Source organism: Psychrobacter sp. AT9 (genome assembly GCF_047272965.1).
Taxonomy (GTDB): Bacteria; Pseudomonadota; Gammaproteobacteria; order Pseudomonadales; family Moraxellaceae; genus Psychrobacter; species Psychrobacter glaciei.
Map to the genome: position 1 here is coordinate 2,017,960 of NZ_JBKOTW010000001.1, position 461,373 is coordinate 2,479,332.

372 protein-coding genes, 4 tRNA genes and 5 pseudogenes (1 of these 381 only partly in view) are annotated in these 461,373 nt (G+C 43.8%); 187 read left to right on the forward strand and 194 right to left on the reverse strand.

Annotated features, from left to right (window positions below; all coding sequences use genetic code 11):
* The 3 genes from ACMFL8_RS08440 to ACMFL8_RS08450 form a co-directional block, all read left to right on the forward strand.
* Window positions 1–690, forward strand: the 3' end of a protein-coding gene (locus ACMFL8_RS08440; protein WP_413190676.1) for an AAA family ATPase. 2,070 nt of this gene lie to the left of the window's left edge; 690 of the gene's 2,760 nt are visible here — the last part of the coding sequence; the start codon falls outside the window, past its left edge; its stop codon occupies window positions 688–690.
* Window positions 691–1,016: 326 nt separating this feature from the next.
* A complete protein-coding gene (locus tag ACMFL8_RS08445) occupies window positions 1,017–2,156 on the forward strand; it encodes a helix-turn-helix transcriptional regulator (RefSeq protein WP_413190677.1) in 1,140 nt (379 codons plus the stop codon).
* A gap of 80 nt (window positions 2,157–2,236) precedes the next feature.
* Window positions 2,237–2,884, forward strand: coding sequence for a TerD family protein (locus ACMFL8_RS08450; RefSeq protein WP_010198180.1), 648 nt, complete (start codon window positions 2,237–2,239; stop codon window positions 2,882–2,884).
* A 253-nt stretch (window positions 2,885–3,137) separates the two neighbouring features.
* On the opposite strand, the gene ACMFL8_RS08455 is transcribed toward ACMFL8_RS08450, so the two are convergent.
* On the reverse strand, window positions 3,138–4,121 hold the full coding sequence (locus ACMFL8_RS08455; RefSeq protein ID WP_413190678.1) for an ion transporter: 984 nt from the start codon (window positions 4,119–4,121) through the stop codon (window positions 3,138–3,140).
* An 810-nt stretch (window positions 4,122–4,931) separates the two neighbouring features.
* On the opposite strand from ACMFL8_RS08455, the gene ACMFL8_RS08460 reads away from it, so the two are divergent.
* Complete coding sequence (locus tag ACMFL8_RS08460; RefSeq protein ID WP_010198177.1) at window positions 4,932–5,561, forward strand: OmpW/AlkL family protein; 630 nt, start codon at window positions 4,932–4,934, stop codon at window positions 5,559–5,561.
* 264 nt (window positions 5,562–5,825) lie between these two features.
* On the opposite strand, the gene ACMFL8_RS08465 is transcribed toward ACMFL8_RS08460, so the two are convergent.
* Entirely contained in the window at window positions 5,826–7,580 is a 1,755-nt protein-coding gene (locus ACMFL8_RS08465; protein ID WP_413190679.1) for a 2-oxo acid dehydrogenase subunit E2, read from the reverse strand.
* Window positions 7,581–7,605: 25 nt separating this feature from the next.
* Window positions 7,606–10,419 (reverse strand): pyruvate dehydrogenase (acetyl-transferring), homodimeric type, encoded by a 2,814-nt coding sequence (aceE, locus tag ACMFL8_RS08470; RefSeq protein ID WP_010198169.1) that lies wholly within the window; start codon window positions 10,417–10,419, stop codon window positions 7,606–7,608.
* Window positions 10,420–11,110: 691 nt separating this feature from the next.
* On the opposite strand from aceE, the gene ACMFL8_RS08475 reads away from it, so the two are divergent.
* From ACMFL8_RS08475 to ACMFL8_RS08495, 5 genes are all read left to right on the forward strand, one after another.
* Complete coding sequence (locus tag ACMFL8_RS08475; RefSeq protein WP_413190680.1) at window positions 11,111–12,766, forward strand: hypothetical protein; 1,656 nt, start codon at window positions 11,111–11,113, stop codon at window positions 12,764–12,766.
* 263 nt (window positions 12,767–13,029) lie between these two features.
* Window positions 13,030–13,497, forward strand: a complete 468-nt coding sequence (locus ACMFL8_RS08480) for a hypothetical protein (protein ID WP_413190681.1) — start codon at window positions 13,030–13,032, stop codon at window positions 13,495–13,497.
* A gap of 41 nt (window positions 13,498–13,538) precedes the next feature.
* A complete protein-coding gene (locus ACMFL8_RS08485) occupies window positions 13,539–15,626 on the forward strand; it encodes a beta strand repeat-containing protein (RefSeq protein WP_413190682.1) in 2,088 nt (695 codons plus the stop codon).
* A gap of 128 nt (window positions 15,627–15,754) precedes the next feature.
* Window positions 15,755–21,118, forward strand: coding sequence for a hypothetical protein (locus tag ACMFL8_RS08490; RefSeq protein ID WP_413190683.1), 5,364 nt, complete (start codon window positions 15,755–15,757; stop codon window positions 21,116–21,118).
* Between the two features lie 110 nt (window positions 21,119–21,228).
* Entirely contained in the window at window positions 21,229–22,002 is a 774-nt protein-coding gene (locus tag ACMFL8_RS08495) for a hypothetical protein (RefSeq protein WP_413190684.1), read from the forward strand.
* Between the two features lie 113 nt (window positions 22,003–22,115).
* On the opposite strand, the gene ACMFL8_RS08500 is transcribed toward ACMFL8_RS08495, so the two are convergent.
* From ACMFL8_RS08500 to glpK, 5 genes are all read right to left on the reverse strand, one after another.
* Entirely contained in the window at window positions 22,116–22,808 is a 693-nt protein-coding gene (locus tag ACMFL8_RS08500; protein WP_010198157.1) for a TetR/AcrR family transcriptional regulator, read from the reverse strand.
* Between the two features lie 215 nt (window positions 22,809–23,023).
* Complete coding sequence (locus ACMFL8_RS08505) at window positions 23,024–24,052, reverse strand: endonuclease/exonuclease/phosphatase family protein (protein WP_413190685.1); 1,029 nt, start codon at window positions 24,050–24,052, stop codon at window positions 23,024–23,026.
* A gap of 241 nt (window positions 24,053–24,293) precedes the next feature.
* Window positions 24,294–25,625, reverse strand: coding sequence for a hypothetical protein (locus ACMFL8_RS08510; RefSeq protein WP_413190686.1), 1,332 nt, complete (start codon window positions 25,623–25,625; stop codon window positions 24,294–24,296).
* Between the two features lie 172 nt (window positions 25,626–25,797).
* Complete coding sequence (locus ACMFL8_RS08515; protein ID WP_189581493.1) at window positions 25,798–26,310, reverse strand: hypothetical protein; 513 nt, start codon at window positions 26,308–26,310, stop codon at window positions 25,798–25,800.
* Between the two features lie 263 nt (window positions 26,311–26,573).
* Window positions 26,574–28,175: a glycerol kinase GlpK gene (gene glpK / locus ACMFL8_RS08520; RefSeq protein ID WP_413190687.1), complete on the reverse strand. Its 1,602-nt coding sequence runs from the start codon at window positions 28,173–28,175 to the stop codon at window positions 26,574–26,576.
* 596 nt (window positions 28,176–28,771) lie between these two features.
* Here glpK and ACMFL8_RS08525 point away from each other — a divergent pair.
* The 5 genes from ACMFL8_RS08525 (at window position 28,772) to ACMFL8_RS08545 (ending at window position 35,322) form a co-directional block, all read left to right on the forward strand.
* Window positions 28,772–30,487, forward strand: coding sequence for a TolC family protein (locus tag ACMFL8_RS08525; protein ID WP_413190688.1), 1,716 nt, complete (start codon window positions 28,772–28,774; stop codon window positions 30,485–30,487).
* A 158-nt stretch (window positions 30,488–30,645) separates the two neighbouring features.
* Complete coding sequence (locus ACMFL8_RS08530) at window positions 30,646–31,509, forward strand: YihY/virulence factor BrkB family protein (protein WP_413190689.1); 864 nt, start codon at window positions 30,646–30,648, stop codon at window positions 31,507–31,509.
* Window positions 31,510–31,594: 85 nt separating this feature from the next.
* Complete coding sequence (locus ACMFL8_RS08535; RefSeq protein WP_413190690.1) at window positions 31,595–32,794, forward strand: HlyD family secretion protein; 1,200 nt, start codon at window positions 31,595–31,597, stop codon at window positions 32,792–32,794.
* A gap of 3 nt (window positions 32,795–32,797) precedes the next feature.
* On the forward strand, window positions 32,798–34,108 hold the full coding sequence (locus tag ACMFL8_RS08540) for an ABC transporter permease (protein ID WP_010198138.1): 1,311 nt from the start codon (window positions 32,798–32,800) through the stop codon (window positions 34,106–34,108).
* Complete coding sequence (locus ACMFL8_RS08545) at window positions 34,108–35,322, forward strand: ABC transporter permease (protein ID WP_413190691.1); 1,215 nt, start codon at window positions 34,108–34,110, stop codon at window positions 35,320–35,322. The genes ACMFL8_RS08540 and ACMFL8_RS08545 overlap by 1 nt, the downstream gene beginning before the upstream one ends.
* A gap of 150 nt (window positions 35,323–35,472) precedes the next feature.
* Here ACMFL8_RS08545 and ACMFL8_RS08550 read toward each other — a convergent pair whose 3' ends face one another.
* The 3 genes from ACMFL8_RS08550 to ACMFL8_RS08560 form a co-directional block, all read right to left on the reverse strand.
* Window positions 35,473–36,045, reverse strand: a complete 573-nt coding sequence (locus tag ACMFL8_RS08550) for a methylated-DNA--[protein]-cysteine S-methyltransferase (protein WP_413190692.1) — start codon at window positions 36,043–36,045, stop codon at window positions 35,473–35,475.
* A 65-nt stretch (window positions 36,046–36,110) separates the two neighbouring features.
* Entirely contained in the window at window positions 36,111–37,085 is a 975-nt protein-coding gene (gene ftsY / locus ACMFL8_RS08555; RefSeq protein WP_227500944.1) for a signal recognition particle-docking protein FtsY, read from the reverse strand.
* Between the two features lie 797 nt (window positions 37,086–37,882).
* Window positions 37,883–38,077: a hypothetical protein gene (locus tag ACMFL8_RS08560; RefSeq protein WP_210539638.1), complete on the reverse strand. Its 195-nt coding sequence runs from the start codon at window positions 38,075–38,077 to the stop codon at window positions 37,883–37,885.
* Between the two features lie 3 nt (window positions 38,078–38,080).
* Between ACMFL8_RS08560 and ACMFL8_RS08565 the strand changes: the two genes are divergently transcribed.
* Complete coding sequence (locus ACMFL8_RS08565) at window positions 38,081–39,631, forward strand: M16 family metallopeptidase (protein WP_413190693.1); 1,551 nt, start codon at window positions 38,081–38,083, stop codon at window positions 39,629–39,631.
* Window positions 39,632–39,840: 209 nt separating this feature from the next.
* Window positions 39,841–41,265 (forward strand): M16 family metallopeptidase, encoded by a 1,425-nt coding sequence (locus ACMFL8_RS08570; protein WP_413190694.1) that lies wholly within the window; start codon window positions 39,841–39,843, stop codon window positions 41,263–41,265.
* Between the two features lie 179 nt (window positions 41,266–41,444).
* Here the strand turns inward: ACMFL8_RS08570 and ACMFL8_RS08575 are convergent, their stop codons facing one another.
* Both ACMFL8_RS08575 and ACMFL8_RS08580 read right to left on the reverse strand, forming a co-directional pair.
* Entirely contained in the window at window positions 41,445–41,993 is a 549-nt protein-coding gene (locus tag ACMFL8_RS08575; RefSeq protein ID WP_240215655.1) for a hypothetical protein, read from the reverse strand.
* 233 nt (window positions 41,994–42,226) lie between these two features.
* Window positions 42,227–43,225 carry a D-Ala-D-Ala carboxypeptidase family metallohydrolase gene (locus tag ACMFL8_RS08580; protein WP_413190695.1) on the reverse strand — a complete coding sequence of 333 codons (999 nt, stop codon included), beginning with the start codon at window positions 43,223–43,225 and terminating at the stop codon, window positions 42,227–42,229.
* A 262-nt stretch (window positions 43,226–43,487) separates the two neighbouring features.
* On the opposite strand from ACMFL8_RS08580, the gene rodA reads away from it, so the two are divergent.
* Both rodA and ACMFL8_RS08590 read left to right on the forward strand, forming a co-directional pair.
* Complete coding sequence (rodA, locus tag ACMFL8_RS08585) at window positions 43,488–44,630, forward strand: rod shape-determining protein RodA (protein ID WP_201592572.1); 1,143 nt, start codon at window positions 43,488–43,490, stop codon at window positions 44,628–44,630.
* A gap of 1,077 nt (window positions 44,631–45,707) precedes the next feature.
* Window positions 45,708–46,049 (forward strand): annotated as a pseudogene (locus ACMFL8_RS08590) (septal ring lytic transglycosylase RlpA family protein); the annotation flags it as partial.
* Window positions 46,050–46,163: 114 nt separating this feature from the next.
* Here ACMFL8_RS08590 and radA read toward each other — a convergent pair.
* The 11 genes from radA to ACMFL8_RS08645 form a co-directional block, all read right to left on the reverse strand.
* Window positions 46,164–47,609, reverse strand: a complete 1,446-nt coding sequence (gene radA, locus ACMFL8_RS08595) for a DNA repair protein RadA (RefSeq protein WP_189581451.1) — start codon at window positions 47,607–47,609, stop codon at window positions 46,164–46,166.
* 398 nt (window positions 47,610–48,007) lie between these two features.
* Window positions 48,008–48,718, reverse strand: a complete 711-nt coding sequence (lptB, locus tag ACMFL8_RS08600) for an LPS export ABC transporter ATP-binding protein (RefSeq protein ID WP_189582532.1) — start codon at window positions 48,716–48,718, stop codon at window positions 48,008–48,010.
* 164 nt (window positions 48,719–48,882) lie between these two features.
* Window positions 48,883–49,365, reverse strand: coding sequence for a lipopolysaccharide transport periplasmic protein LptA (lptA, locus tag ACMFL8_RS08605; RefSeq protein WP_413191387.1), 483 nt, complete (start codon window positions 49,363–49,365; stop codon window positions 48,883–48,885).
* Window positions 49,366–49,586: 221 nt separating this feature from the next.
* Window positions 49,587–50,174 carry an LPS export ABC transporter periplasmic protein LptC gene (gene lptC / locus ACMFL8_RS08610; protein WP_413190696.1) on the reverse strand — a complete coding sequence of 196 codons (588 nt, stop codon included), beginning with the start codon at window positions 50,172–50,174 and terminating at the stop codon, window positions 49,587–49,589.
* Window positions 50,171–50,737 carry a KdsC family phosphatase gene (locus ACMFL8_RS08615; protein WP_189581445.1) on the reverse strand — a complete coding sequence of 189 codons (567 nt, stop codon included), beginning with the start codon at window positions 50,735–50,737 and terminating at the stop codon, window positions 50,171–50,173. The genes lptC and ACMFL8_RS08615 overlap by 4 nt, the downstream gene beginning before the upstream one ends.
* A gap of 150 nt (window positions 50,738–50,887) precedes the next feature.
* A complete protein-coding gene (locus tag ACMFL8_RS08620) occupies window positions 50,888–51,880 on the reverse strand; it encodes a KpsF/GutQ family sugar-phosphate isomerase (RefSeq protein WP_413190697.1) in 993 nt (330 codons plus the stop codon).
* Window positions 51,881–52,152: 272 nt separating this feature from the next.
* Window positions 52,153–52,680, reverse strand: coding sequence for an RNA chaperone Hfq (gene hfq / locus ACMFL8_RS08625; RefSeq protein ID WP_010198110.1), 528 nt, complete (start codon window positions 52,678–52,680; stop codon window positions 52,153–52,155).
* A gap of 454 nt (window positions 52,681–53,134) precedes the next feature.
* Window positions 53,135–54,325, reverse strand: a complete 1,191-nt coding sequence (gene miaA / locus ACMFL8_RS08630) for a tRNA (adenosine(37)-N6)-dimethylallyltransferase MiaA (protein ID WP_413190698.1) — start codon at window positions 54,323–54,325, stop codon at window positions 53,135–53,137.
* A gap of 50 nt (window positions 54,326–54,375) precedes the next feature.
* Complete coding sequence (gene mutL, locus ACMFL8_RS08635) at window positions 54,376–56,232, reverse strand: DNA mismatch repair endonuclease MutL (protein WP_413190699.1); 1,857 nt, start codon at window positions 56,230–56,232, stop codon at window positions 54,376–54,378.
* A gap of 87 nt (window positions 56,233–56,319) precedes the next feature.
* Window positions 56,320–56,874 (reverse strand): tRNA (adenosine(37)-N6)-threonylcarbamoyltransferase complex ATPase subunit type 1 TsaE, encoded by a 555-nt coding sequence (gene tsaE / locus ACMFL8_RS08640; RefSeq protein ID WP_413190700.1) that lies wholly within the window; start codon window positions 56,872–56,874, stop codon window positions 56,320–56,322.
* Complete coding sequence (locus tag ACMFL8_RS08645; protein ID WP_210539654.1) at window positions 56,867–57,490, reverse strand: 6-pyruvoyl trahydropterin synthase family protein; 624 nt, start codon at window positions 57,488–57,490, stop codon at window positions 56,867–56,869. The genes tsaE and ACMFL8_RS08645 overlap by 8 nt, the downstream gene beginning before the upstream one ends.
* A 416-nt stretch (window positions 57,491–57,906) precedes the next feature.
* Between ACMFL8_RS08645 and ACMFL8_RS08650 the strand changes: the two genes are divergently transcribed.
* Window positions 57,907–58,029 (forward strand): hypothetical protein, encoded by a 123-nt coding sequence (locus ACMFL8_RS08650; protein ID WP_264623036.1) that lies wholly within the window; start codon window positions 57,907–57,909, stop codon window positions 58,027–58,029.
* 261 nt (window positions 58,030–58,290) lie between these two features.
* On the opposite strand, the gene ACMFL8_RS08655 is transcribed toward ACMFL8_RS08650, so the two are convergent.
* From ACMFL8_RS08655 to ACMFL8_RS08665, 3 genes are all read right to left on the reverse strand, one after another.
* On the reverse strand, window positions 58,291–58,623 hold the full coding sequence (locus ACMFL8_RS08655; protein WP_413190701.1) for a YnfA family protein: 333 nt from the start codon (window positions 58,621–58,623) through the stop codon (window positions 58,291–58,293).
* 6 nt (window positions 58,624–58,629) lie between these two features.
* Entirely contained in the window at window positions 58,630–59,451 is an 822-nt protein-coding gene (locus ACMFL8_RS08660; RefSeq protein ID WP_413190702.1) for a PhzF family phenazine biosynthesis protein, read from the reverse strand.
* 87 nt (window positions 59,452–59,538) lie between these two features.
* Complete coding sequence (locus ACMFL8_RS08665; RefSeq protein WP_413191388.1) at window positions 59,539–60,564, reverse strand: zinc-binding alcohol dehydrogenase family protein; 1,026 nt, start codon at window positions 60,562–60,564, stop codon at window positions 59,539–59,541.
* 100 nt (window positions 60,565–60,664) lie between these two features.
* Here ACMFL8_RS08665 and ACMFL8_RS08670 point away from each other — a divergent pair, with 100 nt between their 5' ends.
* From ACMFL8_RS08670 to yfaE, 10 genes are all read left to right on the forward strand, one after another.
* On the forward strand, window positions 60,665–61,570 hold the full coding sequence (locus tag ACMFL8_RS08670; protein ID WP_413190703.1) for a LysR family transcriptional regulator: 906 nt from the start codon (window positions 60,665–60,667) through the stop codon (window positions 61,568–61,570).
* 137 nt (window positions 61,571–61,707) lie between these two features.
* Window positions 61,708–62,634: a bestrophin family protein gene (locus ACMFL8_RS08675; RefSeq protein WP_413190704.1), complete on the forward strand. Its 927-nt coding sequence runs from the start codon at window positions 61,708–61,710 to the stop codon at window positions 62,632–62,634.
* A 129-nt stretch (window positions 62,635–62,763) separates the two neighbouring features.
* Window positions 62,764–63,411, forward strand: a complete 648-nt coding sequence (gene tenA, locus ACMFL8_RS08680; RefSeq protein WP_413190705.1) for a thiaminase II — start codon at window positions 62,764–62,766, stop codon at window positions 63,409–63,411.
* Window positions 63,412–63,581: 170 nt separating this feature from the next.
* Window positions 63,582–64,280: a class I SAM-dependent DNA methyltransferase gene (locus tag ACMFL8_RS08685; protein ID WP_413190706.1), complete on the forward strand. Its 699-nt coding sequence runs from the start codon at window positions 63,582–63,584 to the stop codon at window positions 64,278–64,280.
* Window positions 64,281–64,604: 324 nt separating this feature from the next.
* Window positions 64,605–64,925 (forward strand): YbeD family protein, encoded by a 321-nt coding sequence (locus tag ACMFL8_RS08690; RefSeq protein WP_051000722.1) that lies wholly within the window; start codon window positions 64,605–64,607, stop codon window positions 64,923–64,925.
* Between the two features lie 512 nt (window positions 64,926–65,437).
* The gene (gene nrdA, locus ACMFL8_RS08695) at window positions 65,438–67,714 is read left to right on the forward strand and encodes a class 1a ribonucleoside-diphosphate reductase subunit alpha (RefSeq protein WP_413190707.1); all 2,277 of its coding nucleotides are present in this window, start codon (window positions 65,438–65,440) and stop codon (window positions 67,712–67,714) included.
* A 104-nt stretch (window positions 67,715–67,818) separates the two neighbouring features.
* On the forward strand, window positions 67,819–69,216 hold the full coding sequence (locus ACMFL8_RS08700) for a P-loop NTPase fold protein (RefSeq protein ID WP_413190708.1): 1,398 nt from the start codon (window positions 67,819–67,821) through the stop codon (window positions 69,214–69,216).
* A 312-nt stretch (window positions 69,217–69,528) separates the two neighbouring features.
* On the forward strand, window positions 69,529–69,912 hold the full coding sequence (locus ACMFL8_RS08705; RefSeq protein ID WP_413190709.1) for a hypothetical protein: 384 nt from the start codon (window positions 69,529–69,531) through the stop codon (window positions 69,910–69,912).
* Between the two features lie 67 nt (window positions 69,913–69,979).
* Window positions 69,980–71,113: a class Ia ribonucleoside-diphosphate reductase subunit beta gene (gene nrdB, locus ACMFL8_RS08710; RefSeq protein ID WP_010198779.1), complete on the forward strand. Its 1,134-nt coding sequence runs from the start codon at window positions 69,980–69,982 to the stop codon at window positions 71,111–71,113.
* Between the two features lie 90 nt (window positions 71,114–71,203).
* Window positions 71,204–71,470: a class I ribonucleotide reductase maintenance protein YfaE gene (gene yfaE, locus ACMFL8_RS08715; RefSeq protein ID WP_413190710.1), complete on the forward strand. Its 267-nt coding sequence runs from the start codon at window positions 71,204–71,206 to the stop codon at window positions 71,468–71,470.
* An 80-nt stretch (window positions 71,471–71,550) separates the two neighbouring features.
* Here the strand turns inward: yfaE and ACMFL8_RS08720 are convergent, their stop codons facing one another.
* A complete protein-coding gene (locus ACMFL8_RS08720; RefSeq protein WP_201593405.1) occupies window positions 71,551–72,891 on the reverse strand; it encodes a S1C family serine protease in 1,341 nt (446 codons plus the stop codon).
* A 335-nt stretch (window positions 72,892–73,226) separates the two neighbouring features.
* On the opposite strand from ACMFL8_RS08720, the gene ACMFL8_RS08725 reads away from it, so the two are divergent.
* The gene (locus ACMFL8_RS08725; RefSeq protein ID WP_413190711.1) at window positions 73,227–74,048 is read left to right on the forward strand and encodes a Nif3-like dinuclear metal center hexameric protein; all 822 of its coding nucleotides are present in this window, start codon (window positions 73,227–73,229) and stop codon (window positions 74,046–74,048) included.
* Window positions 74,049–75,060: 1,012 nt separating this feature from the next.
* Complete coding sequence (locus tag ACMFL8_RS08730) at window positions 75,061–76,269, forward strand: transglycosylase SLT domain-containing protein (RefSeq protein ID WP_189581371.1); 1,209 nt, start codon at window positions 75,061–75,063, stop codon at window positions 76,267–76,269.
* 201 nt (window positions 76,270–76,470) lie between these two features.
* Here ACMFL8_RS08730 and sthA read toward each other — a convergent pair whose 3' ends face one another.
* The 3 genes from sthA to ACMFL8_RS08745 form a co-directional block, all read right to left on the reverse strand.
* A complete protein-coding gene (gene sthA, locus ACMFL8_RS08735; protein ID WP_413190712.1) occupies window positions 76,471–78,114 on the reverse strand; it encodes a Si-specific NAD(P)(+) transhydrogenase in 1,644 nt (547 codons plus the stop codon).
* Window positions 78,115–78,192: 78 nt separating this feature from the next.
* Window positions 78,193–78,600 (reverse strand): hypothetical protein, encoded by a 408-nt coding sequence (locus ACMFL8_RS08740; RefSeq protein WP_194618788.1) that lies wholly within the window; start codon window positions 78,598–78,600, stop codon window positions 78,193–78,195.
* Window positions 78,601–78,702: 102 nt separating this feature from the next.
* Window positions 78,703–79,599, reverse strand: a complete 897-nt coding sequence (locus ACMFL8_RS08745; protein ID WP_227669839.1) for a pyruvate, water dikinase regulatory protein — start codon at window positions 79,597–79,599, stop codon at window positions 78,703–78,705.
* Between the two features lie 551 nt (window positions 79,600–80,150).
* On the opposite strand from ACMFL8_RS08745, the gene ppsA reads away from it, so the two are divergent.
* From ppsA to ACMFL8_RS08775, 6 genes are all read left to right on the forward strand, one after another.
* Window positions 80,151–82,535: a phosphoenolpyruvate synthase gene (ppsA, locus tag ACMFL8_RS08750; protein WP_189581369.1), complete on the forward strand. Its 2,385-nt coding sequence runs from the start codon at window positions 80,151–80,153 to the stop codon at window positions 82,533–82,535.
* A 127-nt stretch (window positions 82,536–82,662) separates the two neighbouring features.
* On the forward strand, window positions 82,663–83,652 hold the full coding sequence (locus tag ACMFL8_RS08755; protein ID WP_413190713.1) for an RDD family protein: 990 nt from the start codon (window positions 82,663–82,665) through the stop codon (window positions 83,650–83,652).
* A 303-nt stretch (window positions 83,653–83,955) separates the two neighbouring features.
* On the forward strand, window positions 83,956–84,360 hold the full coding sequence (rpsF, locus tag ACMFL8_RS08760; protein ID WP_010198801.1) for a 30S ribosomal protein S6: 405 nt from the start codon (window positions 83,956–83,958) through the stop codon (window positions 84,358–84,360).
* Between the two features lie 16 nt (window positions 84,361–84,376).
* Entirely contained in the window at window positions 84,377–84,607 is a 231-nt protein-coding gene (gene rpsR / locus ACMFL8_RS08765) for a 30S ribosomal protein S18 (RefSeq protein ID WP_010198808.1), read from the forward strand.
* A gap of 20 nt (window positions 84,608–84,627) precedes the next feature.
* Window positions 84,628–85,137, forward strand: coding sequence for a 50S ribosomal protein L9 (rplI, locus tag ACMFL8_RS08770; protein WP_010198811.1), 510 nt, complete (start codon window positions 84,628–84,630; stop codon window positions 85,135–85,137).
* A 540-nt stretch (window positions 85,138–85,677) separates the two neighbouring features.
* Window positions 85,678–85,902: a hypothetical protein gene (locus ACMFL8_RS08775; RefSeq protein WP_010198729.1), complete on the forward strand. Its 225-nt coding sequence runs from the start codon at window positions 85,678–85,680 to the stop codon at window positions 85,900–85,902.
* Window positions 85,903–85,966: 64 nt separating this feature from the next.
* Here the strand turns inward: ACMFL8_RS08775 and ACMFL8_RS08780 are convergent, their stop codons facing one another.
* A complete protein-coding gene (locus ACMFL8_RS08780; RefSeq protein ID WP_413190714.1) occupies window positions 85,967–86,836 on the reverse strand; it encodes a LysR family transcriptional regulator in 870 nt (289 codons plus the stop codon).
* A gap of 107 nt (window positions 86,837–86,943) precedes the next feature.
* Here ACMFL8_RS08780 and ACMFL8_RS08785 point away from each other — a divergent pair, with 107 nt between their 5' ends.
* Window positions 86,944–87,444 carry a lactoylglutathione lyase family protein gene (locus tag ACMFL8_RS08785; protein ID WP_413190715.1) on the forward strand — a complete coding sequence of 167 codons (501 nt, stop codon included), beginning with the start codon at window positions 86,944–86,946 and terminating at the stop codon, window positions 87,442–87,444.
* A 346-nt stretch (window positions 87,445–87,790) separates the two neighbouring features.
* Here the strand turns inward: ACMFL8_RS08785 and ACMFL8_RS08790 are convergent, their stop codons facing one another.
* The 8 genes from ACMFL8_RS08790 to ACMFL8_RS08825 all read right to left on the reverse strand — a co-directional run bounded on the left by ACMFL8_RS08790 (window position 87,791) and on the right by ACMFL8_RS08825 (window position 100,958).
* Window positions 87,791–89,446, reverse strand: a complete 1,656-nt coding sequence (locus ACMFL8_RS08790) for a BCCT family transporter (protein WP_201593414.1) — start codon at window positions 89,444–89,446, stop codon at window positions 87,791–87,793.
* A gap of 233 nt (window positions 89,447–89,679) precedes the next feature.
* A complete protein-coding gene (locus ACMFL8_RS08795) occupies window positions 89,680–91,323 on the reverse strand; it encodes a BCCT family transporter (RefSeq protein ID WP_189581353.1) in 1,644 nt (547 codons plus the stop codon).
* Between the two features lie 167 nt (window positions 91,324–91,490).
* Complete coding sequence (locus tag ACMFL8_RS08800) at window positions 91,491–92,756, reverse strand: PQQ-dependent sugar dehydrogenase (protein ID WP_413190716.1); 1,266 nt, start codon at window positions 92,754–92,756, stop codon at window positions 91,491–91,493.
* 460 nt (window positions 92,757–93,216) lie between these two features.
* The gene (gene clpB / locus ACMFL8_RS08805; RefSeq protein ID WP_413190717.1) at window positions 93,217–95,814 is read right to left on the reverse strand and encodes an ATP-dependent chaperone ClpB; all 2,598 of its coding nucleotides are present in this window, start codon (window positions 95,812–95,814) and stop codon (window positions 93,217–93,219) included.
* A gap of 330 nt (window positions 95,815–96,144) precedes the next feature.
* Window positions 96,145–96,714 carry a L,D-transpeptidase family protein gene (locus ACMFL8_RS08810; RefSeq protein WP_413190718.1) on the reverse strand — a complete coding sequence of 190 codons (570 nt, stop codon included), beginning with the start codon at window positions 96,712–96,714 and terminating at the stop codon, window positions 96,145–96,147.
* A 130-nt stretch (window positions 96,715–96,844) separates the two neighbouring features.
* The gene (locus ACMFL8_RS08815) at window positions 96,845–97,639 is read right to left on the reverse strand and encodes an SDR family NAD(P)-dependent oxidoreductase (protein ID WP_413190719.1); all 795 of its coding nucleotides are present in this window, start codon (window positions 97,637–97,639) and stop codon (window positions 96,845–96,847) included.
* Window positions 97,640–97,946: 307 nt separating this feature from the next.
* Window positions 97,947–99,662, reverse strand: coding sequence for an AMP-binding protein (locus tag ACMFL8_RS08820; RefSeq protein WP_413190720.1), 1,716 nt, complete (start codon window positions 99,660–99,662; stop codon window positions 97,947–97,949).
* 177 nt (window positions 99,663–99,839) lie between these two features.
* Window positions 99,840–100,958 carry a DNA topoisomerase IB gene (locus tag ACMFL8_RS08825; protein ID WP_413190721.1) on the reverse strand — a complete coding sequence of 373 codons (1,119 nt, stop codon included), beginning with the start codon at window positions 100,956–100,958 and terminating at the stop codon, window positions 99,840–99,842.
* A 181-nt stretch (window positions 100,959–101,139) separates the two neighbouring features.
* Between ACMFL8_RS08825 and ACMFL8_RS08830 the strand changes: the two genes are divergently transcribed.
* On the forward strand, window positions 101,140–101,592 hold the full coding sequence (locus ACMFL8_RS08830; RefSeq protein ID WP_413190722.1) for a GNAT family N-acetyltransferase: 453 nt from the start codon (window positions 101,140–101,142) through the stop codon (window positions 101,590–101,592).
* A 149-nt stretch (window positions 101,593–101,741) separates the two neighbouring features.
* On the opposite strand, the gene ACMFL8_RS08835 is transcribed toward ACMFL8_RS08830, so the two are convergent.
* The 4 genes from ACMFL8_RS08835 to ACMFL8_RS08850 form a co-directional block, all read right to left on the reverse strand.
* On the reverse strand, window positions 101,742–102,026 hold the full coding sequence (locus ACMFL8_RS08835) for a pyrimidine/purine nucleoside phosphorylase (RefSeq protein WP_413190723.1): 285 nt from the start codon (window positions 102,024–102,026) through the stop codon (window positions 101,742–101,744).
* 44 nt (window positions 102,027–102,070) lie between these two features.
* Window positions 102,071–103,166, reverse strand: a protein-coding gene (gene prfB / locus ACMFL8_RS08840) for a peptide chain release factor 2 (protein ID WP_352309352.1) whose coding sequence is annotated in 2 segments (ribosomal slippage) — window positions 102,071–103,093 and window positions 103,095–103,166 — 1,095 coding nt in all. Because the reading frame shifts where the segments join, the coding sequence is not laid out codon by codon here.
* Between the two features lie 116 nt (window positions 103,167–103,282).
* Window positions 103,283–103,993 carry an HAD family hydrolase gene (locus tag ACMFL8_RS08845; RefSeq protein WP_413190724.1) on the reverse strand — a complete coding sequence of 237 codons (711 nt, stop codon included), beginning with the start codon at window positions 103,991–103,993 and terminating at the stop codon, window positions 103,283–103,285.
* A gap of 130 nt (window positions 103,994–104,123) precedes the next feature.
* A complete protein-coding gene (locus ACMFL8_RS08850) occupies window positions 104,124–104,660 on the reverse strand; it encodes a gamma carbonic anhydrase family protein (RefSeq protein WP_189581328.1) in 537 nt (178 codons plus the stop codon).
* Between the two features lie 472 nt (window positions 104,661–105,132).
* Here ACMFL8_RS08850 and carA point away from each other — a divergent pair, with 472 nt between their 5' ends.
* The 4 genes from carA (at window position 105,133) to ACMFL8_RS08870 (ending at window position 112,027) form a co-directional block, all read left to right on the forward strand.
* Window positions 105,133–106,365 (forward strand): glutamine-hydrolyzing carbamoyl-phosphate synthase small subunit, encoded by a 1,233-nt coding sequence (gene carA / locus ACMFL8_RS08855; RefSeq protein WP_413190725.1) that lies wholly within the window; start codon window positions 105,133–105,135, stop codon window positions 106,363–106,365.
* Window positions 106,366–106,495: 130 nt separating this feature from the next.
* Complete coding sequence (gene carB, locus ACMFL8_RS08860) at window positions 106,496–109,774, forward strand: carbamoyl-phosphate synthase large subunit (RefSeq protein WP_413190726.1); 3,279 nt, start codon at window positions 106,496–106,498, stop codon at window positions 109,772–109,774.
* A gap of 352 nt (window positions 109,775–110,126) precedes the next feature.
* On the forward strand, window positions 110,127–110,603 hold the full coding sequence (gene greA, locus ACMFL8_RS08865; RefSeq protein ID WP_189581294.1) for a transcription elongation factor GreA: 477 nt from the start codon (window positions 110,127–110,129) through the stop codon (window positions 110,601–110,603).
* Window positions 110,604–111,112: 509 nt separating this feature from the next.
* The gene (locus tag ACMFL8_RS08870) at window positions 111,113–112,027 is read left to right on the forward strand and encodes a hypothetical protein (RefSeq protein WP_413190727.1); all 915 of its coding nucleotides are present in this window, start codon (window positions 111,113–111,115) and stop codon (window positions 112,025–112,027) included.
* Between the two features lie 180 nt (window positions 112,028–112,207).
* Here the strand turns inward: ACMFL8_RS08870 and ACMFL8_RS08875 are convergent, their stop codons facing one another.
* Complete coding sequence (locus ACMFL8_RS08875; RefSeq protein WP_413190728.1) at window positions 112,208–112,759, reverse strand: hypothetical protein; 552 nt, start codon at window positions 112,757–112,759, stop codon at window positions 112,208–112,210.
* A gap of 251 nt (window positions 112,760–113,010) precedes the next feature.
* Between ACMFL8_RS08875 and ACMFL8_RS08880 the strand changes: the two genes are divergently transcribed.
* The 3 genes from ACMFL8_RS08880 to ACMFL8_RS08890 all read left to right on the forward strand — a co-directional run bounded on the left by ACMFL8_RS08880 (window position 113,011) and on the right by ACMFL8_RS08890 (window position 116,668).
* Entirely contained in the window at window positions 113,011–114,279 is a 1,269-nt protein-coding gene (locus ACMFL8_RS08880; RefSeq protein WP_194618825.1) for a putative DNA modification/repair radical SAM protein, read from the forward strand.
* A gap of 42 nt (window positions 114,280–114,321) precedes the next feature.
* On the forward strand, window positions 114,322–115,194 hold the full coding sequence (locus ACMFL8_RS08885; protein WP_210539721.1) for a TIGR03915 family putative DNA repair protein: 873 nt from the start codon (window positions 114,322–114,324) through the stop codon (window positions 115,192–115,194).
* Window positions 115,195–115,345: 151 nt separating this feature from the next.
* Window positions 115,346–116,668, forward strand: a complete 1,323-nt coding sequence (locus ACMFL8_RS08890; protein WP_413190729.1) for a glycosyltransferase — start codon at window positions 115,346–115,348, stop codon at window positions 116,666–116,668.
* Window positions 116,669–117,000: 332 nt separating this feature from the next.
* Here ACMFL8_RS08890 and ACMFL8_RS08895 read toward each other — a convergent pair whose 3' ends face one another.
* Together ACMFL8_RS08895 and ACMFL8_RS08900 are read right to left on the reverse strand one after the other, a co-directional pair.
* Window positions 117,001–117,750, reverse strand: coding sequence for a cupin domain-containing protein (locus ACMFL8_RS08895; protein ID WP_413190730.1), 750 nt, complete (start codon window positions 117,748–117,750; stop codon window positions 117,001–117,003).
* Window positions 117,725–118,465, reverse strand: a complete 741-nt coding sequence (locus ACMFL8_RS08900) for a gamma-glutamyl-gamma-aminobutyrate hydrolase (protein ID WP_010198665.1) — start codon at window positions 118,463–118,465, stop codon at window positions 117,725–117,727. Before ACMFL8_RS08900 ends, ACMFL8_RS08895 begins: the two co-directional genes overlap by 26 nt.
* A 464-nt stretch (window positions 118,466–118,929) precedes the next feature.
* Here ACMFL8_RS08900 and ACMFL8_RS08905 point away from each other — a divergent pair, with 464 nt between their 5' ends.
* The 6 genes from ACMFL8_RS08905 (at window position 118,930) to ACMFL8_RS08930 (ending at window position 126,996) form a co-directional block, all read left to right on the forward strand.
* Window positions 118,930–120,273 carry a glutamine synthetase family protein gene (locus ACMFL8_RS08905; protein ID WP_189581276.1) on the forward strand — a complete coding sequence of 448 codons (1,344 nt, stop codon included), beginning with the start codon at window positions 118,930–118,932 and terminating at the stop codon, window positions 120,271–120,273.
* Window position 120,274: 1 nt separating this feature from the next.
* Entirely contained in the window at window positions 120,275–121,651 is a 1,377-nt protein-coding gene (locus ACMFL8_RS08910) for an NAD(P)/FAD-dependent oxidoreductase (RefSeq protein WP_413190731.1), read from the forward strand.
* Between the two features lie 203 nt (window positions 121,652–121,854).
* A complete protein-coding gene (locus tag ACMFL8_RS08915) occupies window positions 121,855–123,348 on the forward strand; it encodes a Na+/H+ antiporter NhaC family protein (protein WP_189581273.1) in 1,494 nt (497 codons plus the stop codon).
* Between the two features lie 113 nt (window positions 123,349–123,461).
* On the forward strand, window positions 123,462–124,346 hold the full coding sequence (gene aguB / locus ACMFL8_RS08920; RefSeq protein ID WP_413191389.1) for an N-carbamoylputrescine amidase: 885 nt from the start codon (window positions 123,462–123,464) through the stop codon (window positions 124,344–124,346).
* A 52-nt stretch (window positions 124,347–124,398) separates the two neighbouring features.
* Complete coding sequence (aguA, locus tag ACMFL8_RS08925; protein WP_413190732.1) at window positions 124,399–125,526, forward strand: agmatine deiminase; 1,128 nt, start codon at window positions 124,399–124,401, stop codon at window positions 125,524–125,526.
* 96 nt (window positions 125,527–125,622) lie between these two features.
* A complete protein-coding gene (locus ACMFL8_RS08930; protein WP_413190733.1) occupies window positions 125,623–126,996 on the forward strand; it encodes an NAD-dependent succinate-semialdehyde dehydrogenase in 1,374 nt (457 codons plus the stop codon).
* A 96-nt stretch (window positions 126,997–127,092) separates the two neighbouring features.
* Here ACMFL8_RS08930 and ACMFL8_RS08935 read toward each other — a convergent pair whose 3' ends face one another.
* The 3 genes from ACMFL8_RS08935 to ACMFL8_RS08945 form a co-directional block, all read right to left on the reverse strand.
* Window positions 127,093–128,535 (reverse strand): APC family permease, encoded by a 1,443-nt coding sequence (locus tag ACMFL8_RS08935; RefSeq protein ID WP_010198643.1) that lies wholly within the window; start codon window positions 128,533–128,535, stop codon window positions 127,093–127,095.
* A 360-nt stretch (window positions 128,536–128,895) separates the two neighbouring features.
* Window positions 128,896–130,158: a 4-aminobutyrate--2-oxoglutarate transaminase gene (gabT, locus tag ACMFL8_RS08940; protein ID WP_010198640.1), complete on the reverse strand. Its 1,263-nt coding sequence runs from the start codon at window positions 130,156–130,158 to the stop codon at window positions 128,896–128,898.
* Between the two features lie 135 nt (window positions 130,159–130,293).
* Window positions 130,294–131,760 carry an NAD-dependent succinate-semialdehyde dehydrogenase gene (locus ACMFL8_RS08945; protein WP_210539730.1) on the reverse strand — a complete coding sequence of 489 codons (1,467 nt, stop codon included), beginning with the start codon at window positions 131,758–131,760 and terminating at the stop codon, window positions 130,294–130,296.
* Window positions 131,761–132,089: 329 nt separating this feature from the next.
* Between ACMFL8_RS08945 and ACMFL8_RS08950 the strand changes: the two genes are divergently transcribed.
* Complete coding sequence (locus ACMFL8_RS08950; RefSeq protein WP_210539732.1) at window positions 132,090–132,860, forward strand: IclR family transcriptional regulator; 771 nt, start codon at window positions 132,090–132,092, stop codon at window positions 132,858–132,860.
* Window positions 132,861–132,928: 68 nt separating this feature from the next.
* Here the strand turns inward: ACMFL8_RS08950 and ACMFL8_RS08955 are convergent, their stop codons facing one another.
* Window positions 132,929–134,137 carry a CaiB/BaiF CoA transferase family protein gene (locus tag ACMFL8_RS08955; RefSeq protein WP_413190734.1) on the reverse strand — a complete coding sequence of 403 codons (1,209 nt, stop codon included), beginning with the start codon at window positions 134,135–134,137 and terminating at the stop codon, window positions 132,929–132,931.
* Window positions 134,138–134,333: 196 nt separating this feature from the next.
* A complete protein-coding gene (locus ACMFL8_RS08960; RefSeq protein WP_010198628.1) occupies window positions 134,334–135,518 on the reverse strand; it encodes an acyl-CoA dehydrogenase in 1,185 nt (394 codons plus the stop codon).
* Window positions 135,519–135,748: 230 nt separating this feature from the next.
* Here ACMFL8_RS08960 and ACMFL8_RS08965 point away from each other — a divergent pair, with 230 nt between their 5' ends.
* Entirely contained in the window at window positions 135,749–136,522 is a 774-nt protein-coding gene (locus tag ACMFL8_RS08965; protein WP_227679671.1) for an IclR family transcriptional regulator, read from the forward strand.
* Window positions 136,523–136,701: 179 nt separating this feature from the next.
* On the opposite strand, the gene ACMFL8_RS08970 is transcribed toward ACMFL8_RS08965, so the two are convergent.
* The 4 genes from ACMFL8_RS08970 to ACMFL8_RS08985 form a co-directional block, all read right to left on the reverse strand.
* Complete coding sequence (locus ACMFL8_RS08970) at window positions 136,702–137,415, reverse strand: DUF6977 family protein (protein ID WP_189581250.1); 714 nt, start codon at window positions 137,413–137,415, stop codon at window positions 136,702–136,704.
* A 108-nt stretch (window positions 137,416–137,523) separates the two neighbouring features.
* Window positions 137,524–138,228, reverse strand: coding sequence for a hypothetical protein (locus ACMFL8_RS08975; RefSeq protein WP_413190735.1), 705 nt, complete (start codon window positions 138,226–138,228; stop codon window positions 137,524–137,526).
* 271 nt (window positions 138,229–138,499) lie between these two features.
* Entirely contained in the window at window positions 138,500–139,819 is a 1,320-nt protein-coding gene (locus tag ACMFL8_RS08980) for a short-chain fatty acid transporter (RefSeq protein ID WP_189581244.1), read from the reverse strand.
* Between the two features lie 389 nt (window positions 139,820–140,208).
* Window positions 140,209–140,856 (reverse strand): glutathione S-transferase, encoded by a 648-nt coding sequence (locus ACMFL8_RS08985; RefSeq protein WP_413190736.1) that lies wholly within the window; start codon window positions 140,854–140,856, stop codon window positions 140,209–140,211.
* 504 nt (window positions 140,857–141,360) lie between these two features.
* Here ACMFL8_RS08985 and ACMFL8_RS08990 point away from each other — a divergent pair.
* Complete coding sequence (locus tag ACMFL8_RS08990; protein ID WP_413190737.1) at window positions 141,361–142,128, forward strand: class II aldolase/adducin family protein; 768 nt, start codon at window positions 141,361–141,363, stop codon at window positions 142,126–142,128.
* 6 nt (window positions 142,129–142,134) lie between these two features.
* Window positions 142,135–143,016, forward strand: a complete 882-nt coding sequence (locus ACMFL8_RS08995; RefSeq protein WP_413190738.1) for an alpha/beta fold hydrolase — start codon at window positions 142,135–142,137, stop codon at window positions 143,014–143,016.
* A gap of 45 nt (window positions 143,017–143,061) precedes the next feature.
* On the opposite strand, the gene ACMFL8_RS09000 is transcribed toward ACMFL8_RS08995, so the two are convergent.
* The 5 genes from ACMFL8_RS09000 to ACMFL8_RS09020 all read right to left on the reverse strand — a co-directional run bounded on the left by ACMFL8_RS09000 (window position 143,062) and on the right by ACMFL8_RS09020 (window position 150,648).
* Entirely contained in the window at window positions 143,062–144,750 is a 1,689-nt protein-coding gene (locus tag ACMFL8_RS09000) for an AMP-binding protein (RefSeq protein ID WP_413190739.1), read from the reverse strand.
* Between the two features lie 72 nt (window positions 144,751–144,822).
* Window positions 144,823–145,896 (reverse strand): CaiB/BaiF CoA transferase family protein, encoded by a 1,074-nt coding sequence (locus tag ACMFL8_RS09005; protein ID WP_413190740.1) that lies wholly within the window; start codon window positions 145,894–145,896, stop codon window positions 144,823–144,825.
* The gene (locus ACMFL8_RS09010; RefSeq protein ID WP_413190741.1) at window positions 145,889–148,060 is read right to left on the reverse strand and encodes a 3-hydroxyacyl-CoA dehydrogenase NAD-binding domain-containing protein; all 2,172 of its coding nucleotides are present in this window, start codon (window positions 148,058–148,060) and stop codon (window positions 145,889–145,891) included. The genes ACMFL8_RS09005 and ACMFL8_RS09010 overlap by 8 nt, the downstream gene beginning before the upstream one ends.
* Window positions 148,061–148,177: 117 nt before the next feature.
* A complete protein-coding gene (locus tag ACMFL8_RS09015) occupies window positions 148,178–149,386 on the reverse strand; it encodes an acetyl-CoA C-acetyltransferase (RefSeq protein ID WP_413190742.1) in 1,209 nt (402 codons plus the stop codon).
* Between the two features lie 110 nt (window positions 149,387–149,496).
* Window positions 149,497–150,648, reverse strand: a complete 1,152-nt coding sequence (locus ACMFL8_RS09020) for an acyl-CoA dehydrogenase family protein (protein ID WP_010198593.1) — start codon at window positions 150,646–150,648, stop codon at window positions 149,497–149,499.
* Window positions 150,649–150,930: 282 nt separating this feature from the next.
* Between ACMFL8_RS09020 and ACMFL8_RS09025 the strand changes: the two genes are divergently transcribed.
* On the forward strand, window positions 150,931–151,569 hold the full coding sequence (locus ACMFL8_RS09025) for a TetR/AcrR family transcriptional regulator (RefSeq protein WP_413190743.1): 639 nt from the start codon (window positions 150,931–150,933) through the stop codon (window positions 151,567–151,569).
* Window positions 151,570–151,680: 111 nt separating this feature from the next.
* Here the strand turns inward: ACMFL8_RS09025 and ACMFL8_RS09030 are convergent, their stop codons facing one another.
* From ACMFL8_RS09030 to ACMFL8_RS09060, 7 genes are all read right to left on the reverse strand, one after another.
* Complete coding sequence (locus ACMFL8_RS09030; RefSeq protein ID WP_413190744.1) at window positions 151,681–152,328, reverse strand: hypothetical protein; 648 nt, start codon at window positions 152,326–152,328, stop codon at window positions 151,681–151,683.
* 320 nt (window positions 152,329–152,648) lie between these two features.
* A complete protein-coding gene (locus ACMFL8_RS09035) occupies window positions 152,649–153,935 on the reverse strand; it encodes an NAD(P)/FAD-dependent oxidoreductase (protein WP_413190745.1) in 1,287 nt (428 codons plus the stop codon).
* 17 nt (window positions 153,936–153,952) lie between these two features.
* Window positions 153,953–155,416, reverse strand: a complete 1,464-nt coding sequence (gene nhaC, locus ACMFL8_RS09040; RefSeq protein ID WP_413190746.1) for a Na+/H+ antiporter NhaC — start codon at window positions 155,414–155,416, stop codon at window positions 153,953–153,955.
* Between the two features lie 202 nt (window positions 155,417–155,618).
* Window positions 155,619–157,109: an aldehyde dehydrogenase family protein gene (locus ACMFL8_RS09045; RefSeq protein WP_413190747.1), complete on the reverse strand. Its 1,491-nt coding sequence runs from the start codon at window positions 157,107–157,109 to the stop codon at window positions 155,619–155,621.
* A 142-nt stretch (window positions 157,110–157,251) separates the two neighbouring features.
* The gene (locus ACMFL8_RS09050) at window positions 157,252–158,664 is read right to left on the reverse strand and encodes a VOC family protein (RefSeq protein WP_413190748.1); all 1,413 of its coding nucleotides are present in this window, start codon (window positions 158,662–158,664) and stop codon (window positions 157,252–157,254) included.
* A gap of 288 nt (window positions 158,665–158,952) precedes the next feature.
* Complete coding sequence (locus ACMFL8_RS09055; protein ID WP_413190749.1) at window positions 158,953–160,218, reverse strand: aspartate aminotransferase family protein; 1,266 nt, start codon at window positions 160,216–160,218, stop codon at window positions 158,953–158,955.
* Window positions 160,219–160,428: 210 nt separating this feature from the next.
* The gene (locus tag ACMFL8_RS09060; RefSeq protein ID WP_194618858.1) at window positions 160,429–161,403 is read right to left on the reverse strand and encodes a LysR substrate-binding domain-containing protein; all 975 of its coding nucleotides are present in this window, start codon (window positions 161,401–161,403) and stop codon (window positions 160,429–160,431) included.
* A 455-nt stretch (window positions 161,404–161,858) separates the two neighbouring features.
* Here ACMFL8_RS09060 and ACMFL8_RS09065 point away from each other — a divergent pair, with 455 nt between their 5' ends.
* A complete protein-coding gene (locus ACMFL8_RS09065) occupies window positions 161,859–163,058 on the forward strand; it encodes a sugar transporter (protein ID WP_413190750.1) in 1,200 nt (399 codons plus the stop codon).
* 114 nt (window positions 163,059–163,172) lie between these two features.
* Here the strand turns inward: ACMFL8_RS09065 and arfB are convergent, their stop codons facing one another.
* Entirely contained in the window at window positions 163,173–163,586 is a 414-nt protein-coding gene (gene arfB, locus ACMFL8_RS09070; protein ID WP_010198548.1) for an alternative ribosome rescue aminoacyl-tRNA hydrolase ArfB, read from the reverse strand.
* 379 nt (window positions 163,587–163,965) lie between these two features.
* On the opposite strand from arfB, the gene uvrA reads away from it, so the two are divergent.
* Complete coding sequence (uvrA, locus tag ACMFL8_RS09075; RefSeq protein WP_413190751.1) at window positions 163,966–166,527, forward strand: excinuclease ABC subunit UvrA; 2,562 nt, start codon at window positions 163,966–163,968, stop codon at window positions 166,525–166,527.
* A gap of 332 nt (window positions 166,528–166,859) precedes the next feature.
* On the opposite strand, the gene ACMFL8_RS09080 is transcribed toward uvrA, so the two are convergent.
* Window positions 166,860–167,981 carry an AraC family transcriptional regulator gene (locus tag ACMFL8_RS09080; RefSeq protein WP_413190752.1) on the reverse strand — a complete coding sequence of 374 codons (1,122 nt, stop codon included), beginning with the start codon at window positions 167,979–167,981 and terminating at the stop codon, window positions 166,860–166,862.
* Window positions 167,982–168,651: 670 nt separating this feature from the next.
* Between ACMFL8_RS09080 and ACMFL8_RS09085 the strand changes: the two genes are divergently transcribed.
* Window positions 168,652–169,911 (forward strand): alkane 1-monooxygenase, encoded by a 1,260-nt coding sequence (locus tag ACMFL8_RS09085; RefSeq protein WP_413190753.1) that lies wholly within the window; start codon window positions 168,652–168,654, stop codon window positions 169,909–169,911.
* A gap of 118 nt (window positions 169,912–170,029) precedes the next feature.
* Here ACMFL8_RS09085 and ACMFL8_RS09090 read toward each other — a convergent pair whose 3' ends face one another.
* The 4 genes from ACMFL8_RS09090 to ACMFL8_RS09105 form a co-directional block, all read right to left on the reverse strand.
* A complete protein-coding gene (locus ACMFL8_RS09090) occupies window positions 170,030–170,791 on the reverse strand; it encodes an SDR family oxidoreductase (RefSeq protein ID WP_133105365.1) in 762 nt (253 codons plus the stop codon).
* 163 nt (window positions 170,792–170,954) lie between these two features.
* Complete coding sequence (locus tag ACMFL8_RS09095; RefSeq protein ID WP_413190754.1) at window positions 170,955–171,737, reverse strand: SDR family NAD(P)-dependent oxidoreductase; 783 nt, start codon at window positions 171,735–171,737, stop codon at window positions 170,955–170,957.
* Between the two features lie 3 nt (window positions 171,738–171,740).
* Window positions 171,741–172,748, reverse strand: a complete 1,008-nt coding sequence (locus ACMFL8_RS09100; protein ID WP_413190755.1) for an NADP-dependent oxidoreductase — start codon at window positions 172,746–172,748, stop codon at window positions 171,741–171,743.
* Window positions 172,749–172,969: 221 nt separating this feature from the next.
* A complete protein-coding gene (locus ACMFL8_RS09105; protein ID WP_413190756.1) occupies window positions 172,970–174,775 on the reverse strand; it encodes an acyl-CoA dehydrogenase in 1,806 nt (601 codons plus the stop codon).
* A 199-nt stretch (window positions 174,776–174,974) separates the two neighbouring features.
* Here ACMFL8_RS09105 and ACMFL8_RS09110 point away from each other — a divergent pair, with 199 nt between their 5' ends.
* Window positions 174,975–176,021: a GlxA family transcriptional regulator gene (locus ACMFL8_RS09110; RefSeq protein WP_413190757.1), complete on the forward strand. Its 1,047-nt coding sequence runs from the start codon at window positions 174,975–174,977 to the stop codon at window positions 176,019–176,021.
* Between the two features lie 221 nt (window positions 176,022–176,242).
* On the opposite strand, the gene ACMFL8_RS09115 is transcribed toward ACMFL8_RS09110, so the two are convergent.
* Window positions 176,243–177,460, reverse strand: a complete 1,218-nt coding sequence (locus ACMFL8_RS09115; RefSeq protein WP_413190758.1) for an LD-carboxypeptidase — start codon at window positions 177,458–177,460, stop codon at window positions 176,243–176,245.
* Window positions 177,461–177,733: 273 nt separating this feature from the next.
* On the opposite strand from ACMFL8_RS09115, the gene ACMFL8_RS09120 reads away from it, so the two are divergent.
* Window positions 177,734–178,210, forward strand: a complete 477-nt coding sequence (locus ACMFL8_RS09120) for a YkvA family protein (RefSeq protein ID WP_413190759.1) — start codon at window positions 177,734–177,736, stop codon at window positions 178,208–178,210.
* Between the two features lie 430 nt (window positions 178,211–178,640).
* Here the strand turns inward: ACMFL8_RS09120 and ACMFL8_RS09125 are convergent, their stop codons facing one another.
* Window positions 178,641–178,946, reverse strand: coding sequence for a hypothetical protein (locus ACMFL8_RS09125; RefSeq protein ID WP_010196130.1), 306 nt, complete (start codon window positions 178,944–178,946; stop codon window positions 178,641–178,643).
* 81 nt (window positions 178,947–179,027) lie between these two features.
* On the reverse strand, window positions 179,028–179,582 hold the full coding sequence (locus tag ACMFL8_RS09130) for a hypothetical protein (protein ID WP_413190760.1): 555 nt from the start codon (window positions 179,580–179,582) through the stop codon (window positions 179,028–179,030).
* Between the two features lie 394 nt (window positions 179,583–179,976).
* On the opposite strand from ACMFL8_RS09130, the gene dnaQ reads away from it, so the two are divergent.
* The 8 genes from dnaQ to ACMFL8_RS09170 all read left to right on the forward strand — a co-directional run bounded on the left by dnaQ (window position 179,977) and on the right by ACMFL8_RS09170 (window position 188,719).
* Window positions 179,977–181,620 (forward strand): DNA polymerase III subunit epsilon, encoded by a 1,644-nt coding sequence (gene dnaQ, locus ACMFL8_RS09135; protein WP_210539781.1) that lies wholly within the window; start codon window positions 179,977–179,979, stop codon window positions 181,618–181,620.
* A gap of 148 nt (window positions 181,621–181,768) precedes the next feature.
* On the forward strand, window positions 181,769–183,451 hold the full coding sequence (locus tag ACMFL8_RS09140; RefSeq protein ID WP_194618875.1) for a hypothetical protein: 1,683 nt from the start codon (window positions 181,769–181,771) through the stop codon (window positions 183,449–183,451).
* 106 nt (window positions 183,452–183,557) lie between these two features.
* Window positions 183,558–184,529 (forward strand): NAD(+) diphosphatase, encoded by a 972-nt coding sequence (gene nudC / locus ACMFL8_RS09145; protein ID WP_189581164.1) that lies wholly within the window; start codon window positions 183,558–183,560, stop codon window positions 184,527–184,529.
* A 99-nt stretch (window positions 184,530–184,628) separates the two neighbouring features.
* Window positions 184,629–185,462 (forward strand): RnfABCDGE type electron transport complex subunit B, encoded by an 834-nt coding sequence (locus ACMFL8_RS09150; protein WP_189581161.1) that lies wholly within the window; start codon window positions 184,629–184,631, stop codon window positions 185,460–185,462.
* A gap of 84 nt (window positions 185,463–185,546) precedes the next feature.
* The gene (gene nth, locus ACMFL8_RS09155) at window positions 185,547–186,242 is read left to right on the forward strand and encodes an endonuclease III (RefSeq protein ID WP_189581158.1); all 696 of its coding nucleotides are present in this window, start codon (window positions 185,547–185,549) and stop codon (window positions 186,240–186,242) included.
* A 90-nt stretch (window positions 186,243–186,332) separates the two neighbouring features.
* On the forward strand, window positions 186,333–186,929 hold the full coding sequence (locus tag ACMFL8_RS09160; protein ID WP_352310503.1) for a DJ-1/PfpI family protein: 597 nt from the start codon (window positions 186,333–186,335) through the stop codon (window positions 186,927–186,929).
* Window positions 186,930–187,096: 167 nt separating this feature from the next.
* A complete protein-coding gene (gene metK / locus ACMFL8_RS09165) occupies window positions 187,097–188,263 on the forward strand; it encodes a methionine adenosyltransferase (protein WP_010196152.1) in 1,167 nt (388 codons plus the stop codon).
* Between the two features lie 84 nt (window positions 188,264–188,347).
* Window positions 188,348–188,719: a DUF3144 domain-containing protein gene (locus tag ACMFL8_RS09170; RefSeq protein ID WP_189581152.1), complete on the forward strand. Its 372-nt coding sequence runs from the start codon at window positions 188,348–188,350 to the stop codon at window positions 188,717–188,719.
* 402 nt (window positions 188,720–189,121) lie between these two features.
* Here the strand turns inward: ACMFL8_RS09170 and ACMFL8_RS09175 are convergent, their stop codons facing one another.
* The 4 genes from ACMFL8_RS09175 to ACMFL8_RS09190 form a co-directional block, all read right to left on the reverse strand.
* Window positions 189,122–189,460, reverse strand: a complete 339-nt coding sequence (locus tag ACMFL8_RS09175) for a RidA family protein (RefSeq protein ID WP_040642715.1) — start codon at window positions 189,458–189,460, stop codon at window positions 189,122–189,124.
* Window positions 189,461–189,519: 59 nt separating this feature from the next.
* Window positions 189,520–190,767 (reverse strand): NAD(P)/FAD-dependent oxidoreductase, encoded by a 1,248-nt coding sequence (locus ACMFL8_RS09180; protein WP_413190761.1) that lies wholly within the window; start codon window positions 190,765–190,767, stop codon window positions 189,520–189,522.
* Between the two features lie 522 nt (window positions 190,768–191,289).
* Window positions 191,290–191,961: a bifunctional phosphoserine phosphatase/homoserine phosphotransferase ThrH gene (gene thrH, locus ACMFL8_RS09185; RefSeq protein WP_413190762.1), complete on the reverse strand. Its 672-nt coding sequence runs from the start codon at window positions 191,959–191,961 to the stop codon at window positions 191,290–191,292.
* An 11-nt stretch (window positions 191,962–191,972) separates the two neighbouring features.
* A complete protein-coding gene (locus tag ACMFL8_RS09190) occupies window positions 191,973–192,581 on the reverse strand; it encodes a LysE family translocator (protein WP_210539789.1) in 609 nt (202 codons plus the stop codon).
* A 144-nt stretch (window positions 192,582–192,725) separates the two neighbouring features.
* Here ACMFL8_RS09190 and ACMFL8_RS09195 point away from each other — a divergent pair.
* A pseudogene (locus tag ACMFL8_RS09195) lies at window positions 192,726–193,610 on the forward strand (LysR family transcriptional regulator).
* Between the two features lie 275 nt (window positions 193,611–193,885).
* Here the strand turns inward: ACMFL8_RS09195 and ACMFL8_RS09200 are convergent.
* Window positions 193,886–196,072, reverse strand: coding sequence for an ATP-dependent helicase (locus tag ACMFL8_RS09200; RefSeq protein WP_413190763.1), 2,187 nt, complete (start codon window positions 196,070–196,072; stop codon window positions 193,886–193,888).
* A 458-nt stretch (window positions 196,073–196,530) separates the two neighbouring features.
* Here ACMFL8_RS09200 and ychF point away from each other — a divergent pair, with 458 nt between their 5' ends.
* The 3 genes from ychF (at window position 196,531) to ACMFL8_RS09215 (ending at window position 200,092) form a co-directional block, all read left to right on the forward strand.
* Window positions 196,531–197,622: a redox-regulated ATPase YchF gene (gene ychF / locus ACMFL8_RS09205; protein WP_189581133.1), complete on the forward strand. Its 1,092-nt coding sequence runs from the start codon at window positions 196,531–196,533 to the stop codon at window positions 197,620–197,622.
* Window positions 197,623–197,795: 173 nt separating this feature from the next.
* Window positions 197,796–199,217, forward strand: coding sequence for a deoxyguanosinetriphosphate triphosphohydrolase (locus ACMFL8_RS09210; RefSeq protein WP_413190764.1), 1,422 nt, complete (start codon window positions 197,796–197,798; stop codon window positions 199,215–199,217).
* 191 nt (window positions 199,218–199,408) lie between these two features.
* Complete coding sequence (locus tag ACMFL8_RS09215) at window positions 199,409–200,092, forward strand: TetR family transcriptional regulator (protein ID WP_026037055.1); 684 nt, start codon at window positions 199,409–199,411, stop codon at window positions 200,090–200,092.
* Window positions 200,093–200,119: 27 nt separating this feature from the next.
* Here ACMFL8_RS09215 and gspK read toward each other — a convergent pair whose 3' ends face one another.
* The 6 genes from gspK to ACMFL8_RS09245 form a co-directional block, all read right to left on the reverse strand.
* Window positions 200,120–201,214: a type II secretion system minor pseudopilin GspK gene (gene gspK / locus ACMFL8_RS09220; protein WP_413190765.1), complete on the reverse strand. Its 1,095-nt coding sequence runs from the start codon at window positions 201,212–201,214 to the stop codon at window positions 200,120–200,122.
* Window positions 201,215–201,256: 42 nt separating this feature from the next.
* Window positions 201,257–202,093 (reverse strand): type II secretion system minor pseudopilin GspJ, encoded by an 837-nt coding sequence (gspJ, locus tag ACMFL8_RS09225; protein ID WP_413190766.1) that lies wholly within the window; start codon window positions 202,091–202,093, stop codon window positions 201,257–201,259.
* Window positions 202,090–202,593 carry a type II secretion system minor pseudopilin GspI gene (gspI, locus tag ACMFL8_RS09230; protein WP_413190767.1) on the reverse strand — a complete coding sequence of 168 codons (504 nt, stop codon included), beginning with the start codon at window positions 202,591–202,593 and terminating at the stop codon, window positions 202,090–202,092. The genes gspJ and gspI overlap by 4 nt, the downstream gene beginning before the upstream one ends.
* 3 nt (window positions 202,594–202,596) lie before the next feature.
* Complete coding sequence (locus ACMFL8_RS09235) at window positions 202,597–203,409, reverse strand: prepilin-type N-terminal cleavage/methylation domain-containing protein (RefSeq protein WP_413190768.1); 813 nt, start codon at window positions 203,407–203,409, stop codon at window positions 202,597–202,599.
* A gap of 193 nt (window positions 203,410–203,602) precedes the next feature.
* Window positions 203,603–204,286 carry a TetR/AcrR family transcriptional regulator gene (locus ACMFL8_RS09240; RefSeq protein WP_194618893.1) on the reverse strand — a complete coding sequence of 228 codons (684 nt, stop codon included), beginning with the start codon at window positions 204,284–204,286 and terminating at the stop codon, window positions 203,603–203,605.
* Between the two features lie 233 nt (window positions 204,287–204,519).
* Window positions 204,520–205,308, reverse strand: a complete 789-nt coding sequence (locus tag ACMFL8_RS09245; protein ID WP_413190769.1) for a TatD family hydrolase — start codon at window positions 205,306–205,308, stop codon at window positions 204,520–204,522.
* 310 nt (window positions 205,309–205,618) lie between these two features.
* Here ACMFL8_RS09245 and ACMFL8_RS09250 point away from each other — a divergent pair, with 310 nt between their 5' ends.
* Complete coding sequence (locus ACMFL8_RS09250) at window positions 205,619–206,284, forward strand: acyltransferase (RefSeq protein WP_413190770.1); 666 nt, start codon at window positions 205,619–205,621, stop codon at window positions 206,282–206,284.
* A 53-nt stretch (window positions 206,285–206,337) separates the two neighbouring features.
* Here ACMFL8_RS09250 and ACMFL8_RS09255 read toward each other — a convergent pair whose 3' ends face one another.
* Window positions 206,338–208,125: a GspE/PulE family protein gene (locus ACMFL8_RS09255; protein WP_413190771.1), complete on the reverse strand. Its 1,788-nt coding sequence runs from the start codon at window positions 208,123–208,125 to the stop codon at window positions 206,338–206,340.
* Between the two features lie 103 nt (window positions 208,126–208,228).
* Window positions 208,229–209,080 carry a tRNA (N6-threonylcarbamoyladenosine(37)-N6)-methyltransferase TrmO gene (gene tsaA / locus ACMFL8_RS09260; protein WP_413190772.1) on the reverse strand — a complete coding sequence of 284 codons (852 nt, stop codon included), beginning with the start codon at window positions 209,078–209,080 and terminating at the stop codon, window positions 208,229–208,231.
* 618 nt (window positions 209,081–209,698) lie between these two features.
* On the opposite strand from tsaA, the gene ACMFL8_RS09265 reads away from it, so the two are divergent.
* The 9 genes from ACMFL8_RS09265 (at window position 209,699) to infA (ending at window position 219,597) form a co-directional block, all read left to right on the forward strand.
* Window positions 209,699–210,472 (forward strand): ferredoxin--NADP reductase, encoded by a 774-nt coding sequence (locus ACMFL8_RS09265; protein ID WP_010199805.1) that lies wholly within the window; start codon window positions 209,699–209,701, stop codon window positions 210,470–210,472.
* Between the two features lie 140 nt (window positions 210,473–210,612).
* A tRNA-Leu gene (locus ACMFL8_RS09270) sits at window positions 210,613–210,698 on the forward strand.
* A gap of 258 nt (window positions 210,699–210,956) precedes the next feature.
* Complete coding sequence (gene dinB / locus ACMFL8_RS09275) at window positions 210,957–212,042, forward strand: DNA polymerase IV (protein ID WP_194618899.1); 1,086 nt, start codon at window positions 210,957–210,959, stop codon at window positions 212,040–212,042.
* A gap of 179 nt (window positions 212,043–212,221) precedes the next feature.
* Entirely contained in the window at window positions 212,222–213,427 is a 1,206-nt protein-coding gene (gene queA, locus ACMFL8_RS09280; protein WP_413190773.1) for a tRNA preQ1(34) S-adenosylmethionine ribosyltransferase-isomerase QueA, read from the forward strand.
* Between the two features lie 147 nt (window positions 213,428–213,574).
* Window positions 213,575–215,350 (forward strand): FimV family protein, encoded by a 1,776-nt coding sequence (locus ACMFL8_RS09285; RefSeq protein ID WP_413190774.1) that lies wholly within the window; start codon window positions 213,575–213,577, stop codon window positions 215,348–215,350.
* A gap of 57 nt (window positions 215,351–215,407) precedes the next feature.
* Window positions 215,408–217,108, forward strand: a complete 1,701-nt coding sequence (locus ACMFL8_RS09290; RefSeq protein WP_413190775.1) for a FimV/HubP family polar landmark protein — start codon at window positions 215,408–215,410, stop codon at window positions 217,106–217,108.
* A gap of 176 nt (window positions 217,109–217,284) precedes the next feature.
* The gene (locus tag ACMFL8_RS09295) at window positions 217,285–218,370 is read left to right on the forward strand and encodes an asparaginase (RefSeq protein ID WP_413190776.1); all 1,086 of its coding nucleotides are present in this window, start codon (window positions 217,285–217,287) and stop codon (window positions 218,368–218,370) included.
* A gap of 44 nt (window positions 218,371–218,414) precedes the next feature.
* Window positions 218,415–219,254, forward strand: a complete 840-nt coding sequence (gene truA, locus ACMFL8_RS09300; protein ID WP_413190777.1) for a tRNA pseudouridine(38-40) synthase TruA — start codon at window positions 218,415–218,417, stop codon at window positions 219,252–219,254.
* Between the two features lie 121 nt (window positions 219,255–219,375).
* The gene (gene infA / locus ACMFL8_RS09305) at window positions 219,376–219,597 is read left to right on the forward strand and encodes a translation initiation factor IF-1 (RefSeq protein WP_021814850.1); all 222 of its coding nucleotides are present in this window, start codon (window positions 219,376–219,378) and stop codon (window positions 219,595–219,597) included.
* A 406-nt stretch (window positions 219,598–220,003) separates the two neighbouring features.
* Here infA and ACMFL8_RS09310 read toward each other — a convergent pair whose 3' ends face one another.
* The 5 genes from ACMFL8_RS09310 to leuC all read right to left on the reverse strand — a co-directional run bounded on the left by ACMFL8_RS09310 (window position 220,004) and on the right by leuC (window position 225,873).
* Entirely contained in the window at window positions 220,004–221,239 is a 1,236-nt protein-coding gene (locus ACMFL8_RS09310; protein WP_413190778.1) for a L,D-transpeptidase family protein, read from the reverse strand.
* Window positions 221,240–221,635: 396 nt separating this feature from the next.
* Entirely contained in the window at window positions 221,636–222,739 is a 1,104-nt protein-coding gene (leuB, locus tag ACMFL8_RS09315; protein ID WP_189581070.1) for a 3-isopropylmalate dehydrogenase, read from the reverse strand.
* Window positions 222,740–222,919: 180 nt separating this feature from the next.
* Complete coding sequence (locus ACMFL8_RS09320) at window positions 222,920–223,636, reverse strand: hypothetical protein (RefSeq protein WP_413190779.1); 717 nt, start codon at window positions 223,634–223,636, stop codon at window positions 222,920–222,922.
* Window positions 223,637–223,762: 126 nt separating this feature from the next.
* Complete coding sequence (gene leuD / locus ACMFL8_RS09325; protein WP_210539932.1) at window positions 223,763–224,413, reverse strand: 3-isopropylmalate dehydratase small subunit; 651 nt, start codon at window positions 224,411–224,413, stop codon at window positions 223,763–223,765.
* A 41-nt stretch (window positions 224,414–224,454) separates the two neighbouring features.
* Window positions 224,455–225,873: a 3-isopropylmalate dehydratase large subunit gene (gene leuC / locus ACMFL8_RS09330; RefSeq protein WP_010199851.1), complete on the reverse strand. Its 1,419-nt coding sequence runs from the start codon at window positions 225,871–225,873 to the stop codon at window positions 224,455–224,457.
* A 466-nt stretch (window positions 225,874–226,339) separates the two neighbouring features.
* On the opposite strand from leuC, the gene ACMFL8_RS09335 reads away from it, so the two are divergent.
* Complete coding sequence (locus ACMFL8_RS09335) at window positions 226,340–227,212, forward strand: LysR family transcriptional regulator (RefSeq protein WP_010199853.1); 873 nt, start codon at window positions 226,340–226,342, stop codon at window positions 227,210–227,212.
* Between the two features lie 523 nt (window positions 227,213–227,735).
* Window positions 227,736–229,235, forward strand: a complete 1,500-nt coding sequence (putP, locus tag ACMFL8_RS09340; RefSeq protein WP_189581061.1) for a sodium/proline symporter PutP — start codon at window positions 227,736–227,738, stop codon at window positions 229,233–229,235.
* A 166-nt stretch (window positions 229,236–229,401) separates the two neighbouring features.
* On the opposite strand, the gene ACMFL8_RS09345 is transcribed toward putP, so the two are convergent.
* From ACMFL8_RS09345 to ACMFL8_RS09375, 7 genes are all read right to left on the reverse strand, one after another.
* The gene (locus ACMFL8_RS09345; protein WP_413190780.1) at window positions 229,402–230,955 is read right to left on the reverse strand and encodes a surface lipoprotein assembly modifier; all 1,554 of its coding nucleotides are present in this window, start codon (window positions 230,953–230,955) and stop codon (window positions 229,402–229,404) included.
* A 126-nt stretch (window positions 230,956–231,081) separates the two neighbouring features.
* Window positions 231,082–236,772: a transferrin-binding protein-like solute binding protein gene (locus ACMFL8_RS09350; protein WP_413190781.1), complete on the reverse strand. Its 5,691-nt coding sequence runs from the start codon at window positions 236,770–236,772 to the stop codon at window positions 231,082–231,084.
* Between the two features lie 768 nt (window positions 236,773–237,540).
* Entirely contained in the window at window positions 237,541–240,495 is a 2,955-nt protein-coding gene (locus ACMFL8_RS09355; RefSeq protein ID WP_413190782.1) for a transferrin-binding protein-like solute binding protein, read from the reverse strand.
* A gap of 296 nt (window positions 240,496–240,791) precedes the next feature.
* Entirely contained in the window at window positions 240,792–242,186 is a 1,395-nt protein-coding gene (locus tag ACMFL8_RS09360; RefSeq protein ID WP_413190783.1) for an outer membrane protein transport protein, read from the reverse strand.
* A 487-nt stretch (window positions 242,187–242,673) separates the two neighbouring features.
* A complete protein-coding gene (locus tag ACMFL8_RS09365) occupies window positions 242,674–244,113 on the reverse strand; it encodes an outer membrane protein transport protein (RefSeq protein WP_210539946.1) in 1,440 nt (479 codons plus the stop codon).
* Between the two features lie 416 nt (window positions 244,114–244,529).
* Window positions 244,530–246,020, reverse strand: a complete 1,491-nt coding sequence (locus ACMFL8_RS09370; RefSeq protein WP_413190784.1) for a hypothetical protein — start codon at window positions 246,018–246,020, stop codon at window positions 244,530–244,532.
* A 216-nt stretch (window positions 246,021–246,236) separates the two neighbouring features.
* Window positions 246,237–246,698 carry a SlyX family protein gene (locus ACMFL8_RS09375; RefSeq protein ID WP_413190785.1) on the reverse strand — a complete coding sequence of 154 codons (462 nt, stop codon included), beginning with the start codon at window positions 246,696–246,698 and terminating at the stop codon, window positions 246,237–246,239.
* Between the two features lie 63 nt (window positions 246,699–246,761).
* Here ACMFL8_RS09375 and ACMFL8_RS09380 point away from each other — a divergent pair, with 63 nt between their 5' ends.
* The 6 genes from ACMFL8_RS09380 to ACMFL8_RS09405 all read left to right on the forward strand — a co-directional run bounded on the left by ACMFL8_RS09380 (window position 246,762) and on the right by ACMFL8_RS09405 (window position 253,309).
* A complete protein-coding gene (locus ACMFL8_RS09380; protein WP_413190786.1) occupies window positions 246,762–248,705 on the forward strand; it encodes an ATP-binding cassette domain-containing protein in 1,944 nt (647 codons plus the stop codon).
* 516 nt (window positions 248,706–249,221) lie between these two features.
* Window positions 249,222–249,806, forward strand: a complete 585-nt coding sequence (gene petA, locus ACMFL8_RS09385) for a ubiquinol-cytochrome c reductase iron-sulfur subunit (protein ID WP_194618925.1) — start codon at window positions 249,222–249,224, stop codon at window positions 249,804–249,806.
* A 7-nt stretch (window positions 249,807–249,813) separates the two neighbouring features.
* Window positions 249,814–251,034: a cytochrome b N-terminal domain-containing protein gene (locus ACMFL8_RS09390; protein ID WP_010199888.1), complete on the forward strand. Its 1,221-nt coding sequence runs from the start codon at window positions 249,814–249,816 to the stop codon at window positions 251,032–251,034.
* Window positions 251,034–251,747, forward strand: coding sequence for a cytochrome c1 (locus ACMFL8_RS09395; RefSeq protein ID WP_189581025.1), 714 nt, complete (start codon window positions 251,034–251,036; stop codon window positions 251,745–251,747). Before ACMFL8_RS09390 ends, ACMFL8_RS09395 begins: the two co-directional genes overlap by 1 nt.
* A 205-nt stretch (window positions 251,748–251,952) precedes the next feature.
* Complete coding sequence (locus ACMFL8_RS09400) at window positions 251,953–252,567, forward strand: glutathione S-transferase N-terminal domain-containing protein (protein ID WP_413190787.1); 615 nt, start codon at window positions 251,953–251,955, stop codon at window positions 252,565–252,567.
* 304 nt (window positions 252,568–252,871) lie between these two features.
* Entirely contained in the window at window positions 252,872–253,309 is a 438-nt protein-coding gene (locus tag ACMFL8_RS09405) for a ClpXP protease specificity-enhancing factor (RefSeq protein WP_413190788.1), read from the forward strand.
* A gap of 148 nt (window positions 253,310–253,457) precedes the next feature.
* Here ACMFL8_RS09405 and dcd read toward each other — a convergent pair whose 3' ends face one another.
* The 7 genes from dcd to ACMFL8_RS09440 all read right to left on the reverse strand — a co-directional run bounded on the left by dcd (window position 253,458) and on the right by ACMFL8_RS09440 (window position 259,599).
* The gene (dcd, locus tag ACMFL8_RS09410; protein ID WP_010199897.1) at window positions 253,458–254,033 is read right to left on the reverse strand and encodes a dCTP deaminase; all 576 of its coding nucleotides are present in this window, start codon (window positions 254,031–254,033) and stop codon (window positions 253,458–253,460) included.
* Between the two features lie 127 nt (window positions 254,034–254,160).
* Window positions 254,161–255,264, reverse strand: coding sequence for a DUF2804 domain-containing protein (locus ACMFL8_RS09415; RefSeq protein ID WP_413190789.1), 1,104 nt, complete (start codon window positions 255,262–255,264; stop codon window positions 254,161–254,163).
* A gap of 23 nt (window positions 255,265–255,287) precedes the next feature.
* Window positions 255,288–255,713, reverse strand: coding sequence for a hypothetical protein (locus ACMFL8_RS09420; RefSeq protein ID WP_413190790.1), 426 nt, complete (start codon window positions 255,711–255,713; stop codon window positions 255,288–255,290).
* 83 nt (window positions 255,714–255,796) lie between these two features.
* On the reverse strand, window positions 255,797–257,023 hold the full coding sequence (gene apbC, locus ACMFL8_RS09425) for an iron-sulfur cluster carrier protein ApbC (RefSeq protein WP_189581016.1): 1,227 nt from the start codon (window positions 257,021–257,023) through the stop codon (window positions 255,797–255,799).
* Window positions 257,024–257,219: 196 nt separating this feature from the next.
* A complete protein-coding gene (locus tag ACMFL8_RS09430; protein WP_352310006.1) occupies window positions 257,220–258,020 on the reverse strand; it encodes a 3-hydroxybutyrate dehydrogenase in 801 nt (266 codons plus the stop codon).
* Between the two features lie 57 nt (window positions 258,021–258,077).
* Window positions 258,078–258,707, reverse strand: a complete 630-nt coding sequence (locus ACMFL8_RS09435) for a CoA transferase subunit B (protein ID WP_413190791.1) — start codon at window positions 258,705–258,707, stop codon at window positions 258,078–258,080.
* A gap of 178 nt (window positions 258,708–258,885) precedes the next feature.
* Window positions 258,886–259,599 (reverse strand): CoA transferase subunit A, encoded by a 714-nt coding sequence (locus tag ACMFL8_RS09440; RefSeq protein ID WP_010199924.1) that lies wholly within the window; start codon window positions 259,597–259,599, stop codon window positions 258,886–258,888.
* 402 nt (window positions 259,600–260,001) lie between these two features.
* On the opposite strand from ACMFL8_RS09440, the gene ACMFL8_RS09445 reads away from it, so the two are divergent.
* Together ACMFL8_RS09445 and metG are read left to right on the forward strand one after the other, a co-directional pair.
* Window positions 260,002–261,417 (forward strand): GntP family permease, encoded by a 1,416-nt coding sequence (locus ACMFL8_RS09445; RefSeq protein ID WP_189581005.1) that lies wholly within the window; start codon window positions 260,002–260,004, stop codon window positions 261,415–261,417.
* Window positions 261,418–261,758: 341 nt separating this feature from the next.
* Complete coding sequence (metG, locus tag ACMFL8_RS09450; RefSeq protein WP_413190792.1) at window positions 261,759–263,852, forward strand: methionine--tRNA ligase; 2,094 nt, start codon at window positions 261,759–261,761, stop codon at window positions 263,850–263,852.
* 93 nt (window positions 263,853–263,945) lie between these two features.
* Here the strand turns inward: metG and ACMFL8_RS09455 are convergent, their stop codons facing one another.
* Window positions 263,946–264,347: a hypothetical protein gene (locus ACMFL8_RS09455; RefSeq protein ID WP_413190793.1), complete on the reverse strand. Its 402-nt coding sequence runs from the start codon at window positions 264,345–264,347 to the stop codon at window positions 263,946–263,948.
* A 487-nt stretch (window positions 264,348–264,834) separates the two neighbouring features.
* Between ACMFL8_RS09455 and ACMFL8_RS09460 the strand changes: the two genes are divergently transcribed.
* The 10 genes from ACMFL8_RS09460 (at window position 264,835) to ACMFL8_RS09505 (ending at window position 275,602) form a co-directional block, all read left to right on the forward strand.
* Complete coding sequence (locus ACMFL8_RS09460; protein WP_413190794.1) at window positions 264,835–265,875, forward strand: ABC transporter substrate-binding protein; 1,041 nt, start codon at window positions 264,835–264,837, stop codon at window positions 265,873–265,875.
* A 92-nt stretch (window positions 265,876–265,967) separates the two neighbouring features.
* Entirely contained in the window at window positions 265,968–266,993 is a 1,026-nt protein-coding gene (locus ACMFL8_RS09465; protein WP_194618937.1) for an ABC transporter substrate-binding protein, read from the forward strand.
* Between the two features lie 348 nt (window positions 266,994–267,341).
* On the forward strand, window positions 267,342–268,241 hold the full coding sequence (locus ACMFL8_RS09470; protein ID WP_194618938.1) for an ABC transporter permease: 900 nt from the start codon (window positions 267,342–267,344) through the stop codon (window positions 268,239–268,241).
* A gap of 72 nt (window positions 268,242–268,313) precedes the next feature.
* Window positions 268,314–269,108 (forward strand): ABC transporter ATP-binding protein, encoded by a 795-nt coding sequence (locus tag ACMFL8_RS09475; protein WP_189580970.1) that lies wholly within the window; start codon window positions 268,314–268,316, stop codon window positions 269,106–269,108.
* Window positions 269,109–269,272: 164 nt separating this feature from the next.
* Window positions 269,273–271,615, forward strand: coding sequence for an FdhF/YdeP family oxidoreductase (locus ACMFL8_RS09480; protein ID WP_413190795.1), 2,343 nt, complete (start codon window positions 269,273–269,275; stop codon window positions 271,613–271,615).
* A gap of 63 nt (window positions 271,616–271,678) precedes the next feature.
* Window positions 271,679–272,662 (forward strand): formate dehydrogenase accessory sulfurtransferase FdhD, encoded by a 984-nt coding sequence (locus ACMFL8_RS09485; protein WP_413191390.1) that lies wholly within the window; start codon window positions 271,679–271,681, stop codon window positions 272,660–272,662.
* A gap of 574 nt (window positions 272,663–273,236) precedes the next feature.
* Window positions 273,237–274,907, forward strand: a complete 1,671-nt coding sequence (locus ACMFL8_RS09490; protein ID WP_413190796.1) for a sodium:solute symporter family protein — start codon at window positions 273,237–273,239, stop codon at window positions 274,905–274,907.
* 85 nt (window positions 274,908–274,992) lie between these two features.
* Window positions 274,993–275,127: a putative transporter small subunit gene (locus tag ACMFL8_RS09495; RefSeq protein WP_210539970.1), complete on the forward strand. Its 135-nt coding sequence runs from the start codon at window positions 274,993–274,995 to the stop codon at window positions 275,125–275,127.
* 190 nt (window positions 275,128–275,317) lie between these two features.
* A tRNA-Cys gene (locus ACMFL8_RS09500) sits at window positions 275,318–275,391 on the forward strand.
* A 124-nt stretch (window positions 275,392–275,515) separates the two neighbouring features.
* Window positions 275,516–275,602 (forward strand) — tRNA-Leu (locus ACMFL8_RS09505).
* Window positions 275,603–276,211: 609 nt separating this feature from the next.
* Here the strand turns inward: ACMFL8_RS09505 and ACMFL8_RS09510 are convergent.
* The 4 genes from ACMFL8_RS09510 to ACMFL8_RS09525 form a co-directional block, all read right to left on the reverse strand.
* Window positions 276,212–276,508, reverse strand: coding sequence for a DUF4298 domain-containing protein (locus ACMFL8_RS09510; RefSeq protein WP_413190797.1), 297 nt, complete (start codon window positions 276,506–276,508; stop codon window positions 276,212–276,214).
* Between the two features lie 99 nt (window positions 276,509–276,607).
* The gene (locus ACMFL8_RS09515; RefSeq protein WP_413190798.1) at window positions 276,608–277,216 is read right to left on the reverse strand and encodes a nitroreductase family protein; all 609 of its coding nucleotides are present in this window, start codon (window positions 277,214–277,216) and stop codon (window positions 276,608–276,610) included.
* A gap of 62 nt (window positions 277,217–277,278) precedes the next feature.
* A complete protein-coding gene (locus ACMFL8_RS09520; RefSeq protein ID WP_413190799.1) occupies window positions 277,279–278,217 on the reverse strand; it encodes a pirin family protein in 939 nt (312 codons plus the stop codon).
* A 55-nt stretch (window positions 278,218–278,272) separates the two neighbouring features.
* A complete protein-coding gene (locus ACMFL8_RS09525; protein WP_413190800.1) occupies window positions 278,273–278,986 on the reverse strand; it encodes a pirin family protein in 714 nt (237 codons plus the stop codon).
* A 226-nt stretch (window positions 278,987–279,212) separates the two neighbouring features.
* On the opposite strand from ACMFL8_RS09525, the gene ACMFL8_RS09530 reads away from it, so the two are divergent.
* Complete coding sequence (locus tag ACMFL8_RS09530; protein ID WP_189580912.1) at window positions 279,213–279,539, forward strand: GNAT family N-acetyltransferase; 327 nt, start codon at window positions 279,213–279,215, stop codon at window positions 279,537–279,539.
* Between the two features lie 171 nt (window positions 279,540–279,710).
* Here ACMFL8_RS09530 and ACMFL8_RS09535 read toward each other — a convergent pair whose 3' ends face one another.
* From ACMFL8_RS09535 to ACMFL8_RS09545, 3 genes are read right to left on the reverse strand one after another with little or no spacing between them, the layout of a single operon-like run.
* On the reverse strand, window positions 279,711–280,415 hold the full coding sequence (locus ACMFL8_RS09535; protein ID WP_189582475.1) for a YoaK family protein: 705 nt from the start codon (window positions 280,413–280,415) through the stop codon (window positions 279,711–279,713).
* A 49-nt stretch (window positions 280,416–280,464) separates the two neighbouring features.
* Entirely contained in the window at window positions 280,465–281,019 is a 555-nt protein-coding gene (locus tag ACMFL8_RS09540) for an NADPH-dependent FMN reductase (RefSeq protein ID WP_413190801.1), read from the reverse strand.
* Window positions 281,020–281,068: 49 nt separating this feature from the next.
* Window positions 281,069–281,461 (reverse strand): DoxX family protein, encoded by a 393-nt coding sequence (locus ACMFL8_RS09545; protein WP_413190802.1) that lies wholly within the window; start codon window positions 281,459–281,461, stop codon window positions 281,069–281,071.
* Between the two features lie 148 nt (window positions 281,462–281,609).
* On the opposite strand from ACMFL8_RS09545, the gene ACMFL8_RS09550 reads away from it, so the two are divergent.
* From ACMFL8_RS09550 to ACMFL8_RS09560, 3 genes and pseudogenes are all read left to right on the forward strand, one after another.
* A complete protein-coding gene (locus tag ACMFL8_RS09550) occupies window positions 281,610–282,515 on the forward strand; it encodes a LysR family transcriptional regulator (protein ID WP_189580909.1) in 906 nt (301 codons plus the stop codon).
* Window positions 282,516–282,592: 77 nt separating this feature from the next.
* The gene (locus ACMFL8_RS09555) at window positions 282,593–282,754 is read left to right on the forward strand and encodes a hypothetical protein (protein ID WP_413190803.1); all 162 of its coding nucleotides are present in this window, start codon (window positions 282,593–282,595) and stop codon (window positions 282,752–282,754) included.
* Window positions 282,755–282,798: 44 nt separating this feature from the next.
* Window positions 282,799–283,212, forward strand: a pseudogene (locus tag ACMFL8_RS09560) (low temperature requirement protein A); the annotation flags it as partial.
* On the opposite strand, the gene ACMFL8_RS09565 reads toward ACMFL8_RS09560, so the two are convergent.
* The 15 genes from ACMFL8_RS09565 to ACMFL8_RS09635 form a co-directional block, all read right to left on the reverse strand.
* Window positions 283,172–284,233 (reverse strand): hypothetical protein, encoded by a 1,062-nt coding sequence (locus tag ACMFL8_RS09565; protein WP_189580907.1) that lies wholly within the window; start codon window positions 284,231–284,233, stop codon window positions 283,172–283,174. The pseudogene ACMFL8_RS09560 and the gene ACMFL8_RS09565 sit on opposite strands and share 41 nt — an antisense overlap.
* A 29-nt stretch (window positions 284,234–284,262) precedes the next feature.
* Window positions 284,263–285,459: a DUF6708 domain-containing protein gene (locus ACMFL8_RS09570; RefSeq protein WP_189580904.1), complete on the reverse strand. Its 1,197-nt coding sequence runs from the start codon at window positions 285,457–285,459 to the stop codon at window positions 284,263–284,265.
* The gene (locus tag ACMFL8_RS09575; protein WP_189580901.1) at window positions 285,460–288,081 is read right to left on the reverse strand and encodes a T6SS effector BTH_I2691 family protein; all 2,622 of its coding nucleotides are present in this window, start codon (window positions 288,079–288,081) and stop codon (window positions 285,460–285,462) included. It abuts the gene before it with no gap.
* A gap of 18 nt (window positions 288,082–288,099) precedes the next feature.
* On the reverse strand, window positions 288,100–289,020 hold the full coding sequence (locus ACMFL8_RS09580) for a hypothetical protein (RefSeq protein WP_189580898.1): 921 nt from the start codon (window positions 289,018–289,020) through the stop codon (window positions 288,100–288,102).
* Window positions 289,021–289,078: 58 nt separating this feature from the next.
* Window positions 289,079–291,790, reverse strand: coding sequence for a type VI secretion system Vgr family protein (locus ACMFL8_RS09585; RefSeq protein ID WP_413190804.1), 2,712 nt, complete (start codon window positions 291,788–291,790; stop codon window positions 289,079–289,081).
* A gap of 103 nt (window positions 291,791–291,893) precedes the next feature.
* On the reverse strand, window positions 291,894–293,048 hold the full coding sequence (gene tssA, locus ACMFL8_RS09590; RefSeq protein WP_413190805.1) for a type VI secretion system protein TssA: 1,155 nt from the start codon (window positions 293,046–293,048) through the stop codon (window positions 291,894–291,896).
* Window positions 293,048–296,035, reverse strand: a complete 2,988-nt coding sequence (gene tssH / locus ACMFL8_RS09595; RefSeq protein WP_413190806.1) for a type VI secretion system ATPase TssH — start codon at window positions 296,033–296,035, stop codon at window positions 293,048–293,050. Before tssH ends, tssA begins: the two co-directional genes overlap by 1 nt.
* A gap of 153 nt (window positions 296,036–296,188) precedes the next feature.
* A complete protein-coding gene (tssG, locus tag ACMFL8_RS09600) occupies window positions 296,189–297,244 on the reverse strand; it encodes a type VI secretion system baseplate subunit TssG (RefSeq protein ID WP_413190807.1) in 1,056 nt (351 codons plus the stop codon).
* Window positions 297,208–299,031 carry a type VI secretion system baseplate subunit TssF gene (tssF, locus tag ACMFL8_RS09605; RefSeq protein WP_413190808.1) on the reverse strand — a complete coding sequence of 608 codons (1,824 nt, stop codon included), beginning with the start codon at window positions 299,029–299,031 and terminating at the stop codon, window positions 297,208–297,210. The genes tssG and tssF overlap by 37 nt, the downstream gene beginning before the upstream one ends.
* A gap of 77 nt (window positions 299,032–299,108) precedes the next feature.
* A complete protein-coding gene (tssE, locus tag ACMFL8_RS09610; RefSeq protein WP_189580852.1) occupies window positions 299,109–299,600 on the reverse strand; it encodes a type VI secretion system baseplate subunit TssE in 492 nt (163 codons plus the stop codon).
* 96 nt (window positions 299,601–299,696) lie between these two features.
* Window positions 299,697–300,200, reverse strand: coding sequence for an Hcp family type VI secretion system effector (locus tag ACMFL8_RS09615; protein WP_025651832.1), 504 nt, complete (start codon window positions 300,198–300,200; stop codon window positions 299,697–299,699).
* Window positions 300,201–300,254: 54 nt separating this feature from the next.
* Window positions 300,255–301,745, reverse strand: a complete 1,491-nt coding sequence (tssC, locus tag ACMFL8_RS09620) for a type VI secretion system contractile sheath large subunit (protein ID WP_194618964.1) — start codon at window positions 301,743–301,745, stop codon at window positions 300,255–300,257.
* Between the two features lie 3 nt (window positions 301,746–301,748).
* Window positions 301,749–302,261 carry a type VI secretion system contractile sheath small subunit gene (tssB, locus tag ACMFL8_RS09625; RefSeq protein ID WP_010199981.1) on the reverse strand — a complete coding sequence of 171 codons (513 nt, stop codon included), beginning with the start codon at window positions 302,259–302,261 and terminating at the stop codon, window positions 301,749–301,751.
* 27 nt (window positions 302,262–302,288) lie between these two features.
* Window positions 302,289–302,951, reverse strand: coding sequence for a hypothetical protein (locus tag ACMFL8_RS09630; RefSeq protein WP_240215504.1), 663 nt, complete (start codon window positions 302,949–302,951; stop codon window positions 302,289–302,291).
* A 144-nt stretch (window positions 302,952–303,095) separates the two neighbouring features.
* Entirely contained in the window at window positions 303,096–303,566 is a 471-nt protein-coding gene (locus ACMFL8_RS09635) for a hypothetical protein (RefSeq protein WP_240215503.1), read from the reverse strand.
* A 227-nt stretch (window positions 303,567–303,793) separates the two neighbouring features.
* Between ACMFL8_RS09635 and ACMFL8_RS09640 the strand changes: the two genes are divergently transcribed.
* The 3 genes from ACMFL8_RS09640 to ACMFL8_RS09650 are packed head-to-tail and all read left to right on the forward strand — an operon-like array spanning window position 303,794 to window position 309,891.
* Window positions 303,794–306,724, forward strand: coding sequence for a contractile injection system protein, VgrG/Pvc8 family (locus ACMFL8_RS09640; protein ID WP_413190809.1), 2,931 nt, complete (start codon window positions 303,794–303,796; stop codon window positions 306,722–306,724).
* Window positions 306,725–306,737: 13 nt separating this feature from the next.
* Window positions 306,738–308,909: a LysM peptidoglycan-binding domain-containing protein gene (locus tag ACMFL8_RS09645; protein ID WP_413190810.1), complete on the forward strand. Its 2,172-nt coding sequence runs from the start codon at window positions 306,738–306,740 to the stop codon at window positions 308,907–308,909.
* Window position 308,910: 1 nt separating this feature from the next.
* Window positions 308,911–309,891 (forward strand): hypothetical protein, encoded by a 981-nt coding sequence (locus ACMFL8_RS09650; RefSeq protein WP_240215500.1) that lies wholly within the window; start codon window positions 308,911–308,913, stop codon window positions 309,889–309,891.
* Between the two features lie 27 nt (window positions 309,892–309,918).
* On the opposite strand, the gene ACMFL8_RS09655 is transcribed toward ACMFL8_RS09650, so the two are convergent.
* Both ACMFL8_RS09655 and ACMFL8_RS09660 read right to left on the reverse strand, forming a co-directional pair.
* Window positions 309,919–310,491 (reverse strand): IS630 family transposase, encoded by a 573-nt coding sequence (locus ACMFL8_RS09655; RefSeq protein ID WP_413190811.1) that lies wholly within the window; start codon window positions 310,489–310,491, stop codon window positions 309,919–309,921.
* Window positions 310,418–310,714 (reverse strand): IS630 transposase-related protein, encoded by a 297-nt coding sequence (locus tag ACMFL8_RS09660; RefSeq protein ID WP_413191391.1) that lies wholly within the window; start codon window positions 310,712–310,714, stop codon window positions 310,418–310,420. The genes ACMFL8_RS09655 and ACMFL8_RS09660 overlap by 74 nt, the downstream gene beginning before the upstream one ends.
* Before the next feature lie 149 nt (window positions 310,715–310,863).
* On the opposite strand from ACMFL8_RS09660, the gene ACMFL8_RS09665 reads away from it, so the two are divergent.
* Entirely contained in the window at window positions 310,864–311,481 is a 618-nt protein-coding gene (locus ACMFL8_RS09665) for a hypothetical protein (RefSeq protein ID WP_413190812.1), read from the forward strand.
* Between the two features lie 150 nt (window positions 311,482–311,631).
* Complete coding sequence (locus ACMFL8_RS09670; protein WP_413190813.1) at window positions 311,632–312,558, forward strand: hypothetical protein; 927 nt, start codon at window positions 311,632–311,634, stop codon at window positions 312,556–312,558.
* Between the two features lie 149 nt (window positions 312,559–312,707).
* Here the strand turns inward: ACMFL8_RS09670 and ACMFL8_RS09675 are convergent, their stop codons facing one another.
* Together ACMFL8_RS09675 and uvrB are read right to left on the reverse strand one after the other, a co-directional pair.
* Window positions 312,708–313,760, reverse strand: coding sequence for a pyridoxal phosphate-dependent aminotransferase (locus ACMFL8_RS09675; RefSeq protein WP_413190814.1), 1,053 nt, complete (start codon window positions 313,758–313,760; stop codon window positions 312,708–312,710).
* A gap of 249 nt (window positions 313,761–314,009) precedes the next feature.
* Window positions 314,010–316,121, reverse strand: coding sequence for an excinuclease ABC subunit UvrB (uvrB, locus tag ACMFL8_RS09680; RefSeq protein ID WP_194618974.1), 2,112 nt, complete (start codon window positions 316,119–316,121; stop codon window positions 314,010–314,012).
* A gap of 408 nt (window positions 316,122–316,529) precedes the next feature.
* Between uvrB and dps the strand changes: the two genes are divergently transcribed.
* On the forward strand, window positions 316,530–317,012 hold the full coding sequence (gene dps, locus ACMFL8_RS09685) for a DNA starvation/stationary phase protection protein Dps (RefSeq protein WP_010200004.1): 483 nt from the start codon (window positions 316,530–316,532) through the stop codon (window positions 317,010–317,012).
* A gap of 125 nt (window positions 317,013–317,137) precedes the next feature.
* Here the strand turns inward: dps and ACMFL8_RS09690 are convergent, their stop codons facing one another.
* From ACMFL8_RS09690 to ACMFL8_RS09700, 3 genes are all read right to left on the reverse strand, one after another.
* Entirely contained in the window at window positions 317,138–317,692 is a 555-nt protein-coding gene (locus ACMFL8_RS09690; protein ID WP_413190815.1) for a DUF2059 domain-containing protein, read from the reverse strand.
* A 366-nt stretch (window positions 317,693–318,058) separates the two neighbouring features.
* Window positions 318,059–319,186 carry a cation diffusion facilitator family transporter gene (locus ACMFL8_RS09695; protein WP_413190816.1) on the reverse strand — a complete coding sequence of 376 codons (1,128 nt, stop codon included), beginning with the start codon at window positions 319,184–319,186 and terminating at the stop codon, window positions 318,059–318,061.
* Window positions 319,187–319,251: 65 nt separating this feature from the next.
* Window positions 319,252–319,806: an acyl-CoA thioesterase gene (locus tag ACMFL8_RS09700; RefSeq protein WP_201590789.1), complete on the reverse strand. Its 555-nt coding sequence runs from the start codon at window positions 319,804–319,806 to the stop codon at window positions 319,252–319,254.
* Window positions 319,807–320,156: 350 nt separating this feature from the next.
* On the opposite strand from ACMFL8_RS09700, the gene ampC reads away from it, so the two are divergent.
* The gene (gene ampC, locus ACMFL8_RS09705; protein WP_413190817.1) at window positions 320,157–321,332 is read left to right on the forward strand and encodes a class C beta-lactamase; all 1,176 of its coding nucleotides are present in this window, start codon (window positions 320,157–320,159) and stop codon (window positions 321,330–321,332) included.
* Between the two features lie 84 nt (window positions 321,333–321,416).
* Here the strand turns inward: ampC and ACMFL8_RS09710 are convergent, their stop codons facing one another.
* From ACMFL8_RS09710 to ACMFL8_RS09730, 5 genes are all read right to left on the reverse strand, one after another.
* On the reverse strand, window positions 321,417–322,298 hold the full coding sequence (locus ACMFL8_RS09710; RefSeq protein ID WP_413190818.1) for a hypothetical protein: 882 nt from the start codon (window positions 322,296–322,298) through the stop codon (window positions 321,417–321,419).
* A 72-nt stretch (window positions 322,299–322,370) separates the two neighbouring features.
* The gene (gene truC, locus ACMFL8_RS09715) at window positions 322,371–323,156 is read right to left on the reverse strand and encodes a tRNA pseudouridine(65) synthase TruC (protein WP_210541594.1); all 786 of its coding nucleotides are present in this window, start codon (window positions 323,154–323,156) and stop codon (window positions 322,371–322,373) included.
* A 287-nt stretch (window positions 323,157–323,443) separates the two neighbouring features.
* On the reverse strand, window positions 323,444–323,668 hold the full coding sequence (locus ACMFL8_RS09720; protein ID WP_413190819.1) for a hypothetical protein: 225 nt from the start codon (window positions 323,666–323,668) through the stop codon (window positions 323,444–323,446).
* Window positions 323,669–323,766: 98 nt separating this feature from the next.
* Window positions 323,767–324,099 (reverse strand): hypothetical protein, encoded by a 333-nt coding sequence (locus tag ACMFL8_RS09725; RefSeq protein ID WP_413190820.1) that lies wholly within the window; start codon window positions 324,097–324,099, stop codon window positions 323,767–323,769.
* Between the two features lie 78 nt (window positions 324,100–324,177).
* The gene (locus ACMFL8_RS09730) at window positions 324,178–324,870 is read right to left on the reverse strand and encodes an XRE family transcriptional regulator (RefSeq protein ID WP_413190821.1); all 693 of its coding nucleotides are present in this window, start codon (window positions 324,868–324,870) and stop codon (window positions 324,178–324,180) included.
* Window positions 324,871–325,099: 229 nt separating this feature from the next.
* Here ACMFL8_RS09730 and ACMFL8_RS09735 point away from each other — a divergent pair, with 229 nt between their 5' ends.
* The 40 genes from ACMFL8_RS09735 (at window position 325,100) to ACMFL8_RS09930 (ending at window position 347,060) form a co-directional block, all read left to right on the forward strand.
* Entirely contained in the window at window positions 325,100–325,333 is a 234-nt protein-coding gene (locus tag ACMFL8_RS09735) for a helix-turn-helix domain-containing protein (protein ID WP_413190822.1), read from the forward strand.
* Between the two features lie 11 nt (window positions 325,334–325,344).
* Entirely contained in the window at window positions 325,345–327,327 is a 1,983-nt protein-coding gene (locus ACMFL8_RS09740; protein ID WP_413190823.1) for a Mu transposase C-terminal domain-containing protein, read from the forward strand.
* Window positions 327,328–327,337: 10 nt separating this feature from the next.
* Window positions 327,338–327,529, forward strand: a complete 192-nt coding sequence (locus ACMFL8_RS09745) for a hypothetical protein (protein WP_413190824.1) — start codon at window positions 327,338–327,340, stop codon at window positions 327,527–327,529.
* A gap of 285 nt (window positions 327,530–327,814) precedes the next feature.
* Window positions 327,815–328,690 carry an AAA family ATPase gene (locus ACMFL8_RS09750; protein ID WP_413190825.1) on the forward strand — a complete coding sequence of 292 codons (876 nt, stop codon included), beginning with the start codon at window positions 327,815–327,817 and terminating at the stop codon, window positions 328,688–328,690.
* A gap of 13 nt (window positions 328,691–328,703) precedes the next feature.
* Window positions 328,704–329,075, forward strand: coding sequence for a hypothetical protein (locus tag ACMFL8_RS09755; protein ID WP_413190826.1), 372 nt, complete (start codon window positions 328,704–328,706; stop codon window positions 329,073–329,075).
* Window positions 329,065–329,532 carry a hypothetical protein gene (locus tag ACMFL8_RS09760; RefSeq protein ID WP_413190827.1) on the forward strand — a complete coding sequence of 156 codons (468 nt, stop codon included), beginning with the start codon at window positions 329,065–329,067 and terminating at the stop codon, window positions 329,530–329,532. Before ACMFL8_RS09755 ends, ACMFL8_RS09760 begins: the two co-directional genes overlap by 11 nt.
* Complete coding sequence (locus ACMFL8_RS09765) at window positions 329,522–329,743, forward strand: hypothetical protein (protein ID WP_413190828.1); 222 nt, start codon at window positions 329,522–329,524, stop codon at window positions 329,741–329,743. The genes ACMFL8_RS09760 and ACMFL8_RS09765 overlap by 11 nt, the downstream gene beginning before the upstream one ends.
* Window positions 329,733–330,182 (forward strand): gp16 family protein, encoded by a 450-nt coding sequence (locus ACMFL8_RS09770; protein WP_413190829.1) that lies wholly within the window; start codon window positions 329,733–329,735, stop codon window positions 330,180–330,182. The genes ACMFL8_RS09765 and ACMFL8_RS09770 overlap by 11 nt, the downstream gene beginning before the upstream one ends.
* Before the next feature lie 59 nt (window positions 330,183–330,241).
* A complete protein-coding gene (locus ACMFL8_RS09775) occupies window positions 330,242–330,688 on the forward strand; it encodes a Mor transcription activator family protein (protein WP_413190830.1) in 447 nt (148 codons plus the stop codon).
* 27 nt (window positions 330,689–330,715) lie between these two features.
* The gene (locus ACMFL8_RS09780; protein ID WP_413190831.1) at window positions 330,716–331,129 is read left to right on the forward strand and encodes a hypothetical protein; all 414 of its coding nucleotides are present in this window, start codon (window positions 330,716–330,718) and stop codon (window positions 331,127–331,129) included.
* Window positions 331,130–331,141: 12 nt separating this feature from the next.
* Window positions 331,142–331,384 (forward strand): hypothetical protein, encoded by a 243-nt coding sequence (locus ACMFL8_RS09785; RefSeq protein WP_413190832.1) that lies wholly within the window; start codon window positions 331,142–331,144, stop codon window positions 331,382–331,384.
* Between the two features lie 2 nt (window positions 331,385–331,386).
* Window positions 331,387–331,662: a hypothetical protein gene (locus tag ACMFL8_RS09790; RefSeq protein WP_413190833.1), complete on the forward strand. Its 276-nt coding sequence runs from the start codon at window positions 331,387–331,389 to the stop codon at window positions 331,660–331,662.
* A complete protein-coding gene (locus tag ACMFL8_RS09795; RefSeq protein WP_413190834.1) occupies window positions 331,646–331,828 on the forward strand; it encodes a hypothetical protein in 183 nt (60 codons plus the stop codon). Before ACMFL8_RS09790 ends, ACMFL8_RS09795 begins: the two co-directional genes overlap by 17 nt.
* Window positions 331,821–332,546, forward strand: a complete 726-nt coding sequence (locus tag ACMFL8_RS09800; protein ID WP_413190835.1) for a DUF3164 family protein — start codon at window positions 331,821–331,823, stop codon at window positions 332,544–332,546. Before ACMFL8_RS09795 ends, ACMFL8_RS09800 begins: the two co-directional genes overlap by 8 nt.
* 19 nt (window positions 332,547–332,565) lie before the next feature.
* The gene (locus tag ACMFL8_RS09805; RefSeq protein ID WP_413190836.1) at window positions 332,566–332,814 is read left to right on the forward strand and encodes a hypothetical protein; all 249 of its coding nucleotides are present in this window, start codon (window positions 332,566–332,568) and stop codon (window positions 332,812–332,814) included.
* A gap of 2 nt (window positions 332,815–332,816) precedes the next feature.
* Window positions 332,817–333,029 carry a hypothetical protein gene (locus ACMFL8_RS09810; protein ID WP_413190837.1) on the forward strand — a complete coding sequence of 71 codons (213 nt, stop codon included), beginning with the start codon at window positions 332,817–332,819 and terminating at the stop codon, window positions 333,027–333,029.
* A gap of 10 nt (window positions 333,030–333,039) precedes the next feature.
* Window positions 333,040–333,207: a hypothetical protein gene (locus ACMFL8_RS09815; RefSeq protein ID WP_413190838.1), complete on the forward strand. Its 168-nt coding sequence runs from the start codon at window positions 333,040–333,042 to the stop codon at window positions 333,205–333,207.
* A 10-nt stretch (window positions 333,208–333,217) separates the two neighbouring features.
* A complete protein-coding gene (locus tag ACMFL8_RS09820; protein WP_413190839.1) occupies window positions 333,218–333,511 on the forward strand; it encodes a hypothetical protein in 294 nt (97 codons plus the stop codon).
* Entirely contained in the window at window positions 333,508–333,783 is a 276-nt protein-coding gene (locus ACMFL8_RS09825) for an HU family DNA-binding protein (protein ID WP_413190840.1), read from the forward strand. Before ACMFL8_RS09820 ends, ACMFL8_RS09825 begins: the two co-directional genes overlap by 4 nt.
* An 86-nt stretch (window positions 333,784–333,869) precedes the next feature.
* Window positions 333,870–334,124, forward strand: a complete 255-nt coding sequence (locus ACMFL8_RS09830; protein WP_413190841.1) for a hypothetical protein — start codon at window positions 333,870–333,872, stop codon at window positions 334,122–334,124.
* Complete coding sequence (locus ACMFL8_RS09835) at window positions 334,111–334,704, forward strand: HNH endonuclease signature motif containing protein (RefSeq protein WP_413190842.1); 594 nt, start codon at window positions 334,111–334,113, stop codon at window positions 334,702–334,704. The genes ACMFL8_RS09830 and ACMFL8_RS09835 overlap by 14 nt, the downstream gene beginning before the upstream one ends.
* Window positions 334,705–334,841: 137 nt before the next feature.
* Window positions 334,842–335,630, forward strand: a complete 789-nt coding sequence (locus ACMFL8_RS09840; RefSeq protein ID WP_413190843.1) for an N-acetylmuramidase family protein — start codon at window positions 334,842–334,844, stop codon at window positions 335,628–335,630.
* Between the two features lies 1 nt (window position 335,631).
* Window positions 335,632–335,847 carry a hypothetical protein gene (locus ACMFL8_RS09845; RefSeq protein ID WP_413190844.1) on the forward strand — a complete coding sequence of 72 codons (216 nt, stop codon included), beginning with the start codon at window positions 335,632–335,634 and terminating at the stop codon, window positions 335,845–335,847.
* Window positions 335,844–336,068 (forward strand): hypothetical protein, encoded by a 225-nt coding sequence (locus ACMFL8_RS09850; protein WP_413190845.1) that lies wholly within the window; start codon window positions 335,844–335,846, stop codon window positions 336,066–336,068. The genes ACMFL8_RS09845 and ACMFL8_RS09850 overlap by 4 nt, the downstream gene beginning before the upstream one ends.
* Window position 336,069: 1 nt before the next feature.
* The gene (locus tag ACMFL8_RS09855) at window positions 336,070–336,291 is read left to right on the forward strand and encodes a TraR/DksA C4-type zinc finger protein (RefSeq protein ID WP_413190846.1); all 222 of its coding nucleotides are present in this window, start codon (window positions 336,070–336,072) and stop codon (window positions 336,289–336,291) included.
* Window positions 336,288–336,572, forward strand: a complete 285-nt coding sequence (locus ACMFL8_RS09860) for a hypothetical protein (RefSeq protein WP_413190847.1) — start codon at window positions 336,288–336,290, stop codon at window positions 336,570–336,572. The genes ACMFL8_RS09855 and ACMFL8_RS09860 overlap by 4 nt, the downstream gene beginning before the upstream one ends.
* A 1-nt stretch (window position 336,573) precedes the next feature.
* Window positions 336,574–336,828, forward strand: coding sequence for a hypothetical protein (locus ACMFL8_RS09865; protein ID WP_413190848.1), 255 nt, complete (start codon window positions 336,574–336,576; stop codon window positions 336,826–336,828).
* A gap of 1 nt (window position 336,829) precedes the next feature.
* On the forward strand, window positions 336,830–337,330 hold the full coding sequence (locus ACMFL8_RS09870) for a DUF1804 family protein (protein ID WP_413190849.1): 501 nt from the start codon (window positions 336,830–336,832) through the stop codon (window positions 337,328–337,330).
* A 108-nt stretch (window positions 337,331–337,438) separates the two neighbouring features.
* Entirely contained in the window at window positions 337,439–339,061 is a 1,623-nt protein-coding gene (gene terL / locus ACMFL8_RS09875; RefSeq protein WP_413190850.1) for a phage terminase large subunit, read from the forward strand.
* Window positions 339,062–339,076: 15 nt separating this feature from the next.
* Complete coding sequence (locus tag ACMFL8_RS09880) at window positions 339,077–340,567, forward strand: DUF935 family protein (protein ID WP_413190851.1); 1,491 nt, start codon at window positions 339,077–339,079, stop codon at window positions 340,565–340,567.
* Complete coding sequence (locus tag ACMFL8_RS09885) at window positions 340,560–341,435, forward strand: phage minor head protein (RefSeq protein ID WP_413190852.1); 876 nt, start codon at window positions 340,560–340,562, stop codon at window positions 341,433–341,435. Before ACMFL8_RS09880 ends, ACMFL8_RS09885 begins: the two co-directional genes overlap by 8 nt.
* A gap of 50 nt (window positions 341,436–341,485) precedes the next feature.
* A complete protein-coding gene (locus ACMFL8_RS09890) occupies window positions 341,486–341,788 on the forward strand; it encodes a hypothetical protein (RefSeq protein ID WP_413190853.1) in 303 nt (100 codons plus the stop codon).
* A 323-nt stretch (window positions 341,789–342,111) separates the two neighbouring features.
* Window positions 342,112–343,098: a hypothetical protein gene (locus tag ACMFL8_RS09895; RefSeq protein ID WP_413190854.1), complete on the forward strand. Its 987-nt coding sequence runs from the start codon at window positions 342,112–342,114 to the stop codon at window positions 343,096–343,098.
* 111 nt (window positions 343,099–343,209) lie between these two features.
* On the forward strand, window positions 343,210–343,551 hold the full coding sequence (locus tag ACMFL8_RS09900; protein WP_413190855.1) for a hypothetical protein: 342 nt from the start codon (window positions 343,210–343,212) through the stop codon (window positions 343,549–343,551).
* Window positions 343,552–343,621: 70 nt separating this feature from the next.
* Window positions 343,622–344,611: a major capsid protein gene (locus ACMFL8_RS09905; RefSeq protein ID WP_413190856.1), complete on the forward strand. Its 990-nt coding sequence runs from the start codon at window positions 343,622–343,624 to the stop codon at window positions 344,609–344,611.
* A 13-nt stretch (window positions 344,612–344,624) separates the two neighbouring features.
* Entirely contained in the window at window positions 344,625–345,113 is a 489-nt protein-coding gene (locus ACMFL8_RS09910; RefSeq protein ID WP_413190857.1) for a phage protein Gp36 family protein, read from the forward strand.
* 2 nt (window positions 345,114–345,115) lie between these two features.
* Complete coding sequence (locus ACMFL8_RS09915) at window positions 345,116–345,565, forward strand: phage virion morphogenesis protein (RefSeq protein ID WP_413190858.1); 450 nt, start codon at window positions 345,116–345,118, stop codon at window positions 345,563–345,565.
* A complete protein-coding gene (locus tag ACMFL8_RS09920; RefSeq protein ID WP_413190859.1) occupies window positions 345,558–346,031 on the forward strand; it encodes a hypothetical protein in 474 nt (157 codons plus the stop codon). The genes ACMFL8_RS09915 and ACMFL8_RS09920 overlap by 8 nt, the downstream gene beginning before the upstream one ends.
* A 12-nt stretch (window positions 346,032–346,043) precedes the next feature.
* Window positions 346,044–346,253 (forward strand): hypothetical protein, encoded by a 210-nt coding sequence (locus ACMFL8_RS09925; protein ID WP_413190860.1) that lies wholly within the window; start codon window positions 346,044–346,046, stop codon window positions 346,251–346,253.
* Between the two features lie 66 nt (window positions 346,254–346,319).
* On the forward strand, window positions 346,320–347,060 hold the full coding sequence (locus ACMFL8_RS09930) for a hypothetical protein (RefSeq protein ID WP_413190861.1): 741 nt from the start codon (window positions 346,320–346,322) through the stop codon (window positions 347,058–347,060).
* Between the two features lie 87 nt (window positions 347,061–347,147).
* On the opposite strand, the gene ACMFL8_RS09935 is transcribed toward ACMFL8_RS09930, so the two are convergent.
* Window positions 347,148–347,339: a hypothetical protein gene (locus ACMFL8_RS09935; protein ID WP_413190862.1), complete on the reverse strand. Its 192-nt coding sequence runs from the start codon at window positions 347,337–347,339 to the stop codon at window positions 347,148–347,150.
* 1 nt (window position 347,340) lies between these two features.
* The gene (locus ACMFL8_RS09940; protein WP_413190863.1) at window positions 347,341–347,895 is read right to left on the reverse strand and encodes a Rha family transcriptional regulator; all 555 of its coding nucleotides are present in this window, start codon (window positions 347,893–347,895) and stop codon (window positions 347,341–347,343) included.
* Window positions 347,896–348,282: 387 nt separating this feature from the next.
* On the opposite strand from ACMFL8_RS09940, the gene ACMFL8_RS09945 reads away from it, so the two are divergent.
* The 8 genes from ACMFL8_RS09945 to ACMFL8_RS09980 all read left to right on the forward strand — a co-directional run bounded on the left by ACMFL8_RS09945 (window position 348,283) and on the right by ACMFL8_RS09980 (window position 360,039).
* Window positions 348,283–348,888, forward strand: a complete 606-nt coding sequence (locus ACMFL8_RS09945; protein WP_413190864.1) for a hypothetical protein — start codon at window positions 348,283–348,285, stop codon at window positions 348,886–348,888.
* An 83-nt stretch (window positions 348,889–348,971) separates the two neighbouring features.
* Window positions 348,972–352,361: a tape measure protein gene (locus ACMFL8_RS09950; protein ID WP_413190865.1), complete on the forward strand. Its 3,390-nt coding sequence runs from the start codon at window positions 348,972–348,974 to the stop codon at window positions 352,359–352,361.
* Complete coding sequence (locus ACMFL8_RS09955) at window positions 352,358–352,759, forward strand: hypothetical protein (RefSeq protein ID WP_413190866.1); 402 nt, start codon at window positions 352,358–352,360, stop codon at window positions 352,757–352,759. Before ACMFL8_RS09950 ends, ACMFL8_RS09955 begins: the two co-directional genes overlap by 4 nt.
* Window positions 352,760–352,802: 43 nt before the next feature.
* Window positions 352,803–356,447 (forward strand): hypothetical protein, encoded by a 3,645-nt coding sequence (locus ACMFL8_RS09960; RefSeq protein WP_413190867.1) that lies wholly within the window; start codon window positions 352,803–352,805, stop codon window positions 356,445–356,447.
* A 10-nt stretch (window positions 356,448–356,457) separates the two neighbouring features.
* A complete protein-coding gene (locus ACMFL8_RS09965; protein WP_413190868.1) occupies window positions 356,458–357,363 on the forward strand; it encodes a hypothetical protein in 906 nt (301 codons plus the stop codon).
* 1 nt (window position 357,364) lies between these two features.
* On the forward strand, window positions 357,365–357,697 hold the full coding sequence (locus ACMFL8_RS09970; RefSeq protein WP_413190869.1) for a hypothetical protein: 333 nt from the start codon (window positions 357,365–357,367) through the stop codon (window positions 357,695–357,697).
* A gap of 17 nt (window positions 357,698–357,714) precedes the next feature.
* Window positions 357,715–359,802, forward strand: coding sequence for a hypothetical protein (locus tag ACMFL8_RS09975; RefSeq protein WP_413190870.1), 2,088 nt, complete (start codon window positions 357,715–357,717; stop codon window positions 359,800–359,802).
* Between the two features lie 9 nt (window positions 359,803–359,811).
* Window positions 359,812–360,039: a hypothetical protein gene (locus ACMFL8_RS09980; protein WP_413190871.1), complete on the forward strand. Its 228-nt coding sequence runs from the start codon at window positions 359,812–359,814 to the stop codon at window positions 360,037–360,039.
* Between the two features lie 228 nt (window positions 360,040–360,267).
* Here ACMFL8_RS09980 and ACMFL8_RS09985 read toward each other — a convergent pair whose 3' ends face one another.
* From ACMFL8_RS09985 to ACMFL8_RS10005, 5 genes are all read right to left on the reverse strand, one after another.
* A complete protein-coding gene (locus ACMFL8_RS09985; protein ID WP_010200017.1) occupies window positions 360,268–360,678 on the reverse strand; it encodes a DUF2177 family protein in 411 nt (136 codons plus the stop codon).
* Between the two features lie 76 nt (window positions 360,679–360,754).
* Window positions 360,755–362,149: a class I SAM-dependent methyltransferase gene (locus tag ACMFL8_RS09990; protein ID WP_413190872.1), complete on the reverse strand. Its 1,395-nt coding sequence runs from the start codon at window positions 362,147–362,149 to the stop codon at window positions 360,755–360,757.
* A gap of 132 nt (window positions 362,150–362,281) precedes the next feature.
* Window positions 362,282–363,325: a DUF1365 domain-containing protein gene (locus tag ACMFL8_RS09995; RefSeq protein ID WP_413190873.1), complete on the reverse strand. Its 1,044-nt coding sequence runs from the start codon at window positions 363,323–363,325 to the stop codon at window positions 362,282–362,284.
* 16 nt (window positions 363,326–363,341) lie between these two features.
* Entirely contained in the window at window positions 363,342–365,105 is a 1,764-nt protein-coding gene (locus tag ACMFL8_RS10000; RefSeq protein WP_413190874.1) for an NAD(P)/FAD-dependent oxidoreductase, read from the reverse strand.
* 67 nt (window positions 365,106–365,172) lie between these two features.
* Window positions 365,173–365,910, reverse strand: coding sequence for an SDR family NAD(P)-dependent oxidoreductase (locus tag ACMFL8_RS10005; protein ID WP_413190875.1), 738 nt, complete (start codon window positions 365,908–365,910; stop codon window positions 365,173–365,175).
* 519 nt (window positions 365,911–366,429) lie between these two features.
* Between ACMFL8_RS10005 and ACMFL8_RS10010 the strand changes: the two genes are divergently transcribed.
* On the forward strand, window positions 366,430–367,632 hold the full coding sequence (locus tag ACMFL8_RS10010) for a pyridoxal phosphate-dependent aminotransferase (RefSeq protein WP_201590847.1): 1,203 nt from the start codon (window positions 366,430–366,432) through the stop codon (window positions 367,630–367,632).
* A gap of 290 nt (window positions 367,633–367,922) precedes the next feature.
* Window positions 367,923–367,998, forward strand: a tRNA-Asn gene (locus ACMFL8_RS10015).
* 353 nt (window positions 367,999–368,351) lie between these two features.
* On the opposite strand, the gene icmH is transcribed toward ACMFL8_RS10015, so the two are convergent.
* The 4 genes from icmH to ACMFL8_RS10035 form a co-directional block, all read right to left on the reverse strand.
* Window positions 368,352–369,164 carry a type IVB secretion system protein IcmH/DotU gene (gene icmH / locus ACMFL8_RS10020; protein WP_413190876.1) on the reverse strand — a complete coding sequence of 271 codons (813 nt, stop codon included), beginning with the start codon at window positions 369,162–369,164 and terminating at the stop codon, window positions 368,352–368,354.
* 145 nt (window positions 369,165–369,309) lie between these two features.
* Window positions 369,310–370,656, reverse strand: a complete 1,347-nt coding sequence (tssK, locus tag ACMFL8_RS10025) for a type VI secretion system baseplate subunit TssK (RefSeq protein WP_413190877.1) — start codon at window positions 370,654–370,656, stop codon at window positions 369,310–369,312.
* A gap of 9 nt (window positions 370,657–370,665) precedes the next feature.
* Window positions 370,666–371,364: a hypothetical protein gene (locus tag ACMFL8_RS10030; protein ID WP_352310064.1), complete on the reverse strand. Its 699-nt coding sequence runs from the start codon at window positions 371,362–371,364 to the stop codon at window positions 370,666–370,668.
* 43 nt (window positions 371,365–371,407) lie between these two features.
* The gene (locus tag ACMFL8_RS10035) at window positions 371,408–372,364 is read right to left on the reverse strand and encodes a M15 family metallopeptidase (RefSeq protein ID WP_413190878.1); all 957 of its coding nucleotides are present in this window, start codon (window positions 372,362–372,364) and stop codon (window positions 371,408–371,410) included.
* A gap of 373 nt (window positions 372,365–372,737) precedes the next feature.
* On the opposite strand from ACMFL8_RS10035, the gene ACMFL8_RS10040 reads away from it, so the two are divergent.
* From ACMFL8_RS10040 to ACMFL8_RS10070, 7 genes are all read left to right on the forward strand, one after another.
* Window positions 372,738–374,423, forward strand: a complete 1,686-nt coding sequence (locus ACMFL8_RS10040) for a hypothetical protein (RefSeq protein ID WP_413190879.1) — start codon at window positions 372,738–372,740, stop codon at window positions 374,421–374,423.
* A gap of 106 nt (window positions 374,424–374,529) precedes the next feature.
* Window positions 374,530–378,612 carry a type VI secretion system membrane subunit TssM gene (tssM, locus tag ACMFL8_RS10045; RefSeq protein WP_413190880.1) on the forward strand — a complete coding sequence of 1,361 codons (4,083 nt, stop codon included), beginning with the start codon at window positions 374,530–374,532 and terminating at the stop codon, window positions 378,610–378,612.
* Window positions 378,609–379,598, forward strand: a complete 990-nt coding sequence (tagF, locus tag ACMFL8_RS10050; RefSeq protein WP_352310068.1) for a type VI secretion system-associated protein TagF — start codon at window positions 378,609–378,611, stop codon at window positions 379,596–379,598. Before tssM ends, tagF begins: the two co-directional genes overlap by 4 nt.
* Window positions 379,599–379,663: 65 nt before the next feature.
* Complete coding sequence (locus ACMFL8_RS10055) at window positions 379,664–380,497, forward strand: OmpA family protein (RefSeq protein ID WP_189580729.1); 834 nt, start codon at window positions 379,664–379,666, stop codon at window positions 380,495–380,497.
* Window positions 380,498–380,575: 78 nt separating this feature from the next.
* A complete protein-coding gene (locus ACMFL8_RS10060; RefSeq protein WP_413190881.1) occupies window positions 380,576–383,236 on the forward strand; it encodes a DUF2345 domain-containing protein in 2,661 nt (886 codons plus the stop codon).
* Window positions 383,236–384,225: a hypothetical protein gene (locus ACMFL8_RS10065; RefSeq protein ID WP_194619007.1), complete on the forward strand. Its 990-nt coding sequence runs from the start codon at window positions 383,236–383,238 to the stop codon at window positions 384,223–384,225. The genes ACMFL8_RS10060 and ACMFL8_RS10065 overlap by 1 nt, the downstream gene beginning before the upstream one ends.
* A 78-nt stretch (window positions 384,226–384,303) precedes the next feature.
* Window positions 384,304–384,759 carry a hypothetical protein gene (locus ACMFL8_RS10070; protein ID WP_194619009.1) on the forward strand — a complete coding sequence of 152 codons (456 nt, stop codon included), beginning with the start codon at window positions 384,304–384,306 and terminating at the stop codon, window positions 384,757–384,759.
* A 31-nt stretch (window positions 384,760–384,790) separates the two neighbouring features.
* On the opposite strand, the pseudogene ACMFL8_RS10075 reads toward ACMFL8_RS10070, so the two are convergent.
* Window positions 384,791–384,949, reverse strand: a pseudogene (locus ACMFL8_RS10075) (IS630 transposase-related protein); the annotation flags it as partial.
* A 421-nt stretch (window positions 384,950–385,370) separates the two neighbouring features.
* Between ACMFL8_RS10075 and ACMFL8_RS10080 the strand changes: the two are divergent.
* Window positions 385,371–385,691 (forward strand): hypothetical protein, encoded by a 321-nt coding sequence (locus ACMFL8_RS10080; protein ID WP_194619011.1) that lies wholly within the window; start codon window positions 385,371–385,373, stop codon window positions 385,689–385,691.
* Between the two features lie 356 nt (window positions 385,692–386,047).
* Here the strand turns inward: ACMFL8_RS10080 and ACMFL8_RS10085 are convergent, their stop codons facing one another.
* The 4 genes from ACMFL8_RS10085 to ACMFL8_RS10100 all read right to left on the reverse strand — a co-directional run bounded on the left by ACMFL8_RS10085 (window position 386,048) and on the right by ACMFL8_RS10100 (window position 392,070).
* Complete coding sequence (locus ACMFL8_RS10085) at window positions 386,048–386,482, reverse strand: HIT domain-containing protein (protein WP_189580711.1); 435 nt, start codon at window positions 386,480–386,482, stop codon at window positions 386,048–386,050.
* Window positions 386,483–386,770: 288 nt separating this feature from the next.
* Window positions 386,771–390,508, reverse strand: a complete 3,738-nt coding sequence (gene mfd, locus ACMFL8_RS10090; protein WP_413190882.1) for a transcription-repair coupling factor — start codon at window positions 390,506–390,508, stop codon at window positions 386,771–386,773.
* A 256-nt stretch (window positions 390,509–390,764) separates the two neighbouring features.
* Window positions 390,765–391,280 carry a ribonuclease E activity regulator RraA gene (gene rraA, locus ACMFL8_RS10095; RefSeq protein WP_413191392.1) on the reverse strand — a complete coding sequence of 172 codons (516 nt, stop codon included), beginning with the start codon at window positions 391,278–391,280 and terminating at the stop codon, window positions 390,765–390,767.
* An 88-nt stretch (window positions 391,281–391,368) separates the two neighbouring features.
* Window positions 391,369–392,070 carry an NAD-dependent epimerase/dehydratase family protein gene (locus ACMFL8_RS10100; protein WP_189580705.1) on the reverse strand — a complete coding sequence of 234 codons (702 nt, stop codon included), beginning with the start codon at window positions 392,068–392,070 and terminating at the stop codon, window positions 391,369–391,371.
* 467 nt (window positions 392,071–392,537) lie between these two features.
* Here ACMFL8_RS10100 and rpsT point away from each other — a divergent pair, with 467 nt between their 5' ends.
* Both rpsT and ACMFL8_RS10110 read left to right on the forward strand, forming a co-directional pair.
* A complete protein-coding gene (rpsT, locus tag ACMFL8_RS10105) occupies window positions 392,538–392,804 on the forward strand; it encodes a 30S ribosomal protein S20 (RefSeq protein WP_010200097.1) in 267 nt (88 codons plus the stop codon).
* A gap of 122 nt (window positions 392,805–392,926) precedes the next feature.
* Entirely contained in the window at window positions 392,927–394,069 is a 1,143-nt protein-coding gene (locus tag ACMFL8_RS10110) for an FAD binding domain-containing protein (protein WP_194619628.1), read from the forward strand.
* A gap of 81 nt (window positions 394,070–394,150) precedes the next feature.
* On the opposite strand, the gene ACMFL8_RS10115 is transcribed toward ACMFL8_RS10110, so the two are convergent.
* The 19 genes and pseudogenes from ACMFL8_RS10115 to ACMFL8_RS10205 form a co-directional block, all read right to left on the reverse strand.
* Window positions 394,151–394,987, reverse strand: coding sequence for a histidine phosphatase family protein (locus ACMFL8_RS10115; RefSeq protein WP_194619014.1), 837 nt, complete (start codon window positions 394,985–394,987; stop codon window positions 394,151–394,153).
* 181 nt (window positions 394,988–395,168) lie between these two features.
* Entirely contained in the window at window positions 395,169–395,966 is a 798-nt protein-coding gene (locus tag ACMFL8_RS10120; RefSeq protein ID WP_227669858.1) for a metallophosphoesterase, read from the reverse strand.
* A gap of 225 nt (window positions 395,967–396,191) precedes the next feature.
* Entirely contained in the window at window positions 396,192–396,890 is a 699-nt protein-coding gene (gene pyrF, locus ACMFL8_RS10125; RefSeq protein WP_413190883.1) for an orotidine-5'-phosphate decarboxylase, read from the reverse strand.
* Window positions 396,891–396,962: 72 nt separating this feature from the next.
* A complete protein-coding gene (locus ACMFL8_RS10130; protein ID WP_189580692.1) occupies window positions 396,963–397,367 on the reverse strand; it encodes a lipopolysaccharide assembly protein LapA domain-containing protein in 405 nt (134 codons plus the stop codon).
* Window positions 397,368–397,453: 86 nt separating this feature from the next.
* On the reverse strand, window positions 397,454–397,759 hold the full coding sequence (locus ACMFL8_RS10135; protein ID WP_010200120.1) for an integration host factor subunit beta: 306 nt from the start codon (window positions 397,757–397,759) through the stop codon (window positions 397,454–397,456).
* 335 nt (window positions 397,760–398,094) lie between these two features.
* Window positions 398,095–399,783 (reverse strand): 30S ribosomal protein S1, encoded by a 1,689-nt coding sequence (gene rpsA / locus ACMFL8_RS10140; protein ID WP_189580689.1) that lies wholly within the window; start codon window positions 399,781–399,783, stop codon window positions 398,095–398,097.
* 288 nt (window positions 399,784–400,071) lie between these two features.
* Window positions 400,072–400,824: a (d)CMP kinase gene (gene cmk, locus ACMFL8_RS10145; RefSeq protein WP_413190884.1), complete on the reverse strand. Its 753-nt coding sequence runs from the start codon at window positions 400,822–400,824 to the stop codon at window positions 400,072–400,074.
* A gap of 226 nt (window positions 400,825–401,050) precedes the next feature.
* Complete coding sequence (gene tadA, locus ACMFL8_RS10150) at window positions 401,051–401,629, reverse strand: tRNA adenosine(34) deaminase TadA (protein ID WP_413190885.1); 579 nt, start codon at window positions 401,627–401,629, stop codon at window positions 401,051–401,053.
* 15 nt (window positions 401,630–401,644) lie between these two features.
* Complete coding sequence (locus tag ACMFL8_RS10155) at window positions 401,645–402,382, reverse strand: uracil-DNA glycosylase (RefSeq protein WP_010200131.1); 738 nt, start codon at window positions 402,380–402,382, stop codon at window positions 401,645–401,647.
* Window positions 402,383–402,719: 337 nt separating this feature from the next.
* A pseudogene (locus tag ACMFL8_RS10160) lies at window positions 402,720–405,125 on the reverse strand (AAA family ATPase); the annotation flags it as partial.
* Window positions 405,126–405,808: 683 nt separating this feature from the next.
* Window positions 405,809–406,204: an ATP-dependent Clp protease adaptor ClpS gene (locus ACMFL8_RS10165; protein ID WP_010200136.1), complete on the reverse strand. Its 396-nt coding sequence runs from the start codon at window positions 406,202–406,204 to the stop codon at window positions 405,809–405,811.
* Between the two features lie 199 nt (window positions 406,205–406,403).
* Window positions 406,404–407,279 (reverse strand): hypothetical protein, encoded by an 876-nt coding sequence (locus ACMFL8_RS10170; protein WP_413190886.1) that lies wholly within the window; start codon window positions 407,277–407,279, stop codon window positions 406,404–406,406.
* 174 nt (window positions 407,280–407,453) lie between these two features.
* Window positions 407,454–408,521, reverse strand: coding sequence for an N-acetyl-gamma-glutamyl-phosphate reductase (argC, locus tag ACMFL8_RS10175; RefSeq protein WP_189580674.1), 1,068 nt, complete (start codon window positions 408,519–408,521; stop codon window positions 407,454–407,456).
* A 135-nt stretch (window positions 408,522–408,656) separates the two neighbouring features.
* The gene (gene hemE / locus ACMFL8_RS10180; RefSeq protein ID WP_201590947.1) at window positions 408,657–409,793 is read right to left on the reverse strand and encodes a uroporphyrinogen decarboxylase; all 1,137 of its coding nucleotides are present in this window, start codon (window positions 409,791–409,793) and stop codon (window positions 408,657–408,659) included.
* Between the two features lie 465 nt (window positions 409,794–410,258).
* The gene (gene proB, locus ACMFL8_RS10185; protein ID WP_194619025.1) at window positions 410,259–411,431 is read right to left on the reverse strand and encodes a glutamate 5-kinase; all 1,173 of its coding nucleotides are present in this window, start codon (window positions 411,429–411,431) and stop codon (window positions 410,259–410,261) included.
* 83 nt (window positions 411,432–411,514) lie between these two features.
* The gene (cgtA, locus tag ACMFL8_RS10190; RefSeq protein ID WP_010200157.1) at window positions 411,515–412,726 is read right to left on the reverse strand and encodes an Obg family GTPase CgtA; all 1,212 of its coding nucleotides are present in this window, start codon (window positions 412,724–412,726) and stop codon (window positions 411,515–411,517) included.
* A 298-nt stretch (window positions 412,727–413,024) separates the two neighbouring features.
* Complete coding sequence (locus tag ACMFL8_RS10195; RefSeq protein ID WP_037033396.1) at window positions 413,025–414,467, reverse strand: glyceraldehyde-3-phosphate dehydrogenase; 1,443 nt, start codon at window positions 414,465–414,467, stop codon at window positions 413,025–413,027.
* Between the two features lie 275 nt (window positions 414,468–414,742).
* A complete protein-coding gene (locus ACMFL8_RS10200) occupies window positions 414,743–415,972 on the reverse strand; it encodes a lipocalin family protein (protein ID WP_413190887.1) in 1,230 nt (409 codons plus the stop codon).
* Between the two features lie 428 nt (window positions 415,973–416,400).
* Window positions 416,401–417,483 (reverse strand): NUDIX domain-containing protein, encoded by a 1,083-nt coding sequence (locus ACMFL8_RS10205; protein WP_413190888.1) that lies wholly within the window; start codon window positions 417,481–417,483, stop codon window positions 416,401–416,403.
* A 273-nt stretch (window positions 417,484–417,756) separates the two neighbouring features.
* Here ACMFL8_RS10205 and hemP point away from each other — a divergent pair, with 273 nt between their 5' ends.
* A complete protein-coding gene (gene hemP, locus ACMFL8_RS10210) occupies window positions 417,757–417,915 on the forward strand; it encodes a hemin uptake protein HemP (RefSeq protein WP_227672156.1) in 159 nt (52 codons plus the stop codon).
* A 138-nt stretch (window positions 417,916–418,053) separates the two neighbouring features.
* On the opposite strand, the gene ACMFL8_RS10215 is transcribed toward hemP, so the two are convergent.
* Together ACMFL8_RS10215 and ACMFL8_RS10220 are read right to left on the reverse strand one after the other, a co-directional pair.
* Window positions 418,054–423,048 carry a translocation/assembly module TamB domain-containing protein gene (locus ACMFL8_RS10215; RefSeq protein ID WP_413190889.1) on the reverse strand — a complete coding sequence of 1,665 codons (4,995 nt, stop codon included), beginning with the start codon at window positions 423,046–423,048 and terminating at the stop codon, window positions 418,054–418,056.
* Window positions 423,049–423,109: 61 nt separating this feature from the next.
* Complete coding sequence (locus ACMFL8_RS10220; protein ID WP_413190890.1) at window positions 423,110–426,739, reverse strand: autotransporter assembly complex protein TamA; 3,630 nt, start codon at window positions 426,737–426,739, stop codon at window positions 423,110–423,112.
* 480 nt (window positions 426,740–427,219) lie between these two features.
* Between ACMFL8_RS10220 and ACMFL8_RS10225 the strand changes: the two genes are divergently transcribed.
* The 7 genes from ACMFL8_RS10225 to ACMFL8_RS10255 all read left to right on the forward strand — a co-directional run bounded on the left by ACMFL8_RS10225 (window position 427,220) and on the right by ACMFL8_RS10255 (window position 436,821).
* Complete coding sequence (locus ACMFL8_RS10225; protein ID WP_413190891.1) at window positions 427,220–428,560, forward strand: MFS transporter; 1,341 nt, start codon at window positions 427,220–427,222, stop codon at window positions 428,558–428,560.
* Between the two features lie 196 nt (window positions 428,561–428,756).
* Window positions 428,757–429,395, forward strand: a complete 639-nt coding sequence (gene coq7, locus ACMFL8_RS10230) for a 2-polyprenyl-3-methyl-6-methoxy-1,4-benzoquinone monooxygenase (protein ID WP_413191393.1) — start codon at window positions 428,757–428,759, stop codon at window positions 429,393–429,395.
* Window positions 429,396–429,615: 220 nt separating this feature from the next.
* Window positions 429,616–430,743 (forward strand): hypothetical protein, encoded by a 1,128-nt coding sequence (locus ACMFL8_RS10235; protein ID WP_413190892.1) that lies wholly within the window; start codon window positions 429,616–429,618, stop codon window positions 430,741–430,743.
* A gap of 541 nt (window positions 430,744–431,284) precedes the next feature.
* On the forward strand, window positions 431,285–433,759 hold the full coding sequence (locus tag ACMFL8_RS10240; protein WP_413190893.1) for an esterase/lipase family protein: 2,475 nt from the start codon (window positions 431,285–431,287) through the stop codon (window positions 433,757–433,759).
* A 333-nt stretch (window positions 433,760–434,092) separates the two neighbouring features.
* Window positions 434,093–435,589 (forward strand): cytochrome ubiquinol oxidase subunit I, encoded by a 1,497-nt coding sequence (locus tag ACMFL8_RS10245; RefSeq protein ID WP_413190894.1) that lies wholly within the window; start codon window positions 434,093–434,095, stop codon window positions 435,587–435,589.
* Entirely contained in the window at window positions 435,589–436,605 is a 1,017-nt protein-coding gene (gene cydB, locus ACMFL8_RS10250; RefSeq protein ID WP_210540118.1) for a cytochrome d ubiquinol oxidase subunit II, read from the forward strand. The genes ACMFL8_RS10245 and cydB overlap by 1 nt, the downstream gene beginning before the upstream one ends.
* A gap of 99 nt (window positions 436,606–436,704) precedes the next feature.
* Window positions 436,705–436,821, forward strand: a complete 117-nt coding sequence (locus ACMFL8_RS10255; protein WP_210540120.1) for a DUF2474 domain-containing protein — start codon at window positions 436,705–436,707, stop codon at window positions 436,819–436,821.
* A gap of 85 nt (window positions 436,822–436,906) precedes the next feature.
* Here ACMFL8_RS10255 and murU read toward each other — a convergent pair whose 3' ends face one another.
* Together murU and ACMFL8_RS10265 are read right to left on the reverse strand one after the other, a co-directional pair.
* Entirely contained in the window at window positions 436,907–437,635 is a 729-nt protein-coding gene (gene murU / locus ACMFL8_RS10260; RefSeq protein WP_210540121.1) for an N-acetylmuramate alpha-1-phosphate uridylyltransferase MurU, read from the reverse strand.
* A 56-nt stretch (window positions 437,636–437,691) separates the two neighbouring features.
* Complete coding sequence (locus tag ACMFL8_RS10265; RefSeq protein ID WP_413190895.1) at window positions 437,692–438,813, reverse strand: aminoglycoside phosphotransferase family protein; 1,122 nt, start codon at window positions 438,811–438,813, stop codon at window positions 437,692–437,694.
* A gap of 401 nt (window positions 438,814–439,214) precedes the next feature.
* On the opposite strand from ACMFL8_RS10265, the gene ACMFL8_RS10270 reads away from it, so the two are divergent.
* Both ACMFL8_RS10270 and ACMFL8_RS10275 read left to right on the forward strand, forming a co-directional pair.
* Window positions 439,215–442,319 (forward strand): LPS-assembly protein LptD, encoded by a 3,105-nt coding sequence (locus ACMFL8_RS10270; RefSeq protein WP_413190896.1) that lies wholly within the window; start codon window positions 439,215–439,217, stop codon window positions 442,317–442,319.
* A gap of 163 nt (window positions 442,320–442,482) precedes the next feature.
* A complete protein-coding gene (locus tag ACMFL8_RS10275) occupies window positions 442,483–443,886 on the forward strand; it encodes a peptidylprolyl isomerase (RefSeq protein WP_189580627.1) in 1,404 nt (467 codons plus the stop codon).
* Window positions 443,887–444,529: 643 nt separating this feature from the next.
* Here the strand turns inward: ACMFL8_RS10275 and ACMFL8_RS10280 are convergent.
* Window positions 444,530–445,708, reverse strand: coding sequence for an endonuclease/exonuclease/phosphatase family protein (locus ACMFL8_RS10280; RefSeq protein WP_413190897.1), 1,179 nt, complete (start codon window positions 445,706–445,708; stop codon window positions 444,530–444,532).
* 485 nt (window positions 445,709–446,193) lie between these two features.
* Here ACMFL8_RS10280 and asd point away from each other — a divergent pair, with 485 nt between their 5' ends.
* Window positions 446,194–447,327 (forward strand): aspartate-semialdehyde dehydrogenase, encoded by a 1,134-nt coding sequence (gene asd, locus ACMFL8_RS10285; protein ID WP_413190898.1) that lies wholly within the window; start codon window positions 446,194–446,196, stop codon window positions 447,325–447,327.
* Window positions 447,328–447,416: 89 nt separating this feature from the next.
* Here asd and ACMFL8_RS10290 read toward each other — a convergent pair whose 3' ends face one another.
* Window positions 447,417–447,980 carry an SOUL family heme-binding protein gene (locus ACMFL8_RS10290; protein ID WP_413190899.1) on the reverse strand — a complete coding sequence of 188 codons (564 nt, stop codon included), beginning with the start codon at window positions 447,978–447,980 and terminating at the stop codon, window positions 447,417–447,419.
* Window positions 447,981–448,281: 301 nt separating this feature from the next.
* Here ACMFL8_RS10290 and tgt point away from each other — a divergent pair, with 301 nt between their 5' ends.
* Entirely contained in the window at window positions 448,282–449,433 is a 1,152-nt protein-coding gene (gene tgt / locus ACMFL8_RS10295) for a tRNA guanosine(34) transglycosylase Tgt (RefSeq protein WP_010200213.1), read from the forward strand.
* Between the two features lie 97 nt (window positions 449,434–449,530).
* Here the strand turns inward: tgt and ACMFL8_RS10300 are convergent, their stop codons facing one another.
* The 9 genes from ACMFL8_RS10300 to uppS form a co-directional block, all read right to left on the reverse strand.
* On the reverse strand, window positions 449,531–450,883 hold the full coding sequence (locus ACMFL8_RS10300) for a sodium-dependent transporter (protein ID WP_413190900.1): 1,353 nt from the start codon (window positions 450,881–450,883) through the stop codon (window positions 449,531–449,533).
* 316 nt (window positions 450,884–451,199) lie between these two features.
* Entirely contained in the window at window positions 451,200–451,979 is a 780-nt protein-coding gene (gene lpxA, locus ACMFL8_RS10305; protein ID WP_189580617.1) for an acyl-ACP--UDP-N-acetylglucosamine O-acyltransferase, read from the reverse strand.
* Between the two features lie 181 nt (window positions 451,980–452,160).
* Complete coding sequence (fabZ, locus tag ACMFL8_RS10310; protein WP_194619043.1) at window positions 452,161–452,670, reverse strand: 3-hydroxyacyl-ACP dehydratase FabZ; 510 nt, start codon at window positions 452,668–452,670, stop codon at window positions 452,161–452,163.
* An 83-nt stretch (window positions 452,671–452,753) separates the two neighbouring features.
* Complete coding sequence (lpxD, locus tag ACMFL8_RS10315) at window positions 452,754–453,770, reverse strand: UDP-3-O-(3-hydroxymyristoyl)glucosamine N-acyltransferase (protein WP_413190901.1); 1,017 nt, start codon at window positions 453,768–453,770, stop codon at window positions 452,754–452,756.
* Between the two features lie 141 nt (window positions 453,771–453,911).
* Window positions 453,912–456,344 carry an outer membrane protein assembly factor BamA gene (gene bamA, locus ACMFL8_RS10320; RefSeq protein ID WP_413190902.1) on the reverse strand — a complete coding sequence of 811 codons (2,433 nt, stop codon included), beginning with the start codon at window positions 456,342–456,344 and terminating at the stop codon, window positions 453,912–453,914.
* Window positions 456,345–456,602: 258 nt separating this feature from the next.
* On the reverse strand, window positions 456,603–457,979 hold the full coding sequence (rseP, locus tag ACMFL8_RS10325; RefSeq protein WP_413190903.1) for an RIP metalloprotease RseP: 1,377 nt from the start codon (window positions 457,977–457,979) through the stop codon (window positions 456,603–456,605).
* A gap of 72 nt (window positions 457,980–458,051) precedes the next feature.
* Complete coding sequence (gene ispC, locus ACMFL8_RS10330) at window positions 458,052–459,260, reverse strand: 1-deoxy-D-xylulose-5-phosphate reductoisomerase (protein WP_413190904.1); 1,209 nt, start codon at window positions 459,258–459,260, stop codon at window positions 458,052–458,054.
* Window positions 459,261–459,453: 193 nt separating this feature from the next.
* Entirely contained in the window at window positions 459,454–460,263 is an 810-nt protein-coding gene (locus tag ACMFL8_RS10335; protein WP_010200237.1) for a phosphatidate cytidylyltransferase, read from the reverse strand.
* Window positions 460,264–460,549: 286 nt separating this feature from the next.
* A complete protein-coding gene (gene uppS, locus ACMFL8_RS10340; protein WP_413190905.1) occupies window positions 460,550–461,305 on the reverse strand; it encodes a polyprenyl diphosphate synthase in 756 nt (251 codons plus the stop codon).
* Window positions 461,306–461,373: the final 68 nt, after the last annotated feature.

Consider the following 461,373-nt stretch of genomic DNA (forward strand, 5'->3'; position numbering starts at 1 on the left):
ATGACCAGCTATTTGCGCGCATTATTTAGCCAACATCATGCGCTCAACTTCAGTGCTTCGCTCGCTTTTGAGCAAAGCTACGCCCATATCGATGGCGATAGTGCCACCGTCAGCGAAGGCTGTGCGCTATTGTCCGCTTTAGCAAACGTGCCGATTGATCAATCATTCGCCATTACCGGCTCTATGAACCAGCTGGGCGAAGTGCAAGCAGTCGGTGGTATCAACTCCAAAATCGCCGGATTCTTTGATGCATGCCGCGAGCAAGAGCTAACGGGTCAACAAGGCGTGGTCATTCCAATGGCCAATGTCAAACAGCTCATGCTACGCGACGATATCATTGCCGCTGTCAAAGCAGGCGAATTTCATATTTATGGCGTCCATACCCTAAGTGAAGCATTGACGTTAATGACTGGTCTACCTATCGATACCATGAACAAAAAAGATCGCTATCGTAAAGAGACATTGTTTGGTAAAGTCTTAAGCCGTCTGATGTTATGGGATGAGAACCAAGATAACAATGACGATGATATTGATGATAAGAAGTCCAAAAAGAAAGATAAAAAAAAGCAGAAAGCAAAACGTCAAAGAAAACAGGACAAGAGAAAAAAAGAGAAACGTAAAGACAAGAAAGAGGACAATGAAGTCGTGATGAATGACGACTCCAGTATCAATCAAGGCATCGATCATTAGTATGGATTAAGGCATCGATACTAATGGTGCTGAAACGCCTATTAATGTCGTATAAGCTGTTTGATATAGTTGGTTCAATATAATATGGATACAAGGAAGGCGAGCGAAAGTACGACAAATAGTAGACTAAGCGAGTCTGACACCGTATCCAATTTATATAGGACTGACTATAGCGAAAGTTAGCTGTTTGAAACCACTTAATGACCTAATAGGCTAAATGATGAGACGCCCTAGACGCTACGATACTTTTCTGCGATGATAAACGGCTATTGACTCGATAAAGATATCTAAAAACTGATTCGTGACTTCATAAAGGTTATCGCTTAATGACTGTACATTCTACTGACACCGGCCTTCTCCAAGATCAAACAGACTCTATTGAGACTGCCAATACCGTAGCGGCTACGGACAATAATGTTTCAGGAAATAGCAGTGATAATCGCCACGGGGCAGCGACAACTGCACGCCAATGGCAAGTGCTATCACAGCTACAGCGCAATCGTTGGGTGGGCACAACCCATATCTACGAGCAGCTGATGATGGCGGGCTTTGACATCAGCCTACGCACTGTTCAGCGCGACTTAAATGCGCTCGCCAAACGCTTTCCCATTGAAAAAAACAATGCCAATCCGCAAGGCTGGCGTTGGTGCGATGATGCCCCACTACAAAGCTTACCGCATATGAATTTATCGCAAGCGGTTGCCTTTAATATGGTTGAAGCCAACCTAACCCAGCTATTACCGCCTGTTATTTTAGATGAATTATTTCCGTGGTTTGACCTAGCACGGCGGCAGCTAAAAAACAGCAAAGTCACTCATTCATGGATAGACAGAGTGCGTATCGAGCCTGCTACTCAGCCATTAATCGCCCCACATATTGATTTGGATAGCAAAGACAATATTTACCATGCGCTCTTTTATCAATTACAAATCAAAGCCTGTTATACCCGTAGCAATAAATCGCAAGCCGGTGAATACATCCTAAATCCCATCGCTATCATTCAACGCGGCGTCATCATTTACTTACTGGCAACTCGTACGGATGATCCAGAGACTGTCATTCGCACCTTTGCCTTGCATCGATTTGCCAGCGTCGAGATTCTTGAGAGTTCGGCGAAAACGCCCGACGCATTCCAACTAGACACCTATCTAGATGCTGGTGGCATGGGCTTTAGCCATCCATTATTTCGTGAGCTAGCCGATCATGGCAAAAATACGCCTATTGAGCTACAATTCACCAAACAAGCAGGCAAGAGCCTAACCGAAAGCAAGCTTAGCGATGATCAAACGGTCACGTTAAATGATGATGACACGCTGACCATTCAAGCAACAGTGAATTTGACCTCGCAGCTGGTCTGGTGGTTACGCGGTTTTGGCAGTGGTCTCTTAAATGCCAAGCCTGAACTGCTGTATCAAGCCGTCTTGGATAAAGCCGTCTTGGATGAAACACTGGATAATCAATCGTGATGATTGAGTATCATGTTTAATTCAAACGATATGCAATTAAAATAAAGTCACTCAAAACATCAAAAGTAACAAGGAATACTATGTCGACCACTTCCCCGTCACCATTACTATCGGACAGCTTAAAAGGATTAGGGTTGGATGCGGGAACGTTATTTTTTGCGCTCAATTACGAGTTTACCAAGACTGAACCCAAAGGTATGCTAAAGCGTTTTAAAAAAAATGAAGGCGCGATTGATATTGATTTAGCTTGTGTGCTATACGACGAGCATTGCACTATTAGCGACATTGTCTGGTTCAAGAAGCTGCGTGATAAAGCTGAATCAGTAAAACATCAAGGTGACAGTCTCAATGGAAAAGATCGCGGCGATCAAGCCATGTATTTGGCACCCCTTGACCAAGAACAAATCAGACTCTATTTGGATAAGATTCCAGCACATATCACCCATATTGCTATGATTGCCAACTCTTACCATGGTCATCCGTTTTCGAGAGTCAAAAAAGGCGAAATTCATCTGAGCGATGACGAGGGCAATCATTGCTTTGAAGTCAATCTAAAACAATTGCCCCGTGATTGCACCACACTTTGGGTAGCGCATTTACGCCGAGAAGTAGATGATTGGCATCTCACGCTGCAAAATTTACCGCTCCCAGCCGAAGATTTGGCCATTGCAGCGCAGCAAGTCGCTCATGAATTGGCACGTGCACTCCCTATTCCGCAAGGGATTTAATGTCAGCAACTTAGCAATCTATCCCTACAAAAAAAAGGGTGCGACGTATTAATAACGTCGCACCCTTTTTGTAAACTTTAATTATTGCAAATTCCAAATGTAGTCAAAATATCCTAAAAACGCGAAGGTATCGCTGATATCAATTTTTTGTAGCCTCTGTCTGCGCAGGCACAGCAAGCAAGAAAAATTGATATCAGCAGTGCGTGATGTATCGATATTATTCTTCACTCACTATAATTACTACAAATATTACTTACAATGCCTCACCGCAATGTGGACAGAAATTCTTTTGTCTTGTCTCTACCTCTCTTTCGCGACGTTCCAGCTCTTGCTCTCGCAGTACCTGTAGTACGATGTTTTGCGCCTGTTCCTTATCTAGCCCAAGCTCACGGCGTATTTTTTCTACCATCATCTGATTCTGTACCAAATCAAAATCGCTATCGACCAGCTGTTCACGAAAGTGCTGCTCTAGTTCTTCACGGCGTTGGTTTAGCTCGTTTGCCAAACCCGTGGCGAGAATACCTGCAGGCAAGGCTGCTAGACCCACACCCAGTATCGTAATGATTGCACCCAATATTTTACCAGCGTTGGTAATGGGTATCACATCACCATAACCCACTGTCGTCAGTGTCACCACAGCCCACCACATCGCTTTGGGTATAGATTCAAACTCTTCTGGCTGTGCATGGTTCTCCACCAGATAAATACCACTAGAGGCGGTCACAATCATGATAATTAGAATGAAGATAACGGCTTGAAATGAGCCTTTTTCTTTACTGATTACCACCAATAAAATACGCATCGACGCAAAATAGCGCGTCAGTTTAAGAATACGGAAAAGCCGCAAAATACGTAAGAAGCGTAAATCAATCGTGACAAAGAAGTTCAAGAATGCCGGCACAATGGCGACCAAATCAATCAATGCAGAAGGGCTTTTTAACCATTGCCAACGCTGATGCCAAGTTGTATTATCCGGCTTCGCTTCGGCAACGCTCCATAAGCGTAGCAAGTATTCGATAGAAAATACCACAATAGAGAAGTTTTCAAACCACGTAAAATAATTTTGGTAAGGGTAATACCACCGATCGACAGACTCCGCAATCACGGCTGCTACGTTAGTCATGATTAGAAATATCAGAAAATAATCGACATAGCGGCTAAAGAGCGTGTCATGCTCATCATTTTGCAAAATATTATAAACGAAAATACGCAAGCGCCGTATATGTTGAAATTGCATGCGGTCCCTATACGGTGTAACACCGATCTTGTGATAATGAAGTAAAAATATTAAAGCCTGACTATCGCGCTCAACAACAGTACAAAGAGCACTCTATGTCAGTAACCAATCTTTTACTTATCCTGATTTTCAAGCATTTATTACCGTATGTTGGATAGAAGTTTTTGAAAAGAGACTTTTATTAACAGCCCTCTAAGCCAGTAATGGTGAAAACAGCCTACTTATTAACACGAAAGGTTTCACTATAAATCATAATTATGCAAAATTTAGATAATAAAGGTAGACACAAGCCAGCAACACCAGTCCTGTTATAAGAAAAGTGTACTGTAAAAATCGCTCGTCGGCACGTAATTGCCGACTGAGATTTTGAGCAGGTAGTAGAAACAAACCACATTCTGGGCAATAAGTATCCACTTGATTTAACAGGATCATCGAACGTGCTTTCTGACAACGCAATGGCGAATTACTACAGTAACCCAGCATAATATACCTTTACCTTGTTATTTATTATTCGTTATTTATTTGGCGCGGTTTATGTCCTGAACATAAACCTGACTACTAACTTACAACAATGAGAACTGTTTAACAAATATGTTTTTACGGACATTAAGTTTCTGTTCTATATTGTCATTCCCTTAAAAATAGTAAGGTTTTTTCAATCAAACCCTTACTAACAAAATGGTTTTAGTGTTAAAATAGCGTAACAATGTTACAGAGCAATCAATAAAGACAACATTGCATATCAGCATTTAATGTCATCCCTCATTAAATTCTTATCGATAATCTATTTTTGCACCAAGGAACCAAACGATGAAACTACAATCCCTAGTTTTAGTGGCTGCCGCATTTACCATGACAACTGCTTTTGCCGTACCTGCGGGTACATGGTCTGTGGCTGCTGGCGCTCATATGGTCAACCCTAAAAGTGATAACGGCACACTTGCAGATGGTACACTTTCCGTAGAAGTTGATGATGATATTCGTCCGACTATCAGCGGTGAGTACTTTTTTGCTGACAACGTCGGTGTCGAACTGCTAGCGGCGATTCCGTTCCATCACGACATCACTCTAACCGATGCTGATGGCAATAAAATCGATGCAAAAACTCAGCATCTCCCACCTACGCTATCTCTACAATATCACTTCGATGGCTATGACCTGCCAATGAACGTCAAGCCATTTGTTGGTGTGGGGATCAATTATACAACTTTCTTTAAAGAAAGAATCTATCTTGGTAATGGCAACGACTTAGAGCTTGATGATAGCGTCGGCGTAGCCGGTCATGTCGGTCTTGACATACCTTTTGCCCCGACTGAGGCCTTCCGTATCGATGCACGCTATATGGATATCAAGACAGATGCTAGCCTAAATGGTAATGACATTGGCGAAGTCGATATCAGCCCTTGGGTATACGGCGTAGCATTCGTTAAACAGTTTTAATCTACAGTCAAAATATCCTAGAAACGCGACGCTATTGCTGATATCAATTTTTTGTAGCCTCTGTCTGCGCAGGCACAGCAAGCAAGAAAAACTGATATCAGCAGTGCATCATGTATCGATATTACTTTTCACTGACTATAGTCAAAATACCACCAAAAAAAGCCAGCTTAATCACTGGTTTTTTTATGCCTAAAATTTAAGCACAAAAAAAAGACCATCCTAAGACAGTCTCATGATTGCAAATATTTTTAGTACAAGCGATTCTTACAGCAAAATACGGCGCGGATCAGCCAGTAACGTGGCGATATAACGGGTAAATACTGCAGCGTCTGCTCCATTAATCACACGATGGTCATAAGACAGTGACAACGGCAACATCAAGCGCGGCTCAAAGCTTTGGGTTTTAGCATCCCAACGTGGCTGCATGCTTGCCTCAGACACACCTAAGATACCCACTTGTGGCCAGTTGACCAATGGTGTAAAGGCAGTGCCTCCTAGATTACCTTGGCTTGATATCGTAAAACTCGCGCCTTGCAAATCTTTAGTCGTGAGTTTTTTATCACGTGCTTTGACTGCTAGCTCGCCAATCTCAATGGCGATTTGCTTAAGACCTTTATCTTGCACATTTTTGATAACAGGGACGATAAGTCCATCATCAGTCGCCACTGCGATACCCATATTAACGCTCTTACGTAGGATAACTTGAGTATTATCGTCGCTTAAGTGACTGTTAAAACGTGGATGCTGGGTCAAGGCGTAGGCCGTTGCTTTAACCACAAAGGCCAAAATAGTGAAACCAATACCTTCCGCTTTCATGCTACCTTTTAGCTCACCGCGTAGTTTTTCTGTCTCAGTAATATCAGACAGATCAAACTGTGTGACTTGTGGCAGTAAGGTATTATAGTTAAGCTGCGGTATCGAGACTTTTTGCAGACGGCTAAGGTCTTGTGTGTCTGTCTCACCCCAAATCTCAGTATTGCTCATATCTGGCAGTTTTGGCAGTCCTGAACTGATAGTACCACTACTTGCAGGTGCTGCTTTCTGTGTGGTCAAACTTTCTTTGACGTGAGCAAACAAGTCTTCTTTTAAGATACGTTCATTGACTGCAGAACCCGTCACTTGGCTAATATCGACACCCAGCTGCCGTGCCAGCTTACGCACTGCGGGACCAGCATAAACATCGACCAACTTCTCATTCACCTGAGTTTCGGTCAACTTGCTATCTGTTTTGCTAGCGGCTGTATCAGTCTGGGCAGGTTTGGCAGCTTGCTTCGGCTCACCAGTGGTTTTCTGCTCAGCAGCGCTATCATCTTTATGAGCACTATTTTTGCTAACGCTGTCTTTACTAGCATTGTCGTCTGACTTGGCTGGTGCTGAATCTTGTGACTCAGAAGTATCTGCATCGCTGACAATGACGATGAAATCCTGACCATTGGCAACCATATCACCGGCTTCGACCAGTATTTTCTCAACCTTACCAGCGACTGGTGCAGGCACTTCAACCGACGCCTTATCAGATTCGATTAATAGGATTGATTGCTCAGCACTGACGATATCACCAACGCTCACCATAATCTCAGAAACTTGCGCCTCATCGACACCTAGATCAGGCAATGCATGAGTCGTGGCTTTGCCAGCGTTAGCAGCTGGCTTGGCGCTAGACTCTGATGCCGTTGATTCAGTCTCATCTGGCTCAGCTTTTGCTTCTGACTTAGCAGCAGCGGTTTCTTCTGTATCACTCGCTTCTTGATTGTCATCAGATGCGCTATCGCTACTCTCTTCTGCGCTGTCCGCTTCACTTTCGAGCTCAATTAGCACCATACCTTCACTGACTTGATCACCAACCGCAACGCTGATTTTGGTCACTTTACCAGCAGCAGAGCTAGGCACTTCGACCGAGGCTTTGTCAGATTCTAATAAAATGATGTTGTCGTCTTTTGCAATGACGTCGCCAACTTCTACCATAATTTCGCTAACTTCGGCGCTATCGACACCCAAATCGGGGGCTTTAATGTCCATGATTTATCTCCTTGTCTTATGGTTATTATTCTTTGACATCGCCGTCATTGAGTAAAGTCGAATCTGCTTGATCTTCAGAACGACCCTCATTACTGATTTCGTCATCGTCTTCAGCAACGAACTCAGGCACAGGATTTGGATTGACGTTACCTGGTGCTGGCGCATCTGGAGAATGATCCGAATAAGACTGCTGTTGCCATGCAGGTGGCTGATCGACATCGATACCTAAGCTTGAAATCGCATCTTTTACCAGACGCATCTCAACTTCACCTTCATCTGCCAAACGCTTAAGCGTGGCAACGACGATGTGAGCAGCATCAACATTGAAGAAGCTGCGTAGGTTTTCACGAGTATCAGAACGGCCATAGCCATCAGTGCCCAGCGTCGTATAAGGACGGTTGTCTGGTAACCAAGCACGAATCTGCTCTGAATAGTTACGCATATAGTCAGTTGCAGCAACTACGATACCTTCGTGCGGTGCCAATTGCTCAGTGACCCAAGGCACTTTTTCTTCATCCATTGGATGCAAGCGATTGTAATCATCACACTCCATACCATCACGCGTCAACTCGTTAAAGCTGGTTACACTCCAGACATTAGAGGTAATATTAAACTCATCTTTTAGAATCTGTGCCGCTTTTTGTACTTCACGTAAAATCACGCCTGAACCCAATAGTTGTACTTGTGCTGAGCCATTGTCTTCAAGCAAGTACATACCGCGCTTGATACCTTCCTCACTACCTTCTGGCATGGCAGGTTGCTCGTAGTTTTCATTCATTAGCGTTAGGTAGTAATAAACGCGCTCGCCTTCACCATACATACGGCGCAGGCCATCATGCATCACAACTGCTAGCTCATAACCAAAGCAAGGATCATAGCTGACGCAGTTTGGTACTACGTTAAATAGAATCTGCGAATGTCCATCTTGATGCTGCAAACCTTCGCCATTAAGCGTGGTACGACCAGCGGTAGCACCCAACAAGAAGCCCTGCGCCTGACAATCGCCTGCCGCCCAAGCCAAATCGCCCACACGTTGGAAACCAAACATTGAGTAGTAGATATACATTGGAATCATCGGTAACGCGTTCACAGAGTAACTGGTCGCGAGCGCAATCCACGTACTCATTGCACCTGCTTCGTTGATACCCTCTTCTAACATGTGACCATCGATAGCTTCTTTATAGCCCATCAATGCTTCGCTATCTTCTGGCGTATATTTTTGACCAACTGCTGAGTAAATACCCAGTTGACGGAACATACCTTCTAGACCGAAAGTACGTGCTTCATCTGGTACGATTGGTACCACACGATCTTGAATGTCTTTGTTTTTTAGCATAGCTGACAACAGGCGTACGAATACCATCGTCGTCGACTGCTCTTTGCCATTGCTGCCTTTTAATACACGGTCAAATATAGACAATTCAGGAATATTCAATGGAATATGTCCACTGCGGCGGTTTGGTAAATGACCACCCAAGGCTTCACGACGACCTTTGAGATATTTCATCTCTGCCGACCCTTCTTCAGGACGGTAAAACGGTAGAGTCTCTAGCTGCTCATCGGTAAATGGCAAGTCAAAACGATCACGGAAATAGACCAGTGCGTCTTGATCAAGCTTTTTCACCTGATGCGATTTATTGACCGCTTGTGTTTGAGCAGATAAGCCGTAACCTTTGACGGTTTTGACCAAAATAACCGTTGGCTGACCTTTGGTTTTCATGGCTTCACTAAAGGCTGCATACACCTTCACTGGATCATGACCACCACGGTTCAAGCGTGCGATATCATCATCCGTCAAGGCATCTGCCATCTCTTCTAGCTCTGGGTATTTACCAAAGAATTCTTTACGAGTAAACTCAGCTGTACGGGCCTCGTATAACTGGTATTCACCATCGACCACTTCTTCCATACGATGCTTTAGCACACCCGTTTTGTCATTGGCCAGTAGACTGTCCCAGTTGCCACCCCAAATAACTTTAATCACGCGCCAACCTGCGCCGCGGAACACTGACTCAAGCTCTTGAATGATTTTACCGTTACCACGGACTGGACCATCCAGACGCTGCAAGTTACAGTTGACTACCCATATCAGGTTATCCAGCTTCTCACGACCCGCGAGAGAAATCGCACCCAAACTCTCTGGCTCATCCGTTTCGCCATCACCCAAGAACGTCCAAATCTTACGACCTTCTTTTTCTAGCAAGCCACGGTTTTCCATATAACGATGCACGTGAGCATGATAGATCGACATGATAGGACCTAAGCCCATCGAAACGGTTGGGAACTGCCAGTAGTCCGGCATTAGATAAGGATGCGGATAGCTTGATAAGCCTTTACCACCGACTTCACGGCGGAAATTATCGAGCTGATCTTCCGTCAAACGACCTTCTAGAAATGAGCGAGCATAAATACCTGGAGCAGAGTGACCTTGGTAGTAGATCATATCACCACCAAAGTGATCACTTGCCGCACGGAAAAAGTGATTAAAGCCAGTTTCATATAGTGTGGCACTAGACGCGAATGTCGCTAAGTGACCACCTAAGTCATCATCGTTCTTATTGGCTCGCATGACCATTGCTAAAGCGTTATAGCGAATCAAGGCACGAATTTTACGCTCCATACCCAAATCACCTGGGTACATTGGCTCATCTTCGACCGCAATACTATTAACATAGGCAGTATCTAGTCTATTAAATGGCAATCCCTCTTGTACCGCCATGTTGTATAAGGCTTTTAGCAAAAATTGCGCGCGATCCTTGTCCGCATGTTTGATGACAGACTCAAAGGCGTCCAGCCATTCTTGGGTTTCGGTGCTATCAGCATCCTTATAATAACTCATCTTTACTCATCCTTTTTTATCAGTCAGCCCTGTACTATGACAGGGTGTTGTTAAATCAACGTGTTATTTAATATAGTAATGTGCTAACGCTTTGCTGAATGACTTCCTTGTTACAGGTAGCAGGCGACAGGCCGCCGCTCCATCATGTGTTGCAGTCATATAAAGCTCAGGTGACAATATAACGCAACGACCCTTTAGCATCTTGAAGAAAAAGAAGCATAACAAAATCAAAACTCGTGCTATATATCTAATTATTAAACGATAATCACTCTATATTATAGGCGTTTATTGATGGGTTGTTTATGGCTGTAAAGAAATGGCGAAATGACAAGTATTTTTTAAATAAATAACGATTAGTTATTAAGTAAATATTTGATGGCTTTTTAAGAGAATATGCAGAATGTAACAATTTGAATGACAAGGAAAAATTCAAATAATTTGAGATAATCGCGATGTGTAAATATAAGATGTACAGAAAATAAGAAGTACAAAATATGAATAACTGTCCTACAAGTCAGAAATTTGGCATCTGGTCACAAAAAACCTGCCACCTATCGACTCTTTAAGACATTTTTTACAATTATTCTATAAAATAGTAAGTTACATGATTTATACATTCATCTGTTGAACTGGTAGCAGATATGTTCGGCACGAATTCTAATCGTCAGTGTGAGTTTATAGGAATATTACTATGTACATCGATAAATACTTTGCAGGATCTAAGAGTATAGATTTGTTCCAAAAATATAAATTCATACTATTGACCTTATTAGGGTTTGTAGCATCATTTTTGATCAGCCACTCATCTTTTGCACTTGCTCCTAATCCTGGAGCAGTCTGCTCTGCTAACTTCTCCCAAGGTAGCTTGACTAACGCTGATTACACTGATTTAGTGTCTAAAGTTAATACAAACAGCTATGTAGATGTTGCAGGCAATGCAGCAGGTAGTATTCCTTTACAAATAAGAATGAATACAGTGGAGTCTAACACTAATACAGTCTTAAGTAATTTTGGTGTCATTGAATCTGGAGGAGTTAGAGCGATTAATGTAAGAAGAACGTTCCCTAATACAACTGCTTTTACAGACATAAATCTTGATTTTCGCAATAGTATAACGGCGCAACCTATATTTTTAACTAATGTTGCACTTAGTGCATTTGACATTGATTATGCTAATAGTAATGGTAATACCTTTGACGATCTTATTCGAATTACAGGGGTTACTCAAGCAGGCACTACGATTACTGGAACCTTGCAACCTATAGTTGGATCGAATATTATTTCTAACTTGAATCCACCAGGTTTGATAACTAGAACTATTGCTGATCCCAACTGTCCAGCTAAGGATTTAGGTACACAATGTCAAGGCTCTGTGCAATTCTCTGAACCTGTTACATCAGTGAGTATTCGCTATACAAATACGGGTTTTCTTCCAACTGCTACTAATCAAGAAATTGATTTCCGTGTAGACAATTACTGCTACGTTCCGCAGTATATCTTCTCTGGTACAGTATTTGATGATAACGGTGGTATTACGGCTGCGCAGGCCAGTGCGACCAATGCTGACATTACTACAGCTAGCAGTGCTTACGCCAATCGACCTAATTACTTCAACGGTAGGTATGATCCTACTGCACCTGAGACAGGGATTACAGGTAGTACAGTGCAATTAGCAAATTGTTCTAATACATCTACTACTTATCCAACACAATCAGTCATTAGAAATGGTGCTCCCGTGGGTGAATATCAAATTAGCATTCCTAAAACGACACTGGCTAATAATACAAATCTTTGTCTAGTAGAGAGTCGCACCGGCAATACTTATCCTATTCGCACTAGCAATGAGAGTAGAACCGTTGGGTTTGCAGCAACCACTTATAATTATCCGAACAACGATTTTGGTAGAGTAATTGCAGCAAACGTAGCCTTGGTACTTAGAAAAGCTCAATATGTGAATGATTGCCCATCAACGATTAATTACACTGCGACTGCTATAAACACTACTGGCAATTCAGATCCTACAAAAGGCTTTAGCGAAAGTAGTATCAATGGCAATCTCATACCTGGACAATGTATTGCCTATAGAATTACTGCTACCAATCGTGCAAATATTGACATTAACAACTTTGTGATGAAGGATGTTCTCCAAAAACAAGGTGTTGATGGCGCGACAGTTACATCCGTATTAGCTAACCCCGCACTTTCAACAACTGATTATACTACTAGCGAGAATCCAGCGATTGGAGGAAATGGTGAGGTGAAAACTAAATCTCTTACATTAACAGCTAGAGCTAAACGAGATTTTTACTTCAATACAAAATATGGCACTATTGCAAGCAATCAATAATTTATCTTCTCTTAACACTTTCATCTCTCGTTAGTATCTCATAATAAAAGCCCTGTCTAGCCAGACGGGGCTTTTACCGTTTATATACTTCAAAATGCCAGTTGTCGTTTTTGTGATGATTAATTGTATCGATTACGTGACAATAGAAAAAAGGAAGATAGATGCCTTCTAAAAATGAGAATCATATTAGATTGCAAGCTCCTCCATCACAACATACGACGTTTGCTATTCACTGATAGTCATGTTCTAAGAAAGGATTTTATATGAAACGTTTTAATCTCTTACACGGTATTTTATTGGCAACCGCTGCTTCTATTTCTTTATTCAATGTCGCACATGCTGATGATGCTCTAAAAATGGAACTGACTGCTAATCAAGTCATCAAGAATGCTGACGGTAAGACAGTATACTCCCCAGTGCGTACAGCGCCAGCAGGTACTGTCATCCAATACAAAGCAACTTATACCAATACCGTCAATAATGATATTAATGATCTGATGGTGACACTACCTATCCCTGCAAACATGACATTCACAGGTGAGGCAAACCCTGCCAGTGCACAAGCCAGCATCGATGGCAAGAATTACGCTGATATGCCTTTAATGCGTAAAATCGACGGCAAGATGATCAAGGTACCCTACTCTGAATACCGTACGCTACGCTGGAACATCAAGTTACTACCTGCGAAAAAGGCGGCGGCTGTTGCCCTTAATACTGTCGTTAATAAATAATCCTTCAACCTTATCAATTTAACTTTTTGGAGATCTACCGCATGAAACCAAATTCTTTTAAATATTCAGTACTAGCTGTTGGTGTTGTGGCGGCAATGGGTATCACTACTGCTAACGCTGCGACCCCTGCTAACGCTGCTACTTCAGGTGCTGCACCTATTAATAACCAAGCGACTGCCAGCTATAGCGTTGCTGGTATCGCTCAGCCAAACGTGGCGTCCAATACTGTAACTGTCAACGTTAGTGAAACGGCTAACTTTGCACTCATATCGACTGTTGATGATGGTAGCATTGGTAACGATACTGCTACCAATCAGACTGCTACGCCAGGTGGTACGACTAACTTTACTCATGCTTTAACCAACACGGGTAACGTGACGGATACTTATACCGTTAATACCACAGGTAATGACTCACCACTAGTAACGGCTTCTCCAGACTATGCTTTAGGTACTGCGCCTGTTACGTTTACTATTGTACAAGCAGATGGTACTGCTTTAACTCCTGCTCAAGTCACCGCTTTAAATGGTCAATCACAGACAGGTAACATAACTAATGGTGGTACTATTAGACTACAGCCAGGTACTAGAGCTAATTTAAGCTATGCATCAGCTACGCCAGCCGCTCGTAATGGTAATGACAAAGGTGTGGGCACATTAACTGCGACGAGTACTTTCTTCACAAATAATGCTCCAGCTAGTGCGACATTGGTTAACGAAAACCAAACTATCGTTAGATTGCCTACCTTTAGAATCGCAAAAGCTGCGACTAGTACTGTCGATCTGACAGTGGCTAACCCGCAGATCAACTATAGTATCGTAGTGACTAACGCGACTACTGACTATAGTGCTGCTGCGACTGATATTGTTATCAGAGATGTTCTTCCTGCAGGTTTAAGTTTGCCTAACGGCGCAGCATCAGACGTGACCGTAACTGGTGGTCCTGGTACCGCTACGATTTCTACTATCAATGGTCGACGAGCTATTGATGTTGCCGTAGCAGACTTAGCCGTTGGCGCAAGTCGCACGATTACTTTCACGGTTAATGTTGATAAAACTCAGTATGCAGCTGCTAATAGTTCAGTAACTAACAACGTAGAAGTCTACGATAAGTTCGTCGGTCCAGTCGGTACGTTACCTGCTACTCCTGTAGTTGGTACTAACTATGACATTCTAGATAGTACAAATAACGCTATAGATGTTACTAGAGTTCCTCCTGCTGCTGATCAAGCGAATGGCGCTGGTGTAGATACCGCTGGTGTGACTAACTTCACTAGACGAGCAGTTGTATTAGGTGCGCCATCGACTAGAGAGATTGCCCCTGCTTCAGGTACTGCTGGTCAAGCCACACAGACAACTACCATTACCAACAACGGTCAAGATACTGAAGGTACCAATACTAACCCATTGACTTTCACTATTGCTGATGGTGGCTTGAATACGGCTGTCAGACCTGTTGTTGGTCCTATCAGTGTGACTTATACGCCGCCTGGTGGTGGAACACCTGTTACCACAACCATTCAACCTACTGTTGCTAATGGTAATACTTACACTCTCAACACAACTACATTACCCGGTGGTATTGCACCTGGTGGCGTACTAGCGATTAACTATAATGTGTCTTCAGGCAATGTCACTACTCCTGCAACTACTGATGATGCTGCTGCTGTCGGTAGCACTGAAACGACTATCGTAACTTTGACCCCTGCTGGTACTAATGCACCTGCTGCTACTTCAGTGACTGACACGACTAATGTCAGAGGCTTAACGTTAGTGAAGGCTCAAGCCTTAGATACGACTTGTTCAGGTACGGTTGCTGCAGGGGCGTTTGTTCAAACTGCTATTAATGCAACCCCTGATCAGTGTGTCATTTATCGTATTCAGGCAACTAACACGTCTTCAGCGGCATTAGGTTTCAACCTTAACGCTCTAACCATCTCGGATTTGTTATCTAACTTCTCAGCTGGTGCAGATTTAGTAGCTGGTTCACCTGCTACTTCTGCTACTACCTCATCTACTGCAGGTACAGCTAGTACTAGTAGTACTGCGGTTCTTGGTAGCAACTATACCCTAGTTCCTCAGGGCGTTGGCACCTTGACCTTTAGAATTAAGATTAAAAACGCTCGTTAATTTTTATAATCTATAAGCCTTGTAAGAGGTTTATAGATCAACGCTCTAGCTTGACCTAATCGATTTTAATTAGCCAAGCTAGAGCGTTACCACCCCAGCCCCTTTATGTTTTATTGGATAAGCGACTTATGACTCTATCAATTATGACACCGTCTAATCGTACCGCATTGTGTACAGCGAAGATCTCTGCGCTGTCATTGGCAATGTTGCTTATGCAATCGAATATCGCGATGGCAGCTGATGCCTCAAACCCTAACCTGCAAATCATCAATAATATTGCAAATGCTAGCTATAACGTCAATGCCGATAATAGTGTCGGTTTGAGTAGCACCTCTAACCAAGTACAAGTCAAAGCGTCTGCACTTCCTGAGTTTGGTATTGATCTAACGAAGCAGGCAGTACAGACAGTCATACCCAATACTTTGGTCAATTGGGTCAATGTCTTAAGCAATACCAGCTACAGCAATCAAACGGTTGAGCTGACATTAAATATATCGCCAACCCTTTCTAATTTAAAAGTTTATCAAGATTTAAATAAAAACGGCATCGTAGATAGTACTGACAGAGAAGTTATCTTTGACAACTTGAGCACTCAGATCATGCTTGGGCACAATGAAAGCATTCAGCTTATCGTACAAGCCTTGTCGGATCCTAACGGTAAAACTGATGATACTGCCGAGATTCAGATTGGTGCTATCGTTCTAGAAGATCCCTCAATAACTGCTAACGTTACTGACAAGCTCGTTATCGTCGAGCCTGAAATAAAATTTACTACGCCTAAGTTTGATAAAAATAAAACCACCTCTCAAATTGATGAAAACGTCTATATCAATGCCAGCTATGCCCAATGCAACGTTCAATCTGATAAGCCAGATCAAGTATGGATTACCATAAAGTCCTCAAAAACAGGCGATACTTACTCGCTTAGAGGAATAGAGACAGGTAATAACACGGGTAAATATCAGCTGTCCGCACCAACGCAAAACAATGCCAACGCTATCAATGACAAGATCATCCAGACTTTGGCAAACGATACTCTGACTGCTAATTTAGAAGCTTGTATCAATCCTTTTGTCGATACTGGGTCTGAGCCATTACCGGACGATGGTTCTAACACGAATATCGACAACGTTCTCGTATATATTGATTACTTAGACTTAGATACACAAATCAATATCATTGATGACAATCCAACCTTAGTCGTCACCAAAGAGAGCGAAACAAAGAGCGCTGAGCTTGGTGATTATGTTAGCTATACTATTAACGTTGAAAATAATAGTGATTTCACCGCTTATGACGTACAGCTAAAAGATGCATTACCCCGTGGTTTTGACTATGTAGCAGGTAGCGCTCGCGTTACTCCTACGACGACTATCAATGTCAATCAACCACAGACCACTGAGTTCAAAGCAGAAGGCAAATACCAAGTCCTGAACCTAGGTAACTTAGAGGCTCGCGAAACTAGAGAGATCACTTATCGCGTGCTAGTAGGTGCTTCAGCATTAGGTGGTGACGGTATCAACCGCGCTACCGCACAAGCTCGTAACAGCGAAACGGCTCAAGCCACCACTATAGTTTCTAGAGAAGCACAGTGGCAGATCGAAGTCGAACGCGGTGTCATGAATACAGATGGCATCATCATCGGTAAGGTTTATCACGACATCAACCGTGATGGTATCCAACAAAAAGAAGATGGCGAGCTTGGCGTCGCAGGCGTGCGCATTTATATGGAAAACGGTAACTTTATCGTGACCGATCCTGAAGGTAAGTATAATTTTTATGGCGTTAGTGCCAAGACTCACGTGCTAAAAGTTGATCGCACTACCATACCTAGAGAAACCGAACTGGTTACCCAAAGCAATCGTAATGCGGGTGATGCGGGTAGCCGTTTCGTTGACTTAAAATATGGCGAATTACATCGTGCCGATTTTGCTATCGTTGGTGGTATGGGCGATAGCACGGAACGCTTGAATGCAGAGCTTATTGCTCGTAGCAAATCTGTGAGCGCTAAGAATGATACCCTTGAGCAAGCCGTAAAAACTGAGCTAACTCTAGACCCTGATTACAATCGTGACTACGATGACAATGTAGAAGCCAGTGGCTGTAACGTCAATGGCGACTTAGACCTTGGTAATAACTGTGACTCTGCTATCATCAATGAAATGGTCAATCCAGCAGCCAATCGTATCGATATGGCCGTTACCACGGTAGCGCCACCAGTAGAAAAAGAGCTAGAAGAATACTTGAAAGAAGTGGCTAATAATGATGTCGCCTTTATCAACCTAAGCGAAGGTCAGCAGCTCAGTACTTATAAGCAAATGGTACAGGTCCAAGCACCTTTAGGCTCTATTTTTACCCTTTATGCCAATGGTAAAGCGGTCTCAGAGCAGCAAATCGGAAAAACGGCTGAGCAAGAAAAGCAAAATGTGACTGCTTTTGATTACTATGCTGTTGACTTACAACGCGGAAACAATACCCTGCGCGGTGTTGCTACTGACGTAAATGGCAAAGTCATCTCTGAGCAAACCATCAAAGTATTGACGCCTGATAGTTTGCAAGCTATTAATTATCGTACTCAAGAACAGCTAGTGCCTGCTGATGGCGTGAGCGAATACCAGATAGTCATTAGTCTAAAAGATCGTGACAATCGCCCCTATATTGGTACTACTTCTCTTACGCTTGATACTAATATCGGTCGTATCAATTTGAAAGACAGCAGCAAAGACCAAGCCGGTACTCAGGTTATCATTGATGGTGGCGAGCTGTTGGTTTCAGTCATCGCCCCGAGTGTACCAGGTAAGGGTGAGCTGATTATTGATACCGGTAGTAGCAAGCAAGTGATTCCGCTACAGTTCACTGCTAAACTACGCCCTCTCATTGCTGTTGGTATCGTAGAAGGCGCTATTTCACTCAAAGATTTTGATGGCGGCAGTATTACTGATGCTCAAGGTGCATTTGAGCAAGAGCTTAATGATTTTGCTGGTAACGATGACTATACGGCATCTGGTCGTGCTGCGATGTTCCTCAAAGGCAAAGTACGCGGTGACTATCTGCTAACTCTCGCTTATGATAGTGATAAAAAAGGCGAGCGCCTATTCCGTGATATCGATCCAGGCGAATACTATCCCGTCTATGGCGATTCATCAGCCAAAGGTTTTGATGCCCAATCTACCAGCAAGCTTTATGTTCGAGTAGATAAAGGCCGCTCATTTGCCATGTATGGTGATTTAAAAACTCAAATCGATAACGATGAAGGCATCAAACTTGGTCAGTACAACCGTACGTTGACGGGTGTAAAAGCACAGTATGAAGACAACAATACTCGTGTTACTGCCTTTATAGCCGAGACCAGCACCAGTCAGCGCGTTAATGAAACTCGTGGTTTGGGTATCTCAGGTCCTTATCCATTGGCTGAAAACTTTGACGCCGTATTAGAGAACTCAGAAACAATCGAGGTTATTACTCGCGATGCGAACAACCCAGGTTTGATCGTCAATCGTGAAACCCTTACCCGCTTTGCAGATTATGAAATTGATCCTATTAGCCGCAGCCTATTTTTAAAAGCCCCTATCGCTAGCCAAGATATTGATGGCAACCCTATTTATCTACGAGTCACTGTAGAAGTCGATGAAGGTGGTGAAAAATACTTGGTCGGCGGTATCGCTGCCAAGCAACAACTGAATGCTAAAGTGGCTATCGGTGGTAGCTATGTCAATAGTGACGATCCACTTAATAAAGAAGAGCTGGCCAGTGTCAACAGCGTTATCAAATTTAGCGATAAGCTAAAGTTGGTTGCCGAATACGCGATGAACAAAGCTGAAAACCCAAACTTTCAGCCAAGCAATCAGATTAATGCCGATCTTTTAGAAGGTAACGATGTCGAAGGCGACGCACTACGTATCGAGCTTGACTTTAATAACAAGAAAAACACCCGTGCCAAAGCTTATTATAACGACACAGACGAAGGCTTTGTCACTGGCGCCTCACCGCAGACAGCTGGTCGCACTGAATCTGGTGTTGAAGTTACTCATACATTAAACAACAAGCAAACCGCACTTAAATTTGAGGGCGTACGTACTGAAGATCATACGACCGAAGCCAATCGCGAAGGTGTAGAAGCAAGCATTGAACAGCGTCTAAGTCAGAATATCGTTGGCGAGATTGGGGTGCGCTACTACAAGCAAGATGCGACTGCCGCCTCACGTAATACCCAAGCAGCCACTGATGTGCTAGATGTCACCGATGACACAATATTCAACGATGACATCATCAATCAATCAGCACTCAATGGCGTCAGTAACGCTGACAAAGATATCGAAGGGACGACTGCCCGCGCCCGTCTGACAGCACGTTTGCCGAAGCTGAACAACTCGTTAGTGTTTGCCGAATATGAGCAAGATATTGACAATAGCGAACGTAATGCCACCTCTATCGGCGGCGAGACGCCACTGGGTAGCTTAGGTCGCTTATACGCCCGTCATGACTTGATTAATAGTTTGTCAGGTAGCTACGGCCTAGATGATTCTGATGAGCGTCAGCGTACGGTCGTGGGATTCGATGCCACTTATATGAAAGACGGTAAGGTTTACAGTGAATACCGTATGCGTGATGCAATCAGTGCACGCGAAGCAGAAGCAGCTATCGGTCTAAAAAACAAATGGTATGTCCAAGAAGGTCTGACCTTAAGCACACTATTTGAGCGCGTCGAGTCTTTAGAAGGTGACGAAGATAGCACGGCAACCGCAGCGGGTGTCGGTGTTGAGTACCTAGCCAAAGAAAACTACAAAGCTTCAGGGCGTTTAGAAAAACGTTGGGGCGACACCAGTGATACCCTTCTCGGCAGCGCGGGCATCGCTTATCGTTATACCGATGATATTACTTTATTAGCAAAAGACATCTACTCAAAAGTAGATTACAACGATGGTCATCGCACCATCAACCGTTTCCAGCTTGGCGCTGCTTATCGTGATTATGATAGCAATCAGCTCGATATGCTTGCCAAGCTTGAGTATCGTCTAGATGACAACGCGACTGGTGACGATCCTTATCAAAAGGATGCGATTGTTTGGTCATGGAGCGGCAATTACCATCCGACTCGCCCATTAACGCTATCAGGTCGTTATGCGGGTAAGTATACAGAATATGATGCTGACGATATCGTAAGCGATAACACAGCTCATGCTGTCTATGCACGCGGCTTATATGACATTAGCGAGCGCTGGGATATTGGCTTACAAGCAGGTACTTATTGGAATAAACAAGCGGATGATATGTCTTATATGCTGGGTGCCGAAGTGGGCTATAGCCCAATGACCAACCTTTGGTTATCACTCGGCTACAACTTTATGGGTTTTGAAGATGAAGACATCGCTTATGATGATAGCACTCAAGAAGGTGCTTACTTTAGACTGCGCTTTAAGTTTGATGAAGACTTATTCAAACGTGAAGACCCACGCAAAAACAAACGTCTGACCAGTAATTCTACGTTATAATTTAAATGTTACAACGTTACTTTGCTATTATCCATCGGTTAGTGACTCATAAAGTCAGTCTTAATAAGAGTAAATATCCACACTTATTACCTTAATATAAGGTCAGTATTATGTTGTACTCTGCGATTAAAGCAATAACTTACAAACAGCCTATCTATACTGCGCTCTCAGCAGTATTACTACTGGCAACTGCGTCATCAGCAGTGGCAGCAGACAGCAATACTCAAGCTACCACTCTACAAGCCAATGACTATTGTGATAGTGAATTGCAAAGCAAAACGCCTGCTTATAAATATCAAAGCACACATCAACGTGCTATGCAGTGTATGCTGACACAATTAAAAGAGTATCAGCGAAAAAGTATGAGCGCACGTCAGCAATACTTTGCTTATAAAGCGCAAGCTTGGCTGACCTATGCCATCCATCAAGACAGCATGAATAGTCGCTCAACTGCTGGGCTACAAGCAGCACAGTTTGCAGAAACCATACTACACGCGCTAAAGAATGATACGATACAAGACATCAGCCTGCATCAAGACATTCCCTCCAACTCAGCCTTGATGCGACCCGATCTGTGGGCAACCCTAAGCGCCCTAAAAGATAGTGACGGTATTACTTCAGCACCACGTGAACTGGCGTTCAGTGAGGTTTCTCTCATCTGGGCAGCGACCAATCAATGCGAGCGAGGCTGGCGCGAGTCAGGCAGCCACTTTCGCATGGCAGACCGTTGGCTAGAGCAAGCGCGTGAAGCCTATGTGAATGCCAATGATTCGCAAACCAACGTTGCTTTGCAGAATCTAATCGTCAGCTATTATGAGCGATATGCGCCTTTAGATACGAGTACTGATATTTGCCGTGGGCAAGTATTAACGCCGATCCGTTAGACCAATCATAACCATAATGAGCAAAGACAGTAGACACAAAAAATCCGACATATGATGTCGGATTTTTTTATTTACTTAGGGCGTGTCATCAAAATGGCTAAATTGCAGAAAGACTAGCGATTCTTACGTGGTAGTTTTTCTGGTAGGTAGCAACGCAAGTAAGCAATAAATGCGGTGTTCGCTTCTTGAATATACTCATTGGTAATGCTTTGATGACGGCGATAAGATAAGGTAAAGATAGCATTTACAATACTATAGGCGATCAATAGCGTGTCTTGAATATCGTGGAAACTCGGCATCTCATAACGCTCTGACAAACGTTTATAAACCAAATCAACAATCTGATGATCAATATCTTCACCAAAACTATCGCCTTCAAAATCAGGTGTATTGGTGTCATAAACGAGCTTGGCTTTGGTTTTATCGTTATGGAATATCGTCACACACTTATCGATAAGTGCCGTCAAATAACCCTGCCATCTGTCATAATTACCGATATCGACCGTTTCTACTATTTCTAATATTTCGATTGCATTCAAAAAGCGTAATGCTAAAAATATTGCTTCGATATTAGGGAAGAAATGATAAGCAGAGGCTCTTGGAATGCCGGCTTCTTCACATACAGCAGCCAAAGTAATATCATTAATAGCTTGTGTTTCGCTCAACTTTTTGGCACCAGCCAAAAGTTTCTGACGGCGTGCACGGCCTTGCTGACTGGTGAACTTGAATTTATTCGGTACCAGTTTTTTTGCCAGTTCCGAGTCTACCAACACATCTTCAATCTTTTCGTCTTTGTTTTCGCTCATTATAAATCTCTTAATGTTGTGCCCTATCTTTATAAATATGGTCTTCATTGGACAGTATTCATTCTAAATCTAAGAAAGACTGTTCGTTAGTTGGTAATACGGGCTAATATTACCGCTCTATACTCAATGAAGAGGCATCATAAACGCTTGTACACTATCAAGCAAGGGACATGCATGGGTTAAAAAAGAATGTATCAATTAACAACATAATAGGCTTAATCATGAAGTTTTATTTTCGCCCTTATAATACCATGATCGATGACTCTATCGGCATAATCCCACTTTAAATGGTCATTAAAATAGTCAACTCGTTCAACTTGACCAAGCGCAAACTTGCTATCAGGCAAGAATTCTTCTGAAACAAACAACTGATCAATCACTTCTGGCATACCTTGATAGATATGGGTATACGCTACATCTTTCATCCAGCCATAACGCGCTTGGACACGAGCGGCATCAAACAAGGCAACATCACGCATGCTTTTGTCATAATTCACTTCGCCAGTTTCAGTCATCAATTGCGTGGTCACACTACCCGTGACATCGTTCATATCACCGAGTAAGATTAAAGGCTCGCGAGTATGCTTTAAGCGTTCGATAATAAACATACGGATGGAGGCCGCTTCTGCTGCCCGCATACATAAGCTACGAAGTTTGGCACGAATACGAATATTGGGGTCATCCATATCTTCTAGCAAATTGCCAGCTTCATCACGTAAGAAAAAAGCGCGCTTGCTTTTAAGATGAGCCGTAATAATAGTAATCGGTTGCCCGAATGCATTGACTCGCAATACCAACGGTGGGCGATTAAAGCGTTTATAAGGACCGATATCAGGAATATCAATCACCGCCTTTGGTGCCACCTCTTCTAATAAAGTTGTCTCTAGCTGCTCAAAGCGACTAATAATTCCCACTGCAGGGGTATTTTGCGCCCCTCTACCTTGAGTATAAGGGCTCGCACTATCATTGCTTGCCAGCGGAATAACCACATGTTCAGGCTTAAATCCTAACGATACCGCCAGCGCTTCTAACGCCTCACTGTCCCATACTTCTTGTACGGCAATGATGTCGGCATGGGCTTTTGCTAATAAATCGCTGATACCACGCAGTTTATTTTCATACTCTTTATTGCTATATGGCTCAGCATTTTCATAGTAAGTACGATTGGGATTGGCAAAATTTAGTAAATTAGCAGTGGCGATATAAAATTGTTTATCAATACCTTTATTGGCAGAGTAAGTCATAAAAATCCTAGTGCTATTTGAATAGTATGCATTATTATGAATAAACAACGCAACTTGTTCATGATAATAGACCGCCCGTACTAAATCTGTAGTGTTTCGTATTGCTTTATCCTGCTACTTAAAACTCAAAAAATCGATCAACTGATAATGTAGCGAATACTCGCTCCATCAAAGTCATAACACTAAATATTTATATGCATGTTACATCTGTACGTAGTTAGCTGTTTAACAGATTGGCTAATCACATTCGTTTGCGAGCCAATACAAAGGCGATACTACCAATCATAGAAGCCATGACACATAATATCAACAGCTGCACGTATTTGTGCTCTGCGCCAAACACTGATGCCATCACTGTGATATAGCCACCGTTTTCTAGCATGTAAATAATACCTGCCATGAGCGCTGATACAAAGCTCACTATAATGGCCCAAGGTTTGACTTCCCAACTTGACCAAATACTAAAAAACACGACAGGTGCTAAAAACAAGGAAGCCGTACCACTAATAGCCACCGCATCAAACAGGTCTTTGCTACCAGTTGCAATGAAGGCCAAGCCTGCCAGCAAAAATCCTAGCATGATTAGTCTGCCATTTCTAACAGTTGGCTTTACCAGTTTCATATCAATGGCTATCAATTTTGCGGCACTGGCATACGTAGAATCTAATGTTGATATGGCTGAAATAATTAAGGCGAAACTAAACAACATCATTACCGCTGGCGAGAATAGCGTATTGAGCGTTTGCGTCACTTCAGTGGCACCTCCTGCATTGTTCAGCTGTGCGAATACACCTAGCAAACCAAACAGAAGGATACAAGCCATCGAAATAGGAGCAGCATAGTAAAATGACTTTTTGGTAGTCGCCCTGTCTGCTAAAAATCCTCTGTCAGTCATAACAGGATCATGAGCGGGATAACTCCATATTTGGATAAATGCAACTATCAATAATATCCATCCCTTGTTGTCAGCGGTATTGGAGGAGCTGATAATGTCATCGAAAGAAAACAAGGGATGTGCAAACATAGCAACCGACAGAACAGCAATGGCGACGATCGTCAATAACGCTTGGGCAACATCTGTCTTTAACGCCGTATGCAGCCCACCAATCGAAGAATAAATTAAGGTAGCAACCGCTATAATCAGTATTAGATAATTCTCATTAAAGCCTACGAACAAGGTGGTGATAAACCCAAATACCAGTAAGTTACTGAACACCTCGTTCACTAATCGAAAACCAATCACTGCATTATAAAAATGCTCACCAGTTGCCCCAAACTTGACTTGCATGAATGTCTGTATGTTATTGAAACCATGTTTGAATCGTAAGCTATCGACAATATGCGCGCCAGTGATAAAACTAAAATAATACATCCCATAAGCCAAAGTACCAGCGATACCATAGAAAAAGCCCAAAACGGCCGCATTCATGAGCGACCGTGCAAATATCCAAGTAGTGACTTGAGACAACACCAACGTCCAAAGACTGGGTGGCTGACCTTGTAAAGACTTACCTTGATAAAATCTGGCGATATCAGGGGCAAGCTCATACGTTTCAGAAGAAGAGTCAGTCATAGTAGCTCTATGGGTTGTTAAGACATCATTAAGATTACCACAACTACCAAGGTTTCAACATGCAAAAAAGCCTCTAGAGCATGCTCTAGAGGCTTTAATATAACTACAATTACTAAAAGTAAAAACTCAGCTATAAAAATACGGAAATGCCGAGGTTTTCTATTTGCTAATGTTACGACACACGATTCCATGCATCCTGTGATGCTCTACGTGCCTCATTCCACTCCATGCGTGACTCACCTTTCACTTCATGCCATGAACGCTCCAAATCTGCTTCATGATCTTCAAAGCGAGCGTCCGCAGGATAGCGAGCGCGGTTAGCATAACCTACCGCATAAGCTGGGTGTAGGTCACGGTCAAAGTCATGCTCTTCGGTATAATAGTCAGCGTTTGCATGTTCGGCACGCCAGTAAGCTTCTTCATGGGTTGGATCAATTGCTTCAGCTGCTGCATGACCTGCACCGCCACCAACGATAGCGCCAATAGCACCGCCGATTAACGTACCGAGTGGTCCTGCCATCGTACCGATTGCCGCACCTGCAGCTGCCCCACCTACACCACCAATACCAGTGCCTACTGGATGTGAGCCTGGCTCACCTGTGATAATGTCAGCATTCAAGTCTTGCTTGGCTTCTTTTGACATATGTTTTACTTCACTGCGATCAATTTCGTCATGGTTACTCATAATATTATCCTTAAATTATTTGTTATATTTTAGAGTTATTAAGTGCTAGAAATTAGCGATGTTGCTTGAGTCATTTTTTATTTGATTCATCTAAATTATAGAAATTTATGTACAAGAACAGATAGATAGATTATGTAAACTGTGTCCATATTACGATTGTGTTGCGTTACAGCCTGTATCTTTCTCAAGGTTTTGTACGATGGATTTATGCTTTGAGTAATCACAAACACATGATGCCGCTAATTTCAGCAAAAAACCCCTGTCTACATCTGCATTAACGACCTTGCGATGGCTCGTTGCCATTTATAGAGGTGCTGCTCGCGTTCATCAGCAGACATACTTGGCTCAAATACTCGATCGACTTGCCATGAGGATTGCATCGTTGCTTCATCGTACAATCCCGTCTTTAGACCAGCAAGGAGCGCTGCACCTTTGGCAGTAATTTCCGTGTCTCTGGGACGCAGTACGGGGACGTCTAATAAGTCTGCCTGAAACTGCATGAGCAAATCATTATTGGCAGCACCGCCATCGACTCTCAGTTCGGTTAAGGGGTGCGGGCTGTCTTTTTGCATAGCGATTAACACGTCATACGTTTGGTAAGCAACTGCCTCCAACGCGGCACGGGCAATATGCGCTTTAGTCGTGCCGCGGCTCATACCTGTAATACTGGCACTAATATCGGAGCGCCAATAAGGTGCACCAAGCCCTGTGAATGCAGGGAGCAGCACCACATCTTCACTACTATCAACCTGCCGCGCTAAGCTTTCGACCTCACCACTTTGCTGAATCATACCCAGATTATCACGTAGCCATTGGACGATTGCCCCTGCCATAAACACACTGCCTTCTAGCGCGTAGGTGACTTCTTTTTTGGGTGGCTGTAGCATACGCTTGCCAGACTGCACAATTTGATCAAAGGATAAGTTGTCAGGGCGCAGCGTTGTCGTCTTTCGTTGCCACGCTATCGTCGTTAATAGCTTATGCTCGCTCAGCTTTGGCTGTTGACCGATATTCATCAGCATAAAACAGCCCGTACCATAGGTGTTTTTGGCCATGCCAGCATCGAGGCAGCCTTGGCCAAAAAGTGCTGCTTGCTGATCGCCTAATACTGCTTGAATAGGGATTTGCTTGGCAAATAAGCCTTTTTTTGTTTTGCCAAACTCACCATCGGATGGCAGAACTTTTGGTAAAATATTCATGGGAATAGCAAAACGTGCACACAACTCCTCCGACCATGCCAGTTTATGAATATCATATAACAGCGTACGAGAAGCATTAGTCACATCAATAACATGCTCACCGCCTGTCAATTTATAAATCAGCCAACTATCAATGGTGCCGACTGCCACCTCGCCTTTGTGTGCTCGTACGCTAAGCTTGGGGTCATTTTCGAGCAGCCAAGCGATTTTACTGGCACTAAAATACGGATCTAAGCGTAAACCGGTGATTCGCTGCACTTCGTGTGCCATGTCATCGTCTTCATCCGTGCTACCGCTATGAGCACCACCCGCGCTTTCAGCGGCAAGCGTTTTGCAGTAGTTTGCAGTACGGCGGTCTTGCCAAATAATCGCAGGTGCCAAGGGTTTGCCCGTTTGCTTGTCCCACATGACAATAGACTCACGCTGATTGGTGATGGCGATGCTAGTGACATCGGTAGCGAGCAGCCCTGCTTGGTTAATGACGTCATGCGCACAACTAATTTGAGTTTGCCAAATCTGCTGGGCATCTTGCTCCACAAAGCCCGCTTTGGGTGTCTGTAATGTGGTTGGCTGTTGCACCATTTTGATCGGACGCGCATGATCATCGTATAATATCGCGCGACTCGAAGTGGTGCCTTGATCTAAAGCCAAAATATATCCTGCCATTACTCATATCCTTTACTGGTCTTATTTATTCTATGATTGATAGTTTATATCATTCTCATATTTTTATATTCAGCGGTTTTCATAAATAAATTAACCTACTTAAATTTCTACCAGTTAATAATATCAATAGTCGAAACATAACCTTCATTATTAATAATTAGCAGTAAAACCAAAGTAATGAAATACAAAAAATCATTTAATTATCAATTGGTTAATAGATGAAAAATTCATGATATGATCACGGTTATGTTCTGATAGTTTAATCAATAATAATGCTATTATAAAAGCCAAAACCATTTCTTTACCACATCAAGATTGACTATACAATAGACAACGACAAGATATTGAGGCTTGACCCGTCACGGTTGTGTGTCTAGAGTGTACCCGAATTATGCATGACAAAACTTTAGTTATGTTTTTTGTATTTTGTTTTCCCTTATATTTGCAAAGCGAGAGAAAGTAAGACAAAACATCCTGCTTTTATAGAACTGACTATAATAAGAGCATAACGACGCTAATATGTGGTCGGCTAAAGTGATGAGTATCGCGCGTTGTTTTAAAAAATCTTGCATTCTAATTAATGGCTTATGTGACTTATGAAATTTGCATTATCAACTCTGTCTACTGCTGTGATGACGGTTATGCTCATGGGGCTGTCCGTCGCTACCTCAGCAAACGCTAACATGGATAACGTTGAGTCACAGAATGACGTGCCACCAGTAACGGTAACCCAGATCGTTGACGCTAATGATGAACGACAAACTGGCGCTGCGACGGCTGTTCAGACGGATACAACGTTGTCAGTGGGCGATAATACTGCCATCAATGACCCTGCATCCACCACCATGCATAGCCAAGGTGTTGAGCAACAGAGCCGCCTAGCCACGCTTATCGATCCTATCACGCACAAAGCGGTTGATAATAGTTATCCCTTAGAAGTCTCTAGCTTTTTGAGTCTTGAGCAGGCGCAAAATATCTTATTGCAAGTCTCACCAAAGTTAGCAGCCAATGAAGCCGCCATTGCCGCGAGTCAATATCAGACCGATGCCCTAAAAACCATAGACAATCCGCTGGTGTTTGCCCGCGTATCGGCCAGTGCCTATCATGTGGAAGAAGACATTGATTTATCATCGCTCAAAAACGGCATCGTTAATGAGATCAATAATAGCGTAGATGAGGTTATCCCTCCTATTCCACCAACCACAGATTTGCCAAATTTTGGTGAATTGGTCGGTGAGCGTCTCCCAGAGTCTTATGATTTTAATCGTTCAGGCTCAACGACGGGCGCAGGTATTGGCGTTGTTTGGCCTATTTACACTGCTGGGCGGACAACAGCGTTAACAGGCGCGTCCGATGCCCGCACCCAAGAAGCGGTCGCGGATAGCCTACTCGATAAGAACGAGCTTTATAACACCCTAATTGAGCGCTATTTTAAGGCGCAGCTTGCCATTATCGCTGCCTATTTGCGTGAAGACGCTTATGATACCTTGCAGCAGACCGATCATATGGCGGAGCGTCTGTTCGAAGAAGGTTTTATTTCACGCGTCGACAGACTAGAAGCACAGTCTGCCTTAGCAGATGCCAAAAGCGAATCGGTCAATGCAAATAACGATGCACGCCTTGCGATGATTGCTTTGCAGCGGCTATTACGTACCGATTATCGCATTAAACCAACGACGCCTTTGTTTGTCTCCAGTCGCCCGCTACCTGATGTGAGTTATTTCCAAGACTTGGCACTTGCCAATCATCCAGGGTTACAGAAAGTCGCCGCCAAACGCGCGCAGGCTCAACAACTCCATGCGTTATCAGATACGGGTTATAAGCCTACCGTTATGCTGTACGGCTACGGACAAGTCGAAAAAGACCCCAGTTGGGTCGCTGGTATCTCTGCCACTTGGAAGCTATGGGGTGGACTCGATAAAACAGCATCACTGGCATCAAGCAACGCGCAAATACGCCAAGCGGATCTCTCTGAGATTGAAGTCAGTGACAATCTATTGTTATTGGTCGAAAAAAATTGGCACGATATAAATAATGCCCAGTCACGTTATCAAGCATTACAGAGCAATGTTGACTTGGCAGCAGAAGTATTGCGCTTGCGCCAGTTGGGTCTCCAAGAAGGCGTAAATACGACGGTCGACGTGGTACAAGCCCAAACGCAGTCTCTCAAAGCACGAACTGAACAAGCACAGGCAGCCAACAGCTATGTGCAAGCGCTTGCCGCCCTCATGCAAAGTTGCGGGACGCCACTGGCTTTTAGCACCTATCTTAATGCGGCAGATATTCAGCTACCTGTCTTGTATAGTGAATGATGATCTCGTGTGAAGAGTAATAGAGCGTGTTGATAAGCGCTTATATTGATGATAATTAAATGGCTAATGGCTAATGGCTAATGGCTAATGGCTAATGGCTATATTATTACTGACCTTACGATACTACTAACCCTAGCTCTACTGCGAATAAGCGTTTTATGAAAAAATTAACTTCTAAAGTAACCAATTGGCTGCCGCATCTGCTTCAGACATGGCGTATAGCAAATATCGCTAATGTTTGGGCACATTGCGCGAGCGTAGGCTTTTTTGGTTTTTTATCTATTTTTCCAGCAATGGCTGTGTTTGTACTGATTTATGGTCTCGCTTTTTCACCTGTTGAAATGCAAGAGCAGATTTCACTTTTACGTTCGTTTATCCCTGAATCTGTATATGAGGTTCTTAATTCACGCTTAAGCGAGCTGGCTTCTAACACTGCATCAAAACTGACTTTTGGTTTGATTGTATCGACGCTACTAGCCCTGTATGCAGGCTCCAAAGGCATAAAATCCTTAATTATCCTTGTTAATCTTGCCTTTCATATCACCCAAGAGCGCAGCTTTATACAAGGCACCATTCGAGCACTGAGTTTAACTTTTGCTGCCGTTTTGGTCTTGATTATAGCCATCTCCTCTATCGCTATTATTCCTTTGGCGGCGGCTTATTTTCCTTTTCCGCAAATCGCTAAGACCATTGCGCTTTGGAGTAGATGGCCGATATTGGCTGGCATTATATTCTTAAGCTTCTTGAGCCTATATCGTTTTGCGCCAAACCGTGACGCCGTAGCGCTAAAAAAACTGGTGCCAGGTGCTGCCTTAGCTACTGTTCTCTGGATTCTATTGTCCGTGTTATTTTCGATTTATGTGCAAAACTTTAATAACTATAGCGCTGAGTTTGGTGCGCTTTCAGCAGCGGTAGTCATTATGCTGTGGCTTTATTACTCAGCATTTATTGTCGCTTTTGGTGCTACTTTTAATTTTGAAACTTTAGAAAACTCTAAACCTTATGCTATTCGAGTGTACTAATAAACGGATAACGATATTAGTGGTTAAAGCACTTGTACTATAAGCCTTTCACTCTCAACTTTATTGCTTTAGGAATCTCACTGTCATGACTGAATTTCCAAACGAATCAGACGACTCACGCAAATCAACTGATTCGACTGATGAGTCAACGCTGTCTCATAATGATCAGCCGTCAGTCGATTCTGTAGAAGACATACCTGACGTGGAACCAGAACAGGCAACACCTACTTATCGTGATAATCCTAAATCTGACAAGTCTGCCATGATAAAAAAGGCGCTGCTTGTCTTATTCGTGCTGATTGCATTGGGCGTTATCGCTTATGGTTTATACAAAAGCAACCAAAGCAGCGAACCTGACGTCATTACCCTGCAAGGGCAAATGCAAATGCAGCAAACCTCCATCGCTGCAAAAGTACCGGGGCGTATTGCTCAGATTATGGTTACTGAAGGGGATGAGGTGACGGCTGGTCAACAATTAATTGAAATGGATTCGCCTGAGATTAACGCAAAGATTAATCAAGCGCAGGCTGGCAAGCAGATGGCACAAAGTCAGCTTGATAAAGCCGAAAATGGTGCCCGTCCGCAAGAGATTGCGCAAGCAAAGGCTGCATGGCAAGCCAACAAAGCGGCCTCGGATCTGGCAGAGAACACCTATCAGCGTGTCAATCGACTCTATGAAGAGGGTCTCATGGCGCGACAAAAACGCGATGAAGCTTATGCGCAGTATCTTGCAACCCAAGATCAAACCGAAGCCGCACGCTTGCAATACGATTTAGCGATGGAAGGCACGCGTAGTGAAGACAAATCCGCAGCTACCGCACAAGTGGCGCAAGTCGATGCTCAACTAGATGAGGCACTAGCTGCAAAAGAAGAAGCCAACTTAAAAAGCCCTATCGCTGGTATCGTAGATAATGTAATAGTCAGTGCTGGTGAAGTCATCGGTCAAGGTGTGCCGCTATTAACCTTGGTCAATACCAATGATCAATGGGTGGTACTAAATGTCACCGAAACCTATTTGAACCAGTTTGCCATTGGTCAGCAGTTTACTGGTACTATTCCCGCGTTATCATCAGCAGACAAACCCTATAGCAAGCAGTTTACTGTCTACGCAACCTCTACATTGTCTGACTTTGCGACGTGGCGACCCACCAATAATGATGATGGCTTTGATGTGCGTACATTTGAAGTCAAGGCGCGACCAAGTAAACCTGATGCGCGGATTCGATCTGGAATGAGTGTCATCGTCCGTATCAATCCAACCCTTGCTAATCAGAGCCAAGAATAAGCCATGCGCCTAACTCAGCTTAGCGAAGCTTTTATACGTAGTGCCGCCTATGAGCGGCGTTTTTTGGCCAAAAATTCTTGGGATTTTGCCATGGTGGTTTGGATACCCTTAGCGACAGTACTGCTGATTTGGTGGATTTTTTCGCAAACGCAAATTACCAATTTGCCTATTGGGGTGATCGATCAAGACAATAGCCCTGTTGCTAATACCGTGGTGCGCTATCTAGAGGCCAGTCCTGATATTACCGTCAGACAGCTTTATCGCTCGCCAGCCGCTGCTGAAGCGGCAATCCTGCAACGAGATATTTATGCAGTCGTGATTATCCCTGAGGATTTTTCTCGCAATATTTTATCCAATAAGCCAGCGCCACTGATTTTACAAGTAAATGCTCAGTATGGTACACACTCTGGGATTATCCAAAAAAGCGTTCAGTCTGTCGCTGCCACCTTATCCGCAGGCGTTGAGATACAGCGTTTGGTCAAGCAAGGCATGGCACCCTCGCAAGCGGCGATTGCTTACTCGCCGATCAGTATTCAGCGCATCAGTTTGTTTAATGCGGCAACCGACTATCAGCAGTTTTTGGCCTCCACTGTTATCCCTGCACTGCTGCATATTTTGGCAATGGTCATTGGAGCAACGACGATTGGACGTGAGTTGCGGGATAAACGAATCGGTCACTGGTACGCTTTTATTGATACTGGTCGTCCCAATTTGACGGCACTCATAGATAATGAAGCACTGTCTACGCTCGACAATAAGCAAACACGTAGCGATGACCCTGAAATATCGGAAAGTCTCAAAAAAAATCAGCAAGTAAGTATTGCCGTCTTAATTTTTGGCTTATTGGGCAAATATTTTTGGCCAATGCTTGCTTATAGTATATGGTCTGCATTGGCACTATGGCTTGCCACACCGCAACAAACGGTCGCTCTCGCCTCAATGGTTGTCACTTACATCGGGCTGATACTATTGATGATGCTGTCGTTTTGGCTAGGAGCCATCTTTACTTTGAATTCATTTTCATTGCGTATGGGCTTATCCGCTACCGGTTTCATTTCTGCGCCTTCTTACGCTTTTGCAGGTGTCACTTTTCCTTATATCGCTATTAGTGATAGCGCGCAGCATTGGTCGAACATCCTACCGCTTACCCATTATCTAAAACTACATATCGCGCAATTACAGATGCACGCACCCGTTGCCGTATCTTTGCCAATCATTTATGGCCTAACGCTAGCGACCTTGCTTGCTATGGGCTTGACTGCCGTACTAAGCAAGCGCGCATTGGCGCGTCCTGAACGTTGGGGAGCACGTTAATGTCGCCATTATCAAAAAACAAGCCACAAAAAAAACATGCTGAATCAACCACTTCGTCATCGTCACAGAGCTTCTTAGGCAGTTTTTTACAGACTCTCAAAGATATCTTTACCGATAAAGGCGTGGTTTTGCTTTTAATTATGGCTCCTATCATTTATGGTTTCTTTTATCCATGGCCGTATTCTACTGAAGTCGTCAATCACGTACCCGTTGGCATTATCGATAAAGACAATAGCAACTTATCCCGTACCATTGTCCGTTATGCTAGTGCTAGCCCGCAGCTGAACACACAGCGATTTATTAATGAGCAAGATGCCATCGAGGCCATGTGGTCGGATCAAATCGCTGGCTATATGGTCATCCCAAGTGGCCTTGAGCAGCAAGTGTTGTCTGGTAAAGCAGCTAGCGTGAGTGTGCTCGGCAATGGTGGCTATTTTATCTTGAATAAAAACGTACAGCTGGGATTTTTAAAAGCGGTCAGTACGGTATCGGCTGGCATTGAAGTGAAAAAAAGCGTGGCACAAGGCGCATATTCGCCCACCGCTGCCAAAAATACCCAAGCCGTGCCACTGCAAATTATTCCTTTATACAACCAAACTGAAGGTTATGGTGCCTACGTGGTACCAGCGGTATCCATTATTATCTTGCAGCAGACGTTACTCATGGCCACCGCAATGCTGATCGGCACTTGGTATGAGCAGCGCCGCCACATGACTACGATACGTGGCTGGCTAGGACGTATTGGTGCACTCAGCATGTTGAGCTTTATCATCGGCTGCTTTTATTATGGCTGGGCGTTTGAGCTCCATCATTATCCGCGCGGACAAAACATGGCTGGCAGTTTGTTATTCTTGCTGCTATTTTGTCCGACCGTCGCCACCCTTGGTTGCTTGCTGGGACTGTGGTTCCGACAACGTGAGCGCAGTATGCAAATTTTAATCTTTAGCTCGTTACCGTTATTTTTTATCAGTGGCTACCCTTGGCCTGCCGACCAACTCCCTGAGATACTACAGTTGGTACGTTGGCTGGTACCGACTACCCCTGCTATCAATACCTCTGTGCAGCTAAATCAAATGGGGGCCAGTGTCGCTCAAGTCGCTATGGGCTTTTATGCACTCGCAGGCTTGTGGGCATTTTACTTTGCATTACTACTGCTGTTTCGCTGGCGTACCTCGCAGAGACAATTGCCTCATAAAGTTTCGATAAAGATATAACAAGTCAGCCGATTGTCAATTTTTCCATCCATAAATAAAATCGTTTTTCTTAGACTTATTTCAGGACGGGACAGATTCATAAAAAAGGCCAAACACTTAAAATGTTTGGCCTTTTTTGGGTTTATTTGTGTGATAGGCATGTGCTTTAAACTAATTTTTGCAAGTGACGCCTTCAAGCGCTAGCAAATATTCTTTCTTATCTAGCCCGCCCGTATAACCACCAAGCTTACCATCGCTAGCAATGACGCGATGACAAGGAACGATAATACTAAAAGGGTTTTTGCTATTAGCATTGGCCACCGCGCGAAAGCCTTTGGGATTATCTACATTTTGCGCCAGTATTGCATAGCTGATTGTCTCGCCATACCCAATATCTTGTAATGCTTGCCAAACTCGTTGCTGAAAATGGGTTCCTAAGCTTGCATCTATAGGCAAATCGAAATTCTGACGATCCCCTTTAAAATAAGCCTTTAATTGTTCGATAGCATTTATGAGTAATGCTTGGGCAGGCTCACTTTCGCTTAGGCTATCGTTATTAATGAACGTAAAATTCTGATCGACAAGGCCGTAGTGCTTTTTAAGTTTGGGAATAGATTTTGAGCTGTGCCAAGAGTTACCTGCCAGCAGCCAATTGACTTCAACCAGTTTAGGGCTGCTATGCTCATTGACACTCGCAATCAACGTCAATTGATGTGATCCAAAAACTGCTGTAGTAACTATCATGACTATTCCTTTCAAATTATTATTTTCCCAAGAGTCGTTTGTTGGCTAAAACGACCTATCGAGCGCTACTCTTTATCGTCGGTTTCGAACAAGGCAGCGACAAATTGTTTTGGACTAAAGGCGCGTAAATCATCAATCGACTCGCCAACGCCAATATAACGGATAGGCACATCTGTGGTTTCGGCAATATTAAAGACCACACCACCTTTAGCAGTACCGTCTAACTTAGTAATCGTAATACCCGTTAATGGCACGACTTTGTTAAAGAGTTCTACTTGATTAATGGCATTTTGACCCGTGCCAGCATCGAGGACAATCATACCTTCGTGCGGTGCGCTTGGATCGGCTTTACGCATGACACGTACGACTTTTTCTAGCTCCGCCATGAGATGCGTTTTGTTTTGCAAGCGCCCAGCGGTATCTGCTATCAGCACATCAATGTTTTTTGCTTTGGCAGACTGCATGGCATCGAAAATGACAGAGGCACTATCTGAGCCATGACCTTGCGCCACGACTGGAATGTTATTACGCTCACCCCAGATTTGCAGCTGTTCGGTTGCGGCAGCTCGGAACGTATCACCAGCAGCCAGCATGACAGATTTGCCCTCACCTTGTAAGCGTTTGGCAAGTTTACCGATGGTGGTGGTTTTACCGACCCCATTGACGCCCACAACCAAAATCACAAAAGGTTTTTTGCTGGTATCAACCACCAACGGCGCTACTTTTGGCGTTAAGATATCAACCAATTCCGTTTGCAATGCTTTATACAATGAATGCGAATAAATCAAATCCCCACGAGCTGTCTGCTCAGTCAAGCTTTTGATAATACGGTTGGTCGCGTTGACACCAATATCAGCAACCAGTAGCTGATCTTCAACTTCTTCTAACAACTCATCATCGATTTCTTTGCCACCGATCAGGATACTGACCATACCTTCAGCTAGATTTTTACGTGATTTACTCAGCCCTGTTTTCATCCGATTAAACCAGCTGCCTTTTTTCTGACTTTCTTGAGTCTCTGCTACTGGCTCTTTTGGCATGGCAACTTGCCCATCGCTATTAACAACGGGGGTCACACTCGGACTATCTCCCAACTGCTCCTGTAATGGCATGGTTGGAATCGTTGAAGCCGTATTGGTCTTGCTACTAGCTTCTGTTTCTTTGGCACGCGAAAAGCTTTCAGAGGAACTTTTAGGTACGTTATGCTCTTCTGTCATGACAATCGGCGTGGCTAAAGCGATACTTTCAGCAGCATGAGCGCTTGAGACGTCTTTGTTTGTCGTCGTCTCTTGATTTGTCGTATCGTCATTATTTTTCACATTATCGTTATTTGTCACATTATCATGATGCTTATCAGTCACCCTAGCATCGTCTAACGGTTTGGTAGGTACGCTATCCTCATCAACGATGGGCATAGATTGCACCGGTAGACTGGGTAAGGTAATATCATCGTCATCTAAGTCATCGAGACCACCGTCAAGGTTAATGACTACACGATTGCTATTATTTGGGTTATTCATAAGCTTGCCCTAAAAGTTATCATTATTAGTAAGATGTTTATTTTAAAATTGATCGGTATATTGTCAGTTTTCTACCATTCAAATGATAGATTATTTTTAGCCTAGTTTAGCATAATTCAAGTTGCGCTCAGCCTTTACCCTACCAGACCAACGCTAAATAGTCAGAAGTGATCAGACAGGCCAAACGGTTGAGAAAGTTTCGCTTAAGGTTTGGACACAAAAATCTGACCCTTAGCAGGCGCAACTTCGCCTACTCTTAGCGAACTTTATTCAATAACTTTCTACTAGGAACCACCTATGCTATCGTCACTAAATTGCTATAAAAAAATAACCTCTATCAGCGCAGCTCTGCTAATAGCTACCATCGCGTTGTCAGCGACTGGCTGTAACACAACATCAGAGTTCAAACCAACGGCTAGCGTAATGGTTGGCGCACACAAATCGCTATAACGCTGGCGATTATTATAGTTAGCAGGCACACATTCAGTCATCTTTTTATATAAGCAGAACATACCATGTCCTCGACTTTACCACTACACGTTTTACGCGTTGCTGGCGCTTTGGCTATAGCAACTACTCTTGCGGCTTGTCAAACCAATACTGTTGGTACTCCTTCGTCAGCGGATGGAAACGCGCTTGTCCAAAATCCAGCCATGCAAGGTGCGGCGCAGAGCAAGGTAAATCAAAATCCAGACAGTAAGGACGATCAGCAGTCGTCAGCGTTGTCCATGGATATGTCAGGTCGGCATGAGTATCAGTTAGAAAACGGTCTAAAGATCGTGGTAAAAGAAGACCACCGCGCACCCGTCGCTATGACCCAGATTTGGTATCGAGTGGGGTCGACAGACGAGCCGCTTGATAAAGGCGGACTCTCGCATTTGCTAGAGCATATGATGTTCAAAGGCACCTCTAATGTATCGAGTGACGATTATGAACGTTTGATCGCCAAATTTGGGGGTGTTAACAATGCCTTTACCAGTTATGACTATACGGGTTACTACGAGCTATTCCCAGCCAACCGCATGCCGCTAGCGCTAGAGCTCGAAGCCGATCGAATGAAAAACTTAATCTTCGATGACAAAGAATTTACCAAAGAGCACCAAGTGGTTATGGAGGAGCGACGCCAACGTACCGATGACAACCCACTTGCCAAAGCTTATGAATCATTCCGATTGTTGGCGCTGCCTGATAGTCCAAAAGGTGAATCTGTCATTGGCCCTATGAGCGAGCTTGAATCGATTACGCTCCCAGAGCTAAAAGAGTGGTACAAGACTTGGTACGCACCCAACAATGCGACCTTGGTGATAGTCGGCGATGTCGACCCAACAGAAGTATTGGCGCAAGTCAAACGCTACTTCGGTGATCTCAAACCAAGCAATCTGCCCAAACGCCCTGCTGTCAGTCAAAAAGGCTTTCGTGGTTATCAGCAAGTTGAGTCTGAACAAGCGGTACAAGTACCTGTTTTGCTGATGGGTTATAACGTGCCCAGCCTCGTCACTGCCGGCACAGCCAATGAAAAACAAGCTTACGCGTTATCGTTGGCACAAGACGTATTGGATGGTGGTCTGTCTGCTCGCTTAGAGAGCCGACTGATACGCGAACAAGGCCTGCTCACCACAGTTGGCACCTCTTATGACTTGCTCGATCGCGGCGATGGACTGTTTTTAATTCAAGCGACACCGCGTGAAGGTGTTAGCTTAGAACAAGCGCAGCAAGCCATACTCTCTGAAATAGAAAAGCTTAAAACCGATCCTATTGCTGCTGACGAAATCAGTCGTGCCAAAACCAATACAGTCACTGGATTGGTCTATGCGCAAGACAGCATGGAAGGTCAGGCACGCATGATTGGCTCGCTACAGTCTATCGGTCTCGATGACAGGCTGCTTGCCGAATTACCAGCCAAGCTCGATGGTGTCAAAATCTCTGATATTCAAGCGGCCAGTAAAAAGTACTTGGTCAAAGATAATTTGACCGTCATGCATGTGATACCGCCTACTGAGCAAGCGTCTAAAGAAAAAGCATCTACAAAGCAAATAAGCCAAAAAATGGTAAGCAAAAACAAATAATAACAACATGCTGTCAATATTTTCACTGATAAGCCAATGCTAAAGACCTTATTAATAAGAAGAAAGCCATGACTCAGACTACTTTTCTCATAAATACAAAAAAAAGCCCTTCATTGCCATTAGTAAAGCGCAAATTTGAACCTCATTTCGAACTTAGATTTAAACAGCGTTCCTACTTGAGCCTAGGTATATTGTTAGGTTTGACGATATTGACGACCACCGCTCAGGCAGATACCACTGGTAGCGAAGACTTTCGCACGCCATCAGCTGCCGTTGATATAAATGCACCGATAGCCGCACTATCAACACTCACAAGTGTCGCTGATGCCAAGCCATTAAAAGTCACAGTGCCAACCATTCAACAGTTCGAAACCAAAGCTGGCATCCCTGTGCTTTTTGTACGCACCACTGCCCTGCCCATTGTTGATATTGATTTACGCTTTAATGCAGGTAGTGCCCGAGATGGCAGCATACGCAAAGCCGGTTTTGGCATCGCCAATATGACTGCTACTATGTTGGAACAAGGCTCTAAAAGCTTAAATGAAAATGAGTTCACCCGCGCTGTTGAAACCTTGGGAGTGAATTTGAGCAGTAGCGCCTATAAAGATATGTTTATCGTCTCGCTACGCAGCTTGTCCGATGACAAACATCTACTGCCTGCCGTCGACTTGATGACTCAAATGCTAAATGAACCGGCGTTTGATGCAGATATCCTAGCACGTAACAAAGCGCGACTCTTAGTCGGTTTGCAGCAGCAAAAACAAGACCCCAATAGTCTTGCGAGCATTGCTTTTAACGAAGCCTTATATGGCGACCATCCTTACGCGCACCCTTCCGTTGGTACGCTCGACAGTGTACCGAGTATTGAAAGAAAAGAATTGCTCGACTTCAAAAATCGCTATTTGGTGGCGGCAAATGCTTCTATCGCGATGACGGGTAATTTGACTTTAACCCAAGCCAAAAAACTTGCTGACGATATCACGGCTGACTTGCCGGTCGGCCAAGCAGCGACAACACTACCTGAACCCAAACCACTGACAAAAGCGCAGCATATTCACATTCCTTTTCCCAGCACCCAAACGACCGTACTTATGGGGCAACTGGGCGATAAACGTGCCACCGATGCTATCGCACAGCAGAAACAGACCAACTTTGCCGTGGGTAACGAGGTGCTGGCAGGCGGTGATTTCAATGCACGGTTGATGACCGAAATCAGACAAAACCTTGGCTATACCTATGGTATTTCAGGCTCAATGAGCCCGATGCTAGCGCGAGGTCCTTATCAGATTGGGTTTTCGACACGTAATGATAAAGCCCGCGCTGCCATTGACGCCAGCTTAGATGTCATTAATGATACATTGGACAATGGTATTACTAGCACTGAGATGCGCTTGACGACTGACAATTTAAAGAACAGTTTTCCAATGGGTTTTGCCAGCAACGCCGGTATCAATAGCTTATTGGGAATGATGAATTTTTATCAATTGCCAAAAAATTATCTGACCAATTATGTGAGTCGTATTGACCAAGTACAATTATCAGAGGTTAATAAAACCATGCGCGATACGCTCAAGCCGTATGATTTTTTGATTGTCACGGTTGGACAAGAGGATCCTTGGAAGACTAATAAATAATGCTTATCAATAATAATGAGGATCAAAAAAAGCACTTATAAAAGTGCTTTTAGGCAAATTATTAATATTAATTATTGAAAGCAACTATATGAAATAGAGGAAGAAGAATAGACAATAGAAAAATAAAGGACGACGTTACAAGTACTCACTATTATGTAAAGTAATCAGCTTCAGTCAAGTTAGCTAGTGATAGTGATGTTCACGTCATAGCTTAAATGCTCGGGTTTATGAGTCACTCCGACATAATTTAAACGAATCACATGCTTATCATAAGATTCGACTTGATAAGAACCATTGGCAAAGTTATGCATGGTTGGCACAATTAGCAACGTCTCGATTTGATCGGTATTGATATCAATGTTTATGCTTTGACCCCTCTCTGGGTATAAGTAATAATCGCAATAATTCGATATCATAACCTCCGCAGTACGGACAATAGTGTCATCGTCGACGTTTTTTTGTAGCAGTTTTGGGCATACATCAGGACGTTTAGCAGCGAGAAGCGCATAAGAGTTTCTGATATTTTCTTCGACGTCTTTTGCATCCGAGGCATTTACGTTAGGCAAACTATTTTCAGAAGCAGTGTTCGGGCTACAGGCGCTAATAAACAGAAGAGACAAAATCACCGAGCAACATAGCCCTGTATACATCTGAGTTGAGCGCAAAGTGCTTTTTTTCGGTTTTTCTGATTGCTTTGAGCCTTCTACTCTTAAGTACCACTTTTTCATAGATTCCACTTACTATAAACTAGGCTATATTTTTTTGACATAATACAGCATAGTTGACTGAGATAAAAAGTGATTTGTATAAGTATAATAGGATAACTATATAGTCGGTTCAATTTAAAAGTGGTACAAGGCAACCGAGTGTAGATGTATATTTAATACCTCAAGCGAGGTTAACGCTGTAACGCTTTTATAGTGGATTGACTATAGTCGTTTTGACTATGCGAATAAAACTATTAATAACGACATGATGAACTGCTGCTAGCATGATTAAAGCCCCACTTGCGATAACCCTCAGTATCCAGATGAATAGCACCCGTGGAGTACAGTCCTAGCCCAAAGTTATGAGACTGACCCTGATATTGCCAAAACTGACATAGGCCATCTTGCATGGTACTAAGCAGCCATGGATTATCTTCGTACTCCGGCACCCAAATATCTATAGCACCCGCGGTCATATGTTTGCTGCTACCTGCCCCGCCAGCACAGTCATTGAGTCCAGGACTACGGTAAACTGAGCGTATCTCACTACTAGCAGGTAAAATACCTTGATTCTTTAGCTCACTATACAGTCGTAGTGTGGGAACTATATTGGCCCATAATTCTTGCGGTGGCAGCTGATAAGGCTCATAGCCACATTTATCCCAACTACGTGCCGTCGTAAGCAGCTGAGACAATGGTGGTACATTATGCGCACCCACTCGTGCGTTCAAATAGCGTTGATAATCAGCGACTTGGCTAGCACGGTAGCTATTGCTGTTTAGCCAGCCGTTAAAGTCGATACTGGTAAAATTGTTATAAGTATTGTTACTGGTGCTGTAAGTGGAAGGATAAGTCGTATTATAGCTAGGCGTACGTTTGTTAACATTGACGCGCTTGTTTTCTTCGATGGATAAGCTGGCGTCAAAATCGAAATCACGTTGCTTTTGCTGAATTAGCCCTTGCATGCTATCGCCCGCTATCGCATTTGCTCCACTTAACCTTGTTGCTCCACTTAACCTTGTTGCCCCACTTAACATAGTAACGCCCGAGTTATAGCTTGTCGCGTTCGTGGAAGGCCTGATATAAGCATTACTGCTGCTATTGCCAGTACTGCCTCCTTGACGGACTTCGATACGACGCTCACTATTGTCGCTCACGATAGCCGCATGAACGCTAATACTACTGGCACAAACCAATAGGGCGATAATAGGCTTATGAATCTGCCGATAGGCATGGTTTTTTTTATTGATCATTGCAAGAAGCTACCGCTAAAAACGTTTTATCGATACTATCAAATTTTTGGCAAGCAGGCTAAACTATCGCTTCTAATTCGCAGCCACCTATTCGTAATTAACACTTATCCTCATAATTTTCATAGTTACGTGACTTTATTACTAGTGTGTTACTTTATCTGCTGGCACCTATTGGAATGAACCTCTTGTAATCACTGATTTATCACACATTTATGTCAAATTCGACATCTCTTTTACGCCAATTGCCAGTCACACTTTGCCTATGTCTTCTAATCCGCAATATCGTTTTTCACGTCAGAGCCACCATTTCGGTCAAGGTCATGCGCCGACGCTATGGCAACGTATCCATATCGATCCATGGTTGACCTTGCTTCTATTAACAGTTTGCTGCATTGGCTTAACGATTCTATATAGCGCCTCGACCCAAGACAATAGCATGGTCATACGCCAAATGGTCAGCTATGGCGTGGCATTTACCGTGATGTTTACCATGGCACAAATACCGCCAAGTATTTATCGTACCTTTACGCCTGTTTTTTATGTACTAGGACTCGTTCTATTGGTATTGGTAGACATCATTGGTGAGGTGCGCATGGGGGCACAGCGCTGGATTAACCTGCCAGGATTTGGCAGCGTGCAGCCTTCAGAGTTTATGAAACTTGGTATGCCGATGATGTGTGCCTGGTTTTTGTCTAAGCGCGACCTACCTCCATCAGCATCAAGTATCGCCATCACTTTAGCCTTGATCATCGTTCCGGTGTTATTGATTGCCAAAGAACCTGATTTAGGTACTTCACTGTTAGTTGCAGCCAGTGGCATTTTCGTGCTTTTTTTAGCAGGTCTGTCATGGCGGGTGATTTCGGGCGCGGCCGTCTTAGCGATACCTCTCATCGCCGTCGCTTGGAATTTTTTGTTACACGACTATCAGCGTACCCGAGTATTGACATTACTCAATCCTGAAGCAGATGTACAAGGAGCTGGCTGGAACATCATTCAGTCCAAAACAGCCATTGGCGCAGGTGGACTGACGGGGAAAGGCTATCTAGAGGGCACGCAGTCGCATCTACACTTCTTACCGGAAGGCCATACTGACTTTATCATCGCGGCTTTCTCTGAGGAATTTGGTCTGTTGGGCGTGATGTTGTTGATGTTCGTTTATGCCTGTTTACTCACCCGTGCCTTATATATCGCTTTCACCCATCCCGATGTGTATAGCAGGTTATTAGCAGGCGCGGTCGCCATGTCATTTTTTGTTTATGTGTTCGTCAATGTCGGTATGGTCGGCGGCATTTTACCTGTCGTTGGAGTACCCCTGCCTTTCATTAGCTATGGTGGCACCGCAATCGTCACTTTAATGGCGGGATTTGGGCTGCTGATGTCCATTCATACTCATAAATCTAACTAACCGCCATCATCTAATAACTCTGACGGTAAAAATGAAAAAATAGAATGCGAGTCAGTTTTAATGACCAAAAACTGGCTTTATTTGTAATTAATACTACAGACATTCTTGATATTATCCATTTTCCTCTAAAGCAGTTATCCATCATAAGTTTTTGATATTATTGAATTATTAAAAATAAAATCACTGTCTTTATTCGTCAAAAGCGTGCTTATTGTCAATCTACACTGATAGGTTTTAATCCTTGTTTTTTACAAATAATTGCGTTAACCTCGTTTTACTGTGTTTTGCTACATAACCCGTACAGAGCTACTAACAAACTTAGCATTTAATTATATTTTAGTTATAGCTCATCCGTATAGTTAGCAAATCCGAGATTTCAGGCTTTCAAATCGACTACTTAATTAACGCTTTAATAACAAAGTAATACGTAATACACTTCAAAACGTTTATTAATTTAGCAATACATGGAAGTTTGTTTATCGGATATGATAAATGTCGGTACTGACCATTTAAACTTTAGTTATCCAACTATTAGAGTCGGTACTTAATTAATATTGTTAACTATCATTTGAGCACATCATAAGCATTTCAGTCATTTACTACTGCAACGCATTTATGATAACAAAATGAAAATTATCATATGTTAGACCCTATAAAAGCCATCTTTTGCATCAATCCTGATTAGAATGACCGATTGGTACATAGGCTTTAGAGCTTGCGACACGATTAGATTGGTCTAAGTCTGTCACACTCGATCTAAGATTTTTAGAGTTAGGTTTTAATGTATAAGTTATAGAGGTATTTATGAATAAGCGTTTATCTGGTTTACTTACAATGTCAGTATTTCTATTTGCTGGCTCTGCAGTCGCATCTAATGCCAATGCAGTAGAAGCAAAAACCACCCTTGCAATGATTTCGCAAGATAACGCCTCCCATATCGACCGTGTACTCGGTGAGCTTAGTCGTCAACATGATGGTGCTTCAAGCTTGGTTAAGTCTGCCCGTCAGCCTACCTCATTAGCACTTAGCAGCTCATTATTAGCGAGCGATACCGCCCAAGTAAGCAATGACGAAGATGTGTTAGAGCGTTTAACCGCAGTCGCGTCTAACTCAGTAAGCAAATTTAAGCAAACCGGTTTGGCATCTTGGTACGGCCGTAAGTTTCATGGTCGCAAAACAGCCAGTGGTGATACTTTTGATATGAATGCCCTAACAGCGGCGCATCGTTCACTACCATTAAATTGCTATGTGAAAGTCACCAATAAAACCAATGGCAAAAGCGTCGTGGTAAAAGTTAATGATCGCGGTCCATTCCACGGTAATCGGGTAATGGATTTGTCTTACGGTGCTGCCAAGCAACTAGGTATCACGAGCAAAGGGGTTGGTAACGTTTCGATTGAGCGTGTTTCAGGACCATAGTTCTAAAACAACAGCCTTCTTAATTAGAAACAAAAAACGCCTAACCATGATGAGTTAGGCGTTTTTTTATGTCTGACATTAATCCTTTCTAATACAAAGCTATAAGCCTATCGGTTATAACTCAAACGCGCTTTCGATAGCATCATCGAGACGTTCAACCGCAATCACATTAATGCCTTTAAACTGAGGAGCATCTTTTGCAGGCGCATTGCCCTTAGGAATAATGGCATGTTTAAAACCATGCTTCATCGCTTCTTTCAATCGCTCTTGACCATTAGGGACAGGGCGTATTTCCCCAGACAAGCCCACTTCACCAAACACGGCCAATGATGAAGGTAAAGGCTTTTCTTTAATACTAGAAGCGCAAGCCAATAATACAGCCAAATCAGAGCCTGTCTCTATGACCTTGACACCACCGACTACGTTGACATACACATCTTGTCCGCTGGTATGAATGCCACCGTGTCGATGCATGACGGCCAGCAGCATGGATAAGCGTTGAAAATCTAGCCCCAGCGCCATACGTCTAGGTTGACCTTGCGAATCATCAACCAACGCCTGTACCTCGACCAATAGCGGTCTCGTACCCTCACGACTGACCATAACTACCGATCCAGCCACGGGCTTATCATAGCGGCTCAAAAATATCGCTGACGGATTGGCGACTTCTTTCAGTCCCATATCGGTCATACCAAAAATACCGAGCTCGTTAACCGCACCAAAACGATTTTTAACCGCGCGAATCATCCGAAAGCGGGAGTCCGACTGTCCCTCAAAATACAATACCGTATCAACCATATGCTCAAGCACGCGTGGCCCTGCGAGCGTACCTTCTTTGGTCACATGCCCCACTAAAAATAGCGCAGTGCCCGTCTGCTTGGCATAGCGTGTCAAAATAGCCGCAGATTCTCGAATTTGACTGACGCCGCCCGGCGCAGAATTGATGGCATCTGTATAAATAGTCTGAATAGAATCAATAATAGCGATGGCTGGCTGTTCTTGAGTTAAAGCCGCACAAATAGTTTCGACGTTGGTTTCGGCCAATACCCGCAGCCTGTCTGCTGGCAAATCTAAACGTTTGGCACGCATAGCAACCTGAGCCAGTGACTCCTCACCGGTCACGTAAAGCGCACTACCTGCCAGCGAATCAGCACGAGCCATATTGGTCGCTGTTTGTAATAAGATAGTGGATTTACCAATACCGGGGTCGCCACCTATCAGTACAACAGATCCGGCAACCAATCCACCGCCGAGCACACGATCAAACTCACTAATGCCAGTGGGCAAGCGCGTATCTAGGCCGACGCTGACAGCATTAAGCGGCATGACCGCACTATGGGTACCAGAATAGTTCCCTGTAGGTGTGCCACTGCTGCCTGTGTTACGAGGCGCTGCACGACCAGCATTAGGCTTAGCAGTACTCTTATTATGATGCGGCATACTGACGTTTGGCGCTTCAACCAAGCTGTTCCATTCCCCGCAGTCCGTACACTGTCCTGCCCATTTGCCAAAATGCGCACCGCAATGTTGACAGACATAGCTGCTTTTATTTTTTGCCATAATGTATGAGCCTTATTCAGACAATCAATCAATCAATCAATCAATCAATCAATCATAAAATATCAGAATGCTTTTGTATAAGTGTTTATATAAGAATAGTTTTATAAGGAAGAAGCCGCTTAGATGATATAGTCGATACTAAATAAAATGGATACAAGACATTATCATGCGTGACGGGTACAAATTTTTCTTGCTTGCTGTGCCGGCGCAGACAGAGGCGACAAAAAATTTATACCAGTCACGCTGTCTCTTTTTTATATTGACCTGACTATAGGCTGTGTAGCAGAAATGATAATGAATACGATATAAATCGTGGTCGTTGGCATAAAAAATAGCAGAAACTTTATGCCAACCTATGAATAGTATAAACGAACGAAAACAGCGATTAACTGACCGGTTTATACCTGAAAATCTTTACCTAAATAAACAGATTTTACCAACTCATTATCTAAGACGTCAGACGCTGTGCCTTCAGCAATAATAGCGCCTTCTGAGACGATATAAGCTTTTTCACAAATAGCGAGCGTGTCGCGGACATTATGATCCGTGATTAGTACGCCAATACCACGATTTTTTAGCGTTAATATTACGTCTTTAATATCACCAACAGAAATAGGATCAACGCCCGCAAAAGGCTCATCTAGCAAGATAAACTTCGGGTCAGCAGCCAAGGCACGGGCAATCTCGCAACGGCGACGCTCACCGCCTGACACACTCATCCCTAAAGATTTGCGCACGTGTCCTAAATTGAATTCACCAATCAATTTTTCAAGCTCTTGGCGCTGCTCACTAGCAGTCAATTCTGTACGAGTTTGCAAAATAGCCAAGATATTGTCTTCGATAGATAATTTACGAAAGATTGAGGCTTCTTGCGGTAAATAGCCAATGCCAGCACGAGCGCGTTCATGCATGGCATATTTGGATAAATTCATATTTCCTAGAGTAACGCTACCTCTGTCCATGTTGACCAGACCTACTACCATATAAAAACTGGTGGTTTTACCCGCACCGTTTGGTCCTAACAAGCCAACCACTTGACCTTGATCAACAGAAAATGAGACATCTTTGACGACCCAACGTTTGCCATAACGCTTACCTAAGTTTTTCATACTCAAGCGCTCGACAGGCTTAGCATTGTTAGTGGGGGCTAAAGCGTCAAAACTTTGGTTATCACTCATAATTTACTCATAACTTACGCATAGTGTTGTCGAAATAGTGTTGTCGAAATAGTGTTGTCGAAATTTAGGTGCTGCTACGCAATTGCTGCTATCACTTAGCGTACACCGCTCTGGCTATTGTTGCTGCTGGGTGGGAAAACTAGCTCCACGCGCTGGTTGCCACCAGCAGTCGCTTCTACATCACCTGCCTTTAAGCTATAACGAATGACATTGCCCGCAAAACTGGCGCCATTTTGTACCAGCTTTGCATTACCCGTCAAAGTAATAATACCAGTAATCGCATTGTAGTCGATCTTATTGGCCTGACCTTTCGCCAGACCTTTCTCTTGCGTGACCACTTGCTGCATGGTGGCTGGTCGCCCAGTCGCTACTGCAGAGTTGATACTACGACCCTGTGATAGATTGACCGTGATATTATCAGCGGTCATCTTAAACGTACCTTGAGTAATAACCACACCACCCGAATAACTGGTGACACCGGTACGCTCACTATAAGTAGCTTTATCTGCCAACAGTTTAATCTGCTGATTGGCGTCTGATGGCAGCGCATGACTATATAGTGGTAACGCTAGCAACATGACGACTGGTAGCGTGCGCAGGCTAGAAGAGACTTGCATCGAGCGAGTCGATAATGAGCGCAGAGTAGGCAAAAACTTAGATTTCATAAACATTACTCGTTTTATTATTAGTAGTAGGATTTGCAAACTTCATGCTAGCTATAGTCAATCCCATAGGGCGTCAGACTAACTTTCACTGACTATATGGTTTTGAATATCTCTTTGGGCAAAGATCATTTCAACTAGAATAATGCCTTGTCTTTACGATCAGCAGGAGAAAAATTAACCGCCACTTGACCGAACTCATACTCACCAGTTTCCAGATTGGCTTTCATACTCGATGCTTCAAATCGATTCACCCCTTGCTCAATCTTGACCATTTCATCACTATATACTTGGCCTGACTTGGTGTTACCTTTGAGCGTGCTGCCCGTCACTTTAATGGGTTCAATATCTGATGCGCCATCGGCTTTGTCTTCACTAACTAAGGTAAAACCACCAGACAAGCTCAATTCACCAGTCTGCTGACTGATGGCAGCGCTACCCGCTTCGATACGATAGCGCTGCTCATCTGAGGGCTCCCAATTCATTGTGATGCCTGACATCTCATCTTCGTTAGTTGCCGGATTGTGCGTCAATGATTCAGCAGTAAGCTCATATTCAGTGTCGCCTTGCTCATTGGTTTGCACCGCCTTAATATCAGTCGCTTCATAATCAACATCAGTCGCTTCCATGCTAACTGGCGGCGATATATCTCCTTGCTGCTGAAAAAACCAGCCAGCAATACCAGCAATAATCAACGCTAAAACGATTAAAACACGAGTATTCACGATAAGGTATCCTGAGTTGGTGCCTCATCAAGCGTATAATGCGCGATAAAGTCTTTATAATGACCATGACCTTTTAAGATAAGATCACATATTTCACGTACGGCGCCAGTACCGCCTGCACGTGTAGTCACCATATCGCTGCGCTTAATTACTTCGGCATGGGCATTGGGCACTGTTGCCGCAAATCCCACAGTTTGCATTGCCTTAATATCTGGCAAGTCATCGCCCATATAAGCACAATCAGCCGCTGTGATATTGAGCGCAGGATCAAGGGTAGATAGCAGCTCATTTAAGGCAATCAGCTTGTCATCACGACCTTGCACCACATAATCCACACCTATTTCAATGGCGCGCTTATCCACCATGGGGCTGCTACGACCCGTAATAATAGCAGTCAAAATGCCATAACGTGCTAACGACTTAATGCCAACACCATCGTGCACTGAAAACTCTTTGGTCTCAACACCATTGGCGTCATAGATGATTTGACCATTTGACAAAATACCATCAACATCTAATACCAATAGCTTAACTTGTCCGGCTTTTTTTATTAAGTCTTGCATGAGTTATCCTTTCTTAAAGACTTTCTGGCTCTATAATGCGTGACTGGTACAAATTTTTCTTGCTTGCTGTACCTACGCAGACAGAGGCTACAAAAAATTTATATCAAGCACGCTGTGTCTTTTTTATATTGACCTGACTATAGATAATGCCTACTTAACACCCGCTTGTAGTAAATCATGAACCGTAATAATCGCTTCTAATCGATCTTTCTCATCGATAATCAATAACTGACTGATACCATTTTCATTCATGACACTCAGAGCGTCTGATGCCCGCATGGTTTTGCTGATTCGGCGTGGATCGTGCACCATCACATCGTGCATCGGGGTTTGTAGATCGATGCCTTTTTCTAAACCGCGGCGTAGATCACCGTCTGTGAATACGCCGACAACCTTATCATTATCGTCAGTGACCACTGTCATCCCTAAGCGCCCAGCAGACATAGTAAAGAGCGCCTCTTGCAATGGGGCTTGTTGATTGATAAGTGGCAAATCTTCTGACTTGGTATGCATTAAATCTTCGACGCGAGTGAGCAGTTGACGACCTAGCGCTCCGGCTGGATGCGATAGAGCAAAATCTTCTGAAGTGAAATTACGCGCATGTACTAAAGCCACTGCTAACGCATCACCTAGCGCCAATGTAGCCGTGGTGCTGGAGGTAGGTGCAAGGTTCAGCGGACACGCCTCTTGCGATTTGCCTAGGGTCAACACAATGTCAGCTGCACGCGGTAACATGCCACGCTTATCACGACTGATACTAATCAATGGAATATTTAAGTGCTTAACCACGGGCAGCAGCATCTTAATCTCATCGGACTCACCAGAGTTAGAGATGGCAAGCAGTACATCGCCTTTCACCAGCATGCCCAAGTCGCCATGCCCAGCCTCACCAGGATGCATAAAGAAAGCGGGCGTGCCAGTAGAAGCAAAAGTCGCGGCGATTTTGCGCCCTATCAATCCTGACTTGCCCATACCAGTGACCACCACTCGACCCTTACAAGCCAAAATAATATCGCAAGCCTGCGCAAATCTGTCGTCTATCTGCTCTGTCAGTAGTGCTAACGCTGATATCTCGGTGTTAATCGCTTCGATAGCGGTACTAATATATTGCTCATGGGTCAGATTGCTTTGGCTATTACTCATGCATCAGCTCTATGTTTATAATGAATCAATAAGATATTTTACTATACTCTGGGCGATATTAGTAATGTCCTGCAAAACCCAGCATTAACGTCAAATCGATATCAATGCTAGGTAGTTATTATACGTCTATTTATACAAAAAAAACCCACTATAGCAGCAGGTCTTAGTTAAATATATCAAGTCGAGATAACGCATCTATCTATAGGTAAAATACGTCTTGTCTATTTATCTATGATTGGTTATTTATCTATGATTGGTTATTTATTATCAACTTAGTTGTTATCATCAGATTCGTCACTTGGCTTATTTTCAAAGTTCGCGTTCTCTGCTGGTGGCTCAAATCCACGGTCTTGACCAAATCCGCCACGCTCAAACCCGCGCTCTTGACCCTGTCCAAAGCTACCACGCTCAAAGCCACGATCTTGACCTTGGCTAAAACCGCCACGGTTAAAGCCACTACGGTTCGAGGCAAAACCACGCTCTTCAAAGCCACCGGTGCTAGCAGGGTTGCTACCACGTTCAAAACCTCCACCTTGATAAGCGGCTGGCGCTGCACTTTGAGGCTGGGCACTGGTCGTTGTCGTTGTGCTGCTACGTGGATTACGTGCTGGTACAACCGTCGAGATGGCATGTTTGTATACCATTTGACTCACTGTATTTTTGAGCAATACGACATACTGATCGAATGACTCGATCTGACCTTGCAACTTGATACCATTGACTAAAAAAATAGAGACAGGAATGCGATCTTTGCGCAGCGAGTTCAAGAACGGATCTTGTAAAGTTTGTCCTTTTGACATGAAATCTCTCCTAAATATTATATAATTATGTTTTAAGCGCCAATTATTTTAAGTGTTGCTTGAATTATAATGGCAAAGAGTAGATACAATAATAATTTTTCTTTATAAAACGTATCTAAATAAACATCGGTTCTTCTTAAGTGATTCCACTTTATCGCGAATACATTATTATTGTAAAAAAATTAAGTAACCACTTGTTTCATAAACTGTTTTTACCAACAAACGTTAGACAATAATTATTGGCAAAGTCATGGTGATTCTACAAAATACACCACTTTTCTGGTATTAAATTATAGCAGTTATTCACGTTATACTTTGAAACTAATTGTCATTACTTTCTCATGTGCTTATGAAGCGTTACTACTGTGTTGTGTTTCTAAGAAGATAGTGTAAAAACAAGCCAATAAATTTACTAGGCCATATCCTCAATTCAATCGATGATCATCTACATAGGCTAAAACAAATAGTCTCTTGCCTGTGCCATCGTTGTGCATATCTTCATCTCTAATGCATGGTTTGTAGGGTCATTCGCATCGTTAAATGAGTCAGATTTTGTTGCCGTGTCTATTGCATTATCAGGCAATTGTATTACTTTACGTAGCCAAGTGTATTGGCGCTTTGCCAACTGCCTTGTCGCATATAATGCCTTATTTTGCATTTGCTGACAAGCAAGCGCCTCGGTTTGGCTATCTGACAAACTTGATGCAATCAAAGGCTGAGACAGTTTGTCCTGCTTTGTTTTTTGATTTATTGACTCATCTAATGCACCAAAAGCCTCATAGAAAAGCGCCTTATCTAAATGCGGTTGCTCAAATATTGGGTGATTGATATGTACAAGGTACTCTAGTACTTGCCGATAACCAACGCAGCGCATAGAAGGTAAGTTCGGTGTCAATGGATACTCCTCAAGCAGTCCGATTACTTCAGCCACCAAACCCTCACTCCACATGATGTCTAGACGCTGGGCGATACGCTCATGCAACCACGGACGATCAGGCATCACTGCCAATACGTGCCAATTCTGATTGGGGTTATTGGCTAATGCTTGTTTGGGTTTGCGTTGCCACTCACTTATAGAAATATCCGTTTGTAGATATACCTCAATAGCGCGAGTAATACGCTGAGTATCAGTGGCATTAAGACGCTGGTGACTTAGCGGATCAACCTTACCCAAATACTCATATAGCGCACTAATACCCTCATCCTGTCGCCACTGCTCTACCTGCGCGCGAATGCCGTCATCGCTATCAGGTACAGGGGATAGTCCATCCAGTAACGCCATGTAATACATCATGGTACCGCCCACTAGCAACGGTATCTTACCGTTCTGGTGACAGATATCAATCAAACGGGCGACATCACTGACGAACTCAGCAACGCTATAGCTCTGCATAGGGTCAATCATATCCACTAAGTGATGAGGATAACGCGCCAGCTCATCAGACGTAGGCTTTGCCGTACCGATATTCATATCACGATATATCAGCGCCGAGTCTACTGAGATAAGCTCATAACGACCTGTATCATATAGCTCATAGGCCAGTGCTGTCTTACCACTCGCGGTTGGCGCCATCAAGCAAACCACGCTATTATCCGCTAAATTGGGACTCAATCTATAAGATAAGCTGTCAGACGAATGTCGCATAGGATTGCCTTTACTAATGAGGTGGTGGGTAGCAAAAATATAATTTGGCGCTATTGTTTGTTCAAAAGTGAGAACATTGCCGCTACTAATTGATGACTGTCTATGATTTTGATTGCATTGTCAGTGATTAAGGAGTCAATATCTTCTATAAAAACGATCAAGTCTTGCGCAGACATTTGCGAACTTACGGTAGCGAGTTGTTGATTGATATATGCTGGGCTCTTTAGTACCTCGTCTTTTTTAGAGACGTTATTACTCAGTACCTGCGACTCAAATAACACACTTAGCTTTGACTGCCACTCTGCTGCACTAATCAGCATACATTGTGCTTGATGGTAAAATAGTAACCAAGGCAGCGATTTACTATCCATGTCCTTAGCATTAGCAGATTCGGTTGCTATGTCATTTAAGTGGGTAATCATATCTAAGCAGACGGGCAAAGGCTTACTTGCTATTGATGAACTATTTAAAGTCTCAGCACTATTGGTAATTGACATTGTGCTGCGCGGTTTGAGGCTCTGTGATGACGATTCATCACGATAAGACATTTCTGAATAGGACTGTTTTGAGCGTTGCAAAAAAGGATTGCTTAGAATAGGAGCACTTACCGACAGTTGGTATAACTGTTTAGGCGCTTGTACTTGCTGGCTTTGTCTTGAATGGGTCGTAGGCGATGCGTTGCGCGGTGTCGTATTAACAGACTGGCTTAGAGAATTGTTATGGCCTAGCACCTGTCTATCATAACTGGTGGATGTGACCGTATCCATCGTAGTAATGGTTTTCAGTTTTGCATGAATGGCATGGCTTAAATGTGCCATAACATTATTTAATGGACTGATCTTGATACGCTGTTTGGACGGATGGACATTGATATTAAGCCATTGAGTCGGCAAATCAAAATAAAGGGCATAACCGATGCCATCTAAATGAGCACTCTGCGCGAGTTGACGAAGCTGATTGCTGATGATCGGCTCTTTGACCAAGCGACCATTGATGTACAGTAGCTTTGGTAAGCTGTCCTGCTGTTGCGCCTTCTTATTAATAGGCCACAACCAACCATAGATACCTGCCTGACTACTAGAGCTTGTACTATCCGTGTATTCTGTAGACGGCTGCCACAAACTGGACAAATCAATCATTATCTCAAGTGCGTTCACTGTGAGCTCTGCACTCGTGGCTTGCTCTAGCCGTGACAATGGTAAAGGATTGGCACTGATAGATCCATCGCTTGTAGGCATCGAATTTGCCAATAGCACACGTGCATTTGAAGACAGTGACAGCCGTTTTTTATTGTCATGAAAGAGACTAAGCGCTACATCTGCTCGCGCCAAAGCCACTTCGCGCACGATCGTTTCGATATGACCAAACTCGGTCGCAATAGATTTCAAATTCCCGCGACGGGCTGGTACGTTAAAGTATAAATCCTTAACCGTAATGGTCGTGCCACGATGATGCACAACTGGTGTCATTTTTGGTATGTCATCTAACACACCCGCGACCTGTAACTGGCGACCGATACCACTGTCATCATGGCTACTGGTTAGCGTCAGCCGAGAAACTGCTGCTGTTGCAGCCAATGCTTCCCCGCGAAACCCCAACGTCGTAATGCCATGCAAGTTAGCCACATCCGCGACTTTGCTGGTCGCATGACGGGTAATCGCCATGACCATATCATCAGGATGAATACCAACGCCATTGTCAATCACCTCAATCATACCCATGCCGCCTTGGGTAATATGTATCTCAATATTGGTGGCATCAGCGTCAATGGCATTCTCTAGCAGCTCTTTAACCACCGCGGCTGGGCGTGTCACCACCTCACCAGCTGCCAATTGATTGATGAGCAGCGGCGATAGTTTTTTGATGCGGGTATTAAAATGATTGTCTGGCATTTGCGGCATTAGCATTAAGAGGTATCTTTATTTTGCGTAGTGATAATTTGCGTAGTGATAAGTAATGCTGGCGAATATTGATGACTTATATTGAAGGTATAACTAAATCTTAAAGGATGATAAATTCAAACCTTGCGCTTGTCCTGCCTTTGATAGTCGCAGCTCAACGTGACGAGACTCTTGATTTTTATCACCGCTATTAGCCTGCGTCATATCGATAAACAAAATCGGCGGTGGTAAATAGCTGTCCGCACGACTTGCCCATTCAATAATGACCAGCGCATTTGGCTCATCCAGATACTCATCGAAGCCTATAAAGGACAATTCTTCTGGGTCTTGCAGACGATATAAATCCGCATGGTAGACGGGCTTGATTGAGCCATCTTTTTGCTCGATACTGTTTTGCTCGATGCTGCTTTGGTCGATGCTATAAGGCTCGACCAAGGTATAAGTCGGGCTTTTGACGGCACCTGTATGCCCTAGCGCCTGTAACCAGTAGCGAGTCAGAGTAGTTTTACCCGCGCCTAAATCGCCCGCCAACCATACACTACCTGTCAATGGCAACGCTGCTAATTGCGCAGCCAAACGCTGGGTATCGTCTTCAGAGTACAGTGTCAATGTTTTGACGTTTTTGTCTTCTGTTGTACTATTAGGCATCAGGCTTACCTGCCTGTACTTGCGTCTGTACTTGCATAGTTACCGTTGGATTAGTAAAGCTTTCACCGCGAATCAGTTTGGCATACAGATCGGTGTCATGCCATTCGGCACTGACTTGGTCACTGAATTCAAACGCTTCTAAATTAAGCTGACCCATTTGCTCATTGGCCACATCATCAGCAAAACACTGAGCATAACCCGTTGCGGTTTCGTGCGCAATCACCGAGTAGACGCTGACATCAGACTCACCGTTTTGCATTTGGGTTTGCTTGAGAATTTCTTGCGCCCAAAAGAAGATGACTCTAGAGAACTGCTCTGCTGATGGCGATACCGGCAAGCTTATCCAGCGCGCGCTGAATTTTTTGCAAGCAGCGATATATTCAGGGTCGTCTTTATTCCAAAAGCAAATCGCATGATCAAAGCTGTCGATAATATCCTTGATAGACGACTTTAATAATCCAAAATCATAGACCATTTGCCCATGATCCAAGCGCTTAGCCTCAAGAATCAGTTCAATCTGATAGCTATGACCATGGATAGAGTGTTTGCAACGCTCAGAGCTACAATTACGCACAATATGTGCATTTTCAAATTTAAAAAGTTTACGGATACGCATAACAATCAACCAAAACAGTAAGCATCTTTGTGCTAAATAGGAATATTATAAAAGTTTGCCGCGACGACTCATCGGCTTGTGGCTCATTATAGCAAATCGTGATGACTCCGTAAGTAAGCACTTACGAATACTAATATTGATACTGGTATTGATTAAACACATCGTTTGAACATATCTTTAGCCGACAATTTGACTGAGATATTCTGAATTTCAATATAAAAGAGGCGTTGAATAAAATTTAGCCAAATAGAATGACCGCATTGAAGCGTAGGGAAATTGTGCTATCGCTATCTATTGCACAGGCTTAGAGCTATACTCAATCTAGTACGCAGCATCTGCGTCAATTGTAGCCATTCCGCCCGCTAGTCAGCCAATCTGGCTTATGGCTGTATAAGCTACCTAAAGAGGAAAAAATCATGAGTAAAGGTCAAGATAGTAAGAAAAATGTGAAAAAGAAACCGCTATTGACGGCAAAAGAAAAGAAAGCCGCCAAGCAATCTAAGAAAGATGACAGTGGCAGTATCTTAGGCAAACATTAATATTGCATGCATTACTATGCTGATTAAAGCTATGCCAATCGAACCTCACGGTTTGATTGGCATTTTTTGTGTTAGGTGCTGCATTGATATTAGGGCGTGTCCTCATTTTAAAAATGAGGATAAAAGTGAGGTAAATGGCAGTCAAACAAGGAAAATAGCGCAGATAATATCGATATATTACCTAGCTAATTGACGATGTTTGGCAAGATTTAACCACTTTTAGCCCATTTAGATCGCTATCGGTTGAATTGAGGACACGCCCTAGCCACTGCGCGGTGCAAACATAATAATTGCCATGCCTAACAATGCAACCGCAGACCCTACGATATCCCATGTGGTCGGCCTGATACCGTTCACCGTCCACAACCATAAAATCGCCATCGCAACATACACCCCACCGTAAGCTGCATAGACTCTGCCTACAGCGGTTGGATGTAATGTCAGTAACCAAACAAAGGCTGCCAGACTCAGCACACTGGGAACAAGAAGCCAGATAGACTTACCTTCTCGCAGCCATAAATAAGGCAGGTAACAACCAATAATCTCTGCTAATGCAGTTAGTGCAAAAAGCGCTAGTGTCTTTAATTCTGTCAAAACCTGCTACTCCTCGACCGTGATAAATCCTGTCAAATACTGCACGGCATTGCCGGAAACAAGCACCCTATCTTTTGCGACAACACAGTCTAGTATCCCGCCTCTATTTGATGCCTGATAAGCGACCAATTCATTTTTACCCAAACGCTCAGCCCATAATGGCGCAAGTCCTGTGTGCGCTGATCCAGTCACTGGGTCTTCATCACCGCCATTGGCTGGCCAAAAATAACGTGACACAAAATCGTAGTCTTTATAATCAGCAGACTTAGCTTGGCATGTCACCACCACATCTAAAGGTGCGAGCTGTTTTAGCTGCTCGTTATTACGCTCTACGTTTAATACATCGCTTTCAGAATTATAAATCACGAAATAGGCTTGGGTGTTTTTATAGACTTCAACTGGTGCAATAGACAATCCTGCCAGCAAACTATCAGGGATATTTTCGACTTTTTCAGGTTTAGTATTGGGAAAGTCCATTTGTATTTTGCCAGCGTCTGTTTGCACGATGGTCAATATCCCAACGGCGTCGGCTGAAAATTTAATAAAGGCTAAATTAGGATTTTTCTTAAATAGCACAAAAGCAGATGCCAAGGTTGCATGACCGCAAAAGGCAATCTCAGTAAGCGGTGAAAACCAGCGAATACGATAGATATCTTGACCATCACTTTCATCTAAAACCAAAAATGCCGTCTCAGACAAATTGTTTTCAAAAGCAATCGATTGCATTAGATCATCAGCGAGCCAGCTATCGGTGATAATAACGGCTGCTGAATTACCTTTAAAAACGGTATCAGTAAAAGCATCGATAACATTGATTTCTAGTTGCATATCTGTCTCTTATTTTTGATTGGGCCGTGTCCTCATTTTAAAATGGTGATAAAAACGAGGACATGCTTTATTAGGCTCTGTTGAATATTAAAAACCTTCCAATACTATTTTACCAATCGTTGTGCCAGACTCTAGCGCTTGATGAGCCGCTCGTAGATTGGTCGCATTGATGACACCCATGTTTTCGCCAACCGTGGTTTGGATATAACCCTGATCAATCAAGTCAGCAACACGGTTTAATAGCTGACCTTGTGCTGCCATGTCTGTGGCTTTGAATAGTGAGCGGGCAAACATAAACTCCCAATGAAATGAGAGGCTTTTGAACTTAATTTTGGTGATGTCTAACTGTTCAGGATCATCGATTATCGCTATTTTCCCAAAAGGCGTCAAGATATCTATATAGGTATCGAAATAGCTTTCAGTACTCTGAAGCCCTGCGACATGGGTCACAGGGCCAATGCCCAACGCTTCGATTTGTGCCGCTAATGGCTGGCTATGATCAATCACATAATCTGCCCCAAGTGTCTGCACCCACTGCTTTGAGCGCTCACGTGAGGCTGTCGCAATAATGGTAGCCCCCGTTAATGTCGCTGCCAGTTGTAGCAAAATAGAGCCCACCCCACCTGCAGCGCCCACGACTAAGATAACCTCATTAGACTTGCTATTATCAGTGATTGGCTGCTGTTTAATGGTTAAATGCTCAAACAATATCTCCCATGCCGTGATAGTGGTCAACGGCAATGCTGCCGCTTCATTATTCGACAGACTTTTTGGTTTCATACCAACGATACGCTCATCCACCAATTGATACTCTGCATTACTGCCTTGGCGATTAAGCTCGCCTGCATAGTAAACCCTATCACCAACTGCAAAGCGTGTCGCCTTCTCACCGATGGCGACCACTTCACCGACTGCGTCCCAACCAATGACTTTGTGGCTGCCGTCCTCGGATGGCATGTTTTGGCGGACTTTATAATCGACAGGATTGACCGCGATAGAGCTGATTTTGACCAATAAATCAGAGCCTTCTGCGATAGGTTGTGGCAATTCGATATCTTGCAATGAGTCCGTGTGAGTGATGGGTAAAGACTGTATAAATCCAATGGCTTTCATCATGCTGCTCCGGTTTGTTAAGTGGCTGCCATCATAACGCTGGCTTATGACAAGATAAACAGGGTAATATTTGATACATTATCAAATAAGAATTGAGAATATGCTGTTATCTGATCTCGAAGTTATTCTAAAAATCGCTGAACATCGCAATATCACAGCAGCGGCAGCGCATTTAGACATGCGTGTGGCAACTGCCAGTGCTGCGCTCAAGCGGGTAGAAAAAACATTGGGCGCTGAAATATTCATTCGTACCACACGTCAATTACGTCTATCGAGTGCCGGAGAGCGCTACATTCCAGAATGTGAAAAAGCACTCTTATTGCTTGAGCAAGCTAGGCAAAATATCAAAGAAGATCTCGATATCGTCGATGGTGAGCTGCGCATTGCACTGCCTTCTGATTTGGGGCGCAACATCGTTACACCATGGCTTGATGAGCTATTAGATCATCATCCAAACATGAGCTTGAGAACCGATCTAAGCGATAGTCACATAGACTTTTATCGTGACTCTGTAGACATGGCATTACGCTATGGTTCGCCAAAAGATGCCAGTCTTTACGGTTTTAAGATTTGTGATGTCCCAGGGTTGCTTTGTGCATCACCAGAGTATATAACACGTCACGGCATACCCCAGCATCCGCATGAGCTACCGACGCACAATGGGTTGTTTTATCAGCTGTACGATATCACTCACGATGTGTGGGAATTCACTAAGAACAAGCAAGTTTATAAAATAAAAATGAGTGGCAATCGAGCCTCTAACGATGGTGATCTGGTTAGGCGCTGGTGTGTCGAAGGAAAAGGACTTGCTGTAAAATCCTGCTTGGATGTTTCGAGTGACATATCAGAAAGCAAGCTGATTCATATCATGACCGACTATCAAGCAAAGCCAAGCGAGCTTTGGCTCATCTGCCCAAGTAGGCAATCCATAACCCCTGCGGTCAGACTGCTCAGAGATACCTTAAGAGAAAAATGTAAGGAGCTGTTAAGTCGTTTAGCCATATAGTTTGCACGCTATGCTTCACTTTTTTCGCACAGTGTCCGATGGGCAATCAAAAACAAAAATACTCAAATTTTAATAACGCTATTGTATAATACACGGCTTCAATACTTAACAGCATACCCCATCGCTAGGAAGCTGACATGATTGTCCGCCAAACCCCCAATGCCCTTAAGATATTTTTTACCCTGCGCGGCTCCATCATTCCAAAAGTCTATCGGCAAATTCTACTGATTACTATTCTTAGTACACTCATAACGATTATTCAGCACTGGCTTCCTGACTCTTTTCCTTATTATGGTATGGCGATGTTTACCTTACTCGGAATCGCGCTATCGTTGTTTCTTGGGTTTCGGAACAACGCCAGTTATCAACGCTGGTGGGAAGCTCGGGGACTGTGGGGTCAGCTGGTATATGATTCCCGCAGCTTAACGCGTCAAGTGCTGTCTTTTATAGATGATGACACCGATGCTGGGCGTGATACTCAACGAGCGATGATTCACTTGACGATCGCTTTTGCTCATGCTGTGCGCCACAGGCTACGTGGTACGTCACCTTGGGAAGATATCGAGCCATTTGTAGCATTAACGCATCATGACAATATGCGCCAAGCGAAAAACGTACCTGATTATATAATGCGCCTCATGGGTAAGCAGCTCGGTGACATTCGGCGGCAAGGACTGGTGTCTGAGCAAATCATCCAAAACATGGACGAGCGCCTGACATCTATGACGATTGTATTGGCGGCTTGCGAGCGCATTCATAATACGCCGCTGCCATTTGCTTATATGCTGTTGGTACATCGCACGACCTATCTGTATTGCATCCTGTTGCCTTTTGGCTTGGTGGCCTCACTCGGTTGGGCCACTCCGTTGATTTCTGCTGTGATCGCTTACACCTTCTTTGGTTTGGATGCCCTTAGCGAAGAGCTAGAAGAGCCTTTTGGCTTGGCAGCTAACCAACTATCCCTGACTGCCTTATCACGCACAATCGAAATCAATCTGCGAGAAGCATTAGGAGACACGGATATCCCACCTGATATCGCGCCTATCAATGGCTACTTACCGTAAGTCGCATCAGCAATTGAAAACTTAGCTGTCCAAATGTATGATGCCATTATACTTGGTGCATCCCTTGCTAATAATGCATGAGTTCGTCTACCATTTGCTTACTCGCATTGATAAAAGTAAGTGAACACTATGAATTACCAAACGCTACGTCACCATTGCCCAACTTGGGATAATTATATTCAGCACGACTTTGTCAAGCAACTAGCAGCAGGTACGCTCGCCCCTGACAGCTTCCGCCACTACCTCGTCCAAGACTACTTGTATTTGATTCACTATACTCGAGTGATGGCGTTGAGCGTGTATAAAAGCGACACTCTGGCGCAAATGCGCGTCGGTCAAGCAGGCATTAATGCCATGCTCGATATGGAAATTGGCATGTATTTGGACTTCTGCCACCAATGGGGCATAGCGCTTGAAACCGTCGAGAATGCGCCTGAGTCTACTGTAACCATCGCCTATAGCCGCTATATATTAGACGCTGCCCTGTCAGGCTCACTGGCTGAGCTTTATGCTGCTATTGCCCCTTGCTTGATGGGTTATGGTGAAATTGGCAAACGCATCAAAGCCGAAGGGTTTATCACGGGCAATCCCTATCAGCCATGGATTGATGTATTTTCTAGTGATGCGTTTCAAGCGATTACTGCGCAGAACGAAGCGCAAATCAATGAACTACTGGCACAGGCTAGCCCTGCTCAAGCAGACAAGTTCCAACAGTTATTTAATACCGCCTCACGGATGGAAGTGAATTTTTGGCAGCAAGCATTAGATCTGTCATAACTCGTATTTTTTAACGTGAATTAACTATATAGTCAGTTCAATATAAAAAAGAGACAGAGTGACAAGGCAACCGAGTGCAGATGTATGAGTAATACTTTAAGCGAGGTTAACGCTGTCACTCTTTTATAGTGGATTAACGATACAACAAAAAATACTCAAGGAGAGATATCATGGCAGCATTTGATGAACACGCAAGCGCGTACGATAGCTGGTTTTTTGACAATCAAAACTTACTGACCAGTGAGCTAAAATTAGTTGCCCATTTCTTAGATACAGACAGTGAGATATTGTCTATCGGTTGTGGTAGCGGATTATTTGAGTCGCTACTAGCAAAAGATTATGATATTCATATCAAATATGGCATTGAGCCTTCTAAAGACATGGCAGCCGTCGCCGAGAAGCGCGGATTGCAAGTAGATATCAGCCCTGCTGAAACTTGCGAGATTGAGCCCAATAAGTTTGACATTATTATGTTCAACGGCAGTGTCAGCTATATCAGTGATTTGGATGCCTGTATTAGAAAGGCATTTAACGCATTAAAGTCTGGCGGCAAGCTTATCCTCATCGATGTACCAAAAGAGAGTGGCTTTGCCAGTTTATACAATTTGGCCAGCTCGTTAGGCACTTGGGAACATCCGCTACTTGCGCACATCTCCCCTGCTGACCCTTATCCTATTGAACTGGTAAAGTCAGCCAATTGGCGCACCTCAGATGAAAAAATCGCGCTGATGCAAGCCAATGGTTTCGTCGATTTTGAGTATGCGCAGACCTTATTGACCCATCCAATGTATGCCAATGATAAGGTACAAAAGGTCATCGAAGGTTATGACCGTGGGGATTATGTGGCGGTTTGTGGTTATAAAAGATAAGCGGTCGCTGTCAGTAACGTAGCCGAAGCCCTAATGTGATGTCGTCACTATCGCAGGACTTGAATAATAGGCTTAGTGCCACTATAAATGGGCAATAAAGCTCTTATCCAAATATAGCCAAATCCATATAAATCCGCTACATCGTCATCCGCGCTAAGCATACTAATGTATAACTTGCGCTCGGTTTACTTGTATCGAAATTATTTGAATTCAACTATAGCTCATATCTAAAAAAACGAGGCAAACATCATGAGTGATAATTCAAAAGACACTGATAATCAAAACACTAATCAAAGCAGCAACCAAAATACCAAAGACGTCACCATGACGGATCTGACACCCAATGAAGGTGTTTTAAAAGGCAAAAAAACCGACATTCAAAATCCAGAGCTGTGGGATTTTCCAATGAACTACCCTTTGAGCATCATTGGTCATGAAGGCGAGCATGAAAGCTTGCTTAATGAAGTGAAGCTGATCCTCGGTAGCCAGTTCCCTGATTTTGATTTGGCCTCGATAGAAGTCAAACCGTCGAAAACGGGTCGCTTTCATTCAGCACGCGTCAATTTATACCTCACAGCAGCCGATCAAGTGAATACGCTTTATGCGTCACTTGATGATGCAAAAACGGTTCGTATGGTCGTATAAACAGGTAATGGGTGTTTAGAAAAAAACAACCCCTTTTCCGTCCAAATCGTCACTCACTATTGATAACATACGGGTGGCGATTTTTTATGGTTTGGTGTACAATCTGCGCCCGCATTATTGCCGCTCTGATCACTATTATCAGTCGACAATAACCGATAAAATAAAAATCAAATCGCCACGATATTTTTACAAAAAATTTATGATGAGTGCATTTGCGTCTAACCCTTATCCCATCGTCCTTTGCCATAATATGGACAGCTCACAACCTCGCAGCAACATAGTTTTAGTCTAAAATCAATATAGTATTTTGAAAATTTTCCCGCTATATTGTGCCTACCAATTAACAAACACGCTATATGTAGTACTCAGTGATTTTAATCATCATTATGAGTAGCGGTAGTTTTTTGCCTAAAAAAACCAGCTATCGCAACCCAGCATCGTAGCGTTATAAAGAATGTCTGCCGCCGATTCAGCGCGCAGCATCACAATAAGCAATCAAAATAGAGGCCAGCATGACACATATTGACAAAATCCAAGTAACCAAACGTGATGGACGTTTAGAACTTATTGATTTGGATAAAATCCATAAGGTAATCGAATGGGCCGCTCACGGCTTGGACAATGTGTCTGTATCACAAGTTGAGCTAAAGTCGCACATCCAGTTTTATGAAGGTATCAAGACTCGTGACATTCACGAGACCATCATCAAGTCTGCCGCCGACCTTATCTCTGAAACGACGCCTGATTATCAATATCTAGCGGCTCGTTTGGCTATCTTCCATCTGCGTAAGATTGCTTACAACAGATTCACGCCTCCCCATCTATTCGATCACGTTACAACGCTGACCAATGCTGGCAAATATGATGAGCATATCCTAGCTGACTATAGCCGTGCAGAGTTTGATGAGTTAGAAGAATACCTCGACCACTGGCGCGATATGAACCTTGCCTATGCCGCTGTTGAGCAAATGGCAGGTAAATACTTGGTACAAGATCGCGTAAGCAAGACCGTCTTTGAAAGCCCGCAGTTCTTGTACATGCTGGTTGGTATGTGCTTGTTTAGCCGTTACGAAAAATCAGAGCGTATGAACTATGTGAAGCGTTTCTATGATGCGACTTCAGAATTCAAAATCTCACTACCAACGCCTATCATGTCTGGTGTGCGTACGCCATCGCGCCAGTTTAGCTCGTGCGTATTGATCGAATGTGGTGATAGCTTAGACTCTATCAACGCGACCACTAGCGCCATCGTACGCTACGTGTCACAGCGCGCTGGTATCGGCATCAACGCGGGTCGTATCCGTGCTCTTGGTAGCCCTATCCGTGGCGGTGAAGCACAGCACACTGGCTGTATCCCATTCTATAAACTGTTCCAGACCGCTGTTAAATGCTGCTCACAAGGTGGCGTCCGTGGCGGTGCAGCGACTCTATTTTACCCATTATGGCATTTAGAAGTTGAGTCATTACTAGTACTCAAAAACAACCGTGGCGTTGAAGACAACCGTGTCCGTCATATGGACTACGGCGTACAGTTAAACAAAACGATGTATACGCGCCTGATCAAAGGTCAAGACATCTCGCTATTCTCTCCAGGCGACACTCCAGGCTTGTATGATGCGTTCTTTGAAGATCAAGACAAGTTCGAAGAGTTATATACCAAGTACGAAAATGATCCTGCTATTCGTAGCCGTCAAATCCCAGCAGCAGACTTGTTCAGTCTAATGATGCAAGAGCGCGCCAGTACGGGTCGTATCTATATCCAAAACGTCGATCATTGCAACACGCATAGCCCATTTGACGCGACGGTTGCGCCGATTCGCCAGTCAAACCTATGTATGGAAATCGCCCTACCGACCAAGCCACTTGATAACATCAATGACGAAGAAGGCGAAATCGCCCTTTGTACGCTATCAGCGGTGAACTTGGGTAAAGTTGAAAACGTCAGCGACATCGAAGAGCCAGCTGAGCTAATCGTCCGTGCGCTTGATGCTCTGCTTGACTATCAAGACTATCCAGTGAAAGCGGCTCAAAACGGCAGCATGCGTCGCCGTACGTTAGGTGTGGGCGTGATTAACTATGCTTATTACCTTGCCAAGAATGGCGTGCGCTATTCAGACGACTCAGCACTGGGTCTAACGCATCAAACGTTTGAAGCCTTGCAATTCTATCTCTTGAAAGCGTCAAACAAATTGGCAAAAGAGCAAGGCGCGTGCCCTGCGTTCAATGAAACTACATATTCACAAGGCATCTTGCCGATTGATACGTACAAAGCCGACTTGGATAAAATCTGCCAAGAGCCGCTACATCTAGATTGGGAGACGCTACGTGGCGAGATCACCGAGCACGGTTTACGCAACTCTACCCTAACCGCCTTGATGCCGTCTGAGACCTCTAGTCAGATCGCCAACGCGACCAACGGTATCGAGCCACCACGCGGTCTGGTCTCTATCAAGGCGTCAAAAGACGGTATTCTAAAGCAAGTCGTGCCTGAGATTACGACGCTAAAAGATCAGTACGAGCTACTATGGCAAATGCCAAACAATGACGGTTACCTAAAGCTGGTCGCTGTCATGCAGAAGTTCGTCGATCAAAGTATCTCTGCCAACACCAACTACGATCCAGTTCGTTATGCTGGTGGCCGTGTACCGATGAAGATATTGCTAAAAGACTTGCTAAACGCTTATAAAATGGGTGTGAAGACGTTGTACTATCATAATACTCGTGATGGTGCGAACGATGCCCAAGCGGATATGGAAGATGATTGTGCTGGCGGAGCATGTAAGATTTAGGACTGTAAGAGAGTTTCTTTAGATAGAATTTCTGATAGATGGCGGGTTTGGCTTTTGGGTTAAGCTCGCTAATTAGGATTATGAAATATCATATGGAGTTGTGAATGAAAATATCTAATGATAAAAACATTAAGATTTCCAATAGTGATATTTATTTGAACGATAAGTTCGATCGTAAATCTGAAGTTTTAAATATTGTTGAGTTAATCACCAAGCTATCTGATCCTTGTACTATTGCCATAGATAGTCAGTGGGGAACAGGTAAAACCACTTTTCTAAGGTTTCTTGAAGCTGAATTGCAACAAAGAGATGTTAATGTTTCTTATTTTAATGCTTGGGAAAATGACTTTGATCGAGAACCATTTTTATTGATACTTAACCATATCATCAAACAATTTTCGCAAGAAAAAAATGTCGAAGAAATAAAAAAAACAGCTATCAAAGTCCTCAAATCAATTGCTGTCAACGGTTCTAAAGCCATAGTTGACCTAGTCGCACCTATTGGTATAGGTAATAGGCTAATTGAGATCTCAGAAGAAGCGATTTCAGCCTTAGCAGGCGAAGTATTTGACAACTTTACCAAGGAAGAAAAGGAAGTTAAATTATTGCAAGATAAGCTAAGCTTACTGATTGAGAAGGATAATAAAATGGTTATCCTGATTGATGAACTTGACAGATGTAAGCCTAGCTTTTGTATTGAATTACTTGAAAGAATTAAGCATATATTTGATACACCAAACATTATATTTGTACTAGGAACTGATTTAGAGCAACTTGGAAAGGCAATCTCAGGTGTTTATGGAGAAAGTTATAATGGACAGAAATACTTAGAAAGATTCTTTGATTTCGAAATTAACTTGAACACGCCTGATTATAATGATTTTTGGCAAAGCCTCTCGAAAAATTATACAGGTAAAGATGATATAAGAACTTTAGAAAATAAAGTATATATTGAAGCATATGGACTATGGTTTACTCAACATCTTCAGTTATCAGCTAGAGATATTACTAGGCTATATACTAAGTTCTATCTAGCATCTTTATCAGAATATGCAGGTAATAACTTACCTTTAATACTTTTGCTATCTGTAGTTAAAATTTATTCCAGAGAGCTATTCAATGATATTAAGATAAACACATTTGATTTAGATGAGTTACTTGATCTATTAAAAATAAAAGATATTACTTTAGCCGATACTAATAGCGAGATAACGTCCAAAATACTTGTTTTAATCCATAACTTATTATTAGCTAATCAAAATGAAATTGAATCTCTTGAGATCATAGACTTACTATCGAAAAGTTTTACCAACTCAAATACAAAAGTTCTTTCTAAACAATTAATTAATCGATACAAAGATAATGACGAACTTTCGATTGATAATTTAGACTCAGTATACAAGGCGGTAGATTTGCAAGGTATTTCTCATAAGCAATATGCTAATGTCCTATCATCCACACAAACTATTTTTGGACAAACTACAATTATTTCTAACAACTGATAGAAAAAACATGATGGTTGAGCGAATCCTTCAACACCCAATTATTTTGAATAGTTATAGGGTGCGCCCAAACAAAAGAGTCTTTAAGAAAAAAGAAAGACGTCCTAACACGGTCATTTAGCCCCGACTATAGCGGTATCCTGCTGACGACGATGGCGTTGCAGTCTGTGGCTGGACGTAGTATCGAGACAACAGGAATGCGGCAAGACACAATAGACTGCACGCCAGCGGCAAGGCAGATACAAGCGGTAGGCGGGATTGGCTACTGTTATAATTAAAACCTACAGACAGAACTAAAACGACGGAGGTCATGTGCAATATACCGCAATCATCAAAGACGGTGGTTTGTTTATCCCAAACGTATTTTCAGACCTAAACGATGGTGGCTCGCATATCGTACAAGTGGAAGTCGACATCGCAGACGTCCGTGAGCAATTAGGCGAAGGCACAGCAGTAAAACCAGAAGTATTAAAGAAAGACGCCGCAAAAGCACCGAAAAAACCAGTAAAGAGAGCGACCAAAAAAGACGTACAGAAAGAAATACAGCAACTATCAGATGATGAGGGTTTGAGTGCGCTGCGTAAGAGTGCTATCGATGAATTGGAAGCATTGGATGATGTGGAGCTGAGCGAGATATTTAAAGCGTATATGAATGATGGACAGACGCCAGAACAGATATCACTAGAGCACTTGTAATCCAATCCGATCAAACCCAGTCAAATCCATATAAATTAATAACCGTATCAATTATAAAGGCAGTCCCATGACTTACTCGATTTTTTCTCAAACGCCAAACAATGCGCTAAAAGAGCCGATGTTTTTTGGTAATCCAGTCAACGTGGCGCGTTACGATCAACAAAAGCACCCAATCTTTGAGCAATTGATTGAAAAGCAACTGTCGTTCTTTTGGCGTCCAGAAGAAGTTGATGTGTCAAAAGACCGTATGGACTTTGGCAACCTGTCCTCGCATGAGCAGCATATCTTTTTGAGTAACCTCAAATACCAAACCCTACTCGACTCTATCCAAGGTCGTAGCCCAAACGTAGTGCTATTGCCATTAGTTTCGATTCCTGAGCTTGAGACGTGGATTGAGACATGGTCATTCTCTGAGACCATTCACTCGCGCAGCTATACTCATATCATTCGTAATATCGTCAATGATCCAAACATCATCTTTGATGACATCATGCAAAACGAGCATATCTTAGAGCGTGCCTCTGACATTGCCCAATATTACGATGATCTGTACCGCAACTCGCAGCTATATAGCTTGTACGGCGCTGGTACGCACAACGTCAATGGCGAGGAAGTCACTGTCGATTTGCGATCACTGAAAAAGCAGATGTATCTGTGTATCGTCGCGGTCAACGTCTTAGAAGCCATTCGCTTCTATGTGTCATTTGCATGCTCGTTTGCGTTTGCTGAACGTAAGCTAATGGAAGGCAATGCTAAAATCATCAAGCTCATCGCTCGTGATGAAGCGCTGCATTTGACGGGTACGCAGCATATGCTTAACCTCATGCGCAATGGTCGTGACGATCCTGAAATGGTCGAGATTGCCGCAGAGTGTTATGAAGAAAGCATCGAGATCTTCCGCAAAGCTGCCGAGCAAGAAAAAGAATGGGCAGGTTATTTGTTCAAAGATGGCTCGATGATTGGTCTGAACAAAGACATTCTTTGCCAATATATCGAATTCATCACCAACTTGCGTATGGAAGCCGTTGGCTTGCCGTCAGTATTCCCGAACTCTAAATCAAACCCGATTCCATGGATCAATACTTGGTTGTCGTCTGACAATGTGCAAGTCGCGCCGCAAGAGACAGAAATCAGCTCGTACTTGGTCGGTCAGATTGACTCAGACTTATCAGACAGTGATTTTGACGATTTTGAACTATAAAGGTTTTGAATTATAAGAGCTTTAAGCTGTAACCGTTTTACGCTTTCATAACAGTATTAGCAATGTGATTGAATCCAAACAGGATAAATTATGACGTGGGTAATGACCAGTAAAAAGCAATTCTACTTGCATGATGATGAAAGTCTGCTCGATGGACTGCTGCGCACTGGACATGCTGTCAATTATCAATGTAAGGAAGGCTACTGTGGCAGCTGCCGGATAAAACGTATCGCCAGCTCACACGTCATTGACTATCCATTTGAACCACTTGCCATGATTGACGAAGATGAAATCCTGCCCTGCTGCTGCCGTGTGCAAGGCGTCATCTATATCAATCATGACCCGATTGAGAAATAGAGCAAAACAAACATAAAAAAGCGCGCTATCTTATGTAGATAGCGCGCTTTTTTAGTCTATTAGCACATCATTGTGACAAATTACTGTGCTGCGGTGTCTTGTTCAAACAGCTTCATCAGCTCTTCACGCATACGATCACGCTCAGCCTTTGACATCATGGGCGCTTCTTCATCGTTCTGAATACTTCGCTCGGGCATCTCGCCCTCTTCCATTCCGCCTATGCTTCCCTCTTGTAGGACGACAGGACGCTCGATAGGCTCTTGTGCTGGGCGCTCTTCTAGCATTATTTTTACTTGTGCATTCTTACCTTGGCGTAGTATCTGTGCATCAAGCTCAGTATCTGGCGCTTTGCGAGCAACGTACTGAATCAAAGTATTGGCATCTGTCATTTCCACACCGTCGATGGTCAGGACGATATCGCCGACACGTAGACCACTCTTTGCCGCTGGACTTTGATCGATGACGTTTAGCACTTCTACGCCTGTTGAGGTCTCAAGCTGCGTTGGATCACGTAGCTGCGATTGTATCTCGATACCTAGCCAGCCGCGACTGACCTTGCCATCTTTAATCAGTGCATTCATTACTTGCTCAACTAGCGCTGTTGGAATGGCAAAACCAATGCCCATCGAGCCACCAGAGCGCGAGAATATAACCGTATTGATGCCCACCAACTCACCGCGAGCATCGACCAGCGCACCACCTGAGTTACCTGGGTTAATCGCTGCATCAGTTTGAATGAAGTCTTCGAACTTATTGACACCCAGACCCGTACGTCCAGTCGCTGAGATAATACCTTGGGTCACGGTCTGACCGACACCAAACGGATTACCAATCGCCAGTGCCAAATCACCCACGCGAATAGGATTTTCGCGGAAGCCAAGTGGGGTCAATCCTGTCATATCGACCTTGATCACTGCCAAATCGCTATCAGGGTCGGTACCGATGACTCTGGCACGGCTCTTACGACCATCGTTAAACGCGACTGTGATCTCATCTGCCTTTTCGATCACATGAGCATTGGTCACGATATAACCATCTTCTGATACGATCACGCCTGAACCTAAGTTGGTTGATCCTTGATCTTGGGAAGGCCCACTATGGTCTTCAAAGAACCGACGCAGTATAGGATCATCCATATACGGATGCTCTGCCATCGTCTGGGTGGTATAGATATTGACCACGGATTGCGAGGCACGAGCAACCGCATTATGATAAGAAGAAATAGGCGCTGGCGTATCTGCAACTGGTTCTGACGCTTGCTGCTCCGCAGGTGGGGTTCTTGGTGGCTCCCACGTGGCCTCCGACGTCGACTTCATACTCGTGAACAACCAGATAAACGCTGCCAATACTAGCAGCAATAAGACCCAAGGTAACCATTTTAATAAAGACGCCTTGTTATTGGTGTTCCGGGATGACGACATATAAAACCTCTATAAATTTAATGCACACAGACAGTGAAAAACGAAGTGAGCCAATGGTAACTACTGGGCTGCTATTGACCCATTAATCGTGTGATCAATTGCTCCATCAGCTAGGCAGACTCACATGTATAAATTATAACCGCAATACTATTAAATAGTAACGTATCGTGTACCATTTCAGTTATCCAGCTTATCTGTTTGCTTACACCAGCATGTTAAAATAACTCTGATAAAGGATTAAACTAAAAAACAGCCCTTACAAATAACTCATAATTTTTGCTCACTTGATCGACTGCACTTTACTGCACATATTTCATTGACGATAGGAAAACATAATGACTGCAAATCATACGACAGCTGAATCGAATAATCAAAGCATCAGCGCTCAGACGTTAACACAGTTCTGTGACGACTACTTATCCGCTAGCACGTTTAAAGACTATGCGCCAAATGGCCTACAAGTCGATGGTGGACGTCCGATCCAGCGTATCGTAACCGGTGTAACGGCTTGTGAGGCCTTGATTGACGCTGCCATCGCTGACAATGCCGATGCCATCATGGTACATCATGGTTATTTTTGGAAAGGCGAACCTGCCCCTCTCACTGGTATGAAAGGTCGACGTATTCGCAAATTAATGCAGCATGGTATCTCTATGATTGGCTATCATTTACCCCTTGATGCACATCCGATCACTGGTAACAATGCAAGACTCGCTGACATGTTGGATATGACGATTACTGGTGCGCTCTATCCTGCTGAGTCACATCCTGTTGGCAACATCGCCACTTGCACACCGCAAAGCGCGGATAATCTCATTGCAAAGATGACGCAAGCATTAGGGCGTGCACCGCTACATATTGCCGCCGAGTATAATTCTAGTAAAGAGGCAGAGAATAATAGGCCTATCAAACGTGTCGGTATTTGTACGGGCGGCGCGCAAGATATGATTGAGCAAGCTGCCACGATGGGCTGCGATGCGTTTATCTCTGGTGAGATATCAGAACGTACCACGCATATCGCACGTGAGCTTGGTATTGATTACTTTGCCTGTGGTCATCATGCAACCGAACGTGGCGGTATTCAAGCGCTAGGTGAGATAGTTGCCCAGAAATTTGGACTACCAGTGACTTTTATCGACATCGATAACCCAGCTTAATAATTAGAGTTAGTCATTAAATTCAATCATCATGAAACCACCTCAGTAGTAACTGAAACATATAGTGTAAGAAAGCCCATAATATTAAGTAGGCTAATCAAGTTTTAACCAATGTAGCAATAATGAGGGCATTTCTTACCGTCTATAGTCCAATTGTTAAGTTTTATCGCTCTTTTCTTAACTTAACTTGAATAATCCACTATATAACCGCATATTAGTACTTGAAGAAAGAACGTTTTGTCATGAAACTTCCCATTTATTACAGCTTCCGGTTATGGCACTAAAATAATGCTGGTAGTCATTTGAGACTTTATCATGCTACATAAGTGATAAGGCTTTAGACTGCTATACATTGAAATACTATGTTTGCACTATATATTTTAGCAACATGGTATTTTTTTATTTTTAGTGTCGCGATGATGGTATTAAATCACCTGTTTGATAAAAAGCGACACAAACTATCAAGCTTGATTATTTTACTTACCCTTATTGCTGGACAAAAAACTTTAACAGCCAGCTATCCTATTACTAGTGAGTCAAGGTATAGCCAGCCATTAAAGTTAGCATCGTAAAAACAGATGAATGTATTTGCTTAATTAGCAAATGATTGCATCAATATTTTGCACGATGTTTTTGTCTCAATGACTTAATCATGACCTTACCTGTGTTTGACATATAGTTGTTTGGCCACTAGCCATACTTAGTTATCGATGAAGGAATCATCTGATTTATATCCTTCGTGTCGTTGTGCGTCCAGTTTTTAAAATTAATATAAAAATATTATTTGAGAACGCTTTGATAATGCACCGATAGCTGGCTGACGACAAACTACCCCACTAACTCTTAGAGAGAGTACGCTAGTGGCGCTATAGTCAAACAAGATAGAGTGGCATTTTTCCTATTAAAAGGTGCGACTCTATTTAAGATGCGATATCGATATATGTCAATATTATGGTCATATATTTGTACGTGTTTTTGCGGTAAGAAGGATGGCTAAAACTAGGAGACATCCATGCAGCGTATTACTTATCGTGTAAAAGTATCTGCGCAAGGGGCCAAACGCCGTATCTCATATTTACTGCGTCCATCTAAACGCCTACTGAACACTAAAAGTAACCTCGTTACATCCGTTAACCCTGTTACTTCAAGTCGTTTTGCCAGAACCAAAAAACTGGCACAAGTTTCTAGTATTGCCCTGCTCTCTTTACCAGCTGAGAGTTTTACTACCATGGATTCACAAGTGCCAACTTATGATCATGTCATGCTGGAGAACACCTTGACCATCGCCGCTGTCCCTGGGGATAGCACTTATTTTGCGACGGATGGTTTTCAGCACGGCTTCGGTTATGACTTGGTACGTACCTACGCTGATGAGCTGGGTGTAGATGTCAATCTAAAAGCCTATGCCAGCGAAAAAGCTGCTCTCAGAGCGGTGAAATCAGGTAATGCTGATATGGCGTTGACGACAGCCAGCACCCAACTCAAAAGCCAGCTAAATTTGTCTTCTGTCAATGTCAGCTGCGGTTATGATGCCAGCTTGACCAAAAACGGTCTACATCCCAAGGTCAGCTGGACTTTCAATTCAGCCAATGATCCGTTATCGCAAAAAGCCAGTTACTTCTTGTGCGACAGTATCAAGCTTGAAAACACCCAAAAGCTAGCGGCTTTTTATAATCAGAACTTGCTAAAAGATGCTTATAGTCAGGATCACTTCCAAAGAACGCTTACGGAAAAACTGCCTGATTATCAATCCTCGTTTGAAGAGCAAGCGCGCAACTACAATCACGACTGGGAGTTGCTGGTGGCGATGGGTTACCAAGAGTCACATCTGGACGCCAATGCGGTATCGCCAACAGGTGTACGCGGGCTAATGATGCTGACCAACAATACAGCAAAAGCCATGGGCGTCTCAGATCGCGTCGACCCTTATCAAAGCATTGGCGGTGGTGCACGTTACTTAGAGCAAATGAAGTCAGACTTTGCCGATGTACCCAAAACTGACCGTATTTGGTTTGCCCTTGCTGGCTATAATATGGGTCCGAATGCGGTAAAAAGCATTCAACGTAAACTGAGAGCTCAGGGTATTGATGACAAAAGCTGGGCAAATATCTATGCTTACCTTGCTGAAAACAGAGCGTCCAACAGCCGTTATGGGCAAGCGATGCACTACGTTAGCAACATCAGAAGCTATCTTGAGACTATCAAAACTCAGACTGTTTAAGCAATTGTCTTTTAAGTGACTGTTTTCTAAGTGACTGTTTTTTAGTCTCGTTTTGTCAGCCTTATTGTGTGAGTCTCGTTCTAAAATAGAGTTAAAAAAACCTTTTTGGTAAATTTATTTTAGGATGGAATACACAACAAAAAAAGCGCCTAGCGATATCGTTAGGCGCTTTTTTATTGTTATTTCAATCTTTATAACCGTTTAAAATACGCGGTTAAGACCATTTAGCGCCGCGACGCGATAGGCTTCTGCCATCGTTGGATAATTAAAGGTCGTATTTACGAAGTACTCAAGCGTATTGTTACACTTCATGACCGCTTGTCCAATATGGATAATCTCTGAGGCGTGGTTGCCGTAGCAATGAATCCCCAATATCTCAAGCGTCTCACGGTGGAATAATATCTTTAATACCCCTGTACGCTCACCGATGATCTGGGCGCGAGCGAGATGCTTAAAGAAGGCTTGTCCCACTTCATAAGGTACTTGTTCATCTGTTAGCTCCTGCTCGGTCTTACCAATACTGGAGATTTCTGGAATGGTATAAATACCTGTAGGAACACTCGAAACTGGCTCTGCGTCGCTATCACCAACCATAAAGGCTGCCGCACAGCGACCTTGGTCATAAGCAGCAGAAGCCAGAGATGGCCAGCCAATCACATCGCCAGCCGCATAGATATTTTCGATATCAGTACGGTAGGTATCATCTACTTTCAGTTGACCACGACTATTGGCTTCTAAGCCGATGGCCTCCAAGTTTAAGCCTTCCGTATTACCTGAGCGACCATTAGACCAAAGAATCGCATCAGACTTGATTTTTTTACCACTTTTTAAGTGCAAAATCACACAGTCATCATGAGTCTCAAGATGATCAATCTCTTCGTTATTGCGGATAAGGACACCAAATTGTCTAAAATCATGCGCTAGCGCATCACTGATTTCACTATCTAAGTAGCTGAGCAGCTTACCCTGATTGTTGATCAAGTCGACTTTATAGCCCAGACCGGTAAAGATAGAGGCGTACTCACAGCCGATCACCCCAGCACCATAAATGATGATTTTTTTGACCACATAATCCATTTGCAGGATTTTATCCGAATCAAAAACGCGCGGATGATTGAAATCTAAAATCTCAGGACGATAAGGGCGGCTACCAACAGTGATGATGGCTTTGTTAAAGGTAACGGTTTCAAAGACATTTTCATCAAGCTCAACACGAATGGTATGCGCATCGGTAAAGCTTGCCCAGCCATGAATCACTTCAATCTGATTGCGCTCATAAAAGCGAGTATGGGTGCTAACTTGATTGCGTATCACTTTACGAGCGTTCGCAAGCACCTTGTTTAGTGGTACTTGGTGATACTCCATCGCCTTGGTAAACATTGGATCACGGCGAAAGTTAATCAAGTTAAATACTGATTGGCGTAACGCTTTACTCGGAATCGTGCCGACATGAGTAGAGTTGCCCCCGACTTGCTCACGCGGATCGATAACCACGACTTTTTTGCCTGATTTAGCAAGCTTCATGGCGGCCGCTTCACCAGCGGGACCCGCGCCCAACACCACCGCATCATATTCAAACTGATGCTTGTCACCCTTGATACGCTCAGAGTCTCTAGTAAATCCTGACTTTACATCAATACGTGTATCATCTAGCGGATTGACCAAGTCAGGGTGGTGCATGATGTCGTCGGTGACTTGCTCATGTGTTTGTTCGATTTTTTCTTTTTTATTTTTGTCTTCCGTATGTTCAGGATTTGGCGCTACGCCGCTTTCCTTATTAGATACTTCGGTATGAATGTCTTCACCAGTGTCATTGGTAGCATCGCTAGTATTTTTGCTTCCCATTGTGTCCTCTTTATTTCTTTATTTGTCTGTCTTTAGGCTATGAATGAATCAATGCAAAGATGCGTCAGGGTCATGCTGCTAAGGAGTGCCCACCATACGTTGTGATAGGATGTTTTGCAATGTCCAATACCCTGTCAAACTTTGTTTGCCTTCATCTATTTGTGGACGTGCACTAATTATATACTCGGTGCCAAGGCTCGGTTTAAAATCATCGATCCAATCATAAGGAATCTGAAACACGCTGCCATCTTTGCTCGATTTGGCCAACAAGCACTGCATCGGTAATGCTGAAGCACACGCCACACGATTTGGCATCACAGTAAGCGTTTGCGCTTCACCCAACACAATCGTTGGAACATAACGGGGCTCAGGTACCGGCTCACGTGCAAATGGCGAGGTCTGACAAGCACTAAGCAAAGTCGCCGCGCTTAATAACAGGCTAGTAAGTAATAAAGGTGTCTTTCTAGACTTATAAGATGAACTCATAATATTCTCTATATGGTAAAGGCATTGTTTTAAGTGAAATTGTTCTATATAAAATGGTACAAATTATTTTTGTCAACGCTAACGTCTTATTAGCCACTAGCATTAACCAATACGGCGTTTAAGACCCGTCATCTGTAAGATACGTGTGGCAATTTCTTCAACCGACATCTCTGAGACGTCTAAGCTAGGAATACCGTGCGTGATATAAATACCTTGTATCGCCCGCTGCTCTTGCTGGCACTGCTGATAACTAGAATAACGACTGCCTGCACGGCGTTCTTGACGAATCTTGACCAAGCGATCGGTATCAATGAGCAAGCCAAACAATTTGTCTTTGTGCTCACGCAACGCTTTTGGTAATTGATTGTCGTACAAATCATCTTCGGTCAAAGGATAGTTGGCCGCACGGATACCGAATTGTAAGGCTAGATATAATGACGTTGGGGTTTTGCCCGAGCGTGAGACTCCAACCAGAATAATATCGGCCGCGTCATAATGACGTGTGCGTGCGCCATCGTCATTGTCCAAGGCAAAATGAACCGCGTCGATACGTTCCTTATAGGTTTCGGAATCGACATCATCGTGTGCATGACCTGAGTGTCCATCTGGCTCCACCCCAGTCTCTTCGGCAACACGACCAATCAAACCCTCGTACATATCTAAGTTACAGCTGGTCGCTGAGTTGATTTTTTCGCGAATTTCAGAGTTAACAATGGTATCGAATACCAAAGGCAACACACCATCGCGTTGATAAGCCATGTTAATTTGCTCAACAGCGTCTTCGGCGCGCTCTAAACTATCGACATAAGGCAGTACACGCGTCTCAAAAGGAACGGAAGCAAACTGACTTAAAATAGCACGTCCAAGAGTCTCAGCCGTAATAGCCGTACCATCAGAGATAAAAAATGCACTTCTTATGGTTTGCGAATTGTCTAAGTTTAACGCATCATGATTTTGTATCGTCGGCTTATTTTGTTCAGATAGATTGCTTGAGTACATAACTTTGATACCTCGGTTGAAACCCTAATATTGGCCTGTGACTGGCTTATTTTTTTGACTGTCTTTTGATCAGTCATCATATTTTAATGATTAATTCAATTATTCGCGCAGGGCGTTTCACTTTTCATTATACGCATAATAGAAGCTCAATAGAAATCAATGTTGTCGACAAGCGACGACAAACACTTCGCTCTTTCTTTCGATATTGTCCTGCACAATTTCGTGTTATTGACTATGTAAGTCCCTATATAAGTCCCAATATTATGTTCTATATATAGTGGTAAAAATCCTAGGAGTATTTTTGGACAGATTTTACTCATTTTGAGGGGTTTTGATGACAATTATGGCACCCTGTTATTTTGGTAGCATTGACATTTTGGCTCGGTCTTAAAAGTAAAACCGTCAGGCAGCTGACGTAAATTATGTAGCAAACCCGACAATTTGTATCTTTTTGACGAATTTTTTGGTTCTAGGTCTCGAAATTATCCAAATATAGGGGTATAATTGACCGTTATAATCTTTACTAAATAACCTTATTTTCTGGAGTTATCATGGCAGCGCAATCTACAGCACTTGTAATCAATCTTGATCAGCTAGGAAAAGACGACATTGAGATGGTCGGCGGTAAGAACGCCTCATTAGGTGAAATGATCAGCCATTTGTCTGATTTGGGTGTTAGTGTTCCAGGCGGATTTGCCACCACTTCAAATGCATTTAACCGTTTTTTGAACGAAACTGGCTTGCTTGACAAAATCAACAGCGAGCTAAAAACATTAGATGTTAATGATGTAAAAAAACTTGCAGAAACGGGTAAAAAAATTCGTACGTGGATTATTGAGCAAGAGCTGCCAAGCGATCTAGAGCAAGAAGTGCGTCAGTCATTTGAAACCATGAGTGGCGGCGATGACATCGCGGTTGCTGTCCGCTCTTCTGCGACTGCCGAAGATTTGCCAGATGCATCATTTGCCGGTCAGCAAGAGACTTTCCTAAACATTCGCGGTATTGATAACGTTCTGATTGCCATTAAAGAAGTATTTGCCTCTCTTTATAACGACCGTGCTATCTCTTATCGTGTACACAAAGGTTTTGAGCACGAAGGCGTTGCATTGTCTGCTGCTGTACAGCGTATGGTACGCTCAGAGACTGGTGCTGCTGGCGTGATGTTCACGCTAGATACCGAAAGTGGTTTTGATCAAGTGGTCTTCATCACTTCAAGCTATGGCCTAGGTGAAATGGTCGTACAGGGTGCGGTTAACCCAGATGAATTCTATATTTCTAAGCAGTTGCTAGCCAATGGCAAGCCTTCGGTTATTCGCCGTAACCTAGGCAGCAAGCATAAGAAAATGATCTACGGTGATGAAGGCAGCACGACTAAGTCTGTCAAAACTGTTGATGTTGAAAAACAAGATCGCATGCAGTTCTCGCTATCTACCGAAGAGCTGACCTCACTTGCCAAGCAAGCGATGACCATTGAAAAGCATTACGGTCAAGCGATGGATATCGAATGGGCAAAAGACGGCGACACTAATGAAATCTTTATCGTTCAAGCCCGTCCAGAAACCGTAAAAAGCCGCCAAGACAGCAATGTCATGGAACGTTATATCATCAATACAACTGATGCAAAAATCTTGTGCGAAGGCCGCTCAATTGGTCAACGCATTGGTGCGGGTAAAGTACGTATCGTTAGCAACCTAAACGAGATGGACAAAGTACAAGACGGCGACGTCCTCGTATCAGACATGACCGATCCAGATTGGGAACCAGTCATGAAGCGTGCCTCTGCCATCATCACTAACCGTGGTGGTCGTACCTGTCATGCAGCTATTATCGCCCGTGAGCTTGGCGTACCGGCTATCGTCGGTTGTGGTAATGCCACTGAGCTGTTGGTTGATGGTCAAGATGTCACTGTTTCTTGTGCCGAGGGTGATACTGGTTTCATTTATGAAAGCCAAATTGACTTTGAAATACAGACCAACTCTGTTGAATCTATGCCAGATCTTGCCTTCAAGATTATGATGAACGTTGGTAATCCAGATCGCGCCTTCTCTTTCACCCAAATGCCGAACGAAGGTATTGGTCTTGCGCGTCTTGAATTCATCATCAACCGTATGATCGGTGTGCATCCAAAAGCTTTGCTAAACATGAACAGCTTGCCACGTGAGATATCACAAGCAATCCAAGAGCGTATCGCTGGTTATGCTTCACCTGTTGACTTTTATGTTGATAAATTGGTCGAAGGCATCTCAACACTAGCGGTTGCCTTTATGGATCAGCCAGTTATCGTTCGTATGTCAGATTTTAAATCAAACGAATACGCTAACTTGCTTGGTGGTAAGTTATACGAGCCGTCAGAAGAAAACCCAATGTTGGGCTTCCGTGGTGCCAGTCGTTATGTCTCTGATAATTTCCGTGATTGCTTCGAGCTTGAGTGTAAAGCCCTAAAGCGCGTACGTGATGAGATGGGTCTGACCAACGTCGAAATTATGATTCCATTCGTCCGTACCGTTGACGAAGCCGCTCAAGTGATTGAGTTACTCGAGAAAAACGGTCTAAAACGTGGTGAGAACGGCCTACGCATCATCATGATGTGTGAGCTACCAACCAATGCGTTATTAGCAGAAGAGTTCTTAGAACACTTCGATGGCTTCTCTATCGGCTCTAACGATTTGACTCAGCTAACGCTTGGTCTTGACCGTGACTCAGGTATCGTCTCACATCTATTTGATGAGCGTGACCCTGCTGTTAAGAAGTTACTGTCTATGGCGATTGATGCTTGCCGCAAAGCGGGCAAGTATGTCGGTATCTGTGGTCAAGGTCCTTCAGACCATCCAGATCTTGCGTTCTGGCTCATGGAGCAAGGTATCAGTTCAGTGTCATTGAACCCTGACTCAGTACTAGATACTTGGTTCTTCTTAGCTGGTGAAGAAGCAAAGTAAGCCGTAATTTAAGTCACAGCGGTAATTCACACAGTCATTGAAGATACAACCATTAGGGTCTATTTGAAAAATCTTGAATAGACCCTAATACTATGTCTTACAGTAGCGACTTAATATATGACTAACTATGCAGGCAATTATGCAGATTTTCTTAGCTCGAAATAACGTACAAGCCGGTCCATATAATTTGGATCAGCTCAATATTATGCTGACGTCTGGTGAAGTTTTACTGGATGATTTGATTTGGCACGAAGGCTTAGACCAATGGCAGCGAGTTGGCAACTTGACGAACAATCAAGGGGTTTATCGACCTACTAGCATTAGCAGCCCTGAGGTTAATGACTCTATTGTCAATAATGTCACCGTGTTTCCCGAAGATACTGAAACCAGTAGCACTAAAGACGGAAAAAGCGTGTCGTTAGACAGACTATATGGTAAGCCTGAACGTCCAAAAGACAATGCCAAAGCAGATATGACAAGCAACCGTCATCATACACCGCATAATAATGTGTCATTAAATAAAACGGCTGCTAATAAGAATATCACAGCCAAAGATAAAGTCGTTGGCGATGTAGTACTAGCCCCGATCATGTCACGCATATTGGCAACTGCGCTCAATGGCTTATTGTACTTGCTAGCCATCTTTCCACTTGGATTAGCGTTAACCAAAATGGATGTAGACTATAGCAAGTTTCAAAATATCCAAGACATGGATGCCGCTTATCAATATTCAATGACGCTGATGGAGAGCCTTCCTAGCAGCACATTGATGATATCGCAAGTCATGGTTTTTGGCTTGTTTGCGTTACAGTTAGTATTTATCACCATGCGTGGTCAATCACTGGGCAAGCTGATTACAGGTATTCGCGTCGTGGATCAAACCACGCATCGTCTGCCTTCTTTTATCAAGCTTATCGGCACACGTACTTTGCTATTGTTCATTATTTACAACTTACTGTTTTCATTCACCAGCTTTTTAGGTTTTGTGATTGTCGCCATTCATTATTATATGGCCTCAAAAAGCCCGCAAAATATCGGCTGGCATGACAAGCTTGCCAAAACGTTGGTGGTAAAAGCAGATAGCAGTCAATTGGTAAAACAGCCCAAAGTAAAATAGCAACGTTTTGAGCGTTTTATCAAAAATAAGTCTTAGATGATGTCAAAAAAGTAGCTTTTTATCGTGGCTTTTTATTGATACAGATCATTGATACAGAAAAATTTATTGTTTTCATTTTTTTATTGGCAGCTACGCAACGATTAACCTTTGTGTTAATCGTTGCGTACTGTTATAATACGGCGCTTTATAAACTAAGCTTTTTTCCTATTATATTTTGTTATATTTGATGGGAATACAGCTTACCTTATAAATCTCCTTGCTATTAACATAGGGTTAATAGCTACTAATCCGTAAGGAGTCATAATGCGACATTACGAACTGGTGTTAATTGTACACCCAGACCAAAGCGACCAAGTGGTCGGCATGGTTGAACGCTATATCAAGTTAGTTCAAGACAACAACGGTGTTATCCATCGTTTAGAAGATTGGGGCCGTCGTCAACTGGCTTACCCAATCAACAAGATTCACAAAGCTCATTACGTTCTTTTCAACATTGAAACTGACGGTGAGACTTTGGCTGAACTTGAAGAATTATTCCGTTATAACGACGCGATCATTCGTAGTCTAGTTATGCGCCGTGACGACGCTGTCACTGAAGAGTCGCAGTTAGCCAAGAATGCCGATGAAAAACGCGCACGCAAAGCAACTACTCGTCGTCCAGACAGTCGTGAAAACGATAATGACGACAACGACAACAGTGAAGACTAATTAAAGGAGAATACTCATGGCACGTTTCTATCGCCGTCGCAAATTCTGCCGTTTCACTGCTGAAGGCATCACTCACATCGATTATAAAGATGTTGAATTGCTAAAACAGTATATCAGTGATAATGGTAAAATCGTACCAAGCCGCATTACCGGTACATCTACTAAATATCAGCGTCAACTAGCTACTGCTATCAAGCAAGCTCGTTACTTATCGCTACTTCCATACACTGATAACCATCAGGGTTAACCGTTAACTAGGAATGACTCATGCAAATTATTTTGTTACAGCGTATCGTCAACCTTGGTAAACTCGGTGAAACTGTCGATGTAAAACCAGGTTACGGACGTAACTTTCTTATCCCATTGGGCAAAGCTCTACCTGCTAATAAAGCTAACATTGAAAAGTTCGAAACACGTCGTGCCGAACTTGAAGCTGAAGAAGCAAAAGAAGTAGCTGTTGCTCAAGAACGTGCTGATGCATTGACTGACGTTAATGTTATCATGCGTGCTAAATCAGGTGACGAAGGCAAGCTATTCGGCTCTATCGGTACTCGTGATATCGCTGAAGCATTGACTAACTCAGGTCTAGAAGTAGACCGTGCTGAAATCAAGCTACCTGAAGGCACACTACGTCAAGTGGGCGAATATAATGTTGATATTCAACTACATCATGACGTTACTGCTAGCATCTTAGTCACTATCCTATCTGAAGATGGCGATGACCAAGATACAGCTGAAGAAGCTACAGACGAGAATGACAACTATTCTGAAGAGTAATCTTTGAAATAGTTAGACTCAGTCTATAAAAAGCCAGCAACCTTGTGTTGCTGGCTTTTTTTATGTCAATTCATTCAGCGCACACATCGGCTCAATCTCTTAATCCAATGACTCAGCCAACACTTCATAGATCCTAGCGTCTGATGCTTGTGCGACATTGAAACGTCATTTTTATTGACTTTTTATATAATCGAAAGCTTATCACGTCTAAAACATTGACTATTAAAAAGTGTTTATAATCAGTTCTATGTAAATCCGATATGGTGTCAGGCTCGCTCAGTCTACTATTTATGGCACTTCCACTCGCCCTCTCTGAATATAAATCATCTTGAACTGACCTTAATATGAATTAGCTTATATGCTTAAGTTTGTGTGCTCAATCGCTTACTATTGCACCCACTTTTATAATGATATGTTTCAGCAACAAATAAGCTAAAAAACATATACTTAACAATAAGATACTCCTTATCAAAGCCTCTTTATTATTACTGATTAAGTTGGTATTATCGTTTTATCTTTTTATGAATGAGATAGAATCATATGATAAGCACTGACGATAAATTACTCTGCACACAAGGTAATGATTTTTATTTAGAAGGCGAAATCTATACCGTAGGTAGAATCGTTAACAATAAGTACTTTCAGTTGCTAACTGGTAGTAACGATGATCATTGGTATGCCACTTTAGATGAACAAGGAATTTATGTGAGCTTCGACTCTATGACTGCTCAAAGCACCAAGGCTTGGTTTGATAAAATAGCTTAGTAAAATCCTCATTTCCGTATTTGTATATTTTGCCTAAAAAAATTTGTATACGCCTGTCATACCTTTATAGCCATTTTTTTACTTCCTCAATGACTGTATGCACCCTATTAGAGAGCGCATGCTGCCGTCTTAGCGCAAGGTATAGCGTCTCGCTAACGGCAACGGGCAGATAGTGACTGTTAATAAGCTCAGGCTTTGGATAAGCGGCCACTGCGTGTGCAGGTAACACGGTAAAGCCTATTCCTCTACTAACGGGCTCTAAGATTAAACCTATCTGATTAGAAAAGCCTTTTTTATCAAAGTCATTGATATGTTGGAATTGCTCATAATTAGCAGTTAGTAGCATGCCTGCATGATGGGCACCATCTGGATGATCAATAAATCCAAGCTCGATGAGCTGCTCCCAGCTAGGCTCTACCGTGCTCGCTGGCGTCACCAGTATCAACGCTTCTTGCGCCATGGGCTGGCAACTGACTGTCTCATCATCTGAGATATCCGTCATAAAACCAATATCAATTTCATGATTGGCAAGCGCCCGCTCGATATCAGCATTGGGTGCAAAGCGATAATCAATCACCAATTTTGGATGCTGCTGCTGTAGCGTCAACAGCTTTGGATATAGCTTAAGTCCGACACTTCCCGGTGACATCAACCGCACCAATCCTTCATAAGGTGGATCCTCACCGATTCGCTGCTCTAGATTTGATAAGCGCTGCAATATCTCGCCTGCTTCTTTATAAAGCTGCTCACCTGCATTGGTCAATGAGAACTGCTTTCCTTGACGAATCAACAAGTCCGTATCCAACTGCTCCTCTAACTTACGTATGTGCTGGCTCACACCAGACTGCGTCATATATAGACGTTCAGCCGTACGAGTAAAGTGACCAACTTCAGCGAGCGTACAGAAAGTACGCAACCATGTGATATTCATCATTACATTTCATACTTATTTATATAATATTTGATAATTTTACATAATGACGGTGCGTTTGTATACTGGCCTCACGTTAAACAAGAGTACAGCAAACAGGAGCACAAGCTATGAAAAACGTTTATCCAAGAAGCTTTTCGCACATCGGTCTGTCAGTCCCTGATTTGGACGCTGCCGTAAAATTCTATACTGAAGTGATGGGTTGGTACACCATCATGGAGCCAACTGAGATTGTTGAAGATGACAGTCCGATTGGTGAAATGTGTACTGAAGTATTCGGTTCTGGTTGGGGCAGCTTCCGTATTGCGCACCTATCGACTGGTGACCGTATCGGTGTTGAGATTTTTGAATTTAAAAATCAAGAAGATCCTGAAAACAACTTTGAATACTGGAAAACTGGTATCTTCCACTTCTGTGTTCAAGATCCAAATGTTGAAGAGCTGGCTGAGCGTATGGTTGCAGCAGGTGGCAAAAAGCGTATGGAAAAACCACGCTACTACTACCCCGGTGAAAAACCTTACCGTATGATTTATATGGAAGATCCGTTCGGTAACATCGTTGAGATATACAGCCACAGCTACGAGCTTATCTATAGCGAAGGCGCATACTAAGTTCAGTATAAATTTGGCTTATATCTGATTGAAAAACCAATAGCGTACTCATAACCTGAGTGCGCTATTTTTATTTGCGTGCGTTGTCTATCAGTAATCTACCTATGCTCAATTGCCTTGTGCTCACTTTAAATTATAGTCAAAATACCTCAAAAACACTACGATACTGCTGATGTATCGATATTACTTTTCACTGACTATACTTTAACTGTATAGCACTGAAGCAATCGTTTACGTAAAAGATGAATGTATGTAACGAGTTTCCGCTTATTTGAAAACATAAAAATATATCGGCATAAAAAATCCCAGCACAAGGCTGGGATTTTTAGCAAATATCTAAAGCGTGTTAATCATTGGAGTCTATGATTTTTGGTGGACCTGTAAGTAGGTCTTCATCACGGAATTCATTAGCAGAATTGTGCTCTGCTGATTCTTCGGTGGTGAACCATTGCTGATTACGATACAGTATCAAACGATCTCGGCTCAATCCACGTAGCAATGAATACATCATCACGACGATCACAATAGCAAACGGAAAGCCTGAGACAATAGAAGCCGCTTGCAGTGCACTTAAACCACCTGCTGCCAATAATACAGCGGCGATAACGCCTTCAGCACCTGCCCAAAACAAACGCTGAATCTTCGGTGGATTGGTATCACCACCTGAGGTCAGCATATCAATAACAAAACTGGCTGAATCTGATGAGGTCACAAACCACAGTACAATCATGACTACAATGAGTAGGTTGACCGCCTCTGTTAGTGGATAAGACTCCATCAATTTAAAGATGGCACTCCCGGTATCCGCTTTAACGGCTTCGATAAGACCCGGACTGACAAGGTTAGGATCTGCCGCTGCCATCAGCTCCATATTCACCGCAGAACCACCAAAGGCAGTAAACCACAAGAATAAAATCGTGATAGGAATTAATAATACCCCTAATATGAACTCACGGATGGTGCGACCTCGAGAGATACGGGCAACAAACACCCCAACGAATGGTGACCAACTAATCCACCATGCCCAATAAAAAATCGTCCATGAGGATTGCCAGTTTTCCTCTCCACTATAAGACTCTGTCCACAGACCTAATGGCACAATTTCATGCAAATAGTTGCCGATATTTTCTACAAAACTATTAAAGATGAATTGAGTAGGCCCAAAGATAATCACAAAACTGAGCAATATCACCGTGAAGAATATATTGGTATCACTAAGACGCTTAATGCCTTTATCTAGTCCCATGAACAAGGATAACCCTGCTAGCATAGTGATAAAGCCGATCAAAATAATCTGCACCGTAATATTATTGGGCACACCAAACAATGTCTCAAGACCAGAGTTAATCTGTAAAACACCAAGACCTAACGTGGTCACTACCCCAAACATCGTACCAAATACGGCAAGCGTATCGACCGTATGACCCCAACCACCGTAGATTTTTTTACCCAATATTGGATACAAGGTGGAGCGGATAGCCAATGGCAACCCTACTCGATAATGAAAATAAGCCAAGGATAGCGCGACCATGCCATAGAGCGCCCATACATGTAGACCATAATGCAGGAACGAGATGTTCATTGCCTGCTTAGCAGCGGCGACTGTTTCCGCCTCGCCTAATGGTGGAGCCATGAAATGATACAGCGGCTCGGCCGTGCCCCAATAAAGCAGTCCAATACCGATACCTGCTGAAAACAGCATACCAATCCAAGAAACCAGATTGTACTCTGGTCTCTCATTCTGATGACCAAGTCTGATATCGCCATAGCGGCTAAATATCATATAAATACTCATGACCAACGTTAAATTGACCACCACAATAAAGAACCAGCCAAAGCGTAAAGAGACAAATGCTTTTGCTTGGTTAAACACCACTTCTGCTTGTTCGTTGAATAATGCCCCAAAGATAATGAAGGCAAGTATCAAAATCGCTGAAGTCAAAAATACAGGTTTACTTACCCGCGGAAAAGGGCCTAATCGGCCAACTTTTACATGATCCATAAGTATATCCCCAAAAAAAGTGCGTAACCATACCAAGGTATGAACGAATTATCAAATATAACGCTTTGTAAACACTGCCAAATGTATAGAAATGGTAGTAACACTTCGGTAATAATTTTCAACAATTCGAATTTATACTGAATAAATTTAAATATCTTTATCCAATAAAGAAGCCCCAATTTACGAATAAATTAGGGCTCCTATTGAAACAGCTCACATGACTATTTTACTTATTAGTCACCTTTCACTATCTTGGGTGGCCCTTTTAGCAAATGCTCATCAACGAATTCGTTCGCTGAATTATGGTCTGCTGATTCATCCGTGATAAATTGCTGCTGCGCTCGATATAGAATCAAGCGATCGCGACTAAGACCACGTAACAATGCATACATCATGACGAATATCACCAAGGCAAATGGTAGTCCTGCTACGATAGCCGCTGCTTGTAAGGCAGACAGTCCACCAGCCGCCAGCAAGATAGCTGCGATAACGCCTTCTGTGGTTGCCCAAAACAAGCGCTGTATTTTTGGTGGATTGGTATCGCCACCAGCAGTCAACATGTCAATGACAAAACTGGCTGAGTCTGATGAGGTTACGAACCACAGCATAATCATCACTACAATCAGTAGCGTAATCGGTTTTGCTAATGGATAGTACTCAACCAATTTAAAGATCGCACTACCAGTATCTGCTTGTACCGCTTCAACCAATCCTGGACTGATACCAGACACAGCAGAGGCAAGCTCCATGTGAACAGCAACGCCACCAAAGGTCGTAAACCAGAAAAACAAAATCATCATAGGAATGAGTAGTACACCAAGTACAAACTCTCTAATCGTACGACCACGAGAGATACGGGCAATAAAGATACCAACAAATGGTGCCCAGCTAACCCACCATGCCCAATAAAATATCGTCCAACCACTCTGCCAATCCGTTCCACTATAAGACTCGCCCCACGTACCTAAAGGAACAATCACTGTCAGATAGTTGCCGATGTTTTCAATAAAGCTATCAAAAATGAAAAGTGTCGGCCCTAAAATAACCATAAACGCCAATAAGACGATGGTGAAACCAATATTGATATCACTAAGTCGCTTAATACCTTTATCTAGACCCATCAAGACCGAAGCCGCTGCAAGCGCTGTAATGAAAGCGATCAAGCCAAACTGAACCGTAAGACTGTTAGGCGTACCAAACAGCTTTTCGAGTCCAGAATTGATCTGCATCACCCCAAGCCCGAGCGAGGTGACCACACCAAACATCGTACCAAACACGGCCAAGATATCGACAGTATGTCCCCATCGGCCGTAAATTCTTTTGCCGAGCAAAGGATATAAGGTTGATCGAATCGATAATGGCAAGCCACGACGGAAATGGAAATAGGCTAAAGACAGCGCCACAATCGTATAAATGGCCCAAGCGTGTAATCCCCAATGCATAAATGAGATATTCATCGCTTGCTTTGCAGCTGCTACCGTTTCGGCCTCGCCCATTGGTGGTGCCATAAAGTGATACAACGGCTCCGCTGTACCCCAGTAGACTAGACCAATACCAATACCTGCAGAAAACAACATACCAATCCACGAAAACAGATTGTATTGTGGTCGCTCCGTTTGATTGCCTAGCCGAATATCACCATAGCGACTCATTGCTAAGTAAATACAGAGGGCAAGCGCTGTATTGACTAGGATAATAAATAACCAACCGAACTTGTCAGTAATAAAATTTTGTAAAAAACTAAAAAGCGCCCCTGCTGTTTCCGTAAACAAAGCGCCAAAAATAATAAATCCGACAATTAACAACGTCGATGTTATAAACACAGGTTTACTCACCCGTGGAAAAGGTCCTAATCTGCCTACTTTTACTTCTTCCATGTGCAAGTCTCAAAATTCAAGGAACATTACCTTAACAAAATAGGCCTTAACTATCAATCAATTACAAAATAAAACTTGATAAAACCTTTAATTTACTCTAAAAGACTTAACAATTTTTTTTAGAATAACTACATAAATATAAAATCAAAATTGGTTTTATTACGATATTACTTAGGCAGTAGTCTAAGTAATTGCCCCCCATTACCATCTTCCAATGCCCACACTTGCCCATCTACTGCCAGCACACTGCGGATACGTTCGCCCATATCGTAGCGATAGCGTTCAGCAGCGGTGTTGCCTTCATTGAAGCTGACTACGATAAGTGCCTTAGAAGATAAGCCACTAATCAGCGCATTGCCTTGCCAACTAGGAAAGTCATTATGACTACCCGCCGCGTATATGCTGATGGAAGATGGAGATATGACTGGCGTCCAAGTAATTTTGGGTGCAGCAAACTCAGGCTTGGTGTCATGATCAGGGATATCAATACCTGAGTAATTGCGTCCATTGGACACAACTGGCCAGCCATAATTATTACCTTTTTCGATGAGATTGAATTCATCGCCGCCTCTTGGCCCCATTTCATGTGCCCAAAGCTGTCCACTGTCATCAAATGTCATGCCAAGCACATTACGATGACCTATCGTCCAAAACTGCTTGGCGATGTCATTCGTATTGTCCAAAAATGGATTGTCTGCTGGGATAGAGCCGTCAGCATTTAGGCGTATAATTTTACCCAAGTTGACACTCATATCTTGTGCTGAGGTTTTTTCTTGACGCTCGCCTGAGCTAATATATAGATAGCGTCCATCAGGTGAAAACAGCAATCGATGGCTATAGTGTCCTTGCCCTTTTACTTTTGGAGATTGCTCCCAGATTGGCGCAATGACTTGTAACATTGGCGTATCTGTCTCTAGTCCTAAGAGCGTTGCCTTGATGACTTTGGCACCAAATGTATTGCTGTCACCTCCCGTGTCTGCTTCCACATAGCTGAGATACACTGTATTAGAAGTAGCGAAATCTGGTGCTACTATGATGTCTCCCAATCCACCTTGGCCACCATAAGCGACTTCGGGAACACCCTCGACCCTCGTTTTGGCACCCGTCGCGGTATCTACAATAAACAGCTCGCCTGTTTTTTGTGTCACCAGCAATCTAGGAGATTTGCTATCTGTACTTGGTAATGCAGCCATAGCCCAAGGCTCATCAAAGGTTGCAATCTCGGCCGTAGAAAAGTCAGGCTTGTCTACGCTGACTTGAGCATCACTAACTTTTACATCGGCTTCAGAGGTTTGCGTCTCTTTAGATTCTGCCGCATCGGGGCTGGTATCTACCGATGAAGGATTGGAGCAAGCCGAGGTGCTGAACAATAAAGCTGCGATGATTAACGGCAATGTCAAAGGTTTGCCTAGACGTTCAATATTGGTTGTCATCATTTTTCCTCTTTATCCAATTTGCACTTATATTATTAGGGTCTGTTGAACATTCAAACATGGAACTGGCAGTGGCTATTTTTTAGACAATACGCAGTGAAATTTTTGATGCATAGTCGTTCTAGGTTAGACAATTTCGCCATGTATTGGCAAAAAATAGTCCTGCCCTGAAAGGCTGATGCTAAAATCACCCCAAATGTTGTTGCAAACCTAGCTAAGGTCTCGACATTATCATCGGTTTACGCCTAGTTTGGGGCAATTTTAGCGATCAGCAGTCCTAATATTTGAATGTTCAACAAACCCTAGTCACTTATTTATAGCATAGTCCTGATATTTAAATAGTAAAAGAATAGTAGCGCAAAACGCGCCCCTAAACGCAAAAGCCCCTTATCTACGCTCGCAGATAAGGGGTTGATTTTGAGAGTATAGTTAGCTCATAAAAACTTCAATGCTAAATTGATTAGCTCATTCTTAGCTTATCAAAGGTCAGCTTGTCATCAGAGCCAACATCGACTTTGATGATATCACCAGCGACAAAATCACCAGATAATAACTTCAATGACAGTGGATTTTCAATCTCTTGCTGAATGGCACGTTTGAGCGGACGCGCACCATACACAGGATCATAACCGACCGCGACCAACTTGTTCATCGCATCCGCTGATAGCTCGATATCCATCTCACGCTCATGCAAGCGCTGACGCAAACGATCCAGTTGGATAGTAGCAATACCTGCCATTTGTGACATACCAAGCGGATGGAAGACCACAATCTCATCGATACGGTTGACGAACTCTGGGCGGAAATGCTGACCAACTGAGTCCATAACCTCCGCTTTGATATCCTCGTAGCTTTCACCGACCATTTCTTGTATTTTATGCGAACCCAAGTTGCTGGTCATAATAATCACGGTATTTTTGAAATCCACCACACGACCTTGTGAATCCGTCAAACGACCATCATCCAATACTTGTAGCAAGATATTGAACACATCAGGATGCGCTTTTTCTACTTCATCAAACAAAATCACACTATAAGGCTTACGGCGAACAGCTTCAGTCAACGCACCGCCTTCCTCATAACCCACATAGCCTGGAGGCGCACCAACCAATCGACTGACACTGTGTTTCTCCATGTATTCACTCATGTCGATGCGCACTATCGAATCTTCACTATCAAACAAGAAGTTCGCCAATGATTTGGTCAGCTCAGTCTTACCGACACCCGTAGGTCCAAGGAATAAGAACGAGCCTGAAGGACGATTGGGATCAGACAAGCCAGCACGGCTACGGCGTACCGCATTGGCTACCGCTTCAACTGCTTCATCTTGACCGATGACGCGCTCATGGAGTTTCTCTTCCATTGCCAGCATTTTTTCACGCTCGCCTTGCATCATTTTGTTGACTGGAATACCGGTCGCAGCGGCAACCACTTCTGCAATCTCATTATCTGTCACTTTATTACGTAGCAGTTTTACCCCACTACCTTCGCCTGTTTGCTCTTTTTGTTCTGCCAAATCAGACTCAGTGATACGGCGCTCTAGCTGCGGAATAGTTTCGTATTGTAGCTTGCTCATGGTCTCGTAGTCACCCTCGCGGCTGGCTTTGTCATAGGCAATACGGGCTTTATCCAGCTCGTCTTTTAGCTGCTGACTACCTTTGACCAATGCTTTTTCTGCTTGCCAAATTTCATTGAGATCAGCGTACTCTTTTTCTAGCTCTTCAATTTGCGCATTGAGTGCTTTACGCTCTGCTTGCGCACCTGCATCTTCTTCGTTTTTGAGCACTTCACGCTGCATTTTTAGCTGAATCAAACGGCTATCAAGCTTACCTAACGATTCAGGCTTGCTGTCCATCTCCATCCGCAAGCGACTCGCGGCTTCGTCGATTAAGTCAATCGCCTTGTCTGGCAACTTACGATCAGTGATATAACGGTGACTCATACGCGCAGCAGCAATAATGGCGCTGTCTTGAATATCAACCCCATGATGCAGCTCGTAACGCTCTTTAAGACCTCGCAAAATTGCAATGGTGTCTTCGACCGTTGGCTCATCGACCAACACTTTTTGGAAACGACGCTCAAGTGCTGCATCTTTTTCGATGTACTTGCGATACTCATCTAGTGTCGTCGCTCCGACACAATGTAGCTCACCGCGTGCCAATGCTGGTTTTAGCATGTTACCTGCGTCCATCGCACCTTCAGATTTACCGGCACCGACCATGGTATGCAGCTCATCGATAAATAAGATGACGTTGCCTTCTTGCTTGGCCAAATCGCTCAATACGCTTTTGAGGCGCTCCTCAAATTCACCACGGAATTTTGCACCAGCGATTAGCGCGCCTAAGTCTAATGACAGTACTTCTTTGCGGCGTAAACCTTCTGGCACATCACCATTGATAATTTTTTGGGCTAACCCTTCGACGATAGCCGTCTTACCAACACCCGGCTCACCAATGAGCACAGGGTTATTTTTGGTACGGCGTGAGAGCACCTGAATGGTACGGCGAATCTCTTCGTCACGACCGATGACTGGATCTAGCTTGCCAAGTTCCGCCTGTTCCGTCAGATTAATCGTATATTTATTGAGTGCATCACGCTGATCTTCTGCGTTTTGGTTATTCACCGTATCATCACCGCGTAGCTGCTCAATCACGACTTTTAGTTTGTTTGCCGTCACGCCAGCGCTTTCGAATATTTTCTTGGTTTCGCCTTGTTCAGCGAGTGCCAACATCACCCATTCAGTGGCGATAAAATCATCACCTTCTTTTTGGGCTTGGCGATCTGCTAAATTTAAAATCTTAACCGAGTTTGGATTCAGATTGACATCACCTGTCGGCTCCGAAATCGTTGCTTGATTATCGAGTGCCTTTGCCACGCCATTTTTTAGAGCAGGAATAGAAGCGCCCGCTTGTTGGCAAATAGACAAGTTAGACTCATCTTGTAGCAATACAGCAAGCAGATGCACAGGATCGATACCCGTATGATCGCGGCCTAATGCTAGGCTTTGTGCTTCTTGAATAGCGGATTGCAGTTTTTGGGTAAATTTCTCAAATCTCATATTCACATCCTTTTATAATTAGTATTTACAGCAGATGCTTTATAGTCTAGCGACTACTGTTATCTGTCATTTATATAAGGTATATATGTTCTTATTTCAAGCCAATTATCAAATAAAACCTTACTATAAGCAATGATATTTAGCATTGACTATTGATTAATATCATTTAAGTGTATTTTTAAGAGGAATTAAAAGGTACGAAGAGGAAAGCAGTGCTATAAAAAAGCGAGCAGAAGGCGAGTAAAAGTACGACAAAGAATAAAATAAGCGAGTCTGACACCCTATCTGATTGATATAGAATTAAGCCGTGTCATCGAAAATTCAATCGCTCTACTCTACGATTTCAATCGTGGTGCCTACCTTGACTGCAGCCATGATTTCATCCATCTCATCATCGGTCACGGCGATACAACCATCTGTCCAGTCACGTTTTTGATTGAGCCATGCTAAATGACCAAAGCCATTCATCTGACCATGAATCATAATATCACCGCCCGGATTGACACCAAGTGATTTGGCTTGCGCTTTATCAGCCGCATTTGGATAACTAATATGAATGGAGCGATGGGCAATAGAGTTTTCATTTTTATAATCTAAAGTATAGTTGCCTATGGGTGTACGTTCATCGCCTTGTTGCTGCTTGTGACCTACTGGACTGTCGCCCAATGCAACATGATAAGTACGAATCACATCATCGCCGCTCAATAATTGCAAACGGCGTTCAGATTTATCGACAAAGACTTTATCGATAATAACGTTATTAGCAATGGGTTGCTTTTTTTCTACAATATGCTTAACCGCAGCAATGGCACTAGTGCTAATAATAGCAGCAAGGCTAATTCCTATTGCAATCAGTAACCAATTTGCACGCTTGCTAGCATGTGGAAGAAAAAATGACATAGGCTTTAATCCTTATAACCAACGCTCAATAACAGTGAGTCATAATATATCAAAGCACCATGCCAATTTTTGTGAAAACTTCATGAATCACATCACGAAAATCTTATTTTTTTATAAGAAGCTAATACCGTTAGACCATACGAATGGCACCATCGAGACGAATAACTTCACCATTTAGATAAGCATTATCGATGATATGGGTGACCAATTTGGCAAATTCATTAGGATCACCCAAACGTTTGGGATAAGGCACGCCAGACTCTAATTGCTCACGCGCCTTTTCAGGAATCGAATCCATCATTGGTGTGGCAAAAATACCGGGTGCAATAGTCATCACTCGAATGCCGTGACGTGCCAGCTCACGAGCCAGTGGTAACATCATACCGACGACGCCAGCTTTGGACGATGCATAACTCGCCTGCCCCATTTGCCCGTCAAAGGCCGCAATAGAAGCGGTATTAATAATAATACCTTGATCTATGTTCTTTTCTTTATTGCTTTTTTCTACGTCACTGGCATTAGCCACGCGCTTGGCAATACTGGACGCGACTAAGCGCGCTACGTTAAATGATCCGACCAGATTAATATTAACCCCGCGGCTAAAAGCCTCAAGATCTGCTGGATTGTTTTCACGATCTAGCAGCTTTTGTACGACAGCGATACCTGCGCAATTGATCGAGCCGTGGAGAGCGCCGAACGCTTCTTCAGCAACAGCAACAGCCGCTTGCACCTCCTCACCACTGGTGACATCACAACGTACAAAACGTGCGCTATCTCCCAGCTCGTTGACCAATGCTTGCCCAGCTGATTCATTCAAGTCAGCAATAATAACGTTGCCACCTTGAGCGACTAACGCACGAACCACTGCTTCGCCTAAACCTGATGCACCACCTGTGACCAAAAAGCTGTTTTTTTGAATTTGCATGAATGTTCCTTAACTATTTATTATTTGATATTTTCATTGTTAGTCTATGTCAATCAGCTTATGTTAAATAGTCTCATCATAAAGAATCTCTATTTTAACGAAATACTATCTAGGGCGTGTCATCATTTAGATTGTGAGGCTTAAACTGAGGAAAATTGCAGCCAAACAAGGAAGACATTGCCGTAAATATGAACATATTGACAAGATTTCTGACGATGTTTGGCTAAATTTAGCCATTTTAAGACCACTAAATGTATTCATGTGCTAATTGATGACGCGCCCTAATACTATATATTGCAAAACGTTCTTATTCGGCAGATAGACTGCGCAGCAAAAAGCGTTGAATCTTACCACTTGGGGTTTTTGGTAGCTCGCTCACAAACTCGACCTCACGCGGATAAGCATGAGTCGATAGACGCTTGCGTACCAAATCTTTAATTTGCTGAGCGATTTCTTCAGAGCCTTCGATGCCATCTTTTAACACCACATAAGACTTGATTGTATGTCCACGCACTTCATCTGGCACGCCAACTGCTGCTGATTCTGCAACCGCTTCATGCTCTAAGACGGTATTTTCGACATCGGTAGGTCCTACACGATAACCTGCGGTAATAATAATGTCATCATCACGTCCTGAGAACCAATAGCTACCGTCACTATGACGCTCAACCACATCGCCTGTTAAGTAATAATCATCTGCAAAGGCTTGCTTCTCATTCCAGCTGTACCCTTGAAAATAAAATGCGGGCGACTGACTGACCACAACGGCTAATTGCCCTTGCTCACCATCCGGCAGTACATTCATATCATCATCTAATACGACGAGCGTATGACCTGGTAACGCCATACCCATAGAGCCAACTGGACATTCATGTGCCAGTGCATGATGAGCACAGCAAGTCATGCCTGTCTCTGTTTGCCCATATTGGTCTTTCACTTGACAAGTTAGATAGGTTTCTACCCAGCTTACGACTTCGGTGTTGAGTGTTTCCCCTGCTGAGTTGGCACAGCGTAGAGATAACTTGGCATTGGTATCCTTATGAGCATCTTCATCAACATTGTCGAAAATGCCGCTAGATTTCATCATTCGGAAGGCGGTTGGTGAAGAGGCCAAATTGGTGATCTTGTGACGCACCATAAAATCACGTGTATTGGCAGCATCAAAGCCCGCTTCATTGAAATATGTGGTAACGCCAAGCAATAGAGGCCCTGTGATTGCGTAGTATAGACCGTACGCCCAGCCGGGATCCGCCATGTTCCAATAATGATCATCTTCACGTAGGTCAATGGCATAACGCATATACAAGTAAAAGGCAGGTAATGCAGCCAATGGCACACTCACGCCTTTTGACTTGCCAACCGTGCCTGAGGTAAACATCTGCAAAAATGGCGCATCGGTATCGAGGGATACTGGCTCCATCGTTTGCGATTGTGCTGCCATAGACTGGTTATAGTGATCATCACCCCATGTCTGGGCGTCTTCTACGCTACCGACCAGTACCATTTTGGTTTGTTCAGCCAAATCTTCAAATTTGCTACGGTTATCTAGATTGGTAAATACAACCTTGGTGTCGGCCTTGTCCATCCGATATTTGATCGAGTCATAGCCAAAAGCGGTAAATAGCGGCTGATATACGGCTCCGATGCGCCATGTTGCCAATACCACAGTGAGCAGCTCAGGCGTACGTGGTAGCATAGTCGCCACTTTATCACCCGCTTTTACGCCATACGACTGTAGTAAGTTAGCAATTTGAGCGCTCGCTTTATCAAGCTCACCAAAGCTCATGCGCGTTATATTGCCTGCAGTATCTTCGTGTACTAGCGCGGCATTGTCAGCGCGGCCATCACGTACATGACGACCACAGCAAGCCATATAGGCATTTAAACGATCATCCACATGCTCGCCAAAGATTTCTGACAGCAGTGTATTCATGTCGAAGTTATTATAATAATCGGTATAATTTTTTGGCGTAACTGAAGCGTCTGTATCAGCGATCGTAGTGGTTTGGGAGGCGGTGTTCATAAGCTAATCCTTTAGCAATAGCAGGTAACGGGTAAAATGGTGTTTATGATTGTAAAACGGCCACATCCTATAGACCGTTTAATATGTTCGTATTTATCAGACTCTATTAGTAACGCATTTTTATACTTATTTCAATACATAACGTATCATTTTTATTTTTATGTATAGATTATTAATTTAATTTAGTGTGCTTAAAAATCCAATCAAGGCCTTTTCTTCACAACTTTGATATTTTTTCGTCCGTCCACGGCGAGCTTGTTTGTAAGGCTCAAAAAACTGCCCTGCCAAAAAACGTTCAATGACAATGGGATGAATATACGAGGCACGGCATACGGTCGGTGTATTACCCAGCTCTGCTGCCACGCTTTTTACCATATCAGTGACCAGCTGTTGACGCTCAGCGCTTTCTGGTGCACTGGCAAGTATGCTAGCGCCTGCCGTCGTTTGTAGCTCGTCATGTAGATAGCTTGCTGCGAGCACACTTGCCATCCATGTGCGAAAATCCTTTGCACTATATAGCTTGCTTTCATAGTCCATACCGCTAGTATGCATTCGCAAATAATCATTGATATCGCTACTATCGACGACTTGCTTATGTCCATCGTCATCTAAGTATTTGAATATCTGATAACCCGGCAACTCAGAACATGCCTGCACAATATCTATCAAACGCTCGTCTTGCAGCTCAATATGATGCTCCTTTGCGCTTTTTCCGACAAAATCAAACGCCAGTCCATTGTCCGTTTCACTGACATGCTTACTACGTAGCGTACTCAGCCCATAGCTTTTATTTTGCTTGGCATAGCGACTATTGCCAATACGAATCAAGGTGGTCTCAAGTAATTTAACCACTGCGGCGAGCACATTGGTACGTGACAATGATTCTGCCTCTAAGTCTTTTTCGACCTGTGCTCGTAGATTGGGTAGCGCCTCTGCGAAGCCTATCATCGCATCGAATTTGGCTTGATCACGAATGTTATTCCATGACGGATGATACAAATACTGCTTACGGGATTTTTCATCTCGTCCTGTCGATTGTAGATGGCCTTTTTCATCTTGGCAGATCCAAACCTCTGACCACATTGGCGGTATCACCAGCGCATCAAAACGCTGGCGCAATGCTTTGTCTTTGACCGTTTCGCCCGTTGCATCACGGTAAGTAAAACCACGACCCCAACGTCTGCGCGCATAACCTGGTTCATCGTCACTCACATAGCGCAGATTAGCGCGGCTGGCATGATACTCATAATCATGGCGCACATCTCTTATCATTGTTTGCTCGCCTGCCTTAGTCATAGAGTCCTACACCTTTGAAAAGTAATTGTTTTAGCATAATTAACTGCGATTATTTTTGCTGTTTATTTGACACAGACAAAGTGTAATGCTGTGTAAAAACTGCACCATAAAAGGCTTATCAATTATGATTTACTGAGTTATAATTAAACATATGTCCACCAATAAAACTGAGTAAAAACCTATGGAAAATTCTTCTATAAAAATCACGCCATTATCTAATGCAGATTACGAGTTTTGGTTAGTGTTGTGGCAACGATATCTAACATTTTATGAAGCCCGTTTGCCAATGAGCACGACTGATACAACATGGCGCAATTTGCTAGATAGTAATGTACCTATTTACGGATTTGGGGCATGGCAGGGTGATACGCTGGTAGGTATTACTCATGTGGTGCTGCATCCCAATACTTGGAACAGTACCGAATGTTGCTACTTGGAGGACTTGTACGTTGATAAATCTGTACGTGGGCAAGGCGTAGGACGCGCATTGATTGAACAGGTCTATGACTTTGCACGCCAGAAAAACTGTAACCGTGTCTATTGGACCACCCAAGAAGGCAACATTGCAGCGCGTAAACTCTATGACGCAATCGCCACCCAAACGGATATGGTGCAATACCGTAAAAACTTATAACCTTGATTAGGACGTGTCTTCAATTCACTCGATAGTCACCTAAATGGGCTAAAGATAACTAAATTTCTCTCAAAAAATACTCACAAAAAAACGCCAAGCATAAAATACTTGGCGTTGATTGTTCTGATAAGACTAAAACTTAGAGACTATTATTTACCATACACACATAAATAAGCGGTTTCGACTTCTACTTTAACATTGAACTTTTTATCGGCTTCAACGGTAAATTGCTCACCAGCATTAAAGGTTTGCCACTCGTCACTCTCTGGTAGCTTGACAGTTAGTGCACCGCTGACCACACTCATGGTCTCAAATTCTCTGGTGCCAAACTCATACTCACCAATGGACATGACGCCGACAGTCGCAGGCTTAGTAGCCGTTTGAAAGGCAATAGAAGTTACTTTATCATCAAAATAATTATTAACGCTTGGCATAATTTTTCCTTAAGTAAATTTTGATTAATATTTTAAAACGCTCTTTATAGTCCCGCTTTTAGACTTGCTTCAATAAACTGATCAAGGTCGCCGTCTAGTACTGCACCGGTGTTAAAGGTTTCGACGCCAGTACGCAAGTCTTTGATACGTGAATCATCAAGCACATAAGAGCGGATTTGACTGCCCCAACCGACGTCGGACTTGCCATCTTCAACCGCTTGCTGGGATTCCATACGCTTTTGCATCTCTAGCTCATAAAGCTTAGCACGTAGCATTTTCATCGCGGTGGCTTTGTTACCATGTTGGCTCCGCTCGTTCTGACAAGTCACTACCACGCCACTTGGCTCATGCGTAATACGTACCGCAGAATCTGTCGTGTTCACATGCTGACCACCTGCGCCCGATGAACGATAAGTATCGATACGCAAATCCGCTGGATTGATGTCAATTTCGATATTATCATCAATTTCAGGTGAGACAAAAACGGCAGCAAATGAAGTATGGCGACCATTGTTACTATCAAATGGTGACTTACGTACCAAGCGATGCACGCCAATTTCGGTACGCAACCAACCAAAGGCATAGTCACCTTTAATCTCAATCGTTGCTGACTTAATACCAGCGACGCTACCTGATGATACTTCTATAACGTCAACCTTGAAGCCATGCGCTTCAGCCCAGCGCGTATACATACGCAGCAGCATCTCTGCCCAATCTTGCGCTTCGGTACCGCCACTGCCTGACTGGATATCTAGGTAGCAGTTATTCGGATCCATCTCACCGCTGAACATCCGGCGGAACTCTAAATCAGCAACGCGTTTTTCAGCATTATCCAGCTCGGATTGCACGTCAGCAAGCAACGATTCATCTTCTGCTTCTACCGCCAGCTCTAGCATAGCGGACGCATCTTCTAATGTGCTCTCAAGCGAAACGACGACATCGATGACCCCATCAAGATGACTTTTTTCTTTATTAATTTTGGTCGCACGCTCTGGATCGTTCCAAATATCGGGGTTTTCTAATTCTAAATTGACTTCTTCTAAGCGTTCTTGCTTACCATCGAAGTCAAAGATACCTCCGCAAATCCTGCCCACGCTCTGATAAATCTTTAATTTGTTCTTGATACGGATTGATTTCCATAAAGGTTCCTGTTTTTTTAAATAAGTGTCTAACGAATCTGCCGCTATTTTAAATGAGATTGATGCTAAACGCTTGGCTAATTACGACTGCATCTACGTTAACGCGCTTTAGATTGCCTAAATTGACCAATCTTCCACTGCCCAGCGATGCGCTAACGCATGTGCATGTAGGGCATCATCAGGTGACACACAAATCGCCACATCTGCCCATTCGAGCAACGGAATGTCGTTTTTGGAGTCTGAGTAGGCATAGGTTTTATCAAAGGTAACCCCAGCTAACTGCTGCTTATTCACCCATTTGTCTAGATGATATATCTTACCTTCTTTAAAATTGGGCTTGTCCGCTAACTTACCTGTATAGCGATTGTCTTTTATCTCGAGCGGTGTTGATAACACATTGGCGCCTTCAATACCGAAACGTTTGGCAATGGCAGAGACCACAAAATCATTGGTCGCAGAAATAATAACCACATCGTGCCCTTGCTCAACATGCTGACACAGTACTTCCATCGCTTTTGGGCGAATATGCGGCTCGATTTCGCTTTTGATATAGTCTTCACGCAGCTCATGCAACCGTGCCAATGGCAATGTGGTCAAAAATTGCGCGACAAATTCATTGTATTCTGTGGCATCTAGCGTACCTTCGATATACTGCTCATAAAATGCTTGGTTAGCCGTGCGATATTGCGCCTCATCTACCAGCCCATTATTGACGATATACTCACCCCATAGATAGTCGCTGTCGACATCGAGTAGTGTGTGATCTAAATCAAATAGTGCCAGTTGTTTTTGTGGCTTTGGTTGGTTTTGTGCTGGATTTGCCTGCATGGTGAGACCTTATCGTTGTTTGCTAAAAAATACCAAGAACTGAAGAAAAAATATAAATAGTTTAGGACACGCCCTAATAAGAACGTCAATTAAATCACGGCTCAAATCGAACAAGCACTATCCTATCCCGTTAATCCGGCATCGCTATTTCAGTCAGACCTTCCTTATAAGTCTCACAGAGTTCAGCATAGTGGTGTGCTGACATTTTTAGCATGGCGGCTTGCTCATCGGTCAGCGTCTTGACGACTTTTGCAGGCGCGCCCATCACTAGTGAATTGTCTGGAATAATCTGACCTTCAGTGATCAAGGCTTTGGCCCCAATGAGACAGTTTTTGCCAATTTTGGCATTATTAAGTATCACAGCACCAATGCCAATCAAACTGTTATCACCGATCTCGCAACCATGTAGCATAGCTAGGTGACCAACAGTGACATAATCACCAATGTTGGCTGCGATACCTAAATCAGTATGAATAACGCTGTTTTCTTGCACATTGCTATAATCACCAATATGAATGTGACCAACATCGCCGCGTATCACTGCACCAAACCAAACGCTGGCTTTATGCCCTAAATATACATCACCGATCACTTGTGCTGAGTCTGCCACCCAACCGTTGAATGGCACTGCAAACTTAGGGGTTTTGTCTAAATATTGATAAATCATAACGATTCCTTGTCATCTTCATTATAGTTATAAAAACTGGGTTTATCGCTGCGCTGTCCATTGTGGCAAAGCCCACTGCTAAAATCCAGCGCTATTAATGGACGCTTGATTTCGAATTTGATAAAAGAAGAAATAATTTATGGCTACTTAGGCTATTTTCTGATTTATTGTTATTGCCTATATAATGACTATTAATCCAAGGAATCGGCTAGCCATAGCACCCTATTTTGTATATAATACGCAAAATCTGTGCCTAAGCGAGCGGACATGATGCAAGTTACCTATTCACTATCTAGTGGGTTTTGTAGTTTTCATCAATAATGTCTTCTCGCTTTTTTGTGGAAAAATTTTGTATATCGCCCTTTTATTACCTTTATATGGCAATAGTCAGATACCGTAAATAAAGGGATACGGAGCAATATTTCGACCAGCAAAACATGATGGCACTCACCAATAATAGCGGAGGCAACCCTTGAATTCATCGGCAGAAATACAAGCAATTTTGGCATTAGCAGACGGTACGATTTTTCGTGGTATCAGTATCGGCAGTCTCGGTCATCGTGTCGGTGAGGTGGTTTTTAATACAGCCATGACAGGGTATCAAGAAATCCTAACTGACCCAAGTTATGCGCGTCAGCTAGTCACCCTCACCTATCCGCACATTGGCAATACTGGTACTAATAGCGAGGACACAGAGTCTGGCAATGGTCACAAAGTTTGGGCAGATGGTCTTATTATCCGTGATGCCACCATGGTTACTTCAAATTTTCGTAACTCAGAGTCATTAAGCGACTATTTGCAGAGTCATAATACCGTCGCTATCGCTGAAATTGATACGCGTCAATTGACTCGCCTACTACGTGATAAAGGCGCTCAAAACGGCTGTATCATGACCGCCTCTAACGGCGAGACTATCAGCACAGATGACGAGCAGCAAGCCATTAAACTGGCGCAAGCGTTTGCTGGTATCGAAGGCATGGACTTGGCAAAAGAATGCTGCACTAAAGAGAACTTCGAATGGACAGCGGGTTCATGGGACTTATCAGATACCCTACTCAACCGTGATGCTGTTGGCAGCCACGATAGTGGTACAGGTGGTTTCTTTAAGCAATTAAACACGCACGTTGAGCACAAATTCAATGTAGTCGCTTATGACTTTGGTACCAAAACCAATATCCTACGTATGCTGGTTGATCGCGGCTGCCATGTGACCGTTGTACCAGCACAAACGCCTATCGCAGACGTGCTAGCGATGAATCCAGACGGTATCTTCTTATCAAACGGTCCTGGTGACCCTGCTGCTTGTGATTATGCCATCGATGCGGTGCGTCACATCATTGAGCAAACTGACGTGCCAACCTTTGGTATCTGTTTAGGTCATCAGCTGGTCGGTCTTGCCAGCGGTGCAAACACCATCAAGATGAAAACAGGACATCATGGCGCTAACCATCCAGTACAAGACTTAGCAACTGGCACGGTTATGATTACCAGTCAAAACCATGGTTTCGCGGTTGATGAAGACACGCTACCAGACAACGTTAAATCTACCCATCGCTCATTATTCGATGGTACCAACCAAGGGATTGAGCTGACCAACAAGCCAGTATTTAGTTTCCAAGGTCACCCAGAAGCCAGCCCTGGCCCGCATGATTGCGCGCCATTGTTTGATAAGTTTGCTGAGATGATGGCAACTACTAAAGCTTAAGCCATTACTGAAAAAAAGATAAGCAAGCTGCCTGAAGGCTTGGATCATTAATAGTGGTTCAAGCGGCAGCATATAAAACCATTATGTACACCTCCATTAAAACATCACTTAAACGAAGGTAGCCCTAATTATGCCAAAACGTACCGACATAAAAAGCATTCTTATCATTGGCGCAGGCCCTATCGTCATCGGCCAAGCATGTGAGTTTGACTACTCAGGCGCGCAGGCGTGTAAAGCACTAAAAGAAGAAGGTTACCGCGTCATCTTGGTCAACTCAAACCCTGCGACCATCATGACTGACCCTGCCATGGCGGATGCCACCTATATTGAGCCAATTACTTGGCAAACGGTTGAGCAAATCATCGCCAAAGAATGTCCTGATGCTATTTTGCCAACTATGGGCGGACAGACCGCTCTAAACTGTGCACTAGAGTTGGACAAGCATGGCGTATTGACCAAGTACAACTGCGAGTTAATTGGCGCGACCAAAGACTCAATCGAGATGGCAGAAGATCGCAACTTATTTGATAAAGCCATGAAACGTATCGGTCTTGAGTGTCCACGCGCTGAAACCGCTGAAACCATGGAAGAAGCCTTTGCGACCCAAGAGAAAATGGGCTATCCATGCATCATTCGTCCGTCATTCACCATGGGTGGCTCAGGTGGTGGTATCGCTTATAACCGTGATGAATTTATCGAGATTTGTGAGCGTGGCTTTGATTTATCACCAAACCATCAGCTACTTATCGATGAGTCGTTAATCGGTTGGAAAGAATACGAGATGGAAGTGGTTCGTGACAAAAACGACAACTGTATCATCATTTGTGCGATTGAGAACTTTGACCCAATGGGTGTGCACACAGGCGACTCTATCACGGTTGCACCAGCACAAACTTTGACGGACAAAGAATACCAAATCATGCGTAATGCTTCTTTGGCAGTGCTACGTGAGATTGGTGTGGAAACAGGCGGCTCAAACGTCCAGTTCGGTATCAACCCTGATACGGGTCGCATGGTCGTCATCGAAATGAACCCACGCGTGTCACGTTCATCAGCATTGGCATCAAAAGCCACTGGCTTCCCGATTGCGAAAATCGCGGCTAAATTAGCCGTTGGTTATACGCTAGATGAATTGCAAAACGACATTACCGGTGGCAAAACGCCAGCCAGCTTTGAGCCTGCGCTTGATTATGTCGTCACCAAAATCCCACGTTTTAACTTTGAGAAATTCCCGCAAGCCGATAGTGTTTTATCAACGCAGATGAAATCAGTCGGTGAAGTGATGGCGATTGGTCGTAACTTCCAAGAATCGATGCAAAAAGCGTTACGCGGTATGGAAACTGGCAATGATGGATTTGATGAGCAAATTGACTTTGCCGCTATCAAAGACGGTAGCCTTAGTACTGACAAAGCTCGTAGCGAGATTCATAATCGCTTAACCATTCCAACGCCTGAACGCATTTATTATATTGCGGATGCTTTCCGTATCGGTATGAGCGTCGATGAGGTCTTTAACTTAACCAAAATCGACCCATGGTTCTTGGTACAAATCGAAGACATCGTGAAGACCGAAGCGCAAGTTAAAGCGTTAGGTTTTGGCGGCTTAAATGAGAAAAACCTACGCAGCTTTAAGCGTAAAGGTTTGTCAGATTTGCGTTTGGCTAAATTGCTGGGTGTCTCACAAAAGCAGCTACGCAAAAAGCGTTGGGATTTAAACGTTTATCCAGTCTATAAGCGTGTCGATACCTGCGCGGCAGAATTTGCCACCAGCACCGCTTATATGTACTCAACGTACGACAGCGAATGTGAAGCCAATCCAACCAATAACAAAAAAATCATGGTTATCGGTGGCGGTCCAAACCGTATCGGTCAAGGTATCGAGTTTGACTATTGCTGTGTGCACGCAGCCCTTGCCATGCGCGAAGACGGCTACGAGACCATCATGGTCAACTGTAACCCTGAAACGGTTTCAACCGATTATGACACCTCTGACCGTCTCTACTTTGAGCCAATCACTTTAGAAGACGTGCTTGAAATCGTCCGTATCGAAAATCCTGATGGTGTTATCGTACAGTTCGGTGGTCAAACACCATTGAAACTGGCCCGTGCTCTTGAAGCTGCTGGTGTCAAAATCATTGGTACGAGTCCTGATGCAATTGACCGCGCAGAAGATCGCGAACGCTTCCAACATATGATTCAGCAATTGAACCTTATTCAACCAACCAATGCCTTGGCGACGAGCTTAGAAGATGGTTTGGTCAAGGCAAAAGACGTTGGCTATCCGTTGGTTGTACGCCCATCATATGTACTTGGTGGTCGCGCGATGGAAATCGTCTACAACGAAGATGAGCTCAGACATTATTTGCGTACCGCGGTACAAGCCTCTAACGAAGCGCCAGTATTGCTCGATCGCTTTTTGGATGATGCCATCGAAGTCGATGTTGACTGTGTCAGCGACGGCACCGATGTGGTGATTGGCGGTATCATGCAGCATATCGAACAAGCGGGTGTTCACTCTGGTGACTCAGCCTGTTCACTACCGCCTTACTCATTATCTAAAGAGTTATGCGATGTCATGCGCGCGCAAACGGTTGCCATGGCAAAAGAGCTTGGCGTCATCGGTCTGATGAACGTACAGTTCGCGGTAAAAGGCGAAACGGTTTATATCTTAGAAGTAAACCCACGTGCCGCCCGTACCGTACCGTTTGTCTCTAAATGTATCGGTACGTCGTTAGCGCAAATCGCGGCTCGCTGTATGGCTGGCACCTCATTAAAAGACCAAGGATTTACCACTGAAATTGTTCCGGCATTCTTTGCAGTAAAAGAAGCGGTATTCCCGTTTGCTAAATTCCCTGGTGTTGATCCAATCTTGAGCCCTGAGATGAAATCAACCGGTGAAGTCATGGGTGTGGGCAAAACCTTTGGCGAAGCATTCTACAAAGCGGTCATCGGTAGTAATGAGCGTTTGCCAGGCTTGCCGACTGAAGGCGAAACCAAAACCGTCTTTATCTCGGTGCGTGATAGCGACAAAGCGCAAATCGCCCCTATCGCTCGTCAGCTCGCAGGCTTTGGTTTTAACATCGTCTCAACCACGGGTACGCAAAAGATATTGAGCGACGCCGGTATTGAGTGCAAGCAAATTAACAAAGTCACTGAAGGTCGCCCGCATATCGTTGACGCCTTGAAAAATGGCAAGATCGACCTTATCATCAACACGACTGAAGGTAAGCAGGCACAAGAGGATTCATTCTCTATTCGCCGTAGCGCGCTACAGGGCAAAGTATTCTATGTCACCACCTTGGGTGCGGCAGATGCGGTTTGTAAATCTTATACGATTGACTTGCCATTTGAAGTTTACAAACTGCAAGATTTGCATGAGCAAGCAAAGACTATTGACGTGGCTGAATAATTTCAGTAGATTAAGCATAACCGTTAGGCTTACTCAATCGCTTATTCGAGACTGATTAATCCTTTTAACATGACAACAGTGCTTAAAGACGATACCTTTAACATGGTAGAACCAAAAAGCAACATGATAGACCCAAAAGCATAGTGGCTAAACTGCGACTATGCTTTTTATTACGTAAGCTTAAGTGCGTATGGTATTGAAATTAATGACTTATAATTGACAGATAATGTATTTGTCAAACACGCTCAACATCACCCTTTTATATTTTATACCCATTGCAATGATCCCAACACCATCTCACTATTCACTAGGAGTAGGAGGTGGTGTGGTGTTATTGGTTTAAGGAAAAAACATGCAACGTTATCCCATGACTCCGCAAGGACACGCGGCTTTAGAAGCCGAATTGAAACAGTTAAAAAGCATCGACCGTCCACGCATCACCGCTTCTATTGCTGAAGCACGCGAACACGGCGATCTCAAAGAAAATGCTGAATATCACGCCGCTCGCGAGCAGCAAGGATTTTGTGAAGCCCGCATTCGTGATATCGAAGCCAAGCTTGGCGGTGCTCAAGTCATCGACCCAGCGACGTTAACGCAAGAAGGTCGTGTGGTGTTCGGTGTGACCGTGGTGATTGAAAACATGGACACCGAAGAAGAAAAGCAATACAAAATCGTTGGTGATGATGAAGCCGACTTTAAAGCGGGCAAGATTTCGGTCAACTCACCGATTGCTCGTGGTCTGATCGGTAAGTTTGAAGGCGATGAAGTACGTATCGAAACGCCAAAAGGTGTGGTCGAGTACGAATTGATGAAAGTTATCTACGACTAATAGCAGTCGTGATGATAAAAGTCTATTGCTACCTTTATTAACCGTCACTTTTAGACAGCAGCTCTTTTTATAACGACTGAGATAACCACTGAGATAATTATTAAAATAATCACCAACTGAATAGATCCATCGACTCGCCAAAACGATACGACTCACACAATGCCGGTTACACAATGCCGCTTTTCTAGTCTATTTGTTTTAGCGCATAATTGTTTGAGTTTGCAGTGTGGCGCATTTTTTCTGCACTTTTTCTGAAAATAATGATGGATTGATAGTTAATATTGGCTATCGTCAGTACTGATACCCTCGTTATTTGGCATACTTTATGGTGTCATTTAACGGGGGTTTTTTATTTAGATGTGATTTATTGTTGTCTGTAGTTGATTCAATTTAAAAGTAGTACAAGGCAACCGAGTGTAGAGGTATATTTAATGCTTCAAGCGAGGTTAACGCAGTCATACTTTTATAGTGAAGTGACTATACTTACTGTTATTTTTGAGGAGTCTATTATGACCATGAAATCTTATACACCAATAGCAATAACCCCTACTGTATCGGCACTATTAGCAGGTATAGTACTTGCTGCATCTTCAGCCCATGCCGCACCTGAAATCGCTATTAGCTCATCTGCTGGCGGTAGCACCACTGTGGTCGAGCAATACTCTGATGGCAAAACAGCCACTATCACTGCGACACCGAACGGTATCACGATGCAGGATGGCATGCCTTATGCGGTGACTCAAGTAACGACTGTACCACGCTATGTGGTTCGCCAAGGTGTTAGTAATGGTATGAACAATACGGTCATTACTCAGGGCAGCACAACCGTCACTAGCGTACCTGTGACCAATCGAGCGACCAACACCATCTCCAATGTCGACGTTATCACTACGCCCATCAGTACCGTGACCCAAGTATTACCTGTCGCAACTGCTACTCAATTGCCTGTTCTTAATGCACCAGCGACGACAGTTATCACCAATCAACCGGTAAGTAATCAAATAACAATAACTACTTTAGATACTTTGCAGCTGACACCAACGTTTAGTACACCAGATGTCGTTAATGCACAAACCAAAGTCATGAAGATACTAAAGAATAAAGACGGTCGTGAAATGGCCGTGCCTGCCAATCATATCGCCCCCGGTGACGTCATCGAATACCACACTACTTATACCAACACCACCGCGCAGCCAGTCAATGACATCAATGCGATGGTGTCATTACCAAATGGTGTGCAGCTGGTGTCATTAAACAGCCCTCTACCAACGCTTGCGACAACGGGTGGCGATAGCTATCAAACCATTCAACAAGTGGGCAATACTGTCGTTATCAAAGAAAACTACTCTGGACTAAAATGGAACTTGGTCAACCTTGGTTCTAATGCAGCCCAGACTGTCGTTATACGTGCGAATGTTCAGTAAATACAGTAATAGAACTTAATAAATTCTAAATTTTATAAAAGGTCTTGTGGACTAGTCATCTAGTCTACAAGACCTTTTTTTGTGCCAGCGGCTTGCTCATGGATATGGTAAAACACTATTTTAAGCTTAAGATGTAACTGCTTGATGCAGTGGCAGAAATAGCTGAGCTTTTAGAAAATATCATTTTTCTTTATATAGAATAGGGCGATTGATTAGATTATTAAGTTTTGTCATAAACAAAATAAAACCAAAACCGAAGATTGAAGTAGTAAGCACTCCTATCATGTTTTGATCGAAAATCAAACTTTTGGTGTCTTTATAAGTTATCTGAAGATCCTCCTCTGCTCCCTCAATGTCTATACTTACTAATTGCGGTAACTTATTCGATGCGCCTAAAAAATTGGGCTGATGGTACCAACCAACTCTTGCGTACTTACCAAGCCTAGGTTCAAGGTATGTAGGACCCATACATGACCCAGAGTTAATAAACCCAAATACATTATAGCTACAGCCATAAAGCGTTACTTTCTTGGGATTTTCGATAGATTGTAAGGCTATACTAAATCCCGTATCAGTGACGAGACCCTCAGTATATTGCAGCTCCGACTCTTGCGGAAAACCTCTACCTTGCCATTCCAAAAAATTGAGTACAATGAAGAAAGATACAAACGAGACATTTAGAAACGTATCAAACTTTTGAGATGCTGATTTTTCTTTAAATTTTTTAAGCATAGGATTTTCTTTAAAATATTATTTTTACGAGTTTATAGACTCAAGGTTAGAATGGCTACTGGAAAAGTGGCTTATGAATGAAGCTACAAAGCTTAGCTTCTGAATAGATGCGAAGCCAATGTTTACCATCTTATATATTCACAGTACGACACTATCTGTCGCATTGTTTGCCAAATTCCCTAATAATTACAGTGACTTGCAAACCAATTTGTTAAAATAACAACCTATAAATGAATTGGTAAACACCGCTTATGGCAACCATCAATTATGAACGACTACAGGGCAAACTAAACATCTTAGCGGACGCTGCTAAGTATGACGTTTCTTGTTCCTCCTCTGCTGGTACCCGTAAAAACCAAGGCGGTGGCCTCGGTGACGCCTCAGCAACTGGTATTTGCCATAGCTATACCGAAGATGGGCGCTGCGTTAGTTTACTCAAAATTCTGCTGACCAATCATTGCATTTACGACTGCGCTTATTGCACCTCGCGCAAAAGTAATGACACCCCACGCGCAGCTTTTAGTGTTGAGGAAGTCGTTGATTTAACCATGCAGTTTTATCGTCGTAACTATATCGAAGGGTTATTTCTTAGCTCAGGCATCTTTAAAAGCGGCGATTATACGATGGAGCGCTTGGTCGAGGTCGCCAAGATATTACGTACTCGTGAGCGTTTTAACGGCTATATCCATCTAAAAACCATTCCGGGCGCGTCAAAAGAATTGCTGTTAGAAGCAGGGCTTTATGCTGATCGTTTGAGCGTCAATATCGAAATTCCGACCAAATCGGGCTTAGCTTTACTCGCTCCAGAGAAGTCGCATGATGAATTAAAAGCACCGATGGAGACGGTCAAAGAAGAAATAATTACCATCCGTGAGAGCCGTAAAACGCATAAAAAAGCACCGAAATTTGTGCCAGCAGGTCAAACCAGTCAAATGATCGTTGGTGCCAGTAATGAGACTGATTTGCAAGTCATTCAGCTATCGAGTCATTTTTATAAGCAATATGATCTCAAGCGTGTTTATTATTCCGGCTATGTGCCGATGTTATCTGACAGTCGTTTGCCAGCGATTGGAACGCCTGTGCCGATGGTGCGAGAGAATCGTCTTTATCAAGCCGATTGGCTGATGCGTTTCTATGGTTTTGGCGCGCACGAAATCGTCGAACCAGACTCGCCATTTTTGGATTTAGATTGCGATCCAAAATTGGCTTGGGCAATCCGCCATCGTGAGCATTTTCCGGTTAATATTCAAACCGCGACTTATGAGATGATTGTGCGCATCCCAGGTATTGGTACTAAGACGGCTAAAAAGATAGTGAAAGCACGCAAGTTTAATCAATTGACGCTTTATCATCTGAAAAAAATGGGCGCAGCGGTCAACCGCGCCAAATACTTTATTGCCACCACCGGTAAAAATGAACACCTCGCCCATTTAACCCGTGATAATTTCCGCCAGTACGTACTGGCGCAAACGCAAACTAAGTATAAAGATCAGCGCAGTGGTCAGTTGGCGCTGTTTTAATGAGTACGGTTTTAATGGCCACTATTTTAAATAGGAACATAAATGTCACAACTGATGCAAAGCCATGACTATATTGTCGGTCACTTAACGCCAAGTATTGTGCTTTATGAGCCAAGTTTTGAAGGTTGGCTCAGTGCCGTTTTTTATGTCTATGCCAATCGGTTACAAGAAGATGAATCCCTACAGTTAATTGCTCAAGATTCTTATGTGCCCTCATTGATCTCTGAAGCGAGCAGTGTTGCTACAGATGAAGACCATGCTGAACGCGTATTAACCAAGCTACATAAGCTATTGGGGCGTTCAGGTATGCGAAATATTCTGTGGGGATTTTTATCAGAAAAAGACAATATCGGTACGACATTGTTTCAGGTGATTAAATACGCTATTGACTATCCTAGCCGCCATATTATGGAAGACCTCGGTAACCTGAGTGTTTTGGAATTAGTACAAACCGTCAAATCCGTCGGTCGTGAGAAGCATCGAATGGAAGCCTTTGTGCGTTTTGAGCATACGACCGATGATATTTATTTTGCCCGTGTTGAGCCTGACTTTAATGTGCTGCCTCTAATCGGAGAGCATTTTCGTCAGCGTTATCAAGACCAGCATTGGGCTATTTACGATCTGACTCGTAACTATGGCATCTATTATGATAAAAGTAATAGTACGCCCAAACGCCCCGCTGCCCTGCAAACGATCACTGACCTTGATGACGCGGTACTACGCAATCCTGCCAGCATCCATAGTCCTGATGAGCAGCGTTATCAAAGATTTTGGCAAGGTTACTTTACCAACGTCAATATCAAAGAGCGCAAAAACCCTAAGTTGCATAAACAGTATCTACCGCAGCGCTATTGGAAATACTTGAGTGAAAAGCAAGTACTGCCCGATGCTGAGCACTTGCGAAAACGACGCTAACGGCTCTTATAGGCTTTTAATCCCAGCATTTATACTTATATATTTTAAAAACCAGCTGTCTGTCATCATCTTTTTATCTTGATGGTTGAGTTTTTAGCGCTTTTAACTGACAATAGCAAATTGATATTACTAACCGGTGACCCACGCTATTATGAAAGTTATGCGCTTACTGTCGTCTTTGAAGCATGATGAATCCGAGCGCGGCATTTTTCATCTTGGGCGTGCATTGGTCAAAAATGAGCACACGTCTATCATTGTCTCAAGCGCTGACGAAGACAATGATTTGGTTAGGCGTCTCAAACGTGATGGCAATATATACCATCAGCTACACATGAATAAAAAATCTTGGCTGTCGTTGCTGCAAGTCTCATCGCTTCGACATCTGATTGAAAAGTACGAGCCTGATGTGATTCATGTACATTCGCGGACACCGGCATGGATATTACATTTGGCACTGCGCCGCGCACGAGTCAGGCGTTTGCCAAAGTTGGTATCGACCATGTATGGTTTTTATCCTATTAATAAATACTCACAAGCGTTGCTCGATGTCGACACGATTATTACGGTGTCTGATAGTGTCACCAACTATCTAAAAAAGGGACTGCGCCGCGAAGATGTCGATCCTACGATCATTAAGCGCATCTACCGCGGTATCGACACCCGTCGCTATCCTTATCGGCACAATCCATCTGTCTATTGGCTACGGCACACTTTCGCTGAATATCCTGAGCTTGAGCATAAAAAGTGGCTGGTGTTTCCGACGGTGATTGGTAACGAATACGGTCAAGAATGGCTCATCGACATATTGGGCAATCTGCAGGAACAGTTCCCTAATATTCATGCCATCATTATGGACGATGATTTTAGAGATGGTGATGTCGCGCATGAAGATTTTCGCCAACGTAGCAATACATTGGAGCTGGCTGAGCGCATTACTTATGTGGGTAGTAAGCGTAATGATATGCGGGAATGGCTATCGGCGGCCAACATCGTCATGGCGCTTGCAAATGAGCCTGAATCTATTGGTATTAATGCCCTACAAGCCATCCACTTAGGCACGCCCGTTATTGGCTGGGATCAGGCAGCATTTAGTGAAATTCTACAGCCGCTCTACCCGCAAGGCTTGGTAAAAAAATACAATGCCAATGCCCTATGCAAAGCCGTTAGGAACCAGCTAGAAAGCGTAACGCGTCCAGAAATGACCAACAAGTTTACGATGCGCGAGATGATCGAAGAAACGCTGGCGGTATATCAAGGTCTGTATGATCATGCACTTGCAGAAGAACAAGCGAAAGCCGATGCTATCGCAGTACGAAGAATCAAAAAAAGTCTCAAAAAACCTGCTAAGCCTATTCTTAATGTCGCCGTCAAAAACGTCGAACCCGTCAATAAAAATGCAACAGTCAAACTGAGCAAAGAAGCGTCTAAAATAGTGGATACAGCAAAGATAGCCGAAGACCATCAAGAGCCATAGACCCCATGTATCATTCAATACGTGTAAGAGTGGACATGCTCTTTTTGACAGTACATTTTAATTAAAAAAAGGCCACTTCAAAAATAGAAGTAGCCTTATCAATACCAATTTGCTCTGAACCAAGCTCAACATTATCGTCAGTTTACGCCTGATTTGATAAAATGTTTGGTGCAATTTTAGCAATCAGCAGCACTAATAGTTGAATGTTCAAAACGCCCTAGTTAAAGAAGTCTAAAACGGGTACAAGGCAGCCGACTGCAGATTGTACAATTAGTACATCTAAGGAGGGTAACGCCGTAGCCGTTTAGCAGTTCTCTGACTATAGCATGGGTTTAATACGTCGTTGGTGTATGTGCGCTGACAATGCGGGTCACGCTATCGGTAGGATTGATAAAGGTATGCGGCTGAGTGGTATCAATCACGTAGCTGTCGCCCTGATTTAACAAATAAGTGCTTTCTTCGATACGGATAATAATCTTACCTTCGATAACCGTACCAATCTCCTCCCCTTCGTGAGCAATCTTTTCTTCGGTTGAGCTGTTGGGTTGATAGGTCTCAATCAAAAATCCTAGGTTTCTTGTCGTACTGCAGTTATATACTTGTTTTAACGACACTCTGCTATTGGGTTCATTGAGCTCTAATAAATCCTTTGGCGTCACAATGACTCTAGCCCTAGGCTCCTTCCACTCGTCGCTAAAAAACGTGGTCAGATCAGAACCTAGTACTGTCAAGATAGCCTTTAACGTATTGACCGCTGGACTGACCTTATTGCGCTCGATAGAGCTAATAGACGTGTTCGTCAATCCAGACATTTTGGCCAATTTACGTTGCGAGTAACCTTTCGCTAGACGCAGCTGGTTAATCTTTTTGCCAATGTCTTCCTTCAACGACTCATCTGTTTCAGAAGATGACGCCGTGTCAGCATCCATCAGTTCATCATCGCTATCGATATCATCTATTTCGATATCAACTATATCTTTGTCATCGATACTATTAACATCGCTCTCAATACTATCAATATCAGTGACGGCAGTTTCTGCCTTACTTTTAGTCGTGCTATTCAGTTTGTGGTTCTCTGGCATGGTGAATAAATTCCGTGAATAGAAATTTGGACAAGTTATCTTGCACATAATTTAACTCAGGATGCCATTGTACACCAATCATAAATGGATGTTGCAATAAGCTGATCGCTTCAACCAAGCCATCAGGCGCTGACGCCTCAACCAATAAACGTGCGCCTACTTTATTGATTGCTTGTTTGTGTAATGAATTGACGTGCCATTTTTTACCAAATGCAGCCAGTCTCCCCTCAGGATGAATGATCACATCATGTACTGGCTGATATTGCACCTCAAGCGGTTGGGTGTTGTCTTCTAAATGCGGCTCATAAAACCCATCGACTTCACGCCAGTCAGGATGCAGCGTGCCATTAAAATGAACATTCATCTCTTGCAAACCTCGGCAAACTGCCAACAGAGGCATGTTTCTTTCATCTGCATAAGCCAACAATTTGAAACTCAGCTCATCACGGCCTAAGTCTTGTTTTGCCTCGACGTGCGTCGCGCCATAACGAGTTGGCGCGACATTGCTGTAACTACCCGTCAATAAAATCCCGTCTACCATTGCGAGCAACGCATCAAAGTTTTCGCTATCGGCAGCTGTGTTCGGCAGCAGTATGGGATTGCCACCGTAGAAGTTTACTGCATCGATGTATTTTTGATATACCGCCTGTGCTGGCTGTCCATCAACCATCTTATGACAGGACACAATAGCAATAATAGGTCTGGAATTTTTCATATTATCTTCCTTAGTTATAATGAATAGACTTAATCCATCCATATTATTTATATCCCTTATTTAGCTAAAATTTAACATAATGACTCACAAAATGTAAACTATAAACTTCATTAATATCGATATTAGTACTAAAAATGCCTTTTTGGGTTATTTTAAGATAATTTTAAATAAAAATTGACAACTATAGTTTTCATCCATATATTGGAAGTCATTACCGATATTGCTAAACAGAGATTAACTTTTAGTTTTAATAATACTATTAAAAAAATTATCTCTAAGTGGCTAATACCATTGATAAAAAATGTCGGCTTTGGTGAAAACGCATCATATTCAGTTGACCATTTATCAAACGCTTATTTATTAAGTATTCGTTATAAATGTCACTAACAGTGCATTCAGACCTAATAGCAAAGATGTAGCAGCAACAAACCCAGCAATTCTAAAAATTCATAGGAAGAATAGACATGATGACAACCAATGGAATGGTCAAATCTGCACACAACACAGAATACGTCTATGTTGCAGCAGGTGATATCAATGGCTTGCTTCGTGGTAAGCGCATCCCTTTTGATCAAATGGAAAAAGCAGAAAACGGGGCAATCCGATTACCTCTGTCAATCTTGGGTGTCGATATATGGGGCGCGGATGTTATCGAGTCTTCCCAATGTAATGGCGATATCGATGCCATTGCCCGTCCAACTGGCCGTGCTGCCTATCCCCTTCTCAATACCAGTGCACCCTCATCGCTGCTACCTATTTGGTTATATACCGAAGACAATGAGCCTTACTACGGTGATGCCCGCCATGTTTTGGACTATATCAGCAAAAAATTCAAAGCATTGGGACTGACGCCAGTGATGGCAACCGAACTAGAATTTTATTTGGTTGACTATACCGAGGGAGAGACACCTAAGCCCCCCATTCGCCCCAAAAGTGGATTAAGACTGAATAAAACTTCTATTTTAAGTATCAATGACTTATTGCAATTTGATGAATTCTTAGATGAAGTCTATGAGCAATGCAATAAACTCGATATTCCTGCTGATGCAGCACTGGCCGAAAATGGTTGTGGTCAATTTGAAATCAATTTATTACATGTGGACGACCCATTAAAAGCTGCTGACGATGCGATTTTATTTAAACAAGTGGTCAAGGCCGTGGCAGCTCGTCACAAGCTCACCGCGACATTCATGGCGAAACCTTTTGGTCTACAGTCTGGTAATGGCTTTCATGTGCATTGCAGCTTATTAGACAAAGATGGCAATAATGTCTTCGATGATGGATCAGAGGAAGGCTCAGATATGTTGCGTCACGCGGTCGCTGGTCTGCTAAAGACCATGTCAGATTGCACTCTATTATTTGCCCCACATGTGAATTCTTATCGCCGCTTTACACCCGGTACGCTAGCGCCAAACAATGTGTCGTGGGGTTATGAAAACCGCACCGCAGCCGTGCGTATCCCTGGTGGTGACTCAAAAGCGCGACGTATCGAGCACCGTGTCTCTGGGGCAGATGCCAATCCTTATCTGGTCTGTAGCGCGGTACTGGCAGGCATGCTGTATGGCATCGAAAACAAGCTGGAAGCGCCTGAGCCCATTAATAGCATCACTTACAATGCAGCAGAACTTAAGACCTTGCCACTAGACTGGCTCTCAGCCATCCGTCAGTTTGAAAGCAGTGATATCATTGATTCGCTGTTCCCAAGCGAGATGATTGAGCTGTTGATCGCGGTCAAAAAGCAAGAAGCCAAACGCTTTGCTCAGCAAGTGACCAACCTTGAATACCTCACCTATTTACAGGATGTTTGATATGTCAAATAGCAGCTCGAATAGCAACCCAAATAGCAACATAGCAACGAACCAAAACCCACCTTCTAATAACACACGCAACATCCCGCATTATTCAGACAAAGGGCAATATCCTGATAGCTATTATGCTGCCAGTCGTAATCCAAAGCCTGATAGACCGACGCTAAAAAATGACATTCAAGTAGAAATCTGTGTGGTGGGTGGCGGCTACAGTGGCCTATCAACTGCTCTGCATCTCATTGAAACCGACCACGAAGTCGTTGTCCTTGAAGGTGCGCAGATTGGTTGGGGCGCATCAGGTCGCAATGGCGGGCAAATCGTCAACGGTCTAAATGCTAGCCTGCAAAAGATCAAAAAATCTTATGGTCAAGAAAATGCAAACTTCGTCGGTCAGCTCGTGACCCGTGGTGGCAAAATCATTCGCCGTTTTGTCCGCGACTACGATATCAGCTGCGATCTCAAAGAAAAAAATATTTTTGCGGCATTAAATAATGGACAGCTAAAAGACTTGCAAGAGACGCATGCACTGTGGGAAAGCCACGGTATGCATGATCGGGAAATGCTCGATAAGCATGGTATCCAAGAGCATATAAAATCAGATGCTTATGTAGGCGGCGTAATCGATCACTCCGGTGGACACTTTCATCCACTAAACCTTGCATTGGGTGAAGCGGCGGCCATTGAGCAAGGCGGCGGCACCATTTATGAGAACACCTTAGTGGTGGATATTGAGTATGCGGACGATGCTATCAAAGTCATCACCGAGTTTGGCACCGTCACTTGTAAGCAAGCGGTGCTGTGCGGCAATGCCTATCTCAATAAAGTTATCCCTAAACTGACTGACCGTGTCATGCCTGTATCGACTCAGATTATCGCCACCGAGCCGCTGGGTGATTTAGCAGACCAGCTACTCCCAACTGATGTTTGTGTCGAAGACGTTCGCTATATTCTTGATTACTATCGTCTCTCAGCAGACAAGCGCATGTTATTTGGCGGTGGTACAGTCTACGGTGGTCAGGACCCAGCTGACATCACAGCTAAAATTAGACCAAACATGACTAAGATTTTTCCAGAGTTACGTGACGTCAAAATCGACTATGCGTGGAGTGGGAACTTTGCTTTGTCTTTTTCTCGCGTACCACAAATGGGCAAACTACATGAGCGAGTATATTTCGCCCATGGTTATAGTGGTCATGGCGTGACAGGTTCGCACTTATTTGGGCAAATCTTGGCTGATGCCATCAATGGTAAAACCAAAGAGTTCGATGCTTTTGCACAAATTCCTTGGATTCCGTTCCCAGGTGGTCGAGCGCTGCGAGTCCCTTACTCGGTCATGGGCTCATGGTGGTATGCGCTAAAAGATACCACTGGCATGTAAACACATAAAAGCTTTGAATAATAAACATTGAACAAAGTGTTTTTATTTTAAAAGCGGTCGTTACATTGACCTATCATAGCAACGGATTGTTGTGATGGAGCGCGATAGAAAGTTGGTTCGCTACTGTCCTACTGTCTGTCGCGCGTCAACCATAGAATAGAGCTTGTTTAAAAAAACAATGAGGTTTTACAGGGAGCGTAAATATGAACATGAAGCTCAATGATGCTGTCGAAAGACAGTATCATAATAAGCGAGTATTTCTCACCGTCATAGTAGCCGTCGTCATCTATCTGGCTTTTGCTTGGCTATCTACCAGCCGTGCCCCAGACCAATCTTGGGGTGCCTTATCTTTACTACCAACACTATTGGTATTAGTCACTGCCATTGTCTCTAGGCGACCATTTGAATCCATGATCGCAGGCTGTGTCGCTGGGCTCGTGATGCTCAATCCTTTTGATTTGGTCTCCCCTTTTGCAGACAACATGTCGATGGTGCTGGGTAATGAGACCATTATTTGGATTGTTCTCGTCTGTGGTCTGATGGGTGGTCTTATTCAACTGCTTGAGATTAGTGGGTGTCTAGATGGCTTTAGTGAATGGCTACAAAAAATTATTAAATCGCGCCGTCAGTCATTATTGGCCACCTTTGCTTTGGGCGTCGTGGTTTTTATTGACGACTATTTGAACTGTCTAGCAGTATCAACCTCCGTCAAAAAACTCACTGACGTCTATAACGTTTCTCGTGAGAAGCTCGCTTATATCGTCGATTCAACCGCCGCACCGATGTGTATTATCGTGCCTATTTCTACGTGGGCAGTCTACTTTGCAGGTCTTTTAGAAGAAAACGGCGTGGCTGGCGATGGTGAAGGTATTGGGCTTTATATCAGCGCGATTCCTTATATGGCGTATGCTTGGTTTGCACTTTTGATTGTATTCTTAGTGGCGTATGGCATTTTGGGTGACTGGGGTCCGATGAAAAAAGCCGAGGCACGTGCCAAAGCCGGTAATCCTGTTCCGGAAGCCTTTGTCGAAGAGCAACTGATCTCAAACGTCCAAGCCAAACGTAAGCTATCGTTCAAAGCCAATATCGCAAACTTTGCTTTCCCAATGATCTTACTGATTGTCTCTACGGTCTACTTCGAAGTCGATCTATTACGCGGTGCATTATTGACCTGTTTTGTGACCGTCGTTGTCTATTGGATGCAAGGCATTTTAAGTTTTGAGACCCAAGTTGAAGCCATCTTTAAAGGCTTTAAAGTCATGCTCTATCCACTCTCAACCGTCATTGGTGGTTTTTTCTTAAAAGCCATCAATGACGAGCTTGGTATGACCTCATATGTGATTGAGGCTATCACGCCTTATATGACGATTATTATTTTCCCTGCCGTCATCTTTGCGGTGATGGCTTTCTTAACTTTTGCCACGTCATCAAGCTGGGGTTTATATGTCCTTGCTATGCCCATTGTCTTTCCAATATCGCTCGCCCTAGGCGTTAGCACACCCCTTATGATTGGCGCATTGTTATCTGCTTCTTCATTTGGTAGTCATGCTTGTTTCTTTAGTGATTCATCGCTACTTGCCGCGCAAGGTGCTGGCTGCTCCCCCATGCAGCACGCTTTTACCCAGTTCCCCTATGCCATGCTCGGTGCGGGATTATCCGTCGTCACCTTCTTAGGCTTGGGTTATATGATGGCTTAAGCCAACCTTAACGCTATTATTTTAATCATTGATTAGCGGGCAGTGAGAGATGGTTCGTTAGTCAAAACAAGCCTTTTATATGGTACTCATTAATAAATACGATAAGGATTTAGATCATGCGAAATGTTACCGTTGCTACGACTCAAATGGCATGTGGTTGGGATATACAACAAAATATTGCCACTGCAACTGAGTTGGTCACTAAAGCCGCCAAAGCGGGTGCCAATATCATCTTGCTACAAGAGTTATTTGAGACGCCCTACTTCTGCCAAGTTCATGACTTTGATTATTTTAAGCTGGCAACCTCAGTTGCGGATAATGCGGCCATCAATCACTTCAAGCAGTTGGCTAAAGAGCTGCAAGTGGTATTGCCGATTAGCTTCTATGAAAAATCAGGCAATACCTTTTTTAATAGCGTGACCGTGATCGATGCCGATGGCGAGATACTTGGCACTTATCGTAAAACGCATATACCAGATGGTATTCCTTATGCCGAAAAATTCTACTTTACCCCCGGCGATACTGGATTCAAGGTTTGGCAAACCAAGTATGCCAAAATTGGTGTCGGTATTTGCTGGGATCAATGGTTCCCTGAATGCGCTCGTAGCATGGCATTGATGGGTGCAGAAATACTGTTTTATCCGACTGCGATTGGTGATGAGCCAACATTGGACATCGACTCAAAAGGTCATTGGCAGCGCTGTATGCAAGGTCATGCTGCCGCTAACCTCATGCCAGTGGTAGCAGCCAATCGTATTGGCACTGAGACAATTACTCAAAACGGAAACGATAACGGAAACGATAGCGTCGTGGCGTTCTACGGTAGCTCATTTATTACCGACGGTCGTGGCGAGATTATACAAGAAGCATCTAAAGATAAAGAAGAGATACTTAGTACGACTTTTGACTTAGATCAACTGGCTATCGAACGTCAGCAATGGGGCGTGTTCCGTGATCGTCGTCCATCGATGTATGGCACGTTGCTGACTCATGGATAAGGTTTGTTAACAAGCAAGCTCACTCGCGCTATCGTCAAATAAGGTGCTCTATATGTCATTATTACCGAACCGATTAATCACTGGCTCAACACCACAACAAGACGGCTTTTACATGCCAGCAGAATTTGAGCCGATACAAAAAATATGGATGGTATGGCCTTACCGTGCTGATAACTGGCGACAGCAAGCCATTCCTGCTCAGAAAGCTTATGCTGATGTTGCACTGGCAATTAACAGATTTTGTGAAGTTGGCATACTGGTCAATCCTGATGATTATCAATCATGCCGCGATAGTCTACCTGCTGATATCGACGTCATATCCATGCCCAGCAATGATGCTTGGGCGCGTGATACTGTCCCGACATTTTTAATCAATGAAGCAGGTGAGCTACGCGCTTGTGATTGGACATTCAATGCATGGGGCGGCGACTATGATGGACTATACTCGCCGTGGGATGACGATGATAAGCTGGCTGAACGCTTATGTGATCATCTAGATATCAAACGCTATCGAACGGATGACTTTGTCATGGAAGGCGGCGCATTTCATGTCGATGGTGAAGGCACTGTTCTGACTACGCGCATGTGTCTGCTAAGCCCAGGGCGTAACCCGCACCTAACCGAAGCTCAAATTGAAGACAAGCTAAAAGCTTATCTTAATATACAAAAAGTGCTGTGGATTGATGACGGTATTGATCCTGATGAGACTACAGGTCACATTGACGATATCGCTTGCTTTGCGCGCCCTGGTGAAGTAGTTTGCTTGTTTACTGACGACCCTAAGCATCCGTTTTATGAGGCAACGCAAAAGGCCTATGAGCAGCTCTCAAAGATGACTGATGCAAAAGGCAGACGTTTAAAAGTCCATAAGCTATGCTGTACCAAGAACTCTGTCACCTTGCCTGAACATCATGATATTGAACAATCTGATGATGCCAAGGCGCGTCATACTGATGATGTCTGTATTGCTTCATATGCCAACTTTTTAATTTGTAATGACGCTGTCATCGTACCGCAATATGATGATATAAATGATGCACTCGCCATCGAGCAGCTTGAAAAAGTCTTTCCTCAACATCAAGTAGTGGGAGTACGAACGAAAGAGATTGTTTTTGGTGGCGGCAATATTCATTGCATTACGCAGCAGCAACCAAAATCATCAATTAAAAGCAGCAACTAAAAGCAGCAACTAAAAGCAGTAATCAAAAGCACCCGCATAAAAATATAGACCCAAATGGATTTTGAACCCAATAATATTTTAAAAAAGGACATAACTATGAGCGATTATCAAGTTAATAACCCAGCCACTGGTGAAGTAGAAGCCACTTACCCTACCGCCACTGAACAAGATATCCAAAACGCTATTGAACAAGCAAATAATGCTTATCAAGACTGGCAAAAGACCTCGCTTGGCGAACGTAGTGCACTATTGAATAAAATAGCTGACATCTATATTGAGCGCCAAGATGAGCTAGCACGTATCGTTGCCAACGAAATGGGCAAGCCTCTCGCACAAGCAAAGGGTGAGCTCCAACTGGTTGCTGAAATTTATCGCTATTATGCAGATAACGGTGAGCAACTATTAGCACCAAATACGATTGATGTTGCAGACGGTTCAGCCTCAGTAGAAAAGCTCCCAGTTGGCGTTTTACTTGGCATCATGCCATGGAACTACCCGCATTATCAGGTAGCTCGTTTTGTGGCACCAAACGTAATGGCAGGTAACACCATTATCCTAAAACATGCGCCGCAGTGCCCTAACACCGCAGAAGTTATCGTTGATATTCTAAAAGACGCCGGCTTACCTAGTGGCGTGTATAACAATGTCTTCGCTACCAACGATCAAGCAGCGACTATTATTGAAGACACCAGAGTGCAAGGCGTCTCGTTGACAGGTTCTGAACGTGCAGGACAAGCGGTTGCAAAAGTAGCTGGTGGCGCCCTCAAAAAGGTCGTTTTAGAGCTTGGTGGCTCTGATGCCTTTATCGTTGCGGCGGATGCTGACATCGAGCAGGCCGTACAAGGTGCAATCGTAGGTCGTTTTGGTAACACTGGACAGGCTTGTAATGCTGCTAAACGCTTAATCATCGTCGAAAGCGTGTACGACCAGTTTGTTAAAGGCTTTACCGACGCCGTACGTGGCATGACCCTAGCTGATCCACAAAATGAAGATACTTTCATTGGCCCGATGTCTTCGAAGGCGGCAGCAAACAATTTGCAAGAGCAGTTAGACAGTGCTGTCAAAGCCGGCGCAACGGTATTAGTCGAGGGTGGCATCGTTAAAGACAAGCCAGGTGCTTGGTTTGCCCCTGCGGTATTGGCAGATGTTGATGACTCAATGGATGTCTATCGTCAGGAACTATTCGGTCCTGTCGCCGTTATCTACAAAGCGAATGACATTGCGCATGCTATCAAAATTGCCAATGACGTACCATTTGGTCTAGGTGCTTCCATTCAAACTCAGGACGCAGCATTGGCAGCAGAGATTGCTGAGCAATTAGATGTCGGTATGGTGACTATCAACGCGCCTTCTGGTAGTGAGGCCAATACCCCATTCGGCGGCGTTAAACGCTCTGGATTTGGTCGCGAGCTTGGTACCCTTGGTATCACTGAATTTTTAAACTATAAGTTGATTCGTGATAAATCGTAATCGATAGCGTTTTTCTTAGATAAACAAAAAGCCTAACATTTAATGTTAGGCTTTTTGTTGAGTGATCATTGATGAAAAAATATTTTATCGAAAATCTTAGCGTTTAGGTGGATTGTCTTTTAACCACAATTGATTGACGATTTTTAATTCACGCAGCTCTTCTGCCATAATCGACTCACTAATGCCTGGATATTTCACTCTTGCATAGCCATATAATGCAATACCTAAAACAGTCCAACCAAAGAAAATCCACCACTCAATAGCGGTTAGTGCCGATGGCATACCTGGCATATACAACATCAACATACCAATGCTAAGCGCAATCGTGACCATACCGACAAGCTTGCCTGCGGGTATTTTGAATGGACGTACCATATCAGGCTCGCGGTAGCGTAGAACTAAGAATGATATCGCCACACAAGTATAAGCAATCACGATACCAAAACCACCTGCATCTACGATCCACACCAGCATTTTACGACCGAACAATGGCGCTAGTGTCGCCAAACCACCAATTAATAAGATTGCATTTGATGGCGTATTATATTTTGGATGCAGCTTGCTTAAGAAGGCTGGCAACATACGTGCTTTTGACATGGCATAAAGCAGACGACTACCACCGATCAAGAAAGCATTCCAGCTTGATAAGATACCCAGTACACCGCCAATAACCAACAAGATACCTGCCCATTTTCCTTGCCACGCATTGGTCATCGCATCAGCAGTAGCGAGGGTTGAGTTTTCTGCTTGTACCAGTGGTAAAGTCGTGCCCACACTCCAAGCGATACCCACATACCACATCACCGCAACAACGATAGAGAGAATCAAAAACTTGCCAATATTAGGACGAGTCAAATCAATCTCTTCTGCTGCTTGTGGAATAACATCAAAGCCCACAAACATAAAGGGTACCATCACGATAACAGCCATGACGCCTGCGGCACCGCCAATAAAGGCTGGCGCTTGTATAGAATTTGAACTCTCAGGATTGAATAAGACGGCACCGATGAACAGTAATGTACCAACGAATAAAATGCCCAATACCGCTGTTTTTTGGAACCACGCACTGACTTCCATACCACGAATATTGAGCCAAGTCACAATGATTGAACCCAACATCCCGACGCCTACCCAAGTAGCATAGACGTCCCAACCTGCAATCGTCCAGAGATAGCCTTGGTTATAATTGGGGATAAAATATTCTACGACTGTCGGCAAGGCAACCGCCTCAAAGGCGACCACTGAGAAATACCCAAATAGAATACTCCATGAGCAAATAAAGGACACATTCACCCCCAGCGCTCGATGGGTATAAGTATGCTCACCGCCCGTAATCGGCATGGAGGCCGCCAGCTCAGCATAAGTCACGCCAATCAGTATCACTGCCAAACCACCGATAAAGAACGCCAGCATTGCGCCCCACGTACCGGCAGATAAAATCCAGCCGCCAGCTAAAACCACCCAGCCCCAGCCAACCATAGCACCAAATGCTAAGGCGATAATATCTAGCGTCCCTAACGTTTTTTTTAATTCAGACATAACTTGCTCCTTGTCTGTGTGTCATCCGTGTTAACCCTTTACGGCCACACTATGTTTTGTTTAGTGGGATAGCACCCATCATAATTATCATATATACCTTTTGATCCAAGCTGTTACGTATAGTCAGAGCACTTTTAAACCGCTACTGTGTTACCCGCCCTAGATGTACTCAGTGTACTATCTGCGGTCGGTCGCCTTGTAGCGATTCTAAAATTCCTTGACTACACTATTTGTTCGATATTCAAATAGCAGAGACAGCAACGGCGTCTTGACTTGCAAGGCGCCGTTGTAAAAAATGTACTCAAAGCGAGTGCCATAGGGGCAATCTTGCTGCTCTATCAACTATTGGCTCAATACTTATTAAGCCGTTAAGATGCCTTTAATGATATCAAGACCTTCTTGTAGCACTTCATCTTCGACCGTCAATGGCACCATCACACGAATGGCATTGCCATACATACCACAAGACGCTAGTAGCAAACCTTGCTCAAATGATTTGGCTTTTAGATTGTTTGCGGCTGCGGCATCAGGTTTGCCTTCGCTATCGATTAATTCAAATGCTAGCATTGCACCTTTATGACGAATATGACCGATACTGCTTAAGTTTAAGTCCTTTAAGAAAGCTTCGATTTTGTCACCAATCACCACACTACGCTCAAGCAAGTTTTCTTCTTCGATAACTTCCATGACCGCAAGCGCTGCTACACACGCCAATGGATTGCCAGAATAAGTACCGCCCAAGCCGCCTACTTGCGGGGCATCCATGATGTCAGCACGGCCGATAACCGCAGAGATAGGATAACCACCCGCCAAGCTCTTCGCAGCAGTCATCAAATCAGGCTCAACGCCTAATTGCTCAGTGGCAAACAACGTACCCGTACGGGCAAAACCACACTGTACTTCATCAAAAATCAAGACGATGCCATGCTCGTCACAGATATCACGCAAAGATTTGGCAAATGATGGTGTCACTTGATGGAAACCACCCTCACCTTGTACTGGCTCGATAATCATCGCAGCCACTTCACTAGGGTCGATATCTGCTTGAAAAATCATCTCAAGACTATGCAATGCTTGAGCTTCGGTGACGTTCAGCTCTTCTGCTGGAAACAACGCATGAAACACAGGACCTGGCATCGGGCCAAAGTTCTTTTTGTATGGCAAGACTTTACCAGTCAAGCTCATACACATCATGGTGCGACCATGCCAACCACCAACGAAAGAGATGATGCCTGGACGACGGGTTTTAGCACGAGCAATCTTGATACAGTTTTCTACCGCTTCTGCGCCAGTGGTTAAAAAGAAAGCTTTAGTATCACCACTGATAGGGGCTTTTTCGCACAGCTTTTCAGCCAAATCAACATAGCACTCATAGTTAATCATTTGTGCAGCAGTATGGGTAAATTTGTCGAGCTGTTCATGGACACGCTGGGTGATTTTTGGATGGCTGTGACCGGTGTTCAATACTGAAATACCGCCAACGAAATCGATATAACGATTGCCTTCCACGTCCCAAACTTCTGAGTTCTTTGCTCTTTCTGCAAAGATAGGAAAGGCAACACCCAACCCTGTTGGTAAAACAGCTTTGCGGCGCTCAAGTAATGATTGATTGGTAGTCGTCATAGAAATGTCCTTTTCTTTGTTCGTAACATAAGTGCCATCTAGTGATTGGCGGTTTGTAATGATGGGCGATTTAATAAATATACGAGGGATATCAAAGAGCACTTCTCTCAAAGCACCAAAAACATCCCAATGTTATTAGCTGATATCAGAACACCAGTATTTGGTCGTGACATAGTCTTCGATACCGTATTTTGAACCTTCGCGGCCAAATCCAGACTGCTTGACACCGCCAAATGGGGCAACTTCGGTAGAAATCAAACCAGTGTTGTGACCGATGATGCCGTACTCCAGACCTTCGGTAACGCGCCATGAGCGTGCATAGTCGCTACTGTAGAAGTAAGCGGCCAAGCCATAAATAGTATCGTTAGCAGCACGAATAACTTCTGCTTCATCCTTGAACGTAAAGATAGTCGCAATCGGTCCAAAGATTTCTTCAGAGGCGATGTCCATATCACTGCTAATATCTGTAATAACCGTTGGGTTATAAGTCAGTTCTGAAGCAGCGTTGACACTACCGCCAGTGACCAGCTTTGCCCCTTTATCCAGCGCATCTTTGAGCAAGGCTTGTACTTTATCTAACGCTTTTTTGTTGATAAGAGGGCCGATATCGACGCCTTCTTCTAAACCGTTACCCACCTTCAACTCAGCGACTTTTTTAACAAAGACGTCTAAAAACTTATCTTTGATGCTGTCTTGCACGTATACGCGGTTGGCGCAGACACAGGTCTGACCAGCATTACGATATTTAGAAGCGATTAAGCCGGTAGCGGCTTTTTCTAGATCGGCATCATCAAAGACGATAAATGGCGCGTTGCCACCTAACTCTAACGATAGCTTTTTGATAGTCGGTGCACATTGTGCCATCAGTGTACGGCCTACTTCTGTAGAGCCTGTGAATGACAGTTTGTGAATGCGGGCATCACCCGTTAAGATCTCACCAATGACAGAAGATTTGCCAGTCACTACTTGAATGACGCCAGCTGGAATACCCGCTTGCTCAGCCAATACGCCTAGCGCCAATGCAGAATAAGGTGTCTCAGTAGCAGGCTTGACGATAATCGTACAGCCTGCTGCTAGTGCAGGAGCAACTTTGCGCGTGATCATCGCCGCTGGGAAGTTCCAAGGCGTGATAGCGGCACAAACACCGACTGGCTGCTTAAGGACAACGTGACGTAGCTGTGCGCTATTGGCAGGAATCACATCGCCGTAGACGCGCTTGCCTTCTTCGGCAAACCAACGGATAAAGCTGTTGGCATAACCTACTTCACCGCGTGACTCAGTCAGCGGCTTGCCTTGCTCAGCGGTCATGATGATGGCCAAATCTTCTTTATTGGCATCGATCAGATCAGCCCACTTTTGCAATAACTCTGCACGTTCTTTGGCTGTTTTTGCTGCCCAGTCTGCTTGGACGTCATGAGCATAAGCAACAGCTTCGTTGACATCTTCTGTGGTGAGACTTGGTACAGTACCGATGAGGTCGCCGTTAAAAGGATTGTTTACATCAAGCACAGCGTCATCACTAGCAGCATGCCAGCCGTCTTTAATGAAGCAAGATTGTTTGAGTAAATCTGGATTTGATAGGGTTAGCGTATTTTTTGGCATCGTAACACTCCATGTTGGTCGTGATTTGCGCATTTATTATGAGTAAGCTATTGAACAATGTGGCGACTTAAAATGGCAACTAAAAACGATGCCATTTTAAAAATACGGCAACACCATCCATTGTTAAGCAGCTCATTACAAGAGAATAAAATCAAAACGGTCAGTCAGTAATAATTATTGCTCATCTGTAATTTGTTCAATATACTGAACGTTAATTCTATATATGAGACATCATTATAAGAATGATGCACCACTCTTTGCAACCTTTATTAAGATTATTTTGAATATTATCTTCACTATTTTTATTTTTACTTTCTAATAGGCAACTTATGAGCACAACAGCCGTTCCAGCATTGGACAAAACTTTTCAAATCTTAGATTTAATTACGGCAAGTCAACAACCCTTGACTGCCGCTCATATCGCCAAGCAATTAAAACTGCCGCGTAGCTCAACCCACAATATATTGCAAAGCTTATTGGGCAAGCATGTCATCTATAAAGATAGTGACAGCCGCTTTCACTTAGGCTCCTACTTGATGTATTGGGCTGGCAAGTATGAGCAGCAGCAAGGTGTCATACAGTTATTTAAAGACCTCATCGTCCAACACCCTGTCTTGCTACAACATACTGTAACCTTGTCTAAATTGGATTTGGGCGAAGTTGTTTTTTTAGCTTGTCACGAAACGCCTGCCCCGCTTGGTTTTACCTTCCGTGCTGGTGTGCGCGTACCGGCAGTATTTTCAGCGACTGGTAAAGCGCTGTTGTCTACGCTCTCAATGCAAACCATCGAATCTTTGTATGAAGGTATCTTTCCTCAGCCGCTCACACCAAATGGTGTCGATAACTTTGTAAGCTTATCTGCTGAGTTAAGCGCCATTCATGACAGTCGTATTTCACTCGATGACGGGCAATTACGCGAAGGTATGTACTGTTTGGGTACTTATATTCGCAATGCTTCAGGCAATGCCGTTGCAGGTATGGCGGTTAGCTTTTTGCAGGCAGAATACGAGTCTAAGTATGCTGAGGTGAGTGCTGTACTGATTGAATTGGCGGAACAAATTGAACAGCGTTTGGGTTTTAAGGCGGAGCATTTGGCTTAGCTTTTTGAGCAAAAAATCAAAAAGCTAACTTGGCATTTGATCGATGCCGTTTAAATTGAGAATATGCCCTAAACAATCCCATCCGCTTTAAGCTTGGCTATCATCTCGCTGTCGTAGCCTAAATCAGCAAGCGTGCTATCAGTATGCTCGCTCAACTGGGGTGGCGGCGTACGATAGCTAACAGGCGATGCGGATAGTTTGATAGGATTGCCAAGTGCGCGCACAGGACTGCCTTGCGCGGTGAAATCAACTATCATCTCACGTGCCAGTGCTTGCGGCATGGCCAAGGCTTCAGCCACATTATGAATAGCCCCACACGGAATGCCTGCTTGATCTAAAACCTCTAGCCAGTAAGTGCGTGGTTGCTCAGCAAACTTATTAACCAGCTCGCCACATAGCAGCGTACGATTGACAACACGTTGGGGATTGGTCGTAAAGCGCTCATCCATATGCCAATCGACTGCGAGCACATCGCAAAGTTTGGCAAATTGACTGTCATTACCACAGGCTAAGATAAAGTGTTGCTCGCCCTGACCTGCAAATACTTGATAAGGCACGATATTGGGATGCTGATTACCCAATCTCGGTGGTATCTTATCTGAGGCCAAATGATTCATACCGACGTTAGCTAACATCGCCAGCGCACTGTCAAGCAGTGCTACATCAACGTGTTGACCAAGTCCAGTATTTTGACGTGCTAGCAGTGCTGCTTGAATGCCAATCGTTAACTGCAAGCCTGCAAACAAATCGACGACTGCCACACCAACCTTATGCGGTTCGCCATCACTCGGACCTGTAATGCTCATTAGCCCTGATAATCCTTGCACAATATAGTCGTAACCTGGGCGTTTGGCATCTGGTCCTGTCTGCCCAAAACCCGTCAATGACGCATAAATCAGGCGTGGATGGTCTTGTTTGAGACTGTCATAATCCAAGCCATATTTTTTAAGACCACCGACTTTAAAATTCTCGACCAAAATATCACTGTCAGCGATGAGCTGTTTGATAATGGTCTGCCCTGCTGGCGTGGTGATATCTACCGTCAGTGATTTTTTATTGCGGTTAATAGTGGCGTAGTAAGCGGATGTATCATCGCTGAATGTTGGCGGTGCCCAATGGCGCGTTTCATCACCGATATGAGGACGCTCAACTTTAATGACTTCGGCACCAAGATCAGCAAGCACTTGGGTACAAGAAGGGCCTGCCAACACTCTCGATAAATCGAGTACCTTAATACCATGCAATGCGCCCTCTGGCATATTGGCCATATCAGTCATAATAATCCCTTATTGTGTCGTGTGTTCTTTGATTTTTTGATCATAAAATTGTTCTTCATCATTTAGCTGCTTAACAGTTAAATAATGAAAAACAACTGAAAAACGTACGCTACTGCCTATAAATGCTTCGTAAAAAGCAAAACAATAACGTACGTCACAGAATACAGTTGTACCAAACACTATTAGCTAAAAGCGCTTAAAAGAATGCTTGAATGCCCGTCTGTGCTCGGCCTAGGATAAGCGCATGGATGTCATGTGTACCCTCGTAAGTATTGACAGCTTCCAAGTTCATCACATGACGAATGATATGGAACTCATCAGAGATACCGTTACCGCCATGCATATCACGCGCGATACGAGCTATATCAAGTGCCTTGCCGCAGTTATTACGCTTAATAAGTGAAATCATCTCAGGCGCGGCGTTGTCTTCATCCATCAAACGGCCAACACGTAGCGCAGCTTGTAGACCTAAGGTGATTTCAGTCTGCATATTGGCAAGCTTTAGCTGTACCAGCTGCGTTGCTGCCAATGGACGACCAAACTGCTTACGATCTAGCGTGTATTGACGAGCCGCTTTCCAGCAGAACTCAGCGGCACCCATTGAACCCCAAGCGATACCATAACGGGCTTTATTCAAGCAGCCAAATGGCCCTTTTAAACCACGGATATCTGGGAAAGCATTGGCTTCAGGAACAAATACTTTGTCCATGACAATCTCGCCCGTGACTGAGGCACGTAATGAGAATTTGCCTTCAATTTTCGGCGCTGACAGACCTTTCATACCTTTGTCTAAAACAAAACCGCGAATCTCGCCAGCATCATCTTTTGCCCAAACGACAAATACGTCAGCGATAGGACTGTTGGTAATCCACATTTTATTACCCGTCAACTCATAACCGCCATCGACTGCGCGCGCACGAGTAGACATTGATGACGGATCAGAACCCGAATCTGGCTCAGTCAGACCGAAGCAACCGACATATTCGCCTGAAGCAAGCTTAGGCAAATAACGCTCTCTTTGTTCTTCGGTGCCATATGCCCAAATAGGATGCATAACCAAGCTTGACTGTACGCTCATTGCAGAGCGGTATCCAGAGTCAACTGCTTCCACTTCCTTGGCAATCAGACCATAGGCAACACTGGATAAACCAGCACAGCCGTAACCTTCGATAGTCACGCCAAGTAAGCCCATTTCACCCATTTGACGCATGATATTACGATCGAAATTTTCATTACGATTGGCCTCAACGATGCCCGGCATCAGCTCTTTTTGAAAAAACTGACGGGCGCTGTCCGTGACCATGCGCTCTTCTTCAGTGAGCTGGTCGCGTAATAAAAAAGGATCTTCCCAATCAAAGCGTGGGCTGGTAGATGTTGCCATGTGGATCTCCTTGGTATCAGTCATCCTGACTGACGAGTAGTGATTGATACATCGTTTGGTCTAACAAGTCATTGACTTCGTTATTCCGCTGTGCGAAACTTAGTTTCATAATTTAAAACCATTTAAGCAAAATTTAGCCCCGCTGTAAACCTTTATAAAAAAAAGATGAGTATAAAATGACAACACCCTTATCGACAGCTACCCCGCTACTGAGACGAATGCATGGAATAATGAGCCAAAGCAAGGAGGATAATGACCGACAATTTGTGACGGCACTGGGTCGCGGATTGATATTGCTGGCCGCTTTTGAGCATCATGAGCGGCTCACCCATCAGCAATTGTGTCAGATGACAAATCTGCCAAAAGCGACCGTTACTCGCCTTATCCATACGTTGACCACGCTTGGGTTTTTACGTACGAATGAATACGGACAGTATCAATTGGGCAGTAGTGCTGTACGGCTAAGCGCCACCGCGTGGAGTCGCCATGATATGGTCTCGTATGCTGAGCCACTATTACGGCAATTCGCCAGCAGCAATGAAGTATCGGTGAATTTGGCAACCGAAGTCGAAGGTGAAATGCGCTATCACGCCTGCTGTCGTAGCCCTGCACGCTTATCGGTCAATTTACAAGTTGGCTCAGCTGTACCTGTCGCACGCACTGCTATTGGACGTGCTTTTTATGCGGCAAGCTCACAGGCGAGACAGGCTGTGATCAGTAGCAATCTAAAAGAGCATTTGTCTATAGAGGATTATAACCACGCGCAAACTGCCTTAGCCAACGCGGCAGAGCATTATGTAGCGCATGGCTATACCGTGTCAGATGGGGAGTTTTCTACCGATATATTAGCAGTCGCTGTTGGGGTGTATGATGTCGCGACAGGACAATACGCTTATTCGCTCAATGCCAGTGTGCCAAGCGCCAACTGGGAAAGCGCCGACTATGCGGCGATGATTGTGCCAAAGTTGCAGGCATTGGCTGAGCGGATTGGGAGTGGTGTTTAAACATTTGAACTATATATAGTCAGTGAAAAATAATATCGATACATCATGCACGGCTAATATCAATTTTTTGTAGCCTCTGTCTGCGCAGGCACAGCAAGCAAGAAAAATTGATATCGGCAGTGCCGTAGCGTTTTTAGGGTGTTTTGACTATATGTACTAAAGCATATTCTATCTAGCCATTAGACCCAACCCTCTTCCAAAAGCTGCTCAGTATTACTGACTTTGAACTCATCACATAAATTATAAAACGCTATTGGGTCTTCAATATTATCGAGCAACTCTCGTTTATTGAGCGCCACAAACAGAGCCAATGCATAAGCCGCGCAATGGATGGATTTTTTGGGATTAAAGGTGATGTCAGTAAAGGCCTGATATTGCATCACTTCCTCGTGCAGCTGAGGATTTTGCTTTAGGGCATTTACATACAGCCAATCATAAAACACGGTTAACGGCTCTACACCCCACTCCATACCAAAATAATTATAGCCAGTGAGTTCTCCTGAGGTGGTTAATCGCTCGTCCTTTCTGGCTTGTCTTGGCGGTACTGTCAGCAAGTCAAGGTAAGGCCCACCGTCCTCAAAAACCATGCTGGCTTGAAAGGCATTTTCGACACTGTATTGATTGCCATCATGCTCATCAGTGATCTTTAAGCTGAACGGGCTTAGCGGAAAACTCAACTTATTGCCAGATTTGCTCGACAGCTCTAACACTTGCTTAAATCCATATTTTTTACGAATGACTTGTTGCAGGTCATTGATGGACTTTTTCTTTTGTCTAGTTGCAAATCCCACATGCCGCTCAAACCTAACCATATCCGTTTTTACCAAATTGTCACTGTTGACTTTGGGCATGAATACAGGTCTGTGTTCTACAGCGTTTTGTGCTTGTTCCATAGCGATGTGCCTTATTGATGATTCTGAATATATAACTTTGCCAGATTACCACTGTCTTGGTACAAATCATAACCAACTTGATCGGAAGTACCAGACTTATCCTTCAGGCTATTCCGCATCATCCAATAATTTATTAAGCTCGTCCACCATGGCATCATCTATGATGCTGTCTTCTACATAGCTTACGATCTCATCTATGGTCGTCAAATCCATTTCCCGAATACCTAAGCTGGCTAGCTGCTTATTAATAGAGTCTAAACTGTCATTGTCTTCAGAGTCATCCAATAAATCCTCTTCGAATCTTCCTCTAACAAACCAATACATTTTTTCTAGCACAGTGTCTTTTTTGGTTAAAGTAGAATAACCATCGCCATAAATAAATAAATTAAAATGATAAAGTATCTCTATATCATTAATAAAAAAAGTACGCTGACACTCTAAAGTATAGGCTTGGATTTCTTTGTCTTCGCCACCTTCATCATTTTTATTGTCTTCATCATACTCAATCGCTTCCTCTACCAATCCGCCCAGTATTTGATAGTTGCCTACTTTAATTTTATGATTATAAATGATAGAGGAGTCTGCGATTGCGTCGAAAATAATAGCACTGACATCCAGCGTATTATTATCGATGTCATAAAATCTCTTTAGTGCGGGTAAAAACTCAGTTAGCTTGTCTTCAGGTACTGGGATCAAAAACTGCTGCTCGTATATTTTAATCATATCTTCAGGCGCATAGGTATTGGCAGTATCAGTCTCGTTTCTACCTGTGGGCTGTAAAGGTGCAAAATCATACGGGTTACTATTGGTCATTTAGGATTGCCTTTTTATTTGGGTTAGCAGTAATAGATGTCTACTATTAAAAAATAATATGCGTTTCGATATGTGTTTCTATATGCGGTTCTAAGGGCATATAAACCTCTCAATATATGCTTAGAATGTATGCGGGTATTGTCGCTTATTTGGACAATTTTAGATAGGCAGCGATAGATATACCACTTGAATTATTTTCATAAAAAAAGACCTTGCCCATCAATCAGGCAAGGTCTAAACGTTAAGCTGTCACGCTAAGGCTATCTTTTAATTATAAAAACAACAACCCTAACCCAATCACAACGCCACTGACGACCAAAACAATGACACAAAAGCCCATGATGTCTTTGGCTTTTAGTCCAGCGATTGCCAGTGCAGGCAACGCCCAAAATGGCTGAATCATGTTTGTCCACGCATCGCCCCATGCGACGGCCATGGCAACTTTCGCGGGGTCACTGCCAAGCATTTCCGCAGCTTCCAGCATAATTGGCGCTTGCACTGCCCATTGTCCACCACCCGAAGGGACAAAAAAGTTGACAAGTCCTGCACTCAAAAATGCAAAAAGTGGCAGTGTGTCTGCTGTCGAAACGCTAACGAACGCTTCTGACATAACGGCTGCCAAACCAGATGCCGTCATCATGCCCATAATACCTGCATAAAACGGAAACTGAACGATGATAGCGCCTGCGCCTTTGACCGCTTCTTGAACGGCAATCAAATACTTGCGAGGCGTTCCGTGGAATATGATACCAAGAAACAAGAACATAAAGTTGACCAAGTCGAGCGTTAACGCAAAGCCGTTTTGTACAAAATAATAGACGATAAAGGCAAGCCCCAATGCGCCTATGACCATCGATAAAATCCAACTGTTTTCTAAACGTTCTGCTGGTGTCATGTCCGATTTTGCCGGAAGCTTTTCAATGACGGGATCAGCCAAAACCTTCGGATTTACGGTAACGGTATCTTCTCTTTTTGGCATCATTAAACGGTTTAATAACGGGACAATAATAACCAGCGCAGCAACGATAATTAAGTTATAACCCGCAAAGATGGTCGCAGTCGTCGGAATAATACCAATTTTGTCAACGAACGGATGGCCTTCTGTGGCAATCGATAGAGGAATCGAGCCAGAGAATCCAGCATGCCAAATGATAAATCCTGAATAAGCACTGGCAATCAATAAACGGTAATCAACATGTTCAACACGCTTTGCCAACTCTTTGGCGAATAACGCACCGATGACTAACCCAAATCCCCAGTTAATCCAGCTCGCTGCCAGAGAAACTAAGGTTACCCAAATAATAGCACTACCTGGCGACCGTGCAAAACCGGCAAGCTTGCCCAGCCCTTGTTTAAATATCGGGCTGCTTGCCAAGACAAAACCAGTGACGAGCACCAGCACCATTTGCATTGAAAACGCGAGTAACGCCCAGAACCCTTCACCCCAATATGCCACCATCTGTACAGGCGAAGAATCAGTCAGCCCTAAGCCCATACCAAAAATGACGACAGTTAAGATAATGACAAACAGAAATGGATCCGGTAAATACCTCTCCATCAAACTGTTCGAAAAACGTGTAATTCCTTTCATTTTACAACTCCCTTTGTATATAAATTCGAACGTCGTCCATAATCCTAAGGTTACCGCATTATTGCTTTGTATTCTTACTCATTCAGCAACAATCGGCTTTTATTATTCTGTGTCAGCTTTTTACATTTTCTTTATCATTTTTCAAAAGAAAAAGTCTTTGTAGAGCCGTATCGCCCCACAAAGACTTCCAGTCATGAAACCTCTTGCACAAATCATTGAGAGCCTTTGTGAATCTATTAGAGAGAGTCAATGAACAGGTATCGTCTAAAAATTTATTGCTATAATTTATTGCTATAATTTATTGCTATAAGAAGCTATATGCTAAGTTTTTCAGATAAGTCTATTAAAGTCCTAATGTTAAGAAAACCAGAAGATTCACGCTCTTGGTATCAGGAAGGAAAGACCACTATATCACTCTCTTCTTGCCAAAGGTGAAACTTGGTCATGGCTTGCAAAAAAAGTGGCTGCTGAAGCCAGTGTTGTAGCCATCGCTGCAGATTCGGGTAAGGTAAGCTATAAAAGACATCGCGATCCACATGGGCAAATTGGCGGACAAAAGGCATGATACCAATATCGGCAATGGTCGGGCTATCCCCCAGTAAATATGAGTTTTTAGTCAACAGCTCTTCTAAAACCTGTAAAAATTCTTCACCTCGTTGTCGATACTCTGTCTGGGTCATCTCAATATGACGGTTAGCATATTTATAGCGATCCAGCCAATGCTTAAATTCATTGTCGTTTTGATCGAGCAGAGTATTACTTTGATGCAAGACCGCTGCATTGAGTAACCCCTGCGGATCTGTCTGCTCAAGCGCCCACACCATTATGTCGCGACTCTCTTCAATCACCACACCATCAGCAAGCTGCAAAACAGGGACAGTGCCTTTCGGACTAATAGCCAGCATTTGAGATGGTTTATTTTTCAGAGCTATCTCTCGCAGCTCTACCTGCAACTCAGCAAATAAGATACCGAGTCGGGCGCGCATGGCATAAGGACAGCGACGAAAAGAGTATAGGTGATGCAGTGAAGAAGTCATGGATGTTTTTCGCAGTTGAATTGAGGTCAATGTGCTCAGAGTTGGAAGACTATTATCTTACTACTTATTGCTTTCCACGATAAACTACTTGTCGCCTTCCACGCTAAGTAGTATGAAAAATATCTTTCACCTGCTTATGATAACAATGCGAACACTAATCCTCAATGATAGGAGACAAACGTTTCATCTTTCTATCAAGCTAAAAAACCAAATGAAACCTATTGCCTTCAAATATAGTCAAAATACCCCAAAACGCTACGACACGGCTGATATCAATTTTTTGTATCCTCTGTCTGCACAGCAAGCAAAACTAATATCAGCAGTGCGTGATGTATGGATATTACTTTTCACTGACTATATCTGTTTTAAATATGTCATCAGCGATTCTCAGGCATCTTGAATACAGAATTCAATTGCTTTTATTTATTTTAGGATATAGATTCAAGGAAACTTTACGAAGAAAATGATGTATTCATCACCTTCAAAACAGTCAAGGATGACCTAATGAACAATAATTCAACGCCAAATGTAAAAGACCATGTAACCGAACAAGAATGGCAGATGCGAGTCAATCTGGCGGCTTGTTATCGATTGATTGCCTCGTATGGTTGGGATGATTTGGTTTTTACTCATATTTCGGCACGCGTACCAGATACTGAAGATGAATTTTTAATTAACCCTTATGGTTTATTGTTCGAAGAGATTACCGCCTCTAATCTGGTCAAAGTCAATCAAGCTGGTGAAAAAGTGTCTTCATCAGCATTCGATATCAATCCTGCCGGATTTACCATTCATAGCGCCGTCCATGAAGCCCGTAGCGATGCCCACTGCGTGATTCATCTGCATACCAGCGATGGTGTCGCCGTGTCTACTCAGCAGCAGGGCTTACTGCCTATCTCACAGCAATCCTTATTTCCATTATCTAACTTGGCATATCACGATTACGAAGGTGTCGCCTTAAACCCTGAAGAAAAAGTACGTTTGGTCGCTGACCTTGGTGAGGCCAATTTTATGATTTTACGTAATCACGGCTTACTCACTTGTGCCAGCACCGTGGCAGATGCTTTTTTATATATGTATATCATGCAAAGAGCCTGCGAGGTTCAAATCAAGGCACAAAGCGGCGGCAGTGAATTAACCTTGATATCACCGCAAATATTGGCTGGTATCCAAGCGGCATCCAAACAAGTGACCAAAGAAGCCAATGGTGACATTGCGTGGCCGGCCTTATTAAGAAAACTCCGCCGCACTGATCCGTCATTTGAGGAGTAACCTTCGATGATAACACTGAGCGAATGGCAACAGCAGGGACAGCTTGAATCTATTAATGGTCAGCAGATTTTTACCCGTCAGGGCGGAGACAAAGACACGCCAGCCTTACTGTTGATTCATGGCTACCCTAGCGCCAGTTGGGACTGGGAAGGTATATGGGATAAGCTCACTGAGCACTATTATGTGATTACTCTGGATATGTTGGGGTTTGGCTTGTCTGATAAACCCAAAAACGTGCGCTACTTAATCAGTGAGCAAGCTGATATTTTTGAGACTGTTTTGCAGCGTCTTGGTGTCAAGGACTATCATATTTTGGCGCATGATTATGGCGATACGGTTGCACAAGAATTATTGGCGAGACAAGTTGATGACAGTAGTGATAGCAGCGGCAGGCACATAGCCAGTGTTTGTTTTTTAAATGGTGGCTTATTTCCTGAAACTCACAAACCCATTCTGATTCAAAAACTGTTGTTGTCGCCATTAGGGCCTCTGCTATCCAAATTTATTAACAAAAACAAATTCGCGAAAAATTTACAACACATATTTGGACCTGCAACACCGCCAACCCCTGAAGTCATCGACACATTATGGCAGCTGTTAACGCACAATAATGGTTTAGCAGTGATGCACAAGTTGATTGACTATATCCCTCAACGTCAACAATACCGTGAACGTTGGGTAGGCGCGATTATCAATAGCAACGTACCAGTTAAACTGATCGCGGGTGCCAAAGACCCTATCTCAGGTCAACATATGATTCATCGTTATCGTGAATTGATTCCCAATGCCAATACCACAGAAATGTCAGCATTGGGACATTATCCGCAAATCGAAGATGCCGACGCTATCAGCGCCGAATATCTGACATTTAGGAAAAGTGTTGGATAAAGTATCAGTGATGAGTGTTGGCAAATGTGATAAGCCATTCGCTAATCATGTTTTGTTAGCCGATTTTCTGAGCTCATGACGCAATATCTTACCGACTGTCGACTTGGGCAATTCATCAATAAATTCGATCTGTCTGGGACGTTTGTACCCCGTCAGATCTTCTTTACAGAACTGCATGATTTCATCTTTTGTCAGACTGGCATCCGCTTTAACGATAAAGACTTTGACCGACTGTCCCTGTAACTCATCATCGATACCAACGACCGAACATTCAGCTACTTTAGGATGTCGCTCGATCACGTTTTCCACTTCATTAGGATAGACATTAAAGCCACTGACGATAATCATATCTTTTTTGCGATCATAGATTTTTACGTAGCCCTTCTCGTCCATAGACCCGATGTCACCGGTCTTTAGATAGCCGTCAATGGTGAAGAACCCAGTATTGTCGATATTGTGGTAGCTTGCGATGACATTGTCACCTTTAATACATATTTCTCCAACCTTACCGACTTCTAAAACTGTCTCATCCTCATCACGAATATTAATATCTACACCAGGTAGCGGCATGCCGATGCTGCCGTTGAACGCTTTGTTGGTAAAGGGATTGGCCGTGCCCACGCCAATGGTCTCTGACATCCCCCAACCTTCTAAGATGGGATGACCAGTTGAGTCGAGCCATTTTTTGGCGGTTTCTGGCGTCGCTGCCATGCCCCCAGCCAAAGAGAGTTTTAACTCAGAAAAGTCAATCGTTTTAAACTGCGGATGTGCCATCAAGGCCTGATATAGCGTATTTACTGCTGGTAAAAGATGGAATGGCCGCGAGTTTAAAGTCTTTATAAAACTATCAATATCACGCGGATTGGTAATGAGCGTCAGGTGCTGCCCCACTCTGAAACCTAGCATAGCAACCACAAAAGCAAAGATATGATAAAGCGGCAAAGCAACAATGGTATTCATTTGCTTATCATCGTCCACATCAGCATACACAGGCTGAAACCATGCCTCAAACTGCGAGGTTGCAATCTCTATGTTGTGATGACTAACGATAATACCTTTAGCTTTGCCTGTCGTGCCACCTGTATACGTTAACAGCGCCACGTCTTTAGTATCCGCGTCAGGTCGGGTATAGCTCATATTTCTACCCTTTTTTAGGACAGACTTATAGCTTTGTACTTGATACTGAGCATTAGATTTAAGTGAGTGTGGCGGGACTGCTTTTTTAATATACTTGGCAGCCAAGTCGACGATTTTGCCTTTGACAGTGCCCAGCATATCCCCGATATCGCTATAGACAATGGTTTTTACACCCGTATCATGGACAATTTTTTCGAGGGTTAAACAAAATGGGGTCAAAATAAACATCGCTTTACAGTCAGAGTCGTTCAATTGATGCCTCAACTCACGCGCCGTGTACAAAGGGTTGACGAGGGTAATGACCATTCCTGCCCGTAGTACACCGATGACGATGGGCAGATATTGATTAACGTTCGGCATCATAATAGCTATCACCGATCCTTTTTCAAGATTAAGTCCTTGAATCCAAGCAGCAATAGCTTTAGAGGTTTCATCAACCTGTGCATAGGTATAAGTGACACCCATGCTTGTGATAAATTCCTGTTGAGAAAATTTTGCAAAAGAGCATTCAAACAGTTCTAGTAATGACTGGTTTGTCGCTGAGATATCAGACACGACGCCTTTCGGATAGTGATCTATCCAAATTTTTTTCATCATAACCTTCCTTGGTCATTGGTCATTAATTTTTTGGAGAGCGCTATCTATTGGCTATAACATTAATATCCTCTCTTACTGCCAGCCGGATGTAGCACCATGCTCATCTTGATGTGCAAATAAGGGATGCGCTTGGGCTTCCTCTAGGGTCAGTACTGGGGTCACGCAGACATCTGCTGACGCAAAAGTTTGTTGCCAATGCTCAAGTGTTTGACTGGCAAATTTATCGCTTACCGTCTTAGCCGCCGCTTGGCTTTCAGAAGTGTTAGGCATAACGCCAAGTTGCCAATGGCTATTTTTTAGCGCAGGCAAATCTAATACTTCACACAATCCTTGCCAAAATTTTAGCTCTAGCGAGCCAACGGCCATATGACGCTTGTCTGCTGTTTTGTACAATCGGTAGCAGGGTAATAAACCACCCAAAAAATCATGCTGCGGTGCTGGTTTTTGTCCTGAGAAGCTCTTCACCAGTGCTCCCGTTGCCTTTGGCATGACCAGATGCTGATACAAGCTGTGCGTCATACTGACGGTAATATGACGACCTTTGCCAGTACGCTGGGCGGCGAACACAGCAGCGAGCAATGCAATCACAGCGGTATCACTGCCGCCTGCCAAATCTGCGAATTGCACGTTAGGCATCGCCTGCTCGCCAGTGGCAGTCTTTAGCTGATCAAGCACACCGCTCATCGCCATAAAATTAATATCGTGACCGGCTTTATTAGCCCAGTCATGAGTGATCGCTTTATCTGCTGTACTGCCACTCGCCACGCCATAACCAGTGATTGATACCATCACCAGCTGAGGATTAATCGCATGCAATGTTTTGGCATCTAATCCCATGCCCTCTAAGATATCAGGGCGAAAGCTGTCTAACATCACATCGGCATCTTTGAGATGCGCTTTGATAGCGTCAATACCTTTGGGATCACGAAAGTCGTGTTTTTCGGTGGTTTTACCATGGTTTAATGCCTTAAACAATTCGCCAAAGGCTCTGGCAGGATCGCCATTTTTGGGCTCAATTTTAATGATTTCTGCGCCCAAATCGGCAAGCAATCGCGTAGCAAAAGGCCCCGGCAAGTTACGAGTCAAATCGACCACTCGCAACCCCTGTAAACAATCTGCCATAGAATCCGCTATTGTATTAGCCATCTACAAACTCCTCGCCTTTTTTGGCCATATCCACAAGAATCTGCGCAGGTTCAAAACGCTCACCGTATTTGCTGGCAAGCTCATGGCTGCGTGCAATGAATGTCTCTAGACCCATCGAATTGATAAATTGCAGAGTGCCGCCTTGATGTGGTGCAAACCCCCAACCAAAGATTGAGCCGATATTGGTATCAGCGACAGAGCGCACGACGTTTTCTTGATAACATTTAGCAGATTCGTTGGCTTGAATAAACATCAAACGATCAATCATATCCTGCTGAGTTGGCTGCTCATCCTTGGTGGGAAAAAGATTGGTCAACTCAGGCCATAGTTTTTTGTCACCGTTTTCTTTATAGTCATAAAAGCCTTTGCCGTTCTTTTTTCCTTCTCGGTCATGCTCATTGACCAGCGTTTTGAGTATCTCGTACGAGGGACGCATAGTGATAGGTTTACCTTCGGCTTGCATATCCAGCTGCTGCTGTTCACTCACGTGCAAAGCCAGACTTAATGACACCTCATCTTGCAATGCCAGTGGCGGCATGGGCATACCTGTTTTCATGCCAGCGACCTCGATACTGCGCGGATGGACGCCCTCTCCTAGCATTGCAATACCTTCTGACACATAGGTACCAAATACGCGCGACGTATAAAAACCGCGACTGTCATTAACAACGATGGGTGTCTTACCAATTTGAACGACATAATCAAACGCTTTTGCTAAAGTGCTGTCGTCAGTTTGCTCGCCCATGATAATCTCAACCAACGGCATCTTGTCGACTGGCGAGAAGAAATGCAGACCGATAAATTGATTGGGACGCGTGCTGGCCTTTGCCAATCCAGTGATAGGCAATGTTGACGTATTAGACGCATAGACAGCAGTGTTAGTAATCACCGCCTCAGACTGCTCAGTACACTTGGCTTTAATCTCACGGTTTTCAAAGACGGCTTCGATAATCAGATCGCAGTCTGCCAAATCATCATAAGACACTGTCGGCTTGATGCGACTGAGTAACGCTTGCTTTTTCTCTTCCGTTGAGCGTTTACGGCTGATGGCTTTATCCAAAATGGTGGCAGAATAGGCTTTGCCTTTTTCAGCGCCTGCTATTTCAGTGTCGAGTAGTACAACGTCGATCCCCGCCTTTGCGGTGACATAAGCGATACCTGCACCCATCATGCCAGCACCTAAGATACCGACTTTTTTAGTTTGTGTCCGCTCAAAGCCATCAGGACGCGACTGACCTTTTTTGATGCTGTTTAGCTGCGTCCATAGCGTGTTAATCATATTTCTAGACTCAGCAGACAGCACACAAGCAGCGAAGTAACGTGACTCAAGCTCAAGTCCCGTATCGATATCCACTAAACAGCCTTCGAACACGCAAGACATGATATGGGTAATCGCAGGATAGTTGCCGTGTGATTTTTGATTGGCCATAGCAGGCGCGATAGAAAATATGGGTACGACTTTGGGATGTTTACTATCACCGCCGGGGATTTTGAAGCCTTTTTTGTCCCACGGTTGCTGCGCTGTAGGATTGGCTTTTATCCAATCTGTCGCCTGCTTGAGCATATCTGCTTTGTCAGTGGCAGTGGCATCGATTAAACCCATGTCTTTAGCAGCAGCTGGACGCAGCTCTTTACCTTGGGTCATCAGCTCTAAAGCTGATTGAATACCGACCAATCGCGGTAAACGCTGAGTACCACCACCACCCGGTAGCAAGCCCAATTTGACTTCAGGTAGACCCAGCTTGGTTTTAGGCGAATCAATCGCGATACGATAATGACAGGCTAATGCCAACTCTAAACCACCGCCAAGTGCCGTTCCAGTCATGGCAGCGACGACAGGTTTACCTGATTTCTCTAGTTTGCGTAAGCTAGCTTTCAGGTCTTCGGCCAGCTCAAAGGCTTGTTCAGCGGTTTTAATACTGGCCAATTGGTCAATATCAGCACCGACCACAAAGGTTTCTTTACCAGAGGTCAGAATCAAACCTTTGGCGGACGCATCGTTAATAAAGCTGTCTGTCATCACCGCAAAAGTATCGGTAAAACCATCGCCGATGACATTCATTTTGCGACTGCTTTGGTCAATCGTGACGGTGATAATGCCATCATCAGATTCGGCAGAAAAGTTATTCAATGCATTGATGGCATCTACGCTGTTTATGCTCATGTTAAGTCCTTCTTATATTATTTTATGTCGATATAAATCACTAAAAATCTCTTAGCCCTGTCTATTAACGCATTAACGCTATCCATTAACGCTATTTATTAGCATTATCTATTAGTGCTATACGCGCTCAATAATAGTCGCAATGCCCATGCCACCACCGACACAGAGTGTAATCATGGCCGTTTTTAGGTCGCGACGTTCTAATTCGTCAAGGACAGTAGTCATGAGCATCGCGCCCGTGGCACCAAGAGGATGACCCATAGCGATTGCGCCACCATTGACGTTGACGATATCAAGCGAGATGCCGAAGTCATCAGCAGTATTGAGTGGCACAGCAGCAAAAGCTTCGTTGATTTCCCATAGGTCTATATCTGAAGCTTGCATACCCGCTTTTTTGAGCACTTTTTGGCAGGCAGGCGTTGGCCCTGTCAGCATAATGGCGGGTTCCGAACCAACAACTGAAGCCATCGTGATTTTGGCACGGGGTTTGAGACCTGCTTTTTTACCAGCGGCAGCGCTACCGACTAAGCAAATTGCCGCGCCATCGACGATGCCTGACGAGTTACCCGCATGATGCACGTGATTCACTTTTTCAATAGTGGTATACCTGTCCAAGATCACGCTATCAAAGCCCATCTTGCCCGGCATAATAAAGGAAGGATTGAGACTTGCTAAGGTCTCGACATTGGTATTGGGACGGATGGTTTCGTCTTTATCCAATAACGTCATGCCATTGATATCAGTGACAGGAACGACCGATTTATCATAATAGCCCTGCTCCCACGCATTCGCAGCGCGGCGATGGGATTCGCTAGCAAAGGCGTCAACATCGGTACGGCTAAAGCCTTTCAGCGTCGCTATGGTATCTGCACCAACACCTTGCGGCACAAAATGCGTCGCTTCGTTAACGCGTGGATCCATATACCATGCACCGCCGTCAGAGCCCATCGGTACGCGGCTCATCGACTCTACGCCGCCTGCGACCACCATATCCTCCATGCCTGACATGACCTTGGCGGCAGCGAGATTGATAGACTCCAGACCTGACGCACAAAACCGAGACAAAGTAACGCCCGCTACACTTTGCGCCCAGCCAGCATCAATGACAGCAATACGGGCAATATCAGAACCCTGCTCACCAACGGGTGTCACACAACCAAGCACCACATCATCAACCAAACTGGTGTCCAAATGATGCCGCTGTTGCATCTCTTTTAATAGAGTACGGGTCAGCCAAATTGGTGACGCCTGATATAAGGAGCCATCCTTTTTACCTTTGCCGCGCGGAGTACGGATAGCATCATAAATGTAAGCAGTCTCAGTCATAAAAATCCCTTTTTTTCTTTTTTGAATAAACAATAATGATGGCAATCTAATCGCCATGTTAAAATCAATAATTAGAGTCAATAATTATAATTAACATTTATATTAGCCACTTACATAAAGCGTGACGCCAGCTCTTTCATGATTTCATTGGTGCCGCCGTAGATTTTCTGTACGCGGGCATCGGCATATAGGCGAGCGATTGGGTACTCTGTCATATAACCATAACCGCCAAACAGCTGGACGCACTCATCGATCACGTCACACTGCTTTTCGGTCACCCAGTATTTAATCAATGATGCCTGCGGTACTGTCAATTTGCCTTCTAACATGGCATCAACAGCGGCATCACACATAGTGCTGGCAGCGAGATAATCGGCGTAGCATTCTGCCATTTTAAAGCGCGTGTTTTGAAACTTCCAAATCGGTTTGCCAAACGCTTCCCGACCTTTGACATAATCTAGCGTCAAATTAATCGCCAGCTTCATCGCACCAACGCCCGTTAAAGCAATGATTAAACGCTCGCGTGGCAGCTCTTGCATCATTTGAATAAAACCCATGCCTTCGGCAGTGCCCAACAGATTCTTTTGCGGCACACGCACATTACTAAAGAATAACTCCGACGTATCTTGTGAGGTCAGACCAATCTTGTCGAGGTTACGACCACGTTCAAACCCTTCTACCTTGTCCGTTTCTACCACGATAAGCGAAACACCTTGCGCGCCTTTTTCCCGATCGGTTTTGCACGCGAGCAAAATTAGATTGGCATGCTGACCGTTGGTGATAAAGGTTTTTGAGCCATTGATAATATAATCATCGCCATCTTTTACCGCATAGGTTTTGATGTTTTGTAGATCTGAGCCAGTACCAGGTTCGGTCATGGCAATCGCAGCCACATACTCGCCCGTCGCCATTTTAGGCAGCCATTCTTGTTTTTGCGCTTCTGTGCCATGACTCAAGATATAGGGGGCGACAATCCCTGAATGTACCATGCCACCGAACCCTGATTGATTGGCTTCCGCTTGTGCGTATAACAGCGCCGCTTCATGACCGAAATCACCGCCACCGCCGCCATACTCTTCAGGTATAGAGACACATAAGAAACCGTTTTCACCTGCCTCTTCCCACGCGGCACGGTCTATCATGCCATTTTTGCGCCATTGTTCATCCTTTGGCTCCCAACCTTTGAACATTTTAAGCGCGCTGTCATAGACCATTTCGTGCTCTTCGGTCATCCAGTTTGGGGTAAATTTTTCAATACTCATGTTGTCTATCCTTGACGATGGGAAGTTGCTATCGGTTAATATAAAATGCTATTGAGCATAAATATATCACTTATGGTAATGTAAATTACCGTTTGGTATAATCTAAACATTCTTTGTATTTGTTGATATTCAAGACTTATACTAAGATAGTGAAAGACAATACGCAACCTATCAACAAACAATGGTAATTCATATTACCTAATAAAATTTTAGCGTATCAAACGACCAAATAAGTGGCTATCGAACTGTCTAAAATCCCCTATCTTAAAGGAATGATAAAGCATGCAATCCACGAATCAGATGCCTAATACGACTGAGAGCCGAGCACTGGCACCTTTATCAGATATGCGCCCTGCGACTTTAGAAAAAATTGAAAAAGCGGTTCGTAAAGTGTTTGCAGGTTTTGATGCTAACGAAGTCACCATGGTGCAAATTGCGAAGTCTGCCAACGTCTCATTGCAAACCCTCTATAAATACTTCGGGGACAAGCAAACGCTATTCAACACGGTGATGGATATCGTACTCGGCAGACTGGCGGCACGCATCATGGATCATTTGCAAGGCATTGACAGCGTGCAAGATCGCCTGCGTAAGACGCTATGGGTATGTTTTGACTTCGTAGACTCGCATCCTGATGCGGTTATGGTGCTGTCATCGGTATCGGTATCACGCATTCGTCACATTGCTATTTATGAGAATAAGGAGCTGATTGGGGCATTTTTGGAGGTACTAGAAGACGGTCAGAAACGTGGTGTATTGAACGACACCGTGCCGCTATATATTCTGTTCGATGTGTTTATGGGTTTTATCAGCCGTTTGGGTTTGATGCACATCATGCGGCAGACAAATGCCCCGATAAATAAAGAATTTGATGCGCTGTTCGTCATTTTATGGCGAGCCATATCTAAGCCTGAAGCATGAATGGGCTTAGATAATTTACGAAAACGAAAAAGCCTCACTATCAAGTGAGGCTTTGCTCTGTTTAAAAGCTTATTTACGCCGATTTTTAGACCTATGGTGTCATCGAGACTCTCAAACACTACTCGATTTTGGCAATCCATACGCTATTCTGTTAACCACTTCATTATTGTGCTCAACCGTCAAACGGTAGCCTTGGATGATGCCGTCATAAGGTAGATTGCCTTCATAATATTGATAATGCTCACGGATACCTTTTTTCACTATCGACGCACGCTCGCTCTCGCTCAGTTTGGCAAATCCCTCTGGTAACTGCACTTGAGCCAACCGAGAAGCACCATCACGAGACATCCAATTTGCGCCCGCAGTAAACGTAAAATTCACATCGGCTCGTAAGCTATATTCGGGTAAAGAATTGGAATAATGCGCTAAGTCATGCTTAATCTGAGCGATATCTTCTACAAATGGCTGGTACGGTATCTCAAGTATGTTAAACAACTTTGCTAAGAATTCATCGGCAGTAAAGTATTTATCCATGTAACTACCATCAAGCCCCAGATACTTATTCGACAATACATGACGTAAGCGATCACAGGCAGGTATCGTGTGTTTGAGAGGATACCCCATGGCTTTGATGATGGCTTGCGAACGCAGCTCAAGCGTGTCTATTTGATTGACTGCATATTGCGCGAGAGGGTGGCGCGGGTGATAACGACGAGTATATTTGGATTGGTTGGTAGCGTGGCTTGTAAAATTGGACACCTTAGACTCCTGTAACTCCGACGAAAAAGTATAAAACGAGCCCATATAGGCAAATAAAATTAGGCACAAATGAGGATGTCGGAGTACAGGCTCATGCGCTTTACCAGAATTGTTTTATATCGTGCTGGAAGTTGCAAGGTTCGTATGTCACCATTAATTATAATAACGGACGACGATACAAAGCTGTTAAACCCACGATAGATCAGCTAGCGATGATAGCACATCAGCTGCTGAAAGATAAATACAGATATTGTTCCTCTTTTTTAACACCTTTACTGTTGTCAATACTCACCCTATATCTTCCTACTGTAGTCAAAAACCTATCTAATGATTTTTAGACATTGCCCTGCATGATAGAGCGTCAGCCCTACTTCAGTAAATCCAGATTTCATCGCACCCAATGCTATCTTTGACTCTTCCAAGGTTTTAAATGGCAATGGAATACTGGCTCTGTCTCCAGTCAAGATATAATCCGCAAAGCATTTTCCCATGAGCGTACCAGTGGTAATGCCACGTCCATTGTAGGCAGTCGCTGTCAATAACCCTTCGTCAGGTTCCAAAACGCGGAAGATATGGTCTTGCGTAAAGCCAAAATTGCCGCACCATTCATATTGCCAGTTAAATGCTGGCAAATCAGGATAATAGCTCTTTTGCACAGCGTTCGCCCATGACTGATAGAAGGATTTTGGTTTAAGTTGCCTGCCACCCACCGTTCCCAATAACAAGCGATCATCTTTGTCACGGCGAAAGCTCGATAATGCCAAGCGCGTATCCCATGCCCCTGTTTTGTAAGGTAAGATACGATCTGCTACTGCTCCACTGAGCGGCTCAGAAGCGATCTGATAATAAGCGACGAGATAAAAAGTCTTAGTAATTTCTGTCCATTCGCCTTCAGTGTAGGCATTGGTCGCAATAATGACGCGCTCAGACTTGACCCGAGCTTTGGGAGTCCTTGTGTACCAATGACCGTCTACTTTCTCCAGCGCCTCGACAGCGGAATGCTCGTAGATGATTACGCCAAGACTGGTCGCGACTTTTGCGAGTCCTCTGACATAAGCCAGCGGGTTGATAGTGCCTGCACGATGATCTAGTAGCGCTTTATTGATACTTTTGGTGCCGCAATATTCATGGCATTTGCTGCCAGTTAACACCTCAACATTCGCACCGCGACGGCTCAACTGCTCGTATCTGACATCGACATCGACTTCGCCTTTGGCGTTATGTGCCATATGGATATTGCCGGCTTGGGTGGCTTGCGCGTCGATATTATAACGTTTGATTAGGTCAAATACTAAGCTTGGTGCTTGTCCAAGCGCTTCTGTGAGACGCTCGCCAGCAGCTTCACCTAGCACAATATTTAAGTCATCAGGGCGTGCCCATGTCCCTGCATTGACGAGCCCTACGCTTTTTCCTGAACCGCCACTACCAATCGTTTGGCTCTCAAGTAAGATAACCTTGACGCCTTTTTCGGCCAAATGAATCGCAGCCGATAATCCTGTATAACCGCCACCAATGATACAAATGGTCGCTTGAGTGTCGCTACTCATCTGACTATAGGACTCAATATTGGGGGCAGTCATGTTCCATAAACATTGCTCTTGTAACATCTCATACTCCCTTCGTGTCACACGTCACTAATTGACGTTGAGGTAGCCGTGTCGAGCTTTTCTACCGAAGGCTCTTCACGCGGTATAAACTTATCAAGGAACGCCCATAGCAAGCCAAACAAAGGTGACAACCAGCAAGCAAAAGCAAAAGGTGCATAAGTCAGTGTCGCTATACCAAGGGTCGCAGCAACAAAGCTACCGCCCATGTTCCAAGGAATCAGCGGTGATAATAGCGTGCCACTGTCTTCAATAGAGCGTGTGAGTGTCGTGCGCTTATAGCCCATTTCTTTATATTTGTCTTTTAATAAACGCCCTGGCAGCACCAAGGTCGTATAAACGTCGCCGATTAAAGTACCAACACCAAGGACGCTGGCATAAGTCGTCAAAATCAAGCCGATACGCGATTTTACTGCCTTATCTATTTTCGCCATAATGGCTTTTAAGGTGCCGTAGTGTTCAAGCGAGCCGACAAAAGCGAGTGCAAAGATGGTCAAGGTAATGACCCATGTCATTGACATGACGCCGCCTTTTGATAACAATTTATCAACCACTTCAAAGCCCGTTTCACTGACAAAGCCGTTTTGTAAAACGTTAAAAATATCACTGACCCCAACGCCTTGCATAAAAAACGCAATAACTGATGCCACGACAACACCGCCCAAAACGGTCGGTATCGCTGGCATTTTCATCACAGCGGCAATCACGACCACAAGCGCAGGTAATAAAGTGATGACACTTAAATTATAATTGTCAGCCAAATTGGTTTGTAAGGCTTGGATAGAAGATAAATCAATACTGTCATCGCCATAACCCATGCCAATCCATGCATAGAGCGCTAAGGCAGTAACCATGGCTGGGACAGTGGTTGGTAGCATGCCTTTGATATGGTCCCAAAGCTCCACGCCCGCTGCCGCAGGTGTCAGGTTAGTGGTATCTGACAATGGCGACATTTTGTCCCCGAAAAAAGCACCCGAGACGATAGCACCACCTGTAAAGTGAGCCGGAATACCAAGCCCCATACCGATACCCATCATCGCCAGCCCTACCGTACCGACTGTACCCCAAGAAGTGCCTGTAGCAACAGAAATAATGGCGCAAATAATACAAACTGAAAATAAAAAGGAGGAAGGAGAAAAAATACTGAATCCATAGTAAAGAATGGTCGGCACCGTCCCTGCAATAATCCATGAACCAATGAGCATACCGACACCCATCAGAATAATCATCGCCGGTAAGCCGATTTTAATAACTTTTAAAAACCGCTCCTCCATACCCTGCCAATCACGACCACGCATCTTCATAAATAAGCCAGTGATTAAAATGCCACAGGCTAATGGAATGTGCGGGGTAAAGTCTTTAAATATGAAAAACTGCACCATAAGAATCATGGCAGTCAATACGAGAGGGGCAATATCAAGTAAGAAGCTAGAAGACGGACCGTAGCCATCATCAGCGGGGTCATGCGGTTTGTCATCGATCATGATAATTCTACCTTCCTTAGTAGTCGTCAATGGTCATTACAACCAATCCTTGATTGCTTATAGTTTTTGGTGTGCCAAACATATATAAAATATGCTTGGCAATTAACGCTGAACACCTTATTTTTGACCACTTATGATGAGTCATTTGTGCTTAACCATTTATATATGAACAATCAATCCTGAGTGTTCATACATCTTCATATCAACCAAAACTAATGCCTTGGGCAAGTGGTAGCTCTGTTGAATAGTTGATGGTGTTGGTTTGGCGACGCATATAGGCTTTCCATGCGTCTGACCCTGACTCACGTCCACCACCGGTTTCTTTTTCGCCACCAAATGCACCGCCGATTTCAGCACCACTAGTGCCGATATTGACGTTAGCGATGCCGCAATCACTACCGCGATCACTGAGGAAAGTTTCCGCTTCACGCAAGTCATTGGTAAAGATACATGACGATAATCCTTGTGGCACATCGTTTTGCATCTCGATTGCCTCATCAAAGTCTTTATAGGTCATGACATATAAAATAGGCGCAAACGTCTCACTTCGAGCAACGTCATTTTGCTCATCAAACTCGACAATGGCAGGCGTGACATAATAGGCATCAGGGTATTTGTCTGCTAGTACGCGCTCCCCGCCTGTCACTATCCCACCCGCTTCACGAGCCTTATTCAAGGTCGCTTGCATGTTATTAAAGCTGTCTTCATCAATCAGTGGGCCGACCAAATTGCCTTCGAGAGGATGACCAATGCTGACGGTTTCGTAAGCTGATTTGATGCGTGGCAAGATATCGTCTTTGACAGACTCATGGACGAAGAGACGGCGTAATGTGGTGCAACGCTGACCCGCTGTACCAACCGCTGAGAATATAATGCCACGTAGCGCAAGGTCTAAGTCGGCAGTCGGTGCCAAAATCATCGCGTTGTTGCCACCAAGCTCAAGCAAGCATTTACCAAAACGCTCAGCGACTTTAGGCCCGACAGTTCTGCCCATGCGTGTACTGCCAGTCGCACTGACCAAGGCAATGTCTTTGTTTTCAACCAAGGCATTACCGATATCCGTCTTACCCAATATCACTTGAGACAAATGATCTGGTGCATCACCGAACTTTGCCAAGGCTTTTTCGAACATGGCCTGACACGCCAAAGCAACCAAAGGGGCTTTTTCTGATGGCTTCCAGATGACAGGGTTACCACAAACGATGGCAAGCGCTGTATTCCAAGACCATACCGCTACAGGGAAGTTAAAAGCGGAGATAACACCGATGACACCAAGCGGATGCCATGTCTCACGCATGTGATGACCTGGGCGCTCTGACGCAATCGTCAAGCCATATAGCTGACGTGAAACGCCGACAGCGAAATCGCAAATATCGATCATTTCTTGCACTTCACCTAGGCCTTCTTGTTTGATTTTCCCAGCTTCGAATGATACGAGCATGCCCAAGTCTTCTTTATGCTCACGCAGCACTTCGCCCAGCAGACGAATCAATTCGCCGCGCTTGGGGGCAGGAACGACACGCCATTCCTTAAATGCTGCTTGGGCGTTTTGGATTTTCTTATTGACCTCATCAACGCTATCTAAGGTTATCTTGCCGATAACCGTCCCATCGATAGGCGTATTGACTTCAAAATCGCCATGTTGATATTGTTCTTCTTTGACACCCATGGCTGACATGTATTGCTTAATCATATTCAATCCTTTGTATAGTAATTTATAATCTCTTTGGTCGACCTTTAAGCTACCTTGCAATACTTTAACTTGCAAAATAATAATTTTCTTACCCTCATTCCATTTTGGAATGGCGAACAAATAAGATGACTGTTTTTGTCTTTTACCTACCGTTTCCTAAAGAAATTAGGCATTTTTCCAAGCTTCTATTTTGTATATCTTCATACAAAGCAAGCTCATCATGGACATTGGTACCAAGGGCTTGCTCGAACTCCTGTTGGTTTGAATTGCCATCATAGTTGCTTTGCTTGTCCTGCTGAAGATTGGACTGAAAAATACCAGCCGCACTGACTGGCAAAAAATCTTCATAGACAATAGGCTCAAGGCGGATAACGCCTCGGTTAATCAGAGCATTGACTGCTTGTTTTGAATTAACCATTTCTAGATTAGACATATCACTGTTGATATCCGCAGCACTATCGACTGGTTGATAATAAAAATAAGCAAGCTCCTTGTCATGCATCGTCTGGTAATCATCAGGGAAAGCGGTAAATACCTCGGCTAAAATTCGATTGTATTGAGCTGCATTACCCTCATTTGGAGTAGCTCCTAATTGATGGCGTGCTTGACTAAGTAGCTTGTCATACAGTGCTCTACCCTTTGGCGTTAATGCCACACCGCGCTGCTCAATCTCACCAAACCGTGCAGTATGGCATCCTTGCTCGTACTCGCCCTCTGAGTTTTTAAAACTAACCGCTTCCTCTAATGCCTTAAAGCTCGTTTGTCTTAATAAAATCGGACATTCCCGTTTTGGTGGTCCTTCGATAATGGCTTTTGGCGGCATGCCTTTTGCCTGCATGCTTTGCTGTACAGTATCTATATCTAGTGTTCTAGGGGTTAAATGATTGATATGTGGACCTTTAAAGCCGACGACATCTGCAATGAGACCGTGCTGCGCTAATAAACGCTGATATAGCTCTTTTGAGACCGGTGTTTTATCGTGCCAGCGAAAGGTCTCTAAAGCTTCTTTGATAAACTGCTCACCTTCCTCTGACGTCAAACCGCCCTGCTTTTCAAAGCGCTCAATCAGGCTGACGACCGTATCGGTAAAGATATTGCGGTTGGCTAATGCGTTTGATGCTTCTTGTTTTAGTGCGTCATCATCAATTAAGTCTAGACGCAATAAAGAAGTGAAGACTCGAAACGGGCTTTGATTTAAGGCTTGCGCGTCAATCGCTCGAAAAGCCGTAGAATGCACGGGCACGCTAGCGGGTGCCAAATCGTAATAGCCAACAGGGTGCATACCCATCACGGCAAAGAGCCTGCGCATCATACTAAGCTCGTGCGCTGTGCCCAATCTAATCGCCCCGTGGCGCTCCATACTGAGTCTATCAATCTCTCCGGTATGCTCCAACTGCTCCTTAAGATCAGGATGTTTGGTTAGCACCTCAGTATTTACCTCAGCGACTAAATCTAGCAAGTCACCATATAGTGGAACCTCGGTTTGGTACATGGCTGACATCGCCATAGAGAACTCGTGACGAATAGCGTCGCTGCTGATAAACGTGTGATTCACAGATAGATATCCTCGTTAAAATCTTATAAATTTTTATTACTCTTAACTTATTAACTAGGGCGTGTCATCATTTAGATTGTGAGACTTAAAATGAGGAAAATTGCAGCCAAACAAGGAAGAAATTGCCGTAAATATGAACATATTGACAAGATTTCTGACGATGTTTGGCTAAATTTAGCCATTTTAAGACCACTAAATGTATTCATGTGCTAATTATTGATGACACGCCCTAAGCGTGTCCGACAAAAAACTATATCGTTGCCATTAAATTATATCGTTGCTATTTCATCAGAGCCTATTATCAGGAATCGTACTTAACACTTCTTTTAAAACATTAAGACCGGCTTGCAGGGTTTCAGGCTCGATTGTTAGTGGCGGTAGTAGGCGAATAATGTGGCGATATTTACCGCTAGGCATCAACAGCAGACCACGCTCGCGCGCTTGCGTTAACACATACGTCATCACGTTTGGATCGACATCATGTTCAGGATGTCGCAGCTCGATACCGCGCATCGCACCGATACCCGTAAGGCCAAACAGCCAAGGCGATACACCTTCTTGCTGCCATTGGTTCACCGTCTGCTCAATGGTGTGGGCATAATGTTTGGCAGACTCCCACACCGCATCGTCTTGCATAATATCCAACGTCGCATTGGCGGCAGCACACGCGACCGGATTACCCGAATAAGTACCGCCGAGGCTACCTTTAGGCAATCCATTCATTATGCTAGCTTTGCCGATCACTGCGCCTAACGGCAACCCACCTGCGATGCTTTTGCCTAGCAATATCATGTCAGGCTCAATCCCTAAATGTGTAAAGGCAAAGGGTGTGCCCGTACGACCGTAGCCCGATTGAATTTCATCCATAATGAGCAAAATGCCGTGCTCATCACAAAACTGGCGCAGATACTGAGCAAACGTGGGTGACATTAAGTGAAAGCCACCCTCGCCTTGTACTGGTTCTACAATGATGGCACCGATATTATCGACATCCGTCTCTACAGTAAATAGACGTTCAAGCGCATCGATAGCCTGCTGATCGCTCACCTCATTATCTGGACTAGGAAAAGGAATGTGGTAAACGCCACCTGCCAATGGTCCAAGCCCCCGCTTATAAGGCGTGACTTTACCATTTAGATTGACCGCAGCCAGCGTGCGCCCATGAAAGCCACCATCAAAAGCAATGACACCCACACGACCTGTTTTTAGGCGGGCAATTTTTATGGCATTTTCGGTGGCTTCTGCGCCGCAGTTAGTCAACATACCTGATAGCTCACCACTGATTGGAATCAGCTCACAAAGCCGTGGCATAAAGGTTTGATACGGCTGATGGGCGGCCGCATTGTAGGCGTAATGAATAAGTGATTGGGCTTGATTGATAATCGCGGAGACGATATGAGGATGACAATGACCAAAATTTAAAACCCCGATACCGCCGACAAAGTCGATGTAGCTGCGGTCATAACTGTCCCAAACTTTGGCATTTTTGCCTTTGGTGAGGGTCACAGGATGCACCATCGTAAAAGCGTCTGTAACGTTATAGTGCGTATCCATTAAGCATCTCTCATCTTCCTTGAGTGTGATGCTCATTTCAGCAAAACCGTACCGATTCAGCAAACGAATAATAGTTGTGCTGGCATTCCTTTTCGTCATTGCCAACCAAAAGACAATCTTAAGGCGCGTTAAAAATTACAATTATTTAAACATTGTTAACTGCTATCACAAAGGCTACGAAAAATTTATCCCAGTCGCCCTGTATCTGTTTTAAAGTGAATCAACTATATCGATTGAATTGAGGACATGCCCTAGCATCAGCTCGTGTTGATTTGAGGTTTCAAGATACGCTGATACCCATTCTAAAATAACTTTCACCTTATGCGATCTGCCCAAAGACAAAGGATAAGTTATATAATAAGACCCCCGTCCTTTTGCCGCATAGCGCCATGCCGTCACCAGCGTTCCTGATTGTAGTTCAGGGGCGACCAAACGCAGTGGTACAAGTGCGATACCATAGCCGAGCAATGCAGCGGCAATACACGCATGAAAAGTATCAAACCGTGGGCCGATAAACGTTCCATCGATACTAACGCCTTGCTGCTTGAAATACTCATACCAAGCACTTGGGCGCGAGCTCAACTGTAGCAACGTACAGTTATCTACATTGCTCGTACAAGGATTTTTATCATGCAAGTATTCAGGTTGGCATACCGCCACACAATACTCGTCAAACAGCTTAATCGCCTCCATCCCGCCCCAAATGCCATCGCCATATAAAAAAGCAATATCGACGTTTTGGTCTTCAGTAAAAAATGGCCCAACTTGCTCTTTTATATCTAAATTAATCAATGGATGGGCTTGACTAAAGCCACTGAGCGCAGGTAACAGCCAGCGAGAACAAAAGGTTGGGTGTGAGGCAATCTTAAGCACTTCTACATTGTCACTATGCGACATCAAACTGGTGGTTGCCACCTCGATATGTTTGAGGATTTCCAACACCTCAAGGTAATAAGTCTTGCCAGCTGGTGTCAATGAAATGCGGTGCGGTGTACGATAAAAGAGTGAAATTTTTAACATCTCCTCTAGCTGAGCGACCTGCTTACTGATGGCGCTTTGTGTCATATGCATCTCTTGCGCGGCATTGGTAAAGCTCAGATGCCGTGCAGCCGTTTCGAAACACTGTAGAGCAGTCGTCGATGGATACTTTCTAAAAGCAAGCGGCTTATTGGTTTCGGTTTTCATAGTTTATTTTTCTTTTATTTTTGGTATGAGGACACGCCCTATTAAAATGTAAAAACAGGGATAATTCATACAGAGATGACTACCTATTCGTGCACGCTTAAATAGCATGAGAGAATAGGTAGCCATCATTATTTAAGCGCTGATTCGCCTTGATTATTGTATCAGTCTACTTGAGCATGCTTCTATTGATAAAAGCATTATTTCACTGCCGGTATGTTGTCGGCAGTCAGTGTCGGCTTCCTAGAGGCTAATGTCAAAAACTAATGTCATATCCTATTCATTTTGTGAATACCGACGCTCATTATCAAATAATTACTTTAACTACGGCGACTGACTTGCTATCTTGCCTGCCTTCTTTTCATCATTGCGATGTATTTTTACCCTTATTTTTAAGCGAATAAATCACTTTAAGCTAACTTTCACTATTAGCGCCTTCTTTATTTGTATTGGATCTTATGAAACCTAACCTTGAGGTGAGCGCAAATGCTCGCCGGACTCAGTATTTTCAAGTATTCCTAATGGGCGTCAGCGCCTTTATCATGAATACCACCGAATTCGTCCCTGTTGCCCTATTAAGCGACATCGCCCAAGATTTCTCTATCACCACGGCAGAGACGGGCTGGATGTTGACGCTGTATGCGTGGATTGTCGCGGCCATGTCATTGCCATTGATGCTGCTGACCAGTCGCTTTGAGCGCAAGCGTTTGCTGTTGGCGTTATTTGCGGTATTTATTGCCAGTCATGTATTGTCAGTATTTGCGTGGAGCTTTGAAGTGCTGCTCATCAGCCGAGTTGGCATTGCACTCACGCATGCGATATTTTGGTCCATCACCGCAGCGATTGCGATACGTGTGGCACCGGAAGGCAAAAAGGCGCTGGCGCTTAGTGTGCTTGCGACCGGTACGTCATTAGCGATGGTGTTGGGTGTGCCTTTAGGACGCGTGGTCGGTCAATGGTTTGGCTGGCGCGCGACTTTTGGTGGTATTGGCGGGCTTGCCCTTATCGTATTCATTCTGCAAATGAGACTGTTGCCCACGCTGCCTAGTATGTTTGAAGGCTCTTTTAGAAAGATTCCAGAATTGCTCAAAAACCCCTTATTGGTCTGCCTATATCTACTAATTTTACTGGTCTTTACCGCGCACTATACGGCTTACTCGTATATTGAGCCTTTTATGCGCCAAGTCGGCTCAATCAGTGAAAACGCCGCAACGGTTGTGCTGTTATTGTTCGGTGTCGCAGGGATTGCAGGTAGTGTAATTTTCAGTCGTTGGGGTGATAAATTCAATACCAGATTAATGCTGATATCGACGATACTGATACTATTGTCTATGCTCATGCTGTTATTTGCGGTAACCTCAATATGGGCGCTCAGCTTGATTGCCCTACTCTGGGGCGCGGCGCTCATGCTGCTGATTATCTCCATGCAAGCCAAGGTCATCATGGTCGATGTCAATGCACAAGACATGCTGATGTCGATGTTCTCAGGGATTATCAATTTAGGCATTGGGACGGGCGCACTGTTCGGAGGCTATGCAGTGACGCATATTTCACTATCGAGCGTGGGCTATGTTGGGGCGGCTATCGCGGTTATGGCATTGCTACTGATGCTATTTATGATAAAGCGCTTTCCTGAGTTAAGCAGAAGACTTGGTTAGCTAAGGGCAGATTAACCAAAGTTCATTCAGCGCACAAAAAAATGCCAGCCACTTAAATGGGCTGGCATTTTGCTTTTTGGTTAATTGTTAAAATCCACCTTCAAATGAGTCTATCTAAAAATCCACCTTACCGCGTAATACTTTTGTTTTACCGCGCTGAGTTTTTTGATCGACACGTTTACGCTTAGCATTTCTGCTCGGTTTGGTCGGCCTGCGTGTTTTATTGACGTAAGTAGCTTTGGTGATAAAGCTTTGTAAGCGCTCAAACGCATCAATTTTATTACGTTCTTGGGTACGAAATTGCTGTGCTTTAATAATGAGCACGCCTTCTTTGGTAATTCGGCTGTCTTTACTATCAAGCAAACGCTGCTTATTTACATCACTCAAGCTTGAGGCATGGATATCAAAACGCAGATGAATCGCGGAAGAGACTTTATTGACGTTTTGCCCACCTGCGCCTTGCGCACGTATGGCGCTAATCTCTACGTCACTGTCATTTAAACTAATGGTATTGCTGATAAAGATCATAGGATGCTTTTATAGATAATTGATAGTTATGATTAATGATAAACCATTATCAGCTACCTCGCCACTTGCCAGCTCACCCACTTCAAAAATCCGCATGTCTTAAAAGCAGTTTTTCAAGACTTATAAGCTGCAATTCAGAGATGAAACCTCATAAATGTTATTGTTTGGCATTGCTATGTCTGTCATCTGTCTGTAAAGCGTAAGCCTACCTCAGGATTCGATATCGACATGCTAGGATGGTTTTAGATTGCCAAGATGTTGCTTAAGCCAAGACATTGCTTAATTAGCTAACTATTTAGCAAGCAGTTTCTTGGCCAAAACTTTACCCGCCTTCTTCACAATAAAGCTAAAAATACGATTTGATAGGAATAACTGTTTTATGACCACCAAAAATAAAAAAGTAAAATCCACTGCAAAAGTTGATGACAATGCCACTAAAAATATCGCTTGCGACCCAGCTCACAGCATCCAAGTCAGAGGCGCAAGAGTTCACAATCTAAAAAACGTCGATGTTGATTTGCCGCGTAATGCCCTTGTGGTATTCACGGGTATATCAGGCTCAGGCAAATCCTCACTAGCATTTGGTACTCTTTTTGCTGAGTCACAACATCGCTATCTTGACTCAGTATCGCCTTATGCCAGACGCTTGATCGATCAAGTGGATCAGCCTGACGTCGATTCGATAGAAGGCTTGCCGCCCGCCGTTGCCCTGCAACAACAACGAGGTACGCCGTCTGTACGCTCATCGGTCGGTAGCGTAACGACGATTTCAAATGGTTTACGCATGCTCTACTCACGAGCGGGGGAATACCCTGCTGGTCAAGGCATACTCTACGCTGACGCGTTCTCTCCAAATACGCCAGATGGCGCTTGCCCTACTTGCTCCGGTATTGGCCGCGTGTTTGAGGTGACAGAAGAATTGCTAGTTCCTGACAATACCAAAACCATTCGCGAACGCGCGATTGCCGCTTGGCCACCTGCATGGCAAGGGCAAAACCTAAGCCGTATACTGACCTCACTGGGCTACGATATCGATAAGCCGTGGAATACCCTGCCCCAAAAAACCCGCGATTGGATTCTCTTTACCGATGACACACCAGAAGTCCCTGTCTATCCAGAGTACAACATTGAACAAGTACGCGAGGCGATTAAAAAAGGCGAAAAGCCCAATTATAAAGGGACGTTTACCAGTGCAAAGAATTTCGTCTTGCACTCTTTTGCTAGCACTCAAAGTCCGCGTACCAAAAAACGCGTTTCCCAGTTTATGCAAATTTCTGAATGTCCAGAATGCCATGGCAAAAAACTCAAAAAAGAATCACTATCGGTGAAGTTCGCGGGTCTTGATATTGGTGAACTGTCTCAATTAACCCTGACTGAAATGGCACTCAAACTTCAGGATGCTGCCAAAACCAAACCAACTGACAACATGCCAAACCGAGAAAAGGCCATCGTTGCTCAACGTATTGCCAGTGACATTCTGTCTCGAGTTGAGGCGTTGACCACACTAGGCTTAGGGTATCTGTCACTTGAACGTACTACACCTACTTTGTCTCCGGGTGAGCTACAACGCCTAAGACTCGCTACCCAAATTCGCTCTAAACTGTTTGGTGTGGTCTATGTGCTTGACGAGCCGTCTGCTGGATTACATCCTGCCGATACTCAAGCGTTATTGGGCGCATTGGATGAGCTGACAGCGGCTGGTAACTCGTTATTTATTGTTGAGCATGACGTCAGTGTGATTCGGCACGCCGATTGGATTGTCGATGTGGGGCCAAAGGCTGGAACCCATGGCGGCGAAGTTATTTACAGTGGTCCTGTAGCAGGCTTGCGGGACGTTGCGCAATCACGCACAGGACAGTATCTTTTTGAGACTGAATGGGCGGTTGAGCATACCCCAAGAAAAGCAAAAGCCTCGCTACAGCTGGTCAATATCGAACGCAACAACTTGCAAGGGCTAGATGTAGCGTTTCCTCTAGGGGTGATGACAACGGTGACGGGCGTATCAGGTTCAGGCAAATCAAGTCTCGTCAGTCAAGCGCTGGTCGATCTCATTTATAGCGAATTAGGGCAGAAGACAGTCATCGAAGCGCCGACTGGTGAAGCTGATTTACTAGAGCAAGAGCTAGAAACTCAGACCAGTGGTAAGATTGCTGATGGTATGGAACACGTGAGTCGATTGGTGACCGTCGATCAAAAAGCCATCGGTCGTACGCCGCGCTCAAACCTTGCTACTTATACCGGCCTGTTCGATCATGTGCGCAAATTATTTGCCGCAACGCCAGAAGCCAAGGCACGACGTTACGATGCCGGTCGATTCTCCTTTAACGTTAAGAAAGGCCGCTGTCCAAATTGCGAAGGTGTTGGTTTTGTGAGCGTTGAGCTGCTATTTCTACCGAGCGTTTACTCGCCATGCCAAGTGTGCCATGGGCAACGCTACAATGATGAAACCCTTGAGATTACTTATCGAGACAAAAACATCGCTGAAATCCTCGATCTCACCGTCGAATCTGCTTATGAATTCTTTGTAGAAGAAGCACCTATCCTACGAGCATTAGACGCGTTGCTAAAAGTTGGACTTGGTTATCTCAGGCTTGGTCAGCCAGCAACCGAACTGTCGGGCGGCGAAGCACAGCGCATTAAGCTTGCCACCGAACTGCAACGGACACAACGAGGAGACACGCTTTATATCCTTGATGAACCAACAACTGGCCTGCATCCTTCGGACGTGTCGCTATTGATGGCACAATTGAACGGACTCGTTGACGCTGGTAACACTGTGATTATGGTCGAGCATGACATGCAAGTCGCTAGTAACAGTGATTGGATTATCGATATTGGGCCAGGTGCGGGTGATAAAGGCGGTCTTATTGTGGCAGAAGGCACACCAGCAGAAGTTGCAAAATCAAAAGCCAGCCGTACCGCGCCTTTTTTGCTGTTTTAGTTTGCTAGGGCGTATTCTATTAAAAACCTTTTATCAACTCAGCAACTGACGGCAGCGCTCAATTACGGGCGCGTCGACCATTTGACCTGCTATTTTAAACACTGCATCTGTACCGCTCGCAAAGGCTTTTGCCACTCTATCGATTCGCTGGGAAAAATAGCCACATCTTCGTGTTTATATCACTGTTTACCATTTTATCATGATGAGGCTGTCTTTTATCTTTAATAGAATTTCTCATAGTTGCTTTTATTGTTGTTTTTATTGTCGCGTTCATAGCTATCCTCACGATTGACTGCAAATAGTCATCAATCTGTTTGTGACTGAAATTCACATTATGGCTTTGATTTCCTGCTATGAGCTTTGCGGTAATGACTCGGTGACTGCCCATAACGCCGCTTGAATGCACCACTAAACGAATGATCCGACGCATAGCCTACCAACTCGCTAATCTTGCTAATTGAATACTGTTCTTGCCGCAAAAACCTTGCCGCCAGTCGCAAGCGATAATTACTCAGATATGCCAGCGGCGTTATGCCAACTGACTGCTTAAAACGCTCATTAAGTCCTGAGCGCGACAGCCCAGATGCCTTCGCTAAACCCTGTAGCGTCCAAGCATCTTCTGGGTAGCGATGCATCAGATAGAGGGTGTTTGATAGATAAGGATCTTTTAGGGCGGCCAGCCAATTACCATTTCCATCTCCATTACTAATGGCATTATTTTCACTACTGTGGTCGGCATCATCGTCTATTTGCCATGGATGACCAATCCACGATGGCGTCCTGTCTAGGGTATTATCCGTAGTGTGGTTTATGCTGTCTTTAGACCCTGATGCCATTTCTAGCTGTTCGACATACTCGCGTATACACTCAATCATCAGCATGCCAGCCAAGCGCTCAAGCATCGTGGTCTTGCCGGGGCGCTGCAAGCTCACTTCTAATAAGAAAAACTGCAAGCCAATATGCACCACATCATTATAAGCCGAGTGCTTTTGGGTCACTGGCGGTAAACTGGCAGGCAACGCGGATAGCAAAGGTCTTGCCATATCGGTGTCAAATTGACTGCGTACCACAATAAATTGTGCCTCGTTATCTTGCACATGGTTACTTTGAGCATGATTAGTTTGACCGCTATTTGTATTGTCAATCTCTAAGCCAATCTGACCTTCAGTGTGTGCAGGCATGATTGTTTTGGCTGTAAGCTTAGACACCATTGGCGCTGATTGACACGCATAGCTGCCTTGTGTGGTCAACATCATCATATTGTTGGCTGTGATCACTTGCCTGTCATTATTATCATTGCCATAGCACAGATGCACCTTGCCACTGATAACCACGATAAAGGTCAAATAATCCTGTCTACTCTGTACCAGTTGCCAAGAGCCGCTAGCCTTGACAGTGATATATTGCACCTTTTGCAAATGCATCTCATCAAACAATCGACTTAAAATATCCATATTTTAGACCAATACTAGGGTGTGTCATCATTTAGATTGTGAGGCTTAAGATGAGAAAAATTGCAGCCAAACAAGGAAGGAATTGCCGTAAATATGAACATATTGACAAGATTTCTGACGATGTTTGGCTAAATTTAGCCATTTTAAGACCACTAAATGTATCAATGTGCTAATTGATGACACGCCCAAACTACTCGCTTTAAAAAGCGTTATCAACGTTAATTACTATAGTAGATACTAAATAAAATGGGTACACGACATTATAATGCGTGACTGATATAAATTTTTTGTAGCCTCTGTATGCGTAGGCACAGCAAGCAAGAAAAATTTTACCAGTCACGCTGGATCTCTTTTATATTGCCCTGACTATATCTATTTATACGCTATACACGCACCTCTAACATAACGAAGTCCGACAATTAAATCTGAATATATTTGCATTTTTGGACGCAAAGTGAGATTTTTTTGTCAATCAACGCCGTTTTAAATGCTATCAAAGATCATAATAAATGATCAGAATCTTGATTGATGATACATAAACGAAATCGTTAAAGGTGGCTATCAAGGAATGTGGCTATCAAACACCGCGTAAAATCACGATAAATAATAGACTAGGTAAGTCTGACACCATATCTGATTTACAGAGGACTGACTATACAAGGACCGTATAATGACTAAGACATTAGGCGCTAAAGAACATGCCATCATTCAAGATGCGATGGATAACTCACCATGGCACGACCCAAAAAGGCGGTTTTGGCTGTGTAGTCCATCACTGCCTCTATTAGGCTGCTTGTTCGCGTTAGGATTACGAGATCAAAAGGGCTTTGATCTCAAAAATACAGCGCTGGCTTGGGGAGGCACTATCTTGATCCACGGTATCATCCCGTTGGCGGATGTGTTGGTCGGTCGTGATGATAGCAACCCACCTGATAGCGCTATGCACGCGCTTGCCCAAGACCCCTATTATAAGTGGATTGCTCATGCTTTTATACCGCTACAATATATGGCTTTTGGTCTGCTGGCCTATCAGTATAGTCAGCGAGAGTTGCCTTGGTATAATCGTTTAGGAGTGGCATTGACGGCAGGAGTCGGCAGTGGTATTGCGATTAATACCGCGCATGAACTTGGCCATAAGTCTGACCACCTAAACCGTACTTTGGCGCGTATCAGCCTTGCGCCAGCGGCCTACGGACATTTCGCCATAGAGCATAATTTTGGTCATCACCGCTGGGTGGCGACCCCAAAAGATCCAGCCAGTAGCAAGTACAACGAGAGTTTCTGGCAGTTTTTGCCGCGCACAGTGTTTGGTGGTCTACGTTCCGCCGTAAATATTGAAACCGAGCGGCTCGCCCGTCGACATAAAGGCTTTTGGAACAAAGACAACGAGTTGTTGCAAGGTTGGGCGATGTCGGCGGTACTTTATGCCACTCTTTATAAGGCTTTTGGCAAAAAGATTCTACCCTTTATTGGGTTGCAGGCAGTATATGGCTTTAGTCTGTTAGAAGTAGTTAATTATCTAGAGCACTATGGTCTGCTCAGAGAGCAAGACGACAACGGCCGCTTTGAGCGTACGCAACCGGAGCACAGCTGGAACAGCAATCACACCGTGACCAATTTGTTTTTGTATCAATTGCAGCGCCATTCTGATCACCACGCGCATCCAAGCCGCGCTTATCAATTGCTCAGACATTTTGAGGAAGCACCGCAACTGCCGATAGGCTATGCCACGATGATTATGCCTGCCTATATCCCGCCATTGTGGTTTGCTATTATGAATAAGCGTGTCAGAGCACATTATGATAATGATATGAGTAAAATTAATATGCACCCCAAACCATTAAGTCCATTAATGCAGCGGACGACGAATATCATTGAAAAAGGCTTACAGCGATTAAATCGCCTCACATCAAAACGTGCGAGTAGATAAATTTAGAGCAATGAGCTGAAAGTAGTGAACTAAAAGTAATGAACGTTGAGACATAAAAAAACACGTTACTAATGAACGTGTTTTTTATTATAAAAGTATAGCGATAGTGATAAACGGATTAAGCCAACATCCCGCCATCAACGACTATCGTTGCGCCCGTGGTATAACTTGAGGCGTCAGACACTAGGTACAATACCGTGCCAGCCATCTCGTCAGGATTAGCCACGCGTCCTAATGGAATCGCATGTAGCGCCATTTTTAAGACTTTATCATTGGTGGTCAATGCGGAGGCAAACTTAGTATCGGTTAAACCAGGCAGCAGCGCATTAACGCGAATGTTTAATGGACCGCATTCTTTGGCAAAAGATTTGGTCATACTAATCACAGCCGCTTTGGTGATTGAATAGATACCTTGCTTGTCACCCGCGACCAAGCCATTGACTGATGCGGTATTTAAAATCACTCCGCCGCCCTGCTCGCGCATCATCTTGCCCGCCGCCGTCGACATAAAGAAATAACCACGAATATTGACTTCGACAGTCTTATCAAAAGCGGCTAAGTCCGTATCTAAGATATGCCCGTAGTAAGGGTTGGCAGCGGCATTATTGACCAAGATATCGATTTGACCGAACTCACTTTTGATGTGCTCAAAAATAGCATCAATCTGATCCATATTTCCGACATGGCACGCAAAGGCACTGGCTTTATGACCATCAGCGACAATGCTATCGGCGACTGCTTGGCAAGCATCAATCTTACGGCTAGAGACAATGACGTGCGCGCCTCTTGATGCCAATAGACGGGCGATAGATTCGCCAATACCGCGACTAGCACCTGTGACCAAAGCAATCTTGCCTGTTAAATCAAATAAATCTTTCATTATTATTCCTTATATTTTGAATTAGCTATTCAGCTTTCAATTTTTTATCGTAAATACTTAATAAATTATAGTCGAAAAACTGCAAATCCATTACAAGGCAGCCGAGCGTAGATAGTACATCGAGCGAGGCTAACACCGTAATGATTTAGCAGTTATTTGACTATTAAGCCAACATGCCACCATCAAGGGTAAACGCATGACCATTCATAAAGCTGCTTTCATCGCTCGCAAGCCATGCAATCGCGCCGGATACTTCATCAACTGTCCCTAAACGGCGTAGCGGGCTGGCATTAATTGTTGCTTTTTGCGCGCGCTCGCCCATCTTCGCCATGGTATTTTGCACCATAGGGGTGTCAATAAAGCTTGGGCATACGGCGTTAAAGCGAATATTGACGCGCGCATATTCATGAGCAGCAGACTTCGTCAGTCCCATCACGCCATGCTTCGCGGCGCTATACGCTGACAATAACGGCGCAGAACGTAGCCCTGCGATAGAGGCGACATTAATCACGTGACCGCCGCCATTGGCTGCCATACAAGTAACAGCAGCACGCATGCAATGCCAGACGCCTTTTAGATTAACGGCAATATTACGGTCAAAGTCCTCATCGCTTAGCTCATGCATCGGTGCAGGCTGATGGTCGATGCCCGCATTATTTACTACGACATCAAGACCACCCAGCGTTTCCATGGCAAAGGTAAATAATGCGCGCACTTCGTCGCCACTCGTCACATCGACCTTTTTAAAGACGATACTATTGCCAGCGTCTTGACCTTGCTTGGCAACGGCTGCGCCCATCTCTTCTGCCATATCACCGATCACAACTTTCGCACCGCGACTGGCTAGCAATAACGCACTTGCTGCGCCAATACCAGAGGCACCGCCCGTGATCAAAATTCGTTTGCCCGTTACATCTGATGCAATTCCGTTTGTATTCAGTGTCATGATCTATCCCTCTACCTTAAGTACCAGTTTGCCGAAGTTTTCACCGTTAAAGAGCATCATCAAAGTATCAGGGAACGTCTCGATACCTTCAACGATATGGTCTTTTACTTTCATGTCGCCTGACTGAATCCAGCCAGCAATTTCTTTCATCGCGATTGGATACTCTTTGATATTATCAAAGACAACGATGCCTTCCATACGGGCACGATTGACCAATAACGATAGATAGTTTGACGGCCCTTCTACCGCTGTGGTGTTGTTATATTGGCTAATCGCACCGCAAATCACGATACGCGCACGCAGATTAATTTGGGTAAGGACGTCATTTAAGATATCGCCGCCTACGTTGTCAAAGAAGACATCAACACCGTTTGGACAGGCTTGCTTTAAGCCTTTTTTGACATCCTCATTTTTATAATCTACCGCAGCATCAAAACCTAGCTCATCGACTAAGAATTTACATTTCTCAGCACCGCCCGCGATGCCAACGACTCGGCAGCCTTTTAGTTTGGCAATCTGTCCAACCAAACCACCAACCGCACCCGCAGCACCAGAGACGACGACTGTCTCGCCAGCTTTTGGTTGACCAGTTTTTAATAAGCCAAAGTAACCGGTCATACCCGGCATACCGAGCACGCCTAAGTAATAAGATAAGGGTGCAAGGTTTGGATCGACTTTGTATAACCCAGTACCGTCACTGACCGCATACGACTGCACGCCATTATGACCACAGACATAATCGCCGACGGCAAACTTCTCATGCTTACTTTCAATCACTTCGCCCACGGTACCCGCACGCATGACATCACCAATCTGTACCGGCTCGATATAAGATTTGGCATCGTTTAACCAGCCACGCATCGCTGGATCCATCGAGATATATTCAATTTTTATCAGTAACTGACCGTCTGTGATAATCGGTAGTTCTGACTCAGTATAATCCCAAGTCTCCGCACTCGGCGCACCAACAGGTCTTTCTTTTAAGCGCCACTGCTTATTCATTGTTGTCATTATTTATTCCTTTAAATTTTTATAAAAAGCCATTGGTATCGTTTGCTTAAAAAGAGTTTATTCAAAATAAGCCAAATATATTAAAAAGCGTTCTTCTGGGATAAATTTTTCTCGCTTGCTGTGCGCTTTGCACTCCAGAGGCTTCGAAAAATTCATCCCAGCATCACATTGGTCGTATTGTTCAGGCATGTTCTTATATTGAAAACATTCCAAACAATTACTTAAAACCATTCTGCTTGCATATTGGTACATACCGCATTGTCATTATTTAGCAGTTCGATATCGCGATTGATTAACGGCAATTCCCAATCGATAAAGTATTTGGCTGCTTGTAGTTTGCCATGATAGAAGTTTTGCTTTTCAACGTCGGTTGTATCACTTAACAACTGTTCCGCTTTGCTAGCTTGGCGAATCCAAATCCAGCTGACCACGATAGAGGCAAAGATATTCATCAATGCTTGCGCGTTGCCAGTCAGCGTTAGTGCTTTTTCCGTTTGCAGGATTTTGCTTAGATGCACCAATACTTCATGCAAATGACCCATATAAGGCATCAATTTACCGGCGAGTTTGGCGGTTTCTGGTGTGGTGATGCTCTCTAAGTCTTGGGTAATTTCACGTTTGAGAATTTGAATACCAAGACCCTTGTTTTGCCATAACTTACGGAATGACAAATCTAACGCTTGCACGCCATTTGTGCCTTCATGAATGGGATTGAGACGATTGTCACGCCAAAATTGCTCGGCTTGATACTCGCGCGTATAGCCTGCACCGCCCAATACTTGAATGCCTAAATCATTGGCCTTTGGACCATATTCAGATGGCCATGCTTTTAATACTGGGGTTAATAAATCCAGCAGTTCTGATAGCTCAGCTTTTAGTGTTGCATCTTCACAGGTATTGATACGGTCAATCAGGTTTGAGCCGTATAAACACAGTGATATGCCGCCCTCGCTATAGGCTTTTTGCGCAAGCAACATACGCTTCACATCGCCATGCTGGATAATCGCTGTTGCTGCATCTTCAGGCTTGTTATTCGGTGCAATTCTGCCCTGCGTTCTGTCTTTGGCATAATCGAGCGAATATTGATAACCACGATAGCCAATCATCGCCGCGCCAAAACCAACCGCGATGCGCGCTTCATTCATCATCTTAAACATATAACGCAGACCAAAATGCTCTTCGCCGATAAGATAGCCATAGCACTCGCCTGCATCGCCAAAGCTTAATGCGGTAGAAGTCGCGCCTCGATAGCCCAGCTTATGAATAAGGCCCGTTAAATGCACGTCATTGCGCTCGCCGACCGATGCATCCTCATTCAGACGATACTTCGGTACGGCAAATAAAGAGATACCTTTGACGCCACCAGGACCGCCCGGCACTTTGGCTAGTACCAAATGCACGATATTGTCAGACAATTCGTGATCGCCTGCTGAGATATAAATCTTGCTGCCTTTGACGCGATAGCTGCCGTCGTCTTGTTTAACGGCGGTAGTTTTGATATCGGCAAGTGATGAGCCAGCATGTGGCTCAGTTAACGCCATTGTGCCGGTAAATTCACCCGTTAGCATACGCGGCATAAAGGCATTTTTAATCTCATCACTGGCGAAATGTGAAATGACATTAATCGCGGCTGTGGTTAAAAATGGATAAGCTGTCGTTGATGGGTTGGCCGCCATAAAATAGCCTGCCACTGCGGTCATAACCGTTTCGGGTAATTGCATGCCACCATCGTCAAAGCTATAACGACCAGCGATGAAGCCCGACTCACGAAACGCATCAAAGGCGACTTTTACGTCACTTATCATGCTGACTTTTTTGCCATCGAACTGTGGTTCGTTCTTATCCGCAATATGGTTATGGGGCAAGAATAAATTGGTCGCGATTTTATTGGCAGTGTCTAATACTGCATCGAAGGTTTCGCGGCTGTGTTCTGCAAACTTCGGATGCTCGGTTAAATGTTCAGTGCCCAATACATCATATAGTTGGAACGGTAACTCAAAGTCATTGATAAGCGTATCTGCTGCCATAGTATTCTCGTTAACTCATTAAATTTGGTGATTCATTGATATTAATCTAATTTAACGCCTTGCCGTATTGTCATTTATGACATAATTATGGTCAAATAAGACATCCTCTCTAACCTATGGTGAGTGAATTTCAAATTACGTATCGTGCGGCTGGTGAATATCAGCCATAAATTTGCATACACTTAAAGGAAGCCAAATTTTGCCCTACTTCAAACCGTTTAAAGTGATTATCGTTGGCTTCGATGGCGTGCTCGGCAGTGTGCTCGCTGGGGCGCTAGATTTATTTTCATTTACTGGCGTCAGCTGGCAACGGTTTTTGGATGAGGCAGTAGAACCAAGGTTTGACGTGCAGATTGCAAGCTTAGGTGGCGCGGATATTAGATGCAGCAACCGTTTGATTATGCGCGCGCATTGCGATATTCAGGAAGTCACAGAGTGCGACTTACTATTAATTCCAACCATTGGCGATTCAATCGATAAAGTATTGAGCCAAAATAGCGAGTTAATTCCGCATATAAAGCGACTGGCGAATACCAAGGCGGATATCGCTAGTAATTGTAGCGGCGCGTTCTTTTTAGCAAAGGCAGGCTTACTCGATGGCAAAGTAGCGACCACCCATTGGGGCTATGCCAGTAAGTTTAAGGCAGATTTTCCACTGGTTGATTTGCAAGAAAATCAATTTGTCACTCAATCAAAGAACCAATCAAACAGCCAGCCAAAAAGTGATTCAGCACACCAATCAGGCAATATATTTTGTGCGGCAGGTGGTAGCGCCTTTTATGACTTGGGATTGCTATTAATTGAGCGGTATTGCGGGCGTGAGATTTCTACCCAAGTGGCAAAAACCCAGATTATTGATAGTAAAAGAGGCAATCAAAACAGCTATACCAATGTGACGTTGCATAAGCCACATTCAGATCAACTGGTTAAGCAAGTACAAGAGTTTATCGAGGAAAACTTCAAGCAATCTATTCAAGTTAGCGGCTTGGCAGCCATGGTAAATATCACCCCACGCACGCTAAACAGACGCTTTCAATCCTGCGTTGCGATGCGCCCGATTGAGTATATTCAAGCGGTGAGAATTGAGCAGGCCAAGCGCTTACTGGAATTGGGCGATGTGACGATAAAATCGTTAGCGGAGCAAGTTGGTTACGATGATATTTCCTCATTCACTAGGCTTTTTAAACGCGCTACTGAACTGACCCCGAAAGAGTATCAGGATAAATTTTCGAGACTGGCGATTTAACTTTATAGTGTATTTTTTCAAAGTAATACGTTGCTGAAGCAAATTTATCACAGCAAAAATTTTATGTAGTTAATTCGATATAAAAACGATACAGCGAGACGAAAAGTTGTTTTGCGCAGCATCTGTCGGCGTAGGCACAGCACGCAAGAAAAACAACTTTTCATTGAGCAACTTGATAGCCATGTAACTGATTTATTTGGATTCGACTATAGACCTAAATTTTATTGCCACAAGCCTTCGACATGAATGGCGTCCGACTTAATAGTGGGATAATTACTAAATACTAACTGATAGCCATCGACCGTATTTGGACTAATCTGACACATCGCGCCAAGTGGAAAGCTGTGTTTTTGTCCAATATGACCAAAGCGCATGCCGCTATAAATCGGCAATCCTGTCAGCTTATGCAATTGACGAATCACGGTGGCGACATCATAACGCTTGTCATAGCTATCCTCACCGCTACCCGATAGCGCGCCAAACATGATGGCTTGCTGATCTTTAAACACACCTGCCAAATACAAATCATACAGCATGCGCTCAATACGATAGGCTTGCTCGCCGACATCTTCTAAAAATACGATACCGCCAGCAATTCGTGGCACATACTCACTGCCTGCCAGCGCCGATACGACACTCAAATTGCCACCCCAAATAGTGCCCGTTATCGTTTTTGGCTCAGAACTTGACAGAATACTGGGTAAATTTGGACTGGTTAACGACGCATCTGGTATGTTGACAGACAAATTAGGATTGGTTAATGCTTCCACAAATTGTCGACAGCTGACTTGGTCGGGTTTGGTTTTGCCAAACTCACTATAAAGCATCGGGGCAGCAAGCGAGCTCATGCCTCCTTTTGCCAGTAGCGTACACTGAATCGCGGTCACATCACTAAAGCCCGCCAGTATCGTGCCACGCTCCTTCATAATACGACCAAGCGTCGACCAATCCACCATCGGCAATAAACGCACGGCACCATAGCCACCACGTACCCCAAGTAGCAGTTTAGGTGCTTTAATTGCACCCGTAGCGATGTTTTGCAAATCACTAGCGCGCTGCGAATCCGTACCTGCAAAGCGCAAATACTGCCGTTTGGTAATCGTAGGATTGTCGACTTTAAAGCCCGCACAAGCCATGCGATCTAACGCCAATTCATTACGCTCGTCACTACCACCGACGTTGGAGCTGGCAAAAAGCCGCGTCTCAATATTTGGCGTGATACAACTCGTTTGCGCCTGCAATGTTTCGGCCGCTGCTTGTTGTGATGTTTGTCCTGATGGCAAATCATCTTTGGTCAGTTGCGTGCTGTTATCTTGCTCAGTAGTATTAGCAGCCAGCGCTTGAGTGATGCTTTGGGTCGCTAACAGCCCTGCCCCTGCGCTGATTCCGACTTGACGTAAAAACTGGCGACGATTCAGCTCAGAAAATTTCTTGGTCATTACTCTACCTTTTATGCCATGCAGTTAGGATCTGTTGAACAGACGTCTTTAGCACACGTTAAATATTTGTTTTTATCACATCTCATAAAACTGGATTATAACGCAGGTTTGAACAATATCGCGTTTTAGGAAGGTTAAGCTAAGCTCAATCTATCGTTTCTATAGTCAACAAAACGCTACAGAATCACTCACAGCCTTATTTGGATGAAGTGACGACTCTTGTTATAGTAAAGGGCGTTCAATAGTCTTTAACAAAAAATAAGGAATATAAGTATGGCTGACAAAGAGAAAGATGATAAAAGTCTGATAGACAGCATTAAGCTCATCTTGGGTAAAGAAGATAAAATAAATGACCAGCTCGAAAACGGTCGCGGCCTTGAGCGTTATACCAAGGATTTGCTACTGCTGATGAGTTTAGTTAAAGATTATTATCAAGGCAACTATCGCAACATTCCCTACAAAACTATTTCTGCGGGAGTGGTCGGTCTGCTCTATGTGCTAAATCCTATTGATATTATTCCGGATTTTATTCCCTTTATCGGTCAAATCGATGATGCGTTGGTACTGAAATTTTGTCTTAAGCTCATGGAAAAAGACTTACGCAAGTACAAAACTTGGAAAGATCAACAAACAGCCTCTAAAGATGAAAAGTCTAATAAAGACGCTGCCTCAAAGCCGACCAATAAAAAGCTAGAAGATAAGACTAAGAACACCGAAAAAAAAGCCACAAATAAAGAGTCCAAAAAGTAATGATAGCTTTCTAATAATCGATATTAACTACATATAGTTGATTCAGTTTAAAAGAGATACAAGGCAACCGAGTGCAGATGTATATGCGATACTTCAAGCGAGGTTAACGCTGTAGCTCTTTTATAAAGGATTGACTATATCCAGAGTACTTCTTTAAATTAACATTAATAATAAAGAAACGGTCAATGAGCTATTCATTGACCGTTTCTTCGTATTAGGGCGCGTTCTCAATTCAAGCGATTGTATCTAAATGAGCTAAAAATGGCTAAATTTTGCCAAACATCATCAAATAGCTGATCAATATCCCGATATTATTTGCGCTATTTTCCTCGTTTGACTGCAATTTATCTCATTTTTATCACCATTTTTAAAATGAGGACACGCCCTAGATTAACGACATCTTTATCTATTTTACTTTTTCAAAATTTTATCAATCCGGCACATCATAACGGGCTTTTTCTGGATTAAGACCGAACGAATACACAAAGGTCGCAACGAGGCTGTTTATAATGATGAACGGGAAATCGATAGCGGTATGTCCAAGCACGTAGCGACCGATGAGCCATGAGACAATCAGCATAACAATAAAGAACCCGCCCAAATACGCCAAGATAGCTGGATGCTTAAGATTGTAGGGCTGCTCAGGTTCAGGTTTTTTGTTTAATACATAGGTTCTTATCGCCCAACCAGCCGCATAAGAAAACCCACCCAACACCACATAACTAAAAAAATTCATATTACCTGACTCTAATGACTTGACTACTTATGAGAAAAGACTGCTTATAACAAAAGATTGTCTATAATCGATGACGTATGCTTAGCTGCCTGTGCCGACATTATCAATAATAATATTGGCATGCGGATTGGCTAAAATATCAGTATTGACGTCATCACACTCTACGCGATAGATAGTATTGGCACCGCGATAAATATACGACAAATACTCACTGTCCAATAGCGGATCGATATTGGCATAGACAGGCTTCACATGAGCCAGTACCAGCACTCTATCGGGACGGCCAATGACAGCGTCAACATTATCAGGATCTATAGAGAAAAACGTGGGTATCTCGCTATTTTCAAGCACTTCTAACGGCTCGGCGTCATCCCAGACGCGCCCGCTACTTGCCGGCTCTTTCATTTGCATCATCCATGTGCCACCCTGCTGACTGACTTTTATTTGCGCAGGCTCATCATGACTGACCGTATAGCAGCCTTCAAAGACAGACAGATCTGCTGCCGCTTCAGCCACGTCGCTATCGGCTTGGGTGCTAGTATCATTGCAAGCGCTCAACAGTAACGCGCTACTCGCAGTGATACTGACCATCAACAGCGTTAATCTTTTATAAAAAACGTTTGAGCGTAAGGACATAATAGGGTTATCCTGCATTCGTGCATTAAAACTTTTAGGAAGATAGGAAGAAAGCTGTCGTTAATCAGTGCCGTTCGTGAATTATGAGGAAAAAGCAGCCATTGAAACTGCCCTTTAAATGACTATCCACGCTACTTTAGGATGTGAGTAGGCTGATACTCATGCCGTCAAAGGCTGGTTTCCTTATAACAATTCTGCCTATTTTAACAGAAAACGAAAGGCGTACTATTATGATATGTGGTTTTGCGATTTTGTGCATTACGATTGCCCATATCAACGATAGATTTGTTATACTCAAACGCATTTGAATGATGCGCCACCACTGTTTTAATGGCGCTCGAAAAACCGCTTAATTCTATCCTACGTTAATCACTTATTAGGTCATACATTTTTTATGTCAGACAATCGCACTTCTACGCCACATAGCCATAAAGACCACGCGATTGATCCGTTGGCCGCCAAAAAAAATACCACGGTGGCCTACACTGACGGCGCCTGTAAAGGCAATCCGGGTGCTGGTGGTTGGGGTGCACACTTGATATTTAGTGATGGGCACACGCAGGATTTATATGGCGGCACGAAAGAAACCACCAATAATCGTATGGAATTGATGGGTGCGATACAAGCATTGACCCATAGTCCACATGAGCACAATCTCGAGATTTGGACAGACTCTAGCTATGTCAAAAAAGGCATTACTGAATGGATTGAAGGCTGGAAAAAACGAGGGTGGAAAACAGCCAGTAAAAAACCTGTTGCCAATCAAGACCTTTGGCAACAATTAGACGCGTTATGCCAACAGCGCGACGTTGACTGGCATTGGGTGAAGGGTCACGCTGGACATGCAGGCAACGAAAAAGCGGACGAGCTGGCAAACTTAGGCGTAACGTCCAGCAGTGAAGATTTATCGGCAAGAGATGCGCAAGAAATGGCTAAAAAAAAAGAGCAAATAATGCCTAATAAATCGCAAAATACCTCTAATCAAAATATCTCTAATCAAAGCACCTCTAATAATGATGACTGGCTGAAATATGATCCGTTAGGTCTTGATATAGATGACGAGCTTGACGACGAGCTTGATGAAGAAGTGTTCGATGAAGAAGTGCTTGACGAAGAAGCCCTCGATGACGAACCATTCGACAACCCTCTATTAGACGAACAAAGCCATAACAATGCTAGCAAACCAATGAGTACCACAGACATGCCAGAAGCCCAGACGATGACGACTGACACCATAATGAATAATGACAATCCAGACACGCCGACTGATGAGCCAAAATTTGACGGTGACACCAGCCGTGCCAATCCATACTTTAAGCCATTGCTACCCAAGCCAATAAACCGTCACCAATCTGATCGTCAGCTGATTATGGATACCGAGACCACGGGTCTGGATCCGCAAAAAGGCGATCGTGTCATTGAAGTCGGTATTGTCGAGATGATCGGGCGCAAATTCACTGGCGAAAAGCTACACGTTTATATCAATCCCCAGCGCGGGATGGATGAAGAAGTGATTCGCATTCATGGTATCTCTGAAGCGTTTTTAACCGACAAACCCACCTTTGATCAAGTCGCTCAGTCGCTTTACGACTTTATGGATGGTGCCGAAATCATCGCTCATAATGCCACCTTTGATATGAACTTCTTAAACATGGAGTTTGCTAAAGTTGGGATGAATGACTTTGCACAACGGGTAAAAGTCACTGACTCGCTAGTCATGGCCAAACAACAATATCCGGGGCAAAAAAACACCCTAGATGCCCTCGTGCGCCGCTTAGATGTCGGTAAACAAGACCGTACATTCCATGGGGCATTGTTGGATTCCGAGATTTTAGCCGAAGTCTATCTGGCGATGACTGGTGGACAGGTCACCCTCGCTATCGAAGAAGACTCTCAAGCAGACGGTGGACAGACAGCCCATGCTCACTTTGCCAACTTGGCCTCTTTATTACTAGCATCACCCACTGATGAGACAGCCAATCAGAGTTGGTATAGCGAGTTAGCCGAAGAATATTCTGAATTAAAAGCCAACATATAGCATGTGATTAAAATAACCTTTTATACTGACATTTGGATACTGTATAGTTTTGATTATCATCATGAGCGTTATCGGTTACTCATAAACGCCTGTTAAATCATCGTCTAAATGATCGCTATTTTCATCAGTACGTTATGGAAAAATAACTATGAACCAGTCTGCACAAATGAAATTAACTGCCCCAACGCTTAGTGTTACTGACTTTAATCTGCCATCGCTACATCTGTTGCATGATGAAATTATCGTCACCCTTAAAGACACTGAGATTCATCTGAGCGAATTTAACGATGACAATAGTCAATCTCCTTTATTATTAGACTCTATCACTGTGCTAAAGCAGCTGTCTTGTATTTTTGAGTTGATTTCTTTGGTTGGTGCAGAAGTGTTGAATACCGCCATCGTTAATGGCTTACAGCGCCTTTATAACAGTGGTGATAATAACGATACTGCGTTGATTATGGATCTGTCAGAAGCCATCATGACTTTGGATCGTTATGTAGAATTTGTGCTATTGACTGAGTCAGTAGAGCCAACTTTGCTATTACCTATCATTAATAAGCTTAATGCTCATGGACAGCTCGCGCCTATCGAAGCAGACTATTTTGCGACATTTGGTAGTAGCAGTGTCATTATTGCCAACCCTGAAAAGAACTTTCAGCCGCTACAAGAGCTTAATCTCGATAGTGAGCTGCTGACCTATGCCTATCGTAGTGGTCTTGGGGTTGCACTGCTCAATCAAGATGGCGTAGTGAGCCAAGATGCTCAACAAAATCTGGATGCCATGAGTGCTGCGTGTGCGTTGATAGCCGCTCATAGCAACAGTTTATTTTGGCAAGCTGCTACTGCTGCGGTCACTGATCTCGCGACCATTTTGCCGCTTAACCTCAGCCAAAAGCATACACTCATTTATCTAGAGCAGCAGTTCCAAAGCTATCTACCCATCATGGACACGCGTTTTGCTGATTTGGTCAGTTTTGCTTGTCAGCGCGATAACGAAGCCGCAAAACTGCTGCGTGAACAATATGCGGCCAATCAATTAGAAGGCCCACAGCGCGAGCAAATGAAGCGCTTTTTATTCGGTCCTAATCGTGCGCTGACAGATACGTTGAATGCTATCATTCAGACGCAAATCAATACGATTAAAGAAGATGTCGATAGCTACGCGCGCGGTGATTCACTCAATCCTGCTGACATGCAGACAGCACAAATTATCGAGCAGTTGACGGTACTGGGCTCAGCATTACGCTTGTTGGGACTGTCAAATGCGGCGACCAGCCTGAGTGCAGCAGCAGACGCAGTAAGCAAGTGGCGCATACCCTCACCTGAAGATTTTGATTATCTACTCTTGGCATTGATGCATGCTGAAAACGCTACTATCGCCATGGCCGAGATGCATACCCCAGGGGCGATCTACTTGCCACTCAATAACCCCCATATCTCGTTACATCAGCTCAATACAGCTTATGATACTTTAATACAAGAAAGCCGTACTGCCATTGCTAGTGCCGAGCAAGCGATTAACGATTACTTATCTGAGCCTGAGCGCGATATGCTCAACATTCAAAACATACCTGAGATGCTACGTCAAGTAGCCGGCGCGGTACGCTTTTTACAACTGCTAACACCGGCCAGTATGCTGAGTCAATTGGCCAACTATATACAACAACGTATCGAAAGTGGCAATCGCATCGACGACAGCACCTTAGCTTATATCGCTGACGTGATTATGGCTGTTGATCATCATTTAGATGGTTTTGAGCACAACCGTCCAGTGAGTAAACAAGCGCTTAATGTTGGTCAACGAAGCTTAAGCCAATTACTAGCCGCTTAATGATTTTAGCGGCATCTGTGCTGACGAGTGATTTAAAACTTTTACTTTAAACAAGTTCGTACCTTATTTGCTACGTACTTGATTTAGACCGTTTGGAAACCTGCTTATGACTCGCGCTTTTGTATTTAGTGATGATACTGTACTCTGCCACCAAACGATCAACGGCTGGTGGCCATTGTACATCCAACTACCACCGTTCAATAACAGTGGCAAAGAGCCACAACCTACCTATCAGATAGGCAACGTAGCGCTACTCGAAAGCCTAGCACCAAGTCACTGGCAGTCTGAGGCTAATAATAGTATCAATGATGGTACAGAGAGTTTGGTTGCGACTGAGTCTGGTTCTGGAACTACCGAGGACGCTGCCACTTTCACTGCGCAAGCAGCCAATGCCATTACCTATGATTATGCAGTAGCGCATGATATCGCATTGCCTATGATTGCAGAGGGCAGCGGGAACGCTTTTGTGCCGTATCGACAGCTTATCACGCAGTTACCTGCCGCCTTATCAGCTCAGATTAGCCAAGCCATACAGCTGTTACGCTGGCAGACAGATACGCAGTTTTGTAGTCGCTGCGCATCCCCAGTCGTTCATGCCACAGCAGATGAGCGCGCCATGGTCTGTCCAGTATGCCGATTACGCCAATATCCCCGTGTCCAGCCTTGTGTTATTACGGCTATCACTCGACCCAATCCGCAGACGGGAGAGATGCAAATTTTGCTCGCCCATCATCACCGCTATGGAGAACAAAAGCGCCCCCTAATGTACGGCTTGATTGCAGGTTTTGTAGAAGTGGGTGAAAGTTTAGAGCATGCGGTTGTGCGAGAAGTAGCAGAAGAGGTCAACATCAGCCTATCAGATATTCGCTATGTCAGCAGTCAGCCATGGCCATTTCCTTCTAATTTAATGCTTGGTTTTCGCGCTTCTTATGCGGCTGGCGATATTGTAATACAAGAAGAGGAGCTGTCACACGCCGATTTTTTTGATCTCTCTAATTTGCCCAAAATACCGTTTAAGGGCAGCATTGCCTACGAGCTGATCGCCCAGATTGCTCATGAACAAGGCATCGCACTATAGTAGATTGAATATCTACTATAATACAAGCGCCTCACTTTAATGTCTCTATCCATGTTAATAACTCCAGTCTTGATGACCGATGTTAAGGTTTTTAATTAAATGCAAAGCAGTAGTAATATTCGTCTAATCAATCTGCCCATACTGTTCGATACCTTGAATATCGAAACATTGCCTGCTGATATGCAAGCAAAAATTGCCCTTATTGACGCCTGTCTGCCGCAGACGCAGTGCGGTCTGTGTGAACATCCAGACGGTTGCCTGCCTTATGCTACCGCTATCGTAGTAGATAACGAGCCGTACAATAAATGTGTGCCGGGTGGTCAACCGGTTACTGATGCTATTGCGCAAATCGTGACTCTTGACAGCGATGAAACAACCCTCAAAGCCGCGCCATCTCAGTGGCCGATAGACGCCACATCGACGCGGCCGACCGAGGTACGCGCCGTCATCCGTGAAGATGACTGTATCGGTTGTACTAAATGTATACCCGCCTGCCCCGTCGATGCTATCGTTGGTACTGGCAAGCACATGCACACTATCTTTACGGACTTGTGCACGGGCTGTGAGCTTTGTATCGCACCTTGCCCAGTTGATTGCATTGATTTGGTCACGATTGAGCGTGAGCTGTCTATCTCTGAGCGCGAGGCAGAACAAGAAGACTTAAGGCAGCGCTATCATACTCATCTTAGACGCGTCACCGAGCAGCTTGCTGATAGTAGCAATAGTAGACCTGTGGTCAGCATGGTCGAGGCAAAGCTGAATAATGCCGCCAGTCAATCGTTAAATATAAGTGAAGCACAAGCAAAAAACACCATTGCAGCAGCCAAGCTACGCAGTAAAATCAAAAAGCTAGAAAAACAATTAAGTGCTCGTCCAAATGAGAGCAAACAAACGGATCTTGACGCATTGCAAGCCGAACTTGCGCAGCTATGACTATTTCATAAATACGTGCATTATATAGTGGATTCACGTTAAAAATGTTCAACAGACCCTAGACTAATTAATGGTAAAAATACCATGAGTAAAACCGTCAAACACAAAACTGCCGATACCCCACCATCGCGGCGCATGCCCAATCGTGACGTCCGTCCATTCTTTGAAAAGTTGGCAGCGATGATTGATGAGCCAGTGACGGAATTACATTATAAAAGTAATTTTGAGCTACTGATTGCAGTCATCTTATCTGCACAAGCGACGGATGTGAGTGTCAATATTGCCACCCAGAAATTATATCCAGTGGCGAATACCCCTGAAGCAATCTTGGCACTGGGTGAAGAGGGTTTAAAGTCCTATATAAAAAATATTGGCTTGTATAATGCCAAAGCTAAAAACGTTATCAAAACCTGCCAAGATTTGATTGAGAAGTTTGATAGTACCGTCCCTGATAATCGTAAGGACTTAGAATCGCTCGCTGGCGTTGGACGCAAAACCGCCAATGTGGTCTTAAATACCGCTTTTGGGCAACCAACTATGGCCGTCGATACGCATATTTTTCGTGTGGGCAATCGGACTGGTCTTGCCACGGGCAAAAACGTATTAATCGTTGAAAACAAGCTGGTCGAACGCATCCCAGACGACTTTATCGTAGATGCGCACCATTATCTGATTTTACATGGCCGCTATACTTGTCAGGCTCGCACACCCAAATGCGGTGCTTGCCCTGTCTATGACGAATGTATGTTTAAGGACAAAGCCAAGTTTTTGGAACTGTAGTTTTAAGGATTACAGCTTTCAGAATTATAGTTTTAAGGATTACAGCTTTCAGAAGTACAAACACTCTTTATTTAGAATTGAGGAAGCCCAATGCATACGCTGACCGCCCTACTATTTGACGATTTTGAGACCTTGGATCTGTTTGGACCTATCGAGATGTTTGGCTGCTTGCCTGAGCATTATCGTCTGCAATTTGCCTCGCTGAGTGGTGGTATCATTCACAGTAAACATGGCGTTGCGATGCAGACGGTCGCTGTCACAGAATTGGCGTATCAGACTGATATTGTATTGATGGTTGGCGGAATGGGTACTCGCCAGCAGATCAATCATAGACCGTTTTTGCAAGCGCTTACCACACTGGTTGAACACGCTGATTGGGCGCTTAGCGTTTGTACGGGTAGCGCATTATTGGCTAAAGCTGGTGTTTTGGATGGCAAGCGTGCAACGTCTAATAAGCTCTCATGGCAATGGGTAATAACGCAGTCTGATAAAGTCCATTGGGTAGAGCAAGCGCGCTGGGTCATCGATGGCAAGTTTTATACTTCTTCAGGGGTTAGTGCTGGCATGGATATGGCGCTTGGCTTTATCGCTGACAGACATGACATAGAGACGGCTCGTCAGATCGCTAACTATACTGAATATCGCTGGCAAGAAAATAGCGATATTGATGACTTTTACCATGGTTAATCCAATCCATGCCCAGTTACTTCATAATACTATCCATCGCTAGAGTTTTAACTCGATTCACGGTAAAATGTCATAATTTTTTGATTCAATTTTGCCTTATTTTTCCGTTAACATTTAATCCTGACTGAGTTTATAGATTACAGTCCTTGCCATTAAGCGATCCAACTATGCGCGAATACAACTTATTTACCTCAGAATCTGTGAGCGAAGGCCATCCTGATAAAATGGCTGACCAAATCTCAGACGCTATTCTTGATGCCATCTTACGTGAAGATCTCCATGCCCGCGTTGCCTGCGAAACCTTGGTTAAAACCGGTGCCGTGATATTGGCTGGTGAAGTGACCACAACGGCAAATATCGACGTCGAACGTATCGTGCGTGATACTGTCAACGGTATCGGTTATCACCATTCTGACTTGGGTTTTGATGGCGAGACGTGTGCGGTTATTAACATGCTGGGTAAGCAATCTCCAGAAATTGCCCAAGGTGTCGATCGTAGCGATCCTGAAGAGCAAGGTGCAGGCGATCAAGGCTTGATGTTTGGCTACGCCAGCAACGAGACTGAAGTATTGATGCCGGCCGCTATTGAATATGCTCATCGCTTGATGGAGCGTCAGTCTGAGCTACGCCGCGCTGGTGATCTGCCATGGTTGCGTCCCGATGCCAAGGCGCAAGTTACCTTAAAATATGATGGCACTCGTCCCGTTGCTATCGATGCTGTCGTTCTATCGACCCAGCATGATCCCAGTATCTCGCAAGCAGATTTGCAAGAAGCGATTATGGAATCTATCATTAAGCAAGTATTGCCAGCAGACCTACTGCATGCTGGCACACGCTACCACATCAATCCCACGGGCAAATTTGTCATTGGCGGGCCGGTTGGTGACGCTGGATTGACGGGTCGTAAAATCATCGTTGATACTTATGGCGGCATGGCACGTCATGGCGGCGGTGCCTTTAGTGGCAAAGACCCTTCAAAAGTAGATCGCAGCGCTGCTTATGCTGTGCGTTATGTTGCCAAAAACATCGTCGCTGCTGGGCTGGCTGATCGCTGTGAAGTGCAAGTGAGCTATGCCATTGGGGTCGCTGAACCGACATCTATCTCGGTCAACACCTTTGGTACCAGCAACATCAGCCATGACGAGATCATTCGCCTGATTCGTACCCATTTTGATCTGCGCCCTTATGGCATTACCCGTATGCTGAACTTATTGCAACCTATGTATCAGCAGACTGCGACGTTTGGGCATTTTGGTCGTCCCGGCTCTGAAACTGCCTTTACGTGGGAAAAAACAGACAAAGCTGAAATCTTAAAAGCAGACGCAGGCTTGTAAAAATACTACGTTATGTCCCTTAGTCTCTTACAAACAGACCGTCTCTATAAATCCAAAATTACCGATACTTATTAGGAGTCGCTTATGTCTCAAGACAATATTCAAGATAACAACATTCAAGACAGCAATGTTGATGCTAGCGTTGAAATCACCCCTGAAATGCAGGCGTTTTATCAACGTGCCGATGCCATCATCGGTATCGCCAACAGTCAGTTGGGTTCTGATGCTCATTCAGGTCAAGTAGGCGCGTCTTTGTTGTATGCTGCCGCACGTTATAGCGCGTCAGTTGCGTCTATTGGCTTTGTAAAAGGTGACGACTTTGCCAAAGAAAAAGACGATATTGTCGAGTTCTACGTCAAACAATATCGCCAAATGCTAAGCGACAACTTAACCGATTATGCACAAAATTTTGATAAATACGTTCAGCTAAATCAAGATGATAAAGTCGCTAAATAAGTCTTTTTAAATACTTAAAGCATAGCAATTATGCTTTATGGCAGGCTTAAAGATCATTAAACATTAAACCCAAGCCTAATTGTAGGCTTGGGTTTTTTATTAACCCTGAGTAGTTAAGCATACAGTCCATTCAATTTAAAAGAAATACAAGGCGACCGAGTGTAGATGTAATATTTCAAGCGAGGCTAATGCTGGCACTCTTTTATATAGTCAAAATACCCCAAGAACGCTACGATACTGCTGATATTACTTTTCACTGACTATAGTGGATTGACTATATTCTTGGATGCTGGTTATCGACCATAGCATTAAAGCCTGTGCATATATTGAGCACAACATAAAAAAGGACATGATATCGCTATCATGTCCTTTTCGTTTAATACAAATATTACGTTCAGTCTACTATTCAGCAGCGATAGCGATCATCTCAACCAATAGCTCAGGACGTGCTAGTGCTGACTCGCCACAAGCACGAGCTGGAGGCTGAATGCCTTCAAACCATTTATCATAGACTTCATTCATTGCTGCAAAATCCGCCATGTCTTTGATCCAAACCGTCACTGATAGTAGTTTTGATTTATCACTACCGACTTCTTCTAGCAGCGTTTGGATTTTTTCTAAACACGTCAAAGTTTGTGCTTTGATATCGTCTTCTGCATTGCCCACTTGACCACACAAATATACGGTCTGGTTGTGGACGACAATTCTGCTCATGCGTTGAGTGCTGTGTAGTTTTTTGATCATTTTATATACCTTCAAATTATTGATTTAAGTCTGTGCTAAATCTATCAAATGCACTATTATTTCGAAAAACGCTGGGCGCTAAATGGTGCAACATCTACCAATAATGGCTTATCATGAATCATCTCTTCAACGAGACGCCCTGTCATAGGCCCTAGAGTAAAACCTTGATGACTGTGACCAAACGCAAACCATAATTTGTCATGCTTATCCGCGGGACCAATGACTGGCTTCATATCAGGCATACAAGGACGTGATCCTGCCCAAGCTTCACTTTCTACCGCGTCTTCTAATGGTAAGATTTTACGAGCCAGCTTCAATACGGTTTTTAATTGTCCAAAATTCTTTGGCGCATCCATCGTCGTCATCTCAGCGCCCGTCGTGATACGGATACCTTGCTGCATCGGCCCCATCACAAAGCCTTTGTCCATATCAAACATACTGTGATTGATGGTGTTTTTTTCCGTCACTTTGAAATGCTGATGATAGCCACGCATTGGGAATAATGGCAGATTATAACCAAGTGGTTTAATCAAGTCGTTCGACCAAGGACCCGCGGCGATGACCAATTTATCACTATAGTACGTATCGTTATCAGTGATAACTTTCCAACCTTCGCCGTCTTGTACGATTTCTTTGACATCGCTTTCTTTGATAGTGCCGCCCATCTCTTGGAAGTTTTTCGCATACGCTTTGACTAGCGAGCTTGGGTTCGATACTTGCCAAGAGTTCTTCCAATGAATCGCTCCAACGAAACCTTCAAAATTGGCACTAGGTTCCATTGCTTTTAGTTCTTTAAGGTTTAGGACGTTATGTTCGACACCTTGGTTGCGAGCATCAATGGCTGACGCCTGGGCTTCTTTAAACGTCTCTTCAGAACGATGCAACTGTAACCAGCCATCACGCGTGATGAGCTCGTCAGCACCAGATGCTGAAATCATTGTCTGATGCTCACTAGTACAATGCGCGATCAGCGTCTGCCACTCTGATTCGATTTGTTTGACAGTCGCAGGTACAGAGTATTTCCAGTACTGCAATAACGCTTGATGGTAACGCAGAATCGCTGGTATGCGATAACGAATGTCAGTGCCTTGGTTCGGTAATACTCTGATCATTTCAGTCAATTGACGAGGAAAAGGATGGGTATGAATGGCTTCACGCTGAATCAACCCAGCATTACCATATGAGGTCTCTGACCCTGGTAACTTCTTATCTAACATCAGTACTTGTGAACTATTTTTTTGTAGATGCCACGCAACTGAGGTGCCAACCATGCCTGCACCGATAACGATCACTTCATAGCGCATAACCTATCCTTTTTTTAGGGTGTTAATACAGAGTATCAAATATAAGGGTCTAACAGAATTAGGTGGTAATAGTAACGCATTAGGACAAATTTTAAACCCTTATCTGACGGACTTTTTTGTTATCTAATACTTTTGGTTATAGGATTCTAACAGAAATTAAATTAGTAGGAATAACAGGGTTATTAAATGAACATTCAGTGCGGAATCAGGCTGTCAAACTATGAAATTAGTCAACTAATTGTCAGGCCATTCTTTCTCTTAACTTCATAAGCAAACGCAAATAATTTAAATCTGAGGAAACCATGTACCAAAAACACTATAATCTGCCCCGAATTTATCGGAAGCACATTATAATGTTTTTAGTAAAATAATTAAGGTAAACGAATTTAAAAGATCTTTTACCTATAAAGCTATATAAACAGTTTTTATATTATGGCGTGTCACCATTTAAACTGTAAGGCTTAAAATAAGATAAATTGCAGCCAAACAAGGAAAGTAGCTCAGATGATATCGAGATATTGACTAGCTGTCTGACGCAGTTTGGCAAGATTTAGCCGTTTTTAGGCTCTTTCGTTCAGGTTGGGGACACGTCCTAATAGAGTCAATAATCTCCTGATAGCTATTCACGATATTAAACATAGGTAAGGCTTTCTCTACAACTTCTTTCGATGGTGAAAATAAGTATCCATGAGTGACTGCGCTTAGCATCGTAAAATCATTAAATGCATCGCCTATTGCCATACTATTTCCCAATGATAAAGGATATTTTTCTATAATCTCATGTTTACCATGTTCGCGACTGTACAACACTTTATTAACATAGCCTGCATTATCAATCTGTAAACGATGACAATATACAGTATCCATTGGAACTTCGAGCTGCTGCAAGAATCCTTCAATTAATTCATGAAAGCAGTCTGACACAATCTTAATCTCAAAACCTTTCATCTTTAATGTTTGTAGAAACTCTTTTGCTCCTTCAATTGGATTAAGTTGCCCGATAATACTTTGTATTTTTGGTAGCGTGATCTGATATTTTTCTAGAACAGCTATGCGATATATCATCAGTTTTTGATAATCCTCTACTTCCCTTGTTGTGATGCTAAGCTCAGATATATCTAGGCGCTTAGCTAAAAACTTCCATATTTCTGGGACTAAGACACCTTCCATATCGATAAAGGCTATTTTATTCATTTTGACTATCCTTAGTTTAAGTTTGTAAAGAGCAAAAACACACCTAACAACCCTAATATGAAACCAATGACTCGATTAATCGCTACTTGTTTATTTAACATTTTTTCTCTTAGAGTACGCTGAGAGAATAATAAAGCCACTAAAGCAAACCATATGAAATGAGCTACCGACATAAACAGCCCGTAACCGATCAAAATAGACTTTGGGGTGATAGCGCTAACAATTTGTGTATAAGTGCTAATAACAAACAAGGTAGTCTTAGGATTCAAGGCGTTCGTAAAGAAACCATATCGTAACGCTTGTGCAGAACTGATGCAGGTAGAAGAACCTACATCCTTTACAGGCTTTTGTATAAATGTTTTATACCCAATATAAATGAGATAAAACGCACCAAGATATTTTATGATAGTCAAAAAATTGGGCGCAAACTCCATTACAATGGCAACGGCTAACAAGGTATAAGCGACATGGACTAATACTCCTAACGCTATACCAATAGAAGTTAATACACCAATAGAGCGCCCATATAAGTAGCTATTTTTGGTCACAATAGCGAAATCAGCGCCTGGACTGATGACAGCAAGAATGGTAATCATAATAACGGCTAAAAATTCTGTCATTTGTCTATCTCTATGCTTCTATTAGCTATATTTACTGTGTTTTTCACACTTACCTCATGTAGTTATTCAATTTAGTTGTATCTTCCTATATTTATTAGTAAACTAAAATTGATTTATTTACATGAGTATTTATGAGTTTTTGGCATGATAGAAAAGATATCGTTAAATTCGCTAAAGTTTTTTTATTACGTTGCACAGCATGGTAGCGTGACGTTAGCATCTCAAAAATTGTTTGTGACACAGAGCGCAGTGAGCAAACAGATTAAAAATCTGGAAGATGCTTTAGGTCTTATTTTATTTGATAGAGTGAACAAGAAGCTCGTACTTACATCCAATGGCAGCTTACTTTTCACCTGTTGCCAGCAAGTTTTTGCAAAATTAGACGATTGCCTTGTCGATTTGAAGAATCAACAATATAAAAAGAAACAATTGGTACTATCCTGCGAACCTACAATTTCTATGAAATGGTTGATACCGCGTTTGGCTGAATTTAACTCACTAAACTATGGCTTTGAAATTGTATTACTGACGGGCGGTGGAATCGTAGACTTTCAAGGGAAATCTATCGATATTGCCTTGCGCAGAAACGATTTTGAATGAGACAAGAATATATTTCATGAGAAAATTATTGAAGAATACATAGTGGCTGTTCGCAACACTAGAACCGAACAGACAAATACGCTTTTACTTACTTCTTCTCGACCAAATTTATGGCAACACATAAACAAGTCTAAGTTGGTGAGTAGTGACATTTTATCTTACGAACACATGGTGTTAGAGCATTTCTATTTGTGTATTGAGGGATGTTTAGCTGGTTTAGGAACAGCTATTGTTTCAATATTTATGGTGGAAAAAGAAATCTCACATGAATTTTTAGAATTGGTACATCCTCCCGTAGCGGACAGTTCTTCTTATCATTTATTGTCCTATTACCCTTTTTACGAAGATGAAAGAAAGGTGATATTCAAAAACTGGCTGAAAACAGAGATGCTGATTAGCAAGGTACAGTTTATGGAAAATTTGAAGTAGATCTGGAGCTTACTTAAATTCTATGTATTTGCTTATACTTCAACGATAGGCTCATGCAGTCATTTATTAAAACCACCTTTTAGGCTGAGACAAAAGCTCATCTATACGCTAAATATCAAAAGAGCATGACTAAAAGTCGCCGAAAATGTAATGCCAAACGTTAGAGCATATTTAGAGAAATATCGCTCTGCCATTATGCGTATCGGTAAGGGAACAGGCAATGTATCAATGTGCTAATTGATGGCACGCCCTGTAGCGGTAATACACTTCAAACATCACCACCACACCGGATCATCACTCGCCAGCGTCTCTAACAGTTTTTTAGAGCTTTTAACCTCAACTTCATCTGCTGACAGCTCCGCGATAAATCTTGATGGCTTATCGAAATAACCTGAATAACTGGCGAAGTAATCAGGTGCGGTTAGATATAGTCTGGTCTTCGCACGACTACAGGCGACATAAAATAATTTTCGCTCCTCTTCCAACTCTTCAAAGTCATCTAGCGAGCGATGATGCGGCGTAATACCATCGACCAATGAATTGACAAACACCACTGGCCACTCCAACCCTTTAGCACTGTGGATAGTCGAGATAGTGACTTTATCTTTACTTTCTTTTTCAGATTGACTGGTTGTCGCTACCGAATCATTGGGCGGATCGAGTGCCAAATTTTCTAAGAAATCATCAAGGCTGCTGTGCTCTGTTGCCAAATTTTTGAGCACCCGAAAATCCTCACTACGCTCACGCCAATTCTCTTCAATTGTTTTTAGGATAGGAATATAAAAACCTAAAATCAGCTCAATGATAGTCTCAAGAGACTCCGCTTTTTGGGATTTAGTTAGTGCGGCATATAAAGGTTCAAGCTGAGGGCTTTTTTTAGCAAATTTAGGTAGTAGCAGTGGCTCAAAAGAATTGTTATCCGCATTAATCGCTTGAGTCAAACGCGTCGCGGTGACTGCCCCAACTCCTTGGAACAAGGTCAAAATTCGATGCCAAGCAATGGTATCATTAGGATTATAAAGAATTTTTATAAAAGCTAAGACATCTTTGACATGACGGCGCTCAACGAACTTAATACCCCCTACCACGATAAATGGAATATGACGCTCCATAAATTCTAACTGTACATAATTAGACTGAAAAGACGTGCGGCACAGTACTGCAAAATCGTTGTAATCGTAGTCTGTCTTGTGCTCGATAATCTTATCGGCTATATATTTGGCCTCTTTCGTTTCATCACTTAAACGGCTAAAGGTTGGTTTGTTGCCCGTTATGCTCGCGTTTGAATACAGCTGCTTTTGATACCCTAATGTGATTTGCGCGGACAAAGCATTGATATAATTTAAAACAGCAGGCGTACTACGATAGTTTTGCTCAAGCTTAATGAGACTCGCCTCAGGATAAGTCTCACCGAAGAGCAAGATATTCTCGTAATTAGCGCCGCGAAACGCATAAATACTTTGATTATCATCACCGACCACCATCAGCGAGACCGAGACTGGTGCACAGATAAGATCAATCAGCTGCTTTTGCGGAATATTCGTATCTTGATACTCATCGACCATAATGTAGCGATAGTTTTCTTGTAGCAGCTGACGGAATTTGTCGTTAGACTTTAGATGACGTACTACTTGGCTGATAATATCGTCAAAATCATACAAATGATTGGCGCGTTTATACTCATGAAAGTCGACAGCCAATTGCTCAATGATAGGAATATGAATAGCAATATCAGGATAATTATCTTCGATCAAATTACGAATAGGAATGCGCCGATTTCTAGAGGTTGAGAAAATATTCTGTAAGGTTTTCTTGCGTGGAAATGCTTGTTTCTTAGTTTGCGCTGGGTACTTCTTTTCTTTATAAATCAAGTCAATCGCGTCCTCAGCATCCCCCGTATCTAGAATCGTGAAGCGAGGATTGATACCCAGTAGCCCTGAATATTGACGCAGCAGCCTACTGCAAAACGAGTGAAAGGTGCCACTGGTGATATCGTTTAGCGCTTTACTGGTCGGAAAAACATCCTCGGATAACTGCTCGTCAGATAAGGTGTTAGTGAGCAAGGTTTTCGCGCGACTCTTAATCTCATTGGCGGCTTTTCGAGTAAAGGTCAGTAGCAATATTTGCTTAGGAGGCACACCATTCTCTAATAGATAACTGGTGCGATACGTTAAGGTTTTGGTCTTACCAGAGCCAGCACCAGCGATGACCAATACCTTGCCATCGATAGTAGTGGCTGCTAACAATTGGTCAGGATTGAGCTCACTGGCGTAATCTACTTTTAAGCCTAAATCACTATTTAATCTTTTCTTCAGCAGCGCAACATTTGCAGCATCATCAGCGTCGATTAGATTGGCTTCTAACTTTTTAATCGCTTTTTCAAGACGCGCAAGCTTGGGCTTAATCTCCATAAAGTTCTGCGGATAGTGGTAGCGGTGCGTGTCAAAAATAGTGGGTGTCATTATAGGAATTTGCCTTTCATTTTATTTTAGCCGCCTTTATCTGTATAAAGCACCTAATACGTAGCAGTTCAGAGATTTAGCTAATAGATTTAGCTAATAGATTTTGATGTTAATGATTTTTGCTGTTAATGATTAAGATTGTTAGTAAAGTTTAGCGAGTTATAGGTACTCACCTTTAATGCGCTTGTCGGCCAAATTATTATTTTATAGTACAGCTTACCATAATTGATAAAACAGCAAAATTGCTGGCGATGACTAGGACAGACTCGGACAAAATCTTAGTATACCGCACAACAACCTCACCCCTATTCCGGTAAATTTGCTACAATATGCCCAATTTTGATTTACCATTTAGCTAAGTTTTATAATGACTAATTACTAAGTTCTATGGGGACTAAGTAGCAAGTCTTATATTAACTAAGTACCAACTGATTTTATTCATATATTGAGAGCATGTTATGGGTTTTAATTGCGGCATCGTCGGCCTACCAAACGTGGGTAAATCCACCTTGTTTAACGCCTTGACCAAAGCGGGTATCGCCGCTGAAAACTTTCCGTTTTGTACCAAAGATCCCAACACGGGTATTGTACCAGTACCAGACCTACGCCTAAAGAAACTGGCTGATATCGTCAATCCTGAACGTGTACTACCGACGACGATGGAGTTTGTGGATATCGCAGGTCTAGTCGCAGGCGCGTCAAAAGGCGAAGGCATGGGTAACCAGTTCCTAGCCAATATTCGTGAGACCGATGCGATTGCTCACGTAGTACGCTGTTTTGATGATGACAACGTCGTTCACGTTGATGGTCGCGTTAGCCCTATTGATGACATCGAAACCATCAATACTGAATTGGCATTGGCGGATTTAGAAGCCGTTGAGCGCGCTGTGTTTAACTTAACCAAAAAAGCCAAAGGCGGCGATAAAGACGCTAGCGCCATGCTTGATGTATTCAAAAAAATCGAACCATTGTTAGCAGACGGTCAAGCGGCTCGCGCGGCAAACCTTGATAGCGATGAGAAAAAACTCATCAGAAGCTATGGTTTGATTACCCTAAAGCCAACCATGTATATCGCTAACGTCTCTGAAGATGGCTTTGAAAACAACCCTTATCTAGATGCAGTACGCAACTATGCCACTGGTGAAGATTCTATCGTCATCGCCCTATGCAACCAAATCGAATCTGAAATTGCACAGCTTGATGAAGACGACAAAAAAGACTTCCTAGCTGAGATGAATATGGAAGAAGCCGGTCTTGATCAAGTCATTCGCGGTGGTTATGACTTACTGGATATGCAGACTTACTTCACTGCTGGTGTCAAAGAAGTACGTGCTTGGACTGTCGCTATTGGCGCAACCGCACCGCAAGCTGCTGGTGTGATTCATACTGATTTTGAGCGCGGTTTCATTCGTGCCGAAGTCATTGCTTATGATGATTTCATCGAGCACAACGGTGAAAAAGGCGCAGCAGCGGCTGGTAAATCGCGTCTGGAAGGCAAAACATACATCGTGCAAGATGGCGATGTGATGCATTTCCGCTTTAACGTTTAACGCTCAAAGTTTAATAAAGCGAATTGCGTGTTTACACAGTCTTAGTAGAGAACAACCAAAAGTCAGCCTTTGTGCTGGCTTTTTTCATTATAATAACGTCTGTTATCTTCAAAAACAGCAAATCCGCTGAAAACAATTATTAAAATAATGATAAAAATAACGGATTATAAACTATGACGGCTCATATTTATCAATCGCTTAACAGCAGTGCACATTGGGCACAACTATTTAGTGCGCAGCGCTTGGGCAGCCACAAAAAAGCTCCAGCGCAAGACAGCGCGCGCTCATCCTTTCATAAAGACTATGACCGACTGGTGTTTTCGCACTCTTTTCGGCAGCTCAATCAAAAAACCCAAGTCCATCCATTGACCAATCAGCTAGGTATTCATACGCGTCTAACTCATTCGCTTGAGGTCTCATGTATTGGACGCTCATTAGGAATAATGGCGGCAGAAAAACTGCATGATAAATTAGCCAGTGGTCTACCAGCAGGCGTCTCGCCAGCCGATGTCGGGGTCATTGTTCAAGCAGCCTGCCTCGCTCATGATATTGGTAATCCGCCTTTTGGTCATGCAGGAGAATACGCCATTCGCGATTGGTTTATGCATCCTGATCGTCAGGCTATTTTGCAAAATCTGAGTAATAATGAGCAATTAGACTTACTGGCATACGAAGGCAATGCGCAAGGGTTTCGGCTACTCGCCCGTAATGAGCATCATCCTGATAAGGGCGGTATGCGCCTCACTTGCGCGACGTTGGGTGCCTTTATGAAATACCCTTGGCTAGCGACGCATAGCAATCATGTTTCTGAAAGCACTTCCCCAAGTAATTCGCTCACCAATGTACAAAAATTTGGCTGCTTTTATAGTGAAGCCTCTCAGTTAGAAGAATTGGCAGCGTGTCTGAGCCTACCACGCTCGCAGCAACATGATGGTTTTGCGCGCCATCCCCTCGCCTATCTATTGGAGGCTGCAGATGATATCTGCTATGCGCTGATAGATTTAGAAGATGGTATTAACCTGAATATGCTAACCTATAGCGAGGTCGCCACGATATTTTATGAGTTGATTGGTGAGCGTCCTAGTAGCGTGAGCTTGCCAGCGCATATGTCTGTCAGGCAAAGTCTAGCATCACTTCGAGCGCGCGCGATGATGCGCTTGGTCAACACTGTCACCGACGCTTTTGTCGCTAATAGCGAGGCCTTGCTGGCTGGTACACTGCAAGGCAGTCTATTTGCACATTGTGATGCAAATGTGCAAAATGGTATTAATAAAGCCAAACAATTGGCGCGTGAGCAAATATTCAATCACCCAAGCAAAGTGCGGATGGAATTGATGGCGAACCAATGCTTGCATCGCCTCTTAGATGCCTTTATACCATTGGCTTGGACAAACGCAAAAACTGCCCCGATGTCATTTGAGCAGCAGCGACTGCAAAAACTCCTCCAACCGCACCTCGATGAGCATCGACGGGTACTATCCGATAATATCTATCACAATATTTTAAATATATTGGACTTTATTACTGGGATGAATGATCATGAGGCATATAGATTGGCGCAGGAGCTACAAGGTCATTGGAGTACGATGGTCTAAAACGCGTCCTCATTTTAGAAACGGTCAGAGCGTTCATCTCACCCAATGTACTCAGTGTAATATTTGCGCTTAATTGCCCGATACTCACTATAAATGGCTTTGACCATAAATTAACACAAGTTGCGTATTTCAGTCGTATTTCTGCGCTGAAGTGAGTATGATAAACCTCTATCGGATAATTTTGAAATATTATGAGCAGTCGCGAACAAAAGAAACTTCAAACCAGGCACGCCTTTTTTAATGCCGTGCTCGATCTCTGTATGACAGGGCAGTCTTTTAGCTCCATCAGTCTCAGGCAGGTGACACGTGAGGTTGGTGTCGTGCCAACGGCATTTTATCGACATTTCGATGATATGGAATCGCTTGGGCGGGCGCTGGTGGTTGAAGAATTGGGCGGGACACTCGCTATATTAAGCGACAGTTTACAAATTGGCCGTAGGCGCAGCTTTGATCGCCAAATCGCCAAGAGTATTCAGCTGTTTTTATATATGGTCAGCGAGCAGCCTTGTTATTGGCAGTTTTTGGTCAGCGAACGCTATGGTGGTTCAGAGGCCGTGCGCAAGGCCATTAATGAATTGATCAAAAAGCATGGGCAAAGCTTAGCAGAAGATTTGGCTTTACAGCCCGCCTTTACTCATATTGATGCCTATGATTTACGCTTACTGGCTGAAGCAGGGGTTAATATGTTTTTTTCTTGGATTATCGACTGGTTAGAGCTGACGTATACTGAAGATCATGATGACGAAGCTGATTTGTCTGAAATTGAAAAAAAGAAACAGCTGATGCTGCATAACTGTACTCGTCAAGCACAAATGTTGTTTTATGGCGCATATAACTGGAAGTCTACTGAAGAGACTCGCCTGAGCGACGACTAAGCAATCTCCAAAACCTTTGAGTGCGGATTAAAAACTCGGCCGAAATGCCCACAGACGCTGCGTAATAACTTTGATTGACTTCGCTGTTTTGCTCTTATCGTTATTACCCGCACTGTTGGCATCGTTGCCATTTTTATCATTGCTATTAGCATCGCTATTAGCAGCACTACTATTGTCGGTCTCACCATCATCAGTGGCAGCTTTGCTAATCAAGACAGTAGCAAAACGTTGCCGTGTTTGACCAGTATTCGCACTATCTGTCGCCGTGATAAGCGCCATAAACGCTTGACTGTCAACGGCTAACAATGGCGTTAATGCTGCTCGCTGCTCTGCATTAATGCCTCCCAATTGTGGCAATTGCCATAATTCATCAATAGATGGCAAGACCTGCTTGCGCCTCATCTCGGTCAACCCACGCATCTGCTCGCTAGTCACACCGTCCACCAAAGACGCCAGCAATTCAGGGCTGGCGGTATTGACATTGATAGGCACATAATAAGGGACGGCAGTAATGTAAGGGCGTAGCGCCGACAATACTTCAGCGCCTATTCCTCGAACGTCTTGTAGCTGATCGATGCTAAGAAATGGCTGGTTCGGTAATGTCCTATCTACTGCCCCGCTGCGCTGCTGCGAATATACCACGCTCTCATCACCGCCATCTTGATAGACTTCACCATCTGCATCTTGATAATCCAGTACCGCAATAGCGATATCGGGCTCTAGGTTTAATTGTGTTAAGAGTCTTTGAAAGACAGCCAAGGCTGCCGTATTAACCGCACCATTCTGATATAAGTTATTGATATTAAAACGACTGGCCTCGTCGCGCAGTTCGATGCTAATGCTATGATTATCTAAGGCATAAGGCGGTATTGGCTGCGCCCAAATATCTTGCTCGCTATCCGTATCATTGAGCTTATCATCCGCACGAATCAAGGTGACTGCCAACTGCTGACCGGCGTTAATGTCTTGTAATAACTGATTCTGATCAAATAATAAGCCACTACGCCTGATAGCAATTTTTTGACTGGCAAGCATCGCCCCTGCGACCACCGTAATACTAACCACCAGTAGCAATATAGTCAGCAGCGCTACCCCGCGCTGAGAATGCGCTGTCATTGACATAAGCGACCTCTCTGATTGGTACAAGGGCACATTTTCAATACCTTATAAATTAGCATTGCCCACACCAGCGTTAGCAGTATTGCTACCATTAGTATTATCGTCATTACTGCCATTATCGTTGCTGTTATCACTTTTACTACTAGGTGTATTTTGCATACTACTACGAGGGAATGGCTGCGGCGCAAGTGCCCATTGCCAAGTGATAGGCATATCTTGATAAGTGAAGCTGACGGCAATACCTTTTGGTAATAACTTAGCCTCAGCTTGGCTACTCGCTGTATTAGTCGCTTGCCCAGAGGCGCTATTCGTATTGTTGTTATTACTGCTATTATTTTCGTCAGGGAACTTCGTCGCTATCTCTGGTAAATAGGCCTGCCAGCGTGCTGCGGTCACCCCTTCCAACAGTACGCTATCCAAACTAACGCTATCAGGCCCCGTTGCGAGGCTGGTATATTGACGGCGAATCAAGCGCTCATCGGCAAAAATATATTCGACGTGCTGCATACTCGTACTAGTTTGGTAGCGTGGGTCAGGATCTGCAAAGCGTACGAAGCTGACACGCTCGCCATCTAGGCTCATAAAAGGCTCAGGCTCTATCGCATTGTCTTGGCTGCTTTCGTTGCCACTATTTGCGACACTGATATCTTGAGCACGGGCATCTTGCGTCGTGGGTAACTGATAAGGGATAATTTGCCCCATATCTTGTTGTAGCTGCAAATAGGCATATTGCAAGACAGCCAGATTATCAGCATGAAATTGTGCGCGTTCACGGGCGCGGTTCACACTATCAAACACTTGCCAACCAGCCACTGCCAGCATCGCAAATATTGCCATAGCGACCATCAGCTCAAGTAAGGTAAAGCCGCGCTGCTGTCTCACGGATTACCTCCACTTGAATTTGGGTTCGCTAAATCCAAACTACCCACATCCTGTTCGGTATTACTTAACAGCACCTTAATATCCGTCACTGTGTTGCCTGTCTGTCCATCGATAATAGGCGCGACAGCGATAGTAACTTGTTTCAATGCTGGGGTAATGGTATCGCCGACTGTCATCACTACTTGCCAATCCCGACCTTGCGCATTAAGCGTTTGGCTGCTATTAGCGGTCAGCCATGTCTCTTGAATCTGTAGATCAGCCGACGCATTTTGAGCAACGAAATGAGCCAGCGTACGGGTACGCAACACATCAACCGAGCTGAGATACGCACTGCTGGCACGGCTAGCAGCGACAGCGACGACAGCTAAAATCGCTAATGCGACCATCACTTCAATCAAGGTAAAACCGCTTTCGCGTGTCGACTTCAAAAAGGTATCTTCGCTAGGCCTATCGCTAGGCCTAGTAGCCGAATTGATAGGCAATTTTGATAACTTAACCATCAGCTACAGTCCTTGTCCTAACGACATACTACCGTCCGGCATGATGGTAATTACCTCACCCACCAAACGCGAATTATGACGTACTTCGATCGTTACAGGCGTTGCTTGCCCGGTGCCAAACCAGAGTATTTGAGGTACCGTCTGATCGGTAAACCAAGGCTGTAGCGTCTGATTCTGTCCTGCATTTATAGCGTTGCCAGCATCTAAGCTTTGCACACTCAAACTAACCCCATCAGGCATTTCAGGTAACGTGACTTCTGGTTCAATCTCCCAACTTGGCGTTGGTATTTCGCCTTTCGTACCCGACAAATCTGTAGACAATTCCATAGCATTTTTGGGACGGCTGTCCTTACCGTCTGAGGTGATATCAGCGGTTTGATAGGCAATATAAGGATTCGATAAGGTGACAATGACCGGATTTACTTGACTCTGTTTATTTGCTTGTAAGCTTAAGCCCATCGGCTGCATACGCTCAGCTGATAATAATCGAACATAACTCAATGAATCGGTAAGGTGTTCATAAAAGGCACGGTTTTTTCGGGACTCACTACTACCAACTGACAAGCTCATCATGCCAGCAAAGATGGACAGAATCACCACCACTACCACGATTTCAACGAGGGTAAAACCAGCTTGAGCATGGGTGATTTTTGATATTTTAGAGGATAAAACGGGAGGAGTTTTTACTATAGCGACATTGCAGCCGGTACGAGCGACCGAACTATTAGCCTTTTCAGTATGTAGTAAGTGTTGACTTGCTAAGCCTAAATGGCAAGCGACCACTGAACTGGACTGAGTCTTAGCAGTGACCGGCATATTGCACCTATTGGCCTATGATTAGGGTCTGTTATATAAAGTGGTAAACATAGCAGAGTGATAGATATAGTAGGCTTACACAGAGCGTAATTTCTTGAGAGTTCTCATCACTCAAACCTTGGCAACTTTGGCGTGTTGCAATAAGAATATTACAACACGGATGCTTTTAAATTTATCTAAACACCTACAGGCCCTAGTAATTGGTATTGCGATGTTCTTCTGACTCAGTATCAATTTGCTCTACCAGCTCTTGCATATCTTCATCCATGACTTCTTCGTCGTCGGCAGGATAATGACTAGGCAACTCAAGCATTTGCTGGACAAAAGCATAACGCAGGGTATCACGGCGACCCAAATAACGCTGATAAAAGCTTGAGTTTAATAGTCCCGCACCGCCTTGACCCATCGCCCAAATAGAGGACAAATAGTCACGCGTACTCAAGTTACTGTGCTCATCCCTTAAATAAGCACTGATGATATCAATCAGACGCTTCATACGCTGACGGCGAATATCATACAGCTCACCAAATAAGCGATTGAGACCCGTCACCGATGCTGCTAAACGCTCTTCGATTTGATTGAGTAGCATGGCTTTTTGTGGATTAAACAGTTGCTGAAAAATCATACGAGCAACGCCTGCCGACGGACAATCATCAATTCGATTAATCTCAAACAGTTGCTCTTCATAGCGAATAATAATACGCAAATAGAGCTCATCTTTACTGGAGAAATGCTTATATAGCGTCCCTTTAGCTAAGTCCAGCTGATCCGCCAAACTGTCTAAAGTGATATCACCATCGCCTGACTCAAGTAGCAATTGCTCTGCCATCGCTAAGATATTTTCTTCTCGTGCCTTGAACTGATGCTGACGACTCATAATCTCTCCTAAAACCTGACAAGATTAAACATATGACCCTCGAATGGATTAGTGCGTCGGTGACAAGTGTATGAGGTCATACAAAGTCTACTCGAAAACCACCAAAGGAGATATGCTTATGTTTGCTAAATAGTCATTAATAATCATATGCTTACGCTCGGGATAATAAGTACAAATAGCGTAAAGTAATAAGACTATCTAATAAATGACTGAGTGGTCATAGCATAACGATTTTAATGGTACTGTGCCAGTAAATTTTCAAAGTTTTTTGCGGTCAATGCCCCAACCTCATCACTACTACAACCATACATATCTGCCAAACAACTTGCCACGTAGGGCACATAGGCTGGCTCGTTGGGTTTACCACGCTTAGGTACAGGTGCTAGATAAGGACTGTCGGTTTCGATAAGCAGTCGGTCTCTAGGCATGTTTTTTGCGGCATCTTTGATGGTTTGTGCGCTTTTGAAACTGACAATACCTGAGAATGAGATATAAAACCCTAAATCTAGTGCCCGCTTGGCTGTCTCCCAATCTTCGGTAAAGCAATGAATGATGCCGTGCTCAGCGCCTTCCGCCTTTAAGATATCAATCGTATCTTCTTTGGCATCGCGCATATGTATGACGAGTGGTTTTTTTAAACTTTGACTGGCATGAATATGACGGGCAAGGCTGGCTTGCTGCTCTTTTTTGTTTTCCGTTGACCAATAATAATCCAGCCCCGTTTCCCCAATCGCCCATACATGGTCGGCATCAGCCGTTTCGATCAAACGCTCGACCGTCGCTGATTGCAAAATACTGATATCTTCACAAGGATGGATACCGACGCTCATACCAAGATTTAGCATCTCATCGCCATAGGTGCTGACGATATGGGCAATCTCATCATATTCAGCAAAATCACACATAATCGCCATTGCCCGAGTGACATTGGCGGCTTTCATTGCGTCAATCGCACCAGACAATTGACCATCATACTTGGTTAAATCTAGACGATTAAGATGGCAATGGCTATCAGTAAACATAAACACTCTCGTTAATAAAAATGAATAAATAAAAATATTAGGGATAAGTCTTCAAAGTGACAGTCGTATTGGTAACAATCATATTAGTAACAGTCGTATCTATTGTCCCAAAGGCAGCTGTTTTCAAGTAAAGTTTAGCGGTACACTATCAAAGGTATGGTTAATCGTGTCTGAAACGGTATCAAAACTGACTATAGTTTTGACATGAGCCTTGACATGAGCCTTGATATAAAGACAATTAACCAACCATAAAAGCCATGCGCTAGCGAAAACATTACGCCTTCTACTCACTTCTCATAAGCCTTTTATTATGAACCACAAAAAAACCATCGGCCTTTCTCCGATCATAAAAGCATTGTTACCCAAACGGTTATACAAAAAGCGGTTTTTATTACAAGATAAAGGGCACGATAATCATATTAGTATTGCTAAAGACGCACGCATCATTGGTAATTCGACCATTACCATTCGCAAAGGCCATGACAATCAAATCACTATCGGTCAGGGTGGCAAATTTAATCAGTTAAAAATTGACATCAATGGCAACCATAATCAAGTCACGATTGGAGAGCACGTTAAGTTTTCGGGGCAATTATTGATTGTCGGTAATCATCTGCATATTTATATCGGTCATCATACTACCGCTATTGATTGCTATATTTTGGCTCGCGATAAAAGTGTGACCATTGGTCAATCATGCATGATATCACGTGGTATCGAAATTCGAGCGACTGACGTTCACAAGGTCTATGATATAGACACTAACGCGCGAGTGAATAAGGCACATACAGACGTCATTTTAGGAGACCATATTTGGATTGCCGCCAATGTGACCATCTCTAAAAACGTCTCTATCGCCAGCGGTTGTATCATTGCAGCTGGGGCATTTGTCAATAAACCAGTCGAGACGCCCAATTGCATGATTGCTGGTACACCAGCCAAAATTATTCGCCAAAATGTACGCTGGGAGCGTTAAATAATCAAGTCATAAAGCGACGTTTTACCACAGCGAGCATTGGCTATTTAAGGTCAATGCAATGGCACCACTCGCATCACCTCTTCTAAGGTCGTCACGCCTTCACTGATGCGCTTTGCGCCCGATAAGCGCAACGGCTGCACACCTTCGCGATACGCTTGCTGCTTTAGCACGTCCAAATTGGCATCAGCGGCGACCAGTTTTTTGAGCTCATTCGATAGCGGCATAATTTCATACAGACCGATTCGACCTTGATAGCCTGTATGACGGCAATGCTCGCAGCCCTGCGCTATATAAATTTGTGCTGGCACGGGCGCGCGCCAAGGCTGAACCAATTCCTGCCATTGAATTGCAATTTCACTATCTGCAGTCACATCCAGCGCTTTTTTGCAGTGCGGACATAATGTCCGTAGTAGACGCTGTGCCATGACGCCTAATATGGTCGCTGAGGTTAAAAACGGCTGAATGCCCAAATCATGCAAGCGAGTGAGTGAACTTGGCGCATCATTGGTATGCAACGTCGAGAGCACCAAGTGCCCAGTCAGTGATGCTTGCACCGCCATATTGGCAGTCTCAGCATCGCGAATCTCACCAACCATAATGATGTCTGGATCTTGCCGCATCAACGAGCGAATACCATCAGCGAAGTGCAAATCAACCCCTGGATTCACCTGCATTTGGTTAAAGGCTGGCTCAATCATCTCGATCGGGTCTTCAATCGTACAGACGTTGACCTGCTCAGTGGCGAGCTGCTTAAGCGTACTGTACAACGTCGTGGTCTTACCTGAGCCAGTCGGACCAGTGACCAAGATAATGCCGTTTGGATGCGCAGTCAGCTCATGCCAAGTATCAAGCTGCTTACCTGACAAACCAAGCTGAGCAAACGAGCGCACCAGCACTTCGGGGTCAAATACCCGCATGACCAGCTTTTCGCCAAAGGCAGTCGGCATCGTCGATAGACGCAGCTCAGTTTCTAGACCCTTTGGCGTACGGGTTTTCAGCCGTCCATCTTGTGGTTTGCGCTTTTCTGCCACATTGAGTCGTCCTAAGATTTTAATCCGCGCCGTCACCGCGACGATAATCGCCAGCGGCATCTCGTAGACGGTATGCAACACGCCATCAATACGAAAACGCACTTTTCCGGTCTCACGGCGAGGCTCTAAGTGGATATCACTGGCGCGCTGCTCAAAGGCATATTGCAACAACCAATCGACGACTTTGACAATATGTTGGTCATTGGCATCAGGGTTGGTATTGTCACCCAATTGCAATAATGCCTCGACATTGGTGACATCCGCCGCCGCCCGCTTGTGGATGCTATTTGCTCCTGCAATCGCTTGCGTGACTTGATAGAACTCTTGCCGATAGCGGTTGATCTGTTCAGGATTGATAAATACCGTACGAAAGTTTTTAGACTTAATAAGCTTTTCAATATTGCCATGCCAATCACTATAAAAAGGCTGGTCGGTGCCGATGATCACTTCATCAATCGTCACCTCAATCGGCAAAATATGCTGCGAGCGGGCATATTCAAAAGACATCAACTGCGTGACGGCTGGCACATCAACTTTTAAAGGATCAATACGTACGAGCGGCATATCTGCTTTGACAGCCAACCATTCATTGAGCCATGGCAGTGTCAATTTCTGTTGTTGCTCATTATCCAAAGCATGTCCATTGGGTAAGCCAAATTCACTAATCGTTAGGAGCGGATGCTGCGCCTTATCACGGCGACTGGTAATCACCAAATTGTAGCCACGCTGATCAATCACCTTATCCGCCAATAATTCATCTAGGCACCAACGCAAATCAATCACGATCGAATACTTTTGAGCAGACATATTTTTCTTCTTTTATTAGATTTTTTTTGCAAACCAACCGTTTTATAATGTCGATAAATTGGTATAGATAAAAACGACATACAGAACGCGCTACTCTCTCACGCTACAAAACCACTGCTACAACGTCCGTGATCTGCAACTGTCCCGATTCTATTAACTGAAAACTGATATCGACACACTTATAGCGCATAACAAACTGTTTATTTACTTCCTCACGGCGATAGGCAGGACGTGGATCTTGTGCAATCAATGCTTTGATAGCATCGAGGTCAGATCGTATGAGTTGCGTTCTTACCTTGTCAATGACTACCGCTACCGTATATGGTTCGCTAGGTTCTTTATAAGGCTGTTGATTGACCACCATTTGTGTAAATTGATGGTAAGCAAACTCCGTTATAGTCACATCTAATGACATGGGCGCAGAAGGCGCAAAGCCACTTTTTGCATGCACTAATGCATCACTATAAGCCACATAAGGTTTGATATCGATAATGGGCGTGCCATCTATCATATCAGCACCGCTGATAATAAGTAACACTCGACCTTGTACTATTTCAATACGCTCAAACTTGACCACAGACAATCCCAAAGCGGATGGTCGGTACATACTGCGACTGGCAAATACCCCTATTTTCTGATTGCCCCCAAGCCTTGGTGGTCGAACTTGCGGGCGAAAGCGGCTGTCTGCTTTATTTACCTGTTTATCTTTACTCTCGTGATTGGTTTTATCCACATAATTATGATGAAACTGCCAACTGATCCAAATATGACTAAATGCTTCCAAACCAATAAATGCCGCTGGCGTGTCATAAGGCGCTAGCATCTCAATCACACTGGTCAAGGCCACCAAATTCGGTTGCCTTGGCGCGCCAAACTTCTGTGAAAGCGACGCACGATGATAGCCAATAATAGGTGCTCGATGATGGTCATCCAAAGATGCATTATGGTCAGACATATATCCACTCCAATGATGGCAAACGGCCTTTATCAAGACAATTGGCCCAATCATACAAAATTACTCACTAACGATATTCCATTTTATCATGCTACATAGCGGCCGCTAGACAGATTTTTATTTTAAAGTTTGGTATTATGATCGAGAAATTTATTGAGAATAGCTTGCATTCATACGATAGCGGTATTGCTCATGGGGATAAAAACCCTCGCTATTACTGTACAATTACTAGGGCGTGTCCTCATTTTAAAAATGAGGATAAAAGTGAGGTAAATAGCAGTCAAACAAGGAAAATAGCGCAGATAATATCGAGATATTACCTAGCTAATTGACGATGTCTGGCAAGATTTAACCACTTTTAGCCCATTTAGATCGCTATCGGTTGAATTGAGGACACGCCCTAGTATGAAAGTGGAAAAACGCTCTATAAATTGATTCATAAATTCATCACCTTATTGGTTTATAGATAACAGATATTTCAAAGTATGAGCCGTTATTAGCAATTTTGATGATTACCCATTTATATATTGTTAGCCCCCAAAACATATCATTGAAAATTTCAATTTAATACTCATTTACACTTAACGATAAAAATAGTGATTTATTAACGAGGACTTTATGTCAAAACTTCGCACCGAAACGGTCACAGAGGTTCATCATTGGAATGATGCCTTATTTAGCATCAAAACCACACGTGACGATGGTTTGCGCTTTCGCAATGGCGAGTTTGCGATGATTGGTATCGTTGTCGATGGCAGACCACTCTTGCGCGCTTATTCGATTGCTAGCCCTAACTACGAAGATCATTTAGAGTTCTTCTCTATCAAGGTTCCAGATGGTCCTTTGACGTCACGCCTACAGCATATCAAGGTCGGCGATGAGCTGTTGGTCAGCAAAAAGCCCACGGGCACGCTCGTCTTAGATGATCTACTACCAGCCAAACACCTTTATATGCTGTCAACCGGTACTGGGCTTGCGCCATTTTTGGCCTTGGCACGTGATCCTGAAGTCTATGAACGCTTTGATAAAGTCATCATGGTGCATGGTGTACGCCATGTCGATGACTTGGCTTATCGTGATATGTTCGAAAATGAGCTGCCCAACGATGAAATCTTCGGTGAATGGTTCCGCGAGAAGTTTATTTATTACCCAACGGTTACTCGCGAAGAATTTAGAAACCAAGGCCGCGTTACCGATTTGATGAGATCAGGCAAACTCTTTGAAGACATTGGTTTACCGCCAATTAACAAAGACGATGACCGTGTCATGATATGTGGCAGCATGCCGTTTAATGCGGAAGTCTCTGAGATTTTAGATGGTTTCGGTCTCACTGTGTCACCACGCATGGGCGTTCAAGCCGACTATGCAGTCGAAAGAGCGTTTGTCGGTTAAGATTAATTTGATTAAAAGCACGATTATTATAAATAATTCTTGACGCTCAAAAATAGGCTGCTATAATACGCAGCCTATACAGAGTTAACCCTGTAGCCCAATTCAATAAAGTTCGCATTATAAACTTTGTTATCTAACATGCCAGTGTGATGGAATTGGTAGACATGACGGATTCAAAATCCGTTGCCTATAAAGCGTGTCGGTTCGAGTCCGACCACTGGTACCATTTTTAAAATAAAAAAGCCTCCCTAATCGGAGGTTTTTTTATGCCTAACAATAACTCATGCAGCAGCTCTTTACTGATATATAGTCGATACAGACAGCTGCATTAATAAAAGCACATTAACGCTTAAAAACTTCAAATAAAAGTTGCTGATTGCCGTTATTCCTTTTGCATGAATAGGTTCAAAAACGTCGCTGTAACTCATTCATATACCTAACAATCAATAGTAAAAGAACCATAATATCAGGTAAAATAGTGGTCATGACCGCTTCTATCAACCCTAGCCCGCGTAAAATTATTCACATCGACATGGATGCCTTTTATGCCAGTGTTGAACAGCGTGATTTTCCTGAGTTACGCGGCAAGCCCTTGGTAGTAGGCGGCGACCCAAATGGTCGCGGTGTGGTGGCAGCGGCGAGCTATGAAGTGCGTAAATTTGGTGTGCGCTCTGCAATGTCCTGTTATGAGGCACGCAAACGCTGTCCAGAAGTGGTGTTTGTGCGGCCACGCTTTGATGTCTACCGTGCTGTCAGCAGTGATATCCGCAGTATCATGCACCGTTTGACACCGCATGTTGAACCCTTATCTCTAGATGAAGCTTATCTCGATGTCACTGGCTTGCAATTCCAGCAAGGTTCTGCGACTTTGATGGCTAATTGGCTACGGGCGCAAATCTTAGAACAGACCGGATTAACTGCCTCTGCTGGGGTGTCGTTTAATAAGATGCTGGCAAAAATTGCTTCTGATATCAACAAACCGAATGGCACAGCGATTATTACCCCAGCCGATGCTGATGCGTTTATCAGTACGCTACCTATTGAGCGTTTTCACGGTATTGGTAAGGCAACTGCTACGCGCCTCCATGCGATGGGCGTGAGCAATGGCGCTGATCTTCGACGCATGCCAGCCGCCGTATTGGTGCAGGAGTTTGGTAAACGCGGCCAGTTTTATCACGATATTGCTCATGGTCGTGATGAGCGCCCTGTCAAATCTGAGCGAACGCATAAATCTGTGGGTTCTGAGACCACATTCCGAGACAATTTAAGTGATAATGACGCACTAAGAGCCCAAATCTACGAGCAAAATGACGATGCGTTTGGACAAATGCAAAAAAAACAGCTGATTGCTTATACCATTACCCTAAAAATAAAATATGCCGATTTTACTCAAATTACACGTTCACATACCTTATCGACGGCATTCTCCAATGCTAACTCTGCTCATTATTGGCTTGATAAGCTATTTTTAGACATTCCACGTGACCTTCCTATTAGGTTGGTTGGGGTCACTTATTCTTCATTAACTCCTGCCACGCAATTACTGCCACAGTTAAACCTTTTTGAATAACCTAATGAATTTCTAGTGTTAAAGCATTAAGCTACTATCTTACTGTTTATGGTAATTGCTTAGGCTATTTGAATAATCAAAATAGCTTTTATACCAGTTTATCCTTTCGCAAACTATCCCTTCATATGCTCATTTCTGCTACAATTACGCCAAAATTCCTATCTATTTAAAGACTGATTATGACTGACTCTCGCCCTGTAGCTGCCGATAGTAATACCGCCATTCATACTGATACAAACGCTGATATATTAGACTATTTAAGCGTAGACGATTACGATTATGAGCTACCAGATACTCTGATTGCTCGTTACCCGTTGTCAGAACGCTCTGCCTCAAAATTATTATATCTGCCTGCCGACCATCATGGTGATAGGGTCAGTCAAGCCGAAGATCGTTTATTTGCTGAATTACCTGATCTATTAAATGCAGGCGATTTGATCGTATTTAACGATACCAAAGTCATGAAAGCGCGCTTGTTTGGTCAAAAAGATACCGGTGGCAAGGTTGAAGTATTGATTGAACGTTTGGTTAATATCTCGGATTTGGACATAGCGACTCTGCACTTAATGACGACAGATGAGCAGCCAGTTACGAGAGCACATGTCGCGCTTTGTCATGTGAAAGCCAGTAAAGCCCCCAAGCTTGGTCAGAGACTGGCGCTTGCGGATGGTCATATGGGCTGCGTGATGATTGGTCGCCAAGACAATTTATTTATCCTAGCCTTTGACGCGCCTATTTTGCCTCATTTAGAGCTTTATGGTGAATTGCCCATTCCGCCCTACTTTGAGCGTCATGCCGATGCCACGGACAATACCCGTTACCAAACGGTCTTTCATGATCCAGCCAAACTTGCCAGCGTTGCCGCACCCACAGCCAGCCTGCATTTTGATGAGAGTGTATTAAGCAAACTTGCAGCAAAAGGGATCAATACAGCATTTGTCACGCTACACGTTGGCGCTGGTACTTTTGCCCCTGTAAAGACAGATAACTTGCTCAACCACACCATGCACAGCGAATACGCGCATCTACCGCAACCGACCGCCGACCTTATCAATCAAACCCATGCGAATGGCAAGCAAGTCATTGCCATTGGCACAACGGTGACGCGCGTACTAGAAACAGCGTATCAAAAAACAGCGGCTGACGGCAAAGCACTTGCTAGCTGGTCAGGCGACACCGATATCTTTATCTATCCTGGATTTAAATTTGGAGTCATAGATCGTTTATTGACTAACTTTCACTTACCCAAGTCTACCCTATTGATGCTCGTATCAGCATTTGCGGGCAAGGCCGCTATCGAACAAGCGTATCAACATGCTATCCAAGCTGAATATCGCTTTTTTAGTTATGGCGATGCGATGCTCCTTGACAAAAAAATCAGGTAATACCTTTAAAGTTGCAACATTATTAGGCATTATTAGTCAACGTTACTTTTTAGTAGCTACTAAAAAGTAACGTCTATGAAATAAACTGGTAAACTAAAGCGTATTTTGTTATAACAGCACAAGTAACTCACACTCTAAGGGCTGCACATGTCTCGTCATTTATCTCATCGCTTGACTACTGTAAATTGTGCGGTGTCGATGGCGTTACTTTATTCAATAGGCTCTATTGCTATATCGTCTAGCGCGCAGGCAGCAACGATCGGTAAGACTGTCGTAACCTCTGCGCAGCACGAGCCCTTAGCCGCCAGTATAATAGTGACTGACATTAAAGCCGCTGACTTTTCAGCCAGCTTAGCGAACCCTATTATTTATCAACAAATGGGGCTTACGCCAATGGATTCAATGACGGTGAGTTTTAGACCCACGTCAGCCAGCAGCGGGCAAGTTTTGATCAACACCACGCAGCCCGTTTCTAAGCCTTTTGCCGATGTGGTCTTAGCCATTAATGACGGAGGTCAACGCAATGTCATTCCTAAGACATTGCTCATGCCTCTTGATGACAGCATACCTATTAAGCCATTTAACAAACCTTCTAAAAATATCGTGACTGGTGCAAAGAAACCCAATCTGCCTATCATTTCAGCTACCAACGCCAAACCGTTGACGGTTAGAAAAGGTGCGCCGCCGCCATTGATATCAACACCTAGAGCGGCGACAGCGACTGTCACCTCAAACTTGCCAGTAATAGCCACCTCTGCACCGCAGAGCAATCGTCCTATTTATGCCCCAAGTCGCTTGGATAATGGGCGTTTGAATGCTAGCAACAACGTCATGACAACGGCTGCTAGCGCTGTAGATATCAGTCCTGTTGACAAGGCAACTAGCAACCCTGTCGAAAACAAAGTAATGATCAATAAAAGCATGGCTGACAGTACAACAGCAAATAATAATAAGACAATTGCTGGAATCACTGACAAACAGTTTGATATTTTAAATATACAAATCACAAGACAGATACAGCCTAGCAATAAGACCAGTACTGGCATCATAGTCAACGCTCCTGCATCGCCAATGCCGAATAACAATGCTGCCAGCAATACATCAATGGCAAAGTCAGATTCTAATAGCCCAATTACTACTGCTGCACCAGGCAGCATCCCCTCTAGCGCTGTTGCCGCAATGTCGCCTACAGTGAACAGCAATACTGCCGCTACAATTAACACAGCAACCAATCGCGCTATTAGCACGTCCGTTGACTATCAAGTACAGCGCAACGATAGCTTATGGGTTATTGCCCAGCAAATTGCCCAAAAAAATAACCTAGACGTTCAAACGGTCATGAAACAAATTCAGGCACAAAACCCGAATGCTTTTATCAATAAAGATGCAGATCAACTAAAAGCGGATGCTAAGCTGAGCTTACCCAATTATGAAGTCGTACCATCACAGCAAAACTTGGAAGCGGCTATTAATGCTCAAAGACAGTATAGACTGAGCGCAAACACCCCTACCGTCAAGAAAACAGCGCCCCCAAAACCAGCGGCTAAAACCACAACTGAGGCAGCATCTGAGACGACTCAAGCAACTCAAAACCCTGAAAGCCCTGAAAGCCCTGAAAAGCCAGCCGCCACTAAAACCCAGACATTACCAAAAGCGCGTTTTTCTGTGCTCGCACCTAGTTCTAATACTGATAAAAATGGCAACGCCGACGGCAATAATGCTAAAGCAGCAACGGCCACGGGCAATGGTCTCAGTACAGAGACCTTAGCAACGCTCAAAGCCTCTAGACAAGGAGCTGCGTCACAAGCACAGCGCCTGTCAAAAACCAACAACATGCTTGACGGTTATACTAGTAAATTGCAATTACAAAACCAAAAACTGGCGGAGCTTCAAGCTCGTCTCAAAAAATTACGCAATCAATAATTGCCTGACTGATCAGCGCAGTGTGCTGCAACAGTGATCGTAGGCGTGGGAGTAACTATGGACAATATGCTATATATCATCGCCGGACTGGTACTTATTTTAATCATAGCCGTCTTGGTAATGCGCAAGAACAAGGCGCAGAAGCCATCAGCACCTACGGCTGGGCAGGCCGACAAGAATTTGGCAGCCAGCAACCCAGCGCCTACATCTGGGGCCAAGCAGCGCAGTCCTACGCAGCAAAGTGCTGATAACGAAGGCAAATTTGATAATCTATCGGTTGCGCAGCGCTTTATAAATCAACAGCGCTATGACAAAGCCATTGAAACACTCAGCCGTGGTCTCATAGAAAAACCCAATGACAGTCAGTTATTGCTGAAGCTCTTAGGTATATACGCAACTATCAATCAAACAGATGACTTTCATCGCGTCTATGATGACATTAAAAGTCACAGTGACCCAAAAAGCATCGCACAAGCCGATGAACTGAAATCATTACTCACTGAAGAGCAAAACCAAGCAGCACAGTATGCGGTAGCGGCAAAAGATACTCAAAATACTGACTTTGAAAGTTTGAGTTTTGACTTACCTGCCAGCCAAGTCGTCAATACACCGACTGTTCAAGATATGGTTACTGCTGAAGATAGCGTCACACCTCTAATCGATAAGCCTACCGAAAAATCAGGACTGTCTGATGACTTTAATGATGTCAATCCTACCATTGAAAATGTCGATGACACGTTTGACCTGACACTTAATGACCTAGAAAATGATGGCGACGAGCCAACCGCTACTAGCGTTATGCCTGTCAGTCAGGTCGACATCGTCGAAGAGGAAAATCTGACTCTAGATGCTAGCGATACTACGCCTATCATTCAAGACAACGATATCAGCGACTTTGATTTTGGCCTTGATTTGCCTGAGCAGACGGATAATATTACTGAACCTTCTGTCAGCTCCACTACTGACAGTGCGCCTCAAGACATCATGTTAGAAGATGAAGACTTTGTCTTAGATTTTTCAGACTTAGAGGCTGGTGTGGATATAAATGCTGCCAAGGCGACTGGCGAAACTACAACAGATGTGACTCAGAATAGTGACGACGACTTTGTATTGTCTTTAGACGATATTGATGAATCAGTTGCTATAGACAATGTCTTAGAAAGTGAACAGCCTGCTCTTGCAGAAGATAATGATCTAGGTGATTTTATCCTTGAAGAGAACAACTTTAAAGACAATATTTTCGAAAGTAATGATCTTGAAAACGACAGCTTTGAAAACAATAATTTCGAAAGCAATGACTTTGAAGACAGTAGCTTTGAAGACAGTAGCCTTAAAGATCAGCCACTTGATAATAATGCTTTAGAAAATACTCATATTGAAGCATCAAGCATGGCACCAACTGCGCCATTGACGTTTGATGAAGACACATTAGCAAACGATGATTTTGATTTTGACTCGCTAGCAGATGCACCAACGGCGACGACTCCAGTCGATGCTGAGTATGATGTAAGTACAGTGGACAGTGAGATTGTTACTTACAATGAAGTCGAAACAAAAGAAGATTTCTCTTTACGTTTTGCCGCAGACTTTGATTTTGTTAAAACCTTGGATAGCAATCAAGTCACTTTAGACTTGGCTGGTCAATATTTGCAATTGGGTGAATATGACAGTGCCAAACGTTTGCTAAACGAAGTCATGACTCAAGGTAATAGCGAGCAACAGCAACAAGCTCAAATGCTACTTGACCGCACTGCATAGTCAATAACCTCTTCTAATATCAGCAAGTATCCTCTAATCATTTAGAATAAATACTTGCTGATTTTTTTTGCATTTAGCCTTTATACTATCTATCATCATATTACCTATCATTACCAAGCTCTCTCGTCTCTTTTTTTGCCTTCCTTGACTGTGCCAATATTATGCCATCACCTGCTATGACAAAAAACTTATCCGACCCCATTCAACTCATTTATGCTGGTGGCACTTTTGGTAGCTACGGACGACCCTTAGCACCTTTATCAGCAGAAATATTTCTACCCACATTGCAACAACTGCTAGTTGAGCAAGATAGTTCGGGCAATCTACCTCAGATTTCATGGCTCGACAATACCCTAATTAAAGACAGCAGCCAGCTCACACCCAGTGACTTTATACATTTTTACACGCTCCTGATGAACGCCTATGCACAAGGTGACAGACGCTTTGTATTAATCACTGGTACTGACACTTTAAGTTATTTAGGGGCATTTTTAGCGGAAGCTTTTGCGGGCAGTGATATTTGTGTCGTTGTGACTGGAAGTATGCGCCCATTGTTAGACAGTGAGGTTTTGCATAACTATAGCGTCGATGCGAACAGTGACGCGTGGGACAATCTGACGGATGCCTTAAAACTGGCAGCAGCTGGTGAATCTGGTGTTAAGATCTGCTTTAGTGGTGAGTCATGGCCAGCACAAACGGTGCAAAAGATACACAGTCACGATCTGATGGCATTTACCGGACATTCTCGAGCGGCTTATCCGGCCAATAGCTATATCAGAACGTTACCAGATACACGACGGCAGCATTGGCTGGATGACCAGTACGATATAATTGATGCTATTCAAAGTCGCGCTGAGCAAGTCCGCATCCATGCTTTATACTGTTTGCCTAATGACACTGAGGTGATGAGCAATCAGCTAAAAACATTATTGTCGCAGCCACCCTCTGGCATTATGCTATTGGGGTTTGGTGCAGGCAATGTTCCTTATTCAAACGCATTAGCAGCAGCTCTACAGCTTGCTTATGAGCATGGACATATGGTGATATGTGCCAGCCAATCGCCTTTTGGCGGAGTGAGTGACAGTTATGCTGCGGGTAGTTGGCAGTATGACTATCATGTGATAGCCGGTGGGCGCTTAACGATTCCCGCTATTTACGCTCGCCTATTATGGCTATTACTGCGTTATGACAGTCCTACCAGACGTCGACAGCGCTGGTTAAATAATGTCACTCAAGCTGGTACGACCATCAAAAAACGCTAACTGACCACTACCTCCTACTCAACTGTATACATTCTGAACATACCATGACTGAGATTAAGCATATAGCGTCTGACGATTCACCCTTTTATACCTTAGCGATTGCGGTTGAATTTTTGGGCACTCATTACCACGGTTGGCAACGTCAACGAGAAGTGCTCGGTGTCCAACAAGCGCTAGAGACTGCCATCGGTAAGGTCGCCAACGAACCGGTAGAAGTAATCGCCGCTGGTCGTACCGATGCCAGCGTGCATGCCAGCAATATGATTGCCCATTTTACTACCCGCGCTTATCGACCTACGCAAAATTGGTTGCGCGGCGTCAATAGCCTGCTGCCCGATGACATCGCCCTGCGCTGGATTCAGCCGATGCCAGCGGACTTCCATGCGCGCTTTGGCGCCATTGCTCGCCGCTATCGTTATATCACGCTCAATCAAGCACAGCGCCCCGCTATTTTGAATCATCAAGTAACGCACATCTATGAGCCACTTGATTTGGCAGCGATGCAGTTAGCTGCTGCCGATATCGTTGGTATTCACGATTTTAGCAGCTACCGCGCGGCCGCTTGTCAATCTAATCAGCCAGTACGAACCGTCAGTCATGCTAGGTTATTTGCTCATGGCCAGTTTATCGTTTTTGACATCCAAGCAGATGGATTTTTGCACCACATGGTGCGTAACTTGATGGGCACCTTGTATGCCATCGGCAAGCACCACTTAGAACCGGCAGATTTTTTACGCATTTTAGCCAAAAAAGACCGTACGATTGCACCGCCTACCGCCTCTGGAAATGGTTTATATTTCATTAACGCCTACTATCCTGAACGATTCCAGCAGTTATTACCGGATGCCCCTCTGACGCCCATTTGGTTGAATTTACCTGACTAGATTGATATAAGCTGGTATACATAACGGTTACAAGCTGTCAAGTAAAAACCTATGGCTGTATTGCTTTAATCAGCAAACTTACGTATAATGTCGGCTTATTTTTAATTGATTGATACAAATTATGGCAAAAGACGATATTATTGAATTTGAAGGCGAAGTTATTGATACCCTTCCAAATACATTGTTTAAAGTTCGTTTAGAAAACGGACACGAGATCATTGCGCACATCTCAGGTAAGATGCGTAAGCATTACATTCGTATCTTGACTGGTGATAAAGTTAAGGTCGAAATGACACCTTATGATTTATCTAAAGGTCGCATTACTTATCGCGGCAAAAACTAATATTATTATCAACTAGAATGGTTATAACAGCGTTTGTATCGAAACCTGTCATTTACGAATAAACGGTTTTGGCTAATATAAATTCTTGAGTGGTTTAACTGATAATAATAATGACACTGCTAACCTACTCATTATTGCCTATCATATTCTAGTTGCTGGTTTTGCCATAAAAAATACCGCTATTTAACAGCGGTATTTTTTTGTCTGGTTTTTAAGATTTGCTAGGGCGTGTCCTCATTTTAAAAATGGTCATAAAAATGAGATAAATTGCCGTCAAACGAGGAAAATAGTGCAAATAATATCGGGATATTAATCAGCTATTTGACGATGTTTGGCAAAATTTAGCCATTTTTAGCCCATTTAGATACAATCGCTTGAATTGAGGACACGCCCTAATACTGAAACGTTACTTAAACTCTACTGTCGCGCCATTTTGAATGACGCCTAACAGCGCTAACGCATCCCAGTTAGTCAAACGGACACAACCTGCTGAGGCTTGGCGACTGATACGAGCAGGATCTGGCGAACCATGAATACCATACGAGGGTTTGCTTAGCCCAATCCATACCATTCCCACAGGATTATTAGGACCGGGAGGAATAATCGCCTTACTGCCGTCATCGGCAGTATAGGTATAATTGGGCTCATGCACTTTTACTTCTACGGTGTGCGTGCCTGTTGGCGATGGTGTCGCCGTACTGCCTACAGTAGTTGGATAGCTGGCAACCAAATTGTCTTGGGCATCGTAAGCATAGAGGGTTTCGGTCACTCTATCAGCGACCACGCGGCTGACAGGCTTGGTATTAGGATTGCCAGGATTGTAGACGGTGATGGTTTCGCCTGCGCTAAAACTGGCCGTGGGATTGAGCGATTTTAGATACTTTTCACTAATATGAAATTTTTCTGCCAGCCCTTCGGTCACACTTTCGTAATACATCCCCTCGAGCTTGGCTTTTTCTTTTGCCGCTGGTGGGATAGTGGTGGTTTTAATATTAACGTCCGCCTCAGTCAGCTGATAGCTCACCAATACTGGTTGCGCCATCAGCTTGTCGTTTTTAGTCAATGCTTGCCACGTTTCTGTATTCAACGTTTCTGTGACCGTCAAGCCATTGGCTTTTTGAAATGCTTGCATGGCTTTGCGGGTATTTTTGCCCCAATAGCCGTCAACAGGACCCACGCCACTGTGCTGCCAATTTAATAATGCTTGCAGTTTGGTGCCAGTATTGCGATTAATATTCATCCCCGTCTGCCAATTGGCGCTATTCACTTTTTGAGCAATCTCTGGTAAATTTTCTGTGCTGTACTTAATCGTGGGTAAAAATTTATTCAGTGATACGGTAGTTTTACTCTTGCCTGTCAGTTTTTGACTAACGCCATTGGTCACTGGACTCATGTCAGTGGACTTATCTTTCACTGTACTACTAGTCGCTTCCATGGCAGGTGTATTGGTAGCAGATTCATTAGCAATAGTGCTGTTAGTGCTATCGCTAGTCTTAACAACATTACTACTGCTACTTGATGGCGTGCTTTCATCGGTCGCTGTCATATTTTCAGTGGTTGCTGCCACGCTTTGACCTATGAAAATAGTGGTTGATAAACCGATCGCCAATAACGCAGTGCTTATTTTTGTCAGTTGATACATGTAGTGCTCCTAAAATTATTATTTGTCTTATCAAAATTTCTTTATCAAGTGTTATTACTCTAATCTACTATTGATCTCTATCGTTTTAATTCTTTATGAGCAGTCTTTGCATGAATAAAAGTTATTACTGATTGCTGATAAGTTGTTTATATTGCCATATTCCCTTGTGAGCATATAACAGTTTTGTGTTACTAAGCGCCTTATCCTGCGGTGTCTGTGTTAATACGACGTCCATTTGACTAAAATTACTAATGTATTTTTCGGTACTTTTTTTAAGTCCAGCTAAATCCTTGGCGCATAAAAAACCCATAAACTGCTGAGCAATTTATGGGAGTTGATCTCGAAATAAGACAGCTAAAATATGGTGGAAACCTTAGCAGCTATTAGCGTGGTTTTTTATACCAATTTAGCCAACACCGCTTGCCCCATTTCTTTGCAGCCTACTTGTTTTAAGGCGGCTTCACTGGCATCTAGAATATCAAGGGTGCGCAAACCATCATCAAGAACATCACTGACTGCCTGCTCAATCGCTTGGGCAGCTTGTTCTTGCTTAAAGGTATAGCGTAGCATCATCGCGACAGAAAGAATCGTAGCTAATGGATTGGCTTTGTCTTGACCAGCAATATCAGGGGCTGAACCATGACATGGCTCATACATCCCTTTACCAGCGGCATCAAGACTGGCAGACGGTAGCATCCCGATAGAGCCTGTCAACATAGCCGCTTCATCAGACAAGATATCGCCGAACATGTTACCCGTCACCATGACATCAAACTGTTTGGGATTTTTGATCAGCTGCATACAAGCATTGTCAGCATACATGTGCGATAACGCCACATCGCTATAGTCCGCTTGCTGCATCTCAATCATTGTCTGCTTCCACAGCTCAGTGACTTCTAGGACATTGGCTTTATCTACCGAGCAAACTTTGGCTGGCGTACCTGCTGCCTGTGCGCGTGTTTGCGCCAATTCAAAGGCGACCTTACCGATACGCTGAATCTCACTGGTGCTATACACCATGGTGTTATAGCCTTGTTGCTCGCCGTTTTCCAACGTGCGGATACCGCGTGGCTCACCAAAATAAATACCGCCCGTCAATTCACGGACAATCAGTAAATCGAGACCTGAGATAATCTCAGGCTTGATACTAGAGGCATTGACAAGCTGCGGATACAGCTTTGCCACACGTAGATTGGCAAACAAACCCAGCTCACTACGGATTTTAAGCAGACCACGCTCAGGGCGTTTGCTACGCTCGATACCATCCCATTTAGGCCCACCAACTGCACCTAGTAATACGGCATCAGCAGCACGCGCACGTGCTAGTGTCTCATCTGGTAAAGGCTCACCCGTTGCATCGACTGCCACCCCACCGATTAACCCAGATTCAAGGGTCAAACCTAACGAAAATTTCTTATTAATCGCTTCGAGCACATCAACAGCTTGAGTCATGATCTCAGGGCCAATACCATCGCCCGCTAATGTTAAAATCGTTGCCATACTGATCCTTTTGGGTAAGTAAGTTTTTATAATAGGTACTGCTAACGCTGTATTACCGTCTTCTATAAGACCACCACTATCGATAATAGACCACCATCAATAATGATAGCCATCACAGAAGAGGTTGTTGTCTTTAATTAAGCTAGGTTTTGCAGAGCCATCCAATTGAGAGTCTAGGTATCAAGCCACGGCTTTTAATGGAGTGGACTTTTTCTCAATAATGCTGGTCTCTACAAATTCCCCTTGATGCTCAGCGCCCAGCTGTTTACAAAAGCGCCGCTGCAAATTACTGTCTTGCGACAGCTCAATGCATAAAGGCTCAGGCGATGCCGTGTCTAATAAGCTCCCTGAGTTGTCGCTAGATTTTTTTTGATAAGCATGTAACTGATAAGTGCCTGGCTCGACGAAATCATGAATAATCGCAAAACGTTCAACATAGCCGACGTTGTTTTCTGGATAGAAATTTACCTGTACTTCGCGTTTTGCAGGTTTAACCCGCGCGTAGTAATTGGTCAGTCCTGGCATACCAGAAGCAGATAACGGAACGATTTTGACAGCATCTTTATTAGAAAGTGGCGTCATGTCGATGTTCATCTGTGCTCGTGCCCGCTGATCGGTTTTATTCATAGGCATGATAACCAGCATGTCAGGACTGACCGGCTCGTGGGTATCCGATGCAATCACTAAGGTTTTATCTATCTGCACAATTTCGCAGTGGTAGGTGCCTATGCAAGAAATATTCACTTCACCCGTGATAGGTTGAATATTTCCCACTCGCACCTTGGCACTATCTGCCTTGTCTATTTGTTTATAGCCCGTCAATGACTGACAGCCTGTTAACAATAAGCTTACAGCGACAGCCATACTTGTCCAGACAGCATAACGTTGTTTATTCATAATGACGGCTACTATTTAATATGGAAGATAAATTACCCTTCATTCTAGCCAGTTCATCACGATAACTCAACGCTGCGTTACTATTGTTCATCGGTTTTTTATAGCCACTGGTCTATGAGTTACTCTCTACGCGCGTACTTGATTAAATATCCAAGGCGTTTTTTGCATCATTTGATGCTCGTAGTCTTTGATAGCATCACTTTGCTGTAGCGTTAAGCCGATATCATCCAACCCATTTAGCAAGCAATGTTTGCGAAATTCATCGACTTCGAAAGGATACTCTTCCCCAGTTGAAGTAATGACCACTTGGCGCTCAAGATCGGCGGTTAGCTCATAGCCTTCGTTAGCAAGCGTATCTTTCATTAGGGTATCTACAATTGCCTCGTCCAAGACAATTGGTAGCATGCCATTTTTAAAACAGTTGTTATAAAAAATATCGGCAAAGCTTGGCGCGATCACCGTACGAAAGCCGTATTCTGACAATGCCCACGGCGCATGCTCACGACTAGAACCACAACCAAAGTTGCGGCGTGCCAGTAAGATAGTCGCGCCTTGATAACGCGGCTTGTTTAAGACAAAGTCTGGGTTAATCACTCGCGTGCTATTGTCTTGACCCGGATAGCCTTCGTCTAGATAGCGCCAATCATCAAATAGATTGACACCGAAGCCAGTACGTTTAATAGACTTCAAAAACTGTTTGGCAATGATTTGATCGGTATCGACGTTTGCGCGATCGAGTGGGCAAACGATACCTGTTTGGGTGTTATAAGCTTGCATAATAATTCCTGTCAATTATATTTTATTGATGCGTATCAGTCTTAAAACGTCCGCACATCGACAAAGTGACCTGCCAATGCGGCGGCGGCTGCCATTGCTGGACTGACCAAATGCGTACGACCACCATTGCCCTGACGACCTTCGAAGTTACGGTTAGAGGTCGAGGCACAGTGCTCTTGTGGCTCAAGCTTATCGGCATTCATGGCAAGGCACATCGAGCAACCCGGCTCGCGCCATTCAAAACCAGCTTCAGTAAACAAGGCGTCCAAACCTTCTGCTTCGGCTTGTAGTTTAACTTGACCAGAACCCGCCACGACGATGGCTTCTTTAATATTGTCCGCGACTTTACGACCTTTAATCACGGCGGCGGCATCGCGCAAATCTTCGATACGCGAATTGGTACACGAACCAATAAAGATACGATCAAGCTGGATGTCAGTGATTTTTTGGCCAGCATCTAATCCCATATAGGTATAAGCACGTAACCAACCTTCTTCTTGCGCTTCATCGGCGGCTTGATCAGGCGTCGGTACTGACTGTGTGATATCAACAACCATTTCAGGAGAGGTGCCCCAAGAGACTTGTGGCGCTATTTGACTACCATCCAGCTCAACCACCGTATCAAATACTGCGTCATCATCTGAATACAAGGTACGCCAGTAAGCTTCCGCTTGCTCCCACTGCTCAGTGGTTGGTGCATAAGGACGGCCTTTGACGTAATCAATGGTCGTGCCATCGACCGCGACCATACCAACGCGAGCACCCGCTTCGATTGCCATGTTACAGACGGTCATGCGACCTTCCATACTCATGTCTTCAAAGACTTGCCCTGCAAATTCAATGGCATGCCCTGTCCCGCCAGCGGTACCAATTTTGGCAATAATAGCAAGTACCACATCTTTTGAGGTCACGCCAGCGCCAAGCTTACCCGTGACACGAATTTGCATGTTTTTTGATTTCTTTTGAATCAAACACTGCGTTGCCAACACATGCTCGACTTCTGATGTACCGATACCATGCGCCAAACAGCCAAGTGCACCGTGGGTTGCAGTATGCGAATCACCACAAACCACGGTCATACCAGGTAAAACCAAACCTTGCTCAGGACCAACCACATGCAAGATACCTTGACGGGCATCATTGATGGTAAATTCAGCAATATCAAACTTAGTGCAATTGTCATCTAAGGTGAGTACTTGTAAACGCGACACTTTATCCTTGATACCTGCGACGCCTTCTAAACGCTCCTTGGTCACCGTTGGCACATTGTGATCAGGGCTAGCGATGTTAGCCGACAGACGCCATGGCGCTCTATTGGCCAGATCCAGACCTTCAAAGGCTTGTGGACTCGTTACTTCATGCAGTAGATGGCGGTCGATATAAATCAGGCTCGAACCATCATCACGCTTGGTGACTTCATGAGCATTCCAAAGTTTGTCATATAACGTTTGACCGGCCATGTTGCTATCCTTTATTAGTTGCTAATCACTGAATCTATTTACCCGCTCACACAACAGCAAGCAAGGTTATTATTGAAATTTTTATCTAATTGACACTTTTATCTAAAGACACGCATTTTATTCATAAAGTGCGTTATGTTACTGACGCCTTTCATAATAAACTTACTATTTATCAAAACTACTTTTCACAAATCATACTTATTAAATTGGTCTATCACACATTTATATCAACACCAATTGATGAGTTTTCAGGTAAATTGATAAAACTGGCCATCAATACAGGCATTGGACGGCTAATTACCAAGTTAATAGAATTAATACGTCTTGATACCTTGTGATTATAGCAGGCTAATCCTATAATAATAATTGATGATTTTTACGTAGTCGCAAACTTTTATTTCTAATACATTGTGACTAGGTCAGCCAACTTTTATTTATAGCTCGCTACGCAGCTAAGGACATCGGTTTGAATACCACGAATTTGACGACATTCGTCACTGTTATGCACACAGGCAGCATCTCAGGCGCAGCAGAAAAGCTTTTTATTACTCAGCCTGCCGTCAGTAAGCGCATCAAAAATTTAGAAGATGAGTTTAACATTACGTTGTTTGATACGGTCGGTCGCGGTATTGTGCCGACTCAAGCCGCTAGTGAAATGCTGCCGCACGCCAAGCGCTGGCTCGACGATTATGAGAACTTCAAAATCAATTTACAACACTCTCAGCACATTGTGTCAGGTAAATTGGTCATTGGCACCAGCCACCATATTGGCTTGCATCATTTGGCTCCTGTGCTCAAGCACTTTATTCAAGCCTATCCTGCGGTGCAGTTAGAAGTTCATTTTGTCGACTCTGAAACGGCGCACAAGGCGGTGTTAGATGGTGACTTATCATTAGCATTCCTAACGTTGCCACCTGTCTACGATAAGCGTTTGACGTATCACACGCTTTGGTCAGACCCACTCTACTTTATGACCGGCACTCTATCGCCTTTAGCGACCAAAGCCAATGTCACTTTAGAGCAATTGGCCCGCTATCCCGCTATTTTGCCCTCTGCCAATACTTTTACCAGCCAAATTACCTTAGCTGAGTTTGCCAAGCATAATCTAAAACCTTATGCCACCATGAGTACCAACCCACTTGAGTCCATTCGGATGTTGGTTTCTGTTGGCCTAGGATGGTCAGTATTACCTCAAACCTTGGTCAGTCAAGATTTAGAGCGCATCAATATGGCAGATAATATTGAGCTACAGCGTTACCTCGGTGTGGTTATCAATCCAAAGCTGACTCGCTCTAGTAGCGTGACTGCCTTATTAGACTTGCTTGCCCCAATTGATTGAACGGCTTTTAGTAAGTAGCAAATGATGGTTTAAAACCGAGCTTGGCTTTGTATAAAGCTTTACTTTACAAAGCCAAGCTCGGTTGTTCGCATTTTTAACAGCCATACGTTATAATGCGTTTGGCTTTGTTTTTTATAACATAAATTTACCAGAATAACACTGATAGTCATATTTTGAAGACTTCGAGTAATATATGATGGTAAACAGTAGGTTTAATGGTTTTAAATGATTGATTATATAAGTGAGTAGCATTTGTAAAAAACTAGCAGATAAGGGCGATAGACAAGATTGCGATTGAGCCACGCTTGTTGTCCTCTAATCACTATTTTATGAATATTACTTTTAAAACAGTATCAATCATATAAAACTAACAGAAAATACTGACTAAAAGTCAAAAGCCATTATGTCCTACTTAATGGCTTTTTTTGTCTTTAAATATTTTTTATAAACATCATCTTGTGATGACTTAATTTTATATAGTTAAAATAATTACAGCCAACAACGTTGGTTAAGGACAGTTTATATGAATGGGATTTCTAGTGGCGTGCTGATATCGTTGGGCGCCTACTTCTTAGTGATGATTGGGATTGGCATTTACGCTTATTTTAAGCAAGCCAATGATACTGAAGGCTACATGTTAGGAGGACGTAATTTAGGTCCCGCAGTCACTGCATTATCAGCAGGGGCGTCGGACATGTCAGGTTGGTTGCTCCTTGGCCTACCAGGCTATATGTATGCCGATGGTGTCGTAAGTATGTGGATCGCACTTGGTTTGACACTAGGTGCCTTATTGAACTATATCATTGTGGCACCGCGCCTTCGCGTTTATACCGAAGTCGCTGACAACGCGATTACCTTGCCTGACTATTTCGCCAACCGCTTTGAAGATAAATCGCACATGCTGCGTGTCATATCAGCAATCGTTATCATCTTATTTTTCACCGTTTATACCGCTGCAAGTCTAGTAGGTGGTGGTAAACTCTTCGAAAGCTCACTCAACTTATCATATAGCACGGGCCTTTGGGTAACTGCTGGTGTTGTCGTTGCCTATACCCTATTCGGTGGTTTCTTAGCGGTATCGATGACTGACTTTGTACAGGGCGTCATCATGTTATTTGCAATGGTGATCGTACCAGTTGTTGCCTTTACAGATCTTGGCGGTATATCAGCAACGACTGAAGCCGTTCGAAACATTGATCCAAGTTTATTAGATGTCACCAGTGGCATGACTATCATTGGTATTATCTCATTAATGGCATGGGGGCTTGGCTACTTTGGTCAACCACATATCATCGTTCGTTTTATGGCAATACGTTCGGTCAAAGACGTACCAATGGCCCGTAATATCGGTATGAGCTGGATGGTTGTCAGCTTAATTGGTTCTTTAATGACAGGTTTTGCTGGTCGTGCTTATGTACAAAAAACCGCAATGACCTTGGATGATCCTGAGACCATATTCTTAGTCTTTACACAGTTTTTATTCACACCGCTGGTTTCAGGGTTTTTATTAGCCGCTATTTTAGCTGCGATTATGAGTACCATTTCATCGCAGCTATTGGTGGTATCAAGCTCGCTGACTAAAGATGTCTACAAGCTATTCTTCGATAAAGATGCTCCTGAAGCACGCCAAGTACTAGTGGGTCGTATCTCGGTTGTAGCGGTAGCGGTTGTATCTATCTTGCTCGCCTCTGATCCCGATAGCTCAGTATTGAGCTTAGTTTCTAACGCTTGGGCAGGATTTGGTGCAGCATTCGGACCCTTGGTTATCTTCAGCCTAATCTGGCGCGGTATGAACCGTAACGGTGCGGTCGCTGGTATGGTAATTGGTGCCTTAACTGTTATCCTGTGGATCTATGGTCCTTTCGAGATGAATGGTATGGCATTAAATAGCTGGTTATATGCTATCGTTCCAGGCTTCATCTTAAGTACCATCGCTATCTTCGCGGTTAGTATTATGACTGGCGGTCCAAAACCTTCAGTAACTGCTAAGTTTGAAGAAATGGAACTGAACCTTAATAAATAAGTAAATAAGTAAATAAGTAAATAATCTTATCACTATCAAAAAAACCTCGCCATGATTGGCGAGGTTTTTTATTATGAGCAATTATATTAGGGTGTGTTCTCATTTTAAGAGTAGCAATGGAGATGAGTACATGCCCTAGCTAAATACACGCCCTAGCTATAAGGTATTAAAAGGTCTTGGTTAACAATATGGTTGCCGACTTCTCATCGCGATCATCATAATAATCAAAGTTACTGGAAGTCTGATCATAATCAAATACCAGTCGCGGTGTCAGACCATAAAAAGTTAAGTCACGCTTCCAGACTTGTAAGCCTAATGAGGTGGTCTTGTCCTCTCTTGTCGAGCCAACTTTACCACCGACAGCATTGTAGTAACCATTTAAAGCACCACTACCTGCTGGGTAAGAGTCAGACGGGTCATCGTACTCTTTTACAGCGTAGCCCGCTGTCGTTAGGGTAGAAATACCTCGCTTCCACTCACGACCCCAACCAACGTTTACAGAGTTGCGGTCATAGCTGATAATGCTAGATTTGGGTACGTCGTTTTGATAATTACCAAGACCACCATAAAAGTATTCTTTGGCGTCTTTAATATAGAATGCATTTAGACCCAAAAACTGTCCGTCAGTCTCGCGGTTTTTATTGTCGTCATCTTCAAACGTTTCTTTAGATAAAATGCCAGTCGCTGATAGCTTCAGCTTAGGTTTTACCCAGCGAGAACCACTAACAGTGACGCCTTTGCGTAGACTATATGGCTCTTCATCATAGTATCGTTTCGTCACAAATGGCGTGAGAGAGATATCATTTTTGGCATCATCATAACCGACACCAGCAGAAGCCGTGAATAAATAGTCGTTATAGTCAGTCTCATCCCAATAGCCTTTTAGTGAGGCATTACCACTTACCGTGGCATAAAAGTTATCAGGTAAATTAAAGCGTTTGTTTGCACTGGCTGATACTTGAATACCATTGGCTGACTTCTGCTCAACTGAGTTGCCTAATTGAGATTGGATAGTCTTTGATGGCGCATCATTGATGTTATCATCCTTGACGTAGCTGGCAGAGGCGTCAAAACGCCAGTTTTCGAGACTGTTTATCTGAGCCAATGAGCCTTGAACCCTAGCCATAACAGGTGCCGGTAAGTCGACTGATTGTAGCTTTAAGAATTGGTCTTTCGCGGCGGCATACTGTTTGTCTGCTTGCAGAGCCAACGCCATATTCAGGCGTACTGGGTGGAAGTCTGGGTCTGCCGCTAGCATATTACGATAGATGGCGATGGCTTGCTTGTTTTTAGCTTCACTACGATATACGAGTGCATCAGCAAAATTAATAAGCATCGGGTCATTGGTTTCTAGTGCTTTATAATGCGGCAATAATTCTTTGACGGTTACCATATCCTGTGCAGCCAACGCATCGTTTAAATACTTGCTAAATGCTGCTGGATTGGCTTTTAAGGCTTCTAAATTGTAAGCGGTGGCGGCAGCAAGTTGCTGACGACTTCTGATAGCACGTTGTGCCTCTGTATCCGAGACGACGGTAGAAGGTGCTGTAGGGTCTGATACAGCGGTTTGGTTCTCACGCTTGAGGAGTTCGGCAGCTTGGTCAAGCTCTGGTTCTATCTCTTCTAATACGGGCTCTGCTGCCATGACCGATAGAGGAAAAGCCATTATAGATAGCAGAATTGAAGCTGTTAAAGGTTTACGTATATATCGATTGTTCATAGGTATCCTTACCAAATTACGATCTGTAAATTTCCAAACTTAATTATCCTAAGGGATTTTAATGGTTTAAGCGAGAGAAAAAGCGCCCCAGGACGCTTTTTCTTTACTCTATATAGTCACAGCGATTTATTGCTTTTCAGCACCAAAGGTTCCTTGGAATTTGGTACCTGTTCCAGCAACATCACCGCTACCACCTGGTACTGAAGCATCTTGATAAATACCCCCTAAGAACTGAGCCTCTTTACCGTAAAAACCGCCAGCGGTGTCAATGCCATTTTTATTGCCAGCAAAGGTGTTTCCTGTAATATCGGCATCGATTTTTATTTCGTTGCCAGCTGGCATGTACTTATAGCCCGTACCAGTAAATGAGAGCGTACCATCCACTGAGCCACTAACGAAGTCGACATTGAAAGCAGAAGTCCCATTGACTGGGGCAGTAGATGCATTGTCAGCCAAATGAATGTTTTCAATATAAGTTGCCATACCTTGGTATTGCGCCTTACCTGCGTTAACATTCTTAAGACTTTCCATACCTGCCTGAGAAGTTAAGTAACCTTCTACATAGACATTAGCAGCGCGTGAGACATCTCCTGCAATTGAGTTTAAATTGCCATAAACATGACCGACTTGCATCTGTGAATCAAAGTTCTTGTAGACAGCATTATATTGGTAAGTCGGATTCAAACTACCTCTACCTGCTTCAACTTTCTGCTCACCACTTGCAGCCGTCAAATTGACAGTGATAGGCTCTAATACAGTATCTGGCTTGACCATGTCGGCAAGCACTTTGCCTTTACTGAAGCTAGTAAAGTTATCACCTTTGCGATTATCTACTGGAACCTCAGAACCATTTTCTATTTTTAGTTCAGTCCAAGCCGATTTATCGTCGCGAATTTCAACATAGCCGATAGCATTATCAAGCTGACCTTGACCCAGTGGTAGCGTTTTCTCTTTACTACTCAACGCCGTAGATTGGAATCCAGTCATTTTAGATTCTGTTGGGTCAGGCACTACTTCAACTGTTGGATCTATTTTAGAAGCACCATAAGTACCTTTGATATAGTTATCTTTAGTCTCTCTTTCGTAGACACCGCCTAGTAGGCTAGCACCTTTACCGTAGAAACCACCGACAGTATTGACAGCAGCACCTTGCTCACTAGCAAAGGTATTATTGGAGATAGTCGCATTGATATCAACCTGCTTGTCAGCAAAGTCCAGCTCGCCTTTCACTGATTTGGCGACAAAGTCAACATCGAACTTAGAAGTACCATCGACTGCGATTTTTCCACCTTCTGCATAGGTAGCCACCCCTTCATAATTGGCCTTACCTTCATTTACGTTGGCTAATTTGTCCATATCACCAAGGTTGGTGGCATTACCTTGGACATAGGTATTAGACAAATGGCTCTTATACAATATGCCATTTTTGATGTCACCTTCTAAATGTCCAATCTGCATTTGGTTATCAAAGTTTTTATACACTGAAGAGTAATTCATATCTCGCTTGTGAATAGTACCCCCCAAACGACCTTCAAATGACGTGCTGCCTTTGTGCTCTTTAAAACCGTTATTGCCTGTACCATAAGTGTTGTCAGCAGCGCCATTATTTGCGCCTCTTAGCTTCACATCGATTGGTTTTAGGGAAGCTCTGCCATCAACTTCGTTAGCATAAACCTTTAGTTGGTTATAGCTATTGGAGTTGTTGTCAAAAATTCCGTCATCAGAGCCTACAGAAGTACTTTGAAAACCCGATACTCTTGAATCTGGAGCCGTAAATTTATTAGCGGCTTCTAACGCTTCAGCTTCCGCAGCCTCTGCTCTCGCTATGGCTTCATCTCTTGCTGCTTCAGCGCTCACTTTAGCATTTAAAGCTTCAGTTTTAGCATTCTCTGCTTCAATCTTAGCCGCTTCTGCCACAGCTTTGGCGCTCTCTGCTACTGCTTGAGCCTGCAGTGCTTTTTCTTTAGCCTCTTTTTGTGCTTGGGCATCCCCTACTGCTTTTTCAGCCACTTTTTCAGCCGAAATTTGAGCCTGTTCCGCAGCCATTTGAGCCGTTTGCGCAGCAATTCGGGCAGCGTCGGCTGTAGAAGCAGCTTCTAATGCAGCGCCTTCTGCAGCTTCAGCACGAGCCAATGCAGCAGCAAGACCACCATCTCCTGTACCAGCATTTGCTAAGGCTTCTTCAGCGGCAGTCAAGGCTTCTTGCGCCTTGGTAGCATCAGCTTTGGCTTTTTCGGCAGCAGCTTGGGCAGCAGCAGCTTGGGCATTGGCATTAGCGATAGCAGCTTGCGCCTTATCAGCATCAGCTTGCGCCTTATCAGCTGCTTCTTCTGCAGCGGTTTGCTTGTCACTCTTTGCACCATAAGTACCTTGAGCGCCTTTACCTTCGTAGACACCGCCTAGATACTGCGCGTCACCACCGAAGAATCCACCTTCAGTACTGTAGCCTGCATTGTCAGCAGCAGTACCTGAGAACTGATTACCATTGATACCCGCTGTTAAACCAATCTTACCGGCTTTATCGAAGGTGAGATCGCCTTTAACGTTTTGAGCGACAAAGTCAGCAGTAAATACTGATTTACCAAACTCGATGTCATTACCGATGCCTAGCTTGCGATACGTGGCATCTCCTGTGTAGCCAACTTTACCTTCCGTCGGCATATTCGCCGCTTGGGTGGCATTACCAACGACAGCTACGCCATTTACAGGAATGTCAGTGCCTTGTAGGTTTGCTGCACCATCAATATGACCGACGCGCATGTCATTACCATAGTCTTTATAGACTGAGGTGTATTCTAATGGCAACTCACCTAAAGCTGTTGTGATAGAAGTATTGTCATCATGGCTCTTGAAACCGTTGGCAAGCTCGGTATCTCCTTCACCTGAAATATTAACGTCAACTTTGGGCAGTAGATCTCCAGAAGCTACGTCAGCGCGAGCTATGACATTATTTTCACCAATTTCAAAATCACGTGTCGTTACTACAAAATCAGGAAGACCGGCAACTGATGTACCAACGTTGATAGATTGAGCACCAGACTTCTCCGCTTCAGGAGCATTCTTGATCTTAGCTGCTGCTAAGGCATCTTCAGCCGCTTGTTGGGCAGATTGGGCAGCAGCGACTTGAGCGGCGGCAGCAGCGGCGGCTTGTGCTTGTGCTTGCTCGGTAGCAATGATTTTAGCATTCGCCGCGTCAAGGGCGGCTTGGCGACGGTCTACTTCTGCTTGCAGGGCTTCGGTGTTACCACCACCTGAAGCTAATGCATCTGCCAGTGCTTTTTCGGCTGCGGCTAAGTCGGCTTGTGCTGTTACCAACTCACCTTTAGCTTTATCAGCCTCTGCTTGGGCAGCAGCGGCTTTTTGTTTTTCAGTTTGGGCTTGAGCTTGAGCATCTGCAGCCTGTTGATTAGCAAGGTCTGTTTTGGCATTGGCTGCTTTCACTGCTATGTCGGCTTTGGCTTTAGCTTCCGCTGCTTCTGTTTTAGCTTTAGCTTCTGCAGCTTTAGCAGTGTTAGCATCAATCTCAGCTTTATCCGCTCGTACTTTAGCATCGGCTACTTGTTGGTTGGCTGCGGCTACTTTTTTATCCGCTTCAACTTTGGCCTCACCAATAGCTTTATCTGCTGCATCTTTCGCAGCTTTGGCAGCTGTTTCTGCTGCGATTTTTGCAGTCTCGGCAGCGGCTCTGGCATTTTTTGCAGTCTCAGCGGCTTCTAATGCAGCTTCTTCTGCGGCTTCAGCGGCGGCGGCACGTTCTAGAGCGGCTGCTAGCTGATTCTCACCATTACCAGCATTTGCTAAAGCTTCTTCAGCAGCTACCAAGGCTTCTTGCGCCTTGGTAGCATCAGCTTTGGCTTTGTCTGCAGCAGCTTGGGCAGCAGCAGCTTGTGCCTGAGCGGCAGCGGTTGCCGCTTGAGCTGTTTTAACATCAGCTTGCGCCTTGTCAGCTGCTTTTTCTGCTGCGGTTTGTTTGTCACTCTTTGCACCATAAGTACCTTGAGCGCCTTTACCCTCATAGACACCGCCTAGATACTGCGCGTCACCACCAAAGAATCCACCTTCGGTACTGTAGCCTGCATTGTCAGCAGCAGTACCTGAGAACTGATTACCATTGATACCCGCTGTTAAACCAATCTTACCGGCTTTGTCGAAGGTGAGATCGCCTTTAACGTTTTGAGCGACAAAGTCAGCAGTAAATACTGATTTACCAAACTCGATGTCATTACCGATACCCAGCTTGCGATACGTGGCATCTCCTGTGTAGCCAACTTTACCTTCGGTCGGCATGTTAGCAGCTTGGGTAGCATTACCGACTACTGCAACGCCATTCACTGGTAGCTTATTTGCACCAAGAGCGGCTGCACCATCAATGTGACCGATGCGCATGTCATCGCCAAAGTCTTTATAGGTTGAGGTATAAGTTAGTGGCAGTACACCAAGGGCGGTTGTAATATCAGTGCTGTCATCGTGAGATTTAAATCCGTTTTGTAAGTTGGTGTCATTCGTACCAGAGGTGGTAATATTGACGATTGGTAATAGACCACCTGAGGCAGTGTCTGCTCGAGCTTCAACACTGTTTGCGGTAGTATTAAAGTCACGACTAGTAGCGATAAAGGCGTTAGGTAAGCCAGCAGCTGATGGGTCGATGTTCAATGACTGAACACCTGATTTAGTGGCTTCAGGCGCATTCTTGATGGCTGCTGCTGCCAATGCGGCTTCGGCAGCTTGTTGGGCTTGCTGAGCAGCAGCGACTTGAGCGGCGGCAGCTTGTTGAGCAGCTTGAGCAACAGCTTGGGCCTCTTGGGCTTGAGCTTGGGCTTGCTCTGCTAATTTTGCTTTGCGCTCGGCTTCTTTCTGTAAAGCTTCCGAACCACCACCATTTGCTAGAACTTCTTCTAAAGCTTTTTCTGCTTCTAATTTAGCAGCTTCGGCTTTAGCACGAGCGGTTTCTGCAGCTACAGTTGCTTTTTCTGCTTCTGTTTTAGCTTCTTCTGCTGCTTTTGCCTTTGCTTCCGCGGTCACTTTGGCATTGGCTTCTTGTTTGGCTTTCTCCGATTCTGTTTTTGCGATAGCTTCAGCCGCTTTTACTCTTGCTTCTGCAGCCTCTATCGCCGTCTTCGCTCTAACCTCTGCTTCTTTAGCTTTGTCTTCTGCGACTTTTACTTTTTCTACTGCTTCTGCGGCAGCTTTTTTAGCCAAGTCAACTTGTGATTTAGAGGCTTTTGCGGCTGCTTCAATTTTAGCTACAGCTTCTGCTCTTGCTGCTTCTGCTGCGATTTTAGCTTCTGCCGCTTCTGCTTTAGCAGCGGCAACAGCTTTAGATGATTCTACTTTAAATGTCTCTTCAGCGGTTTTAAGTGCATCTTGAGCAGTTTGTGCCGCTTTTTTAGCAGCATTTATTTCTGATTTTGATGCATTTTCTAAAGCATCAATTTTTTCTTGTGCATCTTTTTTCGCCGTATCTAGTGCTTTTGTAGCTTCTGCCAATTTAGTTTGTGCAATTTTTGTCTGACTCTCTGCAATTACCGCTTTAGCTTCTGCATCTTTGGCTCTAGCCTCTGCTGCTTTGATAGCTGCTGTATCATCACCAGTTTCACCGCCACCAGTTTCACCGCCACCAGTTTCTCCGCCACCAGTTTCTCCATCTTCCACCCCTGGTAAAACAGGGGTTGGTTTTGGAGCAATAGAATTATCTCCTCCACTCGTTGAACATGAGGCTAGGATCACAGCAGTCAAAAGAACAACACTAGCTTTGAGCGGGGTATTTAATTTTTTTGCTGTTGATACAGCCAAGATTGAATGACGGTCAAGTGGCATTCGAATTCCTCCATGAAAGTTTTATGAATATTCCGTTAAACATAACTTTTATCTACTAACGCGTATAGATAAACAAATTACATACAAAAAGTCAATAAATAAAAATGGATTAATGTCCACTGTAACTTTTAGTTACTAATTAATATCTGTTAAATAGAATATATAGAAATCATGAAGAAGGTCGAATCTATGTATATGACTATTGCTTTACTAATATCACATGCCAAAAATTTAAATTAATAACCACCATTTATGAGCAACCTATAAAAGTGATTAGCTAAGGGCAATAGTTGAACTATAGTTCTTTTAAAAAGCTAAAATAAGTAAAATATTCTTAGTTTATGCCTAAAAAGGCTATGAAAATATAATTATTTCTAATTATTGATGTATTTTTATCAAAAAATTCTGAGTAAATTTGATTAACTATGACAGAAATGCTTTATTAATATTTTTGTCATACTCCGGTGAGATAGTGAGTGTGTAAAAGTCATCACTTTCAAATGATTAATAGATAATAATAAGCTATGATTGATAGACTAAAATACTGACTATATATTCGATACATACCAACATATCAATTGATAAAAATAAACAATAGTCTTTCTTTAAATAAAAAATATCTTTTTTTGTAAAACACTCCCTTTAATAAAATCAACATTAATCAACTAAAAGAACATCTGTAAACTGAAATAATGATTGCTTTCTCAGTTTATCATCTACAAAAAAAAGCGCCCTAAGGCGCTTTTTTTTACAAACTGTCAGACTGAATTATTGCTTTTCAGCACCGAAGGTACCTTGGAAAGTTGTTCCGGTTCCTTGTGCAGTACCTGTACCTGCTACATCGCCAGGTTGCGCTTCTTGGTAGATGCCGCCCAAGAAATTAGCATCCTTGCCATAAAAACCACCTGAGGTTTGAACGTTGTTATCAGCATTTATACCAGCAAAGGTATTGCCTGTAATATCTGCATTAATATTAATTTCATTGCCAGCAGGCATATACTTATAGTCGCCATCTGCAAACGTCAACTTACCTTCAAGCTTACTGTTTACAAAGTCGACATCAAATTTAGAAGTGCCGTCTAAAACTGGATCTATAGCAGTACCGTCTAGCAGATGTATGTTTTCTGCATAGGTAGCAACACCAGCATAAGCCACCATACCGTCATTGATACCATTATCAATGTTGTACTGTCCTAGGGCTTTCAGATAATCCATATCAGCCTGAGCAGTACCATTACCAGTTGCATAGACGTTTGCATAGCGTGACTTCACACCACCAGCAAAACCTTCTTTACGCAGATCACCATAAACATGACCGATCTGCATCTGTGAATTGAAATTTTTGTAAACTGAATCATAGTCAACTTTTAGCTCAATCTTACCAATTGGTGAATTGGCATTTTGGATCGTTGCAACGTTTTGTTTAGCAGATTTCATAAAGCCATTACCAGCTACAATGTCGTCATCCCGAACTGTGGTTAAGTTCGTAGTTTCAGTAAACTGTTCTGGCTTAACAATGTCAAGACGCGCATCAAACTCATTGTAATTAAGGAAGTTATTGGTGCTCTCATTTTCAACGATATTTGGCACAACTTCACCATTATCATTTGTACTTGTAGTCGTGAAGTCTTGATTATCGTTAACGAACTGACGGAAACCAATAGCATTAGTAGTGCCTAAACCTTCTTGGCTACTTAAAGTATTGCTCATAATTCCGGTAACATCAACGTTAGCGGCTACATCTGGATTGGCTGGTGGCGTTGGCGTTGGCGTTGGCGTTGGTGTTGGTGTTGGCGTTGGCGTTGGTGTTGGTGTTGGTGTTGGTGTTGGCGTTGGTGTTGGCGTTGGTGTTGGTGTTGGTGTTGGTGTTGGCGTTGGCGTTGGTGTTGGTGTTGGCGTTGGTGTTGGTGTTGGTGTTGGTGTTGGTGTTGGTGTTGGTGTTGGCGTTGGTGTTGGCGTTGGTGTTGGCGTTGGTGTTGGTGTTGGCGTTGGTGTTGGCGTTACGGCTTCATTCTTCTCAGCACCAAAGGTACCTTGAGAGTCATTACCTTGGTAGATACCACCGATGAAGTTAGCATCTTTACCGTAGAAAGCACCTTCAGTATTGTAGCCACCTTTTTCGCCAGTGAACTCATTACCGTCTATGCTTGCTCCTAGTTCAATATTACCAGCTTGCGCAAATGTCAGCGTACCAGCAACATTCTTCGCAACAAAGTCCGCGGTAAATGCTGAGGTGCCATATTCAATAGCATTACCAGGACCTACTTTGCGGTTGGTTGCATCACCGGTGTATTCAAACTTACCTTCGGTTGGTAGAGTCGCTGTCTTTTTACCAACGGCTATCACACCATCTACTGGGATTGTACTACCTAGTGCACTAACACCACCATCGATGTGAGCGACACGCAATTCATCATTGTCACCAAAGTCTTTATAGATTGAGGTATAAGTCAGGTCACCGGCAGCCAGTACGTTACCAGTGCCATTATAAGATTTAAAACCGTTTTCAGTATCAGCATCGCTATCACTTGATAAGGTCACTGCTGCTGCTGCTGGTACGATTCCTGTCAAAGCTGTGTCAGCACGGGCATCAACATCTGAGGTGCTACGAATCGCGAAATCACGTGTGGTCACTTCTCTCACACCTGCAAGCTGACCTGTGTTCACAGATAAGTGCTGTACACCTGATAAGTTTGCTTCTGCTTCAGAGCTGTAACCTGGTGTTGGCGTTACGGCTTCATTCTTCTCAGCACCAAAAGTACCTTGAGAGTCATTGCCTTCATAGATACCACCGATATAGTTGGCGTCTTTACCGTAGAAAGCGCCTTCAGTATTGTAGCCACCCTTTTCGCCAGTGAACTCATTACCGTCTATGCTTGCCCCTAGTTCAATATTACCAGCTTGCGCAAATGTCAGCGTACCAGCAACGTTTTTCGCCACAAAATCTGCTGTAAATGCTGAGGTGCCATATTCAATAGCATTACCAGGACCTACTTTGCGGTTGGTTGCATCACCAGTGTATTCAAACTTACCTTCGGTCGGTAGAGTCGCTGTCTTTTTACCAACGGCTATCACACCATCTACTGGAATTGTACTACCTAGTGCACTAACACCACCATCGATGTGAGCGACACGCAACTCATCATTGTCACCAAAGTCTTTATAGATTGAGGTATAAGTCAGGTCACCGGCAGCCAGTACGTTACCAGTGCCATTATAAGATTTAAAACCGTTTTCAGTATCGGCATCGCTATCACTTGATAAGGTCACTGCTGCTGCTGCTGGTACGATTCCTGTCAAAGCTGTGTCAGCACGGGCATCAACATCTGAGGTGCTACGAATCGCGAAATCACGTGTGGTCACTTCTCTCACACCTGCAAGCTGACCTGTGTTCACAGATAAGTGCTGTACACCTGATAAGTTTGCTTCTGCTTCAGAGCTATAACCTGGCGTTGGCGTTGGCGTTGGCGTTGGCGTTGGCGTTGGCGTTGGCGTTGGCGTTGGTGTTGGTGTTGGCGTTGGTGTTGGTGTTGGTGTTGGTGTTGGTGTTGGTGTGATTACTGGACTATCATTAAAGATATCACCTAGTTTGTACGAATTATTATTATCGCTAGCACACGAGGCCAATATCATTGATGTCAAAAGTACGACACTTGCTTTTAATGGGGTATTGAATTTCTTTGCTGTAGAATTAGCTGAGATTGAATGATGGTTAGGTAACATTCGTATTCCTCCATGGATTATAATGAGATATTCCCTTTATATTCAACTATTTATATAATAGCTGAATAATTTTTATAGATACTAAAAAGTAGCTTGACCAGTCAAAACTTAATGGTTTATTACTTTTGAAGAGAGATGACTTTTAACTTCGATAGTAACAACCGACTTAGTAGTCTTCTTTATTAATATCTATAATTTTATTTAAAACATTGCAGATTATTATAAAGCTCACCCATTACAACTCGATAAGCTTTATAAAATTTCAATCAAAATAAGAACTAAGTTTAAGAATGAAGTTACTGGCTCTGATAAGACAGTTTTACACCAGCGATGTAACCATCATTATCTTCAGATTTACTAACGATACTGCCGTTCGGTAACTGTCCAGTCGCATCACCAAACTTCAAGTATTTTCCACCGACAGATACGGCCCATTCAGGAGTGACATTATATTTAACCCCACCACCGATACTATAGAAACCATCAATAGTACCCAATGAACTGACAGGATCACCTGCACCAGAGTCATAACCAACCACAACAGAACCCGCTAATTTTTCGTTGAAGCGTTTAGCCAAACCAACGTCGACTTTCCATTGGTCTTTGTCATAAGACAATAGTGGTAAGCCACCAGCAACGGCTCCTTTAGAGTAGGCATTATAAAGAGGAGGCACAATACTAAAGTCACTCCAAGGCACCCAGCGTACATCCAATGTGCCTAGCAGCTGATATTTTTCACTTAAGCCCGTCTGAATGTTTAAGTTAACTGACTCTGGTGTGGTCACAGTTGCTTCGGTAGTCGCATCAGCACCAATAGCTGCCGCCAATTCAGGCGTGATTATATCGTTAGGATTAAGTTCATTATATTTACCGATAAATACACTTTTTATAAGATCATTATCTAATAGAGGTACTCTTTCACCTACCGCGGTTTTATGATCAATTTCCGAGCGATAAGTTAACGCTGCATTTAAGGCAATCTCTGGTTTACTATAGGAAAGACCAGCCGCCCAACCATAGTCAGTGTCTTTATTGACGTTGGCATCATAACCTGTCAATGGACCATATGCTTGGCCACGTAAATGCACTTCTGCTTTTACTTTTTGTATCACTGGACCACCATATACTTGGAAGCCGTTAGATTTAAAACCTACCAAACCTGTCCATGATTCAGTATGAACGCTAACATTGGTGTTTTTATCATAATCAGAATCTAGAACAGCTGGATTAATGAATTCATTAGGAAATGCAGTTCCTGTTGAAGAATCCACGATTGTCTGTTTTCCTGGTTGAGATACAAAAGCATTATCTCCTGTATACTCTACTTCTGCTCCAAAAGGCTCATCATAGAACACACCGATACTAATATTGTCATTAATATCCGTTTTTACACCATAGCGAGCAAAAGTATAAGGATCGTCGGTAGCATTACCCGTATTTACACCCTTTTCGTACTCATCTTCGTTAGAGGTAATACCAAGACGAGCACCGTTTGCGATTGCCCCAGCATTATCATTAACTGAAACATCCGTGTTGATGTAAGCATACTCAATCTCGGCGTAAGTACCAGGGTTAAAAAAACCTTTGATGTCTTGACCTGAACGATCAAGACCAGCTGCTTGTGTCAACGATGCAGCTGACAGTGTAAGTAGAGCGAGAGTGAGTTTAGAGATAGGGAATTTTTGAGACACTTGATATCCTCCATGAATAAAATAACTGGCAAAAAGCTTAATTACGGTATGACTTATATCAGTAATTGAAACCTGTGCTGTGCAATCCTTTGCCAAACGACTTAATTATTTAACTAGCAGATGTAACTACCGCTTACGCAATATTACCTTTCATTGTTATCAGACATCACTACTATGTAATACAACGTAACTGATTTCAGTATCATAATTAAAGTTTGCTGCTATAGCAATACCCTTTTCGACTTTTTCCAAAAATAGATTTATGTTAGTTAAAATTTTTATATATTTACGGTATTTAAAAGCGTCTAATAATTTATTTGATGAAAAACGATAGCAAAGGAATATAGTTATTCTTTAGTACTTTCGTACAGTATTGATAATTAAGACTATTTTATTTAATTTTTCCCCAACAAAAAAAAGCAGCCACAATGGGCTGCTTTTTTTTGTTAAATCTAACACTTTAAAAAAAGTAACAAGTGTTCACTGATTACTGCGCTTGATAAGAAAGCTTCACGCCAGCGATATAGCCATCATTGTCTTGGAAATCGGCAACGATTTTGTCAGTTGGTAGAGCGCCTTGAGCATCACCAAACCATAAGTATTTGCCACCAGCTGATACTGCCCAGTTTTTGGTGACGTTATACTTGGCGCCAAGACCAACACTATAGTAGCCATCGACAGGACCTAATGAAGTAGTCGGATCACCAGCACCGCTATCCCAACCAACCGTACCACTAATGGCAAGTGCTGGTGCTACACGCTTAGCCAGACCCAGCTCGACTTGCCACTGATCATCTTCATATTCAACCAAATCTAAACCGTCATCGCCATAAAGACCACTGCTTATACTAACTGCATTGTATAGTGGAGGGGTAATGACAAAATCACTCCAAGGCACCCAACGTACTTTTGCGGTGGCTAATGTAGTTGGATTGATACCGGTTTGGAAGTCAAAGTTGACTGATTTAGGAGTGGTGATCTCGTAGTCACTGCTTCTATTTGCTGCTGCTTCCGCTTGTGCTGGAGAAGCTCCTGCTCCAAGCGCTCTAAGACCTGCTAGCGGATAAGTCTCAGATATTTGTATATCGTGATCGATCTCAGAACGATAAGTCAATGCAGCTTTCAAAGCGATTTCAGGCTTACTGAAAGACACACCAGCGATATAACCATAGTCCATATCAGGGTTACTGGTCGAAGTGTAACCTGTAGCAGGGCCATAAGCCAATCCACGTAATTTCGTATCAGCTTGAATACGCTGTGCTACTGGACCACCATAAACTTGGAAATTCTTATTGGCACCAAACTTCATACCAAGTAGACCTGTCAAGCTTTGGCTACGAACCTCTACATTGGTGTTTTCACCTGCATTGCCTGCCTCAGCTTGAGCGATTGCGCCTACAGTACTAAGATTTGTAATTTGTTGCACGATGCCTGCTCTTACTTCTGCATCAGGTTCTGCTGCAGCTTGAGCTCTCAAAGCATTTATTGTAGGACCAAGCGTTGCACCATTGAATTGACCATTAGTCAGTTGCTGGATAGACGCGTTTTGATCACCCTTCGATACAAAATTGCTATCGCCTGTGTACTCGGCAGCTGCACCAAAAGGCTCATCATATAAAATACCAATACTGAACGTATCGTTGATGTCAGTTTTTACGCCATAGCGGAAGAAATCATAAGCTTCAGCGATATCACCCGTGTCACCACCTTCGACATAGGTATTACTAGAAGGAACATTGTTAGCACTGTCTTTACCACTGACATCAGCGTCAATATAGGTATAAACCGCTTCGGCATAAGTCCCATCTTGAAAGAAAGCAGTGACGTCCTGACCTGAACGATCTAGACCGGCAGCATTCGTCATGCTGGCTACAGAAATAGTAGCAATAGCTACCGCAAGGGTTTTTAAGTGAAAGGTAGCGCGCATTATGTATCTCCAAACATCCTAGTTGTTTAACCGTCCTACGAATCTAAAATTGGCCATGGTGCACGCAAATTTAAATTATAAAAACAGTGTCCTGATTTCGATAATAATGGCTTTTTGACACTAAAACAACACTTAAAGCACTTTATTTCCTAAATATGACTGAACAGTACAGATTACATGTAACTGACACACTAAACACTTGTTTCCTTTAGTAAAATTATCTTTTGAATTTACTTTTTACTGGACTAAAATCGTCTTTTTCTTCATGCTCCGTCATCAAGAAGTATACCCTGATAATAGAGTGTACATATTTGACTATCCTTATTTTGAGCAAAAAAAAGCGACCCGCTTAGGATCGCTTTTTTGCTGCCAAATCGTCAAATAGATAACCAAACTAGATATGTTTTAGTTTGATACTATTTTGCTTGGTAAGATACTTTTAAACCAAGTGCATAGCCATCATTGCTGTCAAAATCACTAACGATAGTTTTCGTTGGGATTTGACCTTGAGCATCGCCGAACCATAGATACTTGCCACCGGCTGATACCGCCCAGTTTTCAGTGAGGTTATATTTTGCGCCAAGACCAGCACTATAATACCCCTCGATAGGGCCTAGCGAGGTCACTGGATCACCAGCGCCACTATCCCAACCGACCGTACCCGTAACAGCTAATGCTGGCGACAAACGCTTGGCAAGACCCAACTCTACTAACCATTGATCTTCATCATAGCTCACTAAAGGAAGACCTTTATCATCACCTGTTGAACGCTTGCTGACTTCGTTATAAAGGGGTGGCACGATTGCAAAATCAGTCCAAGGTACCCAACGTACTTTTGCGGTAGCTAACGTCGTTTGATTCACGCCTGTTTGAAAGTCAAAGTTGACTGACTTAGGTGTAGTGATATCAATTTTGTTACCCTGAACAGGATCGCCACCCAATGCGGCAACTAGCGGATAAGTCTCATCAATATTCAAGCTATGATCGATCTCTGAACGATACGTTAACGCAGCTAGTAATGCAATCTCAGGCTTGCTATAAGAGACACCGGCTAACCAACCGTAATCTTGATCAGAGCTAATATGAGTGGTATAGCCAGTAGCAGGACCGTAAGCAATACCACGTAGGGCTACATCGGCTTGGACTTGCTGCATCACAGGGCCACCATATACTTGGAAGTTTTTATTTTCACCAAGTTTCATACCTAAGATACCCGTGACGCTTTCGGTACGAACTTCTACGTTAGTACCTTCACCGGTAGTCGCTGCTTCTGCACGTGCGGCTGCTACTGCTGCGCCAAGAGATTGAGCTTGACCTGCTAGCGTTTGCGCTTGGGTTTGGGCAGCTTGCGCTTGCTCTGCGAATCCTGCTGCTGCTTGTGGGGTCGTCGCGGTTTGCGCTTGGGCTGCAAAATTTGCGGCTGCTGCACCTGCTTGTGTTGCGCCTGCCGTCAATTGACCAATTTTCAGACCCGCATCTGCTGCGCTGCTTGCTTTGCCACCTGAAATGGCATTAACCGAAGCATCCAAATCACCTCTAGCCACGAAATTATTATCACCACTATAATCAGCAGCAGCACCGAAAGGCTCGTCGTATAAGATACCAACACTGAATGTATCATTGATATCTGCTTTTACGCCATAACGGAAAAAGTCATAAGACTCAGCGATATCATCGATTTTTTTACCTTGCTCATAAGCCTTTTTATCAGGGCCGATATAAGCATTGTCATGGCCACTGACATCACCATCGATGTAAGTGTAAACCGCTTCAGCGTAGGTACCGTCTTGCAAAAAGGCGGTAACGTCTTGTCCTGAACGATCAAGACCAGCAGCACTAGCAGCGCTAGCAACAGAGAAAGCAGCAATAGCTACTGTAAGGGTTTTTAGGTGAAAGGTGGCCCGCATTGTGTATCTCCAAACATCCGCATTGTTTTACCGCCGTACCAAAAATTGCTAGGTAGGCAGCAGCTAAGGAGAAGGATACTAATGTCTTTTTTACCTTAAGACAACTGTAAAAATACATTATTACCGAATTATGACTAGACAGTCATCGACCATTAACCATATTCAAAAGTAAGAATATATTCTAAATAGAGACAGCTTCTCTTATTTTAACGGTTTTTAATAATGCGGTGGCCTATCAGACATAACATCAAATGGAGCAATTCCTCCTTCGGTATCTTGGCTTTCAACTTGCTTGTAAATAAGCTGCAATTGACGTTGTACAGTCTGAATATGCTTGTCTTGCCGAGCGATAACTTCATCGAGTCGCTCTACCGTTAGCTCCAGATGAGCCATGTTCATCTGTAACTCAATCACTTGAAGTTGTAGATCGCTTTGGGCAGCAGATGAATTGCCTTGAGGATTGATTAAAGGTGTCGTTGGTGGGACAGATTGATCCATATTTTTCTCTAAGTGATAGCATTCATATACTGAATTTGCTGGAATATTCATTTTTGATTGATGACCGTGAAATGGTAGCAATTCATAAGCGATAACATGCATAGCATATTGACTACCAATAAATAGCAATAAAATAGTACTGATAAACCATTTACTCGCACTACAGTCAGGTGGTGGCATGTTATACTGCTGCCAATTTTGCAACAACCCCTACCTCACTATTATATAAGCTTAAGATATTTTATGGCACTGATACATCTAAAAGATATTCACCTCGCATTTGGCGTGGCTCCCGTTCTTGATGGCGTTGATTTTGCGATCAATGCTGGCGAGCGTGTGTGTTTGATTGGTCGCAATGGCGAAGGCAAATCCACTCTGTTTAAGTTGATCAATGGCTCATTGCAGCCTGATAGTGGTGAAGTCATCATCAATAGTAGTGTACGTGTTGCTATGCTTGAGCAAGACGTACCAGAAACCAGTGGCCGCATACTGGATATCGTCATGGGTGGTAGTCGTCGCACTGCTGATCTGCTGGTTAACTATAATAAGCAAGTCGATATGTGTGCCAATGGTGATATGGATGCCTGTGAGCGTATGGCCGACTTACAGCATGATATCGATGCAGTACATGGCTGGGATTTAGAGCGTGATGCCACTCGCCTTATTACTACGATGGGCCTTGATCCAGATGATGACTTGTCGTCGCTGTCTGGTGGACGTAAGCGCCGCGTACTACTTGCGCGCTCACTAGTTACCAAGCCTGATGTGCTGCTTCTCGATGAGCCTACCAACCATTTGGACGTTGAGAGTATCGAATGGTTAGAGCGCTTCTTATTGGATTGGCAAGGTTTGACATTGTTGTTCGTTACCCATGATAGAGCATTTGTGAATAAACTGTCGACGCGCATCATTGAGCTTGATCGCGGTCAGTTGACCAGCTATGACGTAACCCAAGGTGAAGGTGGCTACGCACGCTATCAAGAGCTAAAAGAGCTACAGTTATTGGCTGAAGAAAAAAATAACGCGAACTTTGATAAAAAATTGGCGCAAGAAGAAGTTTGGATTCGTCAAGGAATTAAAGCTCGCCGCACCCGTAATGAAGGCCGTGTCCGTGAGCTAAAAGCCTTACGTGAAGAGCGTGGCGACCGCCGTGAACAAGTGGGCAATGTAAACATCACCATGGGTCAAGGCGAAAAAAGCGGCAAGCTCGTCTGCAAAGTTAAGAACTTGCATCTTGAGTATGATGGCAATGTATTGGTTGATAACTTTACGACGACTATTATGCGCGGTGATAAAATCGGTATTGTCGGGCCTAATGGTGCTGGTAAAACCACGCTTATCAAAGCCCTACTCGATATGTCTGATGACGAAGTCACCAAGACAGGTAGCGTAGAGCTAGGAACCAATCTAAAAATCGCGTTTTTCGATCAGTTACGTGATCAGTTAGATTTAGAAGCGAGTGTTGCACAAAACGTCTCAGAAGGCTCAGATTTCGTCGAAGTTGGCGGTCGTAAGACACACATTATGAGCTATTTGCAAGATTTCTTATTTGCTCCAGAGCGTGCACGTACACCTGTTAAGGCATTGTCTGGTGGTGAACGTAACCGCGTCCTACTTGCCAAGCAACTATTGAAGCCTGCCAATATTCTAGTACTCGATGAGCCAACCAACGATTTGGACATGGCGACACTTGAGCTATTAGAAGAATCAGTCGCAAGCTTTGGTGGTACGATTTTGCTCATCAGCCATGATCGCTCATTTATGGATAACGTCGTCACCTCAACATGGGTATTCGGCGAAGATGAAGATGGCAAAGGGATCGTCAAAGAGTACGTCGGTGGCTATCAAGAGTATCTGGTACAAAAAAATCGTGAACAAGCAGCACAAGCTGCTAGAGCGCCAGTAAGTAATACAAATGCAGCAAATAAATCAGCTAGCAAGCAAGCAGTAGCAAAACCTAGTATCACAGCCAAAAAGCTCAACTATAATGAACAGCGTGAGTTAGACAATTTGCCAAAAGAGATTGCAGTGCTTGAAGCTGAACAAAATGAGCTGCAAGAAAAACTGGCTGACGGCTCATGGTTTACTAAAGACTTCGATGCGGCAACAGGAGCTAGTGAGCGCTTACTAGTGATTGAAGATGAAATGATGAGCAAGCTTGAGCGCTGGAGCACACTTGAAGGCTAGAATGAGTCGCTAAAACGTACTTTTAAATAGACACATTCCATGAACCGATATTTCAAGTTTCTATCCATGGCATATTTAAAGGCCAAAATAATCACCATGCTATTAATAGTGTGGTGATTATTCGTTTACGACCACTTACACAGAGATTAGGGACTGAAAGTTAGTGAACATTCCCTCGATTTCAAGTATCATTCGCTATTGCTAAATACCCTTATTAATTATAAGGTCATCGCGCTGACAAACCTTGCTGGCATAAAAACAGTAACGATACGGTGATATCCAAGCCATCGTGGACAAATAATGTTGTTCAACCTCATACTATGTCCTATCAAGGTTGCTTTATTTTTAACGCAATAATTTATTTTATGACCAAAATAGCTTAGAATAGCAACAATTAGCAAAATTAGGCACAGCTAAAGTGGCTTGATATTGTATCTATATTTTTTAAGCCAATATTCTCTAAGCCACAAACCCAGTGTGGGATAATCCCATTTCATTCACCTGGAGGAAGTATTAATGAGCCATGCCGAAGGCGTTAATGTAAAACGCCGTAGAGTTCTTATTGCCTCGACTGCCGCGATTGGTGCAGCTGGGGTAGCTGCCTTGGCAACACCTTTTGTCCGCTCTTGGACGCCAAGCGCAAAAGCTGAAGCTGCAGGAGCTGCAGTGACCCAAGATATCGGTTCTATCGAAGATGGACAAATGATTGTCATCAAATATCGTGGCAAACCTATTTATGTGGTTAAGCGTACCGAAGATATGATTGCAGGATTAGAGTCAGTCGAACCATTGCTGTCTGACCCAAACTCTCTTGCCTCTTTACAGCCTGAATACTGTACGAATCCTACGCGCTCTTTAGAACCAACTGTGTTGGTCGTTGAAGGCGTGTGTACGCATTTGGGCTGTGCGCCGAACTATCGCCCTGACGTTGGTGCCGCTGACTTAGGCGGTAATGACTGGTATGGCGGATTTTTCTGCCCCTGCCACGGTTCTAAGTATGACTTAGCAGGTCGCGTCTTTAATGGCGTTCCAGCACCGCTTAACTTACCCATCCCAGAGTATAATATGGATGGTACCATCTTGACGGTTGGGGAGGCTTAATATGAGTATGGGTAAAAAAATCATGCACTGGGTGGACGCGCGCTTTCCGGCGACCGAAACCTATGAATATCACATGTCCAAGTACTACGCACCAAAAAACTTTAACTTTTGGTACTTCTTTGGTGTGTTATCTATGGTCGTACTGGTCAACCAATTGGTGACGGGTATCTGGCTAACGATGATGTACAACCCAAGTGCCGAAGGGGCATTTGCGTCTGTTGAATACATCATGCGTGATGTGAAAGGCGGCTGGCTTATTCGCTATATGCATTCCACTGGCGCCTCGGCGTTCTTCGTGGTGGTCTATCTGCATATGTTTAGAGCCTTGCTTTACGGTTCGTACCAAAAACCACGTGAGCTTATTTGGCTCATCGGTATGGGTATCTATCTAGCATTGATGGCAGAAGGTTTCTTCGGATACTTGCTACCTTGGGGCAACATGTCATTCTGGGGTGCACAGGTTATCTTGAACTTACCTGCCGCGTTGCCAGTGATTGGTGACGGTCTTGCCGAATGGGTACGTGGTGATTATATTATCTCCGGTATCACCCTAAACCGCTTCTTTGCCTTACACGTTGTCGCTATTCCTTTAGTGCTCGTGGGTTTGGTCTTTATGCATTTAGTGGCACTGCATCATGTGGGTTCGAACAACCCTGATGGCATCGACATTAAAAAGCTAAAAGATAAGAACGGCGTGCCATTAGACGGTATTGAGTTCCATCCGTACTACACCGTTCATGATATGGTTGGTATTGTGGTGTTCTTTATCCTGTTCTTTGCAGTGGTATTCTTCTTCCCAGAGGGCGGCGGATTCTTCCTTGAGCCACCAAACTTTGAGACAGCGAACTCGCTGAAGACGCCTGCTCATATTGCACCAGTATGGTATTACACGCCATTCTATGCCATTTTACGTGCAGTCCCTGACAAGCTGGGTGGTGTGATTGCGATGGGTGGTGCGATTGCCGTATTGTTCTTGATACCATGGCTCGATAGATCGCCGGTACGCTCTATACGTTATAAAGGCATTTTATCTAAAATTGCTTTAACCGTGTTTGCGATTAGTTTCTTAGTTTTAGGTTACTTAGGCGCGACGCCAACAACACCAACAGCAACATTGATGGCTCGTATCTTCACTGTCTTGTATTTCTTGTTTTTCTTACTGATGCCAATTTATACTTCTATCGAGAAGTGTAAACAGCCACCAGAACGCGTTACCGGAGGTCACTAATGAGCACGCTAATTAAATCCCTAGCTGGTTTAGGCTTAGGCGCGGCACTGACTTTGACTGCTGGTACTGCACTGGCAGCGGGCAGTGGGTGTGGCACATTCACCAATGCTGAGGGTGTCGAAGAGCACTTACTCTGTAGTGAAGCCCCTATCGACTTTACCAATAAAGGCTCACTACAAAACGGTGCCAAGACTTTTATGAATTACTGTGCAGGTTGTCACTCAGCACAGTATGTTCGTCACTCTCGCATCGCTAAAGATTTAGAGATTCCACCTGAGCTGGTCGAAAAATACTTGATGGTGACGACCGATCAGATCGGTGATCATATCAATGCTGAGATTGACCCTGAGGTTCAGGCCTCATGGTTTGGTGCTGCGCCACCAGATTTGTCACTTGAGACAAGACTGCGCGGCGATGACTGGGTATATACTTACCTACTATCATTTTATGAAGATCCAAGTCGTCCTTGGGGCGCCAATAACCTAGTGCTTGCAAACGCTGCAATGCCTCATGTCTTGCACAACATGCAAGAAAAATTGAGTCAAGAAGAGTTCGAGTCTGAGGTCGGTGATTTGGTTAACTTTATGGCGTGGATGGGTGAGCCTGCTCGTCACGACCGTCAAGTAATTGGTTTCTTCGTCATTATCTTCTTATTGGTTTTACTCATCCCAGTCTACTTGCTCAACAAAGAGTTCTGGAAAGATGTAAAATAAATAGAAGTAGATAGCATAAAAACTAAGCATTATATAAGGCACTACTTCGGTAGTGCCTTTTTTATGTTTTGATGGTTTAATATCTAATGAAAACTCAAGACATCAGACAAATAAAGCGCTCACCAGCAACATTTACGCGAGTTACCTTGATAAACACAGCGACTTTGTTTACGATGACAACCTTCACTATTAACATTAGGCTTTCATGATTGATGCGAATGACATTCCCAGTAGTCAGCTGATTTTATACGCTGATGACGGCTACGACAGTCATGTAGTACGCCTATTACTTGAAGAAAAGAAGCTCGCTTATTATTTATCACGTTTGCATTCTGAGCGTCCTGAAGATTTGACTGAGCTCAACCCCTATCACACCTTGCCTGTTCTGCAACAGCGCGAGATTGCGCTCTATGAAATTAACGTCATCTTTGAATATCTTGAGGAACGTTATCATGCCAATAAACTGCTGCCTGACACCCCGCAAGAGCGAGCTCAGTTTCGTCAATTGGCATGGCGTATACAACGTGATTGGTTGGTGCTCGGTAAGCGACTGCTTATGCATCCCGATAGCTTTAACAAAGCACAAGCTGCCTTGGCAAGAAAGCAACTCGCTGATTCATTGATTACCTTATCACCGCTGTTTGCTCACAAGTCTTACTTTATGGCGGATGAGTTTGGTTGGTGTGATGTACTACTCGCGCCTTTATTATGGCGACTTGAGGAGATGGGCATCGAACTACCTCGGGCTATTAGTCGTCCGTTGTTTGACTATCAAACGAGAGTCTTTGAGCGCAGTAGCTTTCAAAAAAGCGTGCGTTAATTAGTGCGTGTCTTCAATTTACTCGATAGTCATCTAAATGGGCTAAAAATGGCTAAATCTTGCCAAACATCGTCAAATGGCTGGTTAATATCCCGATATTATCTGCGCTATTTTTCTTGTTTGACGGCAATTTATCTCATTTTTATCACCATTTTTGAAATGAAGACACGCCCTAGACAAGTATAAAAAGCTGTCCTAGAATAAGTACCAATAAAACAGACGTTAAGTAGCCTTTATCCTCTGATAAATTACTGAAATAACTGTCTTTTAATTATAAAATATCATTAGTATAGGAAATCATCAGATGAGCGAAACCACCTCTATTACTCCGACCCGCCCCTACATGGTACGTGCGCTATACCAGTGGATAGAAGACAATGACCTGACTCCCTATCTGATGGTCGATGCAACGGCTGAAAATGTGCAAATTCCAACCGAACACGTGCAAGATGGTCGTATTGTCTTGAATATCGCCAGCCGTGCCACTGGTAATATGAGTATGGAAAATGACTATATACATTTCAGTGCGCGTTTTGGCGGCGTGTCACAAGATATTTGGGTACCACTGACGGCGGTGCTAGGTATTTATGCGAAAGAGAACTCGCAAGGGATGTTTTTTGATCCCAATGAATATGACAATTATCAGCCTGAAGGCGATTCACCAGTTGCTGCTAAGAAAAACCCAACAGCAGCACCCAAGCCGAAACGTGATAATAAAGCAGGCTTAAAAGTCTTAAAATAGTCGGTTTTTCTACATAAAAAAGCTGGTCGTATTGAATACGGCCAGCTTTTTTGTTGTCAGTCTAAAAGTGTAACGGCTTTTAAAACGCTTAGGTTTTTGGCGCTTAGGTTCTTGGCGCTTAGGTTCTTGGCGCTTGGGTTTTTAACGATTAGGTTCTTGGTAAAGTCACACCGCGCTGGCCTTGGTATTTACCACCGCGATCTTTGTAACTGGTCTCACATACGTCATCAGCATCGCTTTGGAAAAATAGCATCTGCGCCACGCCTTCACCCGCATAAATACGCGCTGGCAAATTGGTAGTATTACTAAATTCTAAAGTCACATGCCCTTCCCACTCAGGCTCAAGCGGTGTGACGTTGACGATAATTCCGCAACGGGCATACGTTGATTTACCAAGGCAAATCGTTAATACGTCACGTGGAATACGGAAATATTCCATGGTGCGTGCTAGCGCAAATGAGTTGGGCGGAATGATGCACTCATCACCGACGATATCAATAAAACTTTTTTCATCGAAATTTTTAGGATCAACGACGACTGAATGCACGTTGGTGAAGACTTTAAACTCAGGGGCACAGCGCACGTCATAACCATAGCTTGACGTACCGTAGCTGACCAAACGCTCACCTGCATCATTAAATCGTACTTGACCCGCTTCAAATGGCTCAATCATGCCATGTTCTTCGGCCATTTTACGAATCCAGCGGTCAGATTTGATAGACATTGTTGTTCCTTAGCAAATATTTAATAGCGACGATTATACGGAATTGAAGGCTCAATTTATAGAGCAATGGCGACTTTAAAATTAATACGTCCAATAGCCTAATTATCATCAACCTATATTTTACAATCTACCATTTGGCAAAGTGATCTTCTGCTAAGCCCATCACCTTATCAAACTTAATCACCTCATTTTTGATGCGAATCTCACCACTATAAAAGCCAAGCCACTGCTCAAAGATACTGGCAAGCACACCAAAGTTATCCGTCTTCTTATAAACGGTCATCGGTGTAAAGGTTAAGTCAATATCCACGTTGCTCCAGCCTAGATTCTGATGATAGACACGCCAAGTATTTTGCACGGATGTATCCAAATCTTTACGTATAAATAGCACCGGTGGTAGATAATAAATCTGCCCAGCCAGCCAGCACGCATTTTCGCTAACCCCTGTTTCATTGACGCCCATCGACAAGTTCAACGTAAAATGACGACCATCGGGCAAATAGTGATTAATACAGGTCCAGAACCAATTGGTCTTGTGACGCATATAGCCGAGCGTCCAATCTAGATTGGCGATAGTCGTTTGGGAAAAGTGGATTTGTTTGGCTTGGGCATCAGTGTTAAATTTTGAATTGGCTTTAATAAGCAAATGACCAGATATGGCTGTTAATGGCTCTTTTTGCGTAAACGTCCAGCCACGCCTGCCAGTTGGTGTGCAGATAGCCAGTGGCTGCGCTTGCCGCGCCAGTGTCGCATGTAATGCGATATATTGACTGTCCAGCGCCACCTTAACTTGTGAAGGCATAAAGTCTAGTGTCACGGTTAAATTCGCATGGACAAACGCCATTTGCCCTTGATGACAATCACCCTCCAATAGCGTATGACGAGTCAACGGCTGCAATGCTTCACAAACCTCCAACTCATCCGTCTCATCGTTGTAAAGATAAACAAAAGCACTGGTTGCCAGCTTAATCGTCGCCAATGCTAGACAGACTCGATAAGGCGGCTGAATGATTTGGATAAAGCAGAATTGGTTGGCCTTTAATTCTTTGCGCCAATTTGGTAAGGTTTTTTGTGAGATAAGATGGCTGTGATAGTCCAAATAATTGATATTTTTGACGTGAGCAAAGATGCCAAAAGTAGGCTGACCGTTTTGAACAAGCTCATTGAGAACAACTGGCTTAATGCGGGTGGATAAGTGTTGTTGATTTTGGTCGTTGCGACTTTGATTCATGATTAAGGCATCCTAGCCATAGTTCATTGAGAAACTACCTGTCCTTGGTAGCTGACTGCGGTACTTATAACGCTTCTTTTTGCCTGCCTTGAGGCTGCCCAAATTGCCTCTCTCACCGCTTTAATCTCTATCGACGTCAATCCATCTGCCAGCTCTTCAGTCACATTGACTACGGCAAAACCATTTATGCCAAATGGATGTTTGGGAAATTTAAGCAGTAGATCAGTCAGCGCCTGTAATGCTTTAAAAAAATCGGCAATGACCATTCGACGATTGCTAAAATCAGCATGGACTTCATAGCGTTTGCTACTCCCATCTTTATAGTAGCAAACGGCAATCAATTGATTGTTTGAGAGTTCAATCACATATATCGGTGGGCGGAATAATTTCAGTAACCTATACTGTTTGGGAATATTGTCTAAATGACGTTGATAAATCGATAAGCTCACAATATTCCCTTTTTAAAAATCCAAGCCCTTCAAACTTTACTTACTTAGGCTATTTAACTATTACTAGAAGCCATTAAAAACCATTAAAAAATACGCTTATCATCGATAGGCTTGGCAAATTTATTAATATTGGCTTCAATATTTTTAGCAATGCTCATATAGTAAGGTGCAAATTCATCATCGGCTAAGACACTTGGCTCACCTTTATCCACTTGTGCACGAATACCGCTCGCTAATGGCAACTGACCTAACAGCGGCACTTGATATTGCTCAGCGATTTTTTCACCGCCACCTGTGCCAAAGATAGCTTCGGTATGATTACAGTTGCTACAGGTATGCAGCGCCATGTTTTCGACCACGCCAAGCACTGGTATATTGGTTTTGTTAAACATCTCAACGCCTTTCTGCGCATCAAGTAAGGCAATATGCTGCGGCGTCGTGACAATCACGGCGCCCGTTACGGGAATGCGCTGTGCTAGCGTCAATTGGATATCACCCGTACCCGGTGGCATATCAATCACTAAGTAATCTAGCTGCGGCCAATTGGTTTGATTATACAGCTGCATCAAGGCACCAGTGGCTTTTGGTCCGCGCCACGCGACAGGCGTATTGTCACCGTCGAGCAAGCTGCCAATCGATAGCATCGCCATGCCATGCGCATTGATAGGAACGAACTGCTCATTTTCTAGCTCAGGTCTGACATTATCGACGCCCAGCATGGTTGGCATACTAGGGCCGTAGATATCGGCATCGAGCACGCCAACACGGTTGCCCAGCTTTTGTAATGCCAAGGCGATATTGACGGTAGTTGTTGATTTACCAACACCGCCTTTACCTGACGCCACCACGATAATATGACGAATACGCGGATGCGCTGTCAATGATGCTTGTGTCGGTGCGGCTTTGGTAATCGGCGGTTCGGCATCAGTTGTCTTACTACCAGTCGTTTCTGACGACTTGCTTTGGCTGTCCATTGCATTGGTGGTCTTGGGCATTGCCTTCGGTAAGCTTGATCCTGTCCCTTTCGCTGGTGCTGGCAGACGGACATTCATGTGAATCGCTTTGATACCGTGCGGATGTAGCAGCTGCCCGAGCTCTTGTTGGATGATTTCAGGGTTACTATTTACGGGAAGACGCAAATCTAAGGTAAGCTGATCGCCATCGCGCTCAAGTCCTGTGACCATGGTGGCAATGCTAATGGTACCTACTTCGTAACCAAGCAGTACCTTGTCCACAGCACTATCGCGCTCTGCCCGCTGCTCTGGTGTTTCTGTTTTTTTGGTGGAGGTTTTCTTCATAAAGTTAAACATAGTGACCGTTACTGCCTATACAAGTGGTTAGGTATGGTAAAAACTCAGTGAATACTGTCGTAAATAGCGTCAACAATATAGCTCATGAGCATGTTAGCCAAACCTTTTATGATGACAGTGTAGCTGAATTGGACGCATAAAAAAACCACAACGCCAGTAGGACTGACGTTGTGGTTTACATAGTTATATCTGTATATTAATTCATAAACCAACCATGACTGGCAACGATAGACTGACCCGTAAATACATTGCTTGGGAATGCTGCTAAAAATAGTGCCAACTGAGCAATGTCTTCGACCGTCGTGAATTCTTTGTCGACAGTATTGACCAACATAATATCATTCACTACGGATTCTTCGCTAATGCCTTTTTCAGCCGCTTGTTGCGGGATTTGTTTTTCGACCAAAGGCGTTTTGACAAAGCCAGGACAAATCACATGCGCGCGCACATTGTGCTCGGCACCTTCTTTTGCCAATACTCGGCACAGTCCAAGTAGTCCATGCTTAGCAGTCACATAAGGCGCTTTAAACATTGATGCTTCATGCGAATGCACAGAACCCATATAAATGACCGTACCGCCTTTATCGTCTTTGTACATATGCTGTACGGCAGCTTTGGTGGTCAAAAATGCCCCATCTAGATGAATAGCGAGCATTTTTTTCCAGTCGTCAAATGCCATTTTATTGATTGGGTCGATGATTTGAATACCAGCATTGGAGACGAGAATATCAATCCCACCAAAGGTATCGACTAGCTGCTGCACACCTGCGTTTACCGCATCCTCTGAAGTAACATCCATGGCAATTGCCAATGCGCGCCCACCAGCCGCTTCGATAGCATCAACTGTTTTCTGCGCTGCTTCAAGATTAATATCTGCAATACCAACCGCAGCGCCTGCTTTTGCATAAGTTTCAGCGATGTCACGACCGATACCACTTGCAGAGCCAGTGACCAACGCTACCTTCCCTGTCAAATCATGCTGTAATTGAGTCGCCATCTTTTATATCCTTTCATTACATAGCTTTTCTGAATACTATTATTGGGCAATGCTCACTTATTGGGCAATACTCACTGGCGTTTTTTCTTGGAGTTCTTCGAAGCTGACCCCGTCTGCCAGCTCAACTAACTTCAAGCCACTGTCAGTCACATCGAGTACCGCAAGCTCAGTAATGATACGATCAACGACCCCTTTACCCGTTAATGGTAGCTCACAATTGGCAAGGATTTTTGGTTCTCCGTGTTTGTTGACTTGCTCCATCAACACAATGACTCGCTGCACGCCAGCGACTAAATCCATTGCACCGCCCATGCCTTTGACCATTTTTTTAGGAATCATCCAGTTGGCCAAATCCCCTTTTTCTGAGACTTCCATCGCGCCCAATATTGCAAGATTAACATGACCGCCACGAATCATCGCAAAAGACTCTGAACTACCAAAATAACTGGCGCCTGGTTCTGCGGTCACTGTTTGCTTGCCAGCGTTAATCAAATCAGCATCGACATTTTCTGCCGTTGGAAACTCGCCAATACCTAGCAGGCCGTTTTCTGACTGTAGCCAGACATCCACATCTTCAGGAATATAGTTGGCAACTAGGGTTGGTAGACCAATACCTAAATTTACGTAATAGCCATCTTCTAATTCTTTTGCGGCACGCTGTGCCATCTGCTCTCTTGTCCATGCCATGGTAATTTCCTTATTTTTATAACCACCCCAAAAAATATGATTAGCGGTGTCAAACTCGCTGAGTCTACTAAATGTAGCACTTTCACTCGTTTTCCTTGCTACTCCAATTTTCGGAAATGGTATTACAATATTTTATTATTAATGTCATCTTTTAGAAATATTTCGATAATGCTATCAATTAAGCGCCTTCGGCTGCCTTGATTGTCGTCTTTTCGATACGCTTTTCAGGGCTGTTATTTAATACAATACGCTGCACAAAGATACCAGGCAGATGCACTTCATCAGGATCGAACGTGCCAGTCTCTACAATTTCTTCTACTTCGACAATGGTAATTTTGCCTGCCATGGCGCAGTCTGGATTGAAGTTACGGGCGGTTTTGTTAAACATTAAGTTGCCCGATTTATCTGCTTTTTGCGCTTTGATTAATGACACATCAGCACGCAATGTATGCTCAAGCACATAAGTGCGCCCATCAAAATCACGTGTTTCTTTACCTTCAGCTACCAGTGTGCCGACACCAGTTGCTGTGTAGAATGCAGGAATACCTGCGCCGCCCGAACGTAGTTTTTCAGCCAACGTTCCTTGCGGGGTCAGCTCAACTTCTAACTCACCTGCCAAATATTGACGCTCAAACTCTTTGTTTTCACCCACATAAGAGGAGATCATTTTTTTGATTTGGCGAGTTTGTAATAACAAACCAAGACCAAAGTCGTCGACACCTGCGTTATTACTAATACAAGTTAAATCCTTCACCCCACTATCACGCAGAGCTTCGATTAACGCTTCAGGAATACCACACAGACCAAAGCCGCCGATAGCAAGGGTTTGTCCATCGCTAACGATGCCTTTTAGCGCTTCTTCGGCACTGCTATATACTTTTGATTGACTCATACTAAACTCCTTTTTTATTTAATATTTTATATGCAGCTTTACTTATGCAGCTTGACTAGGGCGTGTCCTCATTTTAAAAATGGTGATAAAAATGAGAGCACCCCTTAACATTCAAAATTATAAGAACTATTATTTAAAGTAATACATTCTATATCGGTATATCATATATAAAACACTTATGCTAACTTAGCACATTATTCTCATAGCGACTAGAGGATATCCATAAGACAGAAACCATAAGGAAGAGCGCAGCCGCTGAGTGTATCGCCTATCAACACTTCATCAGTACAAATATGCATGACATAACAACCATTTACCATGCTGTACTGCTGAATTTTACCATTGACTCCTATTGATATGCTCTAAATACTCGCTACTTTAATTTTGCCAAGGAGGGCCGTCATGTTTAGTACACTTGCTATTGTCATTACTCTATTATTACTCATGTTTTTTGCTTATCGCGGTTATTCTGTGCTGATCTTAGCACCGATTATGGCGACATTAGCCGTCTTACTGTCAGGTGATTTTTTAAGTACGATCCCTGCCTATACTGATGTATTTATGGGTGCATTGAGTGGATTCTTACTCAAGTTCTTCCCTATATTCTTGCTAGGTGCACTGTTCGGGCGTTTGATGGCTGACTCTGGCGCGGCAACCGCCATTGCCAATACGGTCGTCGAAAAGCTCGGTGCCAGCAAAGCCATTCTTGCTGTGATTTTGGTCTGTGCCATTTTGACCTACGGCGGTGTGTCGTTATTTGTCGTGGCATTTGCCATTTATCCAATCGCCAAAGACTTGTTTAAAGCCGCTGATATTCCGAAACGCTTAATTCCAGCTGCCATTGCGCTTGGGTCATTTACCTTTACCATGACTGCATTACCGGGCACGCCAGCCATTCAGAACGCTATTCCAATCCCTTATTACAATACCAACGTATTTGCCGCGCCTATTTTGGGTATTATCGGCGGTACTATCATGTTTATTTGCGGTTGGTTGTGGTTGCAATCACGTGCCAAAAAAGCCAATGCAGCGGGCGAAGGCTATGGTCAGCATGATGATGAAGATGTGGGCGGTGTTGGTGCAACTGCAAAAGAAGCTGAGGTATTAAGTACTCACCAAACCTCATTTACGGTTGCTATGATTCCGCTGGTATTGGTCATCGGCTTGAATGCCTTATTAACTTATGCAATTTTTCCTTCGATAGACTTCAGTAGTCTACAAGCCCAGTTTCCAGACCTAAATATCGCAGGCTCACTTGGATTATGGTCAATCATCATCTCATTAGTCTTGGCTTGTGTGGTGCTAATTTTGCTGCGTATTGGTCATTGGAACAATCTACAGAAAACCATTAACCGTGGTACTTATGATTCTATGTTGCCGATTTTTAATACCGCATCAGAAGTGGGTTACGGTGCAGTTATCGCCTCATTAGCAGGCTTTCTTATCATTCGTGACAGCATTCTAAACTTAACTCCTGATAACCCGCTCATCTCAGAAGCGGTCGCTATGACCACACTTGCTGGCATTACCGGTTCATCGTCTGGCGGTTTGAGTATTGCGCTATCGACATTGGGTGAAGATTATCTAAGAATGGCGGTCAATGCTGGTATCGACCCTGAACTAATGCACCGTGTGGCCGTCATGGCGGCAGGTGGTTTAGATACGCTGCCACACAGTGGTGCGGTCATTACTTTACTCGCCATTTGTGGTTTGACCCATAAGCAGTCTTACTTAAACTTAGCCATGGTTACGATGGTCATTCCATTGGTGGCTGTGGTTGCTGTTATTACCTTAGGTACTATGTTTGGCTCATTCTAAGCTAGCTTAGTTATTTACTATTACTGACTACTGGTATCTAAGCGAATAATGGATAAATAAAAAACCCACTTGGCAAAATGCTTGGTGGGTTTTTTGTGGCTGCTCTATAACCATTCTATAACTATCAAATATGGCGCAAGCCTATTGTTTATGGCTGACAGATGCCTGACAAACGATAAGTAATTACTAAGGAATATCACAAATTTATCTGAATTACGGTATCATAGGCACACTTTTTGAATTTTTATTATTTTTAGTATTGATAACATCGCATCGACGAGTGACTAACCGCTTAAGATGTTCGATAACTAACCCGTTTTTATAAAAATATAGGTGATTTTGTGCGTGAGATTCTAGTAACCAGTGCGCTGCCCTACGCCAATGGCTATATCCATTTGGGGCATCTTGTAGAATATATTCAGACCGACATTTGGGTACGTGCCATGAAAGCGCAAGGTCATCAGGTTACCTATGTCTGCGCGGATGATGCACACGGTACGGCGATCATGCTCAAAGCTCAAGATAACGGCATCACACCAGAAGAGCAGATTGCGACAGTTAAAGCTTCACATGAGGCCGATTTTAGTAAATTTTTGATTGATTTTGATAATTATCATTCAACCCATTCAGAAGAAAACAAGCATTTCTCTGAGCTGATTTATCGTCGTCTTAATAGCGCTGGGCATATCAGCACTAAAGATGTCGAGCAACTTTTTGATCCCGAAAAGCAATTGTTTTTGGCCGATCGCTTTGTCAAAGGCACTTGCCCTGAATGCGGATCAGCTGACCAATACGGTGACAACTGTGAAGTATGTGGCACCACATATAATGCCACCGAACTTAAAGACCCACAGTCTACGCTATCGGGCGCGACACCTGTGCTCAAAACCTCTAAGCATTATTTCTTTAATTTGCCAGAGTTTGAGCAGTTCTTAAAAGATTGGACACGCAGCGATAACCGTTTGCAAACCTCTGTTGCCAACAAGCTACAAGAATGGTTTGAAGCCGGTTTAGCCACTTGGGATATCTCACGTGATGCGCCCTATTTTGGTTTCCAAATTCCAGATACGCCAAGCGATGAGCCAGACAAATATTTTTATGTATGGCTAGATGCACCAGTTGGCTACATGGCAAGCTTTAAAAACCTATGCGATAAACGTGCAGGTACAGACCAAGCGCTTGATTTTGACCGTTACTGGATGCAAGAAAACGAGCACAAAACCGAAGTCTATCATTTCATCGGTAAAGACATCGTTTACTTCCACGCCTTGTTTTGGCCAGCGATGCTAGCTGGTAGCGAACTCCGCACACCAACTGGCGTCTTTGCTCACGGCTTTTTGATGGTCAATGGCGAAAAGATGAGCAAGTCACGCGGCACCTTTATCAAAGCCGAAACTTATGCTGAGCATTTGCATCCTGAATACTTGCGTTATTACTTTGCCAGCAAACTGTCTGACAAAGTTGAAGACATTAACTTAGATTTAGAAGACTTTATGCAAAAGGTCAACTCTGACTTGGTTGGTAAAGTCGTCAATATCGCCAGTCGTAGCGCTGGATTCTTGGTGAAAAAATATGACGGCATGCTGTCAGAAGTTTGCGTCGAGTCAGAGCTATTAGAAGACATCACCAAAACGGGTGATGAGATTGCTGCTGCCTACGAGAACCGTGAGTTCTCGCGTGCCATGCGCTTGATCATGCAGTGTGCAGACAAGGCTAATGAATACATTGATGACAAAAAGCCATGGTCACTGGCCAAAATTGAAGGCAAAGAGCAAGAAGTTCAAGATGTCTGCTCGGTAGCCATTAATATCTTCCGTCAGTTAATGGTTTATCTTGCTCCTGTCCTACCTGAACTGACCGCCAATGCAAAAGAGTTTTTGAACATTGATAGCTTAGACTTCGCAAGCCGTAACCAATGGTTGCTGGGTCATAAAATCAACAAGTTCAAACCACTCATGCAGCGTATCGAAGAAAAAGATGTTGCTGCGATGGTTGAAGATTCTAAAGCATCATTAGCTCAAGCAGACGCTCCTGCCGCAACTGAAAGTAGCAAGCCTGCCGCAAAGGATAAAACACCTGCAACAGATGCAAGTGCTGACCAAGCTGATTATATCGGTATCGAAGACTTTGTCAAAGTTGAAATGAAAGTGGCTCACGTCTTAGCCTGTAACCATGTAGAAGGTGCGGACAAGCTATTACAGTTCACGCTAGATGTTGGTGAAGACAAGCCGCGCAATGTGTTCAGTGGTATCCGTAAGTTTTATGAGCCTGAGCAACTGGTTAACAAAAAGGTCATTTGCGTGACCAACCTTGCGCCGCGCAAGATGAAATTTGGCGTATCAGAAGGCATGGTGCTATCAACTGGTGATCCAAAGACAGGATTGACGGTCGTTACCTTGCCTGATGCTTGTATCGTCGGTGACGTGCTAGCTTAACGGTGATTTTTGGTAGTAAAAAATAAAAAAGATGCCCTAGAGGCATCTTTTTTATGGTTGATTTATAAAATGGTTAAAAATCGAATCTTATATTTATCTGGTTAAAACATCGATGATCTGCAACGTATCATTAATCACCGTCACAATATTGTTTTCTGGGGTGCGAAGACGGACGTAACGATCATCATAACGGTCCAAAACGACAGAACGATCATAATCTCTTTTATCAATATTGCCGACTACTCTGTAACCATATTTATCGAGATCACGCTTAAATGAGGCATTCGAGCTAGCATTGCGATAAGCATTAATATTTGGGTGGGCGTTGCCACTATGCTTGTAATCTTTACTAATATGAGCAGAGTTACCCTTGGCGTTTCCGTGCCCATTACCGTTACCATTTCCATGATTGTCTTTTGCCATAGCAGGCAAGCAAATTAATGAAGTAGCCGTGATACCGGCAATGATTAATAGTTTAAAATTAGCAGTGTTCATATTATTATCCTTAAAATATTCATTCGAAAAAACTTAAGGAGATATTAGAGTGTGCTGTACATTCACCACGCCAGCGTAATAATGGAATGGTAAAAATTTTAGACTCACAATAATTCTCGTATCAAAATTAGCTTACTTTAATTATAAAGCGAGTTCGTAATAGGTGCGTTGCTAGCTTGTAGGCTTTTTAATTGTAATTATATTGAACAAAAAAATGTCCTTAGTGGCATCTTTTTCTTATAGCAATCTCTAAAATATCAAAAAAAAGTTATGATTTTCATTCTATCTATCACCATAACAAACGCAAATTAATTTTTTATTGCGATAAGTTACATTGCTGTCATAATATAGCCATCATGATCAAGGGATCGATCACCTCAATGTTAGCCTACTATCGCAGAATTGACATCACAGAACTGATATTACAGAACTGATACTGCTGTCATTCGGCTGACCTGCATTCTCTAACCTATGAGCCAGACTAATAATGACCATTGCTTCTACTCTACGCCTAAGCCTATGCAGCATTGCCATCAGTACGCTCGGCCTAATCGGCTGCTCAAACGCTGACGATACGGCAACTACTGATAACACGACAACGACAGATAAACCAGCCAAAACGCTGGCCATCACGCAGATTGTTGAGCATCCATCGCTAGATGATATGCGCCGCGGCATCATTGATGAACTAGCAGATAATGGTTATATCGAAGGCCAGAATCTGACTATTAACTTCCAAAGCGCGCAAGGAAACACGGCTACTGCTGGACAAATCGCCAAGCAGTTCGCAGGAGACAATCCAGATGCTATCGTGGCTATCTCTACCCCGTCAGCACAATCGGTTGTGGCATCCACCACAAGCGTGCCAATTGTATATACGGCGGTTTCAGACCCACTTGCAGCCAAGCTCATCAATGCAGATGGCACTCCGTTTCAAGATAACTTGACCGGACTGTCAAGCCAGTTGCCATTAGAGCCACAAATTGACTTATTACAACAAATCAAGCCCAATGCCAAAACCATCGGTTATGTCTATAGCCCTGGTGAAGCCAATTCAGTAGCACTGCGTGACAGACTCAAAGAAATCTTGCCAACGCGTGGATTGTCTATACTCGATATACCTGCCAATCGCCCAACCGATATTGGTATGGCAACGCGTAGCTTACAAGGACGCGCTGATATCATCTATACCTCAATGGACAATAACGTAGCGTCTGCGTTTGAAGCCATGACACAAGCGGCAAATGAGCTAAAAATGCCGATTGTGGCCTCTGATGAGTTTAGTGTACAACGCGGGGCGACGGCTGCTTTAGGCGTTAATGACTATGACTTTGGTCGCAAGACCGGCAAAATGGTTTATAGAATTTTAAATGGCGAGGCTGTCAGCACCATCAAGCCTGAGATCATGAATGACTTAACTTTATATGTCAGTCCGAAGCATGCCAAAGCACAAGGCGTTAGCCTATCAGCAGAGATGATGAAAAACGCAGTCAACGTTGATACCAAAGCAAAAACCGATAACAAGTAGTCAGTAATAAGAGCATTAACCAGCAGTAAACGCCTAATAAGTACGTTAATTATTTATGTATGGACACATTATTATTTTTAGGAGTAACACCCATGTTGTATCAGAATCGTTTTGCTAAAGCCTTACTATGGGGCGGTGTTTGTACCGCTATTTTGACCGGTTGTAGCCAGTCAGCAGAAGACACCACAGCTAATGATGGCGCCGCCACTGGCGATGCTGCTACCGCTATGAAAACGGTTGCCATTACGGCCATTGTTGAGCATCCAGCCCTTGATGACGTGCGTAAAGGCGTGATTGAAGAGCTTGCTGAAGCAGGCTTTACAGAAGGTGAAAACTTAACTGTTAATTTCCAGAGCGCACAGGGTAACACGGCAACCGCTGGGCAGATTGCCAAGCAATTTGTTGCAGACAACTCAGACGTTATCGTTGCCATTGGTACGCCATCAGCGCAGTCGGTTGCGGCAGCTACCAGCACTATTCCTTTGGTATTCTCTGCGGTGACTGACCCAGTAGAAGCCAAACTGGTATCAAAGCTTGACGGTTCTGGCACCAACGTGACTGGCGGTTCTGATGCGCTCCCTTATGAGCCACAAATTGAATTGATGCGCCAAATTATTCCAAGCTTGAAAAATGTGGGTTACGTTTATAGCCCAGGTGAAGTGAACTCTACTATCATCCTAAAAAATCTAAAAGAAAAACTGACACCAATGGGCATCACCGTACACGAAGCGCCTGCTCAGCGCAGTACGGATATTGCCATGGCAGCACGTAGCTTAGCTGGCAAGGTTGATATGATTTACACGTCAACCGATAATAACGTGGTCTCTGCTTACGAGTCGCTGTTCCAAGTCGCCAAAGAAAGCAAAATCCCGCTGGTTGCTTCAGACACCAGCTCTGTTGCACGTGGTGCTATTGCTGCATTAGGCGTTGACTATTATGCCCTTGGTCGCGAAACCGGTAAAATTGTGGTGCGTATTTTGAATGGCGAAAAAGCAGGTGATATTCCTGTTTATACACCGCAAGCGCTTGATTTATATGTCAGTCCAAAAAATGCTAAAGCGGAAGGCATCACATTGCCACAAGCCGTTATTGATAAAGCAAAAGAAGTGGTAGAATAGCGTCCTCTGAATATAAGCATCGAGTCAAACGATGATATTAATGATAGATTGTCGTTTGTGTTTACTGCTATTATTTCAGTATAAAAATAACCCAGCTACTGGTATATGAGCTGGGTTATTTTTAATGTGATATAAGCATTAAAACCGAATTTCGAACCAAGGTATTTTATGCTCATTCCTCATAGGAAGATGTTTTGGTTTACCCTAACCGCAGATTGCTTAATCTGTTAAATTCACCGCTTAGCCGTTTAGATTACTCTAGACTATAGAAAGCACTATTCATTGCTGCTTGCCTGTTTATCTATGATAATAATCGCTAAACGCTTGATTATGACTTACTGATACCTTATGTCTTTAATTGCTTTTTTTGGTGCACTTGAAAGTGGTCTGATTTACGGCCTCGTCGCACTTGGCGTACTTATCTCATTTCGTACTCTCGACTTTCCCGACTTAACGGCAGACGGTAGTTTTCCATTAGGGGGCGCAGTCGCTGGTATCTCTATCGTTGCTGGTGTCAATCCTTGGCTGGCATGTGCCTTTGGTATGCTGGCAGGCTCGGTCGCTGGTATTGTCACTGCATGGTTGCATGTAAAGCTTGGTATATTGCAGTTATTGGCCAGTATTTTGGTCATGGTGGCACTATATTCAGTCAACCTACGTATTATGGGCGCACCAAACTTGCCGCTACTGGGTGAAACTACCGTATTCAGTACGCTAGTCACCGATGGTAATGGCTACTGGATGCGCTGCTTAATTATTGGCGTGGTCGTTATCGCTGCAAAGTTGTTGCTGGATTGGTTTTATAATACCGAAACTGGACTGTCCATGCGTGCGACTGGCTCTAACTTGCGCATGGCACAAGCACAAGGTATCAATACTTCATGGATGACCATCATCGGTATGGCCGTCTCCAATGGTTTGATTGCTCTTGCAGGGGCGCTATTCGTCCAGACTCAGGGCGGCGCGGATATCTCTATCGGTATCGGCACAATCGTCATTGGTTTAGCAGCCGTCATCATCGGTGAAACGATTATTCCTGCCAAACGCATTTGGTTGATTACCGTTGCCGTGATTATTGGTGCCATCCTTTATAAACTATTTATTCAAGTGGCACTATCAAGCGACACATTGCGTAGTATTGGCTTTGGCCCGCAAGATTTGAACTTGATTACTGCCCTGCTGGTGGTGTTCGCATTGGTGTTACCAAAAGCCAAAACCAAGTTTTTAAGTCGTAAAGTACGGGCTTAATATCAAACTACTAAAGCGGTGATAGGCGATAACCATCCGCCAAGCTTGAAGCAAATATAAGGAATAACGATTATGATGCAAGCCACAGATTTGCGGTTGACCTTTAATCCCGGCACACCCATCGAAAACCCTGCCCTGCGTGGTATTAATTTGAACATCGCTGACGGTGAATTTGTCACCGTTATCGGTACCAATGGCGCGGGGAAATCGACTTTTTTAAATGCAGTAAGTGGTACGACACGTGTGGATAGCGGTTCAATCTTATTAAATGGCATCGATGTTACTAAAAAGACCGCACACCAACGCGCCCATTGGGTTGCTCGTGTCTTTCAAGATCCCATGGCTGGTACGTGTGAAGCACTGACCATTGAAGAAAACATGGCGTTGGCCTATAAGCGCGGTGGTAAACGCGGTTTGAGTTTTGCATTAAACCCAAATAACCGTGAACTGTTTCGAGAAAAGCTGGCTGTTCTCAAGCTTGGATTAGAGAATCGTCTAACGGATCGTATGGGGCTATTATCTGGTGGCCAACGCCAAGCGGTAAGCTTACTCATGGCCTCACTACAGCCATCCAAGATACTTTTGCTTGATGAGCATACTGCCGCCCTTGACCCTAAGACAGCCGCCTTTGTGTTAGAGCTGACCGATAAAATCGTCACGGATAATAAACTGACCACCATGATGGTCACGCACTCGATGCAGCAAGCCTTGGCACATGGCACTAGAACTGTCATGCTACATCAAGGACAAGTGGTGCTAGATGTGGCAGGAGATAAGCGTCAAGGCATGACGGTGCATGATTTGCTCGATATGTTTGAGCAAACGCGCGGTGAGAAAGTGGAAGATGACAGCTTGATTTTGAGTTAAAAAAATTCAGTTAAATAAATCCAAGCTGAAAAATAGAAAACGCCTGTTCCATAGCAGGCGTTTTTTGTTATCTATAGTTAATGCTTGTACAAACTTTTCATTAGTCACTATATAGTTGTTATATATCAGTACCCACTTATCATTATTTATCTATGAGGTCTGTCATGCGCAAAATTCCTGTTTATACTCACCCTGCTGCTGGTTGGCCTGCTCTAATTTCCTCCACTCGTAAACTGATGGACTATCAAACTTTTTTGCGTGGCAGTGTCAGCGTCTTCAAAAGCAACCAACCTCAAGGTGGCTTTGATTGTCCGGGTTGCGCATGGCCTGATCATAAATCGCATAAAATGCTTGATGTCTGTGAAAATGGTATCAAAGTGCTGGCAAGTGAAACGATGACCACAAAGGCAGACGCTAAATTCTTTTTAGAGCATACTGTCACTGAGCTACAGAAATGGTCGGGCTACGAGCTTGAACATATTGGTCGCCTATCAGAACCAGTATATTATGATGCAACGCAAGACCGCTATATAGCGATTTCTTGGCAGGCCGCTTATGAGCATGTCGCTGAGCAGTTGGGACAGCTTGATTCGCCTGACGAAGCATTGTTCTATACTTCAGGCCGTGTCACTAATGAGCCTGCATTTTTATTTCAATTATTCGTCCGCTGTTTCGGTACCAATAACCTACCAGACTGCTCTAACATGTGTCACGAACCAACTTCGGTCATGCTTGGCAAGCAATTAGGCATCGGTAAAGCAACGGTCAAGCTAGAAGATTTTGAGCAAGCCAAATTGATACTGATGTTCGGCCAAAATCCAGCGACCAATCATCCTCGTATGCTTGAGATGCTTGCCCACTCTCACGAACAAGGATGCCGAATCATCTCGATAAATCCTATGCGTGAACAAGGCTTAAGTAAATTTAGAAACCCGCAAAAACCGACACATATGGCAGCAGGACAGAGCGATGACATGGTCGATGAGGTCGTTCAAATTCAAATCGGTGGTGATGCGGCTCTACTGACGGGTCTGGCTAAATGGCTGATTGAGAATGATAAAATTAATACCGACTTTATTACCACCCATACCTCAGGTTTTGAGCCATTGAAACAATGGTTGACCGAGCAATCATGGGCAGATATTCAGCTTGGTTGCGGCATTTCTCAAGCAGAGATTATTAATCTTGCTAAGCTCGTAGCAGACAGTCCAGCGACTATTTGCACTTGGGGCATGGGCATTACCCAGCATGTGCAGGGCGATGACAATGTCGCTATGATTACCAATTTGCTATTGCTGATGGGCATGATAGGTATTGACGGTGCGGGTGCATCACCTGTGCGAGGTCATTCCAACGTACAGGGCGATCGCACCATGGGTATCCATGAGCGTCCTAAGCAAAGCTTGCTTGATAGCTTAGAACGTGTGTTCGAGCACCCAATGCCACAAGACAATGGTCTTGATGTCGTTGCAGGGGCAAAAGCGATGATACAAGGTGATATTAAGGCTTTCTTTAGCATGGGCGGCAACTACTCGGTTGCAGCGCCTGATTCAAATAACATCCAACAGGCATTAACCAAAAATAAGCTTAACGTCTTTGTTGGCACCAAACTAAACGAAACCATGCTGTATCCAGGGGCAAACAATTTGATTCTGCCCTGCTTGGGCCGTACTGAGCGTATCGTTACGACAAAGGGTGAGCAATTTGCCACTATTGAAGACTCTATGTGTCAGATCGTACCCACTCAGGGCACGCTCAAACCCGTTAGCGATATTCTGAAATCTGAAGCACAGATAGTCGCCGATATTGCAACCCAGATGTTTGGCTCTGACTCGTCCATTCCTTGGCAAGCGATGGGAGAAGACTTCAACTTGATTCGTGATTATATCGCCCAAGCTATCGAGGGCTTTGAGAACTTTAACGTGCGTATCCGTGAGTCTGAGCGCGGCTTTCATTTATATCATGCGGCGCGTCATCGCGTGTGGAACACCGATAGCGGCAAAGCGCAGTTTGAAGTACCAAAGTATCCGATTACTTATGTCGCAAGCCAGATGGCAGAGAAAACGTCCGCGTTTAAAATTGATGCCCAAAACGCCCAAAATACTAATGACAGTCAAAACATAGAACAAAAAGTCTGGCAGTTAACCAGTGTACGGAGCCATGATCAATTCAATACCATGATATTTGGCTATCAAGACCGTTATCGTCAGACCAATCGCCGTGATGTTTTGTTTATGCATCCTGATGAAATGACACGATTGGGATGGCGAAAAGGCGACAGTATCATGGTGTCGCGTCAAGACAGCCATGGTGAGCAACGCACATTGGGGCCTCTGGTACTTACCGACATGGATATCGCTGCCAACGCCGTGGCTACCTACTATCCTGAATGTAATGACTTGTTTGATTTGGACACACATGCGCCAGACTCTCACATTCCCGCCTACAAGTCTGTTACCGTCGTCTTAGAGCGCGTCAATACAGGCGAGCTGGCGGCTTCTGCCTAATAAACGTGTGCAAAACGAAAGGTAAGTAATGTGAATAATGATAAAAGGCTGTCAGCATTCATGATGGCTAAATTAAACACTCAAGCTTCAGCCATCGACATGCCTGAAGCGACGGCAAAATCTGATGTGACACCACTATCGCGCGCGCATTTGGTGCAAAAACATTATTATGCGCCTACGGAATCAAGTGGTAGCCAGCAAGTATATATTGAAGATCAATCGGCAAATTTGGTCGTAGAAGCAGCGATTTCTATCATCATTAACGGCATTCATTATGCAGTATTGATGGCAAGTCCTTATCAGTTAGAATATCTAGCGATAGGCTTTTTGTTCAGCGAAGGTTTGATTCAACACAGCCATGACTTATTAGATTGGGAAGTCACCCAGCTGACAGATGTTGCAAGCTATCAAAGATTTACTCAACACTCAGATGAAGACGGTACGGCTGGTTCCTTTGGGCAAACCTTAGCACAGTTGCAGGACTACGATATTTATGTGGTGGAGCTGACCTTAAATCAGCGCAGTCATCAGCGCATCCAAGCCCAACGGCGGCAGCTGGCAGGGCGTACAGGGTGCGGCATGTGCGGTATCACGGGCTTAACACAAGCGCTGCCCGACTTAAGTATCTATCGCCAAGACAAGAACAGAGTAAAAGTAAATACACCAAGCCTTGGTGACCTATTAGAAATACGGCAAAAAGTCGATACTATGCAACATACCCACCAACTGACAGGCGCTGTCCATGCAGCGGCAACTATGCAAGGACGACACTTGCACCTCTTTGAGGATGTCGGCCGTCACAATGCCCTCGACAAGCTCATTGGTTGGCAGCTGCAACACAAGGCAGATATCAATTGCGTGGTCATGACCTCGCGCCTATCGATTGAGCTGGTACAAAAGTCTATTCGAAGTCACATACCTTGGCTGATCGGCATGTCTGCACCTACCAGTACTGCTGTGCGTGTTGCTGAGCGCTATGGCTTAGGATTGGCTGGATTTTTACGTGATAGCAGAGTCACTTACTATTCAAATTATTCCAATGGATAAAGTTTGAGGTTAACGACGTAATAGGTTACCCTACCCTCACGAACATGTTACATACACTTAACAGATCTGTAGTTTTATTTATTAATGCTAAGTTCATTGTGCTGATTATGCACACAGTATTGGATTTGGTATTTAAATTACAGGTGATGCATCCATGCGATAATTGAGTAAAAATCTCTTAACTATTGCTTATTACAGCTGATAAGGCTGTCTAAATCGAGTTCAGGTCATGTAATCATGGCTTAGTGCTTATTCGTAATTCCGCTATAGACGCTCATCATATGAGCTTTTTTTAGCACTCAGCTACCTTTGTGTATGCCTATTCATAGCGTCATGGTTTATCCATTAACTGACGCCTATCGAGAGTAGCCCCTATCATTTTTATTTAACACGATGTGTGACATCAAAACTAGGGCACGACGCTTAGCACTTGCTTAACATTACAGTTGCTATTTTTGCTATTTATATTAGCCACATACATTTGGTATGAGGGCTTTTTAGACTATGTCGTATGCTAAATAGTTTGGAATAGATAATTTTACTAAACCTTATTTACTTAAAACAATTGCGAGGTATGAGTTTGAAAACTGAGTCATTGTTTCAATTTTCGGCGCTCACCATTATTTTATTATTGGTGGCGTTTTATGGTGGTACATATCTGCTGTCTTTATTAATTAAAAAAGACAAAGAGACAACTTCTGGCTTTATGGTCGCAGGCCACAATGTGGGCTTTGGGATGGGCGCGGCAAGTATGACCGCGACTTGGATTTGGGCGGCCTCATTTTACGCTGCCGCCACTTCTGGCTATAAATATGGCGTATCAGGGCCGATACATTACGGCTTTTGGGGTGCATTGATGATTTTGTTCATCTACCCTTTTGGCATGCGCTTTCGAGAGCTTGCTCCCAACGGTCACACTTTAGGTGAGCTTATCCACGCCCGCCACGGCTCATCAAGCCAATTAATTTTAGCCATATCCAACCTTATGGGCAGCTTAATTAGCTTGATGGTCAACTTTACCGCTGCTGGTGCATTGGTGTCAGTATTGTCACCATTATCGTTCCAGACAGGGGTGATTATCGCGGGTGTTGGGGTATTGAGCTATACCTTAACCTCAGGGTTTCGTGCCTCAGTCTTTACTGATTTTGCCCAATTGGTCGCTTTGATGGCGATTGGTGTCATCATCATTCCAGCGGTGCTATTCTCCATGGGAGGTCCTGCAGTGATGGTCAGCGGACTATCGAACTTGACCTTAGAGCAGCAGGATTTCTTTTCTTCTGAGGCATTCTTTCAGCAAGGTGCACCGTATTTTGTCGCGGTATTGGCCTATGCTATCGGTAACCAGACCATTACTCAGCGCTTATTTGCGATTGATAAAACCAAGATTAAGGCGACATTTATTACCGCCACAGTTGGCTATGCGGGTATCGTCATTGGGCTTGGTATGATTGGCTTGATGGCCTTGACCATTGGTATTGAACCACTCGATGGCAATATGAACAACCTGATCCCGCAAATGGTCAGCACTTATCTGCATCCCGTCTTCATCGCATTATTCTTTATTCTAGTCATTGGCTCGTTATCTTCTACAGCTGACTCGGATTTATCGGCGCTATCCACCATTATGATGGCCGATGTCTACGGTAAAAATATCGCCAAAAAAGGTCATGTTAAACCTAAAACCATGATGCTCGTCGGTCGTGGCACGATGATTGTCGCGACGGCAGCGGGACTTATCTTTGCTAGCTTCAAGCTTGATATTCTAGTAATGCTGGTATTCGTTGGTGCCTTGTGGGGTGCGATTGTTTTCCCTGTTATCGCCAGTGTATTCTGGAATCGTGTCACTAATGCCGCCTTTACTTCAGCAGTGATTGTCGGGCTGCTATTATTCTGTGTGGCGCGTTTTGAGTTGATACCCATCGTTGGCATCACCGCCCTATTCTTTGAAATCTTAGCCAGCGTTGGTGGTGCAGTTGTCATCGGTCTGATGGTATTTGGTTTCTTAGGTCGTAAGATCGGCATGAGCGCTGCTGCTATTACGCTGGTACTGATGTTAATCTTTGCCACTGGGTTCCTACGCCAGTACATGATCTTACTCGCTTCACTGACGGCTTACGGTGCCAGTACTATCGTTTGTGTGATCGTCAGTCTCATGGGCGATGAGTATTTCGACTTTGAGTTGATTAAGCAGCGCGTAGGCAATTACGATAAAAAAACTGAAATACCCTCATCACCTAAATCTTAAATCAAAATCGTTTTATCCGAGTAGTGATTAGTTAGCAGTATATGGCTAATCGCTACTTACTTAAGAAATATTATAAGGAGATATCATGGACAACGTTTTTATCTACGGCTTATATATTTTAATTTGGCCCGCCATTACTCTTGGGGTACTGGTATTGATTTGTACCGCCACCTATCGCGATATCAAAAAGGCCAAACGTGACAATAGGGATATTGTTTAACGTACCCTAGCTATTACATTTTTAATGATCATCGCTAAATATTCGTTTATTAATGACTTAACAAAGCCTATTAACAGCATAAATGCCCCTAAACTGGGATTAAGTGCAGGCAAGATAGTAAATAACCTGCTTTTAACTAAAAAATGACTTGTAATTTACTATATTTTTGCTAATATAGGCCACCTTGATTGGCTGGATGGCAGAGTGGTCATGCAGCGGACTGCAACTCCGTTAACGCCGGTTCGATTCCGACTCCAGCCTCCAATTATTTATTAACTTTACGTTAATTTTGGCTTGCATTATTATCACAACCGATTATAATAGCGACCACTTATCTAGTAACTAGATGGTCTATCAGCTAGCTTACGTTAAAGATAAAACAAGTTTTGCCCGGGTGGTGAAATTGGTAGACACAAGGGATTTAAAATCCCTCGCTAGCAATAGCGTGCCGGTTCAAGTCCGGCTCCGGGTACCATTACATAGTCCTATACTATCTTATAGAACAGCTAAAGCCCCTGATATCAGGGGCTTTGTTGTATCTGGCGTTCCATACTGTCCTGCTCTATATATCCCAATCCACACACTTTAAGTATACCGAGTTTTGAGTGTACTTATTAAGATCTAGGATATGAATAGAAAAGCGATCCGTTCAAACCGAAATCTTAGAATTCACAAACCTGAAGATAAGAAATACTTCGTTCCTGTCAAAAACTATCCTAAGCTATTTTCAACGGTACGTCCTACTAAAACGAAGCAATGGTGCCCGTAGAGATTGATTTGACAATTCATGCGCAGCTTCATTCCATCACAATCAGCGACTGAATCAGCAAATTTCTATTGTGTGTTTCCTGATTTAAGTGAAACAGCCCACCCCTTGGTTTAAGTCTATAGTCAGTCCAGAGTAAAATCGATACATTGCTAGTTAGATGGGACTGGTATAAATCTTCCTTGCTTGCTGCTATCACATAGGCTACGAAAAACTCATCCCAGCCGCACTGTATCTGTTTGAAAATGAGTCCACTGTAGTGTAGTACGCCATCGATAGTGTTTTAGATTTCAACACGCCCTAATAAGAATTCTAGAATCAACGATCTATAACATCTAGTCCTAGCCTCATCCAGCGAATTGCCTGTTCTTGATGATCGGTTAACGCACTCCACAAAGCGTCTTCACTGATGATGGAATACATATTATCTGCACACTCAACCATCACATTGCTTTCATGATCTTTTCTCCACTGCTCGCTTTGGTAGTAAGTTTGCAGCTCAAATAATAATGTATTGGCTTCTAGCCATTTTTCCTGAGCACCTTGTATCTGTTCATGTAGCTCATGCCAACGTTCATACTTTTTTTGTAGCGCTTGAGCATCAAAAATATCCATTATATTACTCCAGTTTATAATTATAAAAAAACCAATGAAACCGCTATGAACATATCATGGCGGTTTCATTGGTTATATGGTCTTTAGCGCTAAAAGTTATTAGCCGAATACTTTCATACGTGCTTCAACAGGTTTGAACGCTTTATCACCTGCTGGCTGCTCGATCGCACCAAACACCATTTGGGCATTAAGCTCCCAATCTTCAGAAATATTCCACTCCTCAGCGACTTTTTGATCAATGACTGGATTATAATGTTGTAAGTTTGCACCGATATCTAAACTAGCCAATGCTGTCCAGATCACATACTGATGCATAGCACTGGTTTGATGTGCCCAAATTGGGAATTTATCGGCATATAAAGGCGCGGCTTCTTGCATATTTCTTACGACGCCTTTGTCTTCAAAAAATAAGATGGTTCCTGCACCTGCTCTAAAGCCAGCGATTTTATCTTTTGTTCCTTTAAATTTCTCTTCATCACCAACGATAGCTTTTAGCATCTCTTCGGTCATATTCCAAAGCTTGTTATGCTCATCACCAAACAACACAACGATACGAGCTGACTGTGAATTAAACGCTGATGGCGTGTGCAAAATAGCATGTTCAACCAATTTCACCACTTCATCATTCGATACTGGTAATTGATTGCTTAGCGCATAAATTGAACGGCGTTTCTCTGCCAATTGCTGTAAATCTTGTAGATTTGACATGATTTTCTCCAGTGATTTTCTATGAGTTAAGGTTAGATATAAGGTATCAAAACAGATAACAATTAGCCTTTGAAACCTTCAGGTAGTTCAGGCGCAGGCAAACGCTTCATATCAGAGTCGACATTACCGAAACGCTCATGGCCATTATTCCAATCAATAATAGATTGCTCAATCTCTGCTTTGTTATCAGCAACGAAGTTCCACCACAGTAGCACTGGGTTATTAAGCGGTTCGCCGCCGATGAACATGATACGTGTCCCCTTTTTGGCAGCCAGTTTAATATTTTTGCTATTGGCGACATCGCTATCATGAAAACGAAATAATTGATCTTGCTGACAGACCTTGCCTTCAGACTGTACTTCTCCTTCTGAAACCAAGATACCGTACTCAAAGCCTGACTCTAGACTCAATGTCGCTTCGCCATCTTGCTTGAAGTACACATCTATACCGACCAGCTTTGAGTATTGGATGGTAGGTGCTTCAAATGTCTCACCCAATACATTGGTATAACTGCCTGTCGTCAGTATCATCTCTGCATTGCCCTCGCTCCACGTTGGTAGCTCAGGATAATGATGAAAACTGCGCTCAATCTTCTGGTCAGTGGGAAGCGCAATCCATAGTTGCACCATACTGATACCACGCGCTGCATCTTTCGAACCGCCCGTATCTGGAAAAACACTTTGTTCAGTATGACTGATGCCTTGGTTCAAACCCGTACCTGCGGTCATGACATTGACTTGGTTTTTGGTAATGACTTGTGCGTTACCTAAACTGTCTTTGTGTAGCACTTCGCCATTTAACATCCAGCTAAAGGTTTGCAAATTGGTATGCGGATGGCGACCAACCTGCATACCTGCGTCATCTTGGTCAAAATCAACAGGACCTGCATGATCTAAAAAGCACCACGCACCGATAGGCTTTTTGCCTTTGTTAGGTAATAAACGCGCAATTGGAATACCGCCGACATCAGCCAATCTTGGCTCTAACGTTTGAATACTCATGAACTAACTCCTTTTTTGATACTTTATTTTCACAAATAATGAGCGTAGAAAAGTATTAAAAAGTCATCGGTACTTCCATGATTAATACTTTTGAGTTCTCTAGAACGTCCATAGTCATGCTTTTAGTATCCCAGACACCTAGACCGTCACGCGTATTTAACACGTTATTGTTAATGGTTACACTACCTTCAATCACGAAAACGTACACGCCATTGTTCGCATCATTTAGCGTATAGTTTTGAGTGACTCCTTGCTCAAAGTCACCCATACTGAACCATGCGTTTTGATGAATCCAGACGCCAGCATCGTCAGCGTTTGGTGACAATACTTGATTGAACTTATTTGGTTGCATGATGTCATCCATGCGTACTTGCTGATAACGAGGCGCTACGTTCATTTTGTTTGGAATGACCCAAATCTGTAAGAACTTTACATCCTCTTTGTCATCGCCATTCATCTCACTATGAGTGATGCCTGTACCGGCTGACATAACTTGGATTTCACCCGTTTCGATAATGCCATTGTTACCAATGTTATCGCCATGACCGAGCTTACCCGATAGTGGAATACTGATAATTTCCATATCGCGATGTGAGTGCTTGCCAAAACCTTGACCACCAATAACAAAATCATCGTTAATAACACGTAGCGCACCAAATCCCATACGTTCTGGATTGTGATAATTCGCAAAGCTGAAGGTATGTTTGCTTTTCAGCCAGCCATGGTTTGCATCGCCACGAGAGTTTGCTGCATGATAGATAGTTTTCATAATTTATCCTTAGTTATTGGGGAGTTAAACATGTCTGAAAATTTACTATTAACGAACTTGTCTAAACAATGGAACGATTATAATTGTTGTTTAAGAAGAGATACACATCGGTAAATGCAAATAACTATTCTTATTTTTAGAACAATAAAACTCTTAATATGGCGTACCATATTCATGGTATGGCTCTATATACCTAATTACATTTACGATATAAGGAAGCTTAACGATGTCAGATAAACCATTATTGAATTATGATGTAATAGATAATACAGATCAGAAACGTTTTGAAATTCACGTTGATGGGCATATCGCCTTTGAAGATTATGAATTTTTTACCACCAGTCAAGGTGAAGATGGCATTGCTTATACCCATACTGAGGTGCCCGAAGAGATTGGCGGACGAGGTATTGCAGGTTATCTTGCTAAATCAATACTAGATGATGCAGCAGCTAAAAACCTGAGAGTGAAACCTATTTGCCCATATATCAAAGCCTACATAGACAAACATCCAGAATATCAAGACAACTCGGTATTTCACAAAGCAACGCCTTAAACAATGTTTATCAGTGATAACCATGTAGATGACATAAAAAATGCCCTATCCATCAAGATAGGGCTTTTTTATTGTCAAAAGTCAAAGGTTGATATAGCAAGACACAAGACATCAGTCTTGAAAATCCACACTACTGAATAGTAATGCGAGGCTCCATTACGTTAGAAAATACTAGGCGATACTTTGCAAGAATGCTTTATCACGTGCCATTACTGACAAATACAGTACGGGTAGTACAAACAATCCGACTGCCCAAAAATTTAGCTGAATATATAAAAGTGCACCCAGTAACGCCCCGACTAGAAAGCTAAAAACCAATGCTGAGCTGTGCGTCAGTTTTTTACCGTTATCTGCGGTACGATTGATCAAATAATCGGTCAGATTAATACCCAGTTGCGTGGTATTACCCGTCATTAACACAGTCGGACTCATATGCTTAATCACCGTTTTGCTGGCTGTATTACGAATAGCCAACGCAATCAAACCCAAGCCCCCTGTTATTGCCACAGTGATGTCCCCTGCATCCACAAAAGGCTGGTAGTAAAGACCAGCAATCATAAAGGCTATCAAAAAAACAGCTTCTGCTAAAAACAAACGGCTCAGCGTTAGCTGCTTGTTTTTACTATGATCAATAAATATCTTGGTCACCATGACCGTTAAAATAAACAATGGTAAAGCGGCAAGCTTAATCCACAGACCTTGCTCACCTTTGACCAATCCACTACCCGCCATCACTAAGTTACCAGTGACATGCGCGGTAAAAAAACCAAACAAGGTGATAAAACCAATAGTATCAATAGCCCCACCCACCACGGTTAATAGTACAGGCGTTTGATAACGCTGCCAAAAACTCGGCGGTTTTGAATGTGGTGACACTGTTTGATCCTCTTTAGTGGTATGAGTGGCATTATTGTCAGGAATTAATTTAGTCACCCAATTTCCCTGCAAAGTCTACAAAATCAGCAACGAAGCGTTGTAAGAATTTTTGTGTGCGTTCAGTGACACTGCCATCTTCATTTAAACTGTCAGTTGCCCGACTTAAATGAATTTCGGGATCAATCATCATTTGTGCCGAAAGCATTTGCATACTTTTTCTGACATCAAGTCCACTATTGATACCGCCAAAACTACCTGGTGAGGCTGTCGCTACTGCAACTTTCTTATGTGTCCAAACACTTTCTTTATAAGGACGCGAGGCGATATCCACGACATTTTTCAAAGCCGCAGGCATTGTACGATTGTGCTCTGGGGTGACTATTAACACTGCATCAGCGTCTTTTAATTGCTGACGTACACGCTCGTAGCTATCAATCGTTATATCATCATAATCTTGGTTGTAAAGCGGCAAATCTGCGATACCGACTTCTTTGATATTCACACGGTCAGGCATCTGCGACACAACATATTCTGCAAATTTACGATTGATGGACTCTGTGCGTAAACTCCCAATAATCAGTGCAATATTGATGGATGCGCTCATAGCAACTCCTTAATGATGATAAAACCTGATGAGTGAAGCATTTACTATACTAAATTTTATGCGTCTTACTATTATCAATTGAATACGCACCTGCGCCATGGGCAAAAATCATTAAGAAGCCGCCAGCGATAGCAATGTTTTTCATAAATGGATTCATTTGTGATTCATCGATCCAGAATTGATGAAAAAGAAGCGCCGATACGATGTTAAAACCAACAAACAACACAGCTATCAGGCGCGCTTTAAAACCAAGCAGAATGGCGATACTGCCAAATAACTCAAGCGCAATAACCAAAGGTAATAGCATCCCAGGTACGCCCATAGATTCCATATAACCTTGGGTAGCAGCGTAACCTGTTATTTTGGTAAAGCCTGAAAAAATAAAGATCATGGATAAAAATAGACGACCAATTGGCGTGCTTAGCTGTTGTAATTTGTCCATAGTGATGCTCCAGTAATGAGTACGGTTGTTTAAATAGCTTTTATTTGATTAGGAGACACAGTAATTGTAGCCGTTGCTTATAGATAGATAAACCGTGATAATTATAAATGTAAGTTCTTTTTTTAAGAACAGTCAAGGAGTAGCTCAAATGGGACAACTAGAGGATATGGCAATGTTTGTCCGCATTGTCGAAGCAGGGAGCATTACCAAAGCCGCAGAGCAACTGAACATCGCTAAATCAGCTGTAAGCCGTCGACTAAAGGAATTAGAAACACGATTGGGCAGTCAGCTCATTAGCCGCACCACGCGCCAATCGAACTTAACACAAGCAGGTGAGCAGTATTACCAAAAGGTCGGCAACATACTGAGTGAAGTAGACGCGCTCAACGAAGAAACGAGTGGCGCTCCGACTCGTATCGAGGGCACGCTAAAAATGACCGCGCCATTATCGTTTGGCTTGATGCATCTGAATGACGTTATTGATGAATATGCCAATCAACACCCTAATCTAAATTTTGAGTTAGATTTTTCTGATCGACATGTGGATTTGGTCGAAGAAGGATTTGAGCTGGCCATTCGTGTCAGAGAGATGCAAGATTCTAGCTACCAAGCCAAACGCCTCGCACTCATTCGTTATGCATTGTGTGCCAGTCCTGAATATCTGGATAAAATGGGCACACCAAAAACGGTAGAAGAGTTAGCAACGCATAAAATCTTGCAATATGGTCTGAGCAAATCTAGCACGATAGAACTGATAGATGAGCAAGGCAAAAAACATGAGATAGAGGTTAACTCAAAAATAAAAGTGAACAACGGTGATTTTTTGCGTGAGATGGCAGTGAAAGGCCAAGGCATTGCCTTTTTGCCAACCTTTATTACTTATCAAACCTTAGCCAGTGGTGAGCTAGTCCCTATCATGCAGCAGTATCAACTGCCCACACTAAATGCCTATGCGGTCTATCCAAAAAATCGATTTTTATCTCAGCGTTGCCGTTATTTAATTAATCTTATCGCTGAACGCTTCGGTGATGATCCTTATTGGGATAGGTATTAGTTTTTTGATTGTTCAAATTATATCTATTGGAGCATAGTGAATGATTCGTGTACCCACGATCCATGCTAGAGACCCTAATGAGCAACATCGAGCCTCTAGTACGCTTGAGTTATGATTTGATCTTGTCATTGTCATTGTCATTGTCATTGTCATTGTCATTGTCATTGCTGTTGCTGTTGCTGTTGCTGCAAGCGGGCTTCATCACCGCTTACTTGAGCATGACTTTTTTGGATTTTTAACTTTTATCATGGCTTTTTTTATATTGTAGAATGCTTGGACGAGCTTTACTTGGTTTGCCTCAGAGTATGATCCTGATGATTGGTATTACCGTCTCTCAGTAATGTTGCAAATGTTTGGCTCATTAATGATTGCCGCCAACATCAATCAGTTTTTTGAGCAAGGACTAACATGGATAGGCGTTACTGGTTACGCGATCATGCGATTGGCTAGCTGTAGTCAGTGGTGGCGTGTGTATCAACAAGTAGAAGGCCACAAGTTTAGGTGTACGGTTTCTTCGGCATGGCTCACATTGCTGAATATGCTGGGCAATACGGGGACGTATGGCGGTGGTGATGCGATCTTATCTATCAGCAAGGTTTCAGTCTCCCTGCTTATATTTATTCTTCAAATTAGGGACTGTAGTAGATCACCACTAACTAGCTATTATAAGCGACCATCGCCCAAGCAAATAGACTGACGTTAATCGCTATCGCTATTATCCATCTGATATTTACTTGCCAGTTTTTACCTCGAAATGCCCTCTCCGCTTCTGGTGTAATTGGTTGAATAGGATATGGGTTATCTTGACCATCCCATGTCAGTAACTTCTTAATGTCAGGATGTAATATGGCTTGTTCAGTACACTGGTAGTTATTGCCTTGTAATAAGTAACCAAGCGCATATATTGAGCTGATTATAAGCATAACGATGCCGCCAGCGCCTGAATGCTGCGTATTGAGAATACCGTATTTGCGAAAGACAATATCACTGCAGGCAAAAAGTGACTTACTGGTGTCTACTGGATAAGCCTCACAGAACTTAGGATTGATTGGTAAATCGGCGGCATCACCTTCCATATAGGTGCGGATAAACGCCCAGTGTACACGTGGGTCAACACTAACATCATGAGGTTTTATATGATGAGTAATCTTTCCTGTATTAGGATCTGCGATATATAGATTTAGCGGCGTATAAGCAGTATTTTGTTTGATGGTATGAATTTCAGGAATAAGGTCTTTATAATCTACTATCTTTAATTCAAAAGGTTTAAAAAACTGTAATGAGGGACGATAGTAATACACTAACTTCTGCTCTTTTTTTAGAAAGTAGTATTGAATGCGGTACGGATGCTTTCTGATAAATTGATAGAAGAGTAAGAAAAGAGGAGTACCAAACACAAGTAGCCAGAAAAAAGTAAGTATTATATCAAATAAGTCAAAATTACCATTTATAAATACAACTTCTCCAATATCTTGCAAAAAATAGTTACCTAGCCAAAATGTAGAAAAATAAACCCAGCCTATGCAGAAATACCAATACCAAAAGTAGCTAGGTAAGAAAGTCATATAATCAGGATTAATGTTGGCAATCTCTTTGTTAAGATGCTCAATGTCTTCTCCTTCTTCTAATAAACCTTTATTTATCTCGCTACTATAAGGGCTTTCAAGAACTTCTTGTAGCTCATTAATATGTTTAGAAAAATCATCGCGTAGTTGCATTCAAAGCCTTCTTGTTTTCATCTAAGCAATCACACTAAATGAAACCAATACAGCAGCTTATAGGCCAACCCTGTGTCATATCCCTTGATTGCCCCTATCATGTCAATAAAAAATGCAAAAACAAATAACATGATGATACCGAATAAAATAAGCGCGAGACTAAAGACTAGCTTTTTCCAAATGGGTTGATTGGCATCTTCAATATTGCCTTCGGGCAAGTTTTTGTTTAAGTCATACGGATCGTTAGGATCTATCTGACATTCAGCTTCAATCTCAGGACTAAACTTGGGGGTGATGCTTGTGTTAATAGATAATAAACGTCCCATGTAACGTAGCCAAGCAAAAGGCATTAGTAGATATTCTGCTAATACCAGTCTAAATGTACCTGGATTCTCTTGATTAACATGACTAGCGTGATAGCCTAGCTTGACTCTTTGCAAAGACACTAGTGGAGTTTCTCTCTTTTCATGTACAGGATGAACATAGCGAACAGCGCTTTTAACTTCTTTAAATTGCTTAGCGTTGCCTTCCATATATCTACGAACAAACTCGAAATGTCCTAGCAATGTACCTTCATCATGCCTATCTGCTCCTAAACTATTAACAAACGGTAAGCTAAACATCCCCGTAATAGTGACGCCATCATCAGCTAAAGTAATACCACGCACATCACCACCGTCTTTGTAGGTAGTGGCCATATAGAATTTCAGGTCATCCCAATCAAAAACCTGTACTTGTCGATTGGCTTGGCGAACATAAACCTTGCGTGTTTTTCGATTAAAACGAATGGGAAGATAGGTATAGCTGAATAGCTCCGTTGAGAGTAAAGCCAGTAAATAAATAAAAGCAACTATAAAGGCTAACGTTATGGTACTGGCTAATATTCCTAATAGAAAAGAGCCTGTTAAGAACTCGTCATACAATATAACAAAACCTAAGTAAATGACACCTGATATTAGTCCTAAAAAAAATAAACTGCCAAACGTGACATCACCTCGTATTCTATCCTGACGGCCTACTAGCTCCATATAAGTTGAATTAAACTGTACGACGGTGCGCTGCGGATAAAGCGGTACGTCATAATTTTGTGTTTTATCCAACCATTTAAAGTCCTTAATTTCTTGAACTTGTCCGCCTAAACCCACACCGAAATTACCACCGAATTTTTGATTAATTTCTTTATAATTAAGTTTTGCAAAGGGGTTTCTTCCATTAATATCTATCATTTAATTGTCCTGTAGATCGATATCGTCACCTACCACAGCACGATCAAACTGCTCTAATGTATGCTCAAGTGACCAACCAGCGCTCTCGACTCCCCAAATACCAAGATTAAGCCAATTCTCCATTCCTGACTTTTTCCAATAGCCGATGAATAGAGTGACACCAATAAAACCAATAAGTAAGACTACACCAATACCTGTTGCTGTTGCTCCTAAACTTAATGTTAGAAGTACTGTTGAGCCAGCTCCAGTAGCTGCTGAACCATAATAAGCCCACATCATAGTTTCGTTATCATTTTCTTTAGCATCAAGAGCTGATTTTATATCAAAGCCAGCAAATATTGCCGCACCGCCAAGACTCAAACCTCTTGCAACCACTGACAAAGATTTTGCTGATCGCTCGGCCGTTAATACTTTTTCATTTGATACTAAATTACCTGCTCCACGTTGAAGTTTTAGTTCACTTGCCATTAGTTGACTGGCATTACCACGAAGCTCCAAACTACCAGCTAGCAGTATCATCAATCCTGCGACTGCTTTACTGCCTTCTACTAGTCTGTCTTCTTGAGTTTTTGCTTGAAAAAATGCACCTACTAAAAAGACACAAGCCACTGTTTGTAGCATAGCCCCAAAATAATGGGCTCGGACAGCTTGGTCTACTCTTCGATTGGTAATATCTTCAAAACGTTTGTAATTTTTGTAACTTTGGTCGTACAACTCAGGCTCAGTGTAGACTGATTGGCCTATAGTTTGTCTCAATGTATTTTTGTCAGGATATGCTTTATTGCTACTCTCGTAGACGTTCATTCCTGCTCTAAGTTGATTTTTATCTATATAGTAGATAAAACTTTGGCTAATGGTTTTGTTGAGTCTAGCAGCCTCTCCTGAAGTTTTAAGTGCTTGATCGATACTTTCACGTATTCTAGTAGGCAGATTACCACTACCTGCGATGTGCATAACGCCATTTATCAACGCTTTTCTAGCATCAGCGTAGCTGCCTTGCCCTCTAACTACGATTAAGGCTTTTTCGTGGTGATATCCAAATAAATACTCCTTAGTAGATATCATTAGTCCAGACAAAGCCTGACCTGTACGATAGTCTTTCATAAAGGGAACTGCAAGCTGCTCTGCTAGGCTAACAGTTGCGCCTACTTGTCCGGCGACAGCATCGTACCTACCAAATACCGCAGCCGAGCCAGTATATAGCAACCCTGACCATGAATTGGTCATAATCTCTGTCGTACTAACCCCTGCCGTAAGAGATGGCATTCCATCAATATAATTGACGACTTGATCTTGGTTAAAGGCCAAGGCACGTGCTAGGTAGTTATCTTCGTCACTGGATTTTTTTTCTGTTAAGTGTAAATCATATAAGTCAGCTAATGCAGGTATGGTAGCAGTCGAGCCTAAAAACTGCTGAACAGTAAGTGTGTAATAAACACAACTTCCCTCATCATTTTTATCAAAACAGTGAGTCATCATTGTTTTTAATTCTTCGCCTTCGAACACATCTTTATAAGCAGCAGCTAACATCTCTAACAAGGTATTAAGCTCATTTTGACGCTGTTCAGACCTTACTTCAAAATCAGACAGCCATCCGTTCATTTCACTTTCACGAATTAGCTCGCTATAACTCGACCATGCTGACTGTCGTTGCTGCTCCAAAAACCTTGAGGCACCTTCTCGTTGTCTTTGCGCTTCTGCTTGCTGCTCTGCTTCACTCGGGCCATCTCCTTCCCATCTTGGTATCGGCCGTAAATAATTGTTATGCTCATTAACTTTGCCTATATGGCGTTGTGCATGAGCTTTTGCTCTTTCATCAACATTATTTTTTAAAGTGTTGATGAGAGTCGCTACTGTATGACGATAAACTTCATCTTCAGTAGGTCGAGAAGCAAGCTTTGCTTGTATCATAAACTCGTTTAAATCAATTAATTTACCAACAGGATCATTAAATTTAACCGAAATAGCTGTACCACTTACTTTAACCTTACTTAGCTTATCAAGATAATTAAGTGTTTCCTTTGACTTATCTGGATTATAAGGTCTTTTACTAAGTGGATTTATAAGACCATAATATTCGTTAGGAAAAAACTGCCGAGTTGCTTCATTGGCGTCATTTTCATTATTCCACACATTGTAATATTTAGAACTTTGTAATTTAGCGCCTGAGTGATTTTTACTACTTGATGGCTTAGCAGTTACTGGAACTTCAATCATATTATTAGTTTTAGCATCATCGACATTTTTTTGATGTCTTTTGATGACTTCCTTATTCCATTTAACAGGACTATAGGCTAACCATAAGGTATCTATATCCTTTTGCGAATTTGGTATTCGAATAAAGCTTGATAAAGCTATACAATCATCACCTTTGTGACAAGCGTAGTCTACAGTTGGCAACTCAGGTGTGCTCGCTATATTGTGTACATTGAATTGTTTCAAATAACGCCCTTGAGTGATTACATACCCGTACCACTCTCCTTTATTATCAATGATATAAATATAACCTTCATTGACCAATCTACTGACTATTTCCAAATTATTTTCCAAATATATATATCCTGAACGCATAGGAAATATTGCAATCCCTTCAGTCAAACATTGCTCACATCTCTCTGCCATGACCTTGTTCCTTATCTTTTAATTATCTAATGTCACTAAACCTGATTGCTCATAGCATTCATACAGCCATCGGTTCATCATCGTCATACGATCAACAGGATTGGTCAGATGTGTTGCGGCTGTCAGTTGAGCATTCGCTTTGTCCAACCAGCTCAGCAGTGTACCGTAGTGATTAAGTATCAAATTGCTACTCTCAATACCTTTTTTAGCGAAGAAACGATTAAGCATGCTGATATTATCCAACTGGGTTTGGCTCAATGGACAGTAGCTTGACAGACGTTGTACTGATCTGACTTGCTGAGGCTCATAATAATGAAGGTTGTTTAAACTGTGCCAGTGGTCATCTAATGGCAACCAAAGCCGCTTAGGGTAGCCATAGCGATTGGTAATGTAGGCGTGCTGTGCTAGTGGTAGTAGATGAATCAATACTTGTGGATCTAAATAGCGAAGAAGTTTTTTTTGACCACTTTTTTGGATGATTTGATTCAATCCTAGTAAACGAGCGATTTGCTTAGCATCTGGTTTGGAGGCTTCTACATCAGTTGTATTAACTATTGGCTGCTGCCATTCAGGCTCGTCTGGTAGATACTCTTTTGCACTGATTCTTATTTTATATGCCCTTATATTAGGGGCAGTATAATCTAGTAATGTGAGTATGCCATGATGACGAGATAGCAGCTCACACTGCTGCAAATGCATCTCTAGGATATTACTGATGTCTGAGCTTAGCGTGACCATGACTGGACTATCGATCATATGGTAGCTAAGCAACTCTTGCTGTAATGAATGTATAGCGTCAGGGAAGGCAGAATTAATCTCGCCGATCAGCTCTGTCTGGCTATGATGAACAATCATGACATCAAAGGTACTGAGCACCCTAGCGTCAAGCGTTTGCGTCTGTAAGCTTACGCTTAATGATTTTTCTGGTTGGATATTCATTATGCTGTCATGCTTTTATATCTGCGTGTGAGATTGATTTGAGTAAAAGTCATTTTTATTATAAGTCGGTACTAGCAGCATGATTGTCCTCAGCCTGCTCTGACAACTTCTCACAAGCTTCAAACTGCATTTGCTTCATCATTAGGTTTTTAGCCTCACCACCCCCGCTACCCCAATCCACCTTACTCGCCTTGTAGCCCACTTGAGCAGGCGTGATAAACGTCACATTACCACCTGATATTTCAATGCCACTGCCTGCAGCTTTTAGAGTCAGCGTATCAGGCGCGATGATCTCAACACTGTCACGGCTATGGATGCGCAGGACTTGCTCACTATCAAGTCGCATCTTGCTTTGATGCGCTTGTATGGTCACATCGCCATGAGCGGCAGTATGGGTTTGCGCTTTATTGCTGTAGTAATGAATATCGCCTGCCACCAACTGGTTCATCTGCGTTTGGCTGTGATGATGGGTGCTGTCAGTTGCGTGGCTATGCGTGCTTTGGGTACTGGTATGCTGACTGTGTTGTCCACTGAGCAGTGCCAAATGACGCTGGGAATCAATGAGCAAGTTGGCTTGTTGCCATTGACCCGCATTATCTAGCGCGCTGTCATTGGTATCTTTGCTAAATTGGGAAAATGGGGTTTGCGCATCTTCTTTACTGTTGCTTTGCTTGTTATTACTACTATCCTCTAGTCCCACTGGTTGATGGGTGTCAGCCAGCTGCGCGTAGGCTTGCTGATGTTGGTCAGCGGTTTGTAGCTTACCGTGACTATCATGACTCATATGAGGGTTTGACTGACTTCCTGACGCTTGGCTACTGATATGAATGCCAGTGCTGCCTTGCACGTTGGCAGCGGCTTGGGTCTCTAAACTGATGCCTTGCCCACGTGCTTGACCACGGGTATGGTCGCTATGCTGATACAGATGACCAATGGTTAGACTGCTTTGATAGCTACTGCTATAGACGTTAATCTGCGGACTGTCAGGATGGGCGTCAAACATGAGTTGGTTATAGCCGTTAATAAGGCTGTCTTTGGTGGCCTCGCCTGTTCGGCTGCTATCGATACTTTGGGTCTTGATACCATCAATAGGATGAGCATGGCTTTGATTGATGAACCAAGCGGGACTGGTGGCGTCAAGGCTACCTGAGTCACTGACGATGCTATTATGCTGAGCATCAATATTGCCTTGCCCGTTATGGGTACTGCCAATGATGATGGGATGGGTGATGTCACCACCGATGAAGTCGATAAGGACATGCTGTCCATGACGCAGAGGATGAGTCTGTCCCATGTGGTCGGCAACGAGGTGACTAGCAATGGGTATCCAGTGCGCGCTATCGTCTCCTTCGCTTTGCCAGTGATATCTGATATGCGCACGGTGGTTACGATCATGGGTGATGGCGCTGCTATCTGTATCAATAATACTCGCACTCATGAGACCTGTCAGACTGGGATGTGGTTGTCCAAGTGTAGCAAACTGCTCCCCATAGGGAATGTGGTGATGATGTGGGAACGGTAGGTAGCAGGCGTTGATGTGATGGACGTTGTCGTCATCACTGTCATTGGCATGATTCGTATTGGGCTGTAAGGTAATAGGATCAAAAGCGATTGCGCCCAGCCAGTCTGCTGGAATATGATTGTTAATGTGCTGATGAATAGAGACGAGACTGATCGGATCGGTCAGATAAGGGTTGCCATCGATATAGTGGCTACTTGGCAAATTCAGATGACGGATGTTGCCGGTTAGGCTGCCTAGATTGGCCAGCTGCTCAGCGTTCTGCTGATAGCGGGTGGCAAGTGCGGTGAGTCCATCATCGTTTAAATAACTATGACTGTGCAAAAAGCGATGATGCGTGCTGCTTGATGAGTCGATAGGTTGCTCGCTACTGTGACTGCCGGTATAGGTACTCATCAAGCGACTGTCATAACGATGTAGGTCGCTTTGCTGAGTATGCTGGGCAATACGGGGACGAATGGCGGTGATGCGATCTTGTCTATCAGCGAGATTGGCAGGGTTTTGACTTAAGATGCTTTGAATGTCATTTGTGTCTGGACGTAAGATTTCGCCATCACTAGGTAGTAAGACTAGAGTGTGCTTGTCGCTCTCATGACGATGATATCCTGTGATGCCGTAAAGTGCTAATTGTTGAATAAGGTAGGATAAATCGGTTTGGTTGTATTGGACGCTATGCTGAATATGATAGCTGCTGTCATCACTGAGACGCTCGTCAATCTCAACGTCTATATCATATGGGCTAATAATATCTTTGATAAGCTCGCTTAAACTTAGATGATGATGACGGCGGTTATGACTGTTTAGGCGTAATTGGCTTACCGTAGGTTCGCAAATAATACGGTAGGCGGCCATACCACTGTTGCTGCCGAGGGCAACGGCTTCGGTGATGATACCGTGACGGGTTTGGCTGGGTAGTAGCGTGTCGCCCGTATGCCAATGTATCGAGAGACTTTGCCCTAGCCATTGCTTTATATCTAGTCCTGCTCGTGGATGCAATAGTGTAATACTGATACGGTAGCCGCAATAGAGTGCCAGCTGACGTTGCTGATAGGACTGCGCGCGTTGGTCGTGATGGTAGGGGCTTGGGTAGGCATCAGGTGATGGCATAAGCGCGGGCTTACGCCAAACGCTGTCAGGTAATGGCATACCTAACAAGCTCTCAACCAAGTCAGCCTGTTGAATAATACTGGTGGCAATATCAGGATGGGCACTGCTAAGTTGCACATGCCGCTTTGTTTGAGTCCATACCATGACAAGCCCTTCTCTATCTAAAGGTTTAGCGATCAAAATTACCAAGTAAAAAATAATGCAAGCATTGCAATTTAACCAACAGTTTTATCAATCCAACTTTAATTTAATGATCATCGTCAGAGGAATCACGTTTGGGCTGAATACCAATCATGTCAGACAGCATTGATAATTGATCTTCGTTTTTGATGATGTGAGTGAGCCATTGATCCAGCGGCATATCGGCCCAATCAATCGCCCGACCGAGTAAAAAAGTCACTGGGCTGTGCGGCTCATTGGTTGCAAAATACTCTTGGATTTGAGCCAGCAATTTAAGCGCTTGCCGACGATTGCTTTGATGATCGCGGTTACTAGGATTAAAACTGGTTGAGCTAATATTATTTGTACTGGCTGATTGTCCACTACTATCCGACATCATAGGTTCATTAGTATCAATCAGGTCGACATTATCGGCTTGGCTCTCTTGACCCATACTATGAGCAGTATCAGAATATTCTGGTATCAATGGACGCAAATGCTGCGTCAGTGCAATCAATAAATCCGTCACTGGTGCGAAGACTGGTGCATCCATACCCATCAGATCATTGAGCTGATCGGTCAGTGTCTGCCACTGCTCAGTGACTTTATTAAGATTGCTCATCAGTGCTTGTTGCCAAGTCTCACTACTGGTCTTGATGGCGTGGTTATAATCACTCAGTGTCAATTGGTTAGACGTTTCGCTATCGGGGTTTTGCTGACGCTGCTTATCATGATCACGTGCGGTTAGATAGTAATTGTAGTTGTAGCTCTCGGCCTTTGTATCAGCCAGCGATAGTTGCTTGATATCATCGGATAGTGCCTTGACGAACCACGACAGCAGCCCTGCTCTGATATCCATGCTGTCTTCTTCACCATCTAATGGTGGATACATGGTGAGCCAATATTCGTCATTAAATGCTTGCAGTACGCTCAGCCCATGACTGATACCTGCTAAATGATTGGTGTGACTCAGTGCATCGACGTACCACAGTGCCAGCTTCATGTCTTTACTGGTATCGCTGAGCAACTCAGCACATTGGTTTTTGACAAAGTCCCAGTCGGCGACTTTTAGCTCAGTGACCCAGTTGCCTTGTGCCAGCAGTGGGTCATCCTCTTGACGAGCCGCAACGATGGCATCGATACGGGGATCAAAAATGAGATCTTCACCCACCCCATGATGGCTGCCATCGATAGGCGCGATAAGGGTGTCAATATCGGTTAGTAAGGAATTACCCATATTCATTATAATAAATCCTTCTTAACAGATTTTTTACTGATGGTTTTTTTCACTGATGGCTTTTTTACGGCAGCCTCTTTAGTAGCAGGCTCTTTTTTAGTAGAAGATTTTTTGGTAGCTGGCTTCTTAGCTGCAACTTGTTTGCTAGGCGCTTTACTTACTTCACCTTCAACCTCACTATACTGCGCCATGTGATTGAGCGCTACGACAGCATCAGTATCCAGACGATACGCAAAATTATCTTCATCATCGACGAATACAGTAATTTTCTTTAGCACACTCTGACTGTCATCATGAGCCAGTAGCTGACCTGCCAGCTGCGGTAGCAAGGTATGACTGATGATGGCATCGGCATTACGTGCACCAGAGTCGACCTCATGACAACGCGATAAAATGAGCTCAATGACTTCATCGTCAATAACACAAGGCACATCATAATTGTCACGGATGCGGCCAGTAATTTTGTCCAGTTTCAGGCGGATAATTTCTGCAAGCGCGTCATCCGTCAATGGATAGTAAGGAATGACCGTTAGACGACCCAAAAAGGCAGGCTTGAAGGCTTTGTATAAATGCGGATTAATCACCTGTTTTAGGTTGTCACTATCGGGCAAGCTAAAGTCAGTAACGGCTGGATCAGTATTGATGCACGCTTGCATAATCTGCGATGAACCAACATTACTGGTCAATAAAATAAGCGTGTTTTTGAAATCGATCAAACGCCCTTCGCTGTCTTCCATTACCCCTTTGTCAAAGACCTGATAAAACAAATCCAACACATCTGGATGTGCTTTTTCGACTTCATCGAGTAGGAGCACACTATAGGGACGACGGCGGATGGCCTCCGTTAGCACACCACCTTCACCATAGCCCACATAACCTGGAGGCGAGCCTTTTAAGGAGGCAACGCTATGCGCTTCCTGATACTCTGACAAGTTAATGGTAATAAGATTACGCTCACCACCATACAATACCTCTGATAGCGCCAATGCGGTTTCTGTCTTGCCCACACCGCTTGGCCCGACTAGCATAAATACGCCTTGCGGGCGGTTGGGGTCATCTAAGAGCGCTTTTGCAGTATGAATCCGCTTCACGATAGCCGCCACAGAGTGGTCTTGCCCAATGACACGTGCTTGCAAGGTATCAGCCAAATTCAAAATATGGTCTTTTTCATTGCCTGCCATGTCGTTGAGTGGAATCCCTGTCCAATCTGAGATAATCTGCTTAATCACTTGTCTATCCAATACAGGATGGATAAGGCGATGCGTCTCTTGTACTTGTTTTAGCGACTGCTCAATACTTTGATACTCAGCTTGTTTGTCTAAGCGCTCTTTTGCACTAAGCGTATTTGTATTAGAGGCATTACCAGCCTTACCATTCAACTGCTGATTGAGTGCATCAAGCTGATCATTAAGCTGACGTTGCTCCTGCCAGCGAGCTGTCATGTCAATAATGCTTTGTTGATTCGACTGACGCTGTTCATCGAGTACCGCTATTTTTTGGCTGACTTTCTCTTTTTCATCCACACCGCCGATACGCTCAAGCTGTTGACTGAGATTGTTGATATGCTGCTCTAATTGCACGCCTTTGGCTTGTAGCCTATCCAGCTGATTGGGCATGGCAGTTTTTGATAAACTCACCCGTGCCGCTGCCGTATCTAATACGCTGACCGCTTTATCAGGTAGTTGTCGATCACTGATATAACGTGCGGATAATTCAACCGCCGCTTGTAGCGCATCATCGTCTATTAAAATACCGAAATGCGCCTGCATCTTGGCACTCAACCCACGAATCATCGCCACTGCCGTTTCAATATCAGGCTCATCGACTTTGACCACTTGGAAGCGGCGCGATAATGCCGCGTCTTTTTCAAAGTATTTCTTGTACTCTGACCACGTCGTCGCAGCAATGGTTCTCAGCTCACCACGAGCCAGCGCCGGTTTCAGTAAATTCGCTGCATCGTTTTGACCTGCCTGCCCACCAGCACCGATAAGGGTATGTGCCTCATCAATGAACAAAATAATCGGCTGTAGCGAGGCTTGTACTTCTTCGATGACTTGCTTGAGACGATTCTCAAACTCACCTTTGACGCTCGCCCCTGCTTGTAGTAAGCCCATGTCGAGACTCCGTATCGTCACGTCTTTTAGCTGATCTGGCACTTGACCGGCAACTATCTTTTGCGCCAAGCCTTCTACCACCGCTGTTTTACCCACACCTGCCTCACCCGTTAAGATAGGATTGTTTTGACGACGACGAATCAAAATATCGATCAGCTGATGAATTTCAAACTCACGGCCGATAACTGGATCTATTTGCTCGGCACTGGCCTTTGCGGTCAAATCGTAAGTATATTTATCCAACGCAGGGGTTGGCTTAGTTTCAGTTTGCTTAGCGTCTAAAGATTCTTGATTGTTAATGTCATTGTCTTCACTATCAGCACCACCATCAGCCCCCTTATTGACGCCTTTATTATTGGTACTTTTATTACTGCTTGATCCACTACCCTCGGTACTACCAAGACACTGACGCTCATAGTCATCTTTTAAGGTAAAACGATCAATATACTGTAGCTGTTCGGGAAGGGTTTTGAGTAACGACTGATAACGCTCATACGCCAACAGCACGAGCAATATGTACCCAGAGCGGATTTCTAGTGAGCTATTATTATCAGCACTCTGACCATGTTGGCTACTGGCTAGCTCCCATGCATCCTCTAACAACGCCATCAACCCTTGACTAAACACAGGGGTAGAGCCTGTTGCTTGACCAAAGGTATTCAGCAAATCAGTCATGTCTGCTAAAAGCGATGGCTGAGCAATCTTATTGAACTTAAGTATCTGAGCCACATCATTGTGCGGCGTGGCAATCAGTTCATGTAGCAGGTGAACAGTATCAACTTCGCGATGCCCGTTATTGATACAAAGCCTAGCTGCCTGCTGCAAACACTGTCGACAGCTTGGGCTTAAGCGGGTAATTACAGCTTTTAACTGGCTCATAAATCTTTTCCTTTGGCATATTCAATAGACTTAACATTATTTTTATAAAACCGGTGTATGGCTCTTAGTAATAGATAAAACCTATCTATATATAAAACTCAGTATTTCTCATAAATGAGCAAGCAACTTATCTATCTATTAACCATAAAACATTTACTGAATAGGCAGCGCATAGCGGGTATCATCATAGTGCTCGGTTGCAGGCTGAGATACCAAAAACCCACCCTGCCCTAAGCCGCCAAATCCATCCTCAGATAACGACAAAGGGGTAATATATTGCTTGTCTAGCTCCAGCTGCATTTCGACCGCTAAGCAGACACCGCACCATTTACGGATAAAATCGATAATGACGCGATACATATCCCCTGCAGGCAACAGTCTCAAATAACGCTTGGCATCCAACTGATGAAATACGATTCTAATTTTGCTATCAAACTGTACAGCCCGCGCGCCGCAAAATGTAGATATCCCAAGTGCCGCATGCTGACCACCAAGTGCGGTCTGCTCGCTAGCGGGCAGATCAAACCACTCAGGCACGAACTGCTGAACGCTGACCGTGCTATCCAAGAAGTGCGACAGTACATGTGCTAACTGATCAGCGGTCAGACGTCCGGGGGCAATCATGCCAGCATAAGCAATCAAGCTATCGATTGCCGTTAGCTTTTTCGGCTGCCGTGCCAGCGCTCGCAAGCTCAGTAGATAGTTGTCTTTTTTATTATTTATCTCGTACTGTAATGGCAAGTTATAAAACCAGCTCGCTTGTACGTACAAATCCGTCAAACGATGGTTAAATAAATCTAAAAAAGCGGGGGCTGCTTTGTCTTTTGCATGATTGACTCGCGATGCCAAATGATCGGTATACATCGCTGGCAAAGCTGATAATGGTCCTGTCAGTCCGATAACTGCTGGACAAACCTCTATCTGTCTGGCCATTAACGAACTGACATTTAATGAATTGTCCTTTATTTGGCCATCCTTTACTGAACGGCCACTGTCTTCCATATTGTCTTGAGCAATGAGCGCCATCGACTCAATTTCAGCTTGCGGATACGCCAATGACAACGAGGCACGGTAGCGCACCTCGATAGGGGCATGCCCCATACCGACTTCATGCTGAACCAAACGCAGTGCTTGCAATAGCTCATAGGATTGCGGTGCCGCCAGTAAATCCGTTAAATAAGAGGACTGAGACCGCTGCGTGGCTGACATCTGTATATCTCCTCTTTGGTAACGGCATCACTGATGGCAACCTCAACGAAGCTGTTTAAGCTGGCGTGATAGCCAAAAACATGAGCCAATAAATGGGCAAACTGGCGGATACTCACTCCAGAAAAATTCTTTTGGTTAATCTGAATATCAATGACCGTACCGCGTACAAATCCAGGTTGCGGCAAGCGCTGAATCCGCTGAGCTTTGATACTGGTGGTGACAGAGACGATGCCTTCTACCAGCAGTTTATTAGAGGCAGATTGAGTAATATCATAGAGCGACAGATACTCTTTCATCAGCTCAGCATCTTGGGCAGCAAGTGATAAAAAATTCAAACTGATCAGCGATATTAGTCGCCAACGCTCCTCACCAGTGTATTCAAACCGCGCCGTTCTGGTAGGCTGCTTTAATAATGACAGGCTACTAAAGCCCGTCATCCCTTCACTAAACAAATCACCTCGGCTTTGACCGAACACCACTTGCGCGGGCAAGTCTCTATTGGTGCATAGCAAAGCAGCACTTATGCTCACCGCACCTGACACATCCTCACGCTGCTTTTCTACAAACATAATCTGATATTCAAAGCCCTGCTTAAATTCAGCCATATCCTTATCGCGTTTGATATGATAATAACGACCGTCATCTTGCTGCTCATAGTGATTGAGCGCATAAAATGGATGATACTCACGTTGTATCAAACGATTATTACTTTGCTTGGACTCTATGACTTTATTGACCTCATAAATCTCATGTTGAAACAGCGCACGAGTATCGGGCACCAAATCATAATAGATAGAGCGATGAGTGACTTGAATGGGCTTGGCGGCTGCCTTGAATAGATTGACCACGGGCGTACAAAACAGCTTAATACTGCTGGCACTCAGTTGCTGCAAGTTTTTTAAATGGATGGTGTTTTTTTTATCAAACTTAAAATAACAGCGAATCTCAAAACCAGTGCTATCAATTTTTAAATTGGGACAAACACGGCCAAGATTGAGGCGTAAGAAATTGAATTTTTCAGGGAAATAAAAATACTCTTTTAATAAAGCAGAGGCGGCATTACTCACACGGTGACTAGGGAGCACTTGCTGTTCAGGGTTAAAGCCTATAATCTCAAACGGACTACCCGTTATCTTGTTGACCTGCCTACCATGAAGATGCGTTTGCTTGACATCACACCATAATAAATCCCAGAGACTGGTGCCTTGACTGGCATCCTCATCTATATATAAATCTAGCGGATGATTTAACAAAGCCTGATAGTCGAAGCTTGGATTAAGACCTTTGAATTTAATGCTAATGCAGCCGTTAAGCAGTCCATGCTGATTATCGTATACTTCTTGGCGTGTCTCAAAATCGACGCTATCTATCTGTAACGGTAGCAACGTCACGTCTTGGGTTGACTGAAACTGGCAAGGCGTGCCGTTGATTTTTTGACTAGCAAACATACTTTTTTTAGGTACTAAAACAGGCTCACTCATCGCATTGCCCTGCACGCCTAGGTTGAACTGTGCAATAGAGACTGATGGAAAAGGCTTAAGATAATCGGGATAAACGACTTCAAGTAAAGACTCGGTAAAGTCTGCATATGAATCATCTAGCTTTTTATTGATGCGCGCACTAATCAGTGAAAAAGCCTGTATCAATCGCTCAATATGCGGATCATCTACCGTATCGTGACCCATCAATAACCGATTGGCAATTTTGGGATACTTTTTGGCAAATTCTTTTGATTGCTTATTAAATAAACTAAGCTCATGCTCAAAATAAGGAAGTAGACTGTCCATGATGCCTCAATATAGTGATCGCCGTTAGCTGTAAAGATTGAGCGGTAGCACTGGTTATTTCATTAAATTAATAATGACTATTTTATTAAATAACGCTGAGAGCTTGGCTCAAAGAACGCATCGAAACTGACCAACTCTTGGGCAGGATAAACTTTCAGTAACGCTTCAATTGAAAAACACAGCTGATTGACATCTACTGCGCCAATATCTAGCGATACTCTGACATTCTGCAGACGACTGTCTTGCTGCTCGACTGTCTGCGCGATTTGTCGGCAGATATAATCACAGTCTGCAGGATTGGCACTACTCAGTCCCACAAAGTCCAATATGCCAAAGTTTAGTATCGATGAGCGTACATGTTGATAGGCTTGCAGCTTACTCGACACCACACAGCGAGTATTTAATAACGCTTCTAGGTCTTGGGCTACTGAAGACTTTAACTCATCAATATTAAGCCTGCGAACCACGAGTTCATGCGCTAAATGACGAGGCTGGTCATCGAATAGTTGCTCAAATAAATTTGGGCGAAACCCAACTTTATGATTAGAGGCGTTAGCGGCGTAATTCATGGATACAGTCATCCCTATTTAAAAAAATAAAAAAGAAAGGCCTAGATATAAACCTTTCTTCATTGACACAATAAATGAATGACACTTAACACCAGTTTAGGCAGTATAAGTAGCAGTGTTGTTGGCTAGTGACCATTTCTTCGTCACAGCGCCTTTGGCAGTACCATCGATATCTTGCTGGGTGTAAGTCCACTCAACAGCAGCATACTTGATACCGACTTTTTCGATTGGCACGCCTTCAGAGCGGACAGTTGGCTCAACACTAGCAATGAGCGCATGCTTAAGCTTTACTTCAAGATATTTAACGCGCTTATCACCGTTGGCACGATAAAAGTCAATTTGAATTTCATCAAAAGTATAGCCAGCAGAACATGCTTCCCATAGCTTAGGACTGGTCGAGTCCAAATCTTTCATAAAGGTCATATCGGCATGTTCACAGCGCTCAGAAGTGTGACCACCAACGCTGCTGGCTGTCGCTGATTTTGGCTGACGAATCAAGTGATCCCAAGTATTTACTTCAAGCCAACCTTTATGCTCGCTGTCACGAGACTCACCGTCAATTTTGTACTTACCACGGAACTGAATATAAATATCTTTCATATCACACACCTTGTATTTAAAAATTTAAATTTAACGTTGGATTTTAATAAACGATCAGCTGTTGCTAGACTGCGGCAGTTGAGTGACCAGACGCAAAGAAACAGACAATTCGTCAAGCTGAAAGTGTGGTCTCAAAAAGACCACGGACTTGTAGACACCAGGTTTGCCTGGCACTTCTACAACTTGTACAGAAGCTTCGCGCAGTGGGTACTGGGCTTTTGCTTCTTGTGAGGCTCCGTCATCTAGCAAGACATAACGAGAAATCCAATCATTCAAGAACGACTCAACATTACCAGGTGCTAAGAAACTACCTACCTTATCGCGCATCATTGCCTTTAGATAATGGGCAATACGTGATACTGCCATGATATATTGCAACTGAGTCGACAGTACCGCATTGGCATTGGCATCATCGTTTTGATACGTTTTGGCTTTTTGAACTGATTGCGCACCAAAGAAGGCTGCATAATTGGTATTTTTGCAATGGACTAATGGAATGAAACCCAAGTCACTTAACTCTTTTTCGCGGCGATCAGTAATAGAGATTTCCGTTGGGCATTTAAGCGCTAAGTCCCCTTCATCAGTCTTAAAGGTATGGACCGGTAAACCTTCAACCAAGCCGCCACCTTCCACACCGCGAATAGCCGCACACCAACGATAGTCAGAAAAGGCTGAGGTCAATCGCGAAGCAAAAGCATAAGCGGCATTTACCCATAGATAATCATTGTGATCATTACCAGAGACTTCTTCAGTGAAGTTAAAACCCTCTACCACTGTGCCATCTTTAGGATCATAAGGCAGACGACCTAAAAAGCTAGGCACTGTCAGCGCCACATAGCGAGCATCCTCTGACTGCCTAAAAGCGCGCCAGCGTATGTATTCAGCCGTTTCAAATATCTTTGATAAATCGCGTGGGCGACCAATATCAGTAAAAGAATCGAGTCCGAACATCTCAGCGGAAGCCGCCGACACAAACGGTGCATGGGAAGCGGCCGCAACATGAGACAACTGCTCGAGCAGATACATATCAGAGTTTTGGCGAGTAAATTCAAAGTCGCCAACGATTGCTGCATATGGTTCACCACCGAAACTACCGAACTCTTCTTCATATATTTTTTTGAACAGCGTGCTTTGGTCAAAATCAATTGAAGATTGAAAGTCTTTGGTAAGCTCGCGCTTCGTAGTATTCATCATGCGTATCTTAAGCATGGATTCAGAAGGGGTTTGGCTACATAGATAATGCAGACCGCGCCAGCTAGATTCTAGCTTCTGAAACTCAGGTGCGTGCATGACCGTCGTCAGTTGCTTAGAGATCAGCGCATCAATTTGCGCAATTCGTGCATCAATAGATGAGGCTAAATTGTCTGATAATGTCACCGTGCCTTGCATGACTTCATTGGCCAGCTCTGCAATTTGCGACTTCGCGCGATTTTTTTCATCATCGGACTTGGCAACATTACTTTTATTGACGATTTCTTCGAGTAAGTCATAGCTCTCGCTATTCAATGGATCCGTTGCTATCTGCTGCTGGGCTTGAGCATTCATCGTTTAATCCTCACCGTCAGTTTGATTTTGTTCCGCCATTTTCTTGACTTGTTCAGTGTTCTTAAGCACATCATCCAATAGGTCTTCGAGTTTTTCGTTGGCTGATATTTTGTTGCGTAAATCTGCCAAGCGATCTCGTGCTTGTACCAGTTGCTTTAATGGCTCAATTTGATCAGCAACCGCTTCAGGGCGAAAATCGTTGATACTATTGAATGCCAAATCAACCGCGAACTCGCCGCCTTTGTCACTCAAGTCATTGCTTACTCGGAATGTCGCACGTGGTGCTAGACCTGACATCACCTCATCAAAGGTATCCAAATCCACTTCGACAAACTTTTTGTCTTTAAAGCGCGGTTGCTCAAGAGTAGAATCCCCTGAAAACTCTCCCAACACCCCAACGACAAACGGAATTTCTTTCGTTTCGATCGCATCGCCCACTTCAACGTCATAAGTCAAATGCACCCGAGGAGCACGTACTTTTGCGAGTTTCTTTTGCACACTATCTTGATTAGCCATAATAAGTTGCCTCAGCAGTTTCTGGTTTCAACGTAATATACTGAATGGATCAGTAGATTTGGTGTTGCTACTTCTAGGGGATGATGGTTTAGCCGGTCTCTGAACGGGCTTCGCTTTTGGCACTGGACGTGACTTCTGTTTCACTGCTGCTTTTCTTTTAACAGGGGCGGCTTGTCTTTTGACGGCTGCGCGGCGCTTCGCGTTGGACACGTTTTTGCTTCTAGTCGATCGAGCCTTCACCACAGGCGCAGGTGGTTTTGGCAAAGACTCATCATAGTTAAAACCGTAGACTTCACCATATATCTTGCTAAGCGCGTGCTGATATTCAGTTAAAAATGCCGTATCCATATCATCCGTCAAGTAATCTGACTGTAATTGGCTCTGTGAGACAAGGGCACTGCTATTTATAAGGATGCTTTTGAGCGTGGCGGTGCTTTGACCTGAGTCAATTGCTTCGCTCGCTGCGTAGACAGCATAAGCATGATAGCCATTGTTGGCGTAAATCTGAGCCAACAGCTCCCAAGCCAAAGAATCCTTTGGATTGCGAGTTAGCCTCTGATTTAAGTCAGCAATCAATTGATGCAACTGCGGTGACTTTGCATCCGCATTTTTAAGGGCAGCATACTGGTTAATGACACTTGACCCTGGATCTTGCTCTTGTATTGAAAGCTCACTATGAGCTGTACTCATAACCGATCCCATAATAAGTAGACCGGTCAAGATCGTCTTGGGTATTTTATTAGTGACTTTGATAGCGTTTTTAATACTTGTCATCGTAAATCGGTGCTCGCTATTATTAATATGAGATGTATGCATCTGTTGACTCGATAATGGTTAATCAGCCGTACTAACTAAGGTCGTCATATTGGTTAAAGTGTCTTTGAATCTCGCTTTATCATTATCGTTCATCACCGCATTGTCACTATAAGCGTCAATATTACTCTCCGTTACTTTGACCGCAGAGAGCATAGCAAGTTGACGCGCTCCTACCAGCTGATCATCGAGACTCAATGCTTCGGTTGCAGCTCTTAATGAACGGGCGTACTTTTTTGATTGATAGTTGCTTTGGGCAATGGTCATCCATTGCTGGGCTGTCACTGCACGCCCATCATCGACTTTCATGGCATCAGAAAGATAAGAGAGTGAAGGCTCATCCAACTGCTTAGCCACTGTTGGCTTAGAAACCGTTAAGGGCTGTGTGTTCTTCTTCGCGGCGCCACCGCACGCCGTCAGTAACACACTGGCACTGAACATCACTGATAGCAGACCTACCCCTTTCAGCTTAGTACAATCAATAGAATTCATAAGCAAATCATCATCATTAAAACAAAAAGAATAAGAGAAAGTATGACGTTATAATAGAATATATTTAGAACTAAAGTTCTTTAATTAAAAACTTATTGCAAATCGATTATACAGATACTTGACAATATTTCAATAAACTCTATACTTTTCTTAGTATATATTTTAGCAGTGCTTACTTTTAAGCGACCGACTGTACCCTTAAATCTGCAGTCACGGGAACCTCCCTTATGCCTTCGCAAACCGCTCGTCTACACCAGATTACCGTTGAAACCAATAATATACCTATTACCACCTTATATCCTGCTGCATTCTCTTGGTCAAGCGCCATTGATAAAGTGGCTACTAGTCAGCTATTGTTCTATTCGCATGCTTTTTTAGATTCAAACTCTTGTTTATCTTTAGTAAATACATTTGTCTGCTTAAATACCCTTTCAGTTTCCCGTGAACCCAGTCATCGCACTGGGCTTATTAAAGCCGTCAACTACCAGCAGTCAGATGGCGCACTGCATTTTTACACTTTAGACATCGTCAGCCCCGATTGGCAATTAACCCAGTGCATTCATACTCGTACTTTTATCAATCAATCTACGCTCGACATCGTCACTACCCTCTTTGCCGACTATGAATTTGATTGGCAGTTATCTGAGACTTTGCAGTCATCAGAGCGCCTGTCTTCTCAGCTGCCTATGCGCACCCAGTCGGATGTCAGTGATTGGGAGTTTATAACCGGGCTACTTGCTGATAGTGGTGTCAGCACCCTATGGATATCGGGTGATTCATTAGATAATTTAGGGTGTCTGATGCTACTAAGCAGTTTTGATGAGACAGAGTTACTACCATTAGACTATCGTTATGCCCAGTCTTCTATCCAGTCAGGACAAGATACGGTTAATGAGCTACAAATGAGGTCGCAGCAACTGGGTAGTCAGACGGTGATAGTAAGAGCAGATGGCTTAAGCGCGGATACTATTTATGAAGGCCAAGCCGCTGATGAGTCAGCACTAGCAACAGATGACACGACTGTGCTCTTAGGTGCGCCTTCACGCATCGATAGCGATAGTGCAGCGACGGTGTTGGCACAGCAATGGGTGAATGCCAATCGCTGTCAGCGTGAACATTACCAAGCGACTGGTGCGATGCGAGGCATGGTGGTCGGTAGTCCTGTGAGTATTCATAATTTACCTACTATCGGTCGTTTGACTAGCTACTGTATCAGTACGCAGATGGTTGGGATTGAGCCGGACAGCGACAGCGTGTCTTATCACAACCAAGCCTATATCAAAGCGTGGTTACAACGTACTACGCAACAGAGCGGGATGTTCCTCCCCGATCATGGCTACGATATTGCTCGTGACACTGGGATTTGGGTATCAGCGACTTTGTTAGACGCTGCTATTCCTTATTGCCCTTATCCCAGTTCTTTATCCTTTGCCAGTAGCACTTACACGGGTCTCACCCAAGCGCGCACTGGTGACACCAGTTTATCAGCCTCCCCCAGCTATGACTCTAGTGTCAGCACTGACAACCTACAACAAACTATTACTGCGCCCGTCTGGTCAGGCATCAGCCCTCACGATGACGGCACTACCCCGCCCCTGCGCGCATTGCAACTGTCATCCGGTAGCAGTCATGGCTGGCAATTCGCCCCACGGCTTGGACAATCTGTCCTGCTTAACCATTGGTACGGCGATATTGACAGTCCAGTGATTAGCAGATCGCTCTATGACGGTATCGGTATGGGCGATGTGGACGCAACAGACATCACTACTCGCGATGCTGGCTTATCTAATAGACACAACCTACAAGGCGGTGCCTCTCCTAGATGGCATGGCGGTGGTATGGGTCACTCACAGATCAGTGACGATGACGGACACAGTGGATGGATCTCTGGTATTGCTCAATATGGGCTGACTTCTGAGTCTGAAGTGGTCATGAGCTTTGATGACACGCCAAACAAGATCGGTCTGCAGTGGGCGGTGAATACTGGGGCGCGTGCCAATGCTGATATGCCAACGATTACAGATGAAGCGACCTTTGCCCCTGATGAGCATGTATTAGAGCTTGGCGTGCTGCGTCATCGCTTTAGCAATCATCAATCATCAGATAGCGGACAAGGGATCAATCTAGCAACCGACCATGGCTTGCAAATCACCGGCGATACAGGCGTTCTACTCTCCACCTTTGGTATCAGACACAGTCAAAGTGAGCATGAGTCCGCTTGGGTCAATGATGCAGGACAGCGTCAGCTTAAAATGGGCACTGAGTTGAGTGAAACCTTTAAAGAGGCCAAGCAGGCGCACTTGCAATCAACCGAGGCACTTAGTAATGCCAACCAAACGATAGAAGCCTTTAAAACCAGTGCACAAGTGATCGATGAGACGCTAAATACAGAAGTCCTCGGCGCAGCCGATGTGATGCTGGTGAGCAAAGATAGTATCCTCGCATCAGCAAGCAATACGCTATGGACGGCGAAAACAATCGTCAGACAATCAGGCGCTACTCAGTCGGATGTGGTGGCAGGTAGTTATACGCTGACGGCAGATAGTATTGATTCGCTCTCTGGGGTTGGTGGTGAAGCGAGCGCATCGGGATTACATGTGAGTGCGAACACTAAACCACTAGCGATACAGGCACAAGGCGGTGAGTTGCAGCTGCACAGTCAACAAAGCATGACGATTGGTAGTGAGTCAGGACAGGTGAATGTATCGAGTCCAAAACGCATTAAGCTACAAACGAGCGCGGGAGCATCCATTACGATTGATGACAGCGGGATTAAGTTGGTGTGTCCGGGGGTGATTAAAGTCAAGGCGGTGAAGAAGGGTTTGGTTGCGGGGGCGAAGGCTAATTACAAGCCTTTAGAGTTTTTAAACTCTCCTCCTTTTGCAGTTCAGTTTAGTTTTATGAGTTTACTAGGTAAAGGGATTGAACAAGCTAAAGTTATTCTTTTTAACCCAGACACTCATGAGATTATTTCTGAATCAGAAACAGACAACTCAGGTATGACTATGCTATTACAAGATGATAATCATATGCAATATGATTCCTTAATTGGATTTGATCAGTGGTCAAGTCATTTTGAAGATGAAGATATTGAAGGCGAAGATGAGGATGAGGATGAGGATATTATTTTAGGTGAACACGGTTCTCAAGAATCCTAATTAAGGCTGTATAATGACTAAAAAAACACATATTGTAAAAAAAGGTGACACACTCTGGGGCATAGGTCAATTTTATGGCGTTAGTGTCAAACAGTTAGCTAATTGGAATAATATTAAGGGTAAGAAAATACATCAATTAAGTATTGGTCAAAAAATATTTTTACACCTTGACGAAAGTGAAAGTTATGATACGACTTTAAGAATAAAACTTTTAGACTCTGCTTTTAAACCTATCAATGAAGCTACTCTTCAACTCGAATATGATAGTAAATGCGAAACTATCGCAATTACTAACAGTATAACAGAAGATATTTTGATCAAAGATAGACATGCAGGTATCAAGATCTATTTTTTAAATGTCCATAAAAAGTTTCAATTAATTGCTCATCACACTATTCTTCCTTTAGGAAAAAAAAGTTTGACTTTAACTTCAAGAATGATGAAAGTTTCTGGGAGTAATCTTCCAGAAAAAGGGCATCAATTAGAAAAGCTCAAAGACTTAAGTAAAGTCTTGGAAAAAGAAAACCAACAACCAACTCCTCCTGTTCAAAAAGAAGTTGAAAGTCAGTCGGATGGCAATAAAAGCACTCAAACTGATAAGTCCAAAACATCAAGTAAAGCTCCAACAAAGACTAATAATCAAAACTCTTCTGTAAAAGATCACAATGAAGTAATTCGTACAGATGGCGGCACTCCAACCCATGTAGTAGCAGATTTTTATAATGACGAAAATTTAAAACTTCATCCAAATAATGAAATATATCGTCAATTTATAATTAGTGCAGCTAAAAGGCATGGCTTTGATGCTCCTACTACAGCTGCAATAATTAATGCAGAATCAGCAAAAATAGGCAGTGGTTCATTGAAAGGTCGTTGGAAAGCAGATTCTCAGAATAGTACAACATCAGCAGGCGGTATGACTCAAATGTTAGATGGTACTTGGCGTGACATTTCCAAAAGGTCTGACTCACTGCTTTATAAGTACAAACAAAAGCATCCTAAGCTTACAGATGCGAAATTGCTAAAACTTAAATATAATCCTGAACTTTCGATTGATGCAGGAATGGTCTACGCTAAAATGAATCTTGAGACTCTAGGAAAACGTTTACCTATTAATAAAATCACTAGTAAAGCTGATTTAGCTAAGATAGCTTATCTTGCTCATCATGATGGACCATCAGGTTCTGAAAGACTAATAAAAAATGAGTACACAAGTAGTAGCTTAATGAGAAAAAAACTCATTATACAAATAGGGGAAAAAGACAAGTTTAAAAAGTATATGAAAGAAGCTAATCAAAATGGTGTGAAAGCTTATCAAACTTGGATTAGAGATTATATTGATTCGTACATAAATGTTAAAAATTTTATGCATAAAATTCCTGATAATATCTGTATAAATAGTCTTGACGCTATTATTGTCATTTTGGAAGGTGTTTCATATAAAAGTAAGAGTAATGAAAAATGTATTCCTGCTCCTGCTCCTGCTCCTGCTCCTGCTCCTGCTCCTGCTCCTGCTCCTGCTCCTGCTCCTGCTCCTGCTCCTGCTCCTGCAAAAAACACTACTAATGTGGGTGGAGGGAATCAATGGCGAAATCCACTTGATACCTGCCAAGTTAGACGTTTCGGTTATGGTTCTGCTCCATTAACTTATAAAAGCAATAAATATAGCAAAGAAAATTTAGCATTAGCTACAAATGAAATATCAAGACACGGTAGAACTTCCAAGCGTCATTCAAAGTTACATCAGGGAAATGATTTAGAAGCATCTCTCAACAGTCCCGTATACGCAGTTTGTAAGGGACGTATCGTATTTGCCACTTCATATAGTAGCTATGGTAATTCGATAATTTTACAGTGTAATGTTGATGATCTACCAGTAAGTAAAAAGAATATACTAAGAAATAAACTCGATTTTAAAAAAGATATTGTATATTTCATATATTGCCATTTAAACAAAATTAAAGTTGACAAAGATGAGTTAGTTGAAGATATTTCCCAGCCGATTGGTCTTAGTGGTAATTCAGGCAATGCAGGAAGTATGACCTCAATATCTAAGGGTTCTCACCTTCACTTTGAAGTCAGAGATGAAGTAAGTAAATCGTTAGGCGCAACAGGACTTAAATATCGTTATGATCCTTTTCCCTTATTAGATAATTGTTCGACTATTGAAAACGGAGTCCAATAAAATGAATATTAAATTACTTTTTTTATCAATGAGTATTTGCCTCAGCGTCACTGCTTGTAGTTTTGGTGAAGCGAAGCAAAATAGTGAAGAATTATCAGATAGAAAATCTGAAAGTAATCTTATAAATCAGAATAAAAGTCAGAATAAAAATTCTATAGCACAATCATACAATGATGTTCACAAGACTGTTAGCAATGAAGTTACCAATATACTTGATATTGATCCTTTATCAGATAATGTTAATCTTGAAGTAACTGATGACATTTTTATTCGTGCAATAGACTATCCTCTTAGTCAATACAATAAGAAACTATTAGTTAAAATACATTCAGAAGATCCTTTAAATAAAAACTCTAAACCAATTGCCATTGTAACCAATTCAGATAATATTAAAGTTACTCAAGTCCCTACAATTAACGAAGACCAAAAAGAACTTAGAAAAGTATTTAATAATAACTTCGATGTATATTTTTTATCAGGGAAAAATAAAAAGAAACTTAACGTTAGTTTTAAGAACAAAGAATATATTCACATAAGCTCAAGTTATTCTGACACTAATATCTCATTACTCCATATTGAAAGTGAGGGTTCTACTTTTCGTCCTGAAGAATATGCATGGAGTTCTTGTTTGTTTATTTATAATAAAAAGGTAAATAAATTTGTGGAGTTTTTTCCTGAAGGTTGTGTCAGACAAGATATCAAGCGTACTGGAGTTACGAAAAAAAATGATTACGAAAGAGATGAAGTGTATTTAGATGAAGTAAAAGTAAAAAATGGAATTTATACAATAAGTTTTAATAATTTACCCAGATTAAAAAATTCTCAATTTAATTTTAGTGAAGAAAAAATTCTAACATACAAGTTTAAGTTAGATTTAGAGAATGATAATACTCAATTTCAACTAGTAGATTGTGACTATCGTTATAAAAAAAATAATCAGCTGGTGAAAGAACATAGAGAATGCGATTATTATTTAGAGTAAGTTATATTTTCTTATAATTAACTCTAGTCAGTTCAAAATAAAACTGTTATGGCCAAGACAAATATCATAAAACAATTTAGATAAGTCATTTTGCATCCAGCCTTGACGTAGAAACTTCACCTGTGCCCATTTCTTTTCGATAGGGTTCAAGTCTGGGCTGTACGGCGGCAGCCAAAGAATACGATAACCATGCCTGTTCAATAGCTTTTGAATGCGTTTATTTTTATGAAACTTGGCATTATCCATGACGATCACGCATTTGGTTTTAAGGCTTGGAATAAGTGTGAACTTGCACCAATCATAAAATATATTGCTGTTAATGTTCTGTTCAAAGTAATTCAGTGCAAACAACATCTTTTCATACAGAGCACCAATGACGTTGGTTCGTTTTTTTGCTTGCCAGTTGTAGCTATCAATACAAGGTTTGCCTATCGGTGCATAGCCATAAGGACGAATAGTTTCAGCCTCAAAGCCACTTTCATCCATGTACACAATGGGGTAGCCTTGCTGCGTAAAGCTATTAAGCTTACTCTGATACTTCGCTCTTTTTATCAGACACGCTTTTGGATCTTCCAAGGTCTTTTTTTTGACTGATACCAAGGCGCTTTAAGGCATGATAAATGCCTGTTTTACTACAGTTTAAACGACGTGCTCGCTCATACTGGTAATCATCAGGATGTTCTTTGACATCATTAAGTAGCACGTCATCTAGTATTTTATAGGGTTTGGTTTGCCTAGTCGTTCTGCTATGAACAAGTCTCTTCCAGTTTTGTATGGTGGTTGGGCTGAGATTATAGAAAATAGCAGCTTCAGCAAAGGTCATGCCGTCATCTATACTTTTAAGAACTTGTTTACGAAAATCTAGTGAGTAAGTCATGGTCTTTATAATAATAATTAAGTTTGATCATTAGCTTACAACACTTTTAAGTGAGCTTTGCTATATTATAATCTCAAAAAAGGATAAATGTTGATATGAAGAGCCTATACCTTATAATAATGTCATTTTCTTTATTTATTGTAGGATGTAACTTTGATATCTCACAGCCTCAAGCAATTAGTGGAAAGACAATAGTTAATAATGAAGATAAAAAGAAATATTCAAAACTCATAGAGGAAGTAGATAAAGAAGTTAGTTATATTAAAATGGAAGCATCCAATTCGGACGAAAATAAGGTAATCAAAGAAACAAAACTTCCGTTAACGCTTAATAGTTACACAAATTGCAATATGGAAAATAATAATACTTTTTGTAAAAATAGGTTTCCAACTTATGATATTAAGGTTTTGCCTATTAATTTAAAGCAAGGCTACACTGATATCAAATATACAGACACTATATTAAAACTTCCAAATATAAATGACATAGAAGTCTATATTTTAGCTAGAAATATGACAGATGTTGAAGAATATACGATAGTTACTTATAATAAAAAAATAATTGATAAACTATTGATCGGAAAGATAGGTTCAGCTGATAATTCTGATAGAAGATTTTCTATTAGCGAAAATTATAAAAATATAGAAATTAATTTTAATGACAAATCTAAAAATTATAAAGTGAACAATTCAGGAAACATTTTAGGAATCTAAACTGTTAAATCTTTTTCGAATATTAGCACAGCTCAATAAGGCAGCTATAGTTAATTCTTTATTAAATATATTTTTAAACTACTTGCAGTGCATTGATATACTGAATCAACCAAAATTCTTACTAAATTAAAAATAAAAGAAAAACAGTCCATGAACTTATCAAAGAATATTTATAAGACTGTAAGTGCATTATTAATCACTCTGTGTTTACCTGCATGTCAGGAGGACACAGAAGTTTACCAAACCTTATGCGTTGACTCAGATACTACAATTAAGAACGATATACCTGAAAAGGGTATCTTGTGGTCATTAGCTAAGGATGATATCAAACATTTGATTCCAATGCTCACCAAAGAGTCACCTCGAAACATTTACGTCATGAATTCTATTACAACCTGCGAAATGACATTTGAAGATATTGAAGTAGATAAAAGCATTTGTAATGTTACCTTAAATGCTGGAGCTTACGGTCATGCAGAATGTAATAATGGCTCTAAATTCAGCTTTGGATGTTACGAAAAGGATTGTGATCAATACTTCCTATTTCCTTTCAAAGATGAAGGAGGAGTTGATTTAGAGCCTCGTCATTTAGATTTGCGTGAACCTATTAGTGGTAAAACTCATGTTGAAAACTATAAAAAATATCTTGATACAATGAATAAGAAATCAGTCAAAAATAAACTAGCTGTAAAAGTTTATTTTGAGAATTCAAACTTAGATAAATCAAGCTATGTTATTCGATATGTAGATAAAGCATCGCCACTCAAAAACAGCATCCAAGAATATTTGAACGGCTTAACGCCAGAAGAACAAAAGCTAGGATTTGAGTCAAGTAATTTTGGCAATAATAGCTCCATAGTCAAAATTGAGGACAATATCGCTAAAATTCACTTTACTGCTGATAACTTGGCCACAGATTTGCGCTCGCCCCAACAGGTTATAGACTTTAGCCATTCTATATATATGATCGCAGATCAGTTTGAAACTGTTAACGAAACAGAGATATGCGTTAATGATACCTATAACTACCAAATGGCTTTTTTAGCTAATGAAGAGCCGATTGACTGTCCCTTCTAATTTCAGAGCTTATTTTTCTTGAACCACCCCAAGTATATCGGAGACAGATTTACTTGAGTCAGGCTGCAATGCCTGACAAAGTTAAATTCTCATAATACCGTCTTTCAAACTCAGCTAGTTTGAAACTTACCAATCTTTCAATACAGGCGCTAAACCCAACCTTTTTCACGAAATGTTTTTAGCACTTTGATAAATACTTCCATCTCATCAGGCGTGCCAAGCGTCAAGCGATTGAAGCCTGTGACAGGTGGAAACTCGCGCCCAACCTTAATGCCATTGTCTCGCATTCTATCGATATAAGTTTTTAAATCGCCTTTTATTTCATGAAAAATAAAGTTGGTCTGTGAGGGTAAATAGCGCAGCCCCAGATCGTCTAACACTGTTTCGATCATTTGACGTGATTGATTGGTATTGCGCAAACTTAGCTCTAAAAACTTGGCATCATTTAACGTCGCAATAGCAGCAACCGCACCTGACAAGTTGGTATTGTCCATAGACATAAATGCTTCGACAGTCTCAATAGCTTGCGGGTTAGAAATCGCGTAGCCCACTCGCATACCGGCTAAGGCACATAACTTTGAGAAAGTATGGATAACAACAAGATTGTCTGATAACCCTTGTTTTAACCACTCAATCCCACTCTCAAAGCTTGGATCTGACACGTACTCCAAGTAAGCTTGATCTAATAAAAAGTAATGGTTATCTGGTGCATTACTTACCCATGTTTTGAGGGCTGCCGTTGAGGTGATCGTCCCTGTTGGGTTATTAGGATTGCAAAGATAAAGCAAGCTAATACCGTCAAACTCATCGGCAGCTTTTTGTAGGTTTTTCAGATCTAAGTCATAATTGTTGGCTGTTAATGGTATTTTGACTACGTCTGCACCAATCGATTTTGCATACATCTCTGCACAATCAAACGTTGGCACCGGAATGACCATCTGGAATGCTTTACCTTCTTTTAAGGCTTTGTGTTGCAGCATTTGTATGACCGCTCGCATATTTTCAGTCGAGCCATTGCCTAATGAGATTTGGTTTTCTGCCACACCATGGATGGTGGCAATTTTGCTAATGAGCGCAGCGCGTGGATTATCTGGATAACGAAAGCCCTCACCTAAAGACTCTATAATGGCTTGTTTGGCAGAAGCTGACATGCCTAGTGAGTTTTCATTCGCATTTAATTCTAAGAATTTTTTATTTTGCATGATGGATTATGTGCCTCAACGTCCGTTGTTATAAGTTCATATTGCTCATTGATATCATATTAAGGGGCATTTGGTATAAACACAAGTTTTGTTACAACCAAATTTTAGTTATTAATAGCAATAGATAAAAACCATCTTTTCGCAGCTCTAAAAAACCATAAAAAAGGTGAGCTGCCCTACTTGCAACTCACCTTTTTGTCAAACATACGCTATTCAACACACATCATTCAATCACGTTCAAGTTGAACGCTAGATTAAATGCGCCTTTAACTCAAGCACCTTATCACGCGTTTTCGCCGCATCTTCAAATTTCAAGTCACGAGACATCTGCTTCATAAGCTTTTCAAGACGATTGATTTCTTTGGCCAGCAAATCAGGACTGCGTAAGATACTGATATCAACATCAGGCAGATTGCTCTTGATAGGAATCACTTGATTGTCATTGGCATTCTGATCGTCACCCGTATCGATTTTATCGGTGATACTGCGACGTGCCCCTTTTGGGGTGATGTTGTGCTCAAGGTTAAATGCCACTTGTTTTTCACGGCGACGGTCGGTCTCGTCTATCGCCTTTTGCATACTGTTGGTAATGCGATCAGCATAAAGGATAGCCTTACCATTGATATGACGCGCAGCACGACCAATGGTCTGAATAAGCGCACGCTCAGAACGCAAAAAGCCTTCTTTATCGGCATCAAATATCGCCACCAGTGATACCTCGGGCATGTCTAACCCTTCACGCAATAGATTAATGCCGACCAACACATCATGCACGCCAGTCCGCAACTCATGAATGATCTGCATACGCTCGACGGTATCGATGTCCGAATGCAAATACGCTACTTTGACATCATATTCTTTTAGATAACTGGTCAAATCCTCTGACATACGTTTGGTCAATGTGGTAATTAATACGCGCTCATCTTTTTCTCGGCGCTTAGTAATCTCTGATAACACATCATCGACCTGCGTCAATACGGGACGTATCTCAATCTCAGGATCAATCAGCCCAGTTGGACGGACGACTTGCTCAACGACTTGCTCGCTGTGCTCAAGCTCATATAATGCTGGTGTGGCGCTAACGTAAATGGTCTTAGGCTTGATACGCTCCCACTCTTCAAACTTCATCGGGCGGTTGTTCATTGCGCTTGGTAAACGGAAACCATAATTCACGAGGTTTTCTTTACGTGATCTATCGCCTTTATACATCGCGCCAATTTGCGAGACGGTCACGTGTGACTCATCAAGGAACAGCAGTGCATCTTCTGGAATATAATCAAACAACGTCGGCGGCGCTTCCCCTGATGGACGGCCAGAGAGATGCTGCGAATAATTTTCGATGCCATTACAGTAGCCAAGCTGCTGTATCATCTCAAGGTCATATTGGGTACGCTCTTTGAGACGTTGCGCTTCTATCAGCTTATTGTTATCACGGAAGTATTCTAAACGCGGCTCTAGCTCCGCGCGAATCGTATGACTGGCAGCTTCTAGTTTATTGCGCGGCGTCACATAGTGCGATTTTGGATAAATGGTTATACGCGGCACGCTACGTACCGTCTTACCCGTCAATGGATCAAACCAAGTAATTTTTTCTACTTCGTTGTCAAACAAGTGCACACGTACAGCCAACTGCTCAGATTCAGCAGGATAAATATCAAGCAGCTCACCACGCAAGCGATACGTACCACGTCCAAAATCTAGCTCGTTGCGTGTGTATTGCATTTCAACCAAACGTTTAATGGTAGCGGTACGATCTATCTGATCACCGACCACGACATGCAGTAGCATTTTTAGATAACTTTCAGGATCACCCAAACCATAGATACACGATACAGAAGCTACAATAATCGCATCACGGCGCTCTAATAGAGCACGCGTCGCTGACAGACGCATCTGATCGATATGATCATTGATGGCGCTATCTTTTTCGATAAAGGTATCACTCGCTGCGACATAAGCTTCAGGTTGGTAATAGTCATAATAACTGACGAAGTACTCCACCGCGTTATTCGGGAAAAACGACTTAAATTCACCATACAGCTGAGCGGCAAGCGTTTTGTTGTGCGCCATGATAATCGTCGGACGCTGAGTCTCAGAGATAACCTTGGCCATGGTATAAGTCTTACCAGAACCCGTCACCCCCAATAACAACTGCTCATTCATACCAGAATTAATACCATTGACCAGCTTTTTGATCGCTTGTGGCTGATCCCCTGCTGGTTCAAAATCGGTGACCATCTCAAAGGCACGACTCGATATTTGCGTCCCTGACGCATTAACACCACTAATTTCAGCTTCGCCTTGGAGCTGAGTGGCCAATTGGTTTAACTGACGCGATGAGCGCGGTTCGGGCATACGCATAATGGCTTTCTTCTTCTTGAGGTTTATAACAATATGGGGTCTGAGCAGCGGTTTTTAAAGGCTTTTTAACGGATAGTGACGAGGCCTATCTCATGATTACAGTGATATTTCACAGCCCAAAATGCAAGTGTATAAAGATATTTTTATCAAAGAATCAATTTTTTATTAGGTGATAAATCTTATATTGTTATAAAAAACTCACACAATCTTGAATAAATTTACAAAGATTTTCATGGTTAACAAACTCCTTACACGACCACCTCATAAAGCCTAACACTGAATGGTTCAATCACAGATTTAAGCTGTTATTATTCATGACGAATCAACAAGCACTACTAATACAAAAACCAAATAAGAAACAAGTGACCTATTTAATTCAATAAAACAAAATACATAACGGAGTAAGATATGAGAGAACGTTACGCAAGTGGAATTTCCGATGAAACTGCCAAAAAAATGATCGATGTGTTAAACGCTAACTTAGCAAATGTCATTGATTTAACTTTAGATGGCAAACAATGCCATTGGAATTTACAAGGTACTGGCTTTATCGGTGTGCATCAGTTACTAGATGACACATCAGATCGTATCCTTGAAGTATCAGATACTATCGCAGAACGTATTGTAATCTTAGGTGGTCAGCCAAACGGTTTAGCCAGTCGCGTGGTAAAAGAATCTATTTTAGACGATTACCCTACTGACATTACCGAAGTAGATCAGCATGTTCGCGAGCTGACGAGCCGCTACAAGAAAGTCGCGGAAGCTTTGAGAGAAGCGATCGCTACTGCTGGTGATGCAGGCGACGAAGACACAGCTGATTTATTTACAGAAGCCAGCCGTATTATTGATAAAGATGCATGGTTCATCGGTGCAAATGCGCCAAAGAAATAATACCGTTACAAATTTAGTTGATTATTAACGTTATTATATTAAGTGCAAAGTATTATATGAAGTAAAAATAGAAAAGGTCACCTGATTGGGTGACCTTTTTTTATGCACGCATATTCTATCATTTTCTATTTCAGGGCTTTTAGTTCTTCTATCATAATGGGCAAAGCTTTCTTTAGCTCGGCTGAAACATTCTGTGTCATAATAGCTCTGACATCTTTCGCATACTCTTGCATCATAATAGGCTGTTTTTCTATTATGCTAGCCCCTAAGTCGCTTTCGTAAAAATCGATTTGAGCGTCAACTTCTTCTTGAGTAAAATACTTTTTTACAGCACTAACGTAAGCTTGAATTTGTGCCTCATTGATAGTTTCAATATACTCATCATCAAATATACTACTACTATAATTAGAAAAAACTTTGATTAGTTTTTGACGTTGGGCAGCACTCATGTCATTAGTCACAAGGCTAGACAACATAGAGTCATTAACTATTTTTTGTAAACTATCTTTCGAGGACATCTGTTTGATTGTTTCATTCAAATGTGTGACATTTACTAACTCTCTCACTGACTTGTCAGTAGGTACCGCAGCCTGTGCAAAGAACGTCGGTACTGCCAGCATAGTAGCGACGCTTAAACCAAACATCAGGGACACCAAAGTATTTTTCAAAATATATGTCATATTATCACCTTATTTTAGTATCTAGTTTTTACTGCTAATTATCATTGTTATCTTAGCCTAATTTTTCGAATTAGACCCGTATAGTTATTAGACCCATATAGTTAAGAGTAACTGGAGTCTATTGAACATTCGAATATTAGGACTGCTGATAGATAAAATCGTACCAAACTAGGCATCCATCGACGATAAAGTCTAACCTAGAATGACCAGGGCGTGTCCTCAGTTTGAAAATGGTGATAAAAATGAGATAAATTGCAGCTAAACAAGGAAAATAGCGCAGATAATATCAGGATATTGACCAGCTATTTGACGCAGTTTGGCAAGATTTAGCCATAGTAGTTGTTAATAGCATTGTCATCTAGACTGTCATGCGAAATCTTGTTCATTAGCTAAATAATTTTCCGGCAAAGATAACGTTTTGGCATTGGGTACAGACAGTGTCAAAATAGCTTCTTGAAAGATAGGATTACATCGAAACAAGTTTTCAATGTCTTCAAATTTTTGCGCGATTTCTTTTTCTTTTTGATTGCCAGCGATGTCTACTGCCGCCACCATAAATATTTTCTTGGGTCCCACCCACTCTAGGTGTAAGTAAGAAACACTATCAATATCTACATGATTAAGCAGCTCGCTCAACGCATAGGAATGCATCCTATCAGACACCTTGTAGCCAATCAAAAAATCCCGATTACGGCTGATCAAAAAGATAGCGACCACGCCTAATAATAGCCCGACGACGATAGAACCTAGCGCATCCCAAAATGGCTGCCCAGTATAAGCATGCATACCCATCGCAGCCGCAGCGATAACCAAGCCAACTACAGCCGCTAAATCTTCAAAAAATACACCGCGTAAAGTGGGGTTCGACGTATCGACCACATAACCAATAGCGCTGACATTAATCGCTTCACCATGTTTTTTACTTTGCAGGTACGCCTGCACCAACGAAAAGCCTTCTAGCACAAAGGCGACTGCTAATATAATAAAACCAATGGTATAGTCGGTCTCGCTCTCAGCCGCATTCCACTCGGTGATACCAGTATAAATGGACACAATGGAACCCGCCATAAAGACGCCAAATGCCGCAATCATCGACCAGACGTATGACTCTTTACCGTAGCCAAGCGGATGACTTTCATCAGCAGGTTTGACGGATTTTTTTTCGGCGACAATTAATAAAGTGCCGTTACCTGCATCTGCCCAAGAGTGTGCTGACTCTGCAATCATAGAAGCAGAACCTGTCATAAACGCTGCTACAGTTTTGGCAATAGCAATGATGAGGTTGGCCCCGACGGCAATCAAAACCGTCGTCAATGAGGCAGAATGTTCTTCTTTGTTGGTTGCTGACTTAGAACCATCAAAGCCGGAACGAGAATTACCATCAGAAGTGGCGTCGTTAATGAGCGTACCAGCACCTCGAGCACGACTATTGCGGCGTACTGACTGATTAGGAGTAGGAATATTTGAATTGGTTTTTGATGGCTTCAAACTCATGATAGTCTCAGTAAAATAGCGAATATTTAACCACTAAGCTGGAAACCCTTGGCTACTGTGTCATGTTACTTAGCTTGATTGTCACGACTACTGGCTAGCTCACCAATCATATTCTCAATATCACAGCTAGGACGGTGTGAGCTTTGCATACGTAGGTTCTTACGTTCTAAGCCTGCATCAAAACGACACTGCTGCATCAAATTTTTGATATCAAGGGGCGGCGCAGGAGTTGGCTTGCCATTGTCATCGATGGCGACCATCGTAAAATAGCAGCTATTGGTATGACGAACTGTACGCGCCCGCACATCTTCTGCTTCGACACGTATGCCCACTTCCATCGACGTTCTACCCACGTAGTTGACGCTCGCGGCAAAGGTCACCAGCTCACCCACATAGATTGGCTCTCGGAACATCACCTGATCAACCGATAGCGTCACCACATAGTTGCCGCTATAGCGACTGGCACAGGCATAAGCGACCTGATCAAGCATTTTGAGTAAATCACCACCGTGTACATTTCCGATGAAATTTGCCATATCAGGGGTCATTAGCACCGTCATATACAGCTCATGGTTTAAAGGGGCTTTTTTGGCGGTGGAGGTAGTATTGTACTGGGGCATAACATTCCTTACGGTGTTCTAAAATTTATTGGTCTTAAGCGACCAAACGGGTTTTGATCACTTGCCTTCAGTAATTTTTTATAAAGATAACCATTCTCATGGTCTATTATAGTAGTTTCCATTATAGCAGTCTATTTTGAGTGGTTTGTAAATAGGTTTAAAAGGTGAAATCACTGGTTTCACTGGGTATACCTTAAAAGATCCAATCAACGGTACGGTATCGCCAAGATTGTCGGGGATTCAGCATTCTGAGATAATGCAAAACGGCATACCCTAACTGAAAGCAAATAGCTATTTGCATACGCATTAAATTATTAATACATCTATTAGAATAAACAAGAAGCCCTATAATGAAAAAATCCGTTCAAACCCTGTTAAATCAAGTGGGATTTACCGCTTTAGTGGCAACATCATTACTATCTGGAACCGTACAAGCAGCAGATAACAATGACCATCTAAAGAGCACAGTTGATCAACAAGCCAAATTACTAATGAATGAGCATAATATTTCAGGAATGGCTTTTGGTATTATTGTTGATGGTAAATCACACTTCTATCATTATGGTTTGGCTGATAAGAAAGCCAAAATACCTGTCTCAGAAAACACTATTTTTGAGCTAGGCTCAATTAGTAAAACGTTTGCTGCTACCTTAGCCAGTTATTCAGAATTAAATGGCACACTTAAATTAGAAGATACCGCTGACAAATATATTCCTTACCTAAAAAACAGCGCCATTGGCAACACCAAGCTTATAAACCTAGCCACCTATTCAGCTGGTGGTCTACCGCTACAAGTACCTGATGACGTCAAAAACAATAAAGAGTTGCTTCGTTATTATAAATCTTGGCAGCCTGTATTCCCTATCAACTCAAAGCGTTTATATTCCAATGCCAGTATCGGTCTGTTTGGTTATATATCTGCATTGAGCATGGACGCTGATTACACACAGTTGATGGAAGAAAAAATACTGCCATCACTCAATATGCCCAATACCTTTATCAATATACCTAGTGACAAGATGGCTGATTATGCATTTGGTTATAACGCTGCTGGCGATGCTATCCGAGTCAATCCTGGCATGTTAGACGCCGAAGCCTATGGTATTAAATCCACCATTAAAGATATGACGCATTTTATGGCGGCGAATATGGGGCTAGTACCGCTGGATAAAAATATTCAGCAAGCGTTAGACAATAATAGAAAGGGTTACTATCAGGCGAGCACTTTTACCCAAGGGTTAGGATGGGAGATGTACTCTTATCCTACTCAGCTAGATACCTTACTCGAAGGTAATTCGATGGACGTGGTACTAAAGCCTAAAGCCATTAAAACAGACAATCATCCAACGGCTGTCTTAAATAACGTCTGGGTCAACAAAACAGGCGCTACTAATGGGTTTGGTGGCTATATCGCTTATATTCCTGCCAAAAAATCAGGCATTGTCATTTTGGCAAATAAAAACTATCCAAATGCAGATAGGGTCAAAGCAGCCTATACGATTTTAGATAGTGCGATAACTCATTGATTAAGCATGAATCACAAAGCAACTTTATAGAAAATAGCCTTTCGTAAAAAACCCAGCTAGATGCTGGGTTTTTACATTCAACTTTTAAGAGCAGCCTTCGACCAAATAAATCGCTTTTGGTATACCGATATCGATGCTTTCTACCTCACCTTTTAATAGGTTTTTATGGTCTGCTGTCCACTCAGTCGCCTTAATTGTAGAATCACTCAGTTTTTGACCGCCCTTGATATGATATTCAATTTGTAGAGGCAGCTTGTCCTGTTTATTATTGAGTTCAATATTTTCGTCTTTTAATGATTCTCCAAGTGGGCTTTCTTTTATTACCTTGAAATTAACATTAGCAATCAAGCTATAGTAATTACCATCAACCGCATATTTATCGACATCGTAAGTGAGCTCGTCATCATGCACTTTCATAACCGCTGTAGCTGAATCGCCAACGTTGATGTCTTTATAAAACGATATGCTTGGATCCTGAATACTAATCAGAGCAACTTTACCATCTATGATTTGATATAGCACAGCAGCACGTTCACCGTACTCTTTATCGATATAGCTCAATTTTGGATTACTGACGTAGTAGCACTGTTCGTTATCGCTCTTTGCTTTGGTCATGCCTAGGCTACTTAGCAGCTCAGGGGTAATAACCTGACCAAAGCTTAACTTCTGATACCCTGACGGGCTGACGGTTTGCTCATCAGCTATATCTGCTGCTTCGTTAGTTTGTGCTTTATCCATAGCACTCGTATCTGTAGGCGATGGATTGACAGACATCTCATCATTCTTAGCCATGTCTTTATCTACAGTATTCGTTTGTGCAGTATTCGTTTGTACAATGGCGTCATTATTCGAAGATGAGGACTGTGAGTCACAGCCTGTCATTAGTTGGACAGTACCGATTAATAAAGTAGAAATCACTGCCGTCTTAATTATTGGCAATGACGATGTTAAATGAAAAATTAACATGGCTAAACTCCATACCAGTATTTCGACTATTTTGAAATGATTTTATAAGACAGAACCTAAACTTTACGCGGCTCAAACTTCAGCGCTCTCTACCCAAGAAAACGCTTCCATGATACTCATCCATTGATCGTCTAATCCCGCTTTTAGCAATAATGGCTCACCAGTGACCGGATGGCTGAGCGCTAAAGTCTGGGCATGTAGCAGCATACGTGCGCAGTCGTACTGAGTACGAAAAAATCGATTGTGCCGTCCGTCGCCGTGGCTGGTATCGCCCACTATGTGATGGAATAGATGTCTCATGTGCCGACGCAGCTGATGCTTGCGACCGGTCTCGGGGGTTAAGCGCATTAGACTATAGCGGCTAGTTTCATGCTTTTTTGACACCGCAAATGGCAGCTCAATTTGAGCCAAACTCTGCCAATGGGTCACCGCCTCTTGAGCGGGCTTGTCCAAGTTGGCAAACTTATCGGCAATGGCATCGGGCTTAAAACTTAATGCATAATCAACGGTGCCCTGCTCTGGCATAAAGCCACGCACTACGGCTAAGTATTGCTTGGAAACCTTATGCGCAGTAAAAGCCTCGGTAAGACTGCGCGCCACAGCTGAGCTCTTGGCGAACAACAATACGCCTGATGTCGGCTTGTCTAACCTATGTACCGGAAATACATGGCAACCTACCGCATCACGGGTGAGTTGCATGGCAAAGCGGGTCTCGCCTTTATCCAGCCAACTGCGATGCACCAATAGACCCGCCTCTTTATTAATCGCCACCAGAAATTCATCTTCATAGATAATTTCTATTGGGTTAGCGATTTGATTGGCGGTGTCACTTTCGATATCTATGTTTTCAATGCTCATATTTTAGTTACTATTGTTTTAAATATTGTGGGGCAGTGATTAGTTGTGCATAGTGTTAGTGTGAAGAAAGAGAAGACATTATCTATCACTAGGCTAATGATATCAAGGGTTAAGCATATTTAGCGGCGCTGGTTATGCACGAATAGATTTTGAGCAGGAATGAGAGATATTGATATGATTGCGGTGTTTAATTGTGCATAAGTGATTAGAATTTGATAGGCGTTTAAACGATGTTTAAAGAATGATTAAGGGCAGCCGTGATGGTTGCCCTTTTTTATGGGTGATGATTACTGCGGATAGAAGATTTGGCTCACAGCGGTTTGGATGTGCATAGAGGGTTTGAGGATATCTACCCAGTCAGCACCCAGTGATTGCCACTGTTGGTCGCCCGTCTGCCTGAACCTGAAAGAAGTGATAGTGAATGAAGGTGCGACGCCATCCTTGTAAGTATTATCCTCGCGGCGTTGAGCTTCAAGGCGCTCCTCAACTTTATCGGTTAATGATATTCGCATATTAATCCCCTGTAATGATTATCTCGTATAGTATCACTGATTAAGGGCAGCCGTGATGGTTGCTCTTTTTTGTGGGTGACGTTTGGCGCTGGTTGGTGCTATAGCAGGGGCTTTTGCTCAATGATGTAGGTGTGGATGTAATGGAAGGCGTAATCACTGCCAACGCCAAAGGTATGGTCGTTAAGGCTTTCGAGCGCTGTATTATACTCTTGGTCTTTCTTGACGAGGCGTTCTTTTAGCATTGAGCTGTCGTCTGCATCTGTTGCTGAATGGATAGCCCGCTGTATATAGGTTAGGTCTGCGTTGCGTTCTGCTGAAATACGCGCTTTAAGCCATTGTTTAATGCGTAAAAAGACGTCAGCAGTGGTTTCAAATACTTCACAATCCCTTGAATGCCAACCATCCCCCACCTTAACCACTGTTACGATCATCGCGTTTTCCTTTTGAGTCAATTTTGGTCGAGTATAGCACTACAAGTCTGGTACCGTCATCAATGAGGGTACCAGAAATTAATCAGGCAGATCATAGCTTGCGTGGATGACTTGACCGCAGACTTCGATGTTTGTGGCTTCCATATCAGCCTTTGTGATGTCTAACGGATCATAGAACTTGTTGTCGCTGATGAGCCTGAGACCGCCGCCAATGAGCCACTGTATGCGCTTTACATAATGCCTGTCCTCTATGCGAATGACGTAAACCTTACCATCCAGTGGCGTGGTGTGATCGCGGTTAATCACGACCACTGCACTCTCTGGGATGGTGGGTGTCATTGAGTCGCCTTTGGTAAACAAGGCTGCAAGGGATTTGGCGTTTAAGCCACGAGCGTTTAACCACTGCTTGCGAAATGCAAGGTGCTTGGTGGCCGTCGCCTCGCCCAGACAGACTGCGCCATTGCCTGCGCTGACTTCTACGTCATAGGCTGGGATGTAGTCGTATTCGTCGTCGGGTTTATCAACAGTATAGTTCGCTTTTGAAGAGCCAACCTTTGAATCATTTTCATCGCCGAATATTAAATACTGAGGGGTTACACCGTATTCCCTTGCCAGCTTTCCTATGGTCTCAATAGAGGCTTCTCTACTACCAGTTTCCCACTGTTGTAAGGTTGTAGTGCCAACATCAGCATAATTCGCAGCCTTCTGTCTAGAATACATACAATCTTCTCTAGCAATCCTTAAGCGTTCGCCAATTTCTACTCTATTCATGATACTTCCTCAGTAGTAAATCTCTTTACAGTTAAAAGACCGTAAACAGTAAAAAGATAAACTTTTTAATTTACTTTTTACTGTTAATTTAATTCTATATTTATCAAATACTTACTCCTATAGGGTTGCGTTTCCTCTAAAATCTAACCGTAAAGTGTATTTATACTGTTTACAGTTAAACTCTTTACGGTTATACTGGTCGCATACAGTCACTAAAAGAGGTAAGCGAATGCACACAAAAGAAGTTAAAAAAGAAGCGCTTAAAGATTGGCATAAAGCCTTCATAAGCGCTGCTCTAAAAGAAAAAGGTACTAATTTATCAGCACTGGCTGAGGCAAACAATTATTCCCGTAACGGTTTGCGCAATGCTTTGTATCGTCCATATCCCAAGGCTGAAAAGATAATAGCCAAGGCTCTTAATGTTGAGCCTGAAGATATATGGCCTAGTCGCTATGGTTTGTAAGGAAGTCTGTAATGCAAGTATTAGATTGGTATACAGCCCAGCAAATAGCTGACTCCGACTTGAGTAGTTTACCAAATACTAAAGCTGGTGTCATTAATCGGGCAAAAAAAGAATTGTGGGTTAACCGTAAACGGTCAGGTCGTGGCGGCGGTAAAGAATATTCATTTAAAGATTTGCCCGCTGATGCACAAGCAGAGATTAAAGCAAAGGCTTATAAGGCATTGATGCCGAAGCAGTCGCCGAAAGCGCAACGTGATATCGCAGTGATCGCCAATCGCAGTATCGACACGCTAGACCGCGACCAACGCGCCACTGCCGATGCTCGTCTACGGATGACATTGCTGGTCGGTCAGTATGAAGTGTCTGCCGGTAGTCGTACTGCTGCTATCAAGCTGGTGTCTGAGATGAGCCGCGATGAAGCATTGCCTATCGATGAAGCGACCGATTATAACGCTGTGTGTGCTACTGCACTGGCCAAGACTCGCGGTAAAGCGGGTGTCGGTGTGCGTCGATTGCATCAATGGTGTATCGATGCGGATAAATGCGAGACACCAACAGAGCGACTGCTCGCACTGGCACCACAGAAGCAAGGTCAACCAGTAATCAAGCCGACACGGATGGAATGGCTGCCTGACTTTATGGCGGTGTATCGCAATACCAACGGGCTGAGCATGGCTGAAGCGTATCGCACCTTTGAGCTGTCGTATGGCGCAAAGCATGGCGCGGATGCCGTCCCCCACTATGACGCGGTGAGACGCGCAATGGATAAGATGCCGAAATATGTGCGCGAATGTGGCCGCTTAACTGGCGCCAGTATGAAAGCGCTCAAGACTTATGTGAAGCGTGACTGGTCAACGCTAGTGAATAACGATGTATGGACGGGTGATGGTCACAGCTTGAAGATGAAAGTGGCGCATCCTGACCATGGCAAGCCGTTCACGCCTGAGCTGACTTTGATAATGGACACCGCTAGCCGCTATATCGTGGGCTGGTCGATGGCTTACTCAGAAAATCAGCTGGCTGTTGGCGATGCGCTGCGTCATGCGATGACTCGTCATGGTATCCCTGCGATTTACTACTCGGATAACGGTAGCGGTCAGAAGAATAAGACGTTTGATACGGATGTGATCGGTATTTTCCCCCGTCTTGGTGTGCATCACGAGACTGGTATACCGGGCAATCCGCAAGGTCGCGGCATCATTGAACGTGTAATGAAAACGATTGCCCAGCCTATCGCCCGTGAGTTTGACACGTATCACGGCCCAAATGTCGATAGTGATACGCATCGCAAGATCAGTACTGCTACGGCAAGTCTTGCCAATGCGCAAGCTGCTGGACGCGAAGTACTCACGCCAAAGCAAGCATGGGCGAAAGGTAAGCTGCCAAGCTGGAAGCAATTGCTCGATGTGACTGAAGCTGTCATCAGCTGGTACAACAACGAGCATAAGCATACCGCGCTCGGCAATGTGACTCCAGCCGCGATGCGTCAGCACATCTTTAATCAGATGGATGCTGAGGACATTATCCCGCTGACTGAAGTTGAAGCCCGCGATATGTTCCGCCCTGCGGTCAGCCGCAAAGTGCAACGTGCTTGGGTCACGGTCTATAACAACGAGTACTGGCATCAAGCGTTGGAAGCTTGGGACGGTAAAGAGGTCGATATCTTTATCGATCAGCATGATGCAGCGACGGTCATCATTCGTGACAAAGACGGCAGCTATATCTGTGATGCGGTGCTCGATGGTAATAAGCGTCTGGCATTTGGTGAGAAATTAGTACAACGCACCAAGCGCATACGTGCTGAGACTCGTATCAAGATGTTGGATGAGAAAAAATCACAGGCTATCGCTGAGACTCGTCCAACGCTGGAGCACGAAAAAGCGCAGACGCTAGATCAGCTGGTGATGCCAATGCCGGTCACTCCAAGCGCTAAAAAAGAATATGCGATGTTTGAGATTGACTTAGATGCCGCGAATAAAAAACAAGCTAAATAAGGATATGAATATGAATAAGTCACAAAACTTAGTAGAAAAAGCGCGTCAAGCTCGCACTGCACGTAAGGTTGCACAGTTGCGAGCAATGACAAAGGACTGTCAGTCGATGTACGACTGTAAGTCTAAATCAGATAAGAGCTGCCTTGCCTCTGCAACCTCTTTTGTGAGCTGCGATAAGAAGTCCGAGGATACGCTTTCTTGATAAGCATTAGATAGTGGGTCATTTCCGTCCAAAAAAGCCTTATCAAAAACCTCTTTGGTTTCTTGGATGCGATGGTCTACCCAATTGGAAGATAGTTTGCCTGAAATGATAGCTGAATAAATGAAATTAGATATGAAGTCTTGGGTCTGTGAGTTTGAAACGTTTAGTTCAAAGCATCGACTTTCAAGGAGTTCTAGTCTTTTTTCTATCGAGTTATCTGCCATAGATATCACCCTCAAATAAGTAAAGCCACTATCTGCAAATAGTGGCATGGAGTCACACAAAATGAGTATATCACTATTAAAGCAGCACATTGAAGCCACCACCCTAAGTCAGTCACAAGTTGCCGCGCAGTTGGGCAAATCACCTGCGACGATTAACCAGTACCTGCAAGGCAAGTACAAAGGCGATGTCGAAAGCATTGATAAGGCTGTCGTTGAGTTGGTTGAGCGTCAAAAAAGCAAGTCAACTGACCTGTCTAATGCTTTTATCGAAACACCAATGGCACACCGTACCATGCAGAGCTGTATGTTTGCCCACGCGATGAACGATATGCAGCTCATCATCGGTGAAGCAGGACTGGGTAAAACGATGGCGCTAAAAGAGTATGCCGCACGCAATAGCAACGTGGTGATGCTAGAAGTTGATCCAACCTTTAGTAGCAAAGTCCTACTGGCTGAAATCTGCAACGCTCTAGGCGTGACCGCTGGACGCAATAACAACGCGATGATGACGGCTGTGATTGAGAAGCTCAAAGGCTCTGACCGCTTGCTTATCATCGATGAAGCGGAGCTTCTGACGCTGAACTCACTAGAGATACTGCGCCGCATCCATGACAAAGCTTGCATCGGTATCGTGCTCGCGGGTATGCCGCGCCTACGTGCCAATCTGCGCGGTGCGCGTGGACAGTATAAGCAAATCTATAGCCGTATCGGCATGGTGCATGACCTCAAGATGCGCCTGCCTGTTGAAGACATCGCGATGTTTTGCGAGGCGGCACTGGGAACGGCTGAATTTAACGAGACATTAAACAAGGTGTCACAAGGGAATGCGCGACGTTTAAACAAGCTGCTGCGCGGTATCAATCGCATGGCGGTGCTGAATAAAGCGCCTGTCAATAAGGACATGATTGGCCAGTTCGCTGATCGGTTGATTGACTAAAAAGGAGTTTGAGATGTCAAAGTTAAGTAAAGAACAGATTAAGCGCATAGCAGATACAGCCTCTATGTTTGACGGTGTAAGGCTGATGTGTGACGGCTACAAGATTAGGCTGCAAGATCGGTTGATTGGACGGCAGGTACGAACACAGCTTTTTGTCAACGGTAGTATCCAAGGCAAGTGGTTTGTACATCCTGAAGTTCACGCTGAAATTAAGTTTTATAGACAGCGGTTTATGTATATCAAGAAAAGCCCGTACAGCAAGAAGAAAGAAGCGATTGAGACAATACGCCACGCTGACTTTGCCAGTATCGGTCAGGCATTGCGCCACTTAAACACCATCTGCGATAGCGTTGAAGTGATTGAGGAGAACGATTGTGAGTCATAAAGTAAAAAATTCGAGTGTGGTTTATAGCCTGTTTTGTCCTGCATGTAGTAAGCCGCTGAATGTACAAAACTTTGGTCATATATCAGGCAAGACCAATCGTCACTTAACAACGGATGCGTGCCCTAGCTGCAAAGCAGTGCTGTCTATCGACTATGACAAAGAGCAAAACGAGGTTGTTGCCACAGCTAAAGAGCTAAAAGGTGTCGAGCTACCTATTTATAACGAACGCATGATCTACGCCGTCAAGCACATCGAAGACCCATACGGCAACACTTGTGATGCACCTATAAATAATACGTACTGGAGTATCTGCGTCTATCGGGACAAAAGATTTCATCATACAGGCGATTGCTGCGAGCCAATTTTGCAATATGAATACGATGAAATCTTAGAAGTCTATCCAGTGGCGATTGATGAAGAATGGATTACCAAAAGGGAGACACCCAATGTCCGCTAAGATTAAAAACGCACGCGTGGTCTATGACGTGGTTTGCCCTGTCTGTCCTGCTGAACTTATATACCAATCCGCCGAAACGGTGCGCGGTATTAAAAGCGAGCATCTGAGTATTGGACACTGCACAAATTGTGGGACACGAGTGTCTATCGACTATGACAAAGCGAAAAACGTGGTTGTGGCAACGGTTAAGGAGCTAAAAGATGTCAAATAAAAAAATCCTCATGGCAAAGATTCATATCGCCAAAAAAGACCTGCATTTGGACGATGACACTTACCGCGATGTGCTGTGGCGTGTGACTGGTAAGCGTAGCTGCAAAGATATGACCATCGCCCAGTTACAAGACGTGGCTAAGGACATGGAAGCCAGTGGATTTAAGCCAAAGGCTGCGCCAAAGCATGGCAAAAAGCCTTCAGTCGTCGGTAAGCGTGAGCCGTTAATGGGCAAAATCCACGCCATGCTGACCGATATGGGGCTGCATTGGAACTACGCACACGGCATGGCGGACAGCATGTTTAAGATTAAGCGTCTGCAATGGCTCAATGACTCGCAACTGTACAAGCTGACGCAAGCTCTGAGCGTGCATCAGAAGCGTGAAGCGCGAAAAGCGGCCTCAAATGAACGCAAAAAAGCAGAACCTGAACGCAAATGAACGCAAAAAAGCAGAACCTGAACGCAAATTGATGAACTTTTAATATTTTGGGGATATGGATGAACGATCAAATGATAGATGCGCTAGTCGATGAGCTAAAGCCTGAATTGCTGCCTGACATCATCGTCAATATCAGTGATTTGATCGGCTATAAAGCGACATTGAAACTGGTTGAAGCGTTTGGCGGTATTAAGTTTGCAATGCCAAGCGGTCTGCGTGATAGCAAGTACTTTGATGCGCTTATCAACGCTGTCGGCAACGATGCTGCGCTGACGCTCACGCAAAACTATGGCGGCGAGCTGATCTATATCCCCTGCTGTCATGCTGCGTTTATCCAATTGCGTAATACAGAATTTAGACAAGCGGTGACGCTGGCGGTGGCTGGTGGCGAGGTGCAAACAGCGGTGATACATCGTTTGGCCTCGCAATACGGATTTACTGAGCGCTGGGCTTATAAGGTCTTGGCTGCCGAAGCTGCTATCTACCAGCTCGATTTATTTAACTAATTTTAACTTAACGAAATGGTGATGATGATGACTAATACAACGATGAAAAAACCGCCTAACACGCTCAACGTCCCAGTACTGCCAAGCGCTGACGACTACCGCGACGGCATGAACAAGCTGCGCCATCGCATTAACTGTCCTGTGCTGAGTCCTGACGAGCAAGCCATGGCTGATGAGCTGCGCGACTATGACTGGGATGCTCAATCTGCCAGTCCTGCTGCAAAAATTCCAAAGCGTCCGACGGTCAGTGATTATCTCAAAAAGCAGTATCAAGCCAATATGCTCGCTCGCTATCCAGAGTTTGAGCGTCGTACGGACTGTGATATCGCTCAACTCAGACGCGCGCTCGACCAGATGTATGTGTTTAACGCCATCGTCGTGATGCTGCTCGCTGTACTGTTGTTATTTGCCATATGGCAGCTGCTGTCGATGGTCATATAAGGATAACGAACAATGGAAAACGTAATCAATTTTTATTTTTTGGGTGATTACGATCAAGCGATGGAAGCCGCTCTGAAATTAATACCTCTAACCGCAAACGATAGAGAGATAAAAATCGTTCGTAGTTCCGAAGGGTACGATCATCACTTGCCGAGTAATCGGGTTACTGTGAAATTTACAAACAATCATAAATATGCGGTTATTACGAGTGCTGCTGATATTTTTGATAATGAATCAACAGAGAAAGGAAAGTAATTATGCAAACCAAGGAATATCAAGCAAACAACGATGCTGACTGGGAAGAAATGTGCAGAAGTATTGAGTACGAAATGCTAGTACGTACGGTTGTTAGGTTATCACCATGCGTATTAGACGAAATAGTCGAGTCAGCTCAAGAGTTTTTGGACGCACAGCCTGATGCTCATCGTCCGACAGTTGCAGAGCCTGTTCGATTTACGACTGAAAAATTGGTTAATCAAATTACGCGCCAGATGGTCGAAAATAAGGATGAAGACAATGCAAGCAAGAATTGAGGTGCTCAGCGAGGGCAGCTATGCCGATGCTTTCAAAGAAGGTATGAGCTGGCTATCAGATGTCGAAGATTATAAAGAAGTAACCATCAAAGTAACGCCACGCCCTAAATCAAACCAAAAAACAGTCGCTATTATCTACGAACGTAAGGAATCTAACCATGAGTAATCAAAATCAAGCCACCACGACCGCACCTGTTACGACTAAAGCCATACCAGTAGGCTTTGACCAAGCCATGATAAACAATCTGCCCGCTACTGCTACTGCTACTGCTACTGCGCCTGTCGTCCCTGAAGGCTATATGCAAAATGCTAAAGGTCATCTGATCCCAATCGATAAGGTCAAGCCTATCGACAAGTTGCGTGATGAAGTGGTCAAAGACATGATCGCTATCGCTGTCAAACAGCGTGCTGATATGCGCCTCGCTAAAAACAAACTGTTCGATGCGTTTAATGAGTTTGTCGCACTATCAGCGCAAGAGTATGACGTGCAAATGGGCGGGAAAAAAGGCAATACAACCCTGCTGAGCTATGACGGCAAGTATAAAGTGCAACTCGCTGTCTCTGAAAACATGGTGTTTGATGAGCGCCTACAAGTCGCCAAGCAGCTGATTGATGAGTGTCTGACGGACTGGACGAAAGACAGCAATGACAATATCAAAGCCCTTATCAATCAAGCATTCCAAGTCGATAAAGAAGGCAAAGTATCAACCAGTCGTGTGCTGGCACTGCGTAGTCTCGATATCAATGATGCCAAATGGGATCGTGCGATGGATGCCATCAGTGATGCTATCCAAGTGACCGATACCAAAGAGTACATCAGGTTTTATGAGCGTGATGACGCTGGTGCTTATCATCAAATCTCGCTTGATTTTAGTAATGTGTGAGGTGGGTATGTCGAAAAATATGAGTCAACTAATAACAGACATCAACCGTGCAGAAATGCGTTTGATTAAGCACGTCAAGCCGCTTAATGATCGAATTAATGCCATGGGTATGTGTGTCTGGTGGGATGGTGATATTAAAGAATGGTTTATTAATAACACTGGTTTGAGTCAAAACGGTATTAGTTTTTGGCTTGATGGCCGTAAGTATAAAAAACTGATGGCAATGTCAGATATTGAGTTGCTCGAATACTGTAAAAACTGGAGATAATTATGAGCATAAAAACCGTTATTTTTGCACCAAATCCCGCAGGTATCACCGCGATGGATATCGATACTGAAAAATGGGTGATTAAGAGTACTTGCGCCCATTTGACTGGCTTGTACAACCGTGCCTGTCGGCTGTCTAAAAGCGGCAAGCGCTTGGAGTATCGTCAGGGTGACAAGTATCAGGAAGTGCCTGCCGATATCAAAACGATTAATTAAGGGGAATTGTGTGGAAGATAAAGAGCTAGACCTCGATATGTACTGGCATGAACTAAAACGACTTGGTACGGCGCATGGTGAAAACATCTGGGATAAAGAAGCTTGGTGCGAACCATTTTACGAAGGCAAAACCGCTGCTGATGCTTTTTATGAAGAGTTTCCAGAGCATAAAAAATAAGGCGGACATGATGAAAAGACAACAGCATGATCCAAACGCAGCGCCACGACGTATCAAAAGATACATCAAAGTGCTAAACAGTCGGCTCAATGAGCATGGCATCATCGTCCGCTTTGAGCGTGACACACGTCATATCGTTATTTGTAGACCCGCTTCAAGACAAGGTGATTGTAGCGTGTACCTCAGTGAAGTTAGGTACAAAAAGCTGATGCAATTAAAAAACGCTGATTTGGCGGCGTATTTTAAAGCCTGGCATCGTGAAAAAACCATTCATCAATTATCAACAACAAGGAAGGCATCATGAATAAGCAAGAATTAATCAAGAAAATCGCTCAAGACTCACATCGTACTGACACGAGCGCTGCGATAGCTCTGCAAATCGTTCTTGATGCCATAACTGATACGCTGGCATCAGGTGATGATGTGAAGCTGGTCGGATTTGGTACGTTTAAAGCGCGTCCGCAGCCAGCACGTATCGCTCGCAATCCAAAAACAGGTGACGAGATTGAAGTGCCAGCCAAGCATCGTGTGAGCTTTGTGGCGGGTAAAAGCATGAAAGAGACAGTTAGCGTATAAGTTAATTAGCCGTTAAATGGCATTTAAATCATCATAAAGGCTGGCATTGAGCCAGTCTTTTTTTATAATCAAATTGGAGTAATACTATGTCAAAGGATCGCAGCATAAACGCCCTTAACGGCCATCTGCATGACCAGCTCGAACGCCTCGCAAACCCCGACTTAACTGACGCTGAAATGGAAACCGAAATCAAGCGCAGTAAAGCCATCGCCAGTCTATCAGTAAAAATTATCGATGGTGAGCGCGTCATCAATGAGCGAGCCAGAATCATAGCGGAATATGCGCCAGAGCGATTGGTTGATACGCTAATGCCAAAGGAGATAACCGATGCAAGGTCGTAACAATCGTGCTATCCCGTATTCAGAGGCTGAACTCAGCTGGATAGAGGTCAATCAAGTCGGTATCAGTCGCAAAGACTTGGCGCAAAAATTCAACGCGACATTTACCCGTGAACTTAGCGGCGACAACCTAGGCGCATTGTGCAAACGTAAAAAATGGGCGAATGGACTTGATACCGTCTTTACTGAAGGTCAAGAGTCGTGGAATAAAGGCACCAAAGGCTTAACAAGCCGCAACAGAACCTCATTTAAAAAAGGTCAAACGCCGCATAATCATAAGCCAATCGGACACGAATATAAAAACACCCAAGGCTATATCATGATTAAGGTCGCGGAGCCTCGCAAGTTTGTACTTAAACAGCGCCATGTTTACGAGCTTGAGCATGGCCCTATACCAGCGCGGCATGTCATTCGGTTTTTGGACAATGACCGCATCAACTGCGAACCTGATAATCTTATTTGTGTGCCGGTCGAAGTCAATGGTAAAGTTAATAGTCGTGACAAGCGCTTTGCAGATGATGTCGGTATCAATAAAGCCGTACTGCTGACTGAGACCCTCAACCATCATATAAAAAACAGATAACCAATGCACCCACCAAAACCCGCTATCAGTGCTCACTGACAGCGGGTTTTTTAATGCCTACCTGAACCGCATCATCTAACCGTATTGACCCTCTCTACTCATAATGGCCTTACATCAATTATTGATATGAGCGTGTTATGTCTGATCTAAATATCGTCGAAGAGCGTACGCAGTTTTTTGACTGGCTGCGCTATCAGCAACCCGAAAAATCACTGACTCAAGACAATGTCGATGCCGGTCATACACTGCTACTGAAATTCCGGACTGACGAGCTGCAAGAGTTGCTTGTCCGTATTGGCCTTGCGCACCCGCCTGTACTGCTTATCCCAAATTCCAATCCGCCAAAAGTCCAGCGCGATGACATCATTATCGCTGCTGATCGTATCAATGTGCCTGCGGCTCAAATCAAAGCGCTGTCTGATGTGGAGTCGCCCAAAGGTGGATTTAACCCTGATGGCACGCCCAAGATTTTATTTGAGCGTCATAAGTTTTGGCAAGCACTGACCAAGCTCAATTGGATTACCAAGCGTAACGAGATGTACCTCAAATATCCTGACATCTGCAATCCCAATGCAGGCTCATACAACACGCGACCGCAGTACGAAAAACTAGAAATCGCTGCAACGCTGAACTGGGATGCCGCGCATGAGTCTGCATCGTGGGGCTTTGGGCAAGTAATGGGCTTTAACTGGAAGTCGCTCGGCTACGACTCTGTGCGTGATTTTGTCACGCTGATGTATGCATCAGAAGGCTGTCAGCTCGATGCGGTCTGTCGCTATATCAAGGTTAATAATCTAGATGATGAACTGCGCCGCAAAGACTGGGCTGGTTTTGCAAAAGGTTATAACGGTAAGAAATATCGCATCAATAAATATGATACCAAAATGGCGACGGCTCATACGCAAGCCAAAAAGAATGGGTGGTGATATGAAAATCAAACCAGTAGAAAACTGGCGACACGGCTGGAAATGGTTAAGTAATTGGGCGTTTGTACTGGTCGTGTTTCTCGCTACTACGCCATTGCCACCTGAGCTGCTGATGCTTTTGCCTGAAGAAAACCAAAAGCATGTGATCGCTATCGTCGCATTCGCGGGGTTAATCCTGCGGTTTGTCAGTCAATCAAAAAATAGGACATGGTCATGAGTATTGAAAACGTATGCAGTGAGATTATTGAGCTGACCGATGAAGACTTTGCCGACACTGAAGCTGAGTGTCTGAACCAAGCCAATTATCACCATCCGTTAAAGCCTGCAACCACCGCAAAAGTGCGCAAGTTGGGTCAACACAATATGAAGACCTTAAAACTGCTTAAAGAGCTGCAATTGCATATGGCTGAAGCTGAGAAAATGGAAGTCGAGCTATAACATGGACGATCTCATCGATAAAGCCAACAAACAAGCGCAGCTTAATCTTGATGCAGCATTGGCAGCAGCCCGTCTTAAAACGCAGGCGCTGACTGCCAACGATGTCACGGATTGCATCAGGTGCGACAAGCCTATCGGTGAGCAGCGCAAGCAATACATGCCATCTGCCACTCGCTGCATCGCTTGCCAAAACGAGTATGAAGTATGGGAGCGCAGACGATGAGTGATGCCATTATGATGTTTGGACTGACGTCGGTTGTGGGATTGATTAGTGCCATATTTTGGCGCTGGGTCGCGGCGCTTAGTCAATCACGAGACAAAGACAGCGACAAGATAGCTTTGCTCACGACTGAAGTTGCAGACCTCAAAGCCGAGGTATATCGCGACTATCAAAGTAAAACTGAGTCGCATCGAGATAATGCACAAATCATGGACATGCTGCGCGAGATTAAAGATAACGTCACGCGCTTGGGTGACAAAATGGACAAGAAGGCGGACAAGTAATATGCCAAACCAGCAACAGCACTTTATTAAACAAGCCGCACCTGATGCCACTCAAGCGCCTGATGAAGTCATCCAGCTACTGGGCGATATCAAAACGCAGAATCAGACGATGATGCAGCAGTTTGATATCCTAGAAACCAATATCAGCAAACGCGCTACGATGGCGGGAGCGATGGCGGGGGCTTTTACCGGCGGCGTTGGTGGTACTGTCGTCAGCGTCGGCATAGAGCTTATCAAAGCTAAGTTTGGAGGCTGAGATGGCGCATTCGCAAGCGACAAAAGATGATCTACGCAAAAAATATATCTTTGATGGTCTGTCGCTGGCCATGGCTGCGGTCATGACCGAGGTGAGCTATCCAACAGCGCAGCGCTGGAAAAATGTCGCGGCTGATGCAGGCGATGACTGGGACAAAGTCAAAGTCGCACACAGTATGGCGGGTGGTGACTTAGAGGATATATCACGGCAAATCTTGACCGACTTTATCATCCAATTTAAAGCGACGATGGAGTCCATTAAAGCCGCTGATGATATCGGGCCGGGACAACGTGTTGAGATGCTGACCAGTCTGGCTGATGCCTATAACAAAACCGTCGCATCAAGTCGTAAGTTGTTGCCTGAGACCTCTAAATTAGCGGTGGCGCTGCAAGTGCTGGAGCTGCTCGCAAAGTACATCCAAGAGCACAAGCCTGAGTTGCTGATCCAGTTTATGGATGTGCTCGATCCGTTTGGTGGTTTGATTGCTAAGGAGTTGAAGTGACCGACTTTGAAAGCAAATTGCTTGAGCGCGTAGAGGTTATCAGCCGCAAGCTGTCATGGGCTTGTCTCTGGCTATTCATCATCATGTTAAAGACGTGTGCGGGATAATATGAAAAACAAAGAGTTTGCTGATCGTCTCAAAGACATTGCCCGTGCGCTGCAAGCTGACATCGATGCGCATTGCAATGACTGGGACAATGATCCTGCTGTCATTAAAGAGCGCGTCGCTAAGGTCAATGACAAGGTGACAGGCTTTGAGTACTTTGTCACGCATTACTTCCCGCATTACCTGCGTAATCCTTCACAATCGTATTTGCATCAGTATCTATTTGCCCGCTTACCGCAAATATTATCGTCTGAGCGCTCAGAGCTTGATGCGCTTGCCGCGCCGCGTGGTGAGGCGAAATCAACCATCGTCACACGTCTATTTGCTTTGTACTGCGTCGTCACCGATCAAAAGAAATACATCGCCATCATCAGTGACAGCCTTGACCAGTCTGCTGAGTTTTTGCAAGCCATCAAAACAGAGCTTGAAGTCAATCCGCGTATCAAGACTGACTTTCCAAAAGTTCATGGTGCCGGTCGTATTTGGCAGTCTTATACCATCAATACCGCCAACAGCATCAAGATACAGTGTGCCGGTGCTCGCAAAAAAATGCGTGGTTGGGTTTACGGGGCATATCGTCCCGACCTTGTGCTGCTCGATGACCTTGAAAACGATGAGAACGTCGAAAGCCCTGACCAGCGTGACAAGCTAGAAAGATGGCTAAAGCGGACACCGCTGAAACTGGCAGCAGCTGGCGAAAAAATGGATGTGGTCTATATCGGTACCATCTTGCATCACGATAGCGTGCTCAATCGCATCCTGAAAAATAAGGGCTGGACAACACGGGTATTCAAAGCACTGCTTGAGTGGCCCGATAATATGAAGCTGTGGGATGAATGGGAAGCCATTTACCACGACGAAGGCGAAGCGGCCGCCATTGCGTTTTATCACAAGCATAAGCGCAAGATGGACAAAGGCGCTGTGGTGTCGTGGGATGCACGCCCCATCCTTGAGCTGATGATTATCCGTGCGCGTGATGGTCATGGTAACTTTGACAGCGAGTTGCAGAACGACCCTGCGGCTGGCGAAGATTCACCCTTTAGTGATTCAATTAACTACTGGCGTGAGCTGCCTGCTGGACTGGTTTACTTTGCCGCGCTCGATCCGTCATTGGGGAAAAAAGGTGCTAAACGTAAGCGTGGCGACCCGTCAGCCATCATTATCGGTGGCTATGACCGACTGCACGGCAAGCTGTATATCGTACTGGCAGACATCCAAAGGCGCACCCCTGACAAGATCATATCAGACGTCATCCGCTACCAAAAAGAATATAACTGTCTTGGCTGGGCGGTTGAAGCCGTGCAGTTTCAAGAGTTTTTGCGCACTGAAATCGTTAAACGCTCTGCCGCTGCTGGTGTCCATGTGCCTGCTATTGCTGTCCATCCGCATAACGATAAGATACTACGCATCACCGCATTGCAGCCACACATGGAAAACGAGCTGCTGCTATTGCATCACAAGCAAAAGACGCTGATTGCACATTTTACCCATTTCCCCAAACACGAAAACGACGACGGCCCTGATGGGACTGAAATGGTCTGGAAGCTTGCGACCAGCTTTGCGCGTGCGAGTAATGCGCCAGTACAAGCGTATGACGTACCCCAGCCAAGCCTGTACCACAATTAGCGATAAGGATAAATTATGTTTGGCATAAAACCCAAAAAGCAAAAGGTTGACCAAAAGACGCTTTATGTCGCTTTTGATACTGCGCTTGAAAGCAGCGACGCTGTCAGTGCCGACGTACTACTACAAGAGACCGGCAAGACCCGTCAAGAGCTGCTCGATGCGGTCATGGCAGACGATGAGGTTATCAGCTGCCGCGAGGATATCGAAGGCGCTATCAGTGCTGCTGCGTGGCGAATTTGGGGCGAAGACGTCAATGAAGATGTGGTCAATAGGCTTTATCGCATCATACGCCGCTTGCATAATGACTTTGCCGCGCTTGCTATCCTTGCCAAGTTTAACGGTTATGCCGTCGCTGAATACGTGTTTAAAAAAGAGCCTGACGGATTTTTGACACTGCACAGTCTATTGTCCAAAGATGGCGAGCTGGATAATTACACGCCCATGCGTGATGGATCGATGCAGCTCAAAACCGAAGAAGATAGCATTGAGATCAATCAAATTATTAAGTACCTGGTACTTACTAGCAAGGCCGTTCCCGCGCGCCCTGCTGGTGAGCTGATGATTGTCCGTGCCTATCCTGCCGTGGCGCTGCGTCGCCGTGAGTGGGCGTATGCTGGGCAGTTTATCGCGCGTTACTCTCAGCCCTATGTCGTCGGCACACAAGGCGCTGATGGCGTCTTTGGCACAACGCTTGGCGATTTTACCAGTAAGATATTTAGCTTTATCAATGGTGGCGCTGCCGGTATCGGTAAAGATGACAAGATCGAGATGCACCAGCTGTCAGGTGACGGCTCAGCGTTTGAATTATTTGAGCGCCTCGCTAACAGACGTATCCAAAAGCTGCTATTAGGCCGCGTCAAGACCAGCGAGCTATCAGCAGGCAGTCGAGCGGCTCAAGAGACCGATGATGAGGCACGCCAAGACCGCGTAATGTCATATCTTGGGCTGATGACCCGTGGTATACAGCACGCCATCGATGCCATTATCGCGGTCAATCAAGCGTGGGGTCTGCCGATTAATGCCCCGCAAGGCATTTGGTTTGAATATCCTATCGTCAAAAAATTCAGCAAAGATGAGGCAGAGATTGACGCGAAATACGTCAGCACGGGTCAAGTAAGGCTGACTAAACAGCGACTGCTCAATGTCGGCTACGAAGAGTCTGAGTTTGAGATTATCGATAATGCGGTACCAGTACTGACACCCGTACCGACGACGCAGCAAATCCTTGACCAGCTCTCACTGCAATACAAACTCTCGCAGAATCTGCCAACCATTATCACTGACCCTGCGACTGCCGACGATATCGAGCAAGAGCGTCAGCTCATGCAGCCCAAGATTGATGCGATGCAAGCACTGGTAGACGACTGCAAAGATTACAGCGAGTTTGAGCGAAAACTATCTGAGCTGCAACTACCCGATGACGGGGTCGTCGCTGACCTTGCTGATGCACTGACCGCGACATTTATCAATGCTTTGGTCGATGATAAGGACAACAAAGATGCCTGATGCTTATACCGATGCCAACTTTGATATCTTGCCAAATAAAGAAGCCATCGCTGCCTTTAACGCCAAGATGATCGGCTCAAGCTTTAGTTATCTGGATGTGCTCGCTCATGAGCACGCTGTCGCCTTTACCGTCGCCAAGATGATGGACATGGATATGCTGTCTGAAACCAAAGACGCTATCAGCGCGGCACTAGAAAATGGCACAGACTTTCGCGACTTTCAAAAGCGCCTAAAGCCGTATCTGATGTCAAAGGGCTGGTGGGGTGAGCAAGTCATGAGCGACCCTATCGATGGCTCAATCCAAAAAGTACAGCTGGGCAGTACTCGCAGACTGCGCACGATATATCAGACCAATTTGCACACAGCATACGCGGCTGGGCAATGGGAACGTATCCAGCAGTCCAAAGACGCACTGCCATACCTGCAATATATGCCGTCACTTGCCACGCGCAAACGTGACGACCATAAGCAGTACTACGGCATCATCAGACCTATTGACGACCCAATCTGGCAGCAGATACTACCGCCAAACGGCTATGGCTGTCTGTGTTGGGTCAAGCAGCTGACGCGCAAACAAGCGGAACGCGCTGGCGGTGTGACCGAAGATAAAGACGTCGAATATGAGGAAGTCGAAAACCCGCGCACTGGTGAGAAGGAGCAAGTGCCGACTGGCATCAGCTTAAGCTTTGCACATAATCATGCCAATCGGCTTGGCTCGCTACTGAACATCGCTGAAGAGAAGCACGGGCGTGACTTTCGAGCGCAGCTCATACCACAGCTCGCGGATTATATGCAGCGGCTGCTAGAGGCTGGACTGGTCGATATGATAAAAGATGATCCGCGCTTTGCAGCGTTGTTGCCAGAGTAAGATAGATGGTTTATATTGGACTGAATGAAACGGGTTAAGAGTGCATGGTTATGGTTAAGGCGCAATTAAAATCTAAAGAGCTTGAGCGTTGGCATTCATCAAAAGACATGTACATGATGAGTTATGATAATATACTTGACGAAGTGTTAGAGGTGCTCAATGGCTTTGTTGATTCAAGAAATAAAAGCCCATCACTAATTACTATTAACCAAGATTTTGAAAATACACTGAATTGTCATCATCAGCTTTATAGCTTCACAAGTGATTTCAACCCTAAGCATAAACCCAAAACAATTTTAAGTGTGCCACTGAAATTTAAACGTAATCCTGACTATGATTATGTGGCTGAATAATAAAACCTAACCAAAACCCAAAACCCCGCCCTAAAAAGTGGGTTTTTTTGTGCCTGTCGTTTATGTGCCTCTTACTTGCCATTGCAATAGCGTTTAACACCCGTTTAACGTCTCGACTGTGACGCGCAGATGCCAAAGTCCTACCCTTATGCGAATAATCCCTCTATGACCGCTTAAATCGCAAATAACAGCCATTTGTTTTTTATGGGTGATTACCTGAACCGCATCATCTAACCATATTTAATGCCGCTCATCATAATGAGACTTTATCGACACTCTTTATTTTACGTTGTCGTGATTTTACTCATTAGCTGGACGTCATTATGCCAAAAGACCACAAAAAGCCAAATATCTATCTGCTCTCTGAAGTCAATGTCGCTGATGCCCCTGCTGATGCCGACAAATCATTGCCGCGCAAGTTTAGTGGTGTCGCAAACTCTGGCAAGCCGTTTAATCACTATGGCGAAATGGTCGTCGTTGACTTAACGGACATCCAATACAAGTCAAACGTCCCCGCGCTATTGCTGCATGACCGTGCCCAACGTGCCGGATTTGGTACGCTCAGCGTCACAAATAATCAATTGCTCATCGATGGCACGTTGCTAGATAACCAGTTCGGACGCGAAGTCGCTGAAGAGTCGGATGCTGGATTCCCGTGGCAGATGTCAGCGCACATCAACGCCAACAGCATCCATGAGCTGGGTCAAAACGAGACCGCGACCGTCAATGGGCAAACCGTCACTGGCCCGATGGTCATCCTAAAAAATTGCAGCGTCTCTGAAATCTCGTTTACCCCAACTGGCGTAGACAACGAAACCTCTGCTGTCGCGCTTGGCGATGATGGCAGCGCCCAAACAACCAACTCTCAACCCAATACGCAAAAGGACACCACCATGACTCCTGAAGAAATCGCAGCACTACAAAAGCTTGCCGCTGACCAAGCTGAAGAGATTAAGACTCTTAAAGAAGAAAAAGCCGAGCTTGAGAAAGAAAAAGCCGAAGCGGAAGCCGAAGCAAAAGCCGCTGCTATCGATGCGCAATTATCACAAGCGGGCTTTACCAAGACTGAAGACGGCAAAGCGTGGAATGGTGTCGGTACAGCGACGGTCAATATGCTGTTGTCTGCCAGTCCTGAAGATGCCAAAGCGATGATCGGTGATCTGCGTGCGCCAAATACGCAAGATAATGTGCCTGAGTATCTACTAGGTGAGCAGCACAAGCCCAGTAACGGTCAAGAGCGTCAGCTGTCTAGCAATCCGATGCTAGCCAATGCTGAAGCACGCGCCGCCGAGGCAAAAAACTATATCTAATTAACGCATGGCAGGCGCTGGCAAACGTCCAGCGTCTTTGATGGCTTAAACGATTAATCACTTAAACAATAAATTTATCGAACCCTATTTATCGAACCCTAGGAGCACCCCATGCCCAATGAACATTACGTCACGATTGGCGATATCTTAAAGTCCGAAGCGGATCGCAGCAATCGCATCGCTATCCCTGCCGCTGTCGGCACCAAGACCGGTCAGATGGTCAAATATGAAGAGCGCAATGAATATTTATTCGCGTTGACCGACGAGATCAACGGCGAAGTACTGGTACAACCGCATAACTGCACTGTGTTTTTGGGCAGTATTCCACAAGCCAATATCGACACGACGTTTACCGACGAAGAAGGTCTGGTACCACTGACAGTCGCCACGCTAAAAACCCAAGGCGACTTGTACGGTATTAAGTATATCGGCACGCCAATGGCTAGCGCTTAAGCGCTAGTTAAACCCAATATAAAACTGATTTAACGACCCTTTAACGCAAGCCAAAACCTAGGAATTATTTATGCCTTTATCCAATAACAGTGAGTATGGCGTTGTGCCTATGACCGAGGCAATTAACAAGTTACCTGCCAATCCCACCATTATCCGCGAGCTTGGACTGTTCAAGCCGCAGTACGAAACCACGACCTCTGTCGCTGTGGAATCCAAAAACGGTGTGTTGTCACTGGTCAGTGCTGTGCCTCGTGGTACGCCTGGTGATCCTGTGGCAACCAAGCTTGGCAATCGTCAAGTCTTTGAGATGTTGCATCTGCCTAAGAGTGATATCGTCCGCGCTGACGATGTGCAAAACGTGCGCACCTTCGGCGGTGGCAACAAAGCGCAAACGGTCGCTGAAAAGGTCAACGACAAGCTTGCAGATATGAAGTCTGACATCGAATACACCCGCGAGCATCTCATGCTTGGTGCGCTATCAGGCAAGATTTTGAACGCTAATGGCGACCCTATTATCGATATCTATGAGCGCTTTGGGTTAACTCGCCAATCCATCAACTGGAACTTATCGGCTACCAACGGCAATGTTGGATCAATGATTGATTCAGCCGTACGCAATTTAAGCAAAAAACGTGGTGGTGAGCCAGTCAATGGCTGGATCGTGCTGTGCTCTCCAACGTTTATGGATGCTGTGATTTATCACAAAACCGTGACGGCCATCTATGAGCGTTACCAAGAAGGCTCTGCCTATCGTAGCGGCGATACGAGCGTCGGCTTTGAGCATAAAAAATTGAAGTTTATTAACTACGATCATGTGTTTGACTCGGGTCTGCAAATCACAGAAGGCGAAGCGATTATTTTGCCAGCCGGTACCAAGAACACGTTTAAAGAGTTCTTTGCCCCTGCGGATATGTCGTCTACGGTCAACACCAAGGCGCTACCGTACTACGCCAGTCGTGAAAAGCTAGATCATGACAAAGGCTGGAGTCTTGAGGCGCAATCTAACCCATTGCCATTGTTGCTACGTCCTGAGCTGGTCGCTACGCTAAAAATGACCTAAACGCTTAAACTCCTTGACTGGCAATGCTGGTCAAGGACGTTTTACCCAAATTCTTACACAAGAGATAGCGATGATAACCCTACAAGACTTAATCAACCGCTTTGGTGAGACCGAAATAGCAAAGCTGACAGACAGAGTGAGTTATCAAGTGATTGATGCAGCTGTCGCGGCAACCGCTATCAAAGACGCGGAAGGCGAAGTCGCAGGGTATCTGCGTGCTGCTGGCTTAGTCAGCAAAGACGCTTTGGGTAATGTCGTTTATCGTAATGGCGCTGATCTACCCTCTGATTTAGCACTGCATACGTGCAATATTGCTCGCTACAACCTGTACGACAATGGCGTCACTGAAACGGTCGAAAAGCGCTATGACGATGCGATCAAGTGGCTCGACAAGGTCAAAAAAGACCCAACGATGCTTACTGGGCCTATCGCTGAGCTGCCAACGGCGAGCGGTGGTATCAGCGTCATACCAAATCCGGTACCGAATATTTATCAGGACTGATTATGCAAATCAACGTTAACAGTCAATTACCAGAGCTTGCCGATCAAGTCGGTGAGATTTATATCAAGCTGGGTGGCGACCTAACGCCACTGATGCGCGGTGTGGCTAGTGTCATTGAAAACAGCAGCCGCGATAGGTTTCGCACCAAGACCGCGCCCGATGGCTCAACTTGGGCAGACCTAAAACCGTCTACGCTCAAGGCTAAAAAAGGCCGTGGCAGCAAAATGGTTGAGTATGGCGACTTGATGCGCTCTATCACCAGCTACGCCAATAGCTCCTCGGCGGCAGTCGGTACAGATAGACCGTATGCCAAGTATCACCAAACGGGCACCAAAAACAGCGACGGCTCTGAACGTATGGAAGCCCGTCCGATATTTGGCATATCAGTCGATGACCGTACCGACGTGCTGGACTTAATGAACGACTTTATGGCAGGAGTAGTCAATGGCTAATGTACCGGCATGGAACGACAACGCCTTGGCGTGCTATCCATATGTGCTTGAGCGTTTACGGGAAGTATCGCAAGTTAAACGTGTGCTAGAAGCTGCTGACTTTGCAGCCATTAGCGGTGCTCAGCGTAAGCAAGTCCCGCTCGATGGTGCGGTCTATCTCATCTTGGACGGTTATACGCCAACCGCCAGCAATGGCAAAGGACGTGAGCAGCTGATTGAGATTGGCTTTAGTGTGATATTGACCAAGCAGCAATTTACGCCAAACCCTGCGTCGGATGATGTCGGCAAGACGCTGACCGCGCTATCAAAAGCGCTACAAGGTTTTGATCCAAGCGATGAACAAGGCCGTGCGTTGGTGACTGATCCATTCGAGTCGCGTCCACCACTGCCGATCCAATACGAAGATGGCTTTGCATTTTTTCCGCTGCGCTTCACTGCTGAAGTGGCCATACTTTCTGATAATTAATAGGTGTCTGCTATGTTTAAAAATTTAACTTTGGCGGACGCCCTGAAAAAAGCACTGATGCTAATAGCGCAAGCAGTTGAGCGCTGCCATCAATTATTATTTACTGTCAATAAGGACAATACCATGTGGTCATCTAATATTTTGGACTATCCCGCGCATTGGTTGTTTATCGCACACAATTCGCGCAATAACCGTCGCACAAAGGCCAAACGCAAAAAGTAGTTAACCCTTAATTAATAACCCTTTAAACCTATATTAAGCAGCATTTAAACGACAAGGAATACGATCATGGCACAACGAGGTAAGAAGTACAGCGGCGACTTGTTCGCTCGCAAATGGGGCACCGCCGATGGATTTATCATGGTTGGCAACGTCACTGAGCTGACGACTAGTAAAGATTCTGACAGCGACCAACTGACCAGCACTGGTCGCGGCGAATACGGCGAAGTCATCGAAAACGAAAGCATCCCTGGTGCCACCGAACTGGCTATCAAGTTTAATACTTTTGATAAGACGGCGATGGCGCGAGTCATGATGGGTGAAGCGATTGACCTATCGACCACGCCTGTTGTATTTACGGATGAGCCGCTGACCGTCGGTCTGAATTGGCTAAAGCTTGCCCATCGTGATATCGATGAGACGCAGCTGGTGTTGACTGATTCGACCGATGTCGTCATTGATGCCAGTACTTATAAGGTCAACCCTCGCTTGGGTATGATCCAGTTTACGGCTGATAGCACGTTGGAAGTGGGTGCAGTCATTACATATAGCGGCTCAACAGTTGGCTCAGCAGGCTATCAAATCGATGCAAACACGCTGACGTCTTTACCGCTTGAGATGTATTTGGATGGCAAAGACCGTATCTCTGGTCAAGATGGCATCTTGGACATGCCACACGCTGACTTGTCTAGTGATAGCGATATCAACTGGTTTAGCGACGACTGGTGGGAAGGTGGTTTATCAGGGCCGCTCATCAAAGATACAGGCAAGCCAACGATGCGCTTTACTGAGTACAAACTCGCGCCGTAAGTCTGATGAAGCAGTGCTTGTAATGATAAAAAGGGACACCATTTGGCGTCCCTTTTTTATGTCATAAAATATAAAATCAGCCAGTGATTAGGCGGCAATGCTACGCTCCAAGCCATCCAATGCTGCTTGCAACTGCTTGACGCTGTCATTAATCGTGTCGGCATAGTCAATAATATGATATTGCTTATCGACTTCGTTTTGCGCGGCAAAGGCTAGCGACTGCATAAACTGGATGCGGTGTAGCATGGTGTAGGCAGTATCTAAATGCTGACGTGACATATTACACCTCCAGCGTGAGTTGTGCCGGTTGCGGCTCGTTGGCGATATCATAGCCAAGCGCTTGCATATTACGGATGTAAGTATTGACCGTGCTATTGGCGCGATCAATCAGCCGTGCGACCTCTGATGTGCCCAAGCCCATATGCTTATAGTGGATGATGTCAGCCCAAGCAGGACGCGCCCGTAGTAGCTCATCTTTTAGGGCTTGGTTTTGTGCTTGCATGATCTGATAGCTGTCGGTTGAGACGACTCGCTCTAGCTCTTGCCACCGCTTGACGATCATCGCGGTAAAGTGCGGGCACAGTTGAGCGACGACTGTGATGCTGTCGAGCTTGCCTTGTTCGCCTGTAAAGACGTAGGCCGTAGTGCGTTGAGTTCGATTGATTGTGTCTTTAAAAGACGTTTCCTCCATTGGAGGTAACGTCATGACACCTTGGTCTACAAGGCGCTCGATAGTGCGTTTAACGTTGTCATGTCGTGCAGAAACGATATCGGCTATTTGTAAACTGGTCATGGATTGGATATTACTTGCAGGGGTTACAAAGGTGATGTTCATGGGTAATTCCTAGTTGATTGATTTCTAAGTCCACCCTAAAATTAGGGCGCCGGGAGGTTAGAAAACCGCAACTAGACGGCCGGAGTTATTTCCACTAAGGTATTGTATTCCTCGCCCTCCCGACATAGAGGGTCTTTGACGGCTAAATGATACCACGATTGGTAAAATTTAGGCATAAAAATACCGCTGGTCTGTCGGGAGCGATGTTCCGCTAGTTGTTAAGGTTTCTAAGCCTCTGCGAGTATACTAACCAACGATAGAATTGATTACAAGCTAAATAAGCATTTAATTGTGCATAAGTGTTATAACAGCAAATTATACAAATTTTGTTTACTGGTCTTTTTTGTTATATGATGCTCTAAACAACATACTTTATTGGGGGTTATTATGAAACGATTGGCAGTGGTTGCCCTGTGTTTGGCGTTGGTTGGGTGTGGCGGTGATGATGACATAGAGCCTATCCGAGATGCGTTAGATCGCCCCGGCGTTCCTAGTACTGGCGGTGGTAGCAGCGGCGGTAATGGCAACCCTTCTACACCTACGCCTGATAGCGATAGCTTGTGGGAGTATGAGCAAACTGAGTTTTCTAGGTTTGCGAGAATAAAATCAACGAACACTGTCCCTACAGCTAATGGATCTAACGACGCTATTATGCAGGTTGAGCTGCAAAAATATACTACGGCATTAGGTGAAGTCATAACTTATCTGCGTATCACGGTATTTTTCGCAGAGACCGATTGTGATGTGTCTTGCAATATTCGCATAAAGAAAAACGGTAGCGCAGGAGGGGTTTATACCGCGCAAGAGTTCGTCGAGCGCGTATTCACGAACGACAGCTTTAGCGCCCGTGACTTGCGTAGCTTAATCAAAGACGTGACCGTCTCAAGTAATGCCTCTATCACCGTGCCACTAACAAAAATTACCCCAGAGTCACCGACTGAAGGAGAGTTCTTATTTAACTTTAGTGGTTATGACACGAAGTTTATGCGCTGAGCACTAACTACCTGAACCGCATCATCTAACCGATAAACAGCCAATACGTAACAATGACCCTAGTAATTTACTAGGGTTTTTTTATGGCCAATCGCTTAGATACTGAGCTGCTCATCACCGCTGGTGTGGACGGCTTACAGCATATCGACAAGCTTATAGCAAAGATTGAAGCGGCTGGCGGTGATACCGAGCAGCTCCGTGATGCTGCTCGTCGATTGAATAGCGAATGGGATGACTTATCGGCTGAAGAGCAAGCGTCGCGTCTACGTGACCTCGGTAACGCTGCCAATGCTGGCGCGGACGATTTAGGGTTGTTAAGACGCCGCACAGATGAGGCAAACGACTCAACCGATAGACTGGGCAAAGGTGTCGATGGCGTCAAAGGTGCGCTCAATGGTTTAAAAGGCTTGATAGCCACATTGGGTATATCAGTTGGTGCGACAGAGCTGCTAGAGATGGCAGACTCTTACAAAACCCTAGAGGCTAAAATCAGACTGGCAACTGGCGAAGGCGTTAATTTTATTAATGGCTTTAACGGTGTAAAAGAAATCGCCGATGCAACCTTTACTAGCATTGAAGATACAGGCGAGCTATTTGCTCGTATCAGCCGCGCTGGCAAAGAGATGAACCTCGCCCAGCAAGATGTATTGTCTGTTACCAAAACGATTAATGAGGCGATACAGCTATCAGGCGGTAGCGCAGAATCTAATCAAGCGGCGATTACTCAGCTTATCCAAGGCCTGCAATCAGGTGTCGTACGCGGCGAAGAGTTCAACTCCATTATGGAGCAGTCACCACGCCTCGCGCGCGCGATGGCTGATGGCTTGGGCGTCACGCTTGGACAACTGCGTGCTATGGCTGCTGAAGGCAAGCTGACATCTGAGGTCGTCATCAATTCGGTGCAGTCACAAGGCGAAGCCATACAGTCTGAATTTGATCAGATGCCGCTAACTATTGCCAACTCATTAACTCAGTTAAAAAACAATTTCTTAGGCTTCGTTGGTGATATTGATAAGCAGCTCAATTCATCAGGCGGTGTGTCGTCTATCATCCAGCAAATGGCAACCAGTCTGGATGAAATCGACCCTGCCACTGTCGATGCGGTCAAAGAGGCGTTTACTCAGCTTGGCGAAGTCGCTCAAATATTGGCAACCAGTGTATTTACGGTAACAGACAATTTGGGTGACGTCTGGAATGCCTTTGATGGTACGACTGCCGCTGGCGAAAAGGTTGGACTATTAACCAAGATAGTTCAAGAGCTGTCTATCTTTATCGGTCATATTTCTGACGGCTTAAAGGGTTTGCAGATTGTTGCTGATTTAGCATGGGGTGGAATGCTTAAAGGTATCAGCTTGCTGCTTGCCGCTTATGCCAAGCTAACAGGCGGCAGTACTGATGCCGCTGATGCCATGATGGCAAAAGGCGATGAGATGGTCGCCCGTGCCAAAAAGAACGCACTAGAGTTTGAGTCATCCGCTAAAGCTGCTGCTGATAACGCTGCCAAGACACATCAAGAAAGACTGGATGAAACGGCTGTCAAGTCGCGTCAAGTCTACGAGCAGATGGCTGCTGATGGCACAGCATCCGCTGGCAAGATACAAGAAGCTTATATCAGAGCCGCGCTGGACGCAATCAAAGCGAATGGCGATGTCGTCGATGCAAGACTAGAGGCTGAGCTTGCTGAGCAAGGCTTGCAAGCTGAAATTAGCGAAACTGGCAGAGTCACCATTAGTGCGATGGCTGACCAAAAAGACGCTATGGATAATGTCTCCAGCGCTTCTGCTGAGTTGAATGAAAAAATAAGCAAGTCGTCAGAAGCCTTTAAGACATTAGGGCTAGATACTGAGTATTTTGCAAACGGTATGGATAGCAAGGTTACAGCCTCGTTGTCTGCATTTAGCGAAGTGGCGAAAATCGCAGGTGACGATACCGCTATGCTAGCTCGTGCCTATGGCGCTGCCGCTGAAAAGATCGGCACCAATGCCCAAGCGCAAGCCTTGCTACAACAGGAGTTGCTTGCATCGGTCAACGGTAACAGCCAGTTGGCAGCCGAGGTCAAGCGCGTCGCCATCGAGCAGCGTAATGCCAAAAGCGCAGCAGATGAGCAAGCTGCTGCACTGTCGCGCCTTGGTATCAGTATGGATGCTGTCAATAACGCCATGAGTGCGTCAGGGCTTGAGATGGTTACCACGCTCAGAAGTGGTGTCGCGGCTATCAAAGAGCAAGCGACCAGCGCCGATGCTCTAAAAGTCGCCCTAACGCAAGCGCTAGATACATCGATATCAGCGGCCAAGACCAAGGCCGACTTTGAAGCAATCAATCAAACGCTAAGAGATGCTGGTGTCGCAGGCAAAGTCAATGCTGACCAGATGAAGATACTACAAGCTGGTATGCAAGGTGGCGCAACTGCGGCCAAAGTCGCAGCTGACGCGATTGCCGCACAAACCAACGTCCTATCTGCCAACACCTTAGCCAATACTTATAGCAGTAATGCTAGCAACGATAATGCCAATGCCAAAGACAAACAGGCTGCCGCTGCCAAAGCCGCCGCCGATGCTGAAGCAGCAGCGTCTGCAAAAACAGTCTATGCCGTCGGTGACGCCCAACAAGCCATGCAGCAATATATTGATGAGATAAGCAATCGCATCGCCAAGATGTCAGAGCTGGGCGCAACTGAAGAGCAAGTCGGACTCATCCAAGCCAAGTTTTATAAAGACATGGAACGGCACACTGGCAGCTGGGAACGACTATCAGCAGGCGCTGACACATTATCAGGCGAAATATTCAAACAAGAGCAACGCTTTATCGATGCGCGTGCGGCTGCCGTCGATATGACCGCTGCCCTTGGCGGTGCCGAAGTGACCAGCACCGAGTTATCAAAAGCGCAGCGCGTGCTATCACAAGCCACGACCACCACGATTGATGGCCTGATACGCATGGATCAAGCGACACTCGACAACCTGCAAGACGCTATCAATAAAACCAAAGAAAAAATGACAGACCTCGCTGAAGAGGCAAAAGCCACCGCTCGACAGCTCGAAGGTGAGCTGGCCAAAATCCGAGGTGACGACAGCAAAGCGCTTGAGATTGAGCAAACCAAAGACCTCAAAAAGCTTGAGGACTTGCTACGAGACGCACGCAAACGTGGCAATACTGAAGAGATTAAGTACTACAACGAAGCATTAAATCTGCAAAAAGAAATCAACAAAGAAGAGCGCAGAGCCGCTGCCAAGGCTGAAGAAGAAAAGCGTGCACGCGAAGCGGAAAAGCAAAGCAGCTCTACATCCACACCGCAATCATCTACTCGTCAATCTAATAGCGGTACACCAAGCAGTGCGGGCAGTAATACCAGTGCCGTTGAAATCGTAGATGCTTTGGACGCACGCATCAAACGCGAACGTGATGAAGCTGCAAAATTGGCAGTTGAGCAACTAATGAAACAACTAAAAGATGAGGCTAAGAGACGCACATGAGCTGGCAACTAAAACGCAATGACAATCAAACCACCCTTAGTCTACACAGCCAGTACTGGTGGTCGGATGAGTATGGGTGGTCGTCACTCAAGCAGTCAGATCCCGTCTACACGCTGAGCGGTGCGATGGATATCCAGCAAGGCACGATGCTCGCTGCTCGTCCGATTACGCTAGACAGCACTCATGCACGCTTGCATCGTGCTGACGTGCAGCTACTACAAGGCTGGGCGTCGGTGCCAGAGATGACAATGACGCTGACGCATCCTGATGGTCGCACGTTTAACGTCATGTTTGCTGCAACCGCATTGACCGACATTGTCGATATTAAAGGCTATCGACCGGCTGACCAATCACCCGATGACCCGTTTACTGCGAATATCAATTTACTGACCGTTTAAAACACGATTAATACCCTATTAAAAGCAGCTCAAAGGACTAAAAATGGCAACTCCAGAAACCAAGATTAACCGATTCGACTTACAGTTTTTCCCGTCCGAGCGCTTAACCGACAATGACGATGGCGGCGGCATGCCATTGGGCACACCTATATCTGGCGAGGCCAACGAGCTGTTCAACCCTATCTCATCTATTGCGCGGGTTAACGGCGGGTTTTATCTGCGCCTCGTCTATGCAGGTGTGCTACGTGCTGATGATGAGCCTTTGATTGGCTCGTTTGCAGCTATCACTAAGCCGCCCTCTGATCCAACGGTCAGCTATCTATTGTCCCGCGCCAACAAGTTTGGTGAGCTACGCCATGAGTCGCTTGATCGTATCGAAGCTTATAACGTTGCCACGATTGAGTCGCGGATGCTACTGCTATCGACACAGAGTATAAACAGCCGTCTTATCCAAGCCTACCAGCGCGTTGGCGAGCCATTACCTGTCGTTGGTGATGTCTATTGCTTGCGCCAAGATAAAGCGGGCTTCCCTAAGGCTGAGCAGTATGTGCAAGTCACGCGCGTGACCTCTGAAGATCGTGAGTTTACGGTGCAAGGTAACGCTAATAAGGATTTTCTGCGTACGGTTATCAAAATGGAGATCAGTAGTAAGTTAAAAGCTGACTTTATCGGTAGTGATTATCCTGGCGAGAGTTACGTTGATAATCCGACCAAAATCCGCGAAGTATCCGTCGCTGACGCCGCACAGTATTACGGCGTCAAGCCACTTGCTGCGCCTATTACCAAAGACGAAATCACACTACAAATCCCAACGCTCATGGAAAAGATTGTACCGACCAATCAGGTTGAAGTACGTCTAAGCGATCTCACAGCAGCAGGTCAGCGCCAAACGCTGCTTGATGGCAGTAAGGCGGGCGCTGACGGACTTATCAATTTGCGCATCGCTAAGTCACACAGTACGGGATCAACGACATCACTATACACGGGCAATGCTATCACGCCGGGCAGTCTGGTCATCGATACCGCCGCAGGCCAAGTCAAAGACAAAGGCGCAGCGCTCATGTTGGGCGAGGTTGTCATTGGCAACGTCAATCATGCGGCTGGCGAAGTAACAATTAACGGCACGAGCTTTAGTGGCTATATTACGTCGCTAGACTTTCGCCCTGCTGGTCGTGAGCTGCAAGTTGGTGATACCGCAAGCACGCCGGTCACGATCAACAATCGCTCATACATTTGGTCACGTAATATCAATCCGCCACCAGCACCGGGTAGCTTACTCGTCAGTTATCGCGCTCAAGGCCGCTGGTATGACTTGCGCGATAGCGGCGATGGCGTACTACGCGGCGCATCAGCAGCGCATGGCTCTGGCAGTATTAACTTTGTGACTGGTAGTGTCGAGATCAGCACAGGCGAGTTGCCAGATGTTGGCTCATCACTGCTATACACATGGGGTGGTCGCGCTCGCTACTTTAACCGCACTAGCAGTTCGACCAGCGCCAAGATGCTGCTGACACTTATTCAACCTGCTGTCCCAGAATCGCTATCGCTGACGTGGAATGACGGTACAGCAAAGACCGCAGTCAGTGACGCGCGTGGCAACATCACAGGTGATTGGACGGGTAAGTACAACGCCAAGACTCGTGAGATACGTATCGATACGGGCGCTAATTTTAATCATCCAGCGGGCGCGCTTGATATCACTGTGCAGTACAGCACCGGCACGGTACAAACATCTGATATCGCACTATCTAAGCGTGATGGCGCAGGCAAAGTATCTTTTACTATTGCAGATTTTTTACCGGGTACGGTGCAGATTGGCTATAACTTAAAAACGCCGCTTGGTTATCACGTTACCGATCCAGGCGATGACATCAATACATTGCCAACCACTGTCACAGATGACGGTCAGGGCAACTTAATCAACGCTGATAATCAGATAGTGGGCACACTCGACTATGTCACGGGCGCAGGCTCTTTTGATCCGTCGCTGACACGCAATCTTGGCAAGCCAGTTTATACGTACAGTCATGAGACTGTGCAGGTATTTACGGGTGTCAATGTGGTGACGACACAGCTAAAGCCCATGGCTTTTTTAGATCATTATGAGTATGAAAGTGTCGTGATGACATTGCCGGATAATATTACGACACCGGCATCTCTCAGCTGTTTTGATAATTCTGGTGAGGCAGCATCGTTGGCACCAACACTATCTAGCGGCCCTATTGAGATAGACTTGTTGCCCAATTACGCTGAGGTTATCACCCCGTCATCGGTCAACTTTAACTGGGCGGGCAAAAACTATTTTGACCGTGAGGGGCGTTTATATACTGACCTCAACCCTAGCACTGGTGCTGCTACTGCGGTCGGTGACATCGACTATCAGTCTGGTCGCGCAACATTAAATAGCTGGGTCTGGGTTAATGCAAATCCGACGGTGCTCAAGTCATTACTGACAAGTCTAACTGGCAATCCTGTCGATCAAGTGACATTCCGCACCCCATCTGCACCATTACGTCCAGACAGTCTCAATGTTTGGGCAACCGCAGTTGATGGTACGCGCATATCAGCCATCGCTAATGTTCAAGGTAAGGTAACGGCTGCCAATATTGAGGGCGTCGTCGATGTTGAATACGGCGTCGCTAGCGTCCAGTTTGGTGCTTATGTCACTGCTGCTGGTAAAGAGTCCGAGCCTTGGTATAACGCTGATGCGGTCACAACTGACGGTAAGATTTGGCAGCCAAAGCAAGTCTTTGCGGAGACGATAACTTATAACGCAACATCGTACAGCTATCTACCAATCGACAGTAACGTCGTCAAAATCGACACCGTGCGACTACCACAAGATGGACGTATTCCGATCTTTAGACGCGGCGATACCATCATCATCGGCAACCGCCAAACGACTGATATCGGATCAGCACACACAGGCGGTCAAACCGTCACGCTACCACGCAACGACGTCACACGCATTGCCGTCAGTGACGCTGACGACAAGCCCGTAAATGCCGAGCTGTGGGATTACGATCTTGCTGCCGGTACAGTCACATGGAAAACCCCACTTGACCTATCAGACTATAAGACGCCGCTTAAGGTGATGCACGCCCAAGAAGAGCGCAACCGCATTATCCAAGCGGACATCGATGGCACGCTCACGCTACTGTTTGCGATGCGTCGTAGTTATTCGATTGCTGATACTTATGTGTCTAGTGTACTTATTGGCGGCGATCTACAAGTGCGCGTTTCGATACCGTTTACTCAAAAGTCATGGAACAACGTCTGGCTTGACACGCCTGTTGGTGACCAGACGCTCAATAAGCTTAATCTTAAAGATTATCCAATGATCCTAACGGATGATGGCGCGATCAAAGAGCGCTGGATGATCCGTATGACAGGCACAAATCAGTTTGAGCTGTACGGTGAGACACTAGGATTTGTCAAACGTGGCGATACATTGACTGACCTTGCACCACTTAACCCCGCCACGAGCAAGCCGTATTTTACGTTGCCAAAACAAGCCTTTGGTGCCGATGCGCCGTGGTCAGTACAAGATATTATCCGCTTTAACACATGGGGCACACTGCTGCCGATATTAGTACTGTGCGCTGTGCAACCAAACCCAAACCCACCCATGGGCACTGATGGTTATACGATGTGTTTGTATGGTGATACCACTGAAATTATAGTTTAAGGAGAGAGAGATGAGTTTTTTAAATCCAGTATCAGAGCCAGTAAAGCGATTTAGTAGTACCGATGCTGATGCCCCACAAATCAACTATAACGCTCGCGTGGCAGGTGATGTTAAAACAGTTCTTAAGGCATGCCTTGTCACTGGTTATGGTGCAACAGCAAGTGCAGGTTGGACTGTAGCTAATGAGACTGCAACCGTTGCTGAGTTTGTTAGTCCGTCAGCTGCTATGAGTGACTATAGGTTAGGGGTTGATGATACAAGTACATCTAGTACAACTTGGTATTATCAGTATCAAAATGCAATAGTTAATCCGTCATACAATTCTCCTGGCAAAAGTTTTGCTAACGTTGACAAGACTCACGCAAGCAATGGCTGGCAGTTATTTATTACCAGCCTAGGCATTGTATTTGTCGAGATAGTTTATCATACGGCGGTTGGCAAGTTATCAACTCGAATTACATATATCGGTCAAGTTAAGTCAGCACTGAACAATACATCCGGTAAAAACATAATGTTTTTTAATGTTGGGCATAGTGCCACTATAGGTATTATTAATTACTTTTTTAATTCAACATCCTACATTCACTTAAATTTAGAAACAAACACACTAACACACATAAGCTCTGCAACCGCTAACGCACTGTCAGCAGCTACATACAAATTAGATACATCTTTGGTTGATTTAGTAAGTCCTATTTATTTGTCTAATTCAACTAAAGATTGTTTAATCGGTGAGTTGCCGCCATTTTTGTCGAAACTGGTTAATAAATCTAGTAATCTGTATGGCGTGAGTGATTTTACGCTTGATGGAAGAGGCGTAGTAAGTGTTTGCGCGGGATTTGCAAACGCGACAGCGGCGACAGCGAATGAGCGAAGTTTTACGATGTTAATACGCACAGATTATTGGGAGTATTGATATGCAAGTAATAGCAAAGACTTATACATCCCTATCGCTGCAATATTACGGGTATATAGCTGGTGCTAACGACGGTATTGTAACAGTCGCAGGTAAGCCTGAATCACGTAGAATATGGCTTCTAAACGCACAATCTTTAGCTATTGAGCAAGTTGTTACGTCCTTAAATAATGGTCATTATATTTTTCTAGGTCTTGATCCTGCTAGAAAATATCTAGTCTTGTTACGTGACTACAAAAAAGAGTATGAGCCGTTTGTCTGGGACGATGTAACCGCAGCGGACGACTTAACGATTGATGAGCAAGTGGCACTACAAGAATCTTGGCAAACCTAAAATAAAAAGAGGTAATTATGTCTAACTCGTTACCTCTTTTGCTTGAGCGTGCAATAAGTAGCTCGCGGCTGTCTAGTGCGCTAGAGTTGCCGCTTGACCGTAAATTGGGCGACTTTAGCCGCTACACGTATGTCTATGCCGATGCGCTACCGCTACGCATGGAGCGACGGATTAGCGAGCAGCCAGCGCCTAATGCGCTAAGTTTAGCATTGAGTCAACCGCTTGGCACGCTTGCACCTGTGATGTATGTGACATCAAACGCCTTGCCATTGCCGATGTCTATACTGATATCTGAGCAGCCAGCAGCCAACGTATTGCCGCTGAGTATGAGCCGTAAGCTGGGTACGATATTTGGTGCGCCAGTTATTGTGCCGCCTGTTGATCCGACTGACCCAACAGACCCGGTTGAGCCTGAGCCACCCGAATACGCGCCACCAATGACGGCGCTGGCATCTTACATCAGCAGTGTGATTACAGGTATCCACAATATCAATCAGTGCCGCGACTGGCATCATAATGGGCGCGATGTCGCTAATGACCGCGCTGTCATGCGTACAGACGTTGTCAACATTGCACAGCGCTACGCAATGCAGATGCGCGGCCTAATACCGATTGCTAATGATGTATTTACGCTGACATCAAGAGTGTTTGAGCTAGCACGCGACGCACGCATTAGTTATATCGCATTTATACCGATCTACAATGAGCGTCAGTTTAAACATAGCTCAACAATCGGCTATACGCAATGTGTTAAAGCTCACAGCGCAAAAGTAGCGCATTATCGCAACTGCAAGACTCTACCGCTGCAACCAGTGGTTAATTTTACGGCCAGCGCAGGCCATAAAGTGCATGGCGTCAGTATTGATAAGTGTCAAAGTACTAAGATTCAACACGCGGTACAAGTGCCAGACCGTTATTATCCGATACCTGAACCACCGCCAGTTAAACCGCCTAACGTCTGTCGCATCAGACCACCTAGCAGCCAATTACCATTGCGCATGTCACGTCAGCGACGCGGCTTATTATCAAGTAATCTGCCGCTATCACTGACGTGTTGGCATGATGATCCGCCGCTATCTATACCAAATTTAAGGAGTTACATCGTGCATAACGTCATTACAGCGACAATCGGCGGCATTGCAGTCGATTTACTGTCATTTAATATCAAAACTGACATGGATAGCTATTGTTGGCAAGGTAATATCGACATCACAGCCAAGGATTATGACAAAATTAAGCATAAGCTGGATGTACCGCGTGGATCAGAGCCGATGGTTATCGCTGTTGTTAATGGCAAGCCACTTGCGTTTATTGCAGAGGAGCAGCAACGCAGCCGCAAGTTTGCACAAAAGAGCTATAGCTTGTCTGGGCGCTCTATTACAGCGCGTCTCGGCGCAGATTATGCAGCCTCGCAAGGCGGACTAATTAACCAGGCGAGTTATGTTAGCCAAATTGTCGCGCAGCAGCTCAACGGGCTATCTATTAGTCTTCTAGATTGGGGTATTAACGACTGGTTAGTGCCTGCTGACGCATATAGCGTCGCTAACAAGACGCCAATCGCTGTTATTGCGGACATTGCTGCTGCGGGCGGCGGCTTTGTCACGAGCGACCCATCACAAGCGACATTATCAGTCAAGCCACGTTGGCCTGTTGCTGCTTGGCAGCTTGCAAGTGCCACACCTGACGTCATAGTGCCGCTTGACGTTATTAGCGACATCAGCGATAAGAGACGCACCAATCCGCGCTATAACACGGTTCTATTAAACAGTGCCAGCGAAGGTGGTGAGGTTTACAGACAAACACAAGGGCGTGATGCTTCTGCGCCAACCCAAGATCATGCGCTGTACACGGATAGAGATGCTATTGTGCCCGCAGGCACTGCATTACTGTCCGATAGCGGTACGCATGGCGATTACACGCTTAGGATGCGTTGGGCGGATAAATACAATGTGCAACTGGCAGAGTTAGGCGATATTTGGCAGATTAACGACCCAGAGGGCGCATGGCGTGGTGTTACTACGGGTGTAAGTGTCAGTATTGACCAGAGTAATGATGCGCCTACGGTATGGCAAACAGTCACTATTGACCGCTATTTGGACGTATAGGAGTCACAGATGAATCTATTAAGTCAGTTTGACCAACTATTCAGCCGTACTGAGCGAGGCGTTGCAAGGGTGACAGGACAGCGCGGCGGAGGTAAGTTGGTAGCTGAAACAGAGTCAGGGGCGACTATATTGCTTGGTGGTGAGATGGAGACAGGCAAGAAGATCTATTATGACCGTGTGAGCAGCAAAGTCCTTGGTGAAGCACCTGACGTGCCTTACTCACAATACCCCGTTTAACTAGCATTTAAAGTCTGTATAATCGTAAGCGTTTAATTGTGCATAGGTATGCAGTATTAAACGCTTTTTACATTTTAAGTTATGCAAAACTAAATGCTTATTTATGCAAAACTAATCGCCGTTTTACAATATGGTAATTATATATCTACTGTCTTTTATATATACCCTTTTAGTGACCTAATAAATTTGGACTGTATTTTAGAGAAATAGGATGTATATAAATGATGGTTAGCTCAACCAATGAAAACGGTACGCCAGCCAAGCAACGATAGCGCTCACTGAGCCAGTTAAAATTCCGCCCCACGCAAAATCTACTAACGCGGTATCTAAAGTAAAGCCTTTATACAAAGCTAAGTTGGTAAAGTCATAAGTTCCATATGCCATCAGTCCTATCAGACCACCCAGTAAGAAAATATGACCAACAGACGCTCCTGCCTTGATTTGCGGATACAGAACCAATATACAGAGTGCCAATATATAAAACATATAAAACACGCCAGCGGCCATCATATTTGGCTCATCAGCCAATAGATGACCAATACGTGACTCATAAAAAGCCCCTTTCATGGTCGTAAGCCAAACCGCATCAACGCCCAAAAATATGACAACAGCAGCCAGATAGATAAATACGTAAGCCATAATAATATCCTTTTATAAGGGTTGCTCAGCATTAGACGCTTTTGCACCAACACGCAACCTCAGGTCAAACAATGCGTTAAGCGGATACCTTGTCTGCCGCTGGCAAATCAGAAAAATGCAGCGTATCGATGTTATTTGGTTTGACCGCTGTTACCTGTACCACGCCGATGGTGCGCTCCAAAAACCCGCCTTCACAGTAGCAGAAATAAAACTCCCACAAGCGGATAAAGGCTTCATCGTAACCAAGTGCTTTGATTTCGTCGCGCTGCGCCATAAACGCTGTGCGCCAATCTCGCAGTGTATATGCATAATCAAAACCATAGTCATGCAATTGTTTGATAACCATATCGGTCTGCTCAGTAAACTGGGTATTGAGCTCTTGGTTGGACAACAGACAACCACCTGGGAAAATATGGGTCTGGATAAAGTCGACCGAATCGATATAATCTTGATAGTTCTGATCATTAAAGGTAATCGCTTGCAGCACCATCAGCCCTGTTGGCTTAAGCAAGCTATTACACTTAGCAAAAAACGTCGGCAAGAATTCATGCCCGACCGCTTCAATCATCTCGATACTGACCAATTTGTCATACTGCCCTGTCAGCTCACGATAATCCTGCTTGAGAAGGGTAATTTTATCGGACAGTCCGGCAGCTTCGACCCGCTGCTGCGCCTCGTTATACTGCGCATCTGAAATGGTCGTTGTCGTTATATGACAGCCGTAATGCTTGGCGGCATAAATAGCGAAACCGCCCCAGCCAGTACCGATTTCAATGACATGGTCGTCAGCACTCAGTTGTAGACGCTGACAGATAAGCGCCAGCTTATGCTGCTGGGCATCGCTCAGTGTGGTATCAGGCGACTGATATACTGCCGACGAATACATCATGGTATCGTCTAAAAACCGCTCATACATATCATTGCCCAAATCATAATGCGCTAAGATATTGGATTTTGAGCCAGATTTATCATTACTACGCAGTCGGTGCTTGGCTTTTTCAAAAGTTTTGCTGACCGCAGCGAAGCGGTTTTCTAACTGGTTAAGCACGGCTAAGTTGCGCGCTGCCAACCGAATCAGGCCAGTCAGATCGTCCGTATCCCACTCACCATTGATATAACTGTCCGCTAGGGCAATCGAGCCACCAAATAACAACTGGCGATAGACAGCACTGTCATGAATCATCAAAGTCACATTTAAAGGATGGCGACCTACTGCTGAGCTGCTCATCCCTTCAGCGGCTTTGCTACCAAAGCTTTGCTCTTTAGGCGCGTGCTCATCGAATGCTTCGATCAACGTAATACTGCCGAACTGCACGTGCTTTAACGCGCGAAAGATTAACTTTCTTGCCAAATGATTAATACGGTCATTGACTGGTCGCAATACAGCACTGTCATTAACGGTTTTATTAATACGTGCGGTAAATTTTCCTAATGTCGAAGCTGGATTTCTGTTGGTCGGTCGTGCTGACATCGTCTACTTATCCTTATTTAAAGGCCTTATGTATGGACATTAGGCTCTTGAAGTCGCGTGGCTTAATTCTGAAACTTGATTTCAATTCTGTACTGAGTTTTACATTTATACTGAATGTTAACTTTGCGCTGGTTAAACACTGTCTTTTTTATTAGCCGCTTGCTGCTGTTTGCTATCGGCTAGCTTTTCATCATAATTAATATAAGGCACTTTTTTAATCGCATAGAGCTTAAAAGCATGCCAGTAAATACGCGTTAACGACGTCATATTCATCAGCGGATTTTTGCGCAAGCTATCACGCACCGTTGCCTCGGTCATTGGTACACCAGACATTTTTATTCCAGTCTTTAGCACCTCTCCCCGCTCGTCGCTAATATCGATGGCAATGCGTACTTGTAAGCAGTTATCTGGCTGTTGTTTAACCTTAACTTGCCAGCGATAGAGCTGGTCGATAGGATTAAATGGCGAGACATGAAAGTCTTTGTCATGGCAGAATTCGGTATCCGTTCCATCTAATGGGAATCCATAATAGTGACGTTTATTCCATGGTGTATTAGAGACTTCAGCCAATAAATGCGTTGGCTGTTGCTGCTCATTGAAACCCAGATAAAAATTCACGGGGCTAAAGTATATGCCTACATTGCGGCAAACGACCAAACCCAGCATGTCACCACTTGGCGCGCTACCAGCATGGGTCATAAAAGCCTGATGTAGTCTTTGCTCAAGGTCTTGGTAGCCAGTTAAATTAGCTACTCTATTGTTAGATTTTTCACTGGTTTTAGCGTTTACATCGAGCGATTTTTTGGCATCATTTGGATTATTGTTTTCACTTAGGCTATTTGGCTCTTGCGAACTTAATTCTTGTGATATGCCTTGTAAATAATCATCAGGATAAAACTGCTGTAATGCCTTTTTTCCTGTGGAAAATAATGGCAGTCCTTTTAAGCGCTTACGTTTACCAAAGCCTGCTGTATCGACTTTAGGAAGCGCCTGCCCTGCTGCTAACGCGCTAATATTGACACCCCAATAGCGATACGGATACACAAAATTATGCACATTTGGCAGTAGCCGACTGTGCCACGTAGTCCCATGAAATAACTGGTGCGGCAAGCTGTCAGAGGTACAAGGTAACTCATGCTCTGGCATTGCGTGATATGGATGCGCTGGGGTCGTCATAAGACTCTCTTTTATTTCACTCATTACTATGCTGCTTGGTACTATGTTGCTTAGTACTATGCTGTTCGGCTTTACGTCGACCAAATAAGCCACGTTTTTTCTTTTGTGTCGAGTCAATAGCGGCAGACTGTAAACGGTGAACGTAATCAACCAACTCCTGATTGGTCGTTGCCGTCACTACCTGACGCTTCGTCAGTTTGCGCGAATTTTTATCCGCTTTTACTGGCAAGTCTTTGTAACGAAACGGCGTGTGTGCGCTATCACTATCCGGCAAGTGACTTGGATCGACTTCATCTTTTATATTAATCGTATGGCCGAGCGCTTGGCAAACTCTTAGACCACTGCGCACGCCATCTTCATGAAAACCATTGAACCAATACGCGCCGCAAAAATGCGTATGGAGACCACTGCCAGAGATGTCTGACCAGTTACTTTGAGCATCAATCATCGCTAGATCAAACACGGGGTGGCTGTAATCAATGCGTTTAACAACCTGCCTATCGTCAATATTTTCATTAGCTGCAGTTGGATTCAGTGTGACCAAATAATTATGCTTTTTGGTCAAGCGTTGCAGAATATTCATATGATAAGTGAGTACAGGTTTTGAGGCTGCCTCTACGCGCTCAGTCTTTGTAGAATCAGTCTTATCGTCTATCAGATAATTCCAGCTTGCCCACGCTAGAGGTTTTTTGGGCAACACTTGGGTATCGGTATGCAGGACAGCCGTATTTTTGGTAAAGCGGAAATGACTCAACACGTCAGCTTCATCGGTACTGGCATCTTTTAGAATTTTGAGCGCGGTATCTGCATGACAAGCAAAGATAACGTCATCAAACACAAGGTTTTCGATACTGTTATTAGCATTATCTTTGTTCTGAACCGTCAATAATACTTTATCATCATCACGAGCCACAGACTGTACCGGAGTATTGACTCTTACCTTGCCGCCTGCTTTAACGAAGCGAGGAATCAATTTATTAACATATTGTTTAGAGCCACCTTTGATGGTGAACCATTGCGGGCGGTTAACCACATCGAGCAGGCCGTGATTGTCAAAAAACTGGGCGAAAAACACCAATGGGAAATCTTGTACTTCGTCCAAACTGGTTGACCAAATAGCAGACACCATCGGCAGTAGATAGTTATCGGTAAACAGCTGACCATAGCGTTTTTGCGCTAGATAATCGCCCAATGTTTGCGCAGTAAAGCCGCTGACATCTTGCTCCTGTGTGCGTGCCGCATCATAATCTTGACGCAGCTGCTTGATATGCTTATTAAACTGTAGGATATCTTTGATAAATTGCCAAAATTTAGGGTTAAGGACATTTTTGCGCTGCGATAATAATGTGTTGAGCGTGTGACCGTTATACTCAAAATGGCGAGCGGTATTTTTTACTGAAAAGCTCATATCCGTTGCTTGAAACGGCACTTGTAACTCATGAAGCAAGCGAAAAAAGTTGGGATAAGTACGCTCGTTAAAGACAATAAAGCCGGTATCTATCGCGCTGTTTTCTACTTTACTGTTCTTTGCTTTTTTGCCATCTTGTAACGTCACATCGATGGTGTTTACATGCCCACCAATATAATCATTGGCTTCAAATATCGTCACATCATGCTCTGCTATCAGATAATGAGCACAAGTCAGTCCTGACACCCCCGATCCGATAATAGCGATACGCTTTTTCACGGGCACATTAGCTGAATCTTTAGAGGCATTAAGTTGTTTTTTATTGGTTGACACTGTATTCGTACTAGCACGCTTACGACGATTGAACAGCATAAAAGCATTCCTTTCTATATTATTTTTGCTATTTTTAGATAAGCGATATTTTATAAATCTCAAAGTCTTATTTTTTACTTAACTTACTACCCACTTGTTGCCAAACCAAATCTGGCAATGTACCCAGCACTTTTAATGGCAAGGTAAGTTTTTTGGGAAATTCAATCACATCATGACAGCTGGCAATACCATCGCGTATCGCTTGGCTTGCCTGTTTTGGTGTCTGTATAAATGGCATAGGAAAATCATTTTGTTTGGTCATCGGTGTTTCGACAAAGCCCGGAACCACTAAGCTCACCGATACATCCTGCGGTGCGAGACTAATTTGCAAGGTTTTCATTAAATAATGGATAGCAGCCTTTGAGCTACCATAGGCTTCGGCACGAGCAAAAGGCACATAAGCAGAGGCTGAGCCAATACCGACCAAGCGACCTTTTGAGGCAATCAGCTTTGGCAATACGCCTTCGATGGCGTGCGATAACGTGCCCATATTGACTGACATGACTTTCATAAACACACTACTGTCAAAGTTTGGCATGTCTAAATATTCACACATGCCAGCACCGCAAATCGCCACATCAATCTGGCTAATCTTGTCAAAGGCTGCAATGACTTTTTCTCGATCCATAAGATCCAAATCTATCGTCTCTGCCCCTAGTGCTTTCAGCTCAGCCAGCGCTTCATCATCACGTCCAACGGCATGGACATGATGACCGTCTAACAGATAATCTTTGACCAGCTGCTTACCAATGCCTGAGGTCGCGCCAGTGATAAGTATGTGTTGTTTTTCGGGAGCGTTTGTCATCGTTAATATCCTTTTTAACCAGTTTTATCATATAGAAATCTTAACCGCCATGATGCATTAATCGCTCATTTTTTATGTTTATTGATAGTGAGTATTAGTAGCATTTACATTAACCAAGCATGGCGCTTATTTACCAAATCTAAATAATTATAGTATAAGGCTGCATCTCTATTGTTGTGACTTCGCAATCAATGACGCACAAGTCATGGTATCAATGTGACATATACTTGATCAAACAAAGGTTAAAACTCTCTGCAAAAGCGTCATTTTCTGTTACCGCCTCTATGAGACAGCGTAATAGCAGCATGCTACAATGCCAAAACTGGCAACCTTTATACTGAGCGCTAACGACTTATTATTCAGTAATAGCCATGTATTATTCGGCGATACCTGATATGCATAATAAAATGACGCTAAAAACGCTTAAACCATCTTATAACGTGTCCTGATAACGCTTAAAACGTTATATAATTACCAGCAGATTTTCACCAACCCACTCCCATACAAAAAGGAGCTCTCATGAGCGAATTGCAATTGTCTGACCGTGTCAACAACATCAAACCATCTCCTACCTTAGCAATCACCAATAAAGCCAAAGAGCTAAAAGCCTCAGGCAAAGACATTATTGGTCTAGGTGCTGGCGAACCTGATTTTGATACACCGGAACATGTCAAAAAAGCAGCAATCGATGCCATCAATGACGGCTTCACCAAGTACACTGCTGTCGATGGCACCCCAGAGCTCAAAAAAGCCATCATTGAGAAGTTCAAGCGTGATAACGATATCAGCTATGAGCCAAACGAAATCTTGGTATCGGTCGGTGGTAAGCAGTCCTTCTTTAACCTTGCCCAAGCTTTTATCAATCCTGGTGATGAAGTCATCATTCCAGCACCGTACTGGGTCAGCTATCCTGACATGGTCATCATCGCAGAAGGCGTGCCAGTTATTGTTAAATGCCCAGCTGAGCAGGACTTCAAAATTACTCCAGAGCAATTAGAAGCTGCCATCACTGACAAAACCAAAATGCTGGTATTGAACAGTCCTTCTAACCCAACGGGTATGATTTATACGTTAGATGAGCTAAAAGCCATCGCTGAAGTGCTTAAAAAGCACCCACAAGTCTATGTGGCCTCTGACGACATGTACGAGCACATTCGCTGGACGGGTGATAAGTTCTACAATATCTTGAATGCCGCGCCTGAGCTTAAAGACCGCGCGATTATCCTAAATGGCGTGTCAAAAGCATATGCGATGACTGGCTGGCGTATCGGCTATGCTGGTGGCCCTGCTAAGCTGATTGGTGCAATGAAAAAAGTACAATCGCAATCAACCTCATGCCCGACCTCTATCAGTCAAGTCGCCGCCGAAGCTGCTATCAGTGGTGATCAAAGCGTACTAGAGCCTATGGTCGCGGCATTTGAAAAGCGTTGTGATTTGGTCGTTGATGGTCTAAACGCGATCAAAGGTATTACTTGCCTACGTCCTGATGGCGCATTTTATGTCTATCCTGACATCAAACCACTCATCAAAGCCGCTGGTCTATCGTCATGTACTGAATTCTCAGAATGGCTTTTAGAAAAAGTTGGCGTTGCAGTCGTTCCTGGCGATGCCTTCGGTCTAGGCGGTTATATGCGTATCTCTTACGCCACTGATGAAGCGACGCTAAAAGACGCCTTATCGCGTATCGAAAAAGCGGTTGCTGATTTAGACGTTGCTGAATAACGATTATAGTTAAATCTACTATAAACAGTAATAAGCATTAGAAATATGTAAATAAAAAAGACGGCCGCATAAACGATATGTGGGCGTCTTTTTTATTGTGGTTTTAACCACTATCGGTAATGAAAAACGTCTTAAAAGCCTTCATCATCCTATTAAAAATCATTAATGTTGTTAATTATGCAAAAAAAGCTTGACGTATTTTTTATCTTTGCTAGAATACGCCCCACTTAGCAAGAACTCGTTAGAGACTTTCTAAGCTCGTTGTAAGCCATTAAACACTTACAGCTTATTCTCCAATAGCTCAGTTGGTAGAGCAACGGACTGTTAATCCGTGTGTCCCTGGTTCGAGCCCAGGTTGGAGAGCCATATTTTAGTAGTAAATTTTTTGAGTCATCTTTGATTCGATTATGGCATTTGCCAAGACCCTCATCACTTTGATGGGGGTTTTTTTATGGGTGTTATTTATTGCTTTATGTTTTAGATGGTATAGTCATTAAAAGGTAATATCGATACATCACGCACTGCTTATATCAATTTTTCTTGCTTGCTGTGCCTGCGCAGACAGAGGCTACAAAAAATTGATATAAGCAATACCGTCGCGTTTTTAGGATATTTTAACTATCACTAACGGCCGTATTTTAAATTATTATCGGTAACTATCTCTCGGTAGATATAAGGTAAATATCCCTCATTAAATATCTCTCGGTAAATACAAGCAGTTACGGCAAGAAAATTGAAATATGCGCTTGTTCTTTATTTTCTTGGATGACGTTATCATAAGCTGAGAGTTGATGATCCGTGAAGCTATTGGTCAGATACCACATGGTCGTGAATATCGCGGTCAATAGCACTGCCATTACGGCAACGATGATCCATAGCGGTGTCTCACTGGTCAGTGTGTGCTTAATCTGATCAGGAATCGCCCAAAATGGTGAAAACTCGTTTTTATTACCACGCAAATGCTCAATCTCATCACCCAAACGCGAGATAAGATAGCGAATCTTTTCAGGCGCTTCTAAACGATACTTTCCTTGAAAGCCAAGCAACATCGCATAATGATAGACTTCTAACGCTGGCAGACGCCTCTCCCCTTGTTCACGCAGACCATCTAAACGCTCAAAGAACTCATTGCCAGCGATTTGCGAACCAAACAAATCTAACTGTAAAGGGTTTAGCTCCCAAGCGTCCTTTAACGTTTGAAACTCTGGCTCTTGCGACGTCATGATTGTCTCATCAATCAGCGCACAATAAGCGTACTTGGCTTCGTGAATATCTTCTGACAAAAAGCCCTTTTTACGAGCGTTCATTTCGAACTTATCTAAAAACTCGTATATTTTTTGACGGAACTTACGCGGTTCGGTACTAAAATAATGATTACGCAATAAAAAAACCAAGTAAAAGCCGTCATACATGATATCAACCAGCGACTGGCTGCTGATGCGTCTATCAAGGCCATTCGCTGATACTTTTGATGCCACCTCGCCTGAATCTAGCAATGAAGGCGCAGAACCCATTGAATTATTTGCTGACATGATCGTTCCTAATACTAATTAGTTGAAATACAACTGAATAAAAGGGTTTGGTTAAAGATTATCCGTAAGCAAAAATTAAGTGAGCCATTTTGGATATAAACATCAATTTCTCATAAACCCTTATTCATAAAATTTCTCAGAAAAACTACTGCACGATGGCCATCAGCTCTATTTTTAAGTCATCAAAACCGTTAGGTACATAAATACAGATAGACTCAGACTTAATCATCTCATCATACAGCTCACCGACTGGTTCAATAGTGAAGTAGCTAAAGCCTGGTCTTACCGGTATCGCACTAGGTACTTGGGTGACATGCGAGACTGGCGACCCCGGTAGTGCTGATAGTACCCGCTTCTCTACCGCGTCTGGCGTTGCCACTTTAAAGCGTCTTGGCACGATATCAATGAGCTCATGCATCGGTAGCGATGAGCTAACAGACAGATACAGCTGTGAGCTGCGAGTAATCTTGTCACTGCTCAGCTCCCCTGTGTAGTAAGACGATTTATTTTGACGCAAAGGAATAGAGATAAAGTTGCTAGCAATCACCGTATTGAGCAATTCGCGAATGATCAAAATGATACTGATAAAAGACTCATTGGCATTGTTATGCTGATAAGACGGCAAATCACCTACTTTATATAATGAGCTAAAGGTTGCCAATTGACTGGCAACATTCAATAACGCCTCATAAAGCCGTTCTGGATGTAGTTTGGCATTATTGTATAAATGGCTGAGCTGAGAGTATGCAGTATTCAGCGTATGTAAAAGCCAAAAAGACGCAATGTCTGATGAGCGAAACTCCAGCAAATCATTGTTAGATTGACGATGATGGTCATAGAGAGAGGTGGACTTGGTATTAATCATCGTCATCAAGCGATAGACTTGGTTGACCAATGCAGGATTACTAGTGATATGGACGCTAGGTACAATATAATCCTCGTCCACTTGGTAGACACCTTGGGTGGTACGCAGCAACTTAGCAACTAGTAAAGAGACGGTATCTTGACTGGGCGCTTGAGCAGAATGGCTCAGCTGCAAGCTTGGTGACAGTTGAATAACATCGATCATCGCTTCGGCAGCTTGACTGTACAGGTCTTGTGCCTCGACCGTATTTCTCACATAGCGTGCTGGGTTATCGCTTTGCTCTGTCTGTATATTGCTACCGCCACTATGAACAATCTCAAGGCTCAAAAACACAAATATCTCATCGTCGTTACTGTGAGTATCAAGCGTGATTGGCTTTGGCAGCGCATCGGTACGTGGCGCTTGATAGATAGTGCCGTCTGGCAGCACACCGTAGATGCTTTGGAAGCTTAATAAATTGCTCTCTAGTAATTGCTTATCAATTTGCACGTCTGCTATGCCATAAGCATAAGGGTGCATCAGTGTCATACTTAGTGCACGTTGCGAGTTATGATAGCTGTCTTGAATCTGAAAATGCTGGGGTCTTAAAAACAGCCCCTCTCCCCATAATACTCTATGTTTACTCAAGGCTATCTCCTACAGGCAGCTAACCAGCGGTTGCTGATAATATTTAAGTTTGGTGGTAAAGTCAGGCACTAACTCTGGATCGACGCCTTCTTTGATATTGATATCACAAGCGCCAACATTTAAAACCAGTGCTTGGTCAAAATCGATACTATCAAGTGGTATCAATACCTGCGAGCGTTTTTGCGTATGTCTCAGTCCAACTTTGATGGCAATAAACTGCGCATCCTGTGGAATACTTAGCTTAAGACTCGTGGCACGATTGGGAATGACGCTAACTTCTTTAGCAGCCCGCTCCTCTACCTCGGCGAATTGATTCTCTTCTTCTAAAAATCCAATATAAGCCGTGCTCGCGGTGCCTTGTTTGGCACGTCCAGCATTGGCATTAGCCGCAGGAAGAATTTGCAGAGTAATACTTTGACGTTTTAGCTGTTCTTGTAATGCTTTTTGTTCGTCATTCATTGACTCAAGCCGTTGCTGCTGCTGCTCTAGTTGCGCTTTTAGGTTTTGCAAATCTTCATTCATTGCCGTGCTTTTATGGCTAATAACGTCTTTCATGCTATCGATGACGGAGGCTTCGTTATTGTTGCCTGACTTGCCTGCCAGTACAGACACAGTACTATCAGACTTACTAGCGCCACTGAGGCTACATCCTGATAGCGTGGTCGTTAATACCCAACCAAGAGCCACTGCCGCTATAGATAATTTCATACATTTGTCCATATTATTTCTGTATTTTGCTTTGTTATTGTCGTTATTGACTGGTCAAAATTTCTGCCATTTGCGGGCGACCAAGCACGCCTTTTTTGCGCAGCTCAACATGGCCCAAATCCATCATACGCCAGTCGCCACCCCACACTAGTCCAGCCGATTTTGCTACTTTACCATATAACTTGTAGCCCTGCATCGCCCATGGATCCTTTTCAGTAATCACAATTTTACCATTTCTAATAAAGGCGCTATCGCCTGCTAGACCAAACTGATGATAGCTCTTATAAGATCCTGCCTTGGTGACATTTGGGCCTTTTTTGAGTAAGCGTGCTTGCCTTCCCGGACTACGATAGCCCTCTAACAGCACCATGTCATAACCATACTGATCACTCATCACCTTATAGACAGTCAACAGCCGTTGGACAAAATCAGAGTTCATCTTATTCCAATTACGGTCAGCATTTCTGATGTTAATGTGCCCATTGCTGATATGCGATGCCAAAATATCACCCGAGTAGCCCGTACTATGGTCTTGGGTATTTAAATCAGACAGGTCAGGTTCAGGGAGCATTAAAGGCCTTTGTACTGGTGACGCGTCTGTCGCCACCTCTGGCCAATAGCCCTCGTCGGTTTGCGTGGCTTGATAGCTAGCAATCTCTGCTTCTAGCTCAGCGAAAAGCTCGGCGGGCGGCTCAGGTGGCGGTCGCAAACGCTCCCCGACCAGTAGTTGACTAATTTGCGAATTGGCGGTATTCAATGAGTCATCTTGAGCATGATAAACCTCAAGAGAGTTATGCGTAATCAGAAAATAACACCCCGCTGTCGTCGTGAGAATGGCTAAGACAGATAAAACAGGAACGATAGGAATGCTGTGATACGAGATACGTGGCACAACTGGCAGCTTGAGCGTGGGGTGTCGAAATTTGATCGCTGAGATGCCTTGCCAAACAGTGCTCACCTTATTAAACAGTCGCTCATACAGCTGACGATCAAAAAGCATGATAATCACTGTAATGGAGACAAGCGTAAAAAGGATAACGACCAAATAAATCATAAGGAAAACAATGGCACAGTGAGGCATAAAGAAAAACAGCGGGCAAAGTATTGGAAAATACTAATGTTCAGCCATCAGCATGTCGTAGCTGGCTATTATATAGACAGATGAGATGTTTTTTTATAAAAAACCCAACTTAATTGTATTTTTTATTAACTGGCTATATTGACTAGTGATATAGCATGGCGATGAGCAAAAATCGAGAAGAAAGACCATCCTATACTAATTAACCAAGCAAAGTAATGATACATGGTAGCGGGAAATCTTCAAATACCATAAACTACCTCTAATAAAATTATGTAGATAAGGGGTATGGCAAGTGGGCGTAAAAAAGCTAATAACTTACGGGCGCTATGCTCTTGCACTTTTTTTAGTCATTTATCTGTTATTGGTTTGGATGTACTTTAAAGATAATACGCTGCAACTTACCTCTGCAAGACTGCTGCTATGGTTTGTGATTATTCCAATAACTTTGTTTGGCTTTATCGTGTTTATTAGATGGCGACAAAAAAAATTAGAAGCAGAAAAACCAGAGCCAGCTCAGAAAGTAAGCAAAAAAATAAAGATTCCACCTATCGATTCCTATCAATTGTTTATAGATAGCAGCATCTGTCTGCCCGAAGGGACTAGTTGGTCTGAGATCATAGACAATGATGACGATCTCACGGTATTGAGTGAGGCGCTATCAGACTTTGACGGCTTACCAATATTAACCAAGCCGATTGAGGGTGTGATCACCGAACAAGCAGCGCTCTACGCTTACGAGGATGAGCTAGATAACGAAGCATATCCTGAAGATGCGGCTGAAAGCCTAAATGAGCTAACCTTGCGTCTATGGGCATTGATTGATAATCAACTTACCGCAAGTGATGATGCACTAAGTGTACTGGCTCAGCATTTTGAGCGCATTATGCAACAAAATATCCATGAGCCAGATTCCGCTCTCAGTATCCATCCAGAATGGCAGCAACACTATATCGCGAGCGCACAGGAAGACCCTTCTGCAGATGCCAACCTTCCCATTATTTCACTGTCTACGTTGTCTGTTTATTTGTCTATTCCTGAACTGGCTGATGCTAATTATCTGGTTGAAAGGCTAAAACAGCAATTGGCAACCTATGGTATTCCCGAGCAGCTACTCACTATTCAGACCATCATCGCTGATGAAGACCCAAATCTTCCTAATAAAAATGCTCGTCATACAGACTCTTTTCATAATAGCCATGACGGTGCTGATAGCGAGTCCTATCAGCCGCTGCAATTTATTCATGAGCAACTTATTGCCTTGACCAAAGCTTCAACCCCCGAGATTTGTCTTTTTATCACCGTCGACTCGCAGATTAATGAGCAATGGCTTGAAGCAAATTTATATGCAGACAACGCCTCCAATCTCTTGCCTACCGAAGCCAGTGTATTGCTAATTTTTTATAACAAAGCCGCCAAAGACCTTCTCGATCTAGATCACAAGGTGCGTTTTTCCATGACTGAAATTGGCGAGGCGCTACCCAATGATGCCAGTAGTATGGCCGCTGAGATGCCGAAGCAGGCTAATAGCAATACTCGCCAGCATTATTTAGCAAATTTAAAAACGATAAAACAGCTGTTACTAGATAATTCATTTGCTCTATTAGATCGCCATGACGACAAAACCAAGGTAGAAGAAAAAAAATCAGCGCAGGCCATTGACAATAAAACAACAATGACAGATGCGTTAAGTGAAAATAGCATCACCCTCTTGTCAGACATTAATCCAGCAACACAACCCTACGACTTATCCATACTTATGACATTTATCGATGAATTTATAGCGCAAGGGGCGCTAGTAAATGACCACCATTTAGGGCATTATATGCCTCTGAACTCATGGTTACAGCCTTTTTTAAGTCTCGCACTGTTGGTCAGCGCCGCCAAAGACCAGCCACAGGAGTCTGACATTAAACTCCTTATTACCCAACATAAGCGCTGCTGCGTAGTATGGCTTGCGGAATCCAACCAAACACTTTAGCCACTTTTAGTTCAGTTAATATTGCTCGTTTTATCGCTTATATCAGTCATTGTTTATGATGAAATGATGACTCTCTATTATTTCAAGATCACATTAGGTAGCAGGCATGTTCTCAAGGTTTTTTCATCTCATCTACAATCCAAGAGTGTTATTGGTCTTAGCTATCATAGTCGCTCTGGTCTTACTCTATGATTATGTCGCGCTACAAACCTTCTTCGTCATTATCGGTGTCTCCATAACCTGTCTGCTACTAGCATGGTTTGGCTACTACTGGTGGAAAAAGCGTAAAAAGGCGGCCGCTGAGCTTGCAGATTTAGTAGAAGACAATAACGATGAAGGCACTAATAGTGTCAATAGTAGTGCCGCTAAAGACGAGAATGCACAGGAAGTACAGGCCTTACGTCAGCAAATGCAAGACGCCATTAAGACCATACGTAAGTCAAAAATTGGCGATCAAACTGGCAAAGCTGCACTATACGAGTTGCCATGGTATATGGTCATTGGCAATCCGGCAGCGGGTAAAAGCTCGGCGGTACTTCACTCTGGGCTAAAATTCCCGTTTATGGAAAAAACCAACAAGCTGTCGGTACAAGGTGTCGGCGGTACTCGTAACTGTGATTGGTTTTTTTCTACCGAAGGCATACTACTTGATACCGCAGGACGCTACTCTGCCTACGAAGATGACCGCTCAGAATGGCTGTCGTTTTTAAACCTATTGAAGAAGAACCGCCCCAAAGCGCCTATCAACGGTATTATTATCGCCGTTAGTATCGCTGAGCTTACCAAAAATGATCCTAGTTACGCGCTGAACTTGGCTAAAAACCTGCGTAGCCGTGTGCAAGATTTAACAGAGCAATTAGAAGTTTATGCCCCCGTTTATGTGGTCTTCACAAAAATGGATTTGGTATCAGGCTTCCGTGACTTTTTTAATGATTACGAGCAAGAAGAGCGCGGGCAAGTATGGGGCGCGACGATTCCCTATCCCGAAGACCCTGATAGCATCAATATCAGCGATGTGTTTGAAGAGCATTTTGGCGTGCTGGTCAACGGTCTAAAAGATCTTAGCACCACTAAGTTGTCTCTGCGTCACCAACGTACGGTATCTCCGAGTCTGATGACTTTTCCAATGGAGTTCCAGTCACTGCGTCCGATGATTAGAACACTGATGCACGCCTTATTCGAAGACAACCCTTTTCAGTTTAAGCCCATACTACGCGGGTTTTATTTCACCAGTGCCTTACAGGAAGGGCAAGTCAGCAGTCAAATGACCTTGCAAATGGTGCAAAATTACGACTTGCAACCACCTGCAGTGCCTTTAAGTGCTCAGCAAGAAGCCGCTGACAAGCCTTACTTCTTGCATGATTTATTTTCTAAAGTCATCTTAAAAGACAAGCATTTGGTCAAACAACATAAAAACCGCAACAAGCGTAGCCATCGCGCGCTGGCCACCCTCGCCTCTGTGGTGGTGCTATGTACAGCAGTTGGTTTATGGACTTGGTCTTATGCCAATAACAAGCAATTGACTGAACGCGTAGAGGCTGACTTACAGCAAGTCGCGCTGATGCAAAAAAATACTAATGGTGATTTGCAGTCGCAACTTGAGTCGCTTACTATCCTGCAAAGCCGAATAGAGCAACTCGAAGGCTACGACGAGGATCGTCCGTTCTCGCTGAGCTTTGGGTTATATCAAGGAGATAAGCTCAAAGAAAAACTGCTATCTGAATATTATAATGGTGTAGGCATTATCGTATTAGCACCTACCAAACAGAACATTGAAAGGTTTCTGACCGACGTCAATACGAATGCGGCAGATCTAAAAGTGCAGGAGGCAGCAACCTCAGCAGTCGAATCCGAAACCGTGAGTAACGACGCTTATATACAATCTGACCCTACCGACGTAGAGGATGCTTATAATGCGCTGAAAGCTTATCTGATGCTGGGCAATCATGAGCACTTAGAAACCAGCCATTTGAGCGATCAGATGACACGTTTTTGGCGCACTTGGCTTGAGTCCAACCGTGCTGATATGCCGCGTGACAAGATGATTCGTCAGGCTGAGCGCATCTTAAGCTTTACGCTTTCTCATGTCGACGACCCTGCTTTTCCACTCATTCAAAATGACTTGGGACTGGTGGATAAAACTCGTACGACGTTGTCTAAAGCCAGTAAAGGCCAGCCTGCCCGTGAGCGTGTCTATTCTGAAATTAAAATGCGCTCCTCTGCTCGCTTTCCATCGGTGACTGTCGCACAAATTACCCAAGACAGTGCCAATGAAGTACTGCTAGGCAGTTATGTGATCTCCGGCACCTTTACCAAGCAAGCATGGGAATCATTCGTGAGTGATGAGATCGATAGAGCTGCCACCAATAGAGTGGTTGCCGACGATTGGGTACTTGCGACCAGTAGCAAAGATGATTTGACCCTAACTGGCAGCCCTGAACAAATACGTCAATATCTGGTCAATCGCTACAAGCAAGAATACGTCATTGAATGGAAGCGCTTTTTATCACAGGTCTACATCCGCGATAGTAAAGGCTTCGACGATCATGCGCTCTTATTAAATCAGCTGTCTAACGCCACCGAATCACCGCTGAAAACACTATTTGAGACGGTAGATCGTCAGACCCAGTGGGACAATAAAGCCGCAAACCAACCCGCAGCGAATGGCTCCAACTCTCGGCGCTCATTTGTCAATTGGTTCAAGCAAACGATCCTGCGTCAAAGCCCAGCTGAGCTTCGTCAAGCAGAAGCGGCAATGAATAATGGTAATAATAACAGTACTAATGAGGCGGCGGCCATCCCTGCCAGCACCGGCATGGTAGCGCAGGAGTTCTCCTCAATACACAACCTAGTCACCCCAAGAGAGGACAATCAAGACTTATCGCTATTAGACAACTATTTGGCAAGCTTAGGAGATATTAGAACGCGGTTCAATAACATAGCCCGTAGCGATGATATCGGTCCTGATGCCTTGTTATTTGCTTCGCAAACTCTCAGCACTGAAGGCTCAGAGATGACCAAGTCCTTGCAGATATTAGATGAGCAAATACTTAGCCAAGCCAACTCTGAAATAAAACAGCTGGTACGTCCATTGCTAAGTGAACCACTAACTCGCTCATTTACGATGCTCCTCACCCCGACTAAGGCTGAGATTAATAAAGTCTGGCAAGCACAAGTATACAAGCCCTTCTTGGATAACTTGGGCAATAAATATCCATTTACCGCCAATGCTAACTTGGAGGCAACCCCTGCTGAGATTGGACAATTCTTCGGGGAAGATGGCTATGTCGCCAAGTTCGTCAACGAAACCTTATCGCCTTTTATCATCCGCCGAGGCGACCAAATCTCAAGTAAAATTTGGAATAGTGCAGGCTTAGGTCTGAATCCTAAGTTCGTCGCTGATTTTGGCAGATATTTTGTCAACTATACCGGTGGCAATGCTGGAAGTTCGACAGGTGCCAGTGCTGGCACTGCGACGGCTAATCAAACCACATTCCAAATCATGCCTTTACCGGTTAGCGGTTTGACCGAATATACGATCGTCGTTGATGGACAGCAGCTGCGTTATCGTATGGGTACGCAAGCATGGACGACGTTTGTATGGCCAAATCCAAGTAGTCAACCAGGGGCCAGTATCAGAGCCAAAAACTACGATGGCAAGGATTACACCATATTTGAAGAAGCTGGTAGCTTTGGCGTTGAAAGACTGATCAATAGTGCTCGCCGCACTGAGCTTGGCGACAATATCTTTGAGATGGCATGGTCAGGTGATGGCATCACTATTCCGGTACGTTTTAGAATCATCAGTGGTAGCAGTAGCACAGCCAGTCAAGGGCGCTCTAACAACCCCTTTACTAGTATGAAACTCCCTAACGAGGTGATTGCCCTTGGGGTCACACGTACGGCAAGACCTGTTGCGGACAACAGTGCAGCGGCTAATACCCCTAATAGCAATAATGCTCGTGAATCAACCGGTCAAAATACTGAGCAAACGAGCACAGCCCCTCCAGTAGCAGGCGTGTTGAACTTGGCTCCTAGTACAGACGCCAATACAGGTGTCAATACAGATGTCAACACCAGTGCTACCACGAGTAACGCTCAGAACACTGAGGACAATAGTGGCAATGGCACACAAACTGCCTCGTCTCCAACTACGGCTACCTCTGCGCCGCAGGAGCCAACGCCATGACTCCTGAATCACTACCCTTAGTTTATTTTGGCAAATTGCCAGCTCGTGGAGATTTTATCAGGGCGCGTGCTCATATCGCTGAGACCAATGCGATTGATCAATGGGTCAGTCAAGCCTTGGCGATATCAGAAAACTTATTCAGTGACGCGAGTGACTCGTTGATAGACAGCCCACCGACGAACAACATTGCTTTTTTGAACTTTAGTCACGTAGATACGGTATCTAACGAGATTATTACTGGCGTCCTGCTTCCTAGTCATGACAGTAGCCATAGAAACTATCCGCTTATCGGTTTTGGTGTGCTTCATCTCGATAAACCAAAAAGCTGGATGAACTACCTACCCGTTAAGTCATTAACGCTGTGGAATGAGACTTATGAAGTCCTGAGCGTGGCTAAATCTAAAATCGATAGCGCTGAGGTTATGGCGGGTCTGAACGACGGTCAGCTTACCGTCAATAAAAACGCCAGTACCCACTATTACGATTTTATCAATACCACCACATTGCACGACATCGCGATATTGATGAACATCAGTAAATCACAACTGATACAACAAATCATAGCCACAGGCTTGTTATTCTTACCGACTTATAGCAAAGGCTTTAGCGGTCTGAATAAAGCCATATACTGGACTCTGACCTCCGATAGAGAAAACGCCATACATATGGCGACTTTTTGGCATGATCTTATTAGCGGTTTTTATCAGCCACACCAGCTCTATCTGAATACGTATCTGTACCGAGTTTCGAGCTGCTACCGCCTACTACTGAGCTTTACCAAGCCGGACGGTCGCATGCTTAGCCAGCTGGCAAGTAGTGAGGACAGTCATCCCGATGATTGGGTAATCATTGCTCATAGTGACTGGACACAAAGCTATATCGATGAAGATATCGGCTTGACTCGGTTTAACAAAGTATTGTTGCAAGATGACCTTTATTTATACGATACTAGACAACTGTTTAAAAAAACCTTCTTGGCACAGTAGCTATTCGATAATTGGTCGTTAACAAGCATGCTCTCAATAACAGTAAGATTAGAAAAGGTATTTTTATGCTAGCCCAAGTCTCAACCACAATACCTAAATTAACACGTCGTAAAAAAAGCCTATTATTCGCTGCTGTTACTTTGTCTATGAGTGCTGCGGTGTTTGCGGCTCATAATGATGCTCATATTAATAATAGCCCTGAAGATGTGCCTGTGGTCATTAAAGGTGTCGTGGCTACCAGCTCGGATAAGCAGCAACTCCTTGAAAAGCTAAAGGCGCAATACCCTAACAAGCCCGTCAGAGATGAGATCGAAGTGCGTTCTAACATTAGCATACCGACCAACTGGCAACAGGTAGCGACCGCTATTATCGATAGTGATATCTCCAATATCCGTCAGGGTCGTATTGATATTCATGGGACTACCATTAGCTTGCATGGCAAGGTGAGCAGCATTGAGCAAAAGCAAGCCATCCAAAACCGGATACACACGCGTCTCACCGATCTTTACCAATTAGAAAATCAATTGGTCGTCGTAGAAGGTGAGCAGCGACTTATCGATGACACCTTGGGCAACCGTATTGTCGAGTTTGAATCCGGCAGCGCGAAATTGACCTCAATGGGTCTTGGTATCTTAGACGATATGGCTGGCGTCCTGCAGCGAGTTGGCGATAAGCCAGTGACCATCATTGGACATACTGATAATGTGGGCAACCCAAGCGCCAATCTGGTCTTATCTAACAAGCGTGCCGAAGCAGTTAAGCAGTACCTCATCGGTCGTAACATTGATGCGGCCCGTCTAAGTACCGCTGGTAAAGGTGACGCTGATCCTATCGCGAGTAATGACAATGAAGAAGGACGCACTCGTAACCGCCGGATCGAATTTACCCTTGGTGAATAACGCTGCTATATACGTTGATTGTGGCAGCTAAGCACTGATGCTTATGATGCCGTCTCTGACACAAGAGGGACTACCCCTATGTTACGCTTGACCAACACCGTGCTTCCGATGCACCCTGATAGGCTGTATGCGATTGAAGGCAATAGCCAAGCCCATTACGCCAGTGCTCGACAAGATATGGCTGCTCACCAAGCGTGGCTTCAGAAACTGACTCACGCTCATGCGGAAGCGCACATCATCGCTCAGCTAAACCCGAACGGCTGTCACCAGCACGAGCAGCACGGTATTGATACCTATTTATTACACGTCTATATCCATGAGCGCCATCATCCCCCTTTCACACCGTTAACGGCTTTAATCGGTAGCCCATTAACCTTGAGCTTTGATACTCCAAGCGGATTGACCTATCGTCATCTCCATATCACAGCCATTCGTCAATTGGATCATGATGGCAGTTATGGCTATTACCGTCTGCTGGCACAGCCGATTACCTATCGCTTGCATCAGCATCTACATAGTCAAATAGACACCAACCTATCTGTTTTTAATATGGTTTCAGAGCGCCTCAGCACACTAGATGTGGACGTGGTCGATGACAGCAGCAACGGTGAAAATGATACGAACTGGATACCCACTCGCATGACTCAGTGGCAAATGAGTCACTGGTCGCATATTTGTGAGCGGCTCGCGCGTCAAGGGCTGACGGCTTATCTGCGCCATGAGCAAACGGACGATCACAGCCCGCCGAAGCTTATTATCACCTCCGCTCATCCCAGCGATAGCGATGGTATCAGCGTGAACATTGGCGCATTACGCTATCAACAAATATTACACGACCGTGTCCATGCGCCTGTCTTGGCCATCAGTGAGCAGGTCATTACTCAACCAAACTCAGTAACGATGCAGCGCTTCAATGCAGCAAATGTCGCACATCTAACCCAGTCAGCCGATATTGCGACGAGCCATAATGGGGATAAAGAAAACAATCAAACGAGTAGCCATTCACTCACTTTAGACAGCCCAGCCGCCTTTGCACCAGTAACCGATACCGAAACTATAGATGAGGCAAGCATAGTCGCTCACAGTCATCAAAGCAGATATAGCGTCTATCACGCCCTCACCCATGCTACGGATTTAAACGTTGCTGATACTTTTATGCTTATTGATCACAGTGCGCTCAATCAACACTACCGTGCTACCCATATCGTTCATTTGGCACGCAATAGTCTGGCGCATGTGACTAGACTCACCATAAGCTCACGCCATCATCAGCGCCATGCTTCCAGTTTAGAAGCTGGCATTCACTTAACCCAGCTGCGCCTCATTACCGCTGATACTCCATGGGTCGGTCCTCTATACAGCAGACAAGCTCTACCGCCGATGACAGGCATTACGGACAGTCAAAGCGATACAGACAGTCGCAATCATATGACCCCGACCAAAAGCTACTTACTGGATAGTCCAGCTCAATCTATCAATCGCCTTGAGGCACAAGCTGGCGCTAACTATGGCACACACTTTACCCATCGAGCGGACGACCAAACCCTGATGCAGTCTATCGGTGACGGCGAGCATCTGATCAATACTGGCAGTCTACTGTCATCGAGTCGCCCTAGCTTATTTGCCACGGACAACGAACAAGCGGTTGAAAGCGGTTATCGCAATACTGACAACGGTTTATCGGAATGGATCACTGATCACCGTACAGAAAAAGCTTACTCTCAGCTAAAAGTAGACAGTGCTGGGATATCCGCCAGTCTAAAAATGGGGGTTATCAATCCATCAGAAACCACCAAACGTCAAGGTATCAATGCGGCTACTAATGCCCAAATCAATATAAAATCAGGCGAAGCGCTCGTCCTATCCACCCAAGCACAAACCCACGCTCAATCTGGACAGCATAACTATCAGCAGCATACCCCGACTCTGACCCAAACTGGTCTAGGTGGTCAGCATCTAGCGGAGCGTTTAACGCAACTGGCAACGGGACTAGGCAGAAACGTTAAAGACCATGCCAATACTAAGACTCAGTTAGAGAGTATCGCCAAGGAACAAGACACTAAAACCCATCAGCAAACACCTTACACGCTAATCGACAGCGCAGCGGATAGTGCTTATATCAGTGACGATACGCTAATCCAGCGGTCAATGGGTGAGATGATTAGTACTACGCAAACGGACATGATGATTAGTAGTGGAGAGAGTCATCATCAAGTCAGTAGCGAGTCACTCAATATAATAGCCGATGGTCAGTTTAGTATGACCAATGCCAAAGACAGTATCACCCTCTCCGCTCATACAGGAAAACTGGAAACCACAGCAAAGCAAGATGTAAACATCGCCTCCTCCACCAAAGAGGTTGAAATAGTCGCAGCGAACAAGATTACGCTGACGGCTGGTGGTGCGAATATCACTCTGGATGGCGCAAATATTACGATTACGGCAAAGCAGTTTAAGGAGAAGGCGGGTAAGCATAGTAAGGCTGGGGGTGGAACGGATGGTTTGGGGTTAGAAAAACTACCCAGTAAGATGCTTGAAACGGATAATAATTTACGAATTGTATATGACGAAGGATTTATTATAATCGACGAAGATACTCAATTACCTATCCAAAGCTGCCATTATAAAATCATAAAACCAGATCGTAGTTTTGAAACAGGTATCACGGACAAAACAGGTAAAACGCATATAATCGAAGGTTACAATATTGAAGAACTAGAAATCGAGGTAAAATTCTAATGGCAAACACCACTGATAACTGGCAAAGAATCGGGCAGTCATCAACTAGTCCAAAAAGTAATACTAATAGAGCAGTAGTAAGTACAAAAGTACCAAAAACTGAAAATATTGTATTCATCGGTTCTGAGTATGATTACGATAGCTTTTGGTTGAAAAATATGTTCATCGCATCTGCTTATCCTTTTATAAAAGATAGAAAGAAATTTAGAGCATGTGACAAAGTAACAATCGCTTATGTAGACTACGGCTATACCCGTCTAGAGAAGCTAGCAATTGAAGGATTAAAAGAAGAAATTAACTTCCCTTGTGATATTAGATTTATTCCTATTTATATGCAGTCGCAAGTTATCGATATTTTCAATGAGCAGAGAGCAACTTACAAAATACAAGATTTAGCATTCTTCTGTCATGGCCTCAATAGTGTAATTGCACTAAATTATTACAGCTCACCTCCTATAAATCTTACCACTTCTCAAATTAAATCATTAAATCCTAATATATTTCTTTCTAATGGCACAGCTTATTCATACGCCTGTAGAACCGGAATTTCGAAAAGTGATGACGAGTTTACTAAACTGTCTTCAGCTGAACCAAGCTTAAGTTTTGCACAAAATTTTTCTACGCATAATGGTATAAATTTTCATGCTTTTTATAAACGCTCTCTATACCGCAATATATTATTCATGCCTAAAGAATCTTCTTCTATCTCTAAAGAACTTAGAACAAAAAGAAGTAATAATGGAGATTTAAGCTCATTTAATTTATTAACTAATTATGAAGCTTTAAAGCATGTAGGATTAGGTCATACCATAGTAATAAAATCTCCTATTAAGATGCCTAACTTTTTTGATCTTATTCCTAGGGGAAATGTAGGTGAAGGAGTAGAAGACTATTCTCTCTGGAGAAAAGGAGGTGGCATGAACCTCCCATCTACAGCAGAAACTCCTTTAGGTCTACCTACGGGTATTCATATATTCAAACCTAAATAGCGGATATTATCTATGAAAAAAATTATCATAACCTTTTCTATATCCACTCTTTTTCTTCTCACATTACTAGGAATTAATATGAATGCTAACTCAATGTCTTCGTTTAGTACCAATCAGTTCAATAAAGAAGTTTATAAAATAATTAATGCAGAGAATAAATTACACAAGAAAAAGTACTTTGAAAGCCTCAATCATACTAATTATTTACAGCATCCTATCACTTTGAAAGGAGTAAATCCTCCTAGAAACTCAAGTCTATATATCTACTCAAGAATTAATAATTCTTTTATATATGCTGGTTCATTTTCTGAAGTTATAGAGACTAATATTAGTGATGTCTTTTATTCTGAAATAAATGACTCTCTAGCTTTCTATATTTATGACGATGAAACATTAACAGGGTATACAGCTGAACAAGAGAAGTTTTCTCCTACTTGGGTTGAAGGAAAAAAAACAGTAGTAAGCTTTCTACCTTCTAGACAACCTGATGCAAAAACGGGGCAAAACATCTCATATATTGTAGAAATAGAATAAATACTCATAACTTCTTATCAGTTGTCTAAAGTTAATTATGCCAATACAGAATGATACCAAGGCGTTTTAGAGCATTAAAGATACCCGTTTTACTACAGTTCAAGCGACGAGCTCTTTCGTAATTATAATCATCAGGGTATCTTTTTACGTCTTCAATCAATGCGTCATCAGGTATTTTAGTCGGTGCTTTATTTCCCTTTGTTTTAGGGGCTAAGCTCTATTGCCAGCTATGAATACTGCTGGTACTAAGTCCATAAAACAGAGCAGCTTCTCGTATGGTCATGCCATCAACGATGCTAGAAAATATCTGCTTGCGATTGTCTATTGAATAAGGCATCGTTTATTTCACTAAATGCGATTGTTAATAAGATTGTATCGGTTTTATTTGGATTAGACTATATATGAAAAGACATTATTCAATAATATACCGTGGTCACGTTAGTTTTTTTATTAATACTAATTTTTACTTACATTCATATGGCAAAATCAATGAATGCATTTAATTCTCAGAAATTTAGTCAAGCTGATTTTATATATATTCAAGAAGACTTTAATAGTCAATATATATCATACAAAGAAAGCATTAAAAAAAACCTAGTACTGAAGTGACAATGAAATTCCATAATATTATTCCGCCAAATACGTCTAATATCGAAATATATTCTCACAAAGTCTCCAACTATCTATATATTGGCCCCTACGAATCTACTCTTAGCTTTCCTATAGACGATCTATTATTTGAAGACAGTGGGATTGATTCTTTAGTTATATCAATAGTAGATAAAAAAGATAGCACATCTCATACTATCGAACAGGAAGCGACCTTTGAGTTTTGGAAACAGAATAAAACCACTAACATCTGGTTTTTGCCATTTAGAAATTACGATGAAAAAACAGGTACAAGTGTAGGATACACAGTTTCAATTAATTAAGATTTTCGGTGGTGTATCAAAAAGTATACTAAAGGAATAAAGGAGAGTGACCGCTAAAGCAGAATTACCAATGTAAGGACTGCAAGCATCAGCTTCATTGTCGATAATGCCTTAACCTATCACGGCTATCATTCTAAAATAGAAAGTATCATACGGCTAATGACGGTTAGAAGTTGTGGTGTTAGAGACATCGCTGTTATGGTCTCAGTTAGTGTTGGTAAAGCGATGAGCAGCTATGCTCATCGCTTTATAAGACTGCCCCTAAAAAATCCTACTCTGACTCAAACCGCATTGGGTGGTCTAACCCCTTTCGTTTGATCCCTCAGTATACTTTTTTAGGTGCCATTTAAGTTTTTTTACTGCATTTGCCAATCAAACGGCATTTGATGATGACCACGTAACGCCATCATTAGCGTCTGTTGCATCTGCGCTAATACTTCGTTGGTATACGGTATAGCAGGGACACCCCATACTGGATTTGGCCATTGCATGTCGTTCTGATAACGGACGATATGATGGAAATGTAGCTGCGGTACTTGATTGCCCAGTGCTGCCACGTTCATTTTGTCGGCTTGGAAGGTCTTGGCCAGTTGGCTTGATAACCAGCTCGACTCACGCAAAAACTGCACTTGGTCTGCCTCAGACAGCTCATATAACTCTTTGATGCCTGATACTCGTGGCACCAATATCAACCAAGGAAACTGGCAATCATTAATTAGACGACAAGTCGATAAAGGGAAATCCCCCACTAAGAAACTATCAGCAGCAAGTTTATGATGAAGTTGGAACATAATGACGGTTCTCTTGTTATGACGCTTGAATAAAAGGAAATGAATTAAAAACTTAATGGGTTATAGCCAGTTCAATATGAAAAAGATACGACAAATAAAGCATCCAGCTGGGATGATTTTTAGAGTGAATCGACTGTATAAAAATAATAGGCTAAATATAGAATGTCGCTATTTTATCAGTTATCCAGTTGATAAAATAGCACCATGACTGATTGCCTTGGAATGTTCGTTTGGCGTAGCATAGTTGACGCCTGTACCTGCTAAGCCGTTGCTTAGAACAAAGCAAAGCTAAACAGGCTCTGTCACCATATGCTCACTAAAGTAGCGTAATAGCTCTTGGATCACAGTGACGCGCTGCTGCGGTGTTGCCAGTTTATCGGCATCTTGGTAACGAATACCAGAAGCACCATTCATACGATAGCGCTGACCATTGCTCTGAATCAGTTTAATAATCGCTAACGCATCAACAGGTGTATCAGGCGCAAATTCCAACGTCATACTATTACTATTGGCATCAATTTTATTAATCTTTAGTGGCTCGGCTTGTATACGCAGTCCGTGAATGGCAAAAAGCTGCTTGGTTTGATCGGGTAATATACCAAAACGGTCAATCATTTCGGTACGGATATCAGTGAGCGCTTCTTTATCATCGGCATTACTGATACGTTTATAAAACAACAAACGCTGATGCACATCGTGTAAATACTCTTCTGGTATCAATGCCGAGCTATGCAGATTAATTTCGCTAGTCAGTGACAATGGCGTACTCAAATCAGGCTCTTTACCCGCTTTAATCGCTTTTGTCGCGCGCTCCAGCATGTCCATATATAAACTGAAGCCAATCGCCTGCATATTACCGCTTTGCTGCTTGCCAAGTATCTCACCAGCCCCGCGAATCTCTAAATCTTCACTTGCCAGCATAAAACCTGCACCCAGCGTATTGGCGCGTTCAATGGCATGTAAGCGTCGCTTGGCATCGCCTTTGAGACCTTTAATAGACGGTACAAGTAAGTAACAATATGCTTGATGATGGCTACGACCAACTCGACCACGCAGCTGATGCAATTGCGCCAAGCCAAACTTGTCAGCGCGCTCAATGATAATGGTATTGGCATTGGGCACATCAATACCGGTTTCAATAATAGTCGAGCATATCAGGACGTTGAATTTTTTATGATAATACTGCTGCATTACTTGTTCAAGTTGGCGCTCTTGCATCTGTCCATGAGCGACCCCCACTCGCGCCTCTGGTACTAGCTCGCGAATGGTCTCAGCCATACGCTCGATACTGGCAACATCGTTATGAAGCAAATACACCTGTCCCCCACGCAGTAACTCGCGCAAGATAGCCTCTTTCATTAATGCTTCTGTTTTTTGCATGACAAAGGTTTTAATCGCCAGACGACGAGCAGGCGGCGTAGCAATAATCGACATATCACGCATACCGGAGAGCGCCATATTAAGCGTTCTAGGGATTGGGGTCGCTGTCATCGACATACTATCTACATCGGTCTGAATGGCCTTGATACGCTCCTTATGACGCACACCGAAGCGATGCTCTTCATCGACAATCATCAGGCCCAAATTAGAAAACTTCACATCGGGCTGTAATAACTTATGAGTGCCGATAACAATATCAACTTTACCAGCCGTCAAGTCAGCCAATACCGTATCTTGATGCTTTTTACCGCCAAAACGCGACAGCGTTTCGACTCGTACCGGCCAATCAGCAAAGCGATCGCGAAAATTGTCTTCATGCTGACCTGCCAGCAAAGTCGTCGGTACCAATACGGCTACTTGATAGCCAGCACTAACCGCGATGAATGCAGCGCGCATAGCGACTTCAGTTTTACCAAAACCCACATCACCGCAGATAAGGCGATCCATTGGTTGGTTTTGCCTCATGTCCTCCATAACGGCATGGATAGCATTGGCTTGATCAGGTGTTTCTTCAAAAGCAAATTGACTGGCAAACAGCTCATACTGTGACGAGTCGATTTTAAAATGAATACCGACTTTAGCTTCACGCCTTGCTTGCATATTGAGCAGTTCAGCAGCAACATCGTGAATTTGCTCCAAAGCTTTTTGCTTGGCTTTGTCCCATTTGCCGCTGCCGATTTTATGCAATGGCGCAAGTGCAGGATCACCGCCACTATAACGGCTGATCATTTGTAGATTGGCGACTGGCACATAAATACTAGCATCATCAGCGTATTTCAAATGAATAAACTCTTGCTCGCCATCACCCACATCTAGTGTAATCAGACCATTATAGCGACCGATACCGTGCTCGATATGCACCACAGGGCTGCCTTCGGTTATCTCGGTGACACTCTTAACCAAAAACTCTTCTGATACACCGCTTTGACGACGGCGACGCGTTTGCAGTACTTGCCGACCAAATAATTGTGTCTCACTAATCAATACCAAACGCTCAGGGACATATACACCGCGTTCAATGGGTGCAACCGTGAGACCAACCTGCGGCAGATTTTTAGCATTGAGCCCAGTAGTTTTATCAGCTGCTAAAAACGCCTCAAAGCTATCATAAGCATTGATATCTATTTTACCTTTGAACAACTCGATGAGAATCTCACGGCGACCTGCTGTTTCGGCAACGATTAATACTGGTGTCGCCGTTTGCGCTTGTAGCGCTAAAAATTCTAATAACTCTGTGAGAGGTTCAGCTTTTTGATGATTCACTGATAATTGCGGTGGCTCTAGCGCGCTTAACGTCACCAAGCCTTGCTGCTTATTTGCCGCAAGCGGCAGTTGTGTCTGTAAATCTGACTGTTGTTCAATCTCTAACAATGCATCATCGCTATCAATCGCAGCGACATCCGTCATGGTAGCCAATTCATTACGGGCACTGAGAATCACGCGTGGATAGTGGTTGAGGTGCTCGTTTAAAGTATTTGATAATAAATACAACAATTCAGGGGCGACGATAGGCTTATCAATATCATGACGACGCTCTTCATAACGGCGCTGAATCTGTGACCAATAATCTGCTTGTTTTTCGTTAATTAGCTCATCTGTTATAAATAAGGCATCGCTTGGTAAATAGGCAAATAAGCTACTCTCCGCCTCCCAATCCTTTAAATCAAAAAATAATGGTTGGTAGTATTCTAATCCGCTACTGGCGATACCTGCCATCACATCTTTATGCAGCTCAAACTTACGGCTGCTGGCACTAGGGAACATGGCAGCAAAGTTGGTGCGGAAAGTCTCACGCCCTTCATCGAGCGGAAACTCTTTCGCCGGTAGGATTTGGAATTGCTCAATAGGCTTTGAGATATCTGGTAGTTTATGCAGTAGCGATAGTGACTCTTTGCCCATGCTACTGTCATTACCACTCATCATCGTTTTAAGGTCATCAACGGTCAACGTCCGCTGGGTCTGCGGATTAAAGAAGCGAATGGTCTCAATTTCATCGTCAAACAGATCTAGACGTAGCGGAAACGGCTGACCCATCGCAAAGATATCAATGATGCTACCGCGTACGGCAAATTCGCCCGGCTCAAAGACATTCTCAACTGCACGGTAACCTGCCTTTGCCAATAGACCACGTTGAGTGTTGATATCAAATCGATCACCCACACTCAAATCAAAATGCTGCCCTATCAGCCAGCTTGGCGGTGCGACCCGATGCATCAAAGCTTGAACCGAGATGAGCAGCACCCCTGTCGTTGGCATATCGGTTAATAGATTGATACGCTCACTGACAATATCTTGATGCGGAGACAGCTCATCATAAGTCAATGTCTCCCAATCGGGGAACACATAAGCATCGACCCCGCAAAATGCCAATTCCGTCTCTATCTGATTGAGCTGGTTTTGGTCACGGGTTACCACAACCTTCAAACGGTCAGCAACATCCCATAGCGGTGTTTGTACCAGACTTGCCAACCATAAACTGCTGACGGCCCCATGCACAGGAGCCAGCCAACGCCGCTGGGCATTCTGGATAGGAAACAACTGCTGGTTAATCGGGTCAAAGGCGTCAGTCAAAGCAGTGATAGGCATAAAGGATAGGATCAATGTTAAGAGTCAGAAAGCTATTATACGAATATTTCAGCAATTACCAAAATTTATGCCGTAACGGTTTGTCACTTAGCATTTTTATTAAAAAACCAACAGCTAAATAGTTGATAAAAATCATATTCGTACATAAAGACAGGATGATTAAATGTAAAAACCTCAACGGTTAAGCTGAGGTTTTTGAGTTATATTCATTAAGCTGCTTTTAAATTATAAGCTGCTTTTAAATTATAAGCTGTTTTTAAATTAATAGCTTGTCGCTCGCGATAATGCCATTATTATCTGCGTAGACAAACATACCAGAATTTAGTGTCAAATCACCAAAGCTAATTTCAATGTCCGTTTGGCCTTCATCGCGGCGATTTGATTTACGAGGGATACAACCAAGCGCCATGACACCGATGTCCATTGCTGCCATATCATCGACATCACGAACACAGCCGTACACCACAACCCCTGCCCAGCCATTATCAATCGCTGACTGCGCAATCATGTCACCTAACAGCGCGCAACGCATCGAGCCACCACCATCGACCACCAATACTTTGCTATTACCATCTTTGTCTTTGCCATCGCTGTTCAGTAATGACTTTACACGGCTATTGTCTTCAAAGCATTTCACCGTCACGATTTCACCGCAAAATCTGTCTTTGCCACCAAAACGATGAAACGACTTGCCTTCGATATTGGGCAAACATACCTGCGACTCAGGATTGGCATCCAATAAATCACAGGTCACAAAGTTCTCTTTATTCATCGCGGTTGATTCTGGCATCGTGTCTGACATGATCAAGCTCCCTAACTACTTATGATTGATTTTAACTTTTTTTGATATACCGCTTAGGCTATTTTTTCACTCTGGTCATCGCCAGCATCTGCTTATTTTCGATAATATTAGTATGCTTAATTAGCGGTTCCGTACGGTATTTACTACGCTGATAAATATCATTGGCGCTCATCGCCATTGCACTAGCGACACGTTTGGCAGAAATGGGATGCAATGATAAAGACTCTGACAATAACGGCGAGATAAGTTTAAAGGCTTTTTGACCAAGGCTTTCAAGCGGACGTCCCTTGTGTTTGCCAAGTAACAATGACGGGCGAAAAATCACTAGTTGCGCAAAATCTAATGCGCTAATTGACTGCTCAGTTTCAGCCTTTACTCGATTGTACAAAAACCGACTGTCGATATCAGCGTTCATTGAAGATAATAAAAAGAAATTTTCAACGCCTTTATCGCGGCATAGTTTGGCAAAGTTCATATTATAATCGTGATCGACTTTTCGAAACGCTTCGTCACTGCCAGCCTGCTTTTTTGTGGTGCCGAGGCAACTAAAGGCATCTGTCGTTCGATCAACACCCACACTGACAAATATTTCGCTTAGATTGTCGAAGTCATTGACCTGATAAAAGCGCATACTGGCATTGATGTAGCGTGGCGGATGCCGTGCAATCACAATCAACGTGTCGTAAAGCTCACTCAATTGTTTGACAAGGTGTTCCCCCACCAATCCTGTCGCGCCAATCATAATTGCTTTTCGCTGCATACCTTATCCATTTATATAATGTTAGAAAATCCATGATTATGAGAAGACATATCCGTAAAGACAGATTGCTCCTCTATCATACCTAAATTAACAGATAACTGAGCTCATTAAGCACAGTTTATTGTAAGAGATTTTGTCAGCGATAGGTATGACTTGGCAGCTGACTTTACTCTTAATAGCCTAATAAAGTAAAATATTAGCAAATAGTTTAACTACTTTGAGCATTAACCATCAAATATATTGTTCTAAGCGCAATAATTTGCTAAGATAACCGGCTTTACACGTCAACGCTGTTTAATTATTCCAAACAGTTCTGACGCTTGCGATGATCTATTGATATTAGATACCCTATTAATATCAGACATCGACATCATGTTTGGCGAGAGGCTGCTCGTCACCGATGATTGTTAAACCCATTATTGCAATCAACATTCATATTTTTATCTGTCTTTATCAAGGAGATACGCGTGGCTAATACTGCACAAGCTCGTAAACGCGCCCGTCAAAACACCAAACGTCGTCAGAACTCTGCGTCACAACGCTCTATGGTTCGTACTTACTTAAAACGTGTTGATGCGGCAATCGCAGCTAAAGATTATGACGCGGCTACCGAAGCTTACAAAAAAGCGGTACCGGTTCTTGATCGTATGGCTGACAAAGGTATTATTCATAAGAATAAAGCTGCTCGTCGTAAGAGCCGCCTAAACAAAACAATCAAAGGCCTTCAAGCTTAAGATTTGTTCTGTTTAGACCGTAAGCATAAAAAAACCTTGTCACTGGTTCTAATACTGGGGCAAGGTTTTTTTATGCTATTCTTATTTGTATATGGATATTTAGGAGAGGCTCAGTGGAATCAATGACTAAGCGTGCAATCGTGATCGGTGGTTCTTTAGCTGGGCTGTTTTCAGGGACACTATTACGTTCTATTGGCTGGCAAGTAGATATTTACGAGCGTTCTGCTCATGATTTGGATAGCAGAGGCGGTGGTGTTGTTTTGCAAGCTGATGTCGTGACTGCTCTTAAAAAGGCGGGAATTGCGACAGATAAGCTAGGCGTCGATGCTCTTGAGCGCTATTATCTGCAAAAAAATGGCTCAATTGAAAAAATGGCCATGCGTCAGACGCTCACCTCTTGGAATATTCTCTATCGCTCGATGCGAAGACACTTTCCAGATAAGCATTATCATCAAGGTAAAGTATTAGCGCAGGTACAATCAAAAGGCGCTAAAGTAACAGCTGTTTTTGTTGATGGCTCTTGTGAAACTGGAGATTTATTGATTGGTGCTGACGGGCCAAATTCAACTGTACGCCAACAGCTTTTGCCCACTTATGAGCCTCAATATGCAGGTTACGTGGCTTATAGAGGTTTGATCGACGAAGCTGACTTAGCGCCAGAAGTGGCTAAGATATTTACTGAACGGTTTGTATTTTATGATTTTCCAAACTCGCATATTTTGGCCTACGTCATTCCTGGTGAAAACGAATCGCTGGTTCCAGGAAAACGCCGATTTAACTGGGTTTGGTACGTTAACTATGATGAGAAAACGGAGTTAGCTCATATACTTACCGACAAAAACAGTAAATGTAGAACGCATTCTGTGCCGCCAGGAATGATGTCGCCTGCTGTTGATCGAGCAATGCGAAGCTACGCAGATCTTGTACTCGCTGACCCCTTCAAAAAATTAGTAGCCGCGACTAAAGAGCCTTTTGTACAGTCGATTTTAGACTTAACAGTGCCGCAGATGGCTTTCGATAGAATGGCACTGATAGGAGATGCCGCTTTTATTCCTCGGCCTCATACAGCAGCGGGTACGGCAAAAGCAGCAGCAAACGCTATTTCGTTGGTAGAGGCACTCGTTGACCATAGTCATAACGTTCCTAAAGCCTTACAGGCATGGGAGAGTAACCAGCTATCGCATGGCATGCAATTATGGAAACATGGTCGCAGTGTGGGTGATCGTTCTCAGTTTTCTTATGGTAAAAGCCGAACAGAGGGATAAAAAATAAAATTCGACTGATTTTCCATTTTTGAGATGAATGGGTCAAGTTTGTGCTTAATAAGCATAAAACCCCTTTGAAAATTAAGTCCACTTCACTTTTGGTGGCAGCAATAATTTGCTAGGATGAAAGCCGGCAGCACGGTAACCTTCTAACAAAGTACTAACAGGACGAATATAAACCTCACCACGCCAGACAAAATAAGCATTCGCCTGATCAAAAGGCTTGTCATCGAACCACAAAAACACCCCTTCCATCATCTTAGGCCAATCATTCCAATCGATTTCGGTCACATCAAGCATTACCGCCAAAAAAGCTGATAACAAAGTATCATGACTAACAGCGAGCATCAAATGCCCATGCTGCGGCTGATGTTGATAAAAGAGCGATAAAATATCAAGACCACCTTGATAGGCATTTTTAGTACCTTCGAGGTTTCCTTGCAAAAAACGATTAATAAAGTTAAGCACACCAATTTCTTTGAATACGACATTGGCAATCTCAGGTTCAGTAACCAGACTGCCCGGCTCCACTAGCAATGATTGATGAGCAATATGACGCTGTAACCCCGCCCCTTCTTGCATCAATTGTGCCGTGTCAATGCAGCGCCCAATCGGACTTGAGATGCTATCGACATCGAGCGAATACGGCAGGTGTCCTGCTAGCCAACGTCCCCAAGACTTAGCCAATATGCGACCTTTAGGCGTGAGCGGCAACTGATAACTGGCAAAACCGTTACCATCAGAACGCTCGCGTAGAGAGTGCCTAGTAAATAAAATCAGTCGCTTATTATCAGGTAATAAGCTGACCGAAGAGATCATACTGTCAGGTAAGTGTGACGGCGCAGGCGCACTTGGCGTGTGACTCGCAAGCTTATCTGCGGATAGTTTTGACTGGGTACTAATAGGATATTTGCTCATGCTAGCAAGCCTAGCAGATTTTTTATCAGGAATGAACAAAATATAAATCCAGTTGCAATATAAGCAGCGATAATGAACGGACTTTTAAGACCAATTATGAATGATGAATGATGAATGATAGGCTATTTCAGAATGCGCTAAGCCACTGCTAGCGATCCAACGTATTTACACGAAAAACGGCTCAACCAATATCAATGACTTTATCCCAAGCAAAGGCTAATGCTGTACTACTCACCTCGTTTGGATAAGCGCGTGGATTGACAATCACTCGGGTATTACCAATACGATAGTCAAATGCTTCGTGCGTATGTCCATGCACCCACAGCGTAGGCGCCCAAGTTTCATGCATCCAGCCAGATAAATCACTGACGAACGCTGCATTACTGGGTAGGCTGGCATACTTCTCAGACACTGATAATGCACTGATGCTATGATGACTCATCACTATCGTTTTTTTGCCCAGTGTTTTCGCGGTTATCAAGGCTTGTTGTAACCATTGACGCTGCTCAGCATGCAATTGCATAGACAGCTCAGGTGAGAATAGCTGATCACCAGCATATATTTGCGTATAGTCCCGCATAAAGCGTTTAGCAGCGACCATAGTGTCCTCATTCGCTTGGTACTGATAATCAGTCCATAGCGTACACCCTAAGATGCGTACTTCTCCGATATCAATATGCTGACACTGGAGCACGCGCATGCCTTTGGCTGAGGTTTCATCGTAATTATCCCATGTTGCCAATTTCTGATCGAAATTTAGCACATCTTCTTTGAAATACTCATGATTTCCCGCGATGGTAATAAGCGGTACCTGTAAACGTGCAGCTTGCTCTTGTAGCCACGGCATGCCGCTATCACTATTAGCGGTGTCACCAGCGACCAATACAATGTCTGCATCGGTCTTAGGAATATGCCCCATCGGATGCAATTGCCGGGCATAGCTGTCAATGTGTAAGTCACTTAATATCTGTAATTTCATATTATCCAACATCATTTAGTGGCGTTATTATTAAAACTCTAATTAGCGATAAACGCTCATAATAGTAATATTCATATTTAGTTAAATGAACATTTTTGATATGGTCATTATATTTTAGAAAGGTTGTAAGCATAAATTTAAGTAGTGTAGCAGCTTTTCCTTGTCCATCAAAAAGTAAAAAGACAGCCATTTAGGCTGTCTTTTTTTCTTAACATCTATTCAAACTTAAATACTTTGAAGTATCTTCTGTAGCTTAGTGGTAGGATTTTGCGCTTGAGTAATAGAGCGTCCAATGACCAGATAATCAGAACCCTCCATCAATGCTTGACTCGGCGTACAAATACGCTTTTGATCATCCGCGCTGTCATCAGCGAGTCGGATGCCAGGCGTGATCAGCTTAAAGTCTTTACCACATAAAGCCTTAAGCACTTTTGCTTCTTGGGCAGAACACACCACACCATCAAGTCCCGCTTGTTTGGTCAATTGTGCTAGGCGGCTGACTTGCGCATCTAAACCGTCCGTGATGCCCGTTTGCATCAATGCTTGATTGTCCATAGAAGTCAGCACAGTGACGGCAATCAACAAGGTCTCAAAATTACCGTCTAACAGGCGTTGTTTGGCCAATGACATCGCCTCTAAGCCCGCGCTTGCATGGACATTAACCATCCATACGCCAAGCTCAGCTGCCGCCAATACTGCTTGAGCCGTGGTATTAGGAATATCATGAAACTTTAAGTCCAAGAACACCTCAAAGTCACGCTGATGCAATGCCTTGACGATATCAGGGCCACAACGAGTAAACAGCTCTTTACCCACTTTTAATCGACATAACGTTGGGTCTAATTGATCAGCTAGCGCCAAGGATGCATCCAAAGTCATGTTATCTAAAGCAACGATGACTGGAGAGTTAGTTATATTATTCATGGTTTTGCCATATATCAGAGTTATCAAAGCATTGTATTTTTAAAATTAGCCGCGCCGCCATTATCAAGCCGCTTAGTCTCGCTTATGCTTAATCAAAGTAGAGCCTTCATCTATATTAACTGCTGTATCTTGAGTCTGGGTCGCCGTTGTCCCGTAGACCGCATCTTCTACTGTTGGTGCATTTGCTTGACGATCAATAACGACATTGGCTTGGGTCAATTGCTCTTGCAAGTGATTGTTGGCCTTGTTAAGGCGCGAGATTTCCCACTTATTTTGTAAGACGCGGAAGATAAGCAATGCTAGCAAAATACCAATAATGATACCGAGTATCAAACAGAGTATCAGCAGCAACCCCAAATTCATTGTCGGTGCTTGTGAGAACAGCAAGTTTACGCCAACCTCAGTATTATTTGCCAATACCAAGCCAAGCGAATAAGCAAAGCTTAAAAACAGTAATACAAACAGTAAAAAGCGCATGAAAGATACCTCGGTTTTGAATGGAGCTAACAGTTTAAAGATAGCATTCTAGAGTGCATCATCAATTAACACATCTATGACCAGTACTAATTATTTGCTACTTTATCATTTACAGCTTCACGTAGTGCTTTACCCGGCTTAAAATGCGGAATAGCTTTGGCAGGTACAGGCACGCTTTCCCCTGTTTTTGGGTTACGCCCCATACGAGCGCGGCGATGATGTAGACAAAAACTACCAAACCCACGAACCTCTACCCGACCATCATTGGCTAAAGTATGGGTCATCAAATTTAATATTTCACGTACTGCGTCATCTACAACTGTGTCAGTTATATTTTCACAATTCGCACTCAAATTACTAATAAATTCGGATTTGTTAATCGCTTGCTGCATTATGACGCTTGCCCTGTTGATTAATGGATAAAATGACTGTGAGTCAAAATCTGGTTTTTACGATGACTATTTATAGCATTATACTGAATTAACTTAGAAACATCTAAAGTCACAATTGCTTCTATAAGCCGATATTATTTATATAAAACTAAATCCGACTGATATATTGTTACTCAATGTTGCAAATGATAGCGGATATTAGGATAAATGGGAATAAGAGTTTGTCTGTTTGAGCAAAAACTTCTATTACTAGCCACGTTATACAAATTTAATCATAAAAAAAAGCGACCGGAGTCGCTTTTTTTACATTACTTTTATATCAACAACTTAGCAACTTACTGCATTTGTTCTTTGATCAAGTCACCAATTGTTTTTGGCTGTGCATCAGTTCCTGGAGCAGCAGTCGTGCTAGTGCTACCAAGATCTTTAATCGCTTGACGCTCTTCAGCTTCGTCTTTCGCTTTGATAGACAAGTTGATGTTGCGTGTTTTGCGATCAACACTGATGATTTTAGCTTCAACATCATCACCAACCGTTAGATGCTTAGTTGCATCTTCAACGCGGTCACGTTGGATCTCAGAGGCACGTAGATAAGCTTCTACTTCGTCAGCAAGTTCGATAGTAGCACCTTTAGCATCTACTTCTTTCACTTTACCATTAACGATAGCACCGCGGTCATTGTTGACTAGGTATTCGTTGAATGGATCAGAGCTTAACTGCTTAACGCCTAGGCTGATACGGTTAGCTTCTGCATCTACAGACAATACCATTGCTTCAACGGTGTCGCCTTTATTGTAGTTACGGATAGCATCTTCGCCAGTTTCGTTCCAAGAGATATCAGATAGATGAACCAGACCATCAATACCACCGTCTAGACCGATAAAGATACCGAAGTCAGTGATTGATTTGATCGTACCAGTGATTTTATCACCGCGCTCATGTTTCTTATCAAACTCATCCCATGGATTGGCTAGAGTCTGTTTGATACCTAAGCTGATACGACGACGTTCTTCATCGATATCAAGAATCATTACTTCAACTTCATCGCCCACTTGAACTACTTTTGATGGGTGGATGTTTTTGTTGGTATGATCCATCTCTGACACGTGTACTAGACCTTCGATGCCTTCAGAAATCTCAGCAAAACAACCATAATCAGTTAGGTTAGTAACGCGTGCTTTAACAACGCTACCCACTGGGTATGTGCCGCCAACGTTATCCCAAGGATCAGTACCAAGTTGTTTTAGACCTAGGCTAACGCGATTGCGCTCACGGTCAAACTTCAATACTTTAACTTTTAGGTCTTGACCAACTTCAACCACCTCAGATGGGTGCTTGATACGGCGCCATGCCATGTCAGTGATGTGCAATAGACCATCGATACCACCTAGGTCAACGAATGCACCGTAATCAGTAAGGTTCTTAACGATACCTTCAATCTCGATACCTTCTTCAAGCTTGTTCAATAGCTCTTCGCGCTCAGCTGAGTTTTCAGCTTCCATAACTGCACGACGGCTAACCACAACGTTGTTGCGTTTTTGATCAAGTTTGATGACTTTGAATTCTAGCTCTTTGCCTTCAAGATGCGTGGTATCACGGATAGGACGTACATCTACCAATGAACCTGGCAAAAACGCGCGTACTGAACCGATATCTACGGTAAAGCCGCCTTTAACTTTGCTAGAAATAATACCTTTAACGATCTCATCATTGTCAGAGATTTTCTCAAGGAAATTCCAAGTCTCAACGCGTTTGGCTTTTTCGCGTGACAGTAAGGTTTGACCCATACCGTTATCAACCGCTTCAACCACAACATCGACACTATCGCCAACTTCAACTTCAAGTTCGCCTTCTTCGCTTAAAAACTCTTCACGAGCGACGATACCTTCAGACTTAAGACCAGTATCTACTGTAATCCAATCACTATCGATGGCTACAACAGTACCTGTGATAACCGAGCCACGCTCGATATCAAGACCTGTTTCTTCGATGCTCGCTTCAAATAGTTCAGCAAATGATTCCATTATGTCTACCTTTGTATAGCCGTATCCTGTCCAGCACAGTACGGATCAAATTTATGACTATATAAAACGGAATACTGGTTTTATATCCTACATAGTCATATAAAAAAACGTTTGTTGCTAATAAGCGTATTGTTCATAAACACAATGTTTATAGAGCTCATTAGCAACAACTGTCTTGTGTTATTAAAACGACAACGTTGTTCTAATCACTGCTTATCCGACATACTATAATTTTATACTAATATCAAAGATATAGGAAACTATTTAGTGCTCAATATGTTGTTTCTATTAGCTATTAAAGCAGACACCCTGATTCTGGCAGTGTTTTTTTATCTGCTCATAAACCGCATTTGCATCTAGCATGGAACTATCCAATACTAAGGCATCGTCTGCTGGCTTTGATGGTGCTGTCGTACGATTTTCATCCCGATCATCACGGGCTTTAATCGTCGTCAAGATCGCCTCAAAATCTGCCACTTGTCCCGCTTCTACTAATTGTGTGACACGGCGCTTGGCACGTGCTTCCGCGCTGGCAGTCAAAAATACTTTAACGTCAGCATCTGGGAACACCACCGTACCCATATCACGACCATCAGCCACTAGGCCTGAACGGGTTGCCATGTCTTGTTGTAGCGTTAGCAAGGCATTACGAACCTTTGGATAGACAGCCACTTGTGAGGCGTAACCACCAATCGTTTCGTTACGCACTTGCTCACCCACTGCTTCGCCATTCACGATGATATCGACACGGCCTGACTCATTGTTAGGCACAAAAGCAATGTCTAAGCTTTGTGTCAGATGCAATACAGCCATCTCATCAATCGCTTTGCTAGCATCGGCAGTAATCAATCCTGCTTCAAATGCCTTTAGACCAACGATGCGATATAAAGCGCCTGAATCTAACAGCTGATAACCCAATGCTTGTGCCAGACGCCAAGTTACTGTGCCTTTGCCTGCGCCACTTGGACCGTCAATACAAATAACAGGATAACGCACTGGCTGCGCTTGGCTATTATCATTAGTAGGTGTAGAGACGGTCATAGGACTCACTTATCACTTAATAGTAGACACTGCTTATATGGCTGCTTTTATATTAAAAAGCACATTAGCTAGAATGCTACTTATGCAACAGTAACAACGCAATATTTACTTAATTATCAACTGTTTGTTAGACCACTAACTTATTAGCAATCAAATAGGGCGATATTATAGCAAAAAAACCACGTTATCACTAGCCACAAGACTGATATCTTGTTGAATGTCTGTTTTAATTGTTAATGACAGTGTTTTTACTTTTTTTGGCGGTGCGGCGACGTTCACGAAAAAAATGCTTTAACATCTGACTACTATGCTCACGGCATAAACCTTTATCAACTTGAATACTATGATTATAAAAAGGCTGCATGGCTAAGTTCATTTGACTACCAACCATGCCCGCTCGAGGTTCGCTCGCCGCATAGACCAGTCTATCCACACGGCCATGAATGAGTGCGCCAACACACATCGTACAGGGCTCTAAAGTCACGTACAAAGTTGTCTGTAGCGGCAGGCGGTAGTTTTTTAAACGCGCGCACGCATCCCTTAGTGCAACTATCTCAGCATGAGCAGTCGCGTCATGGCGTCCAATTGGCTCATTGAATCCTTGCCCGATGATCTGCTGATTGTGTACCAACACTGCGCCTACTGGCACTTCTCCGAGTGCAGCCCCTTGTTTAGCCAGTAGCAATGCTTTTTGCATCCATTTAACGTCTTGCAACGACCAAAATGTACTGCTTGCAAGTGGCATTTTTACTTCAATAGCGGCCAATTGGCTAGGTATTAACGGATGAGAGTGTAAATTTATCATTAGATTATTTGTTATCTATTGTGGTAATTGCCAGTCAATTGGTGTTTGTCCATACTGTACCAAGTAATCATTGGTTTTAGAAAATGGCTTGGAACCAAAAAATCCACCACGATTGGCAGCCAATGGTGAAGGATGCACAGCCGTTAAAATCAGATGTTTTTCAGTATCGATATACTTGCCTTTTTTCTGCGCTTTACTACCCCACAATATAAATATCGTGTGCTCCGTTTGTTGATTGACCACATCAATCACGGCATCGGTAAACTGCTCCCAACCTTTATTTTGATGACTGTTTGGCTCACCTTCTCGTACTGTTAATGAGCTGTTCAAGAGTAAAACCCCTTGCTGCGCCCAATACGTTAAATCACCATGCGCTGAGTAACTGGTGCCGATATCATTGGCCATTTCTTTGAGTAAGTTATTAAGTGATGGCGGCTTGGGAATCGCTTTGGGCACAGAAAAAGATAGCCCCATTGCCTGACCTGGACGATGATAAGGGTCTTGTCCTAAGATAACGACTTTAACCTTCGATAAAGGGGTTAGGTTAAAGGCATTGAACATCAGCGGTGCAGGTGGATAAACACTCTCATCTGATTGGTACGCTTCCTTTAAAAAAGCTCGTAGGTTATCCATATTGTCAGAGGTCAATTCATCTGCTAGTGCCGTTTTCCAGTCTGCTGGTAGACGGACATTGTCTAAAATCGCTTGCCTTTGCTCTGGGGTCTTCGTCGGCTGTTCGTCAAACAGTTCCATGGTACATCCTTATTATATTTGTTATGAATAATTACTTCGCAACTAGAGCGTGTCATCATTTAGATTGATGGTAACAAAAAACGATATGAGGTTTGTTGATAAATTATAGCAATAAAAAAACGGCTACCACAGCAATATGGTAGCCGTTTTTATAAAGCTAATGTAAAACCGTTTAGCTGGCCAATGATTCAGAGTCTGAGCGCGGCTCATGGGTCTCAACGACTGTTAAGATAATCCGACTATTCGCTGAACCTTTATCCGATACCTTATCCAGTTTCATAGTAGCACCATCTTGCTCATCGCCCGCTTCAGGCTCTAAGGTAAGATGAACAACCCCACCGTTAACCAAATCTCCAAACAAAATCATACTTGCCAATGGTTTTTTGATTTCATCTTGAATCAGACGCTGCATCGGACGCGCACCCATCAAACGGTCATATCCTTTTACAGCCAAGTAATCACGTACTTCATCATCAATCTCTAGCGTGACTTGCTTATCATCGAGCTGTACTTGTAGCTCAACCAAGAATTTATCGACCACTGATACTACCACTGATGTATCTAATGAATTGAACTGAATGGTGGCATCTAAGCGGTTGCGGAATTCAGGAGTAAAGACACGTTTGAGCGATTCTGTGTTATCACGGCTATGATCTTGCTGGGTAAAGCCCATCGAAGAGCGACTAATACTATCAGCACCTACGTTAGTGGTCATAATGACAATCACTTGCTTAAAGATAGCGACACGACCATTATTATCCGTCAACGTACCATGATCCATCACTTGTAATAACAAGTTGAATACATCAGGATGCGCTTTTTCAATCTCATCAAGCAATAAGACACAATGCGGATGTTGATTGATTTTTTCAGTAAGCAGTCCACCTTGATCAAAACCGACATAGCCGGGAGGTGCACCGATCAGACGTGATGCGGTATGGGCTTCCATATATTCTGACATATCGAAGCGCACCAACTCTACGCCTAACAATTTTGCCAACTGACGCGATACTTCTGTCTTACCAACCCCTGTCGGACCGGCAAACATAAATGAACCAATTGGCTTATCTGGCGCTTTTAGACCCGCACGAGACAATTTAATGGCATCTGCCAAGGTCTCAATCGCTTCGTCTTGACCAAATACTAAATGCTTAAGATCACGATCTAAATGCTCAAGAATACTCTTATCATCGCTTGATACTGACTTGGGCGGAATGCGCGCAAGCTTGGCCACGATAGCTTCAATGTCTGCCACATCGATTTTCATCGGTGGTTTTTTCTTGGCCTTCGCCGCTTTTGAGTCATCAGATGATTTAGCACGATCATTGGCTTTTGCAGTATTGGCTTCATCCTGCATTTCATTATCGTTGTCATCACCGGTTACGTCATTATGAATATCGCTCTCAAGACCTTCAACATCGGCATCAATCTGAGCATCGAAGTCTTGCTCCAAATCAGCAATGAAGCTTTCTTCTGCCTCGATATCATCGGTATCCGGAATCACGCCTAAACGCTTATAAGCACCAGCTTCATCGATAACATCAATTGCCTTATCAGGTAAAAAGCGCTCGTGAATATGCTTGGCCGATAACTGTACAGCAGTGACCAATGCTTCATCTGTATATTCAACGTTATGAAACTCTTCGTAACGCGGTTTGAGACCCCGTAAAATATCGATACTGTCATCGACACTTGGCTCTTTCACATCGATTTTTTGAAAACGACGCGAGAGTGCATGGTCTTTTTCAAACACCTGACGATACTCAGTGAAGGTCGTTGAACCAATACAACGCAACTCACCGTTGGCAAGCGCCGGTTTGATCAGGTTAGACACATCCATGTTGCTACTCATTGAAGAGCCTGCACCAATAATCATGTGAATCTCATCGATAAACAAGATGGCATTTGGCTTTTTCTTCATTGCATCAAGGAGTGATTTCATACGTTTTTCAAAATCACCACGGTACTTAGTACCGGCGATGAGTGAGCCAATATCTAAGCTATAAATCACACAGCCGTTAAGCGGCTTTGGTGCTTTATCATTGATAATTAACCATGCCAAACCTTCAGCGATAGACGTTTTACCAACCCCTGGCTCACCAACCAACAATGGGTTGTTTTTGCGGCGACGACAGAGTACTTGAGCAGCACGCTCAATCTCAGAAGTACGTCCAATTAATGGATCGGTTTTACCTTCTGCCGCACGCTGGTTTAGGTTAGTAGCGAACTCAACCAACGGATCTTTGCTGGTTTTTTCAGAAGCACTACGACGCTCTCCAGTCGTAGAAGCACGAGGCTCTGATGGCTCATCTTTATCTTGACCATGTGATAAATACTGGGTCAGCTCAAGACGACTGATGCCTTGTTTTTTGAGCAAATAAACAGCGTAAGTATCGTGCTCGGAAAACATAGATACCAAGATATCTGAGCCTTCGACCAAACGACCACCACCAATAGACTGCACATGAAAAATAGCACGTTGCAGGATGCGATCAAAGCTTTGGGTTGGCTGTGGTGATTGCTCCGTTTCTGCATCTACCGTTGGCGTATGCTTATTGATATAAGCCTCGAGCTCGGTACGTAGCGTTGAAACATTTGCATTGCACGCCGTTAATGTGTTGGCAGCATGCGTGTTCTCTAACAGTGCCAACAATAAATGTTCAACAGTGAGATACTCATGCGATTTTTGGCGCGCAAGTGTCATTGCTAAACGCAAAGAAACTTCAAGATGACGACTTAACATAAGGACTTCCTACGGTTGTACCTATCTTATAAATTGATAGCTCTATGAATGAGTTAGGTAGTAAATCAGGGCGATAGATGTATTGTTCAAGGGCAATGTGAGTATTATTAAGAGACACGACCAAACGATGATTGAAGTGTACCGTGTATCATTTAGTGAGTGTTTCGACCTATCTAGCAATGATTGTGATAATTCATATTCGCTTTTCTTTATCTCAACATGATACTCAAACATAGTCAATCTATTAACGCATACTAAAATGTATCTAAGCATACTTTATGAGGGGATATTGGAGACGAGAAAGTCAGAAAATAACGAATTACACAAATGAGAAGTTGAGAATAAAAAAGATCTTATAAAAATAAGGGCGTAAATCATCAGGGTATTAGGAACATAGCGAAATGCTAAAAAAACTGAACGCAAGACATCGATTTATCACACGACGTTATGTTTAGTATATAAGGCTATTTGAGATAAAAATCAAGATCAAAGCAGAAAGAAGACTGATTACTTAAAAGAGGTACGAGGGCTGATTTGCGGTGAAGTAACAGTAGAACTGCCTAGTAAAAAGGCTTTTAAAAAATATTACGGGTATATAAGCTTAGAAGTGGCAGCATTAAATAGCTGATTAAATAATATCAAACAAGGTGAAAAGCTGCGAAAAAATAAAACCGTTGTGGCGGCTATTCACCCTGATGTGGTTCAATTTGAGTCAATAAAGGATAGCCTTCGCGATGAGCCAAACTGTTTACCTTTTTGGCTTTGGTTTCAGCGATATCTTTGGGATAGATACCAGCAATACCTTTACTGCTGTTGTGAATCGTCAACATCACTTCAACGGCAGAATCAACACTGTGGCGAAATTCCGACTGTAAAACATAGACGACAAATTCCATCGGCGTGTAATTGTCATTATACATCACGACCGCATACATCGGCGGCTTTGCCACTTCTGGCTCGGCCACGAGCACGTCTGCTTGCGGCGACGTCTCATCCTCTGGCGCACTGTCTTGAGCACGCTGTGCAGGTATGTTAGGAAAATGCCAATCAAAAACGGTTGGCCTAGCTTGTAGAGTCATAGGTTTTATCATAATAAAAATATAATTATAAGGTAAATTCTAAATAAAAAGGAGGTTATACAGAGAGGCTATTTGGTGCACAATTGGCATGTAACAAAGCACCTTTGCTTCCACTTAGCTGCTATCAGTAGCCATCATGTTTAACTAGCTTTGGCTCATACCATCAAATTTCAAGTGATTATTGATATTTGAGTAATAATCAAGGTTCAATAGGACTTTCATCGACTTCTGGCAAGTCTAAAAGGGAGAGCGGCATATTGTCGACCCTATCGCCAAGCCTCCAATCATACAGCTGTTCTTTTTGTTGCCCACCAGCTCTTAAAGTCAGTTTAGCCTGTAAAGGCTTAAAGCCTGATGGCATCATAAAACGACCACGAATACGTACAATACCTTTGATCGAATAACTGGCAGGATCTAGTGGTACTTCCACAAAGTCATCATTGTCAATTAATGTCAAAATTGGTGTTAAACGTTTGGCAGTGCCATCTTTACTCAGCATACCGACATCAAAACCATACTCGAAAGCGTTCTCAGGTAACGGCTTAATATTAGCGCCAATTATCTGTAGTGGCATGCCACCATTATCACTAATCACCTCAGTATAAAGTTCATTAAGCTGGGTAACTTGTTTGTTTTCAATGGTTAATTCTTTTTGTGTGACGCGTAACTCTTCTAAATTTGTCAAACTTATCGCCAGCTCTTGCTTGGCAGTGGCGGCTTCACTCGTGGCAATCTTATTGCTAACACGTAGATCTTGCAGCTCTTTAGTTGCCTCAGTGCTGTTGATAATCGCTTGTTTGGTCTCAGTCTGCATCGCATGAAAGCCGCGCTGATAGCCAAGCTTGTGACCGAATACCAACCCAACGATAGCTGTCGCTAATATGGCCACGACAAAAAGCGCCAGTACCAGTGTCGAAGCACCTGTTTGGCTCGCACTGAGACTATCCCGACTATCGATATTGCCATTACTGACTTGTAAAGAATGTCGGCTACGCTCCAATTTATATGAAATAGCGTCTTGGCACGATAAACGTGCTGGCTGTGAGCAAAAGCGTAGTACAATCTTAACACGCATTTAGACAGTATCTCTTAACAGTAAGGGCAGGTTATTATAGCGGAATTTATAATCAATACCTAGCACCATCAATATGAACGATGTGACAATAAAAAAATGAGGTAACTTAATAGGTTATGTTTGACCCCTCGACCATGACAGTGCTTATTTATGAACGTTCAACACGCCCTAATATTAAGGAACAATAGGCGCGAAATTCAATCCCAGTGATTCATCAAGACCAAACATTACATTCATATTTTGTACCGCCTGCCCTGCCGCGCCTTTTACTAAGTTATCTTGCACCACGATAACCGTCAGTTCAGCACGGTCATTGTCTTGATGTACCGCAATCCGCAGACGGTTGCTGGCACGTACACTGCGCGTATCAGGATAAATACCTTTTGGCATGACATCAATAAACAACTCTGACGCATAGCACTCTTCAAATACTTGCTGCCAATCAATAGCCGCGCCTTCCTCAGTCATCTCCATATGGATGGAGCTCAGCATTCCACGAATCATTGGCACTAAATGCGGTAAAAAGCGAATGCGATGGCTAAACTGACTGTCTAATAGCTGCGCAACTCCTTGCTCAATCTCTGGCAAATGGCGATGACCTGCAACGCTATAAGTTTTAAAATTGTCTGTCGTTTCCGCATAATTAAGCGCCAAACTTGCCTGACGTCCCGCCCCTGAAACACCAGATTTGGCATCAATAACGATACGTGCGTCGATCAAGCGTGCTGCTTGCTTGTTTTGCTCGTCAATAATGGGTTTTAGTCCCAAAATAGCCGTGGTTGGATAACAGCCAGGGTTCCCTACTACTAAGGCGTTTGCAAGCTTGTGGCGATTGACTTCAGGTAGACCATAAACAGCTGTCTTCAATAACTCAGGGCATGCATGCGACTGTTGATACCAATGCTCAAACTCCGTCAATGACTGGAGACGAAAATCAGCCGCCAGATCGATGACTCGCACGCCTGCTTGAGTCAACGCTTCCGCTTGCTTCATCGCGACACCGTGTGGCGTGGCAAAAAATACCACATCACATTTTTGCAACGTTGCAAGTGTATCATCACCCAAGTCACTAAAGACGATGTCTGAGATACCGCGTAAGCTTGGGAATATCTCATCAGCACGTGTACCAGCTTCGCTACGTGACGTTAGCAAATCAATAGAAACTTCAGGATGAGCGGATAGTAAGCGAATCAGCTCAATACCTGTATACCCTGTGCCACCGACGATTGCTGCTGAAATCATAAGATATCCCCTTTTACTCAATAATGTAATTGCTAGGCTATAGCTAACACTGGATTTTAACTTTATAAGTCCAATTTATCATAGCATTTAAATACCCCAGCGGCTAAGTAGCACAGTAATTAAATAAAACAGTGGCTAGATTTTATAATCATGCACGGCATCGATAAACACTTTGGCATTATCAGGGTTGACCCACTGCGTAATACCATGGCCCAAATTCGCCACGTAGCCAGTTTTTTCACCGTTAGCATAGGCATCATCAAGCATTAATTTTACTTCTGAGCGGATGGTTTCAGGAGAACCATACAAGGTTGCTGGGTCCAAATTACCTTGAAGCGCTTTGCTAGCTTGTAGTTTTTTATGCTGCTTAGTCAATTGACGCTGACTCTCAGTCAACGCCTGACGCGCACGATCAAGCGGCATCGTCCAATCTAGACCTAAGGCATCTGCTTCACTATCTGCTTGGATATCTAGCCATAGTCCGCCGCCCTTGGTAAATAATACCACTGGTATATCAGGGTGACGCACTTTTAGCTCAGCGACGATGCGCTTATTATAAGCGTGTGAAAAATCGATAAACTGACGATGACCAAGCGCGCCGCCCCAGCTGTCAAAGATCTGTAGTACCTGAGCACCAGCAACGACTTGCGCATCTAAATAGTCAATAACAGACGTAGCAAGCTTATCTAATAATTGATGCAAAAAAGCAGGATTGCTATACAAAAAGCCTTTGGTATAACGATAATCCTTTGAGCTACCGCCTTCAATCATATAAGTCGCTAGTGTCCACGGGCTGCCAGAAAAGCCAAACAAGGGGACTTGGCCATTAAGCGCTTTGCGAATACTTGTCACCGCACGCATGACATAATCAAGAGAGTCATTCACATCAAGCACAGGCAATCTATCTAAATCTGCTTGCGTACGAATAGGGTGTTTAAACTTCGGCCCTTCTCCAGCTTCAAAATACAAACCCAATCCCATAGCATCAGGAATGGTCAGAATATCACTGAATAAAATAGCGGCGTCCAAATCATAACGACGTAAGGGCTGCAAAGTGACTTCAGTTGCGCGGTCAGTATCTCGGCACAAGCTCATAAAATCACCTGCTTCAGCGCGGGTGGCTTTGTACTCTGGTAAATAACGACCTGCTTGACGCATCATCCACACTGGGGTGGTGTCTATCGTCTCAAAACGAAATGCGCGGAGCAATCTGTCGTTTTTCAAAGGGGCAAATTCTTGCTGAAGCGAGTTGCTATGGTCTGAAGCACTCATGTACAAATCTCCAAAGCAGCACGGTATTCATTGTTACTATTTTCAATGAATACCGTGCTGGGTAAAATAAGTTGAATATAAAGGATATAAAACGCGTTGCACGTTGGATAATTAAGCTTTCATTCAAAGACACGTTTTAGTCATCGCTGTCTTTCAACCCAAAAACGTCTCGTATCATTAAGTAATACTGGTTCTTAGATTTTTGATTGCTCGTTACTTCTAAATACTGATAAATACCTAAATATTGACAGTTTTCAAACGTTGATAAGTCATACTATGACGTATATAAGCTATTAACCGACACATCTCTATGAGTCATCAACACCTGCAAACAGGCCATAACCTTATTATATAGTTGGTTCAATATAATTTGGATATAAGGAAGCCGAGCGAAAGTACTATAAAAAGTGCTATAAATAGTAAACTAAGCAAGGCTGACAGCGTATCCAATTTATATAGGATTGACTATACCGTCAACGCTAAGTTGTCACGATGTACCATGACAACGCGCTCTTCATTACTACCGAAAATTTTATCAAAGCTTTCGGTACGCTCACGAGCCACACGGCGCGCATCATGCGATGAAAAATTCACTTGACCGACAGCTATACGTTCGTTTGTATCTTGATCAATAATCTCTACCACATCGCCTTCATCAAAACCGCCGCGCACTTCTACGACCCCAACTGGCAGCAAACTTCTATTGTGTTCAGTCAGCGCTTTAGCGGCACCAGCATCGACAATCAAGCTGCCTGACATGCGCAGATGCGCTGCAAGCCATTGTTTGCGAGCAATGATTTTGTCTTCTTCGTTGGTGGTCAGTAATGTACCTACTGCCTCACCTGAAACGACACGAGTGATAACATCATCAATAGCACCGCTCACGATAACGGTTGGACACCCACCCATCGCTGCAAGACGACCAGCACGGATTTTGGTCAACATACCACCGCGTCCGAGCTTGCCACCATCCCCTGCGATATCAAACAAATAATCAGCCATCGCCCGCTCTTGACGAATCATTTTGGCATCAGGGTTGTCACGTGGGTTATCAGTGAACACACCGTCTTGATCGGTTAGGATAATATACAAGTCAGCATTGACCATCGCTGCTGCCATTGCACCTAGCGTGTCATTATCACCAAATTTGATCTCATCAATAGTGATGGTATCGTTTTCATTAATGACAGGTAGTACGCGCCATTCTAGTAATTGCGTCAGCGCACCCGTCGTATTGAGGTAACGGCTACGGTTGGACAAATCATCATGAGTCAGTAGTAACTGCGAGCTTTGAATACCATGCTGGATCAATGCTGACCACCACGTTTCAATCAGACCCATTTGACCAATAGAAGCGCAGGCCTGTAGTGCAGCTAGTTTTTTAGGGCGCTCCTCAAGGTTCATACGTACCACACCTTCAGCAACGGCACCTGACGATACCAGTAGCACCTCCACACCTTTTTTGTGCAGCTTAGCAATCTGTTTTGCCCACTCATATATGGCAGTACGATCTAGCCCTCGACCGTTATTGGTTAATAACGATGAACCAATCTTGACAATAACGCGCTGAATATCAAAGTTGCGAGTTTGCTTAATAAACCTTGCCTCTTCGGTCGTGTTTTCTATGTCACCTGCCATATAAACTCCTGTTTCTTTTATGGATTAATTACGGGGGTTAATTTAAAAAATCAACTCAAATATATCAACTCAAACGAAATAACTTAGGGAACGTATACGACTTCAACGCCATCGTCATCATCATCCAGTTCGTCTTCGTTGACTAAGTCTGTGCCTTCACGCGCCGCTTTGCGAGCCGCACGATATGCTTCACGCTGAGCTTCAGTATTGAGACGCACTTCTGCTTCTAAACGCTCAAAACGCGCTTTTTGTGCTTCAGCGAAGATAGGATCTTCTAGTTCACGCTCACGCTCACGCTCAATCTCATTCATTAAATGATATTTAACTGCATCAGTCCCTTCGCCCATTAAGGTTGACGTGCGAAATACATCGCCTGTCCACTCAAGCTCGGCGACAATATGAGTACAAAGCTCATCTAACTCTTCATCAGGCACCTGATCAATTTTGTTTAATATCAAAATCTGGGGCAAGTTGGATAACTCAGGCGAAAAACGCTCAAGTTCATTCAAGATAACACAAGCGTTGGCTACCGGATCGCTGCCATCAATTGGCTTTACATCAACCACATGTAACAGACGACGAGTACGAGCCACATGTTTTAAGAAACGAATGCCAAGTCCAGCACCTTCTGAAGCACCTTCGATCAAACCTGGAATATCTGCCATCACAAATGAGCGATGACGACCGATATCAACCACACCTAGATTCGGAACGAGGGTGGTAAACGGATAGTCAGCAACTTTTGGTCTAGCAGCAGAGACTTGACGAATAAAGGTAGATTTACCAGCATTAGGCAAACCAATCAAGCCAACATCAGCCACAACTTTTAGCTCAAATTTAAGAACTTTTAACTCACCTTCAAAACCAGACGTAGCCTTACGTGGTGCTTGGTTGGTCGAGCTTTTGAAATGGGTATTACCCAAACCACCATCGCCACCTTTGGCAATCAGTAACGTCTGATCAAGTTCAACCAAGTCACCCAACACTTCGTCAGTTTCGGTATCAACTACTGTGGTACCGATAGGTACTGGTAAAAACAAATCATCGGAGCCCTTGCCTGAACAGTTTCTACTGTGGCCATTCTCTGCTCGCATAGCATCGTGACGACGGGTATAACGATAGTCCACTAGGGTGTTGGTGTTATCCTCTGCAATGACGTAAATATCTCCGCCCTTGCCACCATCTCCACCATCAGGTCCGCCACGTGGGACATACTTTTCTCGGCGAAAACTGGCGATTCCGTTACCACCGTCACCTGCTTTTACCGTTACGACGGCTTCATCAATAAATCGCATCTTACGTTCCTTAATTTACCATCCAGTTTATCAACTGGTTACAGTCAGCGACTGTATTTTAGGGTATAGCTATGTGTTTGTGTGGTTATAAAAACCAATAATTTTAAAAACTGATTTAAAAAATATTTGCGACCCGTGTGTGAAGCCGCCCTTGGTAGTCATTATGACAATAACACCCGATAACCAATCGGACTATCGGGTGCTTAAGTACTGCATCTAAAAACTATCGCATCTAAGAACTGACGAATCTATACGGACTGCAAGGTACTACCGCATAAATGATGTCGCCTTAGACTTTTTATGCTGGAATCTGAGTATAGCTGATTCCAGCCATTTGCGTCGCCAAACGCAATACTTGCGTACTATAGCCGACTTCATTGTCATACCAAATGTAAACAATGGCATGATTATCCGTCAAAATAGTTGCTTGAGCATCGATGATACCTACATGAGTCGTGCCAACAAAATCCGTTGATACAGCTTCTGTAGAGTCAGTATAAGCAATTTGCGACTGCCAAGTGCTGCTGTTGGCCATCTTGCGCAAAAATTCATTTAACGCATCAGCGCTTTTTGGTGCTGTTTTAAGGTTCAAATTTAAAATAGCTAAACTGACATTGGGCGTTGGTACACGAATAGCATTACCCGTTAATTTACCACTTAGTTCTGGCAATGCTTTGCCAACTGCTTTTGCTGCGCCAGTGCTGGTAATCACCATGTTCATAACTGCACTGCGACCACGGCGATCTGCTTTGTGATAATTATCGACTAAGTTTTGATCATTGGTGAATGAATGGATAGTCTCTACGTGACCGTTTTCGATGCCATACTCATCGTTCAATACATTAAGCGTTGGGGTAATAGCATTGGTCGTACAGCTAGCAGCACTCACGATCGTATCGTCGCCAATAGTATTATTATTCACACCATAAACGACGTTTTTAATATCGCCACCAGCAGGTGCAGTTAACAGAACTTTTTTCACACCAGTAGATTGTAGGTGCTTGCCAAGGCCTGCTTCATCTTTCCAGATACCTGTATTATCGATGACCAAAGCGTTGTCGATACCATAAGCATTGTAGTCGATTTCGCTAGGGTCTTTAGCATAAATCACTTGCACAAAACGACCGTTAATAATCATGCCGTTATTGTCATCATCGATACTGATACCACCCAAAAATCTACCATGAATCGAGTCACGCTCAAGCAATGAAATACGCTTAGCCAAATCACCAGCAGCAGCTGGACGTACAACGATGGCTTTTAGTTGCAAACCTTTTGCACTTGACGCTTGTGACAGTAGCAGACGGGTCAAAATACGACCAATACGGCCAAAACCATACAATACAACATCCGTCGCACCATTCACGGCACCTGCATTATTGACAGATTTTAGTGCAGCTTGTACGTCAGTGTCATTAGCAATCAATTGACCAACGTCGATACGAGTGGCTTGAATGTCTTTGCTCTCTGCGATGACTTTTACCATCGCTAACGTGTCAGCGATATCGATAGACTTAGCGCCATGGTCGCGCAGTGCTACTTTTTGGTGTAGTGCTAATATCTGACCAACTGAGGTAGTACCTAGCGTTTCACCGAACAATGTTACTTGTACATCTTGCTCGTTATAGAGCTTATTCAATAGCCCCATAAGCTCGATCGCTTGTTGCTCTTGGTTGTTGTAATTGCTCAAGTGCTCTTGATGTAGTTGGCGTAAGGTATCAGCATTGCTCACGAGAAACATCCTTATGATCAGTAAAGTATTATGAAAAAGTATCGAACAGATAGATTAAATTTAGTCTAAGTAGCCACTCCGATAAAATGACAGAAGAACATTCATGTCAATCATTTTCATCAGAGTGTTTAGGTCGCCTAGATTTTAGCTTAAAACGCTCTATTTTGCCAGTGCTAACCGATCAGCAAGCACTTATAACGCGTTTTGAGGGTATATTTAATAGATTATAAAAACAAAGGCAGCTTATTACGCTACCTTTTGATAAACATGAATGTTCTAGACGGTTATGGCACCAGAGTAACCGTTTGATTACTGTGTGCTGTCAGTTTAAATTCTTTTAAATCATACCCTTGTTGTTGGGCAATTTGGCGATATTTTGCGTAAGTTTCCTGACTGATATTGGGCGACCGTGCCAACAACCACAGACTACCTTTATCGGGTGTACCGACCAAAGCTGTCTTGTAATCCGGATCCCGTGCTAACACCCAATAATCAGCGCGACCAACTGGCAGCCAGCGAATCCATGAAGGCAAGAACGTGACTTTCAATTTGCTACCCGTATCGTCAGCAGGTTTTGCCAACCCCTCAGCTACAATGCCTGAACCGTCTTCAGCCTGACACTTATTAGTAACCATAATTCCTGAGCCATCTGTTTTTTCGGTGTAATTAGCAGTGACATCACTGGCACAATTGCGCTGAAAATACATCGGCAATCGACCTATCTCATACCACGTACCTGCATATTGTTTGAGATCCACACTATCGACGGTCGTCGGTACATTGGCAGAACTATGCATGATACTGCTAGGCTTCACCGACAATGTCTCTGTTGTCGCTTTATCAGTCGTCGCCGTAGCAGAAGTTTTATTGGCAGACATTGTAGCCGGCAACGGTGCGGCATATGCCGAAAATGCTGCCAACGGTATAATAATCGCTAAGGCAATGCCGGTATGCTTGATAAGCCCGTTCATGAATATGCGCTCCGGTATTTTTTTGTATGAAGTGGTAGTCAATGATAAATCATCGGTTTTTTGGGGTTTTTCTGTTGAAGTATCAGCGTAATCTTCTGACATAAGTGTGTCTAATTCACTGATTTTTTGTGCTTGTTTCTTCTGCACTTTTTTATAGCCGCTGGTTTTTTTATAACCGCTGATTTTTTGAGAGCCACTGGCTTTTTTGTAGCCATTGGCTGTGTCAAAATCTTCTGGATCAGTGTTTTTTGGATCGTTACTGCCGGTACTGCCGTTTTCAATCATAGCAAACTCTTTTGCCTGTGTAAGGCTTTTGTCGATACTCTTGTATCCAAAATAGCTGTCTTGCAGAGACGTATCTCTTGCCAAATGGTCTGAACGTTCATCGTCATAACTGTCATAGCTAGCATCGTTGCTAGCACTATTGGCATGTTGCCCACTATCATGAGGATAACGAGCCTTTGATTGGCTGAGTTGCTGCGCTTGAGAACCGGCTGCCTGTGAATCAGACCATGCTGACTGAGGTAACTTATTGGTTTTCATAGAGGTACCATTAATTAGTGGTGATGGTTAAAATTGATCAATTATCAAATGATTACCATTTAATTTCTTGCTCAAACACACTGCTAATGTGAAAAATAATACGAGTAAAATTAAATGTTATTAGAAGTAGTGAAGACAGCTTGACCCGATTATTGGCTTATAAACACTAAAATCGTCATTTATAAAAAATAGCGTGGGCACTTTCTATATGGGCACTTTCTAATTTGATAGCTTATCTTAATGGCAGCACTACGATTAAAACAGTGTTGCAATGTAGGAAAACGCAACGGTTTGTAAGTAATTCTATGTTTGTGCTAAAGAATAAACACAGAGTTACTGGCTAGATAAATATAGAGAAGATCCATTACTTGAATGAACCTTTTATGACAAATACCCGATAAAAATAAAGATACGTCCTAAACAAATTGCTAAATAAACTGACGAATACCTGCCACGCTGATACCACCAAACTGAGCGACTCGCCCAATCATGGCGGGTGACAATCCACCTAAGCCGATGACAGGCATATCAGCCAACTGTGCCAGAGCTGACCAATATGACCAACCTAATGGTGCAGTATCAGGGTGAGTTTGGGTCGCTAATAACGGTGACAGAAAAATACCGATAACTGGTGGTAGCTGCTGCTGTAAACGAGCACTAGCAAGCTTATTGGCAGCATAAATACTAGCCGCATCATGACAGCTGACTATCAATGGTCGATCGTTAGATAACGTCTGCTCACCTACAGAAACGTGCTCCCCATTATTAAACCATTTCATGAGCGCAGTCTGAGAGATTTGATGAACAACGATTTGATGAACAACGACTTGATAGTCGGGTTGCACAGATTGCACGTGATGATCAAAAGGCAGAATTACCTGATTATCTGGACGCAAAGTCATCAGTTGCTTTACGCTGTTATCAAAGCCTAAGTCTTTAACTCGAATGTATAGCCAAGCATGAGGCGCTACCTTTTCCTCGTGGTAAGTCAACCATTCTGCTGCTGGATTGGGTCGATCACTAAAGTGTGCCAGAGGATAAGTAATCGCTATCTGCGTGGGTAGTCGCAACCATTCAAGAATCGTTTTATTGGCAGCAGGCAAGTGATACTCTCCCGCCAATAGCGAAGATTTATTGACCCATTTTAGCGCCTGCCCTTCTAAGCCATAGCGAAGATGGCGATGCTGTTCGTACTGTAGCCCTGTCAGCTCAATATTATAGACCTGCAAGCTTACCTGCTTATCCCCGTAATCATGATGCAGTCGTCCAAGTTTGACGACAGTATTGTCGTGGATATCGATCCCAGTTTCTTCAGCGACTTCGCGTATTAATGCCTGTTTTGCGGTTTCATTCGCATCAATCTTGCCACCTACAAACTCATGACGATTACCTTGATGTTGAGCCGCATCGCGGAACCCAAGCAAATACTGTGCTTGATAATGAATAACAGCGACAGCGACGTTTACAATTTTTTGATGACTCGTTTCTGGGATTTTTGAGGGGTTTGGCATAATACTGTCCTTAAGTGCTTATTTCATTGTTTGCTGATAATAACTTGAAACGGTGGTCTGCTATGGCATCAAAACGTCGACAAGACTGGTGAAAATTTATTTGAAATGGGCTTTATAACTACTGCTTCATATAAGTTTACATAATAACTGCATTTTATTTTATCAATTACCTTGCAAAAAAACTCAATCTAAATGATAATTATTATCGTTAATAATTATTACTCTCTGATGTCGACTACTCAACTGTTTTATCAAAAGGAATTTACTATGAGCATGGTTATCTCTCGTTACTTGAACTGCCGCGAAAACCGTCTACCAACTTTACAGTCACAGCATCTGTTTGCCTTGACCAAAGAAGTACGTATTGAGCACGAAGGTGAGGAATATCGCTTACGCTTAACCCGCAACAATCGTTTAATTTTGACCAAATAGTCAAAATTAAATCTTAAAAAAACGCCTTTCGATGAAGGCGTTTTTTATTGGATGGCGTTTTATTAGGTAGAACATGGTAAGTGCTATCGAGCCACTATTGCAATTCATTGATGAATAAGCAACGGATGACAGCGTTACCTAAAACTGCCAACTATAGACCACATCAACTGCGTTCTCTGCCGCTGACGTTGCCTCAACGTAAATGCGACGGGTCAACTGGTAACGGACAGATAAGCTGTTTTGCGCATTGAAAACACCTACCCCGTAGCGAATATATAAGTCAGGAGTCACGTAACCGGTAACATTGACGTTGGTATCTTCACTACCGCCAGAAGCATCAACAGTCAGGCTTTGTAGACCAAAAGCTTGACCGATTTGATTGGTCAAGTTGCGTGTCCCACTCAGGCCAAAGCTCAGACCAGCAGCGGCTAGATTATTAGTCACTTGTGACTTAAATCCTTGCTCACTGATTTGTGTGGCGCTCTTATTATCGATACGACCCGTTACCAAGGCATTCATTGCTTGCTGCTGAGTAAGACCAGCATTGTTAAAGACAATAATATTTGGACTTTCAGTACTGCCTTTAACACGCACGCCAACTGTTTTTCCACTAATGGTTTTGGCGGCCTCAATACTCAAGTTAGGCTTCATGACATCACCATTGAAGCGTACCTGACCATAGTTAAGCTCTAAACTCTGACCAAAGGCATTGATATTGGTACGACGTGATACCTGTACTACCCCTGTGGCGCGCATAATGCCCGTACCATTTTGAGTGATATTGATAGCACCTGCCAAAGGAATAACGGCACCAAATCCACGGAAATTAATATCATCCCCTAAATCTACGCCAATATCGGCATTGATCGACCAAGGTTTTGAGATAGCTAAAACTTCGTCGATATTACCAATAAGACGACGATCAAGGACGACCACATCTTCAGTTTGCGTAATGATGTCTTCACTGGCTTCTGGCGGACGAATCGTCGCCGACGGCACACTGATAGCACCTGTAATGTTGACGTAACGGTCGCCTGGACGCACGATGATATCGATATCAGGATTAATCTCAGCCAATAGCAATGGCGGCTGGGTCAGTACTAGACGCTCACCAGCGATACTCAGTTTGGCTTGTAGTTTTTGCTGCCAGTTTACCGTTCCGGTTAGCGTGCCGCTGCCCGTACCACTATTAAAGGTTCCATCAACAGTCGCTTGCGTGCCACGAATTTTAGCATCGACATTAACTTTTCTTAAATTGACAGGCAGATCCAGCATCGCGATACGACCATTGGCCAATTTAACATCGCCATAGAACTGTGGTTTATCCAATGTGCCACCCACACCACCCGCCATGGTGATATTACCTTCGAGCACGCGCATACCGGGGAAGAAAGGTTTGAAAATCGCTAAATTGAGCTCGTTGAGCACCAATGCGCCCGAGATGGGTTTAGGATCTTTATAAGGATCGACAATAACTTCCGCATAACCACGTGCCCCGCGACCAGTATTGATGTCTGTACGCAGTTTGAGACCCTCGGGTACTGACAAGGCAATCAGTGATACACGCTTATATGACAAACTTATAGGAACGCTATCACCGTCTTGTAGCAAGCCGATTTTGCCATTATCAGAATATAAAGTGGTATTAATAGTCGGTGGACGACCGCGTTGCCAACCGACAACGGCTTTACCATTGATCTGACCATGCCAATCAATATCTTTAGGTAAAAATACTGAAAATAGCGAGGTATCCAGTTTTTGTAGCACTACGTCAACCTGACCACCAGATGGCGAAGCGATTAATTTTTCACGTAAACACAGCTTGCCAGTTTGATCTGCCGCCTGCCAACAGTGTGCGGCGAGTTGCACTTTAAGCTCACGGCTATTGCCATTCTGATTGTTGGGTAAATTGACGATTAATTGCGCTGGCTGTAGTTGGTTCAACGTGGCATATCTAGACTTGACGCGACCTTTACCAATCACGCCAGACCAACTGAGTGTGTCGCGATTAAAGCCACCTTTGAGTCTTGCCGCAATATCAAGTTGCTCATTCGCGACGTTTAGATCGACCACGTGCGACTTTTCAGTACCATTAAAAGACGCATTAACGCTTTTAAAACTTTGTCCCGCAGCATCTAAACCTTCAGCGCTGACAATCAGCTGACTTGGGCTATTTGCTAAGTTGACGATTTTGCCGCGAATACGACCTTGACGCAATATAAAACCTGGGAGCGCAATACGCTCACCGACTAAATCAATATAAATAGTGGGCAAGGCTTGTCCCGCAGGCTGCGATAAGGTCGCACCGCCGGTCACTTTACCAGTCAGCTTATTGGAGAGCTGATCGAGACTGGTGATATTAATCTTGGTTTGTAATTGCTTGGCATTGCCATTAGCAGTGATGTAGTTATCACCCCAACGTAAGACGAGGTTATTGGCATTTAAACTGTCGATTAAGGCGTTCACTTGCTTATATTGTGCTTGTGCATCTTGCGTTTGCAGACGCTTAAAGTAGCTCGCCAAGTCTTTTGGCAGACGCATTTTCGCGGCTAAGCTGCCTTTTGCACTAAGCGGCTGACCTTTTAACATGCCAGTCAAGTTGATTTGTTTGATATTAATGGTTTGCTGGGTGTCACTCCAGCGACCGTCGGTATCTATAGTACCCGTAATAGCGCTTGGCGTACTTTTGAGGAAATAACCTAAATTAAAGCGATTCATTACCGCCTTAATATCCCAAGCGATACCTTTACGTACATCGACAGTGCCGCTAGCATCGATACTACCTGCAGCGCCGACATGACGGAAGCGTTTGATACGGATGAGTTGAGCATCGCCACTGGCATCAATGGTGAGTTTGCCTGCTGGTAGCTGCTCGGCATCTAATACACCGTTAAAATTTACTGCAAAGCTATTCAATTTACCTTTGGCATTCGTGTTGTTCTTGGATGGAGTTTGCCACTCGCCACTGGTTTTTAGATCACCAGTAATAATGGCGGGATTATTGGGTAAAAAATAACCCAAATTGAAGTTATCAAAGCGACCGTCAACTGTCCAACCAATATTTTTGCGCAAATCGATGACACCTTTTGCATTCACTGCGCCAGCCTCACCGTTGTAATTGAGCTTGCGAATACTGATCAGCCTTGGTGTGCCTGCCGCATCGATAGACAGACGACCCTTTGGCACATCCGCAGTATCGACCTGCCCATCAAAACGCGCATCAAACATAGACAGCTCGCCACCAACGATATCGACTTTGGCATCACCGCCACCAGTGATGCCGATAGCACGGCCGTCTTGCGTGGCATCAAGCTGCGCCTGCAAATCGGTATTGTTTAAATTAATAATATGACGCTGACCCTTGACTCCGCTTTTGGTGATATTCACTAAGCGACCACTGGCACTAATGCTGCCCGTTAGACGCTCAAGCGGTAAGTCAATACGATACTCTTTGGGCAGTAAGCCATTGGTACGGGCATCAATTTGCCACGTCAATGGGCGCTGCTTGCTCGCCAGTTGGATCTGCCCTGTACCCGATAGGTCACCGACGATGCCATCATAATTAAGGCGATTAATATCGATGACATTACCCACTTTTCGGACACGTACATCGTAGTTGCCTTTGGGAGCGGCATTCAGCTCATTGATCACCGCATTGGCATCGATAGAGAGGGTCGAACCGCGCACGATGACATCCGCTTGACCGCTTGGGCTATCGATATTACCGATGTTAGGGACGTTACGACGGGTCAGATTTTGCCAAGTGGCATCGATATATAAAGGCGCTGCCTGTTTGATCTTCGCAGAGGTCTTACCTTGGGTAATATTGGCATTAATATGCTCGCCATCACGCTGACGGAAATCTGCGTCAACTTCTAAGTTACCCGCGCTGTTCTGTTGTTGATAATGTAGCGATAGTCGACCGTTTAGTTTTTGCGGGGCATAGGCTTTGAAATCGGCATAGTCGTCAGGAATAACACGGCCAATATCGAAGTTGCTACCCGTCACTCGTACTTTTGCATCGAAGCTATTTTTCCAGTCTAAAATACCTTGTAGTATTAAGTTTCCAGCTGGAACCTGAGCATCCAAACGATCAATGCGCAGTTGGCTATTGGCAATCACTGCCCGCCCTTGATAATGCCCTGAAGGGATATCTTTGGCAGTCAGTTCGGTATTAATACGCAGACGTATCTCAGAGATGACACCTGAGGCAGTGGCCGTGCCGCTTTTTAAACGAATATTTTGGCTTTCAGCATAAGGAATCAAAATATCATCCCATTGCAGTTTTGCTTGAAGTGGCAAATCCTTGTCCAATGCCTGTACGACAAAATCACCGCTGACATCGCTATCATTATAGCGACTACGTACTTTGCCAACAGTACGCTTTAAACTGCCTGTGGCAGTGATATTTAGCGGATCGATATAGGCTTTGTCTAAAGCACTCACTTCAGCAATAGCACTCAAATCTAACGGATAGTCACCTTGAAGATCAATCTCGCCTTGTAAAGCACTGACTTTGACGATGTCCGCATAGCGTAAGTCACCACGACCTACCGTGACCATGCTGCCAACCCATGTCAAGTCACGAGCTCTGATGTCATGGACGATGATAGGGTCTTTCGTCACTTGCTTATAGACAATCGTTTTTATTTTTGCTTGATCAAAACGCAGGTTCACCGGTAGCTTGAGCGTTTTATAATCGAAAGCCTCACCCGTTGGTGGTTTTTTATTGATAATCTCAATACGTTGAATGTCTGCATCCCGTAGATGGACTTCTTTTGCAAATACTGCACGCCAGCCTATTTTGACATAGGCTTTATCTACCCGTACTTCAAGGTCTTCGGTCGCCTCGATATCGATATCCGTGACCAACAAACCATCACGTAAATTACCGCGCCCATATTTGAATTTAATACCCGTCTCGGCACTGATCTTTTCTAATAAGAACTTGGTACCTGATTCAGTACCAGCCGCATAAAAAAATACGGCGAACATAATTGCTAGCACAATTAGTATGAGCACCAGTAGTTTGAGCAAAAAAGACAGCGGATACCAACGTCTTACAGCACGGGCATCTCGTTGCGCCGGATCTTCATCCGATGAATCATTAGGCGGGGTATTTTCGGTCAACATCACACTCAACTACGTTAAAAAATGATTGTCAACAATCGCTAAAAAACGATTGACGAGGCTCTTATAAAGGCGATCCGATAAAGAAGTGCAATCGAACCGGAATACTCTCTTCTGTCACACCAGCAGCGACATCAACCCGCACCACACCGACTGGTGATGCCCAGCGAATACCAACGCCGACGCCGACTTTGGTTTCAGTCTCGAAGTCTTTGTCATAGGCGTTACCCACATCGGTAAACAACGCACCGCGGAAGCCAGGTCTAAATTCATAGTTATATTCGGCACTACCAACGGCGAGGATTTGTCCACCCGTCAGATAGCCTTTGTCAATTGGCGATAAGCTTTCATAATCGTAACCGCGGATACTTTGGTCGCCACCCGCGAAGAAGCGCAACTTGTAAGGCACGTCATAAAAGTCATCGGCCCAAATGTAGCCGGTATTGAGGCTACCAAGAACTTGGTGTTTATTATCATTACCAAAACTATATATACCGCTGACACCCGCACGCACAATTGCCAAATCCGTATCGCTTAATGCCTTTTCAGTTCCTGCTTCAATAGAGTAGTACTGACGGATACCACGGGTCGGATTGGTTGCACTATCCACATCCGTTTTATTCATACCATAACCCAATAACAGCGCTTGTTGCTGCGGGCTAGAAGAGGTAAAACGTATGGGCAGATCTTCTAAGTTGGCTTCATCCACCCCCGTCTCTAACTCATCTAAACGGTAACGCACAGAGTAGCTACGATTCCAGCCACTGTCACGGCGAATATTACGTGCCAATGCCGCTTTTAGCGTTCGGGTAGATAGATCAAAGTTGCCTTCGCCTTGATCGATGACTTCCTCTTCATAAGTCAGGCGAGCATCTAACTTATCATTAAGCGGATGCTTCCACGGTCGGCTGGCATAGACCGAAACATTCTTAGTAATTCTAGAGACTTCTGTTTCTGCCCCTGCCTGATAGCCTTGACGATTGAGTAGATTGTAATCTATCTTCGCCGTGGCACGTACGCCAGTATCGGTACCATAACCAATACCTACTTGGGCATCGCGTGGCTTACTGGCAGAGACAAAGACATATAGTGGGACTTTTTTACTTTCTCGTACTTGTTGCGGCGTTTTACGTCCTGCCAGCGTTGGTGGTACAAAGTTTTCATCCGCAAGAATGCTTTTTTCATCCGGAAATATTTTTTGTGCCACGTTGCTAATAGAGTCACTGATTTTACCTAAAATCGTGTCTGTCTCTTGGTCTTTTTCGTCTAATACCCGATCATCTGGTAGGCGACTTAAACGATTGGCTTTTTGTTTAATGGCTTGAAGTTTTTCCAGTGTTTGCTCGTCTGCCTCAAACTCAATGGCAGCGATATCAGCCGGATTGACTGTTTCTCCACTGTTGGCAGTGTTGGTGCCTTCACTGCCATTTGCCTCATCACTGTTTTGGACAGTGCCATTTTGAACAGTACCATTCGTATTACTACTCTCTGCCCCATTATTTGCTGCCGCTACGCCATCGATAATTTCTGAAGCATTGACCTCACCATCAACATCGTTGTCAAGAGTATTGGCGGGTGCATTATCAAAAGCTAAAGTACTGTTTTCGCTGCTTTCATTGGGTGGCAAAATGGATTCGACATTCACAGTGTTGAAATAACGCGTCGCCGATAAATCGTTACTAAATTTGGTAATATCGGGGCGATAGAACGGATCACCGGGTTTAAAATCAAACAACTGCTGCAATAAAGACAGTTCGACAGGTAGCTTATCAGGGTCGCGGGTCAGAGTATTGGTCGCTGCATCATAAGTAAAAAACACCACATCATCGTATTCATAACGGTCGCCCGTGTTATAAACCAGCGATATATCAGCGGTGTTGTCTGGCAAAATAATATCGACTGATTTGTTTAACCAATATTGGTCGAAATAGCCATAAGTATTGCTGAGTGACTCAAGCGCTGCTTTACTGTTTTTATAGACGCGATGGTTAAATACATCGCCTTCTTGCGGTGGCAGCTCTTTTTCTAACGCTTGATATTCTTCTTGCGCACTACCTTCGCCACGAATCTCGACAATACGACTGTCCACAGTGACCGGCTCGCCTAAATCCTCAATAACCACCTCAATGATGTCGCTATTGGGTTGGCGCAAACGTAAGGTCACATCGTAATAACCAACGGCTTTTGCGGCATCTAATGCCGTTTGACGCAGACGCGGTAAAGCTGCCGTAAAGTCAACGACAGATTGGACGGTCGTGTCATCAAGCGCCGCCTTAATATTCTTAATCGGTTGCGTGTCTTCGTCTGCTTCGATAACTTTTGGTTGAGCGTTAGTCGCATCGTCAGCAGCGACTTGCTGCAAGTAAACCGTTGTCTCTACATGTGGTAGCGCTAGAGCACCATCATTAAATAACCTATCATAGAGCCGCTTAACGATATTGGTTTTTTTGCGAGACAGCGCCTTAGGCTTTTTGGCCTGCAGGATACTTTGATTGACGGCTTGGGTTTCGGACTGATAATCTGGCAAATAATCATTTGGATTGATGATATCTGATTGTTCGCCTTCCTCTCCTATCACATTATCTGCACTGACTGACATCTGGTCATCGATAATAATATTATCGTCATCAGCGCTTCCACTACTGACAGCATCGCTTACGTTAATGGGTCGTGCCATGATTTCAGCGGTCTTAGCCTTTTCAGCCGCCGTCTCATTTCTTCCTAACGTATCAAGGTTGTTCGGTGCTGGCAAGTTGGTGGCGTCGAGACTCACATCTAAACCGATAGGCGGGTTGGTATCGTTTAACGTCGCGATAGGCGCATCAAAGTCGCTGTCGTTATTGCTAATACCATTCATGCCATTAATATCAGTGCTAGTAGCGGCGCTACCATTATTGATACTGTCAATGTCTTGCGCATTTTGCCTATCTAGCGCTGCCAGCTCGCGATCAATTTCCTCAGGCGTCATCATCTGATAGCCTTGCTGCTGAACTGTCTCGGCTTGCTGCAACAAATCCTTATTGGCAACGTTCGCCTGCGCGTCACTCAAGTCGTCTACATCATAAAGCTCATTATCCAAATCATTGTCATTGATATTGTCATTATCGACATTATCATCAACACCTTGCTGATTTGCAGATGCTTGCTCAGATAGTGAATTTTGCGCGTCTGTCTCTTTACTATTAGGCTGCTTATTGCTTAGGTTTTGCTCTCTATAATCATCTAGTACTGACTTATCAATGATGCCTTGTTCCACGGCTCTTTTTAGTCGCAAGGCATCCAATGCGATATCGAGCTGAGTGTCTTCAGTAGAAGATGGCTCGCGAGGGGTTGGGGGCTGTGAGGGTGTTGGTGGTTGGGCTAGTGTCGTACTACTGGCGGTTGACCGGCTGGCTGTATTTTGCGTGTCATCATTCTGAGAACCAGTGTTCTGACTATCAATGATTTGACTGCTAGTATCGATACCTGTCGTGGTCTCAGCCAATGCCATAGGCGCGATGCCAAAGCCCACCAAACTGGTCGCTAATGCACTAAAAATCGCAGAACGCGTAAAATAAGTACGCGACAATGCCGGCTGCAACTCATCAATCGCGGCATATTTAGAGGGTTTGATATTGTTCCCATCATGACTGGTTAACGCATTACACTGCGTAACTGACAAGTGGCGCGCTAGAGTTGAAGGCTGCTGTTCCATGTATACTTATTTCCTATCACCTCACGCGGCACAAGTCACTGACGATAGACTCATCAGGTATTACCGGTGAATAAACTTATAACAGTTAGCTGAGATGCTCTATGGACTACCGTACTTTTTTATTGCTAAGTTTTAGCGCTGAACGTCTATCATCTAAACTTGCTAGCATAAAATAGGTCGTTTTAAGTGATACCGAGTCTTGAGTCTCATTGATACCTTCACCTCATTGATGCTTTCACAAGGTAACCCTTCAAAAGACAACCATGTAAAATTACAAATCATAACTTAGTTAATTATGAAATCATAGCATCGGGCGCATGTATTTTTATCAAAGCCTTGCTATTATACGGCTTAATATTGATAAAACCTATGCTATATTTCGATAAGTTTTTGATAATATTGATAATTGCTTGCACTTCAAAAGCTGCGCGCAGCCCTTATTTTTCATCTATCAGCCGCGATCCATCTGTAGGAATCTTCATGGCCAACCAGTTTCAGTTATTTAAGCGCCGCCGTTTTAGCGCCATGTTTTTTACCCAGTTTTTGGGGGCGTTCAATGACAATATTTTTAAACAAGCACTCATATTAGTACTGACTTATACCGCTGCCAGTCAGTTGGGCATGGAAGTTAGTATTTTAAATAACTTAGCGGCAATGCTATTTATACTACCCTACTTTCTATTTTCGGCATTGGCGGGACAAATAGCTGATAAGTTTGAAAAGTCAAAGCTCACGCGCTTTATTAAAATGCTTGAGCTGGTCATTATGGCGATTGCTGCTGTGGGCTTTGTCTTTGAATGGTACGGCTTATTATTTGTGGCGTTGTTTTTGATGGGCACGCATTCAACTTTTTTTGGCCCGATTAAATACGCTTACTTACCGCAAGCGATGAAGGAAGATGAGCTCGTCGGTGCCAATGGTTTGTTTCAGATGGGCACCTCACTGGCTATCCTCATTGGTATGATTGTCGCCGGTGTTTTGACCCAGCTATCGCAATCCCTTTATTGGATTAGCGCCACCGTATTGGTCGTCGCTGTTTTGGGTTATCTAGCAGCCCGATATATTCCTACGATGCCCGCCATGCAGCCGACGCTCAAGATTAATTGGAATATTTTTACCACCAGCTGGTCGACGGTACGCTATTTATACTCGCTGCCTTTCTTATTCTTTGTCATTCTTGGCAACAGCTGGTTTTGGTTTTATGGCGCGACGTTTTTGACCCAAGTACCAGAATTCAGCAAAGTCATTTTGCATGGCGATGAGTCAGTGGTTATTTTTCTATTAACGTTATTTTCTGTGGGTGTGTCGATCGGGTCTTTGTTATGTAAAACATTTACCAAAAACCAAGTCAGTTTACGCTTACTTCCTTTTGGTATTGCTGGTTTAAGTATTTTTGCTATCGATTTGTATTTTTCCTTGTCAGGACTAAACATTGACGTGAACACTGAGACGTTACTGGGTATTGGTGATTTGTTTGGCGTGAGTGGCAGTTGGCGCGTGTTTGCCGATTTGTTCTTTTTAGGGTTTAGTGGCGGCTTATATATTGTCCCTTTATATGCGTCTATGCAGGCTTACGCGCCCAAAAGCCACCGCGCACGTATCGTTGGTGCCAACAACATTTTTAATGCCATCTTTATGGTCAGCTCAGCGATTTTTGCGATTGTGGTGCTCAACACCTTAGGATTGACGCTACCGCAATTATTCTTGGTCACTGGTCTGCTAAACATTGCTTTTGGTGCGTTTTTATATATTAAGCTGAACAAACACGTGAAGCATGCGGTCATCCAAACTCATGATGATGAGCTTAGCCGACAAGATTAGATGCTTCGAAGATCTAACGAGCATGAGTAGAGTTGGTGCTCGCTGAATCATGCAGCCGATAATAGTGGTGCCGATAATTTGTATTGTTTGCTATAGTAATGTGCATGAACAGAATATGACTGCCTTAAAAAGCAAATAGCCTTAATAAAAGTATTTTATTGATAAAAAATAAAGCCATCAGGAGTGAATCATGGCCCTGCGTCCCTTATCCAAAATTGACCAGTTATTACTTGGGGTTGACAAGGCATTGCGAGCGGTTGTTCCGCACTCAAACCCCAGTACCCGTCCATTGCCCGTCAGTAATAACGATCTTCCTGAGCTGACGATTACGGAGGCGCGTCACGTGGCAGGACTGATGCGCATCAATCATACTGGCGAAGTATGTGCGCAAGGTCTATATCACGGTCAAGCCTTTGCTGCCAAAGACAATGGCGTCAAGCAAGCCATGCAGCATTCAGCCGAAGAAGAAGTCGATCATTTGGTGTGGTGCGAGACACGTTTAAAGGAATTAGGCAGTCATGCTAGCCTTTTTACCCCATTGTGGTACGGCATGTCCTTCGGTCTTGGCGCGGTAGCAGGCACTATCTCCAACGAGTTTAGTTTGGGGTTTGTCGCCGAAACCGAGGCGCAAGTCAGCGAGCATTTGCAAGAGCATATCGGGCAATTACCCGTCCATGATCAGCGCTCAAGAGAGATACTAGCGCAAATGGATATTGAAGAATTGCACCATCGCGAGCTGGCACTAGCAAGTGGCGGCGCGGCCTTATCACCACCAGTGCGTCAGACCATGCGCTGGATGGCAAATCGGATGAAAGCCACGGCTTATCATCTGTAAATGCATAGTGAGTAGCGCCTCTCATAGGGCTGACTGAATTATTTAATTTAACAATCCTACTACTGATAGCATTCTGCTTAATTTGCTAGGGTATTAGAAATTTGCAAGATTGCGCGCCAATAATACAAAACATTTTAGACGATACAAAATAGCTTCGATAATACAAAACAACTATCAATCGATTGTAAATAACGACTTAATACACAAGGTAACGACTTTTATGAAAGCCATCAACCACTCTAGCTTGTCTACCGACTCATCTACTAAAGCGCCTAAGTTTGCGACCTTGACCGCCTTAGCGGCTGCCTGTGCCATGATGTTGTCTGCCCCTGTTAATGCGGCAGAAACTGACAGCACAGCTAGCACAGTCGCTGCTGTCCCTAGTGCCATGGATTCAAGCAGACGCGTCATTCGTCTTGCTAAGCCAAATGCTAACGCTACTGCCAGTACGGCTCAAACCGACGTAGCGGCAAATATGGCAACGGCAAATAGTACCCAGCAAAACAATGCTTTACCAACTGGCACTCAGCAAAGTCAGCCGCCACTAAACACTGCACAGTCAGCGGCAGTACCACAAGCACCAGCAGTAGCAACTCCGGAATTGACAGGGACGACTCGTGTGTACGAGCGTGGACCAATGACAGCAACCGGTATTGACCTTCGTGGTGGTCAGCTATCTAATATTCCAACGCCGCAAGTGCAACTTTCAAGCGTCAGCTTTGTACCGACAGTGTTGGTTCCACAGCAGCAAGGTTTGGGTACTGATAAGCTTGACGTTAGCTTGCTAGATGACTTTATTGAAGACGTCTCTCCTAATGCCCGTCATTATCCACCAAACTTTCCTAATCGCTCACAACGTCACTATACTCGTGAAAAAATCAAAGTATTGACCGAATGGATTGAGCCTTATGCCCAATCGCCAAATGCTTCTTATGACGTGCTACTTCGGGCGGCCAAACTCAATGGTATGGGGCGTAATTTAGACTTAGGCTCAGACTATACGGTACGTGGCGGCAAATATGTCGACCGTGCCATCAAGATCAAATCTGATAGTGGTGAAGCCAATTTCTTATATGGTATGATGTTATCAGAAGGCGGTGGCTTCAAAGAAGGTCAAAAATATCTAGACCGAGCCGTCTCTTTGGGCTACACCGAAGCGGAGCAAAGCTTGGCGCAGTCAGACTTGTTAAGTGATCGTCGCGATAATGCTCTAGAGCGTTTGCGTCGTCTCGAGCAACAAGTCCCTAATAATGCAGTTATTCGTCAACAAATTAAGCTCGTTGAAGATGGCAAGTTTTATATTTGGGACATACCAGCGCCTGATATCGACGTGAAGCCAGGAGCATAAATTCAGTTATTAACTTCAATTATTAAAAAATGACTTAAAACTAAAGTACGTAGCGCCTTCTTTTTGTATTGGTTTGATATCAATATAAAAAGAAGGTTTTTTTTGGCTCAATGCTAGGGCCTGTCTTCAATTCACTCGATAGTCATCTAAATGGGCTAAAAATGGCTAAATCTTGCCAAACATCGTCAAATAGCTGGTTAATATCCCGATATTAACCAGCTATTTTTCTTGTTTGACGGCAATTTATCTCATTTTTATCGCCATTTTTGAAATGAAGACACGCCCTAGTCATTGTTGCTTTTTCTTTTTCTTTTGCTTATTCAAATAACCTCTTTAGCCATGCAGGTTAAAAATTTGCTACGTTATCGTCACACTCATTTTATTCTGAATATTATCAAACAAAATTTTACTATTAATTTCATCCACTACACTTGAAGTTTCAAATAAAATAGTGAAATCCAAAAAGTTGCGCTACACTCGTTTTATTATATTGACGACCTATGATGACTATAGGCATGACTATTATTTATTGGAATTACCTATGACCTTCACTCGCCCTGTCAGTAATCCGGCAACACACGCTACTATAAAAATAAAACCTGTCATTCTATCAGGGCTCATAACGGCAATGGCGCTACTAACAGCTTGTAGTACCGTATCGGTTGAAAAGCAAGCATCAGCGAAGACCATTTCTGCACAGCGCGGCAATATCGTCACAGACAATGAGCTCAGTACTGACACAGCGTCAGCCTTGTTATCAGCAGGACTCAACGAACAGGCTTGTTTTCAACAGTTTGATTTGTGCCTAATGCAGCTTACTGACAGCATGCTCAATGAAAATTACCGTCCAGCGCTGGCTGTGTTTTCAGAATTACATTATGCCAGAGCTCGTCAGCTTGCCGACTCCAAAGAGTGTCAAAATGCCCTCACTCGTCCGCCGCTTGATCCTTATTATGCCAACGCGCCTCTGAGCGATGATGAGTCTGAGAGTCAGCAGAAGAATACAGACGAATGCTTGATCAACTACCAAAGTCAACTGTTTGATGCCATCAAATCCAGCTATACCTATCTGTTTTATGACAGCTTGGCACATGACTTTGAAGGAGCAGATAAAGTAAAGAGTCAATCTCAGGTAAAAAACCGTATTCCAAGCGATATTGACATCCAAACTCAAGATATTTATAACGCAGCCAGCAATGACGTCATTACCCAACTATATCAATCGGTAGATGGCACAAATAAATTGATGGGTAAGACCGAAGTGGACTATCTACCAATGAGCACGGCGTCTCAAGATACGAGCAAACAAGAAGCGATCGCAAACCGAGCATCGTTAAACGGTAAACCTACTGACCAGATCGAAGTGATGAAGGTGCAAGTAGACCGTTATAATCTCAATATATTTATGCCCAACGAAAGTAACTATCTAAAAAATGCACAAAAACAAACCTCAGCGCTCGCTGACTTGGTGTCCACTTATGAGCTGCGTCTCTCAGGCCTCAACTCAATCAGCAAACGTCCAGGACTGGGTATTAGCTTAGTCGCTTCATTGGATGATCGCTATACCACGACTGTCCGACAACTGTTGGTTTCATCGCTATCGGGGCGGCTCAATAAAGATACCGTTGACGGAAAAAAAGATGATAGCGCGCCCAGCTCACGCATCTATCCTACAGGGCATTTGTTGATGACTGGCTTAATTAAGCCCGCTGGAGATAGCGTCCTTGATACGCTCAGCAGTCATCAGCTCGATATTCATTTATACAACCCTTATCGCAGCGAGAGCGCCACTATCTTGGGTGATGACTATCCACTGGCAGCGAACTTCTCTGCTGGCTATGGACTATGGCTGGCAGAAAACCAGCTCGATGGCGTCGGTTACTTAAATCTAATCACCCGCCAAAAACAGGCCAGTTTACCCAAGCTGTTTATGCTAGAGCCTTATGATCCTGACAAGCGGGTAATCATTATGGTGCATGGCTTGGCATCTAGTCCCGCCACGTGGGTGAATTTGACCAACGATATTTTTAATGATGATAAGTTGCGTGATAACTATCAGGTATGGCAGATTTTTTATCCGACCAATTTACCTATTTTAGAGAACCGTTATCAAATTCAGGAATTGATCAATAGTACGTATCAACAGACTGATCCTGAAGGACAAAATCGTGCCAGCAAAAATAGCGTGATTATCAGTCATAGCATGGGTGGCATCATCTCCCGCATGATGCTGTCTGATGACAATTTGGCCAACAACTTAGACGCTTTAGAGGATAAAGACTTACTCGAAAACAGCAGTAAACGACGAGTCGATGACATGCTGAAAAAAGCCTTTGCTAACGACGATCTGCGTAACCGTTTTGAGCTACACACCCTGCCACAAGTCGATACTGCCATCTTCTTGTCCTCACCCTTTCAAGGCACCGATTACGCTGATCGCTGGTTTACTCGAGCGCTAAGGCGCATCGTGTACTTACCTGTGGGATTGGTCAAGACTGTCACCGATAACGTGGCCACCCTCGCCATTCAGGGCGACTTGGCGCAAAACCCCTTAGGTGCTCTGTATTTGCAGAATGGTGCCAGTCAATTAAGTGATAAATCGTCTTTTATTCAGCTAACCAAAGACATCAGCATCAATGACCGCATTACTTATCATTCGATTATCGCTAATAACGATGCCGATATCACTAACGGCTTGGCGCAAATGCAACCCGGTGGTGCAAGAATTGACTTATCCCAAGAAGTATCAGAAGAGGACAGTAGCGAGAATGCAAGCAATGGCCCTGCATCTGAATCTGAGTCAATCAGTGAACCACTCGTCGCCGCTGTGACTGTCGATGAAGATATCAGCCAAGCACTGACCGAACGCTTGTCAGATGGTATCGTCCCCTACACCAGTGCCCATCTCGAAGGTGCCGCCTCTGAAACCGTCATTAATGGCGGTCATAGCATCCAAGAAAATCCACAAACCGTACTAACGCTGCGACAGATTTTGCATGAACAGTTACAGCAATGATGTCAGCCTAATTGATCAGCCGAAAGGGCGTTTCTTCAAGGAAGTTTTGGTGACTGTTAGGTATGCGACCAGCCCCATGAGTAGCTTGCGTGTATACTTATGGTGGCGCATACTATATTCATCTTAACTGACAGTCATACATTAATTTATAGGGATATAAATTACTTCATTCAGCTAAACAGTCTTAGCTTAGCCGCATTTGATACATTGATATTGGTTGCTAACTAATACTAAGCCATTGCCCGTAACACTTGTCATCCTGCTTTACGGACAGTTACTTGAGCGTGTCATGGAAGCCAGCGCTATTCAGCTAACAGATAAGGGTAACCGTTTATGTTCGCTACGTTTATGATTGACCAGCTTGATGCGCTGACGCTCGCGCGCATCCAATTCGCTTTTGTTATCTCGTTCCATATTGTCTTTCCTGCTTTTTCTATCGGGCTTGCCAGCTGGCTTGCGGTATTAGAATACCGCTGGTTAAAAACGGGCGAGCCTATTTACGCTGAAGTTTATAAACACTTTGTCAAAATATTCGCCGTTGTATTCGGTATGGGTACGGTGTCGGGTGTGGTTATGTCTTACCAGTTTGGGACCAACTGGGCTGTATTCGCTGACAAAGCGGGTAACGTCTTAGGCCCATTATTGGCCTACGAAGTCCTAACTGCGTTTTTCTTAGAAGCCTCGTTCTTAGGTATCATGCTATTTGGTTGGGGACGAGTCAGCAAGCGCATGCATTTTGCATCAACGGCGATTGTGGCTATAGGCACCCTTATTTCAGGATTTTGGATCTTATCAGCCAACAGCTTCATGCAAACGCCGCAAGGCTTTATGATTGGTGCAGATGGTCTATTGTATCCAACTGATTGGCTCAAAATCATCTTTAACCCCTCCTTCCCCTATCGCTATGCACACATGATGACTGCAGCATTCTTGTCTACTGCGTTTGTGATAGGCGGCGTTGGGGCATATTACCTTCAATCCAAAAAGCATACCGATCACCGCAGACACGGTCGCATCATGCTCGGTATGGCAATGATTATGGCCATCTTTGTGGCACCGCTACAGGTAGTGCTTGGTGATATGCATGGTCTGAACACGCTTGAGCATCAACCTGCCAAAGTTGCGGCAATGGAAGGGTTATGGGAGAACGAGCGCGGCGCACCACTTGTCTTGTTCGCTATACCCGACCAAAAGGCACAAAAAAACCATTATGAGGTTAAGATACCCTACGTATCGGGTCTTATCTTGACTCACTCATTAGATGGCGAAGTTAAAGGTCTTAAGAACTGGGCACCAGAAGATCAGCCCTATGTCCCAATTGTATTTTGGTCGTTCCGTGTCATGGTAGGTATTGGCTCCTTGATGGTATTGGTGGGTCTGTTTAGTCTTTACAAATATATCAAAAAACAACAGTTTAACCCCGACAGTAAATGGTTCCATCGTGCGTGGATGATGATGACACCGCTTGGCTTTATCGCCCTACTCGCAGGTTGGTTTGTGACTGAAACGGGTCGTCAGCCATGGACGGTATACGGCGTGATTCGTACGGCTGAGAGTATGTCACCGCTTGCCGCACAGCAAGTCGCGACTACCTTGATTGGCTTTATTGTTCTCTATATCTTTGTTTTTGGTGCCGGTAGCTTTTATATCTTGCGTCTGATTGCTCAGGGACCAAAACCGTACCTAGATCCTGCAGAAGATAATTTCTATCAGCACTCTGTCACAGAAGGTCAAGGCCGTACCTTGAGCGGTGATAAGAACCCTGCTAAAAATACTGAAGAAGATTTAGATACTCCTGCAGACGATGTTGATGATGGAGGGTTACGCTAATGTTTAACTACGGTGATGTATTAGATTTACCCTTAATTTGGGGCGGCTTAATTGCCTTAGCTGTCTTTGTTTATGTCCTACTTGATGGCTTCGATTTGGGCTGTGGCATTTTGTTTCCGTTTGCAGGCTCCGATAAGAATCGTAGCCGAATGATGAACTCTATCGCACCATTTTGGGATGGTAATGAGACATGGCTGGTACTGGGTGGGGGTGGCTTGTTTGCCGCTTTCCCCGTCGCTTATGGCATCATTATGACGGGGCTATATCTGCCAGTCACATTGATGTTGTTTGGTCTTATTCTACGCGGGGTGGCATTTGAGTTTCGCTTCAAAGCCACGTCACGGCGCTATGTATGGGATTTTTTCTTCTTCTTAGGCTCAATCGTTGCCGCCTTCTCTCAAGGGGTGATGCTAGGTGCACTCGTACAGGGACTACAGGCTAGCGATCGTTTATACTCAGGAGGACCCTTTGATTGGGCCACCCCCTTCGCTATGGTGTGCGGTGTTGCTCTCATTACTGGCTATGCGCTACTCGGGTCGACATGGCTCATTATCAAGACCGAACACACACTACAAGTCTGGGCAAGAAAAATATCGAGCTGGATACTATCAGCGTTGGTTTTAGCGATGGTTGTAGTCACGATGTTTATGTACTTCTCAGATATTGATGCACTCGAGGGCTGGTTCACTCTACCGGGCCTATTTTATATAGCACCTATGCCTATTATTGTGCTGCTACTGTTCTTTCTTATGCGTAAAGACTTGACTACTGAGCGCGAATATCGTCCATTCTTATTGACAGTGGCACTGTTTTTGATGGGTTATATTGGTGTCTGTTATGCCATGTTCCCTTATATCGTTCCCTATCAGATGACGATTTATGACGCGGCGGCTGCGGATACGTCGCTGTCCTTTATGCTGATTGGTGCGGTTATTATGCTACCAATTATTTTGAGCTATACCGCCTACGCTTACTATACCTTTAAGGGTAAGTCCGGTCATGAGCCTATGTATTAAGTACCGCATTATAGGAGCTTCAAACCCTTAGTGGTTGTAGATACATTTTTATTTATGGCAGATAGTAAATAGGAGTGTCATTAAAGACAGGAGGTTTCGATGAAAAAACTCAGTAAAAAACAGACACAGTGGCTATGGTTTCTCGGCTTGTATTTAGCAGGATTTTTGACTATTTTCATTATCGCTCAGCTGATCAAACTTGCAATGGGCGTTTGATGCCAATCGCTAATATCATAAAAAAAGCAGCGTCGAGAAATCAACGCTGCTTTTTTTATTAATCTGTTTTTATTTGATATTGCGTTTATGCGCCTAAGTGATTATCGCTACCGTTGCTCTCAATAAACTCATTTACCTGCGCCAAACGCTCAGGCGTCCCTACATCTATCCAATTATCAGTGATGACTTCCGCCGTAATTTGGAATTTGGGCATGGCTTTCCTGAGCAGTGGCGCCAATGCAGCTGGCTGACCTGATACCAATCCATCCACCAATCTAGGCGACATTACACTGATACCAGCAAAAGTATGTTTGTCTGCATCACCCACTGGCTGCTCACTGGCCAGACCATTATTGATCGCAAAATCGCCGCCATTATTATGCTCTGGATTGTCAATCAACAACAGATGCGCCTGTTGATCAGCGCCTAGTCTATAGTCCCGCAACTGAGCAAAATCATACATCGTCCAGACATCGGAGTTGACTAAAATAAATGGCTCATCTCGCAGTTTACCGGTTTGTAATGCTTGAAAAATGCCACCTGCGGTCTCTAACGGCTCATCATCTTCTACTGACCAATGCAATTTGACCCCGTACCCGCTACCATCACCCAATGTATCCATGAGCTTGTCAGCAAGCCACGAGGCATTAATCGTAATATCGGTAATGCCCGCGGCTTGTAGCGCCTTAATATGCCAAACAATCAGCGGCTGTCCACCCACTTCTACTAAGGGCTTAGGGGTTTCAAGTGTTAACGGACGCAAGCGCGTTCCCTTACCAGCAGCCAAAATCATTGCTTGCGTAATCGTAGACATGCACGCTCCTTATTCAATTTATAATGAGAGAGATAGATGCAACTTATTATCCATCTCTATAACGAGGAAAATTTCTCTTGATAAGCAGGTGATACCTGATCTGCAAGCCATTGATTAAATGGCAATAGCGCTTGCTGCATCGCCTCATTGCCATGCTCAGCAAGCCAATTTAACTCAAGTATTAGATCGCGCATGACTTTGGGGATATCAGCCAAATAACGGTCTTTACCATCTCGCTCAGACAAACGGATAAAGATTCCTAGTACCTTGAGATGCCGCTGTACGCCCATCACATTCATATCATTCTCAAGCTGTTCAGCACTATCAGCGGTGGTGAGCGCCGCCTGTTGTTGCAACTGCCAAAAGTCACGAATCCAACCAGATATTTGATGCTCTGGCCATTCAACATAAGCGTCACGCACCAATGACACCAAATCATAGGTATAAGAGCCAATCACCGCATCTTGGAAGTCAATCACGCCTAAGCGCGAGCGATCCGCTTGATCTTGCATCAGGTTTCGACTGTGATAATCACGATGCACGATCACTGCTGGCTGCTGTAAAATCTCTTGTATCAATGCCGTTTTTAGGGTGTTCCATAGCTCATTATCGAGTTCGACCCCGATATAGGGTATGAACCAATCACTGAATAAATCCATCTCGCGGTTCAATAACGTGGTGTCGTAATCAGGCAATTGGTACTGAATTTTTGCAGTCTCTACCGGCACAGTCTGTAGCGCCACCAAAGTTTGCATGGCCAATTGATAATGATCATTAATTTGTTCAGGTGTCGCATCGACGAGCAAATGCGCAAATTCTATCGTGCCAAAATCTTGCAATACCAAAAAGCCCTTTGCTACATCTTGCGCAACCAGCGTTGGCACATTGATTGCGGGCGCCATCAGCTTTGCAACATTGATAAACTGCTGCAAGGCGTCTTGCTCGTCAGCAGAATCCATGACAATATAGCGCGCGGTGGCGTCATTCTTATCAGCCAATTGGATACGGTGATATTGGCGGGCGCTCGCATCACCAGGCAAACTATCGAGCACAAATTTTTGGTCAGCAAACACTTGCTGCAACCAATTCTCTAGCTGCTGTTGGCGGTTATTCTTGTCGTTTAGAGTGGCATTCAGGGTGGCATTCAGGGTGGCGTTCAAAGGCATGGTATCAGTCATAGATTACATCGCAGGTTAAATATAAGTCGTAAATCATTAAAGTAGTGATAAGTCAGGCAAAACCTTGCTAAAATAGTGACAGCTTGATTGACAGTATCTGTTGTAATGTAGGTATTGACACATAGTTTTATCAATGTTGCACAGCAATTTTCAAGAAAACAGCTTAGCAATGTCATAAATTTTGGTAAATAGTGTAGCTGATTTGGTTTTTTTTGACTATGATTAGTCGTCATTATATGTAAAACAGCCAAATTTTTGAGAGTATATGATTAATTCCTGATTTTTTAATCATTTATGAACCACTAAGTTTTTAGTCATTTATGAACCGCTAAATATAGCTAAAACATGGCTATTAAACTAAATATCGTAATCCAATAGGCTCTGCAATCATAGGTGTGCCCTTGTTATATTCTCCGCTTTACCAAAGCATCCGTTTGGTTTTATTCGGTGCCTTAGGCTTATCGAGCTTGACCGTCAGTGCAGCGCTCACCAAGGCTGACACACAGACAACTGCGCCATTAGCCACCGATACTGTCAGCAGTTATGTCTCTGACCCAGCCAGCGATGTCAATACCGATGCCAGCTCTAATACCAAAGACAATATTAACACCGTCAATCAAGACATTAGTTACCCGCGCGTCACTGCACAGAAAAGCGCTTATGAAGCAGTAAATGAAGAAACTGTAAATATTGCTCCCGAAGCTAGCAACGCTGCTTTGATGGCTAGTAGCACATTTGATAATAGCGATTTAGACATCACTGAAATCAACGACAATAGTGATGCTATCTCTGACGTACAGGCACAGAGAAAACCCCTAACGACCATCGGCGACAACACCAATTCGAGAAATAACGATGTGCGAGTGGCTGACAACGCTAGCAATACGCTGAAACCGATTGATGACAGCGATGCAATCGATGCCAGCGATGAGAGCATTCAAAACAGCTTGCTGCGTTTGGCAGAATTTTATGAGCTGACCCCTGATACCGATTTATCAGTCCTAAATACGAGTGATAATACTTTAGAGTCTGAACCAGATAATATCCAAGACAATCTATCACCTGCAACGCAAACCATCGCCAAAGTAGGCAAAAACTTACGGCTGCTACCAAACGTCATCGATAGTGCCCAGCGCTGCGAAGGTCGATGGGTCTATCCGCAACAAAATGCTAATTATCAACGAGCCGTCAATGAAGCGGCGATGGATAATGGTCAGGTGGCGACTAATCTGAATGGCGTGGCTAATAATCGAGCGCCTTTATTTGCAGAGTCCGACTATGGTTATTATGACAATGTCGACTATGCGGAGCTATCTGGTAACGTGATTGTCGATCAAGGTACTCAGCATATTGAAGCTGATAGTATCTTGTTAGATTTGAGTCGTGGTGTTGCCGCTGCGCAAGGTAAAGTCATGTTTACCGATCAAGCAACTGGCAATCAAGTAACCCGTGCTAACACTAGAAACACAGGTACAGGCAGTATCGCCGAACAGGCAGCCAAAGGTGGTCTCATTGGTGTTGCAGACAGTTTGGCTTACAATACTGAAACCGGACAGTCAACGGCTAACGATGTGGCGTTTGCGAGCGTAGAACTCCAAGCACACGGCTATGCCAAGCGCCTTAACCGACCTAACGATAGCCAATATGAGCTGGATCAGGTCATGTTCAGCACTTGCCCACCGACTGACCGCAAATGGCAGTTCGATGCCAAAAGTATTGATTTGGACACGGAGACTGGTCGCGGTGAAGCTTACAATACGACTTTCCGTATTGCGGATGTTCCGGTGTTTTATCTGCCTTATTTTAACTTCCCCATAGACAGCCGACGCAGTACAGGGTTCTTATTACCGAATGCGAGCATTAGTAGTGAAAGTGGGCTTGAGGTTGATATCCCCTACTATCTCAATTTAGCACCCAATTATGATGCGACGATCAATACTCACATCTATAGCGATCGCAACCCTATGCTCACAGGTGAGTTTCGCTACTTGACCGAAAATTATGGCGAAGGGATTTTTAACGGTTCATATTTGCCAAACGACAAAGAATATGATGACGAAGATCGCACCAGCTTTTTTTATGATCATTATTGGTCATCTACCAGTATTCCGCGCTTAAGTGGTGATGCTAAATACAGCTATGTGTCGGATGAAGATTATATTAACGACTTTGATACTTTGGGTTTATCGGACAACACCTTAAACTTGCCACGTCGCGCTCGACTTAATTATTACAACGACTATGTCAACGGTGAATTAAAGGTTGAGACCTTCCAAACGCTCAATGCTTTTACCGATAATGGTGAGCCGTTAGAAGACAAAGACAAGCCTTATTCACGCTTACCACAGCTCAAACTTGACTATCGATTACCGTGGGCAGAGCGTTTTGATATCACGGGTGTGCATGATTCTGCTTATTTCAAAAAATCTATCGATGATGGTTCTGAGAATGAAAAAAGTGGTGCGCGGGTCTATAACAAAATCAGCGCTGTTTATCCGATGGAAAAATCATGGGGTTATATTAAGCCCAAGCTGAGCCTACAACATCTGTATACCTCATATGACGAAGACAGCCTCGCGGACAACCAACTTAGTGAAGAAGATGGTAGCCAATCGGTATTTGTACCGCAAGCCAGTATTGATGCAGGTTTGCACTTCTACCAAGCAGGCTCACCCTTCGGTGCCTTTGACGATACCATGGGTGGCTATCGCTTATTAAGTCCACGATTGAAATACACCTATTCGCCATTTAAAAACCAAAACGACATCCCTAACTTTAATACTCGTATCGCCTCAATTAACTACGAGCAGTTGTTTTCAGACAGTTGGTTTTTAGGTCATGATCGCTTGCAGGATTTGCATTCTATTACCCCTGGGATTAATTATCGTTACATCGATGCAACGGGTGTGACACGTTTTGATGGTAGCATTGCTGAGCAGTTTTATATCGATGATGGTCGCGTGACCCTTGAAAATCAACAACCTGTCTTTAGCTCTTCCTCTTCAGGAATGGTTTGGGATACCAGTACGCAACCCTACAACAATTTTTGGGTGGATGTCAGCGGTGCGCTAACCGATGATTATGACTTGAACTACGTTACGACAGAGCTACGTTATCAGCCATCGGATAATAGCTTGTTTAACGTTGGCTTTGTTAAGCGTCAGCGCGATGAAAACACCAATCAATTGCCGCTGTCTGCCTTTACTGCTTCAGCCGTGTTCCCGATCAATAACAGCTGGCGAGTATTGGCTCAAGGTCAATATGATTACAATCGTGATAAAATGCTCGATTCGCTAATCGGCATCGATTATGAAGATTGCTGCTTTGGTTTTGCCGTTTACGGTCGTCGTTACTATAATGACCTAAACGTCAAAGACAAACCGACACAAGCGATTATGGCAGAGATTAGATTGAATGGTCTTGGTAACAATAGCAGCCGTTTGACACGATTGCTCGCTGATAAGGTCTTGGGCTTTGAACCCGTCCAGACTGCATGGAAAGACTAACAAGGCGCAAATAATGCTATATTAAGGCATTGTTTTCGTCATTATTTATATAACCTTGTTTGTAACCCTATTATGGGCAACCTTAGACAATATTTGCTTATTAAAGATATTAGATAGCGTTGACCGACTACCATCCGATGCGATGACATTGATGAGGAGCATCATGAGATTTTTTTCTTTACGTCAGACCAGCCGAGCCGTACTGCTTTCTATGAGTATGAGTGCAGGCCTTGTACTTAGTTTCAGCGCGCAAGCTGCCACCGTTAATTCTGCAACAGCATCTAAAACAAATGCTAGCGCTGAGCAAAGTAATGTCAATCGCTTGACCCCAGCAAACAGTACCGATGGCATCATTGCTTTGGTCAATGAAAATGCTATCTTAAAAAGCGACTTGATTGATGCGATCACCCAAACACAAGCACGGGCACAAGCTGCTGGTGAACCGATTGCCAATTCAGCACAGCTACAGTCTGAAGTGTTAAATGCTCTCATCTTGCGTGAGCTGCAACTGTCACTGGTCAAACGTGTGGGTCTAAATCCTAACGAAGCCGATATCAATCAGCGTCTTGGTCAAATTGCTCAAGCTGAAGGGCTTGGTAGTATTGCTGCTTTACAGCAACGCTTGGACGCTGACCAACCTGGGAGCTATGCGACCCTACGAGCCAAACTCATTGAAGATGCCGCTATTCAGTCTTTGCAACAACGCCAAATCAGCAGTCGTGTGCGTATTAGTGAGCAAGATATCGACGCATTTTTGGCTTCTCCAGAAGCCAAACGTTTGAACCAAAGCGAGTACCAAACTGTTCATGTACGCGTCCCTTATATGGATGACTACAGCCGACTGTCAGAAGCCCAGCGTGCTGAAGCACTCAAAGTGGCCCAAGCATTGCGTGCACGCTTATTAGAACCAAATGTCGACGTGGCTGCAGCCGTTACTGCCAGTCAAGGCAGCTACGCTATCCCTATACAAGGTGGCGATATGGGCTTTCACAAAGCGGCATCGCTACCGACAGAGTTATCGAGCGAGATTACTAAGCTCGATGTCGGCGCAGTGAGTGCGCCGTTATTGACGCCTGAAGGCATTGATATCATTAAGCTTGCTGATAAAAAAGAAAGTGATAAAATGCTCATACCGCAGTGGAACACTCGTCATATTTTGATCAAAGTCGATGAGTTACAAACGGATGCCCTTGCTGAGCAGAAGATTAATGATCTGTATGAGCAATTACGCAGCGGCGCTGACTTTTCTGGTTTGGCATCAACCTATTCGGATGATCCAGGCTCAGCAGGACGCGGTGGCGATCTGGATTGGGTAAGCGCAGAGGATATGGTCGGACCATTTGAAGCAGTGATGAAAAACACAGCAGTCGGTGATTATTCTGCTCCTTTTAAGACCCAATTTGGTTGGCATATCTTAAAAGTAGAAGGTAAGCGTCAAGAAGACGTTAGTGAGCAATATCGCCGTAACATGGCGCGTCAAGCGTTGTATCAACGTCTAGCACCACAAGCCAAAGAAGATTGGCTACAAGAGCTACGTGCTGGCGCTTATATTCAAGTGCTTGGCTAATTGCTTGACGAGACGCTAGCAAGCTGAATATCAGTACACATTTCTAAATAAAAAGAGGGTATATGCCATTGCATGTACCCTTTTTTTATATGAACAACGCATAGGCTTTTTTCTTTTACCCTAGGGCGTGTCCTCAACTCAAACTATCGTATAGTCAAAATACCCCAAAAACGCGACGATACTGCTGATATCAATTTTTTGTAGCCTCTGTCTGCGTAGGCACAGCAAGCAAGAAAAATTGATATCAGCAGCTCGTGATATATCGATATCACTTTTCACTGACTATATCTAAATGCTCTCAAACCTTGATATGCTAGAAGCTGAGATTTATCAACCAATACTTTACACACAAAGAAAAGCCCCGAACCTAGGGCGATTGGTTCGGGGCTATGGCGCTTCATATTATTGTTGTTATTTCTTCCTTGTTGACTCATCCTAAGTCACAAACAGTATCCTATAAGACAGCGGGCTGACCTGTGCTTTTATTGATACGGTCTCAACACTGCATCCATGCGTATCCTTGTGTTGATGGTGGTATTTTAAGGCAATCAGTTTGATGCGACTAGAGGCTAAAGACCTTATTTAACGTAAGCATATGCTTACGTCATGATAGCGTATTTCACCCCATCACTTAGGTTTGCCATTACCCAAAAATTCGCTGCTCTTCTCTATGCTCATCTGAGACTTTTTTGCCTTCTTTTTTGCCTTCTTCAATTTTGTTTTCTGTCTCTTGGATATCTTCTGCCTGTGCCGTGGGGGCATTACCTTCTTGTCGACTTGTTTCTTCTGGCTCATATTGTAAAGTCGTCATAACAGGGAAATGATCGGATCCTACAGATGGCATACGCTGGATATCGACCACTGTAAAGCAAGCACTATGGAAAATATGATCTAACGCCCAACGTAAAAATGGATAACTGACATGGAAGGTATTGATAAAATGACGACCAATACGTGGATCTAATAGCCCTGAGATACGCTGGAAGCGACGAGTTGTCTTTGACCATGCCACATCATTGAGATCACCAGCCAGTATCGCTGTTTGATTTTTTTCTTTGATATGCTTGCCGACCATGAGCAGTTCGGCATCACGAGTCGTTGATTTGTCCGCTTCCGTCGGGCTTGGCGGCATAGGATGCAAACAATACAGCCAAATTACTCGGCCGCTTTGCAATCGCAGCTGCGTGTGGATAGAGGGAATATCATCAATCATCAGATATTTGATTTCAGGATCTATCAGCTCAAGCTTAGAATAAAGGTGCATACCATACAGATTATCCAGCGGGACTTTTACGGTATAGGGATAGTCTGGCTCGATTTGGTGTAATGCTTGTTCCCATTTTTTATCACTTTCTAACGTAATCAAAATATCTGGCTGTCTTTGCTTGACCAAATCGACCAATTTTTGCATTTCATCATTAGGGGTTAAGACATTTGACACCATGATTTTTAATTGATGATTTTGGCCATCTGGCTTGCTCTTGGCACTTTGTACTTCTTTCTTCCATAGTTTGGTGTAAGGCAATACCATTCTAATCTGAAAAGCCAAAGTGAGACTTAAGGCAACGAACAATAACCACTGCCCCAGCTGCCAGTCTGACCAAAATACCAACATGCCAATCCAAGCAATGATCCCAAGCACCATTATTTGAATACGGGGAAACTCAACGCCGCGCACCCACCAATTATCAAGAGGCAACCACCCCCAAATCGTCACAAACGCGATAAGTCCAGCTAACCACTGCGCGCCATAATATAATAATGAGAGATCCATAATATGTATTAACCATTTATTGAGTTGCTGGCTGAGCCAATGATTCATATACTCATCGTCAGCCAGTGACTAACGTTTGTATAATGATTATCTTTGATAAGAATAGATGCTTATACCATTCACAAAAATTAGAGTAGCAAGGAAAACGAGTGTAAATACTACGCATTGTAGACTAAACGGGTTTGACACAGCTAGTCGTATATTTGGGTTTGGTATTACTTTAGCATTTCATCAGTCTATCGCCTACTACGGAGCGTTAATATGCTCAGCTGACCATAAAACGTTACAATGTCAGCGCAGTCACGATACTGAGCTTGTTATATTTTTCGTCATTTTTTCTCAGACTTTATGTAATATGAAAACAGCAGATCTCATAATAGGCTCATGATGATAACGTAAAGTTATAGTGAACATAGTTATTAGTGTATGAAAAACAGCCAAAATCTGCTAAAACGCCTTGCTTTTTATGGTCATTCACGGCATTGTTATCGGCTGGCAATGCAATAAATAACGGTAAAAAAGGATTAAGATTCATGAGTGATTTAACAGTAGGTTTGGTAGGCTGGCGCGGCATGGTTGGTTCCGTATTGATACAACGTATGCAGCAAGAAAAAGATTTCGACGGTATCACGCCGGTATTTTTTTCAACCAGTAATGCTGGTGGTGATGCGCCAAGTTTCGATGGTATTCAAACCAGCCAACTAAAAGATGCTCATGATATTGACGCACTAGCAGCTTGTGATGTAATTATTACCTGCCAAGGTGGCGACTACACCTCAAAAGTTCATCAACCACTGCGTGCTAGCGGCTGGAATGGCTATTGGATTGATGCCGCAAGCACTCTGCGCATGGAAGATGACAGTATCATCATTCTTGATCCAGTCAATCGCAGCGTCATTGATAGCGCCCTAGCCAATGGTCAAAAAGACTTTATCGGCGGCAATTGTACGGTATCACTCATGCTGATGGCTATTGGTGAATTGTTTAATAGAGGCTGGGTAGAATGGGTCAGCGCGATGACTTATCAAGCAGCGAGTGGCTCTGGCGCCAACAACATGCGTGAGCTCATCAACGGCATGGGCGTGCTACACGATGCGGTCAAAGATGAACTGGCTGATCCTGCGAGCGCGATCCTTGAGATTGATAAAAAGATTGCCCAGACCCAACGCTCAGAGGGCTTTCCTAAGCAGTACTTTGGTGTACCACTCGCTGGTAGCTTGATCCCTTATATCGATGCACAATTAGAAAATAAGCAATCCAAAGAAGAGTGGAAAGGCGGTGTCGAAACCAATAAAATTCTTGGTAACTCTGAAGCTGATAAGATTGCTATCGACGGTATGTGTGTCCGTGTTGGCGCGATGCGCTGTCATGCTCAAGGCTTGACCATCAAGCTCAAAAAAGACATCCCGTTAGAGGAAATCGAAGCGGCACTAAAAAACAGTGGTAATAAGTGGTTAGATCTAGTCGAAGATGACAAAGAAGCCACCATGAACCGCTTAACACCAGTGGCAGTAACAGGAACTTTGACAGTCGCACTAGGACGCTTGCGTAAGCTCAATATGGGCCCTGAGTATCTAGGCGCATTTACCGTTGGCGATCAACTATTATGGGGCGCAGCTGAGCCATTACGCCGCATGCTAAACATTATCCGCGAGCAAAAAAACTAAGCTGGCTTTCTTAAGAATTCAATACAAAAAAGACAGCATCTGCTGTCTTTTTTATGGGCGCTATTTAACTAATATTGTCGCAAATACGTTTACTGATAACGAATCATCACCTCATTACGACGTAAAAATGGGAGTGTCCATGGCGTGTCATAACGTGCCAGTTCAGGATCACCTGTAGGTGTTAGATTCTTACTTTGCATCCAAGTGCGCAACTCCTCCGTCTTATCATCCACTTTACTGCTTCCAGTAAATCCTGAAAATTTGATAACGCCGTAAGTTTGAGCAGGCACTTCAATTATTTCGACCTCTGGATTATTCGGTTTTGGTAATGTCTGCATCGTATACTGACTCGGCATCACAAAACGTACGCGCCATTTCCCATCGGTTTGTTGCATGTTGACTGGCGCCGTCATTGCAATTTCTTGTGACGGCTGCATCTTGACTGGTGCTGTCATACTGATCTTGCCACTGCCACCAGTCGGTGCAGTGTTGTTACCGAAAATAAAATCGGCTAATACTTTAAACCCTTTATTGCTGGCATCTTTTTGCTCGCCAGTTACCAGTGTTTGAGCCACCAACTGTGGGTCATAACGGCGCAGTTCAAAATCTTCCAATTGACTTATTACGGTGTAATCAGGCTCTTCAACGGCCATAGCAGCTCCTGGTATGAATAATAAACCACTTAATAGTAGAGGAATTGTTTTTGTCATATTGTATCTCCGGCATCCAAATAGAAAATTTGATGATGATTTTTTTATAATTAATTTATGATCTACTGTACCAATTACTTTGTAATGCTGTCTGTGTGTTTCCGTAATACCCTATGTGTTCTTTAGGTTATAGCACGATCATATCGAAGATTTATATTATCGATAAACAAACATCCGTATCCAAAAAAACTGCTAACAATGCTATAATTAGCGCCATTTTCATAGCGTAAATAGCGATTATCATATGCAATTTGTCTTACATAAAACGGCCAGCGGCGAGACGCGTGCACGCCGTGGTACGGTTCATCTCAATCATGGCGACGTGCAAACGCCTGCTTTTATGCCTGTCGGTACTTATGGCACGGTCAAGGGTATGCTGCCACGTGATATTGAAGCCATTGGCGCTGATATCGTGTTAGGTAATACCTTTCATTTATGGCTGCGTCCGGGTACTGAAGTCATCGATAAGTTCGGTGGTTTGCATAAATTTATGCATTGGAATAAGCCTATCCTAACCGATTCAGGCGGCTTTCAAGTATTCAGTCTGGGTGCCATGCGTAAAATCACCGAAGAAGGGGTCGATTTTAAATCTCCTATCGATGGCGCTAAAGTATTTTTATCACCAGAAAAATCGATGCAGATTCAGTACAGCTTAAACTCAGACATCGTCATGCAATTCGATGAATGCACGCCCTACCCAGCGACTCATGATGAAGCCAAAAAATCGTTAGAGCTCTCACTACGTTGGGGACAGCGCTGCGTTGATGAGCACAACAGACTGGGCAGCACCAATGCGCTATTTGGCATTATTCAAGGCAGTATGTATGCCGATTTGCGCCAGCAGTCGCTCGAAGGACTGCTCGATATCGGCTTTGATGGTTATGCCATCGGCGGTCTATCTGTTGGTGAGCCAAAAGACGAGATGATGGATGTTTTGGATTATATTCCAGATGCGATGCCAGCCGACAAGCCACGCTATCTGATGGGTGTTGGTAAGCCTGAAGATATTGTCGAAGCAGTCCGTCGCGGCGTTGATATGTTTGACTGCGTCATGCCGACTCGTAACGCGCGTAACGGTCATTACTTCGTTACAGGCGACTTAGACAACGCCGGCGTTGTACGTATCCGTAACAGCCAATATCGCAATGATGAAGGTACATTAGACCCAGAGTGCGACTGCTACACTTGTCAAAACTTTAGCCGTGCCTATTTATATCATCTAAACAAGTGCAAAGAAATGCTAGGCGCGCAGTTAGCGACTATTCATAACTTGCGCTATTACCAACGTTTGATGCAAGGTATTAGAGACGCTATTGAACAAGACAAATTTGATGAATTCGTCACTGAATTTTATAGCAAGCGTGGACAAGCGGTTCCTGAACTAAACTTACGCTAATCATATTTTTTGAAATAGTTATAAATACAAAAAGGGCTTAAGAATTATCTTAAGCCCTTTTTAGTGTGTTGCTTTTATTATTTCTAATTAATCAGTACTAGCCCATTAACGAGGTTACAAATACCACGATCACGGCAATTGGTGCTACGAACTTAGCGACAATTTGCCAAAGCTGCCAAGCACCGTTCGATAAGCCAAGCTCTTGTTGAATAGTACGTTGATCCATTTTCCAAGCAAGGAAAATAATCGCCGCCAGACCCGTCAATGGCAATAAGAATTTGCTGGTAATTTTGTCCAAGGCATCAAAGATACCATTACCCATAATCGTAAATTCAGACCATAGATTAAATGATAATAAAGCGGCGATGCCCAATAACCAAATCACTGTACTTGCAACGATGGTTGATACGGTACGATTCATCGGAGTACGTTCTTCTAAAAACTCAACCGTTGGCTCAAGTAATGAGATAGATGAGGTAATAGCAGCAAAAGTAATGAGTAAGAAGAATAAGGTACCAATGATCGTACCTGCGCCCATACTACCAAAAGCAATCGGCAAGCTCACAAAGATAAGACCAGGACCTGAAGCAGGATCAAGACCATTGCTAAAGATAATTGGGAAGATGGCTAAACCAGCTGCCAAGGCAATGACCGTATCCAAAATAACCACGGTACGTGCCGTCTTAAGCAAATTCACTTCTCGACCCAAGTATGAGCCGTAAGCAACCATGATACCCATACCAATAGATAGCGTGAAGAAAGCATGTCCTAAGGCTGCAAGCATAACGTCAGCGGTCAGCTTGCTAAGATCTGGCGTAAATAAGTAAGCTACTGCTTCACCAAAGCCACCATTTATCACGTTATAACCCACGATGACAAATAAAATCACACCTAGTAGCGGCATTAAAACTTTGGCAGTGGTTTCGATACCTTTGGTCACACCAATACCAACAATCAAAGCGGTCAGCGCCATAAATACGGTATGCCAAATCGTCAGCGTACCAGCTGAAGCAAGCATGGCATCAAAGGTCCCAGCGACAGAATCACTATCTTGACCTACAAAACTTCCTGTACCTACTTTAGTAATATAATTGAGCGCCCAACCACCGATCACACTATAAAAAGATAGGATCAAAAAGCCGCCCAAAATACCAGTGGCGCCAACGATACCCCAACTGCGTGACTTACCTTCGCTTGCGGCTACGTCTGCAAAAGTATTGACTGGGTTTTTTTGCCCACGACGACCAATCAACCATTCAGCAACTAAGATAGGGAAACCTACCAGCGCGATACAGAATAAATAAGCAATAACAAAGGCTGAACCACCGCTTTCACCAACCATATATGGAAATTTCCATATGTTTCCTAAACCTACTGCTGAACCAACCGCTGCTAATACGAAGCCAAAACTTGAGCTCCACTGTGCATGTTCTTGTTTATTGATAGCCATTTTTTCTGTCCTCGTGCTTCAATTAATGTCGCTTATAATCTTCCATGATTATTTTAAATAGTCCTCCGTACCACAGACTATCTAATCAACGCTTCAATGTGACGCGCCTAGCAACATTATGAAAGAATTGTTTACAATATCGTAAACGCTCAGTTTCTGCTAAGCGACTAAAAAAGTCAAGTAGTCATAAACATAAAAAGCCATAACGATTGGCTATGGCTTTTTATGTTTATGACTACCTAACAACCGTTTGGTTCATCGAACCTTCGACAAGGTAATGCTCTAACTTTCTATCCGTACACTATCTATCACTTGATTAGCGAACGACACCCCGACGACTTTTTTGCAAAGAATCAATAAGCAGCTGAATTTTTGGCTCTTTCGGTAATAGCTCTTGCTTTAGAATTTCAAGCGACTGAGCTGTCGTTAAGCCTGATCTAAAGATCGTGCGATACGCTTGACGTAAGATGTCAATCGTGTGCTTAGACCAGTCTTTACGGCGCATTCCTTCTACATTGAGACCATGGGTTTTTGCCGGATTGCCAGACACCATAGTAAAGGCTGCTACATCTTTTAAGATTAGACTGGCACCGCCCACCAAACTATAATCATCCACGGTACAGAACTGATGAATACCTGAGTTACCACCGATAATCGTATGATCGCCAATCGTTACATGGCCTGCGATGCCAACATTATTAGCCAGTACGTTATGATCACCAATCAAGCAGTCATGAGCAATGTGCGTATTAACCATCATCAGGTTGTGGCTACCAATTTTGGTCAGTCCACCATCTTGGGCTGTGCCACGATGTAAGCTACAAGCTTCTCGAACGGTATTATGATCGCCAATCTCAAGCCAAGTACGCTCACCTGCATACTTCAAATCCTGTGGATCTTCACCGATGCTGGCGAACTGATAAAACTGATTGTGGCTGCCAATACGGGTAAGTCTTGCCACGACGACATGCCGATGCAGCGTCGTATAGGCACCAATCGTCACCTCGTCGCCAACAATACAATAAGGACCGATGATAGCAGTCTCATCAATCTGAGCGGACGGTGAGATGAGTGCTGTTGGATGGATCTGACTCATAATTTAGGCCTTTGTATCATCTGATGCAAGTAAATAGTAAAACAAATACAACCAATTTAACTTTATAAATTAAGCCAATACCCGTTCAGATTATAATGATTAGTGGTTAGTACTATCGCCGATATAAGCGTCAGTCTTTGAACGATTGAGCCAGTCTTCACCCCAAGATAGTGAAGATAAACTATTGCTCTTGGCGGGCAATCATGACTTGAGCACTCGCAGCAAGCTCATTTTCAACATGTACCGTACAATCGAATTTATAAATACCGCGCTTTTGCATAACCGTTTTGGCACGGATAATCAGTTGATCACCAGGAATGACGCGGCGCTTAAAACGCACCTTATCCACCCCTGCAAACAGATATAGATAGCCATCTTCGGCAGTCAATCCGGCACTAATAAAGCCTAATACGCCAGAAACTTGCGCCATGGACTCTACCATTAATACCCCTGGCATAATCGGTTCATCAGGAAAATGGCCATTAAAAAACTCTTCATTAATGGTCACGTTTTTGATACCAGTAATGCATTCCCCAGGCTGACAAGCGATAATCTTGTCTACCAACATAAAAGGATAACGATGTGGCAAATAATGCTTGAGCGTATGATAGGTTAGCGGCAACGTCAGACCTTGCTCCGCTAAGCTTTTGATGTCTTCGTCGGATGGGATATCGATATAGGTACTGCTCATAATGACGCTTCCTTGCTATATTAAAAAAGCTGTATGTTAAAAGCTATGTTAAAAAATTTATGGATGATGAACTTGTATAGGCATTATTCACTGCCGAGCTGACGAAAGCGTACAGCGGCACGGCGCCATTTAGCGGTAGGCATGGCCGCTGTTCCAGAGGAATATGACCCTGCGACCTTAATTGACTTGGTCACCATGGTCATTCCCGACAACGTCACATCGTCGGTGATATCAATATGACCAGTGATACCAACTGCCCCACCGATAACACAGCGTTTGCCAATACTCGTGCTGCCCGCAATTGCCGTGTGGGCAGCAATAGCCGTCCCATCACCAATATGCACGTTATGGGCAACCTGTACAAGATTGTCAATAATAACATGATTGCCAATTACCGTGTCATCAATAGCACCGCGATCAATACAGGTCTGGCTACCAATACGTACATGGTCGCCGATGATCACACGACCAAGCTGAGCGATGCGCTCCCAGCCCGTAATACTCGGGTCTCTGGTTGGGGCAAAACCAAAGCCTTCAGACCCTACGCTGACGCCAGCATGCAGCCTAACATGATTGCCAATAATACAGTCATGGCCGATGACGACTTGCGACTTGATAAGGCAATCAGTACCGATAGTACTGTGGGGTTCGACGACCACATGGGCATCAAGACGACTGCGCGCACCAATGCTCGTATTGTCACCAATTACACAAAATGGACCAATACTGACCTGTTCACCAATGATCGCACTATCCGCAATGACCGCACTAGGATGGATACCAACCTCTGGCGTTTGACGAGCAAATAGTTGACTGGCACTCGCATAAGCTAAGTAAGGCGCTGCCACTACCAGCGCTATCGACATTGCTGGTACTTGGTCACGGTATTCAGCAGTGACAAACACTGCCGCTGCCTGAGTGTTGGTCAAGCTAGAGACGTAATGAGAATTTGCCAAAAAGCTTAATTGTGCATCATTAGCAGTGGTTAAACTACCAACACTGTTGAGTGTCAGCTGTAACTGTTCAGCGCTAAGATCAGCCTTATTAATGATAGGCTGACGCTGCTCAATCCGCGTGATAAGTTGCTCAATCGTTATCATAGTTGGCATTAACATTAGAATGAATAAAAGGGTCATCAAGTTGAAACATCAACTCGATGACCTATGAAGATCAGATTTTTGATTGATTTATAATATTGACTTAATATAAACCATTAAACTAAGCTAATAAGTGCTGGCAACTTAGAACGTGCTACCAATCTGGAACTGTACTTTCTCAGTCTCATCACCTTCTTTATCACCGAACGGTACGGCATAACTCAATGAAATTGGACCGATTGGCGTATACCAAGTCACACCCGCACCCGCACTATAGCGCATGTCATTATCTTGCGTTAATAGCTTTATTTCGCTGCCATCTGAATTCTTAGTCGGCTCACCCGTATTAGGGTCAATAAACGTACGATCTTCTTTACTCGTGGTATCAAATACTTGACCACCTTCAGCAAATAGCACTGGGCGCACTTGATCTGCCCAATCACCTTTAAATGGCATTGGTAAGATCAGCTCACTACCAAAGCTGACCAAGGCATTACCACCGACCTCTTCGTCTTTAAAGCGGCTGTCACTATTAATCGCGTCAAAATAGCCTTGTGATTTAGGACCTAGCGTTGACGCTTCATAGCCACGCACCGAGCCGTAACCCCCAGCATAAAAGTTTTCGTAGAAAGGTAAGTCATTGCCGTAACCGAGCTTGGTATAACCACGTGCGACTAAATCCTTATAAAGTGGATAGTACACATTGCCTTGATAAACGAGTTTTTGATAATTGGCATCACCAAGACCAATGGTCGCGTCAACCGTATGACTCATACCTTTGGTCGGAAATACTGGGCGATCCAAAGTGCTGTAATCCCAACCAAACAGCAAGTTATAGGTCTGATAGTCGTTTTTGAAACCAGTACGACCTTCGAAGTCTCCAGTAAAGTTTTCAAACGATCCGCCATCATCGATAATTTGTTGTACGTTTGATACACCAAGGAAGCGACCACCACGTACTGAGGTATTATCAACGTTTAGACCAGCACTAACACGCTTGGTTTCATCGACAGGATAGCTATAGTTCAGCGTAGCACCATAAGAATCGGTGACATAGTTACTGACGTTTCTGTCATCATATTTGGTTTCGCGATAATAGGCACTCAGACCCTGAGAAACACCGTTTTCGGTGAAGTACGGATCGGTATAACCCAAGCTATAAGAATCACGAGTTTCTGAACGTGATAGCGCCGCTTTAACGCGGTTACCCGTACCCATAAAGTTATTTTGCGTTAAATCTAACTGAAAAGTAACACCGCCACTTTGCGAGTAACCGGCAGCAATCGTTGAGCTACCAGAAGGCTGCTCTTCAACCGTAAAATTCACATCCATTTGGTCTGGCTGATTCGGTACTGGCTTCACATCGACGTTGACTGCTTTAAAGAAACCTGTACGCATCAGACGTGTACGTGACAACTGAATTTTTTCGCTAGAGGCGAGCGCCCCTTCCAATTGACGCATTTCACGACGCAGTACCACATCCTGAGTTTTGGTATTACCCGTAAAGTTAATACGGCGCACATAGATAGGACGTGCTGGATCGATATAATAATCGACATCGACCATTTTAGTATCATCGTTAATACGCGGCACTGGTCGAATTTGTGCTAAATAATAACCTTCATTCCCGTAACGGCTCTTTAGAGAAGCAGTCGTGGCATCAAGCTTGGCTTGTGAATACTTTTCATTTTGCTCAAAAGTAACCAATTCTTTAAGCTCATTGGTCTCAAATGTCGGCTTACCTAAGAAATTCACTTCCCCAAACTGATATTGCTCGCCTTCACTCAAGCTGACTTCAATAAAAACGCTGCGTTTGTCTTCACTGATATTGAGTACCGCATTATCCACGTTAAAACGCACATAACCATCATTCTGATACAGCGCTTTCAAATTCTCTAAACTGGCAGCCAGCTTTTCTTTTGCGTAGCGATCAGACTTAGACAGCAAACGTGTCCATGACGACTCTTTGACAGCGAAAACGTCTTTAATCTCTTCGTCACTAAAATGTGTGTTACCAATAACATTGATATCAACCACTTTAGCAGGCTTACCTTCGATGAAGCGCACATCAAGCTTGACACGGTTGCCATCCAGTAGCGTTTGATCAACTTCGATATTACTATTGTAATAACCTTGGCTAATATATTGCTGCTGTAGTTCATTGGCGACGCCCTGCAATGTCGATTGCTTAAGTACACTACCGACTGACAGACCAGCGTTGCCAAGTCCTTGCTCTAGACCTTCTTTTGGAATGAGCTTATTACCTTCGAAACTGACCTCAGCAATAATTGGACGCTCAACGACATCAAATCGTAGCTGACCGCCTTCGACACGGCTTTGGATGTCGGCAAAGTTATCAGTCGCATATAGCGCCTTAATACTGGCTGCCAGACTACTATCATTCGCCGTGTCGCCTACCGAAATAGGTAAAACCGGATAGAGACTATCAGGAGTTAGGCGTTGTAAACCATTGAAACCGATGTCAGTGACCACAAATTCTGCCGCCTGTACAGGCATACTCATCATCGCTACAACTAACGGCAACCCTGCCGCGCTCATAAATAAAGGCGTACGCATAAACACTATCCGTCAATAAAAAACTTGCTGAAGTTAAAAAGCACATGTTGTCTAGCCCAATCCGAGTGAAATCATTCGCTCACTCGCGGGAGACTCAGGACACTTTATATAAAACGCATCATAAAATAAACTAAAAATTACGATTAGTACAGAGACAGCGATACAAAAGAGCGCAGCACGCCTACCAATAATCAGTGCACGATACGCGCAAAACCATTAGTGTATCGCGGCTTACCCTTTAGGCTGCTCTGTAGTCTATCAAAACAGCCGACTGATATCATTACCAATTGCTAACACCATGAAACCTGCCAGCAAGAGTAAGCCGATATTTAGCCCTGCCATTTGTATCCCTTCCGAGAGAGGCTTACCGCGTATCAGCTCTATGAGATAATACACAATATGACCACCATCTAACACTGGAATCGGTAAAAGATTAAGTACGGCGAGGCTCAGGCTAATCAAAGCAGCGGTGGACAATACCATCTGCCAACTGATATCAAAGCTTTGTTTGGCGACTTTAGCAATCGTAATAGGCCCTGATAAATTGTCCAGACCAATCATACCTGAGAGCATTTTGCCCATTGAGCTGACCGTCATCACCGCCAACTGTTCTGTCTTTTCAAATGACTTAACCAATGACTCACCAGGACCATACACGACGGTGGCTTTATAAGCATCGGGAATGACAATCTCAGACTGCGCTACCATAGCACCAATTTGTCCAAAGTCATTACCTAGATTGTCTTTTTTACCTTGCGGCATAATCTGTAATTGAACAGATTTTCCGTCACGTAAAACCATAAAATTAAGCAGCGTTTCAGGATTATCGCGGATGATACGGGTAGCACTAATCCAATCTTTGATTTCTGTATCATTAATAGCTGTGATGCGATCGCCGACTTTTAGCCCCTGCCGACTGGCAGCACCATCAGCACTCAAATCACCAACGATAGGTTCAATATCTGGCTGCCATGGTAGCATGCCAAAGCTCGTTAGCGCGTCTTTACCTTGCGATGTGCCTTGCATAAATGTTTTAACGGGTGCTTGATAAGTCTTCGTTGCATTGGAAGCCTGTGACTCTGATTGCAAGGTAATACTGACGTTGTCAGTCTCGCCCATCCGTCCAGCAAGGCGATAATTAATACCTTCCCACGTTTGCACCTCATGACCATCAATCGCAACGATTTTATCACCAACGGGCAGCTGTGCTATAGCCGCTGGTGTATCAGGTAATACTTGCCCAATCTTCGTCGCCAACTGCTCTGATGGCGTCATAAATAACACCCAAAACAACGCAATCGCGATAACAAAGTTCATGATAGGGCCAGCGGCAACGATGGCAATCTTTTTTAGCGGATGCTGACGATTAAAGGCCAAATGTAGCTCATCTTTGGCTACCTCGCCTTCACGCTCATCCAGCATCTTGACATAACCACCCAGCGGCAGCGCTGAGATACGATAATCAATGCCGCTCTTTTTGCTCGTCCAGCCAAAGAGTTTAGGACCAAAACCGATAGAATAGGTCAATACTTTAACGCCGCAGAGTCGCGCTACAATGTAGTGCCCCCATTCGTGTAAGGCAATAAGCGGACCTAAGACAAATATTGCCGCAAGGAGCGTTAATAAAAACGTCATGATCTTTTCTCAGTATTTTCTCTTAGCATGTTCTATTAATATCACTTTTAAACTAAGAAACTCTTGCTATGATTATGCCAACTTTGCCACAAGCTTGTCAGTAAGATGGCGCGCTATCTTATCAATTGTTAATATATCTTCTATGTCAGCCGTGTCGTTTAATGGTGGTACCTGTATGTCATTTAAGGCTTGCTCATTAATATCAGCAATATCCGTCAAACGAATCTGACCGTTCAAAAATGCAGCAACGGCAATTTCATTAGCAGCGTTAAGCACAATCGTTGCCTGTGTGCCTGCTTGCATGGCTTGACGGGCAAGACGCAAACACGCAAACTTCTGCAAATCAGGCTGAATAAATTCTAGAGCACTTAGCGCAAACAAGTCTAAAGGCTGCGAGCCGCTTTCGATACGATCAGGGTAACTGAGCGCATGAGCAATCGGAGTTTTCATATCTGGGCTGCCGAGCTGCGCTAAAAAGCTGCCATCGCTATATTCTACCATTGAGTGGATGATACTTTGTGGATGAATGACCACATTTATCTTATCTTCAGGCAAATCAAATAAATGACAAGCCTCAATCAACTCAAGCCCCTTATTCATCATCGTTGCAGAATCGACCGATATCTTTTGCCCCATCGACCAGTTTGGGTGTTTCACGGCTTCAGCGACACTCGCTTGCTGCATCTGAGCAAATGACTGCTGCAAAAATGGCCCGCCAGATGCGGTTAACCATAGCTTACGGACACCATGGTTTGGCTGATGAATTTGGGTGTTGTCTTGTTGAATAGCGAGCGGCAGACACTGAAAAATTGCATTATGTTCAGAATCGAGCGGCAGCAAGGTGGCATTGTTCGCTTTAACGGCATTTATCATTACCTGCCCAGCCATTACCAACGCTTCTTTATTGGCCAATAAAATACGCTTGCCTGCCCGTGCTGCAGCCAAAGTAGAAGGCAGACCAGCGGCGCCAACAATAGCAGCGACAACGGTATCGGTTTGCGAATCGGTAGCAATATCGACGAGCCCTGCTGCCCCGCCTACCACATCGATATCAAGACCTGCCGAGCTGAGGCGCTCAGCAAAGTCGTCGACTGCGGCTGTCGGTACACTGACGCGTTTGGGCAAAAACTGCTGGCAGAGCGCAAACAATTTGTCTAAGCGGTGATAGCCTGATAGCGCATAGACTTGGTAATTGAGCGGTTGCGCCGCCAAAATTGCTAGCGTGCTATCGCCAATCGAGCCTGTTGCGCCTAGTACGGCGATGCGTTGCGTCATAACCATCGGTGCCCACAATATTGTTACTGTTAAAATTTAAATAAAAAATCAGGAGAATTAATAAGGTATGAATAACAGCAAAGCATCGATGCTAGTTATATCGATGCTTTATTATAATAGATAAAACCAAGATGTTGGCAAAAACCAGCCGCCAAATCAGACTCAGCAAATCAATGAGCCTGCATCAGTCATCAGTCTCTTAAACGACGATGAGGCCCAGCTGCTGTATCGCCCAAAAGCCAAGCGCAAATATTGGCGTGGCAGACAATAGCGAATCAATACGGTCAAGTATCCCGCCATGCCCCGGTAAAATCGTTCCTGAGTCTTTTACATCAGCACGGCGCTTGAGCATTGATTCAAACAAATCACCGAGTACAGAGGCAAGAATAGTGATGGCTGATAGCGACACAAATGCGATTAACGGTACACCAGTTAATTGTAGTTTGAAGACACTAATAGCAACCACAACTAGCAGACCAGTTACAAGACCGCCAGCCAACCCTTCCATGCTCTTGTTAGGTGATACATTTGGTGCCATTTTGCGGCGACCGAGCTTGCGACCTACAAAATAAGCACCACTGTCCGCACACCAAACCAGTAAGAATACGTAGAGTAGCCACCATGCTGACAGCTGCCACAAATAAAACATCGCCGTAATCGATGCGGTCAATATAACTGCACCCATCAACGCTAGTTTCTTTCCGTACCAATTGGTGTGCGTCGGGAATACCCTGACCCAAGATAGCGCCATCAACCATATAGCGAGTGAAGCCACCCACCAAAACAACCAAGTCACTTTGAACATCAGCGAAACTAAAGTCAGTACCAATACCAATACCACAAACACCGCAGGCTGGCGCCACTTTGGCATCAGCTTTGTCCATTCATGCGCTGCGATAATTACGCCAATGGCCAATAATGGGGCAAACAAGATAGGGGTTTGGCTCGCAAACATTGCAATACCAACGATAATAACGAGAACAATTGCCGTTTTAATTCGTTGCCACATACTTGTCGAACCTTATAATAATGAAAAATGTCTGGTCAAAAAGTGCCTTATATAAAAGTGTCTTATATAATAGCTAATCTACAATAGCCTACTAATGGCGATTGAGACCAATTAAAGCGGTTTGTGACTGCACAAGCAAGTAATATTAATGGCTTGATAGATTTTTCGAACACGTACGTTTTAAAACAGTGACTGTATTTCGTCAATAAATGCCAGCGAATATGCTACAGATTTAATAATGAATCACGTCATCATGAACCACTCGATCCTGACTAAATCAATGGCTTTAGCGCTGCTGCTCTGTCACTATCTGCTCACTGGTTTTGCCAAAACGTCGTTGACGCTGTGCGAACTCTGCTACCATCGCTGCCAACTCATCGGCAGTAAAGTTCGGCCATAATGTCTGAGTAAAGAACAGCTCAGCATACGCCGATTGCCACAATAAAAAGTTAGAAATTCGGTACTCGCCGCCTGTCCGCACCAACATATCAACTGCAGGCGCATCGGCTAATTGCACATAGTTACCAAGCATTTCTTTATCAATTTCTGCAGCGCGCAACTCACCGGCTTCTACTTGCTGTGCCAGCTGCTTTGCGGCATTGGCGATGTCCCACTGCCCCCCATAACTAATGGCAATCACCAATGTCATGGCTTCAAAATGAGCCGTTTCTGCTTCTGCATCTGCCATCAATGTCTGTAAATCATGACTAAGCTGGCTACGATCACCGATGAAACGCAAGCGAATACAGTACTCATTCATACGCGGCATCTGCTCATGAATGGTCGATGTTAGCAGCTGCATCAATAGCGCCACCTCACTAGGGGGACGTTGCCAGTTTTCACTGGAAAAAGCAAATACTGTTAATACTTCGATACCCGCATCGACACAATACTCCACGATAGGATCTAGCGCATCTTTACCCGCCACATGGCCTTGGCCTTTGCCGAGCGCATTGGCTGTACCATAGCGATTATTACCATCCATGATAATGGCGATATGACGAGGAATGAGTGCAGGAGCCAAAACGGTGGGAGTAGACATGGGCGATACGACTTATTGTTGAGGTAAAATAATGTATTGAGGTAAAACAATCATAACGCGCTCTATCG

Bases quoted from the DNA above. Each gene is read 5' to 3' on its own strand.
- ACMFL8_RS10120 (WP_227669858.1), bottom strand. From the start codon at position 395,966: ATGAAATTACAGATATTAAGTGACTTACACATTGACAGCTATGCCCGG.
- ACMFL8_RS09950 (WP_413190865.1), top strand. From the start codon at position 348,972: ATGGCCAATCGCTTAGATACTGAGCTGCTCATCACCGCTGGTGTGGAC.
- ACMFL8_RS09415 (WP_413190789.1), bottom strand. From the start codon at position 255,264: ATGAATCAAAGTCGCAACGACCAAAATCAACAACACTTATCCACCCGC.
- ACMFL8_RS09235 (WP_413190768.1), bottom strand. From the start codon at position 203,409: ATGCCGGTCACTGCTAAGACTCAGTCCAGTTCAGTGGTCGCTTGCCAT.
- greA (WP_189581294.1), top strand. From the start codon at position 110,127: ATGCAACGTTATCCCATGACTCCGCAAGGACACGCGGCTTTAGAAGCC.
- ACMFL8_RS08980 (WP_189581244.1), bottom strand. From the start codon at position 139,819: ATGAAAGGAATTACACGTTTTTCGAACAGTTTGATGGAGAGGTATTTA.
- tgt (WP_010200213.1), top strand. From the start codon at position 448,282: ATGCAATTTGTCTTACATAAAACGGCCAGCGGCGAGACGCGTGCACGC.
- ACMFL8_RS08910 (WP_413190731.1), top strand. From the start codon at position 120,275: ATGTCAAATAGCAGCTCGAATAGCAACCCAAATAGCAACATAGCAACG.
- ACMFL8_RS10205 (WP_413190888.1), bottom strand. From the start codon at position 417,483: ATGCCAAACCCCTCAAAAATCCCAGAAACGAGTCATCAAAAAATTGTA.
- ACMFL8_RS08895 (WP_413190730.1), bottom strand. From the start codon at position 117,750: ATGCCAGAGAACCACAAACTGAATAGCACGACTAAAAGTAAGGCAGAA.
- ACMFL8_RS10085 (WP_189580711.1), bottom strand. From the start codon at position 386,482: ATGTTCCAACTTCATCATAAACTTGCTGCTGATAGTTTCTTAGTGGGG.
- ACMFL8_RS10115 (WP_194619014.1), bottom strand. From the start codon at position 394,987: ATGAGCAAATATCCTATTAGTACCCAGTCAAAACTATCCGCAGATAAG.
- ACMFL8_RS09435 (WP_413190791.1), bottom strand. From the start codon at position 258,707: ATGGCATGGACAAGAGAGCAGATGGCACAGCGTGCCGCAAAAGAATTA.
- leuD (WP_210539932.1), bottom strand. From the start codon at position 224,413: ATGCAAGCTTATAACACCCAAACAGGTATCGTTTGCCCACTCGATCGC.
- ACMFL8_RS08540 (WP_010198138.1), top strand. From the start codon at position 32,798: ATGCGCCTAACTCAGCTTAGCGAAGCTTTTATACGTAGTGCCGCCTAT.
- ACMFL8_RS08745 (WP_227669839.1), bottom strand. From the start codon at position 79,599: ATGTACTCAAGCAATCTATCTGAACAAAATAAGCCGACGATACAAAAT.
- ACMFL8_RS10240 (WP_413190893.1), top strand. From the start codon at position 431,285: ATGACCTTCACTCGCCCTGTCAGTAATCCGGCAACACACGCTACTATA.
- ACMFL8_RS10335 (WP_010200237.1), bottom strand. From the start codon at position 460,263: ATGTGGCAACGAATTAAAACGGCAATTGTTCTCGTTATTATCGTTGGT.
- ACMFL8_RS09835 (WP_413190842.1), top strand. From the start codon at position 334,111: ATGCAAGGTCGTAACAATCGTGCTATCCCGTATTCAGAGGCTGAACTC.
- ACMFL8_RS09265 (WP_010199805.1), top strand. From the start codon at position 209,699: ATGTCAAAACTTCGCACCGAAACGGTCACAGAGGTTCATCATTGGAAT.
- dinB (WP_194618899.1), top strand. From the start codon at position 210,957: ATGACCGCTTCTATCAACCCTAGCCCGCGTAAAATTATTCACATCGAC.
- sthA (WP_413190712.1), bottom strand. From the start codon at position 78,114: ATGGGAAGCAAAAATACTAGCGATGCTACCAATGACACTGGTGAAGAC.
- ACMFL8_RS10235 (WP_413190892.1), top strand. From the start codon at position 429,616: ATGAAAGCCATCAACCACTCTAGCTTGTCTACCGACTCATCTACTAAA.
- ACMFL8_RS08740 (WP_194618788.1), bottom strand. From the start codon at position 78,600: ATGAGTTCATCTTATAAGTCTAGAAAGACACCTTTATTACTTACTAGC.
- ACMFL8_RS10100 (WP_189580705.1), bottom strand. From the start codon at position 392,070: ATGCAGCGAAAAGCAATTATGATTGGCGCGACAGGATTGGTGGGGGAA.
- bamA (WP_413190902.1), bottom strand. From the start codon at position 456,344: ATGCGTACGCCTTTATTTATGAGCGCGGCAGGGTTGCCGTTAGTTGTA.
- gabT (WP_010198640.1), bottom strand. From the start codon at position 130,158: ATGACGACTACCAATCAATCATTACTTGAGCGCCGCAAAGCTGTTTTA.
- ACMFL8_RS08795 (WP_189581353.1), bottom strand. From the start codon at position 91,323: ATGGAAGAAGTAAAAGTAGGCAGATTAGGACCTTTTCCACGGGTGAGT.
- cydB (WP_210540118.1), top strand. From the start codon at position 435,589: ATGTTTAACTACGGTGATGTATTAGATTTACCCTTAATTTGGGGCGGC.
- ACMFL8_RS09430 (WP_352310006.1), bottom strand. From the start codon at position 258,020: ATGGCGACTCAATTACAGCATGATTTGACAGGGAAGGTAGCGTTGGTC.
- clpB (WP_413190717.1), bottom strand. From the start codon at position 95,814: ATGAGATTTGAGAAATTTACCCAAAAACTGCAATCCGCTATTCAAGAA.
- ACMFL8_RS09310 (WP_413190778.1), bottom strand. From the start codon at position 221,239: ATGTATCAACTGACAAAAATAAGCACTGCGTTATTGGCGATCGGTTTA.
- ACMFL8_RS08835 (WP_413190723.1), bottom strand. From the start codon at position 102,026: ATGCCAAGCGTTAATAATTATTTTGATGATAAAGTAACTTCTATTGCC.
- queA (WP_413190773.1), top strand. From the start codon at position 212,222: ATGACTGACTCTCGCCCTGTAGCTGCCGATAGTAATACCGCCATTCAT.
- ACMFL8_RS09000 (WP_413190739.1), bottom strand. From the start codon at position 144,750: ATGATGAAAAAAATTTGGATAGATCACTATCCGAAAGGCGTCGTGTCT.
- rraA (WP_413191392.1), bottom strand. From the start codon at position 391,280: ATGAATAAAGAGAACTTTGTGACCTGTGATTTATTGGATGCCAATCCT.
- ACMFL8_RS10255 (WP_210540120.1), top strand. From the start codon at position 436,705: ATGAAAAAACTCAGTAAAAAACAGACACAGTGGCTATGGTTTCTCGGC.
- ACMFL8_RS08670 (WP_413190703.1), top strand. From the start codon at position 60,665: ATGCTGTTATCTGATCTCGAAGTTATTCTAAAAATCGCTGAACATCGC.
- ACMFL8_RS08575 (WP_240215655.1), bottom strand. From the start codon at position 41,993: ATGAAAAAGTGGTACTTAAGAGTAGAAGGCTCAAAGCAATCAGAAAAA.
- ACMFL8_RS09080 (WP_413190752.1), bottom strand. From the start codon at position 167,981: ATGGATATTTTAAGTCGATTGTTTGATGAGATGCATTTGCAAAAGGTG.
- ACMFL8_RS09465 (WP_194618937.1), top strand. From the start codon at position 265,968: ATGTTGTATCAGAATCGTTTTGCTAAAGCCTTACTATGGGGCGGTGTT.
- ACMFL8_RS10110 (WP_194619628.1), top strand. From the start codon at position 392,927: ATGACTAAGCGTGCAATCGTGATCGGTGGTTCTTTAGCTGGGCTGTTT.
- ACMFL8_RS09130 (WP_413190760.1), bottom strand. From the start codon at position 179,582: ATGTCCTTACGCTCAAACGTTTTTTATAAAAGATTAACGCTGTTGATG.
- ACMFL8_RS09710 (WP_413190818.1), bottom strand. From the start codon at position 322,298: ATGTTAATTTTTCATTTAACATCGTCATTGCCAATAATTAAGACGGCA.
- tssF (WP_413190808.1), bottom strand. From the start codon at position 299,031: ATGGACAGTCTACTTCCTTATTTTGAGCATGAGCTTAGTTTATTTAAT.
- ACMFL8_RS08465 (WP_413190679.1), bottom strand. From the start codon at position 7,580: ATGGACATTAAAGCCCCCGATTTGGGTGTCGATAGCGCCGAAGTTAGC.
- ACMFL8_RS09785 (WP_413190832.1), top strand. From the start codon at position 331,142: ATGGAAAACGTAATCAATTTTTATTTTTTGGGTGATTACGATCAAGCG.
- ACMFL8_RS08665 (WP_413191388.1), bottom strand. From the start codon at position 60,564: ATGAAAGCCATTGGATTTATACAGTCTTTACCCATCACTCACACGGAC.
- ACMFL8_RS09755 (WP_413190826.1), top strand. From the start codon at position 328,704: ATGTCAAAGTTAAGTAAAGAACAGATTAAGCGCATAGCAGATACAGCC.
- ACMFL8_RS09840 (WP_413190843.1), top strand. From the start codon at position 334,842: ATGTCTGATCTAAATATCGTCGAAGAGCGTACGCAGTTTTTTGACTGG.
- hemP (WP_227672156.1), top strand. From the start codon at position 417,757: ATGGTTATCTCTCGTTACTTGAACTGCCGCGAAAACCGTCTACCAACT.
- ACMFL8_RS09920 (WP_413190859.1), top strand. From the start codon at position 345,558: ATGGCTAATGTACCGGCATGGAACGACAACGCCTTGGCGTGCTATCCA.
- ACMFL8_RS09345 (WP_413190780.1), bottom strand. From the start codon at position 230,955: ATGAACAATCGATATATACGTAAACCTTTAACAGCTTCAATTCTGCTA.
- ACMFL8_RS09190 (WP_210539789.1), bottom strand. From the start codon at position 192,581: ATGACAGAATTTTTAGCCGTTATTATGATTACCATTCTTGCTGTCATC.
- ACMFL8_RS08525 (WP_413190688.1), top strand. From the start codon at position 28,772: ATGAAATTTGCATTATCAACTCTGTCTACTGCTGTGATGACGGTTATG.
- gspK (WP_413190765.1), bottom strand. From the start codon at position 201,214: ATGTCAATGACAGCGCATTCTCAGCGCGGGGTAGCGCTGCTGACTATA.
- ACMFL8_RS08870 (WP_413190727.1), top strand. From the start codon at position 111,113: ATGACCATGAAATCTTATACACCAATAGCAATAACCCCTACTGTATCG.
- ACMFL8_RS08945 (WP_210539730.1), bottom strand. From the start codon at position 131,760: ATGCCAAAAAATACGCTAACCCTATCAAATCCAGATTTACTCAAACAA.
- carB (WP_413190726.1), top strand. From the start codon at position 106,496: ATGCCAAAACGTACCGACATAAAAAGCATTCTTATCATTGGCGCAGGC.
- cgtA (WP_010200157.1), bottom strand. From the start codon at position 412,726: ATGCGATTTATTGATGAAGCCGTCGTAACGGTAAAAGCAGGTGACGGT.
- nth (WP_189581158.1), top strand. From the start codon at position 185,547: ATGAGTAAAACCGTCAAACACAAAACTGCCGATACCCCACCATCGCGG.
- ACMFL8_RS09565 (WP_189580907.1), bottom strand. From the start codon at position 284,233: ATGCAACTACGCGATGATTTTTCTAAACATATTAATGAGCTACAAGAA.
- ACMFL8_RS10065 (WP_194619007.1), top strand. From the start codon at position 383,236: ATGGCAAACACCACTGATAACTGGCAAAGAATCGGGCAGTCATCAACT.
- ACMFL8_RS09740 (WP_413190823.1), top strand. From the start codon at position 325,345: ATGCAAGTATTAGATTGGTATACAGCCCAGCAAATAGCTGACTCCGAC.
- ACMFL8_RS08565 (WP_413190693.1), top strand. From the start codon at position 38,081: ATGTCCTCGACTTTACCACTACACGTTTTACGCGTTGCTGGCGCTTTG.
- ACMFL8_RS10080 (WP_194619011.1), top strand. From the start codon at position 385,371: ATGAAATTCCATAATATTATTCCGCCAAATACGTCTAATATCGAAATA.
- ACMFL8_RS08530 (WP_413190689.1), top strand. From the start codon at position 30,646: ATGAAAAAATTAACTTCTAAAGTAACCAATTGGCTGCCGCATCTGCTT.
- ACMFL8_RS09870 (WP_413190849.1), top strand. From the start codon at position 336,830: ATGGCGCATTCGCAAGCGACAAAAGATGATCTACGCAAAAAATATATC.
- ACMFL8_RS09495 (WP_210539970.1), top strand. From the start codon at position 274,993: ATGGACAACGTTTTTATCTACGGCTTATATATTTTAATTTGGCCCGCC.
- ACMFL8_RS08730 (WP_189581371.1), top strand. From the start codon at position 75,061: ATGCAGCGTATTACTTATCGTGTAAAAGTATCTGCGCAAGGGGCCAAA.
- uppS (WP_413190905.1), bottom strand. From the start codon at position 461,305: ATGTCTACTCCCACCGTTTTGGCTCCTGCACTCATTCCTCGTCATATC.
- dnaQ (WP_210539781.1), top strand. From the start codon at position 179,977: ATGTCAGACAATCGCACTTCTACGCCACATAGCCATAAAGACCACGCG.
- ACMFL8_RS08820 (WP_413190720.1), bottom strand. From the start codon at position 99,662: ATGAACACCGCCTCCCAAACCACTACGATCGCTGATACAGACGCTTCA.
- ACMFL8_RS09945 (WP_413190864.1), top strand. From the start codon at position 348,283: ATGAAACGATTGGCAGTGGTTGCCCTGTGTTTGGCGTTGGTTGGGTGT.
- ACMFL8_RS09750 (WP_413190825.1), top strand. From the start codon at position 327,815: ATGAGTATATCACTATTAAAGCAGCACATTGAAGCCACCACCCTAAGT.
- ACMFL8_RS08810 (WP_413190718.1), bottom strand. From the start codon at position 96,714: ATGTCATTTTTTCTTCCACATGCTAGCAAGCGTGCAAATTGGTTACTG.
- ACMFL8_RS09160 (WP_352310503.1), top strand. From the start codon at position 186,333: ATGCATACGCTGACCGCCCTACTATTTGACGATTTTGAGACCTTGGAT.
- ACMFL8_RS08900 (WP_010198665.1), bottom strand. From the start codon at position 118,465: ATGAAAAATTCCAGACCTATTATTGCTATTGTGTCCTGTCATAAGATG.
- ACMFL8_RS09545 (WP_413190802.1), bottom strand. From the start codon at position 281,461: ATGGACAAATTACAACAGCTAAGCACGCCAATTGGTCGTCTATTTTTA.
- ACMFL8_RS09400 (WP_413190787.1), top strand. From the start codon at position 251,953: ATGATTGATGCGAATGACATTCCCAGTAGTCAGCTGATTTTATACGCT.
- tssC (WP_194618964.1), bottom strand. From the start codon at position 301,745: ATGAATGCTCAAGCCCAGCAGCAGATAGCAACGGATCCATTGAATAGC.
- ACMFL8_RS09095 (WP_413190754.1), bottom strand. From the start codon at position 171,737: ATGACACTGAATACAAACGGAATTGCATCAGATGTAACGGGCAAACGA.
- ACMFL8_RS09860 (WP_413190847.1), top strand. From the start codon at position 336,288: ATGAGTGATGCCATTATGATGTTTGGACTGACGTCGGTTGTGGGATTG.
- ACMFL8_RS08790 (WP_201593414.1), bottom strand. From the start codon at position 89,446: ATGGATCATGTAAAAGTTGGCCGATTAGGCCCTTTTCCGCGGGTAAGT.
- ACMFL8_RS09645 (WP_413190810.1), top strand. From the start codon at position 306,738: ATGACTAAAAAAACACATATTGTAAAAAAAGGTGACACACTCTGGGGC.
- ACMFL8_RS08500 (WP_010198157.1), bottom strand. From the start codon at position 22,808: ATGAGCGAAAACAAAGACGAAAAGATTGAAGATGTGTTGGTAGACTCG.
- ACMFL8_RS09120 (WP_413190759.1), top strand. From the start codon at position 177,734: ATGGCTGACAAAGAGAAAGATGATAAAAGTCTGATAGACAGCATTAAG.
- ACMFL8_RS08505 (WP_413190685.1), bottom strand. From the start codon at position 24,052: ATGACTTACTCTGCCAATAAAGGTATTGATAAACAATTTTATATCGCC.
- ACMFL8_RS10070 (WP_194619009.1), top strand. From the start codon at position 384,304: ATGAATGCTAACTCAATGTCTTCGTTTAGTACCAATCAGTTCAATAAA.
- ACMFL8_RS09745 (WP_413190824.1), top strand. From the start codon at position 327,338: ATGAATAAGTCACAAAACTTAGTAGAAAAAGCGCGTCAAGCTCGCACT.
- ACMFL8_RS09775 (WP_413190830.1), top strand. From the start codon at position 330,242: ATGAACGATCAAATGATAGATGCGCTAGTCGATGAGCTAAAGCCTGAA.
- tenA (WP_413190705.1), top strand. From the start codon at position 62,764: ATGAATTACCAAACGCTACGTCACCATTGCCCAACTTGGGATAATTAT.
- metK (WP_010196152.1), top strand. From the start codon at position 187,097: ATGCGCGAATACAACTTATTTACCTCAGAATCTGTGAGCGAAGGCCAT.
- ACMFL8_RS09820 (WP_413190839.1), top strand. From the start codon at position 333,218: ATGAAAAGACAACAGCATGATCCAAACGCAGCGCCACGACGTATCAAA.
- ACMFL8_RS09635 (WP_240215503.1), bottom strand. From the start codon at position 303,566: ATGAATTCTATTGATTGTACTAAGCTGAAAGGGGTAGGTCTGCTATCA.
- ACMFL8_RS08965 (WP_227679671.1), top strand. From the start codon at position 135,749: ATGAGCCAAAGCAAGGAGGATAATGACCGACAATTTGTGACGGCACTG.
- ACMFL8_RS09880 (WP_413190851.1), top strand. From the start codon at position 339,077: ATGTTTGGCATAAAACCCAAAAAGCAAAAGGTTGACCAAAAGACGCTT.
- ACMFL8_RS09690 (WP_413190815.1), bottom strand. From the start codon at position 317,692: ATGACATATATTTTGAAAAATACTTTGGTGTCCCTGATGTTTGGTTTA.
- ACMFL8_RS09885 (WP_413190852.1), top strand. From the start codon at position 340,560: ATGCCTGATGCTTATACCGATGCCAACTTTGATATCTTGCCAAATAAA.
- ACMFL8_RS10005 (WP_413190875.1), bottom strand. From the start codon at position 365,910: ATGACAAACGCTCCCGAAAAACAACACATACTTATCACTGGCGCGACC.
- ACMFL8_RS09210 (WP_413190764.1), top strand. From the start codon at position 197,796: ATGACGGCTCATATTTATCAATCGCTTAACAGCAGTGCACATTGGGCA.
- ACMFL8_RS08725 (WP_413190711.1), top strand. From the start codon at position 73,227: ATGACTGCAAATCATACGACAGCTGAATCGAATAATCAAAGCATCAGC.
- ACMFL8_RS08515 (WP_189581493.1), bottom strand. From the start codon at position 26,310: ATGAGTAACCATGACGAAATTGATCGCAGTGAAGTAAAACATATGTCA.
- ACMFL8_RS09520 (WP_413190799.1), bottom strand. From the start codon at position 278,217: ATGAGTATTCAAACGTTAGAGCCAAGATTGGCTGATGTCGGCGGTATT.
- pyrF (WP_413190883.1), bottom strand. From the start codon at position 396,890: ATGAATAATATAACTAACTCTCCAGTCATCGTTGCTTTAGATAACATG.
- aceE (WP_010198169.1), bottom strand. From the start codon at position 10,419: ATGAGTTATTATAAGGATGCTGATAGCACCGAAACCCAAGAATGGCTG.
- nudC (WP_189581164.1), top strand. From the start codon at position 183,558: ATGACTCGCGCTTTTGTATTTAGTGATGATACTGTACTCTGCCACCAA.
- ACMFL8_RS10220 (WP_413190890.1), bottom strand. From the start codon at position 426,739: ATGGAACAGCAGCCTTCAACTCTAGCGCGCCACTTGTCAGTTACGCAG.
- ACMFL8_RS09140 (WP_194618875.1), top strand. From the start codon at position 181,769: ATGAACCAGTCTGCACAAATGAAATTAACTGCCCCAACGCTTAGTGTT.
- ACMFL8_RS09380 (WP_413190786.1), top strand. From the start codon at position 246,762: ATGGCACTGATACATCTAAAAGATATTCACCTCGCATTTGGCGTGGCT.
- tssA (WP_413190805.1), bottom strand. From the start codon at position 293,048: ATGAATATGGGTAATTCCTTACTAACCGATATTGACACCCTTATCGCG.
- ACMFL8_RS09455 (WP_413190793.1), bottom strand. From the start codon at position 264,347: ATGAACACTGCTAATTTTAAACTATTAATCATTGCCGGTATCACGGCT.
- ACMFL8_RS08785 (WP_413190715.1), top strand. From the start codon at position 86,944: ATGAAAAACGTTTATCCAAGAAGCTTTTCGCACATCGGTCTGTCAGTC.
- terL (WP_413190850.1), top strand. From the start codon at position 337,439: ATGAAAAACAAAGAGTTTGCTGATCGTCTCAAAGACATTGCCCGTGCG.
- ACMFL8_RS08825 (WP_413190721.1), bottom strand. From the start codon at position 100,958: ATGACTAAGGCAGGCGAGCAAACAATGATAAGAGATGTGCGCCATGAT.
- ACMFL8_RS08915 (WP_189581273.1), top strand. From the start codon at position 121,855: ATGAACATGAAGCTCAATGATGCTGTCGAAAGACAGTATCATAATAAG.
- ACMFL8_RS09970 (WP_413190869.1), top strand. From the start codon at position 357,365: ATGCAAGTAATAGCAAAGACTTATACATCCCTATCGCTGCAATATTAC.
- ACMFL8_RS08475 (WP_413190680.1), top strand. From the start codon at position 11,111: ATGTACATCGATAAATACTTTGCAGGATCTAAGAGTATAGATTTGTTC.
- ACMFL8_RS09015 (WP_413190742.1), bottom strand. From the start codon at position 149,386: ATGACTGAGACTGCTTACATTTATGATGCTATCCGTACTCCGCGCGGC.
- ACMFL8_RS09105 (WP_413190756.1), bottom strand. From the start codon at position 174,775: ATGGCAGCAGATACGCTTATCAATGACTTTGAGTTACCGTTCCAACTA.
- ACMFL8_RS09370 (WP_413190784.1), bottom strand. From the start codon at position 246,020: ATGCGGGCCACCTTTCACCTAAAAACCCTTACAGTAGCTATTGCTGCT.
- ACMFL8_RS10130 (WP_189580692.1), bottom strand. From the start codon at position 397,367: ATGCGCTTTTTACTGTTTGTATTACTGTTTTTAAGCTTTGCTTATTCG.
- ACMFL8_RS09530 (WP_189580912.1), top strand. From the start codon at position 279,213: ATGTCAGATAAACCATTATTGAATTATGATGTAATAGATAATACAGAT.
- hfq (WP_010198110.1), bottom strand. From the start codon at position 52,680: ATGTCAAAAGGACAAACTTTACAAGATCCGTTCTTGAACTCGCTGCGC.
- ACMFL8_RS08935 (WP_010198643.1), bottom strand. From the start codon at position 128,535: ATGTCTGAATTAAAAAAAACGTTAGGGACGCTAGATATTATCGCCTTA.
- ACMFL8_RS10155 (WP_010200131.1), bottom strand. From the start codon at position 402,382: ATGGAACTGTTTGACGAACAGCCGACGAAGACCCCAGAGCAAAGGCAA.
- ACMFL8_RS08510 (WP_413190686.1), bottom strand. From the start codon at position 25,625: ATGACTGACTCTTCTTCTGAAACGTATGAGCTTGCCCCTGATATCGCC.
- ACMFL8_RS09700 (WP_201590789.1), bottom strand. From the start codon at position 319,806: ATGCCCCAGTACAATACTACCTCCACCGCCAAAAAAGCCCCTTTAAAC.
- ACMFL8_RS09240 (WP_194618893.1), bottom strand. From the start codon at position 204,286: ATGAGTCGTCAGCATCAGTTCAAGGCACGAGAAGAAAATATCTTAGCG.
- ACMFL8_RS08885 (WP_210539721.1), top strand. From the start codon at position 114,322: ATGTCACAACTGATGCAAAGCCATGACTATATTGTCGGTCACTTAACG.
- ACMFL8_RS08905 (WP_189581276.1), top strand. From the start codon at position 118,930: ATGATGACAACCAATGGAATGGTCAAATCTGCACACAACACAGAATAC.
- ACMFL8_RS09490 (WP_413190796.1), top strand. From the start codon at position 273,237: ATGAGTTTGAAAACTGAGTCATTGTTTCAATTTTCGGCGCTCACCATT.
- radA (WP_189581451.1), bottom strand. From the start codon at position 47,609: ATGGCAAAAAATAAAAGCAGCTATGTCTGTCAACATTGCGGTGCGCAT.
- ACMFL8_RS09085 (WP_413190753.1), top strand. From the start codon at position 168,652: ATGACTAAGACATTAGGCGCTAAAGAACATGCCATCATTCAAGATGCG.
- thrH (WP_413190762.1), bottom strand. From the start codon at position 191,961: ATGAATAAAATAGCCTTTATCGATATGGAAGGTGTCTTAGTCCCAGAA.
- ppsA (WP_189581369.1), top strand. From the start codon at position 80,151: ATGGCAGCGCAATCTACAGCACTTGTAATCAATCTTGATCAGCTAGGA.
- ACMFL8_RS09485 (WP_413191390.1), top strand. From the start codon at position 271,679: ATGGCTAAATTAAACACTCAAGCTTCAGCCATCGACATGCCTGAAGCG.
- ACMFL8_RS09725 (WP_413190820.1), bottom strand. From the start codon at position 324,099: ATGATCGTAACAGTGGTTAAGGTGGGGGATGGTTGGCATTCAAGGGAT.
- argC (WP_189580674.1), bottom strand. From the start codon at position 408,521: ATGATTTCAGCAGCAATCGTCGGTGGCACAGGGTATACAGGTATTGAG.
- ACMFL8_RS09215 (WP_026037055.1), top strand. From the start codon at position 199,409: ATGAGCAGTCGCGAACAAAAGAAACTTCAAACCAGGCACGCCTTTTTT.
- lptB (WP_189582532.1), bottom strand. From the start codon at position 48,718: ATGAAAAACTTAGGTAAGCGTTATGGCAAACGTTGGGTCGTCAAAGAT.
- petA (WP_194618925.1), top strand. From the start codon at position 249,222: ATGAGCCATGCCGAAGGCGTTAATGTAAAACGCCGTAGAGTTCTTATT.
- ACMFL8_RS08720 (WP_201593405.1), bottom strand. From the start codon at position 72,891: ATGTCGTCATCCCGGAACACCAATAACAAGGCGTCTTTATTAAAATGG.
- lptA (WP_413191387.1), bottom strand. From the start codon at position 49,365: ATGTTGCTAGCGTTACCACTATATAGTCATGCGCTGCCATCAGACGCC.
- leuC (WP_010199851.1), bottom strand. From the start codon at position 225,873: ATGGCCGGTCAAACGTTATATGACAAACTTTGGAATGCTCATGAAGTC.
- ACMFL8_RS09445 (WP_189581005.1), top strand. From the start codon at position 260,002: ATGTTTAGTACACTTGCTATTGTCATTACTCTATTATTACTCATGTTT.
- ACMFL8_RS10225 (WP_413190891.1), top strand. From the start codon at position 427,220: ATGGCCAACCAGTTTCAGTTATTTAAGCGCCGCCGTTTTAGCGCCATG.
- ACMFL8_RS09585 (WP_413190804.1), bottom strand. From the start codon at position 291,790: ATGGTATGGACTCAAACAAAGCGGCATGTGCAACTTAGCAGTGCCCAT.
- ACMFL8_RS09965 (WP_413190868.1), top strand. From the start codon at position 356,458: ATGAGTTTTTTAAATCCAGTATCAGAGCCAGTAAAGCGATTTAGTAGT.
- ACMFL8_RS09350 (WP_413190781.1), bottom strand. From the start codon at position 236,772: ATGCCACTTGACCGTCATTCAATCTTGGCTGTATCAACAGCAAAAAAA.
- ACMFL8_RS09795 (WP_413190834.1), top strand. From the start codon at position 331,646: ATGCAAGCAAGAATTGAGGTGCTCAGCGAGGGCAGCTATGCCGATGCT.
- ACMFL8_RS10265 (WP_413190895.1), bottom strand. From the start codon at position 438,813: ATGACTGATACCATGCCTTTGAACGCCACCCTGAATGCCACCCTGAAT.
- ACMFL8_RS09395 (WP_189581025.1), top strand. From the start codon at position 251,034: ATGAGCACGCTAATTAAATCCCTAGCTGGTTTAGGCTTAGGCGCGGCA.
- ACMFL8_RS09555 (WP_413190803.1), top strand. From the start codon at position 282,593: ATGAGCAACATCGAGCCTCTAGTACGCTTGAGTTATGATTTGATCTTG.
- tagF (WP_352310068.1), top strand. From the start codon at position 378,609: ATGACTCCTGAATCACTACCCTTAGTTTATTTTGGCAAATTGCCAGCT.
- ACMFL8_RS08450 (WP_010198180.1), top strand. From the start codon at position 2,237: ATGTCGACCACTTCCCCGTCACCATTACTATCGGACAGCTTAAAAGGA.
- ACMFL8_RS09845 (WP_413190844.1), top strand. From the start codon at position 335,632: ATGAAAATCAAACCAGTAGAAAACTGGCGACACGGCTGGAAATGGTTA.
- ftsY (WP_227500944.1), bottom strand. From the start codon at position 37,085: ATGCCAAAAGAGCCAGTAGCAGAGACTCAAGAAAGTCAGAAAAAAGGC.
- ACMFL8_RS09405 (WP_413190788.1), top strand. From the start codon at position 252,872: ATGAGCGAAACCACCTCTATTACTCCGACCCGCCCCTACATGGTACGT.
- ACMFL8_RS08890 (WP_413190729.1), top strand. From the start codon at position 115,346: ATGAAAGTTATGCGCTTACTGTCGTCTTTGAAGCATGATGAATCCGAG.
- tssB (WP_010199981.1), bottom strand. From the start codon at position 302,261: ATGGCTAATCAAGATAGTGTGCAAAAGAAACTCGCAAAAGTACGTGCT.
- ACMFL8_RS08815 (WP_413190719.1), bottom strand. From the start codon at position 97,639: ATGCAAATTCAAAAAAACAGCTTTTTGGTCACAGGTGGTGCATCAGGT.
- rseP (WP_413190903.1), bottom strand. From the start codon at position 457,979: ATGACGTTTTTATTAACGCTCCTTGCGGCAATATTTGTCTTAGGTCCG.
- ACMFL8_RS09540 (WP_413190801.1), bottom strand. From the start codon at position 281,019: ATGAGCGCATCCATCAATATTGCACTGATTATTGGGAGTTTACGCACA.
- ACMFL8_RS08845 (WP_413190724.1), bottom strand. From the start codon at position 103,993: ATGCAGGCAAATCCAGCACAAAACCAACCAAAGCCACAAAAACAACTG.
- ACMFL8_RS09125 (WP_010196130.1), bottom strand. From the start codon at position 178,946: ATGAATTTTTTTAGTTATGTGGTGTTGGGTGGGTTTTCTTATGCGGCT.
- ACMFL8_RS09980 (WP_413190871.1), top strand. From the start codon at position 359,812: ATGAATCTATTAAGTCAGTTTGACCAACTATTCAGCCGTACTGAGCGA.
- ACMFL8_RS08675 (WP_413190704.1), top strand. From the start codon at position 61,708: ATGATTGTCCGCCAAACCCCCAATGCCCTTAAGATATTTTTTACCCTG.
- ACMFL8_RS09675 (WP_413190814.1), bottom strand. From the start codon at position 313,760: ATGCAAAATAAAAAATTCTTAGAATTAAATGCGAATGAAAACTCACTA.
- ACMFL8_RS08990 (WP_413190737.1), top strand. From the start codon at position 141,361: ATGAACAATAATTCAACGCCAAATGTAAAAGACCATGTAACCGAACAA.
- dps (WP_010200004.1), top strand. From the start codon at position 316,530: ATGAGAGAACGTTACGCAAGTGGAATTTCCGATGAAACTGCCAAAAAA.
- rpsR (WP_010198808.1), top strand. From the start codon at position 84,377: ATGGCACGTTTCTATCGCCGTCGCAAATTCTGCCGTTTCACTGCTGAA.
- ACMFL8_RS09255 (WP_413190771.1), bottom strand. From the start codon at position 208,125: ATGTCTGCTCAAAAGTATTCGATCGTGATTGATTTGCGTTGGTGCCTA.
- ACMFL8_RS09730 (WP_413190821.1), bottom strand. From the start codon at position 324,870: ATGAATAGAGTAGAAATTGGCGAACGCTTAAGGATTGCTAGAGAAGAT.
- ACMFL8_RS09800 (WP_413190835.1), top strand. From the start codon at position 331,821: ATGAGTAATCAAAATCAAGCCACCACGACCGCACCTGTTACGACTAAA.
- ACMFL8_RS09390 (WP_010199888.1), top strand. From the start codon at position 249,814: ATGGGTAAAAAAATCATGCACTGGGTGGACGCGCGCTTTCCGGCGACC.
- ACMFL8_RS10275 (WP_189580627.1), top strand. From the start codon at position 442,483: ATGAGATTTTTTTCTTTACGTCAGACCAGCCGAGCCGTACTGCTTTCT.
- ACMFL8_RS08480 (WP_413190681.1), top strand. From the start codon at position 13,030: ATGAAACGTTTTAATCTCTTACACGGTATTTTATTGGCAACCGCTGCT.
- ACMFL8_RS08620 (WP_413190697.1), bottom strand. From the start codon at position 51,880: ATGAGTAATAGCCAAAGCAATCTGACCCATGAGCAATATATTAGTACC.
- ACMFL8_RS08960 (WP_010198628.1), bottom strand. From the start codon at position 135,518: ATGGCAACATCTACCAGCCCACGCTTTGATTGGGAAGATCCTTTTTTA.
- tsaE (WP_413190700.1), bottom strand. From the start codon at position 56,874: ATGCCTAATAGTACAACAGAAGACAAAAACGTCAAAACATTGACACTG.
- putP (WP_189581061.1), top strand. From the start codon at position 227,736: ATGAATGGGATTTCTAGTGGCGTGCTGATATCGTTGGGCGCCTACTTC.
- ACMFL8_RS09550 (WP_189580909.1), top strand. From the start codon at position 281,610: ATGGGACAACTAGAGGATATGGCAATGTTTGTCCGCATTGTCGAAGCA.
- tssH (WP_413190806.1), bottom strand. From the start codon at position 296,035: ATGAGCCAGTTAAAAGCTGTAATTACCCGCTTAAGCCCAAGCTGTCGA.
- ACMFL8_RS09650 (WP_240215500.1), top strand. From the start codon at position 308,911: ATGAATATTAAATTACTTTTTTTATCAATGAGTATTTGCCTCAGCGTC.
- ACMFL8_RS09295 (WP_413190776.1), top strand. From the start codon at position 217,285: ATGACAAAAAACTTATCCGACCCCATTCAACTCATTTATGCTGGTGGC.
- ACMFL8_RS09035 (WP_413190745.1), bottom strand. From the start codon at position 153,935: ATGTTACAAGAGCAATGTTTATGGAACATGACTGCCCCCAATATTGAG.
- asd (WP_413190898.1), top strand. From the start codon at position 446,194: ATGAGTGATTTAACAGTAGGTTTGGTAGGCTGGCGCGGCATGGTTGGT.
- ACMFL8_RS09935 (WP_413190862.1), bottom strand. From the start codon at position 347,339: ATGTCACGTCAGCATTTAGATACTGCCTACACCATGCTACACCGCATC.
- ACMFL8_RS09515 (WP_413190798.1), bottom strand. From the start codon at position 277,216: ATGTCAAATCTACAAGATTTACAGCAATTGGCAGAGAAACGCCGTTCA.
- tssG (WP_413190807.1), bottom strand. From the start codon at position 297,244: ATGTCAGCCACGCAGCGGTCTCAGTCCTCTTATTTAACGGATTTACTG.
- ACMFL8_RS08995 (WP_413190738.1), top strand. From the start codon at position 142,135: ATGATAACACTGAGCGAATGGCAACAGCAGGGACAGCTTGAATCTATT.
- ACMFL8_RS09830 (WP_413190841.1), top strand. From the start codon at position 333,870: ATGTCAAAGGATCGCAGCATAAACGCCCTTAACGGCCATCTGCATGAC.
- ACMFL8_RS10060 (WP_413190881.1), top strand. From the start codon at position 380,576: ATGTTACGCTTGACCAACACCGTGCTTCCGATGCACCCTGATAGGCTG.
- rodA (WP_201592572.1), top strand. From the start codon at position 43,488: ATGTCTTCTAATCCGCAATATCGTTTTTCACGTCAGAGCCACCATTTC.
- ACMFL8_RS09695 (WP_413190816.1), bottom strand. From the start codon at position 319,186: ATGAGTTTGAAGCCATCAAAAACCAATTCAAATATTCCTACTCCTAAT.
- ACMFL8_RS08685 (WP_413190706.1), top strand. From the start codon at position 63,582: ATGGCAGCATTTGATGAACACGCAAGCGCGTACGATAGCTGGTTTTTT.
- gspI (WP_413190767.1), bottom strand. From the start codon at position 202,593: ATGGTTAAGTTATCAAAATTGCCTATCAATTCGGCTACTAGGCCTAGC.
- ACMFL8_RS08930 (WP_413190733.1), top strand. From the start codon at position 125,623: ATGAGCGATTATCAAGTTAATAACCCAGCCACTGGTGAAGTAGAAGCC.
- ACMFL8_RS09150 (WP_189581161.1), top strand. From the start codon at position 184,629: ATGCAAAGCAGTAGTAATATTCGTCTAATCAATCTGCCCATACTGTTC.
- ACMFL8_RS09850 (WP_413190845.1), top strand. From the start codon at position 335,844: ATGAGTATTGAAAACGTATGCAGTGAGATTATTGAGCTGACCGATGAA.
- ACMFL8_RS09060 (WP_194618858.1), bottom strand. From the start codon at position 161,403: ATGAAAACCGAAACCAATAAGCCGCTTGCTTTTAGAAAGTATCCATCG.
- ACMFL8_RS09285 (WP_413190774.1), top strand. From the start codon at position 213,575: ATGTCTCGTCATTTATCTCATCGCTTGACTACTGTAAATTGTGCGGTG.
- ACMFL8_RS09115 (WP_413190758.1), bottom strand. From the start codon at position 177,460: ATGACCAAGAAATTTTCTGAGCTGAATCGTCGCCAGTTTTTACGTCAA.
- cmk (WP_413190884.1), bottom strand. From the start codon at position 400,824: ATGACCGTCTCTACACCTACTAATGATAATAGCCAAGCGCAGCCAGTG.
- nrdA (WP_413190707.1), top strand. From the start codon at position 65,438: ATGACACATATTGACAAAATCCAAGTAACCAAACGTGATGGACGTTTA.
- ACMFL8_RS08550 (WP_413190692.1), bottom strand. From the start codon at position 36,045: ATGATAGTTACTACAGCAGTTTTTGGATCACATCAATTGACGTTGATT.
- ACMFL8_RS09905 (WP_413190856.1), top strand. From the start codon at position 343,622: ATGCCTTTATCCAATAACAGTGAGTATGGCGTTGTGCCTATGACCGAG.
- ACMFL8_RS08800 (WP_413190716.1), bottom strand. From the start codon at position 92,756: ATGACAACCAATATTGAACGTCTAGGCAAACCTTTGACATTGCCGTTA.
- fabZ (WP_194619043.1), bottom strand. From the start codon at position 452,670: ATGAGCAGTACCTATATCGATATCCCATCCGACGAAGACATCAAAAGC.
- ACMFL8_RS10245 (WP_413190894.1), top strand. From the start codon at position 434,093: ATGTTCGCTACGTTTATGATTGACCAGCTTGATGCGCTGACGCTCGCG.
- ACMFL8_RS09355 (WP_413190782.1), bottom strand. From the start codon at position 240,495: ATGTTACCTAACCATCATTCAATCTCAGCTAATTCTACAGCAAAGAAA.
- ACMFL8_RS08950 (WP_210539732.1), top strand. From the start codon at position 132,090: ATGAGCACAACAGCCGTTCCAGCATTGGACAAAACTTTTCAAATCTTA.
- ACMFL8_RS09200 (WP_413190763.1), bottom strand. From the start codon at position 196,072: ATGACACCCACTATTTTTGACACGCACCGCTACCACTATCCGCAGAAC.
- truC (WP_210541594.1), bottom strand. From the start codon at position 323,156: ATGAGCATTGAAAACATAGATATCGAAAGTGACACCGCCAATCAAATC.
- ACMFL8_RS09575 (WP_189580901.1), bottom strand. From the start codon at position 288,081: ATGGCAGAGAGATGTGAGCAATGTTTGACTGAAGGGATTGCAATATTT.
- hemE (WP_201590947.1), bottom strand. From the start codon at position 409,793: ATGAGTGCTTCAGACCATAGCAACTCGCTTCAGCAAGAATTTGCCCCT.
- ACMFL8_RS09055 (WP_413190749.1), bottom strand. From the start codon at position 160,218: ATGGATACGCACTATAACGTTACAGACGCTTTTACGATGGTGCATCCT.
- infA (WP_021814850.1), top strand. From the start codon at position 219,376: ATGGCAAAAGACGATATTATTGAATTTGAAGGCGAAGTTATTGATACC.
- ACMFL8_RS09855 (WP_413190846.1), top strand. From the start codon at position 336,070: ATGGACGATCTCATCGATAAAGCCAACAAACAAGCGCAGCTTAATCTT.
- ACMFL8_RS09975 (WP_413190870.1), top strand. From the start codon at position 357,715: ATGTCTAACTCGTTACCTCTTTTGCTTGAGCGTGCAATAAGTAGCTCG.
- ACMFL8_RS09890 (WP_413190853.1), top strand. From the start codon at position 341,486: ATGGTTAAGGCGCAATTAAAATCTAAAGAGCTTGAGCGTTGGCATTCA.
- ACMFL8_RS09670 (WP_413190813.1), top strand. From the start codon at position 311,632: ATGAACTTATCAAAGAATATTTATAAGACTGTAAGTGCATTATTAATC.
- tadA (WP_413190885.1), bottom strand. From the start codon at position 401,629: ATGATAAATTTACACTCTCATCCGTTAATACCTAGCCAATTGGCCGCT.
- ACMFL8_RS09320 (WP_413190779.1), bottom strand. From the start codon at position 223,636: ATGAATAAACAACGTTATGCTGTCTGGACAAGTATGGCTGTCGCTGTA.
- tssM (WP_413190880.1), top strand. From the start codon at position 374,530: ATGTTCTCAAGGTTTTTTCATCTCATCTACAATCCAAGAGTGTTATTG.
- ACMFL8_RS09045 (WP_413190747.1), bottom strand. From the start codon at position 157,109: ATGATTAAGCAATACATGTCAGCCATGGGTGTCAAAGAAGAACAATAT.
- glpK (WP_413190687.1), bottom strand. From the start codon at position 28,175: ATGGCAGGATATATTTTGGCTTTAGATCAAGGCACCACTTCGAGTCGC.
- ACMFL8_RS08755 (WP_413190713.1), top strand. From the start codon at position 82,663: ATGCAGGCAATTATGCAGATTTTCTTAGCTCGAAATAACGTACAAGCC.
- lpxA (WP_189580617.1), bottom strand. From the start codon at position 451,979: ATGAGTCAGATCCATCCAACAGCACTCATCTCACCGTCCGCTCAGATT.
- ACMFL8_RS08775 (WP_010198729.1), top strand. From the start codon at position 85,678: ATGATAAGCACTGACGATAAATTACTCTGCACACAAGGTAATGATTTT.
- ACMFL8_RS10055 (WP_189580729.1), top strand. From the start codon at position 379,664: ATGCTAGCCCAAGTCTCAACCACAATACCTAAATTAACACGTCGTAAA.
- arfB (WP_010198548.1), bottom strand. From the start codon at position 163,586: ATGATCTTTATCAGCAATACCATTAGTTTAAATGACAGTGACGTAGAG.
- ACMFL8_RS09805 (WP_413190836.1), top strand. From the start codon at position 332,566: ATGAGTCAACTAATAACAGACATCAACCGTGCAGAAATGCGTTTGATT.
- ACMFL8_RS09170 (WP_189581152.1), top strand. From the start codon at position 188,348: ATGTCTCAAGACAATATTCAAGATAACAACATTCAAGACAGCAATGTT.
- truA (WP_413190777.1), top strand. From the start codon at position 218,415: ATGACTGAGATTAAGCATATAGCGTCTGACGATTCACCCTTTTATACC.
- ACMFL8_RS09720 (WP_413190819.1), bottom strand. From the start codon at position 323,668: ATGCGAATATCATTAACCGATAAAGTTGAGGAGCGCCTTGAAGCTCAA.
- ACMFL8_RS08615 (WP_189581445.1), bottom strand. From the start codon at position 50,737: ATGCAAGACTTAATAAAAAAAGCCGGACAAGTTAAGCTATTGGTATTA.
- ACMFL8_RS09865 (WP_413190848.1), top strand. From the start codon at position 336,574: ATGCCAAACCAGCAACAGCACTTTATTAAACAAGCCGCACCTGATGCC.
- ACMFL8_RS09100 (WP_413190755.1), bottom strand. From the start codon at position 172,748: ATGACAACAATGAATAAGCAGTGGCGCTTAAAAGAAAGACCTGTTGGT.
- ACMFL8_RS10000 (WP_413190874.1), bottom strand. From the start codon at position 365,105: ATGCTGTTCAATCGTCGTAAGCGTGCTAGTACGAATACAGTGTCAACC.
- ACMFL8_RS10200 (WP_413190887.1), bottom strand. From the start codon at position 415,972: ATGAAAACCAATAAGTTACCTCAGTCAGCATGGTCTGATTCACAGGCA.
- ACMFL8_RS10290 (WP_413190899.1), bottom strand. From the start codon at position 447,980: ATGGCCGTTGAAGAGCCTGATTACACCGTAATAAGTCAATTGGAAGAT.
- rpsA (WP_189580689.1), bottom strand. From the start codon at position 399,783: ATGGAATCATTTGCTGAACTATTTGAAGCGAGCATCGAAGAAACAGGT.
- ACMFL8_RS09825 (WP_413190840.1), top strand. From the start codon at position 333,508: ATGAATAAGCAAGAATTAATCAAGAAAATCGCTCAAGACTCACATCGT.
- ACMFL8_RS10300 (WP_413190900.1), bottom strand. From the start codon at position 450,883: ATGGCTATCAATAAACAAGAACATGCACAGTGGAGCTCAAGTTTTGGC.
- ACMFL8_RS09375 (WP_413190785.1), bottom strand. From the start codon at position 246,698: ATGCCACCACCTGACTGTAGTGCGAGTAAATGGTTTATCAGTACTATT.
- ACMFL8_RS10165 (WP_010200136.1), bottom strand. From the start codon at position 406,204: ATGACTCTACAAGCTAGGCCAACCGTTTTTGATTGGCATTTTCCTAAC.
- ACMFL8_RS09510 (WP_413190797.1), bottom strand. From the start codon at position 276,508: ATGGATATTTTTGATGCTCAAGCGCTACAAAAAAAGTATGAACGTTGG.
- ACMFL8_RS08955 (WP_413190734.1), bottom strand. From the start codon at position 134,137: ATGACTGATATGGCCAATATGCCAGAGGGCGCATTGCATGGTATTAAG.
- ACMFL8_RS09615 (WP_025651832.1), bottom strand. From the start codon at position 300,200: ATGAAAGATATTTATATTCAGTTCCGTGGTAAGTACAAAATTGACGGT.
- ACMFL8_RS09640 (WP_413190809.1), top strand. From the start codon at position 303,794: ATGCCTTCGCAAACCGCTCGTCTACACCAGATTACCGTTGAAACCAAT.
- ACMFL8_RS09525 (WP_413190800.1), bottom strand. From the start codon at position 278,986: ATGAAAACTATCTATCATGCAGCAAACTCTCGTGGCGATGCAAACCAT.
- ACMFL8_RS08975 (WP_413190735.1), bottom strand. From the start codon at position 138,228: ATGACCAATAGTAACCCGTATGATTTTGCACCTTTACAGCCCACAGGT.
- ACMFL8_RS10035 (WP_413190878.1), bottom strand. From the start codon at position 372,364: ATGCTTTTTGATCGTCAGCTGTATGAGCGACTGTTTAATAAGGTGAGC.
- ACMFL8_RS09010 (WP_413190741.1), bottom strand. From the start codon at position 148,060: ATGAGCATAAACAGCGTAGATGCCATCAATGCATTGAATAACTTTTCT.
- leuB (WP_189581070.1), bottom strand. From the start codon at position 222,739: ATGGCAACGATTTTAACATTAGCGGGCGATGGTATTGGCCCTGAGATC.
- ACMFL8_RS09660 (WP_413191391.1), bottom strand. From the start codon at position 310,714: ATGACCTTTGCTGAAGCTGCTATTTTCTATAATCTCAGCCCAACCACC.
- ACMFL8_RS08460 (WP_010198177.1), top strand. From the start codon at position 4,932: ATGAAACTACAATCCCTAGTTTTAGTGGCTGCCGCATTTACCATGACA.
- ACMFL8_RS09790 (WP_413190833.1), top strand. From the start codon at position 331,387: ATGCAAACCAAGGAATATCAAGCAAACAACGATGCTGACTGGGAAGAA.
- ACMFL8_RS09930 (WP_413190861.1), top strand. From the start codon at position 346,320: ATGGCACAACGAGGTAAGAAGTACAGCGGCGACTTGTTCGCTCGCAAA.
- ACMFL8_RS09480 (WP_413190795.1), top strand. From the start codon at position 269,273: ATGCGCAAAATTCCTGTTTATACTCACCCTGCTGCTGGTTGGCCTGCT.
- ACMFL8_RS09770 (WP_413190829.1), top strand. From the start codon at position 329,733: ATGTCAAATAAAAAAATCCTCATGGCAAAGATTCATATCGCCAAAAAA.
- uvrA (WP_413190751.1), top strand. From the start codon at position 163,966: ATGACCACCAAAAATAAAAAAGTAAAATCCACTGCAAAAGTTGATGAC.
- tsaA (WP_413190772.1), bottom strand. From the start codon at position 209,080: ATGTCTGACCATAATGCATCTTTGGATGACCATCATCGAGCACCTATT.
- ACMFL8_RS09020 (WP_010198593.1), bottom strand. From the start codon at position 150,648: ATGAGTATTGAAAAATTTACCCCAAACTGGATGACCGAAGAGCACGAA.
- ACMFL8_RS08875 (WP_413190728.1), bottom strand. From the start codon at position 112,759: ATGCTTAAAAAATTTAAAGAAAAATCAGCATCTCAAAAGTTTGATACG.
- ACMFL8_RS09915 (WP_413190858.1), top strand. From the start codon at position 345,116: ATGCAAATCAACGTTAACAGTCAATTACCAGAGCTTGCCGATCAAGTC.
- nhaC (WP_413190746.1), bottom strand. From the start codon at position 155,416: ATGATCGATGACAAACCGCATGACCCCGCTGATGATGGCTACGGTCCG.
- ACMFL8_RS08545 (WP_413190691.1), top strand. From the start codon at position 34,108: ATGTCGCCATTATCAAAAAACAAGCCACAAAAAAAACATGCTGAATCA.
- ACMFL8_RS09090 (WP_133105365.1), bottom strand. From the start codon at position 170,791: ATGAAAGATTTATTTGATTTAACAGGCAAGATTGCTTTGGTCACAGGT.
- mfd (WP_413190882.1), bottom strand. From the start codon at position 390,508: ATGCCTATCACTGCTTTGACTGACGCCTTTGACCCGATTAACCAGCAG.
- yfaE (WP_413190710.1), top strand. From the start codon at position 71,204: ATGACGTGGGTAATGACCAGTAAAAAGCAATTCTACTTGCATGATGAT.
- ACMFL8_RS08455 (WP_413190678.1), bottom strand. From the start codon at position 4,121: ATGCAATTTCAACATATACGGCGCTTGCGTATTTTCGTTTATAATATT.
- aguA (WP_413190732.1), top strand. From the start codon at position 124,399: ATGTCATTATTACCGAACCGATTAATCACTGGCTCAACACCACAACAA.
- rplI (WP_010198811.1), top strand. From the start codon at position 84,628: ATGCAAATTATTTTGTTACAGCGTATCGTCAACCTTGGTAAACTCGGT.
- ACMFL8_RS10010 (WP_201590847.1), top strand. From the start codon at position 366,430: ATGAGCGAATTGCAATTGTCTGACCGTGTCAACAACATCAAACCATCT.
- ACMFL8_RS09990 (WP_413190872.1), bottom strand. From the start codon at position 362,149: ATGTCAGCACGACCGACCAACAGAAATCCAGCTTCGACATTAGGAAAA.
- dcd (WP_010199897.1), bottom strand. From the start codon at position 254,033: ATGTCTATCAAATCTGACCGCTGGATTCGTAAAATGGCCGAAGAACAT.
- ACMFL8_RS10135 (WP_010200120.1), bottom strand. From the start codon at position 397,759: ATGCAGCAAGCGATTAACAAATCCGAATTTATTAGTAATTTGAGTGCG.
- ACMFL8_RS09440 (WP_010199924.1), bottom strand. From the start codon at position 259,599: ATGAGTCAATCAAAAGTATATAGCAGTGCCGAAGAAGCGCTAAAAGGC.
- ACMFL8_RS09065 (WP_413190750.1), top strand. From the start codon at position 161,859: ATGAAACCTAACCTTGAGGTGAGCGCAAATGCTCGCCGGACTCAGTAT.
- ACMFL8_RS08780 (WP_413190714.1), bottom strand. From the start codon at position 86,836: ATGATGAATATCACATGGTTGCGTACTTTCTGTACGCTCGCTGAAGTT.
- ACMFL8_RS09995 (WP_413190873.1), bottom strand. From the start codon at position 363,325: ATGACGACCCCAGCGCATCCATATCACGCAATGCCAGAGCATGAGTTA.
- ACMFL8_RS09630 (WP_240215504.1), bottom strand. From the start codon at position 302,951: ATGAGTACAGCTCATAGTGAGCTTTCAATACAAGAGCAAGATCCAGGG.
- ACMFL8_RS09470 (WP_194618938.1), top strand. From the start codon at position 267,342: ATGTCTTTAATTGCTTTTTTTGGTGCACTTGAAAGTGGTCTGATTTAC.
- apbC (WP_189581016.1), bottom strand. From the start codon at position 257,023: ATGTTTAACTTTATGAAGAAAACCTCCACCAAAAAAACAGAAACACCA.
- uvrB (WP_194618974.1), bottom strand. From the start codon at position 316,121: ATGCGTATGCCCGAACCGCGCTCATCGCGTCAGTTAAACCAATTGGCC.
- ACMFL8_RS09960 (WP_413190867.1), top strand. From the start codon at position 352,803: ATGGCAACTCCAGAAACCAAGATTAACCGATTCGACTTACAGTTTTTC.
- ACMFL8_RS08580 (WP_413190695.1), bottom strand. From the start codon at position 43,225: ATGATCAATAAAAAAAACCATGCCTATCGGCAGATTCATAAGCCTATT.
- ACMFL8_RS08700 (WP_413190708.1), top strand. From the start codon at position 67,819: ATGAAAATATCTAATGATAAAAACATTAAGATTTCCAATAGTGATATT.
- ACMFL8_RS09665 (WP_413190812.1), top strand. From the start codon at position 310,864: ATGAAGAGCCTATACCTTATAATAATGTCATTTTCTTTATTTATTGTA.
- ACMFL8_RS08830 (WP_413190722.1), top strand. From the start codon at position 101,140: ATGGAAAATTCTTCTATAAAAATCACGCCATTATCTAATGCAGATTAC.
- ACMFL8_RS10170 (WP_413190886.1), bottom strand. From the start codon at position 407,279: ATGCGTGTTAAGATTGTACTACGCTTTTGCTCACAGCCAGCACGTTTA.
- murU (WP_210540121.1), bottom strand. From the start codon at position 437,635: ATGTCTACGATTACGCAAGCAATGATTTTGGCTGCTGGTAAGGGAACG.
- ACMFL8_RS08645 (WP_210539654.1), bottom strand. From the start codon at position 57,490: ATGCGTATCCGTAAACTTTTTAAATTTGAAAATGCACATATTGTGCGT.
- ACMFL8_RS09940 (WP_413190863.1), bottom strand. From the start codon at position 347,895: ATGAACATCACCTTTGTAACCCCTGCAAGTAATATCCAATCCATGACC.
- ACMFL8_RS09005 (WP_413190740.1), bottom strand. From the start codon at position 145,896: ATGGCTAATACAATAGCGGATTCTATGGCAGATTGTTTACAGGGGTTG.
- ACMFL8_RS08535 (WP_413190690.1), top strand. From the start codon at position 31,595: ATGACTGAATTTCCAAACGAATCAGACGACTCACGCAAATCAACTGAT.
- ACMFL8_RS08985 (WP_413190736.1), bottom strand. From the start codon at position 140,856: ATGACTTCTTCACTGCATCACCTATACTCTTTTCGTCGCTGTCCTTAT.
- ACMFL8_RS09955 (WP_413190866.1), top strand. From the start codon at position 352,358: ATGAGCTGGCAACTAAAACGCAATGACAATCAAACCACCCTTAGTCTA.
- ACMFL8_RS09475 (WP_189580970.1), top strand. From the start codon at position 268,314: ATGATGCAAGCCACAGATTTGCGGTTGACCTTTAATCCCGGCACACCC.
- ACMFL8_RS09580 (WP_189580898.1), bottom strand. From the start codon at position 289,020: ATGAATATCCAACCAGAAAAATCATTAAGCGTAAGCTTACAGACGCAA.
- ampC (WP_413190817.1), top strand. From the start codon at position 320,157: ATGAAAAAATCCGTTCAAACCCTGTTAAATCAAGTGGGATTTACCGCT.
- ACMFL8_RS08445 (WP_413190677.1), top strand. From the start codon at position 1,017: ATGACTGTACATTCTACTGACACCGGCCTTCTCCAAGATCAAACAGAC.
- ACMFL8_RS10195 (WP_037033396.1), bottom strand. From the start codon at position 414,467: ATGTTTCTCGTGAGCAATGCTGATACCTTACGCCAACTACATCAAGAG.
- ACMFL8_RS09900 (WP_413190855.1), top strand. From the start codon at position 343,210: ATGCCCAATGAACATTACGTCACGATTGGCGATATCTTAAAGTCCGAA.
- ACMFL8_RS09985 (WP_010200017.1), bottom strand. From the start codon at position 360,678: ATGGCTTACGTATTTATCTATCTGGCTGCTGTTGTCATATTTTTGGGC.
- ACMFL8_RS09365 (WP_210539946.1), bottom strand. From the start codon at position 244,113: ATGCGCGCTACCTTTCACTTAAAAACCCTTGCGGTAGCTATTGCTACT.
- ACMFL8_RS08650 (WP_264623036.1), top strand. From the start codon at position 57,907: ATGAGTAAAGGTCAAGATAGTAAGAAAAATGTGAAAAAGAAACCGCTA.
- ACMFL8_RS08660 (WP_413190702.1), bottom strand. From the start codon at position 59,451: ATGCAACTAGAAATCAATGTTATCGATGCTTTTACTGATACCGTTTTT.
- ACMFL8_RS08690 (WP_051000722.1), top strand. From the start codon at position 64,605: ATGACGGATCTGACACCCAATGAAGGTGTTTTAAAAGGCAAAAAAACC.
- ACMFL8_RS09025 (WP_413190743.1), top strand. From the start codon at position 150,931: ATGCAATCCACGAATCAGATGCCTAATACGACTGAGAGCCGAGCACTG.
- ACMFL8_RS10030 (WP_352310064.1), bottom strand. From the start codon at position 371,364: ATGAAATTATCTATAGCGGCAGTGGCTCTTGGTTGGGTATTAACGACC.
- rpsF (WP_010198801.1), top strand. From the start codon at position 83,956: ATGCGACATTACGAACTGGTGTTAATTGTACACCCAGACCAAAGCGAC.
- lpxD (WP_413190901.1), bottom strand. From the start codon at position 453,770: ATGATAACGATTGAGCAACTTATCACGCGGATTGAGCAGCGTCAGCCT.
- ACMFL8_RS09925 (WP_413190860.1), top strand. From the start codon at position 346,044: ATGTTTAAAAATTTAACTTTGGCGGACGCCCTGAAAAAAGCACTGATG.
- ACMFL8_RS08970 (WP_189581250.1), bottom strand. From the start codon at position 137,415: ATGGAACAAGCACAAAACGCTGTAGAACACAGACCTGTATTCATGCCC.
- ACMFL8_RS09780 (WP_413190831.1), top strand. From the start codon at position 330,716: ATGACTAATACAACGATGAAAAAACCGCCTAACACGCTCAACGTCCCA.
- ACMFL8_RS09895 (WP_413190854.1), top strand. From the start codon at position 342,112: ATGCCAAAAGACCACAAAAAGCCAAATATCTATCTGCTCTCTGAAGTC.
- icmH (WP_413190876.1), bottom strand. From the start codon at position 369,164: ATGTCAGCAAATAATTCAATGGGTTCTGCGCCTTCATTGCTAGATTCA.
- ACMFL8_RS08485 (WP_413190682.1), top strand. From the start codon at position 13,539: ATGAAACCAAATTCTTTTAAATATTCAGTACTAGCTGTTGGTGTTGTG.
- ACMFL8_RS09460 (WP_413190794.1), top strand. From the start codon at position 264,835: ATGACCATTGCTTCTACTCTACGCCTAAGCCTATGCAGCATTGCCATC.
- ACMFL8_RS09245 (WP_413190769.1), bottom strand. From the start codon at position 205,308: ATGTTTACTGATAGCCATTGCCATCTTAATCGTCTAGATTTAACCAAG.
- ACMFL8_RS08880 (WP_194618825.1), top strand. From the start codon at position 113,011: ATGGCAACCATCAATTATGAACGACTACAGGGCAAACTAAACATCTTA.
- ACMFL8_RS10215 (WP_413190889.1), bottom strand. From the start codon at position 423,048: ATGTTGACCGAAAATACCCCGCCTAATGATTCATCGGATGAAGATCCG.
- ACMFL8_RS08490 (WP_413190683.1), top strand. From the start codon at position 15,755: ATGACTCTATCAATTATGACACCGTCTAATCGTACCGCATTGTGTACA.
- proB (WP_194619025.1), bottom strand. From the start codon at position 411,431: ATGGCAGGTGACATAGAAAACACGACCGAAGAGGCAAGGTTTATTAAG.
- ACMFL8_RS08495 (WP_413190684.1), top strand. From the start codon at position 21,229: ATGTTGTACTCTGCGATTAAAGCAATAACTTACAAACAGCCTATCTAT.
- ACMFL8_RS09570 (WP_189580904.1), bottom strand. From the start codon at position 285,459: ATGATAGATATTAATGGAAGAAACCCCTTTGCAAAACTTAATTATAAA.
- ACMFL8_RS09735 (WP_413190822.1), top strand. From the start codon at position 325,100: ATGCACACAAAAGAAGTTAAAAAAGAAGCGCTTAAAGATTGGCATAAA.
- ACMFL8_RS09180 (WP_413190761.1), bottom strand. From the start codon at position 190,767: ATGCGCTATGAAGTGATCGTTATCGGTGCAGGCATGGTTGGCACCTCA.
- mutL (WP_413190699.1), bottom strand. From the start codon at position 56,232: ATGCTAATGCCGCAAATGCCAGACAATCATTTTAATACCCGCATCAAA.
- ACMFL8_RS08850 (WP_189581328.1), bottom strand. From the start codon at position 104,660: ATGATTTATCAATATTTAGACAAAACCCCTAAGTTTGCAGTGCCATTC.
- ACMFL8_RS09765 (WP_413190828.1), top strand. From the start codon at position 329,522: ATGTCCGCTAAGATTAAAAACGCACGCGTGGTCTATGACGTGGTTTGC.
- nrdB (WP_010198779.1), top strand. From the start codon at position 69,980: ATGACTTACTCGATTTTTTCTCAAACGCCAAACAATGCGCTAAAAGAG.
- ACMFL8_RS09810 (WP_413190837.1), top strand. From the start codon at position 332,817: ATGAGCATAAAAACCGTTATTTTTGCACCAAATCCCGCAGGTATCACC.
- ACMFL8_RS08560 (WP_210539638.1), bottom strand. From the start codon at position 38,077: ATGTTCTGCTTATATAAAAAGATGACTGAATGTGTGCCTGCTAACTAT.
- ispC (WP_413190904.1), bottom strand. From the start codon at position 459,260: ATGGTTATGACGCAACGCATCGCCGTACTAGGCGCAACAGGCTCGATT.
- ychF (WP_189581133.1), top strand. From the start codon at position 196,531: ATGGGTTTTAATTGCGGCATCGTCGGCCTACCAAACGTGGGTAAATCC.
- tssE (WP_189580852.1), bottom strand. From the start codon at position 299,600: ATGAATTACGCCGCTAACGCCTCTAATCATAAAGTTGGGTTTCGCCCA.
- miaA (WP_413190698.1), bottom strand. From the start codon at position 54,325: ATGCGACATTCGTCTGACAGCTTATCTTATAGATTGAGTCCCAATTTA.
- ACMFL8_RS09290 (WP_413190775.1), top strand. From the start codon at position 215,408: ATGGACAATATGCTATATATCATCGCCGGACTGGTACTTATTTTAATC.
- ACMFL8_RS10280 (WP_413190897.1), bottom strand. From the start codon at position 445,708: ATGAATCATTGGCTCAGCCAGCAACTCAATAAATGGTTAATACATATT.
- ACMFL8_RS09250 (WP_413190770.1), top strand. From the start codon at position 205,619: ATGAACCACAAAAAAACCATCGGCCTTTCTCCGATCATAAAAGCATTG.